A 461,373-nucleotide genomic window follows, 5' to 3' on the forward strand; every position below is an offset into this window, starting at 1 on the left:
TTTTCGCTCGCCACTACTCGGGGGATCTCTACTTGATTTCTTTTCCTCCAGGTACTTAGATGTTTCAGTTCCCTGGGTTCGCTTCCCTTTCGGGATATCCAGTCTTCAACTGGATGGGTTTCCCCATTCGGAGATCCGCGGATCACAGGATATTATGCTCCTCCCCGCGGCTTATCGCAGCCTATCGCGTCCTTCATCGCCTCTGAGAGCCAAGGCATCCGCCGTACGCCCTTAGTAACTTTTCAACCTTCGAGGTTTTGCTCGGTGGACCGATCTCTCGGTCTGTTTTGGTCGGTCTAACAAACACGTCAAAGAACAGTGCCCTGGATGGGCCGCCCGCTGAACGGACCTTGCGGAACGTTCGGCCTGGCGCAGTGGAGAATATCGGAGTCGAACCGATGACCTCCTGCTTGCAAAGCAGGCGCTCTAGCCAGCTGAGCTAATTCCCCGTTCCCTATCCCTGGTAGTCCTGCGCAGATTTGAACTGCGGACCTCTACATTATCAGTGTAGCGCTCTAACCAGCTGAGCTACAGGACTAGGAGATGGTCACGGTGGCACCGTTAAAAATATCATCCATCTGAGACAGCGAAGGTCGGACCCTCTCCGGAGAGAGGGAACGAAGGGCTTGTCGAGCGATCGCTCTAAAAAGGAGATGTTCCAGCCGCACCTTCCGGTACGGCTACCTTGTTACGACTTAGCCCCAGTCACCGGTTTTGCCCTAGGCAGCTCCTTGCGGTCACCGACTTCAGGCACCCCCGGCTTCCATGGCTTGACGGGCGGTGTGTACAAGGCCCGGGAACGTATTCACCGCATCATGGCTGATATGCGATTACTAGCGATTCCAGCTTCACGGAGTCGGGTTGCAGACTCCGATCCGAACTGAGACGAGTTTTAGAGATCGGCATCCGCTCGCGCGGTAGCTTCCCTTTGTTCCTCGCCATTGTAGCACGTGTGTAGCCCAGGACGTAAGGGCCGTGATGACTTGACGTCGTCCCCACCTTCCTCACCGTTTACACGGGCAGTTTCTCTAGAGTCCCCGGCATTACCCGCTGGCAACTAGAGATGGGGGTTGCGCTCGTTATGGGACTTAACCCGACACCTCACGGCACGAGCTGACGACAGCCATGCAGCACCTCGCACGCCGTCCGAAGAAGAGGACGTTTCCGCCCCTGTCGTCGTGCGTTCGAGCCCTGGTAAGGTTCCTCGCGTATCATCGAATTAAACCACATGCTCCACCGCTTGTGCGGGCCCCCGTCAATTCCTTTGAGTTTCAGCCTTGCGGCCGTACTCCCCAGGTGGATCACTTAACGCTTTCGCTAGGTGACTGACCGTATATCGCCAATCACGAGTGATCATCGTTTACGGCGTGGACTACCAGGGTATCTAATCCTGTTCGATCCCCACGCTTTCGTGCCTCAGCGTCAGTATCGCCTTAGTGAGCTGCCTTCGCAATTGGTGTTCTGTGCCATATCTAAGCATTTCACCGCTACACGGCACATTCCGCCCACTTCAAGCGCACTCAAGAATGGCAGTATCAATGGCAATTCTACAGTTAAGCTGCAGGATTTCACCACTGACTTACCACCCCGCCTACGCACCCTTTAAACCCAATGAATCCGGATAACGCTTGCACCCTCCGTATTACCGCGGCTGCTGGCACGGAGTTAGCCGGTGCTTATTCCTCAGGTACCGTCAACCCGGGACACGTCCCGGGGTTTCTTCCCTGATAAAAGCAGTTTACAACCCGTAGGGCCGTCTTCCTGCACGCGGCATGGCTGCGTCAGAGTTTCCTCCATTGCGCAATATTCCTCACTGCTGCCTCCCGTAGGAGTCTGGTCCGTGTCTCAGTACCAGTGTGGGGGATAACCCTCTCAGGCCCCCTAACGATCGTAGCCTAGGTGAGCCGTTACCTCACCTACTAGCTAATCGTGCGCATGGTCATCCTGTACCGCCGGAGCTTTCAAACCCGAGTGATGCCACTCAAGCTATTACGGGGTATTAATCCTCCTTTCGGAGGGCTATTCCCCAGTACAGGGCAGATTCCATACGTGTTACGCACCCGTGCGCCGGTCGCCGGCGATGTATTGCTACACCCCGCTGCCCCTCGACTTGCATGTGTTAAGCCTGCCGCTAGCGTTCATCCTGAGCCAGGATCAAACTCTCCGTTGTAAAAGTTTGTTTGATCTTGGTCTCGACGTGGCCCTTCTTCTCGATCTGTGATCAAGAGGACCTTCTGCTGTTCTCAGAATGGACAATACTTCAAAGAACGTTTATGAAGTCCGGGGCGAACCCGGTCATCAGACGTTGTCAGACCCTCGTTCCACGCGGACATTTCCGCAAGAGGGAGGGCAAAAGTAGCTCTTCGGTGGATACCACCATCATGCCGGTGAAAGTTTTTTTGAACAACCCGCGCCCGGCGCTACTTACAGCCCTTCCAGAGGGACAGAACGAAAGAACGTTTGCTCGAAAGCGGCTGCAAATGTAGGTGGTTGTCCAACCTGAAACAACACATAGGCAAGAATTTTTTCACACCCCGGCCTCAAGGGGTGCTCAGCGACATCGGTAACACCTTGCCGTTGAAGTAGTTATGACCTTCGAGGAGGAAGCGGGCCACCTCCCCTCCCATGGCCTCGGCCGTCACCGGGGCTTGGTATCCGGGGAAGGCCTCACGCAGCATATCGGTGTCCACCGCCCCCAGGGCCAGGCAGTTACAGCGAACCTGCCGGTCGCTCAGCTCCTCGGCCAGGCATTCGGTGAGCCCCGCCAGCGCCATCTTCGACGCACTATAGCCGGCCAGGCCAGGGAACTTCACGCTGCCCTGCACCCCGCCCATGCTGCCGATGTTCACCACATGCCCCGGCGGATCGCCGCTCAGCCGGTCGGCCAACGCCTGCGCGAGCAGGAAGGGGACCGATGCGTTCACCAGGAACAGGCTCCGCAGATCTTCCGCGGTCCAGGTGCCGAAGGCCCGCTTTCGCAGCAGGCCCGCGTTGTTGAGCAATCCCCGCACCCGACGCTCACCCACCTGCTGCACCACCCGGTCCACCGCACCATCCGCGGCCAGATCGAGCGCCAGGGCCTCCACCCGCCCCGGGGATCCGGCGCACGCCTGCTGCAGGGAGCGCAGGGCCGCTTCATCCCGCGCGATCGCCAGGACATTCAGCCCGTGCCTGCCGGCCAGAGCCCGGACCGCCTCACGGCCCACACCGCGGCTGGCGCCGGTCACCACGACGAGGTCGTTCGTGCTCATGTCCGCTTTCGTTGTCGGCGCCGTTCCTCGCGGCGTTGCTCGCGGCGTTGCTCGCGGCGTTGCTCGCGCTGTTCCTCGCGCTCCTGTTCCTCGCGCGCCCTGGCCAGCACCGCCGGGTCGAGCTGATCGCCGAGGTTGTCCATCTGATGGGCGATCCACTGCTGCCGTGAGCGCACGAAGCCGCCCGGGCGCTGGCACGAATACCGACGCGGGGCGGGCAGCACGGCGGCCAGCAAGGCGGCCTCCTGCACCCCAAGGCGTGAAGCGCTCTTGCCGAAACACCGCTGTGCGGCGGCCTCCGCACCAAAGGTGCCCGGTCCGAGCTCCGCGATGTTCAGGTACACCTCCAGGATCCGCTCCTTGGACCAGAGCAGCTCAATGAGCGCCGTGAACCAGACCTCGAGCCCCTTGCGGACCCAGGTGCGGCCCTGCCAGAGGAACACGTTCTTGGACACCTGCTGGCTGATGGTGCTGGCGCCCTTCACGCGCCCCCTCCCCTTCCGGCGCTCGTTATGGTCCAGCGCCTTCCCGATGGCCTCGATGTCGAAGCCGTGGTGGAACATGAACTTCTGGTCCTCGGCGGCGATCACCGCGTTGGGGAGGGTGCGGGCCATGGCCTCCAAGGCGCGCCAGCTGCGGTCCGCCCGCCCCTGCTCGACGCGTTGAACGAGCATGGTGGACGTGACCGGGGGAGGAAGCACCGCCAGGATGAGCACCCAACCGATGCTCAGGCCGATGCACCAGAGGGCGACGGCGGCGAGGGTCCGGAAGAGGCGTCGCAGGAGGCGCATGGCACAAAAGAACGAAGCGGTGCCGTACGGGCACCGCTCCGATCGATCCAGCGGACGTCGTTACCCCTGTTGCTTGCGCCGGACGATGAGGTGGTGCGCGATGAGGGCCGCTCCCCCGAAGACGAGGACGCAGATGAAGTAAGGCAGCGGATAATCCTCTTCGCTCACGGGCAGGTGACCATACATCGCCTTCTCCATGAAATGCCCGAAGAGAAGCCCGAGCCCGATGGCGAGGAGGAAGAGCCCGTTGCGCAGCCCGCGCATGGGCACCTCCCGGTCCTGCAGGCTGCCGGGGTCCATGCCCTTGTCGATCATGGCCATGCGCTGGCGATGCCGGGCGGTGACCGATACGTAGACGATCCCGAAGACCATCGCGAAGAGCGTGACCGGGATGAAGACCTCTGCTGCTGGCGTTCCCATGTTCAAGTGCGGTTGTGCTGGTGTGACGCCGTCGCCCCCCGGGTCGGTTACGATCGATGGTCAGCGGTCCAACGCGCTCAACCCGGGAATGCGCCGCTCGTGTGTAGCGGTCATTCTACGTCGTTCCCGACAGGCACCTTCGTAACCGCAACGACCGAATCACCGTCCCATCCATGACCGGTCCCATGCCCGAGGAGGAGCTCATCGAAGCCGCCCGCAAGGGTGACCAGCAGGCGTATGCCCGGCTGATGCGCTCGTACAAGCACATGGTGTACACCGTGTGCATGCGGGTGCTGCGGAACCGCGAGGAGGCCGAGGAGGCCACCCAGGACAGTTTCGTGAAGGCCTATCGGAACCTCGCCTCCTATCAGGGGGGCGCGCGCTTCAGCACGTGGTTGTACAGCATCGCCTACCGCACGGCGCTTTCGGCGTTGCGCGCACGCCGCACCGGAACGGTCGATCTGGAGGCCGCACCGGACCGTGTGCTGGCCGGACCTGCCCCGGCGTTCGGCCATGCGCAGGACCTGCATGCGATGGTGGAGGAGGCGCTTTCCAGGATGCCGGCGGAGGACGCCGCGCTGATGACCTTTTACTACCTGCAAGACCGGAGCGTGGAGGAGATCGTAACCATCACGGGCCTATCGGTGTCCAACGTGAAGGTGAAACTCCACCGGGCGCGCAAACGGATGCTCGAGCTGGTGCAGGGCCACTGGAAAGCCGAGGCATGGACGCTGATCAACGACTGATGGACGATGCGCAGGACGCGCGGCTGCGTGCCCTGTTCCAGAGCGCCGGGCCGCTGGCGGCACCGGACGACCTTGAACAGCTGGTCCTGGCGCGGTTGAGCGCCGCCCCGGTGCGTGTGCCGGTGGACAGCAGGCCTTTGCTGAGCTGGAAGGCGTGGGCGGGAGCCCTGGTCGCGTTCCTGGGCTTGTGGCTGTGGACAGCCCTGCCCTCCACGACGGCGATGCGCTCCACGGCCCTGCCGGAGCTCGCGATGCCCAAGGTGGATGTGCTCCTTGCACTGCTTTCCACGCCGTGGACCTTGATGACCATCGCCACCGGCGCGCTCCTCCTCCTCCTGGACACCGTGCTGATCCGGCCCAGGTTGGCCGCCCGCTCCGTCTAGAGCAGCGGTCGCACCGCGCCGATCACCGCATCGTAGTCCGGCTCGGCGCCCAGTTCCGGGGTGAGCTCGAAATGCCGGATGACGCCCTGGCGGTCGATGACCCAGACCGCACGGCAGTGCAGTCCTTCCATCGGCCCTTCGGCGATGGCGGCACCCCAGCCGGTGGCCATGTCGCGGTAGCGGAAGTCACTTCCCGTGTGGACGTTGGCGATGCCCTCGGTCTCGCAGAAGCGCTTCATGGCGAAGGGCAGGTCCATGCTGACGACCAGCACATGGGCGCCCAGGCCGGCGGCCTTCTGGTTGAAGGTGCGGGTCTCGGTGGCACACACACTGGTGTCCAGGCTGGGCAGGCAGAAGAGCACGACCACCTCGCCGCGGAGGGAGGCCAGCTCGTGGTTGGACTTGTCCTGCTTGACATAGCGCAGGGCCGGAGCGGCCTGCCCGACGGCGGGCAGGGCGGAAAGGGTGCGGGGTTGGGGCATGGGTCTGGGTTGACGGTGACCGCCCCCTGATGCGGGCGCACCGGGGCGGAGATGGGCGGAACGCCGGGCGTCCGTTATTGTTCGTTCATCGCCTTGGGGAGGGCGCCTTCGTACACCTTGCGGGCGTCCTCGATGAGGCCGAAGGGTTCATCGTCCACCACGAGCTTGCCCTTGGTGACATGGCCCAGCAGGATGAAGGGCACGCGGCTGGCGCGCATCATGTCCAGGAAGGCGTTCTCCTGCTCCTCGTTCACGGCCACGGCCACGCGGCCCTGTCCTTCGCCGAAGAGGAAGGCATCGGGGCGCACCTCGCTGTCGGTGACGATGTCGAAGCCGAGCCCGTTCACCAGGCCCATCTCCACGAGCGTGACCCACAGGCCGCCGTCGCTCACATCGTGCGCGGCGGTGATGACGCTGGAGCGGATGAGCATGAGCAGCATGGTGTGCAGGCGGCCCTCCTCCTCCAGGTCGAAGTAGGGCGCGGGCGACCGGCGGATGCCGTGGTGCCGCACGAGGTACTCGCTGCATGCGATGTCGTCCGTGGACCGGCCGAGCAGGTAGATGAGCTCGCCCTTGCTGCGGAAGCCGAGGCCCATGCGCTTGGTGGCGTCGTTGAGCACACCGACCATGCCGATGGTGGGCGTGGGGAAGACCGGCACGGTGGAATCGGCGCTGACGGTCTGGTTGTAGAAGCTGACGTTGCCGCCGGTGACGGGTGTGCCGAGGGCGCGGCAGGCCTCGCCCATGCCGGCGATGGCCTCGCTGAACTGCCAGTACACCTCGGGGTCGTAGGGGTTGCCGAAGTTGAGGCAGTTGGTGACGCCGCAGGGGTCGCCGCCGCTGCAGGCGATGTTGCGGGCGGCCTCGCACACGGCGATCATGGTGCCCTTGCGGGGATCGGCATGCACGTAGCGGCCGTTGCAGTCCACGGTGACGGCGAGGGCCTTGCCGGTGTCGCGCAGCAGCACGAGCCCGGCGTCGCTGGGCGCGTTGGTGCTCATGTTGTTGGTGCGCACCATGCTGTCGTACTGCTCGTACACCCAGCGCTTGCTGGCGATGTTGGGGCTGGCCAGCAGGTCGTAGGCCACGGCGCGCAGGTCATCGGGCTCGGGCACGTCGGCCACGCGGAAGCGCTGGTTCTCGGCGTAGTAGGCCGGTTCCTTCACGGCCCGCTCGTACACCGGTGCCCCGCCCCCCAGGACGAGGCTCTCGGCCGGCACCTCCGCCACCAGACGGTCGTGCATGTAGTAGCGCAGGGTGCCTCCGTCGGTCACCGTGCCGATGGCCACGCAGTTGAGGTCCCACTTGTCGAAGATGGCCTTCACCTCGGCCTCGCGGCCCTTCTTCACCACCACGAGCATGCGTTCCTGGCTCTCGCTGAGCAGGATCTCCCATGCGTGCATGCCGGGCTGCCGGGTGGGCACACGGTCCAGGTGGATGTCCATGCCGGCGCCGCCCTTGGCGCTCATCTCGCTGGTGCTGCAGGTGATGCCGGCGGCGCCCATGTCCTGCATGCCGATGATGGCGTCGGTCTGCGCGAGCTCGAGCGAAGCTTCCAGCAGGAGCTTCTCCATGAAGGGGTCGCCCACCTGCACGGCGGGCAGGTCGTCCATGCTGGTGTCGGTGATGTCCTTGCTGGCGAAGCTGGCGCCGTGGATGCCGTCCTTGCCGGTGGCGCTGCCCACGATGAAGACGGGGTTGCCGGCACCGTGGCTGGTGGCGCTGATCACGCGGTCGGTGCGGACGATGCCCACGCTCATGGCGTTCACCAACGGATTGCTGGTGTAGCAGGGGTCGAAGTACACCTCGCCCCCGAGCACGGGAACGCCGAACGCGTTGCCGTAGTCACCGATGCCCTTCACCACGCCGCGCATGTGCCAGCGGCTGCGGGATTCGGTGGTGATGTCGCCGAAGCGCAGGCTGTTGAGCTGGGCGATGGGGCGCGCGCCCATGGTGAAGATGTCGCGGTTGATGCCGCCCACGCCGGTGGCCGCGCCCTGGAAGGGTTCGATGGCGCTGGGGTGGTTGTGGCTCTCGATCTTGAAGGCGCAGGCCCAACCGTCGCCGATGTCCACCAGGCCGGCGTTCTCCTGTCCCGCCTCGGCGAGGAGCTTGGGGCCGGTGCGGGGCAGGGTCTTCAGCAGGCGGATGGAGTTCTTGTAGGAGCAGTGCTCGCTCCACATCGCGCTGTAGATGCTCAGCTCGGTGAAGTTGGGCGTGCGTCCCAGGATGCCCTGGATCGTGTCGTACTCCTCGGGCAGCAGTCCGAGCTTGCGGGCGGTCTCCACCCCGGCCGGGGCGGTATCGGGGTCGAGCGTGGTGGTGGCCATATGCGGTGGCCAAAGGTAACCGCCGACACCCAGCGACCCATCCCACGGACATCCCCCCGGCGCGGCGCGCGTCTACCTTGTGCCGCCCATGTCAGGCCTGCTGCTCGCCACGGCATACACCGCGCTGCTGCTCTACATCGGCCGCCGGATGGCCCTGTTCCGCGGGGTGCCCGGGATCGGTGGCCCTGGACTTGCGGCGTTGTTCGGGCTGAAGCTGCTGGCCGGGGCCGCCCTGTTCGTGGTGTACACCCAGGTGTACCCGGACCGGAGCACGGCCGACATCTTCAAGTACTTCGACGACAGCGCCGTGATGCACGCCGCGCTGGGGGAGCGTCCGATGGACTTCCTGCGCATGCTCACGGGGGTGGGCAACGACTCCCCCTACTTCACCGAGCGCTACTACCTGGTGATGAACAACTGGGTGCGGCAGTACGAGAACAACGTGTACAACGACTCGCACACGATGATCCGGCTGAACGCGGTGCTGCGGATCCTGAGCCAAGGGCACTACGCGGTGCACACCGTGTTCGCGTGCGCCTTCAGCATGGTGGGGCTGGTGGCCCTGCACCGCGCGCTGGCCCCTTGGGCGAAGGGGATGGAGCGCGGGCTCGCCGCGGTGGTGTTCCTGTGGCCCAGCGCGCTGTTCTGGCCGAGCGCCCCCTTGAAGGAGAGCCTGCTCATGCTCGGCCTCGGACTCTTCCTCTGGGGCGCGCTGCACAGCGGCCGGCCGCGCCGTCCGGTCATCCTGGCGGCGGTGATCGGACTGGCGGTGATGCTGGTGGTGAAGTTCTACGTGCTGTTCTGCCTGGTGCCGGGCGTGCTGGCCGTGCTGCTTCAGCGCTGGCGCGGCGGGGGCATCGGGCGCTATGCGCTGGCCACCCACCTGGGGGCGGTGGTGCTCGTGATGATCTCCGGCACCCTGTTCCCGGGCTACGATGTGCTGGAACTGTTCCGGGTGAAGCAGAAGGACTTCATCGGCATGGCGACGGGTGTGGGCAGTGGCAGCCTGGTGGAGATGCCCCTGCTCGGCGACGGCGTGTGGGGCTTCGTGCGCAACGCCCCGCATGCGCTGTACATGACCTTCCTGTCGCCCTTCGAGGCGGCCGACCGGGGCGCGGTGGGCCTGGCGGGTGCGCTGGAGAACGCGGCGCTGCTCCTGCTGCCCGTGCTGGCGCTCTGGCGGCGCAGGTCCTGGCCGCACATGGACCGGTCGGCCCTGCTCTTCACCTGCTCCTTCCTGCTGTTGCTCGCGCTGGTGATCGGCTGGACGGTGCCGGTGGTGGGCGCCCTGGTGCGCTACCGCGTGCCCCTGCTGCCCTTCGTGGGCCTGTTGGCCCTGCTGCTGGTGGACACCCGTCGGCTGCCGACCTTCGTGGCCCGCCTGCTCCGCGCCTCATGAAGACCCTGTTTCCAACCATCGCCGCAGCCTTGGGCACAGGCGTGCTCCTGCTCACCGGCTGCTTCCAGCATGTGGAGGCCGACCTGGTGGTGCACAACGCGGTGATCCACAGCATGGATGAGGCCGGCACGGTGCACCAGGCCATGGCGGTGAAGGATGGACGCATCCTCGAGCTGGGCCCCGAGCGCGAGATCTTGAACCGGTACCGGGCCAAGGAGCGCTACGACGCCGCCGGCCGCTCGGTCTACCCCGGCTTCATCGACGGCCACTGTCACTTCCTCGGCTACGGGCTCAACAAGCAGAAGGTGGACCTCACGGGCACCCGCAGCTGGGCCGAGGTGCTGGAGCGCACGGCCGCGTTCGCCGGCACCCATCCCGGAACGGGTTGGCTGCTGGGCCGGGGCTGGGACCAGAACGACTGGCCCGGCGCACCATGGCCGGACAACACCGCGTTGGACTCGCTCTTTCCCGACCGCCCCGTGCTGCTGCAGCGCGTGGACGGCCACGCCGCCGTGGTGAACAGCGCGGCCATGCGCACCGTGGGGCTCGACGTGGAGGCCGAGGTGGAGGGCGGCTTGCTGGTGAAGCGCGACGGTCGACCCACGGGCCTGCTGGTGGACAACGCGGTGAACGTGTTCCAGCGCATCTTCGATGATGCGGACGAGGCCACCAAGCGACAGGCCCTGCTCGACGCGCAGGCCGACTGCCTCGCGGCCGGGCTGACGATGGTGGTGGACGCCGGGCTGGACACCAACACCATCGCCCTCATCCGCCGCATGCAGCAGGAAGGCGTGCTCCGGATCCGCGTGTACGCCATGGTGGCCGATGGTGCGGCGAACCTCGCGCACTTCGCGAAGCACGGGGCCATCGACGACGAGCGGTTGAAGGTGAACAGCGTGAAGGTCTACGCGGATGGCGCATTGGGCTCCCGCGGGGCGCTGCTGAAGGCACCGTACCACGACCAAGCCGGTCATCATGGCCTGCAGCTGGCCACGCGCGAACACTTCGCGGAGGTGGCGGCCTGGTGCAAGGCGCACGGCTTCCAGATGAACACGCACTGCATCGGCGACAGCGCCAACAAGCTGCTGCTGGACGTGTACGGCGAAGTGCTCGGCGGCACCAACGATCGGCGGTGGCGGATCGAGCATGCGCAGGTGGTGTCGCCCCAGGACAGGCCGCTCTTCGCGCGGTACAGCATCGTGCCGAGCGTGCAACCCACCCACGCCACGAGCGATGGGCCGTGGGCGGAGCAGCGGCTGGGGCCCGACCGGATCGCACATGCCTATGCCTACGAGGACCTGCGCCGCGCCATGGGCCTGGTGGCGCTGGGCACGGACTTCCCCGTGGAGGGCATCGACCCGCTGCAGACCTACCGCAGCGCCGTGCTGCGGCAGGCGGCGGACGGCTGGCCCGAGGGCGGGTACCAGCCGGCGAACGCGCTGAAGCCGATGGACGCCCTGCGCGGCATCACCATCTGGAACGCGCTGGCCACCTTCACGGAGGATGAGCTCGGCAGCCTGGAAGCGGGGAAGCGGGCGGACCTGACGGTGGTGGACCGCGACCTGGCGAAGGCCGATGCCGACGGCCTGCGCAAGGCCCGTGTGGTGGCCACCTTCGTGAACGGCGAGCGCCTGCACTGACGATACCTTGGCCACGATGACCACCGGTGCGTTCGTGCTCTCGCTCGACTTCGAGCTGTACTGGGGCATGCGCGACCGGCGCACGCTGGAGGCCTACGGTCCACGGATCCTGGGCGTGCGCCAGGCGCTTCCGCGGATGCTCGCCGCCTTCGATGCGCATGGCGTGAAGGCCACCATCGCCACCGTGGGGCTGCTCTTCTTCCGCGACAAGGCCTCCTTGCAGGCGGGACTGCCGGCGCTGCGGCCCGGCTACACGAACACGATGCTCTCGCCCTACCACGGCCACATCGATGGCATCGGTGTGGACGAGCAGCACGACCCCTACCACTTCGGGGCCTCCCTCGTCCGGCTGATCCAGCAGCATCCCGCGCACGAGATCGCCGGCCACACCTTCAGCCACTACTACTGCCTGGAGCGGGGCCAGACCGAGGCGGAGTTCGCCGCCGACCTGGAGGCGGCCCAACGCGCCGCCGCGGCATACGGGATCGCGTTGAGGAGCTTCGTGTTCCCGCGCAACCAGTACAACGAGCGCTACCTGGCCCTGTGCCATGCCCATGGCATCCGGGCCTACCGCGGCAACGAGCGCAGCTGGCTGTACGATGCGCGCAACCGCGAGGACGAATCGCGCTTCCGCCGGGCCTTGCGCCTGCTGGACACCTGGCTGCCGCTCAGCGGGCCCAACACCCACGCCTGGCCGGTGGTGCAGGACGGACTGCCGGTGGATGTTCCGTCCAGCCGCTTCCTACGCCCGTGGTCGCCGCGCTATGCAATGCTGGACGGGATGAAGCTCCGCCGCATCACCCGCGCCATGGACCATGCGGCAGGACGCGGCGAGCTGTTCCACCTGTGGTGGCATCCGCACAACTTCGGCGCCGACCTGGAGCGCAACATGGCCTTTCTGGAGCGGGTGCTCGCGCATTACACGCACCTCCACCGCAGCACCGGCCTGCGCAGCCTCACCATGACCGAGGTGGCCGAGGAAGCCCGATCCCGCCATGGCCGCTGAACGCGTGGTGCTGCTGGCGCGGGCGAGCTGGGCCACCGCCATGCTCTACCACACCCTGGCCGCGCACTTCGATGTGCAGGTGGTGCTGGAGGACCCGCCGCCCACCATGCAGCTCCTTCGCTCACGCATCCGCCGGCTGGGGCTGTGGCGCGTGCTCGGCCAGGTGCTCTTCCAGGTGTGCGTGGCGTGGCCGCTGGCGAAGCGATCGAAGGAGCGCGTCCAGGCCATCCTGCGATCGACGGGAACATCCCAAGCGCCGATCCCCGCGGCCGTCACCCATCGCGTGCCCACCGTGAACGGTGCGGCTTGCCACGCCCTGCTCCAGCGCCTGGCCCCGCGCGTCGTGGTGATCAACGGCACACGCATCCTGAAGGGCGCCACCTTGAAGGCCATCGGTGTGCCCGTGCTGAACACGCACGTGGGCATCACCCCGCGCTACCGCGGTGTGCACGGCGCCTACTGGGCCCTGGTGAACGACGATCGCGCGCACTGCGGAGTCACGGTTCACCTGGTGGACGAAGGGATCGATACCGGAGGTGTGCTGCATCAAGCGGTGATCGACCCCGGTCCCGAGGATGACTTCAGCACCTATCCGGTGCTGCAGATCGCCGCCGGCTGTCCCCTGATGGTGCGGGCGGTGCGGGAAGCTGTGGACGGCAGGCTGCGGGTGGTGAACGGCACAGCGGACAGCGGCCGCTGGTACCATCCCACTTTGGGGGAGTATCTCCGTCATCGCCTGCGGAAAGGCGTGCGCTGAAGGGCTTCGTTCGACGATCCGCCGACCGGACCGGTCGAATGGCGAGGTGCCGGATCAAACCTCGAGGTTAACTCGGTGTCAATTCCGCGTTACGGCGACCTGAACGCTGTACGCACTCCATCCCCATGCCTCACCGGACCACCGCCCTGCTCCTCGCCACAACCCTGTTCCTCACGAACGCCGTTGCGCAGAACCTGCCCATGGAGCAGTACCACAGCCCGGACGGGCATCAACTGCTGCTGGGCGGTCTGCCGAGCACCGGCCTCTACGAGAAGGGCGTGCTCCGCACGCTCGACCTGCAGTTCGCGCAGTCGAACTACTGGCAGCAGCTTCAGCAGAACTACCAAAGCCAGACGGACATCCTGGCCACGCTCACGGTGGACGGCACCGTGTACGACAGCGTGGGGGTGCGCTTCAAAGGGCAGACGAGCTACATGATGCTTCCGCCCGGCGCGCAGAAGATGTCCTTCAACGTGACCCTGGACCATGTGGACCCGGGGCAGGACCTGATGGGCTACACCACGCTGAACCTGAACAACGCGTTCCAGGACCCGTCCTTCCTGCGTGAGGTGGTGTTCCTGGACCTGATCCGCGACCATGTGCCGGCGGCGAAGGCCAACTACGTGCACCTGAACATCAATGGCGCGAGTTGGGGGGTGTATCCCAACGTGCAACAGTTGAACAAGGACTTCATCAGCGAGTGGTTCCAGAGCAACGACGGGCATCGGTGGCGTGCCGACCGTCCGGACGGCCAGGTGGGTGGCGGTGGCGGTCCCAGCTGGGGCGATGGCACCGCCGCGCTGAACGACCTGGGCCCCGACACCGCGGACTATCAGCAGTACTACACGCTGAAAGGCACGGACCTTACGACCAACCCGTGGGAAGCCCTGGTGCGCACCTGCCAGAAGGTGGACGGCCTGCCGCAGGGGCAGCTCTTCGACAGCCTGCCGCGCTACCTGGAAATCGACCGCACGCTGTGGTTCCTGGCCTCGGAGATCGCGTTCGGCGACGACGACAGCTACGTGTACAAGGGGAAAATGGACTACTACCTCTATTGGGAGCCGCTCTCGGAGCGCATGGTGCCCCACGAGTTCGACGGCAACAGCGTGATGAAGAACAACACGGTGAACTGGAGCCCCTTCTACCACGAGACCGACGTGAACTACCCGCTGCTGAACCGGCTGCTGGCCGTGCCCGAATGGCGGCAGCGCTACCTGGCCCACCTGCGCACCCTCATCCACGAGAAGATGCAGAGCCCGACGTTCAATGCGCTGGTGGACAGCTATGTGGCGCTGATCGATGCCGAAGTGCAGGCCGATCCGAAGAAGCTGTACACCTACGCCAACTTTCAGACCGAGGTGAACGGGCTGAAGACCTACCTCACCAACCGCCGCAACACGTTGTTGGCCAACAGCGAGGTGGCCCAGCCGGCGCCGACGATCACCGCCGTGGAGCACATCGTATCCGGTACGGCCTGGCAGGCCCCGCTGCCCACGGAAAGCCCCGTGGTGCATGCGACCGTCACCAGCGGCAACGGCATCTTCGCCGTGCGGCTGTACCACGGCACCGGCATCGAAGGCACCTTCACGCGGACGGACATGTTCGATGATGGCCTGCACGACGACGGGGCCGCCGGCGACGGGGTGTACGGCGCCATCCTGCCGCCCTATGCGCCCAACACGGTGGTGCGCTACTACGTGGAGGCCGTGGCCAACAACCCCGACCGCACGGTGGTGTACGCACCGCCCGGCGCCGAACATGACGTGTACACCTACACGGTGCAGGCCCAGACGGCGGTGATGCCGGTGGTGATCAACGAGCTGATGACCGGCAACACCGTCACGGTGACGGACAACTACGGCGAGTACGAGGACTGGATCGAGCTCTTCAATGGCAGCGCGGCCGACATCGACCTGAGCGGCGGCTTCCTCACAGATGACGGCGCCGACCTGTTCAAGTGGCCGATCCCGCCGGGCTCCATCGTGCCGGCCGGTGGCTACCTCACCTTCTGGGCGGACGAGGACCAGGTGCAGGGCGACGGCCACACCAACTTCAAGCTCAGCGCCAGCGGCGAGGAGCTATGGCTGGTGAACGCCGACAGCGCGGTGGTGGACCATGTGGTGTTCGGCGTGCTCACCACGGACATGGGCTACGCGCGGGTGCCCAACGGCAGTGGTCCCTTCGTGGAACAGACGCCCACCTTCGCCGCCAACAACGACCTGGTCTCCGCCGTGCAGGAAGCGGAAGTGGCTGCCGCGTTCGAGGCGTACCCCAACCCCACCGCCGGCGCGTTGACCATCCGCTGCGCCACACCGACCGAGCTGCACCTGCTCGATGCCACAGGAAGGCGTGTGTGGAGCGGTCGTGTCAGCGGCAGCACGGACCTCGACCTCGGCGTGCATGCGGCCGGCAGCTACCTGCTCCGCTCCACCACCGGCGAGGTCCTGCGCGTGATGGTGGTGCGCTAGTGTAGTATTTCATCCTGCGGACTTGCAAGGGTCGGCCTCAGGATCGGACCAGTATATTAAAGGGCCATTGCGTTCGTCCGCCTTGACATGCGTGGGGGTGTATGTGTTATTATTGAGTATGGCACAACGAACACCGATCGGGAGAACAGGGTATGGCCGGCGCTGGTGAAGGATATGGTGCGCAACTCCCTTCGCTCGATGTTCTGGTGGCGCAGGCGGGGCTTTCCTATGGCACGGTGCTGCACGCCCTGAGATCGTGCCATGCCATGTTGTTCCCACCCCTATGTCCGCCGACCGGCGTGTTGGGCACCTGGGACAAGCTCCATATGGAGCGCCTCATGGCCACGGTGGAACAGATGGCCCTCTTGGACCGCGTGGATATCCGGGCACTAAGCACGCGTTGCGCCGACCAGGTCGCATGCTATGCACTTTGCCTCGAGCGGTGTGTCGCCCGGTCAAAGCAAGCCGGCGCCTCACCTGACGTACTATCCGTGCTCCGCAGGATCGTGGTCCTGGTGAACCAGGTGCGGTCCGCCATCACCCCACCTTCCGCTTGGCTTTCGTGAACTCGGCCACCCGGCGGTCGAGCTCGATGACCTGACGTTGGATGTGGTTCATTGTCTCATCCATGAGCACGTTCCGTTCCAGCTGAACCTGGATCGAGCGTTGGAGCAGGTCCTCCATCCGCACCAAGCGATCCTCACCTCCCGCTGAACCAGGGATCGATCGCGGTGGCTCGATCACCGTTCGCTCCTGTTCCTGCTTGAACGGTCGACCACGGCCGGTCAACAGCCACTCCGCACTGACCGATTCATATTTATTAAGTAACTGTTCAACCAAGAGGATGTTGGGCGGGTTCTTCCCCTTCCGGATGTTCGAGATGACCGCTTCCGAGGTCCCCAACTCCTTGCTGAAGCTATAGCCCGTGTGGCCCAACCGCTCCATCAGGTGGATGAAGCGTTCGTTCAGCGGAGCAAGTTTGGGGTGGGGGCTTGACACTTAATTTTTATTTAGTATACTTGACGGCCGAAGCACACCAAACCTACCCAGACCGCGATGGTGCGACCCAGCTCTTTCATGGAGATCATCAACCGCTTGCCGTTGATGAGATCAAGCTGCTCGGCACCAGCCTCATCGGAGGAGCCTCCCCCGCCATCGCTCGTGGCCCGGGCTCCGATCTGCATCAGCATCCTCCTAGCGCTTGGCGGGGTTGCACACGCCCAGGATACCCTACCGGTGGTGCGCGACATCCATCACCTTGGGGCCACGACACTCGGTTTCCTTTCAAGCCTTCCTGATAGCAGCAGATGGGGTGCTGCTGTGACCGGAATTGGTGATCTGAACGGGGATGGCGTACCCGAGCTGGTCGCAGGGCACAGTACCTACAACGGCGGTCGAGGGGCGGTATGGGTCCTGTTCATGAATGAAGAAGGTGGCGTGGACGACCATGTGCTGATCAGCAACAGCAGCGGTGGGCTCGGCGCGGTTCTCGATCCAGGGGACTCCTTTGGTTCAAGGGTCACCAATGCGGGGGACCTGAACACGGATGGCCGATCGGAACTCGCGGTAATCGCCTCAGGAGATGACGACGGTGGCACCGACCATGGCGCCGTGCACATCCTCTTCCTGACCGATTCCGGCACGGTCTCCAGCACGAGCAAGATCTCCGACACACAGGGAGGCTTCACGGGTACCATGACCAATGGTAACCGGTTCGCCGGTGCGCTCGGAGGCGTAGGAGACTTGAACGGGGACACCATTCCCGACCTGGCGGTCGGATCCTACCTGTCCAACACGGGAGGCAGTCAACGTGGAGCACTATGGATCCTGCATATGAAGGATGACGGCACCGTAGAGTCGCACCAACAGATCAGCTCGCAGAGCACTTGGCCTGGTGGAAGCCCGCTTGCGAACAGTTCACAATTCGGTTTCAGTGTCTGTGGCTTGGGTGATCTGGATGGTAACGGCCATCAGGATATCGCCGTTACCGCCCGTTACCACTACAACGGACCAGGACTTGCCCGCGGACGTGTATGGATCCTGTTCAGGGGCGTTGGTGGCAGCATCAGTGCTGTGCAAGCCATCGCACCAGGAGGTACTGGCGGACTGGCCACCACGATCACAGGGGCGGGTGGACATTTCGGCTGGAGCATTGCGAACGCGGGCGATGTGAACGGCGACGGTGTTGTGGACATGCTCATTTCCGCGCGCCAACAGGATGTGGACCATATCAATGACGGCGCGCTGTTCATCGGCTATCTCACAAGCGCAGGCACGTTGAGCCATGAAGAGATGATCAGTGAGAATGATGGGCTCCAGAATGACACGCTCGACCTCCAGAACTACAGCTATTTCGGTGCATCCGCTGCCCTGCTTGGTGACATAAGCGGCGACGGATCCCCGGACCTAGCGGTCTCCGCCAGCCACCATCCCTCCGGAGGCACCGAACGCGGCAAGGTGTATGTCCTCGAACTCGAACCCAAACCCATGATCGTTGAGGTGCTCACCTCGACCGCGCACCTCGATACGCTAGCGGCTGTTGACATCAACGTTCTTGGTGGTGCGCGCCCTTACAGATACATCCTGGGCGATCCCTTGGTGGTCGACAGCGTTCTGACCGGATGGGCCGATGCTGCGGACACCAGCGGATTGGCGTCCATCGGCGTACCGACGTGGGGCCTCTTCCGGCTCGACCGCAGCCATGTCCAGCCGATCCTTCTCACGCCCCCCGAGGCGCTGCCCACTGGGTCCTATAAGCTGCTGGTGATCGATGCGGCATCGGATACCGCGGAAACAGCCTTCACCCTCGGGCAGGACCTCCAAGCAGCATCTGCCGAGCAAGTAACGTTGTCCGATGGCCACCGGGTGACCAAGACCGGAAGTTCGGGCTGGGCTGATGGACGATGGTCCGGACGGAACACGGTATGTGGGACCGATCGTTGCTGGGTGCAGTTCCGTGCAGCTGCCGAGCCGATCCTCGCGGCTGTGGGCCTCAGTCCTTTTGGTGCAGCAGCGCTCGACGGATATGAGCAGATGACCTATGGCATCCTGCTCTCAGGGGACTCGGTACAGATCATCCATGGGGGTTCATTGCATTCGACCACGGCATCCGTGAACACCGAGGAGGAGTACATGGTGGAGCTCACGGACGGGCAGGTCCACTTCTCCAACACACAAGGCCTCCTTGCCTCCTTCGAGCAGGTCCATGGCGCCGATTGTCTCAGCCTCGATGTGGCCATCCACACAAGTGGAACAGGCGTTGTCGATCTGCGCACGGATGCACCAGCCTCCTTCACGGTCAGGGATAGCCTTGTACATGGTGGGGCGCTTGATCCGTCCAGCGGCGCCGTTCACCTCACATTCCTGCCGGATACAGGATCCTATTCGACCACCTGGAACAACGCAGCAGGCGCATCCAGCAGATCTGGGCTTGGTACGGAGACCTGGTCCACCCGGTCGACATCGACCTACTTCGGCGTTGGAGCACCCCGTGTGGTCCACGTCGGGCAGCGCCATCATTGGGAAGAAGCGACCGTGCATGCGGTGCGGGCCGACCAACGTGGACAGACCATTGCACGAAAAAGCGGAGGCACTGGCTGGGGACCTGTACATCTCACGGTGAACAGCTCGAACACCTTGGTGGACCACAGACTCCTCTGCGTGCCTGTGGTCGCGGACACAGCGCGACCGGAGTTCGTGGCCGGCTGGCGCGCAGAGGGCGACAGCAGCGTCGTGGCCTCCTGGCTGGTGCGGCCGTTCGGGCCGGCGTGGACGTTGGCCCATGCGATCGGTCCGGACTCCGCGCTCACCAGCGTGCTGGTCAGGCCAATGGATGAGCTACAGATCGTGAGCACCGTAAATGGAAGGGCCTTCCTGCTCAACCAGGATACTGTGGCGATCGACAGCACAACGGCACCCGTGGGACCGTTCCGGACCATGATCGCATTCCGCGATACGCTGAGCGAGGTCCAGCAGGTGCGCGGTTCGATGGCCGTTCCGCTGATCCTGAGCACCGAGGAGCTTGCCGGCGGTTTCCCCCTTTCCCTCGTAACGCCTTCGTTGGACACCATCACCGGCATCAGTGGTGGCCAGCTTACCGCGATCCTGGATCCCGGACCCGTTCCAGGTGATCATGAGCTGATCGTGGCGGCTACGGACACCACCGTGGCCCTCACCTTCCTGTTCGAGCTCGACAGTGGGCATGTGACCAATGTGCGTCTCGTGGTCGAGGATACCACCTACGCGATGGACCCCTCACAAGTGTCGACCGCCCCGCCGAACGTAGTGTCCCTATTTGATGAGCCTCGCTCCACGGGAACGGAGGCACCCGCGGCCATTCACCTGCTGCTCGAGGAGAACTTCCTGATGACACCGAACGACGACGACCATTACGACGAGTTCCGGGTGCTGGGTGTGGATCCACGAACGGACTATGAGCTCACCATCACGGACCGGCAGCAGAACATCCTCTTCCAGACCACCGATGCAGGATCGGCCTGGAACGGCAAGTACATGAACACCGGTAGCGCCAGCGCGGACGGCATCTACGTGTACCGCATCGAAGTGGACGGCGAAGTGATCGAAGGCTACTTCCAACTCAAGAACTGATGGAGAACAGGAGCCGCATGCTCATCGCGACCGGCCTGCTGCTGCTGGTGGCGAACCTGGCGCTTACCCTCGGCACGGTGCTCACACGGCCGCGGATCGCCTTCGTACGATCCCAGGAACTGGTGTATGGTTACATGGGCATGAAGGATGCCATGGCGGCCTTTCAGGAACGGGAACGAAGTGTCCAAGCCAACATTGACACCATGACCCGGGACCTGGAGCGGCGACTGACCGTGCTCCGGCATCCGGGTGCCTCGCCGACCGCCGTGGACCTGAAGGCCGTGAAACAGCAACAACAGGAACTCGTGAACTACCGGGGTCAGATGACCGATGAGCTCGCCCGGCAGGAGGAGGTGCTGCTCGCACCGGTGCTGGAGCAGGTGAACACGTTCGTGGAGCGATATGCGAAGGAGCATGGCTACGATGTGGTCCTTGGGACCACGGCATCCGGCAATCTGCTGCACGGCGATCCAGCGATGGACGTGACCGAGGACGTTCTCACCGCCTTGAACAACAGCTACGAAGGGCGATGAGGACCAGTGTTCTTGCGATTCTGCTGACGGCCTGCACCGGTCCATCGCCCTCCTTGGATGGGCCTGCCCTGCAGACCTATGCCCATGATGTGGAGCATGGCCTCACGAAGGAGCGCACGGTGGGGGACATCCGCACGCGGGTCACATTGCTGCCCGCTGCGCTCACCGCCTGGCGCGCCCTTCAAGCGGCCGACGATAGTTGCGCGGACCCCAACAGCGTACTCGATGCGCACAAGAGGATGCTCACGTTCGAACTGGCCATCGGTCCTTCGGCGGATGCGCGCGGGGATGTCCTGCTGGCCGGTGCCAGGAACGCACAAGAAGTGCAGCAACGGGTCTACGCGCTCCACTTCGATTGGGCCTCCATGGTGGAGCTCACCTGCGGAAGCCACCGGTCGGCACCGGTCCTCAGTGCGTTCGAGAACACCTATGGCATCACCGAACACCGCACCGTGACGCTGGCGTTCGCCCCGCGCGACAGCGCGGACATGGACTTCCACACCGCAAAGGAGATCCGGCTCACCTGGGACGACCAGGTCTTTGGCACGGGTCGACAGCATTTCCTGTTCGATCGCGCCGACCTGGAGGCGCTGCCACCCACCGCGCTCTAGCATCAAGAACACGATCCGCATGCGAACCTTCCCCACTTGGAAACGGCGCACCGCCGCCATGCTGCTCCTGGTGTTCACCGGGCAGGTGCTCCATCCCACCGCGGCTTGGGCCTTGACCAGCGGACCGGCCCAACCGGAGTTCGCCAGCTTCGAACCGGTGACGACCACCGAGATGGTGAACCTCTTCACCGGGGACTTCACCTACAACCTGCCCGTGCTCGAAGTGCCCGGGCCGGAAGGATCCGGGTATGCGATCTCGCTCTCGTACCACTCCGGTGCCTCACCGGAAGAAGAGGCCAGCTGGGTGGGCCATGGGTGGACCCTCAATCCCGGCGCGATCAACCGGCAGGTGCGCGGCGTGGCCGATGATTGGAATGGCGAGCAGGTCACGTACCGCAGCAAGGCCTTTCCGAACGCGACCGTCTCGTTGAGCACCTTCGTCGCCGTGGAGCTCGGTAGCTACGACCTGGGCCTGAACGCGAACGGAACCATGCGCTACAACAACTACACCGGATATGGGCTGTCCTATGGTGCCGGGGTCTCGTTCGCCTCCGGCACCGTCAGCTTAGGATTTCAGGTGAACGATGGCGAGGGAAGCTTCTCCTTGGCCGTCAACCCGGGCGCAAAGCTGAACGAGTATATCGGGGACGTGGAACGCGAGAATAAAAAGGACGCCAAGAAGTACAAGAACCTGAGTGATGACGCAAAGAAAGCGGAATCCGGTAAAGCACTGAAGGACAAGGTCAGCAAGACCAGACGGGACGTCGCGCTCATGAACATGGCACCCATGCCAAGCGCGTACGGCACCGCCAACCTGATCGCGCGCTCCTTCCCGCTGGCCACGACCAATATGACAGGCACCACGCACAGCTTGGGCTTCTCGCTCAATGGCACCTTCCTGCCGATCGAGATGGGCGTGAACGGCAACGTGACCGGGCGTTTGGCCATCCAGCGGAACGAAGACTATGTAGTCCGCAATGCATATGGCTACCTGTACACGGACAAAGCAAATGGTGGCTATGATGTCCAGGACTATCACTCGGAAGAGACCAGCCCATACAACAAACGGGACAAGTACCTGCCACCGGTCTTTGCGGATGCGGATCCCTTTACCGCCACCGGAGAGGGGATCGTGGGGGGCATGCGCTTCTTCGCCAGCACCCCGAGGGATTTCCGTCCGGCTGAGTCCAGCGGAACCACGACCATCATCCAGATCGGCGCGGAAGGGAACGCCGGCTTGAATTCGGGCGGGGGCGTGGATATTGGGATCGGCCTACAGGAGCTGCACCTGGGCACTTACTCCAATGGAAGTTCCGGCACTGCGCAGGCGCCCGAACTGGATATGGACCACATGCTGCGCATGAGCGGCGACGCCGGAGGTCACCTCACCTACGGGGATGGAGGGCAGGAGGCCGAGGATGCGGGGCTCAGTTTGGACGATGATCTCCCGCAGGGCTACCGGGAGGCCACCTTCACAGCACCGGCGATCGCCACAGCGGGCCTGAACGCCGGTGGCCGCCCCGGGCGCTCCAGCCACGTGGGCTTCAACACCAACGAACGGATGGTTGAAAAGCACCGGTGCTACGAAAGAGCGGATATCGGGGTACTCACCTCTGGCGCCGTGATTCAGCGAAGCAGCGATGAACTCATCGGCGAGCTCTCGGTGGTGAACGCCAGCGGCCAACGCTACAACTATGGATTACCGGTGATGGCCAAGAACGATAAAGTGATGAGCCATCACTATCCGCAACCGGTCGGACAGAACGGTGTCACCAACCAGTGGACCACCGCCACGATCAATGGTTCGGAGGCCTTTGTGGAAGGGCACCAGACCAGCGAGTCCTATGCCACCCAATACCTGCTGACGAGCATCCTGCAACCGGACTATTTGGACAGGGCGCAGGACGGCCCCTCCGAGGACGACTTCGGGGGCTACACACAGTTCCGCTATGAACGGCTGATGGAAGGCTATCATTGGCGGCTACCCTACATCGGCTACAGCCATCGTGACCCCCTCCTCTCCGAGTGCTATGACAACCGTGTGAGCTACTCCAGCGGCGATAAGGAGATCTACTACCTGAAGGAGATCAGGACCAAGACGCACATTGCGGTTTTCACGACCATCGAACGGGATGATGGGTTCGGTGCGGCTCCGGACCAGCAAGCAGGCAGCGGTGTGGTGCCCTCGCCATCTGTAAAGCTCAGGGCCTTGGAGAGGATCGACCTGTATCAGATCGACCAGGACCGCGACAATGGGGCCCGCCCCATCCGAACCGTCCGGTTCGCCTACGCGGACCAGAACAAGGTATGGCCGAACGTACCGAACTCGGTGGGCCAGGAAGGCAAGCTCACGCTCACCAAGGTCTGGATGGAGCACAACGGGGTGGTGCCAGCGACCATCGCACCGTACACCTTCCACTACACCTACCCCACGGCCGCCTATCCCGCCCCGTATGCGGGCCTCCATCCGGACCCGAACAACACGCTGAACGAAACCCCCGACTATGGCCCGGCCTGCACGGATGCATGGGGGAACTACTACCATGATGGGGCCGATCGATATCGGCAACGCCGGCCCTGGCTTGACCAGGACCCGCCGGACACCTTCGATCCGGCAGCCCATCAATTGAAGCGCATCGTCCTGCCTTCGGGTGGAGAGATCCATGTGCTGTATGAGGCCGATGACTATGCGTTCGTCCAGAATGAGCGCGCGCACGTCATGGTACCACTGACCAGCTACCACAACGCTACATGCGTGGTCGATCTCGATGCGGTCCACGGCACGAACGCCGCGCGGGCAGCGCAGCTCGCCGAGATGCTGTACACCGCCGCGACCTCCCATCGCAAGATGCGGTTCGACTTCGCGTTCAAATTGACCGTTACCGGAACCTTCGAGCCGGAAGGATCGAACCGGTTGTACGAGATCATCAGCGGCTATGGGACCATCCACGACATCGATGCGACCGATCCCGATGAGGTGGTGATCGAATTCAAGCCCGGGGATCACAGCACACCGAAAAAGGTGTGTCAAGATCTTGTGAAGAAGGAGAAACGAGGCAAGGACCTCAATGAGGATTGTGCCAGCTATCCCCTGTTCTCGAGCGACCCGGTAAGCCATGGCACCGGAGGTCCCGAGCAATTGATCCGGGACCTGGCCAGCTTCATCGTACCTGAACCCAGCGCCTGCGAGGACGTAGAGGCTGGTCACTCCTATCTGCGCCTACCCGTGCCGGTGCGCAAGCTGGGCGGCGGTCTGCGGGTGAAGCGCTTGTTGATGGTGGAACCGGGCACCTCCGGATCAGGCCACCAGGCGGTGTACGGTTCTGAGTACACCTACACGACCAAGGATGACGCGGGCCACGTGATCAGCAGCGGTGTGGCCACCTACGAACCGGCCGGCCTGGACATGGAGAATCCCTTGGTGCGGCCGCTGGACCGGTACCACCAAAGCTGGCTCGACAAAGCGATCGCCGGCCGTGACCGCAAGCAGAGCGAAGGTCCGTTCGGGGCCAGCGCCTATCCGCAGCCCAGTGTCGGGTACGCGCAGGTGATCGTCAGCAACATCCATCAGGGGTTGAACGCGCCCGCCTATTCTGTGCATGAGTTCCACACCGCACGCGAACACCCGGTACGCGCCGATCTGACGGAAAAGGATGAGCGCAACGACAAGTTGAACCTCACCACCGGCATCGTGAACATCATGCGCGAGAACTGCTACGTGAGCCAGGGGCATACGCTGCACCTCAACGACATGCATGGAAAGCCCAAGCGCCAGGCCACCTATGCAGGCAGGGCGGAAGACCACCTGGATGTGGACGCCTTGCCGGTGCTCCAATCGTATACAAGCACGGACTACTTCCCCATCGGTGAACTCGTTCCGGTGCTCACCAAGATCACGCCTTTGACCATCGAGGACCAGCCTTTGGGGCAGGAGATGGATGTGGCCGTTGAGCGGCGGCATGTGCGGGACCGCATGAACGACGGCACGGTGGAACTGGACATTGGGGTGAGCACCACCGCCCCCTACATCATCCCGAGCTTCTCGGGACTTCCCACCGTGAGCCACGTGAGCTCACAGATCAAGACGCACATCACCACCAAGTTGGTGAAGCACACGGGCATCGTTCGCGGCACCACGACCTTCAAGGACGGCATCCTGCATGTGACGCGGCACCTGGCCTACGACGCGGGTAGCGGCGAGCCGGTGATCAGCCGCACGCACGATGGCTTCCTGCCACTGGACATCGCAGCACACCCCGAACAGCTCGACGCCGCCGGCCCCGGGACCTACACCAGCGTGGGGATCCCCGCCCACTTCATCTACCCGGACATGGGCCAAAAAGCCAAGGGTGAACGCTACTACGTCGGAGCCAGCGGACCGGGCATGGAGATCAGCAACACCGGCGGCGGTGTCATCCACCTCTCGCCACCCGCGCAGAACAGCAGCCAGTCCATCTGTGATCTGTTGAACGCCCTGTGCATCGGCGATCTGCTGGAGCTGACGGTCAACAGCTCGACGGTGCTCTGCCATGTGACCGGGACCGCGGGCAATGACATCCATGTGGTGAAGGCCTCGTTCAGTCCTACCGGCATACCGACATCGGCGACGACGGTCAGCCAGCTCCAGATCATTCAGAGCGGCTGCAACAATACCGTGAGCAAGCAGGCCGGTGCCTTCACCTACTACGGCAACGGGACGATCGCGACCAGTGCGGTGAACGCGGACCGTGTCGCGCTGGCCGCTGCCCTGTCCGATGCGCTCTGTGCCCTTACCGGGACCAGCAGTGTAAGCCTGTCAACCATTCCGAACATCGCGAACTTCCAGTTCCAGACCGATCCCGGTTGCGCTGCCGTGGGGGAAGGCGATCTGATGGGGATCGAAGCTGGAGAAGCCTACATCGACTTCAAGAGCTGTGATATCCCGCTAGGCAAACCCAATTGCACGGACGGCGCCTTCGGCATCGATCCGGTGAACGGACAGTTGCTGTTCTACCCGGAAGGCAACGATTGCCGCGGTGTCCCGGTGACCTGCCTGCAATTCTGCGAGGACGATTACCCGGTGACCCAGGTGACCCGTGTGGTATCGACGAGCGCGATGCAATACGCCCACGACTGGTCGTACGACCCCTACGCCTACCGGCCCGCGATGGGCAATGCGAACCCGAACGACTTCGAGGCGGGCATCCGGGGCCGCTGGCGACCACGGAGCCAGCACGCCTACCGCGCGGCCCTGACCCCCGGCAGTGCCAACTACGACCAGGGCATGTTCGACATGCAGCTGTTCAATTGGCGAACGCCCCAGGCCAATCCGCCCGAGTGGGTGCGCACCGACAGCATGTTGACCTACAGCCCCGATGGCCCGGTGCTGGAGCAGCTCAACGCCCTGAACGTGCCCAGCTGCGCGCGCTATGGGTATGGCCGGAACCTGCCGGTGCTCACCGCCCAGAACACGTATGCGGACCTGGTGCTCTTCGAGAGCTTCGAGACGATCAACCCGATCAATGGTGTGGACCATCTGGAGAACCAGGTGGTGTACACCGGCAGCGCCATGGAGGCGCATGGGGACCTTGACGCCACCGTGGCCCACGCCGGCAAGGGCAGCAACCGGACCGATGCCGCCACGGCCTACCTGTACCAAGGACCGACCATGAAGGTCCCGCTCGCGTGGACCGCCAGCAATCCCTCGTTCAACATGCTGGTGAAGGCCTGGGTGAGGGCGGAGGATGGCAACGGGGTGGCCACCGACCCGCTTGCCGTGTCGGCCACGATCAGCCACAACAACAACGCCCTGGCCACCGTGCCGATGGAGCGGGTGGCGCGGACGGGCGAGTGGGTACTGATGGCAGCGACCCTGCCGGTGACGACGAGCGATCTCGACATCGACCTGAGCTGCGTGAACGCCGCCGGCATGAAGACCTGGGTGGACGACGTGCGCATGCAGCCGGAGACCGCGCAGATGACCTGCTATGTCTACGATCCGCTCAGCCACCGGCTGCTCACCAGTTTCGACGACCAGCATTTCGGCTTGATCTACCAGTACAACGATGAGGGCAAGCTCGTGCGCAAGCTGGTGGAGACCGAACGGGGCATCCGCACCGTGCAGGAGACCCAGTACCACACTCCGCTCACCGAACCGAACCCGTGATGTTGCGCGTCCACATCCTGATCATCGCCACCCTGGGCACCTGGCCCGGGGGTGACCTCCACGCACAGGGCACCTGTGCGCAAGATCTCCTGCAGATCCTGGGTGCGGTGGAGGACAGCGCCAAGGCCGTGGACAGACAGGCTGTGCGGACCCGGTTCGAAGTAAGCACCGTGGGTGTGGAGGAGGGTGCCACCTCCACCGTGGAGGTCGTGGAACACGCCGTGCTCGACGATCGGACCGTGACGCAGCATTCGCACTTCACCATCTACCAGGACCGCACCACCAAGGTGGTGGTGCTCCCCTTGGAGAAGCAGGTGTATCTGTACGACCGTCGACCCGAGGACCGGGAAGTGCGCATGGACGAATGGCGGACGCACAGCGACGTGATCTTCCGATACGGACAGGTGAGCTCCTGTAGACGGTATCACGATCACGATGGGCGCAAGCTCCATGTGGCCTTCGACCTGCCGGACAGCCTGCGAAACATGCCCTGGGCGAGCGTCAGCTACACCGTGGATGTGGACCGGCGCATGCCGCTGGCCAGCCACATCACCTATCGGAAGGGGGCGGCAGCCCGCAGCCAGAAGGTGCGCATCCTGGAGCATCGGTTGGGTGAAGCGGACCCGCGACTACGCAAGCCCGCGCTGGCCCAGGTGATGGCCGGGCGCAAACCGCTCTCCGCCTACTCCGACTTCGAGTTCCACGATCTCCGCCGAACGACCAAGGCCCATGAAGACCGCCCCCTTGTTCCGTGAACGCACCGCCCGGTGCGCGCTGCCGTTGCTGGTCCTGCTGCTGGTATGCACAACGGGCCGGGCGCAGGGACCCTACACCCTGATCGAGGACGAGCTTGAACTCGACGATGCGCTCTTCAACGATCCGGCGTCCACCCTCTTCACCCTGGTGAATCCCTTCGCCCCACCTGCACCCACCATCTGCGGGGCCGATTGGACCTACGAGGGCGTGCGGCTGGACCTGCGCTTGAGCACGGGAGAGACCAACGATCTTGGGGCAGAGACCTTTCAGACGACCGTGCCACTGGTGGTGCGAGCGGTGGATGCGCTGGGCGACCCCTATTTCGTGGTGCCGTGCACCTTGTCCGTGGACCAGAATGCTCCGGAACAATGGTTCACGCTTGATCTGGCCTTGCAGTTCACGGCCGCCGAGCAGGTGGAGGTGGTCCTCGACGGCGCACCCTCCTTCACCCCGAGCAACCTGCCCCTCGCGCACATCCGCCTGAACGCGGACCTGCACCTCCATCAACGCATCGCCCTCACGGCGATACCGCATACGCTGAACGCGGTGGCGCTCACCAGCGCCGGTTCCAACAGGGTCCGCTTCGAGTGGTCCTACCAGCACAACGGATGCAACATCATCTATCCCCGTTACGAGCTGCAGGTGCTGCGCCTGCACGACCTGGGCGGAGCAGGCCACGCACCACACGCCCTGCAGTCGGCCACGGTGGACTGGAGCCAGGCCGCGGTGCTTCACCTGGACAGCGATCCCAAGGGGGCGCTGCAACGACTGGACCTCACCTTGGCCGAGGGCACCGGATTCTACGCCTGGCGGGTGCGGCCCATCACCAACTACCACGATGGGGGAACCGTGGATCCACGCAACTGGGGCCTCTGGTCGGCGCACAGCCCGGCCACGCAAGGCAGCACGGTGACCGGCCTGGATGCCGTGGGCTACACCCCGCCCGCCGCATGCGGCGTATGGCCGGCGGACCAGGGCGGTCCAGCCATCTTCTTCTACGACCAGTTCGACGACGACCGCACGTGGAGCTATGCGCGGACCTACAGCGAAGGTCAGGCCCACACCGGCATCCCCTTGCGCATGGCCGAGGGCATGACCTACGTCACCGCCCTGCTGCAGCCCGACCAGCAGCAACAGCGGCAAAGCACCGAGGGGTATGTGGTGGCCAGCCGCACGGTGCATGACCGCGCCGGCCGACCGGCCGTGAGCTCGTTGCCCTTTCCCATCACCGGACAGCCCGGGCTGGGCTATGTCGAACAGCTGCTCACCAACACGGGCAACAGCGACTATTCCGCCGGCGACTTCGATGTGACGCCCCATACGGCCGACCCGGCCAACGGTCCGTACTACACGAACACGAACCCGGATAGCGAGGTGCCCGATGCCGAAGGCTATCCGTACACGCGCACGGTCTTCCACCCGGACGGACGGCCGCGGCAAGCGAGCGCACCCGGCAGCACCTTCGCCTTCGACGGCACCGCACCCCCCACCACGGCGAACTACTTCGCCAGTGTCACCCGCACCGAGCTGGCCCGCGTCTTCGGCACCGAAGCCTACGACCCCGCCGCCGTGCACCACGTGATCAGCGTGGACCCCAACCAGGTGATCACCAGCACCTATCAGGACAAGGAAGGCAAGGTGCTGGCCACCAGCATCATCTCCACGACCGATGTCCTGAGCCAGCTGCCCCTGGAGTCGCAGGCCAACGGCGGCTATACCATCACCGAGACCTTGGCCGGCAACGTGTCCGTGGGCGACCATGTCGCGGAGGCCACGACCAACCTGTACGTGGAGGCGCAGAACACCTCGATCGAGCTCACGTACTCGATCACCCCGCAGGACGTGATCGATGCCTGCGTGAACTTCTGCCGCCATTGCGACTACGTGGTGGAGATCTCGCTGGTGAACGTGGACACCGGGGTCGATCTGATCGCCAGCGCATGCCCCGCATGGAGCTCCTTCCCCATTTTCACGGACCTCACCTGCAACGCCCCGGCCAGCTATCCGACCACCTGCACCGTGGTCGCGAACGATCGCGGGGTGTACCAGCTCCGCAAACGGATCCGGGTGAACAACATGGCCAACGGGCAACCGGTCCTCTACACCCATCTGACCGACCTGTCCCAAGCCTACGCGGACCATTGGGACAACCTGCCGGTGAACGATGTGCTGAACGTGCTCACCGACCCGGCGCTAGGCCTGGACGACCTGTGGGACCTGGTGAACGTGGACCCGGAGGTGGACACCGAATTCACGCTGGACCTGGGCTGCGGCGAGGAGCCCAGCTACCCGGTGCTCCCCTGTGCGGTATGCACGCTGCACTTTGAACAATGGCTCGAACACCTGCAGGAAGAGTACAACGCTGTCGCGGCTGCGCTCAACAACGACGGAGACGCGAACAACAACATCAGCACGATCGAAATATCGCCGAGTCCCAATTTCACCCACAACGGGCTCTTCGACTATCCGGAATCGGGCAATGTGAGCGCGGTGTTCGAACGCGGTGACGTGCTGGCCCTGCTGGCCAACATGTCCACGGTGGTGGACGAGAACAACGAGCTGGTCTATACCTGCGACGAGCTGCTGGCCTGCTGGCACAGTGCGGTGATCGCCTACACCACGGCCCTGGCCGCCGGGCAGACCGTGATCGAGCTGGGCCAGGTGGACCTGAGCGATGTGCCGGGTGGCACGCCCCCAATCCAGAGCAATGCCACCTTGGAACTGCACTTCATGGACATCTTCCTGGACTGCGCGGGGCGACAGTTGCAGGGCTGCACCGATGATGCAGGCGACACTGGATACCAGAATGATGACCTCTATGACGACACTGATTACGACCACAATCCGAACAGTGGCTACCTGGGCTACCTCACTCATGCGTACGCGTACTTCTATTGCACAGGTTTGCCCAATGACGATTGCGCAAGTTCACTGGCTGGTGATTTCGGGCCGACCTTGAGTGATTGGGACGAGCTGGTTCCGCTTACCCATGAAGGGGTCACAGTCAGCACCACCGGCTGGACCGCCTACTATGAGTGCCTTATCAGTGCGGCGAATGCCGGCGGACAAGGGAGCTTGGACGCCGCCGCTGCTACCCTCTATTTGGAGGGCTTGCGCGACGCCCTGATCGCCAACTGCGAAACGGCCTGTGAAGGCCACCGGGAGGCCTTCCGCTTGGAGGTCATGGACACCACGGAAGAGAACTGCGACGACCTGGACTCAGCGAACGTCGAATGCCTGGTGGATCGCTTGGTGGCCAATTGTGCCGCCCTGTGCAACGGGCTGGAAGTGCAGTACGACGCCAACTACACCCCTCCTCTGAACGGTTTGGGGCCTGCATCAACCCTCTCCTTCATCAATGGTGTGCTTACCGGAACGCCGGAACTGTACGTGCTGTTCGGGGCCGAGCAGGATCAGGATCTGAAGTGCGAGACCGGCATGGTGGATATGATCACCGCTGGGTACGACTATCCCGGAACGAACCTACCCATCACATCGGAGGAACTCGTCGCCCAGCTGAACGAAGCCTTGGACGACTATGCACGCTTCGTGTTCGAGTACGATCCGGACGATCCAACGACCTACGGCAACTACGGCTGGCAGGCCGACCCGATGGAGTTGACCGCCCGCCTGCGCCTGAGCCTGAACGGCCTGCATTGCATGCCGCTGGAGCTGGGCATGATGATCGGCAAAGAGTTGAACAATGTCAACTATGACGAGGATGACGACAGCCCCGGGCAAGCCAATTGCAACGCCGGCACCGGGCCCAGTGCGTACGAATGCCTGCGCCATGACCTGGAGAACTTCCAACCGTATCGCCTTACGCTGACGATCGATCCGGACGGCACACCGGTCACGCTCGTGCGCTTCAACTACGGCGAGCCGGGCGATACCCCCCCGTGGATCGATCAGTTCGACGCCATGCTGGCCGCCGCCAACAACGGGGACGCACCCTTCACCGATGTCCATACCCGCTTCATCGTAGACGCGAACGGCGCCATCGACATCGCCGTCTGCTCCTTCGACAGCAATGGCGCGGTGGTGCTTTCGACCTGGACCATGCAGTCCAACACCATTCCCATCGAATACACGGGAACCTACTGTAGCAGCGGGTTCGCGAACCCCCTGCTGAACGGGCATGATCACATGGGAGAGGTGTTCGTGCCTCAGCTCATCGCCAACCATTGCAACAATATCCCACCGGTCACTGAAGCCTGGGTGGACATCCGGGACCGCTATGCTTCCTCATGCTACGACAGCACAGCATGTTCCACGACCTGCACTTACTGGTGCCTCTCCTTCACGCACGGCATCCCCGTCAGCGAGGACGCCGATGAGATGCCCCTGCTCAGCTGCGACAGCGTGACCCAGGCGAACTACCACAATGCGATCATGGGCCAGCTGTACGACCTGGAGGTGGCCGCCCTGCAGACCTACAGCTCCGCCTACACCAGCACCTGCGCCGACCCGGCGAACATCCAGGACGCCCTCACCTACAGCTACAGCCGCAACCAGCACCATTACACCCTTTACTACTACGACCGCGCCGGCAACCTCATCCGCACCGTGCCCCCCGAGGGTGTGGAGCCCTTCGTGGACCCCACCCCGCCCGTGGCCAACTGGCCCACCACCGCCACGGCCCACACCATGCGGACGCACTACGGCCACAACAGCCTGCAGCAACCCGTGCGGCAGGAGACCCCCGATGGCGGTGTCACCCGCTTCGGCTACGACCGCCTGGGCCGCCTGCGCATCAGCCAGAACGCCGAACAGCGCATCGCCAGCCCCGAGCGGTACAGCTACACCCGCTACGACGACCTGGGCCGCGTGGTGGAGGCCGGCGAAAGCCACGAGGTGCCCACCGGCGGCCTCAGCATCCAGGACCTGCTGGACCCCGGCAACGCCAACGCCGCCGCCTTCCTCAGCACCGAGCTCGCCTTCCCCGGCACCCTCGCCGACAAGCACGATGTGGTGCACACCCACTACACCGATCCCGCGCAGGGCATGGCCTACCTGGATGGCACCGCGCCCCGCCACCTGCTGAACCGCGTGGCCTGGACCGAGAGCGATGAGGATGGGCAGCCCTCCACCGTGCACGACCGGGTGACCACCCACTACAGCTACGACCCGCACGGCAACGTGGAGTGGCTGGTGCAGGACCTGCCCGTGCTGGGCCGGCACTACGTGCGCTACCACTATGACCTGGTGAGCGGGCGCGTGCTGCAGGTGGACTACAACGAAGGCCGCCTCGATGCCTTCCACCAACGCTACGACTACGACGCGGACGGCCGCATCGTGCACGCCGAGAGCAGCGTGGACGGCCTGCTCTGGGAGCGCGACGCGGAATACAGCTACTACCCGCACGGCCCCCTGAAGCGCACCGAGATCGGCGAGGACCGCCTGCAGGGCGTGGACCACACCTACACCCTGCAGGGCTGGCTGAAGGGCATCAACGACCCGCGCCTGGCCGGCAACGACGCCGGGCAGGACGGTGACGCCGTGGGCCGCGACGCCTTCGGCATGGAGCTGCACTACTTCGCGAACGACTTCACGCGCACGGGATCCGCCTTCGCGCCAACGGCCACCACGTGGCCGGCAGACCTCTACAACGGCAACATCCGCGCTTGGGCCTTCAACACGGAGGCACTGAACGGGACGCCCCTGGACCCCCTGGGCTTCGGCTACACCTACGACGTGCTCAACCGCATCCGCCAGGCGGACAGCTACAGCCACGGCACCGGCTGGTCGGCCAACATCAACAACGAGCACCAGCGCGCCTACACCTTCGACGCCAACGGCAACCTGCAGACCCTGCTGCGACACGACGAGGGCGGTGCCTCGGTGGATGAGTTCGACTACGCCTACGCCGCGGGCACCAACCGGCTGACGGAGGTGGAGGACGGCCACCCCGCCGATGGCCAACTGAACGAAGATCACGCCTACGCCTACAACGCCATCGGGCAGCTGACCCAGGAGAGCTGGACCCCCACCGGTGGCTCACCGGAGCACATCGCCATCTCCTGGACCCCCGCCGGCAAAGTGCGCCAGGTGACCCTGAAGGACGGCCGCACCCTGCGCTTCCTCTACGATGCCGCCGGCCACCGCGTGATGAAGGCCGACCTGGCCCAGCCCGACAACGGCTTCACCGCCCCCCTGACCGAAGGGGATGAGATCACCACCTACGTGCGCGACGCCCAGGGCAACCTGCTGGCCACCTACCTCCGCACCGCCGAAGAGGTGGGTACCCTGGTGGAGGACCGCACCAACCTGGAGGAACAGCCCCTTTACGGCAGCAGCCGCCTGGGCCTGCACACCCCCACCGCACCCCTTACCGTGCACCTGCAGACCTGGGACGGCAGCACCGCCATCCCGCAGCCCCTGGACCTGCCCCGCAAGGCCGAAGCCCACCGCTTGGGCCTGGCCGCGGACCAGAAATGGTACCTGGGCATACACCTGCTGGTGCCCCGCACCACCGCCTTCCACGACCCGGCCGACTTCAGCGTCAGCGAGCAGAACGGCGGGCTGCCCCTGTGGTGGGCCGACCGCTCGGAGAACACCTACCGCGCCGAGGACCGCCAGGGCAACACCCTGTTCACCGCCGTCAGCGTGCGGCTGATGCAGCCCTTGCAGCCCATCACCAGCACACAGGTCTTCGACCGCAACGGCGTGCCCATGTACAGCAACGGCTGGCTGGTGGGCGCCCTGTGGAACGGCGCCACCTTGAGCGCCCAGGTGCCCGGTGAACCGCATCTCCACTACCTGTTCACCATCGCCCAGGACGGCAAGCCCTACGCGCACCTCATCGACCTCTCCAGCACGGGCCACGGCTCGCAGGGCGAGGTGGTGATCGCCAACATCGCCCTGGACGGCGGCGGCCCCCTCACCTACCAGCGCGGCATGGCCGTGGTGGACGACCGCAGCGGCTACGGCCCCACCACCCTCTTTCTGCTGGGCCACAGCGGCACCCAGGCCCAGCTGCGCGCCCTGTCGGTGGCCGCCTTCCATGCCGACAACAACACCCCCGACTGGCACACCCTGGAGACCGTGACGGCCACCCCCGCCATCCTCAAGGGGCGCCTGCAGCCCAGCCCCGATGGACAGCGCCTGGCCTACGCCCGCACCACCGGCTCCGGCATGGGCCTGCTGCAGTGGGGCGGCAACGAGCTGCGCGTGGTGTCGCTGGACCCCGGCCGCCTGGCCCTCAGCGGGGCGCCCCTCACGGTCACCGGCCCCACGGGCCGCATCTCCGGCTTGGACTTCAGCCCGGCGGCCGACTACCTTTACTTCACCGTGAGCGGGTTGAGCTACCCCACCACCCAGCGCCTCTACCGCCTGCCCCTGGCCGGCGGCGCCATCGCCCCAATGGCCTGGCACGTGACCGATGTGCGGCGCAACGCCCAGCAGGGCGGCACCGACATGCTGTGCACCACCACCACCGGCCTGCGCCGCATCGCCCAGCCGGACGATGCCAGCCCTGTGCAGACCACCCATGCCCTGCCCGGCATCCAGCCCGCCCTGGCCCTGCAACCGGTGCTGATCGGCCCGGACCGCAGCACCAGCACCCGCCACCTGGGCCGCCGCCGCTACGAGCTCACCGACCACCTGGGCAACGTCCGCGCCGTGGTGGGCGACCGCAAGCTCAGCGACTTCGAGCTGAATGTCGCTCCGCTAGTCCTGGTGCCCAGCAGCTTCAGGGCGGAAGTTCTGTCCTACGCGGACTATGATCCCTTCGGGAGTTTGCTCGATGAGCGGCATGCGTTGGCGTACCGGTTCGGGTTCCAAGGACAGGAACAGGATGATGAGATACACGACGATCCGGGGACGAGCTATGCCTACAAGTACCGGATGCATGACACAAGGGTGGGAAGGTTCTGGAGCGTCGATCCGTTGGCTGCGAAGTACCCCCACAACTCGCCGTATGCGTTCAGTGAGAATAAAGTTATTGATCATAAGGAACTGGAAGGGTTGGAAGGGATACCAGCTGGAAAGGATCAGGTGACTGGATACTTTATTTCACCAAACGATTCGAACTCCGATTTGGGACAATGGGACACACAAGTGATTTATCCTCAGGGTCCAGCCGATCCTCCGCAAGCAGATCCAATGATGCGGTTAATAATCGAAACAGTCCTACCATTTTCGGAAATCAATCAATTGATCACCGGTGAGGATGATAACGGTCATGAAGCAAGCCGTACGGCAGCGGCAGGCTGGCTGATCCTTGGCTTCATTCCCGGTCAGCGGTTGGCCAAACCGGTGGTGAGATTAACCCGAAGTGCAGGCCAGGGATTGGCAGCAGTTGGATTCAGAAGTACCAAACTCTTGAACAAACACTACGCCGACCACGCTAGTAAGTTCAATGGCCTGTTCAAGAACGCGACAGAATATGAACAAGCTGCAAAACATTTTTTTGCATCTTCCGGTGATAACGTGTTTGAATACACCCGCACTCAAGGCGAATTCGCCGGTGATTTGGTCAAATACGATATGAATAAGAATCTCTTTGGCGTTGCCGACAAAGATGGTGTGATAAAGACATTCTACAAGCCAAAGGATGGCTCGAAGTATTTTGAGGAGCAGTTGGTAAAGGATTTTCCAACGACACAATAAGATTGACGATGAGGAAATACACCAATGAAGAACTGTTGTGCATTTGTCCGGTTTGCGGGTATGACAATCTTGAGCAGCCGCCTTTTAGTTCATCTGGCTTTCCTACCTACGAAACCTGCTCTTGTTGTGGATTTGAATTTGGATTCACGGATGAGTCTGAAAAATGGACATATGAAGCTTACCGAGAGAGATGGATTCAAGAAGGTTGCTTCTTCAAGTACGCACCGGATCGTCCCAAGAATTGGTCTGTTGAACAAGCTATGCTTCAGCTCCATAACCTTGAACGGGTGAAGCATTTTGTGCCACGCAAATAGGTCTCAGCCCCAAATCGCGCAAGTTTTCGGCGTGCGGAGGCTTTTGCGGGCGGGCCGGTCGCCATCGCCAGGGCGCTACGGCGATGACACCCGGCGACTTGTGCGCCGCACAATCCCCCGCACAATCCCACTCATCCATGCACCCCAGGCGTGCCGAAGATGGGACAGGGGGGTGTTCGTGGGAAAATGACAGCTGAGCATCCCCTTTGGGTCGAGGAGCAGGATGGAAGTGAGTGATCACCCGCGTTGGCCCGGCGGGTGCGCGGCGTGCCTGACGAGGAGAAGCCCGTTGCTGCGGGACATGAGGGCCGATGCGCGTCGCTGTCGCCGGCAAGGCCATCTCGCGGCATTTCACTGCCACGCAGAGCCTTGAAGCGTTCAACCAGGTGGCTGGGCCGGGAGCTCGGGCTTGTCGTCGCACGCGCCGCAGGCCAGGCCGGGGTTGGTGCTGCGGCGAAGAGCACGGGCCGCAGCGCGTTCCGCAGCGTGGCCCGGTGCATGGTGGGGCGTCCGCATCGGCCAGCCGAAATAGGCTTCGTCCGGGGTCAGTCCGTTCAGGGCTTCGAGGGGGCGCACGGCGTTCTCCTCGTGGAAGGCGGCGTCCACGCGGCGGCGCAGCACCGCACCATCGGCCGGCGGGTCGCTGAGCAGGAAGCCATACTTGAGGCGCTTGTGCACCGCCTCCACCATGGAGTTGGACCACGGGAGGTCGCGCAAGGCTACGCGGTGCTGCAGCCCGGGGTGCAGGCGGGCCACCAGGCGGTGCACGGGCCGGCCCGTGTTCTCGGACCCGCCGTCGGAGAGGACCTCCACGGGCAAGCCATCCGAACGCACGGACCGGGCCCAGGCCAGTTGGAGCAGGGCCACCACATGCGCGGCGCGGGGCCGTTCATGCACGGCCCAGGCGAGCTTGCGCCGGCTGTAGTTGTCCACCAGCACATGGATGGCCCAGCGCTGGCCGTCCGTGGTCCGGAACGGGGTCACGTCCACGTGCCAGAGCGCATCGGGCCGGGTGGCCCGTGGTCCGGGCGGGTGGCGCTTCTTGCGTGGCACGCGGCGGGATGGGAGGCCCAGGGCCTGGCGGTAGCGGTACCAGGTGGAGCGGGCGGCATGTACCAGACCCTCGCGCGCGGCCCAGTGGGCCAGGGAGCTTACCGGCCAATGCGCTTTGCCGGGGTCCTGGAGCACGGTGCGGAGGGCATCGCGTTCGGCGGGCAGAAGCTGGCCGGAGTGACGCCGCCGACAGCGGTCCAGGGGCGAGGGTCCGCAGGCCGGTGCAGTGCGGGCACGCCAGCTCCTGTAGGTGCGCAGGGGCAGGCCCAGGAAGCGGAGCACGCGGCGCAGGGGCAGCCGTTCGGCGCCGCTCCGGATGGCGGCGAGCAGCGCGGACCGCTGGGGCATGGTACCGATCCTCCAAGCCCCTTCACGGAACCCGCGCAGCAGCAGGTGGAGCCGGGCGTAGGCCATGCATAGGCGCCGCAGCCGTTCATGTCGGGCGGTCAGGCGCAACAAGTCGAGCTGCTCGGTGGTGAGGCGGCCGAGGGCAGCGCCTTGGTACTTGTTCGCCGGCTCGTGCCGCCACCGGTGGCGGTTGCTTCGGGGAATGCGTTGGAACATGCCATCCGGCAGCGCCTCTTCGGCACCCGTGCGGATCAGGTCCTTGAGGGTGGTGTGGTAGCTGGCTCGGCGCATGGACCTACTTATCGAACCTTAAGCAAGTTCCCCCAGTAGCCCGGGATCGTCAAGTGGGCGTGGACCCGCCGGTGATGTCGACCCGGATACTGATGACCAACTCAGAATGCTATTTCCATTTCCGAGAGAAGCACAGAACACGCCCCGATGCAGCCCCTTCCACTGCCCCCCAAACGAACAACCCCGCTTGCGCGGGCTGCTCGATGAGGGTGGTGCCCTGCCTGCGGGCAGGGGCGCGCGCCGCTTAGCGCACCAGGCTGTGGGCCACATCGCGCCAGGGGCTGCTGCCCTTGGTGCCGGTGGCGCGCACACGGAACCAGTGCTCCCTGGCGCTCTCCAAGCCTTTGAGCACGTGCCGGATGCGGGTGGTCTCGCCCACATCCTTCCAGGCCTCGGCATCATCCGGGGTTGCACCGTTGTGCTGGATCACGTAGAGGCTGGCGCCCGGGGTGGTGGCCCAGTCGAGGAGCACCTCCCCCTTGTGGTCGCGGATCCGCGCGCAGCTTCAGCGGCCGGGGATCTCCGTCAACAGGTTACGCGCTGAGCGCACGAAGAAGCCGGCGTCCTGGATCAGGACCGCGTCGCCGCCTGCGAACCTGCACGGGTCGAAGCATCTCGAGCGGTCTCGCATTCGTGCCCTGATCAACCGTCATGCCCGAAAATGAACCGGGCTTGGTCCTTCACTGGCTCGTTCGCTATTGTTTTGCTGGCAGGTGCACATTGGCCCCTGGAGTGAGCATACCCACACCCGAACGCTGCCCGGGGCAGAGATCAGGCTCTGCACCAACCCTGGCACCCCACCGGGATCAATACTTCGCCTATCTTTAGCATCGCCGTACGCCATGGACGACCTATCCCAGCCGCCAAAGAACATGCACAGCATTGGCGCTCCGATGCGGACACAGACCTTCGGGGTGCCGCAGGGCCAGCGACCATACCGTTCTGCCCTACCCCAATGGGTACCGGGTAGGACCTACCTCCTCGTTCCTCCACCCGCGAAACGCCTCTCCACGCATGTCCAATGACCATCGCATCGTATGTTCGGGCCACAGGGGTATGCCCCCCTTGCCGACCATGGCGCTCTTACCCACAACCCTGTTCGCGCAGGTTGCGGCCGCTGTAACCCGGTCGTGGAGCATGCTGGCCGCAGGCTTGACCCTCTTGGGCATTTCGCCAGCCCTTCGTGCCCAGAACTACCCTGTGCCCTCCTCGCCTGAATTGGCGTTCAGCCAAGGGCACTACCCGGAGGTCTTTGGCAACGATACGCTGCGGCGGATCGGGAATTGGGCCTTTAGCACGGTCACAGGCAGGGCATACCGGATCGGCGGCCAAGAGCAGGTTGAAGCCAACCATGTTCGTGGGTCGGAGGGGGTCGGTCCGAACTGCGCGATCGGTAGGGATGACATCAAGATGGGCAGATTCCTCAGCCTGGACCCGTTGGCGGCGAAGTACCCGCACAACTCACCGTATGCGTTCAGCGAGAACAGGGTCATTGATGGAATTGAGCTTGAAGGTTTGGAATGGAAGGATATTAAGGGCCAAGAACTTTCTGAGGAGGCAAGAAAGGATGTGAAGGCCTTCATTTTTTATGATTCACGCTCATCGGAAGGCGAGGGCGGTTTCAGTGCGCAGACGAACCAGATGTATGGGGAAATGGAAAGCACCTATGGCAAAGGTTCAGTTGCTCTGAGTGCCGTAAGTACGGAAAGTCAATTCGCTCAAGATTGGTCAGACATTTCTGGGACTGATGTGCGAAACGTATCAATGCTCACCCATGGTTCTCCTCAGTCAATCTTCTTGAACGCACCCAACAAAGAGTATCTGACTTCAACCGGCAATGGCAAAACTGAAATTTTCGAGAATGATGCCTTGAACATTTCGGACTTGCCACAGCCAACAGGAAATATCAAGAATGCTGACTTGTGGCTGTATAGTTGCCACTCAAATGGCAGTTCAAAGGACCAAAAAGGGTCAATGCTCTCTGTTGCTCAAGCGTTCCGCAACGGATTTGACTTCCGAGCGGTTCATGGTACGCCCAATAGCGTGAGCTTCAGCCACGGACGACCGGTGCCCTCAATAGCGGTTGGGGGGTGGTTCGACAAGCTGATGGTCAATCGACACTTTGATACTTTACTGAGGCCGGAAGATCAAAAGAAGCACGACCAGTTTCGAGTGGATCACGCTGACGAGCTGAAGTACTGACGAACCATGCGTTGCTTTCTAGGGACTTTTATGTTGCTGGGAATCTTGCTGAGCTATCAGTGCTCTCCAAAGGTCCGATTGTACGAAGCGGATGTTCCCCATCGGAGTGTGTCGAAGTGGTCTTGGGATACTTGTCGCGTTGAGAAGCAACCGTACTACGTAGTATCGGACAAGGAACAACTGGGCGCGTTGCTGAAGTCGTCGCAAGGCTCATTCGCCTGTCTGACAGATTCGATTCTTGGGTTGGAATTGGACTATGGCAACCATGACTACATATTCTCATTCGGCTATGGTCTGAAGCGAATTGCGGTAGACTCCATATCTGTCAGCAGGGACGGATGTCCGTCAGTACCGGGGTCACCGATTTCTTGCCTTCCAACATGGGAGCTGGTCGATTCCCTCTTCATTTACGAGTTACCTACTAAAGGCAAGTACAGGCTACCATGCGGCTAGCTCCCCAACCGGCGCTCGGGTGCGCGAGGCCTTAGCCGGGGGCCGGCCCCAACCCGCGCCCCTACTGTAAGCTTCCCCTAAAGACGGGCCAGTGAGAACTGGTGGCCTGCCAGGGTTGGGGTTAAGTAATGGAGGGGCGTATCCTTCCCTGCACTACGTACGGGAATGTCCCGATGCTTCCGTTTCATTGTGGTCGTTGCGCACAGCGTCCGTGCACGCCGGGCCCGAAAACTGGCTGCCTGGAAGCTGAGCGGATCGCCCGGGCTGGATCGGCCCACTGCACCCCGCTGATGGGCCCAGCGTTTGCTCCATATAGGGACCTCGGCATCACCCCATTACTTTATCTATCTTTAGCACAGCATGCTCCATACGCATCTCCGGTCCGTATCGCTCATCACCTTGTTCTTCCTCGGTGCGACCAGCCGTGCACAGTTCCCCGCGACACTGGGGCCGCAAGCGCCGCACTTCTCCGGTTTCAGCCCGATCGTGCCCGGATCCATGGGCAGCCCCTCGCCCCTCGCTCCTGCCCGAAATGCGGCTGCTCCCATGGGCGCGCGGTCGGCCGCCGTACGGCCCATGGCACCGGCTGCGCACTTCGCCGACGAATTCCGCAATGGACCGCACAGCACCAAGGGTACCACCAGCGTCTACAGCGGCCCCTTCCGGTTCGCCAGCACCGGCACACCCGCCACCGCCGCACGCGACCAGGCGTTCGAGGCCGCGCGAACCACATTGGTGCGGATGCTCGATGGCCGGGAACCGCTGCATCTGGGCAACGCCATCGAGGCCATGGAACGACCGTTCGTGGAGACCACCGGCACGCATGCGTCATTGGGTGAACTGCTGGACCAAGTGGCCAAGGTGGTTCGGGCACATATTGCTTCCGCAGGCGGCGATGCGAGCGACCCGCTCATGGTCCATTGGGGTATACAAGCCCTCTATAGGGACACGTTCGTGGACCCGACCACCGGCAGGACATGGTCACCCCTCCGCTACGACTTCGACGACCCCAACGGTGAGGAGGATATCCGCAAGGTGACGGTCGGCAAGCTCCTGCTCACCGGGGAAGGGCAGTGCCGCTCCATGCCGCTGCTCTACCTGGCCCTGGCGGAACGGCTGCATGCCGAGGCTTTCCTCGCCTTTGCACCGAACCATAGCTACGTGAAGTTCAGGGACGGCACCGGCACCTTCCACAACTTCGAGACCACCAACGGGCGGCCGGCCTCCGATGCCTGGCTCGCCGGCTCGGGCCATGTGAGGACCGAAGGCATCAAGAGCCGCGCTTACCTCGACACCGTTGGAACGCGCCGGGTGGTGGCCCACCTGCTGGTGGAGCTCGCGGCCTACTATGCGCAACGCCATGGGTACGCTGAGCCATTCATGGAGCAATGCCTGCAGCGCGCGCTCAAGGAATACCCGCAGGACATCCATGGCTGGATGGAGCTTTCCAACCTGCGCACCGCCACCTTCGATCGCGCGCTATGGCAGGCGGGTCAGCCGGCGCTGAACGACCTCGAACGGCTGCGGCCCGACCTGGCCGAACGCTTGGCGGACCTGAAAGCGCTGTACGGCCAGGTTGACCGGTTGGGCTACGCGCCCATGCCTCCGGAGCTCTATGCCCGTTGGCGCAGCTCCGTGGACGCTGCGAAGGAGGAGCGGCTCCGCAAGACGCTCGCGCAACCACTGCCACCAGCCAGGATCGTCCGATGAGAACCGGGTTGCTCATATGCGGGCTCACCGCCGTTGTCCAGGTCACCCTGGGGCAGGGCACTGTCGACACCGTGTACACCCGGGCCTACACCAGGATCCTTGACATGCTGGAGGGGCGCCGCCAAGCGAGCCTGAAGACCGCTGTTCTCGAAGTGGAGAACGCCTACTTCCTCGGCCAGCTGGACACGCAGGCCTTCAACGGCGCCATCACCCGCCTGGCCACGATCGCCGCTGCGTGGGCGAACGCGAACCGGCTGACCGGGTACACCGCCAAGGATTCCACCGCCTTTCTGCGGAGCGGTGCGGTCTTTCACCTCATGACCGATACGGTCTTTGGCGCACCGGGCATTCCGCTCAGCCTGCCGTTCCGCTACGATACCGTCGACTACTTCGCCTGGTGCGATCCAACGCACATGTTCGTTAGCCGGCTGCTCGCTACCCATGAGGGCAACTGCCATTCCCTACCCCTGTTGTATGCCATGCTGTGCCACGAGCTTGGAACCAATGCCTACCTGGCCATGGCGCCCATGCACATGTACATCAAGCAACACAGCGAACAGCTCGGGTGGTACAACACCGAGCTCACCAGCGCCACCTTTCCAAGCGATGCATGGGTCATGGCCTCGGGCTATGTGAACACCGACGCCATCCGTTCAGGCCTTTACATGGATACGCTCGGCCTGCGCAAGGCCCTTGCGCTCTGCCTGGTGGACCTGGCCCAAGGCTACCAGCAGCGGGCCGCCCAGGCCGACATCGGGTTCGTGCTGCGCTGCTGCGATCTGGCCCTGGCCCACTACCCCGCCTGCGCTCAGGCCCTGTTGGTGAAGGCTGCCGCGCTTGGATCGCGGGAGCCACCGGTGGATGGGCCAACGATGATCCCGGTGACGAACCCCGCGCTCGAAGCCACCTTGGCGACCCTGGTGAACCTCGGCTACCGCGAAGTACCTTTGGAGGTGTACCTCGCATGGATGCGCGCGTTGGCCAGGGATCCCCAGAAATATGCGAACCCCTTGTTGCCCCCGACCACAAGCGACCGACCATGAACCAGCGCATTCTCCTGCATCTAATGCTCCTTGGAACCAGCCTGATCGCCAAGGGCCAAGACGTACTACGCTCTGTCGAACCCGCTCCGTTGACCTTCAGTTCGGGAGCCTATCCGGAGCACCATGCGAAGGACAGCATGATCCGCATCGGCATGAACGTCTACAACACGGTCACGGGGAGGGCATATCGCATGGGGTGCGAAGGGCAGAAGAACCACGATGCGTTACACGGAGCGGCCGGGACGCATAGGCATTGCGATCAAGACGCGCACGCTCCTCGAGTGGGCAGATTCTTGAGTATTGATCCACTGGTCAGTAAATACCCCTACTGGTCGCCGTATGCGTTTAGTGGTAACCGGGTGAACGACATGATCGAACTGGAAGGGTTAGAACCAACCACTCCGGTAAGCACATGGAACGTCCAAGATCTCGGTGACAAGTACGGAACAGGCGGAACTGTGTTGATGGTCTCCGACGCGGGTTCTGACGTTGCTTGGGAAGTGGTACGCTACCAAAGTGAAACACACGGCGCTCTTTGGTCATACAAGGATCCAAGCAAGCCGCGAGGTTCACGCTGGTCGACGACCTGGCAACCCACGGGGCGTAACGAAGCATTGCCAGCGGCGCAGTTTGGCACGTGCTACCAGGACAACGCTGACAACGAAGCAGCCATGCGAGCCCTTGGACGCCGCGATGCGGCAAGGGGTGGAGCCTTCTCCGATGCGTTCGCCAAAGGAATGCTTGGCTTGGCTTTAGTTGGAACAGGTGGTTCAGCGGCCGGTGAGCTACTTGCTGGGAGTACGGTCCTCGAAGGCCTTGGTGCTGCTGCTCGAATTTCTGCTAATCGTCTGTTCCAAGGCACCCTTATGGAACGCGCGGCCTCCGGGTCTGTGAATGCAGGTGGGCAATTCCTTTTGAACAGAGGTGAATTTGATTTCCTGGGTCTTTCCACTAGCGTTGCTACAGGTAACCCGTTTGCAGGTGCAGCGCTTGGCTCCTTTGGAACACTAACGACCTCCGGCTTTCATACGAATGACGGGGGTACGATGATGACGCAAGCATTGGTTGGTTCACTTACGGGCAGGCTTTCCCGCGAATTTGAATGGGCGTGGAAAAGTCTAGGCGACTTTGTGCCAACCAACGGTACTGCTGCGATGCAGACGCTCACGACATGGGGTTTTTTCATCGGCGGCGAGAAAGGTTCCGCGGCGCTGGCACCTGAGCAGAAGTAATGAAACCTCACGTGGAATACACGCGATTTGCCCTGGCGATCATAGCGCTATTCGTTGGTTTCCTTGTGTACGACTATTCCAGGAAGCAGCACTTATCCAAGGATGGGGTAGAGACCACCGCAACCATTGAGCGTTGTGTTCGATGCTTCTACAGTTCATGTTACGACTACTACTTTGTTGTTGGGTTTGATACTTGTCGCGGCACACTGCGAACATCCACAACGCTAGGTGGTGTCGGCTTCGATAAGTGCGTTGGGCGAAAGTTCGGTGTTACCTATGATCCCAAGGACTGTTCGCATAGTTCGCTGGACCTCTCCCAAGAACATCCCGCTGCCGCGGATCTGTGATCCGTGCGCTCTTCGATCAATTACCCTTCTTCCCCGTGTAAGCTTCCCCTGAAGTCGGGCCAGCGATAACTGGAGGTCTCAGGGGCATTTGTTGTTAGGGATGGATGAGCACAGGTGGCCGGTAACCGAGTGCTTTGTGAGGCCGAAGATGGTTGTAGTCGTACATCCACTCGGTGGTGCGCAAGCGCACTTCTTCGAGTGTGCGGAAGACGTAGGCGCCGAGGAGCTCACGGCGTATGCTGCCATTGAGACGCTCCACGTAAGCGTTCTGGGTGGGCTTGCCGGGCTGGATGTAGGTGAGGGTGATCTTGTGCTCTCGGCACCAGTGGTCAAGCTTGGCACTGATGAACTCCGGCCCGTTGTCCACGCGGATCATGGCCGGCAGTGAGCGTTGTTCCTTCAGGCGTTCAAGCACGCGGATCACACGCAAGGCAGGCAAAGAAGTGTCCACTTCCATGGCCAGCACTTCGCGGTTGTAGTCGTCCAGGACGTTGAGCATGCGGTAGGTGCGGCCATCCCACAAGGTGTCGTGCATGAAGTCGATGCTCCATACCTGGTCGGGGGCCTGTGGCTGGAACAAGGCCTGTTTCACGCGTGCAGGCAGGCGCTTCTTGGTCCGCCGACGGATGTTGAGCCCCATGCCGGTGTACACCCGGTAGACACGTTTGAAGTTCCACACATGACCCATCAAGCGTATGCGGTGATGGCACTGCCACACCCCAATGGCCGGATGCTTGGTCACCAGGTCGTCCAATGCGCCGATCACCATCGTGTCGTCGGGCGGATGCTTGCGGTATTGCGCGGTACTGCGAGCAAGACCCACCATGCGGCACGCTTGCCGCTGGGTGTGTCCATGCTCGGTGATAAGGGCCTGCACGATCTCGCGCTTCTCGTCAGACCCCCACTTCTTTTCCACCACCTGCTTGAGGGAGTCGTGCATCATGCTCAGCTCCGCATACATGCGTTTCAGGCGGCTGTTCTCCTCTTGGAGTTCCTTCACCAGCTTGAGCTGGCTGGCATCCATGCCGCCATACTTCGCCTTCCACTGGTAGAACGTGGCGTTGCTGATGCCGTGTTCCCGACAGATGTCGGCCACCTTGGCACCAGCCTCATGCTGCTTGAGCATCGCGACGATCTGATGCTCGGTGAACTTGGTCTTTCTCATGGCTACGATCGGTTGAAGGTAGCCCCCGACCGGTCAGCCGGTTTTCCCCAGGCCTTTGAAGGGGCCGGGGAAAACCGCCTGACCTCCACTATCACCTGGCCGAACAATGGGGAAGCTTACACCCGCACGATCCCACTCATACATGCCCCTAGATCGCGCAACTCTACACGTGCCCACGATAGATCTCCGAAGAGGACTGAGCGGGACTGCAGGTGAACCAGATGCGCAACAGGCTCAAGGACTACAAGACTTATCGGCACTTGCGGTCCCCTCGGATCTGAGGCGCGGAGAGAATACAAGGCGTAGTGGCCTGCTCGAGTTGTCGAGTTCAGGATCCGTGCATCCCGATCCCCCCAAACGAACAACCCCGCTTGCGCGGGGCTGCTCGATGAGGGTGGTGCCCTGCCTGCGGGCAGGGGCGTGCGCCGCTCAGCGCACCAGGCTGTGGGCCACGTCGCTCCAGGGGCTGCTGCCCTTTGTGCCGGTGGCGCGCACACGGAACCAGTGCTCCCTGGCGCTCTCCAGGCCTTTGAGCACGTGCCGGATGCGGGTGGTCTCGCCCACATCCTTCCAGGCCTCGGCATCATCCGGTGATGCGCCGTTGTGCTGGATCACGTAGAGGCTGGCGCCCGGGGTGGTGGCCCAATCGAGGAGCACCTCCCCCTTGTGGTCGCGGATCCGCGCGCGCAGCTTCAGCGGCCGGGGGATCTCCGTCAACAGGTTACGCGCGGAGCGCACGAAGAAACCAGCGTCCTGGATCATGACCGCGTCGCCGCCTGCGATGCTGGAGACACGGTCCGCGAGCTTGTTCAGCTCGGCGAAATGCTCCTGCTGTGCGGCCCGGCGATGGGCGATCGCCGTGCGGCCACCGTCCGCAGCGGCGGTGATGGCCTGCTCCAGCGCCTCGCGCTTGGCGGTGACCACCAACAGGGACGATGCAAGGTCGGCGAAGGCCGGGTTGCCGGTGAGACGCTGTTCGATGAAAAGGCTGCGGGCCACCAAAGCGAGGGGCGACAGCCGGGAAAAACGTTTGACTAGGGTTGCCATGGTATTGGCTTTTTGCGGCCCAAGGGGTTAGCTGGATACCGCTGAGAAAGGAAGGGAACGGGTCGCCGATGGACCGCTGCCTCATTCCGGGGCAGGGGTCCGGGTCCGTTCGGTTCCCGCAGCCGTTCCGCGATGAGCGATCATCGCTGGACGGCGCGTTCACCGGTGCATGCGGCGACCGCTGCGGTGCACCTGGAGCGGTCCCTTGGCCCCCTCAGGCGGGGACGGTCACGCGCTCAGCGAACGGACCAGAAGATGGACCACCTGGGAGGTGGGCGCGCAATGCAGGCGCAGCCGACCGCACGGCCGGGCAGGGGAAGTGAGCCGGGAACGGCATGCCGCGCCACGGACGCGATGAGGCCCAGCAGCCGCCGCGTGAACACGAACAGGAACGCCAGCAAATGGCGTGGCAACACAGGAAACGGCCGATAGGAGCCAACGGAGACCAGCCCCGCGATCCACAACGCACGAGGTGCGTAGCTCTCGAAGTCGACCAAGCCCACCTCCACCAGGTGGCCCGGGATGGTCACGATGGTGAAATGGGCGTCGAACTCCTTGCGCCGCGCTTCGCGCTCCGCCTTCGAGGGCCGCACCACGCTGCGGACCCAGGAAGCCGATCGACCTCCTGCATCCAGAACGGCGACCGCCAGCGCAACGAACCAACCCTTGACCCGGAACGCCCTCGACCGAGCGCGTGATCCGAAACCCGGCACGCCAGCCTGTTCCTCGCCGACGATCGACCCATCGCCTGGTACTCCTGACCGCTGCGCTGTGTTGGTCGTCACCCGAGGAAAGTCATCCATCCCTTCCGCTGGGTTCGACGTCATCGCGCCGGGGTCAATGGACTTTGACGCTGGGTTCGCCGTCACGGCGAGCGGGTCTGGGAACATTGCCGCAGGGTTCGGCGACATGGCGCAGGGATCAACGGACCCCGTGGCCGGGTTCACCATCATCGCGCCCAGATCGTCCGTCATGGCCGGCGCGTTCACCGACATGGCGGCCGGGACGGGCAGCATAGGCGCTGAGTTCGGCGGCATAGGGGAAAGGTCAGCGGACCGAGCGGCCGGTCGCGCCTGGGCGCCACCCCGGTCGACACAGGCTGCGCCAAGGCCAGAGGCCACGTCTGACGCAGGTTGCAGCAGAGCCAAGGGGTCGGGACGATCCGTTCCACGGCGGCGTCGCTGACCGACGAACCAAGCGATCAGACCGGTCCGACCGGACCCACGCGACACCTCCCCCGCGGGGGCGGTGGGGTGGGGATGGGCAGGACGGCGGATGCGCATGGAGGCGTGGGCGCTTGGTCGGATGCACAAAGCAGGAGTCGTCCCCTTGGGCTTTCGACGATCGCGAAGGCCCAGATATCCACGATCGATCGTGTGTTGCAGGGCGCATGCAGCGCAGATGGGGGGCGGAACCGAGGCAGCAGCGGTCGGGGTCTTCAGAAGCTGGAGCACACCTCCGAGGTTGAACGTCGGTTCGCACAGGGGCCGGAACCCGTGGACCACGCTCCGCGCACGGTTCAAAGGCCGCGAAGGCGTACTTAGTATATCTTTAGTATATTGCGGGCATGGACCGACCACCCGCCCCGCCGGCCCCGCATGCCGGTGACCATCCCCCCACCCCGTTCGTGGATGGGGAGCGCATCCCGGCGTTCACGCTCACTGAACTGTTGATCGCGCTGGTGATCGTGGGCATACTGGTGTACCTGGCGCTGCCGGACTACAGCCAGGTGGTGGCCCAGGCCAAGGCCACCGAGGCCAAACTGCAACTGGAGCACCTGCACAGCCTGCAGACCACCCACTACTACGAGCGCAGCCAGTATGCCGGGGAGCTGGATGCCCTGGGGTTCCGGCAGCAGAAGCTGGTGAACGAGGGCGGCACGGCGAACTACCGGATCGAACTGGTGAACGCGGGGCCGCGCACCTATGTGGCCAGGGCCACGGCCGTGGCCGATTTCGACCAGGACGGCCAGTACAACGTGTGGGAGATCGACCACGACAAAGCCCTGCGGGAGGTGATCCCCGATTGACCATGCTGGCGGTGAAGGGGCTGACCGTGGTGGTGCTGTTGCTGGTGTGCTGGGAGGACCTGCGCCACCGGGCGGTGCACTGGTCGCTGTTCCCCTTGACGGGGCTGCTGTTCGGCGCCCCGGCCTATCTGGGGCGGTCACACGCGGCCTGGCTGGCCGATCTGGGCATGAACGCCCTCTTCCTGCTGGTGCAGGCCGTGGCCCTGGTGGCTTGGACGTCGTTGCGGTACGGCCGGTGGACCGATCCCATCGGCCGCATGATCGGTATGGGCGACGTGCTCTTCCTGGCCGCCATCGTGCCCGGGCTCTCCTTCGACCATTTCGCACCCTACTACGTGAGCGGGTTGGTGCTGTGCCTCGTGCTGCACCTCACCGTGCTGCGGCATTGGCCCGGCCAGCCCCGCACCGTGCCCACGGCGGGCCTGCTGGCGGCCTACCTGGCCTGCTGGGTGGTGATGGAGCAACTGGGCCGCATGCCCCCGCTGCACCAGGGTGAACAAGCGATGGTCTTCTGGCATGGATGAGGCGCTGCTGATCGATGCGGCCACCCGCAACGTGCTGACCCCGGAGCAGGCGTGGCACTACCGCGTGGTGCCGCAGCACCTGGGCCCGGAGGGCTGCACCCTGCTCCGCGCGGGCGGCGCCGACGAGGCGGTACGCCTGGAGCTGGAGGTCCTGCTGGGGCTTCGGGTGACCTTGGAGCCGGCCGGAGCGGACGCGGTGGAGCGGGCCCTGGCCACCCATTACCGGCGGGTGGAGCGACCGGGGCGGCGGGTGGACCTGAGCGCGCGCACGGCCGAGCACCTGCTGCACGACCTGGTGCAGGAGGCCCGTGACCTGGGCAGCAGCGATGTGCATGCCGAGGTGTACGAGCGGGAAGCGCGCGTGCGCATCCGCATCGACGGGCTGCTCGTGGAGCGGTACCGCTACCCGGCCGCCGACCACCCCGCCCTGGTGAACCGCGTGAAGGTGCAGGCCGGGCTGGACATCAGCGAGAAGCGCCTGCCCCAGGACGGCCGCATGGTGCTGGACCGCGACGGGCGACGCACCGATGTGCGCGTGAGCGTACTCCCCACCCTGCACGGTGAGAAGGTGGTGCTGCGCCTGCTGGGGCAGGATGCCGGCGACCTGAGCCTGGCCGACCTAGGCATGGACGCGCCGCAGCTCGAGGACTACCGCAGCGGGATCGCGCGGCCGCACGGCCTGGTGCTGATCAGCGGTCCCACCGGTTCGGGCAAGACCACCACGCTCTATGCCACCCTGAAGGAACTGAACGCCGTGCGCCGCAACATCGTGACGGTGGAGGACCCGGTGGAGTACACGTTGGAGGGGGTCAATCAGGTGCCCCTGCGCGAGGGCATCGGGCTGGGCTTCGCGCAGGCCTTGCGCAGCTTCCTCAGGCAGGACCCGGACGTGATCATGCTGGGCGAGGTGCGCGATGCGGAAACGGCGCAGATGGCGGTGCGCGCGGCCCTCACGGGCCATTTGGTGCTGAGCACCGTGCACACGAACTCGGCCTGGGGCACGGTGGGCCGCCTGATGGACATGGGGGTACCCCCCTACCTGCTGGCGGCCACCTTGAACACCTCGGTGGCGCAGCGGTTGGTGCGCACCCTGTGCACGACCTGTGCGCGGCCCGAACCGTGGCCGACCGGGGCCGCGCGACCGGTGCCTGCGGAGGCCCCGCCGGCCACGCACCAGGTGCCGGTGGGCTGTCCCGCGTGCCACTACACGGGATACCGCGGACGTCAAGCCCTGTATGAAGTGGTGGCCATGGATATCGACCGTGCCGAACAGGTGCGGCGGGGGGTCACCGATGGCCAGGCGGCGCTCGCCGGGCGGCCCGTGCGGCGCTTGGCCGACAGCGCTTGGGCCCTCCTGCGCAGCGGGCGCACCAGCCTGGAGGAAGCCCATCCGATCCTGACCAGCGCATGAGGACCTGGCTGTTGCTGCTCGCGCTGTGGGGCCTGGCATGCACCGGGACCGCGCAGGACCGCTACCAGCGGATCGCGGAGATGCTGGAGGCCGCGGAGGTGGACCATCCCGGCCTGGAGGGCGCCGTGGAGATGAGCGTGAGCGGCACCGACCTGGGCGAGTTCGTACGGGCCCTGGGCCTGAGCCACGGCCTGAACCTGAGCGTGGACCCCGCGGTGAAAGGGGAGGTGGTGAACGCGTTCCAGAACGCCCGGGTGAGCGATGTGCTGCTCTATCTGTGCAAGCAATACGACCTCGAGCTGGAGCTGATCGGCAGCATCATCGCCCTGCGGCCGCACGTGGCCGAGGTCCCGCCACCGCCCGCACCCACCTGGCGGCCGCCGGTGGTGACCTTCGCCGCGGACAGCGGCTGGCTCGACCTGGACCTGAAAGGCGACAGCCTGGGTGCGGTGGCCCGGGCGATCACCCTGGCCACCGGCACCAATGTGGTGCTCGCGCCCGGGCTGGACGACCGGCCGGTGCGCGCCTTCCTGCGGCGGACCAGCTTGGCCGGCGCACTGGACAAGCTGGCCTTCGCCAATGGCCTGTTGGTGGAGCGTGGCAGCGATGGCAGCTTTCTGCTCCACGCACAGGCGGCCGAACCCACCAAGGGGGGCGAGCGTGGCCCGCGGGGTGCACAAACCGGCGGTGGCCAGGGTGGTGAACTGGAGCTCGGCGTGCTGCCGGACGGCCTGCTGTCCGTCCACGCGCGGCAGGCCCCCATCGCCCAGGTGATCGAGCAGGCCTCGGCCATGTTGGACAAGGATTACTTCTTCTATGATGGCGTGGAGGGCACCGCCACCCTGCACATGGACCGGGTGAGCTACGAGGACCTGCTCACGGGCCTGCTACGCGGCACGGCCCTTACGCACCATGTGAACGAAGGGGTGCACCTCGTGGGACGGCGCGACCTGGAAGGGCTGCGGCGCACCGAGCTGGTGCGGCTGCTCAACCGACCGGTGAAGGACCTGAGCAACACCATACCGGAGGCGATGCGCAAGGATGTCACCCTGCATGAGTTCGTGGAGCTCAACGGCATCATCATCAGCGGCGATGCCCATCGAATCGACGAGATCAAGGGGTTGCTGCGCGGGCTGGACCAGGCGGTACCGGTGGTGATGATCGAGGTGATGATCGTGGACGTGAACCGTTCGCGCACGGTGAGCGGAGGCATCCAGATGGGCGTGGGCGATCCGCCCGAACAGAGCGGAGGCACCATCCTGCCCGGCATCGACTACACCTTGAACGCCGGCACCATCAATGACCTCATTCAGAGCTTCAACGGGTTCGGGCTCTTCAACCTGGGCAACGTCACCCCGTCGTTCTATGTCGGCATCCGCGCTTTGGAAGCGGACGGTGTGCTGCGCATGCGGTCCACCCCGCAGCTGAGCACCTTGAACGGGCACGAGGCCACGCTGAGCATCGGAGAGACGGAGTTCTACCTGGAGGTGCGCAATGACCTCATCGGCACGCAGAACCCGACGGTGAGCACCTCGCAGATCTACAAGCCGATCAATGCCGACCTGTCGCTGCGCATCCTGCCGATGGTGAGCAGTGACGACCTGGTGACCCTGGAGATCGAGGTGAACCAGAGCAACTTCACGCAACGCATCGCGGCGACGGCCCCACCGGGCTCGGTGGAGCGGAAGTTCAGCAGCATCGTGCGGGTGCGCGACCGCGACATGATCGTGCTGGGCGGGCTGGAGGAGAAGGAGAACAGCCGCAGCGGCAACGGCCTGCCGCTGCTCTCGCGCATCCCTGTGCTGAAGTGGATCTTCGGCAACCGCACCTCGAAGCGGGGCCGCAGCAAGCTCACCATCTTCATCCGGCCCACCATCATCCTGTGAGGCATGGACAAAGGCGGGCCATATGTGGGTGCGGGTCATGTCCTGGGGGTGTCGGTGCAGGCCGGCACAGGCGGGCCCGTGCACCGCTGGGTGCATCTGGTGCGGGGCCGGCGCGCGGTGCACCTACGCGGGCATGGTGAGGCGGCGAACGCCTCTGAGCTCATCCGGCAGGTGGGCACCCGGGTCCCCCTGGCCCTGTGCGTCGACCATGAACGGTGCATCCACCGGGTGGTGCCCGACGAAGGCAGCGCCGAGGAGCAGGTGGGCCGCGCATTCGCCGGAGCGAACGTGTCCGAGGCGTGCGTGAGCCTGCGCGCGAAGGAAGGCAGCACCGGATGCAGCATGATGCGGCGGGGTGAGGCGGTGTCGATCATGAACAGCCTGGCCGAATGCGGCGCCCGGGTGGTGGACCTGCGCATCGGTCCATGGGACCTGCTGGCCCTGGAGGCGCTGCTGCCGCAGGGCAGCGATGCGGTCACTGCGTCCGGCACCTGGGTCGGTCTCCGCGATGGCCGACTTGCACTGGAACGAAGCCCCTCCGGGCCCGCCACCTCGATCGACCTGGAGGGCGAGCGACTCCCGGCCACCCATGCCCTGGCGTTCGTGACCGCATGGTGCTGGCTTCTCCCCGGCCCGGGTCGCACGATGGTGCACGAGGACCTGTTGACCGGCGCACGCGCTCAAGAGCGGGCACGCCTGTGGTATGAACGCATGCTGCTCGCCGGGCTCGGCGTGATCCTGTTCCTGGTCGCCTTCGAGGCCGGTCTGGCCCATCGGGTGGACCGGGAAAAGGCCGTGGAGGACGGGGCGGTGCGTCGGCTGGCTGACCTGGAGGTCGCCGTGGAGCAGGCACGAGCGGAGCTTGTCGCCGGCCAGGCCTTGGCCTCAGCGATGGGGTTGGAAGGAGGTGGCCGCCTGGCCGCCCGGGCCGCCGCCATCGCAGCGCACACCCCCCTGCCGATCAGGCTCGACCGGCTGGTGGTGGATCCCCTGCGGAGCGCACCGGAGGGCAGGGAGCCGCTCGTTGTAGAGCGCGGTGTGGTACGCATCCAGGGCCGCTGTGACGATGCCGCCTTGCTGAACAGCTGGATGGACAGCCTGCGGACACGACCTGGCACAGGTACGGTGCGGCTCCTGGGGTATCGCCCCACAGCGGACGGCGGCGGGCCGGAATTCGACCTGGAGATCGGACGATGAACAGCCGGAGAACGATCGCCTTCGACCAGCGCCGAAAGCTGCAGGTGCTCCTGCTGGTGATGGGCCTGGTGGTGGCGTTGCTCGTCCACCGAAAGGTGCTGCCCACCGTGCACCGATGGGCGGAGCTGCGGAACACGGCGGCGGGCGCACGGAGCGAGGAGGAGCTGTCGTCCGAACTGCGCCACCTTCGATCCGCACTGGACCGGATGGAACAGGTCTTCGGACCCGGACCGCGCGGGCAGGACCGCTGGGCCATGGTCCTGACCCGAACCGGACAACTTCTTCAGGAGCGACAAGGGGCCCTGCACGAAGTGCACAGCGAGCACCGGGAGGAGGTGCAAGGCCGCGTCATCCACACCCTACCGATCGTCATCACCGGGCGCGCGGACGATCTGCTCACCTGTGCGGATGCCTTGGAACGGGAACTGCCGGGCGTGCGCCTGGTGTCGCTTGACCTGCAGGCCGAACAACGACCACCCGCCCGCGGTCGTGCGCTCTACGCCACCCTCACCTTCCGCACCATTCAGCCATGAAGCACGCACTGCCATCCATCCTGCTGCTCCTGGTCCTTACGGGCTGCAGCGACATCATTGAAGCGGACCTGACGGACCTGACCGTGTCCTTGTTGACGCCTCAGGACCGGGACACCGTGTCCACGAACGTGGTCACCTTCCGGTGGACGGAGGTCCCCGACGCGGAGACCTACCGGATCCAGATCGCCACGCCGGACCTGGTGGCTCCCGAGCTCTTCCTGACGGACTCTGTCGTGAGCACACCAACGGTCACGTTCGCCATGGCCCCCGGGGCCTATGAATGGCGGGTGAGGGCGCAGAACGCCAGCAGCCATACCGAATACGCCGTTCGCCGTTTGGTGGTGGTGGCGGCCACATCGCTGGAGGACCTGACCCCCATCCTGATCGCGCCAACAGCCAATGCGCACCTGATGGAAGCCGATGTGGCCCTCGAGTGGGAGCCCTTGCCCGGGGCCCAGGACCACCGGCTGGAGGTGCGGGAGACCGACCAGAACGGTCCCTTGGTGTTGGTGCAGGTGATCACAGGTGGTAGCGCGACCCTCAGCGCCTGGCCTGAGGGCACCTATGTCTGGGGGATCCAAGGCCAGAACAGCAACTCGGTCTCGGCGTTCAGCTATCGCACCTTCACGGTGGACCGTACGCCGCCCACGGCGCCGCTGTTGATCGCACCGGCGAACAACGCCGGACTGCCGAACGCGACGTTCACCTTCCAATGGCAGAGCGGCACGGACCTGAACGGAACGCGGGACACCCTGATCGTGGCCGATGCGAACCAAGTGGAGGTGCGGCGGATCGGGGTGGCCGCGACAAGCTGGCCGGATTCACTGGGTACAGGCACGTACCAATGGAGCGTCCGCACCACCGACGAGGCGGGCAACGGCACGACCAGCACCCTGCGCACGCTCACCATCCAATGAATCGAAAGGCCCTTCGAGCGATCCTGTTCACCATGGCCGCGGCGGTCTGGGGGGCGGTGATGGTGAAGGCCTTTGTGCGCCGACCGACCACCGACCGGCCCGGTCCGGTCCCGGTGACCAGTGAACAAGCGTTGGAGCTGCGCCCCGACGCGCCGGCGTTGGACCTGGCATGGGCAAGGGACCCGTTCCTGGACCACCATGCGAGCGGCAGGCGCCCCTCCCAGGCCCCATCCGTGGGCGCTTCGACCGCCACCCTCAGGCCGCGCCCACTGGCGAACGTTGCGACACCCGCCCGGGTGGACTGGCCTGCCATGGAGTATGTGGGCCGGATCGGAGGTGGCGGAGGGCAGAGCAAGCCGGTGGCCTTGTTCCAAGTGAACGGCAGGGACCTCGCCATCCGGACCGGCGACCATTGGCGGGGTATCCAGGTGGTGACCGTGGAAGCGGATAGCGTGGTCCTCCAACAAGGCAGCCACACGCGGTCCTTGCGGCGCGGGAGCAGCCGGTCCGAGCGCGATGCGGAGAACGCGGATCGCACGAGCGGGAAGCGCTGACGCGAGGCCGCTCACAGGGTCGTGCTCAACTTGAACATGGGCAGGTACATCGCCACGAGCACGGTGCCCACGAGCAGGGCGATGATGAGGATGGTGATGGGTTCCAGCACACTGCCGAGCATGGTGGTCCGGTGCTTCACGTCGGCCGCGTAGCGCTCGGCGAGGCGGCCGAACATGTGATCGAGCTGCTTCACCTCCTCGGCCACGCCGATCATGGCCACCATTTCCGGATCGAACACGGTGTGCGCGGCCATGGCCTGGCGAAGCGAAACGCCCGCGATCACCCGACCCCTGACGTCGGACAGGGCATGCTGCGAGCGTGCCGTACCGGCCATGCCTTCGGCCAGGAACAAGGCCCGGTCCAGTGGCGTGCCCGCCCTCAACAGGAAAGCCATCGCGCTGCAGAACCGGGCAAGTCCGGCTTTGCGCGATAGTGGGCCTAGTACCGGCAGGCGATCAATTGCCCCCTCCTTCCAGCGGCGAAAGGCGGCATGACGGTCCAACCGGGCGACGCCCAGCGCCAGCAGGAATAGACCGCCGAGGAGCACAGGCCACGCCGACCGGACCACCTGGGAAACGACGAGCACACCGGCCGTCAGCGCCGGGAGCTCGGCCCCGATCGTGCGAAGACCTCCGCGAACATGGGCACCACCACGTTCATCATGAAAAGGACCACCACCATGGTCACGGCGAGCACGAAGAGCGGATAGGCGAAGGCCTGACGGACCAACCGGCGCAAAGCGATGCGTTCGGCGTGGTGATCGGCCAGCTGCAGCAGGATGTCGGCGAGGCGCCCGCTCTCTTCGCCGACGCGCACCGCGTGCTCCTCGTGCGCGGAGAACACCCCGGCCTCCGACATGGCCACGCTGAGCGGGATGCCCGAAAGCACAGCCTCGCGGACCTGGTGCAATGCCCCCACGGAGCGTCCATGGCCCTGCGCCGACACCAGGAGATCGAGCATGGTACGGGGGTCCACGCCTGCGACCACCAGCAGATGCATGTCACGGAACAACCGCTCCTTGCGGACGTCGGTCCACCCGGTACGGTCCAACCGGGTGATGACCCCCCGGGCGGAACGGAACACCGCGATGGGCCGGTCCTTGGACCCACCGTTCGTGGCCGAAGCGGGGACAGAGATGGGCATGCTACCGCAACAGGGTGTGATAGGCGCGCGCGGGTGATCGAGGAATGCGCAGCGTAAGCGGGACCGGCCTGCCTGCGCGGAACGAGGTACCGCTCCAGAGAACAGGCGGGGAGCGCCGATCGCCACCCGGCTCGACCCACATCCGGTCCAGCCCACGAATGAGCGTGTCCGCAGGCCCATCCCCCGTGCGCCGGACGAGGGCATTCCGCACCACGCGGTAGTGGACGACCTTCGAAGGGGAACGCACATCCAGACCGTCCTCCAGGACATGGACCGAACGAGCTGCGTCATTCAGGTCGGTGGCCCACGCTGTGAACAGCGTCAGGCGTTCATCCAGTTGTTCGCTCCGATCGCCCATCCCGGTGCGCTGTTCACCGAGATAGCCGATCACCAAGCTGCTCATCGTGGCCACGATGGCCAGCATCACAAGCGCGAGCAGCGCCTCCAGAAGGGTGAACGAAGGTGCCCTGTTCATGGGTCTTCGATGATCACTTCGCGGAGGAGGACCTCGGTGTCCCCATGGCTGACGCGGATACGAATGAGATGATGATGGCTGTCCACAGGAACGGACACATGGTCGACCCGAAGACCCGAGCGCGCCGGGGGGCTCCACGTGCCCTGAGGTCGCCATTGGGCGACGAGCTCTTCGCTCAGGTCCCATGCGACGAGCCGGACCCAGGCCCGGTCGGCCTCCCTCACCCTGAACTGAACGGCCAGTGCAGTGGAGAGCACAGCGGCCAGCAAGCCAAGGGCGATCACGGCTTCGAGCAGGCTGGAGGCGGGCAAGCGGTCCATCGGTCAAGGGATCTCTGACCAGGTGAGCAGGGACGGTTCCCGATCGGCCTCCAAGGTGCCCGCTGAAACGAGCGTGGTCCTGGCCGGGCCGATCTCACCATCCAGGAGGTGATCGCCGAAGAGCGACCCATCGGTGCGCACGCTCAGTGATCCGACGATCACACGCCCGTGGACCATCCCTCGGACGTCAGCGGCACCTTGGGCGAACAGCTCACCGTCGAGGACGGCACCGTGTTCAAGGACGACGATCGGCTCCGCCTTCCCGCGGATGGAGGCATCCAGCGCCAACACGGTGCCCTGGACCTGCGCACCTGAGGCGATGACGATAGGAGCGACCCGTGCATCCTGAGGCCCACGGACCGTGCATAAGGCCGATGGGAATTCGAGCACGGCCGCGCTGTCCACCCGGATGCCCCGATCGGCGAAGCACTGTACGCTGCCGCGAACGCCGCCCAGAAGTCGGATGAACGGCGCTCTGATGATGGCGTTCCGCAGGGCACAGGCCGGCCCGATGACCAGGGTATCCCGGGACACGATGACCACCTGCTGAGCGAGGCCGGGGTCGTTGAGATGGCCGGAGGCGGTCACAGGGTCCGCTGTCGTCCGGCCAAGGTGCACCATGACATGGCGCACGCGCTCATGCATGCTGGTGTTGAACGCTGCCGCTGGATGCGCGGCGGACAGGTGAACGGTTGCATCGATCAGCCGATGGCCCGTGAACGGCCTCCCTGCGATGTGCCCTCGCCGTACCTCGGTCCTGGGCAGGTAGGCGCGGCCACGGACCCGGGCATCCCCGCACATGTGCAGGAGGCCCGCCCGGCGATCGATGCGGAGGGTCGAGGTGGTGTCCAGGTACCTCCCGCGGAGACCCGTGGCCTTCACCGTCCGATCCGCATGTGTCGCAGTGGCGCTCACCGCCTCGAACAGCCCCCACGGTTCCACCTGGACCTCCACGGATCGCTGCCCCGTCCGGAACGGGTCCAGCCAGCCCCTCCATGAGGGTTCGCCAGCGGTCAGCGTCGGTGCGGTGTACAACGCGGCCAGCGCGAGGTCACGTGCATGTTCCCTGGCGAGCACCCTGGATGCACGCAGGTTCTGGTGATGGTCGAGCAGGATGATGGAACTGGAGACGGACCCGATCAACAGGGCGACCGTGACCGCGTAGAACATGGATGAAGCCCGCAACCTCCTCATGGTTCGGAAGGCTTCCGTTCCCTCGCTCCCCGGTTCTTCGCTGGGGCGGCCTTTTTCTTGGACGGGGCCTGTTCTTTCGCCCTCGGGGTCCGGGCACGATCGGCCTCTTGTCTACGAAAGGGCCAGAACCGAGCTCGGCGTCGCTTCTCGACGGACCGGACCTCCTCCTGTGCCTGGACGTTCCGATCGGAGCGCTGCCCCCGGAGCCGAGCGGTCACCGGGAACACCGTGTCCCGGTTTTCGCCCCGGCGCCACCGCGTGGCGAGGACCAGGTTGCCCTGTTCATCCCAGGTCCGCCATTCGCCATGCCTTAGCCCGTGGAGATGTCCGCCCGCTTGGCGCAAGCGGCCGTCGATATCGAACGCACGATAGGGACCATGGAGCAGGTCGCCCGCAGCACCGCCCTGTGTGGCGTGGATCTGATGACCGGAGACCCAGAAATAGACCTTGTCGGTCCCGCGAACGGGACGCGGGCCCGGCTCCTCCGTGGAGAACTCCACGTATCCTTCGGGCGTGCCTATCCGGCGCGCATCATTCGGAAATGGCCGTGGTCCGGTGCAAGCACCGAACACCAGGGTACCGAGCACGCCGGTCGCGATGATGGACCTCACATCGGCAAGGTACTACATAATATTTAAGTACACTCCACCACCGGCGAGGTCCTGCGCGTGATGGTGGCGCGCTAGGAGAGGTCCTTCAGCGTGTTCCGGATCTGCAGGAAGTGCCGGTCCTGGTGCGCGATGGGGAAGCGGAAGGCGTCGCCGACCTTGAAGCGGAGGACAGGCCCGAGGGTGCTGGTGATGCGCTCGCCTTCGAGCCCCCGGGTGCGGGCGCGCTCCAGCAGGCCGTGGAGGCCGTGGAGCATGGTGGCACACCGGTCGATGGCGGCCAGGCCCTGGGTGTGGGCCGTGCGCGGCTCGAACAGGAAGAGGGTGCGCATGCGCCAGCCGATGCGGCCGTCGGCGCCGGGCTGCATGGCCCGCGTGGCGAGCTGTCCCCAACGGCCGGGGGTGAAGGTCGGTGCGAAGCGCAGCCTGTTGTGGGCCCTGGCGTAGCAGGCGTCCAGTCGGCGGTGATAGATCCCGCTGCTGAGGTTCATGTGCTCCACCACCTCCAGCACGCTCCACCGCTTGGGGGCGGGGCGGCGCGTGAGGGTCTCGAGCGGAAGGCCGCGCAGGGCATCGAGCTGGGCGCGCTGATCGCGCAGCCGTTCCTGCAGGTGGTCGATGAGGGCGAGGGTGTTCAAGGCGTCCATCGGGGGCAAAGCTCCAGCGCGGTCGCAGGCCGGCCGCTTGACGTGGATCAAGAACGCGAAGTAGCTACAATGTAATTACATTTGGGCATGCGGATCGACATCATCGCCATCGGGAACTCGAAGGGCATCCGGTTGAGCAAAGCCTTGCTGCAGCGCTACGAGCTGACCGACGAGGTGGAGTTGGTCCTGAACGAGGACCACATCGTGTTGAAGCCGACGAAAGGCCCACGGCATGGCTGGGATCGGGCGTTCAAGCGGATGGCGGAGCGCGGTGATGATGCGCCGTTGCTGCCGGATGTGTTCGCCGATGAGGACATCGCATGAAGGTCCCTGAACCGTATGCGATCGTGCTGGTGAACCTGGAGCCCACGATCGGCAGCGAGATCCGCAAGACCCGGCCTTGCGTGGTGGTATCACCGCGGGAGATGAACGAGCACCTGCGTACCGTGGTGGTGGTGCCGGTGACCAGTGCGAGCAAGGGCTACCCCACACGCGTGCCGATCGCTCATCCTAAGGTGACGGGATCCATGGCGATCGATCAGATCCGAACGATCGACACCCGGCGGATCATCCGCGTGCTCGGCAAGCTCGCACCACGGGAGATCACCCGGTGCAAAGCCGTGCTGCGGGAGGCGTTCGTTGACTGAACCCTCACCGCACCCGGGCCCTCAATCGGCTGAAGGTCTCGGGGGTCATGCGCAGGTAGCTGGCAATGTCCTTCTGGGCCACCAACTGCAGCAGGTGCGGACTGCGGGCGATGAGCTTGCGGTAGCGCGCCTCGGCATCGAGGGTGAGCTGTTCGATCTCGCGCGTGGCGCGCCCGATGAGCAGCTCCTCGAGGATGAGCCGTCCCCAGCGGTCCATGGCGGGCACGGTGTCGTAGAGGGCGTAGAGGGCCTCGCGCCGGATGGACCACAGGCGGCTGTCGGTGACGGCCTGCACCGCGAACCGGCTCGGCGTGCGGGTGACGAAGGAGTCGTACACGCCGCTCCAACTGCCGTCGTAGGCGAAGCCCACGCACACCTCCGCGCCGTCATGCTCGATGAACAAGCGCTGGACACCCTTCTCCACGATGCTGAACCAGGGCTCCACGTCGCCGGTGCGGGTGATGAAGGCGCCCTTGGGGAAGTCGCGCGGCTGCCAATGCGGCTCCACCAGCGCCCATTCGGCATCGGTGAGCTTGACGTACCGCTCGATGGTGCGGCGCACAAGGGACATGGGGCAAAGATGCGGGTGTGAGGCCGTCGGATGTGGAGAGGTGCGAGGGTGCGAAAGGCCGAGGCTAGGGGTCGCGTTGGAGAAGGAACAAGGATCAAGGACGAAGTGACAAGAAGAAAGAAAGAAAGAGGTCAACGACCGGAGGCTGGAGGCTCGTGGTGCAAGGGTGCGACCGAAGTTCACGAAGAGGGGCAACGGGAGTCGGGAGTTCGAGTGCGTCCACTGAGTCAGGGGTCTGAGGGGACCTGACGGCAGCAGAGGACTTGACCTCACGCAGAGGGGCAGAGGGCGCAGAGGTCGCGGAAGCTGGTGGCTGGGGACTTGAGGCCGGAAGCTTGAGGCTTGAAGCTTGAGGCTTGAGGCTTGAAGCTTGAGGCTTGAAGCCTGAGGCTTGAGGCTGGTGGCCGTTGGTGCACGGGTGGAAGCATGTGGCCTGTCGCGATAAACTTGTGCGATGGGACAACGGGGCAAGGCGACGCCGGAGACCTGCACGCTGGTGCGGATCCTGGGCGAATCGGTGCGGCCGGGTGAGCGGCGCACGCTCGACCTGCAGGTGGCGCGCCTGGTGACGCGCACGCCGGTGGAGATCCCCGTGGTGGTGCAGCGCGGTCCGCAGGAGGGGCCGGTGCTGCTGCTGCTGGCGGGTGTGCACGGCGACGAGATCAACGGCATCGAGACGGTGCGGCTGGTGATGGACGAGCTGAAGGTGCGTCCGCTGGAGCGCGGCACCTTGATCGCGATCCCCATCCTGAACGTGTTCGGCTTCCTGGCCATGAAGCGGGAACTGCCGGACGGGCGCGACCTGAACCGCTTCTTCCCCGGCTCGGCGAACGGGTCGCTGGCCAGCCGGCTGGCGCATGCGTTGGTCACCGAGGTGCTGCCGGCGGTGGACGTCACCATCGACCTGCACAGCGGGGCGGACCAGCGCCACAACCATCCGCACCTGCGCTACACCGACGGCGATGAGCGGTCGCTGGCGCTGGCGCACGCGTTCGATCCGCCGCTGCTGCTGAAGGCGGCCATCCGCCCCAAGAGCATCCGCGAGCACCTCGTGAAGCAGCGTAAGGCCTACGTGCTCTTCGAGGGCGGCAAGGCGCGCAGCCTGGACGAGGACGCCGTGCGCGTAGCGCTGCGCGGCATCACGCGCGTGATGGAGCACCTCGGCCTGTGGTCAGGTCCCAGCGATCGGGCACGCGGTCCCGTGCACCTCTCACAGAGCAGGTGGGTACGCGCCCCGATGGCGGGCATCTTCCACGCCACGGCGGAGAACGGATCGCACGTGGCGCGGGGCATGGTGCTGGGCTTCATCACCGACCCCTACGGCGAGCAGGTGCGGCATGTGAAGAGCCCGATCGAGGGCTATATCCTGTGCGTGAACACGAGCCCCGTGGTGAACCATGGGGATGCGCTGATGCACATCGCCTACGACGCGCCCTGACAGCGCCTACCGCACACTGAAGCGCAACACCTGGGTGCTGCCGCCGGATCCGATCCGCACGGCGTAGAGGCCGGCTGACCAGCCCCGGACATCGAAGCGGACCGCCTGGTCCATGGTGCGCACGCCAGTGATGTGTCGGCCCGAAGCGTCGATCACCTCCACGTCCAGCGGAACGGTCGAGAACGGCAGCGTCACCCACAGCTCATCGCTGGCCGGCACCGGGCGCAGGCTGGCGGTGGCGGGCGCATCCGTGGAGCCGATGGCCGTCCAGAGGACGAAGAGGGGGGCGCTCGTGGCCGTGCAGCCTTCGGCGTCCGTGGTGCTCACGGCGTAGTTGCCAGTGACGGTGACATCGTAGGTCTGTTGGTCGGCCCCCGGGATCGGCTGACCGTCGAGCCACCACTGGTAGGCGGCCGCCGGGGAGCTCTCCAGCGTATTGCCCAGCTGGGAGATGGTGGGCGTGGCCACGGGGGGCAGCACGGAGAACACGAGCGGAGCGGAGGTGCCGAAGCATCCGGCGCTGTTGACGCCCTCCACGGTGTAGCTGCCGGCGGTGCTCTGGAAGAAGGGGGCGTTCTGCAGGCCGCTGCTCCAGGTGTAGTCCACCAGGTCGGCCGGAGCGTTCACCAGCACGCTGTCGCCGGCGCAGATGGTGGTGTCCACCGCGAAGGTCATGTCCGGGCCGGCGGCGAGCAGGGCGGCGAAAGCATCGAGCTTGCCATGGCCGTAGAGCGTGTTGGGCGTGGTGCCGGTGAAGCCGTCCGCACGGGCGGACGTGATGAGCGCCTCCTTCACATCGGCCCAGGTGGCGGTGGGGCAGCGATGGAAGAGCAGCGCCACCGTGCCGGTGACCACGGGTGAAGCGATGGAGGTGCCGCCCCCGCGGATGTGATAACCGCCCACATCGACCTTGAAGGGTTCGTTGGCGATGAGGAACTGCAACCAGGCCAGCGGGGCCGAGCTGAGCGTGATGTCACCGGTCGATGCGAGATCAGGCTTCAACCGGCCATCGCGCGTGGGGCCGTTGCTGCTGCTGGGGCTGATCTCGCCCTCGGTGCCCGGGAAGGTCTGGAAGGTGTTCGTGTAGTCCGTGTAGGCCAGCTCGTTCTGGTAGTTGGCCACGGTGATCACCTTGTCGCTGCAGGCCCAGGCGTCCACCGTGCGCATCTCCGCGTCGGGGTAGCGGTAGGTGGGATCGATCTGCCCGTTGATGGGCGTGAGGTCGAAGATGATCCGCGAGGTGCCCAGCTCATTGGCGCTCCACACATCGAAGCGGCCCTGCCCGGTGGTGCTGAAGCGCCAGCGGTATTCGGCGGAATCGGGTTCCAGCACCAGCACGTCCATGCGGTATTGCCCGCCGCGCAGCTCGGCGAAGTACTCCACGGTGCCCAGGCGATGGCCCAGGTCCGAGTACAGGGTATCGGCCACCACCTGACCGAGCATGTCCTGCACGCCATGCCAGGGGCCCTGGGCCCGGCGCAGGCTGTAGCCGGTGTTCCATTGATCGGCGCCGAGCGCGAAGCGCACATCACGGAGGTCCGCCGTATCGGCCCACAGCTCGAAGTAGGCGGCGGGCGCACTGAATCCGCTGGTGTAGTTGGTGAGGAAAAGGGTGTGCGCAGTGTCCGCCGTCACCGGGTAACCAAGGTGGTAGTTGGGCAGGGTGCGGCTGTTGCCGGCGGCGCAGACCATGGCCCGGCCGGGTGCGGCGTCGAGCAGGTCGTCCACGATCAGCGAAGCGGCGTCGAGGCCGTCATGGCTGCCGAAGTAGGTGCCCAGGCTGGCGTTGATCACAGCGGGCCGGCCGAGGGCGGCGGCGTGGTCGAAGATGTACCGGACGGCGTCGGCGACCGCGGCCCGCCAGTTGGGGCGGCTGAAATCGCTGCTGACGATGATGAGGTCCGCATCGGGGGCGACGCCCTTGTGACGGCCGTTGGCGCGCCCGTTGCCGGTAGCGGTACCGGCCACCGTGGTACCATGGCCATAGAAGAAGAACTGGTCCTCCGCCGGGCATTGCCCCGCGTTGATCGCCGCGCTGTCGTACGCCTGGCCGTAGCCGTACGGCTGTGGCGCCAGCGCGAGGGAGTCGTTCAGCGTCTGGTCCCAGTAGTGCAGCACCCGGGTGTGGCCCAGGCTGTCCAGGAAGTCGGGGTGCAGCAGGTCGAGGCCGCTGTCGATGATGCCGATGATGGAGCCTGCTCCGGTGTAGCCCTGCAGCAGCGGTGGCAGGCCGGCGTGCACCTCGTTCACCCGGTTCTTCACGCGCATGCTGTCGTTCAGGGTGTATCCGCGATCGAGGCTGAACTCGATGCCGTTCAGGGCTTCATGCCCGGCCAGCGCGCGCACGCGGTCCACCGGCACGGTGACGCTGAGCACCTCGCGGGTGCCGGCCTTCACACGGCCGCCCACTTCGAGCACGGCGACGGCAAGGGTCGCTGCATCACCGCGCAGCAGCAGGTCCACCTCGGCCCCGGGTCGATGGGGCTGCCGCAGGTGATGTTCCAGCTGAAGACCGAAGGGCTGTGGACGCTGGGCGGACGCCGGGGTGGCGAGGGCCGTGGCGAGGAGCAGGACGAACGGAACGCGCATGATGCGCAAAGCTACACCGGCCGCAGGGCCAGCATGGCCGCATGATCGGGCAACGCGGGCAGGAAACGAACAGCCCCTGTTGATCGGTCGATGTGGCAGGCGTAGTGGGTGCGGCCATTGGTGACCAGCAGCACGGGCACCTGGAAGACGCTGTTGTAGCGGGCGGCCTGGTCGAAGGTGGCCTGGCGGATGGGCACGGTCGGCGCCTTGCACTCCACCACGGCCAGCGGGGCGCCGTCCGGGGCGTGCACCACGATGTCGGCGCGCCGGGGCATGCCGTTGAGCACCAGCCCGCGTTCCACGGTGATGAGGCCGGCGGGGCAGCCCAGGTCGTGGATGAGGTGGTTGAGGAAGTGCTGGCGCACCCATTCCTCGGGCGTGAGGGCCACCCACAGGCGGCGCACCGGGTCGAAGACCTGGGGACCCTGCGGGCCTTGTTTAGTTTTGACGCCGTGGTCCGGCAGATCGAGCCCGATCATCTTCACCTGACCCGACAAAAGTGCGCACCAAGCAGGAGATCGTCGAGAACTGGCTGCCCCGCTACACCGGCGTGGAGCTGACGGAGTTCAGGCCGTACGTGCTGCTCACCAACTTCAACAACTACCTGGACATCTTCTGCCGGCAGACGGGGGCCGAGCTGCGCGGGCAGGGCCGTCCCATGCAGGTGGCCGTGGCGGAGGACATGGTGATGATCAACTTCGGCATGGGCAGCCCCACGGCGGCCACGGTGATGGACCTGCTGACGGCGATCAGCCCCAAGGCGGTGCTGTTCCTGGGCAAGTGCGGGGGCCTGAAGCGCAAGAACGAACTGGGCGACCTGATCCTGCCGATCGCGGCGATCCGCGGGGAGGGCACCAGCAACGACTACATGCCGCCCGAGGTGCCGGCGCTGCCGAGCTTCATGATCCACCGCGCGGTGAGCGGCGTGATCCGCGACATGGACCTCGACTACTGGAGCGGCACGGTGTACACCACCAACCGCAGGGTGTGGGAGCATGACGAGGCCTTCAAGGAGCGCCTGCGCGTGGACCGCTGCATGGCGATCGACATGGAGACGGCCACGGTCTTCATCACGGGCTTCGCGAACGGCATCCCCACCGGGGCGCTGCTGCTGGTGAGCGACCAGCCGATGGTGCCCGAAGGCGTGAAGACCAGCAGCAGCGATGCCAAGGTCACCGCCGGCTTCGCCGAGACGCACGTGAAGGTGGGCGTGATGAGCCTGCGCGACATCATCAACGAGGGCCGATCGGTGAAACACCTGCGCTTCGAATGAGCGTGCTGGACGGCTTCAAGAAGGTGATGGCCGAGGTGCGCGCGGGCACCTTCCGCCCGGTGTACCTGCTGCACGGCGAGGAGCCCTTCTTCATCGACCGGGTGGCCGGGGAGATCGAACGCTCGGCCGTGGAGGAGCACGCCCGCGACTTCGACCTGTCCGTGCTCTACGCCCGCGACTGCGATGCGGACCAGGTGAAGGACACCTGCCTGCGCTACCCCATGATGGGCGAACGCCAGCTGGTGGTGCTGCGCGAGGCGCAGGGCTGGCGCATCGACATGCTGGAGAAGCTGGAGCCCTATGTGCTGAAGCCCACGCCCACCACCGTGCTGGTGATCTGCTACAAGAACAAGAAGGTGGACGGCCGCAAGAGCTTCGTGAAGAGCGTGGCCAAGCACGGCGTGGTGTTCACCAGCGACCGACTGAAGGACGAGCAGCTGCCCGATTGGGTGCAGCGCTACGTGACGCACCACAAACGCCGCATCGCGCCCCGCGAGGCCCAGCTGCTGGCCGACCACCTGGGCGCCGACCTGGGCAAGGTGACGATGGAGGTGGAGAAGCTGTGCCTGGTGACCGAGGAGGGCGGCAGCATCACGGCGGACATCGTGCAGCGCTACGTGGGCATCAGCAAGGACCACAACATCTTCGAGCTGCAGAAGGCCATCGGGGCCCGCGACCGGGTGAAAGCCCTGGCCATCGCGCGGTATTACGGGCAGGACACCAAGGGCCATCCGCTGCCGGTGACAGTGGCCAGCCTGCACGGCTACTTCACGAAGCTGGTGCTGATGCACACCCTGGGCGAGCGGCCGGCCAAGGAACTGGCCGAGTTGGCCAAGGTGCCGCCGTTCTTCCTGAACGAATACCGCGCCGCGGCCCGCAACTACAGCCTGGAGCACCTGGTGCGGGCCCAGCACCTGCTGCGCAGCTGCGACCTGGCGAGCAAGGGCCTTGGCGGTGGTGGCGCCGACGAGGGCGAGCTGCTCACCGAGCTGCTGGCCCGGGTGATCGACCGCTGAACGAACCGTTCCTCAAGCCGGCGCCACCGTCCACCCCCGCCCCCATTGGCGACCCGGCGATCCCGTTACCTTCGCCACCCTTCCCGCAAAGGGCATCGCGCATGATCCGTCGCCTCTCGTGGCTCCTGGTGGCCACCCTCCTCCCCGCCTCCCTCCTGCTCGCCCAGAACACCAGCACCATCCGGGGCTTCGTGTACGACCAGGACAACGGTGAGCCGGTGATCTTCACCAACGTGATGCTCAAGGGCAAGAGCCTGGGCGCCGCCACGGACGTCAACGGCTACTTCTCCATCAGCCGCATCCCGGCGGGCGACTACACCCTGATGGTGACCTCGCTGGGCTACGACACGCTCACCAAGGCCGTGAGCCTGGCCGCCGGGCAGATCATCACCGAGAAGCTCTTCGTGGTGAAGACCAAGGTGGAGTTGAAGACCTTCACCGTGACGGCCGAGAAGACCGAGGCTCAGACCCAGGTGCGCATGAGCGTCACCAAGCTGGACCCCAAGCAGATCGACCGCATCCCGGCCATCGGCGGCGAGGCCGACCTGGCGCAATACCTGCAGGTGGTGCCGGGGGTCATCTTCACCGGCGACCAGGGCGGCCAGCTCTACGTGCGCGGCGGTTCCCCCATCATGAACAAGGTGATGCTGGACGGCATGGTGCTGTACAACCCCTTCCACAGCATCGGCCTGTTCAGCGTGTTCGACAACGACATCATTCGCAACGCGGACATCTACACGGCGGGCTTCAACGCCGAGCACGGCGGGCGGGTGAGCAGCGTGATGGACGTCACCACCCGGGATGGCAACAAGACGCGCCTGGCGGGCAAGGTGGGTGCGAGCACCTTCGCCGGCAAGCTGATGCTGGAGGGTCCGATGAAGAAGCAGAGCAAGCCCGGATCGGGGTCCAGCTCCTTCCTGCTGAACGCACGCCACAGCTACCTGGACCAGAGCAGCAAGGCCCTTTACACCTTCGTGGACAGTGCGGGCCTGCCCTTCACCTTCACGGACCTGTACGGCAAGGTGAGCTTCAACGGCGCCAACGGAAGCAAGTTCAACCTGTTCGGCTTCAACTTCCGCGACGGGGTGAAGTACCGGCAGGTGAGCGACCTGACGTGGAACAACTGGGGCGCGGGCACCAACTTCGTGCTGGTGCCGGCGGGCAGTGCGGTGCTGATCGACGGCGTGTTCAGCTTCAGCAACTACCACATCGAGATGAAGGAAGGCGCCCTGCCCGCGCGCAGCAGCGAGATCAGCGGCTTCAACGGCGGCCTCAACTTCAAGTACTTCATCCGCGACGACGAGATCAAGTACGGCATCGAGCTGCTGGGCTTCCGCACGGACTTCAGCTTCTTCAACAGCAGCGGCCTCAACATCGTGCAGACCCAGAACACGAGCGAGCTGGCGGCCTACGTGAACTACAAGAAGAAGGTGGGCAAGTTCATCATCGACCCGGGGCTGCGCGTGCAGTACTACGCCTCGTTGAGCGTGATCAACCTGGAGCCGCGCATGGGCCTGAAGTGGAACATCACCGACGACCTGCGCTTCAAGGCCGCCGCCGGCCGCTACAGCCAGAACCTGGTGGCCGCCAACAGCGACCGCGACGTGGTGAACCTGTTCTACGGCTTCCTCAGCAGCCCGGAGAACCTGTCGGACACCTTCACCGAGGAGGACGGCAGCACGCGCGAGATCAAGGACCCGCTGCAGCGCGCCAACCACTACGTGGCCGGTTTCGAGGTCGACATCACCCCCGAGCTCACCGCCAACATCGAAGGCTACCTGAAGGACTTCCGGCAGGTGACCAACCTGAACCGCGACAAGGTGTTCGAGGACAGCCCCGACTTCGCCGACAAGCCGGACGAGCTGAAGAAGGACTTCGTGGTGGAGACCGGCAAGGCGTACGGTGGCGACATCCTGCTGAAGTACGAGCACGAGAAGCTGTACCTGTGGGCGGTGTACAGCCTCACCTACGTGGACCGCTGGACCGGCCGCTACTCCTACAACCCCATCTGGGACCGCCGCCACAACGTGAACCTGGTGGCGAGCTACACCTTCGGGCGGCATGATGCCTGGAAGGTCAACGCCCGCTGGAACTACGGCAGCGGCTTCCCCTTCACGCAGACACAGGGCTACATCGAGGGCAACCCCTTCGGCAGCGGCATCGGCACGGACTACACCTTGAGCAACGGCGAGCTGGTGCTGCTCTACGGCCCGCTGAACCAGGGTCGCCTGCCGGACTACCACCGCCTGGACCTGGGGGTGACCAAGACCTGGCGCCTCAGCGACCGCAGCGCCATCGAGCTGGACCTGAGCGTGACCAACGCGTACGACAGGGACAACATCTTCTACTACGACCGGGTGCGTGCCCGCCGGGTGGATCAGTTGCCCGTCCTCCCGAGCGCCGGGTTGAGCTGGAGCTTTTAGGAGGAGATCAGCCGCGAACCACAGGCCACCAGCCACAGGCCGCGAGCCACAAGCTGGAGGCTAGAGGCTGGAAGCCCGTTCCTGACGTCGGATAGCCGACCTGCGCCGACGCCGACTACCTTTACACCCCGTGATCGCCGATCCATCATCGGTGCGGTCCACAAGGCGATGACGGGTTCCACCAAGTACATCTTCGTCACCGGCGGGGTGACCAGCAGCCTCGGCAAAGGCATCATCAGCGCCAGCCTGGCCAAGCTGCTGCAGGCGCGCGGCTTCACGGTCACCATCCAGAAGCTGGACCCTTATATCAATGTCGACCCCGGCACCCTGAACCCCTACGAGCATGGCGAGTGCTTCGTGACGGAGGATGGCGCCGAGACGGACCTGGACCTCGGTCACTACGAGCGTTTCCTCGATGTGCCCACCACCAAGGCCAACAACGTCACCACGGGGCGCATCTACCAGAACGTCATCAACAAGGAACGGCAGGGCGAATACCTGGGCAAGACGGTGCAGGTGATCCCGCACATCACCGACGAGATCAAGCGCCACATCCAGGCCCTGGGCCGCCGCGGCATCTACGACTTCGTGATCACGGAGGTGGGCGGCACGGTGGGCGACATCGAGAGCCTTCCTTACGTGGAGGCCATCCGCCAGCTGAAGTGGGAGAAGGGCCGCGACTGCCTGGTGGTGCACCTCACCCTGCTGCCCTTCCTGCACACCACCGGCGAGCTGAAGACCAAGCCCACCCAGCACAGCGTGAAGGAGCTGCTGAGCCTGGGCGTGCAGCCGGACGTGCTGGTGTGCCGCACCGAGCACCCCATGCACAAGGGGATGAAGGACAAGATCGCCCTGTTCTGCAACGTGGACGCGCAGGCCGTGATCGAGAGCCGCGATGCCGACACCATCTACGATGTGCCGCTGCTGATGCTGGAGGAGAAGCTGGACGAAGTGGTGCTGCAGCGCCTTGGCGTCACCACCTATCCGGACGCCGACCTCACGGCCTGGAAGGACTTCCTGCGGCGCTACAAGGAGCCCAAGGGCGAGGTGCACATCGGCCTGGTGGGCAAGTACGTGGAGCTGAAGGACGCCTACAAGAGCATCAAGGAGGCCTTGGAGCACGCCGGCGCCGAGAGCGAGACCAAGGTGCACATCAAGTGGGTGCACAGCGAGAAGCTCACGGCGAAGAACGTGGTGAAGCAGCTCGGCGGCCTCAGCGGGATCCTGGTGGCGCCCGGCTTCGGCAACCGCGGCATCGAAGGCAAGATCGAAGCGATCAGGTACGCCCGCGAGAACCGGGTGCCCTTCCTCGGCATCTGCCTGGGCATGCAATGCGCGGTGATCGAGTTCGCCCGCCATGTGCTGGGCCACGCGGACGCCAACAGCACCGAGATGAACGCGGAGACCACGCACCCGGTGATCGCCATGATGGAGGAGCAGAAGGCCATCGTGAACAAGGGCGGCACCATGCGTCTGGGCGCCTACCCCTGCGCCATCACCGACGGATCGCTGGCCGCACGCATCTACCGGAAGAAGCAGGTGAGCGAACGCCACCGCCACCGCTACGAGTTCAACAACGCCTACCTGGACGCCTACCGCGACGCCGGCATGCTGGCCACCGGCATGAACCCACAAGGCAAGCTGGTGGAGATCGTGGAGCTGAAGGACCATCCCTGGTTCGTGGGTGTGCAGTTCCACCCCGAGTACCGCAGCACGGTGGCCAAGCCGCACCCGCTCTTCGTGGCCTTCGTGCAGGCCGCGGTGAAGGAACGGGCCCAGGTGGCGCAGCGGGCGGAAGCCTAGCGGGTGCGCATGTGCCCATGTGCTCATGTGAGCATGTGGCCATGTGACCAAGCGAACCGAGCGTGGGCCTAGCGGGTGGAGCACATGGGCACGACCTGTCCCGCCCTAGCGGGATGGCGCGCAGGTCTTGCGGGTGGGCCACATGAGCACATGACGCGCAGGCTTGCGGGCGGAGCACATGGGCACATGAGCACGACCTGTCCCGCCCTAGCGGGATGGTGTGCGAGCTTGCGGGTGGACCAACTGGGCACATGACGCGCAGGCCTTGCAGGTGGACCACATGGGCACATGGTGTGCGAGCTTGCGGGTGGACCACATGGGCACATGGGCACATGGCGGGCAGGTCTTGCGGGTGGACACATGTCCACATGGGCACATGACGCACAGGCTTGCGGGTGGACCACATGAGCACATGGACACATGGCGGACCGGTCCGGGCGCGTGCGGAATGACCATCCCCCCGTCCGGCTATCTTTGCCGCCCCGCGAACGGCGCCTTTTCCGCCAGCCGCCCCCATGGACCGCAATTCGATCATCGGCTTCGCCCTCATCGCCGCCATCCTCATCGGCTACACGGTGTGGACGGCCCCCAGCAGCGAGGAGCTGGCCCGCGCCCAACGCGAGCAGGACAGCCTGGCGCAGCTTGAACTGGAAAAGAAGGCCGCCGAGGCCGAACAAGCCGCGATCGTGGAGCCCGTGGTGCCCCCGGTGGACGCCTTGCTGGCCGCCGTGCCCGACAGCCTGCGCGACAGCGTGAACGTGGACAGCCTTCGGGACCTGGCCTTGGTGCAGCGCTACGGCATCTTCCACCCCGCGGTGAGCGGCCCCACCGAGCAGGTGCTGATCGAGAACGACAAGCTGCAGATCGGCATCAACACCCACGGCGGCCGTCCGGAGGTGATCCGCCTGAAGGACTACCGCACCTACACAGGACAACCGCTGCTGCTACAGGACCCCGACACCGGCAGCTACGCCTACCGCTTCTTCCTGGGCAACCTGGACCTGAGCACCGCCGACCTTCACTTCACCCCGCGGCAGCTGGGGCCGGGCGCCGTGCAACTCAAGGCCGCCACCACCGATCCCGCCAAGTACCTGCTGCTCACCTACAGCCTGGACAGCAGTGGCCACTTCCTGCACACCGACCTCAAGCTGGTGGGCCTGGAGCAGGAGGTGGATCCCGCGAGCCTCTTCTTCCAGTGGGACCTTTACGGCCAGCCGCACGAGAAGCACCTGCCCTCCGAGCGGCAGAAGAGCAGCATCTACTACAAGTACTTCAACGACGACCGCGACTACCTGAGCGAGACCGAGGAGGAGGACGCCGCCACGCTGCAGGGGCGCACCAACTGGGTGGCCTTCAAGCAGGACTTCTTCACCGTGGCGATGGTGAGCGACAAGGGCTTCAGCGGCAGCGGCTCGGAGATCGCCGTGGCGTGGAACGAGACCGATACCGCGTACAACAAGCGCTACCACGCCAAGCTCTACTTCGACCACCCGCGCGCCGCCACCGTGGAGCTGCCCATGCGCCTGTACCTGGGGCCCAACCACTACAACACCCTGCGGCGCACGGGCATCGAGCAGTTCGACCGCATCATCGACCTGGGCTGGGGCATCTTCGGCTGGATGAACCGCTGGCTGGTGATCCCCATCTTCAACTTCCTGGACCGCTTCGAGCTCAGCTACGGCATCATCATCCTGGTGCTCACCATCGCGATCAAGCTGCTGCTGATGCCGCTCACCTGGAAGAACTTCGTCTCCAGCGCCCGCATGCGCGCCCTGAAGCCGGAGATGGACGCCATCAACGCCAAGCACAAGGACGCCGACCCGCTGAAGAAGCAGCAGGCCGTGATGGACCTGTACCGCAAGGCCGGCGTGAATCCCGCGAGCGGCTGCGTGCCCATGCTGATCCAGCTGCCCATCCTGTACGCCATGTTCCGCTTCTTCCCCAGCAGCATCGAGCTGCGGCAGGAGGCCTTCCTGTGGGCGGACGACCTGAGCAGCTACGACAGCATCCTCAACCTGCCCTTCACCATCCCGTTCTACGGCGACCACGTGAGCCTCTTCACCCTGCTGATGGCCGCCAGCACCATCGTGTACTCGCTGATCAACCAGCAGCAGATGCCGCAGCAGCAGGGCATGCCCAGCATGAAGCTCATGATCTGGATGTTCCCCATCATGATGCTCTTCTTCATGAACAGCTTCAGCGCGGGGCTGAGCTACTACTACCTGCTGGCCAACCTCATCAGCATCCTGCAGATGACGGTGATGAAGAACTGGTTCGTGGACGAGGCCAAGATCCGCGCGCAGCTGGTGCAGAACATGAAGACGCCGCGCAAGAAGAGCAAGTGGCAGCAGCGGCTGGACGAGCTGCAGAAGCAACAGCAGCAGGCCCGCCGCCGCTGATCCCGTGCCCATGCGCCGTGCCCTGCTGATCGCCGTACCCCTGCTCGGGCTGCTGGCCGCCTGCAACGGGCAACGCCCCGCCACCGGCCACGGGGTCGCCACCCCGCGCGACGCCCGCTTCGGCAGCGCCACGGACAGCCTCTTCTTCAGCCTGGAGCGCACGCCCTGCCTGGGCACCTGCCCGGCCTACCGCATCCGGGTGTACGCCACGGGCCGCGCCACATACGAGGGCATCAGCCACGTGGAGCGCAAGGGCCCGCACCAGGTCACGCTGGACCGGCAGGTGCTGGAGACCCTGCTACGCGAGGCCGAGGCCATCGGCTTCTTCGACCTGCAGGACAGCTACGACCGGCCGGTGACCGACATCCCCAGCACGCGCCTGCGGATGGTGAGCGGCACGCGCGACAAGGCCATCCTGGCCCGCACCGGGGTGCCCCCCGCGTTGAAGGCCTTCGCACTGAAGGCCGACAGCCTGCTGCTGCCCGCCGACTGGCGCCCCGTGCCCGCCGCGCAGTGATGCCGTCACGTCCCGCGCCGTTGGTCACTTCAACCGTCCGTCCCCGCCCGGCGATCCTGCTACATTTGGGCCCCTTTCAGCGCTTTAGAACCCCTTCCCCGATGATGAAGAAACTCCTGTCCCTGCTGGCGGCCGCCTTGTTCACCGCCGGTCTGAGCACCGCCCACGAGGGCATGTGGCTGCTCAACAAGCTTAAACAGATCAACGAGGCCGAAATGCAGAAGCTCGGCTTCAAGCTGTCGGCCGACGACATCTACGCCATCAACCGCAGCGGCCTGAAGGACGCCGTGGTGCGGCTGGGTGGCGGCTTCTGCAGCGGCGAGATGGTGAGCGCCGAGGGCCTTTTCCTCACCAACCACCACTGCGGCTACGACGCGGTGCAGGGCCTCAGCAGCGTGGAGCACGACTACCTCACGGACGGCTTCTGGGCCATGACCCGCAAGGACGAGCTGCCCGCCGGCTTCAACGTGAGCTTCCTGCAGCGCATCGATGATGTGTCCGCCACGATGCTCGCCGAGCTGAACGACGGCATGAGCGAGGGCGACCGCCAGGCCAAGATCGCCGAGGTGGGCCAGCGCCTGGAGAAGGAGGCCGCCGACGCCTCCAAGGGCATCAGCGCCAGCCTGAAGACCATGTTCGAGGGCAACGAGTTCTACCTCTTCGTGTACAAGACCTACCGCGACGTGCGCCTGGTGGGCGTGCCCCCCAGCGCCATCGGCAAGTTCGGCGGCGACACCGACAACTGGATGTGGCCGCGCCACACCGGCGACTTCTGCATGTTCCGCGTGTACACCGGCCCCGATGGCGAACCGGCCGACCCCGGCGAGGCCAACATCCCCTTCAAGCCCGCGCACCACTTCCCGGTGAGCCTCAACGGCGTGAAGGAGGGCGACTTCGCCATGGTGATGGGCTATCCGGGCAGCACCGACCGCTTCCTGAGCAGCCACGGCGTGAAGCTGGCCCTCGACGTGGAGCAGCCCAGCCGGGTGAAGGTGCGCCGCGTGAAGCTGGACATCTACGAGAAGCACCAGGCCGCCGACAACGCCGTGCGCATCAAGTACGCCAGCAAGCACGCCCAGGTGAGCAACTACTGGAAGTACTTCATCGGCCAGCAGCGCGGCCTGAAGCGCCTGAAGGTGTATGACAAGAAGAAGGCCCAGGAGGATGAACTGATGGCCTGGGTGAACGCCTCGCCGGACCGCAAGGCCAAATACGGAGAGATCGTGAGCCTGCTGGACAAGGGCTACAGCGAGCGCGCCAAGGTGGAGAAGGCCAGCACCTACATGCAGGAGGCGGCCTTCGGCAGCGAGGTGGTGATCTTCGGCTTCCGCAGCTTCGGCCTGCTGAACCAGCTGCGCACCGATGCGAAGGACGCCGAGAAGGTGGCCGCCGCCGTGGCCCGCGTGCAGGCCTCGGCCGAGGACTTCTGGAAGGACTACGACCCCGCCACGGACCAGGAGGTCACCGCGGCGATGTTCAAGCTGATCCACGACGATGTGGACCCCGCGCTGCATCCCAGCGTGATGAAGACCATCCAAACGAAGTACAAGGGCGACTTCGACGCGTGGGCCAAGGCGCTGTTCAGCACCAGCATCCTCACCGACCGCAAGCGCCTCGATGCCTTCCTGGCGAAGCCCACGCTGAAGGTGATGGAGAAGGACCTGGGCATCCAGGCCATGGAGAGCTGCCTCACGCACTTCCGCGGCGTGATCGGCCCCATGAGCGATGCGCCGCAGACCGACATCGACAAGGGCTACCGCCTGATGGTGGCCGCCCTGCGCGAGAAGGACCCCGCCCGCAGCTGGTACCCCAACGCCAACAGCACCATGCGCCTCACCTACGGCACGGTGGGCAGCTACGTGCCGATGGACGGTGCCTTCTACAGCCATGTCACCACCGCCAAGGGCATCCTGGAAAAGGAGGACCCCACGAACGATGAGTTCATCGTGCCGGCGCGCCAGAAGGAGCTGCTCCTGAAGAAGGACTACGGCCGCTACGCCGACGCGAACGGCGAGCTGATCACCTGCTTCATCAGCAACAACGACATCACGGGCGGCAACAGCGGCAGCCCGGTGCTGAACGCCTATGGCGAGCTCATCGGCATCGCCTTCGACGGCAACTGGGAGGCCATGAGCGGCGACATCGCCTTCGAGCCCGAGCTGCAGCGCACCATCAGCGTGGACATCCGCTACGTGCTGTGGACCATCGACAAGTTCGCCGGGGCCGGCCACCTGGTGAACGAGATGACGCTGGTGCAGGGCCCCAAGGAGGAGCCCAAGGCGGAGGTGGCGCCCGCGCCCGCTCCGGTGAAGAACTGAGGACGGCAAAGAACATGGTGCGAGGGTGTGGGGATCTCCCGCACCCTCGCGCTCGTTCTGAGGTCAACCGCATCTCCCCTCCCAACACGTCTTCGCGAAGCGGGCTCTGCCGCTGAAGCGATCTCCCCTCCCAACACGTCTTCGCGAGGCGGGCTTTGGCGCCGAAGCGATCTCCCCTCCCCCAGCACGTCATCGCGAGGCGGGCTTTGGCGCCGAAGCGATCTCCCCTGAAAAGACCGGATCACGGGCCAGGGAGATCGCCACGCATCCCTCCGGGCTGCTCGCGACGACGGCAAGGGAAGGCGATCGCTGCTCATGAGGGGGCTTGGTGGCATGTGACCATACGACCTTGGGCTCTAACGCCAAGGGCCGCCCCACGTAACGCGAAGCGGCCCTCGGCACAGATCCAGCACCACGTTACCGCCCCACCTTCATCGCCTTCTTCACCACGAAGCTGTCGTTGAGGTACAGCGTCACATGGTAGGTGCCGGGCGCCAGATCGGTGGTGCTCCAGTCGTGGGTGTAGGCGCCCGCCTCCCGCACGGCCTCCTCCAGCACCTCCAGCCTCTTGCCGCCGGCGTCGCTCAGTTCCAGGCGCGTGCGGCCGGGGGTGGCCACCGTATAGCGCAACTGCGTATGGTCCGCCACGGGGTTGGGGACGATGAACAGGTCGGTGCGCAGGGCCTCGCCTGCCCCTGCGTTCGCATCGCCGAAGCCTTGGCGAAGGCGTGCCCCTGGGCTCATGGAGCGCTGGTCGGTGCCGCCGTCGACCGCACAGCACGCCGCCAGGTCCTGCTGCATGGCCGTTATTTGTGCCTGTTGCTCGTGGATGGCCCCGATCAGCAGAGGAATAAGCTTGACATAGTCCACGCCCATCACCGGAAAGGCCGCGCTGACCTGGTTGCCCAAGGTGTCGTACTGCGCGGGATACACGGCGGTCGCCACCGCCTCTGGGATCACCTGCTGAACCTCCTGCGCGAGCAGTCCGATCTGTGGGTCGGGGCTCAGCTCCATCATCGGATAGTCCGCCGTGAGGAACTGATAGGACTTCGGAGCCAACTGAAGGACCCGTGACAAGCCGTCGGTGAGATCAGTGATGTTCGTCTTAAAGTTCTGGTCCGAGATCACGATCGTGCCATTGACCAAGTGAATGTTCCCTTGCACCCAGACATCATCTTCGAACCAGCCCGCCCAATTGGTCGTGCCCCCTGCGGCGGACGCGCGTATCCCGTAGTTCGTCGTGGCTTGCGTGGCCCGCGCCCTAACGCCATAGTTCTCCGCGGGGCCCGGTGACTCGGCGAAGAACCAACCTCCGTAGTTCTGGCGAGCGAAGGAGGCCTGTCCCATGACCCCCACATTGTTCAGCAGGCCTGGATCATTGAGCCCGGAGGCAAAGCCCCGGACGCCGAGGTTGTTGGTGGCGAGCGAGCCGGCCGTGAACGCGGCTTAGCCTTCCACGCCGGTGTTGAACAGGGTGATCCCACCCCGGATGTCCGCCTGACCGTACACGCCCCGGTTGCCCTGCGAACCGCCGGCCTGTGCCACGGACAATTGGGCCACGCTCTTCACACCATAGTTCTGGTTCTCGGCATCCTCGCTCAAGAAGTTGCCCCCGATGCGCGTGGTGCTCACCGATCCGGTGCCCGTGGTCACCTGCACGTCCAGCCCTTGGGAGGTGACGGCGCCACCCTGCACGCAGCTGCGGATGCCGAAGATCGCGTTGTTCGCGTCGGGCGTATCATCCACCACATGCAGTTTGGCCGTCGGCGTCGGCGTCCCGATCCCCACGTTCTCCGCATCATCCGGGCAGTCGGGGTCCGCAACCCCCGCAGCGGTCCACACATGGTTGGGAGCGGGGTTGCTGCCCATGCGCCACTCACAATCCGCAGCCGAGGTCACCGAACTGAGATCCCGCCAATGCAAGCGACCATCCGCATCGGTCACCACCAAACGGGTGAGGCTGTTGTTCTGGTAGTTGGACACCAACGCACGAATGCGGATGGTGCGATCCAGGACCTCCAGCCGCTCGCTGGGCTGCGTGGCGCTGTTCACGTAGTCGCCCACGCCCACGAAGCCCTGCACCGGGTCGTTGGCGTTGGCGCGATAGGGCCGCAGGCGCAGGAGCTCTAGGCCGTTCACCGTGCCTGCCGAGCCGCCGGCACCCAGGGCACCCACAAAGCGGAAGGTGGCATGGTCCCAGGCATGGGCATCGCCGGCAGGAAGCGCATTGTCGCCCCACACGAAGCCGAACGCGCTGTTGTCATCCTGCTCGGCACCGGTGCCCGCCGCGCCCTGGTCGTATAACTGCCCCACATAGGCCAGGTCGCTGTTGCCCGTAAGCGTGACGCCGTTGCGGAACTGCGGCCGGTAGCCGAAGGTGGCCGGTGCCGCACCCTGTGTGGGATGCACCAGATGCACGCGGGACCACGGGGCATTGGGCCCCAGACCCGATTGGGCCAAGTCCTCACCAATGGCCACGAAGGCCTGTCGGTTCAGGGTGTAGCTGTTCAGGAGTGCGCCGGCCGCGCCGTTGAAGTGGACCACCACTCCATCGTTCTCGGAATTGCGGAGCCACAGGTTGCCATCGGGCTGGCGGGCCTGCACCACGAACGCCGTGCTGGGATTGGTGTGCCAGAGCCGCCCGATCTCCAGCGCGCCCCGTACCATGCTCCAGTTCTGGTTGTTCCCATTGCCCACATCGGTGCGGAAAGTGGCGAGGGATGTACCGACGAACGCATCGTTCACCGGCAGTTGATCGCCGCGGACGCGGAGGGTGGCGCTGAGGCCAGCAGCGGTGCCTACGGTGAGGTTCACGGGCAGGACACCGAGACCACCCGGAACAAGAGCATCCGGCGCCAGAAACGATTGCCCAAATCCATTGGTGGTCAGGTGATCCGCATCCTGCGCCACGACCACCATGGCAGTAAAGAAAGCCGCAAGACTCGTCAACGAGCGAATTCGCGTTCTCATGATCCAAGCGTTTAGGGTGAAACATGAATGACAGCAAGGGGAGGCAAGCTCCCTTGCGTTGTGATCAATTGAAGGACATAAACGCCGCCGGGCAGGTGCTGGGTGTTGATCGTGAACTCCCCAGCATCGGGTGCCGGCAGCCCGTGCACCACTTCCCGGCCTGCCATATCGCGCAGGGAATAGTGCAGGGGTCGTTGCGCACCTTCTCGAATGCGCACCCGGAGCACATCCGCGCACGGCACAGGGTAGGCCATCAGCGCCTCCCTACCCACCTCCCCAACGCCCGCTTCTTGGGTGCAATAGGACAAGGTGAAGGATGCACGCACATCGTCGATGAAGGCATAGGACGCCTCAAACGTCCCAAAACCGGTCGAATCCAAGATGGTCACTCCGCTGAGCGAATCGGCGAAGAAGTTACCCACCACTAGGTAGGTGTAAGCTGAATCAGGTGTGTATGTGCCCGACACCGCATACCATTGCGAGGTATCGGTGGGCACTTCATCCAAGAACAGTGCGGCGCTGTTGGGGTAGAGGTAGCTCTGCCAGTCGGTGGGCAGTTGGGTGAAGAACTTCAGTCCCACTCCTTTGCTCGTTCTGAAGCTCGAATTTCCGCTCCAACTCCCAAAGCCCCCCACCGCCATCTTGAATGATAGGCAGACCGGAACACCTGGCTGCAGCGGTTCGGTCAATTCGATGCCCACCATCTCCCGGTACCAATCCAATCCTGGGAAGGCCGTCGCCATGCCCACATAAGCGTCTCCATCCGCCGGATACTGGTACCCGAACTGGCTGTAGGGCACGTCCACAACGCCACCAGAATTACATGCATTGAAGTAATCGGCTGATTGGGTATGCAGGTTCATCCAACCCGTGGCGTACATGGCATACCCAACCCCTGGCCCTGCGCAGGTATCGCGTTCTTCAAAGGAGCCATTCGGCACCAAATTCTGCGCCCCACCGGAGACACAAAGGACATACGCTGCAATGATCGACCACGAACGCTTCATGCGTCACAAGCTATGGCTGTCTCTGTCGGATCTGTCCTCGGCTCAGCGGGAATAGTTTTCAACCGAACGCATCGTACCGATGCGCACGTTGTCAAGCAACGACCCAAGCTGCGCCGCTACCTTGCCCTCATGTCCCGCGACGCCCTGCTCGCCGCGCTGCCCGACCTGGTGGCGCAAGGCCTGATCACGGCCGAACAGGCGGAGCGCATCCGCACGCACTACAGCGGGCCTGGAACGCTGGAGCCCGCTCCCGATGACCGGCGCAGCCAGCGCCTCACGGCCGTGCTGGGCACCATCGGCGCGGCGCTGATCGGTCTGGGGCTGGTGCTGCTGGTGGCGCACAACTGGGACGGTCTCCCGCGGTCCGCGCGCACGTTGCTGGCCTTCGTGCCCGTTCTGACCGGGCAGGCGGTGGTGGCCTTCGGCCTCTGGCGCCGCCCCGGCCGCAGCGCGTGGACCGAAGGCGGATCGGTGTTCCTGGCCGCGGCGGTCGGTGCCTGCCTCGCCCTCATCGCCCAGTTGTACCAGCTCGGCGGCGACCTGGGCGACCTGCTCCTCACCTGGGCGGTGCTCATCCTGGGGCTTGGCTACGTCCCCGGTTCGGCGGTCGTGGGCCTCGCGTTCCTGGGCCTCATCACCTGGCAGGCGGTGCTCGTGCGCACCGGGCAGGACAGCTTGCCGTGGATCTGGCTGTTGCTGCTGGCGGCCTTCCTGCCGGCCGCTCTGCAACGCATTCGCGATACCGACCGCCGCGTGGCCGCCGCGTGGACCGGCAGCTTCCTCGCCTTGTCGATCGCCGTGGGCGCCCACCTCTTCCTCTCCGATCGGCATCCCGTGGTGGTGGTGGGCACCGCCGCGCTGGCCTCGGCCTTCACGCTCACCCCCTGGTGGACCTCCGGGCTCGCGCCAGGCACCCGGGCCATGCGGCGTGTGGGCGAGGTGATGCTGTTGTGGCTGCTGCTGCTGATGGGCTCCTTCACCGTGGTGGATGCGGTGCAGGACACGGACGACCGCCCCGGCGCGGACGCGTTCGTGGTGGCCGTGCTGGTGCTGCTGGCGTTGGGAGCCTACGCGCTCGCGTGGAAACGTCGGCGGCCCTTCACGGAGGGTCCGATGCCCGAAGGCTTCGTGGTCATCGCCGCGCTCTACGCGATATCGCTGGCGGCACCGTGGATCACGGCACTGCTGGCCAACGGGCTCACGCTCGCCCTGGGCGTGTGGCACGTGCGCGAAGGCACGCACGCCACCTCCCTGCGCCGCACCAACCTGGGCCTGCTGCTGATCGCGGTGCCGGTGCTGTGGCGCTTCTTCGAAGTGGACCTGAGCTTCGTGTGGCGCGGCCTCGCCTTCATCGCCATCGGCATCGCCTTTCTGCTCCTGAACCTGCGCCTGCTGCGGGCGCGCAAGCCGCACTGACATGCGCCGTCCGCTGCTGATCCTCTTGCTCATCGCCCTGGCGCAACTGGCCGTGCCCGCCTGGATGGTGGTCCGGTACGAGCAGGTGCGCCTGCACGGCAGCGAGCACCTCTTCCGCACCGCGCCCATCGACCCGCGCGACCCCTTGCGCGGCGAGCACGTGGTGCTGGAGTTCGAGGCGGAGAACGGCCCGTTCGCACTGCCCGCAGGATGGACGGAAGGCGCGCTGTACGCCGAACTGGGTGTGGACAGCGCGGGCTTCGCGGTGATCGAGCGCCTCAGCACCGAGCCTCCCACCGGTGCCCATGTGCGGGTGACGGCGGAGGACTGGAGCGTGAGCACGGACGACGGCACGGTGGGCCGGGTGCAGCTCCCCTTCGACCGGTACTTCGTGCAGGAAGGCCATGGACCACGCACCGAGGAACTGCTTCAGCCCACCTGGACGGACGATGAGCGCGTGGAGCCGATGCCCGCACATATGGTGGTGCGGGTGCGCGACGGTCGGGCCGTGGTGACGGACCTGGTGATCGGGGGGAAGCCCTTGGACGCGTGGATGCGGGACCCTTCGTGAACAACTCCCCGCAGTACGGATTACGGAGGTCCGCCGGGACCGGACGCCCCTGCGTCCTCTGCACCTCTGCGTGAGGTCCCCCGATGCCGGACGCCCCTGCGTTCTCTGCACCGCTATGTGAGGTCAAGTCCTCTGCTGCCGTCAGGTCCCCTCAGACTCCTGACTCAGTTGACGCACTCGAACTCCCGACTCCCGTTGCCCCTCTGCGTGAGGTCAAGTCCTCTGCTGCCGTAAGGTCCCCTCAGACTCCTGACTCAGTTGACGCACTCGAACTCCCGACTCCCGTTGCCCCTCTGCGTGAGGTCAAGTCCTCTGCTGCCGTAAGGTCCCCTCAGACTCCTGACTCAGTGGACGCACTCGAACTACCGACTCCCGTTGCCCCTCTTCGTGAGGTCAAGTCCTCTGCTGCCGTAAGGTCCCCTCAGACTCCTGACTCAGTGGACGCACTCGAACTACCGACTCCCGTTGCCCCTCTTCGTGAGGTCAAGTCCTCTGCTGCCGTAAGGTCCCCTCAGACCCCTGACTCAGTGGACGCACTCGAACTCCCGACCCCCGTTGCCCCTCTTCGTGAGCTTCGGTCGCCCACCTATCTTGCCCCCATGCCCCGCGTGCTCATCGCCGATGACGACCCGCTGAGCGCCGACCTGCTGGCCGAACACACGCGCAAGCTGGTGCCCGGTGCCGAGGTGGTGATGGCCGCGGACGGCACGGCCGCCCTGGCCGAGCTGCGCATGGCCCCGGTGGACCTGCTCTTCCTGGACCTGGACATGCCCGGCATCAGCGGCCGCGAGCTGCTGGAGGCCACCGACCCCGGCTGCCCGGTGGTGATCGTCACCGGCGATCCCAGCTTCGCGCTGGACGCCTACCGCTTCAACGTGTCCGACTACCTGGTGAAGCCGGTGACCTTCGAGCGCTTCGCGCAGATGCTGCGCAAGGTGGGCCCGCTCTCCGGTGGGTCGGACGGGGCGCGGGACCAGGTCTTCATCCGTGCGGGGCAGGAGATCGTGCAGCTGCGCCTCAGCGAGGTGCGCTTCATCCGAAGCGACAGCAACTACGTGCGCTTCGTGCTCGACGGACGCGAGGTGAGCAGCCTGATGAACCTGAAGGACCTGGAGCGGAAACTCCCCTCGAACTTCGTGCGCGTGCACCGCAGCTACATCGTGAACCTTGCCCACGTGGAGAAGCTGGACACGATGGACGTGAAGGTGGGGCGCGAACTGATCCCCGTGAGCGAGACCTACCGCGCGGAGCTCATCCGGCGGCTGGACCTGCTGTAGCGGCCAGCTCCGCCTGTCGGCGCAACAAGGCGCGATCGCAGCAGGTCATCACCTCGAGCAGGACGGAGGCCGGTGCTTGCGTTGTTCCGATGGCCTCGGCCGACACGCCCATCCCGAACAGCTGAAGGTGCGGCCGCAGCTTGTGCCGCACCCGGGCGAGCGGCTCGTCCTCGTTGTTGTCCGCGGCACGCAGTACCTCGCCCCGCCAGGTGGCGAACTCCCGGCGGTACTGCGTCATCACGCGCAGCAGCTTCTCCGCATCGCGGTCGTACTGCTCCTCCAGCGCGTCCAGTTCAGGCCGCTCGGCGCAGGGCCCGTCCGCCCGGCCGGTCCAGAACGCGGCCGCCTCCACAAGCATCGCGCGGTCGATGGGCTTCACAAGCCGGGCGTTCATACCGGCCTTCAACGCCTCCGCCTCCTGTTCGGCGCCGGCGTAGGCCGTGACCGCAAGGATGGGCACGTACCGATGGCGGCGCAGGCCGCGGATCCGCAGGGCGAGCTCGGTGCCGCGCATGTCGCCGCCCAGGTCCATGTCGATCAGCATCAGGTCGAAGGCCTGGCCATCGCAGGCCGCCAGCGCCTCCGCGGACCCGGCGCAGGACGTGAGCGTCCAGCCCAGGGTGCCGGCCCATTGGGCCAGCAGGTCACGGTTCGTGGCCACGTCGTCCACATGCAGCACGCGCAGACCCCGCACCAGGTCCGGCGGGGGCACGGGCGCGGCGGGGGCGATCACCGGAGCCTCCAACGGAGGCAGCTCCACGGTGAAGCGGCTGCCCAGGCCGGGCCGGCTGTCCAGCACGAGGGTGCCACCGAGCAGCTCGACCAGCTTGCTGGTGATCGCCAGGCCGAGCCCCGCTCCATCACCGGTGTTGTCGCCCGTGTGCGCCCGCTCAAAGCGCTGGAAGATGGCGCGCTGACGCTCCTCGGGAATGCCCGGTCCGCTGTCGGCGACTTCCATCACCAGGCGATCCCCGGACGACCGCACATGCAGGTCCACCTGACCCTGCTCGGTGTACTTCACGGCGTTCACCACCAGGTTGTCCACGATGCGGTGCAGGCGCAGGGCATCGGTGACGAAGTGTTCCGGTGCCTGCGTCAGGTCGAGGCGCAGGGCCAGTCCCTTGGCCTCGGCGGCGGGCAGGTGGGTGCGGGCGGTGTCGGTGAAGAGCTCGCGGATGTCGACGCTCGCGGCGATTGGTGATCCGCGCCCGGCGTCGATGCGTGCGTGCAGCAGCAGATCATCCACGAGGCCGTGGAGGCGGCGGGCGCTGCGCTCGATCACCTCCAGGCGGTCGCGATCGGCGACGGTGAGCGCGGCTCTGTCGATCCCATCGGCCATGCCGAGGATGGCCTGCAGGGGTGTGCGCACATCGTGGCTGAGGTTGGCGGTGATCTCGCGGCGCTGGCGGTCGGCCTCCTCGGCGGTATGGCGGGCCTGCTGCAGGTCGAGCACGCGCTCGTCGATGCGCTGCTGCATGCGCTCGAGGCTTCGGGCGAGTCGGCCCACCTCGTCGGAGCGGTCGGTGGGCAGCGCCTCGCCGGCGGTGCCGGCCGCATAGCGTTCCACCTGCGCAGTGATGCGGTCGAGCCGCGCCGCGAGGCTGCGGGCGAAGAAAAGGCCCAGGAGCGCGAAGGCCCCGGCGATGAAGAGGGTGAGCCATAGGGCACGATCGCGGCGTGCATCCAGTTCCGCCAGCAGGGGCGCTGTATCGGCACCGAGGCCCAACCGCAACGTGTATGGCAGCGGCGTGTCGTCGAGCGCGCGGAAGGTCCACCAGCGGTGGCCCACGGCCACCACGCTGTCCAGCGGCGGCAGCGGTGCACCCAGCCAGACAACGGGATCCTCCGCCTTGCCCAGTTCCGAACGGAACATGCGGGCGCTGTCGGGATGCAACACCACCTCGCCGTCCGGTCGCAGCATCACCAGGGTGGAGGCGGTGCGCTGATCCGCCAGCAGGTCGGCATATACGGGACGCAGGTCGGCGTTGATCACCACCAGGCCCACCAGGGTCCCCCAAGGCCCGAAGAGGGCGCGGGCCGCGCGCAGGGTGGGCATCAGCGGGCGCGACAGGGCGCCATGTTCGCGATTGAGGTCGATGCGCGAGAAGTAGGTCTCCCCGGGTGCGAGCGCCATCGCCGCCTGATGGTAGTCGCGGTCGCCTTTGGCCTGTAGCGCGCTGTCGGCGATGCGCAGCACATGTCCGTCGATGCGGTCGAACCGCAGCAGCTCCATCCCCAGGCTGTCCGCGGCCAGCAGACGCACCTGGGCGTAGACGGCGCGGGAGCGCAGGAAGCTCTCCATCAGCAGGGCCACGCGTTGCAGGTCCGCTGCACGCACGAGGCTGTCGCCGGTGGTGTCGCCTGCAAGGCGCAACACCGGATCGTTGGTGGCCAGGAAGGCGATGTCGTCCGCCAGCGTGGTGGTGAAGGCGCGCAGGCGCAGCTCGGCCAGGTCGAGGTCGTGGCGCAGGTCGTTGCGCACGGTGAGCTGCACCTGTTCGCGTACGGCGCGGTACACCAGATAGCCGGCCAACAGGGTGGCGCCGATCACCAGCAGGGTGAAGACCGTCACCGTGCGGGTGACGATGGAGCGGGACCAGGGGGTGCGGGCCGGGGCATCCATGCTAGCGGGGGGACGGACGCAACTCGCCCGCATGGTGGAAGGCGAGCACCCCTCCCACCGCGGCCAGCAGCGGAGCGAAGGTCGTGCCCACCAGCGGCACCTTCATCAGCAGGCTGAAGGCCGTGCCGTTGCCCAGCACAAGGCCGAGGTGGGCGTTCACCGTGCGCACGCTGTCGGCCATGCGCAGGCGGCGCCGTTCAAGGATGTAGTCCACGGCACTGAATCCATAGAAGTAGGCACCCACGACGAAGAGGGCCACGGTGGCGAGCGGCACAAAGAGCGGGATCACCAGCGAGAGCAGCCCGATGGCGAGGCCGATGACCAGCTCCAGCAGGCCGTTTCGCAGGGCGATGAGGGCGCCGCGGAGCGCATCGCGCAGCACCTGCGCCCAGCTGAAGGGATGTTCCGCACCGGTGAGGACCTCCTCGGCGCGTTCGCTGGCATAGGCGAGCAGCGGCGACAGCAGGATCAGCACCAGGTACTTGTTGAGCGAGAGCAGCAGGTAGAGCACCAGCAGCTTCAGGGCCAGCCAGGTGAGCGCCTCGCGGGTGGCGTTGAACACGCGCTTCAGCGCGGCCCACCATCCGGTATCGTGGACGGGGTCCACCTCCAATCCCAGCCGGGCGGCGAGCCATGCGCTGAGGTCCTCCACAGGTCCGTGCAGGGCAGCGAAGAGCCCGAAGGTGAGCGCGGCCCACAGCACCAAGGGCACGAGGAACATCCAGGCCATGCGGTGCCGGCGCATGAAGCCGAAGGCCTCCACGAAGCTGCTGAAGCCGTTGCCGAAGCCGTCCATGGCAGGCCCGCAAGGTAGGGGCGGCGCCCGGCTACCTTTGGCGCACCGCATGGACCTCTCCGCCCTCACCGCCATCTCGCCCCTCGACGGCCGCTACCGCGAACGGGCCGCCCCCCTGGCCATCTGGTTCTCCGAACTGGCCCTCATCCGCTACCGCCTAGTGGTGGAGCTGGCCTACTTCCGCTTCCTCTGCGAGGTGCCGCTGCCCGAGCTGGACGGTACGGATGTGCGCAAGCTCGACGGGCTGTTCGGGCGCGTGGCCGCGCTGAGCGAGGCCGATGCGCAGGCGATCAAGACGATCGAGCGTACCACCAACCACGACGTGAAGGCCGTGGAGTACTGGCTGAAGGAGCGGTTGGAGGAGCTGGGACTGGGCCGGCAGAAGGAGTTCGTCCACTTCGCGCTCACCAGCCAGGACATCAACAACACCGCGCTGCCGCTGCTGATCAAGGAGTTCGTGGGCGTGTACTACGTGCCTCAGCTGACGGGCCTGCGCGACCGCCTGCACGGGTTGGCGCTGGAGTGGGCGCAGGTGCCCATGCTGGCGCGCACGCACGGGCAGCCCGCCTCCCCCACGCGGCTGGGCAAGGAGCTGCAGGTGTTCGTGGAGCGGCTCGATGTGCAGCTGCGCGCGCTGCGCGGCGTGCCCTTCACCTGCAAGTTCGGCGGGGCCACGGGCAACTTCAACGCGCACCACGCCGCCTATCCCGAGCTGGACTGGCCCCGGCTGGCCGACCGCTTCTGCGACACGATGCTGGGCCTGCAGCGCCAGCAGTTCACCACGCAGATCGAGCACTACGACCAGCTGGCGGCGCTCTTCGACGCCATGCGGCGCATCAACACCATCCTGATCGACCTGTGCCGCGACATGTGGCAGTACATCAGCATGGACCACTTCCGCCAGCGCACCAAGGCCGGCGAGGTGGGCAGCAGCGCCATGCCGCACAAGGTGAACCCCATCGACTTCGAGAACGCCGAGGGCAACCTGGGCGTGGCCAACGCGCTGTTCGCGCACCTGGCGGAGAAGCTGCCCATCAGCAGGCTGCAGCGCGACCTCACGGACAGCACGGTGACCCGCAACATCGGCGTGCCGATGGCGCACACCATGCTGGCGGTGGACGCCATCGGCCGCGGCCTGGACAAGCTGCTGCTGAACGAGGAGGCCATCCACCGCGAGCTGGACGCGCAATGGGCCGTGGTGGCCGAGGGCATCCAGACCATCCTGCGCCGCGCGGGCTACCCCGAGCCGTATGAGCGGCTGAAGGAGCTCACCCGCGGCAAGGTGCGCATCACCGAAGCGGACATGCATGCCTTCATCGACGCGCTCGACGTGAGCGAGCCGGTGAAGCAGCAGCTGCGCACCCTCACACCGCGCCACTACACCGGCGTGGACCTGATGAGCCGGATGATCCCGTAGACGGATGCGGGCGAGGGTGTGGATCGCCACGGCGGTCGTGCTTGCAGCGGCCTTGGTGCTCGTGGTGCAGGTATGTGACGAGCGAGTCCGGACGGCAAGCGCACCACACCTCCACGATCATGCGGCCGCGGTGCCCTTGAACCGTGTGGCGGTGCTGCTGGGCACCAGCGCGCGGGCGCGCGGCGGAGGGCCCAACCTCTACTTCACCCACCGCATCGCCGCCACCGTGGAGCTGTTGAAGGCCGGCCGTGTGCAGCATGTGCTCATCAGCGGCGACAACCGGCATAGCTCCTACAACGAGCCCATGGACATGCGGCGGGCGCTGATGGCGGCCGGCGTGGACAGCACGCGCATCACGCTCGACTACGCTGGATTCCGCACGCTGGACAGCATGGTGCGGGCGCGGGATGTGTTCGGGCAGCCGGGTTTCGTGGTGGTGAGCCAGCGGTTCCACAACGAACGGGCGGTGTTCCTGGCGCGGCGGATGGGCATCGCGGCGGTGGGCTACAACGCCGCGGATGTGCCTACAGGCTACGGCCGCCTCACCATGCTGCGGGAGAAGCTGGCGCGTGTGAAGCTGCACCTCGACCTGTGGCTCGGTGTGGGTCCGCACTTCCCCGGGCCGCCCGAGCCGATCCGCGTTCCGGAAGCGTGATCACGCGCCCGACAAGCGCTGGAAGGCCACCAGATCGGTGCGCGGGATGCGCTCCAACCCGAGGGCCCGCATCTGCGTCACCACCTGCCCGCGGTGGTAGCTGCTGTGGTTGAGCGCGTGCATGATCATCTGCCAGGCGGGCTGCTCGTAGGGGTTCCCCTTCAGGTCGTGGTAGCGGCAGGTGGCCACCAGGCCCTCCTCGTCCAGGGCCATCGCGTAGCCGGTGAAGCGGTCCACGTGCGTCATCAGCGTATCCAGTCCTTGCGAAGGCTCGGCCGGCCAGCGCATGGTGGCGCCGGTGAGGCGGAGGAACCAGGCGTTCTCCGCATCGCGGATGTGCATCAGCGTGCCGCGCAGGGTGGGGAAACTGCTGGCCGCATGACGGTCGAGGATGGCCTCGGGTTCCTCGCTCAGACGTGCAACGAAGGCCGCATGGGCCCATCGGTCGTAGGCGGCGTACTGCCTGATCAAGGTGCTGAAGGGGCTCATGGGTGGATAAAGCTGTTCAAAATTCCGATGCGCCGTTCAGCGATCGCCATGCGGCACCGGTCGAATTTCGCGGGGACAAAGTGCGCATGATCGGAACGCTGTTCGGCAAGAAGAAGATCACCGAGGACCGCCTCGCCAATGTGTTCGTCAACGCTCTGCTGGAGCTGGTGGGCCATGGCTTCGCCGACGTCGCCGCCGAGCTGAACGAATCGCCGGAGCTGAACGGGGACCAGGTGCTGGACCCGGCCGACGACGGCGCCTTCCTGATGATCGTGCTGGCCGGCAACCTGCTGGAGCTCGACCGGCAGTTGCCCTCCGGGCTCGACCGGCGGCTGACGGCGCTTGTGCTGAGCAAGTTCGCGCAGGCCACGGGGCTGCGCTCCAGCGACCTGGAGCGTGAGGTGGGCGCGCTGAAGGCCATGATGGCGCGGCTCAACCATCCCAGCAAGAACACGGTGTACGGCATGAGCCGCGCGCTCTTCCACCAGTACGACCTGTTCGCGCACCAGACGGACGAGTACTTCCGCGACAAGCGCGAGCCGCACCCGGTGACGCTCAAGCGCCTCAACGGGCTGATGGGCTTCTTCCTCTGGGACTGGGAGAACTTCCACGAGCACTACCGCATCGCCTCCTGAGGTGGTCAGCGCGGCGCCCCGACGTTCAGCTGCTCCACCGCCATGCGGGTGATCTCCTCGCCGATGGCGAGCGCGGCCGTGGCGGCGGGCGAAGGGGCGTTCAGCACATGGATGTGCGTGCCGCGCCGCTCGATGCGGAAATCGTCCACCATGGCACCGTCGGTGCCCAGCAGCATGGCCCGCACGCCGGCGCGGCCCGGGCGGAGGTCGTCCAGCTCCAGCGAGGGCACCAGCCGCCGCAGCGTGCGAAGGAAGAGCCGTTTGCTGAAGGCGCGGCGGTACTCGTCGATGCCGTAGCGCATGTTCTTCATGAAGAGCTTCCAGGTGCCGCCGTAGCTCAGCGCATCGGCCGTGTCGCGCAGGTCCACGTCGGTCTTGCCGTAGCCCTCGCGCTTGAAGGTGAACACGGCGTTGGGCCCGCACTCGATGCTGCCGTCGGTCATGCGGGTGAAGTGCACGCCCAGGAAGGGGAAGCGCGGGTCGGGCACCGGGTAGATGAGGTGGCGCACCTTGTGCTTGGCGTGGTCCTCCAGTTCGTAGTAGTCGCCGCGGAAGCCCACGATGCGCTCGGGGAAGCGCACGCCATCGGCCTTGGCGAGGCGGTCGCTCTGCAGGCCGGCGCAGAAGATGGCGTGGCGGGTGCGGTGGGCGCCCTTGGTGGTGCGGATGGTGCTGAAGCCTTCGCCATGCTCGGTGCCCGTGACGCGTTCATCGAGGTGCACGGCGCTGCGCGGGTTGAGGGCGAGGGCGAGCTCGGTCATCTTCGCGGTGGCGCCGCGGAAATCGATGATGCCGGTGCAGCCCACGTGGATGCCGGCGATGCCGGTGCAGTGCGGTTCGATCTCGCGGATCTCCCGGGCGTCCACCCGCCGCATGTCCTCGATGCCGTTGGCCTGGCCGTGGCCCCAGATCTTGTCGAGGCGGGGCAGCTCGGCGGGGTCGGTGGCCACGATGAGCTTGCCGCACACGTCGTGCGCGATGCGGTGCTCGCGGGCGAAGGCCACCAGCTCCCGGCGTCCGGTGACGCAGTTGCGGGCCTTGTAGCTGCCGGGCTTGTAGTAGATGCCGCTGTGGATCACGCCGCTGTTGTGTCCGGTCTGGTGGTCCGCCAGCGCGCCCTCCTTCTCGATCAGCAGGATGTCCAGCTGCGGGAACCGGACCTGCAGCTTGTAGAAGGTCCCGGCCCCCACGATGCCACCGCCCACGATCACGACATCCCACGTGCGTCCGTTCTCCATCTCGAGTGTATTTCCTGCGGCGCGAAGGTATCGGGCCCGGGGTCGCGTGCTCACGCGGTGGCGGCCGGTGCAGTCTCCTCACGGGGCACCCGCAGCAGCAGCAACAGGCCCAGAACGAAGAAGCCGCCGATGGCGATCACGGTGTTGCGCAGGTCGCCGGTGAGCTGGTAGACCAGGCCGTAGGCCAGGGTGCCGAGCACGGTGCCGAGGTAGTAGCTCACGTCGTAGAAGCTGAAGAAGCTGGCGTGATCGGTGGTGGTGGGCAGGAACTTGGCGTAGGTGCTGCGCGACAGCGACTGGCATCCGCCCATCACCAGGCCCACGCCGGCGGCCAGGGCGTAGAACTCATGCGCCCAGTGGGTGAAGTAGGCCGCGATGCAGAGGCCCACCCACACCACCACCCCCACCGAAAGGGCGCGCAGGTTGCCCACGCGGCCGCTGAGGCGCGCGAAGAGGCCCGCACCCACGGCGGCGACGAGCTGGATGAGCAGGATGCTGATGATGAGGCTGTCGTCGCCGATGGGCACCACCTGCCCGGCGGCATCGTGGTCCTTGATCTCGCGCGCGGCGAAGGCCACGGCGAGGTACATCACCGTCTGGATGCCCATGTTGAACACGAAGAAGGCGGCAAGGAAGCCGCGCAGGCGGGGCATGGCGCGGAGCTGGCCCCACACCTTGCGCAGTTCGCGGTAGCCGGCGGTGAGCGCGTTGCCGGCCGGAGGGCGCGCGGTCGCGGTACGGGCGGGCAGCACGCGGAAGGGGATCTGGGCCCAGCCGGCCCACCACAGGCCCACGGTGAGGAAGCTGAGCCGCGCCGCCAGGCCGGGCGTGTCGGGAATGCCGAACAGGGCGGGCTTCATCACCATGGCCAGGTTGATGATCAGCAGCAGCACGCTGCCGAGGTAGCCCATGGTGTAGCCGCGCGCGCTCACCCGGTCGTGGTCCTTCTTCTCGGCGATCTCCGGCAGGAACGCGTCGTAGAACACAAGGCTGCCGCTGAAGCCCACGCAGGCGAGCATGAAGAGCGCCAGCCCCAGGAGCAGGTCGTCGAACGTGAAGAAGAACAGCCCTGCGCAGCTGGCGGCGCCCACATAGCAGAAGGCCTTGAGGTAGGCCAGCTTGTTGCCCCGACTGTCAGCGATGCCCGAGAGGATCGGCGCGAGCAGGGTCACGATCAAGAAGCCGGCGCTGAGGGCATAGGACTGCAAGCTGTCGGCGGGCACCCCGTAGCGTTCGGCCACCTTGTCCACGCCGTTGTCCATGGTGATGGCGGCGTAGTAGATGGGGAAGATGGCGCTGGTGATGGTGAGCGAGTAGGCCGAATTGGCCCAGTCGTACATGGTCCAGGCGCGGATGAGGCGCTTATCCCCCTTCACGGTGGTGTGGGTTGTTGGTTGCGACGGTGGAGCGGTGCGAATGTGCAGAGCAGGAAGGGATGCCAAGCCGAAGATCCACTTCTTTCGGGCACCAGCTGCCTCAGCGCCCGTCCACGACGAACCGCACCGCACCACCAGCGGGCACCTGCAATACATAGCCCCCTGCGGCAAGCCCGACGGACCGGACCGGTTCGCCGACACCGCCGGTGGACGAAAACACAAGCTCCTTCAGGGCACGCCCTGATGCATCGAACAGGTGAGCCCGATGCCGACCGTCCGGTAGGCCATGTACGGCCAGTTGCCCTTCACCCAGGACCGCCACGCGCACCCCGGCAACCTCCGCACCAAGGGGCTCCTCCACCCCCACCGCCACGCTGCACGTATCGCTGTACGCTCCGCCCACCCACTTCGCCATGTAGTGCACGGAGTCGCCATCGATGTAGGGACCGCAGCCCACCCACAGCGTATCCTCGTAGAACCCGATGCCCACCACGTTGTTGCCGTTGAACACCGCATCGCCCACGTTGCACCACCGATGCCCGTCCCAGGTGCTGATGGCCGCCGAAGGGACGTTGCCGGCGTAGTTGTGCGTGCCGCCCACGAACAGCAGCCCCTGGTGCTCCTTGAGGCAATACACCTGCTGGCCCTGGTGGTAGTTGCCGCTGGCGTCCTGGATGCCCGTGCCCAGCGGCGCCCAGGTGCTGCCATCCCAGCTCATGATCGCGTTGCCTGCATTGCCCACCGCGTTGTCGAACACCCCGCCCACGATCAGCTTGTCCTGGTACACCTCCATGCTGTTCACCCAATTGAGCCCGCCCAGCAAGCTGCCGCCCACCGGCTCCCAGCTCACCCCGTCCCACACCATGATGTCCTGGTAGGTGCCGCTGAAGCTGAAGGTGCCCCCCAAGTACAGCTTGCCCTGGTACAGGGCCACATCGTAGGGCATGAAGGCGCTGGGGTTGGTCATGGGTGGCAGGCCCACCGGTTGCCACTGCCCGCCCACCCACTTGGCCAGGCCATTGGCCGGCTGCCCGTCCACCGTTTGGAACGGACCGGCCGCGTATAATTCACCGTCAAGCACGCGTAGCCGGTGTACCTGCGCACTGAAATCGCCCATACTTCCCCAAGCTCCGTTCACATACCGGGCAACGTTGGCGATCGGGTTGCCATCGACGTTCGAGAAATAGCCAACCACGATCAGCGTATCGCGATACACCACCACGTCGAAGAGCGAGTAGTCGAACAGGCCCAGCGCTTCCCACTGGCCGTGATCATAGCGGACAAGCACATTGCTGTTCCAACCAGGATCGGGCAACTCTTGGACCCGACCAGCGATGTAGAACACATCCTGGACCGAATCGTGATGGAACCGTGTGATCCGGGTGGTGCTGAACGGCATACCCGTCGCCTGCCAATCGGGTTGTGCCATGGAAGCGAGCGAAACGCTCGCGAGCAGGGGGGCGCACCACCAACGCATGGCCATCAGGGCTGGTGGATGATCCGGAAGGACCGGGAGGCGTCATCGTCCAACACTCCGATGTACAGGCCGGGGGCCAATGCGCCGAGGCGGAAGGGTTCACTGATCCCTTGCAGAGAGTTGAGGTCTCGGCGCGCGGCCACGCGGCCAGCGGCATCGAAGAGCGCGATCCGATGCCGGCCATCGGGTAAGCCCACTAGCTGCCAGAGGTCCGGGCCCAAGGACAGCACGCGAAGCGGGGTCGCCGGGTCAACAGCCGCAGAAGGCTCCAGCACGGCGGTGAACAGATCCTTGCAAAAGGCCTTGAGGTAGGCCAGCTTGTTGCCCCGGCTGTCGGCGATGCCCGAGAGGATCGGCGCCAGCAGCGTCACGATGAGGAAGCCGGCGCTGAGGGCATAGGACTGCAGGCTGTCGGCGGGCACCCCGTAGCGTTCGGCCACCTTGTCCACGCCGTTGTCCATGGTGATGGCGGCGTAGTAGATGGGGAAGATGGCGCTGGTGATGGTGAGCGAATAGGCCGAATTGGCCCAGTCGTACATGGTCCAGGCGCGGATGAGGCGCTTATCCCCGGGGATCACGCGGGCAAGGTATGCGCACGAACGCGAACGGCCCGGATCGCGTCCAGGCCGTTCCCGTTCGACGAGCGACGATCACTCCAGCTCGAACTCCACGCGCCGGTTCTTGCTCAGGGCCACTTCGTCCTCACCCGGATCGGCCGGGCTGTCGGCCTTCTGCCCCACCGTCGTGATGCGGTCGGCCGCGATGCCTCCTTCCACCAGCACGGCCTTCACGGCATCGGCGCGCAATTTGCCCAGTTCCAGCAGGTCGGGGCGCATGCGGGTGCGGTCATCCTCCACCACGTCCATATGCCCCACCAGGCGCACCTTCACCGCGGGGTCGGCCTTGAGGGCCTCGATCACGTCGTCCAGGGGCAGCTCCATGGCGCCGTCGATGCTCTGTTGGAAGCGCTTGAAGTAGATCACCGTGTTGTCCGCCCGTTGGGCCGGTTGCAGGCTCTTGTTCACCGTGGACCGGCGGCTGTAGATGAACTCGCTCTCGGCCTTGTCCAGCTGCTCGCAGGTGCATTCGCTCATCAGCTTGATGGGCTTCACGCTCACGTCATCGATGTAGTAGTAGGCCTTGAATACCTGGGGGCGCACCTCGCCCTTAGGCCGCTTCACCTTGCCGGTGACCACCTTGTCGTTGGCCACCGTGTTGCCGATGATCAGGTATTGCTCGTCGCCCTTCGCTTCGTACACGCCGCACACGCCCTGCCAGGAGTACAGATCGTCGTAGATCTTCGTCCGCAGGTTGGGCACCTGCATCTCGTAGGTGAGGGCGGCCTCATCGTCCTTCTTCACCAGCATCTTGCTCACGTACGCGCCGAGCTCGTTGGCGCTGTACTTGCTGAGGTCGGCGAGGCTGACGTAGTAGCTGATGCAGTACTTCTGGCCCTTGGTGAGCATCTTCTTGAACTTCACCTGCAGGTAGCTGCGCGGTTCCTTGTTCATGTAGCTCCACCACATGAGGCCCGCGTAATTGCTGCCGGTGAGGGCACCCTGGTCGCCATAGACGTTCCGCGGTGCCGAGGCCGGGCTGCTGTTCACCACCTGATCACTGAACAGGTCGGCGGGCACGGCTGTGGGGCTCTTCCACCCCTTGGCCATCTCGATGCTGCCGAGGCGCTTGAGCTTGCCCTCGACCTCCTCGAAGCTGCCGTTGGGCACCATGTTCAGGCTGTCCTCCACCGGGTTCTCATCGTCCTGAGCGACGATCGGTGCGGTGAGCAACAGGGCGAGCGGGAGCAGGAAGGGTCGTAAATGCATGGTCAGGGTCGATGGGTGGGCAAGATAACGGTCGCCGGGCGACCCGACGGGCAAGGCGCGTGCCACACGTACGGATCAATGCGCGACCTTCGTTGTTCACTGCATGCGTACCCTCCTCTCCCTCCTTCTGTTCGGGGCACTGCTCACCCCCTCCACCGCCAGGGCCCAATGGGCCGTGGGCCTGCTCGGCGGGCTGGGCCAGGACCACGGCTGGCAGGGCCGGTCGAGCTGGATGGGCGCGCTGGTGGAGCGCCGGCTGGGCGATAGCACCTCGTTCGTGCTGCGCCTCAGCGGCCTGGCCTTCACGCCGTTGGAGCGCGTGTATGGAGAGACCGTGGTGGCCGACGATGGCACGACCGATGTGGAGGCCGTGATGCGTGAGCTCATCGGGCGCAGCGCGGCGATGCTGTCCGTGCGCTGGCCCTTCCTCACCGTGCCCTGCGACGGCGGCCACCACCGCGGTGCGTACGTGATGGCCGGCGCCGGTTGGGAGCATGCCCGGGTGCGGCAGACGGGCTACGCCGTGCAGGAGCAGGTGGGTCCGGAGTCCGTGGTGGTGCGCGAACGGAGCTGGACCGTGGACAGGTTCGTGGGCGCCGCCGCCGTGGGTGCCCAGTACGGCACGCGTTGGGGTTCGCCCTTCCTCGAAGTGCACATGAACGCCGGACCCATGCCCTACGACACGGACCTCTGGGGCATCACCCTGGTGGGCGTTCAGCTCGGCTACCGGTATGTGTTCGTGAAGCGCTGAGCCCTCCGGAGGCCGCCGTTCGCACAGCGCACGCCGCCGGATGCGCGATCGGGCGTCCACAGCGCACGCACCCCGGCTTGTTTCGCCCCACCAAGCGAACACGCCATGCGCCGCACCGTCCACCCGTTCCCCGCACAACCTCTTCCCAACCGTTGGACGCTGCTGGTGCCCGGTCTCACCATCCTGTGCCGCGTGCTGGGCGTGGTGTGCGGGCTGGTGGCGTTGGGGATGGGGTGAGCGATGCCGGAATGACGGGCGCTCCGCTCGTCCGTGAACCACCCCGGACCAGCAGGACGCCGCTCTACTTTCGGTGCCTCCCATGAGGCCCGCCTTCCTCCTTTGCACCGCCCTCCTGAGCAGCGCGCCTTCAGCGGCTCAGATCGACCTCGATTCGCTCTGGGGGGTGTGGCATGACACCACGCAAGCTCCGGTGGATCGCCTGCGGGCGATGAGCTACATCAGCATCGACGGCTTCCTCTACAGCGACCCCGACAGTGCGGCCGTGCTGGCGGGGATGCAATACGACCTGGCCGTGCGGCATGGCAACGCGCGCTACCAGGGCATCGCCACCACCACCTTGGGCGAATACCACATGATGAAGGGCGACTACGCGCGGGCGCTGGAACGCTTCACGCAGGCGCAACGGGCCTTCGCAGAGGCCGATGAACCCGTGGCCCAGGCCAAGAGCATCAGCAACATGGGCGTGCTGCTGCAGGAGCTCGGCGACACCGACAAGGCCCTCGACCTGTACCGTCAGAGCCTGGAGCTGGCCCGTGCGATCCCCGACACGGGAAGCATCTGCGCCGCGCTGATCAACATCGGCACCCTGGAGCTGGCCATGGGCGACACGGCCGCGGCCGCAGCGAACTACGAGCTGTGCCTGCAGCTCTCCGCCGGGATGCCGAACCAGCGCGACGCGGCCATCGCCGCCTCGGACCTGGGCATCATCCGCAGCGCACAAGGCGAGCGGGCCGAGGCGCTGCGCCTGCACCAGCAATGCCTGGATCGGGCACGTGCGGGCGGCCACCAGGACCTGGAGGCCATGGCCCTCAACAACATCGGCAGCCACCACTTTCGGGTGGGCGACATGGGGCTTGCCGAACGGTACGGCCGCGAAGCGCTGGCCCTGGCCCGGGCCGCGGGCTTCACCAAGCAGGAATCGGAGGTGAGCGGCCTGTTGTTCAATGTGTACAAGCAGCAGGGCCGGTCCGCCGAGGCGCTGAAGCTCCTGGAGCGGAAGCTGGCGCTGCAGGACAGCCTGCGCAGCGAGGACGGCCGCAAGGAACTGCTGCGCTTCGGATACGAGAAGCGGGCCCTGGCCGACAGCCTCTCATTCGCCGCGGAGCTGGCACAGGCCGAGGACCGGCGCACGATCGCCGAGCTGCGCGCCGAGCGCAACCGCAACCGGGCCTGGGCCGCGGCCGGCGCCGGGGTGCTGTTGCTGGGCGGCCTGGCGGCGTGGAGCTGGACCGACCGCCGGCGACGCCGCGAGCGCTTCGAGAAGGAGGCCGCCACCCTGGAGACCCAGGCGCTGCGCAGCCAGATGAATCCGCACTTCATCTTCAACGCGCTCAACAGCATCGCCGCCTTCGTGCAGGGCAACGACCCGGACAAGGCCAACAGCTTCCTCAGCCGCTTCGCCCGGGTGATGCGGGCCGTGCTGGAGAACAGCCGCCAGAGCGAGGTGCCGTTGCAGGACGACCTGGAGGCGCTCAAGGGCTACATGGAGCTGGAGCGCATGCGGATGGACGGGCGGTTCGACCTGCGCATCGAGGTGGACCCGGCGATCGATGCCCAAGAGGTGCTGGTGCCCCCGCTGGTGGTGCAGCCCTTCGTGGAGAACGCCATCTGGCATGGCATGGCGGGCAAGGAGGCGGGCGGGCTCATCACCCTGAAGGTGGAGCGCCGCGATGATCGCCTGGTGTACATCGTGGAGGACAACGGCATGGGCCGGCAGGCCCGGCGCGAGAGCCAGGCCATCGACCCACCGGCCAAGAAGACCTCCCTGGGCACCACCATCACCCGCGCCCGCCTGGACCTGGTGGCCAAGCAGCACGGCCGGCCCGCCGGCTTCCGCACCATCGACCTGCCCCAAGGCACCCGCGTGGAAGTGGAACTGCCGTTCCTGCACGCCCACGACTGAAGCCCTGAAAAGCGAAAGGCCCACCGCAGGGTGGGCCTTTCGAGGATCGATGCGATCGGCTTACTGGCGGGTGCAGGTCGCCGTGCAGTTGTCGGTCTGGCCGTTGGCGGTCAACTGGTAGGTCAGCGTCATCACGTTGCCCACGATCTGTGCCGATCCGCTGAAAGTGCCCCCCTGCACCGTTTGGTTGGGGATGGTGATCGACGTGCCGTTGCTGTTCACCGTGGCGTTGATGTTGACGCCATTGAAGCCAGCGAAGTTGTTGAAGATGAAGGCCGTGATGCCCTGCGAGCTGGCGGTGCTGGTCATGGTCCAGTTGAAATTGCCGCTGGTGCAGGTCTCGGTGGCCGTCCACGACCCGAGGAACTTGGCGCGCTTCTCGGTGCCGCACTCGTCCCCCTCATAGCCCGTGTTGCACACGCAGTTGCCATCCACGCAGCTGCCATTGCCGCAGTTCTTGTCCTTGCACTCGTCCTTTTTACAGCCCGTGGCGGTGAAGGCCACAAGGGCCAGGCCGAGCATCAGTTTGGAGATCGTCCGGAGGTTCATGGGTCTTTGGTTAGGTCGTGCACGGCCTGTTGGTCCGGCAACGAGGCGAAAGTAACGGGCCGGCCGCGAACGGCCATCCCTGATCGTCGTGATTCAATCCTTCTGCTGCGCCCGGATGATGTTGAGCGCACCGCCGGCCTTGAACCATTCGATCTGCTGGGCATTGTAAGTGTGGTTCACCTGGATGGTGTCCTTCGACCCGTCCTTGTGGTTCAGCACCAGCGTGAGGGGCTTGCCCGGCGCGAAGGCCGTGAGGTCCGTGAAGTCGATGCGGTCGTCCTCCTGGATCTTGTCGTAGTCGGCCTCGTTGCTGAAGGTGAGGGCCAGCATGCCCTGCTTCTTCAGGTTGGTCTCGTGGATGCGGGCGAAGCTCTTCACCAGCACGGCCTTCACGCCCAGGTGACGCGGCTGCATGGCGGCATGCTCGCGGCTGCTGCCCTCGCCATAGTTCTGGTCGCCCACCACGATGCTGGGCTGGCCGGCCGCCTTGTACGCACGCTGCGTGGCGGGCACCGGGCCGTAGCTGCCGTCGAGCTGGTTCTTCACCTCGTTGGCCTTGCCGTTGAAGAAGTTGATGGCGCCGATCAGCGTGTTGTTGCTGATGTTGTCCAGGTGGCCGCGGTACTTCAGCCAGGTGCCGGCCATGCTGATGTGGTCCGTGGTGCACTTGCCCTTGGCCTTGATCAGCACCACGGCTCCGGTGATGTTCTTCCCGTCCCACGCGGGGAAGGGCTCCAGCAGCTGCAGGCGCTCACTGTCGGGCTTCACGTTCACCACCACACTGCTGCCGTCCGCGGCGGGGGCCACGAAACCGGCGTCCTTCACCTCGAAGCCCATCGGGGGCAGTTCGATGCCCTTCGGCTCATCCAGCTTCACCTTCTTGCCCTCCTCATTGACCAGCTCATCGGTCATGGGGTTGAAGGTGAGGTCGCCGGCGATGGCCAAGGCGGTCACCACCTCGGGGCTGGCCACGAAGGCGTGGGTGTTGGGGTTGCCGTCGTTGCGGGCGGCGAAGTTGCGGTTGAAGCTGGTGATGATGGAGTTCTTCCGGTTCGGGTCATTGCTGTGGCGCGCCCACTGACCGATGCAGGGACCACAGGCGTTGGCCAGCACCACGCCGCCCATCTTGTCGAATGTGGCCAGGATGCCGTCGCGCTCGGCGGTGTAGCGCACCTGCTCACTGCCCGGGGTGATGGTGAACTCGCTCTTCGCCTTCAGCTTCTTGTCCACGGCCTGCTGCGCGAGGCTGGCGCTGCGGGTGAGGTCCTCGTAGCTGCTGTTGGTGCACGAGCCGATGAGGCCGACCTCCAGCTGCGCGGGCCAGCCGTTCTCCTTCACGGCGGCGGCGAACTTGCTCAGCGGCCACGCCAGGTCGGGTGTGAACGGACCGTTGATGTGCGGCTCCAGGGTGCTCAGGTCGATCTCGATCACCTGGTCGAAGTACTTCGCGGGGTCGGCGTACACCTCGGGGTCGCCCTGCAGGTGCCCGGCGATGGCGTCGGCCAGGGCGGCCACCTCGGCACGGCCGGTGCCCTTAAGGTACCGGCGCATGCTGTCGTCGTAGCTGAAGGTGCTGGTGGTGGCCCCGATCTCGGCGCCCATGTTGGCGATGGTGCCCTTGCCGGTGCAGCTCATGCTCTCGGCGCCCGGTCCGAAGTACTCCACGATGGCGCCGGTGCCGCCCTTCACGGTGAGGATGCCGGCCACCTTCAGGATCACGTCCTTCGGGCTGGTCCAGCCGTTGAGCTTGCCGGTGAGCTTCACGCCGATGAGCTTGGGCCACTTCAGTTCCCAGGCCAGGCCGCTCATCACGTCGCAGGCATCCGCGCCGCCCACGCCGATGGCGATCATGCCCAGGCCGCCGGCGTTCACCGTGTGGCTGTCGGTGCCGATCATCATGCCGCCGGGGAAGGCGTACTGCTCCAGCACCACCTGGTGGATGATGCCGGCGCCGGGCTTCCAGAAGCCGATGCCGTACTTGTTGCTGATGCTCTCCAGGAAGTTGAAGACCTCGTTGCTCTTCAGCAGCGCGTCCTGCAGGTCCTGCTTGGCGCCCACGCGGGCCTGGATGAGGTGGTCGCAATGCACGGTACTGGGCACGGCCACCTGCTTGCGGCCGGTGGTGCTGAACTGCAGCAGGGCCATCTGGGCGGTGGCGTCCTGCATGGCCACGCGGTCCGGAGCGAAATCGACGTAATCCTTGCCGCGGTTGAAGGCGCTCTTGGCGTCACCGTCCCACAGGTGGGCGTAGAGGATCTTCTCGGTGAGGGTGAGCGGGCGGCCGACGGCCTTGCGGGCAGCGGCGACGCGGGCGGGGTAGCGGCTGTACACCGCCTTGATCATGTCGAGGTCGAAGATCTGGCTCATGCGCGGTCGGGTGCGGTTTTGCGGCCGCAAAGGTACGCGGCGAAGGATCCGCGCCCCGGACGGCGGCGGGAGTTCCCAACAGGGTGATCGGCCAGGATGCTTCTCCTGTCCGCCATTTCCTTTGCACCATGGCTCCTCGTCCACACCGCAAAGGCAAGCGTGAGAGCACAAGGCAACGACACGAAGCCGGGGAGGCCCGTACGCGTCGCGACCGAGGCGGTGAACAAGCGGACCTCCGGCGTTGGCCCCCACGCAAACGTCCGCCCAACTGGAAAGGTCCGTGGCCATGACCCTTACTTTCGCATCATGTCCGCGCGGAATCCGCATGTGAAACGAGCGTTGCAGATGCTCAGCAAGCGTCACTACGACGCTGCCGCAGTGGTCGACATGCTCCGCAAGGCGGATGAGGAAGGTGATGCTGAAGCCGCATACGCGTTGGGCACTTGGCATTTGTTCGGCAAGCATGTCCCGCTCGATGCCAGGGTGGCCGCCCGCTACCTGAAGCGCGCCACGGACCGCAATTTTCCAGATGCCGCCTATGACCTCGCCGTATCCCATGAAAAGGGAGTTGGCGTGCCCAAGGACCTGGGCAAGGCGTTCAGCCTGTACATGAAGGCGGCCCTTTTGGGCGATCAACAGGCCATGTACGAGGTCGGCCGGTGCTTCTATTGGGGCGTGGGAACGGAAAAGGACCGGGACGCCGCGCGCGTTTGGTTCGACGCGTACGACCGCGATCGGAACGGACCGGATCAACCGGTGAAACGCCGCCGCGTGCGTCGTACCCCCATCAAGGTCAGCTGACCACCACCGCCCGGGCTTCATCCAGGAAGGCGGGGGCGATGGACGCTCCGAGACCCGGTCCGTCCGGCAGGCGGATCCGCCCCCCGTCCATGTACCGGATGCCACCCCTCACCGGATCGGCCGTGAACATGAGCGGGGTGTCCATATCGCAGTACCGGACGCAGGGGTCGCTCAAGGCGAGGGCGGCCGAGGCGCTCCAGGCCAGCCGGCTCTCCAGGAAGCCGCCCACCTGCACGGTGATCCCCGCTTCCGCCGCGAGGGCGATGATCTTGCGGGCCTTGAACAGGCCTCCGCTCTTGCCGAGCTTGATGTTGAAGCGCTGGCAGGCGCCGAGGGCGATGAGGCGCTCGGCATCGTGGTGGTCGCAGCAGCTCTCATCCGCCATGATCGGGATGGGGCTGGCCTCCTTCACCCGGCGCAGCTCCATGAAGCGCCAGCGCGGGATGGGTTCCTCGCAATGTTCGATGCCGGCATCGCCCAGCGCGTTCAGCACGCGGATGGCGGTGTCGGGGTCCCAGCCCTGGTTGGCATCGATGCGCAGGGGGATCGAAGGGATCCTTGATCGGATGGCCCGGATCCGCCTGATGTCCAGATCACCAGCACCACCCAGCTTCACCTTGATCACCGGGAAGCCGGCGGCCACGACCGCCTCCGCTTCGGCGGCCATCCGCTCGGGCTCGCCCAGGCTCACGGTGTAGTCGGTGATGGGATCGAAGCGATCCTGCCCACCGAGATGGCTCCAGAGCGGACGATCAGCGGCTTGCGCGGCCAGGTCGTGCAAGGCGATGTCGACGGCGCTCTTGATGCTGCTGTTGCCGAAGATCAGGCGGTCCATCACCGCATGCGCTCCTTCAAGGTCGCCGGCGGGGTGGCCCAGCAGGGTGCGGGCCAGATGCCGGCCCACGACCAGGCACGTCTCCTGGGTCTCGCCGTTGATCGACCAGAACGGACTGCATTCCCCCCACCCCACCCGACCATCATCGGTGTGCACTTCCACCACCACGTTGGCCACCTCGTGGAGGGCGCCGAGGGCGGTGACGAAGGGCGCCTTGAGGGGGATGGTGAGCGGATGGAGGAGAACGCGGGCGATGCGCATGCGACCACGAAGGTGGGAAGCCGGCCGCGAGTAAGTTCGTGGCATGCACGCCGGACGCCGCTTCACCCTCACCCAGGTCCTGCTCTGGACCCGCCGGGACATCCTGTGGTACCTGATCTTCGCGGCGATCGCGACCGTGCTGTACGATCGGGCCGGCTGGCACTGGCTCACCCTGCCGTGGGTGCCGATCGCGATGGTGGGCACCGCGGTGGCCTTCATCATCGGCTTCAAGAACAACGCGAGCTACAACAGGCTGTGGGAGGCGCGGCAGATCTATGGGGCCATCTTGAACAGCAGCCGGTCCTGGGCCATCATGGCCATCGACTTCGTCCATGGCCCCGGGGCCACCGCGGCTGAACTGCAGGCCATCCGCACACAGCTGGTGCACCGCCACATCGCCTGGCTGCACGCCCTGCGGTTCCAGCTGCGCCAGCCGCGGGCCTGGGAGCACATGATCAAGGTGTACAACCGGGAGTTCCGCAGTGCCTACAGGGTGGACGAACAGGACGGCAATACCCTGGCCGATGCGATCGACGGGCTGGTGCCCCAGGAGGAGAAGGAGGAGGTGCTGGCCCGCGCGAACGTGGCCACCCAGCTGCTGGCCCGCCAGTCCCGGGACCTTCGCGAACTGAACGCGCGCGGCCTGCTGCATGAACTGAGGCAGGTGGAGATGCAGAACATGCTGGTGGACCTCTATGGGCAGCAGGGCAAATGCGAGCGCATCAAGAACTTCCCCTATCCCCGGCAGTACGCCACGGTGAACCTGATGTTCGTGCGACTGTTCAACACGCTGGTGCCCTTCGGCATGCTGGGCGAGTTCGCCCGGCTGGGTTCGGGTTTCGTGTGGCTCACCATCCCCTTCGCGGCCCTGGTGTCATGGGTATTCATGCTCATGGAGCGTATCGGCGAGGCGTCGGAGAATCCTTTCGAGGGCGGGGCGAACGATGTACCGATCACAGCCCTCACGCGCACGATCGAGATCGACCTGCGGGAGATGCTCGGAGAACCGGAGGTGCCGACACCGTTGAAGCCGGTGAACGAGGTGCTGATGTGACGGGGGAGTGACGAGTGGCGAGTGGGGAGTGACGAGTGGCGAGTCTCCATGACCCGGATGCACGCGCCACTCGTCACTCCCCACTCGCCACTCCCTGGATCGGATCCCTGGGAACGAAGAAGGGCCGCCCTGATGGACGGCCCTTCCCGGTGTTCGTGATCAGGCTTACTCGCCCACCACCTCGAACGGGATGCTGCGCACCACGTCGCGATGGAAGCTCACCTCGGCCTCGTAGGTGCCGATGGTCTTGATGGTATCGCCCTTGATCTTGATGTTCTTGCGGTCCACCTCGAAGCCGAGGGCCTTGATGGCATCGGCCAGCATGATGGTGTTGACGCTGCCGAAGATCTTGCCCTTCTCGCCCACCTTGGCCGCGACCTTCAGGGTCTTGTTGGCCAGGCCCTCGGCGATCTTTTCGGCGGCCGAGCGGATCTGGGCCTCCTTGTGGGCGCGCTGCTTGAGCGTCTCGTTGAGCTGCTTGCGGGCGCTGTCGGTGGCGACCATCGCCAGGCCGCGAGGGATCAGGAAGTTGCGGGCGTAGCCGTCGCGCACCTTCACCACATCGTTGGCGTAGCCCAGGTTGTCCACGTCCTGTTTCAGAATGACCTCCATGGTGATGACTGTTGAGGGTGGATCACTTGAGCATGTCGCCCACGTAAGGCATGAGGGCCAGGTGGCGGGCCCGCTTGACGGCCTGGCCGACCTTGCGCTGGTATTTCAGGCTGGTGCCGGTGAGGCGGCGGGGCAGGATCTTGCCCTGCTCGTTCACGAAGCGCAGCAGGAAATCGGCGTCCTTGTAGTCGATGTACGTGATGCCGAGCTTCTTGAAGCGGCAGTACTTCTCCTTCTTGGTCTCGATCGCGATGGGGGTGAGGTAGCGGATCTCGCCCCCGGATGCATTGTTCTCGGCCATGGCTTAGCTGTTCGGTTGGTCTGCGTTCTCCTCCTTGCGACGGCGCGCGGGGCGCTCGGCGGTGTCGTCCCCGCTGGTGGCGCTCTGCTTGTTGCGGCGGCGGTCGGCGAAGGCCTGGTGGTGCTTGTCCATCTTCACGGTCATGAAGCGCAGCACCCGCTCATCGCGGCGGTACTCGGTCTCGAGCTTGTCCACGAAGGGCGCATCGCTCTCGAACTCGAACAGGTGGTAGAAGCCCGTGGACTTCTTCTGGATGGGATACGCGAGCTTGCGCATCCCCCAGCTCTCTTCGTGGTGGACCTTGCCACGGCCTTTTTTGATCAGGTCTTTGAATTTCTTGACCGCCTCCTTTGTCTGGTCCTCAGACAAAACGGGAGTAAGGATGAAGACGGTCTCGTACCGGTTGGTCATGGTACCTGGTGTGAAATGGGGTGCGAAGGTAGGCATTTCCGCCTGTCCGCCAAGCCCCTGCCCCACCACCACCCGGCGGACCTTGTCCACCGCTGTTGAGATCTCCGCCCGGCCACCGCGCGAGGCCCGGCTATCTTAGCCGCCCGATGTCCGAACGCTTCGTCGTCAGCGCCCGCAAGTACCGCCCGGCCACCTTCGATACCGTGGTGGGCCAGGAGGCCGTGACCGGCACCCTGATGAACGCCATCCGGTCGGGCCATCTGGCGCAGGCCTTCCTGTTCTGCGGTCCCAGGGGGGTGGGCAAGACCACCTGCGCCCGCATCCTGGCCCGTACCATCAACTGCGAGAACCTCAACGCCGACCTCACCACCTGCGGCACCTGCGCCCCCTGCCGCACCTTCGAGGAGGGGCACAGCCTCAACATCTACGAGCTGGACGCGGCCAGCAACAACAGCGTCGACGACATCCGCAACCTGATCCTGCAGGTGCAGATCGCCCCGCAGGTCGGCAGCCGCAAGGTGTACATCATCGACGAGGTGCACATGCTGAGCTCGGCGGCCTTCAACGCCTTCCTGAAGACCCTGGAGGAACCGCCCAGCTACGCCATCTTCATCCTGGCCACCACCGAGAAGCACAAGATCCTGCCCACCATCCTGAGCCGCTGCCAGGTGTTCGACTTCCGGCGGATCACCGTAACGGACATCGTGCGCCATCTGGCCGGCATCGCCGAGCGGGAGGGCATCGAGGCCGAACCGCAGGCCCTGCACGTCATCGCCCAGAAGGCTGACGGCGGGTTGCGCGACGCCCTGAGCATCTTCGACCAGCTGGTGAGCTTCGCCGGGCGCCGCCTCACCTACCAGGACGTGGTGAAGAACCTGAACGTGCTGGACCACGAGCACTATTTCCGGGTGACGGACGCGCTGGTGGCCGGTGATGTGCCCGGGGTGCTGCTGGAGTTCGACACCATCCTGCGCAACGGCTTCGACGGCCACCTCTTCGTGACCGGCCTGGGCCGTCACCTGCGCGACCTGCTGGTGTGCCAGGACCCCCGCTCGGCCGGCCTGCTGGAGGTGAGCGAGGAGCTGGCCGCCCGGTATGTGGAGCAGGCGGCCCGGGTGGAACGCCGGCTGCTGCTGAACGGGTTGGAGCGCGTGGGCCACTGCGACCTGAACTACAAGGCCAGCAAGGACCCGCGCCTGCTGGTGGAGCTGCTGCTGATCCAGCTGTGCCGCTCCGCCTCCGGTGCGGAGGCCCCAGCGACCGTGCCTGCAGGCGCGGAAAAAAAAAAGCCTGAGCCCGGTGGCCTGAGCGCCGCCCCGGCCATCGCGTCCGGACCCGCACCCGGGGCCGCACAGAGCGGGTCTCCGGACCCGCCCTCCCCCCCCGCTGCCGAAGCGCCGGCCCCGAGCCCGCACCCCAACCCGACCCCGACCCGGCGGCTGGCGCGCGGGGTATCGCTCCGCGAAATGGCCGCCCCGGCCGGTCAGCGCCCCGGAGCCGGAACCACCGTGGAGGAGCCCGGCGGTCCGGTGACCAAGGGCCCGCCCAAGCAGGTATCGCAGACGCTGCTGCAGAAGGCCTGGCAGGATTTCGCCCTGGCCCGCAAACGCGAGGGACGCAACAGCCTGCACGCCACCCTGATGGCCCACGAGCCCGTGTCCGCCGGTCCCGACCTGGTCACCTTCGTGATCCTCAACGAGGTGCAGGACCGCTACTTCCGCGAGGTGGGCCAGGAACTGATGGCCTTCCTGCGCCAGGAGCTCGACGCCCCGGGGCTGGAACTGAAGGTGGTGAAGGAGGAAGTGACCGACCTGCGGCCGCGCTACACCCCGATGGACCGCTTCCGCATCCTGGCCGAGAAGAACCCGGCCCTGCTGAAGCTGAAGGACGAGCTGGACCTGGACCTGGGGTGAGCGGACCCGCACCGGCGAACGGACGGGGGTCGCCGGCCGTATATTGGCACCCATATTCGGCGATACAGGCACCCATGAAGACCACCATCGAACTACCGGAGGCGTTGTTCGAAAAAGCCAAGCGCCATGCACGCGCACGGAAGACCACGTTGAAGGCGCTGATCGAGCAAGGTCTGCGCTTGGTGCTGGCCGAGAAGCATGGTGACCCCGCCTTCAAGCTGAGGGATGCCAGCGTAGGCGGTGCCGGTCTCAACCCTGAATTCAAGGATGCTCCTTGGGAGATGGTCCGCGATACGATCTACAGGGGCGAAGGGGCATGATCGCCGTGGACACCAATCTTCTGGTATTCGCCCACCGGCGCGATTCGTCGTTCCATTCGAGCGCCAAGGACCTGGTGACCCAGCTCGCTGAGGACAGGGCGGCCTGGGCCATACCCTGGCCCTGCCTGCATGAGTTCCACGCCATCGTGACGCATCCGCGCATCTACGCACCGCCCAGCACGCCGGAACAGTCCATCGCACAGATCGAGGCCTGGCTCGCCTCGCCCACGTTGCAGCTCCTTTCGGAGAACGAGATGCACTGGCCTGAGCTGCGCGGGCTGTTGGGCAAGGCCAAGGTGCAAGGCCCCTTGGTGCATGATGCGCGCATCGCGGCGATCTGCCTGAGCCATGGTGTCCGTGAGCTCTGGTCCGCCGACCGGGACTTCAGCCGGTTCCCCCGCCTGCGCGTCAAGAATCCGCTCATCAAGGCCTGACCCAGGGCTCAATGAGGACCGCCCTGTTGCTCTTCTTCGTTCACGCCGCATATCTGGTCTGCGCGCAGCGGCTGTACAGCGGAGTTCATATTGTGGTCCTCTGAACGTGGCGGTTCCGTTGCGTTCCCGGCGTCCCTGCGGTGAACGACCTGCACTTGCATCGCGCGGGGTACTTTCGCGGCCGGAACACCGGTCCGAACAACCGGACGAGCGGACCACCACCCACTGACAACCAAGCGCAACCGATGTCGAAGATCAAGGTGACCAAGCCCGTTGTGGAGCTCGATGGCGATGAGATGACCCGCATCATCTGGAAGTGGATCAAGGACCAGCTGATCCTCCCCTATGTGGATGTGCCCATCGAGTACTACGACCTTGGCATCGAGCACCGCGACAGGACCGACGACAAGGTGACGGTGGAGAGCGCGAAGGCCATCCTGAAGCACCATGTGGGCATCAAGTGCGCCACCATCACGCCGGATGAGGCCCGTGTGGAGGAGTTCGGATTGAAGCAGATGTGGAAGAGCCCCAACGGCACCATCCGCAACATCCTGAACGGCACCGTGTTCCGCGAGCCCATCGTGATCAGCAACATCCCGCGCCTGGTGCCGGGGTGGACGCAGCCCATCGTCATCGGCCGCCACGCCTTCGGCGACCAGTACCGCGCCACCGACGCGGTGATCAAAGGCAAGGGCAAGCTCACCATGACCTTCACCCCGGAGGACGGCGGCAGCCCCACCACCTGGGACGTGTACCAGTTCGATGGCAACGGTGTGGCCCTGAGCATGTACAACACCGACGAGAGCATCGAGGGCTTCGCGATGAGCTGCTTCAACCTCGCGCTCAGCAAGAAGTGGCCGCTCTACCTCAGCACCAAGAACACCATCCTCAAGAAGTACGACGGCCGCTTCAAGGACATCTTCGAGGACATCTACCAGAAGCACTTCAAGGCTGATTTCGAGAAGGCCGGCATCGTGTACGAGCACCGCTTGATCGACGACATGGTGGCCAGCGCCATGAAGTGGAGCGGCGGCTTCGTGTGGGCCTGCAAGAACTACGACGGCGACGTGCAGAGCGACACGGTGGCGCAGGGCTTCGGCTCGCTGGGCCTGATGACCAGTGTGCTGATCACCCCGGACGGGAAGACCATGGAGGCCGAGGCCGCGCACGGCACCGTGACCCGCCACTACCGCATGCACCAGCAGGGCAAGCCCACCAGCACCAACCCCATCGCCAGCATCTTCGCCTGGACGCGCGGGCTGGCCTTCCGCGGCAAGCTGGACGGCAACCAGGCCCTGATCGACTTCTGCACGAAGCTGGAGCAGGTGTGCATCCGCACCGTGGAGAGCGGGAAGATGACGAAGGACCTCGCGGTGTGCATCCACGGGGAGAAGGTGGGCCCCGAGCACTACCTCACCACCGAGAAGTTCATGGACGCCCTGCGCACCGATCTGGAGCGTGGCATGGCCTGAGGCCTTATCCCGCCGCGGGGCAACCGGATCGCCGGACGGGCGTCTGTGGAACGGCAAGGTCTCTCCCTATCTTTCGCTAGACCTTCATGCTCCATGCTGCGTGCTCAACACCCCGGTTCGCTGCTCATGTTCACCATTGTGCTGAACGCATCCCCGATGGACGGAGCAGCCAAATGCAATCGGTATTGGGATCTTTTCGTGAGGTCCAACGGCACCAACTGGGACCTGGCCTTCCTCAACGACACCCTGCACCTGAGCTCGGCTGATACCTTGATCTTCCACGAAGTGATGCTTGGGGACTGTCCCCCCTATTTCGTGACCCATATCTGGAACGGCGACACGATCCCACTGGGCGCACCTTTAACCTTCCGGATCACCGGTCAAGGTCAGCATCTCATCATTGAAGAGAGACCCTTGGAACCCGTTACGGTGATCGCCAGCTTCGTGATCGAGCCGACAAGCACGGTCTCGAGGGAGTGTATTCTGACCCTGAGCGCGCTATTGGGTGGTGCGATGGAGCCAGACCCTGGTCAATGTTGCCTGATGCGGGACGATCTCCGGCAAGCGGGCATTATCCCACTCATGGAGCCGTATTCGACCATGGGCTTCACACTTACCCATGGTACAGGCCTGAGCGTGGATCCACAGGTTTTTACAGATCAAGTGAGCGACCTGTCCAATGTTGTTGATTGGGTCCTGCTCGAACTCCGCGACCCGAATGACGCATCCACCATTCTGTACACGAAGCCTGCCTTCATCACCAGGAGCGGTAGCGTGCGGGAACCGTCGAACTTGAACCCATGGCTGAAGTTCGATATTGCTCCCGGTCCATACTTCCTGGCTCTCCGTCATCGCAACCACCTGGGCGTCATGACGGGAGCGCCAGTGCCACTTTCTGAATATGCGTTGAACCTGGACATGCGGTCCCCCGGTTCGGCCCTCTTCGGAAGCGGGTCGTTGATGCCCTTGCCTATGGCTCAGTGGGCGCTATGGCCCGGGAACGCGAAGCTGAGCACATCACGGCAACAGGTCAAATTCGCCGGAGCCCTCAATGATCAAGATGCCGTGCTTGCCCGGACTGGAGGGTCGATACCGACGAACACTACAACCGGTTACTGGCCCGAGGACACCAATCTCGACGGCGTGGTGAAATACTCCGGATGGGCGAACGACAGGGATATCATCCTACAGGCCATTGACGGCGCTGTTCCAACTTCTGTGCGCGTGGAACAGCTGCCGGACTGATGCCTCCCCTTCGACTTCGACGGATCCTAATGGGTCCAACACGAAGCTTGCTGCGCCGCGGAGTTTCCTCCAGTTTCATGGACGCCCTGCGCGCCGAACTGGAGCGTGGCATGGCCTGAGGCCTTCCCCCTTGGCGGGGCAACCTGCATCGCCGGACGGGCGTCTGTGGAGCGTGAGGGTCTCTTCCTACCTTCACCGCTCACGCCCAGCCTATGCGCCACGCTGCCCCGATCATCGCCGTGCTGGTGATGCTGCTGCTTCCTGCAGGGCTCTACGCCACGCACATCAGCGGGGTGGACATCAGCACCACCTGCGTCGGCAACAACCAGTTCCAGATCACCCTGAACCTGTTCCGGGATTGCAGCGGCATCAGCATGCAGGCCACGGAGGACGTGCAGGTGACGAGCAGCTGCGGGCAGTCCTTCACCATCACGCTGCAGCAAGGCCCGGGCTCGGGGCAGGAGATCAGCCAGTTGTGCCCGCCGATCCTGCCCCAGAGCGACTGCGGCAACGGCGGCTATCCCGGCATGGAGGCCTACAACTACGTGGGGCTCGTGACCCTGAACCCGCCCTGCAATTCCTGGACGATCAGTTGGAGCGACTGCTGCCGGAACACCTCGGTGAACGTTCCGGGCAGCGTCAACGACGACATGTACGGGGAGGCGGTGCTGAACACGGCCACGGCCCCCTGCAACGACAGCCCGGTCTTCACTGCGCAGCCCATCCCCTTCGTGTGCCTCAACCAACCGGTGAACTACAACTTCGGGGTGTACGACCCCAATGGGGATTCGCTGGTCTACACCTTCATCGAAGGTCGCATCGATGGCAGCACCGCGTTGGGCTACGGTGCGGGCTACACGGGCACCAACCCCATTCCGGGCATCACCCTGGACCCCAACTCGGGCGCCGTGAGCTTCACGCCCACGCAGACGGGCAACTTCATCGTGGTGGTGGAGGTGGCCGAGTACGATGCCAACGGCAACCTGCTGGGCACGGTGATGCGCGACATGCAGTTCACCGTCATCAACTGCACCAACATCATCCCCGACGGTCCGCAGGCGTTGAGCAACCTCACCGGCGACGCCACCCAGACCGGACCGTTCAGCGTGGAGCTCTGCCCGGGTGATCAGTTCTGCCTGGATCTGGTCTTCGGCGATGGCAATCCCCTGGACTCCCTCACCCTCACCTCGAACGTGGACCTGGTGTTCCCCGGGGCCACCTTCGTGCAGACCGGGGTGAACCCGGCCACAGCGAGCATCTGCGGCACCGCGCAGCCCGGCACCAGTTCTACCGCCTTCACGGTGACCGCCGAGGACAACGCCTGCCCGGTGACCGGCCTGGTGAGCGCCACCATCTTCATCCAGATCCTCCCCAGCACGGTGATCAACATCCAGGACACGGTGCTCTGCTACGCCGACAACCTGGCGCTGCTGGCCACCGGCGGCAACATCTTCACCTGGACCGTGCTGAGCGGACCGCCGCTTCAGGTGCCCACCAACTTCAGCTGCAATCCGTGCGCGAACCCCGTGGCCATGCCCACGGCCACCACGGTGTACGAGGTCACCAGCGACCTGCAGGGTCAGGGCTGCGTGAACAAGGACACGGTGACCGTGGTGGTGGTGCCACCCTTCGGGTTCGATGCCATCACCCTCACCGACCCCAGCTGCTTCGGCCTCGCCGATGGCAGCGTGCAGGTGACGCCCTGGGGGACGCCAGGCCCCCCGTGGACCTATGAGCTGTATGCCGGTGGGTTGCTGCAGCAGACCGTGACCGCGAACGGGCCCGGAACGCTTGCGGGCGTCGCGGATGGCACGTACACCGTGGAACTGGTGGAACCCAGCGGGTGCCGCCATGACACCGTCGTGGTGCTGAACGAACCGCCGCTGCTGGTGGCCTCCACCAGCGACACCACCATCTGCCTCACCACCGAGGCCGTACTGAGCGCACAGGCCGTGGGCGGCACCGCCCCGTACGGCTTCACCTGGGACCAGGGTCTTGTCGGCAGCGGTCCGCACACCGTGGATCCCCTGGTGAGCACCGTGTACACCGTGTTCGCCACGGACGCACAGGGCTGCACCTCCGCACCGGTGACGGCCACGGTGGACCAGTATCCCGCGCTGAGCGTGGCGGCCTCCGCGCCGGACTCCATCTGCATCGACGCCGCTTCGGACCTGAGCGCCGTGGCCGGTGGCGGCATCGGCGCACCCTACACCTTCACCTGGTTCGAGCTGGGCAACGGGTCCATCGGCACCGGTGATGTCCTCTCCTACACGCCCAGCGGCCAGGTGAACACCTTCTACGTGGTGGTCACCGACGGATGCGGGACCCCGGCCGCTGCGGATACGGTGGACGTGGCCTGGTATCCGCCCCCGGTGCCGCTGCTGGCGCCCGATCGTTACGAGGACTGCCACCCGGCCACCTTCACCTTCACCAACCTCACCGCCGCGAGCGATGTGGGCGCGTTGTGCGAATGGGACTTCGGTGACGGCAACACCGCGCAGGGCTGCGCCACGGTGACCAACACCTTCGTGAACGTGGGCTGCTACGACGTCACCCTCACGGTGTACAGCCCCGAGGGCTGCCCGGGCACGGCCACCTTCCCGCAGGTGGTGTGCGCCCGCCCCTATCCGGTGGCCGATTTCGACTACTTCCCGCAGAGCGCCAACGTGCTCGATCCGGAGGTGGCCTTCTTCGACCGGTCGCAGTTCCAGGTGAGCTGGGCCTGGTCGTTCGGTGCGGGCTGCGTGCCCGACTCGGCCTTCGAACCCGACCCCATCGTGCTCTTCCCCGAGGATGATGAAGGCGACTACCCGGTGTGGCTGCATGTGACCAACCAGTACGGCTGCCCGGACAGCGTGATGAAGGTGGTGCACATCGACGGCATCTTCTTCCTCTACATGCCTAATGCCTTCACGCCGGACGGTGATGGCGTGAACGACCTGTTCGGACCCTCGGGCCAGGGCCTGGCCGATGCGGACTACGAGTTCACCGTGTTCGACCGCTGGGGCAGCCCCGTGTTCCGCACGAACGACTGGACCGAGCATTGGACCGGGGCCGGTCCCGGAGGAGGTCCGGCGGTGCAGGGGGTGTACGCCTGGCGGCTGAAGGCGAAGGACCGGTACCGCGGCCATCGCAAGGAGGCCATGGGCCATGTGACGCTCGTGCGCTGAGCGACGCACCTTTGCGGCCGCTCCCGTGGCCGCCACCTCGCCCATCACCCGGAAGGACATCGACCGTCTGGCCGTGCCAGCGATCATCAGCGGCATCGCCGAACCGCTGATCGCGCTGGTGGACACGGCCTTCGTGGGCAGCCTGGGCACCGCCGACCTGGGTGCCGTGGGCATCGCCAGCAGTTTCTTCCTGCTGGTGGTGTGGGTGCTGGCGCAGACGCGCAGCGCGGTGCTGAGCGTGGTGGCCCGCTACACCGGTGAGCAACGGCTGGAGGCGATCCGCGGCCTGGTGCCCATCGCCATCTGGATGAACGTGGGCCTGGGGATCTTCTTCCACCTGACCACCGCCCCCTTCGCCGAGGACATCTTCCGGCTGTACAATGCCGAGGGCGCCGTGCTCAGCAAGGCGGTGGACTACTTCCACATCCGTTCGCTCGGGTTCCCCCTGTCCCTGGCCACCTTCGCCATCACCGGCGCCTTCCGGGGCATCCAGAACCTCAGCTGGAGCATGTGGATCAGCCTGCTGGGTGCGGCGGTGAACCTGGTGCTGAACCCCCTGCTCATCTTCGGATGGGGTCCGGTGCCGGGCCTGGGCATCGAAGGTTCGGCCTGGGCCAGCGTGACCGCCCAGGCGGTGATGTGCGCCACGGCCCTGGTGATGCTGCGCACCCGCACGCCGTTCCCGGTGTGGCCCAGGCGCTGGCATCACCCCGAGCTGAAGGCGCTGTGGCTCCTGAGCGGCAACCTCTTCGCCCGCACCATGGCCCTCAACGCCTGCTACTACCTGGGCAACCGCTACGCCACCGGCTACGGCGAGGCCCACATCGGTGCGCACAGCATCGCCATGCAGATCTGGCTCTTCAGCGCCTTCTTCATCGACGGCTACGCGGCGGCGGGCAGTGTGCTGGCCGGAAGGCTCAACGGCGAACGCAACTGGCGCGACCTGCACCGCATGAGCTGGCAGGTGGTGCGGGTCAGCGTGCTCATCGGTGCCGCGCTGGCCGCGCTCTACGCGCTCGGCTATCGCTGGATCGGCCCGCTCTTCACCGACGACCCGTCCGTGCAGGCGCTTTTCGATGGCGTGTTCTGGATGGTGGTCCTCACCCAGCCCATCAACGCGGTCGCCTTCGCCTTCGATGGCATCTTCAAGGGACTGGGCGACGGCGTGGCGCTGCGCAATGTGCTGCTCTTCAGCACGCTGCTGGTGTTCGTGCCCGTGGCGTGGATGGGCCACGAGGCCGGCTGGGAGCTGTACGGGGTGTGGAGCGCCTTCCTGGCCTGGATGATCGCCCGCGGTGTGTGGCTCATGGTGCTGTTCCAACGCCGGCATGGCCCCCACGGCAGCACCGGAGGGGCGCGTACTTTTGGCGCATGAGGTCACCGCGCACCGGCCTGCTCCTCCTGGCGTTCGGCCTGTGGTCCGCGGCGGCGGCGCAGGACTATGTGGACACCACGGCCACCCCGCGCAAGCCCACCTCGGAGCAGCCCCGCACCCTGAAGGACCGCATCTGGTTCGGCGGTGGGCTGGGCCTGGCCTTCGGCTCGGTGACCAACATCGCCGTGGAGCCCATGGTGGGCTACAAGGTCACCCGCAACGGCAAGCTCTCCGCCGGCCTCGGCATCAGCTACCAGTACTTCCGGGACAACCGCTTCGCACCGGCGTTCGAGACCAGCGTGTACGGTGGGCGGCTCTTCACCCGCTACCGCATCATCGAGCAGCTGTTCGCCCATGTGGAGTACAGTCAGATGAACTTCGAACTGTACAATGCCTACCAGGACCGCTTCTTTCGCCGCTGGGTCCCCTTCCTGTTGATCGGCGGGGGGTATTCCGCGCATCTGGGCGGTGGCACCTACCTCACGGCCACGGTGCTCTTCGATGTGATCCAGGACCCCTTCAGCCCGTACGCCGGTGGCGAGCCCTGGATCGGGGCCGGGGTGGGCTTCGGCTTCTGAGCGACCACCGCCCCCTGCGGCCCGGTTAGCTTTGCAGCCCCCGATGCCGCGCCTGTTCCGCGTCCTGCTCACCCTGCCCCTGCTGCTGATCGAGCTGCTGTGCGGTGCGGCCGTCGCCCTCCTTCCCCTGTTGCTGCTGGACATGCAGCTGACCACGCCGCTGGCGTCGGGGGAGACCGCCGAACTGCCTGCCCGCGAACCGCTCGGCGAGGGCGGATGGCGCACCGCGAACGGCTGGCTGGCCCCCACACCGGACGGGCTGTGGGAGGCCTACGTGCAGGGCGGCGACCTGGAGCGCGGGCTGGCCATCGGTTCCCTGGCCCGCGAGCTGATCCGCAAGCAGGAGGAGCTTTTTGTGCAGCGCATCCGCCTGCTGGTGCCCGACGAGGACAAGCTGGGCTGGCTTCGGCACTTCATCGGCTTCTTCAACCGCGACATCGAGGAGCACGTGCCGGTGGAGTACCGCCGCGAGATCTACGGGGAGAGCCGCGCCTTCGACCCCGCCTTCGACATGATCGGCACGGGCTACGAACGCGCGCTGAACTACCATGCGGCGCACGACATCGGCCATGCGCTGCAGGACCTGGCCTTCGTGGGCTGCACCAGCTTCGCCGCGTGGGGCGACCGCACCGCGGACGGGCAGCTGCTGATCGGGCGCAACTTCGACTTCCACCTGGGCGAGGAGTTCGCGTGCGACAAACTGGTGCTGGCGATGCGTCCGGACAGCGGGCATCCCTTCGTGATCGTCACCTGGGCCGGCATGCTGGGCGCGGTGAGCGGCATGAACCTCGAGGGCCTCACGGTCACCATCAACGCCTCGCGCTCGGCCCTGCCCACCGGTGCGCGCACGCCCATCAGCCTGCTGGCGCGCGAGATCCTGCAGCACGCCGCCACGGTGGACGAGGCGGTGGCCATCGCCGCGCGCCGGGAGGTCTTCGTGAGCGAGAGCATCCTGGTGGGCTCGGCGCGGGACGGCCGGGCGGTGGTGATCGAGAAAGCGCCGGACGGCATGGGTGTGCACGACCCCGGCAACGGGCTGGTGGTGTGCGCCAACCACTACCAGAGCGACGCCTTCTTCGGCTCGCCGGTGAACCAGGCCAACCTGCGCGAGAGCGACAGCATGGCCCGCTTCCGGCGCATGCGCGCGCTCACCGTCACCGGGTCGCCGCTCACCCCGGCCGATGCGGCCCGCATCCTGCGCGAACGGCGTGGGCCCGACGGGCAGGACGTGGGCCTGGGCAACCCCATGGCCATCGACCAGCTCATCGCCCACCACAGCGTGATCATGGAGCCGGGGAAGCGGACGCTCTGGCTGGGCACGGGACCCTACACGCTGGGTGCCTACCGCCGTTACGACCTGCGGGCCATCTTTGCCCTCGACACTCCTGCTGACGTGCCCCTCACCCTGCATCAGGCCGGGACCCTTCCCGCAGACACCCTGCTCGGTTCGCCGGCCATGGGCGACCTGGTGTGGCACCGCGCGATGCGGGCGGCCCTGCTGGAGCGGCGCGTCACCGGGCGCACCTACCGCCTGAGCGCCGAGGATGAAGCGGCCTACGTGCGCACCGACCCGCACAACGCCATCACCTACAGCGACCTGGGCTTCTGGTACCAGGCCTTCGGCGACACGGGGCTGGCCGCCCGGTATTTCCGCGAGGCGCTCGCGCGCCCGGTGGCCAGCATCGCCGAACGCCGCGAACTTGAGAAGGCCCTGGCCGCATGCGACCCGAACTGATGCTGCCATCCGGCCTCGATGAAGAGGCCGTCCTCGCGCTGCAGGACCGTCTGCTGTGCGAACACGTGCACCGCCTGGCCGAACGGTCCCCCCACTACCAGCGGCTCTTCCGCGAACTGGGCCTGCACCCGGGTGACATCCGGGGCGTGGCCGACCTGCACCGCCTTCCGTTCACGCGCAACACCGATCTGGAGGCGGCGGGTGATGCGCTGCTCTGCGTGGAGCGCCGCGCGGTGATCGACCATGTGACCACCTCGGGCACCACCGGAAAGCCCGTGGCCCTGCTGCTGGATGAGCCCGATCTGGAGCGCCTCACGGCCAACGAGCACAACTCGTTGGTGATGGCGGGGGTGACCGCCGAGGATGTGGTGCAGTTGATGACCACGCTGGACCGCCGCTTCATGGCGGGCCTGGCCTATTTCCTGGGTGCCCGGGCGCTCGGGGCCGGCGTGGTGCGCGTGGGTCCCGGCGCGGCCGCCCTGCAGTGGGACAGCATCCACCGGTTCGGCACCACCGTGCTGGTCACCGTGCCCAGCTTTCTGGTGAAGCTCATCGATCACGCCCGCGCCCACGGCATCGACCCGGCGGGGAGCACGGTCCGCAGGGCGCTCTGCATCGGCGAGCCCATCCACGACCCCGACGGCGGCTGGAACAACCTGGGCCGGCGCATCAAGGAAGGCTGGGACATCGAGCTCCTGGGCACCTACGCCAGCACCGAGATGGCCACGGCCTGTACGGAAACACGCGAAGGCAGCGGCCACGCCGTGCAGCCCCAGCTGATGCTGGTGGAGGTGCTCGATGAGCACGACCGGCCGGTGGCGCACGGCCAGGCCGGCGAGGTGGTCGTCACCCCCTTCCACGTGAGCGCGATGCCGCTGCTGCGCTACCGCACGGGCGACATCTGCGTGCGGTACGAGGGGGCCATGGACGGCGGCGGTGGCCGCTTGCATCTGGGCCCGGTGCTGGGCCGGCGCCAGCAGCGCCTGAAGGTCCGCGGCACCACCCTCTTCCCCGCGCAGGTGCTCGATGCGATCAACGCCATGCCGGTGATCCCTACCTTCGTCGTCGTCTGCACCACGGACGAACTGGGGGGGGACGACCTGGAGGTCCTGGTCGATCTGGAAGGTGACGCATTGGAGGCCCTGCGCGAGCAATTGCGGGCCACGTTGCGGGTAGCCCCTCGGATGACCACCCTGCCCGGCGCGGCCATCGAGACCTTGAAATGGCCGCGGGACAGCCGCAAGCCCCACCTCTTCATCGACCGCCGCACCCCACACCGCCACCTGCCATGAGAATCCTATGGTCCGCCCTGCTCCTCGCCACCCTTCTCCCCGCGGCCAGCGCGCAGCAGAACACCCTGGCGGACATGCTGGCGGACAAGGTGGGGCTCACGTGGATCGGGGTGGACTACTCGGCGGCGAGGTTCACCCCGCGCTACGAGTTCGGACCGCTGGACCAGGCCGGCCCCACCTTCTTCAACCGGTGGAACATGCTCTTCGAGAGCGAATCGGCCAAGTACACGCCGTGTCCGCACATCAAGGTGAAGGACTGTGAGATGTTCACCAGCTACGTGGAGGCCGTGAACATGGCCGTGACCGTGCCCGAGGTGTGGAACAAGCCCGAACTGCAGCCCGAGGGCGTGCAGGAGCTGGTGTCGCGCTACAAGACCGATGACCGGCCCGGTGTGGGCATGGTCTACATCGCCATCACCTACGACGGAAAGGCCCTGAAGGCGGACTACTATGTCACGTTCTTCGACATGGCCACCCGGCAGGTGCTGCACATCGAACGCGTGAGCGCCACCCCCGGAGGGGCCGGCCTTCGCAACTTCTGGGCGTCCACCGTGATCAAGGTGAACGAACAGCTCAAGGGCATCCGCAAGAAACTCCAGTGATCGGACCGGGAACATGAAGAAGGTGGCATCCAAGGCAAGGCCGGCACGGACGGCAACGAATGAATTGACCGCGGTGGAGGCGAAGGCCGCCGCCCAGCGCATCGCCTTCGGGCCCATGGTCTTCCAGGCCTGCTGGATCATGCAGCGGAAAGAGCTGTTCGATGCCCTGGCCCAGGCCGGCACCAAGGGCCTCTCGCGGGAGGAGCTCGCGAAGGCCTCCGGCCTGTCGCCCTATGCGGTGATGGTGCTCACGGACATGGCCCTCACGGCCGATGTGCTGGCGGAGAAGAACGGCCGGATGGTGCTGACGAAGACCGGGGTGATGCTGGCCTTCGACGACATGACGAAGGTGAACATGGACTTCACCGGCGACGTGTGCTTTGCCGGGCTGGCCCATCTGGAAGAGGCGCTCGTGGAGAGCCGTCCGGCCGGGCTGAAGGTCTTCGGCGACTGGCCCACCGTGTACCAGGGCCTGGCCCACCTGCCGCAGCATGTGCGCAGCAGCTGGTTCCACTTCGATCACTACTACAGCGACCATTCGTTCCCGCCTGCGCTGGAGATCGTGTTCCGCGACCACCCTAAGGTGGTGATGGACGTGGGCGGCAACACGGGGAAGTGGGCCTTGAGCTGCCTGCGCCACGATGCGAACGTGCGCATGATGGTGGTGGACCTGCCCGGTCAGCTGCGCGAAGTGGAACGCAACGTGAAGGCCGCCGGCTTCGGCGACCGCCTCACCACGGTGGCCGCCGACATGCTGGACCCCACCAGCAAGCTTCCGGAAGGTGCGGACGCGATCTGGATGAGCCAGTTCCTGGACTGCTTCGGCGAGGACGAGATCGTGGCCATCCTGCGCAAGGCCCGTGCGGTGATGCGGCCGGGCATGCCCTTGTACATCATGGAGACCTTCATCGACCGGCAGCGGTTCGAGGCGGCCTCGTTCTCGCTGGCGGCCACCTCGCTCTACTTCACGGCCATCGCCAACGGCAACAGCCGGATGTACCGCGCGGAGCACTTCGCGCCGCTGGTCGCCGCCGCCGGCCTGCGGGTGGTGAAGGAGCACGACGACGTGGGCCAGGGCCACAGCATCTGGCGCTGCGAGCTGCCCTGAGGCCCGGGATCTCCAGCTTCCGCACATCAGCCGTCGGCCTCCACCTTTCCGGCCACCCGCCACCAGCTTCAGGCTGCCAGCCTCAGGCCACCTGTGTCCGGCCACCCGCCGCCGGCTTCCGGCTGGCCGCTTGCTGCCTTCGGCGCTGGCCGTTGCCCGGGTTCACACCCCGCGCGATCCACGCATGCCCATTTCCACCGCCGCCGTCAGGTCGCCACCCCTCGGGTCTGTTAGATAAAGTGTGTCATCATCGTTATTGCTGATGATGTTGATGTTGTTGGGTTTTGAACGAGGGGGTCCGGGGGAGACTCAGAACCTGTTGATCGGTGTTGATCGCCTGTGGATCGAAGCGTGGGCCGAAGAGCAGGCGTAGCTCGGCGGCTATCTCCCTCCAAGCGAAGATGGGCTTGGCGGCCATTTTCTCCACGATGCGCTGCTGGGCCAGATAGAGCAGCTTGAGCAGGGCCATGTCGTTGTCGAAGACGCGCTTGGTCTTGGTGTACTTGCGCAGCTGAGCGTGGAAGCCCTCGATGGGATTGGTGGTGTAGATGAGCCGCCGGATGCGCTCGCTGTAGCGGTACTGGCTGGCCAGCAGCGGCCAGTTGGTGTGCCAGGAGCTCACCGCCTGCGGGTAGCGTTCCCCCATTTGTCGCTGAAGACCTCCAGGGCATGCAGCGCTTGCTGCTCACCAGGGGCCCGGTAGATGGCCCGCATGTCCTTGACCACCTCCTTGTAGTGCTTGTAGCTGACGTACTTCAGGGTATTGCGCACCTGGTGCACGATGCAGAGCTGGATATCGCTCTGTGGGTACACCAAGGAGATCGCGTCGGAGAAGCCGCTCAGGTTGTCGATGCATGCGATCAGCATGTCCTCCACGCCGCGTTGGCGCAGGTCGCCCAGCACGCCCAGCCAGAACTTGGCCCCTTCGCTCTGCCCCACGTACAGGCCCAGCAGGTCCTTGTGGCCATCGGGGCCAACGCCCAAGGCGGTGTATACGGCCTTGTTCACCACGCGCCCTTCCTGCTTCACCTTGAAGTGGATGGCATCGAGCCACACGATCGCGTAGCGCGCCTCCAAGGGCCGCTGCCGCCAGGTCTGTACATCGGCGATCACCTGGTCGGTCACCGCGCTGATCGTGGCCTCGCTCACCTCGATGCCGTACAGGTCCCGCACATGGTCGCTTATGTCGCGCTGGCTCATCCCAAGCCCGTAGAGCTTGATGATCTTCATGTCCAGCTCGGCGTTCAGCACGCGCTCGCGCTTGGGCAGCAGCACCGGGTCAAAGGTTCCCTCACGGTCGCGCGGCGTGGCGATCTCCACCTCTCCGTGGGCGGTCTTCACCCGCTTGCGCCCATGTCCGTTGCGCCGGTTACCTCCAGGCGGCTCCTCGGCCAGGTGAGCGCTCAGCTCGCCCCGTAGCGAGGCCTCCATCAGTCGCTTCACCAGCGGGGTCAGCACCCCATCGCTGCCGCTCAAGGGCTTGCCCAGTAGCAATTGCTTCATGGCCTCCTTCTCGAAGGCTTCGTAATCGAACTTGTCCGTCTTGTCCTCCATGGGTCAGGTGTTGAAGTTCGCAATCCGGCCTGACACACTTTACTGAACAGTCTCCGCCGAAGCGATCTCCCCGGTTGTGACCCAGCCCCTCTCAAGGGAGACTGCCATGGCGCCCCACCCAGCGGCCCATCGCAGCGCCTCGCAGTGACGGTTTGGATGTGCTCTGCGTCCTCTGCCCCTCTGCGTGAGTTCGAGTCCACTGCTGCCGTCAGGTCGCCTCAGCATTCCGACTCAGTGGACTCTTCTGACTCCCGACTCCCTGGACTCCCGACGCAGCAGACTCCCAACTCCCTCCGAACCCATTCCCTCGACGAACCCTCTGGCGCAGGCTTCCTTCTTGGTTCTTCCTCCTTGTTCCTTCTTCCCTGGTCCTCCCCTGCCGCGCCGCAGCCATTGGCGAAGGCGGCCTCCTACCCCTTCACCAGCACCTCCCCTCCGCCGGTCTCCCGCTGGATCTTCTCCACCAGGTAGCGCTTGCCCACCAGCTCCGCGCAGGTGACCACGCTGCTCACGGTGACCCCCAGGATGCCGTGCAGGTTGATGTTCTGCCCGGTGAGGAAGAGGTTGGGCACCTTGGTGCGGGGCGAGAGGTAGGTGCGCATCGGTGCGCTGGCCTCCTTTTGGATGCCGTAGGTGGTGCCGTCCGGGCAGCCGATGTAGTCGCGGAAGGTGAGCGGCGTGGTGGTCCAGCGACCGGTGATGGCATCGCGCAACGCGGGGTACCGCCGATGCACCTGCTCCAGCACCTCCTCCGCCTTCCGCTGCTTGAACGTCTCGTAGTCGCCCTCCCGCTCGGCCGGTTCGGCCACCGTGTTGCGCGACCCGGACCAGCGGGCCACCTCACTGAACGGCATGAAGGTCATGATGGACAGCGCGTCCACCGTGCCGTCGCCGCCGTGCATCAAGGGCGTGAACAGCATGAACTGACCGCGCTGACGGCCGGAGCCCGGGTCCATGGGCGCCCACACGTCGTGATCGGCGAAGTGGTAGTGGTTGTGGTCGTGGTAGGGAAATGAACCCGGCCGCAGCGCCAGATGCACGCAGAAGGTGCCGATGGTGTTGTCCATCGCCTTCACGCGGTTGCGGTAGGCGGGACGCACGCCGTCGCCGGTGATCAGGTCCAGCACCGTGGCCGGATGCACGTCGGCCACCACGCGCCGGGCCGCGAAGCGATCGCCGTCCGCCGTGTGCACGGCGCTGACGCCTGTGGCATCCGTATCCAACCGGGTGACGCGCTTCCGGGGCAGGATGACCGCGCCGTGCGCACGCGCCTCCCGGGCGAGCAACTTGGCGAGCTGCGATCCGCCGTCCACGCAGCGCCAGGCGCTTTCGATGTAGGTGTTCAGCACCAGGGCGTGCATGTAGAACGGGGTGCGGTCGCCGTGGCCGGCGTGCAGCACATTGGGCGCACCGAGCACCGCGCGCAAGCGGGGGTCGCGGGTCAGCGAAGCGATGTGGTCGCGGGCGTTCACCTGCAGGGCGGGATCCTCCCACTCATTGTGCTCGGCGTAACGCAGGTAGTAGAGCGGGAAGCGTTCGCAGGTGGCGCGCACGTCATCGCTGAAGCGCTGGATGGCCGCTCGTTCGGCCGGGAAGTGCTGCACCAGCCGCTCCACGAAGTGGGCATGCCCCTGGGCCAGCGGATGCTCGGTGGGGTCGTCGCCGAAGGTGATGCGGTCGAAACCGTCCACGTCCATGCGGTGCAGCTTCAGTCCGTCGCGGATGCCGAGGTAGCGGAAGTAGCGGTCCAGGTTCTGGCCGGGCAGCAGGCCGCCGAGGTAGTGCACCCCGGTGTCGAAGAGCCGCTTATCCCGGCTGAACACCTGAAGGCTGCCGCCGAGCTGGCTGTTCTGCTCCAGCACGCACACGCTCAAGCCTTCCCGCGCGAGGATCACGGCGCATTCCAGCCCGCCGAGCCCGGCGCCGATCACCAGCACGTCGAAGGAGCGGTCGGTGCTCATGCCGGCTTGGTCAGGGTCGCCAGGGCGTTGGAGGTGATGCGGCCTTCGTCCACCCACTCCAGGCGGAGGCCGTGCGCGGCGGCCATGCGCTCGAGGTCCTTCCGGCCCATGAAGGTGAGCGGCGCAGCGGTCTTGTTGAAGCCCAGGCCGGTGGAGAAGCGCTCCGTCCAGCGGGTGCGGGCGTGGCGTTGGGCATCGCCCGTGAAGCCGTCGCGCACCACGATGACGCCGCCCGGGCGCAGGGCCTCCGCACAGGACCGCAGCAGGTCCTCCTGGCGCGCCATCGGCAGGTAGTGCAGCACATCCTTCAGCACATAGGCATCGGCCGGTGGCGGCCTCCAGGTGAGCAGGTCCGCGGTCTCGAACCGCAGGTTGTCGCCGCGCAACAGGCTGTGCGCGGCCACGGCCACCTTGTCGGCATCATGGTCCACGCCGAGCAGCTTGCGCTCCGGCGCGCTCCAGTGCAACAGGTAGGTGAGGGGGCCATACCCGCAGCCCAGGTCCACGATGTCGCCCGCGCGGGGCAGCAGGGCGTGGATGCGCTCATCGAGGCGGGCATCGATGCGTGACTTGATGCGGATGTACCACTCCAGCACGGGTCCCTTGTATGTGAAGGCCCGCACCAGCTGACCGCGGAAGAACGACGGCGTCTCCCGCGCCTCACGCAGGGCGGTGTGCTCCTTTCTGAACCACGCGGCGATGGCCTTGGTGCGCTCCTTCAGCGGCTCCTGCGGAAAGCGCGGATCGTCCGGCATGATCGCCGGCAGCGTGCGCATGGTGATGGTGGTGTCCTTCAGCATGGCATCGCTCTTGGCCATGGCATAGCCCACGCCGTGCAGCAGCACGGGCACCACCGGCAGTCGCAGCTCCTGCGCCATGTGGAAGGCACCCTTGTGGAAACGTCCGATGCGCCCATCGCGGCTGCGGGTGCCCTCGGGGAACACCACCAGGCTCCAGCCGCGCTGCACCGCATCGCGCACCCGGACGGTGTTGGTGACGATGTCGTCCTCGCTGCGCACGAAGCCCGTGAAGCGCACGAAGGCCCCGAAGAAGGGCGAGTTCCACACCCAGCGGTTGGTCATCATGATGGTGCGCGGATGCACCATGAGCATCACCAGGATGTCCACGAAGGAGGCGTGGTTCGCGACGAGGATGGCGGGACCCTTGCGCAGCGCCGGGCGGAAGTCCTGCACATCCTTGCGCACATTGGCCATCACGTACACCAGGGAGCGGGTGAAGACCTTGAGCGAGCGGCCGAAGACGCGGCGCTTGGTCTCCCGCGGGATGGGCGAGATGGCCACGAGCGGCAGCACCGCGAGCTGCACGAGGCAGCCGGCCAGGAAATAGACGAACGCGAAGAGCGAGATCAGCAGGGAGCGCAGGGTGAAGGGCAGCCGGCCTTTCGCCGCACGGCCCGTGATGAGCCACCGGAACAGCACGGGCTGCACCGTGAGGGAGATCACCAGGATGCAGAGCATGCCCACCACGCTGAGCAGGGCGATGCTGCGCAGGGCGGGGTGCTCGGCCAGGAGCAGGACACCGGTGCCGATCACGGTGCTGGCCACCGACAGCACCACGCCGGTGCGGATGGCGGGCAGGTCGTCGCTGCCGTCGCGGTAGCGGTTCAGGATGCCGCTGCTGGTGAACAGGCAATAGTCGTCGCCCAGGCCGAAGATGAAGGTGCACACCAGCACGTTCACCATGTTGAAGGGGATGTCGAACAGCCCGCAGATGCCCAGGATCCATACCCAGCTCAGCAGCATCGGCAGGAAGGTGATCACGGCCAGCTCGATGCGCCCGTAGGTGATCAGCAGCACCCCGAACACGAGCAAGGAGGTGAGCCAGAGGATGCGCTGCAGCTCGTCCCCCACGAGGGTCTTGAGCCGGTCACCGAGCAGGCCGCGGTGCAGCACCTCGCTGGTGGTGCCGGCGAGCAGGGCCTCCACGTGATCCTCATCGCCGGGGCGCACCCGCGCCAGGGAGACGACGCGCACACGCCCATCGGGCAGCCGCGTCACCGCGCCTTCCTCCAGCAGGGCCTTCGTGGCACTGTCCACCGGAAGCGCCCGCGCGCCTGCGACGGACCGCAGGAGCGGTGCGAAGGCCTCGGCCACGAAACCGGCGCGATCGGCCGCTTCCAGGAACCGTGACCTGAACACCGCCGTGTCAGTTCGCTGCAGCGCTCCACCCCAGGCCGACCGGGACGCCAGGCGCACACTGTCCGCCGGCAGCAGGTCCGTGGGTGAGACCAGTGTGACGAAGGGGGCCGGCGATGCCGTGCGAAGGCGATGGACCGCACCGGTCGCGGCGCGGCGCGCGCCTTCCTCATCCTCCGCCTCGCTGACGATGAACACCGTGCGCAGATCGCCGGCCGCACCGAACAGACGCTCCCGCAGTTCGCGCATGGTGTCCGGCATGTAGCTCATCCGCTCCGGATCGTCCTCGAAGCGCACGCGGTCCACGAAAGGCCAGAGGGCGAGGGTGATCACCAGGACCGCGAGCGGGCTCCACGCCTCCACGCGCCGCCGCCAGCCAGGGGTGGCCCGGGATCGGGCGGCGTTCGATGGGGGGGCCGGCCATCGCACGGGAACATGGGGCAATACCACCAGGGTGAACAGCGCGGCGGAGCCCAGCATGAGCGCCGCCATAAGGCCGAGATCGCGGAGCAACGGAGCGTCCAGGGTGCGCAGGGCCATGAAGGCCAGGATGGTGGTGAAGCATCCCAGCAGCAGCGGCGCGGCCACATCACGCACCGTACGCTCCACATCGCGGCTGTGGCGCAGGTGGGTGAAGTGGTGCAGCGCATAGTCCAGGGCGATGCCCAGCAAGGTGGCCGAGACGCCGAGCGCGATGGACGAGAGGGTGGGCGCCACCCAGGCCAGGATGCTCAACGCGTTCAGCAGGCCGAACGCGGCGGGCAGCAGCACGAGCACTGGCATGCTCCACTTCCGGTAGTGGAGCAGCAGGAGCAACAGGAAGAGCGCCACGGAGATGACCGTGGTGCGGCGCGTATCGGCGGCCACACGCAGGTTGTTGGCCCGTGCGATCGCCGCGGGGCCGAAGACCTCGGCTTGGACGCCGGTGCCACAGGCCTCGGCCATCCGGAGGCGCACCTCGTCCACCAGGCGGTCCAACGCGGTATCGGGCAGGTCGGGCCGCGGACGCATAAGCACCACGGCGGTCGTGCCGCTCCGGTCCAGGAGCACACCGGAGGAACCGTCCACCCCGCCCAGGTCCGAGCGGGCGCGCAGGGCTTGCAGGTGGCCGCCCAGCAGAAGGGCCGGGTCGCCCAGGATCAGCGGCTCCTGCACCAGGCCTCCAGGTCCCAGCAGGCGGGCGCGTACCATGCCCATCAGGCTGTCCAGACCGTGGTCATCAAGGGCCAGCAGGCGAGACAGTGCGGCCGTGTCGGCGAAGGCGGGCAGGTCGCGCAGGGCCACGTCCACCGCAGCATCGAACCATTGCGGGTCCGGCGTGTTGTCGACCTGCATGACAAGCCCAGCACCAGCTCCGGAACGCACGGCCTGTACAAAGCGGTCTGAGGCGGCCATGGCGCTGTCCGGCGGGACGCCCGAGCCCGCGGTGAACCCGACCATCAGGCGGTCGGCACCCGGGCCGGTGGCCAACAAGTCCCGGAACCGGTCCACACCAGGGTCGCTCGGCAGGGCTTGGAAGAGGTCGTTCACCAACCGGAGGCGTGGGATGGAAACGCCCACGAACGCGGCCCAGGCGACCATCAGGACCGCCAGCGACCATCGTCTGGTGCTGAGCATCCGGTACAACGCGCTGAACCCTGCTCCCATCCTCGTGCGTCACGCGGTCGCCACGGACCCGGCGAAATTAGACCGGTCGGTTAACTTTGCCCGCCTTTTCCCAACCCTTGCCCGTGACCGTGGACATCCGCCCCCGCACTGTGCGTGACCTTGACCTTGAGTCCTTCGTGGCCATCGCGATGGGCGAAGGCACGCTGCGTCCCTCGGCGGAGGACCTGGACGCGGCCGACCGGTCCTACGCATTTCTGCAGGAGTTCGCACGGGACAAGGTGATCTACGGCATCAACACGGGCTTCGGCCCCTTGGTGCAATACCACATCCCGGAGGCCGACAGCGAGCGGCTTCAGTACAACCTGCTGCGGAGCCACGCTTCGGGCATGGGCGCCCCCCTGCCGGATGCGGCGGTGCGGGCCTGCATGCTGAGCCGGGCGATCACCTTCCTTCTGGGCTATTCCGGCGTGAGCCGGGCCACCATCGACCAGTTACTGGTCTACCTGGAGCGCGGCATCCACCCCACCATCCCGCAGCACGGCGGTGTGGGCGCCAGCGGCGACCTGGTGCAACAGGCCCACATCGGCCTGGGCCTGATCGGCGAAGGCACGGGCACCTACAAGGGCGTGCGCCTGCCCATGGCCGACATCCTCAAGGAGGCGGGCATCGCCCCGCTGAAGTTGAGCATGCGCGACGGCCTGGCCATCGTGAACGGCACGGCCTGCATGAGCGGCCTGGGCGCCATCAACGTGCACCATGCCCGCCGGCTGGTGGACCGCGCCATCGCCATGGGCGCGCTCATCAGCGAGGTGGTGGGCGCCTATGACGACCACCTGAGCGACGTGCTCAACGGCGCCAAGCGCCACACCGGCCAGAACGTGGTGGCCGCCGGGCTGCGCGGAAGGTTGGAGGGTGCGGGATGGACGAAGAAGCGCGAGGAGCACCTGTACAAGCAGCGCGACCGGTCCAACGGCAGCATGTTCGACCATAAGGTACAGGAGCACTACAGCATCCGGTGCATCCCGCAGGTGCTCGGGCCCATCCACGACACCGTGGAGCAGAGCGCCCGGGCCATCCACGACGAGCTGTTGAGCGTGGACGACAATCCCGTGGTGGACCACCGCACGGCCAGCGTGTACCACGGCGGCAACTTCCACGGCGACCAGGTGGCGCTGGCCATGGACCAGATGAAGCTGGCGGTGGCCAAGCTGTGCATGCTCACCGAGCGCCAGCTGAACTTCCTGCTGAACGACAAGGTGAACGGCCGCTTCCCGCCGTTCCTGGTGATGGGCCGCCCGGGCATCGACTACGGGCTGCAGGGCATCCAGTTCACCGCCGTGAGCACCACGGCCGAGTGCCAGGCGCTGAGCACCTCGCTGTACGTGCACTCCATCCCGAACAACAACGACAACCAGGACATCGTGAGCATGGGCAGCAACGCGGCGTGGATGGCGGCGCGGGTGATCGACAATACCGCGCAGGTGATGGCCATCCAATGCCTGGCCCTGGCGCAGGCGGTGGACATCGCCGGGGTGAAGGACACGCTGGCCCCCGCCAACCGGGCCTTTTACGAGGAGATCCGCGCGGTGGCCGCACCCGTGATCGCCGATGCCCCCAGCACGGCCATCCTGCATGAACTGCGCACCCGGCTCCTGATCCACGACCTGTTCCCCGGATGAGCGCCACCCCCGAACGCTACGCCCTGGTCACCGGGGCCTCCCGCGGCATCGGTCGCGCGGTGGCCCTCGCCCTGGCCGCCGACCATGGCTTGAACATCCTGGTGAACTACGCCAAGGGGGCCGAGCAGGCCGAAGAGACCGCCCGGATGGTGCGCGAGCACGGCGTGAAGGCCGAGACCCTGGGCTTCGATGTCACCGACCGCGATGCCGTGCATGCGGCCATCACCACCTGGACCGAGGCCCACCCGGAAGCCCGCATCGAGGTGCTCGTCAACAACGCCGGCATCACCAAGGACAATCTGTTCGTCTTCCTGCCGCCCGAGGACTGGCATGCGGTGATCGACACCAGCCTGCACGGGTTCTTCAATGTCACCAGCGCCGTGATGCAGAAGATGGTACGGCAGCGCTCGGGCCGCATCATCAACGTGGTGAGCGTTTCGGGCGCCAAGGGCGTGGCCGGGCAGACCAACTACAGCGCCGCGAAGGCCGCCGTCATCGGGGCCACGCGCAGCCTGGCCCAGGAGGTGGCCAAGCGGAAGATCACGGTGAACGCCGTGGCGCCGGGCTTCATCCGCACGGACATGACCAAGGACCTGCCGGTGGACCAGCTCAAGGGCATGATCCCCATGGAGCGCTTCGGCGAACCCGAGGAGGTGGCCCACGCGGTGTCGTTCCTCGCCTCCCCGCGCGCCAGCTACATCACCGGCGAGGTGATCCACGTCAACGGCGGCATCCATTCCTGATCGCCCGTGGAACGCGTCGTCATCACCGGCATGGGGATCTGGTCCTGCCTCGGCAAGGACCTGGCGGAGGTGTCCGAGAGCCTGCGCATCGGCCGTTCCGGCATCGTGTTCGACCCGGTGCGCAAGGAGATGGGCTTTCGCAGCGCCCTCACCGGCAAGGTGGACATGCCCGACCTGAAGGCCGAACTGGGACGCCGGCAGCGTGTGGGCATGGCGGAGGAGTGCTATTACGCCTATGCGGCCACTGCACAGGCCTTCCGGCAGGCGGGCATTGGTGAGCAGACCTTCCTGGACCACGAGGTCGGCATCCTGTACGGCAACGACAGCAGCGCGCTGGCCGTGGTGGAAGGCGTGGATGCGCTGCGGCGCAAGAAGGACACCACGCTCATCGGCTCAGGGTCCATCTTCCAGTCGATGAACTCGACGGTGACGATGAACCTGGCCACCATCTTCCGGCTGCGGGGCATCAACTTCACCGTCAGCGGGGCCTGCGCCAGCGGCTCGCACGCCATCGGCATGGGCTATCTGCTGATCAAGCAGGGCCTGCAGCGCATCGTGCTCTGCGGCGGTGCGCAGGAGGTGAACCCCATCGCCTTCTGCAGCTTCGACGGCATCTCGGCCTTCAGCGTGCGGGAGTCGGACCCCACCAAGGCCTCGCGCCCGTTCGACAAGGACCGGGACGGCCTGGTGCCCAGTGGTGGAAGTGCCGCGCTCGTCCTCGAGAGCCTGTCGTCGGCCCTGGAGCGTGGCGCCCCCATCCTCGCCGAGGTGGTGGGCTACGGCTTCTCCTCGAACGGCCTGCACATCAGCGACCCCGACCTCGACGGCCAGGTGCGTGCCTTGAACATGGCCCTGAACATGGCCGGCATGGGCCCTTCGGACATCGAGTACATCAACGCCCACGCCACGTCCACGCCCATCGGCGACCTGGTGGAGGCGCGCGCCATCGACACGGTGTTCGGCGCCACACGCCCCTTGGTGAGCAGCACCAAGAGCATGACGGGCCACGAGTGCTGGATGGCCGGCGCCAGCGAGGTGGTGTACAGCGTGCTGATGATGCAGGGCGGCTACCTCGCCCCGAACATTAATTTTGAAGAACCCGATGAGGCTTCCGAGCGTTTGAACCTCGTGAGCCGTCCGATGGAACGGAAGGTGGATGTCCTGCTCTCCAACTCCTTCGGCTTCGGGGGGACGAATTCATCACTGATCATCAAACGCTACGCCAGCTGACATGAGCACCGTTGCGCAACGGGAGGAGATCGAAGCCCGCACCAAGGTGTTCCTGGTGGAGGAGTTCGAAGTTCAGGAGGACCTGATCCTGCCGGACGCCGACATGAAGGACACCCTGGCCCTGGACAGCCTGGACTACGTGGACCTGGTGGTGGTGATCCAGGACAACTTCGGAGTGAAGCTCACCGCGGAGGATTTCCAGCGGATCGGCACCTTCCAGGATTTCTACGAGCACATTGAGCAGCGCATCACCCGCGCCTGAAGAACGCCCGGCGGCCTGGCAGGGTCGCAGCCGGGGCACTCCGCTCGGCCACCGCATCTTCATCTTCCTCATCCGCCGCGTGGGCCTGTGGGCCGCCTACACGCTGCTGGTCCCCGTTTCGTTCTACTTCGTGCTCGCCGCCCGGGAGCCCGGCCGCGCCTGGCTCCGGTACTACGCGCGGGTCCGTCCCACCGACCGCAGCCCGCGCTGGTGGGTGCTCTTCCGCGCCTACCACACCTTCGGCACCCTCATCATCGACAAGGCGGCCGTGATGGCCGGCCTGAAGGACCGGTTCCGCACCGAGCATCAGGCGGCGGACACCCTGCAGCGGATCCTGGATGAAGGCCGTGGCGGGCTGCTCATCAGCGCCCACGTCGGCAACTGGCAGATGGCGAGCTACATGCTGAAGCGCTACCGCGGACAGGTGAGCGTGGTGATGCTCGATGCCGAGGAGCAGGCCATCAAGCGGGCCCACGATGAGGCCACGCAGGACAAGCGGTACGAGGTGATCGCGTTGAAGGACGACATGTCGCACCTGTTCCGGATCCGTGGCGCGCTGGCCGAGGGGCGGCTCGTGTGCATCCACGGCGACCGTTCGCTCGCCGGAGGCCGCACCGCACGCATGCCCTTCCTGGGCACCGAGGCGTCGTTCCCCCTGGGCCCTTTCGCCATCGCCGCCGCGTTCGACGTACCGGTCTGCTTCGCCTTCGTGGTGCGCACGGCCCCCCGGGAATACACCTTCACGGCCACCGACCCCCTGCCCCACGACCGCGACCCCAAGGTGCAGCTCGCCCGTTTTTCCGCCGCACTGGAAGAGGTCGTGAAGCGTCATCCCTTCCAATGGGCCAACTTTTATGACTTTTGGAGCGATGCCCCATCCGCTGCCCCGGGGCGAGGCCGTGCTGCGGTTCCTGCCGCACCGCCCGCCGATCGTGCTCGTCGATGAACTGGTCGCCTCCGACGGCGATACGCACGCCACGCGCCTCCTGGTGCGGGACGACAACGTGTTCGCCGAGGACGGCCGCCTGCTGGAGGCCGGGCTGATCGAGCATGTGGCCCAAAGCACCGCGCTGGGCACGGGATACGCCGCCGCAGGCGCGGGCGAGGGTGAACCGCCCGTGGGCTTCATCGGTGCGGTGTCGCGCCTGCGGATCGAGCGCCTGCCCAGGACGGGGGAACTGCTCGAGACCACCGTGGCGATGCAGCACCGGCTGGCCAATGTGCAGGTGCTGCAGGGAACGGTGCGTGCCGCCGGCGCGGTCATCGCCGAGATGGAGATGAAGGTGTTCCTGATGGGTGGTACCGATGCAGCCTGAACTGACCACCACCTGCGAGGTGCCCATCACCTTCGGCGACCTGGATCCCATGGGCATCGTGTGGCACGGCAACTACGTGAAGTTCATGGAGCGCGGTCGCGAGGCCTTTGGTCGTGCCCACGGCCTGGATGCCATGAAGATCTTCGACCTCGGCTTCACCACCCCGGTGGTGCGCACGGTGATCGATCACAAGGCCATGCTGGAGTACGGTGACATCGTGGAGATCGCCACGACCTACATCCCTCACGCAGCGGCCAAGGTGGTGCTGCGCTACCGGATCAAGGCCAAGGGGCGCAGCGCCATCGCGGCCCTGGCCGAGACCACCCAGGTGTTCCTGGACAAGGAGCGCAAGCTGCAGCTGATCGCCCCTCCCTTCTACCTGGAATGGAAACAGCGCCACGGGATCCAGTGACCGGCCCCATCGTATTGGGCGCGCCCGGCTGCGTGACCCCGCTCGGCGCCTCGGTGGAGGACACCTTCACCGCGATGCACGCCGGCCGCTGCGGGCTGCGTCCGCAGACCTTCCCCGGCACCGATGCACCCGTGCACGTGGGTCGGTGCGACGAGAGCGCGCTCACCGGAAGCGGCCGGCGGGCGCAGCGCCTGCTGGGCGCGGCGGTACGCCAGACCATGGGCGGCCTGTCCCGCAGCCTGCGCACCCTGCCCCGCACCGCGTGGATCCTGGCGACGACCAAGGGTGACATACGCGCCCTGGAGGAAGGCCGGCCCGAGGACGCCGAGCTGCCGCTCTTCGCCCGGCGCACAGGCGTGGCCCTCGGCCTGCCCGGAACCCCCCTCGTGGTGTCCAACGCCTGCATCTCCGGCACGCTCGCTGTCCAGCTCGGCGCCGAGATGATCCGCGCGGGGGAGGCCGACCATGTGCTGGTGACGGGGCTGGACGAGGCCACGGACTTCGTGCTCTCCGGATTCCTGTGCCTGCACGCGATCGCGAGCGGTCCCTGCCGGCCGTTCGATGACGACCGTGATGGCATCTCCCTGGGCGAGGCCGCCGCCGCCATCGTGCTCACGCGCGACACCAGCCTGTTCCGGCACGGCCCCATCGCCACCTACCTGGGCGGCGGCATGGGCAACGACGCCAACCACATCTCCGGCCCCTCGCGCACCGGCGAAGGCCTCGTGCGAGCCGTGGAGGCCGCCCTGCGCGACGCGGACCTGTCGGCCGAGGCGGTGACGCATGTGAACGCGCACGGCACGGGCAGTGTGTACAACGACGGCATGGAGCACATCGCCTTCACGCGGCTCGGGCTCGGCCACGCGCCGGTGAACTCCTACAAGGGCTACATCGGGCACACCTTGGGCGCCGCCGGTCTGGTGGAGGCCCTGGTGGCCGTGCATGCGCTGCGGCAGGGTCTGATGCTGCGCAGCCTGGGCGCCTCCAGCTCGGTGACCCTGCAGGGCCTCGATGTGCTCCACGAACACCGGCACACCCAAGGCCGCACGCTGCTGAAGACCTCCTCGGGCTTCGGGGGCTGCAACGCCGCCATCGTGCTCCGCGCATGAAGCCCATCGCTCACAGCCGCTTCTCCGCCGGGGTGTTCACCCTGGACGGCCGGATCTTGGCCGAACCCTCCGGCGCACCCGACGAAGCGCTGCGCGCGGCGTACCAGGCCCTGGCGATGGACTATCCCAAGTTCCACAAGATGGACCGGGCGGCCAAGCTGGCCGTGCTGGTGGCCGAACCCGTGCTGCGCGTGGCCCGCGAACGGGGTGCCGACCTGGCCGAGGCCACGGCCGTGCTGGCGTTGAGCCGCAGCGGAAGCGGGAGCAGCGATGTGGACCACTGGAAGGTGAGGCAGGACACCGGTCTGGCCAGCCCGGCGGTCTTCGTGTACACCCTGCCGAACATCGGGGTAGGCGAGCTGACCATCCGTCACGGGATCCACGGCCCTTCGCTCTGCCTGATGACCGAAGGACCCGACAGCCCGGAAAGCGTGATGGCGGCCCGGCTGCTCCGGCGTGATCCGCGGGTGCGATGGCTGGTCTGCCTGTGGTCCGATATCTTCGCCGCTCGTTTCGAGGCCCAGGCCGTGCTATTCGGTCCGGACGACGACCTCCCGAACCAAGCCGACGCCACGACGTTATTCCCCAGCACTCCCTGACCATGGACGCACAGGCCCTGAAGCAGCAGCTCAAAGCACAGATCATCGAACAGCTCAACCTCGAGGAGGTGAACGTGGAGGACATCGGGGATGATCAGGTGCTCTTCGGCGAAGGCCTTGGATTGGATTCCATCGATGCGCTGGAGCTGATCGTGCTGCTGGAGCGTCACTACGGGATCAAGATCACCGACCCCAAGCAGGGGCAGACGGTGTTCCGCTCGGTGAACACCATGGCGGAGTTCATCCAGAGCCACGGCAAGTGAACCGCCCATCGGTCGCCATCACGGGGATCGGCGCGATCTCTGCGCTGGGGACCGGGACCGCGGCCCAGTTGAGCGCCTTGCGTGAGGGCCGCTCGGGCATCGGCCGCCTCGCCCATCTTTCGCTCCCCTTCCCTGAGCTCTGGTTCGGTGAGGTGAAGGCGTCCAACGCCGACCTGGCCACCCTCGCCGGCGTGGAGGCCGAACGCTCGCGCACCGTCCTGCTCGGGCTCATCGCCGCCCGCGAGGCGCTGCAGGATGCCGGGCTCGGCCCCGGAGCGGACATCGATCTGCTGAGCGCCAGCACCGTGGGCGGCATGGACCGCAGCGAGGCCTTCGCCACGGGCTGGATGGCCGGTGGCGTGGACGGCATCGACCGGGCCGTGGGCCATGCTGTCGGCGACCACGCGCACCAGCTGGCGCGGCACCTCGGGCTGCGGGGCCGGGTGACCACGTTGAGCACCGCCTGCTCCAGCAGCGCCAACGCGTTGATGCTCGGCGCCTGGCTCATCCGTTCGGGTCGCGCCGAGGTGGTCCTGGCCGGTGGCACCGACGCGCTGTGCCGCTTCACCACCGAGGGCTTCAGGGCCCTGAGCGCCATGGACACCGCCCCGTGCCGGCCCTTCAGCGCCGACCGCGGCGGCATGAACCTCGGCGAAGGCGCCGCCTACCTGGTGCTGGAGCGCAGCGACCGGGCCGAAGCGCGCGGGCGCACCCCGCTGGCCTGGCTCGCCGGCGCCGCCAACACCAACGACGCACACCACCAGACCGCCACCTCGCCGGAGGGCGAAGGCCCGTTCCAGGCCATGCGCGAAGCCTTGGCGGACGCGGGCCTTCCTGCGGAGCAGGTGGACCTGATCAACGCGCACGGCACGGGCACGGACAACAACGACGGCACCGAACAGGTGGCCATGGAGCGCCTCTTCGCCACTGTGCCGCCCTTCGTGAGCACCAAGAGCGCCACCGGCCATACGCTCGCCGCGGCGGGGGCGCTGGAGGCGGTGTTCAGCGTGCTCTGCATGCGCCACGACCTGATCCCGGCCAACCTGCGCTTCGGCGCCCCGATCGAGGGGCTCCGCAGTGCGCCGAACACCGCACCCCGAACGGCCAGTGTGCGCACGGTGCTCAGCACCTCCTTCGGCTTCGGGGGCAATGACAGTGCGCTGGTCCTCACCGCCACGCCATGATCATCCGCGCCGCCGCCCACTACACGCTGCGTCCGGGATCGGGCGAGGAGGCCGTGGTGCCGGGCATGGACCTGCTGCCCAAGCCGATGGCGCGCCGCATGATCGCCCCGGTGCGCCGTGCGATGGCCTGTGCCTTGGCCGCCCTGGCGGAGGCCGGCATCGAGCGACCGGACGGCATCTTCTACGGCACGGGCCTGGGCTGCCTGGCGGACACGCAGGAGTTCCTCCTGGAGATCGAGCGCAACGCCGGATCGCTGCTGGCGCCCACGAGCTTCATGCGCAGCACCCACAACACCGTGGCCGGGCTGATCGCGCTCGCCCTCAAGGCACAGGGGCCGAACCTCACCTTCAGCCAGGGCTTCACCAGCTTCCATGCCGCCCTGCTGGCCGCCGTGATGCACCTGGAGCGCCGGCCCGGCGACCGCGTGCTGGTGGGCGCGAGCGACGAGCACCTGCCCCTGCTGGACCATCTCTTCGATGCGCTCCACGGCGATCGCCTCGTGCCGCACGCCGCACGACCCGCGGAGGGCGCCGCCTTCTTCGTGCTCGGTGGTGCCGACGGTGTGGCGAAAGGCCGCGTGGTGGATGTGCGCATGGGCCCCGTCGACCGCGTGTTGGTGGACGACGGCATCCCGGCGTGGACCGGAGCCTTGGTGACCTCGGTGACCAACGGCGCCTCTTACGTGGACCGCACCGGGCTGCACCACAGCGCACCGGCGGTGGCCGTGGCCCTTGCGCTGGCCGATGCCGTACCCGCCGTGCAGCTGATGGACCGTGAAGGGGAGCAGCACGGGCTGATCCACATCGCGCGATGAGCCTTCACCACAAGCTGCTGATCGTTCTGCTGCCGCTGCACCTCCTGCTGCTCGCGCTCGCCTGGACCGGCACCTGGTCCTGGTGGCCCTTCATCGCGCTGCTCGCCGCGCATCTGCTGCTGCTGGGTTGGGGCGCGATGGACCATGCGCTGGGTCTCTTCCTCCGTGCGCACCGCAACGGCCGGCCCGGCACCCTGGCGCTCACCTACGATGATGGTCCGCATCCGGAACACACGCCCGCGCTGCTGGACCTGCTGAAGCGCGAGGGCGTGCAGGCCGCCTTCTTCTGCATCGGCCGGCGGGTGGAGCAGCACCCCGCGCTCGTGAAGCGGATGGTGGACGAAGGTCATCTCGTGGGCTGCCACAGCATGGACCACCCCGTGGCGTGGGGCTTCATCAGCACGGCGCGGAGCGTGGAACAGATCTTGCGCGGCGTGGCCGCCATCGAACGCGCCACCAGCATGCGCACGCCCTGGTTCCGCCCGCCCTTCGGGGTCACCTCGCCCAACGTGGCCGCCGCCGTGCGCCGTGCGGGCGTGGAGGTGATCGGCTGGGACGTGCGCCCGTTCGACACCACCTTCCGCACCACGGAGAAGCGCCTGTCGTGGATCTTCGGCGAGCGGCCCAAGGGCACCGTGGTGGTGCTGCACGACACGGTGGGCCCGGTGGTGGACACCACCCGCGCCATCATCGACCGCTGCCGCAGTGCCGGCATCCCGCTGCTCCGCGTGGACCGCTCCCTCGGCCTTGCCTGAACCCCGCATGCGCACCACGCTCGCCCTCCTGCTGCTGTGCCTGAGCCCGATGCTCCGCGCGCAGCTCACCCCCATCGGGACCGATCACGCCGAGGTGAAGGCCCTGCTGGCCGCCACGCGGGCGATGCGCACGGTGCAGGCGCGTTTCGTGCAGGAGAAGCACCTGCGGGCCCTGAAGGCGCCCGTGAGCGAGCCCGGCCGCTTCGTGTACGAGCGGCCCGACCGTTTCCGCTGGAGCGTGGAGGGCGCCGCACCGCTCACCATCCTCACCGCCGGCAGCGCGGTGCGCGTCAAGGAGAACGGTGCGGAGAAGCGCCTCGGCGCCGCCGAACAGCGGATGTACGCCTCCATCAACGCCCTGGTGCTGGACCTGGTGAGCGGGCGCCTGCTGGAGAGCCCGGAGATGAAGCCGCGTTACGAGCTGGGCACCGACGCGTTGGTGGCCCACCTCACGCCCACCGGGGCCATGGCGCGCCGCGTGCAACGCATGACGCTGCACTTCGACCGGGCCACCCACCGGCTGCGCGAGATGGAGACCGTGGAGATCGACGGCGACCGCACCGTGGTGCGCTACAGCGAGGTGCTCGTGGACAAGCCCGTTCCATCCGGGGCCTTCACCGATCTTTGACGCCATGGACGCCGCCTGCCGGAGCCTCTTCCACGTGGAAACCTTCGCACCGCTCACCGAAGGCCGCGGCTGGCAGGCCCGCGCGGTGATGAACGAGCAGCACCCGATCCTCCAGGGCCACTTCCCGGACCGTCCGGTGATGCCCGGTGTGGCGATGGTGCAGCTGGCCGGCGCCTTGCTGAGCCGCGGGCTCGGGCGTCCGGTGCACCTGCGCAGCAGCCGCGTCATCAAGTTCCTGTCGCCGCTGGAGCCGGCCACGGGCACGGTGCTCGACCTCACGCTGCGCGTCACCGGCGAGGAAGGGGACAGTGTGACGTGCGACGTCAGCGGAAGCTGCGGCGACCGCGCCGTCTTCAGCATCAAGGGCGGCTTCGGTCCCCTGCCGGCATGAGCAGCCCGCGCGCCTGCGTCCTGGTGCCCACGTACAACAACGCCGCCACCGTGGAGGCGGTGCTGCGCGCGATCCAGGCGGCCGGCGAGCGCGACATCCTGGTGGTGAACGACGGCAGCACCGACGGCACGGCGGCGATCCTGGCGCGGATCGACGGCATCACGGTGATCACCAACGACCGCAACCGCGGCAAGGGCTACTCGCTGCGGCGTGGTTTCGAGGCGGCGCTGGCGAAGGGCTTTGCCTACGCCATCACCATCGACAGCGACGGGCAGCACGCCCCGGGCGAGATCGCCAAGCTGCGCGCCGCCATCGCCGCCAACCCCGGGGCGATGATCATGGGCGCGCGCGACATGAGCGGCGACGACGTGCCCGGCAAGAGCAGCTTCGGCAACCGCTTCAGCAACTTCTGGTTCCGGGTGGAAACGGGCTGGAAACTCACCGACACCCAGACCGGTTTCCGTGCCTATCCACTGGCGGCCACCTGTTCCTTCCGCGCATGGACCACGCGGTTCGAGTACGAGGTGGAGACCATCGTGCGGCTGGCCTGGCGCGATGTGCCCTTTGTGCAGGTGCCGGTGAGCGTGCGCTACGACTTCCCCGAGCGCGTGTCGCACTTCCGCCCGGGCAAGGACTTCCTGCGCATCAGCCTGCTGAACTCGGTGCTGGTGACGCTGGCCTTCCTGTGGCACTGGCCGAAGCAACTGCTCACGGGTGGGCGGCTGTGGCGGCGGCTGAAGGAGGAGGCGGTGCGTCCTGAGGAGAGCTCCTGGCACAAGGCGCTCAGCATCGGCTTCGGCCTCTTCATGGGCATCGTGCCCATCTGGGGCTTCCAGCTGGCGGTGGGCATCCCGCTGGCCTTCCTGCTGAAGTTGAACCGCGTGCTTTTCGTGGCGGCGGCCAACATCAGCATCCCGCCCATGATCCCACTGATCGTGTACGCCAGCTACCGCATGGGCGCGCCCTTCGTGGGCGACGACCGGGTGCGCATCGAACGCTTCGCCGACCTCACGCTGGAGGCCATCCACTGGAACATGATGCAATACCTGCTGGGCGCCGTGCTGCTGGCGCTGGCGGCCGGGCTGATGGGCACCCTGGTGAGCTGGGCGGTGTTGCGGGGGGCGCGGGGGCGGTAGAGTGATCCCGGCCAACGCATCTGCTGCGCTGACGCTGCAAGCAACGTCCGCTTACGCACCGATCAGCACGATGGCGGACAATGCCCGCCTACGCACCGCCCTGCGCGAGGCGCAGTGCGGTGCTTCGGCGAGGCGAAGGTGGAGCCGGAGGGATTCGAACCCTCGTCCAAACGACCGTGACAGGCGCTTTCTCCAGGTTCAGCCGCTTCATTGGTTTTCGACCATCGCCTGGGGAAGGGCACCCCAGCGGTGGCTTAGGTCCTGTGTCTCACCCGCGCACCGGACCACAGCGCGGGCCAGCCCTTCAGGATGATACCCCTGTACCGGGAAAGCGAAGGACGGACCTCCCCGAGGGGCACTCGTCCACGCTACTGTTGTTCACGTGGATGAAGCCGATGGCCTGAGGCCATTAGGCTGCGAGCGCGTAGTCGACGTTGCCAGTTATGGCGTTGAGGCACTGGGATAACGAGCCGCACCTCACACTCGACCTGCTTACACACATCACCAAGCCGCTGTCAAAACCAGGTCGGCCCCAAAGGTGTTCCAAGGAACAGAGCACAAAGCTACGGCGCCCGGGTGGCGAAGAGCGTGCCAGGCGCCCATCTCCGCCGATCCGGCGCGATCACCGTCCACGGCCTGACGAAGCGTCTACATTTGCCGCCGTTCCAACGCAGGCATGAAGGAGAGCAACCGCAGGATCGGCATCATTCGCGAACAAAAGGTGCCCGTGGACCGGAGGGTGGCGATGACCCCGAAGGCGGCGCGGCGCGCCATGGCGCTTCACCCCGACCTGGACCTGGTGGTGGAGCCGAGCCCGGTGCGGGCCTTCAGCGATGCGGAGTATGAAGCGGCCGGCGTGCGGCTTTCGGCCGACCTCAGCGACCGCGACCTGTTGATCGGCGTGAAGGAGGTGCCGCCCGAACACCTGCTTGCGGGCAAGCGCTACCTGATCTTCAGCCACACCATCAAGAAGCAGCCGCACAACCGCAAGCTAATGCAGGCCGTGGTGCGCAAGGGCATCACGCTGATCGACCACGAACTGCTCACCGACAGCTCGGGCGAGCGGGTGCTGGCCTTCGGCCATTGGGCCGGCGTGGTGGGCGCCTACAACGCCCTGCGGGGCTGGAACCTGCTGCGCGGCGGTCCCGCGCTGAAACCGGCGCACGCATGCCACGACCTGGCCGAGCTGAAGCACGAGGTGCTGAAGCTGGTGGACCGCGACGCGCTGCACATCGTGATGACCGGCGCCGGCCGCGTGGGCCAGGGCGCCCTGGAGATGCTGGAGGCCGCCGACCTGCGCCGCACCGCACCCACCGACCTGAAGAGCGGCAGGTCGACCGGTCCTTCGGTGACCGTGCTCGGAACGGGCGACCTGTACCAGCGCGTGGACGGTGCGCCCTTCGACCGCGCGGCCTTCCACCGCGACCCGGGCGGCCACCGCGCCGACCTGCTGCCCTACCTGCACCATGCCACGGTGTACCTGGCCTGCCACTTCTGGGACCCGCGCGGTCCGAAGATCCTGACGCACGATGACCTGCGCACGCCGGGTCTTGCCCTCCAGCTGATCGCCGACGTGAGCTGCGACGTGGACGGCCCCATCGACAGCACGCTGCGGGCCAGCACCATCGACGAGCCCTATTATGGATACAGCCCCGCCACGCGGGGAGAGGTGGCCTTCGGATCCGGGGGCGCCATCGGGGTGATGGCCGTGGACAACCTGCCCTGCGCGCTGCCGCGCGATGCGTCGGAGGCCTTCGCGCAGGACCTGCTGGACCGTGTGCTGCCGGCGCTGCTGGGCGAGGGGGACGACGCGATGATCGAGCGCGCCACGATCGTGGAGGATGGTCGGTTGACCGCGCGCTTCAGCCATCTGGAGGACTACGCCGCCGAGGCCACCAACGCGCACTGAGCGTCAATCGGCTCGGGGCACGGCCAGCTCCAGGCAGAACACCGCCCGCTGATCGCCATTGGCGGACACGTTGACCCGCATGGGCCGCCGGCTGCGGCGCGCCATGGTGAGCAGTCCCAGCCCGGCGCCGCCCTTGGCGGTGCGCGACTCGTTGGAGAGCAGTTTCAGGTAGTGCTCCTTGAGGGTGATCTCATCCATGGCGTTGAGCACCTCGATGCGGTGCTGCAGGAGCGCTGCGGTGGCCAGTTCCACGTGGTTGACGAGCACGATGCGATAGGCCTCGTCCGTGCGTCCCACCAGCACGCTTCCTTCGGCGGCCTGGGCCTCGCCAGCGTGGTGCAGGATGTTCTCCACGCCTTCCACGAGCACGCTGACCAGACGCTTGCGCACGCCGACGGGGTCGCTCACCGCCAGCGAGCCGGCCTCCACGCGGGCCAGCGCGGCCTCCAGATCGGCGCGGGTGAGGAGGCCGGTGTGTTCCCACAGCACCGCATCGGCGCCATGGGCCAGCACCTGGCCGCGGACCTGATCAACGCACGTTTGCTGCAACGGCATGGGCACGCCTGTGGATCGGCGAACTCTCCCTGCCTACGGTCGAACGGAAGGAAAGGTTCGACCAGGACGTGCACCGGTTCGACCGCAGTGGATCGGCGTCGTGGGAAGTCCCTCGGAATGAGCCGCATGCCCGCTCGCCGATCGGGGTGAACGGCTACCTTTCACCACCCCTACGAGCACGCCGAATGCGACCCTCCTTCCACCGCTGGACGCGCCACGTCGCGGCCCTGTCGATCGCCCTGTTGACCGGCCCTCTGATGGCCCAGATCGACATCGACCTGGGGGCAGGGCTGGTGTTCAACTCGCCGACGCAATTCCCCGCACCTTACGGCAATCTGTCCAACGGATCGCGGCACCAACTGCTTATCCGGGCCAGCGAGCTCACCGCCGTGGGCATGGGCGAGGGCGACATCGTCTCCCTGGCCTTCCATGTGGCCACCGCCTCCCCCACGGTGCTGCAGGACTTCACGGTGCGCATCGGCAGCACCACGGCCACGGACATGACCAACCAGTGGATTGCCGGCACCACCGTCGTCTGGGGACCGCAGGACCACACGGCGCAGCCGGGCTGGAACGTGCATCCGTTCACCACCCCCTTCGCGTGGGATGGCCTGAGCAACGTGGTGGTGGAGACCTGCTTCTTCAACGGCACGCAGACCCAGAACAGCAGCATGTTCCGCACCGGAACCGCGTTCACCAGCGTCACCTATCGGCCCACCCCGAACCCGAACGTGTGCACCTTCAACGGCGGCAATCTGCTCACGAGCGATCAGCGCCCCGACCTGCGCTTCGGCTGGATCCCGCTGGAAGCGTCGCCCATCGCCGACTTCACGCTCAGCCCCGCCTTCACCTGCACGGGCACGGTGCAGTTCACCGACGGATCGAACTTCGCGCCCACCGCGTGGGAGTGGCATTTCGGTGACGACAGCACCAGCACCGATCAGAACCCGGTGCACACCTATACGATCGATGGGGTCTTCGACGTGACGCTGATCGTCACCAACGCCTTCGGCACCGACACGCTGACCCTTCCCGATGCGGTGACGGTGAACGCGACCGGCGCGGTGCCGCAGGCCATCTGCCCGCCGGTGAACGCACCCACCATCGCGGGCTTCGGCATCACCAGTGTGACGATGAACGATGTGGTGCTGAGCTCGGGCGATGCCGTGAGCGACGGCGGCTACCTCGACCGCGGCTGTGTGATCGACACGGTGGCCGTGGGTGCGCCGTTCACGCTCACGGTGACCACGGGCACCATCGCGGGGCATCAGCTCAAGGCCTGGGTGGACTGGGACAACAGCGGAAGCTTCGATGCCGGCGAAGTGGTGCTGGCCGTGGCCAGCGGGACGGACGGAAGCGCCAGCCTGCTGGTGCCGGCTGGCGCGGCGCAGAACGTGCCCCTGCGGGTGCGCGTGATGGCGGACTACGACCTGGCCCCGCTGCTCGCCCCGTGCTCCGCCCCGCAGTTCGGGCAGGCCGAGGACCTGGGCGTGGTGGTGGTGCCGAACACGGCTCCTCCGGTGGCGGCGTTCACGGCCTCGCCCCTCTTCACCTGCGACGGGGCCGTGCAGTTCACCGATGGCACGCAGAACCTGCCCACGGGCTGGACCTGGGACTTCGGTGACGGCAACGGCAGCAACCTCGCCTCGCCCCTGCACATCTACGGGGCCAGCGGCACCTACAGCGTCCAGCTCATCGCCATCAACGCCAACGGGCAGGACACCGTACTGATCCAGGACCTGATCACGGTGGACCTCAACGGCCAGTTGGACCCGCCGCAATGCACGCCGCAGACGCAGGGCTATTGCTGCGGCTTCGGCCTCCTGGGCCTCACCTTCGCCGGCATCGGCTCCACCAGCCCCGATGGCGCGGAGGGCTATGTGGACCGCACCTGCGGCAACGTGGCCACCGTGGAGGAAGGCACGGTGGTGCCCGTCCAGTTCGACACGGACGACCAGCTGGACCAGGACGTGTACCTGTGGATCGACCTGGATGATGATGGCGCCTTCGCCAACAATGAGCTAGTCTTCTTCGCCCTGAGCGCCACGGACCCATCTGGCACGGTGGCCATCCCCCAGGGCACGGTGTACAACAGTCCGCTGCGGATGCGCGTGGCGGTGGATGTGGTGGGTGAGCTCACGGGTCCCTGTGATGCGCCGCAGTTCGGTCAGGTGGAGGACTTCAGCGTGGTGGTGACCCCGGTGAGCGTGCCGCCGACGGCGCTCTTCACCGCCAGGCCCACCAGCACCTGCGACGGGGTGGTGCAGTTCACCGACCAGAGCGCCGGCCTGCCCTTCAGCTGGCAATGGAGCTTCGGCGATGGCGGCACCAGCACCGATCAGGATCCCCTGCACACCTACACCGCACCGGGCACCTATACCGTGAGCTTGACGGTGGAGAACGTGAACGGCACGAACACGCAGACCCTGACGAACTACATCACCTACGTGGAAGGCTTCCTCTGCGACACCACGCAGGTGCCGGGCAACGGGTTGCTGACGGTGACCGAATGCCAGGGTGTGCTGGTGGATGATGGCGGGGTGGCCGACGACTACAGCCCGGGCTTCAGCGCCCCGGTGACGATCGCCCCACCGGGCGCCGAGGTGGTGACGCTCACCTTCACGGAGTTCGCCTTTGAGGAGAACTTCGACTACCTGGCCATTTACGACGGGCCGAACGTGAACGCCCCGCTGCTCTACGAGCTCACGGGCAACGGGCTGGGCGCCTTGCCCAACGGCGGCGTGATCAGCTCCACCGGTCCGTCCATGTGCGTAAGGCAGGAGGCGAGCAACGGTCCGATCACCTGGGCGGGCTTCGTGGCCACCTGGGACTGCTCGTTCACCGGCATCGGCGAAGCGGAGGACCCGATCGGGTCGGTGCATCCGGTGCCTGCGGAAGGGCCCTTCGCCTTGACCCTTGCGCGGCCGGCCGGCGCGGGATGGACCGTGACCATCAACAACGCCTTGGGGGAACTTGTGCTGACGCGGACCCTTCCCGTGGGCGCGCGCGGGGCCACCTTTGATGCTGCCCCATGGACGCCGGGGACATACAGCCTGACGGTGCAGGGACCCGACGGTCGTTGGACGCGGCGGATGATGGTGCATCATTGATCCCTTCCGCGCATGAAGCGAACCCTCCTCCGCACCCTGGCCGCCGTGGCCCTGGCGCTGATCGCCACCGCCCCGGTGCAGGCCACCCACCTGGTGGGCGGCAACCTGGGTTATGTGTACCAAGGTGAAACGGCCCCGGGCAGCGGGCTCTACCGCTACCAGGTCTACCTCGAGTTCTACCTCAACTGCGGTCCGAACTCCAACTTCCAGTCGCTGTATGAACTGCTCGGCGAGGACTACGGCACCCCGCTGTTCGTCGGCGCGTACCTGCAGGACCCGCAGAACCCCAACGCGGACAAGATCAAGCTGCAGGACATCCCGGTGTTCCTCACCGACTCGCTGGTGATCGAACCCGACCTGCCGGACAACTGTGCGGTGGGCCAGGGCCTGTGCACCGTGAAGGGCACCTTCGTGGGGCAGGTGGACGTGCCGCTCAACTTCGGTGGGCTGCACCTGTACTACCACATGTGCTGCCGCAACCTGGACATCGACAATCTGAACAACCCCAACGGCACGGGCATCGGGTATTACGCGTTCGTTCCTCCGCCTCTGGTGAACAACTCGAGCCCGGTGTTCCTGGGCCAGCCCACGCCCTTCCTGTGCATCGGCGACACGGCCACCTTCCTCAACTCGGCCAGCGACCCCGATGGCGACCTGCTGATCTTCTCCTTCGAGATCCCCTACAACTCGCAGAACTTCGGCGGGGGCATCATCCCGCCGCCCGCCACGCTCACCTGGCCGGTGAACGAGGTGAACTACAACCCAGGCTTCAGCCTGGCGCAGCCGTTCGGCGCGGGCGGCTATGCCTTCATCAACGGTGCCACGGGCCTCACGCGCTACATGGCGCCGCTGCAGGGCAACTTCGTGGTGGCGGTGGAGGTGAAGGAGTTCCGCAACGGGCAGCTGATCGGGCGCACGCGGCGCGACCTGCAGCTGCAATCGATCCCCTGCCCGCCCAACGCCACGCCGGCCGCCAGCACACCCATCGCCGCCAGCTACACGGTGCAGGCCGGCGACCAGCTCTGCATCGACCTGGCCTTCGATGATGCCGATGGCGATTCGCTGTTCCTGCAGGCCGCCGGCACCATCTTCGACGGCAACCTGACGAACCCGCCCGCCACCATTGGCAGCCCCGTGGAGGGCGATGGAACGGTGGGCACCCAGTTCTGCTGGAGCACGGCCTGCGATCAGGGGCAGGCCCAGCCCTACCTGTTCAGCGTGAGCGTGACGGACAACGGCTGCCCGCCGCTCACCATCGACGTGGTGGTGCAGGTACAGGTGCTGCCCTTCGCCGCGCAGGGGCCGATCACCGGTCCCGTGCAGGTGTGCACGAACACGACGGGCGCAGCGTACAGCCTGCCGCAGGGCACCGGTGCGGGCTACGCATGGACGGTGACCGGCGGCACCCTTGCGGGCGGCAACGGCACGAACGCCATCACCGTGGACTGGGGCGCCCCTGGGAGCGGGCAGGTGAGCGTGATCGTGACCGACAGCCTGGGCTGTGCGGCCCCACCCTTGACGCTCGATGTCACCATCGCTGCGCTCCCCACGGCGAACGCCGGCCCGGATGCCGTGATCTGTGCAGGGGATACCGTGGACCTTGGCGGCACCCCCACCGGCCCACCAGGCAGCACCTTCGCCTGGAGCCCTGCGACCGGGCTCAGCAGCACGGGCGCGGCCAACCCGCAGGCATTCCCATCCGCCACCACCACCTACATCGTGCAGGTGAACAACGGCGGCTGCACGAACACTGATACCGTGCGCGTCGTGGTGTCACAGCCGCAACTGGATGCCGGACCCGATGTGGCGCTCTGCGTGGGTGACACCGTGCAGCTCAACGCTACCGGCACGGGCAGCTTCCTCTGGACACCCGCGGCCAGCCTGAGCGACGCCACCGCCGAAGACCCGCTCGCCTTCCCGACCAGCACCACCAACTACAGCGTGACCCTCACCGACAGCGTGGGCTGCACGGTGACGGACCAGGTGCTGGTGACGGTGAACGCCCTGCCCTTCGCCAACGCCGGACCCGACCGACAGGTATGCCCGTTGCAGGGAGCACCGCTCACGGGTGCACCCACAGGACCACCGGGGGCCACCTTCCTGTGGAGCCCGGCCACGGGATTGAACGACCCGACGCTGGGCGCGCCGATCGCCACACCGTCGGTGAACACCACCTATGTGGTGCAGGTGACCGATGTGAACGGATGCACCAACACCGATACCGTGAACGTGGAGGTGCTGGCCGCTCCTCCTGTGGACGCGGGCCCCGACCTGACGATCTGCGCTGGCGATACCGCGCAGGTCCTGGGTGGGGGCGGGACGGCGGTGAACATCGAATGGACGCCCGCCAACAGCGGTCTGAGCGATGAGAGCATCCTCAACCCGCTGGCCTTCCCCGGCAGCACCACCACCTACGTGCTCTGGGTCCAGGACATCAACAACTGCACGGCCACCGATACGATGACCGTGTTCGTGAACGCGCTGCCCAACGCCGACGCCGGTCCGGATGTGGCCCTGTGCCTGGGCGGCAGCGCCCAGCTCGATGGCAGTGGTGGCACCAGCTACCTCTGGAGCCCGGCCGCCGGACTGGATGACGCGACCGCGGAAGACCCGGTGGCCACCGTGAACGGCACCACCACCTACAGCGTGCTGGTGACGGACGGCAACGGATGCAGCGCGACCGACAGCGTGACCGTGACGGTGAACCTGCCGGTGAACGCAGGCACGGATGGTTCCGCCACGTTGTGCAGCGATGGAACCAGCGTGGACCTGAACACCCTGCTCGGCGGCACGCCCGATGCGGGCGGCACCTGGAGCCCCTCGGCCACCTACACCCCCGGCAGCGGTGGTGGTGTGTTCAGCTATGTGGTGGCCGCGCAGTCCCCGTGCGTGAACGACACCGCCTTCGTCACCATCGCCGAGGTGACCGCCCCGGACGCGGGTTCGGATGCGACGCTGGACCTGTGCAGCACGAACACACCGGTGGACCTCTTCTCCGTGCTGGGCGGCGCCGACCCCGGTGGCGTGTGGACCGATCCGAACGGTGTGCCCTTCAGCGGCGTGTTCGATCCAGCGCTCTGGCCGGGCGGCAGCATCTGCACCTACTTCGTTCCGGCGCAGCCCCCCTGCACGGCGGACACGGCCACGGTGGTGGTGACCGTGACGACCGCGCTCGACCCCGGGGGATCGGCCATCGTGAACCTCTGCAGCAGCGGCGCCTCGTTCAGCCTCACCGATTCGCTCACCGGCACGCCCGATCCCGCAGGCACCTGGAGCGATCCGAACAACGCGCCGCACGGCGATGTGTACGATCCGGCCGTGGATGAACCCGGGGTGTACACCTTCAGCATCGCGGCACAGGGGGGATGCCCGGACACGAGCGCCACAGTGACCGTGACGGAACTGGCGCCGCCGGCGGACGCCGGTGCGGACCTGACCCTCTGCATCGGTGACACGGCGCAGCTCAACGCCACCGGCGGACCGGACTACAGCTGGTCGCCAGGCACCGGGCTCAGCGCCACCGACATCGCCGACCCGCTGGCCTTCCCCACGGGCACGACCACGTATACGCTGACCGTGACCGACGCGCAAGGCTGTGCGGCCAGCGACGCGGTGACCGTGACGGTGAACGCGCTGCCCGTGGTGGACGCCGGCGCGGACGCCGCCATCTGTGCGGGAACCACCACGACCCTGGGCGGATCGCCCACCGCGCCGCCGGGCAGCACCATCCTGTGGAGCCCCGGTGGTGGCCTCAGCGACCCGAACGTGGGCAACCCCACCGCACTACCGGGCGCCACCACCACCTACATCGTCGGCGTGCAGGGCCCCAACGGCTGCGTGAACAGCGACACGGTGACCGTGACGGTGAACCCGCTGCCGGTGATGAGCGCGGGCAACGACACCACCATCTGCACCGGCGCGAGCGTGCAGTTGGACGGCAGTGGTACGGGCAGTTTCCTGTGGACACCAAGCACCGGCCTCAGCGACCCGGCAGTGGAGGATCCCATCGCCTCGCCCACCGGCACCACCACCTACACGCTCACGGTGACGGACGCCAACCAGTGCAGCGCGAGCGATGACGTCACCGTGAGCGTCGGCTCGCTGCCCACGGCGGAGGCCGGACCCGATGTGTGGGTCTGCCCCGGTTTCGACGTGCAGCTGCAGGGCTCGGGCGGCACGGACTACAGCTGGTCGCCCACCGCCGGGCTGAACGACCCCACGAGCGCAAGCCCGCTGGCGGCGCCGTCCAGCACCACCATCTACACGTTGACCGTGACCGACGCGGCCGGCTGCAGTGGCACCGACCAGGTGACCGTGACGGTGAACGACGACCCGCCGGTGGATGCCGGTCCCGACCAGACCGCCTGCTTCGGCAATGCGGTGGTGATCGGTGGAGCGCCGAGCTCCATCCCGGGCTCCACCTTCCTGTGGCTGCCCGGTTCCGGGCTGGACGACCCCACGGCGGCCAATCCCACGGCGACACCGACGACGACGACGCTGTACACGCTTGTGGTGACGAACGACACGTGCACGGCGCAGGACCAGGTGTTGGTGACCATCGCGGGTGAGGCGCAGGCCGCCTTCACCGTGCGGCTGGAGCCGCGTTGCGACGGGCTGCGCGCCTACGTCACCGACCTGAGCCAGGGCGCGGTGAGCTGGCAGTGGACCTTCAGCGACGGCACCACCTCCACCGAACCGCAACCCTCGCCCGTCCTGCCCTACGGCGGCGACCTCACGGTGACGCTCACCATCACCGACGCGCAGGGCTGCACCGCGTCCATCACGCAGAACTACCCGGCCGGCACGCTGGACGACCACACGGACATCACGGTGCCGAACATCTTCACCCCCAACGGCGACGGCAACAACGACCTGTTCGGGCCGATCACCGATGCCGAGCTGGGCGGGTGCCTGCAGATGAGCATCTTCAACCGGTGGGGACAAAAGATGTGGGAGAGCCTGGGCAACGCCACCCGCTGGGACGGCCGCACCTTCGCCGGTGAGCCCGCCGTGGTGGGCACCTACTTCTATGTGATGGACCTCAACGGCGTGCGCTACGAAGGCAGCATCCAACTCATGCGTTGACCCATGCGGACATCCCTCCTCCCCCTGCTGCTGGCCCTGCCCTTGGTGCAGGGTTGCTGGAACATGAACTGCGTGGATGCCCCAGGGCCGGTGGTGACGCGCGACCTGGCGGTGGAGCCCTTCACCGGGGTGATCACAGAGGGCGCCATCGACGTGGAGATCGTGCAGGGGCCTGTGCAGCAGGTGAAGGCGGAAGGCCCTGCCGCCGCGCTCGACCTGCTGAGCACCCAGGTGAAGGCCGGCGTGTGGCATGTGCGCACCACGGCGTGTTTCAAGAGTGATGTGGACCTGGTCGTGCGCATCACCCTGCCCTCGCTGGAGCGCGTGGGCGTGGAAGGCTCCGGGGATGTGCATTGCACTGGTGCCTTCGCCGGTGAACGATTGGAGGTCACCGTGGCTGGCAGTGGCGACATCACCGCGCCGGTGAGCGCACGCACGCTGAAGGTGTCGATCCAGGGCAGCGGCGATGTCACCCTCACCGGTACGGCCGGCGAGGCCGACCTGGGCATCGCCGGCAGCGGCAACGTGGAGGGCCTGGACCTGAGCGCCGGGCGCGCGGACGTGGAGATCGAGGGAAGCGGCGACGTGTCCCTCACCGCAGTGGACGTGCTGAACGCGCGCATCCTGGGCAGCGGCAACGTGCGCTACCGGGGCACACCGAAGGTGTCGTCCACCATCACCGGGTCGGGGGCCGTGACACCCGCGCCATGAGCCGCATCCTGCCCCTGCTGGCCGCGCTGCTGCTGGCCGGCACGGCCGGTGCGCAGACCAAGCGCGAGAAGCGTGTGGGGCCTGTGCAGGCCGATGATGGCGGACGCTGCGACACCAGCGCCTGGCAGTTGGTGTTCAGCGATGAGTTCGATGGAGACCGGCTGGACCCGGACACCTGGCGCACGTGGTTCCCCTACAGCGATGACGGCAGCGACCGCTGCGACGGCTGCCGCCTCATGGGCACGAGCAACACCATCTTCCGCGACGACCTGGTGACCGTGAGCGGCGGCCAGCTGCATCTGGGCGTTCGCGCGCGCGAAGGTGAGTGGTACGGCAGGCGCAAGGAACACGAAGGCGGCATGGTGCACTCGGTGGGCGATGCACGCTTCACGTACGGCCGATTCGAGGTGCGCTGCCGCATCCCCAAGGGCGCGGGCCTGTGGCCGGCCTTCTGGGGCTTCGGCGGCGAGACGGAGATCGACGTGTTCGAGTTCTGCGGCGAACGGCCCGGCCTGTTCAAGGGCGCCCTGCACCGCTGGAGCAAGCCCAAGTTCTCGACCAACGGGAAGAAGCGCTTGCCCGACCTCTCCCAGGACTTCCACGACTACGTGGTGGAGTGGGAGCGCGACGGCATCAGCTGGTTCATCGACGGGCAGCTGGTGCAGTACCGCGGGCGCTATGTGGACAAGCGCGGCAAGCCGCTGCCTGCCTGTGGCCGCTCCGTCGGGGAAGCGCACACCGCCCCCTATTTCCCACGCGCCGAGGACGGGCTCCACATCATCCTCGACCTGGCCGTGAGCGAACCCAAGGGCTTCTGCAACGGACCGAAGCGACCCCAGCCCTGGCCGGAGGGCACGAGCTTCGATGTGGAGCACGTGCGGGTGTACCAGCGCCGCAGCGCGGTCACTCCACGATAGGGATCAGCCCGCGGATGCCCATGTCCACCACCTGGTCGCCGGCGAGCGGCTCGTAAAGGCCATCCCCGTTGTCGGTCCACTCGAAACTGTTGTTGGTGCTCAACGACACGGTGATCACTACATCCTCGGTCTCATTCCCCGTGATCACCAACGGCTGCGCGAAGGCGCCGGTGACCAGACACGAATTGGCCGGGATCGGTGAGGTGGCGAAGAGCGGGTTCACCACCGTGGTGCCCGGGGCCTGACCGGAGATCACCGGCGTGGGCACCAACGGGTCGTTCACCTCGAAGGCCCAGAAGCCCTGCGGCCGGTCGTCATTCACCGTCAGCGTCTGCTGGTCCACCACGAAGGTGCCGATGTAGGTGTTGAAGCCGATGAAGGAGGCCACCGTGCCCGTGAGGTCCAGCGCGCCAAGCCCGAAGACCGTGTCCGTGTAGCGGAAGTCGATGGTGTAGTTCTGGTAGCCGAGCGACACGCGGATCCAGGGGTAGCTGCCAGGCGCCAGGGTGGAGAGCGGCACATTGAGAAAAGCCTCCCCCTGCCCGGCCAGCACGCTCTGCGCGAAGTCGATCGCCGGTGCACCGCCTGCGTTCGTCTCGGGGGCGTGATACACCACGCTGCCCTGCCCGGGCAGGCTCCAGGCCGTGGGCGCGAACTCCACGTAGTGCGCGCTCATGGCGTTGAAGTGCGGATGCTGCGCGGCATGGCCCGTGGGCAAAGTCGGCTCCGGCTGGCCCAGTTCGTCCAGCCGCACCTGCGTGCTGTCAAAGCGGAACTTCAGAATGAGCCGCGGACCCGACGGGGTCGGATCGGGATCGGGCTCCTCCTTGCGGCACGACACGGCCAGCAGGGTCAGGGACAGCAACAAGGCGATGGTGGAACGGTGCATGGGTCGAAGATCGGTGCACCCACCTGAACGGTCAAGGTCGGCCCGATGTTGTTAGTATGCATGCATACCTTTTCCGATTACCTTGCGTACCAGTCCGCATGAAGCCCGAAGAGACCATCGACTTCCCCATCCGACGCGTGTGGAGCCGGATCTCGCGCCTGTACAACACCGAGGCGGCCAAGTACGGGGGCAGCATGGCCATCGGGCAGATCCTCCTGAACATCGAGCCCGAGGGGACACCCAGCACCAAGCTCGGTCCGAAGATGGGCATGGAGGCACGGAGCCTTGTGCGCACCCTGCAGACCATGGAGGACGAGGGCCTCATCAAGCGCATCGCCGACACCGCCGACAAGCGCGTGGTGCGCATCCACCTCACGGCGAAGGGCAAGCAGATGCGCGACGTGAGCCGCAACACCGTGATCAAGTTCAACGAGGCGGTGCAGCGCCGCTTCACGCCCGCACAACTGAGCAACTTCCGGCAGGTGATGTCGGAGCTCGATCGGATACTTGAACAGGAACAACTCTTCTGAAGATGAACCGCAACGACGCAACGACGCGACGGGAACGCCACGAAGGCATCTTCCTGAACGTCGCGCATTCGTTGCGTCGCCGCGTCGTCGCGGTTAACTGCTTTCAACAATGAGCAAACCAACCTCCGCCAAGGCTTCGGCCGGCAAACGAAACATCCGCAAGATCGCCGTGCTAGGCTCCGGCGTCATGGGCAGCCGCATCGCATGCCACTTCGCCAACATCGGTGCTGAAGTGCTGCTGCTGGACATCCCAGCCAAAGAAGGCCCCAAGAACAAAGTGGTGGATGATGCCCTCGCCGCCGCGATCAAGAGCAATCCTGCGCCGCTGTACGATGCCCGCTTCGCCAAGCGCATCAGCACCGGCAACTTCGACGACGACCTGCCGAAGATCAAGGACTGCGACTGGATCATCGAGGTGGTCATCGAGCGGCTCGACATCAAGCAGCAGGTGCTGGCCAACGTGGAGAAGCACCGCACGCCCGGCACCCTCATCACCACCAACACCAGTGGCATCCCCATCCACGCCATCGCACAGGGCCGCAGCGACGACTTCCGCCGGCACTTCTGCGGCACGCACTTCTTCAACCCGCCGCGCTACCTGCCGCTGCTGGAGCTGATCCCCGGTCCGGACACCGACCCCGCGGTGCTCGACTTCCTGGAGGACTACGGCCAGCGCATCCTCGGCAAGGTCACCGTGCGCTGCCAGGACACGCCCGCCTTCATCGCCAACCGCATCGGCGTGTTCGGCATCATGGGCCTTTTCCACCTGGTGCAGGAGATGGGCCTCACCGTTGAGGAAGTGGACCGTCTCACCGGTCCCGTGCTCGGCCGCCCCAAGAGCGCCACCTTCCGCACCGCCGACGTGGTGGGCCTGGACACGCTGGTGAAAGTGGCCCAGGGCGTGAAGGACAACTGCCCCAACGACGAGCAGAACGCGCTCTTCGCCATCCCCGGCTACCTGCAGCAGATGGTGGAGCAGAACATGCTCGGCAGCAAAACGGGCAAAGGCTTCTTCTTCAAGGACCGCAGTTCACCCAAGGGCGAGATCCTCGCGCTCGACCTGAAGACGCTGGAATACCGTCCGCAGGTGAAGCCCAAGTTCGCCACGCTGGATGCCGCGAAGAAGGAGGACGACCTGCGCAAGCGCACCGCCCTGCTCTACAACGGCACGGACAAGGCCGGCGAGTTCTACCGCAAGAGCTTCCACGGGCTCTTCGCCTACGTGAGCCACCGGATCCCGGAGAACCTGTCCCGCGACAGCGGGATCACCGACGCGCTGTACAAGATCGACGACGCCATGCGCGCGGGCTTCGGCTGGGAGCTGGGACCCTTCGAGGCGTGGGATGCCATTGAAATAGGAAAGGTGAAAGCTGAAATGGGAAAGACCGGCGCTCCAGCGATCGCGCCTTGGGTGGATGAGATGTTGGCGGCGGGTCACACCAGCTTCTACAAGACCGAAGGCGGCAAGCGGATGTACTACGATGCCGCCAGCAAGGGCTACAAGGTCATCCCGCGTGCGGATGGCATCCTCGTGCTGAGCGACCTGCCCGAAAGCAGTGTGGTGTGGAAGAACAGCGCCGCCACCGTGCGTCACCTGGGTGATGGCATCCTGAGCGTGAGCTGGACGAGCAAGATGAACACCATCGGCGCGGAGGTGATCCAGGGCCTCAACAAGGCCATCGACCTCGCCGAGCAGGGCTACAGGGGCCTGGTGGTCTACAACGACGGCGCCAACTTCAGCGCGGGCGCCAACGTGGGCATGATCTTCATGATGGCCGTGGAGCAGGAGTACGACGACCTGGAGATGGCCGTGCGCACCTTCCAGAACACCATGATGCGCATGCGCTACAGCAGCATCCCCGTGGTGGCGGCCCCGCACCAACTGACTCTGGGGGGCGGCACGGAGCTCTGCCTGCACGCGGACAAGGTGGTGGCGCACGCCGAGACCTACATGGGCCTGGTGGAGTTCGGCGTGGGCGTGATCCCCGGCGGAGGCGGCACCAAGGAGTTCGCCCTGCGCCTCGCCGACGAGCTGAAGGAAGGCGACATCCGCATCAATGCCATGCGCGAGCGCTTCCTCACCATCGGCCAGGCCAAGGTGGCCACCAGCGGGCACGAGGCCTTCGCGCTCGGCTACCTGCGCAAGGGCCAGGACGAGGTGATCGTGAGCCGCGCCCACCAGCTGGCCTACGCCAAGGCCTGCGCGCTGGAACTCTGGAACAAGGGCTACACCAAGCCCGCGCCCCGCAAGGACATCAAGGTGCTGGGGCAGGAAGGCCTCGGCATTGTGTACGTGGGCGCCAACAGCATGCTCAGCGGCAACTACATCAGCCAGCACGATGCGCTGATCAGCGAGAAGCTGGGCTACGTGCTGTGCGGCGGAGACCTCAGCGAGGCGACGGAGGTCTCGGAGCAATACCTGCTGGACCTCGAGCGGAAGGCCTTCGTGGAGCTGTGTATGCAGCGGAAGACGTTGGAGCGGTTGCAGAGCATCATTACCAGCGGGAAAGTGCTGCGGAATTGAGGGCTGTCCGATGTCCGATGCAAGATTGTCCTATGCGAATACCGAGAACGCTAGACCCATTGTCCAATGACGGCTGCAGGATCGCTGAATACTGAACAAACGTCCATCATCACCCATAACTCGAAGACCATGAACCGCTTCAAGAACTTGGTCGTGTGGCAGCAGGCGCTTTCGCTCTCCGTTGAAGTCTATCGGCTAACAGAGAAGTTCCCAAAGAAGGAGGTCTATGGCCTAGCCAGTCAGATGCAGCGTGCAGGTGTATCGGTTCCGAGCAACATCGCAGAAGGTGCTGCCCGCAATCATGACGGCGAGTTCTACCACTTCCTCGGCATAGCCTGTGGATCAGCCGCAGAACTCTACACCCAAACGATGATCGCCAGGGAACTTGAGTACATCACCCGTGAGCAATCGGACAAGATCACTGGTGAACTGGACCACATCATGAACCGGATCTTCAAGCTGCAGGAACAGCTGGAGACCAAGAACAAGAAACGCCCGACGCGCAGCTAGCTCAACTGTCCTATGTCTGATGCAAGACTGTCATATGCCACATGCCTCATCCCCCAGGCTCGCGGCTTCGACAAACTTGATCCGGAGCTAGGACAGCCGCGACAGCCGCATAGGACAGTCTTGCAACAGTCATAAGACATTCCCACAATGAACGCATACATCATCGCCGGTTTCCGCTCCGCCGTGGGCAAAGCGCCCCGCGGCAAATTCCGTTTCACCCGTCCGGACGAATTGGCCGCGCACGTTGTGAACCACCTGGTGAGCTCGGTGCCCGGGCTGGACCGCACGCGCATCGACGACGTGATCGTGGGCAACGCCACGCCCGAGGCCGAGCAGGGCCTGAACATCGGCCGCATGATCAGCCTGATGGGCCTGAACACCGACAAGGTGCCGGGCATGACGGTGAACCGCTACTGCAGCAGCGGCAGCGAGACCATCGCCATCGCGGCGGCCAAGATCCACAGCGGGCAGGCCGACGTGATCGTGGCGGGCGGCGTGGAGTGCATGAGCCCGATCCCCTTCGGCGGCTGGCGCATCGTACCGAACGCCAAGGTGGGCAAGGCGCAGCCCACGTACTACTGGGGCATGGGCCTCACCGCCGAGGCCGTGGCGCGCGACTTCAAGGTGAGCCGCGAGGACCAGGACGCCTTCAGCCTGCGCAGCCACGAGAAGGCGCTGGCCGCCATCAGCGCCGGCAAGTTCACCGACGAGATCGTGCCCTACACCGTGGAGCGCGTGTACCTGGATGGGAAGGAGAAGCGCCAGGTGGAGCACTACGTGGTGGACACCGATGAAGGTCCGCGCGCGAGCACCTTGGAGGCGCTGGCGAAGCTGAAGCCGGTGTTCGACGCGAAGGGCAGCGTGACGGCGGGCAACGCCAGCCAGACCAGCGACGGCGCGGCCTTCGTGCTGGTGGTGAGCGAGCGCATGCTGAAGGAGCTCAATGTGAAACCGATCGCCCGCCTCCTCTCCTACCACGTGGCGGGCGTGGAGCCGCGCATCATGGGCATCGGTCCGGTGGCGGCGGTGCCGAAGGCGCTGGAGAAGGCCGGGCTGAAGCTGAGCGACATCGGCCTGTTCGAGCTGAACGAGGCCTTCGCCTCGCAATCGCTGGCGGTGGTGCGCGAGCTGGACATCGACCCGGAGCTGGTGAACGTGAACGGCGGGGCGATCGCGTTGGGGCATCCGCTGGGGTGTACGGGCGCGAAGCTGAGCGTGCAGCTGTTCAACGAGATGCGGCGGCGGAAGCAGAAGTACGGGGTGGTGACGATGTGCGTGGGGACGGGGCAGGGTGCGGCGAGTGTGTTTGAGCTGTTGAATTGAAGAAGAGAAGATGAACCTACTTGAAGAACTCGAGCAACGAAAAGCGCTGGTCAACCAACTATGGCTTAACGCACAGCAGCAGGAGGCAATGGGTGCATTGGCTGACGATGCGTTCATGCAGTGGAATACTGCATGGACTGAGTTGGGGGATTTTCAGATGACCAACCGCCAAGAGATACGCAACCTCAAGATTGACCTCATCCTTGGTGAATAAGACTTCGGGTCCAATGGCCAATCTGTTTCCTGCATTGGGCGTGCCCCCGCCTCAAATGCAGGCGGGGTCCGGCTCTTCGCTGTACTCCTCGCTCGTTCCTCGCTGCGGGGTGCCGCTCCGATCCGTCACGCGAAACAACACGAGTAGCTTGTACTTTTCACACTGAATCAACCCCATGTTACCATGAAAGGCAGCATTCTCTTCATGCTCATCGCGGGCGTGATAATTCTCCTCTTGGTGTTTACAGAAGCTGTAGGTGGCTTCGGTGCCTTTGGTCTTATACTTCTGTTGGCCATGGTTGGAGGCGTTTGGTACAACATCGACAAGCAGAAAGAGCGCAAGGAACTGACCGACCAACTGACCGGGGAACTGGCGAGGCTTGAAGGCTTCTCGAGTACGAAGAAGCTCATCGGTCCTTGGGGATTGATCGCCATAGACAATGACAGTAAGCAGATTGCGTTCAAGGAAGGCCATGGAAGCGTTAAGAAGTACAGCTACTCGGATATCATTGGATGCGAGGTAATCGAGGATGGTGAAACAACCTATCGCAAATCTGGAGCCCTTGGCCGGGCAGTGGTTGGCGGGATCATTGCTGGGGGCGCTGGCGCAATCATCGGCGGAGTAACAGCTAAGGGTCAGGAGAACAAAGAAGTAAAGACCGTGGACTTCAAATTGCTCTTGCGAGACACAAACAATCCGAGCTTCCGCATCCGCTTCTTCGACGCATGGGAAGAAACGGCTCGCACCAAGAAGAGTGTGAAGCACAGCGATTCGGTGTACGGCACCAATCTGCGAAAGGCAATCGACGACTTAAACACATGGAAAGAGACCATTGAGGTCATCATTGATCAAGAAGACCGCAAAGCCGGACACATGAGTGTTTCCCAACAGGCGTCGCTTTCTGATGAGCTACTGAAGCTCGACGACCTCAGATCAAAAGGTATCCTTACCCAAGCGGAGTTTGAGCAACAGAAGGCTAAGCTTCTTGGCTAGTTGAACTGCGTTGCCCCCACGCCATCCGCCAATTCCTGCCTAGTCGCCTTGTTCGCGGGCAGCTTGTTCTTGGGCGCTTGCCATCCCCCCCCCCTGCGCCAATAAAAGCCGCTGAGCCCAACGAGATCCACGCTGCCGATTACGACCTCCTCATCCCCGCCGAGCAGGACCTGTCCCTCCTAAGCGAGAAAGCCCTGCTGAACCTCTTCCCCTGCTTCCCGTGCGATGCGGCGGACACGCGGTCGGAGTCGCCCATCGCGGACACGGCGGTGGCCAACGGCATCGCGGTGCTGATGATGAACTTCAACCAGCACATCCTGATGAGCGATGCGGAGAAGCGGGACGTGCTCGATACGATCGCAGCGGCGGTGAAGGCGCATGGGGTCGATGCGACGAACACCTTCATCGGCGGCTTCTCCTCGGGCGGCAACGTGAGCGTGCTGCTGGCGAAGGAGCTGGTGCGCGCGCCACGGCCGGGCATCGGCCTCGAGGGCGTCTTCGCCGTGGACAGTCCGCTGGACCTGGTGCACCTGTACGAATGCTCGCAGCTCGACCTGGCAAAGAGCAGCTTCCCGGAGTACAAGGACGAGGCGCGCTACGTGCTGGCCTTTCTGGACAGCACTCTCGGCTCGCCCGCGGACAGTATAGCCAACTACGAACGCGCCGCTCCCCTGTTGAACTCGTCCTCGAGCGTCGCTCCGCTGAAGGAGCTGCCGATCCGCTTCTACACCGAACCGGACACCGCGTGGTGGCGCACCAACCGGGATGACAGCTATGAGGAGTTGAACGCCTTCGCCATGAAGCGGATCCATGACACGCTGGTGGCGGTGGGGAATGCGCGGGCGGAATACATCGCCACGGAAGGGCGCGGGATGCAGCATGGCAACCGGCATCCTCATGCGTGGTCGATCGTGGAGGAGAACGAATTGGTGGACTGGATCCTGGGATTATCCAACTGAAGTCATGCGCACCATCATTAGCCTTGCCTTGAGCTCGCTGCTTCTCCACGCCTGCAGCGGCCAGCCCACGAGCAAAGCACCCGTGGTGATCACGAACGATACGGTCCAAATTCCAATGAACTGGCCCTTGCCCCTCAACCACGAAGGGCAGCTCTGCCATTGGGTGCGCAACATGCACCAGGACCAAAGCGGAACGCTTTGGTTCGGCACCAACCATTACGGACTGATCCGCTACGCGAACGATACACTGGAATACCTCGCGGACAGTGCCGGCATCACCAGTGGCCGCATCAACGGGATCGTGGAGGGCCCGGACGGCGTCCTTTGGGTCGCCACGGATGGCGAAGGGCTGTTCAAGTACGACCCTTCAATGCGCTACTCCGCTCGCCATGGCTTCAGTCAACTGACCACGAAGGATGGCCTACCGGACAACGCGATCTGGAGCATGGCCATGGGCCGCGATGGCGTGCTGTGGATCGGCACGATGAACGGCCTTTGCACCTACGACGGCCACTCCTTCACCACCATCGAGCTGCCCGCGACCACAGCGGTGGACTCGTTGGTCCAACTAGCACCCACCCGCATCACGTGCATCCTGGAGGGCAGCCATGGAAAGATCTGGTTCGGGCGCGATGGTGATGGGCTCTTCCTGTTCGACCCGAAGGAGACCGGAGCTCCCAGAACGTTCAAGCACTATACCGTGCAAGATGGCCTGCCGGACAACAGCGTCACCGGATTGATGGAGGACAGCAAGGGCCGGTTGTGGATCGGCACCAACTACAGTGGCGTGAGCCTCTTCGATCCTTCCGCCTTAGCGGAGAAAGGGACCAAGGCGTTCACCAACTTCACGAAGGACGGCGTGATCCAAGGAGTTGAAGCAGGTGCGTTCTACGAAGACCGGTCGGGCCATATCTGGTTCGCGGCGGAGCACCAGGGCGTTTTCCGCTACGATGGCACGAGCTTCACGAACTACGGCCCCAAGGACGGGTTGACGTCGGGCGGTATCCTGGCCATCAAGGAAGACCGGGAAGGTCGTTTCTGGTTCGTGGGGCTCGGTGGGCTCTTCCGTTTCGACCGGAAGACGGCGCGGTTCACGCCGGTGGGGAAGCAGGGGCCGTGGAACTAGGACGAGGGCTCATGAACAACCCACGAACACCGCACTCCATGAAATCGGCCAACACCGTCCGATCCGCTTGTGGGAATTCACTCCGGCGGTAAGGAACGCACTTGTACATGCCGTTCACCTCGCGCATGACTCAATGCGCGGTATAGTGCGTCCCCCGCCCCACCCCCTTCGCGGACCAGCACCTCTGCGGCCACCATCGTTTCCAGGTCCTTCTTCACCGTGGGTAGTGGTATGCCCAAGGCCTTCGCAATGCCGCCCGCCTGCGCCCCGGCATGCGCCTGCACGTAGCGCAGGATATTGCGTTGGCGTTCGTTCAGGTCGGTGATGGCGCCCTTCGCCTCCAGCTTGGCGCGGAGCTTCTCCATCATCACCACCAGGCAGTCCAGGAAGAAGTGCAGCCAGGGGCCGATGTCCTCGCCGGGGCGGTTGGCCTGGCAGGTGCGCAGCACCCGGTAGTATTCCTGCTTGCGCCGCTCGATCTCGTGCTCGAAGCTGACGTACTGCACCCAGGGATAGCCCTGTTGCAGCAGGAGCAAGGTGGCCAGCAGGCGGCTGAGGCGGCCGTTGCCGTCCTGGAACGGATGGATGGTGACGAACTCGTAACAGAAGGCCGCGACACGCACCAGCGGATGCACGGCATCGCCTTTACCGTACCACGCGACCAGCGCACGCATGGCGTCCTCGGTCTCCACGCCGGGCGGAGTGGTGGTGAAGACCACCGTGCGACTACCGTCCGGCAGGGTGGCCTCCACGGCGTTGGAGCGCTGCTTGTAGCCACCGCGGTGCCAAGCGTCCTTGGTGCTGTACTGGAGCGTGAGCTTGTGCAGGTGTTTCAGTTCGCTCTCGCCAATGCGGATGTCGGCATAAGCCTCACTCAGCGTATCGAGCGCCTCGAAGTAGCCGGCCACCTCCTGCTGGTCGCGGTCCTCCAGTTTGGTGATGTCGAGCTGGGCCAGCAGGGCGTCCACAGCAGCATCGTCGAGGCGGCTTCCCTCGATACGGGTGGAAGCGCCCACGCTCTGAATGGTGGCGATGGACTTGAGGTGCTTGAGCGAGCGGCCTTCGCGGCGTTCGATGCCGGCCCACTCCCCGGCGAAGCGGTCCACCCGGCTGATGGCCTGGAGCAGGTCCCAGGTGAGGTCGAGGCGGAAGGTGTGGACCGCGGACATATCCGCAATTATACGGTAATATCCGTTCCGTATCCGAAAAGAGGGTGGTTGTATCCGTGAATATCCGCTAATAGGCGGAACGTATCCGTAAACGGGAGGTCCGCGTGAGGGGCAGCAGCGGCGGCCTGCCGATGGAACGCCCTTGCAGCCACGAGCAGTGAGGAGGCTGCGACGCAGGAGCAGACCCCGGAGCGCCGTGGATGCTGGGCGGGACAAGGCAGCCACAGCGGATGACCCGACCCGAGGCGCATTTGGCCGAGGGGCACGCCCGGAACAAGTCCCAAGTGACAAGGCTCAAGTATCAAGGCGTCATGGTCGCCTGGCACCATCTCCCGGTCGCCAATGACCATTCGCCATTCGCCACCGCATCCAAACCTCCCCGGTTGGAAATTTGTTATGCGTGCATAACTTTATCCCGAACGGGACGTACGACCCACTGTTGAACCCAGCATCCGCACGAGCCATGAGCACCGATGTGAAGAAAGCCCTCCAGGGCGGCGAATTCCTGATCCGCACCAGCGACCCGCAGGACATCTTCATCCCCGAGGAGTTCAACGAGGAACAGGGCATGATCGCGCAGACGGCCACGGACTTCCTGGCCGCCGAGGTGTGGCCGCACCTGGACCGCATCGACAGCATGGAGGAAGGGCTGATGCCGAAGATCCTGGAGAAGGCCGGTGAGCTGGGGCTGCTGGGCATCTCGATCCCCGAGGAGTACGGCGGCTTCGGCAAGGACTTCGTGACCGGCATGCTGGTGACGGAGAAGACCGGCGCGGGGCACAGCTACAGCGTGGCGATGGCGGCGCACACGGGCATCGGCACCCTGCCCCTGCTCTACTACGGCAACGCCGAGCAGAAGGCGAAGTACGTGCCCAAGCTGGCCACCGGCGAGTGGAAGGCCTGCTACTGCCTGACCGAGCCCGGCAGCGGCAGCGACGCCAACAGCGGCAAGACCAAGGCCGTGCTGAGCCCCGACGGCAAGCACTGGATCCTGAACGGGCAGAAGATGTGGATCACCAACGGCGGCTTCGCGGACCTGTTCACCGTGTTCGCCAAGGTGGTGGACCCCGCGACGGGCGTGGAGGACGAGAACCTCACGGCCTTCCTGGTGGAGAAGAGCTTCGGCGGCATCACGCTGAACCCCGAGGAGAAGAAGATGGGGATCAAGGGCAGCAGCACACGGCAGGTGTTCTTCAACGACTGCAAGGTGCCGGTGGAGAACATGTTGAGCGAGCGGCAGAACGGCTTCAAGATCGCGGTGAACATCCTGAACATCGGCCGCATCAAGCTGGCCGGTGCGGCGCTGGGCGGTGCGAAGGCCGTGGTGGACACCAGCGTGAAATACGCCAACGAGCGCATCCAGTTCGGCAAGCCGATCAGCGCGTTCGGCGCCATCCGCCAGAAGCTGGCCGACCAGGCCACCTACTGCTACGTGGTGGAGAGCGCCACCTACCGCTGCAGCCAGGACATGGAGAACGCGATCGAGGCCCTGGAGGCCGGCGGGGCGGATCATGCCAAGGCGCTGCTGAAGGGCGTGGAACAGTACGCTGCCGAGGCCGCGATCCTGAAGGTGGCCGGCAGCGAATGCCTGGACTACGTGTGCGACGAGGGCGTGCAGATCTACGGCGGCATGGGCTACAGCGCCGAGAGCCCCGTGGAGCGCGCCTACCGCGACAGCCGCATCAACCGGATCTTCGAAGGCACCAACGAGATCAACCGCATGCTCACGGTGGACATGCTGCTGAAGCGCGCGATGAAAGGCCAGCTCGACCTGATGGGTCCGGCGCAGGCCGTGGCCGCGGAGCTGATGGGCATTCCGGACATGCCGGAGCCGGACGATTCACTGCTCGGCGACGAAAAGCGCATGGTGGCGAACTTCAAGAAGGCCGTGCTGATGGTGGCCGGTGGCGCTGCACAGAAGCTGGGTCTGGAGCTCGCGAAGCACCAAGAGACCCTGATGCACATCGCCGACATGGTGATCGACACCTACCTGGCGGAGAGCACGCTGCTTCGCACGCAGAAGCTCGCGGAAATGAAGGGTGCCGCGAACGTGCAGGAGCAGATCGCCATGTGCCAGCTGTACATCCACGACGCCGCCGACCGCATCCACAAGTGGGCGAAGGAGGCGGTGTGCAACTTCGCCGAGGGCGATGAGCGCCAGGCGATGCTGATGGGCGCCAAGCGTTGGAGCAAGAACACGCCGTTGAACACGGCCGAGCTGCGCAAGGCGGTGGCGAAGAGGATGATCGCGGAGGGGAAGTACTGCTTCTGACCCCGGCCCGAGCGGCGCTGGGCCGGTGCCCCAGGCGGCTCCCGGCCGTCTTGCACCCAGGCGGACCGACCCACAGATCAGGTTACTAAACTTTATTTAGTTGAACATGCTTAGTCGATGGACTTAACTTCGCGGCATGGTCATCGACAACCCCTTCGCGGTGAACGCGTACGTCTCCCCGCAGCTGTTCTGTGACCGGGAGGCGGAGACGGCCACCATCACCTCGGCGTTGCGGAACGGGCGGCACGTGATGCTCTACAGCCCGCGCCGCTATGGCAAGACCGGGCTGATCCACCATGTGTTCAACGGGCTGGCCCGGACGCGGGGTGTGCGGACGGTGTTCACGGACGTGTATGCGGCCCGCGACGCCCATGAGTTCAACACCATCCTGCTCAATGCGGTGCATGAGGCGCTGAACCCTTCGCCGAAGCTCTTCCTGAAGAACGTGATGGCCTGGTTCTCCGCGCTGCGTCCCGTGGTGAGCATCGACGAGCTCTCCGGCAAGCCCAGCATCGCCCTGGAGCGGGGAAGCGCCCGGCAGGATGAGGCCACCACACGCGAGATCTTCCGGATCCTGAACGCCCAAGGCCGCACCATCTTCCTGGCGATCGACGAGTTCCAACAGGTGGCCACGTTCAAGGATGTCCGCATGGACGCCGTGCTGCGCACCGAACTCCAGCGCAGCCCGAAGGTCCGCTGCATCTTCTCCGGCAGCCAGCGGCACCTGCTGCTCGACCTCTTCAACGATGTGAAGAACCCGTTCTTCGGCAGTGCGGACCAGGTGGAACTACAACGGATCGACCGCGCCACCTATGCCGCCTTCGCCGTGGCGGTGATGAAGCGCCACAAGCGGACCTTGAAGCTGGAGGACGCCCTGTTCTGTTACGACCTCTGCCGGGGCCACACCTATTACGTCCAGGTGCTGTTCAACCGGCTCTTCGGCGATGCCCGTCCATTGGAGCGCGACACCGTCGTGCAGGTCCTCCTTTCCATCGTGCGCGAGCAGGATGCCATCATGGCCACCCTGCGCAGCGCGCTCACGAAGAACCAGTGGGACCTGTTCGCCGCGATCTCGCGCGAAGGTGAAGTGGATACGCCCACCGCAGGGGCGTTCATCAAGAAGCACGATCTGCCTTCCTCGGCAGCCCTGGTGCATGCGCTCCAAGCCTTGGTGGACCGCGAGCTGATCCATGTGACGGGATACACGGAGGATGCCGGCAAGCCCATCTACGCGCCGTACAACCCGTTCATGGGGGCATGGTTCAAGTACCGGTAGTTCCAGCCTGAAGGGCCGCACCTAGCTGCACCCCCAACGCCGGCATCAACCCACCGCTCGCCCGCGACCGGGTCAGCTCGGCCATGTGGCTTTCCGAGGAACCCGCCCCCTAACAAAGGTTCTATTGTGCCCATCGCACCGGTGGTCTTGCTTCGTCCCCAGCAAGAAGAAACCCATGCGCCACGTTCACACGGCAGCGATCGCCGCCCTCGCACTCCTGTTCCATACCGGTACGATCCAGGCACAAGGCTTCCAATGGTCCACCACGGGCGGTGCCGTTGGCATCAGCAACTCCTACCTGGGGGCCATGGACATCGCCAGGGACCCCTTGGGCAACCTGTACCTCTTCAACGATGCGAACACCGCCCAGCAATGCCAGGGGATACGGTGCAGCCCTTGGGCGGAGGCGGAAGCCTGAACACCTTCATCCATAAGTTCGACGCCGATGGCATCCTTCAATGGATCCGCCCCGTGGGCCCGTTCTTCCAGCCCTTCTCGATCGAGTGCGATGAGGCGGGCAGCATCTACCTGCTGGGCCGTACGCTCGTGAGCGACATCATCCTGGCGGACACGGTCCTGAGCGTGACCGCGAACCGGAACCACCTGCTGAAGTTCGCACCCAACGGGGACCTGATCTGGCACCACGACACCGGAATGCCGCTGACCGGCGGATTTGGCCGCACGACGCTTCTGCATCAGGCGGCCGGCAGGCTGTACTTCCAGAGCAGCAACCTGTCCATGGCGTGCATCGACACGTCGGGCGCTCCGATCGGCACGTTCTCCGCAAGCAGCTACGTGCCGCAGACCGCTTTCCAGAACCTGTGGTTCAAAAGCGCGGTACGCCTGAGCAATGGCGATGTGGTGGTGGCCGGCGAGCACCGGGGGGAACTGGCCTTCGGCTCGAACTCGAGCCTGCCGGGCGACCCCAATGCAGCGGCCTTGAACCGCTACTTCTTTCTGCGACTGGGCCCTGAGCTCGACACGCTCCATTGGTTCACCTCGCACGGCAGCTTCCGAGACCGTTTCCAATATGACATCCCCCTGATCCGTGACGGCCTGGACCATGTCTACGCATCCGTCACTTTGAACGCGAACACCCCGATCGTCTTCGGACCGGACCAGATCACCAGCACCTTGGGCAACGGCCTGGACGCCATCGTGAAGATGGACGCGAACGGCACCCCGCTTTGGATGCGTGCCCTGCCCAACACCTTGAACAGCGCGTATGCCTTCGCCCTCACGTGGAAGGACGACGACAGCGGCCTGCTGGCTTGCGGGCAGTTCACCACGAACATCACCTTCGGAAGCATCACCCTTGCACCTGGGAACACCGGCAGGGGCTTCATCACCGAGCTGGCCCCCGACGGCACCTTCGTCACGGGCTATGCGAGCGGTACACCCGGCATCCCGCCCGGTCCGGTACAGAGCTGGGGGCAGGCACTGTGCTCCACCGGTGGTGGGGAGTACCTCATCACCGGCTTCCTGAACACCCTGTCGAACTGGGAACTGAACTGCACGCCAGTTGTTGCGGACCGCGGCTTCTTCCTGGGTGCCTTCACCGCCGTTCCGGACAGTGTGCCCACACCCACCATCACGCAATCCGGCGATTCCCTGATCGCCACGCCGGCCTTTGGGGGTGACATCGAGTGGTTCCTTGATGGGTCGCCGATCCCCGGTGCCTCGGGAGGGAGCATCTCCATCAGCGCGAACGGCAACTACAGCGTCACCTACACCGGTTCCACGGGATGCACGGGTACGGCGACCTCCACGACATTCCTTGTGACCACCCTGGGCCTTGCCCACAACGCCAATGTCTCCAGCGTGCTCCTGATGCCCAACCCGACCGAAGGCCTGCTCCGTGTCTCGGGGCTCAGTGACAATTCGATCATCCGCCTCGTTGACTCCACCGGTCGCACGCTCCATACACATCGGAGCAGCGGCGTAGTGTTAGTGCTGGATGTGAGCACCCTGCCTTGTGGGCCATACCTGCTGCGCATCGAGTCGGCTGACTCGACGAACACCTTCCGCGTGGTGAAGCAGTAACGAGGCTGAACGAAAGTCGGCTTACGGTCGCACGCCGAGCGCAGGCAACAGACCACTGCTTGCGAGCAGCAGGGTCAGCTCGGCGACCTTCGTGTCGAAGCCGGCCACCACGGCCTGGCGCTCGGCATTGGCCATGTCGAGCTGGGCCTGACGGAACTGGAGGCCGGTGACCTGGCCGCTCTGGAAGAGCTCCCGGGTGCGCTCGAAGTTGAGCGTGGCCGTGCGCACTGCGTCCTTCTGGATCCGGAGCACTTCACGCTGAGCACGCCAGGTGGTGTATGCGTTGCGCACATCGCGTTCCACCTGGATCCGTGCCTGTTCCTCGGCCAGCTGCGCGCTCTCGGCCCGCAACCTCACCTGTTCCACCTGTGTATTGATCCGTCCACCATCGAACAATGGGATGCTGAGGGTGAGACCTCCGTTCAACCCCTGGGTATAGGTGCCCAAAACCAGTCCCACGCCGTTCTTCTGGTCACTGATCCCGTAGTTCGCATTGAGGTCGAGTCTCGGCCAACGGAAGGACGAGGCGATCCGTTCATCCACCTCGGCCGCGCGCACCTGTGCCGTGGCGCTCGCCAATTGCACGTTACCTGCAAGCGCGTCCTGGACCAGCTTGTCCTCCGACAGACCTTGGGCATGGTCGACCCGACGCTGCACCACGACCGGTTCCGCCGGTGCGCGTCCGAGCAGCACGTTGAGGTCCCGCGCGGTGCGCTCGCGGCGCTGGAGCGCGAGCAGGTGGCTGGTGCTGTCGGCCTGGAGGTCCACCGCGGCGTTGAGCACGTCGAGCCGGCCTGCACCACCGAGCAGCGCCCTGCCCTCCTGGCGGGCATAGCGGTCGTTGGAGATGTCGAGGATCCGTTGGGTGATGGCCACATCCTGGTCCAGTGCCGCCAGCGCGTAGTACAGGGCGATCACCTGGCCGAGCGTGCCCTCCACTTGCGCGCGCGTGCGCAGGTCGGCGATGTCAGCGGCCAGGCGGTTGCGCTCGAGCGTGGCGAAGTTGCCCATGCCGTTGAAGAGCGTGTAGGCAAGCCCCACCTGACCGCTGAAGGCCGTGTTCACGACGCCGTTCCGCTCCACATCCGCAATGCCCTCGGCAAAATCCAGCCTGGTGTCCTGATTGCTGTAGGTGCCGCGCCCGGTGGCATCGAGGCGTGGAAACAGGCCCGCGTTGCCTGCCGTGGCCTGAGCATGGGCGACAGCGGCCTCATTCCGTGCGATGCGTATGCCATGCTCATTCGCCAGGGCCAGCCTGATGGCCTGATCCAGGCTCAGCGTATCCTGGGCCGCTGCCACCCCGCAGGCACCAAGGGCCAGACTAGTCGCGATGTTCCTCCAGGTCCTCATAGGGCAGTTCTTTCACAGCGGGTTCGACGGATCCCGCGTCGGGCATTTCGGCGTTCCAGGCCCAGCCCAGCAAGCGGCGGCCTTCATTCAGCGCGGCCAGCAGGATGGGCAGGATGATGAGCGTGACGAAGGTGGCGATGGCCAACCCATAGGCGACGGTGATGGCCATGGGGATGAGGAACTGCGCCTGGAAGCTCTTGTTGAGCGTGATCGGCAACAGGCCCACCACGGTGGTGAGGGAGGTGAGCAGGATGGGGCGAAGGCGAGAGAGGGCCGCTCGACGCAGTGCCTCCTTGAACTCCAAGCCCGTCTTCAGGTTGGCATTGAAGGTGCTGATCAACACCAGGGAGTCGTTCACCATCACCCCGATGAGCGCGATCATGCCGAAGAAGCTGAAGAGGCTGATCTGCACGCCATGGATCCAATGGCCCCAGGCGATGCCGATGAAACCGAGCGGCAGGCAGAGCACCACCGTCACCATCTGCCAGAAGCTGCGGAGCGTGAGCACGATCAGGGCGAACATGATGATCAGCGTGATCGGCAGCACCCGCAGCGCACTGGCGCCCACCTTCCGGCTCTGCTCGCCCTGGCCCTCGAAGCTGTAGCTGAGGCCCGGGTACTTCGCCAGCAAGGGGACCATGATCTCGGTCGCCACCACGCTCTGTGCATCGGTCGCACTTGCACCGCTGCTCGCCAGATCAGCCTCCACGCGCACTTCGCGCTTGCCGTCCAGGTGGTTGATCGCTCGGATGCCCCGTTCGATGTGGTAACTGACCAGCTCGCTCAGGGGCAACTGCCGGCCGTCGGCCGTGCGGATGCGCATGTCCTCCAGGTCGCGGAGCGACGCGCGGCCCTCCTCGGCATAGCGCACCCAGATCTTCACCTCGTCCTCGCCGCGCTGCACACGCTGGGTCTCCAATCCGAAAAAGCCCTGACGGACCTGTGCCGCCACATCCTGCAGCGTCAGACCGAGCAGATGGGCCTTGTCCTTCAGCTTCAGGACAACCTCGCGGTTGCCGGGGCGGTCGCTGTCCACCACATCGCGCAGCATGGGTAGCTTCTGCAGTTCGCCCCGCAGCTCGGCCTTCGCGGCGTTGAGCTCGGCGAGGTCGTTGCTGCGCAGCGAGACCGATACGGGCTTGCCGAACGGGGTGGCCAGGCCGAAGGTGAGGTTCTGCACACCGGGCATGAGGCCGGCCCGTTCACGCAACTGGTTGGTGATCTCCTCGGCGCGGAAGCCCCGTTTCTCGCCATCAAGCAGGATGATATTGAGCTTGCCCTGCTCCGCCCGGGGCCCCAGGATGGTCTGCACCTTGAGGATCACGTCCAGGCTGTCCTCCCGCGCCCCGCGGAGTTCGTCATTGATGGCCCAGGCCAGCTGCTCGATCCGTTGAAGCTCGGTGAAGACGATGTTCTCCCGCGTACCGGTCACCATCTCCAGATCGACCGCCACATCGTCGCGTTCGATCACCGGAAAGAAGGTGGTCCGGATGATGCCGGCACCCACGGAACCGATGGTGATGGCCAGCAGGAAGAAGGCGATCCCAAGGGTCAATACACGGTGGCGCATGAACCGGTCGTAGAAGCGACCGTAGCGTACATCGCGGAGCCTGGTCATCAAGCCGTCCATGTAAGCCTCCAGCCTGTTCCTGGTCCCGCGGCTCAGGCCTTTCGAGTGGGCGACATGCGCGGGCAGGATGAAGGCCGCTTCAATGAGGGAGAACAGGAGCGTGGCGATGACCACGAAGGCAAGTGCCGGGGCGAAATCGCCCAGCCGTCCCTCGATGAAGAAGAAGGTGCTGAAGGCCGCGATCGTGGTCAAGACGGAGCTGATCACCGCCGGCAACACCTTGTTGATGCCCTCGAACGCGGCCTTGATCGGCGGGAGCCCGCGCTCGTACTCCTGATAGATGCTCTCGGTGATCACGATGCCATCGTCCACCAGGATGCCCACGACGAGGATCATCCCGAAGAGGCTCATGACATTGATGGTGATGAAGCCGGGCGCGAGGATGAACATGCCGGCGAACGCCACCGGGATGCTCAGGGCCACCCAGAAGGCCAGTCGCCAGTTGAGGAAGAGCGCGAGCACGATGACCACCAGGAAGAAGCCCTGGATGCCGTTCTCCAGCAGCATGGCGATGCGCTGGCGCAGCACGGTGGTCGCATCATTGATCAGCGTGGCCCGGACCGGCCCTCCACGCTCATTGAAGCTCTCCATGTACTTCATGGTGCTCTCCGCGATGAACAGGATGTCCTCGCTCACCGTGCTGCTCACGTTCACCACCACGGCCGGGCTGCCGTTCACGAAGTTGCGCGCCGGGTCCTCCGCCCAGGTGTCGCGCACATCGGCCACGTCCCTCAGGCGCAGTACGCGGCCATCACTGCCGGCGCGGAGCACCACGTTGCGCAGGCCCTCGGCATCCTGGCGCTTGTCACGCACCCGGATCAACAGCTCCTCGTCGCTGGTCTTGATCTTGCCACCGGTGAGGTCGAGGTTGGCGCCCCGCACGGCGGCCGCCGCCTGGGCGAAGCTGAGCTCGTTGGCCCGCAGATCGGCCTCACGGAAGGCCACCTCCACCTCCTCATCCGGGTAGCCGGTGACCTCCACCTTGCTGATGCCCCCGATGGACCGGAGGTCCTGCTCCACGCGGCGGGCGATCAGCTTCAGCGCCTTTAGGTCCACACCATCGCCGCTGAGCGCGAAGGTGACCGCAGGGCGGATGTTCTCCAGCTTGAAGGTCCGTATCGGCTCCATGCCGTCGGGCAGCGTGGGGATGCGCTCCACCGCGTTCTTCACATCCTGCAGCACCACGTCGACATCGTAGCCCTTGATCACTTCCACGGTGATCACACCCCCGTTCTCCTGGCTGATGCTGCTGATGCGTTCGACACCGGTGACACCCTTGAGGTCGTCCTCGATGCGCAGCACCACGCCCTCCTCCACCTCTTCCGGAGCGGCACCGGGATAGAGGATCTGCACCTGGATGGTGCGGCTCTCCACCTCGGGGAAGAGCGAACTGCGCGTGCTCTTCAGGCCGAAGAAGCCGAAGATGAAGATGAGCACCATGACGGTGTCCACCGCCACGCTGTACCTGATGAAGTAGGCAGTGAGTCCCTTCATGGTTTCACCGGTGCTACCCGCATGCCCTCAAAGGCCCCGCTGAGGCGGTCGGTCACCACCACCTGTCCATCGCTCAGGCCCTGTACCACGGCCTGCTCCACGCCTTGATGCAGAATGGAGACCGGCTGCTTCGCGAGGACACTGTCCTTCACGGTGTACAGCGCGCCATCCTCAAGGAGTGCGCTGCGCGGCACGCTCACCGCCTCGTTCAAGGAGCCCGCCTCGATGCGTCCGCTGAGGTACTGGCCATCGCGCAGCCCCCTGCCCTCCACCTGCACGAAGAGCTTCACGGTCTGGGTGGAGACATCAATGCTCTCGCCGAGGCGCAGGATGCGTCCGGTCCAGCTGCCCGGGCCTTCGGTGCTGGTGAGCCGGAGGGTATCGCCCACCTTCACCAGGGACAGTTCACCTGCACCGATGGCGGTCTCCAGTTCGAGCGAGGTGGGGGCGATGAACTCGCCCAGCCGGGTGCCGGGAGTAACAATGGTGCCGGGTTCCACACCGGCCGCAGCCACAACCCCATCGAAGGCGGCGGGGATGGCATACTTGCCGAGGCGCTCGTACAACGCCCGGATGCTGTAATACTGATCGAGCACGCCACGACCTGCCAGGTAGTTGCGCTCCTGCTCACTCTCCAACTTGGGGAGCTCGGGCAGCACGCCATCCACCGGAACGCTCTTCAGATAGTCCTCCCACTTGACGGCCTGCCCGGGCAGGTCGATGCGGAGGTCGGGCACCAGCTGCACCAGCGTGCGCAGGAAGGCGCTCTGCTGCGCGTTGATCTGGGCTCGCACCTCCCCATCATCGATGCGGAAGAGCACCTCGCCCCGGGTGAAGGTCATGCCTTCACGGAAGGCCTTGCCGGTGCGCTGGAGCGTGCCGCCGACCTCGGCGGTGATGAGCATGCGGTCCATGGCCCGCAGGCGACCGGTGATGGGAATGCTGAGCCGCACCGGACCGTTCTCCGCAGTAAGGGTGCGCACGGCGCGGGTCTGTGCGGGCGGCTCGGTGCGTGGCGGCGACGTGCGGCTCTCCTTCAACTTGTTGCACGTGCCCACGCCCCCCACGATGAGGAGGAGGCCGAGCACGATGGTGAGCCTACGCTTGAGAAGGTCGTTCATGCGCGGATGGATCGGATGATGAATTCGGGGACGGTCCTGCGGCGCCTGAGGATCATGCGCCGGAAGGCCTCGTCGTTCATGCCATGAAGGTGCGTGAGCATGGGCCGCGCGATGAAGGGGTGGGCGCATAACGCCATGATGTTCACCAGCAGTTCGCGGGGATCGATGTCGATGATGGCGCCTCGCTCCCGGGCCTGCTCGAAGAGCTTGAGGTAGTGCGCGCGCCCGGCCTTGCCCCGGTCGATGAACTCGAGCAGGTGCTGCGGATCGCGGTTGAGCTCGGTGATGAGGAACTGCGGCAACAGGGGCTCCTCGAGCATGCGGTCCAGGTAGGTGGACACGAACTGCTCGATGCCCTCGAACAGGTCGTTGCTCCTTTCCAGCACCTGCCAGATGCAGGTGAACTGCCGCTCGGCGCTGCCCTTGAACACCCCTTCGAACAGGCGTTGCTTGTCGCGGTAATAGTAGTGCAGCAGCGCCTTGTTGATGCCGGCCTCGTCGGCCACCTCCTGCATGCGCGCGCCGGCCATGCCCTTGCGCGTGAACACGCGGCGGGCCGCTTCCAGGATGCGCTCCTGGGCACCTTGTTCCCTGGCGGTACCGGACATGCGGCCGCAATATTAACCAATTGGTTAAACCGCATGGTGAATCCGGTTCACCGCACCTCCTCCCACCACCGCTCGCTCGAGACAGGCCCCAGCGTGCTGACGATCCGCCCGATCCGGGGGGTGAACAGAGGCAGACGCATTTCCCCCGCAGTTCCCGTGATGCGTTGGATGGACTCCTTCCACGGGTGCAGACCGAGCGCGAACTGCGCCCAGTGGATCGGCATGAGCACATCCGCGTTCATGTCCCTGGCAGCCTGTGCGGTCTGCTCGGGGAACATGTGGATCTGCGGCCAGTATTCACTGTACGCCCCGCATTCCAGCATGGCGAGGTCGAAGCGGCCGAAGCGGTCACCAAGCTCCTTGAAGGTCTTGGAGTACCCTGAATCGGCACCGAAGTAGATACGCTTGGACCCCTCCAGCACGAACGAACCCCAAAGGGTGCTGAACCGGTTGGTGAGCCCGCGGCCGGTGAAGTGGCGTGTGGGGGCGAACGTGAGCTTCACAGGCCCGACGACGACCTCCTCCCACCAGGCCAGCTCCGTGATCGAGGCCGCCTTCACACCCCACCGCTCCAGATGGGCGCCCACACCCAGTGCGGTGATGGTCCGGCCCACCTTGTCCTTGGCGACAAGCTGGGTGATGGTCTCGTGGCAGAGATGATCGTAGTGATCGTGCGAGAGCAGCAGCACATCGATCGGCGGCAGCTGGTCGACGGTGACCCGCTCCGTGTACGGGAAGCGCTTCGGGCCGGCGAACGTGAAGGTGCTGGCCCGCTCGCCGAAGACGGGATCCGTGAGGAAGGTGATCCCGTTCAGCTTGATGAGCACGCACGAATGCCCGAGCCAGCAGACCGCGACCTCATCGGCCGGCACCTTATCCCAAGCTCCACGATCGAAGGCCACGGTGGGCAGTGCTGCCATGGGTTCGCGGCCGTCAGCGCCCTTCAGCATGGTCCACATCACCTTCAGCATCACGGTGAAGGGCATGTTCATGTCGGTGGGTTCCAGGTTGTGGAGCTTGCCCTCACGATAGTTCGGCAGGGACCTGATCCGTTCGAGGCGTTCGCCCGCGGGGTCGCCACCGATGCGATCGGCGGTGCGGAAATAGAGCAGGACGGCCAGCACCACGGCCAGCGGAAGTGCGACAGCGGGGATCCACATGCAACGCAAAGGTCCGTCAGTGAGCTAGCTTTCGCTCATGCGCATGCGTTCACTGCTGGTCACCGCCCTGCTGCACGCCGGACCATCCGGCGCCCAGGGCTGGGTGCAGCTGCCCGACCTGCCCGCCGTGGCCCGGGATGATGCATCGGCCTTTGCGGCGGACAGTGCGGTGTTCGTCGGCACGGGCATGGACGTGGGGTTCCAGCTGACGAACGACTGGCACCGGTGGGACCCGGCCACGGCCACCTGGAGCACGATCGCACCGATGCCCGCCACGCCGCGGCAGTACGGTACGGGCTTCAGCGTGGGCGGCTTCGGATACCACTTCGGCGGTGTGGAAGCGGCGGGGCTCAGCAACGAGCTCTTCGTGTACCTTCCCGTGAACGAGGTGTGGTACGCGCTCGACACCATGCCGGGCCTGCCGCGGAGCGGCAGCGCGTCCTTCGTGCTCGGTGTGCGCGCCTTCATCGTGGGAGGGCGGGTGGGACCGGGCACGACCCTGACCGACGAGCTGTGGGAGTACTTCCCGTTCCTGAACACCTGGCTGCCGCGTCCACCGATGCCCGGTCCGCCCCGGCACCTCGCCGCGGTGTTCGCCCAGGGAAGCAAGGCCTATGTGGTGGGCGGACGCGCGGGCGACGGCAGCGCCCTGAACGATGGCTGGTGTTACGACGGCATCACCGACAGTTGGTCGGCCATCGCGCCATTGCCGGCCGCTGGACGTTTCGGGGCCGAGGGCTTCCGATGGCCCGGTGGCGGCATCGTGCTGGCTGGCGCCACGTCGGACAGCACCTTCCTGCGCGAGTGCTGGCGCTATGATGAGGCCACGGACAGCTGGTCCCCCCTGCCCGAGTTCCCGGGCGCCGCACGGAAGGGTGGCACCGGCGCGGTGGTCGACGGGGTGGTCCACTATGGCACGGGAAGCGACGGCACGCAGCGCTACGCGGATTGGTGGGCCCTGCATGCGGATGTGGGCCTCCAGCAGGCCGATGTGCCCACCCGGATCGTGGCCCATCCGAACCCGACCGCCGGCGACCTTCATCTCACCGGCATCCGCTCAGGCGCTCCACTGCCGCTCAGCATCCTGGATCCCGCTGGACGAGCTGTGCGTACGGGGACGTACGCTGCGGACCGCATCGTGGACGTGTCCGGCCTTCCACCCGGCACCTATCACCTTGTGCTGCACGCGCCGGGTGGCCCTCACACCGTGCGGTTCATCCGCATCCCCTGACCCATGGACCTCATCGACCCCGAGCTCGACGCGTACTGCGAGGCGCACAGCGGCATCGAAGCCCCCCACCTGCGTGCCTTGCGGGAGGAGACCTATGCGGGGGTGTACATGCCGCAGATGTGCAGCGGGCACCTGCAGGGCCGCTTCCTTTCGATGCTCAGCCACCTGGTGCGCCCGAAGGTGATCGTGGAGATCGGCACCTACACCGGCTACAGTGCGCTCTGCCTCGCGGAAGGGCTTGCGCCCGGCGGCATGTTGCACACCATCGACATCGACCCGCACCTGCCGCCCTTCGTGGCGCGCCACATCGCGGCGGCGGGCTTCCACGACCGCATCACCACGCACCACCGGTCGGCGCTGGAGGTCATCCCCACGCTGCCCACCCCGTTCGACCTTGTGTTCATCGACGCCGACAAACCGGCCTATCCCGCCTACTTCGATGCCGTGGTGGACCGCGTGCGGCCGGGCGGGCTCATCATCGCCGACAACGTGCTGTGGAGCGGCAGGGTGCTTCAACCCACCGGGGAGCAGGACCACCAAACGGCGGCCCTCGTGGCCTATGCACATCGCGTGAACGGGGATCCGCGGGTGGAGCCGGTGATCGTACCCCTCCGCGACGGGCTGATGATCGCCCGACGACGCTGACCGATGTCAGGTGCGGGGGATGCGTGCCTTCCGACCTTCAACGCATCATGGAAGCACAATTGTTCTACAAGGAACTTGGACGGCTGTTGTACGCCGTGGCCGCGGTGGACGGGAAGGTGAGCCCGAAGGAGGTCGACACCTTGAAACGCGTGGTGAAGGAGCGGCTGGTGCCCGTGGAGGCGGGCATGGACCATTTCGGCAGCGACCAGGCGTACATCACGGAGTTCGAGTTCGATGTGCTGGCCGAGCGCAATGCCACCAGTGAGGAGGCCTACACGTCGTTCATCGCGTACATGGCCCGGCACCGCAATGACCTGGGCGGGGAGCGCCGCGACCTCATCTACGCCTGTGCGCACGCCGTGGCCCGGGCGGTGCACGGGGTGGGCGCGAAGGAGTTCCCCCTGCTGGTGGACCTGCACCGGCACCTGGGCTGACCGGCCACCGCTACCTTGGGCGCATGACCGCGCCCCTCATCGACCTGCGCAGCGATACCGTCACGCGCCCCACCCCGGCCATGCTCGAAGCGATGCTGCGCGCGGAGGTGGGCGACGATGTGTTCGGCGAGGACCCCACGGTGAACGCCCTGGAGGAACGGTTGGCCGCGATGTTCGGGCACGAGGCCGCGGTCCTCTGCCCGAGCGGCACCATGACGAACCAGATCGCGATCAACGTGCACACGCGCCCGGGGGACGAGGTGATCTGCGAGGAGGGCGCGCACGTGTACCGCTACGAGGGTGGCGGCATGATGGCGACCAGTGGCTGCAGCGTGAAGCATGTGCCGGCCGATCGGGGTCGCTTCACGGCGGAAGCGGTGATCGAGGCCGTGAACGACCGCAGCGCCGCCTATCTGGCGAACAGCCGGATGGTGGTGGTGGAGAACACCGCGAACCGCGGTGGTGGCGCCATCTGGGACATGGCCGCAGTGCGCCGGATCCGAGAGGCGTGCGATGCGCACGACCTGCGCCTGCACCTGGACGGCGCACGGCTGTTCAATGCGATGGCCGTGGACGGCAGCGCGGCGACGCAGTGGGGAGCGTTGTTCGAGAGCCTCTCGATCTGCCTCAGCAAAGGGCTCGGCGCACCGGCGGGCAGTGTGCTCATCGGCCCGGCCCCGTTCATCCACCAGGCTCGGCGCGTGCGCAAACGCCTGGGCGGTGGCATGCGGCAGGCCGGTATCCTGGCCGCTGCCGGGCTCCACGCCCTGGAGCACCACGTGGCACGGCTGCCGGACGACCACCTCCGGGCCCGGCGCATCGGCGAAGCCCTGCACACCATGCCCCGGGTGGACGAGGTGATGCCGGTGGTGACGAACATCGTGATCTACACCCTGCGTGAGGGCCACAGCGCCGCCGACCACGTGGCCGCCCTCGCCCGCGAAGGCATCCGCTGCCTGGCCATCGGCCCCCGTCAGGTGCGCATGGTGACGCACCTGGACGTGGATGACGCAGCGATCGACCGTGTCGTGGACCGCCTGCGATCGATGGCGGACTGACCGGCCCGCCCGGAGGCTTCGCGTACACTTGCAGGCCCATGTCCGCACCGGCACGCTCCCCTACCTGGTCCTACCTGCTGATCGCGGTGGTGCTGTTGGCGGCCCTGGGGTACACGGTCCTGTCGTTGACGCAGTTCCCGCGGCGCACCGAGGAACTGGCGCGAATGGGGCTGGAACGCACCATCCGCAACCTGCGCACCAAGGTGCAGGGGGAGTTCGAACGGCTGGCGATGGACCTTCAGAAGGAGGCCGCCTTCGTGGCGCTGCACGATTCGATGCGGGTGCCCGAGCTGGTGGACCGCTGGCAGGCGCTGCTCGCGACCGAGCCGTCCCTGAACGCCGTGTACCTGGCCAACGAACGTGGCGCGGAGGTGGCGCTGCTGCGCACAGCGAGCGGCATCCGGGTGCGCCGGCAACTGGAAGGCCCGGGCCATGGCTTTCCCGTGAGCTGGGCACTGGTGCCGGAGGCCCCGCTCGAACGGGCCCGCATCGACAGCACGCTGTACGACCCCCGGATGGAAGCTTGGTTCAGCCGGGCCTTGAGCGAGCGGAAAGCGGAACCGGTGTGGAGCACAGCGGAGCGCTCTGCGGAAAGGGATACCATCGTCAATGAGGTGCTCGTCAGCCAGCTGATCCGTGCCGTGAAACAAGGACGGCCGTTCCGCGTGATGGGCTTCCGCGTGGACGCCGCGGCACTGGTGAACAGAACGCTGACCCCCGGGCCCGGTCGCTCCAACCACCCCATGGTGCTGTGGCCGGACGGACGGCCGCTGCTGGCCCTGCCAGCCGACAGCTCAGCGATCGGCCGGGCCAGCCGCATCGGACTGGAGCGCTGGGCCGAGCGCATGGACCGACGTGTGGTCCGCATCGGAGCTGGCCCGGACAGGCACATGCTGCAACTGCTCCCCTTTTCGCTGAACGGGGTCACCCTGCACCTCGGGGCCATCGTGGACATGGGCCAGTTGGAACCATGGCTGGGCACCGAACGGCGCTTCCTCTCGGCCATGCTGGCCGCGCTGCTGACGCTGCTGGTGCTGCTCACCCTCACCTTCATCCGCAGCCAGAGCGACCGCCGCCGCATGCGCGCCCAGGCCAAGCGGTCGCGTACCCAGGAGCGCAAGCTGGCCAAGGTGATCGGAGAGCGGGACGTGCTGGACCGCGAGGTGCACCACCGGGTGAAGAACAACCTGCAGGTGGTGAGCAGCCTGCTGAACATGCAGGCACAGCGCCTGCCGGAAGGCCCCGCGCGCGATGAGTTCGTCCGGGGCAAGCAGCGCATCGACATCATGGCGCTGGTGCACAACAAGCTGTACGCACTGCCCGACCTGCGCGGCATCCCCCTCGACCGCTTCTTCAGCGACCTGGCGGGCCAGATGGCCAAACTGCACGATCCACGGAGCCGGTCCGTGAGCCATGAGGTGGACGCCGCGGGCCTGCGCTGCGATCCGGACCAAGCGATCGACCTCGGGATCGTGCTGTGCGAGCTGATGAGCAATTGCTACCAGCACGCCTTCCCGCTGGTGACGGGCGGGCACATCGATCTGCGGCTGGAACCGCTTTCGAACGGCCTGGTGCGGCTGCGCGTCCGGGACAACGGACGGGGCATGCCCGCAGTGGTGGACGGCACGGGCCGTCTCGGATTGGACGTGGTGGAGGCCCTGGCGGAGAAGCTGGACGGGCAGTTCTCCATCACCACGGACCATGGCACCATCGCCGATGTGGTGTTCAAGCTGGTGCCCCTGCGCGAGGAATGAACCACATGGCGCGGCTCACTCGCTGAGCCACTCGATCTCCACGCGCCGTTCGCTCGGGTCGCGCCCCAGGCTCCGGCTGTCCCCGTAGTAGTTCACCATCAGGCGTTCCGGGGCGATGCCCCGGGCCAGCAGGTAGTCCCGTACCGCCCGCGCACGCTGCTCGCTCAAGGCGAGATTGAGGGCGGGATCGCCGCTGCGGTCGGTATACCCGGTGATCAGCACGCGGTCCTTCGAGGAGCGCGCGAGCTGCTCGAACACCTCGTTGAGCATGATGCGCTGCTCGGGGCCCAGGTCGGCGCCATTGCGGGGGAAGCGCACGGTGAGCTCCTCGCCGGTGAGGTCGCTGAGGTTGGCCAGGGGGTTGTCCGAACGGGGTTCTTCCTCCTTCCCCGAGCGCAGGTCATCCACCTGCCCCTGCATATCGTCGAGGCGACCCTCGATGTCGTCCATGCGGTCGCGCAAGGTCCACAGTTCCCTCCGCTGGTCCATGCGGTCGATGCGGTCGTGGATGGCGTCGAGCTCGGCCTTCAACCAGCGGTCACGCTTGCGGATGCGGGGTTGCTCCAGGGTGGGCTCCGCCGTTTCGGTCGGTGCGGGCCCGGGCAGCGCGGACAGGCTCAGCGAAGGCTCCACCGCTCCCCCACCCTCCGCGGCCAGCGAGAGGTCAAGCGCGCACAGGAAGTTCTCCTGGTCGAACACGGTGCCGCACACGGAGGGCACCTGCACGCTGGTCCGCGGATCGTCCGTGGCAGCGCCAAGCACCGGCACGGTGGAGAGGTCGAGGAGGTCGGCGCGCAGCTGCCGTTCCAGTTCATCGCGCTGCATCCGCACGAACCGGTAGATGGCCAGATAGCGGTCGCCTTCACCACCGGCGTCGATGGGCAGGGTGGCCTGGCTCCAGTCGAGCTGGAGCACGCGGCCCAGTTGATCGCGCGTGGGGGTCCCCAGGCCGGGGAAGAGGTCCGCGGCGTGGAACGCGGCGGCCGCGGTGCGGGCCATGGCCTCGATGCGGTCGGCGATCACTGCGGCGGGCAGGTCGGTGCTGACACCGGTGCGGGTGAACTGCACGTGCTGGTCAAGGAAAGCGCCGATGGCGGCCTCCACCAACCGGTCGAGGTGCAGCTGTCCCGTGGCCTCGCGGTCGGTGGGGGTGAAGCCGAAGACCGGTTCGGCCGTGTTGGGCGCGAACCGCCAGGTGGCGTGGAAGACAGGGGCCGGGGCCAGGCTGTCGGTCGACACGCCGCGCACCTCCACCAGCGAGGCATCGGCCTGCACACGCAGCACCAGGTCCTGGGCGCTCATCACGGCGGGGACCAGCAGCAGGGGCAGGATGAAGGCACGCATCGCTCCGAAGGCGTGAACATAGCCTCGTGCGCGGGCGGGCTTCACAGCCGCTGCGGACAAGATCCCCACAAGCCGATCAACACATCAGCGACCGGGCACGTGCGCGGGGGCCCACCGGATCACCCAGTCGGCGGCGTCCTCCAGGTCGGTGCACACGCGGAAGGGGAAGGTGGGCCGGTTGAAGCGCAGGAAGAACTCGGCCTGCAGGCGGTCGCTGCGGTCGGTGGCCAGGAAGGCGACGGGGCGGCCGCGGAGACGGCTGCACCGGACCAGCAGGGTGCGGGCCTCGGGCGCCACGCGCACCTGCTCGCGCAGCTCCACCACCAGGGGCATGCGTCCGCCGGGGTCCACCGCCTGTGCCAGGCGCAGCAGGTCGCGCATCTCGCGCAGATCCACCCGGGTGCGGGCCTTCAGGCGCACGCGCAGCACACCTTCCTCCCGCCACAGCTCATAAGGGGCCACCTCGAGGGCGATCGACACGTCGCTCACGGCGCCGAATGTATTCGACCAACGGATCCGTGCGACCGATGGGTCCCTTCGCAATATCCCCCGACCGCTGTGGACAGCTCAGGGGGCCAGGACCTCGTGCACGGGGTGGCCGGAGCAGGCATCGGGGAAAGCCGTCCCCAACAGCACGGCCAGGGTGGGTGCGATGTCGGTGATGGAGGTGCGCCGCACGACCTCGCCGGGCCGAATGCCCTGGCCATAGAAGAGGATGGGCACGTGGGTGTCGTAGGTCCATGGGCTTCCGTGCGTGGTGCCCCTTCCGTCGGACCAGTCCTCGCGTTCGAAGTATCCGGGTCGCAGCACGTAGCACACGTCCCCGCTCCGCGCAGGCATGAAGCCCTGCTGGACCATGGCCCGGATGCCGCCTGGATAGGCCGTTCGCACAAGGTCGTCGGAGGTGAGGGCCTCGGCCACGAGCGGTTCGGACAGGAGGGCATCCGCCGCCAGGCGCCGCATCGCTGCGGGATCGACCTTGCGGGCCTTCATCAGGGAGTCGTTCAACCAGACCTGGTCGTTCATCAGGCGGCGCACCCAATCGCCATCGCCATGGCGTTCGGCGATGGCCCGTTCGATCGCGGCCTCCAGGCGCGCGACGGGCACATAGCCGGCGCTGCCCTTCAGGTCCCGCAGGTAGGCGGGCACGTCCACCGCGCCATGATCGGCGGTGAGGAAGACCGTGTAGCGGCCCGCCCCCACACGCTCGTCCAAGGCCTTCAGCAGGCGGGCCAGCTCGCGGTCCAGGCGCAGGTACATGTCCTCGATCTCCAAGGCGCGGGGGCCCATGCGATGGCCGAGCAGGTCGGGCGAACTGTAGCTCACGGCCAGCAGGTCGGGAATGGCGTCACGCCCCAGGCCCTCTCCTTCCAGGGCCGCCAGGGCGGCATCGGTGAGCAGGGTGTTGCCGGCGGGCACGTAGCCGATGAGGCCCGTGTTGGCCCCGTTGGCCGAGAGCGCGGCGAGGTCCTGCGGCAATGTGGCCGAGGCGGCGCCGTTCAGCGGGATCTCGTACGGGTTGTCGTCCGGCAGGGCCTGGTGATAGCGCTCGCGCGGAAGCAGCAGGTCCCAGGTGCTCTTCAGGTATGACGCGGCGAGCCTCCGGCCATTGAACGTCGCGAGCCAGGCCGGCAGGGAATCCGCATACCACCGGCTGGTGACGAAGGCCCCTTCCGCTCCACCGGCGAACCAGTAGGCCGCATCGCCCGTGCGGCCGATGGGCAGGATGGCGCCGCGATCCTTGATCGACAGGCCCAGCGTGATGCTGCGTCCGTCCGTGCGGCGCTCCAGCTCATCGGCGATGGTGGTGCTGAGGAGGTTCAACGGCGAGCGGGCCGCACCCGAGGCCGCACCGACCACGGTGGACGATGGATCCTCCGCGCAATAGCGCACCCGGCCGCTGGCGCGGTCCACCAGGTCATTGCCCGTGATGCCATGGTGGGACGGTGTGGTGCCGGTGTACACACTGGCGTGGCCGGGCCCGGTCACCGTGGGCATGTAGGGGAAGTGTGCGTTCCGCAGGAAAGCCCCTTCACCCACCAGGCGTTTGAAGCCACCCTCACCGAAGTTGTCCCAATAGCGGTAGATGAAGTCGGCGCGCATCTGGTCCACCACGATGCCCACCACCAGCTTGGGTGGGGCCTGCCAGGCGGGTTGCTGCGCGGCAACGGAGGATGCCAGGGCCAGGGCGATGCCGGGTAGGAGGACGCGGATCATGCGGAGCGGGCGATGAGATGGAAGAGGGCGACGCCGGCGATGACGCTGACGGCGATGTTGGCCGCGACCAGCAGATGCTGGCCTTCGCGAAGCAGGAGGAAGTTCTCGTAGCTGAAGGTGCTGAAGGTGCTGAAGCCGCCGCAGAAGCCGGCGGCGAGGAAGGCCTTGAGCGCATCGCGCCCCTCCAGATGCGGGTGCAGGCGCAGCACGAGCCAGGCGAGCAGGGCGGTGGCCAGCAGGTTGGAGGCCAGGGTGGCCCAGGGGAAGGCACTTCGGAGGCCGAGAGCGAGCACCGCACGGCTGACGCCGAAACGGGCCACGCTGCCCAGCCCGCCGCCGAGGAAGACCGCCAGCCAGAGGTTCATACCGAGCTCCGTTGTGCCAAGGCGCGCCACCGCAGCACGCCCCGAAAGATGGCGAAGAAGAGCGCTCCGACCGCCGCGCCGTAGAGCCCGCCCACGAGCACGTCACCCGGGTAGTGCACGCCGAGATAGATGCGGCTGTAGGCCACGAAGGCGGCCCAGCCCAGCAGCGCACCGGTGGCCCACACGGGTCTTCCCTGCAGGGCGCGCGCCACGAAGACCGCGATGGCGAAATGGTTGCTGGCGTGCGACGACACGAAGCCGAAGCGGCCGCCACAGTGGCCGTCCACCACCTGCACAAGCCCCTGCAGGGCGGGTTCATGGCAGGGACGCAGCCGCTGCACCGTGTTCTTGAACAGCACCACGCTGCCGCTGTCGCTGCAGAGGATCATCACGGCGATCACCGGCAGGCACCAAGCGAAGGCGGTCCAGCCGTAGCGGCGCTGCAGCAGCACCAGCAGCAGGGCGTACACCGGGAACCAGGTGGGCATGGCCGAGGCCAGCACCATCACCCCGTCGGCCCAGGGGGCGTGCGCCCCGTTGATCGCCAGGAAGGCCGCGCGGTCCAGTTCGTCGAGGCGCTGGACCATGGTCACACGCTCCACTCGGGGAACTCCGTGCGCTGCGCCACCGGACGGTGCAGGAGCGTCCACAACTTGTCCTTCAGCTCGTCGAGGCCGATGCCGGCCACGCTGCTGATCAGCACACTGTCCACATCGGCGGGCAGCTCGCGGCGAAGCTCCTCCATCATCCCGCTGTCCAGCATGTCGCACTTGGTGACGGCCAGCAGGCGGTCCTTGTCCAGCAGTTCGGGGCTGTACTGTTTCAGTTCGTTCAACAGCACCTGGTAGTCGTGTCGGATGTCGGTGCTGTCGGCGGGGATCATGAACAGCAGCACGCTGTTGCGTTCGATGTGGCGCAGGAAGCGCAGGCCGAGACCGCGGCCTTCGTGCGCCCCTTCGATGATGCCGGGGATGTCGGCCATCACGAAGCTCTTGTGGTCGCGGTAGGGCACGATGCCGAGGTTGGGTGTCAGCGTGGTGAAGGCGTAGTCGGCGATCTTGGGCTTGGCGGCGGTGATGGCGGCCAGCAGGGTGCTCTTGCCGGCGTTGGGGAAGCCCACCAGGCCCACGTCGGCCAGCACCTTCAGCTCCATGGCCACCCACTGGCTGATGCCGGGTTCACCGGGTTGGGCGAAGCGCGGGGTCTGGTTGGTGCTGGTCTTGAAGTGCTGGTTGCCCAGGCCGCCGCGGCCGCCGGACAGCAGCACCACCTCCTCCCCGTCCTTCATCACCTCGGCCATCACCTCCTCCGTATCGCTGTTGCGCACCACGGTGCCCAGGGGCACTTCGATCACCACATCGCGGCCGGCCTTGCCGCTGCACTGGTTGGCGCCGCCGCTCTCGCCGTCGCCGGCGATCACGTGCTTGGTGTAGCGCAGGTGCAGCAGGGTCCACAGCTGGGCGTTGCCGCGCAGGATCACGTGCCCACCGCGGCCGCCGTCGCCGCCATCGGGACCGCCCTTGGGAATGTACTTCTCCCGGCGCAGATGGCGCGAGCCGGCGCCGCCCTTGCCGCTGCGGCACTCAATGCGGATGTGGTCGATGAAGTTCACGGCGGCGCAAAGGTCGGCATTGGCGGAGGAAGGGGGGCGGGGGGGCGACCGGAGAAGCGAACTGACCACGTTGAAGGGTCACGCAAAATCCCGAACTTCAAGGCGCTGAACCGGTCCAGACAGCCCCCCAACGACACATGACCACGCGCCGCAAGAAGACCAAAGCGGAACTGGAGCGCATGCTCGAGAACGGCACGCTCACCACCCACGAGGATAAACTCCAGTACCTCATGAAGGTAAGAGGGTGGAGCCGACGGGACGCCGAGTACCACCTCCAAGGGCCGCCGATCACTGTACGTGACGGGAAAAAGATCCACTACGACTGATACCGGACCTGCTTTCAGGCAGCGAGCAAACCGCGTCGAACAAGGGTATTCCCGGCCACCAGCCAGCTTACCCTGGCAGCACCGTGCTGGAACCCGAACCAACGGCTCAGGATCGGGGTGTGACCGTGCCCATCACCGCTGAGGTCGGGGTTTCGCCCGCATGGACGCACCGGGGATGTTGCGTTCACTGTAACGGTCTGGGTCTGAAGAACACGGGCCCAACATCGCTCCGCAGATCCACGTCCCCTTGTTCATGCCGCCATGGAGCGGATCGGCTCAATTGGATAGCTGCTCTTTCGTTTTACTATTTATTAACATCAGACAGAATTCACTCGACTTTATCGCATCTTAGAAACCTGATACTGCCATATTTCTCGACATGCAACCCATCGCGCACGCCGCCCAAGATGCCACTGGTCGCTGGCGTGAACCGCACGACCTGGAAGCACACATCCAAGGTGTCGCTGAACTGGCAGCGCGTTTTGCCAAAGAATTCAGCGGCCAAGAGATCGCCCGCCACGCCGCCCTGTGGCACGACCTCGGCAAATACCAGCCCCGCTGGCAGCAATTCATCCGCAAGGCCAGCGGCTACCAAGCCGATGCGCACATCGAGGACAAGCCGGGCCACCCGAACCACTCCACGGCTGGCGCGCTGCACGCTTGCGACCGCTACAAGAAGGAAGGAAGAGTGCTGGCCTACTTGATCGCAGGGCACCATGCCGGACTTAGCGATTGGAACACCGAGGATCATAGCCTACAAGCAAGACTTGAATTGGAAGCAAGTCGGGGCGAACTCACCGACAGCCTGAAGGGCGACATACCGGACAGCATATTACTACCGAGCGCACCGCCACCGGACCTGAAGACGATACCCGGCAAAGCGCATGGCTTCGCTCTTTGGCTGCGCATGGTCTTCTCCTGTCTCGTGGATGCCGACTTCCTCGACACGGAAGGCTACATGGACCCGGACAAGGCCAACGGGCGGGGTGGCTGGCCTTCGCTCGGTGAATTGAAAGAGCGCTTCGACGCCTATATGGCCGAAAAGGTGCGCGGTGCGAAGCCATCAACAGTGAACACACTGCGCGCGGGCATCCTTACGCAATGCCGAGCCAAGGCCACGAACGCACCTGGCCTGTTCTCACTCACTGTACCCACCGGCGGTGGCAAGACCCTATCCTCCCTAGCCTTCGCGTTGGACCACGCCAAGGCGCACGGGAAGAGCCGCATCATCTATGTGATACCCTACACGAGCATCATCGAGCAGACCGCCGATGAGTTCCGAAGGGCCTTTGGCGAACTCGGACACGCGGTGATCGAGCACCATAGCAACGCTGATGTGGCCGAGAACAAGGAAACGCCGAGCAGTCGGCTTGCTTGCGAGAATTGGGATGCGCCCATCGTGGTTACCACGAATGTGCAATTCTTCGAGTCGCTCTTTGCTGCCAAGACCAGCCGGTGCCGCAAGCTGCACAACATCGTGAACAGCGTGGTGGTCATCGACGAGGCGCAGATGCTGCACCCCGAGTTCCTGCAACCCACGCTGGATGTCCTCGACCTGCTCACCAAGTACTACGGTGTCAGCGTGGTGCTCAGCACGGCAACACAACCGGCGCTCGCTACTGTCACCGAATACACCGACCCGCAGAAACACATCCGCGGGCTGGATGGCGCCAGGGAATTGATGGACGACCCCGATGCGCTCTACCACGTGTTGAAGCGGGTGAATGTCCGCATGCCTGAGCAGATGGATACGCCTACCGCTTGGGAAGACCTTGCCGAGCGGTTGAAGACGCATGAGAGTGTGCTCGCCATCGTGAACATGCGGAAGCATGCGCATGAACTGCATGCCCTGATGCCGGAAGGCACCCTGCACCTATCCGCCCTCATGTGCGGAGCCCATCGCTCGGTGGTCATCGGCGACATCAAGCAACGCATCAAGGACAAGGTACCCACTCGAGTCGTGTCCACCCAACTGGTTGAAGCTGGTGTGGACCTTGACTTTCCAGTGGTTTACCGCGCCATGGCAGGTCTCGATTCCATCGCACAGGCGGCGGGGCGCTGCAATCGCGAAGGCACCCTGGAACGGGGTGAGGTCCATGTGTTCGTGCCACCACAAGCTTCACCACGTGGACTACTGCGCAAAGGCGAGGATGCCTGCCGTTCACTGCTGCACGGCTATGCGGGCGATCCACTGGACCGGGCACTGTTCAGCAAGTACTTCCAGCACCTCTACTACTCATGCGACCTGGACAGGCAACACATCTGCGACCTGCTGAAAGTGGATGGAGCCACGCTGGCCGTGAGTTTCCGAAGCGCAGCGGACAAGTATCGGCTCATCGAGGACGAAGACCGTGTTTCCGTGGTGGTGCTGTACCGGGGAAAAGATGGCACGGATGTTACCGTGGACGACCTGTTGCGCACGCTGAAGAACAAAGGGCCCGAACGCTGGCTGATGCGAAAACTCCAACGCTACACGGTGAACGTCCATCGGCGCGATGCCCTGCGCTTGCTGGGCACCGGTGCCCTCACCGAGATGATACCCGGCCTCTTCGTGCAAACCGCCGATGGCCTTTACCACCCGCACCTCGGCCTACAAACCGATGAAGTGCGCTTGACTCCTGAACACTACCTAGCCTGAACCGCCATGAAGACCTATTGCCTTGAAGTGACCGGCGATTACGCCTGCTTCACCCGCCCCGAAATGAAGGTGGAGCGTGTGAGCTACGATGTGATCACACCCTCCGCCGCACGCGCCGTGTTCGAGTCCATCCTGTGGAAACCCGCCATCCGCTGGCATGTGCGCAAAGTGGAAGTGCTCAAACCTATTCGCTGGATGAGTTTGAGGCGAAACGAAGTGGCCAGCGTGGTAAGCACCCGCAATGTGGAAACAGCCATGAAGACCGGTCGCGGCGACCTTGGCCTCTATATCGAGGACGACCGACAGCAACGCGCCGGACTCTTCCTGCGGGATGTGGCCTATCGGCTTCATGCCGACCTGGAGTTCCTGCGTGACAAGGACAAGGAGGGCAATGCGCGTAAATACGAGGAGATGTTCGAGCGGCGCGCAGCAAAGGGCCAGTGTGTGAACCAGCCCTACCTCGGCTGCCGTGAGTTCGCCGCACACTTCCGACTGGTGGAGAATGCGGCCAAGGAGCCTGCACCCATCGGTATGGACGAAAAGCTCGGTTACATGCTGCACGACCTGGACTTCACGAACCCCAGCGACCCGCAGCCCAAGTTCTTCAAGGCCGAAGTCGTTGGTGGTGTCATGCTCGTTCCCGATTTGAACCACAACACCGTACGCGCATGATCCTGCAAGCACTTAACGATTACTACAAGCGCGCGGAGAATCTCGCCCCCGAAGGATGGGTGCGCCGTGGTGTGGACTATTTGATCGTGCTGGACAAGCAAGGGAATTGCACCAATGTGGAGTGCATCCAAGACCAAGTGAAAGGGAAGGCCATTGCACATCAGATGTTGGTACCTCACATCGGTAAGCAGGCATTGAAGCACACCAACAGCGGCAAGGACGCTAACCTGCTTTGGGACAACGGCAGCTTCGTTCTCGGTGGTGCAGGAAAGGGCCGGACCAAGGTGGAATCATTTGTCGCTACGCTCGATGAGTGGTTCCCTGGCACCCAGGACGAAGGTGTGTCTGCCATACGGTCATTCACTCGGTTGATGCTCGAAAGACCCGGTTCGAGAGATGAACTGTTGACCCGCTTCAACTTGAAGGAACTCTTCGATGAGCGCGATTTTGTCTTTGCGTTCAAACTACATGGGGACGTGGAACCAGTCCACAACCGACGTGCTGTTCGCACTGCTTATGAGCAGAAGCGTACGAATGGCACTAGTGAAAGGCAGGTCATGGGCAACTGCCTCGTGACAGGTGCTGAGAATGTCCCGCTCGCTTTGAACGAAACGGTGATCAAGCCCATTTTAGGTGGCCAGCCAGCTGGAGTGAACATCATCTCATTCAACAAGAGGTCATTCGAATCATACGGTAAAGCTGGGCGCAAAGGAGAGAACGCGCCGGTGAGCAAGGAAGCATCGTTCGGGTACACCACGGCATTGAATGGATTACTGACCTCAGACCATCAGAGGCTACAGATCGCTGATGCTACCACTGTCTTCTGGGCCAGTGAGCAACACGAAATGGAGGACCTCTTTGGGGAGATCATGGTTGACGACCCGGAGCGCGGGACCAAAGCACTACAGGCCATGTTGAATGCAGCGCGGAGCGGAAGGTTCACCATTGGTGAGCCTACGGCAACGTTTCATGTGCTTGGCGTAGCGGCACCGGCCAAGGCTCGCGTCTCTATCCGTTTCTATCAGGAAGCAGAATCGTTGGCACTCGCTAAGCGCTTGCTCCAACATTTCGAGGACTTGCAGGTCACGGAAACGCCTATCCACTACTCAATAAGCCGCTTGCTCCGTTCCATTGCCGTGCGTGGCGAGAAGGAGAACATCCCAGATGGCTTGGCATCAGACCTCGTACGGTGCATAGTCGGGGACTTGCCATACCCCCCAGTTCTACTCTCGGCTGCGGTAATGCGCTGCCGGGCAGAGCAATCGAAACGGGACAAGAAGCGAGGAAGTGAAAATGTGCCCCGTGAACGGGCCGCACTCCTTAAAGCCTGCCTCAACCGAACCATCCGCCTGAACAACCAAACAGCCAACGAACCGCAACCTGAATTCACCGCCATGCTCGACCCGAACAACCCCGACAACGCCTACCGCTTGGGCCGCCTCTTTGCCGCGCTCGAAAAGACACAAGAGGATGCGTTTTGGCCAACGCGACTGAATGCCACCATCCGAGACCGGTACTACGGCGCGGCATCCAGCACGCCGGCCACCGTATTCTCCACGCTGCTGCGAATGAAGAATCATCACATCTCGAAGATGGAAAACAGAGGCACAGCCATCAATCGAGAGAAGCTGATAGGCGAGATCATGGATGGGCTGGACAAGTTCCCCGGCCATCTGCCGCTGCCCGCGCAGGCCCGCTTTGCGCTCGGTTACTACCACCAGCGCCAAGCCCTGTTCCCAAACTCCGACAAATCCAACGAACCTTCAAACAACTGACCCCATGGAACTCAAGAACCGCTACGACTTCGTCCTGCTCTTCGATGTGAAGGACGGCAACCCCAATGGCGACCCGGATGCAGGCAACCTGCCGCGCCTCGACGCCGAATCAGGCCACGGCCTCGTGACCGATGTTTCGCTCAAGCGCAAGGTGCGGAACTACGTCGGCCTTGTGAAAGGCGAACAAACGCCGTACGAGATCTACGTGAAGGAGAAGGCCGTGCTCAACCTCACGCACGAACGCGCTTACGAAGCCATCGGCGTGAAGACTGATGGCGACGACAAGAAGAAACGCAAAGGGGGCGGCGACGAGGTGAACAACGCGCGCAATTGGATGTGCAAGAACTTCTTCGACGTACGCACGTTCGGCGCGGTGATGTCCACAGGCGTGAACTGCGGCCAAGTTCGTGGACCTGTGCAACTCACGTTCGCACGTTCCATTGACCCGGTCGTCGCGCTGGAACATTCCATAACACGGATGGCGGTAGCGACCAAGGAAGAGGCGGAAAAGCAGGAAGGCGACAACCGCACCATGGGTCGCAAACACACCGTACCCTACGGTGTCTATGTAGCGCATGGTTTCGTGTCCTCGTTCCTCGCCAAGCAGACGGGTTTCTCCGAAGAAGACCTCAAGCTGCTCTGGCAGGCGCTCACCAGCATGTTCGAACATGACCGGTCGGCAGCGCGCGGCCAGATGGCCACACGCGGCCTCTACGTCTTCAAGCACGACAGCGACCTGGGCAACGCACCCGCCCATGACCTGTTCAGCCGTATCCATGTGAAGCGCAAGGACGGCGTCGACATCGCTCGCGATTGGAGCGATTACGATGTGACCATCAACGAAGCCAACATGCCCAACGGCGTGAAACTGGAGCGCGTGTACGAATCTGTCGCCATGGAAATGGCTTGATGCAAGCACTCGACCCTATCCCCATCTCCGCCCTGCAACACTGGATGTACTGCCCCCGGCAGTGCGCTTTGATCCATGTGGAGCAGGTGTTCGCGGACAACGTGCATACCGCACGCGGCAACGCCGTGCATGCGCTGGTGGACGAGCCGGGGTACGAGCTGAAGAAGGGTGTGAAAGTCGAGCGGTCGCTTCCCCTGTGGAGCGACCGCATCGGCCTCATCGGCAAGGCTGACCTGGTGGAGTTCTACCCGGATGGCAGCGTGTTCCCGGTGGAGTTCAAGCATGGGCCCAAGCGCAAACACACCCACGACGACATCCAACTAGCGGCACAGGCCATGTGCCTGGAGGAAATGCTGGTCAAGCCCGTACCACAAGGTGCGATCTACCACGCCAGCAGCCGCAGGCGTCGCGATGTGGACATCGATGCCGACCTGCGCAAGCTGGTGGAAGTCACCACCGAGGCCGTTCGCACCTGCATTCAAGAAGGCCGCTTGCCACCGCCTGTGAACGATGATCGCTGCGAGCACTGTTCCTTGAAGGAGATCTGTCAACCCGATGTGCTGGATGACAAGCGGGCCCAAGCGCGCTTGCGCGATACGCTCTTTGATATCGATAGCTGATGCACCATCTGGAGAACACCCTCTACGTGATGACCCCCAATGCCTACGCGCATTTGGAGAACGCCACCGTCCGCATCGACGTGGAGAAGGTGAAGAAGCTGCAAGTGCCCCTGCACCACCTGGCCGGGCTGGTCACCTTCGGCAATGTCATGGTCTCTCCTGCCCTTATGCACAAGTTGGCCGACGAGGGCAAAAGCCTTGTGCTGCTCGACTTCAATGGCCGTTTCAAAGCGCGCTTGGAAGGCGGCATCAGCGGCAACATCCTGCTGCGCAAGGCCCAATACAAAACAGCAGATGACCCGGCCGCCATCTTGGAAATAGCACGCGCCATCATCGCGGGCAAGATCAAGAACAGCCGTACCGTACTGCTGCGCGGGGCTCGGGAAACCGACCATGCGAACGACATCGCCAAGCTCGATGCCGTGGCCCTGAGCCTCGCCCAGACCTTGAGCAACCTGAAACACGCCACCGACGTGGATACCGTGCGCGGCCTCGAAGGCGAAGCGGCCAAGAACTACTTCGGTGTGCTTCCCCTCATCATCAAGCCGCAACACCGCGAAGCCTTTGCGCTCAACGGCCGCACCCGCCGTCCGCCACTGGACCGCACAAATGCTCTGCTCTCCTTCCTCTACGCCATGCTCATGAACGACTGCCGCAGCGCCCTGGAAGCCGTGGGCCTCGATCCACAGCTCGGCTTCTTGCACACGGTCCGCCCAGGCCGTGCTGCCTTGGCCTTGGACCTTCAGGAAGAGTTCCGTTCGGTCATCGTGGACCGTTTCGCGCTAACGCTCATCAACCGTGGCCAAGTGAACGCAGGAGATTTTGAAACGCGGGAAGGTGGGGCGGTCTCGTTGACCGAGAAGGGGCGCAAGACGGTGGTGGTGGCCTGGCAGGAGCGCAAACAGGAAGAGGTGCAACACCCGCTCACCGGCACGAAAACACCGATCGGGCTATTGCCCTTCCTGCAGGCACGCTTCCTGGCCCGGACCATCCGCGGTGAGATGGAAGGCTATATCCCCTACTTATCGAAGTAACATGCTCATCATCGCCACCTACGACGTGTCGACCGAAACCGCAGGTGGCCGGAAGCGCCTCCGCAGAGTGGCCAAGATCTGCGAGCGCATGGGGCAACGGGTCCAGAAGAGCGTATTCGAGTTCGAGGTGGACCAAATGCAGTACGAGCAGTTGGAGCGGGAGTTGCTGGCCGAGATCGACGAGTTGGAGGACAGCCTCAGGTTCTACCGGCTCACCGAGCCGGCGCATCTGCGGGTGAAGCAATTCGGGAATTTCAGGAGCACCGACTTCGAGAAGCCGCTTATCGTATAACTTGAGGCGACGCGCTCTGCGCGAACCTCAAGTGACCGGAAAAAGTCAGGCGATCCGCGCAACGGTGCAAGCCAATGCGAGTGCGGTTTGGGGAACGAACGCTGTGCCCGCTACGTTGATCCGGGTACGGCTGAGCTACTTTCGCGCAAGTACGTCCTGTTCAGCTTGGTGCAAGCCGGCTGAACAAGGCGGCCTATCGCTTGACCTTCGGGTCGGGCGCGGATTGAAACGTCGCGGCCGTGGTCCTGACCGAACAGGCGCGCTATCGCTTGACCTTCGGGTCGGGCGCGGATTGAAAGCTTGCCGCTCGGGAACCGGCTATCGCTTGACCTTCGGGTCGGGCGCGGATTGAAACTTCGCGGCCAGCAGTTCCTCCGTCTCCCGTACCAGCCTATCGCTTGACCTTCGGGTCGGGCGCGGATTGAAACCGCAGACGGGGCACAGCTTGTTCAGCGCCTACACTATCGCTTGACCTTCGGGTCGGGCGCGGATTGAAACTCGGCGTTCCGGTACATCGCCCACAGCACCGCGCTATCGCTTGACCTTCGGGTCGGGCGCGGATTGAAACCAAGGTCAGACAGTAGCTCGCTCACCGCCCTGCCTATCGCTTGACCTTCGGGTCGGGCGCGGATTGAAACTTGCAGAACACGCTCATCATGGCCTCTCGCACCCCTATCGCTTGACCTTCGGGTCGGGCGCGGATTGAAACTGGTACAACTCCCACCCGGTACCGGGCGGCTCAACTATCGCTTGACCTTCGGGTCGGGCGCGGATTGAAACGTGGCCGGCCTGCCGGTGGGCGTGGCGGCATGGTCTATCGCTTGACCTTCGGGTCGGGCGCGGATTGAAACTGCTCGTCTTCGGTACGGTAGAACACCTTCCGGCCTATCGCTTGACCTTCGGGTCGGGCGCGGATTGAAACAGGCCGGTGAAGGCCGCCACCTGCGCATCGGTGCTATCGCTTGACCTTCGGGTCGGGCGCGGATTGAAACACGTAGTACCCCTTGGCCTTGCTTCGCGGCTTGGGCTATCGCTTGACCTTCGGGTCGGGCGCGGATTGAAACTTCGACACCGAGGACGACTACGAGCCCGCGCGCTCTATCGCTTGACCTTCGGGTCGGGCGCGGATTGAAACAGGCCGTGGAACTCTTGGCCAAGTTCGTACAGGTCTATCGCTTGACCTTCGGGTCGGGCGCGGATTGAAACAAGGAAGGCGACCGCTACTGGCGTGCCCTGTGCACCTATCGCTTGACCTTCGGGTCGGGCGCGGATTGAAACATCACCCTGGAGATGAACGAGCGGGCCCTGGGCCTATCGCTTGACCTTCGGGTCGGGCGCGGATTGAAACACCATCGCCTCCATGGCCCTCAACGAAGGCATGCTATCGCTTGACCTTCGGGTCGGGCGCGGATTGAAACTCCTCTCTGGGGTTCGGGTCCGCGCCGCAGATGGGCTATCGCTTGACCTTCGGGTCGGGCGCGGATTGAAACAGGGCGGCGGCGAAGATGAGCTTCGGGTCCGCCACTATCGCTTGACCTTCGGGTCGGGCGCGGATTGAAACGACGAGTGCGGGGTGACGATCCCCACCCAGGACTACTATCGCTTGACCTTCGGGTCGGGCGCGGATTGAAACTTCCTGATGGACACCGGCACGGCCGCCTACACCCCTATCGCTTGACCTTCGGGTCGGGCGCGGATTGAAACTGGAGGTGGACCCCACCGACCACATCGATGTGGCCTATCGCTTGACCTTCGGGTCGGGCGCGGATTGAAACCCTTGCCAGGACATCAGCGCAGCCGGAAAAGGAGCTATCGCTTGACCTTCGGGTCGGGCGCGGATTGAAACGTGGTGGACGACCGCTCTCCGAAGAAGGCCGGCCTCTATCGCTTGACCTTCGGGTCGGGCGCGGATTGAAACATGAGCCTGCAGGGCCGGGACCACCCGGACGGCACTATCGCTTGACCTTCGGGTCGGGCGCGGATTGAAACATTGTCCTCCGTGGCAAGGAAGCCGGTAATGTGCTATCGCTTGACCTTCGGGTCGGGCGCGGATTGAAACGATGCGCCACCACACCAGCTCATCGTGCGGCAGCTATCGCTTGACCTTCGGGTCGGGCGCGGATTGAAACGACCTGCTGGGGGGCTACAACTGCCAGCACATCCCTATCGCTTGACCTTCGGGTCGGGCGCGGATTGAAACAGGATCACCGGGCGGGCCAGGTCGATCGTGAGCACTATCGCTTGACCTTCGGGTCGGGCGCGGATTGAAACAAGCACGTGGAGAGCGCCGCCCTGGAGAACGAGCTATCGCTTGACCTTCGGGTCGGGCGCGGATTGAAACACCGTCATCCGCACCGGCTACACGGCGACCATTGCTATCGCTTGACCTTCGGGTCGGGCGCGGATTGAAACCGCGAGATCCTTGACGATGCCACCACCCGCACCGTCTATCGCTTGACCTTCGGGTCGGGCGCGGATTGAAACAGCTTCCGGGCGGCACCACGGACGCCGAGGCTGATCTATCGCTTGACCTTCGGGTCGGGCGCGGATTGAAACATCATGTCGGCAGCGACACCGAACAGGACGTGGACTATCGCTTGACCTTCGGGTCGGGCGCGGATTGAAACTTACTCAACAGGAAGATGTACTCGTGAGCCTTCGCTATCGCTTGACCTTCGGGTCGGGCGCGGATTGAAACGCCGTACCGCGACCGCACGGCTCCACTTAACGTCTCTATCGCTTGACCTTCGGGTCGGGCGCGGATTGAAACGCGTCGCAGACCTGGTGGTCACTAAAGGACGAATCTATCGCTTGACCTTCGGGTCGGGCGCGGATTGAAACAGCGTCGGCACCGTGTCGGAGCCGTACCAGGGCTCCTATCGCTTGACCTTCGGGTCGGGCGCGGATTGAAACGTGAACGAATGGGGCGAGGCCATCGAGGGCAATGCTATCGCTTGACCTTCGGGTCGGGCGCGGATTGAAACATGACGAGCGCCAAGGGTGCGACCCCAGAAGAGGCTATCGCTTGACCTTCGGGTCGGGCGCGGATTGAAACACCGGCCCGCAAACGCTGTGCGAGCGTTGACGAACTATCGCTTGACCTTCGGGTCGGGCGCGGATTGAAACTCCGGCCGTGCGGGTGCTGCCGTACTGCCTGGACTATCGCTTGACCTTCGGGTCGGGCGCGGATTGAAACGACCTCCGGCAGCTACCGGGCCTCACGCCGCCTTCTATCGCTCGACCTTCGGGTCGGGCGCGGATTGAAACAGCACGTATACGTCAAGGGCGCCCACGATGACCACTATCGCTCGACCTTCGGGTCGGGCGCGGATTGAAACCGGTGAGGCCCCGCCCCTGTGGCGGGGCTTCGCTCTATCGCTCGACCTTCGGGTCGGGCGCGGATTGAAACACCAGCTGCAGGTAGGACGGCGCGTAGAGCTCCAACTATCGCTCGACCTTCGGGTCGGGCGCGGATTGAAACAGTTTCCGGGCGGCACCACGGACGCCGAGGCTGATCTATCGCTCGACCTTCGGGTCGGGCGCGGATTGAAACGCGGTCGTCCTGCCGCAGTTGGGGATCTCGCACACTATCGCTCGACCTTCGGGTCGGGCGCGGATTGAAACCACCACCCGACGAACGCCGGTCCGGCCGCTTGGCACTATCGCTCGACCTTCGGGTCGGGCGCGGATTGAAACGCCACGGTGAGCAGGGCGTCCCACAACGACAGGCGCTATCGCTCGACCTTCGGGTCGGGCGCGGATTGAAACTATGCGGAGTACAGCGAGCGGCTGGGCGACCGGCCTATCGCTCGACCTTCGGGTCGGGCGCAGATTGAAACGCGCACGGGCGAACGTGGACCGCACAAGGATGGCCCTATCGCTCGACCTTCGGGTCGGGCGCGGATTGAAACCTGTCCAACTTGGCGCGGCCACAGTACCGCGTGGAACTATCGCTCGACCTTCGGGTCGGGCGCGGATTGAAACCAGCACCTCCGAGAGCGAGCACGAAGACCCGCTGCTATCGCTCGACCTTAACAAAGCCAACCACGTCCTCTCCCTACCTTCCCCCCGAAGCGCACTCGGTTGGACCCTCGGATGACGGGGTATGCGGCAGACGGGGCTTCGCGCCACGGAGATAAGCCGAACGACGGAGGGCGCTTCACTATTTCCGGACGGGGCGGCTGGTCGGGAACGATCGACCGCTCCACCTCGAGGCAGCCCTCTGCAGCGTCATCTCGTCTATCCCATGCACGCGTACCTTCATTCACCGAACCCCTGATGCCATGACCACCATCCGCCGCCTTGTCCTGTGGAGCTGCCTGCTGCTGACCACGACCGCGTTGCGCGCCCAGGTCTTCATCCCCGACACGCTGGTGCGCGCCTGGCTGAACCAGAGCATCCCCGGCATCGTGGACGCCAACGGCATCATGGACACCACGCATGCAGGGATCGCGGGGTGTGATTCGGTGCTATGGTCTGGAACTGATCTCAATTCAGACACCTTGGTCATCGATTTACAAGGTATTCAATATCTTGATTCTCTAAATGTTCTGTTTATTACGTACCATGTAATGGCGCCCGACAAGACAACCTTTTTCCATCTACCTGTCATGCCGATATCAATAAAGAAAGTGAACCTTCATTGCGGAGAGGGCATCGCATCGGTCAACCTTCCATCGATCGATCATTCGTTGCAGTACCTTGGCATTGGTGGTGGACCTACCGGTCGAATTGATGTCAATATTGGGTCCATTTCGGATTCAATTGAGAATTTATCAATCAACTCTTTCCGAAGTATCTCATGCGATTCATTCACTGGATATATTAATTCAATGAGCATTAGCTTATCCAGCAATTTAATTGATACAACAAATATATCTCTTCCAGGTTGGGAATGCGGCTTACTTTACATCAATGGGAACATGCACAACATCAGTATTGACCTCGATGGATCCATTGTGAATGCTCTTGCTACGACTTATGGGCGCTATGATCATCTGTCCTGGCCGCTCGAGCTGACCCAACTTTCGATCAGCGGATACGCGTCTTCGCCCTTACCCGCACTTCCGCCGACATTACTTCATTTGATCATTGAGGTGATTGATGAACTTTGTCTACCTGCGCTTCCGAATGGCCTACTCACCCTGACTGTGCAACATGGAGTGAATTGCGTGCCAGATATTCCTGGGTCGGTCCAGTCTCTCACAGGACCATTCCTTTGGCAGGTCGGCGACACGGTCTTCTGTACAGTTCTCAACTCCGACTGTCCGGGCAGTGCTTCCGCCATCGCCGGTCGCCACGCGATCGACGACAACGGCAATGGTCTGTTGGATGCCGGTGAACCCGCCTTCCCCTGGGGCCGCGTGCTCATCCAGCCCATGAACGCGCTGGTGCCGGCCGGTGCCGGTGGATGGTGGGAGCGCGGCGCCCAGCCCGGCACCTACACCATCGAGCCCAACAGCACCTATCCATACCTCATCAGTTCAGCCCCGGCACAGCACACCGCCACCTTCGTGGCGTTGGGCGAGGTGGACAGCACCAACCACTTCGCACACACCCTGCTGCCCGGGGTGAACGATCTGCAGGTAAGCGCTTACGCCGTCCCCCCGCGCCCCGGCTTCAACAACGACCTGATCCTCTCCTACCGCAACTTCGGAACGACCAGCCTCCCCGCCACCCTGCAGCTGGCCGTGGACGCCGACCAGAGCTTCGTGGGCAGCAGCCCCGCTCCCACCACCCTGGTGGGCAACAGCGCCACCTGGGACCTCGGCACCCTACCCTTGGGCGCGCAAGGCCAGGTGCTGGTCACCCTGCACACTGACGCGACCGTCCCCTTGGGCACACCGGTGCAGCACACTGCGGTGATCGATCCGGTGGCCGGTGACACGGTGCCCTCCAACAACACCACCTTGTGGACCGACACCGTGGTGGGCGCCTACGACCCCAACGACAAGTTGCTGGACATCCCCGCCGCCACACCCGCCGATGTGCAGGCCGACGCCATCACCCTCACCTACACCATCCGCTTCCAGAACACCGGCACCTATCCCGCCGAGCGCGTAGTGATCCTGGACTCCCTGAGCGACGACCTGCAGTGGAACAGCTTCGAGTTCCTCTCCAGCAGCCATCCCTGCCAGTGGTACATGCTGGACGGTGTGCTCCACTTCATCTTCGACCCCATCCTGCTGCCCGACAGCGGCAGCAACGAGCCCGCCAGCCACGGTTTCGTGCGCTTCCGCATGCGGCCCTCCACACAGCTCACCAACGGCGACCAGGTGGACAACATCGCACACATCGTCTTCGACTTCAACACACCCATCGTCACCCCGCCGGCCACCTTCCGCGTGGACATGAGCACCGGCCTGCAGGAACAGGCCGTGGGCACCCTCACGGTGATGCCCAACCCCACGCGCGACCGCCTGTTGATCGGTGGCTTTGCGGGCACCGCCGCGCTGCGCGTGCTGGACCTCAGCGGTCGCCTGTTGCGCAGCGCGCGCGGCTCTGCACCCGCCCTGCTGGACGTGGCCGACCTGCGGCCCGGCACCTACCTGCTGGAGGTGCGCACGCCACAGCGGGCTCAGGCCGTGCGGTTCGTGAAGGAGTGAAGGCGCGTCGCCTGGAGGTGAACCGGACCCAGGGTATGGAGCACCCATGTGCACATGTGCATATGGTCACATGTGCATACGTGCTCATGTGGGCATGTGCACATGGGCTTCCGTCCTTAGCCGATCGCCTTCACCAGCCGGGCGGTGATGTCGGACACGCTGCCCACGCCGTCGATGGAGGTGAACTTCCCTTGGGCGGCGTAGTGGTCCTTGAGCGGCGCGGTCTTCTGCTCGTACTCGCGGATGCGGTTGCGGATGACGGCCTCGTCGCGGTCGTCGGTGCGTCCGCTGGTGGCACCACGCCCCAGAAGCCGCTGCACGAGCTCGGCCTCGGGCACTTCGAGGGCGAGCATGTGGGTGATGGGTTCGTTCTTGGAGGCGAGCATCTCGTCCAGCGCCACGGCCTGGGCCTTGGTGCGGGGGAAGCCGTCGAAGATGAAGCCGCGGGCCTCGAGGTTGGCCTCCATGGCGTTGCGGATCATGCCGATGACGATGTGGTCGGCCACCAGCTCACCGCGGTCCATGAGCTCCTTGGCCTGCACGCCCAGTTCGCTCTCGGCCTTGATCTCCGCACGAAGCAGGTCGCCGGTGCTGAGGTGGACCAGCTTGTAACGTTCGATGAGGAAGGTGCTCTGGGTGCCTTTGCCGGCGCCCGGGGGGCCGAAGAGCACAAGGTTCAGCTTGCTCATGGGGTGGGTTCGGTGATGCGCCAGATGCCTGGCAGGTTGCGGCCCAATCCGTCGTGGTCGAGGCCGGAGCCCACCACGAAGGCGTTGGGGATGCGCAGCGCCACATGCTCGATGGGCCAGGGGCGCGAGTAGGCCTCCGGCTTGAAGAGCAGCGCCGCCACGCTGATGCTCGCCGGGTGCAGGCCGGAGAGCGCGTCCATGATGTGGGCGATGGTGCCGCCGGTGTCCACGATGTCCTCCACGATCACCACGTGGCGGCCGTCCAGCCGTTCGCTGAGGCCGATGAGCTGGGTGACGGTGCCGGTGCTGCTGGTGCCGTGGTAGCTGGCCACCTTGATGAAGGTGATCTCGCACTCCATCTCCAGCCGTTTCATGAGCTCGGCGGCGAAGAAGAAGGCCCCGTTCAACACGCCCAGGAAGAGCGGTCGCTTGCCGGCGTAGCGTGCCTGAAGCGCAGCGGCCACGCGGTCGATGGCGGCATCCAGGTCGGCCGCCGGGATGTACGGTACGAAATCCTTGTCGTGCAGGCGGACGCGGGCGGCGGTGGCAGGCTCGGGCATGCGGGGAAAGGGATGCGAAGGTAGGCAACGGTGCCGGCGCGGGGATCGGGCGCGCTCATCCCCTTTCCGCCTACATTCGGCGCCATGCGCCGCGTGCTGTCCGCCTTCGCCCTGGCCGTGGTCGCCACCGCACATGCGGGCGGCGACAACCATCCCGTGGGTGCCCGGATCGCGGGCATGGGCCAGGCGGGGCTTACGCTCATCGACCTGTGGAGCGCTCAGCACAACCAGGCCGGTCTGGCCGGTCTCACCCGGCCCGCCGTGGGTGTGTTCATGCAGCGGCACTGGTTGAGCGAGTCGCTGGACCATCAAGCCCTGGCGGTGGCCCTTCCGTTGGGCCGTGGCACCATCGCCGTGAACGCCAATACCCTGGGCTACGACCTGTACCGCGAAACGAAAGTGGGCGTGGCCTATGCCATGCGCTTCGGCGACGGGCTGCGTGTGGGCGTTCAACTGGATTATCTGGGCGTGCGCCTTGGCGAGGGCTACGGCAGCCGGGGGATGGTCACCGGCGAGGTGGGCGTACAGGCCCGCCTCACCGAACGGCTGTGGGCCGGCGCGCACCTGTACAACCCGTCGCGCACCGAGCTGGGCGGCCCCTATGAGGAACGGGTGCCCACCGTGCTGAAGGCGGGCCTGGGCTACACCTTCAGCGACAAGCTGGTGGTGACGGGCGAGGTGGTGAAGGACATCGACGAGGCCGAACGCTTCCATGCGGGCCTGGAGTACCACCCGGTGAACGCCTTGTTCCTGCGCACGGGCGTCAGCACCGGCCCCACACAGGGCCACTTCGGCGTGGGCGTGCGGCTGAAGGGCTTCGACCTGGACCTGGCCGTGGCCTTCCGCAGCCTGCTCGGTCCCACGCCCCAGCTGGGGCTCAGCTACCGCTTTCCATGAAACGGTGCGCCGCAGTGCTCGTCATGGCGGCGACCGGGGCACCGGCATGGGCCCAGGAGGACCAGGGGGTGCCACGCGACCTCATCGAGCAGCGCATCGAGGCCGCCACCGAACAGCTGGGCGACGACAGCGACCTGGACCTCACCAACCTGTTCGATGTGCTCACGGACCGCTACCGCGACCCCATCGACCTCAACCACACCGATGCCGAGGAGCTCAACAGCCTGGCGCTGCTCACCGACGTCCAGATCGGCGCCCTGTTCGCGCACATCCGGAAGAACGGCAAGCTGCTGAGCCTTTATGAAGTGCAGACGATCGATGCGTGGGACGCGCGCACGATGGCCCTGGTGCGGCCCTTCATCACCGTGCGCGAGGACCCGCTGCGGTCGCGGGCCGGGCTGAAGGAGATCCTGCGCAACGGTGAGCATGAGGTGATGCTGCGCACCATCGTGAACGTGGAGGCGCGACGCGGTGGCCAGGACCGTCCGGGGCTGTTCGGCGGCCGCTACACCGATCCGGACGGCGACGAGCTGCCGGACGCGGGGAACGAGGCGGTGCGCGACAGCCTTCGCCGTGAAAGCCGTCTCTACCTCGGCGATCCGTACAAGCTCTACGCCCGCTACCGCTTCCGCTACCGCAACAACATCAGCCTGGGCATCACCGCCGAGAAGGACGAGGGCGAGGAGTTCTTCCGCGGCACGCAGCAACAGGGCTTCGACTTCTACAGCGCGCACCTCTTCCTGCGGCATTTCGGTCGGCTGAAGGCGCTGGCCGTCGGCGACTACCAGGCGCAGTTCGGGCTGGGGCTCACCTACTGGACGGGCCTCGCCTTCGCCAGCAAGTCCTCCTTCAGCCTCAACGTGAAGCGCAATGCGGCCGGGCTCGCGCCGTACACCAGCGTCAACGAGAACCTCTTCAACCGCGGCGTGGCGGCCACCGTCGAACTGCACCGCGACCTCGACCTCACGGTCTTCTACAGCCGCAAGGACCTCGACGCCAACGTGCAGCAGGAGGTGGACACCAGCGATGTGGACGATGCGCAGGTGAGCTTCAGCAGCTTCCAGGAGGACGGCTATCATCGCACCTTCAACGAGCTTGTGAAGAAGGACGCCATCCTGGAACAGGCCTACGGTGGCCACCTCCGCTACCGCCGACGCACCTTCAGCTGGGGCCTCACCGGGGCGCACGTGGGCTACGATGTGCCGCTGACGCGCACGCTGCGGCCCTACAACCGGTTCGAGTTCAACGGGCAGGAGAACACCACCGTGGGCAGCGACTTCAGCTGGCTGTTCCGCAACGCCAGCTTCTTCGGTGAAGTGGCGGCGAGCCTGCCGCAGGCCGATGGCAACACGGGCTGGGCCCTGAACCTCGGCACCCTGGTGGCCCTGGACCGCCGCGTGACACTGGCCCTGCTGTACCGCGACTATCAGCGGGACTTCCACGGGCTCTATAGCGTGGGCTTCGCGGAAGGCGGCAACCCGTGGAACGAACGCGGGCTGTACACCGGTCTCGAGATCCGGCCGGACCGCAGGTGGACCATCAACGCCTACTTCGACCAGTACCGGTTCCCGTGGTTGCGCTACCAGGTGAACGCCCCGAGCGACGGCCACGACGTGCTGGCGCAGGTGACCTGGCGGCCCAGCAAGCAGGTGGAGGTGTACCTGCGCGGCCGGCACGAACAGAAAGGCTACAACAGCGAGGCTCCGGTGGACGGGATCGATCCGCTGGTGCGTCGCAGGCAGACGCAGTGGCGCGTCAACGCCACCTACAAAGTGACCCCCTCGGTGAGCCTGCGCACCCGGGTGGAACTGGTGGACGTGCAGCGCGGCGACAGCCCGGTGGAGCATGGCTTCCTCGTGTATCAGGACCTGGTGCACCGGCCCCTGCGGAGCTGGTGGGAGCTGTCATTGCGCTTCGCGCTCTTCGACACGGACGGCTACGACGCCCGGCTGTACGCGTACGAGAACGACCTCATCGGCGTGTTCAGCATCCCGCCGTACTACGGCCGCGGCATGCGGTGGTACGCGATGCTGCGCCTCACGCCGCTGCGCCGGGTGGATGTGTGGCTGCGCTACGGTGCGTTCATCTTCCAGGACACCGACCGCATCAGTTCGGGCCTGCAGGAGATCGCGGGCAGCACGCGCAGCGATGTGAAGGTGCAGGTGCGGGTGAGGTTCTGAACCCGATGGGAGCGCGGCACATCACCCTGGACCCCGGGCATCCCGAAGCGCGCTTCAGCGCCACGGAACGCCCGCGCATCGCCCTGCGCCAGGCCTTCTTCGTCACGTCCGACCCCGACTGGCAGCGGCGGCTGAACCGCGCCGCGCTGATCGTCACCACCCGGGCCTACGACGACCGCGGGCGTGAATTGGTGGCCGACCATCAGGTGTTCCGCTTCAGCGCGCTGTTCAATGCCACCTGGCCGGATCCGCTGTTCAGGAACATCCGCAACTGGACCTACGTGCCCGTGGAGCTCCGCGCGGATGCCCCACCCGTGATGGGTTGGCTGCTGGAGCTGCGCCTGCGCGACCTGCGGCTGGGCCCGGAGGAGCGGATGGAGGTGGTGTTCCTGGGGTAGAAGTACGAAGCCCCCCGACCGCAGGTCGGAGGGCCCCGTCATGTCGGTCGGAAGGAACTTACTTGGTCTCCGGAGCAGGCGTGGCCTCGGCCTTCGCACCGGCCTTGCCGGCGCAGCAGGCGGCCTTGGCACCGCCGGCACAACCGGCAGCCTTGGCATCGCCATGGGCTCCATGCTCGGCGTGGGCGTGCCCTTGGGCCTTGTGGTCGTGACCGGCACAGGCGGCCTTGGCATCGGCGCCCGCTTTGCCGGCGCAGCAGCCCGCGCCCGCGGTCTTGGCGCCACCGGCGCAGGACAGCGCCTTGGTCTCACCGGCGGGGGCGATGGCGGTCGCAGGCGCCACGGCGGTCGCCTTCTCGGGGCTGGCCGGGGCGACGGCAGTGGCCTTGTCGGTGGCCACCTTGTCGGTGGTGGTGCTTTGTGCGGAGGCCGTGGCCAGGAAGGCCAGGGAGGCCGCGATGCTCAGGAGGATGCGCATGGAATGGGGTCTGATTTGAACGCAAGGTAAGCCATTCGTGTGCCGGAAGGTGCGTGGACCTGTTAAGGGTTGTGAACCTCAGGCCCTGCGCCGCTGTTCCAAAGGGAGCGTCTATCTTTCCGCTCGACCAACCCCACGTCCATGGATCGTCGCAACTTCCTGCTCGCGGGCTGCAAGGCCTGCGCCGCGCTGGCCGCCGTGCCCGCCCTGGCCTCCCTCGAAAGCTGTTCCTCCGGCAAGACCGCGGCAGCCGGCTCCTCCGCGTCGGCCGCGCTGGCCGTGGAGAACGGCGTGCTCAGCATCCCGATGTCCAGCCTGTCCAACGGCGTGGGCCTCGTGAGCGCCAAAGGCTTGGGCGACAAGCTCTACATCAGCAAGGGCGCTGACGGCACCTACAAGGCGCTGGTATTGAACTGCCCGCACAAGGGCGGACCGGTGAAGCCCGACGGTGACAAGCTGGTCTGCGGCTGGCACGGCAGTGCCTTCGACATGGACGGCCAGGTGACCAAAGGTCCTTCGCAGCAAGGGCTGAAGACCTACCCGGTGGAGGTGGCCGGCGACGTGCTGAAGGTGAAGGTGGCCTGAGGGGTGCGCGCTACCCGCGTCGACGGGTGGCCTTCCTGCGGCGCTTCTCCGCGGCGGCAGGGTCCATGGTGAAGGCGATCGGCAGGCGGAACAGCACACGGACCGGCCGACCGTCCATCGTGCCGGGTGACCACCCCGAAAGGGCGCGCACCACCCGCACGGCCTCCGCGTCAAGCAGCGGGTCCACCGGGCGCGGCACCCATACGCTGTCCACACGGCCATCCTTCTCCACCATGAAGTGCACCATCACCCGGCCGGTGATGCCGTTCCTGAGCGCCTCCTTCGGGTAGCGGGTCTCCTCCTTGATCCTGCGGTACAGTTCCGGTTCCCCTCCAGGAAAGGCGGGCATCACCTCCACGACAGAGATCGTGGCGCTGTCCTTCCGGAAGCCCCGTTCGAAGAGCGCCTGACCCGCATCCGCGTCGGTGCGCACAGGTGCGGTGCCTTGTTGCGCGGCCAGGCTGGCAGGGACAAGAAGGACGAGCACGAAAAGCGGACCGCGCATGGTTGACCAAAGTTAGCCGGCCGCGGGTGGAGCCGCCTACATTCGCCACGTCCCGGACCACATGCACCTGAGCTCATGTTCTCATGAGCGCATGCGCACATGAACACATGGATACGCGGGCACATCACCATGTCCAACGTCTACTACCCCGACTACCTGCAGCTCGACAAGATCCTGGGCGCGCAGGCGCTGGAGAGCGATAAACACGGCCAGCACGCGCACGATGAGATGCTGTTCATCGTGATCCACCAGGCATACGAGCTTTGGTTCAAGCAGATCCTTCACGAAGCGGGCAGCGTCATCGCGATGTTCGCCGACCACCATGTGGACGACAACAATGGGGAGTTGAACATCGCCGTGCACCGGCTGCAGCGCGTGAAGACCATCCTTGACGTGCTGGTCCACCAGATGGACATCATGGAGACGATGACGCCGCTGGACTTCCTGGATTTCCGGGACATGCTGCGGCCGGCGAGCGGTTTCCAGAGCATGCAGTTCAAGGTGCTGGAGGCGCGGCTGGGACTGCGGATGGAGGCCCGCTTCGGCAAACAGTACTACACCAGCCAGCTGAAGCCGGGGCACAAGGCGGAGATCGAGGCGCTGGAGCAACTGCCCACGCTGCTGGAACTGGTGAACGCGTGGTTGGAACGCATGCCGTTCCTCGAGTCCCGCTACTGGCCCGAGGGCCAGGCCACGTTCTTCGAGCAGCTGGAGCGCATCTACAACGCCAGCCTGGTCCAGGGCGAAGAGGCCAACGCCGCGTTGTGGCGCAAGATCTTCATTGAGGGAACGCCCGAGCGGAAATTGAGCCCGAAGGCCTGTCGCAGTGCGCTCTTCATCATGCTCTATCGCGATGAGCCCATCTTCCAGCAGCCCTTCCGGTTCCTGGAGGCGCTGCTGGACATCGACGAGGCCATGGCGGCGTGGAGAGGGCGTCACCTGAACATGGTGCACCGCATGATCGGCCTGCGGGTGGGCACGGGCGGAAGCACGGGCAAGGCCTATCTGCGCGGCGCCATGGACAGCCACTACATCTTCAATGAAGTGGCGGACCTGAGCAGCTTCCTGTTCGAGCGCCGCAAGCTTCCGCCGCTGCCGTCGCAGGTGAAGGACGCACTGCGGTTCAACGCCTGATCAATCCACCGGCACGGTGTCGAACAGGCCGTAGTAGCTGTCGCGCTGGGCGGCTTCACGACGGGCCACTTCCCGCACGGAGGGCAACTGCAACCAGTTCTCCATGCCGTTGCGCCAGGCGAGCCAGATGGCGGTATCGATGCGACCGCGCGTGTACCAGAAGTACTCCTCGGCACACAGGTTCAGGTAGTCCAGGATCACGCGATCGGGGTCGCCGTCCATGTACGCGCCCTTCTGGATGGCGAGCAGGTCGCCGTTCAGCCGATCGTAGCGCGCGTTGAAGGCCGTGAACAGGTCCTGCATCACCTTGTCGCGCTGCAGCCAGTAGTTCAGCAGGCCGATGTAGACCGTCGCGCAGGCACCGATCATGCCCAGCGCGATGGTGCCATCGAGGTCGCCCATCACCTGGCCCCACCACAGGATGCCGAAGGCCACCACCAGGAACACGACCGTGGCCACGGTGGTGCGGCGGCGGCGCAGGTCGCGGACGGTGACGGCGGGCATGGGGCAAAGGTGGGAAGCGGCGGCGCGATGGTAGCTTCACACCATCCGAACCGCCATGCGCCGCATCCACAGCCTCCTCCTACCCGCCTTCGCCCTGCTCAGCGCCACGAACGGCGCACACGCCCAGATCCAGGTGAACCCCCAGGTGGGCCTGCTGGCCCAGACCCTTCAGGGCGACCCCGACAACGGCGACTACCGAGGCAACATGGGGTGGCAGGCGGGCGTGGACATCCGGCTGGGCCGGCGGCTGTACTTCCAACCGGGCGTTCACATCGGCCGTCAGGCCACCGTCGTGCAGGTCCAGGTGCCCCTGCTGCTGGACACCTTCCTGGTGGAGAACGACCTGGTGCGCACCGTGCTGAAGGCCAAGGCGCTCGTGGGCTTCAACCTGGTGCACAAGGACGGCTTCAAGCTGCGGCTGAACGCGGGCCCCAGCTACGACCTGCTATTGAGCGTGGACAACAGCAACGACGACATCGCGTGGAACCGGGATGACCTTACGGCCGGGTCCTTCAACCTGGATGCGGGGGTCGGTCTGGACATCTGGTTCGTGACCGTGGAGGGCGGAGTGAGCGTCGGGCTGAACAAGGTGCTCGACGATGATGGGCTCAACAACGCCTACGACGATCCGCGCAACCTGACGTGGTACGCCACGGCCGGGATCGTGCTGGGCCGCAGCACACGCTGAGCTCAGAGCACGAAGCGCTGTCCCTTCTGCGGGATGGCGATGGTGTGATGGCCGGCGGCGGAAAGCCGATCCTGCAGCCCGTTCAGCGAGGAGGTGATGCCGTGCACCAGGAACAGCTGGCGAACACGGGCGGGATCCTGACAGGCGAGGTAGCGGACCAGTTCACCGCGATCGGCATGGGCACTGTAGAACTCCATGCGGAGGACGGCGGCCTTCACCGGCACGGGCTCCCCGAAGATGTGCACCACCTGCCGACCGCTGAGGATGTCGTGCCCCAGCGTGCCGGGCGCACAGAACCCCACCGCCAGCACGGTGTTTCGGGGATTGGACAGGCTGTGGCGCAGGTGGTGGCGGATGCGCCCGGCCTCCATCATGCCACTGGCCGCGATCACGATGCACGGCTCCTGCCGCGCGTTGAGCTGCTTGCTGCGCTCGGGGTTGCGCACGAACTCCACCCCGGGGAAGCTGAACAGGTCGGCGTCGTGTTCCAGCTCGGCGCGCACCTCGGGACGGAAGGCGGCGCTGTACTGGCGCACGATGCCCGTAGCGCTGATCGCCAGGGGGCTGTCCACGAAGACGGGGATGCGGGGCAGGCGCCCCTGATTGCTGAGGCTGTTGAGGGTGTACAGGATCTCCTGCGTTTTGCCGATGCTGAAGGCCGGGATGAGCAGCTTGCCACGGCGCTCCACACAGGCCTCGGTGACATGGCGGAGCAGCTCCTCCTCGGCCTCGGCGATGCCGGGATGATCGCGGTCACCGTAGGTGCTTTCACAGATGATGACGTCGGCCTGCGGAAAGGGGGCCGGTTCAGGGAGCAGCCGATCGACATAGCGGCCCACGTCACCGGTGAAGGTGAGCCGAAGGACGCGTTCACCATCATCGATGGTGAGGTTCACCGCCGCGCTGCCGAGGATGTGGCCCGCCTCGGTGAAGGTGCACGTGACCCCGGGCACCACCGGGAACGGAGCGTTCAGGTCGTGGGCCTCGAAGCGCTCCAGCGCGGGACGCACCTCATCCACGGTGTAGAGCGGGCCGGGCTCGTCGAGGGTGCGGCCCTGCCGTTTGGCGCGTTTGAGGTCGTAGGCATGGTCCGCCTCCTGGATGCGCGCGCTGTCCTCCAGCATGATGGCGCAGAGGTCGCGCGTGGCCGGGGTGCTGTGGATGGGCCCGCCGAAGCCTTCGGCCACCAGGCGCGGCAGCAGCCCGCTGTGGTCGATGTGCGCGTGGCTGAGCACCACGGCGTCCACCGCAGCGGGATCGAAGCCGAAGTGGCGGTTGGGGTCACCCTTGGAGCGGGCCACCGCCTCGCCCTGGAACATGCCGCAGTCGAGCAGCACACGGTGCACGGCACCATCCGGATGCCGGACCTCGAGCAGGTGTTTGCTGCCGGTGACGGTGCCGGCAGCCCCGTGGAAGGTGATCGCAATGGCCATGGGTGCAAGCTACACAGTGCACCGGCGCACACCGGGCCCGGGTGTCAGGGCATGCACACGCGGTCCGGGAAGCGCATCATCAGGTCATGGTACGGCTCCATGAGATGGTGCATGAACACCTTCTTCGGATCGTCCACGAAACGCGCCCGGTAGGTCGCGTCGGGGCGCAACACCACAAAGGGGCCTGTGCGCACGAAGTGCGTGCCTTCCGGCAGTTCGGGGGCCGTGTAGCCGGGCAGGTTCTTCGCGGCCAAGCGGCCGATGGTGCGTCCCAGCACGCGTTGGTAGTTCCGGCGGGCCTTGCGCGTGGGCCGGTCGAGGCGGTTGAAGAGGATGCGCAGGCCGATGTCCTGCGGGAAGGGCAGCGCACGGATGGCCTTGCGCGCATTGCGGAAGGGGTTCACCGGGTTGAAGTCGTCCACCGTCTGCACGGTGACGGGCACCTCCGGCACCCAATCGGCACTGTTCACCACGTTCATGGCCCAGCCTTCACGGTGGGTGGCCTCGTACCCATAGGCGAAGGGCAGGTTGCCGGGTTTGGGTGCGGCGCTGCAGTAGGTCTTCATCACCAGGTCGGCCGGCAGCCGGCCGCTGGCGCGCAACTGCCACAGATGGGCGGTGAGCAGATAGGTGATGGCGCCGCCCTGGCTGTGTCCGCAGAGAATAAGCTCACGGGTGCCGGCCGTGTAGAGGGAGTCGATGGCGGGCAGGATGGTCCGCTGCAGATGACCCAGGCCGATGAGCCAGCCAAGGTGGACGCGGGCGGCGGGATCGTCGCTCAGGGTGTAACGGAAGGGCTCTCCTCCATCCAGGTCCAGTTCGCCCTGCGCGGGAACGAGCACCGAGTGGAAGTTCTCCAGCCAACTGGCCAGCTGGGCGGTGGTGCCGCGCACCACGACCGCAGCGGTCCCAGCGCTGTCCGTATAGAGGTCCCACCGGTTATCCAGCCCCACCACCGGGCTTTTCCACGCAAGGCTGAACCGTTCCGGCTTCGGAAGGTTGAACCCTTCCATGGTGGTATCAGCCTGAGCGGCGAAGACGCGGAGCAGCTCGGTGTACTCGGTCCTGTCGAAGCCTGGCCGGAGCTGGGCGGTGCAGAGCGTATGGACCGACCAGGCGGCCATCAGAAGAGGGAGTCGGCGCATGAGATGGGCGAAGGTGCGAAAGAACGCACAGGCGGCGTCCGTGGTTCAATGCGGATGCCGCCCCGATGCTGACGGGCAGCGCCTCCTATCTTGTGCGCAGACCATCCCATGCACCCGCCCAAGCCCCTGCCCCACGCGCCGCGGTCCGCGGTGAAGGCACTGCTTCCGATACTGCTGCTTCTGCTGTCATTGAACACCATGGCCCAGCAGTACAAGCTGCGCGGCGTGGTGAGCGATGCGGCGAACGGCGAGACCCTGATCGGTGCCACCGTGGCGGTGAAGGGCACGAAGGCCGTGACACAGACCGACCTCGAAGGGCGGTTCGAACTGCTGGTGAACGAACTGCCGCCGTACGTGCTGCTGATCAGCTACGTGGGCTACACCGACCTTGAAGTGGAGGTGAAGAGCCCTGATCAGGAGCTCAAGTTCAAGCTGAGCACGGACCAGGTGCTGCTGCAGGAGGCCGAGGTGGTGGGCAGCCGCATCAGCGAGAAGCAGAAGCAGGCACCGCTCACGGTGGAGAGCATGGACATCATCGCCATCCGCGAGGCCCCGAGCGGCGATTTCTACGAGAGCCTGGGCACCCTGAAAGGTGTGGACATGACGGCCGCGAGCTTCGGCTTCAAGGTGATCAACACGCGCGGGTTCAACAGCACCAGTCCGGTGCGCAGCCTGCAGCTCATCGACGGCGTGGACAACCAGAGCCCCGGGCTCAACTTCAGCCTGGGGAATTTCCTGGGGGCGAGCGATCTGGACGTGATGAAGGTGGACGTGATCGCGGGGGCGAGCAGCGCGTTCTATGGCCCGGGCGCCTTCAACGGAGTGATCAACATGACCACCAAGAGCCCGTGGGCCTTCCCGGGGCTGAGCGTGAGCGCAAAGGCCGGCGAGCGCGACCTGCTGGAAGGGGCCGTGCGCTGGGCCCAGGTGTTCAAGAACAAGGAGGGTCGCGAACGCTTCGCGTACAAACTGAACCTCTTCGCCATGCGCGCCGAGGACTGGTACGCCGAGAACTACGACCCCACGAGCAACAGCCCCACCGGCGTGGACAACCCGGGGCGCTACGACGCGGTGAACAGCTACGGTGATGAGTGGGTGACGGCGAACAACGATTTCAGCGTATCCCTCTTCAGCCGGCGGCAGTACCCTGGCCTGGGGCTGTTCCTGCGGCCGGGCTACCGCGAAGTGGACCTGGTGGATTACGGCACCAACAACCTGAAGGCGGGCCTGAGCCTGCATTACAGGATCACCGACAGCGTGGAGGTCCAGCTGGCCACCAACTACAGCCGCGGGAGCACGGTGTATCAAGGCGACAACCGGTACCGCTTGGAGGGGGTGCAGTTCTATCAGCATCGGCTTGAGCTTCGCCAGGAAGGACGCTGGTTCTTCCGGAGCTACGTGACGCATGAGGATGCCGGGGACACGTACGACATCTACACCACCGGACTGCGCCTGCAGGAGGCCAGCGCCCAAACCGTGAAATGGAACGAGCGGTACTATACGATCTGGGAGACGTATATAAAACCACTGCTGAATGCCACCCAGCCAGGCTACCTTACCCCGAGCGAGGCGATCGCCCAGGGCATCACCACGCAGGAGGCCTACGATGCGTATCTAGCGCAGTTCGTTGCGGACAACTCCGAACTCTTTGGATCCTATCACCAATTTGTTTCTGACAGTATTGGTCGTGAAGACACGCCATCCCAAGATCCGGCCTATGTCGTCGGCACCGATCGCTTCAACGCGAAGCTCGACGAGATCCGGTCGCGTCGCTTCACGGATGGCGGCTCGCTGTTCTTCGACCGGTCAGCCCTCTACCACGCCATGGGGGAGTACCGGTTCAAACCGAGGTTCGCCGAGATCATCGTGGGCGGCAACGGCCGGCTGTACCGGCCCAACAGCGCGGGCACCATCTTCAAGGACACGGCGGACGTGGTGATCACCAACTGGGAGGTGGGCGGCTATGCAGGCCTGGAGAAGAAGCTCGCGGAGGACAAGCTGCGCCTGGCGCTGACCGTGCGGGTGGACAAGAACGAGAACTTCGAGCCGCAGGTGTCGCCCGCCCTCAGCGCCGTGTACACGCCGAACCCCGACCATGTGCTGCGGGTTAGCGTGAGCCGCGGCGTGCGCAATCCGACGCTGGCCGACCAGTACCTCTACTACAACGTGGGGCGTGCCATCCTGCTGGGCAACATCGACGGCCAGTTCGAGGAGGGCCGCGACAGCCTCATCACCATCGAGAGCTTCAACGCCTACCGGAGCTCGCCCACCCTGCTGGAAGGCCTGGACCAGCTCGAGTACTTCAACGTGGACCGCATCCGGCCGGAAAAGGTGCTGACCGCGGAGGCCGGCTACCGCGGCACCCTGAAGGAGAAGTTCTATGTGGACGCGAGCGCGTACACGAGCTGGTACACCGATTTCATCGGCTACCTCATCGGCATCGACGGCAGCTTCGACGAAGTGACCGGCTTCCCAGAGGAATTGCAGGTCTACCGCGTGGCGGCGAACAGCACCAGCACAGTGCGGACCTTGGGTGCCAACGTGGGCCTGAACTACTACCGGAAGCGGATGACCTACAGCGTCAACTACAGTTACAACCGGTTGATCACGGGAGAGGACGACCCCATCATTCCCGCCTTCAACACGCCGCTGAACAAGTTCAACGTGGGCTTCACGGGTCACGACCTGCGGATCCCGTGGACGGACCGGCGTGATCTGGGCTTCGGCATCAACTACAAGTTCGTGGAGGGCTTCACGTTCGAGGGTTCGCCCCAGTTCACCGGCGCCATCCCGAGCTACGACATGGTGGACGCCCAGGTGAACGTGAAGTTCCCCAAGCCCGGGCTGACGGTGAAAGTGGGCTGCAGCAACCTGTTCGGGATCGTTCCACTGTTCGACGGACGCGTACCCGAGAGCGAGCGGCTCGACCGGATGTGGAACAACAACGTGTACCTGGTCTATGGTGGCCCGGCCGTGGGACGACTGGGCTACCTGCAGCTGATCTACGAGCTGGACCGGCGATGAGGCCGGAGAAAGGGGATGAGACCGTTCACAACATATGTATGGCCATACATATGTTGTGAACGCGGACCGCACGGGTCGGCGGGGAGTCCACGAGTTGCGCCAGGGGGGATCGATAGCCGCTGCGCGATGGATCCGCGGAGGCTGACATATGCATGGCCATACATACGTCGTCAAGTGACATCCGATGCCCTTATTCCCTCCTGCGGAACGCATCATTCCTGCTGGATCCATAGACTAGCTGCAAATGTCCCAGCTCAATGACGTATGTATGGACATACATTTGTTAATGGTGGATAGCGTCCGCCCAACACCCGTCTCGGGCCCGACCAGCATGGTTTCCCGAACGATGTGGGATCCGGTCACCGGGTCACTCAAAGTATGTATGGCCATACATACTTCAACATGTCCGTATTCAGTGCTGCCAGCACTTCCGTGACCCACCAATTGCACAGGTCGGCCCCATGGAGCGGCCGATCCGCCGCCCCCCGCAGGTGTCTCCGCAAAACACCGGTGGCGCACTTCCTCGGTCGGGTAACCGGCCTTTCCCGCCACGACCCGCGGGAACCAATGCACGATGACCGCCATGATCGGTGCTCGGCCTCAACACTTGTATGGCCATACATACTTCCGAACCTGCAACGGCTGCTGCCCTCCCCTACCCCTATATTCGGAACCTGTTCCACAAACCAGGACCCATGAAACGAAGCCTACCCTTGCTGTTGCTCGGTCTGCCCATGATGGTCGCCGCCCAGCAGCGCTACATCGACGAGGTGTTCACCGATGCCCAGGTCGTGATCACCCCCAACGTGCCCTTCGGTACCAACATCGACTTCCTCACCAGCAACCTGGCCAGCCCCAACGTGCCCGCAGAGGTCACCCAACTGCAGACACTGGTGAGCACCCAGCAGCCCATCCCGGCCCCCTTCTTCGACCCCACCGACGGAAGCACCGCTGTGAAAGTGCGCGAACTGCGGATGGACATCTACGAACCTGACCAGAACGTCGACGTCGTGACCGAACGCCCGATGGTGCTCTACATCCACACGGGGAATGCATTGCCACCGCCGCAGAACGGCAGCCCGGTCGGAACGCGGACGGACAGCTGTGCCGTGGAGACCTGCAAGCGGATGGCACGCCGCGGGTATGTGGCCGTGAGCATGAGCTACCGCCTGGGTTGGAACCCGCTGGCCGCCACGGAAGAGGAACGCCGGGGGCAGTTGCTCAACGCCATCTACCGCGCCATACACGACGTGCGCCAGTGCGTCCGCACCCACAAGGCCGAGGCCGCGGGCGCCAACACATACGGGATCGACCCGGACAAGATCGTGGTGCTGGGTGAAGGCACCGGCGGCTACATCGCGCTGGCCCACACCACCTTGGACAAGGGCAGCGAGCTCTTCGTCGAGAAGTTCCGCCCCGACCCCTTCAACCCGAACGTGAGCTACGTGGACACGAACACGGTAGGCGACCTGGCCGGATTCAATGGTCAGCTCACCCTCTACCGCCCCAATGGGTTCGACCATGCCACGCATTTCTGCGTGAACATGGGCGGTGCGCTCGCCGACACCACTTGGGCCGAAGCGGGTGACGCCCCGATGGTGGCCTTCCACACCGTGTTCGATCCGTTCGCCCCGTTCACCTACGGCATCGTGATCGTGCCCACCACGGGTGGTCCGGTGGTGGATGTTCCCGGCAGCAATTACTTCATCCCCTGGGTGAAGGACCTCGGCAACCAGGCCAGCTTCGAGAACCTCTCGAACGACCCCTTCACGGCACGGGCGCGCTCGCTCTACGGCCAGACGATCGACGGTGTGACCATCTCGGCCGGGGCGGAAGGTTTGTTCCCCGTGGTGCGTCCGCGGTGGACCCCGCCCGCCAGCGACGAGGCCAGCCCCTGGCAATGGTGGGACCCCAACAGCCCGGCGGCCACTACGGTGATCCCCGGCCTGGGCATCACCACGCACCAGGCGAGCCTGGCCAGCAATCCGGACATGAGCGGCGCCAAGGGCCGTGCCTACCTCGATACGGTGATGGGCTATATGACCCCGCGCATCGTGTGCGCCCTGCAGCTGGGCCCCTGTGCGTTGGGCACGCCCGACTGCCTGGGCGTGATCGATGGACCGGACCAGCCGGGACAGCCGTGCGATGACGGCAACGCGAACACCATCAACGACGCGTGGACGGTCAATTGCGACTGCGTGGGCCAACCGGTCGGCATCGCGGAGCCCGCCGCCGCTTCGGCGCTCGTGATCGCACCGAACCCCGCGATCGATGCCGTGCGCATCAGCAGCCCGGCAGGACGGGTGCTGAGCTACACGCTGCACACGCCCGACGGTCGCCTGGTGCGCAACAGCACGGTGAACGCTGACGTGATCCTGCTGGAGCGCGGAACCCTGGACGGCGGTGCCTACTTCATCACCCTGGAATTCGTGGACGGCCGCGCAGTGCGGCGGATCGCCTTCAACTGACACTGACCACATTGGTGTAGCGGGCCGTCCTTCGGGGCGGCCCGCTGCGTTCCGGGCATGCCGGTACATCCCACACCTTTGTGCCACGCATGGAGAAGATCACCGAAAGCCCCTCCCTCTACGACGGGCTGGAACACATGACCACCGCCGAGCTGCTCGGCCACATCAATACGGAGGACCGACGCGTGCCCGACGCCGTGGGCCGCGTGCTGCCCGGGATCGCCGCGTTGGTGGACGCCATCGCCGAACGCATGCGGCGAGGAGGCCGACTCTTCTACCTCGGGGCGGGCACCAGCGGCCGGCTGGGCATCGTGGACGCCAGCGAATGCCCGCCCACCTTCGGTGTGCCGCATGGCCTGGTCGTGGGCCTCATCGCCGGTGGCGACCGCGCGATACGCAGGGCCGTGGAGTTCGCCGAGGACGACCGCGAGCAAGGCTGGAAGGACCTTCAGGAGCACGCCATCGGCGCGGACGACACCGTCTTGGGCATCGCCGCCAGTGGTGGTACGCCCTATGTGGTGGAAGCGCTGGAGACCTGCCGGCGACATGGCATCCTCACGGCCTGCATCACGTGCAACCCCGGCGCTCCGGTCACCGCCGTCAGTGACCATCCCATCGTGGTGGTGGTGGGCCCCGAGTTCATCACCGGCAGCACGCGCATGAAGAGCGGCACCGCACAGAAACTGGTGCTGAACATGATCAGCACGGGCGTGATGATCCGGCTGGGACGGGTGAAGGGCAATCGGATGGTGGACATGCAGCTCAGCAACGTGAAGCTGATCGACCGGGGCACCCGCATGGTCATGGAAGGCCTGGGCATCGATCACGACGAGGCGAACGCCCTGCTCAAGCAGCACGGCAGCGTGCGTCGCGCCATCGAGGCCGGACGGAGCTGACGCTACTCCTCCACGAAGTCCATGTCCGTGTGGAAGGTCTCGCGCACACGGAACGTGGCCCAGAAGGCCGCGCCGATGCACACCAGTCCCACCACCAGCGCTCCCGTGACGTTGCCCAGCGGCAGGGCCAGGTACTTGAACGCGTTGGTGACCGGCAGCACGGCCCCACGCACAAAGTTCGGCGTGGTGGTGGCCACCGTGCTGCGGATGTTCGTGCCGAACTGCTCGCCGGCCACGGTGACGAAGATGACCCAGTAGCCCGTGGCGGTGCCCAATGCCAGGCACATCCAGTTGTAGGTGGCGATCGGTGCGCCCCGCATGCCGAAGAGGAAGACCAGCGTGAGCACCAGGTTGGCGGCCAGATAGATCAGGATCACCTTGCGCCGGCTCCGCAACAACTGGCTCAGCAGCCCGCTCAACAGGTCGCCGATGCTGAGCCCGATATAGGCGTACTTGATCGCATCCCCGTTGATGCGCTTCATGCCTTCGGCGTCAAGTGCACTGGTGTCGATGCCCAGCTCCGGCACGAAGACATCCTGGCTGAGGCTGACAAGGACACCGATGACATACCATACGGGCACCCCGATGAGGATGCATCCCACATAGCGCAGGAAGCGGCCCCGATCGTTGAACAGCATCCGCAGATCGCCCTTGCGCACCGCCCGGCCACGCACCTCCTGGAAGAGGCCGCTCTCGAAGGTGCCCACACGCATCACCAGCAGCACAAGACCCATCAGGCCGCCCACGAGGTAGGTGATCTGCCAGCTCATCAGCGCCCGGCCGGTCATCGACGACCACAGCCGCCCGAACCAGGCGCCCTTGTCGGCCACCTCCGCTGCGAACACGGCCCCGAGCGCGCCGAAGGTCACCACGATGAGGGTGCCGTAGCCACGCTTGTCCCGCGGCATGGTCTCGGTGATCAGTGTGATGCCCGCACCCAGCTCACCCGCCAGACCGACACCGGCGATGAACCGCACGATGGCGTACATCGTGAGGTCGTAGGTGAAGGCGTTGGCGATGTTCGCCGCACTGTAGAGCAGGATGCTGCCGAAGAGCACGGTGATCCGGCCCTTGCGGTCACCCCACACGCCCCAGAGGATGCCGCCCACCAGCATGCCCAGCATCTGCCAGTTGAACAGGTCGATGCCCACATCCTTGATCCGGGGATCGCCGGCGCCCAGGATGAACTCTAGGCTCTCCCGCTTCACCACGTTGAAGAGCACCAGGTCGTAGATGTCCACGAAATACCCCAGCGCGGCCACCACCACGAGCAGCAGGGAACGACCGGGGAAGATGTGCCTCATGTGCGGTGGCGAAGGAAACGCAACAGCAGGCACGGTGCAAACCGCACACCGGGAGCGATCTTCGCGCATGCGCTCCGCCCTGCTCCTGTCGGCCAGCCTCCTCGCCATCACGATGGCGGCGCAACGGCCCGCATCGTCCATGCCCTACGACCTGCGGCACCCGGCCCAGGTGATCACCCTGCCCGATCAGCTGGTGGAAGTGAGCGCGTTGACGGATGTGGACCAGGGCAGCGTGGCCTGCGTGCAGGATGAGGCGGCGACCCTGTATTTCATCGGGCTGAAGGAAGGCCGCGTGCTGCGGACCGAGGCCTTCGGAGGACCCGGCGACATGGAAGGGCTGACACGCGTACATGATACGTACCTGGTCCTGCGGAGCGACGGGCTCATCCACCGCCTGCGCTTGCTGGATGGGCGCTGGACCAGCGTGGACACCTTCCGGCTGGACCTTCCGCACCGCAACATCGAGGGCCTCGGCTTCGACGACAGCACCGGCTTGGTGCTCGTGGCACCGAAGGACATCACCAAGGGCGGCCCGGAGCTGCGGGATGCCCGCGTGGTGCACGCCTTCGATCCGGACGATCCGGAACATCGCTGCGTGCCCATGCTGCGGCTTTCCATGGCAGCGTTGCTGGGCGAAGCCAGGGCCATGGGGCTGCGCCTCCCCGAGCGGACCACGGAGAACGGCCGCACCGCACCGGCGCTCAAGCTGCGCTTCTCCTCCGTGGCCGCTCATCCCCGCACCGGGCATTTCTACCTGCTCAGCGCGGTGGACCGCACACTGACGGTGGTGGACCGCAAGGGCGGGCTCATCGACCTCGCCGTGCTGGATGCCGGTGTGCTCCCCAAGCCGGAGGGCATCACCTTTCTGCCTGATGGCGAGCTCGTGCTCAGCAGCGAGGGCAAGGGGCGCACCCCGGTGATCGCATGTTACCCGATGCGGGCCCGCGAGTAACCTCAGTCCGGCTTCATCGATGCGCCGCAATGCGGGCAGAAACGCGCATCCTGCTGTGCAACGCCGGTCCTACAGGTCGGGCAGATGGACACCTCACGCTGGTGCTCCCGGCGGGCGATCTCGGCGCTGACGATGCCGGTGGGGATCGCGATGATGGCGTAGCCCAGGATCATGATCGCCGAGGCCAGGGCCTGGCCGAACGCCGTGCGCGGGGCGATGTCACCGTACCCCACCGTGGTCAAGGTGACGATGGCCCAGTAGATGCTGCGCGGGATGCTGGTGAACCCGTGCTCCGGACCCTCCACCAGGTACATCACCGTACCGAACACGGTGACCAGCGCCAGTACGGCCAGGGAGAACACGATGATCCGGTGACGGCTCGCGTACAGGGCCAGGAGCAGATGCGAGGCCTCCCGCGTGTACGTGGTGAGGCGCAGGATGCGGAACACCCTGGTGAGGCGGATGGCGCGGATGATGGTCAGCGCCTGGGTGCCGGGCACGAAAAGGCTGAGGTAGGTGGGCAGCGCGGCCAGCAGGTCCACCAGGCCATAGAAGCTCAGCACGTACGTGCGGCGGTCGCGGCTCACCCACACCCGCACCGCGTACTCGATGGTGAACAGGATGGTCACCGCCCACTCGGCCAGCAACAACCAGCGGCCATATCGGACCTGGACCTCGCGCACGCTCTCGAGCAGCACCAGCGCCACGCTCAGCACGATGGTCCAGAGCAGCACCACATCGAACAGGCGCCCCGCGCGGGTGTCCGTGCCGAACACGATGCGTTCCAGACGGTGTTGCAGGCGGCTTCGTTCCATCTTCAGGCGAGGATCTCGCGCACATTGTCGCCGATGGTGTCCGCAAGGCGGTCCATCGGCAGGTCGTTGGTGTCACGCCCGAAGGGATCCTCGATCTCCTCGGCGATGAGCTCCAGGCTGGCGAGCACATAGAAGATGAACATGACCACCGGCACGGCCATCCACCCCATCACCAGGGCGAAGCCGAACGGCAGGGTGACGGTGTAGAGCACGATGAACTTCTTGATGAAGGTGCTGTAGGAGAAGGGGATCGGTGTGTTCTTGATCCGCTCGCACGCCCCGCAGATGTCGAGGAAGGCGTTGATGTCCGTGGACAGCACGATGAGCTGTTCCTGCGTGATCCGGCCCTCGCGCACGAGGCGGGCCGTGCGCGCATGCATCAGCCCCACCACCTGTGAGGGCACGTGGTGGCGGCGGTCAATGCGCAGTTCGGGATGGGGTTCCTCATCCAGGCCGAGGCGCGTTTCCTCGCGCAGCAGGTGTCGTCCCAGTTCCATGGCGAACGAGGTGATCAGACGGGCAAAGTGCACGCGGTCCTCGATGTCCTCGGGACGAAGCCACGAGCCCACCTTCACCGCCAGGTTGCGGCTCACGTTCACCAGTGCACCCCAAAGCTTGCGTCCCTCCCACCACCGGTCGTAGGCCGTGTTGGTGCGGAAGACCAGGAGCATGCTGATGGCGAACCCCAGGATATTGTGCATCAGGGTGATGTTCCTCACGCTGTGGTCCTGGGCCAGATGCAGCCACGAGTTCTCCAGCCAGGCCACTGCCGCCGTGATCACGCCCATGAGCATGATCAAGGGGAGCAGCTTGCGGAACGTGTCGCTGCGGTGGAAATGAAAGACAGGCCTGCACCAGTCGCGTGGGTCGTGGGCGATCATCGCCACGAAGGAACGGGATCGCCTTCGGCGGTGATCACTGACCGGGCCGCTGGGCCGGCAGGTGGTCCATGAAGACGCCCTCGGCCACTTTGAACTTGCCCGCATGGCGGCCCGCCGGAACCCGCGAACCCACCGGCGTCACCTTGGCCACATCGTAGCCATACACCTCATGATCGCTCGGCCAGTGGAAGATCCGGTCGGGATCGGGCTGATTGGCCGCGCGCGCCTGCTCCGGCTCCTGTTCCTTCTTCAACCAGGCCGGCCCGGGCGCCTGGGGGAAGCGGCCCTCGCCGAAACCGGTCTTCGGCTTCACCACGATCTGATAGTCCAGCGTGCCGCTGTGCGTGCCCCCGTTCAGCTCCACCAGATCGAAGCCGGTGGCCGTGCGGTTCATCTGCGCCACACCGTTGAACGCCGGCATGTCCACCGGCGTGCAGAACACGCGCACCGGATACTCCGGTGTCACCATGATGATGTCCGCCAGGATGGGGTCCAGGTCCACGTGCGCGCGACCGTTCACCAGCTGCACCGTTCCATAGTCCTGATACCAGTACTCGGGCGACTCCGGGCAGGTGAGCATGATGCGGCCATGGTCCGCCGTGGGGATGATCTCGCTGACGGCCGCCGTACCGGTGATCTTGCGTGCGATGCCGCCCACGGTGGTGCCCACCCACGCGAACGCCTGCGAAACACCGGCGTAGTTGAAGGATTCGAAGTAGCCACCGGCGCGCGTGGTGCTGTTGGAGAAGGCCTGGCCCTCCACACCGATGGCGTCCTGGTTCGCCGCGTCGGCCGTGGAGCTGGACCCGATGGTGAAACCGGGATTGCCCGCCGTGGCCCCGCGGCCGCTGTAGGCACGGAAGCCAACCTGATCGCCGCCCAGCGCCGCATTGGTCACGTTCAACTGCGAGTAGGAACCGGGCGGGTTCACCGTGCCGCTGGCGTTCTGCACATAGTTGTAGGACGAGATCCAGACATCGCTGTAGTTGATGGAGGCCGCCACCGTGGCCGCACCCGTGGACTGGGAGTAAATGGACGTGTAGCCCGCGCTGGGGTTGTTGGCGTACACCCCGGCCCCCTGCACGGTCTGCAAGGGCACGCCGAAGGTGATGTTCGTTTCGCGTCCCAGCCAGCCGCCCACGTTGTTGCTGTGGCCATAGATGGCATCGGCCAGCGCACCACTGTTCACCTCGATCGGCGCCAGCGGGGTGGTGGTTCCCCATCCGATCCGGCCGGTGGCTCCCAAGGTGCGGAAGCGTTCCACGTTGTTCGTGCGCACCACAAGGTCCTGGTTGTCCGTCGTGCCCAGGAAATTGGTCACCGGGGTGGTGCCGGCGTTCCCCGTCAGCGACCAATCGGTCGTCCCCGTCCCGAAGCGGATCCACGAGGCACCGCCCCAATAGTAGAAGCCCGGGGTGACGTTGTTCGGCACAACGCCCGCCGTGGCCGTGTTGTACACCAAAAGCGAGGTCGCCGGCGCCACCACCGGGGCGGCCACGTTGGCTGCGGTGAGCGCGATGCGGGGCACCAGCAGGCCCTTTTTGTCGTTGGCAGGATGCGCTGCGGCATCCAGGTCCAGCAGTGCGCTGGCATCCGGCGCCGCGCCGCTCGCGTTGATCCCGATGTTCTGGCCGAAGGTGGGGCCGGCGATGAGGCCGATCACTAAGAGCGATGGACCGCGCATGCAGATGGGCTTTACAGGATGACGTACTGCCATCCCTGATGGTGGCCTTGGAAAGTTAGCCGATCTTTCGACAGCCGAACGCCCATGTCCACCGACCTGCTCCACACCCTGCGCAATGCCCTGCCCGCCGATGCCGTGTTCGCTGACGAGGAGCAGCGCCGGGCCTACGGGCACGATGAGACGGAGGATCTGAACCACCCTCCCGATGTGGTGGTCAGGCCGCGCACCACGGAGGAGGTGTCCGCGGTGCTGCGCATCTGCCATGCCCTCGAGGTTCCGGTGACCCCCATCGGCGGAAGGACCGGGCTGAGCGGCGGCGCCCTCTGCGTCCAGGGCGGTGTGGGCCTGGCCCTCGACCGCATGGACCGGATCGTGGCGATCGATGAGGGCAACCTGCAGGTGACCGTGGAGGCGGGCGTGATCACCCAGGTGCTGCAGGACGCCGTGGCCGCCAAGGGGCTGTACTACCCCCCCGATCCCAGCAGCCGCGGAAGCTGCACCATCGGCGGCAACCTGGCCGAGAACGCCGGTGGGCCGCGTGCGGTGAAGTACGGCGTCACCCGCGACTTCGTGCTGAACCTGGAGGTGGTGCTGGCCGACGGCACGGTGATGTGGACCGGCGCCAACACCCTGAAGAACGCCACTGGATATGACCTCACCCGCCTCATCGTGGGCAGCGAGGGCACCCTTGCGGTGATCACCAAGGCCGTGCTGAAGCTGGTGCCCATGCCACGGTCGACCCGCCTGATGCTGGTGCCGTTCAACAACGCCGAGGACGCATGCACCGCGGTCAGCGCCACCTTCCGCGCCGGCGTCACGCCCAGTGCGATGGAGTTCATCGAACGCGATGCCATCGCTTGGACGATGCAGCACACCGATGGTCTTCCTGCGCAGCTCTCCACCGGACCGGGCGCCTACCTGCTCATCGAGGTGGACGGCGACCACGACGATGCGCTCATGCGCGACTGCGAGACGATCCTGGGCGTGATGGAGGGGCACGGATGCGGCGAGGTGCTGTTCGCGGAGCACCCCTCGGAGAAGGCCGCCCTCTGGCACATGCGCCGGAGCGTGCCGGTGAGCGTGAAGGCCCACAGCGTCTACAAGGAGGAGGACACGGTGGTGCCACGCTTCGCCCTGCCGCGGCTCCTGGCGGGCGTAAAAGCGATCGGTGCGCGCCACGGGTTCAGCAGCGTGTGCTACGGGCATGCCGGCGACGGCAACCTGCACGTCAACATCCTCAAGGGCGACCTCAGCGACACCTTCTGGGAGCGCGAGCTGCCCAAGGCCATCCGCGAGATCTTCGAGCTCACCGTCTCCCTCGGCGGAACCCTGAGCGGAGAGCACGGCATCGGGCTCGTGCAACGCCCGTACATGGACATCGCGTTCAACGCTGCGCAACTGGACCTCATGCGCGGGCTGAAACGCCTCTTCGACCCCAAGGGGATCCTGAACCCCGGCAAGGTGCTGCCCTAGCGCGGCGGCCCTTCGTACACCAGCGCACCGCGCAGGTACACACGCTCCAGGACAGGGCGTCCCTGTCGGTCCCAGTAGGTCCACCGACCGTCGAAGACGTCGTCCACCAGCGGGCCTTCCTCGCTCTGCACCCCATTGCCGTAATAGCGCCGCCAGATGCCGGTGCGTCGTCCCCTGTGGTACTGGCCCTCCAGCCGCGGTCCGTTCTCCACGGTGTCCGTCCGTGTGAAGCGCAGGTAGGCTCCCTCCCTCAACCCGTCGCGGTAGCCCACCCGCTCATGCAACGCACCGTCCGGGAAGTGATCGGCATACGGGCCGTGCATGCGACCCCGGCGGTAGGTGACCTTCCGGAGCAGCACACCACCCCGCCCATAGGACCTGCTTTCGCCGTCGAGCAGACCATCGCGGTAGTTCACCACCTCAAGCGTATCCCCCTGGTCGTCGAAGGCGGTCCAGGGTCCCGTCTTCCGGTCGTGCTCGTAGCGGCCCTCCTTGCGCACGCGGCCCTCCGCATCGCGGATGCGGGCCACGCCATGTTTGGTGCCCTCCACGAAGGACACCTCGGCCGGGGGAGCGGAGGCCCGATGGGGGGTGGCCGCACCCGGATCCCGGTCCGGCCCGCCCGTGCCGCAGGCGCACTGCAGGATGCAGAGGAGGCACGGGATGACCCGGGCGGTCGCGATGCGCATCGCGCAAAGGTCGCGCGGGATCAGGCCATGACGCGGTCCAGCTCCGCGAGCAGGTCGCGCACGTGGCGGAAGGCATGCACACCGGAGGGCCACCGCACATCGCCGGCACGACCCACCTGCGAACCGCAGAACCAGATGGTGGCACGGTCCATCGGCAGCAGGTTGGTCAGCCCTTTGGCGTAGACCGGGAGGTGCTCCGCACTGGGGAAGGCGGTGATGAAGCTGATGTAGCGCAATGGGCCGTTGGTGAGGGCCGCCAGCTGGGCCAGGTCGTCCATCGGCACGCTCTGCCCCAGATAGACGGTGGGCTTTCCGGAGGCCCGCAGCAGGTAGAGCACATACAGCAGTCCCAGCTCGTGGATCTCGCTCTCCGGCAGGTAGAGCACGGTGAGGGGCCCCTGCCCGATGGCCGGAGGCGGTATCGCATCCACCTCGGCGCAGAGCTTCTGCCGCACCAGGTTGCTCACAAAATGTTCGTGGCTCGGGCAGATCGAGTTGGTCTGCCACAGCATGCCGATGTGCTCCAGCAGCGGCAGGAAGAGCTTCTCCACCAATGCACGGAAGCCCTCCTTGGCCCGGAACCGGGCGCAGGTGCCGTCGAAGAGGGCCTCGTCGAAGGAGAGCATCGCCATCTTCAAGGTGTTCAAGGCCCCGTCCAGGTCCTTCTGGACCACGCTCATCTCCCGCACCAGCTGCTCGCGCTCGGCCAGGCTCAGCTTGGCGATGGCGGAGATCTTCTTCCCGTGCTGGTTGAGGTAGGCGACGTTCAGCAGGGCCTTCAGTTCCTCCAGCCCGTAAGTGCGGATGTTGGTGTCCGTGCGGTCCGGGCGGAGAAGTCCGTAGCGCTTCTCCCAGATGCGGATGGTGTGCGCCTTCACCCCGGAGAACTCCTCCAGGTCGCGGATCTGGAACCGCCATTGGTAGGGACTGGGGGACATGGGCGCGGGCGAAACTAGCTGTTCAGCGTGCATGAACGGATGTTGAACAACACCAGCGGGGCGAAGTAGTTCGGTCCGGGAACAGAAAGGCCCCTGCCAGGTGGCAGGGGCCTTCCGTTCCAAAGAGGGCGGGACCTTAGCGGGCGATGCTCACGGGCAGGGCCACACTGTTGTCCTGGCTGCGCAGGCGCAGCACGTAGGTGCCGGCGGCGAGGTCGCCGGTCGCGAGCGTCACGCGGTCATTGCTGCGCACCATGGCGCTGTTGCCGAGGGCGCGCACGATGCGGCCGCTGGCATCCAGCAGTTCGGCCTCCAGGTTGCGGTCGCCCAGGGCGGGCACCAGGATGTTGAGCAGGTCGTTCGCGGGGTTGGGCCACAGGGTGGTGGCCGCGAGGATGCCGGCGTTCTCGTTCACACCCGTGAAGATGGGCAGTTCGACGAGCGCACCACCGGCGGCCTGGGCCACCCAGAGGCCGAAGGCCGGTCCGTTGCTGTTCTGGGCAGGGTCGAGGAAGCCGCTGGCCACCACGGTGATGGCATCACCCTGCAGGCCAAGGCTGGCCAGCGGGGCCTGGTAGCTCACCACGGGCGTGCCGCCGGCGGTGATCTCCAGCACGTAGTCGTCGGTGGGCGGCTCCAGGTAGTTGCTGAACTCGCCATAGGACAGACCGTTGATCAGCGTGGCACCACCGAGCACGGCGGTCTCGTTCACGTTCACCGTGGGCGCATCCGTGCTGCCATGGAACACCAGGATGTCGGTGTTGTTGGCACCCGAGGTGGCCGTCTCCCGGGCCGGGGTGTACACGTAGATGTTGAAGGGCGTGGCAGGGTTGTAGCCCGTGCCGCTCACGATGCCGTTGGCCACCAGGATGTAGGTGCCGCCCTCCTCCAGATTGTAGCTGAAGTTGGCGATGGCATCGGCCGGATCGGTGCTGTTGGCCGGGGCCACACCCACGTTCAGGTCCACGCCGGCCTGCACATCCACGAAGGGGCTGGCGGTGCGGAAACCGAAGTCGTCGATCAGCGGGCTGTCGTTGAGCCACACATCCACGGTGGAGGCGGCGGCGTCAGCGCTGTTGTGGATCACCTGCACACGGGCGGTCGGGATCGGCGCGGCGGGCAGTTGCACCAGGGCACCGCCGGTGGGCAGGGCCACCCAGAGGCCGAAGGCCGGACCGTTGCTGTTCTGCGCGGGGTCGAGGAAGCCGCTGGCCACCACGGTGAGGGCCAGGTCCTGCAGGGAGAGGGTCTGCAGCGGCGCGCTGAAAGCGGCGGCGATGGCACTGTTGTCCGCGGTGCGCACCTGGATGGTGTAGTCGGCGGTGGGCAGGGGCAGGTAGCCGGCGAAGGAACCGTAGGCCAGGTCGTTCACGGCCGTGGCCTCCAGCACAGCGCTCTCGTACACGTCGACCACGGGGGCGTCGGTGCTGCCATGGAACACCAGGATATCGGTGTTGCCGGCGGTGGCGGCGGCCTCACGGGCGGGAGCGAAGGCGTTCAGCGAGAAGGCCGGCGAGGGGTTGTAGCCCGTGCCGCTCACGATGCCGTTGGCGATGAGCACATAGCGCTCGTCGTCGGCCAGCACGAAGGTGGCACCCAGTCCGGGGATCGTATCCGCCGCGCTGGTGCTGGTGCCGGGGGCGACACCGATCTGCAGGGCCACCCCGGCAGGCACATCCTCGAAGCCCCAGGCCGTGCGGAAGCCGAAGTCGTCGATCAGCAGGGCGCCGTTGACGTACACGTCCACCGAAGCGGCGGCGGCATCAGCGCTGTTGTGGATCACCTGGAGGCGGGCGGTGGGCGCGGTGAAGACCGGCAGCTCCACCATGGCACCGCCGGAGGGCAGGGCCACCCAAAGGCCGAAGCCCGGACCATTGCTGTTCTGGGAGGGGTCCAGGAAGCCACTGGCCACCACGGCCAGACCGAGGCCATCGAGACCCAGGGTTTGAAGAGGAGCGCTGTAGGCCACCAGGGTGTTGGGGTCGCCGGCGGCGCGCACCTCCAGCACATAGTCGTCGGTGGGCAGGTTCAGGTAGCCGGCGAACTGTCCGTAGGCCAGGTTGCTCACGGCGTTGGCGCCGAGCACGGCGCTCTCGAACACGTCCACGGCCGGGGCATCCGTGGCCCCGTGGAACACGAGCACGTTGGTGCTTCCGGCGGTGCTGGTCTCCGTGCCGCCGTTGGCGTACAGCTGGAAGGCGGGCGCCGGGTTGTACCCCGAGCCGCTCACGATGCCGTTGGCCACCAGGATGAAGGTGCCGCCATCAGGCAGGTTGTAGGTGGCGCCCAGGCCGGGGATGGTGTCCGCGGCGCTGGTGCTGGTGCCCGGGGCGATGCCGATCTGCAGGTCCACGCCGGCGGGCACATCGTTGTAGCCCCAGGCGGTGCGAAAGGTGAAGTCGTCGATCAGCAGGGCGCCGTTCACGTACACGTCCACCACGCTGGCCGCAGCGTCAGCGCTGTTGTGGATCACCTGCAGGCGCGCCGAGGGGGCGGTGAACACCGGCAGCTCCACGAGCGGGCCGGTGAAGGGGGGCGCAGCGAACAGGCCGAAGGCCGGGCCATTGCTGTTCTGCGCGGGGTCCAGGAAACCGCTGGCCACCACGGCCAGGCTGAGGCCGTCCAGACCCAGGGTCTGCAGCGGAGCGCTGTAGGCGACCAGGGTGTTGGGATCGCCAGCGGCGCGCACCTCCAGCACATAGTCGTCCGTCGGCAGGTTCAGGTAACCGGCGAACTCACCATAGGCGAGGTTGCTCACCGCGTTGGCGCCGAGCACGGCGCTCTCGAACACGTCCACGGCCGGGGCATCAGTGGCCCCATGGAACACCAGAACGCCGGTGTTGCCGGCGGTCGTGCTCTCCTCGCCGCCATTGGCGTAGAGGTCGAAGGCGGGGGACGGGGTGTAGCCCGAGCCGCTCACAATGCCGTTGGCCACCAGCACGAAGGTGCCGCCATCAGGCAGGTTGTAGGTGGCGCCCAGGCCGGGGATGGTGTCGGCCGCGCTGGTGCTGGTGCCCGGGGCGATGCCGACCTGCAGGTCCACGCCGGCGGGCACGTCGTTATAGCCCCACGCGGTGCGGAAGGCGAAGTCATCGATGAGGAGGCTGCCGTTCACGTACACGTCCACCACGGAGGCGGCCGCGTCGGCACTGTTGTGGATCACCTGCAATCGCGCCACCTGGGCCGTTGCGGGGATCCCGGCCGCAAGCGCGGCTCCGATCAGGGTTGTTCTTGTAAGCATGACGATGGGTTTTGTCGTACGGGAAGGGGAACACGAAGGTCCGACTTTTGTTCATCGTTCCGCGAAAACAGATGAACATTTCATGACAAACAGGACGAGGCCCCCCTTGCGGAGGGCCTCGGAACCGGAAGCAAGGCAGGCTCAGCGCACCACGGTCACATGGCCGAAGAGCTCGTGCCGCTCCTTGGTGATGCCCTCGATCACGAACGCACGGTAGGCATAGACCCCCACGCCGATCTGGCCACCGCTGCCAGTGCCGTCCCACGGCAGGTTGGGGTCGTTGCTTTGGAACATGAGCTGCCCCCAGCGGTCGAAGATCTTCAGGTCGAAGGACTCCAGGTCGATCACATTGCCCCAGGGCTGCCACACGTCATTGATGCCGTCGTTGTTGGGGGTGAAGGAGTTGGGGATCCAGTAGGCGTAGTCCTGCGGCTGAAGGTGGGCCACCACCGTGTCCGGGCTGAAGAAGGTGATGCTCAGCTCTGGCAGGGTGGTGTCCGCCGGGCTGGGATAGTTGTTCTTGATGCTCCAGTTCAGGAAGTCGTAATAGAGCGCCGGCAGCACCTTGATGGGCTTGGCCACACCCTCGGGCACCTGCACCACCGTGGGGAAGGCGTCGTAGATGACCCCGTCGAACTCGATGCGGGCACTGTTGCGGGGTTCCACGTCCAGCATCACACTGTAGGCGATGGGCGGGATGAAGTGCGCCACGATGCGGTCCGTGGTATCCGTGGTGAGGGTCACCAGGCTGTCGTTCAGGCTGGGCCAGATGGTGTCGTTCTGGATCGTCCAATGGCTGAAGGCCCAGCCCGGCTCGGGGATCGGGGCCAGCGTGGTGGTGATGCCGCCGTAGTAGGTGCCCGTGAAGGGATAGGTGGGCAGCACCTGCGAGTTCACCTGGATGCTGCCGCTCAGGGGCGGGTCCACATCGAACTGCACGTCATAGGGACCGCTCAGGTCGTAGCAATCGATCAAGCCATCCTGGATGGTGACGCATCGCGTTTCGATGTAGTCACGCAGCACCTGCACGTTGTTCTGCCAGTCGGCCATGCTGCCGCCCCAACGCGCGATCTGCGCGGGCATCTCGGGCGCGATGTTGCCGATGAGGCTGTCCAGGAAGGGGATCATGAAGTCGCAGCTGAAGAGCGTGTTGCCCAGGTCGATGTAGCGGTTCACGTAGTAGTCGTGCACCATGGGGTTCTCCTGGATCAGCTTCTCGATGATCTCCGTGTGGCCCTGGCCGCCGGGATCGGGCAGGTCCTCCACCGTGCAGGGGTCGGCGTTCGGGCTCTGGTCCGGGATGCCTGTGAAGTTGGCGTAGTGGCCGAAGGTGGCGTCCATGTCCCACAGGATGTAGCCCCATTTCTTGTGGTCCCCGTTGGGGTTCAGGCCACGCCACCAGCCGGTGTTCCAGTTCAACCAGTCGGCGCAGACCGTATAGCTGTTCAGGCAGAAGTAATCCACCAGGCTCTTCCAGTTGAACACGCTGTCCACATAGGCAAAGGCGGTGGGGTCGCCCATGTTGTTGGTGGCGATGAAGGTGCGCAGGGCGTCCCAGTCCGTCTGGGCCTGCGCGCCGCCGTACTCGCTCCAGGTGCCGCCCCAGGTCTTGATGAACTGGATGTCGTACTCGCCCTGGTCGTAGTAGTACCGGGTGAAGTCCGAGTCGTCCACCTTCTCGCGCAGGTCGTACACGCCCCAGTACTGCCCGTTGATGTACACCACGCAGGGCTCATAGCTGCGTTCGTCCACGCGCAGGTTGCCCACCTGGCTCAAGGCCTGCACATAGGCATCACGGATGTGCGCCGGTTGACCCGGACCGAACTCGTAGTTGTCGCCGGCGGCCGCCTTTACGATGAGGCGCTGATACTCGTCGCGGTCCTTGGTCCGGAAGATCGGATAGTGGATGGCGTCGTTGTAGCCGTACTGGTCGCGCGTGACCCAATCGAAGCCGCGCTGGTCATACGCCCACGAGTCCTGGCCGTGTTCATCGCAGGTGCCCACCGCCTCGTCGCGCAGCACCCCGTTGGGGCCGAAGTACTCCAGGGAGGACACGGGCTCGATGCCGCCGTTGCCGAGCAACAGGTCGTCCACCTCATCCCCGGACACGCTGAGGATGGGCACCGTGTGGTTCACACCGATGAAGTAGGTGTTGGTCTCGATGAAGCTGGGCGGCACGCCCGGGGTGGTGCTGAAGCAGGCGGCGCGCACCACGGTGGTGGCGGCGATGTTGAGCGGGGCGGCGTAGGGCGTGCTGGTGGCCGTGGGCGTGGTGCCGTCCAGCGTGTACCGGATGGTGGCGCCCGAAGGCGAGCTCAACGCCACGCTCTGGGGACCGGCGTACACACCGGCAGGCAGGCTGAACTGGGGCTTGGGCTCATAGTCCGCGGAGGCACCGGCATTGGCCGCATTGGGCGTGGGGGTCTGGAAGAGCGACCAGGTCGCGGCACCGTCGGTGGTGCGGCCCCGGCTGTGGTTCTCCTTGCAACGGGCCGAGAGCTGGAAGTCGTCCATGACGTTGCCGCCCGCATCGGCCAGGAGGATCCACTCGTTCTGGCCCTGGCTGAGCTTGAAGTTGGTATGGAAGATGAGCGGCAGGGTGAACATGTCCCGGCTGGAACAGAACACCATCAGACGACCATTCGCCGGCACCTGGGTGCCCACCGGGAAGGCCCACTTGGTGGGGTTGTTGGGATTGTCGCTCAAGTGCCAGCCGCTGATGTCCACCGGTGCACCGGTGGTGTTGTAGAGCTCCACCCAATCCTCGAACTCGCCGTTGTTGTCGGCGAAGCTGGAGAGGTTGCTGGCGCTCACCTCGTTGAGCACCACCTGGGCGCGGGCGCCGAAGGGGGCGGCACAGAGGAGCAGGAGCGGGAGGATGCGGTGGAACGGCGTCAGGGCCATGGGGTTCGGTCGGGGACGACCAAGTTAAGCGAACGTTACTGCATGGAACATGCTGAGCGGCACAAGGTTCGGGGGATCCGCGGAGGCCTGTCGCATGCCTCTTGGAGGCATGACGCAAGGTTCCGGTAACGCGGCGCCCGGGACCGAAAAAAAGCCGCCCCGGCCCCCACGTATGGGAGGCCGGGGCGGCATGCTCGGGCCGCAGGCCTCAGCCCTTCACGGGCGTGGGCTTGGTGCCGATGTGCTGCTCGAGGAACTTCTCCATGGCGCCGTAGAACTCGAAGCGGTTCTCCTCATTGCGGAAGCCGTGGCCCTCGTTGTCCTTCACCATGTACTTCACCTCCACGCCGCGGGCCTGCAAGGCCTCCACCACCTGGTCGCTCTCGGCCTTGTTCACACGCGGGTCGGTGGCGCCCTGCGCGATGAAGAGGGGGCACTTGATGCGGTCCACGAAGAACACCGGGCTGGCCTCACGCAGCAGCAGGCTGTCCGCCTTGGGGTCGCCCACCATCTCGTACATCATCTTCTTGAAGGGCTCCCAATAGGGCGGCACGGTGTTCATGAAGGTGAACATGTTGCTCACGCCCACATAGTCCACGGCGCAGGCGTAGAGGTCGGGGGTGTAGGTGATGCCCGCCAGGGTGGCATAGCCGCCGTAGCTGCCGCCGTAAATGGCGATGCGGGTGCTGTCGGCGATGCCCTGGTCCTTCAGCCATTCCACACCGTCCGTGATGTCGTCCTGCATGGTCTTGCCCCACTGCTTGAAGCTCTTCTCCCAGAAGGCGCGGCCGTAGCCTGTGCTTCCGCGGAAGTTCATCTGCAGCACGGCATAGCCGCGGTTGGCCAGCATCTGCACCTCGGGGTTGAAGCCCCACTCGTCGCGGGCCCAGGGACCGCCGTGCGGGTTGATCACCACGGGCAGGTCCTTCGCCTCGCGCCCCACAGGCAGCGTGAGGTAGCCGTGCACCGTAAGGCCGTCGCGGGTGGTGTAGCTGATGGGCTTCATCTCGGCCATCTGGTCCTCGTCGATCCACGGACGCTGCACGGCCATCAGTTCCAGCTTGTCGGCCGTGACATCATAGAAGTAGTAGCGGCCCGGCTGGCGGTCGCTGCCGGCCCACACCATGAACTTGGTCTCGTCGTCGTTCTCCCCATAGATCCAGTGGTCGTAGCCCTCGAACTTGGGGGCGAGCTTGTCGTACAGCGCCTGGGTCTGCGGGTCCAGGATGCGGCGTTCCTCCTTCCACCCGGTCCAGGTCACCATGGTGAGCACCTTGCGCTTGTCGCTGTAGTCCAGGCTGGACACGTCGTAGTCCTTCTCCTCGTGGATGAGGCGCGTTTCCTTCTTCCCGGCCAGGTCCCACTCCACCACGGCGGTCTTGTCGCGGCCGTTGAGGTTGTGGCTCACGTACAGGTTGGCGTTGTCGAAGGTGAAGAACAGCGGGTTCCAGCTGTCCTTGAACCCGGTGCGCATGTACTCGGTGAAGGGCTCCTTGTCCGTCGCGCGGTAGTACACCACCTGGTCGGTGCCGTCGGTCTTGGTGGCCATGCGGATCACGCCATTGTGGTCGGTGATCCAGCCTTCGAAGTTCTCCTTGCTGTTGTCGTAGAGGGGCTTCAGCTCGCCGGTGGCGATGTCGCACAGGTAGGGATCGAAGACCTGGGGATTGCGCTGGTTCATCTGCAGCATCACCTTGGTCTCCATGCCCGGCACGTTGTGCAGGCGGTCGAGGGTGCCGGCCCGCACACCGGAGAGGGGGGTCAGGGCCTTGGCATCCTTGCCGTCGATGCTGGCGCTGAACACGATGAAGTTCTCATCGCCGTTCACGTCGCGGCTGTACACCAGGCGGTCGCCCTTCCAGAAGTAGCCGCCGATGTCGCGCACCGTGTCGTGGGTCACCTGGGTGGCCACGCTGTCGCCGATGCGCTGCACGAAGAGGTTCATGCGGTTCTTCCACGGAGCCCGGTAGCTGAAATGGCTGCCGTCGGGGCTGATCTGGAAGCCGGCCTTCTCGGGGTTCTTGAAGAAGAGCTTCATGTCGATCACGGGTGGCGGTTGCACGGCGGCCGTGGACCGGCCGGCGGGCTGATCGGCGTCGCCGCACGAGGCCAGCAACAGGCCGGCGAACAGACCGAGAGGAAGGAGGTAGCGCATCATCGGGGGTTTGGTGGGGAGCAAAGGTCTTCGCCCGCACCCCATCCCCACCGCACGATCCATGGAACGTTGTCCGGTGGGATGGACCGTTGGCCCGGTGGATGAACGGCGGTCAGCGCCGGTAGCGGAGGACGCGCACCCCCCGGTCCGCCTCCACGGCATCAGGCTCGCCCAGACGTTGCCGCAGGGCGTGCTCCAGCGCCAGCTCGGGATCCACAAGCCGCGCACCGGCGTCCACCAGCACCAGGGTGTCCTCCAGGGTGGCCACGGCGGGCGGCTGCGCGGGATCATCGACCGGATGGATGCCGCGGGCCGCGAGGGCCTCGGTCCAGGTGGCGGTGTGGGCGAACAGGGCGGGATCCACGTGCCAGGCATAGGTGTGGGCGTACCAGGCGGGGATCAGCAGCACCGGAGCGCGGCCCTTGGCCATGGCCTGCGCCACCGCCACAACCCGCTCGGGCCGCCCCTCAGGACCACGTCCCGGTTCGAAGGTGAGGGCCATGCCGCCCACACCCACGGCCGCGAGAGCCCAACCCACCTGCCGCCACGGGGCCGCGTTCAACAGGGCATGGGCCACCAGCAGGCACCAGCCCGGCGCCGCGAAGAGCAGGTAGCGATCCAGGAACACCGGCACCCGTTGGCTCAGCACGAAGAGGCCCAGCAGCGGGAGCAGCGCCCACAGCAGGCCCACGGACCACAGCGCTCCACGTCCTTCGCGCCGAAGGGAGGCCGCCGCGATCGCCGCGAGGAAGAGCAGCACCAGCACCGGGGCGTTGCTCCACCGCCAGAGCATGTTGTACACCTCCTCGGGCGGCGGCACGGTGAGCCAGGTGCCCTGTCCCACGGACCGGCTGAAGCGCTCGAACAGCACGGCGGCATAGGGGATGTACGCGAGCAGTGCCACCCCGGCGGCAAGGGCCAGGGTGCGACGGGCCGGCCGCAGGGCGGGCACCAGCAGCACCAGCAGGGCCTGCACGCCCAGCATCAGCCAGCCGAAGAAGTGGGCGTACACCATGGCCACGTTGAGCAGGGCGAGCACGGGCAGGGCGGCACGTGGAGGCCGCGGGACGGCCTGCGCCACCCGCACCAGCTGCCATACACCGGCCACAGCAAGGAGCTGGAACAGCGGATAGGCCCGCACTTCATGGGCGAACCCCTGCTGGTAGCTGCTGCAGATGAAGAGCAGGACGGCCGCGAACCCGGTCACCCGCCCACCGAGCGCACGACCGATCAGGAAGAGCGGCCAGGCGGTGAGGCCGGAAGCCACCACGCTGGGCATCCGAAGCCAGGCCACATCGTGACCGGCGAACGGCAGCACGGCCTTCACCAGCAGGAAATGGAGCGGCGGGTTGTTCTCCTGGCGCAGCTGCGCGAAGAGCTCGGCCAGCGGACGGTGCGCCCAGTACACGGTGAAGGGTTCGTCGTGCGCCAGGCCCACCAGGCCTACGAAGAGGCTGCGCACCACCAGCGCCAGCGCCACCAACGCGACCATCGCCAGGGCGTCCGCAGGCAGGCGCTTCATGGTCGCCGGTGCATCAGGTGGTGCGGACCGATGCCCGGCAGCACGAAGGCCTCTCCTTCCACGGCGAACCCGAGACCGGAGTAGAACCCGCTGGCGGAGGTGCGGGCGTTGCACCACAGCAGGTCGCCCCCTTCGGCGCGCACGGCCTCCAGTGCTTCATGCACGAGCAGGGCGCCCACCCCCTGCCCCTGCCTGTCGGGATGCACGGCCATGCCACGCAGCCGGAACGGCTTCGCCGCAGGAAGCTGGGCACAGGCTTCGGCATACACCGATGCGATGCCCACGAGCGCGTCATCGGCCCAGGCGCCGAGGTGGATGGTGCTCGCATCGGTGTCGTGCGGAAAGTCGCAGTCCTCCACCGGCCGGCCGGGCCGCAGCACCAGCTGGCGCAGGGGCCAGGTGGCCCGGGCGGGGATCCGGGTGGTGCGCATGCGTGCAAAATAGGTCGCGTGGATCAACGCGGCCGCCGGGTTCCCAAGCGCTCGTCCAACACCTCCACCGCCAACGCGGCGCGCGTGCTGTCGATCAGCCCCACACCCGTGTGCGGCGCCTCGCCGATCACGCGGCCGCCGAGCATGAGCTGCGCCGCGTCGGTCGCCAGATGGACGTGCACCGTGTCCACCTCGATGGTCGTGCAGCGGGCCGTGCCGGGCAGGGTGAGGCCGCCCGGCAGTGCGGTCCGCTCGCACACCCGCCAGGACCCTGTCGTCGGATCGGGGGTGGCGCTGCGGGGCGGGAACACGAGCGCCGACGCGAGGGCCATCGGGAGGACCAACAGCCCGACCACACGGCCGACGGCCACCCAGGCCGGGATGCGGAACGCGGATGCGATCACCGCGGCCAACGCACCGGACAACAAGGCGTAGCCCACCGCCACGGCCAGCCGCAAGGGCAGGGTCGGCGCCGCATGCACCACGGTGTACGGATCGGCGAGCAGGTAGCCCGCCCGCCAGGGCAGCAGGAAGGCCGAGCCTGGATGCCCGTCCAGCAGCAGCTTCCCCACCCACCAGTAGGCCAGCCGGGCGCCGCCCACCAGGCCCAGCCCCAGCAGCGTGAAGTGCAACGCCGAACGCGTGTTCTCGTCCAGCGAGGGCCTCATGCACGCGGTGTGATCAGCGGATGTAGCGCAGGTCGTGGTCGTTGCGCAGGGCGCGCAGGCTGGCGTGGATCAGCTTGATCACCTGCTCCACGTCGTTGCGGTGCACGCTCTCCACCGTGGTGTGCATGTAGCGCAGGGGCAGGCTGATGAGCGCACTGGGCACACCGGCGGCGCCATAGGCGAAGGCATCGGTGTCCGTGCCCGTGGCGCGGCTGGCGGCCATGCGCTGGAAGGGGATCTTGTTCCGTGTCGCGGTGTCCACGATCAGCTTCAGCAGGTTGTTGTGCACGGCGGGCGCGTAGCTCAGCACGGGACCCTGCCCGCAGGCGATGTCACCGTTCTGCACCTTGTTCATCAGCGGCGTCTGCGTGTCGTGCGTCACATCGGTCACGATGGCCACGTTCGGGCGGATGCGCTCCACGATCATCTCGGCACCGCGCAGGCCCACCTCCTCCTGCACGCTGTTGGTGATGTACAGTCCGAAGGGCAGACGCTTGCGCTCGGCATGCAGCAGGCGGGCCACCTCGGCGATCATGAAGCCGCCGATGCGGTTGTCCAGGGCCCGGCCCACGAAGTGGCGCCCGTTCAGCACCATGAACTCGTCCTCATAAGTGATCACGCAGCCCACGTGCACGCCCAGCTTCTCCACCTCCTCCTTGCTGCTGCAGCCGCAGTCCAGGAAGATGTTGTCCAGCGCGGGCACCGGGTCGTTCTTGCCGTTGCGCACGTGGATGGCGGGCCAGCCGAACACGGCCTTCACGATGCCCTTCTCGGTGTGGATGTTGACGCGCTTGCTGGGGGCGATGAGGTGATCGCTGCCGCCGTTGCGGCGCACGTAGATGAAGCCCTCCTTGGTGATGTAGTGGACGAACCAGCTGATCTCGTCGGCGTGGGCCTCGATCACCACCTTGAACTTCGCGTCGGGGTTCACCACGCCCACGGCGGTGCCATAGGCATCGGTGAAGTGGTCGTCCACATAGGGCCGCAGGTAGTCGAGCCACAGGCGTTGGCCGCTGGTCTCGAAGCCCGTGGGGCTGGCGTTGTTGAGGTAGGTCTCCAGGAACTCCATCGAGGCGGGCCCGAGGATGCTGGCGGGTTTGGACGGTCGGGAGGGGCGTGCGGTGCGCTTGGCCATGGGAAGTAAGGAAGCCGCATCTGGCGCGGCGGGGCGAAAGTAGCCGCACGCTTGGCGGTTGAACATTCCCGGGCGACCTTCGTATGAACAGCGCTTCGGCGAAAACCACCGGCCATGACCCTGCGTGCCCTCCCCCTCCTGCTGCTGTCGCTCTGCGCCGTGCTGGTGCGGGCGCAGGGCAACATCCCCTTCGACCGCGACCACATCGCGGACAAGGCCGCCCTGGACAACGCGCTGCGGGCGATGCAGCAGGCGGACAAGCTGGCCGAGGCCGGTGGTGCGGCCTACGCACAGGCGCTGCCGCTGTACCTGCAGGCCCATGCCGTGAACCCCGACAACGCCGAGCTGAACGTGCGCATCGGGCTCTGCCACCTGAACGGGGAGCAGCGCCACGAGGCGGCCGAATGGTTCCTGCGGGCGGCGGCGCTCGATCCGGCCATGCCGCGCGTGCACTTCCTGTGCGGCTACGCGCTGCAGCTCAACGGCCGGTGGGACGAGGCCATCGCGGAGTATGAGGACCACAAGGTGCGCACAGCGCGCAACCCCGATCCCGAACCGGCCTACAACATGGCCGACAAGCTCCTGGCCGAATGCCGCAACGGCAAAGCCCTGGCCGCCAGGCCGGCGAACGTGCGCGTGACCAACCTGGGTGCGCGCATCAACAGCCAGGAGAGCGATTACGGCGTGCTGCTCACCGCCGATGGTGGCACCCTCTTCTACACCTCGCGCCGGTCCAACACCACCGGGGGCAAGATCAACAAGGCCACCAACGAGTACTTCGAGGACGTGTACGTGAGCACGCACGGCGATCAGGGCTGGAGCGACCCCGTTCCGCTGCCCGAGCCGGTGAACACGCCGATCAACGATGCCTCGGTGGGCCTGTTCAACGATGGGCGCACCATGCTGATCTACCGCGACGTGAAAGGCACCGGCGACCTCTTCGAGACCAAACGCACCGGCAAGACCTGGAGCGAGCCCCGTCCGCTGGGCCCGAACGTGAACACGCGCTACCACGAGAGCAGCGCCTGGTACAGCTTCGACCGGCAGTGGCTCTACTTCGTGAGCGACCGTCCGGAGGAGGGCCTCGGCGGACAGGACATCTACCGCAGCAAGTGGGACGCCGCCGCACAGGACTGGGGGCCGGCCGAGAACCTCGGGCCCACCATCAACACGCGCTTCGATGAGGACGGCATCTTCGTGCATCCCGATGGGCGCACGATCTACTTCAGCAGCAAGGGCCACAACAGCATGGGCGGCTACGACATCTTCCGCAGCGCGCTGGAAGGCGGCCAGTGGTCGAAGCCGGAGAACCTGGGCTGGCCGGTGAACGGTGCGGACGACGACCTGTTCTTCGTGATGAACGCCAGCGGCAGCACGGGCTACTTCAGCTCGCTGCGCCCGGGCGGCCTGGGTGAGGACGATGTCTACCAGGTGGAGTTCCTGCCCGATCCGTCCGCACAGGAGACGGCCACCGCCGCCACCGCCGTGGATGCGACCCCGGCGCCCACGATGGCCACCGTGCTGGTGAAGGGTTGGGTGAAGGACCTGCGCGCCCTCAAGGGCCTGGAGGCCGACATCGACCTGCTGGACCTCGCCGACGCCAGCCTGGTGGCGCGGTTCCAGAGCGACCGGGAGACGGGCGAGTTCATGGCCACGGTACCGGCGGGCCGCGCCTACGCCCTGCATGTCCGCGCCAACGGCTACCTCTTCCACAGCCAGCACATCGAGGTGGGCGCGGAAGGCACGGTGGAGCTGGCGCTGGAGGTGGGCATGAAGCCGCTGGAGGTGGGCGGTGTGGAAGTGATGCGCAACCTGTTCTTCGATCGCGACAAGGCCGAGCTGCAGCCGGGGTCGCATGCGGAACTGGCCCAGTTGAAGCAGCTGCTCACCGACAACCCGGACCTGCGGCTGGAGGTGGGCGGCCACACGGACAGCGACGGCAGCGCCGAGCACAACCTGAAGCTCTCGCAGGCCAGGGCGCAGGCCGTGGTGGACCACCTCACCGCGCAGGGCATCCCGGCCGACCGGCTGGAGGTGAAGGGCTACGGGCCCACGCAGCCGGTGGCACCGAACGACAGCGCCGCCAACAAGGCGCGCAACCGCCGCACGGAGATCCGCATCCTGGGTCAGTAGCCGCGCACGAGCTTCACGCCCGCACCGCCCGCACCGCGCAGGGTGTACGTGCCTGCCGCCGCGTCGCGCAGGTCCACGCGCAGCTCACCGCCCGCAGGTGCCAGCAGGCCGTCACGCACCACGCGCCCCAGCCCGTCCAGCACCCACCAGCGCTCGCCCGCCGGAGCGCCCATCAGCGTGTACACGCCATCACCATCGCTGCGCAGCCGCAGCTCCGGGGCCGGACGGGCGGGCAGGCCCACCGAGGCGTCCACACAGAAGGGCGTGCTCTCCTCCATGCCGAAGCTGGCACCGTCCGCGATGAAGCCCGTGAACGCGCCCGTCACCGTGTAGCTGCCGTTGCCCGCGTCGCAGCACATGCCGTCGCCATAGGAGTCGTGCATGATGAAGGTGTAGCAGCCCGCGTCGAGGCAGGCCGTGGCCGTCAGTGTGGCCGTGCTGATCTGCCCGTTGTAGGGCCCGCCGGTGGCCACCACCAGGCCGTTGTCGTCCACGATGCTCCACGCGGTCTCGCCGGCGTACTGGTCGAACTCCAGCTCCACCTGGATCTCCTCGGGCCTCACCTCCACATCCACCGTGCGCGTCTCCGTATCGCTGCCGAAGGTGTTGCTCACCGTGAGGCTCACGGTATAGGAGCCGCTCGCGGGGTAGGTCACCTCGGGGGAGGCATCGGTGCTGGTGGACGGATCGCCGCCGGGGAACTGCCAGCTCCAGCCGGGCGCGGCCTCCAACGCCAGGTCGTGGAAGGTGACCGCGCCACCGCCGCAGACCACATCGCTCTCCGTGCGGAAGGCGGCCACCGGGGGATCGCTGCTGGGGCTGTACACCGGAGTGCGCCACACGCCGCGGCCATACGTGGCGGCGTAGAGCCACTGTCCCGTGCCGTCCAGCTCCAGCTCCATCACCACCACGGCGGGCAGGCCCTGGCCGAAGGGCTGCCAGTTGCCCAGCGTGGCATCGCGGTAGAACACGCCGAGGTCGGTGCCCACGTACAGGCCGTCGTTCGCTCCGGTCAGCACCACGGTGTTCACCGGCACGTTGGGCAGGTTGCCGCTGTGGTCGGTCCACGTGTTGCCGCCGTCCACGCTGCGGAACACCTTCACGCCTTCGCGGAAGCCGGAGCAGGTCACCGTCACCCGGTCGGCATCCGTGGGGTCGATGGCGATGGCCGTGAGCGCCTGGGCCGGAAGTCCGGTGAGAATGTCCCAGGTGGCGCCGCCATTGGTGCTGCGCCGCAGGGCGCCATCGTTGCTGAAGTAGATGACATCGGGGTCCGTGGGGGCCACGGCGATGGCGCGCACCTTGCGGCCGGTGGTGATGTTGCTGATGTTGGTCCACGAGTCGCCCAGGTCGTTGCTGCGCCACAGGTTGTTGTAGCCGGCGTAAAGGCGGCCCGGGACGCTGGGATCCTGGATGTAGGGCGTCACCCACGCGCCTTCCTCGGGGATGGTGAAGCTCACGCTGCCGAAGCTCTGCCCGCCATCGAAGGAGCGGTAGATGGATCCGTATTGCGCGCTGCAGAAGCGCACCAGCGGATCATCCTTGTCCACCAGCCCTTCCATGCCGTCGCCGCCCTGCACATGCGTCCACACACTGTTCTCCCACTGCATGCTGCCGTTGTCCTGCAGGCCGCCCACCACCAGACCGGTCTGGGCGGACGCTACCCCGATGCGGTAGACCTGCGACACCTCGAGGCCGGCGCTCAGGTCGAACCAGTCGGCACCACCGTTGGGGCTGCGGAAGAAGCCCCCGTCGCTCCCACAATAGAGCTGGCCGTTGGCGAGCTGCAGGTGATGGATGTCGGCATGGGTGTAGCCCACGGTGCTGGGCCAGGTCCAGTGGCTCATGTTGGTCCAGGTGGTGCCCCCGTTGACGCTCTTCCACACGTTGATGCCGCCGGCGTAGAGGGTGCCGGCGTTCACGGGATCGGCCGTGAGGGCGAGATCGTACCACGCCTGGCCGCCGCTGTCGTTGCCCGTTTCCGAGTAGCCCATGATGTTGGGCGCGGTGCTGCGCGTGGTGAAGGTGCTGCCGCCGTCGGTGCTGCGGTAGAGCCCCTGGAAGCCACCATCGTCCTCGCGCCCGGCGAGCACATACACCAGCTGCGGATCGGCCGGCGTCACCGCCAGGGCCATGCGCACCACGAGACCTGCGCCGGGCAACCCGCTGGTGATGGTGCTGAAGGTGGCGCCGCCGTCGGTGCTGCGGTGCACCTGATCGCTGGTGGCGTACACCACCGATGGGTCACCGGGCTTGAAGGCCACGTCGAAGAAGTTGCCCAAGGCGACGCGCTGCCAGGAGGATCCGGCATCCGTGGTGCGATACAGACCGATGTTGGCCGCGCAGAACAGGACGTCCGGATCGGTGGGATGCATCACCAGCCGGCGCGTGGTGCGCACCTGATGCACGTCCCAGTCCAGGCCGGTGGGGTTCCAGGTGGCACCCCCATCGGTGCTCTTCAGCACGCCCAGGGCGTAGGTATCGCGCGAGTAACCGTCACCGGTGGCGATGTAGAGCGTGCTGGCATCGGTGGGATGCAGCGCGATGCCGGTGATGCCGAGCGAGGGCAGGTCCTGGCCCAGCGCGTTCCAATTGACGCCGCCATCCGTGGTGCGCCACAACCCGCCTGACGGCGTGCCCACGTAGATGGTGTTGGGGTCCAGCGGCGACACGGCGGCGGTGTGCACGCGCCCGTTGCCGGGGTTGTAGCTCCACGAGTCCCATGCCGCAGGTCCGATCGGTTGCCAGGCGGCGCTCTTGGGCGCGGCGGGGACGGGCATGCGCTTCACCTGCTTCCAGGCCCGGGCATACGCGCCGGGATCGGGACGCACCCCTTCGGGATGCAGGCGCTGCGACCAGAACCAGGCCTCGCGGGCGAAGACGTTGCGACCCTTACCGCGCTCGGGCGCGCGCCTGGCGAAGTGGTCGGCGTGGGCCTGCTCCACCTGATGGAGCGGCACCGCGGGGTCGTGGTACATCCGCACCCAATCCTGCCCCATGGACGGCCAGGGCAACAAGGCGGCAAGGAGGAAGGGAACGGCGGGGATCGTGCGCATGTGCCCAAATTTACCGCCGGATGAGCGACCTCCACGACCGGTCCCCGTTGCAGGTGGTGCGCACGGCGGATGGCTCCAGCACGCTGCTCGATCCGTCGCTGGACGAGCCGTACCACAGCCTCCATGGCGCGCTGCAGGAATCGTGGCACGTGTTCATCGTCAACGGCCTGCGCGCGGTGGACGGGCCCGATGTGGACGTGCTGGAGGTGGGTCTGGGCACGGGCCTCAACATGCTGCTCACCTGGTTGCAATGCGTGGAGGGCAAATGCCGCGTGCGCTATACGGCGCTGGAGCCGCACCCCCTCCCCCGCCCCCTGCTGCAGGCGGTGGACCATTGCACGCAATGCGGTGTGCCCACGCTCACCGACGCCTGGCTCGACGCGATCACCGCAGCCCCCGACACCCTGACCGAAGGGCTCGGGGGATTCCGCTTCAGCTGGCGGAAGACCGGAGTGGAAGCGCTCGCGGACGAAGCGGCCTTCGACGTGGTGTACTTCGACGCGTTCGCCCCACGCAAGCAGCCGGACCTGTGGACGGCCGCCGTGTTCAGCCGGTTGTTCACGGCCCTGCGCCCCGGCGGCGTGCTGGTGACTTACAGCGCCAAGGGCGAGGTGCGCCGCACGCTGGAGGCCGTCGGGTTCCGGGTGGACAAACCCACCGGGCCGCCCGGCAAACGCCACATGCTGCGCGCCCGCAAGCCGGACTGAACCATGGCCCACTTCACCCTTCGCGTCTATGGACTGCTGGTGCACGCCGGGCAGGTGCTGGTGGCCGATGAGCTGATCCGCGGACAGCGCATCACCAAGTTCCCCGGTGGCGGGCTGGAGTACGGCGAGGGGCTGAAGGACTGCCTGGTGCGCGAGATCCGCGAGGAGCTCGGTGTGGACGCCTTCGACCTGGAGCACGTCTACACCACCGACTTCTTCCAGCAGAGCACCTTCCACAGCACGCCCATGCAGGTGGTGAGCGTGTACTACACCTTCCGCACCACCGACCCGGCGGGGCTGCGCGTGGTCAGCGAGCCGTTCGCGGGCATCGGCGAGGGCGCGGACCAGGAGGTGTTCCGCTGGCTGGCCTTGGACAGCGCGCGGATCGAGGACGTGAGCCTGCCGATCGACCGGGTGGTGCTGGGCCAACTGCTCGACACCGTGCACCGGAGCGAAGCGCGGAACGTGTAGCTTCACGCTGGGCCGTCCCATCACCCACCGACGCCATGCGCGCCCCTTCGCTGAACGCACCGCTCCTGCTCCTCGCGCTGCTGCCCTCCATCGCCGGCGCCTTCGATGGCAGCGGCACCCTGGTGTCGCAGGGCCTCACCCGCAGCTTCATCTACCACGCACCGGGCGCGGCGGTGGCCCCCGGGCGCCCGCTGTTGATCGCGCTGCACGGCACCGGCGGCACGGGGGCGGGCCTGCGCGCTGCGAGCGGGTTGGACGCCGCGGCGGACGCGTACGACCTCACGGTGGTGTACCCCAACAGCACCACCATCGGCGGCGACCTGCAATGGAACGTGTACGTCGACGATCAGCCGGGCCATGGCGGCGTGGGCGACCTGAACGCCACGGACGACGTGCAGTTCATCAGCGAGCTCATCGACTGGTTCTGCGGTGAACACGACATCGATGCCACCCGGGTCTATGTCACCGGCCACAGCAACGGCGGCTTCATGGTGTACCAGCTGGCGCTCCATCTGGCGGACCGCATCGCGGCCTTCGCACCGGTGGCCGGCAGCCTGTGGGGCGACAACACCTACCTGAACACGGCCTTGGGCGCCGGCTTCACCCCGGTCCCGCTCTTCCATGTGCACGGCGATCCCGATCCGGTGGTGGAATACCCGGACGCGGACCATGACCCGGACACGTGGAACTGGCCGCTCAGTTCCTTCGGCAGCGCCACCTGCGGGGAGGACGCCTACCTCCCCTACCCCATCTCGCCCACGGTGGACCAGCTGGTGTTCTGTGACGGCAGTGTGGGCCAGCCGGTGAACCTGATCCGCATCCAGGGAGTGGGCCATGCGTGGCCGAACGATCCCGGCTTCAACACGGCGATGGGCATCGTGGGCTTCTGTGCGGTGCGGCAGCTGCCGGGCGCGGCCTGTGCCACCAGCGTGGAGGAACCGGAGGGCGCAGCGGTGCTGCTGGTGCATCCGGTGCCCGCGCGCGACGCCCTCACCTTCCGCCAGGCTCCGGCCGCGGGTGCCCTGCTCACCATCGTGGACCTCACCGGGCGCGTGCTGCTGCAGGAACGGTCCACCGGCGCCGCCGTGCTGCCGCTGCCCGGCCTGCGCGCGGGGCAGTACGTGCTGCTGGTGCGCGACGGGGATCGTCCCGAACTGCGCATCCCCTTCACCGTGGGGTGATCCGCCCTAGGCCCCGATGCGCCGCTGCACGAAGGCGCTCACCTTCTCGTAGAGGTCCTCGGGCTCGAAGGTGCGCCAGTCCACCTGGTCCAGCGTGCCGCCCAGCAGGAAGTACTGGTCGATGTTGGCCGCCTTGAGGTCGTCGCGCACATGCTCCCTGAAGTTGAGCAGGGCGATCCAGCCGTCGCGGTCGCTCACCTCCTCGAACCACTCCTCGTAGTAGCTCTCGTCGCTGGCGTGGAAGTTCAGCACGTTCTCGCCGATGAGGATGAAGCGTTCGATGCCCTGGTCCATCAGGGGTTCCACGATGTCGCGCTTCAGGAACATGACGTCGTTGCCCAGCAGGTCGTTCCACTCGCCGATGAGCTCCAGCACGGCCCAGCCCGCGTCGTAGTCGGCGAAGAGCACCTTGAGGTAGAGCGTGGCCGAGCCGAACTCGTCCCACTGCGGATGGATGGCGTGGTCGTACACGGCATGCGTGAACTCGAGCTCGCTGTGCTCGCGGCCGAAGAAGGGCGAGCGTTCGTCCTCCTCGCTGATGTAGCGGTGGCGCCAGTTCCAGAAGGGTTCGAGGGTGTGCACGGCGGCGCAAAAGTAGCGCGCCCGCCTGCGGTGACCGGCGGTTGACGCTGCCACGGGCGCGCGGACCGGGCGAAGTATCTTGCCCGCCCTTGTTGACCGCCATGCTGCACCACCGCCTCCCCGCCGCGCTCCTTCTTTCATGCATGGGCCTCCTTGCCCTTGCGCAGAAGCCCCTCACCAACCGCGAGATCTGGGCCTCGCCCACCTTCAGCACCGAGTTCGTGGGCGGCCTGGAGGGCATGCGCGACGGCGAGCACTACACGGCACTGGAGGAGGAGAACGGCGCGCCGGCCATCGTGCAGTACGCCTACCGCACCGGGGAGAAGGTGACCACCCTGGTGGCGGGCCAGGACCTGGTGCCCGCCGGCGCCAGCGCGCCCATCGACGTGGACGGCTACAGCTTCAGCGCCGACGAGAAGAAGGTGATGCTGCGCACGGGCACCGAGCCGCTGTACCGCTACAGCTATTTCGCCGAGCACCACATCCTGGACCGGGGCACGCGCACCCTGCGTCCGTTGAGCGACCCCGCGAAGGGCAAGCAGCGGCTGGCCACCTTCAGCCCGGACGGCAGCAAGGCCGCCTTCGTGCGTGACAACGACCTGTACGTGGTGGACCTGTCCACGATGACCGAGACGCGTGTGACCAGCGACGGTGCGCTGAACCGCGTGATCAACGGCGCCACCGACTGGGTGTACGAGGAGGAATTCGCCCTGGTGCAGGGCTACCAGTGGAGCCCCGCCGGCACGCAGCTCCTCTTCCTGCGCACCGATGAGACGGCCGTGCCGGAGTTCGACCTCACCTACTACGAGAACCGCCTCTATCCGCGCGAATACCGCTTCAAGTACCCCAAGGCCGGCGAGCAGAACAGCACGGTGTCCCTGTACGTGTACGACACCCGCAACGGCGTCACCCGCGCGGTGGGCATGGGCGAGACCTTCAGCGAGACCTACATCCCGCGCTTCGGATGGACCACCAAGGACGACGTGCTGTGGTACATGCTGATGGACCGCCTGCAGCGGACGAAGGTGCTGTTCACGGCGTGGATGGCCTACCCGCCCCCGCCGCAGATCGGCGTCATCACCAAGGAGATCTACCGGGAGACGAGCCCCACCTATGTGGAGGTGACGGACGACCTGCATTTCCTGGAGGACGGCAGCGGCTTCATCCTCACCAGCGAGAAGGACGGGTGGAACCACATCCAATGGTGCAGCATGGACGGCAAGGTGCAGCGCGCGCTGACGCAGGGCGAATGGGACGTGCTGGCCGTGCAGGGCGTGGACGCCGCGCGCAAGCGGGTGCTCTTCACCGCCAGCAAGCGCAGCCCGCGCGAACAGGAGGTGTACGCCGTGGGGCTGGGCGGCAAGGGGCTGGTGCAGCTGAGCCCGCCGGGCGGCTACAACGATGCGGAATGGAGCGAGGGCTTCCGCTACTTCATCAACACGCGCAGCACGGCCAACGAACCGCCGGTGATCACCCTGCTGGACGCCGACGGCAAGCTGGTGAAGACGCTGAAGGACAACGCCGCCCTGCGCGAGCGGATGGCCCCCTTCGCCCTGCAGCCGCGGGAGTTCTTCCAGTTCACCACGCCGGGCGGTGTGACGCTGAACGGCTGGATGATCAAGCCGCCGGGCTTCGATGCGGCGAAGAAGTACCCCGTGTTCATGACGCAGTACAGCGGCCCCAACAGCAACGAGGTGCTGGACCAGTGGGAGGGCCGCGGCGGGCTGTGGCACCAGCTGCTGGCGCAGCAGGGCTATGTGGTGGCCTGCGTGGACCCGCGCGGCACCGGCCGCCGGGGCAAGGCCTTCCGCCACATCACCTATGGCCAGTTGGGCAAATACGAAACGGAGGACCAGATCGCGGCCGCACAATGGCTCGCGCAGCAGCCCTATGTGGACGGCACGCGCATCGGCATCCAGGGCTGGAGCTACGGCGGCTACATGAGCAGCCTGTGCATCACCAAGGGCGCCGACGTGTTCAAGGCCGCCATCGCCGTGGCCCCGGTGACCAACTGGCGCTACTACGACACCATCTACACGGAACGCTACATGGGCCTGCCGCAGACCAATGCCTCGGGCTACGACGACAACAGCCCCATCAACCACGTGGAGAAGCTCAAGGGCAAGTACCTGCTGATCCACGGCATGGGCGATGACAATGTGCACTTCCAGAACGCCGCCGAGATGACGCTGGCGCTGATCAAGGCCAACAAACCCTTCGACCAGTTCGCCTACCCCGATCGGAACCACGGGATCTACGGCGGGAACACGCGGTTGTTCCTGTACGAGCAGATGACGAACTGGCTGCTGGAGAACCTGTAGAGCATGTGACCATCCCGCTGAGGCGGGACAGGTCGTGACCATGTGGCCATGTGCTCATCCCGCAGGGCGGGACAGGTCGTGCCCGTGTGGCCATTCCGAAGGGCGGGAGCGGAAAGGAAGAAGGAACAAGGAGGAAGAGCCAGGGTGGAAAAGATGAAAGCTGAAAGCTGAAAGAAGGGGCGACCTGACGGCGGTGGTGGACAAGCACTCACGCAGAGGGGCAGAGGACGCAGAGCAATTCCTGATCACCGTCACTGCGAGGCGCTGTGTGAGCTGGTGCGCGTAGCGCCGTGGCAGTCTCACTTGAAAGGGGATGGAGCACCTCCGGGGAGATCGCTTCAGCGGCAGAGCCCGCTTCGCGAGGACGTAAATGACAAGGGTGCGGAGCATTTCCTGACCGTCACTGCGAGGCGCTGCGCGAGCTGGTGCGCGGGGCGCCGTGGCAGTCTCCCTGAGGTGGACGGGTACACGCTCGGATCAAGCCCCCTCCTGAGCAGCGATCGCTCGCTGCTCCGCACGAGGAGGGGTACGGGGTGGTTTCCGCGTTCTTGAAGCATGCGGCTGGACTGAGTTGAAACCTCCCCCGGCCCCTCCTTGCCCGGCGCGTGGAGCGTTCCACGCGCAGGAGGGGGGTTCACGCGATAGCTGCCGTGGCAGTCTCCCTTGAGAGGGGATAGAGCACTTCCGGGGAGATCGCTTCAGCGGCAGAGCCCGCTTCGCGAGGACGTGTCAGGTAGAGTTCGGAGCATTTCCTGACCGTCACTGCGAGGCGCTGCTCTGGACGGGCAACTTCTGGTGCAGGATCCCTTGGGCCGGGTGATCCACCAACAGCGATTCCAAGGCGAGGTGGAACTCCTTGACCTGGACACGCGTAACTTGGCTACGGGTGTCTACACGGCCATGCTGGAAGCGGACGGCATCCGCGTTGGGGTGACCAAGTTCGAACTTGTTCGATGAAGAGAGATCTGGTCCTAGGAACGCTCTTCGCGGTTGCTCTATTGGGGCCTGCAAGAAGTGGTGCCCAAGAGTACCAGCGCCGGTATGATGCAGCAGGGCAAACAAGGGCGGAAGCCGGTTGGTCTGTCGAATCATTGACTGACAGCACTTGGCTGGTGGTGCTGAGCAGCCAAGTGCAGGTGGGCAACCTTGTTTACAGTTCGGTGGTCGGTGGACTGATCCTGAATGCAGATGGCTTTGCGGAGGATACGACGCTCGTTTTCCGGGCGGACTATGCCACGTATCCCGGCTGGGCGAATGCTGCCGCCCAGCGCCAAGGCGGTGGCGTAGTGGTGGGTGGAAGCAGCAAGGACTCGCTGAACACGGACCGGCCCGTGCTGTACCTCTTCAACGAGATGGGGCAGTTGGACACGATGTACAGCTATGGCATTGCCGGGGAGGACTGGATAGGCCGTTGCGGAAAACAAACCCCCGATGGCGGGTATGTGATCACAGGGGAGACCAACACCAACGGTACGAGCGTGGACGGCTTTCTGCTGAAGGTGGACAGCCTGGGGAACCTGGAGTGGGTGCAGACCTATGGGCTGCCGAACCGTACAGAGTATTTGACGACGGTGGACCTGGCGCCTGGGAACGGCTACTACCTAGGCGGCAAATTGCATGTCGGTGGAGGAAACTATGATCAATGGCTGCTTGGGGTGGATAGCACAGGCAATGAGGAGTGGCAGGAGACCTATGGTACCATCCACAATGATTACCCGAGTGCCCACGTGACCAGCTTAGCGGATGGTAATGTGGTGTTCGCGACCAGTTTCACGTTGAACGCTAACGAGGATCAAGTGCTGGCGCTGGTGAAGGTCGATCCGGATGGGACGACGCTGTGGACCAAGACGTATGACGGGGCCCAATTCAACAATGCGCTTTTCGCCGTGAAGGAGGTGAGCCCCGGTGGGGACCTGATCGCGGTGGGCCAGAGCTCCCTGCCCGGTCCGATGAACGGTGTGTTGCTACGCACAACGGCGCAGGGCGACAGCCTGTGGTTGCGGTACTACCATTACGCGGACAGCGTGTGGACGCTGGGGAAAGGGACCTTGCGCGACGTGATGCCCACCCCGGACGGCGGCTTCATCGCCGTGGGCACGGCCTATCCGAGCAGCAACAACCCGAACGATCCGCCGATCTACGGGCAGGACACGTGGGTGGTGAAGGTGGACAGCCTGGGTTGCCTGGAGCCGGGCTGCCACCTGATCACGGGCCTGGAGAGCCAGGTGACCACCTGGCGCGGTGCGCTGACGGTGGCGCCGAACCCGGCGAGCGGCGTGGCGCGGCTGGCGTGGGAACTGCCGGAGGGACTGGTCGGCAGTTGCCAGTTGTCCATGGTGAGTGCCGCGGGGCACTTGGTGGAAACGGTGCCGGTGGCGCTCGCCGAGAAGAACTATTCCCTGGATGTGTCGGGCTATCCGGCCGGGCTCTATCATGTGCACCTGGTGGTGGATGGGCGGTGGGTGAGCGGGGGGAGGATGGTGGTGTCTCCGCCGTAGCCCTGCGCGAAGACGGGACCAGGAAGGAAGAAGGAAGAAGGAACAAGGAGGAAGAACCAAGAAGGAAGATGGGGTGGCGACCTGACGGCAGCGGTGGATACGAACTCACGCAGAGAGGCAGAGGACGCTGAGCAATTCCAGTTCTCGTCACTGCAAGGCGCTGCGATGGACAGGCGGGTGGAGCGCCGTGGCAGTCTCCCTTGAGAGGGGATGGAGCACTTCCGGGGAGATCGCTTCAGCGGCAGAGCCCGCCTCGCGATGACGGTTTGTGGATGGGAGATCGCTCGGCCCGCAGCGCCGGGCTCGTGATCCTCACGCCGCCTTCGGCGCAAGCAGCCTGACCAGGGCCGCCACATGGGCCCAGAGCACGGCGGGCACGAGCACGGCGGGCAGCAGCACCCAGGGCACTGCGGTCACCAGCACGTTGGGTCGATCGAAGTTGATGCGCTGGATGCTGCTGGGGATGCTGAGCACCGCGGTGGTGACCACGATGGCGAGCAGCACCAGGCAGACGAGGTTCCAGCCGATGAGCACGGCGCGTGGCGGCGGCGTGGTGCTGCGCAGCCAGGCGAGCATGAGCACCGCGCTGATGCCGCTGAGGATGTCGAAGTTGAAGCCGCTGTAGGTCATGTCGCGGGGAAGCAGGCCGGCCTCATAGCCCTGGTGCAGCACCAGCTCCACCGGGATGCGCAGCACGTGGATGGCGGTGAGGGCGAAGAGCGGAATACCGCGCATCCAGCGACGTCCTACCGGAAGCGCGATGCACACGGCCAAGGCCAGCAGCACGGGAAGCAGCAGCGCGACCTGCGGTGGAGGGAAAGCGGTGGTGTTGGTGTAGACACCGCGTGAGGCGAGCACGGTGTGGACAGTGCCGAGCAGCACCACGACGGCGAGGAAGGTGACGCTGCGCGTGGCTTTGTAGCACCAGACGAGACACCACAGCACGGCAGCGGCGAACAGGACGGACGCGACGGTGGGCATAGGCCGAAGATGGAAAAAAGGGAGCTCCCGGCCGCACGCAGGGGACGCAGACCCAACGAGCAAGGCCTCAAGCCGCCGGCCACGGCCTTCCGGCCACAGGCCTCCAGCTGAATGATCTGAACCACTGATGGACACCGATGGACACGGATGCTCGCTGGCGCTCACCTCAAGCCCGAAGCCTCAAGCCTTCGGCCACCAGCCTCCAGCTTCCGGCCACGGGCCACCAGCTCAATGATCGGAACCACTGATGGACACCGATGGACACGGATGCTCGCTGGCGCTCACCTCAAGCCCGAAGCCTCAAGCCTTCGGCCACCAGCCTCCAGCTTCCGGCCACGGGCCACCAGCTCAATGATCGGAACCACTGATGGACACCGATGGACACGGATGCTCGCTGGCGCTCACCTCAAGCCCGAAGCCTCAAGCCTTCGGCCACCAGCCTCCAGCTTCCGGCCACGGGCCACCAGCTCAATGATCGGAACCACTGATGGACACCGATGGACACGGATGCTCGCTGGCGCTCGCCTCAAGCCCGAAGCCTCAAGCCGCCGGCCACGGGCTTCCGGCCACAGGCCTCCAGCTGAATGATCCTGAACCACTGATGGACACCGATGGACACGGATGCTCGTTGGCGCTCGCCTCAAGCCCGAAGCCTCAAGCCTTCGGCCACCAGCCTCCAGCTTCCGGCCACGGGCCACCAGCTCAATGATCGGAACCACTGATGGACACCGATGGACACGGATGCTCGCGGGCGCTCGCCTCAAGCCCGAAGCCTCAAGCCGCCGGCCACGGGCTTCCGGCCACAGGCCTCCAGCTGAATGATCTGAACCACTGATGGACACCGATGGACACGGATGCTCGCTGGCGCTCGCCGCAAGCCCGAAGCCTCAAGCCTCCGGCCACCAGCCTCCAGCTTCCGGCCACAGGCCACCAGCCTCCAGCCGCTCCTGCTTCGCCTGCCGAAGCCTTCGGCGAAGGCATGGCCCCTGCCCTCTTCCGCCTCCTTTTCTACCTTACCGCCCGCTCTTCACCCCTTAAACCACCCCCTGCATGGACTTCGCGCTTTGGAGCCTCGTGATCGGCTGGGCCTTTGTGCTCATCTGGGTACCCGCCACGCTGTACAGCCAGCGGAAGATCCACCCGAAGGCGCTCTTCGTGCTCTTCTTCGCCGAGCTGTGGGAGCGCTTCAGCTTCTACGGCATGCGGGCGCTGCTGGTGCTGTACCTCACCAAGGAGCTCTTCGACAAGATGGCCGCCGGTGAGGCCGACGCGCGGGCCTACGGCATCTATGGCGCCTACAACGCGCTGCTGTACGCCGCGCCGGTGATCGGCGGCATGCTGGCCGACCGGGCCATCGGCTTCCGCAAGGCCATCCTGACGGGCGGGGCCTTCATGGCGCTGGGCCAGTTCATCCTGGCGCTGTCGTCCGGCTCCACGGGATCGCTGCACAGCGAGAGCATCTTCTTCCTGGGCCTGGCGGCGCTGACGGTGGGCAACGGCCTGTTCAAGCCGAACATCAGCAGCTTCCTGGGCACCTTCTACGACCGCAACGACACGCGCAAGGACGGCGCCTACACGCTGTTCTACATGGGCATCAACATCGGGGCCTTCCTGGCGCCGCTCACCTGCGGCTACCTGGGGCAGCGCGTGGGCTGGCACTACGGCTTCTTCAGCGCCGGGCTGGGCATGCTGCTGGGCATGGTGGTCTTCTTCCTCAACTTCAAGCACCTGGAAGGCAAGGGCCACGCGCCCGAGTCCGGTGAGGCCTGGCGCTTCATGGGCATCAAGGCCTTTCCGATGACCATCATCGGCAGCTTGATCATCATCCCGATCTTCAGCTTCCTGATCAACAGCGAAGGCATCACCGACTGGCTGCTCTTCGGCGCCGGCTTCGCCTGCCTGGGCTACCTGCTGTACACGGCCTTCACGGCGGAGGACCGGGCGGAGGGCCAGCGGCTCTTCGTGTTCCTCATCCTCTTCTTCTTCCACATGATCTTCTGGGTGCTGTTCGAACAGGCCGGCGGCTCCATCAACATCCTCACGGACCGGTACGTGAACAGGGCCGGCATCGAGGCCTCGCAGTTCCAGTCGGTGAACGCGCTCTTCATCATGCTGCTGGCGCCGGTGTTCAACTGGCTGTGGGTGTGGCTGGCCAAGAACAAGCTGGAGCCGCGCACGCCGATGAAGTTCTTCTACGGCCTCATCCAGATGGCCATCGGCTACGGCATCATCGTGTGGGGTGTGAAAGTGGGCATCGCCAACGGGGCGGGCGCCACGGCCATCCCCATGGGCTTCCTGATCGGCATGTACCTGCTGCACACCACGGGCGAGCTGTTCCTGAGCCCGGTGGGCCTCAGCGTGGTCACCAAGCTCAGCCCCCAGAAGGTGGTGGGCTTCGTGATGGGCAGCTGGTTCCTCAGCATCGCCTTCGCGCACAAGGTGGCGGGCAAGCTGGGGCAGCTGATCGCCAGCAGCGCCACCGACGGGGCCGACCCCATCGCCGAGCTTACCGGCTTCATGGACGTGTACCTGCAGTGGGGCGTATACATCGTGCTGGGCTGCGCCGCCGTGCTGCTGGTGCTGACGCCCGCGATGAAGAAGTGGATGCACGGCATCAACTGAGCCTGCACGCATGAGCACCGTCGCCGTCACCGGCCGCAAGCACCCCAGCGGCCTGCCCTTCCTGTTCCTCACCGAGATGTGGGAGCGGTTCGGGTACTACCTGATGATCGGCATCTTCCAGCTGTACCTCACCGATCCGCTGAGCACGGGAGGGATGGCGATGGACCGCAAGGACGCGGCCGACATCTACGGGACCTTCATCGCCTTCGTGTTCCTGACGCCCTTCCTGGGCGGCCTCCTCGCCGACCGGGTGCTGGGCTACACGCGCAGCATCTTCCTGGGCGGCACGCTGATGGGGCTCGGTTACATCGGGCTGGCCCTGCCGGGGATGACGGCCTTCTACACCTCGCTGGCGCTGATCATCCTGGGCAACGGCTTCTTCAAGCCCAACATCAGCACCCTGCTGGGCAACCTGTACAACGACGACGCCTACCGGGCGCGCAAGGACAGCGGCTACAACATCTTCTACATGGGCATCAACGTGGGGGCGAGCATCTGCAACCTCTTCGCCGCCTACATGCGCAACCGCTACGGCTGGGGCGAGGCCTTCGCCACGGCGGGCGTGGGCATGTTCATCGGCCTCATCGTGTTCGCCATCGGGCTGAAGCACTACCGCCACGCCGACGTGAAGAAGCCCGCGCAGAAGGAGGACATGCCGCTCTCGCGCGTGTTCGCCACGGTGTTCCTGCCGGCCATCATCGTGGGCATCGGCGCGTGGACCATCCCCGGCAACGTGTTCGGCAGCGACAGCACGGACGCCTTCATCTTCGCCACCATCCCGGTGATCATCTTCTACGTGGGCCTGTGGATCCGGGCGAGCGTGGCGGACAAGGCGCCGCTGGCGGCCCTGCTGGCCATTTTCGCCGTCAGCATCATGTTCTGGGCGGTGTTCAAGCAGAACGGCACGGCCCTCACCACCTGGGCGCAGTTCTACACCGACCGCGAGATCCCCGCCGCCGTGCAGCCCGCCGCCGAGTCGCTCTACCTGGCCGAGCAGGTGGTGTACGCGGACGACTCGGTGACCGCCTACGACAACAGCTTCAAGGTGGTGAAGGTGGACGGCCGGGAGGTGAAGGAATGGGGACTGCCGGTGTACTTCAAGAACCTGCAGCCCGAACTGCGGCCGGCCGAGGGCGACACGGTGTACCTGTACAACACCGAGCTGTTCCAGAGCGTCAACCCCCTGTGGGTGATCCTGCTGACGCCGGTGGTGGTGGCCTTCTTCGCGGGGCTGAAGCGGCGCGGGCGCGAGCCCAACACCGCCACCAAGATCGCCTGGGGCCTGGCGGTGAGCGCGCTGAGCACGCTGGTGATGGTGGCCGCCGTGTACGTGTGCAACAACGGCGAAATGAAGGCCAGCGCCTGGTGGCTGGTGGCCTGCTACGGCGTGGTCACCATCGGCGAGCTCTTCCTGAGCCCCATGGGCCTGAGCCTGGTGAGCAAGGTGAGCCCCAAGCGCCTCACCGCGCTGATGATGGGCGGCTGGTTCCTCAGCACCAGCATCGGCAACAAGCTCAGCGGCATCCTGGCCACGTTGTGGGACGGCTACGCGCACAAGAGCAGCTTCTTCCTGGTGAACTTCGCCCTGCTGGGCGCCGCCGCCGTGGCCCTCTTCCTCATGCTCCGCTGGCTGAACAAGACCATCGCCGAACACTGAACCCATGTCGCAGAACCTGACGCTCGACCAGATCCGCACCTTCGAGGGCAAGTACCCCCGGCAGCTGTGGGCGCTCTTCTTCACCGAGATGTGGGAGCGCTTCTGCTTCTACGGCATGCGCGGCATGCTCACGGTGTTCATGGTGAGCCAGCTGATGCTGGACGACCGCACGGCCAACCTGCAGTACGGCGCCATCCAGGCCTTCGTGTACGCCTTCACCTTCATCGGCGGGGTGTTCGCCGACAAGGTCCTGGGCTTCCGCAAGTCGCTGCTGTGGGGCGCGCTGCTGATGATCGTGGGCGGGCTGGTGGTCGCCGTGTCGCCCACCGAGCTCTTCTACATCGGCATCTGCTTCAGCATCATCGGCACGGGCTTCTTCAAGCCCAACATCAGCACCATGGTGGGGCAGCTGTACCACGTCGACGACAGCCGCCGCGATGCGGGATTCAGCCTCTTCTACGCGGGCATCAACCTGGGCGCGCTGCTGGGCGGCATCCTGATGGTGTACGTGGGCAAGTACCACAGCTGGAGCTGGGCCTTCGCGCTGGTGGGCGTGGTGATGACCATCAGCCTCATCAACTTCCTGTACACCCAGCGCAGCCTGGGGCCCATCGGCCTGAGCCCGCTGCACCCGGACATGCCGGTGAACCGCCGCAAGATCTACGAGATCGCCACCTACATCGGCTCGCTGGTGGCCATCCCCTTCATCCTGCTGCTGGTGACCAACACGGCGTACACCGACCTGTTCATGTACCTCATCGGTCCGGCCACGCTGGTGTACCTGGGCTGGGAGATGCGGAAGTTCAGCGCGGCGGAGAACAAGCGGCTGCTGGCGGCGCTGGTCTTCATCCTGTTCTCGGTGCTGTTCTGGGCCTTCTTCGAGCAGAGCGGCGGCAGCCTCAGCCTGTTCGCGCTGAACAACCTGAAGCACAGCCTGCTGGGCATCCCCATGGACCCCAACGTGGTGAACAACAGCTCCAACTCGCTCTTCGTGATCGCCTTCGCGGCCCCGCTGGGCATCCTGTGGGTGTGGCTGGCCAAGCGGAAGCTGGAGCCCAACAGCGTGGTGAAGTTCGGCCTGGGCTTCCTGCTGCTGGCGCTGGCCTTCTACGTGTTCTACGCCACCATCTTCTTCGCCGATGCGGACGGGGTGACCTCGCTCGACCTCTTCACCCTGGGCTACTTCGTGATCACCTTCGGGGAGCTGTGCCTGAGCCCGATCGGCCTGTCGCTGATGACCAAGCTGTCGCCGCAGAGCGTGCAGGGGCTGATGATGGGCATGTGGTTCCTGGCCAGCGCCTACGGCCAGTACGTGGCGGGCCTGCTGGGCGCGGGCATGAGCGTGGTGGGCGAGGAGGCCACCAACATGGCCAAGCTCCAGAGCTACACCGACGGCTACCTGCAGCTGGGCCTCTACGCGCTGGTGGCCGGGGTGGTGCTCATCGCCATCAGCCCCGTGGTGCGCCGCCTGATGCGGGGCGTCCATTGACCCGTGACCCGATCCGGCATGATCTTCGCTTGCTGAACCGCACACGCTCCTCCATGCGCTCCCCCCTCCTCGCCCTCCTGGTGCCCGTCCTGATCCACGGCACGGTGTCCGCCCAGGGCACCACCACCACCGCCCCGGCCGGCCCCGCCATCAACTGGCTGAGCCTGGAACAGGCCCAGGCGGCCACCAAGAAGGTGCCCAAGCCCATCCTGGTGGACGTGTACACCAACTGGTGCGGCCCCTGCAAGATGCTGGCCAGCCGCACCTTCACCGACCCCAAGTTGGTGGAGTACGTCAACAGCCATTTCTACGCCGTGAAGTTCAACGCCGAGGGGGGCGACCCGGTGACCTTCAAGGGCCAGACCTTCAAGAACCCGCAGTACAACCCGGCGGCGGGCGGCGGCCGCAACGGCACGCACGAGCTCACCTACGCCATCGCCAACGTGGAGGGCCGCATCGCCTACCCCACGGTGGTGTACCTCAACGAGAACCTCGAGGTGATCGCCCCGGTGCAGGGCTACCTCACCCCCCAGCAGATCGAGCCGATCCTGAAGTACATCGGCGAAGGGGCCTACAAGAAGCAGGACTATCCGAGCTTCCAGACGGGCTTCACGGCGGGTTGGTAGGGGTGCCATGTGCCTCACACAGAGGCGCAGGGGGCGCTGAGGGATGAGCGGTCTCCGGCTTTATCACGGGTTCCTTGCCCGGCACCTTGGACTGACGCCCGCTGCGACGATCCCGACCGGGGCCGGACGCGCGGAGCAGAGGCAGGACCGGGATGCCCGACCTTCCTGCCCTGCCCATCCTGATCGGGTCGATGCGGTCTGCCGAGGACCTCGCCCGCGGGTTTCTCCGCAGGACCTGTCCCGCCTCAGCGGGATGACGCCGATGGTACCGATGCCCGGGTAAGTCGGGGACTCGGCATGCTTCCCCGCCGCAGGGCGGGAACCATCTGCGTCATCCGCGTCCTCTGTGGATCCCTATCCTGCCGAGGGGTGGAGACCCGATAGCCCAATGTCCGCCCGGATCAACGCCGGAGCAAGGCCGATCCCGTAGCTTCGAGGTGCATCCCGAGGCCTTCGTTCAGCGCTTGCGACCACATGCGTCCCATGGTCCGCCTCATGAGCCCGCGAATTTCCCTGACCGCTTCGATTTGGGTGGCAGCGAGCGTTGTTGCGCCGGCGCAGGAATGGCAGTGGATCAAGCGGTTCGGGGCATCCGGCAGCAATGACCATGCGCGCATCGCCAAGGACACCGTGGGGAACTACTATCTGGGTGGTTCGTTTGGGCCAATGGTCATCAACCAGGATACCGTTTGGGGCACCAATGTCCTACTGAAGCTCAACGGTACTGGAGAACCGCAATGGGTGCGGCGCCCGGAAAGGACAGGGAACGTCCTGTGTACAGGTTTCGCGGATGCGCCAGCACCTTTCGTCGCTGCCCATCCCTCCGGTACCGCCACCTACTTTGCTGGCGAGATCTGCGGTGAGTGGCTCTTCGGCACCCATGCGGTCAGCGAAATGGGCAGCAATGGTACCCAGCTCTTTTTAGCCCGGTATGATCAGAATGGCAATTGCACTTGGGTGAGAACGTTCGGTGGATCACAGGATGACCACGTCGCCAGCTTTGAGGGCACCCCGACCGACGAGCTGCTGCTGACCTACGCCGGGAGTGCGATGACCGTGGACGGGATCAATGTGCCCACCGGTGTCTCCATCCTGAAGTTCAACGCGGTGGGCGTGTGCCAGTGGGCCATAGAGGTGCCACCAGGAAGCGGGAGTTACAGCGCTGACATCGCCGCGGTTGAGGACGGCTTCTACCTGGCCAGCAGGGCGCTGCAGGGAGCCGGGCCCTTGCTCACCTTCGATTCGGTCAGCGTGGACGTGAGCGAACGAAGGTTCGTATTGGTCAAGTACAACTACGATGGCCATGCCATCTGGGGCAGGAGCCATGGAGAGAACATGGTGCACGACCCCAGCCCTTGGATGGGCACGATCACTGCGAACAACACCGGGGTGCTGCTATCCGGCTACATGAGTGCGGATACAGTGCTATTTGGTACCGACAGCCTCTTCGGTGCAAGTCAAATGTTCCTGATCCGGTTTGGGCCGGATGGGGATTACCTTTGGTCTCTGGTCAGTAGTACGTTGTTCGGCTACGACATTTGGGCGTCCGATATGACGATGGGCCATGCGGGAGACGCATATGTGCTTTGCCGTTTGACTCCACAGCAGCCGAGCACCAACGTGGATGTAGGAGGTTGTACGCGAATATTCGACCAGATCGACTATGATTCGATGTATCTGATCCACCTCGATACAGATGGTTCATGCATTCAAACGGTCCAAGCGCGCACGAATGGTTTTGGCCCCGGACCCGGTCCGGAGCACGGCAGTTGGTCCCTGGTGCTCGACGCGGCGGAGCAACCGGTGGTCTGCGGCCAGTTCCGGGGCACGGCGGTCTTCGGCAGCACCACCTTGTCCAGTGGACAGAACTTCTACGATGTGTATGTGGGCAAGCTGGACGCGTTGGATGGCATACCGCCCTGGGAAGTGGATGAACTGCTCCTCTACGCCAACCCCAACCAGGGCTCGTTCCGGATCAAGGTGCCCACCGGTCTGCGGAACGAAGTGGACCTCCTGTTGAGCGTCTTCGACAGCAGCGGCCGGCTGGTGCGTGCCCGGCAGCTGGACATGAGCGGCGGCGACCCCCGGATGGACGTATCCGGCGTGGCGCCCGGGCTGTACAAGGTGACCTTGAGCAAGGGTGACCGGGTCTACCACGGCAGCATGGTGGTGGAGTGAGCGGGACCGGATGCCCTGCGGCCTCCAGGGACCTGGACGGAGCGGTACGGCGCCCCATGGCATGTCTCCCGCCCGGATCAACGCCGGAACAATGCCGATCCCGTAGCTTCGAGGTGCAACCAGAGGCCTTCGTTCAGCGCTTGCGACCGCATGCTTCCCATGGTCCGCCTCATGAGCCCGCGAATTTCCCTGACCGCTTCGCTTTGGGTGGCAGCGAGCGTTGTTGCGCCAGCGCAGGAATGGCAGTGGGTCAAGCAGTTCGGGGCATCCGGCAGCAATGACCATGCGCGCATCGCCAAGGACACCGTGGGGAATTACTACCTGGGCTGTTCCATCGCTGGCCTGGTCGTTGGCCCGGATACGATCAATGGTCGCAATGCCTTCATGAAGTTGAACGGCAACGGAGAACCCCAATGGGGTGGGGCTGCCGAGTTCACCGGCAATAGCTATTGTTCGGACCTTGATGACGCGCCGGCACCCTTTGTAGCCGCACACCCGGCAGGAAGCGACGCCTACTTCGCCGGTGAGATCTGTGGTGAGTGGCTTTTTGGCAACCAGGTGGTGAACGAGTACGGCAATGGCACGCAGATCTTCCTGGCCCACTATGATGGGAACGGCGATTGCACGTGGGTCAAGATCTTTGGCGGCGCATTAAGCGACCACGTCGCCAGCTTTGAGGGCACCCCGACCGACGAGCTGCTGCTGACCTACGCCGGGAGTGCGATGACCGTGGACGGGATCAATGTGCCCACCGGTGTCTCCATCCTGAAGTTCAACGCGGTGGGCGTGTGCCAGTGGGCCATAGAGGTGCCACCAGGAAGCGGGAGTTACAGCGCTGACATCGCCGCGGTTGAGGACGGCTTCTACCTGGCCAGCAGGGCGCTGCAGGGAGCCGGGCCCTTGCTCACCTTCGATACGGTCAGCGTGGACGTGAGCGAACGAAGGTTCGTATTGGTCAAGTACAACTACGATGGCCATGCCATCTGGGGCAGGAGCCATGGAGAGAACATGGTGCACTACCCCGGGCCGTTGATGGGCAAGATCGCCGCGAACAGCACCGGGGTACTCCTGTCCGGTAGCATGTATGTGGATACGATCTACTTCGGCACGGACAGTCTGATCGGTGCAGGTGAACTGTTCATGATCCGGTTCGGTCCAGATGGGTCCTACCTGTGGTCCTTCACCAGTGACTCACCTTATGGTGATGTTTCGGTGGCCGATCTCGTCCTGGGCGATACGGGCGATGCGTATGCCCTGTGCCGACTGAAACCCATGCAACCTGCGACGATCGTGGATGTGGCCGGCTGTGCTCAGGAATTCGATTCCTACGACTACGATTCGATGTACCTGGTCCACCTCGATGAGGATGGAGATTGCATCCAGTCCGTCTTCGCACGAACGAACAGCTACGGCTCCGGGCCCGGTCCGGTGCGCGGCAGATGGTCGATGGTGCTGGACGCGGCGGAACAACCGGTGGTCTGCGGCCAGTTCCGGGGCACGGCGGTCTTCGGCAGCACCACCTTCTCCAGTGGACAGAACTTCTACGATGTGTATGTGGGCAAGCTGGACGCGTTGGATGGCATACCGCCCTGGGAAGTGGATGAACTGCTCCTCTACGCCAACCCCAACCAGGGCTCGTTCCGGATCAAGGTGCCCACCGGTCTGCGGAACGAAGTGGACCTCCTGTTGAGCGTCTTCGACAGCAGCGGCCGGCTGGTGCGTGCCCGGCAGCTGGACATGAGCAGCGGCGACCCCCGGATGGACGTATCCGGCGTGGCACCCGGGCTGTACAAGGTGACCTTGAGCAAGGGCGACCGGGTCTACCACGGCAGCATGGTGGTGGAGTGAGCGGGACCGGATGCCCTGCAGCCTGCAGGGACCTGGACCGAGCTGTACGGGACTCATGGCAGGTCCCCCGCCCCGCCGCTACCTTTCGCCCCCATCCATGCGGCGCCTCCTCCCCGTTCTGCTCCTCCTTGTACCGGTGCCGGTCCTGCGGGCCCAGATCGTGGCCAACTGGGACCCGAAGCCGTACGTGACCGACAGCGCGCTGGTGTTCCACGACGACCTGGACTTCTACCTGAACAGCTACAGCAAGCAGGAGATCAAGGGCATGCGACAGATGGTGAGCATCTGGCGGATGAACTTCGACAAGGTGATCCGGGCCACGATCGACGACATCCGCACGCACAGCGAAGGGGCCGGTGTGGCCACGCGGACGAAGGACTTCGAGCTGCCGGTGGCGCAGACCGGTGCGCGCTACCGCCTGAGCGACGACGCCGGCAAGGTGCGGGTGTTCATGTTCGGCAGCATCACCAACCCGCCGGCGCGCTTCCAGCTGCCCTTGTGGGATGCGCTCCAGCGCAAGTACGACAGCACGCAGGTGCGCCTGTTCATGATCTACGGCCGCGAGCTGCATCCCGGCGACCAGAAGAGCTACCGCGACTACCCGGCGCCCAAGAGCGAGAACGAGAAGCTGGCCTACGCGCAGGAGCTGGGCAACACCGTGAAGATCCCCGTGCTGGTGGACGGGCTGAACGACGCCGTGCTGGACAGCTACGGACGGGCGCCCAACGCGGCCTACATCATCGACCGGGACGGGAACCTGGTGTTCCGCGGCACCTGGGCGGACAGCCGCAAAGTGGAGTACATCGTGGACACGCTGCTGCGGTGGTATGCGGAGGGCAGGCCGAAGAAGTTCAGGGCGGAGTAAGCCACAAGCCGACAGCCTCCAGCCGCACGCTTCCGGCCTCCAGCCAACGGCCGCCAGCTTCAAGCCTCCAGCCGCCAGCCACCGGCCACCAGCCGCACGCTTCCGGCCTCAAGCCGCCAGCCGCCAGCTTCAAGCCTCCGGCTTCCGGCCACCCGCCTCCAATTCCCGGCCGATCGACTTTCCGCTTTCAGCTTTCCTCTTTCAGCTTTCCTCTTTCAGCTTTGAGCTTTAAACTTCGCTAGACCTTCACCTGTTTCCAGCGCCCGCGTTGGAAGACCACAGCGCTGAGGATGGCCAGGACGCTCTCGCAGATGGCCACCGAGGCGAACACCCCCAGCGGCCCGAGCCCGAAGGTGATCGCCAGCAGGTAGGCCATGGGGATCTCCATCGCCCAGAAGCAGATCACGTTGAGCCAGGTGGGCGTGAGGCTGTCGCCCGCCCCGTTCAGCGCCTGTGAAAGCACCATGCCGTAGCCGTAGAAGAAGTAGCCCAGGCTGATCACGCGCATGGCCAGGATCGAGTAGCCGTCGGCCTCCGGGCCCTGATCGAAGAAGGACACGATCCACGGCGCGGCGGCCCAGAAGAAGACGGTGACCAGCACCATGAACACCATGTTGTAGTGGCCGCAGAGCCAGGCGCTGCGCTGGGCGCGATCGGGCTGCCCGGCGCCGAGGTTCTGCCCTACGAGGGTGGCTGCGGCGTTCGCCATGCCCCAGGCCGGCAGCAGGGCGACGATGATGATGCGGACGGCCACGCCGTAACCGCCCACGGCCTCGGTGCCGAAGTCCGCCACGATGCGCACCAGGAAGACCCAGCTGAGGCTGGCGATGAGGAACTGGCCGACGCCCCCGAGCGAGACCTTCACAACGCCCATGATCACCTCACGCACCGGTCGCAGGTCGGGCAGGGTGACGGCCAGCGTGCCCTCGCGGCGGAAGAAGTTCCAGCACAGATAGAGCACCCCGCAACTGCGTCCGATGGTGGTGGCCACGGCGGCGCCCTGCACCCCGAGCTCCGGAAAGAAGCCGATGCCGAAGATGAACAGCGGGTCGAGGACGATGTTGATGCCGTTGGCAATGGCCAGCGTGCGCAGGGCGATGCCGGGGTTGCCCGCCCCCCTGAACACGGCGTTCAAGGCGAAGAGCAGGGTGACCACCAGGTTGCTGGCGAACATGAGCCGTGCGTAGGGGACCGCCACCACCAGCACATCCGGCGCGGCGCCCATCATCCGCAGCAGCGGCCCGGCGAACAGCACGGCGGGCACGGCCATCAACAGGCCGCACACGAGGGCGATGAGCAGGCTCTGTCCCGCCGCCGCGCGCGTGCCGTCGCGGTCCTTTTCGCCGGTGCGCCGCGCCACCACGGCGGTGATGCCCATGCCCAGCCCCCAGGCGATCGAGTACACCGGCACCATGCAGGTCTCCGTCAGCGTGATCGTGGCGGTGCCCAGCACGCCCAGCTTGCTCACGAAGTAGGTGTCCACCAGGGCGAAGAGCGCCTCCATGCCCATCTCCATGATCATGGGGATGCTGAGCAGCACGATGGCGCGGCGCACGCCCATGCTGGTGTAGTCCTGCTCCTCGCCACGCAGGCTTTCACGGATCAGGTCGAAAAGGCGGGCCATGGGACGGGCAAGGAGGCGGATGACGGGGCGGCGGCGGACGGCGTTGCCCGAAGGGCTGCGAAGCTAGGGGGAGTGGTGAGTGGCGAGTGGCGAGTGACACAGGACAGTGCTCCGGCCACTCGGCGCGCAGGCCTGCGCGCAGCACTCGCCACTCGGCGCGTTGGGCCTGCGCGCAGCCACTCGCTACTCGCCACTCGCCACTCACCACTCACGAAGGGTTGTTCATGATCGCCGCCGGAAACGCCTGGAAGCGCCCCGCGGGCCCGGGTAGTTTCGCCGCATGGTCCGCACCGTACTCCTTCCCGCCCTGTTGGTGGCCGCGCCGATGCTGGCGCAGACCGGTCTGCAACGCACGCTGAACGCCGACACGATGCCGAACCTCGTCCCCAACCCCGGCTTCGAGGAGACCAAGCGGCTGCAGTGCGCCTGGACGCAGGACGCCCGCAAGTTCAGCGAGGAGGTGATGGTGGGGTGGACGAGCCCGACGGAGACCACACCGGACCACTTCAGCCTGCAGAGCGACCCGGACTGCTGGAGCCACCCCGGCAAGCGCACCGGGGGACGTGCGCGTCCGCACGGCGGTGAGGCCATGGCGGGCATCAAGACCTGGGGCCGGGGCAACACGCCCACGCACTGGCACGAGTACCTGCAGATCGAGCTCACCGCGCCGCTGGAGGCCGGGGTGCGCTATGTGGCCGAGTGCTGGGTGATGCGCGCCAGCTTCAGCAACGAGGCGAGCAACAACATCGGCCTGCTGCTGGCGCCGGAACCGGTGAGCTCGCGCGACTGCCTGCCGCTGCACATCACCCCGTCGGTGAACGAGGACAAGCTGGTGAGGAAGAGCGGCTGGCACAAGGTGAGCGGCGTGATCGAGGCCACCGGCGGCGAGCGCTTCCTGCTCATCGGCAACTTCTACAGCGACGAGGCCACCCAGCATGAACGCTTCCCCGAGGGCGAGCGTGGCGCCTACTACTTCGTGGACGATGTGAACGTGCGGGTGGCGCCGCCGGGCAGCGCGCTGAGCCCCGAGCCGAAGGAGAGCGTGCCGCCGCCGCCGAAGGTGCGCGTGGCCGACCACGCCGGCACGGCCCAGGTGGAGCTGCCCCGCGTGGAGCCCGAGGTGGGCAAGAGCATCGTGCTGGACCACATCTTCTTCGACTTCGACAAGGCCGAGCTGAAGCCCGAGAGCCACGCCGAGCTGGAGAAGGTGGTGCACCTGCTCACCGACTACCCGCACATGCGGATCGAGATCGGCGCGCACACGGACGACCAGGGCAGCGAGGCCTACAACATCCGCCTGAGCAACGACCGTGCGAAGGCCGTGGTGGACCACCTGGTGAAGGAGAAGGTGGATGCCGCGCGCCTGAGCTGGAAGGGCTACGGCAAGAGCCGGCCCGTGGCGGACAATGCCACCGAGGAGGGCCGCGCGAAGAACCGCCGCGTGGAGTTCACCGTGCTGGAACGGTAGGTCGAGCCGAAAAAAGAGAAAGGGACCCGGAGGTCCCTCACCCTTCCCGCTTCGCAGCGGGCGTGGCACACGCCTACGCAGGCTCCTCCTTCAGGATCCGCTGCGCGATGTCGAGGATGCGCGTGTCGTCCAGCGACACCACGCCCCCGTCGGCGCCCGGCTCCAGGTGCACGCCCATGGGGCGGCCCTGCGGATGGCTGTAGCCCCCGAAATAGTTCCACACCGTCTCCACGTTCATGTCCAGCTCGCGGGCGATGCGGTGGATGCTGCCGTCGGGCAGCCGGTCCTTGATCCTGCGCAGTTCATTGAAGGTGATGTTCATGTCAGGACGGGTTTTGGTTGGGGACGCTGAAAGGTAATCCGAAGAAACCCGGATCCCAAACGGGGGCTGGCATGCCGTTGGCTTGCGGGCGCTACCTTTCCGAGCGCATGCCCCGCGCCGCCGCCATCGCCCTGCTCTTCGCCTGCGGGGCGGCCATTGCGCAGCGCACCGACCTCCGCACCTTCTCCCTGGAACAGGGGCTGCCCAGCGCCCGCATCAGCGCGGTGTGCGAAGACCCCGACGGCTTCCTCTGGGTGGCCACCGATGAAGGGGCGGCCCGGAGCGATGGCACACGGTTCCGCACCATCGGCCGCGCCGAAGGCCTGGCCAGCCAGCACGTCACCGCCCTGCATGGCGCGCCGGACGGACGCGTGTGGATCGGCATGCGCACGGGAGCGGTGGCCACCTGGGAGCGCGGCGCGGTGCGGCCTTGGGGCCCGCTGCCGGTGACCGGAGCGGTGCGCGCCTTCGCCACCGACGTGGAGGGCCACACCTGGGTCGCGTTGACCGGAGGGTTGGTGCGGCTTGGCGCAAGCGGTGCCGCCACCGCCGTACCGCTGCCCACGGGCCAGGCCCGGCTGAACGCCCTGGTGCGGATGCCCGGCGGTGGGCTTGTGGCCGGCACGGACAGCGGGCTGGTGGTGCAGCGCGACGGCCGATGGACGCTGGCCGGTGCCGAGGCGGAGCTGCCGGACCGCCGCATCACGGCCCTCTTTGCCGACAGCCTGGGTCTGGTGGTGGGCACCCCGTCCGGGTATCGCCTGCTGGACGCTGGCTTGAAGCGCCTCGACCCGGCGGAGAGCCCCACGCGCGGCGTGCCACTGCCGCTGCACGATCAGCGGATCCTCTGTGTGTTGCGCACGCGCACCGGCGACCTGTGGCTGGGCACGCCCGCCGGGATCGCCCATGTGAGCACCCGCAACGGTGTGCCCATCCTGCGCACCATCACCGAGCGCAACGGCCTGGGGCACGACCTGGTGCGCTGCCTGCACGAGGACCGCAGCGGCACGGTGTGGGCGGGCACGGCCTTCGGCGGGCTGTCGCAGTTCACCAGCGATGCCTTCCTGCACTTCACCGAACAGGACGGGCTGCGCTCGCAGATCGTGAGCGCCATCCACCGCAGCAGCACCAACGAACTGTGGCTCGGCTCGGTGGGCGGAGGGCTGGCGCGCTGGGATGCGCAGGGCCTGCGCCTGTTCGCCGAGCCCGAAGGTCTGGCCGACCCCTTCGTGCTGTGCATCACCGACGCACCGGGCGGAGCGCTCGTGGTGGGCACCGCCACGCAGGGCCTTTTCCGCCGGACGGGCGAACGCTTCGTGCGCGTGGCCGACGGTCCACCGGGACGCGTGAACGCCCTGCTGCATGACGATGAAGGGCGGCTTTGGGCGGGCACGGACCGCGGCCTCTGGGGCGACCCCGGCGATGGCCACCTGATGCATGTGGACGGTCCGCAGCCTGCGGTGACGGGCATCGCCTCTGGCGGTGATACGGTGTGGGTGAGCACGGCCGAAGGGCTCTTCCGCCTGCCCACGCGCCGTGTTCCCTGGCGCCTGGAGCCCGTGCCTGGTCCGCCCGTGGCGATGAGCAACGTGGTGCGCGACAGCAAGGGCAACCTGTGGATCGGCACCGAGGAGAACGGGCTGTACCGCGTGCATGGCACGCGTTGGGACAGCCTGTCCACCGCGGGCGGCATGGGCTCGCTTACGGGCCTGCGCTCGCCCACCGTGGAGCTGGTGCTGCTGGACGCCTACGAGAACGTGTGGGTGGGCACACGCCGCGGCATCGACCTGCTTCAGCTGGACATGCTGCAGGAGCAGGTGCTGGAGGTGGACCACTACGGCACGGAGGAGGGCTTCATCGGGGTGGAGACCTTCCGCAACGCGTGCCTGCTGGACCGCGACAGCACCCTGTGGTTCGGCACGGTACGCGGGGCCACGCGCTACGACCCACGGCGGGTGCGCGAGGACCCTGCGGAGCCACGCACGCACCTCACCGACCTGCTGCTCTTCTTCGAACGCACCGACTGGCGGCCGTGGTGCGACAGCCTTGGCGGCGACGGGCTGCCGCTGGGGCTTCGTCTTCCTCCGGACCGCAACCACCTCACCTTCGCCTTCACGGGCATCAGCCTGGCCTACCCCGAGAAGGTGCGCTACCGCTACATGCTGGAGGGCCACGATCCGGACTGGTCGCCCATCACCGCCACGGACCGGGTGACGTACAGCAACCTGCCGCCGGGCGAATACACCTTTCTGGTGCTGGCGCGCAATGCGAGCGGCATCTGGAACACGGGGCCGGTGCGCTTCGCCTTCACCATCCGGCCGCCGCTGTGGCGCACCTGGCCCTTCCTGGCCGGCTGCGCCGTGGTGCTCGCCCTGCTGCTGTGGGCCGTGGTGAAGCTGCGCGAACGCAGGCTGCTGCGCGAGCAGCATCGCCTGGAGCGCATGGTGGACGAGCGCACGCGCGAGCTGGCCGCCGAGAAGCACCGCAGCGAGGAACTGCTGTTGAACATCCTGCCGGAGGCCACCGCGAACGAACTGAAGGAGAAGGGCGAGGCCCAGGCCCGCTCACATGCCGCGTGCACGGTGCTGTTCAGCGACTTCCAAGGCTTCACGGAGATCAGTGGCGAGAGCGAGCCCACGGGCATCGTGGCCGACCTGGACCGTTTCTTCCGCGCCTTCGACCGCATCACCGACACGCACGGGCTGGAGAAGATCAAGACCATCGGCGATGCCTACATGTGCGCCGCCGGCGTGCCGGAGGCCAGCCCGACCCACGCGCTCGACGCCGTGCTCACCGCACTGGAGATGCTGGACGCGGTGGACCGCATCAACGCCGAACGCCTTCAGGAAGGCCGCGCTCCGTGGGCCATCCGCATCGGCCTGCACAGCGGCCCCCTGATCGCCGGCGTGGTGGGCGAGAAGAAGTTCGCCTATGACATCTGGGGCGATACGGTAAACCTCGCGAGCCGGCTGGAAGGCCTCAGCGAAGCGGGACGCATCAACATCAGCGCGGCCACCTATGCGCTCGTTCAGCGCTTCGTGGACGTCACCCCACGGGGTCCGCTCGCCGTGAAGGGCAAGGGCGAGGTGCAGATGTTCTTCGTGGACCGTTTGCAGACGGGCTGGAGCGCCGACGCGGCGGGCCGCATGCCCAATGCCGAACTGCTGGCCTGGCGCGCCGGTCACCTTGCCTCCGCGCCGGCATGAGCAGCGCGCTGGTCCGGATCGTTCCACCGGCCGCCCTGCTGCTGCTGGGCCCTGCACTGGTCAACGGCTATCCGCTGGTGTATGCCGACACGGGCACCTACCTCACCAGCGGCTTCCAGCTGGGCATCCCCGCGGACCGGCCCATCGGCTACGGGCTCTTCTGCCGCCTCTTCAGCGGCAACGGGCTCAGCCTGTGGGGCGTGGCGATCGCGCAGGCGCTGCTCACCGCGACGGTGCTCGCGCATGCCTGGCAGGTGGTGGTGGGCCGGCGGTGGGGCCTCTTCCTCGCCACCACGGCCGTGCTCAGCGCCACCACCGGTCTCGGCTGGACCACGGGGCGGTTGCTGCCGGATGTGTTCACGCCGTTGGCGATCGTGTCCACCGGGCTCCTGGTGCTCACGCGCCTGGCGTGGCCGTGGCGCCTGCTGCATGCCGCGGTGCTCGTGCTGGCTGGCGTCACCCACTTTTCCCATCTGGTGATCGTGCCCGCCACACTGGCGATCGCGTGGGGGCTTCACCTGCTGCTGCTTCGCACGCGCCCGCCGTTCATCGGGACCACCTTCGCCCTGGGCGCCGTGGTCCTGTCCGTGTTCGCGCTGGCGGCGAGCAACCGATGGGCCGGTCGCGGGTGGGAGCTCTCCCGCGGTACGCCGCTGTTCCTTCTGGGCCGTGTGGTGGATGCCGGCGCGCTGCCCGAAGCGCTCGCGCGACACTGCCCCACCACGCACTGGTCCATCTGCGAGGGGCCACCCCCGGCCGACAGCAGGACCCTGTTGTGGGGACCCGATGGTGCGGTGACGCGGGCGGGCGGATGGGACGCGTACCTGCCTGAAGCCCGGGCCATCAACGACGTGCTGCTGGAGGACGACGCGGTGCGCGCCGCGTTGTGGCGTTCCGCCTGGCGCGATGGATGGATGCAGCTCGGCCGCATCGGTCTGGACGAATTGCCGCAGCCGTGGTACCGCAAGCCGGTGAGCCCGCCCTACCTGGCGATCCAGCAATTCGTACCGCGCGAGCTTCCCGCCTACCTCGGCGCCCGGCAGCATGGCGAAGGCACGCTCGACCTGCGTGCGGTGAACGCGCTCCACATCCTGGTGCTCGGCCTGTCGGTGTTGCTGCTCGTGGCCTTGGCGATCCGCTCTCGCGCCGCAGAACCTCGGTTGCTGCTGCTCTTCACCTTGTTGGCCGTGCTCTTCGCCGCGTCCAGCTGCGCCATGCTCAGCCTGCCGGACCAGCGCTTTCTGGCGCGCGTGAGCGGTCTCCTCCCCTTCGCTGTCGTGATGGTGATGGCCGCGAAAGGCCGAAGCGCGGCGTAACCCATCTTCGCGGGTGATGCCCGCCCTTCATCCGTTCTTCCGGAACGGCTTCGCCTTATTGCTCGGCACCCTGGGCGTGCTCATCGTGCCGCTGGTGAACGGCTATCCGTTGGTGTATGCCGACACGGGCACCTATCTGGCCAGCGCGTTCGAGGGCTTGGTGCCGATCGATCGACCCTACTGGTACGGCCTCTTCATCCGGGGGCTGAGCTTCGGCGGTGCCACCCTCTGGCCCGTGGTGGTCGCGCAGGCGCTGCTGTGCGCGCTTGCCATCGACCGCATCGCGACCCTCTTGCTTCCACCCGCCCGCGCGGCGATCGCCACCGTGATGCTGTGCGTGTTGCTCGGTCCGTTCACCGGGCTGGGCTGGTACGCGGGACAGGTGATGCCCGACATGCTGACTGCCGTGGGCGCCGTGAGCATGGCGTTCCTCATCCTGCGCAACGAACAGTGGCCCTGGCGCGCGTTCGATGTTGGGCTGGTGCTGCTGGCGTGCTGGTGCCACCTGAGCAACCTGGTGATCCTGCCCCTGGTGGGCGGCGTGGCGGTGCTGCTGGCCCCGCGACCGCGACGGCGTGCGGCGCTGCATGCGCTGGCGCTCACGGGCTGTGCATGGGCCGGCCTCTACGCGGCGAACGGCCTGCTCACCGGCACGCCGCATGTGAGCCGCGCCAGCCATGTCTTCCTCATGGGCCGCCTGGTGGACGCGGATCTGCTGCGGCCCTGGCTGCAGGAGCACTGCCCCACCGCGCGCTACGGGATCTGCGCCTATTTGGACAGCCTGCCCACCACCAGCCGCGCCTTCCTGTGGTATCCGGAGAGCCCGTTGCAGCGGCAGGGCGGCTGGGAGGCCACGCACGATGAGTACGGCCGCATCGTGCGCGGCACGCTCACCGAGCCGCGCTACCTCGCGGCCCATGTGCGGGCCAGTATCGGCTCCACGGCACAGCAGCTCATGGCCACGGCCCTGGCCGACGGGGTGATGAGTCCCTGGTTCGGCGACCCATCGACGCCGCCCTACCGCATGGTGGAACAGCACCTGCCGCACGAGCTGCCCGCCTTTCGCCACACCTGGCAAAGCACGGCGCGCGGTCGCCTGGACAGCACGGTGTTCGACCGGGTGCATGCGCTGCTGCTCGGGCTGTCCGCGATCGGCGGCCTGCTGCTGCTGCTCTGCCGGGGCACCGCCGCACCGGTGCGAGTGGTGGTGGCCCTCGCCTTCGCGACCGTGCTGATCGGCGCGTGGGCGTGCGCCAGCCTCAGCGTGGTGGACGCGCGCTACCTGGCGCGCGATGCGTGGCTGCTGCCGGTGGTGGTGGCGCTGGGGCTGTGGGCCGGCGGACGCGGGCGGCGTACCTGATGGAGTAAAAGACCGCGACCCCTTTCGGGGCCGCGGATAAGCCTTGAAGCTTAGTTCTCACAACGGAATCATCCTTATTGTGAAAGACTTCAGGTCGCTGCGAATATAGGGGTAGGACTCCTATCTTCAACCGCCCGGCTGCCAGATCGGTTCATCAACGTTCCGTTGGGCAGCTAGGCTTAGATGATTTGCCATGATGGAGAAGAAGAACGAGCTGATCGTAGGGCTTGACGTGGGTAGCAACAGCGTCGGCTGGGCCGTGGTCGAAGTGAACGCGGAGCGCCTGGAGCGCATCCATGCCATGGGCAGCCGGATCATCCCAATGGGTCCAGAGCTGAAGGAGTACGAAGAGGGCAAGCGCATCACGAAGAACGCCACGCGCCGTCAGAAGCGCAGCATGCGACGCAATCATCAACGCTACAAGCTCAGACGCGCCAAGCTAGTTCAGGCACTGGGCCTGATCGATGCATGGCCTGAAGGCCTTGGAGAGCATGGAAGTGAGGTTCTGCCGATGCTGACGAGCCTTCAACTTTACGGCCTGCGGGCCATGGCCGTCGACCATCCGGTGACTCTGCCCGAGCTGGGAAGGATCCTCTACCACATGAATCAGCGGCGCGGATACAAGGACATTGGGGACCTGATGGATGAGCAGGTCGGCGCTGCGCCGGAAGCCGAAAAGGATGATGGCAAGAGCATCGAACGGGTCCATATCGCCAAGGTGGAAGTGGACGACGCCAAGGGCAGGAAGGTGAAATACCTGGTCACGCTTGCCGATGGAAGAGAAGGCACCACCACCATCGCCACCATGAAGGAGATGGAAGGCACCGAACAGGAATTGGAGGTCACGACAAAGGAGACCAAGCGAGGCACCTCCATTGAATTCCGGCTACCCGTGAAGACCGACTGGCGGAAGGGCATGGAGAGCTTGAACCAGGCGATCGACCTGAGTGGCCTGACCCCGGGACAGTTCTTTCACCAAGCCTTGAAGGATGACCCGTTCTACAGGATCCGTGAACGTATCGTCCTGCGGGACACCTACAAGAACGAATTCGACCGGATCTGGGCGAGACAAGTGAAAGCCCATGCGCGGCTTGCAGATCCGGTCCTGCGCGACCGGGTGGTCCTGGCCCTGATCCCACGCAACGAGGTGGAACAGAAGAAGTGGTTGAACCGGGACCTGGGAACCTTCATTCGGGACCATGTCATCTACTTCCAACGGCCGCTGAAGAGCCAGCGGAGCAGCAAGGGGCAATGCCGCTTCGAGCCACAAAAGCCGGTGATGCCGGTCAGCTCCCCGATCCATCAGTTGTTCCGGATCCAGCAACAGGTGAACAACATCCGCCTGATCGATCGCTACGGAAAGGAACACGACGTGAGCGCGGATGAACGGAACCTGGTGTTGAAGCACCTGCTGGAGCACAAGGAACTGAAGCCGGAGAACCTGCTAAAGTGCATCGGCCGCAAGGAGGAACCACTGGAGAACAACCTGCGCGCCGCCCTCCCCGGCCACCAAACCCTGGCCGCCCTGCGGCCCAGGCTGAAGGCATCGGCGATCTGGGACCGCCTGGCCCAAGAAGCACCCCGTACTGCCGGGCTTCAGGAAAGTTTGCTGTTCCGGATCTGGCACATCCTCTACTCCATCCCCACCGAGGAGCATCGCCGCAAGGCCCTGGCCCCCATTGATGGGATCCCCGATGATGAGCTGGAGGCCCTCGCCAAGGTACGCTTTGACCGCAAGCACGGAGCTGTCTCGGCACGTGCCGCCATGCGCCTTCTCCCGCTGATGGTCAATGGCGATGCGTGGCGCTGGGAGGACGTGCCCGATCGGGATCAGCGACGGATCCAGGACGTGATCGATAAGGTGGCCACCGGTGAGGAGATCGAACGGCTCCCCAACGAGGTGCGTGTCCGCCTCACGGCGTACACCGCACCCCATCACTTCCAGGGGTTGCCGTATTGGCTGGCGGCCACCGTGCTGTATGGCGATCACCGCAGCACGGGCGGCAAGCCGTATGAGAAGCCCGAAGAGATCAGAACCATGCCCCGCGGATTCCTCCGCAACCCGGTCGTGGAACAAGTGGTCAATGAGGCCCGGATGATCGTGCGAGACATCTGGAGCACCTACGGCCGACCGACGAGCATCCGCGTGGAGCTGGCGCGGGAGCTGCGCCAGAACCAGGAGCAGCGCAAACGGACCTTCGACAACAACCGCAAACGCGACAAAGAACGCAAGGAGGTGTTGGAACGCCTGGTGAATGAGTTCAACCGGCCCAAGCCAAGCCGAAAGGACATCGAGCGGTACGAGCTCTGGGTGCAACAGGAGCACCGTTGCATGTACAGCGGCAACACCATTGAACGCACACAGCTCTTCGACACGCGGGACACCGACGTCGACCACATCATCCCGCGCGCCCTGTACTTCGACGACAGCATCCAGAACCGGGTGCTCTGCCTGCGGGAGGAGAACGCGAACAAGGACAAGCAGCTGGCCGCCTTGTACATGAAGGCCAAAGGGACCGGAGCGTGGGAGGCTTACGTGGACCGCGTGAACAGCCTGCGCATCGGGCGCACCAAGAAGAAGTACCTGCTCGCCGAGGAGGTGCCGGAAAGCTTCATCAACCGTCAACTGCAGGAGACCCGGTACATCGGCACCAAGCTCACCGAACTGCTCCAGCCGGTGTGCCCGGTCCATAGCACGCTGGGCATCATCACGGATACGCTGAAGAACGAATGGGGGCTGGACAAGGTCTTCAAGGAAGTGCTCCTCCCCCGCTTTGAACGACTGGAACGCATTACAGGCCGCACCTTGGTGGAGCCGGTTCCGGGTCGAAATGGCCATGGGGACTGGCGCATCGAAGGCTACGACAAGCGCATCGACCATCGGCATCACGCGCTGGACGCCCTTACCGTGGCGCTCACCCGGCAGGGCTACATCCAGCGGCTCAGCACCATGAACCAACTGAAGCTGAGCGATGCAGAGAAGGAGGCCATGAAGCGGCCCACGTGGTACCCCCTGCCCCACCCCGACCTTCGCCGCCTGGTAAAGGAGCAGCTGGAACGCACCATCCCGAGCATCAAGAACCGGCAGCGTCTGCTCACCAAGGCCGCCAATCACACCCGGCATTTGGTGGACCCGAAGACCGGAACCACCGCCCTGCGCAAACAGACCAAGGGCGATCTGCGCGCCGTACGGGGCCCGCTCCATAATGAGCAGCCCTTGGGCGAGGTGCGCGAACAGCGCAAATGGCCGTTGAAGGACATCATCGCCCACCTCAGCGAACGGCCGGACCCACTGGAGGCCGTGAGCCCTAGAGACCCCGGCGAACCCGGCTACCATGAACGGTTCCTGGCGCATGCGCACGAAGCCCGGTGGCTGCATGCCCACCTCTCCAAGTACGAGGGCAATGTGGAACGGATGAAGAAGGCGCTGCGGAAGGACCCGCTCGCGAACGCCCGGAACGAACGCGTGGACGCCCTCACCGTGCTGGTGCCCAAGTACACGATCACCCGCAACCTCGGTCCGACCTTCACCGAGAAGATGGTGGAGAAGATCATCGACACGCGCGTGCGGCAGGTGGTGCGCGAGCACCTCAAGGCCCATGGCAACGACCCCAAGAAAGCCTTCACCGACGAGGCCCTTTACCTCATGAACCAGGGTCTGAAGGTGCCCGTGCGCAAGGTGCGCTGCCGCATGGACGAGGCCCTCGTGGGCGAGGCCATGGGCCGCAAACGCTTCCTGCGCCACGGCGACCCCAACCGGAAGCTGCACGTGGAGAAAGGCGAGAACCACGCGCTGGCCGTCTTCGTGAACGAGGCCACCGGCGAGCGCGTGTTCGAGGTGGTCCCCTTCTTCGACGCCGTGGAGCGGAGGCTCAAAGGACTGGACCTCGTGGATGCCCGACCCGGCCACCGCCACTTCCTCCTTCGGAAGAACGACCTGGTCTATGTCCCACGGCCGGGGGAGGATGTCCGGTCGATCGACTGGAAGGATACGGAGTACGTTGGCGACCGTGTCATGCGCATGACACAGATGTCCGGCAATCGCATCTACTTCCTTAAGGCACATATCTCTAACGTAGTTACCTACAGCAAGGAGGAAATGGAATTTGGGAGCCAGAATGCAGCCGAATTCGAGGACCGGGATGACCCAAGGACCAAGATCTCGCAGGTCTGTGTCCCTATCAGAATGGATCGCCTTGGCCGGGTGGAAGCCGTTCCGTTTTGATCAAGCGCACCCTGCATATCGGCAACCCGTGTACGCTCCGGCGCCGTGAGCAGCAATTGGTGCTGCACTACCCCACGGAGCTGGGCCTGGAGGACAAGTCCGTACCCATCGAGGACATCGGGGTGCTGATCCTGGACCATGAGCGTGTGGTCATCACCCAGATGCTGCTCGCGGCCCTGCTGGCGAACAACGTGGCGGTGATCACCTGCAACGAGCAGCACATGCCCACAGGCCTGCTGCTGAACCTGGACGGGCACACCACCCAGACGGAGATCTTCAAGGCGCAGCTCGAAGCCAGCGAACCGCTGCGGAAGAACCTGTGGATGCAAACGGTGCAGGCGAAGCTGCGGAACCAGGCCGATGTGCTGGAAGAGGCCGGCACCCCCGGGGACACGCTGCGCGAGCACGCCCGCAACGTGCGCAGCGGCGATCCGGACAACCTGGAGGCGCGCGGTGCGGCCCATTACTGGCGCTTCCTGTTCCCCCCGGCGATGCAGTTCGTGCGGCACCGCACCGGCCCGCCGCCCAACAACCTGCTCAACTACGGCTATGCCATCCTGCGGGCCGTGGTGGCCCGCAACCTGGTGGGCAGCGGGCTCCTCCCCACCTACGGCATCCACCACCGCAACAAATACAACGCCTACTGTTTGGCCGACGACATCATGGAACCCTACCGGCCCTGGGTGGACCGGCTGGTATGGCAATTGGTGGTGACCGAGCGGCTGGATGGTGCGGAACTGACCAATGCGCTCAAAGGGCGCTTGCTGTCCCTACCGGCGATGGACGTGCTCATCGACGGGAAGCGGAGCCCCCTGCTGGTGGCCGCCCAGCGGACCACCGCCACGCTGGCCCAATGCTTTCATGGCGAACAACGCAGGGTCCTTTATCCCGAGCGGCCATGAACCGCGGATGAACCGGCCATGGGCCGCCTGGATGAATACCGGATCATGTGGGTCTTCGTGTTCTTCGACCTGCCCACCGAGACGCGCAAGGACCGTCGCAACCACGCGCGGTTCCGCAAGGAGATCAAGGCCGATGGCTTCACCATGATGCAGTACAGCATCTATGTGCGGCATTGCAACAGCGCCGAGAACGCGGAGGTGCACATCCGCCGGGTTAAAGCCCTGTTGCCGCCCGCCGGCGAGGTCATCCTGTTCACCCTCACGGACAAGCAGTTCGGCATGATCCAGTTCTTCGAGGGCAAGAAGAAGATGGACGCCCCGGACACGCCCCAGCAGCTGGAGATGTTCTGACGGCCTCCACGAAAAAGGCCCTCCGCGATGCGGAGGGCCCTTCGGCTGTGCCATTTTCCCATCGCCCCTGTTGGCCGGAAACCGCGTGGTTGTAGCGGTTCCGAAAGCGCCTGGTGTCACAGCTAGTCAAAGATCTTGACCTGAAAGCCTTTCACAACCGTGGCGAACGCTTCGCACCCGGCGTAGGTGTCACAGCTAGTCAAAGATCTTGACCTGAAAGCCTTCACAACGGGGGGGGGGGGAGTCAAAGAGACCTGAAAGCCTTTCACAACTCAGGGCGGCACCGGCGTGATGTACCTGCGGGTGTCACAGCTAGTCAAAGATCTTGACCTGAAAGCCTTTCACAACGGATGTCCGCGTCCAGCGTCGAAAGGCTGTGGTGTCACAGCTAGTCAAAGATCTTGACCTGAAAGCCTTTCACAACGTTCACGGCGTACACCTGCGACGTCGGCCGGGTGTCACAGCTAGTCAAAGATCTTGACCTGAAAGCCTTTCACAACGTTGGCCAGGTCGGTCTGCCGCGCGGCCTGGGTGTCACAGCTAGTCAAAGATCTTGACCTGAAAGCCTTTCACAACCAGGTCGCGGGCGCTTTCGATGAACTCCTGGTGTCACAGCTAGTCAAAGATCTTGACCTGAAAGCCTTTCACAACCATGGTCAGGTGCACCACGGCCTGGTGCAGGGTGTCACAGCTAGTCAAAGATCTTGACCTGAAAGCCTTTCACAACGCCTGGTTGACCGTTCGTTGCTTCGGCCAGGTGTCACAGCTAGTCAAAGATCTTGACCTGAAAGCCTTTCACAACCGTGATGGCGTACTGCCGGCCGCTGTCGATGGTGTCACAGCTAGTCAAAGATCTTGACCTGAAAGCCTTTCACAACCCAATGGGGAAGGGCTGCACACCACGGATGGGTGTCACAGCTAGTCAAAGATCTTGACCTGAAAGCCTTTCACAACCGGTTAAACACGCACAACGATGTGGATAGGGTGTCACAGCTAGTCAAAGATCTTGACCTGAAAGCCTTTCACAACGTCTTCGCGGAGGTCGTAGCAGAAGCCGCTGGTGTCACAGCTAGTCAAAGATCTTGACCTGAAAGCCTTTCACAACGAAGGTTCGGCTGCGCTGCGACGAGACGAGGGTGTCACAGCTAGTCAAAGATCTTGACCTGAAAGCCTTTCACAACGGCGGTCCATCGCACGTCGCAGGGCCTTGTGGTGTCACAGCTAGTCAAAGATCTTGACCTGAAAGCCTTTCACAACCGGTGACCTACAAACCCGCCGAGAGGCTGAGGTGTCACAGCTAGTCAAAGATCTTGACCTGAAAGCCTTTCACAACGATGTAGCCGATGGTGATGGCGTAATCCCGGTGTCACAGCTAGTCAAAGATCTTGACCTGAAAGCCTTTCACAACCTTGGGCCGGTGCTTCACGATGAGGGCCCGGTGTCACAGCTAGTCAAAGATCTTGACCTGAAAGCCTTTCACAACCAGGGCGTTGATCCAGTCCACGGCGCTGGTGGTGTCACAGCTAGTCAAAGATCTTGACCTGAAAGCCTTTCACAACATCCACGTGCAGCACGCGGGGGCCGGTGAAGGTGTCACAGCTAGTCAAAGATCTTGACCTGAAAGCCTTTCACAACCTCTTCCTTATCCACGTTCACCACGCTGATGGTGTCACAGCTAGTCAAAGATCTTGACCTGAAAGCCTTTCACAACGGTGGCGTCGTTGGCCAGGTAGCAGTTGCCGGTGTCACAGCTAGTCAAAGATCTTGACCTGAAAGCCTTTCACAACCACGAGCTTCATCGGATGCGGCAGGGCTTGGGTGTCACAGCTAGTCAAAGATCTTGACCTGAAAGCCTTTCACAACGCTGGCGACGTTCTTCTGCATGTGGTACAGGGTGTCACAGCTAGTCAAAGATCTTGACCTGAAAGCCTTTCACAACCGGGTCGGGCCCATACGTGACGTAGGTCTCGGTGTCACAGCTAGTCAAAGATCTTGACCTGAAAGCCTTTCACAACGGTCATGCAACGCACGGATCACCAGCCAAGGTGTCACAGCTAGTCAAAGATCTTGACCTGAAAGCCTTTCACAACCGACGCACAGCTCGCAATGGGATGATCCAAGGTGTCACAGCTAGTCAAAGATCTTGACCTGAAAGCCTTTCACAACGAACCAGGTGCACACCCGTTCAATGGTCGGGGTGTCACAGCTAGTCAAAGATCTTGACCTGAAAGCCTTTCACAACGGCCATGGATTGCACCCACGCGGCGCGGAGGGTGTCACAGCTAGTCAAAGATCTTGACCTGAAAGCCTTTCACAACGGCCATCAGCTTGTCCACGTCGGTGAGCGGGGTGTCACAGCTAGTCAAAGATCTTGACCTGAAAGCCTTTCACAACGCTTGGGCCGTACATCACCACGACGCGGTCGGTGTCACAGCTAGTCAAAGATCTTGACCTGAAAGCCTTTCACAACGTGCAGGTCGTCGTCGTCGTCGTCGTGGGAGGTGTCACAGCTAGTCAAAGATCTTGACCTGAAAGCCTTTCACAACTGGCGAGGGAGACATGCTTCGCGACCGCCCGGTGTCACAGCTAGTCAAAGATCTTGACCTGAAAGCCTTTCACAACGAGAACGCCGGCGTTGCCGTACTGGTACAGGTGTCACAGCTAGTCAAAGATCTTGACCTGAAAGCCTTTCACAACGAGGTACGCCGCACAGCGGCACACGGTCTTGGTGTCACAGCTAGTCAAAGATCTTGACCTGAAAGCCTTTCACAACGGCCGGTGGGTCGAGCCCAAGCCCTACGCGGTGTCACAGCTAGTCAAAGATCTTGACCTGAAAGCCTTTCACAACGGATGCGGGCGACACCTCGGCGAGCATCATGGTGTCACAGCTAGTCAAAGATCTTGACCTGAAAGCCTTTCACAACCAGGATGCCGGTGTTGCCGCCGTAGAGCTGGTGTCACAGCTAGTCAAAGATCTTGACCTGAAAGCCTTTCACAACGTCGGCCTTACGCACCTCGAAGGGCTTGCGGGTGTCACAGCTAGTCAAAGATCTTGACCTGAAAGCCTTTCACAACCATGGCCGCCGTGCGGGCGTTGATGGCGCCGGTGTCACAGCTAGTCAAAGATCTTGACCTGAAAGCCTTTCACAACAGCGACCACCACGCGATGCAGTGCGTCGAGGGTGTCACAGCTAGTCAAAGATCTTGACCTGAAAGCCTTTCACAACGAACACGCCGCACTTCGTCGCATCGTTGAGGTGTCACAGCTAGTCAAAGATCTTGACCTGAAAGCCTTTCACAACGTTACGTGTGGCGTATCCGCACGCGCAACGGGTGTCACAGCTAGTCAAAGATCTTGACCTGAAAGCCTTTCACAACCTCACCCGCTGGCACGTAGATGCCGCGCGGGGTGTCACAGCTAGTCAAAGATCTTGACCTGAAAGCCTTTCACAACCGGGACGCCGCCCGCTACTTGGGTCTGCGGGGTGTCACAGCTAGTCAAAGATCTTGACCTGAAAGCCTTTCACAACGAGCTCGTAGTTGGGCCGGCCGCCCATGGTGGTGTCACAGCTAGTCAAAGATCTTGACCTGAAAGCCTTTCACAACGCGGGTGAAGGAGAGCGGGGTGATCTTGATGGTGTCACAGCTAGTCAAAGATCTTGACCTGAAAGCCTTTCACAACTGCGATGGCGGCGTTGGCACCCTCGGCGGCGGTGTCACAGCTAGTCAAAGATCTTGACCTGAAAGCCTTTCACAACCGTCCTCGCCCTCCACCACCGCAGCGCCGTGGTGTCACAGCTAGTCAAAGATCTTGACCTGAAAGCCTTTCACAACGGAAAGGCAGGCACGCAACCGAACGCTGTGGTGTCACAGCTAGTCAAAGATCTTGACCTGAAAGCCTTTCACAACGGGGAAGATGAGCGCGCGGTAACTGTCGCCGGTGTCACAGCTAGTCAAAGATCTTGACCTGAAAGCCGGGTTGCGTCCCGGTGTTCGTCATCAGGTCACGATGGCAGCATGTACCACCGGGACGCAACCCGGCTTTCGGTCAGATCAGGGCTTTGGGTATTGGTACGACCGCGCTTCGCGCGGTACCCTCAGCTCAACCCGCTGATCACACCGTTGGCATCGATCTCCATGCCTTCGGCGGCGGGCACCTCGGGCAGGCCCGGCATGCGCATGATCTCACCGCAGATGGGCACCACGAAGCCGGCGCCGGCGCTGATCTCGATGTCGCGCACGGTGATGCGGAAGCCGGTGGGCGCCGCGCGCAGCTCCTTGTTGTCGCTGAAGCTGTACTGCGTCTTGGCCATGCAGATGGGCACGTTGTTGAGCCCGAGCTTGTCGATGCGGCGCAGCGCGGTCTCGGCATCGCCGCTGTAATCCACGCCATCGGCGCGGTAGATCTCGCGGGCGATGGTCTCGATCTTCTGCTTGATGGAGCCGTTGAGGTCGTAGAGCGGCTTGAAGTCGCTCTTCCCTTCCTCGATCACACGCAGCACGGCGCTGGCGAGGTCGGTCATGCCATCACCGCCCTTCGCGAAGCCCTGGGCGAGCACCGCCTCGGCACCACGCTCCTGGCAGTAGGCCTTGATCATGTCGATCTCCTCGGGCGTGTCCGTGGGGAAGTGGTTGATGGCCACCACGGCCTTCACGCCGAACTTGGCCACGTTCTCGATGTGGCGGCCCAGGTTGGCCAGGCCGGCCCTGAGCTTCTCGGGCGCGGCGGTGTTCACCTCCTTCACGTCCACCCCGCCGTGGTAGCGCAGCGCGCGCACCGTGGCCACGATCACCGCGGCAGCCGGCTTCAGGCCCGCCGCGCGGCACTTGATGTCGAAGAACTTTTCGGCGCCCAGGTCGGCACCGAAGCCGGCCTCGGTCACCACGTAGTCGCCGAGGCTGAGGCCCATCTTGGTGGCGAGCACGCTGTTCACGCCCTGTGCGATGTTGGCGAAGGGGCCGCCGTGCAGGATCGCGGGGTTGCCCTCCAGCGTCTGCACCAGGTTCGGCTTGATGGCGTCCTTGAGCAGGATGGCCATGGCGGCCTCGGCCTTCAGGTCACGGGCATACACCGGTGTGCGGTCCCAACGCTGGCCCACGTAGATGTCGCCAAGGCGCTTCTTCAGGTCCTCGAAGCTGGTGGCGAGGCAGAGGATGGCCATCACCTCGCTGGCGGGCGTGATGTTGAAGCCGTCCTGCCGGGGCACGCCGTTGCCGGTGCCGCCCAGGCCGATGGTGATGTCGCGCAGGGCGCGGTCGTTCATGTCCATCACGCGCTTCCAGGCGATGGTGCGCGGGTCGATGTTGAGCGAGCGCTTGCGGTTCTGCAGGTTGTTGTCGATGAGCGCCGCGAGCAGGTTGTTGGCCTTCTCGATGGCCGCGAAGTCACCGGTGAAGTGGAGGTTGATGTCCTCCATGGGCACCACCTGCACATAGCCGCCGCCGGCCGCGCCGCCCTTCATGCCGAACACGGGGCCGAGGCTGGGTTCACGCAGCACCACCACGCTCTTCTTCCCCAGCTTGCTCAGGCCCTCGTGCAGGCCGATGCTGGTGGTGGTCTTGCCCTCGCCGGCCGGCGTGGGGCTCAGGGCGGTGACCAGGATGAGCTTGCTCTTGGCGAGCTTCTTCTCATCGATGAGGGTGAGCGGCAGCTTGGCCTTGGTGCGTCCGTAGGGTTCGATCACCTCCGGGTCGATGCCGAGCTTCTGGGCGATCTGGGCGATGGGCTTCAGCTGCGCGTTCTGCGCGATCTCGAGGTCACTGGGGAAGGGCATGGTGGATGAAGGTATTGCCGCTAAGGCGCAAGGTCGCAAAGAATGTGGGATCTCGTGCTTTGTGTGCAATGGGCCGAGCGACCAGGGTCAAGCATCAAGAGAGTCGTCCAATCCGTTAACCACACGTCGGAAACCACGCTTGACCAAGGCCTCGTTGAAGTTGATCAACAAGCCGAGCTTGCATCCGCTAAGCTTCAAGTAGGTGAGCACCTGGGCGAAATGCACTTCGTTCAAGCCTTCGGAGGCCTTCACCTCAACAACCACCTGGTCTTCAACAATGATGTCCATCCGAAAGCCGAAATCGAGTTGCTCGCCTTTGTAGCGGACAGGAAGACCCACCTGCTGGTCACAGCGCAACCCCATTCGCCTCAACTCGAGCACCAGACAATGCTCGTAGACCGATTCAAGAAGACCTGGCCCCAGCTCTCGATGCACTTCGAGGGCGGCCTCGACGATCCGCTTGCTGATCTCGTTCTCGGTCATACCGGGTCAGTATCCGCAGCACCACTCAACGGTCCTTGCTTTGCGCCCTTGCGCCATGGCGGCGTCTTCTAACGCACCACCACCCGCCGGGCCGGAGCTGCGCCGGCGGACGTGCGTACCTGCACCAGGTAGGTGCCGGTGCCCACACGGCCCCCCAGGCCGTTGCGGAGGTCCCAGCGCCAGGTGTGGTTGCCGGGGCTCAGGGTCCCGAGGTCGCGGTGCAGCACGCGGCCACCGCGCAGGTCGAACACGGTGATGTGCACGTGATCGGTGCCGGGCAGATGGAACTGCAGCGCCGTGCCCTCCTCGGCCGGATTGGGGAAGGGATCGCTGAGGCCGGGGCCTTCCACCGTGGGTACGTGCACCGGTGCGGCGGGGAGGCTGGAGACGTACACGCCGTTGCCGTGGGTGCCGGCCACGATGCGACCATCGCTTCCGCGGGCGGTCACCATGTTCACTGGCACGTTGCCGATGGTCGCGGGGCCCTCCTGCTCCCACACCGTGTTGTCGCCGTCGAGCTCGGTGGTGCTGTACAGGCCGGTGCTGGTGCCCACGAAGTAGCGGTCATCGGTGCCGTTCCAGGTGGGATAGATCAGGGCCCAGAACACCGCAGGACCGCTGCCGGTGCCATCGGGGTTCTCCTCCAGGTTGCCGCTCACGCTGGTCCAGGTCCCGCCACCGTCCGTGCTGTGCCATACACTGCGGGTGCCGTAGTTGCTCAGCGTGGCCAGCCATTCGTCGCCGTTGAAGTCGTTCGGCGCCACGCAGCTCACGTACCGGCCGCTCCACACATTGCCGACCGGGGTGATGTCGGTGCGCACCGGCGTGGCATCGAGGCTGTCCAGGCGAAAGATCCGTCCCGCGGTGGTGGCGTATAGGAGCGTGTTCGGCGCGTCGAGGCTGATGTCGAGGCTGGCGATGCGCAGGCCGGCGACCGTGCTGGCGGGCAGGTCCTCCCAGTTCATCGTGTCCTTCTCATACCACTCGTCCGTGTAAGGGATCGCCGCCAGGCCGGTGTTGCGCCACAGCTTGGAGCCGCCCACCACGTAGAGCTGGTCGTTGTCGGCGGGGTCCAGGATGAAGGCGTTGATGAAGTTGTAGTTGCTGGTGCCGCCCACGGGGTCGATGCGCTCGTAGGCCAGGATGTCGCCCTGATCGGTGATCTGCTTCTTGTAGATGCGCCCGCTCTGGCTGCTGGTGAGCATGAACGGCCGGCCCTCCGGGATGGCGCAGAAGGCGCCGTCGTCGATGTGCACGTAGCGGAAGTTCTCCGCGGGATCGGTGCTGATGGCCAGCCAGCAGCCGTTGTCCTGCGTGCCACCCAGGATGAAGGGGCTGGTGGCGGCGCCCTCCTCGATGTGCACCGTGTAGAACTGGCTGCTGATGTAGCCGTCGTTGCGCGTGTGCCACACCATGCTGTCGGCCAGGGCGTCGAAGCAGACGCTCACGCCGCCATCGCTCCCGCTCAGCATCGTGCCCGGGTTGCCGGGCATGAAGGTCATCCAGTGCTGGTCCGGATGATGCCCGGGATACACGTAATCCTTCGGATCGTTCGGGTTGCAGCGGTATCCGCCCACCCAATCGGTGTTGGTCGGCGTGGTGAAGGCATCGGTGCTGCGGTAGATGTTGGTGCCTCCGAGGTAGACCACGTCGGGCTGGGTGGGGTGCACGGCGATGCACATGTCATACCCGCCCTGCGTATTGATGGGCGCGAAGTTGAACGTGAAGTAACCGGTGCAACTGCCGTTGGGCAGGTTGAAGGTGCGGTTCTCCCACTGGCCGCCCGCACCCGCGCCGGTGCCGCTCAGGTAGGTGTACTTCCACAGGCCATGCCCCTGCACGCCGGCGTTGGGCGTTTCGCCGAACCAGTACACCACGTTCTCGTCCTGCGGATCGATCGCCATCACCCAGCGCTCCTTGTTGCCGTTCATGTTGCTCGGGGTGATGTTCGTCCAGCTGAGGCCGTCGGTGCTGCGCCACATGCCTTCGAAGGCGCTGTTGTTGCCCAGGTAGGCGTAGTACACGCCGGTGGGGCTCACCCGCACATCGGTGTACAGCGAGGTGTTGCTGTTGTTCGGGTCCAGGCCGAGCACGGCGTGCCAGCTCGCGCCGCCGTCGTTGCTGCGGAAGATGCCGTTGTACACGGCGGCCAGCACCACGTCGCTGTCGTTGCGGGTGGGGTCGATCACGATCTGGTTCACCTGCTTGAAGCTGCCGTTGCGCGTGTAGGTCTCGTGGTCGCCGGCGATGGTGCTGGCGAGGTGGGTCCAGTTCTGCCCGCCGTCGGTGCTCTTGAAGATGCCGTCGCCGGCCAGCAGGCTGCTGAAGCTGGCGTGGCTCATCACGCCGTAGTTCTCGCCGGTGCCGAAGTACCAGGTCTGCTCACGGCCGGGGCGGGTGTCCTGCACCAGGCTGCTCACGCCGCACATGGCGTCCAGCGGGCTGGTGCGCGTCCAGCTGAGGCCGGCGTCGGTGCTGCGCCAGAGGCCACCGGTGACGCTGCCGGCCAGCCAGATGCTGGTGTCGGTGACATCGACGGCGAGGGCGCGGGTGCGGCCTCCGCGATCGCGGGGACCGAGGAAGGACCAGTTCAGGCTCTTCTGCGTGCGCTGGGGCAGGGTGGCGGCGAAGGCCAGCTCACGCCGCCGGATGTCGGGCGGCAGCTCGCCGGTGGCGGGGTCGCGCAGGCGTTCGAGCTGCCAGTCGCGCAGGCTGCCGGACGAGCCGGGGTCGCCGAGGCTCAACGGCCCACCCGGTGAGGGGGTGGCGACGGGTTCGGGCAGGGTGAGCACCGTGGCCCAAAGGGCGGCGGCGGCCAGGAGAAGCTTCTTCATGTGGACTGTGGAAAGGCCAAGGTAGTTCGCTCACCGCGCCTTCAGTTCGGGCATGGTGACGGTGACGCGGGTCCCGGGGTTCAGGTCCTCGTAGGCGAAGCCGGCCTTGCCCCCGTGCTGCTTGCGCACCAGGTCGAGGCGCTCGCGGGTGATGGTCGTGCCCAGGCTGGTCTTCTTCACCGGGGCCTCCGGATCGGCGGCCACTTTCGGCGCATGCCGACCCGTGCCATCGTCCTCGATGGTGTAGGTGATGTGACCATCGCGCCGTTGCACGTGCAGCCGGATGTGCCCCTTGTCGACCTTGCCGGCCATGCCGTGCCAGATGGCGTTCTCCACGAAGGGCTGCACCACCAGGGGGGGCACCATCACGTCATCGGGGTCGATGTCGGGCGCCACGGTGATCTCGAAGTCGAAGCGCTCGTCGCAGCGCTGGCGCTCCAGTTCGAGATAGGCCTGTAGGGTGCCGAGGTCCTCGCGCAACGACACCTCGCCGTGGCGGCTGTGCTCCAGCACACCGCGCATCACCCGGGCGAAGCGGGTGACGAAGCCGCTGGCGCGGTCCATGTCGTTGCGCCGGATGACGGCATTGATGGAGTTGAGCGCATTGAAGATGAAGTGCGGGTTCATCTGGCTGCGCAGGGCCTGCGTCTCCAGGCGGGCGACCTCGCGGTCCATCTTCAGCGCCTTCATCCGCCCGCGGTAGGCGCGGTAGGCGACGAACCCCAGCAGGAGCGCCACGGCACCGCGGAACCACCAGGTGGCCCACCAAGGCGGCAGCAGGACCAGGGAGAAGCGTGCGCCGTCGGTGTTCCACACACCGGCGCTGTTCATGCCCTGCACCTCCAGCACATAGGACCCCGCATCGAGGTTGGTGAAGGTGACCTCGTTCGCCGTTCCGTTGTCCACCCACTCGCGGTCGAAGCCGGTCAGCCGATACCGGAAGCGGTTGCTCGCGGGGTTGGTGAGGTCGAGGCAGGCGAAGCGGACGGTGATCATGCGGGCGGTGTGGTCCAGGGTGAGGCCCGAGGTGTACTGGGGCGCCTCCTGCAGCATGGCCTCCGCGCCGTGTCCGATCTCCAAGGGCCGGTTCATCACGCGGATGCCGATGATGCGCACAGGTGAAGGCACCGACTCCAGGTAGAACTCCTCCGGATCGAAATGGTTGAAGCCCACCACGCCGCCGAAGAACAGGCGTCCGGACCGCGTGCGGCAGCTGGCGTAGCGGTTGAATTCGTTGCTCTGCAGGCCGTCGCGGTCGGTGAAGACGCGCCTGGCCCCGTGGTCCGGGTCGAACTGGCACAGGCCCTGATTGGTCGACAGCCACAGGTGACCATGTGCATCGGACTGAATGCCGTAGACGACCAGGTTGGGGATCCCCTGGGCCGTTCCATGATGCGTACAACCACCCGTGGCCATGTCCAGTCGGTCCATGCCGGCCCCGTTGGTGCCCACCCACAGGAAGCGCTCGGGCTCGTCAGGGTCGGGGCAAAGGGAGAAGACCATGTCGGAGGCCAGCGAAGTGCTGTCCCCATCGCGGTGATGGTACCGAAGCCACTCCCCGCTGGCCGGGTCCAGGCGGAACACCCCCTCGCAGGTGCCGAGCCACATGGCCCCGTCCCTGCTGAAGTGATGGCTGCTGATGAACTGGATGCCATGGTGGCGATAGGGCAGATCGAAGCGGTAGCAGGTGCTGTTCAAGGGGTCCACCTCGTTCAGGCGGCACACCATGTGCTGGCCACCGAGCGTGGTGCCGTACCAGATGCTGCTGTCCGGCGCCTGGAAGAGGGGTTGGAACTGCCAGATCAAGGGCCCATCGTAGGAGCCGTGGTCCTTCAGGGCATCGGTGCGGGGATCCCAGGTATAGAGGTGGCAGCGCGAACCGATGAGGCAGGAGAGCCAATAGCGGCCGTCGCGGCCCTGTACACGCGCCGGCGACATCTCGGTGAAGCCGCGCCTGGTGAGCCGATCGCGCACGTGTGCGCTCCGCCGCTCCCACGTCCCCGGGTCCAGCCACTCGATCTCGGGACCTGAAAAGAGCACGCGGCCTCCTGGGTCCTCGGCCAGATAGTGCATGCTCATGGCATTGCCCTCCCGGCCCTTCACCAGGTGGAAGGCCTGCTGGGTGCGGGTGCGTCGCAGGACACCGTATCCGCTGGTGCCCATCCAATGGGTGCCGGACCGGTCGATGAGGTGGGAGGTGAGGTCCGCGTACATCCGGCCGATCTCACCGATGGCGTGGGGCTCCACCGGGTAGGGCGACCGCTCCGAGCCATCGGCGATCATCAGCATCGGCGGGAACATGGAAAAGAGCAGCCGCTTGCCGTCGTCCGAGGTGCAGAACCCATTGTAGCGGAGCCCCGGCAGCGCATCGATCCGCTCCTTCGTGGCGCCGGTGCGGCCATCGAGGATCTCGGTGGTGGTCAACCGCATCCAGATCATGTCGTCCGATCGCGGATCGCGGAACAACAGGCCATGGGAGCGCTCGAACGTGCGGCGGAAGCGGAGCTTCGCCGTCCAGGTGTTCAGATCCACGTCGTACACGGCGATGTGATCGCTGCCCAGGATCCACAGGCCTCCGTGGCGATCGAAGAGAAGCTTGTGGCGGTCAAGCTCCCAGTCAAGCTCCGGCAATACATCCCGTGCCTTCAGCATGCGGGGCGGTGCGGCCCCAGGGGCCATCATTTCATGGGCAGAGCGCCGGTCGGTGATGATGATCATGCCCTGCCCCTCCAGATCCACCCAGATGTTGCCCGCCGGATCCTCCTCCACGGCGAACACCTGCCAGTGGTCGGAGATGATGTGGTCCATGTCCCGCACCGAATCCGCCCGGAAGTGCATGAACCGTTCCTTCCGCGGGTCGAAGAGCTCCACACGGCGGTTCTGCAGGCCGGCCCAGAGGCGCCCACGGCTGTCCACCATCACCGTCTGCACGTTGTTGTCCGACAGGCTGGTGCTGTCCCCGGGATGGTGGCGGAAGGTGGTGAACCGATAGCCGTCGTACCGGTTCAGCCCATCCTTCGAGGTCAACCAGAGAAAGCCGCTGGTATCCTGGGCCACGGACGATACAAGTCCTTGCGACAGGCCTTCGTTGATGCCCAGGACATCGAAGCGCATCGCTTCCACCGGTTCATCGGCCGCCTGGCCGATGCCCAGCACCAGGGTCGCCCTGAACGCCGCGACCAGGACGATGCTCAGGCGAACGCAGGGAAGGAGCATGGTCCACGAAGATGCTCTCCAGCGCCGGGATGGGCAAATCCACGGGATCGGACGCTCAGCCCTCCACCCTGAACCCGGCCGCCCGCAGATCGTCCCAGAAGCCCGGGTAGCTCTTGCGCACCACGTCGGGGTCTTCGATCCGCAGCGGCCCGGCCACCAGCGCCAGCGGCGCCAGGGCCATGGCCATGCGATGGTCGCCCTGCGGATCGAACACATGATCGCCCGGTCGGCGCAGCTTCACCGAGCGCTCGATCAGGAAGCCGTCCGGACCTGTGCGGTGGGCCTTCCGGTCCAACACCTGCAGCACCGCCTCCACGGCGGCCAGGCGATCGCTCTCCTTCAGATGCAGGTTGTGCAGGCCGGTGAGGGTGACGGCCGTGCCCAGCCCGGCGTGGGTCAGCGCCAGCGGTTGGAACAGGTCGGGCGTGGCCGTGAGGTCGGCCTGCGCGTCGGGGAGGTCCCTGCTCCGCCGCGTGCGCACCAACACACCCTGCGGCGTGATCGCAGTGGCCACCAGCTCGTGCCACAGCTGCACCGCTGCGGCGTCGCCCTGCAGACCTTCGTCGGCCAGGCCTTCGAGCAGCACTTCCGCATCGCGCGCCAGCGCCACCAGCTGGAACCAGAAGGCGGCGGCGCTCCAGTCGCGTGGCACCGCAAAGGCGTTCGCCGTGTAGCGCCCGGGGGCCACGGTGATCCGCTCAGGGCCCACCTCCACCGAGGCGCCGAAGTGGCGCATCACCTGCGCCGTCATCGCCACGTAGGGGCGGCTGAGCTGCGTGCCCTGCCAGCGGATCTCCAAGCCTTCCTCCATCAGCGGGGCCACGAGCATCAGCGCGCTGAGATACTGGCTGCTGGCGGGCGCATCGAAGGTGACCGTTCCGCCGCGCAAGCGGCGCCCCTTCACGTGGAACCCGTTGGCCAGGCCGTTCACCTCGGCGCCCAGCGCGGTGAGCGCCTTCACCAGCGGGGTGTGCGGACGATCAAGCAAGGCCTTGTCACCGGTCACAAGGCGCTCCTCGCCTTCCTGCACGGCGGCCCAGGCGAGGGCGAAGCGCAGGGTGCTGCCCCCCAGGCCGCAGTGCATCACGGCCGGCCGGTCGCGCAGCATGGCGTGCAGCAGGCGCGTGTCGTCGGCATCACCGGGTTCCAACACCGCGGCCAGGTCACCCGCCAGGGCTGCGGCCACCAACGCGCGGTTGGCCACGCTCTTGCTGCGCGGCAGGCGCACCTTGGCGCGGATCGGGCGTTCAGGCGCTGCGACGGTGAGGATCGGCATCGTGCACGAGGAGGCGGTAGTGGTCCAGCGCCGCGGCCACCTGGGCGGCATCCACGGGCACGCCGGCGCGGCCGCGACCGATGGCCTCCAGCAGCGTGAAGCGGAAGCCGCCGTCGCGGTTCTTCTTGTCGTGCGCCATCAGCTCCAGGATGCGGTGGTGATCGGCCGTGTTCAACAGGAAGGGGCGGTAACGCTCCATCAGCACGGCGGTGATGGCGTCGCAGCTCGGGCGGTCCAGCAGCTCCAGGCGCCAGCTGAGCCAGGTGGCGCAGAGCATGCCCACCACCACGGCCTCGCCATGCAGCAGGCCGCGCTGCGGTCCCTCCCAACTGAAGGCCTCCACCGCATGGCCGATGGTGTGGCCGAAGTTGAGCAGGCGCCTGGGGCCGTGCTCCTCGGGGTCGTCGCTCACCACGGCGCACTTGATGGCCGCGCTCTGTTCCACCAGCGGCGTCAACGCCCGCAGGTCGTGCCACGGCGCGTCGACCAGCGCCTGCCAGTGCGCGGCGTCGGCCACCAGCCCGTGCTTCAGCATCTCGGCCACTCCGTTGAGCAGCTCGCGCTTGCCCAGCGTGCGCAGGAAGGGCGGGTGCACGTACACCGCTTCGGGCTGGCGCAGCACGCCCACCAGGTTCTTCACGCCGTCCAGGTCGATGGCGGTCTTGCCCCCGATGGCGGCGTCCACCATGCCCATGAGGCTGGTGGGCACGTTCACCACGCGCAGGCCGCGTTTGTAGGTGGCCCCCACGAAGCCGGCCAGGTCGGTGACCACACCGCCGCCGAGGGCCACGAGCACGGCGCCGCGTTCGATGCCCAGGTGGGCCAGGTGGCTCCACAGGGCGTGGCAGGCGCCGATGCTCTTGCTGCCCTCGCCCGGGGGCACCGCGATGGGCGGGGCCTCCCGCAGGGCCGGCACCAGCGCCAGCAGTTCGGGCAGGCCATGCCGCAGCGTGTTCTCATCGCCCACCACCACGCGTTGCGCACCCTTGGCCTCCCTGGTCAGCCAGAGGTCCAGGGCGGCCAGGGCTCCGGGGCCGAGCACCACCGGTCGACCGGCGGCCATGACGGAACGGGTGTCCGGGTGCGAGCGCCTCATTCTACTTTCGCACCCGCTCCGGGGCGCCTTTTCAAAGGAACGGAACTCCGGCCAGCGCGCCATGGGGAACACCCTGTCCGATCCGCCGCGGGCCGCCCGGCCCGGCACCCTGCCCGACCTCACCGACACGCGCATCGCCTTCCGCCAGTACACGGACCGCGGCCTGCTGCGCGCCTACTGGCTCTTCCGCATCATCGGGGTGCCGTGGATGAACGCCACCGGCCGGGTGATGAGCCAGCTGGCCATGCGGCTGCACCTGCCGATCAAGGGGCTCATCAAGGCCACGATCTTCAAGCACTTCTGCGGCGGCGAGACCATCGAGGAGAGCCTGGCGACCGCGCAGAAGCTCGGCGATGGCGGCCTGGGCACCATCCTGGACTACAGCGTGGAGGGCCAGGAGGACGACGCCTCGCTGGACCACACCACCGACGAGATCCTGCGCACCATCGCCATGGCGGCGCGGCGCACGGACATCCCCTTCAGCGTCTTCAAGCCGAGCGGCATCGCGCCGCTGGCCATCTGGGAGGCGGTGAGCGAAGGGCGCGCGCTGAGCCCCGGGGAGGCCCGTGAATGGACGCTGGTGCAGGGGCGCATGGAGCGCATCTGCCAGGCCGCCGCCACCGCCGGCATCCCCGTGCTGGTGGATGCCGAGGAGAGCTGGTTGCAGCCCGCGATCGACGCCCTGGTGGAGCGCATGATGCAGCGCTTCAACCGGGAGCGGGCCATCGTGTACAACACCGTGCAGCTGTACCGGCACGACCGGCTGGCCTTCCTGCAGGCGGCGGTGGAGCGGGCGAAGGCCGCCGGCCACCACATCGGCCTCAAGCTGGTGCGCGGCGCCTACATGGAGAAGGAGCGCGAACGCGCCGCCGAGCGCGGCCTCCCCTCCCCCATCCACGCGGACAAGGCGGCGGTGGACCACGATTACGACGAGGCCCTGCGGTTCTGCGCCGACCGGCTGGACCATGTGGCCGTGATGGTGGGCACGCACAACGAGCGCAGCACGCTCCTGATGGCCGGGCTGATGCAGGCGCGGGGACTGGCGCCGAACGACCGGCGCGTGTGCTTCGCCCAGCTGCTGGGCATGAGCGACAACATCAGCTACAACATGGCCGACGGCGGCTACCGCGTGGCCAAGTACGTGCCCTACGGACCGGTGCGCGAGGTGCTGCCCTACCTCATCCGCCGCGCGCAGGAGAACACCAGCGCCGCCGGGCAGATGGGCCGCGAGCTGAAGCTGATCGTGGCCGAGCGGAAGCGGAGGGCGCGGGGCGGGCGGTGAAGGGGCGGAACGGGATGGGCGGGAGATCCTCCCAACACGTCTTCGCGAGCCTGGCTTTGCAGGCGAAGCGATCTCCCCGGTAGAGATCGGATCACGAGCCAGGGAGATCGCCACGCATCCCTCCGGGCTGCTCGCGATGACGGCAAGGGAAGGGATCGCTGCTCAGGAGGGGGCTTGAGGCATGCGACCATCCCGCTGGGGCGGGACAAGTCGTGCTCATCCCGCTGAGGCGGGACAGGTCGTGCGCATGTGCCCGAACGCCAAGGGCCGCCCCGCGAACGCGAAGCGGCCCTCGGCAAGGATCCAGCACAACGTTACCGCCCCACCTTCACCGCCTTCTTCACCACGAAGCTGTCGTTGAGGTACAGCGTGACGTGGTAGGTGCCGGGCACCAGATCCGTGGTGGTCCAGTCGTGGGTGTAGGCACCGGCCTCCCGCACGGCCTCCTCCAATACCTCCAACCGCTTGCCACTGGCATCGCTCACCTCCAGCCGCGTGCGGCCCGGCGTGGCCAGTGTGTACCGCAGCTGCGTGTGGTCCGCCACCGGGTTGGGCACGATGATCAAGTCGGTGCCCTGAAATGGCGCAAGAGTTAGGCTCGGCTTTGCGAGCCGTCCGCTTGTGCCACCACGTTAGAGCCTTCCTAGCGCACGGGAGGACGCCTCCGCCACGCAGGCCTTCGCACGGCTAACTCCCGCGCGAAGAGCTATGAAAGATCCGCGCTAGTCCAGGGGCTGCGGTACACCAGCATCAGCAGCAGCTACCAATTGAGGACCATAGAACACATCCAGTAGATCGTCTATCTCTTTGAGGGAGAGTTCTGGATTACCGTCACTGATCGACGTTCGCACTTCCCTGCGGTGCGCTTCAATTGTCTCCAGTACAGCGCGCTCCCGCGCTTTCAGATCTGGGAATAGAACATGTCGATCTAAAGGCGTTCTCGGATTCTCTTGGAGCCGGTGACGAACAACGAAGCCTACCACAGCATGAAGGTTCTCACTGCGGTGCTGTCGAGCATCCAAGCGGGCGAGCCGTCGGTTCAAATAGAAGAGGAGCAATAGGCCAAGAAATCCGGCGATCGCCGTGAACAGTAACACTTGCTGCAGCAATGCTGTTGGGACTGTTGTTGACACCCAGCCAGCTAGTGGACTGTAGACGGCCAAAGCACCCAACACAAACTTGTCAGCGATCGATTGGCCGAACCAACTACGTAACTCATTCTTCATGATCTGTACTGTTGCTTGTTATCCATTGCGTTGCTTGAACCTAGGCCGTAAGACTACTAGTGCATTTATCGCCTTCACCGAATACCGCTGACCTGAATGAATGACCTCCAGAGGTTCTAGGAGGTTAATCGATACCGGCCGCTCTATTAAAGAGCCTGGTGCAATGTCGACATCTATCGTTCCGATGTATCCTGCAAGATCTGCGATAACGGGTTTGAACACGGTGTTGAGGACCGTTGTTGCGTCTGATTGATGCACCCCACTACAGAAGACAGACTCTTCGCCAATATCCACGATAAAATCACCTTCGATCACGCACTGAATTCGGCGAAACTCAGGCTCACGAAGAGCCACATCAAACCACATCACAACTTGACGAGCCCCATCAACCATTCCGACACCTTTGATCGACACCCGCACGCCTTTGTCAGTGTTGTCCTTGACCAAATACTCATAGACCAACCTCAAACTCATTGATTCCTTCACAAAGTCGGGAGTGAATGCAACATTGTATCCGTCATGCTTCTTGACGACGCTTGGATACCACAGGCCGTGAACCTCGACATGCTCAGAAATAGCACTCTTCTCCGAGTACAGCACAGAATGGGAGAGCTTTGATGATACGGTATAATTGTCATCGAGGAAGTGCTTGCTGACGAATCTGCACACGGTCAACAGGTCGGCACCACTACCTGGTAACTCTGCAAGAATCTCCTTCAATCTCGCGAGAGAACGGCTGTTGATCGACTTGGCCGATTCAGTCTGGAGGACTTCATCATCATAAAGGAATTCAAGGACGTTATACTCGCGAGTAGCCCACCACTTCGAGACGTACAGCTTTGTGACGGTGTGATCATTGCCAAGAGTACGTAGCACTTCCTTTATCGCGGTATCCTGGTCGATGGCACCATAGAATACCGGATAGCCAGCAATGTGGGCCCTTCCATCAACCTTGCAGCCTTCTGGTGGTGGTGGACCATATGCGCTCGTTCTGTTCTCTTCGCCAACCGCCCTAATCTCACGAGCACGATAAATGGGTATGTATGCTGATACGTTTTGCCGGATCAAGAGTGCCTTAATCCTCAAGACAGTTTCCACGAATGCATCATCGACATCGTGGTCGCCAAGGTCCTGAATGGCGCTCAGCGCATGCGCCACGGCCTCTTGATACGCTTCAACCTGATCAGTCATGCAACACAAAATACAGTGCTTCGACCGCGTTTGTAACACGGATGGCTATTCATCTCGCCAACGCAAGGAATAGGTGGCCGGAGTCCATTGGCCTTTGGGCCTGATGGCAGCAGGCTGCCGTGCCACAAGACCGCGAAGCCAGAAAACCACTGGGCTCCGCCAACCTTAACCCCCAAACGGGCGCAAGTGTTCCCGCGCTCTTGAGCTCGCGCGGGGTCACTTGTGCCGTAGTTGATGCTACCACGTGCTCCGATCCTGTGATCTCCCGAAGTCTGCGACTTCGTCCCACTAAGCTTCCTCCAAGCGTAACAGACCAGGCTCATGCGCGGAGGAATAAAGGTAGTCCTCAGGATCCGCCACGATCCCCTCCTTCACGGGGTTCTGCCGGATGTATTCGGCCACTCGCTCCACCTCCTCTGTGCGCTCCAGTTGCAAGGGTTGGTTGTTCTGTTGCCACAGCTGGTAGGTGGTGTTGTTGCTGTTCGGTTCGCCGACTTCGCGAGGCAGGCTTCGCGCGCGCAGGAGAACACCAGCGCAGCGGGGCAGATGGGCCGCGAGCTGAAGCTGATCGTGGCCGAGCGGAAGCGGAGGGCGCGGGGCGGGCGGTGAAGTGGCCTCCTTCCGTCGATTGGATGGTCGGACGGCCCGTGGGTGCAGGGTGGCCTGGTGGCCTGTGCGCGGGATGACCTGAAGCTGCTTGCCCCGCCTTTCGCACCTTCGCCGCGATGCAAGGCCGCTTTTTGCGCAACCTGGCCCTGGTGGTGGTGCTGAACCTGTTGGTGAAGCCCTTCTACATCCTGGGCATCGACGCCGCCGTGCAGGAGCGCGTGGGGGCCGCGGCCTACGGCACCTACGCCGCCTTGCTGAGCCTGAGCTTCCTGCTCAACATCCTGCTGGACCTGGGCCTCACCAACCACACCACGCGGCGGCTGGCCCGCGATCCGGGCATCATGGCCACCGAGCTGCCCGCCCTGCTGGGCGTGCGCGCCGCCCTGGTGGTGCTGTACGCCGTGGTGACCCTCGTGGCGGCGCTCGTGCTGGGCTATGCGGGCACCCACCTGCACGTGCTGGGCTGGCTGATCGTGAACCAGGCCCTGGCGGCCCTGCTGCTCTTCCTGCGCGGCGCCGTGGCCGCCGGCCAGCGGTACGCACAGGACAGCCTGCTGAGCGTGCTGGACCGCGCCCTGCTGATCGCCCTGATGGGCTGGCTGCTGTGGGGCCGCGGTCCCGGTGCGCCGCTGCCCATCCTCTGGTTCGTGCAGGCGCAGACCGCCGTGTACGTGGTGGCCGTGGGCGTGGCCTGGGCCCTGGTGCGGCAGCGCACCCGCAGCCTGCGTCCCCGCTGGCCGGGGCGTGAGGCGGGCGCCCTGCTGCGCCGTAGTTTCCCCTACGCCCTGCTGGTGCTGCTGATGACCTTCTACTACCGCACGGACACCGTGATGCTGGAGCGCCTGCTGCCCGACGGTCCGTTGCAGGCCGGCATTTACGCGCAGGCCTTCCGCTTCTTCGAGGCCTTCAACATGCTGGGCTACCTGCTGGCCGGCCTGCTGCTGCCCATGTTCAGCCGCCTGCTCGGCACCGGCGATGCGGTGGCGCCCCTGGCCGGGCTGGCCTTCCGCCTGGTGTGGGCGGGCACGGTGGCGCTGGCCATGCTGGCCGTGCTGCTGGCACCCGAGGTGATGGCCCTGCGCTACACGGCGCACGTGGGCGAGAGCGCGGCGGTGCTGGCGGTGCTCGGCGTCTCCTTCGTGGCGGTGTGCACCACCTACGTCTTCGGCACGCTGCTCACCGCCGGCGGCGACCTGCGCACGCTGAACCGGTTGGCGGCCGCGGGCATGGTGGTCAACCTTGCGCTCAACCTGTGGCTGATCCCGCGCCACCAGGGGCTGGGGGCCGCCTGGGCCAGCCTCCTCACCCAGGCCGCCATGGCCATCGCCCAGGCGGTGCTGGCCGCCCGCCGCTTCGGCCTGCCCCGTGGCGCATCCGCGTGGGGCGGTCCCCTTCTGTACGCCGCCGGGCTGACCGCCGTGGCCCTGGGCCTGGGCGCGGTGGACGCCGCGCCGCCCACCGTGCTGCTGGCCGTGCCCGTCGCGGCCCTGCTGCTGGCCTTCGCCACCCGCACCGTGCGCGCCGCCGACCTCCGCGCACTGAAGCCGGTGGCCGGGAGCGAACCCGTACTTTAGGCCTCCTTTTCACCGCCCCTTCCATGACCGACGCCCGCAGCGCCAGGCCGGACGACAGTTTCGACCTGGTGCTCTTCCTCTGGGAACGCCGCCGCCTCATCCTCGGCATCACCCTGCTGGGGTTGGTGGCCGGGGTGGCCGCCGCCTTCATCATCCGGCCTCTGTACAAGAGCGAGGTGATCCTCTTCCCGGCCATCACCAACTCGGTGAGCAAGGCCCTGCTGACGGAGCAGAGCACCGGCCGCGACGACATCCTTGCCTTGGGCGATGCCGAGGACGCCGAGCAGCTGCTGCAGGTGCTCAACAGCGACCTGATCCGCGAGCGCACCTCCACCACCTTCGACCTGATGCGGGCCTACCGGATCAAGCCGGACAGCCGCACGCGCAACACCGACCTGCGCGAGGCCTTCAGGGACCACATCACCTTCGAGTACACCAAGTTCGGCAGCGTCCGTGTGGAGGTGCTGCACCCGCAACCCGACACCGCCGCCCTCATCGCCAACTACATCGCCGCCCAGGTGGACAGCGTGTGGAAGGACATGGTGCGCGAGCGCGCCGAAAAGGGCCTCCAACTGGTGGCTGAGAAGGTCGGGAAGCTCGAGCGCGAGATCGCCGCCATCGAGGACAGCATGCGCGTGCTGCGGCAGCTCGGCGTGCACGACTACCACACCCAGACCGAGCGCTACAACGAATACCTCGGCGCCGCCATCGTGAAGGGCGACCAGCGGGCGGTGCGCGAGTTCGAGGAGCGCTTCAAGGTGCTGGCGCAGTACGGTGGGGCGTACGTCACCCTGCAGGACCGCCAGTTCAACGAGGTGAAGCGCCTCAGCGTGATGCGCATGAAGCTGGAGCAGGCCCAGGCCGACCACGAGAGCGACCTGCCCCACAAGTTCGTGGTGAACCAGGCCCAACCCGCGGACAAAAAGAGCTACCCCGTGCGCTGGCTCGTGGTCGCCGTCAGCACCATCAGCGCCTTCCTGCTGGCCCTGCTGCTGATCGTGGTGCAGGAGAACGTCCGCAAGATCAAGACCCGCCATGGCCGCTGAACTCGACCTTTCCCACGCGCTGACCATCCTGCGGCGCGGCTGGCGCACCCTGGCGATCACCGGCGTCCTGGCGGCGGTCCTCAGCGCCGTGTTCAGCGGACCCACCTTCATCGCACCGCGCTACCGCTCCAGCGCCACCGTGTACCCGGTGAACCTCACCAGCTACAGCGTGGAGACCCGGTCCGACCAGCTGCTGCAGCTGCTGGAGAGCAACAGCATCCGCGACAGCCTCATCCAGCGGTTCGACCTCGCCCGCCACTACGACATCGACATCGCCCAGCCGCCGGGCCGGTTCTACCTGGATGCCGAGTACCACGACCGGGTGGAGATCGGCAAGACCCGTTTCGAGAGCGTGCAGATCGAGGTGACGGACGAGGACCCGCAGCTGGCGCGGGACATGGTGCAGGAGATCCTGCGGCAGACCGACCTGCTGGCCCGCCGGCTGCAGCGCGAGAAGTCCTACGAACTGCTGGCCATCTCCGAGCGCGAGATGGCCATCGCGAAGCGCAAGTTGGACAGCGTGGAGACCCGGCTGGCCGAGCTGCGCCGTGAGACAGGCCTGCTGGACTATGCCGCGCAGACCGAGGAGGTGACGCGGGGCTACCTGCGCATGCAGAGCGGCGGCGCCTCCGCTGCCGCGCGTGAGGAGGCCCGTGCACTGCTGAAGGCGCTGGGGGAAAAGGGCGGCGAGTTCCGCCAGCTCACCGAGCTCAGCAGCATCTTCCGCGATACCTACGTGGCCCGACTGAACGAGGTGGAGAAGGCCCGCACCGACGTCAACAAGGTGCTCACCTACACCAACGTGGTGGGCTACCCCGAGGTGGCCGACAAGAAGGTCTTCCCCGTGCGGTGGCTCATCGTCCTCATCACCACCGCCAGCGCGCTCTTCCTGGCCTACGTGCTGCTGGCGCTCCGCCACTGTCCATGACCATGGTGCAGGTGCTGAAGCGGCAGTGGATCACGGTGGTGTGCACCGTCTTCGTGCTGCTCAACCTGCTGCTGACGGCCAACGACATGCCCTGGCTGGCCTTGCTGCCCGCGGCCTTGATCGCCGTGTGGGCCATGGTGGCCGGGGCGGACAAGCTGCTCCTATTCATCGTGTTCGCCACACCGCTCTCCATCAACCTCGAGCAGCTCGACCTCGGCGGCATCGGCATCAGCCTGCCCACCGAACCGCTGATGGTGGGGCTCACCGTGCTCTTTCTCCTCAAGGTCGGGCTGGAGAAAGGGGTGATCGCGCCGGGCGTGCTGCGCCATCCCATCACCGGCATCATCATCGCCCAACTGGTCTGGATGCTGGCCTGCATCGTGCCCAGCGAGATGCCGGTGGTGAGCATCAAGTTCCTCCTGGCCCGCCTGTGGTTCGTCACCACCTGCTACTTCATGGCCACCCGGCTGTTCGAGGACGGCCGCAACATGAAGCGCATGCTGTGGCTGTTCATCACCGCCATGGCCGGTGTGATCGTCTACACGGTGATCAACCATGCGCAGCATCATTTCGAGCAGGACCCCGCGCACTGGGTGATGACGCCCTTCTTCAAGGACCACACGAGCTACGGGGCCATCATCGCCTTCTTCCTGCCCTTCCTGGCCGCCGCGCCGTTCATGCGGAACACCCCGCGGACCCTGCGGGGTTACGCGGTGGTGATGCTGGTGCTCTTCGCCACCGGCCTGGTGTTCAGCTACACGCGCGCGGCCTGGGTGAGCCTGGTGGGCGCCCTGGGCATGTGGATGGTGCTGCGGCTGCGGATCCCTCCCTGGGCCCTGCTGCTGGTGCTCGTTTCCGGCGGCGCGCTCTATGCGGTGAACGCCGACCGCATCACCGTGGCGCTGGAGCGCAACCGCGAGGAGAGCAGTGACGACCTCGGGGAGCACGTGCAGAGCATCAGCAACATCAGCAGCGATGCCAGCAACCTGGAGCGCCTCAACCGGTGGAACTCCGCCCTGCGCATGTGGGAGGAACGGCCCGTGTTCGGCTGGGGGCCCGGCACCTACATGTTCCAGTACGCGCCCTTCCAGGCCAGCGAGGACCGCACCATCATCAGCACCAACTTCGGCACGGGCGGCAACGCGCACAGCGAGTACCTCGGCCCGCTCGCCGAACAGGGCGTGCCCGGCATGCTGCTCATGGTGCTGCTGGTGGCCGTCACCGTGTTCACCGTGATGCGGCTGTATCCGCGCATGCCCGCCGGTCCGGACCGTACGCTGATGGTGGTGGCCTTCCTGGGCCTGGTGACCTACTACCTGCACGGAGCCCTGAACAACTTCCTGGACACCGACAAGGCCGCCGTGCCCTTCTGGATGTTCACCGCCATGGTGGTGCTGTTCGACCTGCGGTATCCGAAGCGGCGTCCCGAAGCGCTCAGCGCAGCGCGCAGCTGAGCAGCGCGATGTCGTCCAGGTAGGGCTGCCCGCCGCGGTGCGCCTCGAAGCGGGCCACCACGGCCTCGATCACGGCGCCGGGCCCGGCGTGGCGCACCTCGTCCACCGCGCGGCGCACCTGGTCCAGTTCGAAGGCCTGCCCGTGCACATCCTCCTGCTCCACGAGGCCATCGGTGTAGGCCAGCAGCAGGCTGCCCGGCGGCAGGGTGGTGGTGCCCACCTGCAGGAAGGGCAGCTTCGGCATCATGCCCAGCGCGATGCTGCCGGTGGAGAGCTCCGTGAAGCCCTCGGCGGTGCGCAGCAACACCGGGTTGTGCCCGGCGTTCACGTAGCGCATGGCGCCGGTGGGCAGGTCGAGGTCGGCCAGGAAACAGGTGATGAAGCGCTCGCCGCGGGCGTTGCCGTACACCTTGTCGTTGAGGTCGCGCACCAGCTCGTCGAGCGGGTCGTCCGAGTACTCGACCAGGGCGCGCAGCGTCGCCTGGAAGTTGCTCATCAGCAGCGCGGCGGCCATGCCCTTGCCGCTCACATCGGCCACCACGAGCACCATGCGGTCGCCGCGGTGCACCACATCGTAGTGGTCGCCGCCCACCTGGCGGTGGGGCAGGTACCAGGCGGCGGCCTCGAAGCGGTCGGTGCGCGGCAGCTCTTGCGGCACGAGCATGCCCTGCATCTCGGCGGCGAGCTCCAGCTCGCGCTTGTCGCGTTCCTGCTGGAGGGCCTGGGCGGCGAGGCGCTTGTTCTCCAGGGCCACCACGATCAGGTTGGTGAGGGTCTGGATGAAGTTGAGGTGCTTCACCGAGGGGCTCATGCGCTGCTCGTCCTCGTCCAGGTCGCCGATGAAGAGGTAGGCCAGCGGCCGCTGCTCGTGGAACACGGGCACCACCACATCGAAGCCCGCGAAGCGGTCCTCCTCCTGGGCGGTGGTGAGGTGGATGCCCTCGCCCGCGGTGGCCAGCGCGTCCAGGTCGATCGCCGGTGTGGCGTGGCCCGCGCCATGGCTCAGGGCCAGCTGCCAGCGGTCGCTGCGCTCGTAGAGCAGCAGGCGGGTGATGCCCAGCTCCTGGTGGACGATGCCGCTGTACAGGCGCAGCAGGCCTGCACGGTCCATGTTGCCGTTGATGGCCTTGGTGACCTCCAGCAGGGCCTTGAGCTGGAACTCCTTCAGGCCGAGGCGCTCGGTGAGGCGGTCGAGGCGGGTCATGCTCACAGCCCCAGCTTGCGGGCGATGTCGGGCAGGCGCTGGCTCAGGGCGATCTCGCGCAGCTTCTGGCGGGCCTCGGTGGCTGGCGAGCCCAGGTAGCTGCGGCCGCCCTCCACATCGCTCATGATGCCGCTCTGCCCCAGCAGCACGGCGCCCTTGCCCACGCGCAGCTTGCTGGGGATGCCCACCTGGCCCCACAGCGTCACTTCGTCCTCGATCACCACCGCGCCGGCGATGGCCACATGCGCGGCGATGAGGCAGCGCCGGCCGATCAGCGTGTCGTGTCCCACCTGCACGTGGTTGTCCATCTTGGTGCCCGCGCCGATCCGCGTGTCGGCGCTCACACCCCGGTCGATGGTGCACAGTGCACCGATCTCCACATCATCCTCGATCACCACGCTGCCGCACGGCACCATCTTGTCGTAGCCGGTGGGGCGCTTCTTGTAGTAGAAGGGGTCGGCGCCGATCACGGCGTTGGCGTGCACCGTCACGCGGTCGCCCAGCTGTGCCGGACCGTAGATCACCACGCCGGGCATGATGCGGCAGTCCGCACCGATGCGCACATCGGGGCCCAGCACCGCACTGGGGTGGACCTCCGTGCCGGCACCCACCACGGGGCGCGCCTCGCTCCAGGCCTTGCGGGGGCTGAAGTGGAGCACAAGCCGGTTGTAGTCGCCGCAGGGGTCGGTGCTGATGAGCAGGGCCTTGCCCGGCGGAGCCTCCACCTCCTTGTCGATGAGGATGGTGGTGGCGGCGCTCTCCAGCGCCTTCGCGTACCACTTGGGGTGGTCCACGTACACCAGGTCACCGGGGCGCACGCGGTTGATCTCGTTGATGCCGGTGACGGCGCGGGAGGCATCGCCCGCCACGCGCACGCCTAGCAGGGCGGCCAGTTCGGCGGCGGTGCGGGGCTCGGACAGGTCCATCGGCACGAAGGTAACCGCAGGGCCTTCAGGGCCGGAAACGCGGACCCCGCCGGCTGCGGGCGCAGGGGCGGGGTCCGGGTCGGCCTGTGCCGGGCGATGTGAACGTCGCCCCTTACTTCTTGACGCGGTCCATGTACTCGCCGGTCTCCGTGTCGATCCGCACCACGGTGCCCTCCTCCACGAAGATGGGCACGTTGATCTCCACACCGGTCTCCAGCTTGGCGGGCTTCATCACCTTGTTGGCGGTGTCGCCCTTCACGGCGGGCTCGGTGTACACCACCTTCAGTTCCACGGTCTTGGGCGGGCGGGCGAAGATGGGCTGCTCGCTCTCGAAGCCGATCTGCACCACCATCTCCTCCTTCATGAAGCCCAGCGCATCGCCGAAGAGGCCCACGGGGATGTACTTCTGGTCGTAGGTCTTCTGGTCCATGCAGACCAGGTTGTCACCCTCGCGGTAGAGGTATTGCAGCTCGTGCACCTCCACACGCAGCACCTCGATCGTTTCGCCGCTCCGCCAGCGGTTCTCGGCCAGCTTGCCGTTGCGCAGGTTGCGCATCTTGCCCTGGTAGAAGGCGCGCAGGTTGCCCGGCGTGCGATGCTGCCACTCCATGATCTGGCAGATGTCGCCGTTGAAGCGGATGTAGGAACCGATGTTGACGTCAGCAGTGGTGGCCATGGCGGGGTGGGATGCGGCCTTCGCTTCCGGAAGGCGGGCGCGAAAATAGGGGATCGGGACGAAGGCGCAGGTCCGCGGGTCGAGGTGAACGGACCCTGTCCCCGGGTATCGGTGATCGGCCCCTCCCGCAACGCGGGACAAGTGGTGCCTGCGACTCCTCCGGGGTCGGAACCGCTCCGGGTACGGGATCGAATGGCTGTGATCCTCCGGGGATCATGGACCGACCGGCACATGGATGTCCCCTGCGGGGTCGCTGGAGCGGAGCCGTTCGCTTCCGGTCCGCGGTTCAACCGCGGGCGGCAGGCTTCCACGCCAGCACGTCCAGCTGGGCGGTGCACAGGGCGGTCTCGGCCTCCACCCGGTTGCTGGCCACTACCAGGGTGCGTCCGTCGAGGTGCTCCCTCAACAGGTCGACGGACCAGGCCGTGCCGCGTGCATCGAGGTTGCTGGTGTGCTCGTCCAGCAGCAGCAGGGGCACATCGCTCATCACGGCCAGCACCAGCTTGAGGCGCTGCTTCATGCCGCTGCTGAACTGCCGCACCGGCTTGTCCAGCTCCTGGTCCAGAAGGGCGGCGCGGGCCACGTTCGAATCCGTGAGGCCGGGTCGGAAGGGCTTGAACCGCCGGTGGAAGGCCAGGGTGTCACGCAGGCTCAGGTCCTCGTACAGGCCCAGGTAGGGCGTGGCGAAGGCGACATGGCGGTACACGGACCCCGGGTCGATCGCACGCCCGTTCAGCTGGTGGGTCACCGTGCCCGAGGTGGCCGATAGCGCGCCACCGATCACCTGCAACAGGGTGCTCTTGCCGCTTCCGTTGGGGCCCAACAGCGCTGTGCGGCTGCCCGGCGCGAACACATGGTCCACCCCGCGGAACACCACTTCGCGGCCGAAGGACCGGGTGACGGAGCGGAGGGCTACTTCCATGTGCTCATGTGACCATGTGCTCATGTGACCATGTGGTCATGTGCACATGGCCTGGACGGACCATGCGCACATGGTGCGTGTGACAGGCGGGAGGACGCATGCGCACATGGCACATGGTCATTCGGCCAGCCCGCGCATGATGCCCTTGGGGCTGTTGCGGATGAAGTCGAGGATCTGGCCGCGCTCGGGACTGCGGGGCAGGGTCTGCTCCACGTTCTGCACGGCGCGTTCCACGTTGTTGTTGCGCACGAAGATCTCGCGGTAGATGTCCTCGATGCGGGCCACCTGCTCGTCGTCGTAGCCGCGGCGGCGCAGGCCCACGACGTTGACGCCCACGTAGCTCAGCGGCTCGCGTGCGGCCTTCACGAAGGGCGGCACGTTCTTGCGCACCAGGCTGGCGCCGGCGATGAAGCTGTGGGCCCCGATGTGGATGAACTGCTGCACGGCCACGTTGCCCTCCAGGATGGCCCAGTCGTCGATGGTGACATGGCCGGCGAGGTTGACGCTGTTGGCGATGACGATGTTGTTGCCCAGGACGCAGTCGTGCGCCAGGTGCACATAGGCCATCAGCAGGCAGTTGCTGCCCACGGCGGTGCGCTGTCGGTCGGCCGTGCCGCGGTTGATGGTGACGCACTCGCGGATGGTGGTGCCGTCGCCGACCTCGGCGGTGCTGTATTCACCGGCGAACTTGAGGTCCTGCGGGATGGCGCCGATCACCGCGCCGGGGAAGATGCGGCAGCGGCTGCCGATGCGGGCGCCGTCCATCAGCACCGCGTTGGGCCCGATCCAGGTGCCCTCGCCGATCCGCACATCGGCGTAGATGGTGGCGAAGGGCTCCACCACGACGTCGCGGCCGAGCTTCGCGTCGGGGTGCACGGAGGCGAGGGGGGAGATGCTCATGCGTTCACCGCCGTGGTCCGCGGCGTCGGTGTGTCCTGCTTGGCGGGGGCCTTGTCGCGGGCGATCTGCGCCATCATCTCGGCCTCCATCGCGGGCTGTCCGTTCACGTAGGCCACGCCCTTCATGTGCACGATGCCGCGGCGGATGGGCGTGATCAGCTGCAGGCGGAACACCACGGTGTCGCCGGGGATCACCTTGCGCTTGAAGCGCACGCCGTCGATCTTCAGGAAGTAGGTGGTGTAGTGCTCGGGGTCGGGCACCTGGCTGAGGGCGAAGACGCCGCCCACCTGGGCCATGGCCTCGATCTGGATCACCCCGGGCATCACCGGGTTGCCCGGGAAGTGGCCCTGGAAGAAGGGCTCGTTCATGGTCACGTTCTTCACCCCGATGATGGTGTCTTCCGTGATCTCCATGATCTTGTCGATCAGCAGGAAGGGGTAGCGGTGCGGCAGCATCCGCGCGATCGCGTTGATGTCGTAGAGCGGCTCGCGCGACAGGTCGTACTGGAACCCGGCGGCCTTCCGCTCCTGTCGCATGGCCTCCTTGATGCGCTTGGCGAAGCTGGTGTTGCCGAAGTGGCCGGGGCGCGCGGCCAGGATGTGGCCCTTGATGGGACGCCCCACCAGCGCCAGGTCGCCCACGATGTCCATCAGCTTGTGGCGGGCCGGCTCGTTGAAGAACTTCAGGTCCGTGGTGTTCAGCACGCCGTTGCGGCGGATCTCCACGTCGCGGTACTCCTTGCCCAGCAACCTGGCCAGCTCCTTCAGCTGCTCCTTGGTGGTGCCCTCGCGGTCCTCCATCACGATGGCGTTGTCCAGGTCGCCGCCCTTGATGAGGCCCGCCTTGGCCAGCTGCTCCAGCTCGCGGAGGAACACGAAGGTGCGGCACGGGGCGATCTCCGTCTTGAACTCGCCGGTGTGGTACATGCTGGCGTGCTGGGTGCCGAGCACCGGGCTGTTGTAGTCCACCATCACCGTCAGGCGGAACTCGCCGCCGGGGGTGGGCACGCCGAGCATCTCGGTGCCGCGCTCCTGGGTCTCGAACCAGATGGGCTCCTTCAGCACGTACCAGTCCTTGTCGGCCTTCTGTTCCACGATGCCGGCCTGCTCGATGGCGAGCACGAAGGGCAGCGCGCTGCCGTCCATGATGGGCACCTCGGGTCCGGTGAGCTTCAGCAGGCAGTTGTCCACGCCCAGGGCGTAAAGCGCGGCCAGCACATGCTCGGTGGTGTTCACCCGGGCGCCGTTCTTGCCCAGGGTGGTGCCGCGGTCGGTGCTCACCACCAGGTCGGCGTCGGCCTCGATCACGGGGGCGCCGTCCAGGTCCATGCGCTGGAACTTGTAGCCGTGTCCGTCGGGGGCCGGATCCAGGGTGAGCGTCACCGGTTCGCCGGTGTGCAGGCCCACGCCGGTGATGGAGACGGGCTGCTTGAGGGTGCGTTGTTTGTCGCTCATGCGTTCGCGCGCCCGGGCCGTCGCGGTCCCCGGGATCGCCGGCCGAAGCTACGGCGCGTCCGCGAAGCGGCGGGTCAGGCGTCCCCGCCGGCCGCCCGGCGCAGCTCCGCCAGCGCCTTCTCCAGCTCGGCCACGCGCCGCTGCAGCTCGGGCAGGTTGCGGAACACCACGTAGCTGCGCTTGTAGGGGCCGATGGCGAAGGCCGGACTGCCCTGCACCGTCACCCCGTCCGGGATGTTCTCCCCGATGCCGCTCTGCGCCGCCACCTTCACCCGGTCGCCCACCGTGAGGTGACCGGCGATGCCCACCTGCCCGCCGATCATGGCGTAGGCGCCCACCCGGCTGCTGCCTGCGATGCCCGTCTGCGACACCACCACCGTGTGCGCGCCGATCTCCGCGTTGTGCCCCACCTGGATCAGGTTGTCCAGCTTGGCGCCCCGGCGGATGAGGGTGCTGCCCAGCGTCGCCCGGTCGATCGTGCAGTTGGCGCCGATCTCCACGTCGTCCTCGATCACCACGTTGCCGATCTGCGGGATCTTCTCCTGCTCACCCGCCGCGTTCACCGTGAAGCCGAAGCCGTCCGAGCCGATCACCGTGCCGCTGTGGATGATGCAGTTCCGGCCGATCACGCTGCGCCCGTACACCGCCACGTTGGCGTGGATGCGCGTGCCCGCACCGATGCTCACGTTGTCGCCGATGGTGCAGTTGGGCAGGATCTTCACCCCGTCGCCGATCACCACCCCATCGCCGATGTGGGTGAAGGTGCCGATGTAGACGTCCTTGCCGATGGTGGCCTTCGGGCTGATGTAGCTGGGCTGCTCGTAGCCCTTCTTCTCGTACTGGTGCGCGTCGTGCATCTGCAGCAGGCGCGAGAAGCAGGCGCGGGGGTCGGCCACGCGGATCAGCGTCACATGCTTGGGGATGGGCCGCGTGGGGTGGAAGCCCTTCTCCACCAGCACCACGCTGGCCGCCGTGGTGTACACATGCTCGGTGTACTTCGGGTTGGCCAGGAAGCTCAGCGTGCCCAGGCGGCCTTCCTCGATCTTGCTGATGTCGCTCACCAGCACCTGCGCGTCGCCATCCACCTCCCCCTGGAGGAACTCGGCGATCTGACCGGCGGAGAACTGCATGGCCCGCAAAAGTAGGCCGCGCCCTGGTCTTCCTCAGTGGGCCATGGGCACCGTCACCCGCACGTCGTCCCAGCTCAGGGTCAGGGCCAGCGGCGCCTCCTGCACCGCGATGGTGAACTGCTCCACCGGTTCGGCCAGCCGTTCCACAGGCACCTGCACCTGCAAGGCATCGTGTTCAGGTCGGCGCTGCGCCTTCTGGTCGAAGTCCACCCCCCAGGGATACATGCGGTCGTTCCAGATCACCGTCCAGGACTCACGCCCGGGCACGGTCCACAGCGTGTACGCCCCGGCCTTCAGCACCTTGCCATCGATGGTGATCGGCTTGTTGATCGTGAAGGTCGTGGCCTCGTTGGCGCCCGTGCGCCACACCTCGTCATAGGGCACCAGACCGCCGAAGATGGTGCGTCCCTTCTTCGAGGGCCGGTTGTAGAAGACCTCCAGCGTCAGGTCGCCCTGCGTGAACACGATGCGGTCCTCGGGGCTGGCCTTCTTGGTGTTGAACTTCATGAACTGGAAGCCGGCGAAGGCCAGCACCAGCAGCACGGCCACGCCGAGCAGGAACCACGTCAACCACTTCTTCATCTGGGAGGGGGGTGTGCGGCGAAGGTAGGCGAACGAAATGCGCAGGTGCACATGGGCACGACTTGTCCCGCCCCAGCGGGATGGTCGCATGGGCACATGGTCGCATGGGCACATGAGCACAGGGTCGCATGGGCACATGCGATCAGCCCCCGCGGTGCACCACCATGCTGTTGGCCTGCGCCGTGGGCGTCACCACCAGGTCGTTGATGCACACGTGCGGCGGCAGGGTGGTGACGTAGTGCACCAGTTCGGCGATGTCCTCGGGGCGCAGCGGTCGCAGGCCCTGGTACACCTGTTTCGCGCGCTCGGCATCGCCGTGGAAGCGCACCACGCTGAACTCCGTCTCGGCCAGGCCCGGCGCGATCTGCGTCACCTTGATGCCGTGGGGCAGCAGGTCCTGGCGCATCGCCTTGGTGAGGGCGTCCACCGCGTGTTTGCTGGCGCAGTACACGTTGCCCTTGGGATACACCTCCTTGCCGGCGGTGCTGCCGATGTTGATGATGTGGCCGGCCTTGCGGGCGATCATGCCGGGCAGCACGGCGCGCGTCACGTGCAGCAGGCCCTTCACGTTGGTGTCCAGCATGCGCTCCCAGTCCTGCAGGTTGCCCTCCTGGATGGGGTCGAGGCCGGCGGCCAGCCCGGCGTTGTTCACCAGCACATCGATGCTGCTCCAGGCGGCGGGAAGGGCAGCGATGGCGCGCACCGTGGCGTCGTGGTCGCGCACGTCGAAGTGGAGGGCGTGCACCCGGTCGTGGTCGCCCAGGTCGCCATACAGGCCTTCGAGCTCCTTGCGCAGGGCCTCCAGGCGCTCCTTGCGGCGGCCGGTGATGATCACGCGGTGGCCCTCGGCGGCGAAGCGCCGTGCGGTGGCCTCACCGAAACCGCTGGTGGCGCCGGTGATGAGGAGGGTCTTGGGCATGGGGCGGATGATGATGCGGAACGCGGATGGCGAAGGTCGGGGATCGCCTCGAGGCGAAGTTCGTGTTCACTAGCTTCGACACCACACAGATCAACGATGCGCGCTTTCGTCCGGGTGCTTTCCATCATCGTGCTGCTCGCTACGTGCGGCATCGGTTCAGCGCAGCCGGTCTTCGTTCCGGATACCAACCTGCGCGTATGGTTCAACGCCCAGGCCAGCGGCTGTGTGGACGCGCTGGGCTGGTTCGATCCATCGCATCCGGGGATCCAGGATACGATCTACGGACTGTTGATCAATTGGCCGAACTCCGACCTCACCGGGCTCGAGGCCCTGCCGAACGTCCGGCAACTAGCGATCGGTGCGCTGGATGTCATGGTGCAGCCGAGCATTTCGGTGTGGCCGGACAGTCTGCGGCGACTGCGGTTGGAGTATATGGGCGGACTTGAGCAGGTGACAGGTCTTCCACCGGCCCTGCGCTTCTTGGATATCGACGGTGGCTCACTGATCTCCATAGGGCCGCTGCCAGCATCACTCGAAGGCTTCAGCTTGGCCTCTGTCCCTTTGGTGAACTTCCCAGCCCTGCCACCTGGTCTGCGTGACCTTTGGGTAAGGGATCTCCCGCTGATGACCGCGCTGCCGTCACTTCCCAATGGCCTGCGTCTGCTCAAAGTCTTCAATTGCCCCCTGCTGATCGGCTTTCCAACGCTTCCCAATGAGCTGCGTTCCTTCTGGATGCATCAGGTCCCCGGGCTCAACACCTGGCCGGCCTGGCCAGACTCTCTCCGCGATCTGCAGCTGTTCTACGTTTCACTGTCCGGTGCTATGCCTCCGGTCCCGGATGACCTCGCGGAGATCGCGCTGATCGATATTCCCGGGCTGACGGCGATCCAGAGCCTCGGTGCGAACACGAGGGTTTTCGATGTCGGTGTGTGCCCGCTCCTGGAGGTGCTTCCCGATACCATCCCGGCGCGATTGAATTCGTTCTCCGTGTGGAACTGCCCGCTCGTGTACTGTCTTCCCTGGCTCCATGACACCATGAACGTCTATGTGGGCGGAACGGGTATCACCTGCCTGCCCAACCTGCCGACCACGGCTTTTCTCATCGACCCGGATGTCCTTCGTGTTCGACCGTGTGCGGTGTTCGATCCGTCCTGCGCGGCGAATGCCGTTTCAGGTATCGCTTACGAGGACCTGGACCTCGATGGGCAGCTGGATCCCGGTGAGCCGCCGTTCCCGAACGCCACCATCCGGGTGGATCCCGGTGCGTCGATGGTGGGCGCGGACAGCACGGGCTTCTTCCGGTTCGATCCCGGCACCGGGAACCATGTGCTCAGCAGCGCACCGCACCCATACGTGAGTTCGGTGCTGCCGGCCAGCCATACGGCCAACCTGCTCGCACCGGGCGACATGGACAGCCTGAACCACTTCGGCCATGTGCTGACCCCAAGCATGCAGGACCTCCGCGTGCACCTGGCCGGGCCCACCCCCCGGAGCGGACTGCCTGTGCCGATGTGGGCCGCCGTGCACAATGCGGGCACGGTGCCGGTCATCGCCACGCTCACCCTCACCTTGGATACGGTGGATCAGCTCGTCAGCAGCACGCCGGCGCCCACCACGATCAATGGAGCGACCCTCACATGGGAGCTGGGATCGATCCCCGCAGGCATGTGGAGATCTGTGGATCTGGTGCTGGAGGTCCTCGGCTCCACGCCGTTCGGTACCCCGGTGCTTCGTACAGCCCAGGTGGACCCGACCGTGGGCGACCAGACGCCGCTCGACGACCAGGCCATTTTCCTGTCGAGCACGCTCAATTCCTATGACCCGAACGACAAGCAGGTGGAGCCTGCGGTGGTGTCGCCGGCGGAACTTCAGTTCGATCCGTGGTTCACCTACCGCGTCCGGTTCCAGAACTGCGGCAACGCGGAAGCCTTGCGGGTGGTGATCACGGACACGCTGGACCACCGGCTGGACCGCTCCACCGTGCAGGTGCTTGCCAGCAGCCATACCATGACCTGGAGCTGCACGGGCGATGTGCTCTCCTTCATCCACGACGACATCCACCTGCCCGACAGCGCAAGCGATCCCATCCGGAGCCAAGGCTTCGTGCTCTTCCGGATGAAGGTGATCCCCGGCCTGTCGATCGGTGACAGCATCAGTAACCGCGCCAACATTTTCTTCGACCTGAACCCACCGGTGATCACGGAGCCGGCCATCCTGCGTGTGGATGTGCAGACCGGTCTGCCGGTCATCGGCAGCGGGGATGTTCAGCTGTACCCCAACCCGGCCGAGGACGTCGTGACTGTGGTATGCGGCGCACGGCGGTCCTGGTCGGATTGGTCGGTGGTCGATGCGCAAGGTCGAACGGTACTGACCGGGTCAGTGGATGGTCCGGTGTTCCAGGTGCCCTTGGACCGTTGTGCCCCGGGTATCCAGGCGATCAGGCTGACGGGACCGGAGGGTTCGCGGACAGTGCGGTTCACGAAACGGTGATCACCCCACCCACCGCGGCCACGCCAGGTACCACTTCTCCACCGGCCGCGCCATGGCCTGGATGCCGAAGTTGTCGCTGGCGGCGGCGATGTCGCGCAGGCTGCCGTCCTTGTAGAGGAGCTCGATGCGCTGCCGCGTGTCGTCGTACGCGTTGTTGACGATGCGGCCGTGCAGCACGAAGTGGTCGGCTTGCGCCAGGGGGATGCCCAGCGTGCGCGCCACCTGCTCCTTCAGCTCCTGCTGCCGCTCATCGTCCCACGGCCGGTCCTGCAGGCGGATGCGGAAGGTGCGGCGCTCCACGATGTCCGCGCAGAGACGCCCCAGGGCGGGGTCGGGGTGCTGGGCCCACACCTTCACCGCGCCCATGATGTCGTGATCGTCCAGCCGCAGGAAGTCGGCCAGCACCGCCGGGTCGTCGAAGCCGCCCAGGTCGTGGCGGCCCCGCAGGAAGCGCAGCAGCGCCGGGCTGGCGAAGAGGTCGGCGCCCCCCTCGGCCAGGTCGCGGGCACGGCGCAGCGCCTCCACCAGCATCACCTCCGCGCTCACCACGGTCTTGTGCAGGTACACCTGCCAGTACATCAGGCGCCGCGCCACGATGAACTTCTCGATGCTGTAGATGGCCTTCTCCTCCACCACCAGCCGGTCGTCCACCACCTCCAGCATCTTGATGATGCGGTCGCCGCCGATGACCCCTTCGCTGACGCCGGTGTAGAAGCTGTCGCGGTTGAGGTAGTCCATGCGGTCCACGTCGAGCTGGCTGCTCACCAGCTGGTGCAGGAAGTGGCGCGGGTGCGCGTCGCGGAAGATGGCCAGGCCCAGGGCCAGCGCCCCGTTGAACTCCGTGTCCAGCGCGTCCATCACGCGGGCGCTCACCGCCTCGTGGCCCACGTCCTGCACAATGCTGGTCTCCAGCGCGTGGCTGAAGGGGCCGTGGCCCACGTCGTGCAGCAGAATGGCGATGGCGGCGCCCTGCGCTTCGGCCTCGCTGATGGCGTGGCCCTTGCCGCGCAGCACCTCGATGGCCTGGCCCATGAGGTGCATGGCCCCCAGCGCATGGTGGAAACGGGTGTGCAGGGCGCCGGGGTACACCAGGTGCGACAGCCCCAGCTGCTTGATGTAGCGCAGCCGCTGGAACCACGGGTGGTCGATGAGCCGCAGCACCAGCGCGTCCGGCACGGTGATGAACCCGTAGATGGGGTCGTTGAGGATCTTGCGGGCCACGCGATGGGGATCGGGGTCGGCGCCACCGCCGTACCTTCACGGGCCGAAAATAGCCGCCCGGCGGCGCAACCTCCCGACCATGAACGTGAACATCCTTTGGGCCGACGACGAGATCGACCTGCTGCGGCCCCATGTGATGTTCCTCCAGGAGAAGGGTTACACGGTGGACACCGTGAACAACGGGCTCGACGCCGTGGAGAAGGTGGGCGCCAGGGAGTACGACATCGTGTTCCTGGACGAGAACATGCCCGGCCTCAGCGGGCTGGAGACCCTGTCGCGCCTCAAGGGCCTGCGTCCCCAGACGCCCGTGGTGATGATCACCAAGAGCGAGGAGGAGCACATCATGGAGGAGGCCATCGGCAGCAAGATCAGCGACTACCTGATCAAGCCCGTGAACCCCAACCAGATCCTGCTGGCGCTGAAGAAGCACCTCGACGGCCGCCGATTGGTGAGCGAGAAGGTGACCAGCGACTACCAGCAGCAGTTCCGCCAGCTGGGCATGCGCCTGGGCGACCGCCTGAGCACGAGCGACTGGAAGGACCTGTACCAGGAGCTGGTGCGCTGGGAGCTGGAGCTGAACCGCAACGCCGACCCCGGCATGGCCGAGATCCTGCGCAGCCAGTGGCGAGAGGCCAACGACCAGTTCTGCCGCTTCGTGGAACGCAACTACGTGGACTGGGTGAACGGCAAGGGCGACGATGTGCCGCTTCAGAGCCACACCCTCTTCAAGGCCAAGGTGGCGCCCCTGATCGACGAAAAGCGCGCGCCGCTCTTCATGGTGCTGATCGACAACCTGCGGCTGGACCAGTGGCGGGTGCTGGAGCCCATCATCAACGAGCACTTCCGCGTGGAGGAGCAGGACCTCTTCTTCAGCATCCTGCCCACCGCCACGCAGTACGCCCGCAACGCCCTCTTCGCCGGCATGATGCCTGGCGAGATCGAGAAGCGGTTCCCCGGCAAATGGATCAGCGAGGACGCCGAGGGCAGCAAGAACGCGCACGAGGAGGAGTTCCTGGCCGGGCAGCTGCAGCGCCTGGGCAAGGGCGTGAAGCACAGCTACCACAAGATCACCTCCCTGGCGCAGGGCCGCAAGCTGGCCGAGAGCATCGACAACCTGATGGGCAACGCCCTCAACGTCATCGTCTACAACTTCGTGGACATGCTGAGCCACGCCCGCACCGAGATGGAGGTGATCCGGGAACTGGCCGAGGACGATGCCGCCTACCGGAGCATCACCAAGAGCTGGTTCGAGCACAGCCCGCTGCGCGACGTGCTGCTGGGCATCGCCGCCCGCAAGGGCCGTCTGGTGATCACCACCGACCACGGCACCATCCGCGTGGAGAGCCCCAGCAAGGTGGTGGGTGACCGCAACACCAACACCAACCTGCGCTACAAGCACGGCCGCAACCTCACCTACGAGGAGCGCGAGGTGCTGGTGGTGAAGGACCCGGCGAAGGCCTTCCTGCCCCGGGCGAACGTGAGCTCCACCTACATCTTCGCCAAGCACGACGCCTTCTTCGTGTACCCCAACAACTACAACCACTTCGTCAACTACTACCGCCACACCTTCCAGCATGGGGGCATCTCCATGGAAGAGATGATGGTGCCGGTGGTGGTGTTGAACCCCCGCTGAGCGATGAGCACGATCCTCGTGATGCAGCGCCCCGAAGAGGCCGCCGAGCTGGCCGCCGCCATGTTGCACGCCTGTCCGCAGCGCCGCGTGTTCGCCTTCCGCGGTGAGCTGGGCGCGGGCAAGACCACCCTCATCAAGGCCCTCTGCGCTGAGCTGGGCGTGGAGGACGAGGCCACCAGCCCCAGCTTCGCCCTGGTGAACGAGTATCGCAGCGAGCGCCGCGGGCCGGTGTACCACTTCGACCTCTTCCGCCTGAAGGACGCCCGCGAACTGGAGGGCATCGGCTTCGGGGAGTACATCGACAGCGGCAGCTACTGCTTCGTGGAGTGGCCCGAGCTGGCCAAGGGGCAGCTGCCGGCGGACACCGTGCAGGTGCGCTTCGAGGTGATCACCGACGGCACCCGCGCCATCCACCTGGAGCCATGAGCAGCAGCGAACTCCTCAAGCAGCTGGCCCGCGAAGTGACCCTCCTGCCCCAGGAGGAGGTGCTGGAGGTGGGCCGGCGCCGCAAGAGCCTCTTCATCGGCATCCCCAAGGAGACCAGCTTCCAGGAGCACCGCGTGCCGCTGACCCCCCAGAGCGTGGCCGTGCTCACCGGCCGCGGCCACCAGGTGCTGATCGAGCGCGACACGGGCCGCGCCGTGCAGTTCCAGGACAGCGACTACAGCGAGGCCGGCGCCCAGGTGGTGGAGAGCGCCGAGGAGGTCTTCAAGGCCGACCTCATCCTGAAGGTGGCCCCGCCCAGCCACCGCGAGATCGAGATGCTGCGCCACCGCCAGATCCTCATCAGCGCCCTGCAACTCACCGTGCAGCCCAAGGACACGCTGCGCCGCATGATGGAGAAGCGCATGACGGCCGTGGCCTGGGACTTCATCAAGGACCGCGAGGGCATCTACCCCATCGTGCGGGCCATGGGCGAGATCGCCGGCACCACCAGCATCCAGATCGCCGGCGAATACCTCAGCGCCGAGCGCGGGGGACCGGGCCTCATGCTCGGCGGCATCAGCGGGGTGGCCCCCGCCGAAGTGGTGATCATCGGTGCGGGCACCGTGGGCGAGTTCGCCTGCCGCGCCGCCCTGGGCACCGGCGCCAGCGTGAAGCTCTTCGACAAGAGCATCTATCGCCTGCGCCGCCTGCAGAACGACCTGGGCCACCGCCTCTGGACCAGCGTCATCCAGCCCGAGGATCTCAAGAAGGCCCTGCGCCATGCCGACGTGGCCATCGGCGCCCTCCGCCCCGAACAGGGCCGCACCCCCATGGTCGTCACCGAGGAGATGGTGCGCGACATGAAGGCCGGCTCGGTGATCGTGGACATCAGCATCGACCGCGGCGGCACCTTCGAGACCAGCGAGGTCACCACCCACACCGATCCGGTGTACAAGCGCTACGGGGTGATCCACTACTGCGTGCCCAACATCGCCAGCCGCGTGCCCCGCACCGCCAGCTATGCCCTCAGCAACATCTTCGGCCCCCTGCTACTGAGCATGGGCGACAAGGGCGGCTTCGAGGATCTCATCAAGACCAACCTCGGCCTGCGCCACGGCGTGTACCTGTACAACGGCTCGCTCACCAGCCCCATCCTCGGCGAGGCCTTCAAGCTGCCTTACAAGGACCTGGACATCCTGCTGGCGGCCTTTTAGATCCACATGTGCGCATCCCGCAGGGCGGGACAAGTTGTGTCCATGTGAACATGTGCTCATTCAGATCCCTGATCCGATGCGATCCGAGTTCGATGCCTTGGAGTGGCTGGCTTCCTTCGGAAGCAGCGCGGCTTCAGAGCCGGGGATGACCTACGGCGCTGCACCGGGACGGCGGAACCCCGTGGTGGATGAGACCTTTGCGCTTGCCAGCCGGGTCATGGACTACGCCGAGGCGCTGGTGAAGGTCAATGCGGTATTCGCGGACCAGATCCTCCGTAGCGGGACCTCAGTAGGGTCGCACGTGCGCGAGGCACAAGGTGCTCAGAGCTTGAAGGCTTTCATCAACAAAATGAAGGTGGCCCATCAGGAACTGGAGGAGACCGACTACCGGCTGGACCTCTGCCACCTCAAGGCGCACTATCCCCACGACCCGGAACTTGTGCGAAGCACGAAGGCGTTGTTCCCTCTGTTCAACGCGATCCTGAGCACGAGCATCGAACGGTTGAAGCGGGAACGGTCGCAACGCCGGCGAAAAATGGACCGGAACGAGGGCTGAGAGCAGCCGAACTACCTGGCTCGGAATACCAGATGCCCGCTCGGCAGATACCCTGAGTTCACATGCCCACAACTTGTCCCGCCCTGCGAGAAAGCCTGATGCCCACATGAGCACATGGGCACATGTTCACATGGACACATGGGCCCATGCCCACATGAGCACATGAGCACATGTCCATATGACCACACGTTCCCGTCCGGTCCGATCTTTACCGCCGCCTCATGACGCTCACCCGCCGTCTTCTGCTCTACGCCATCGGGCTGCTCATCGGCGGCGGCCTGGCCTGGTGGTCCTTCGGTGAGCGCCTCACCAACGCGGCGTGGACCCCGCGCGAGCGCATCAAGCTGCGCGTGGCCGCCACCCTGGTGCGCAGCACCGACAGGGCCGGTGCCGCCCTCGCCGCCCGCGGGCTCGACCTCGCCGGTGTGCGCCAGGCGGTGCCCCACAGCGAAGTGCTGCTGCCCCGCACCCGGCGCAGCGGCGACAGTCTGTTCTATACGCTGAGGACACCGGTGGGGCGGGACACGCTCACCCTGGAGGTGCAGGTCTTCGAGGACCACCGGCGCGACAGCACCGCCACCCTGGTGCGCGTGGAGTGATCAGGTATCCGCCTTCGGCTTGTGCGGCCACACCAGGCCCAGCGTCAGGTAGCCCATCACCGCGCCGTAGAGGGAACTGCGCCACCACACACTGGTGATCAGGCAACCGTTGGTGCAGCCGTACCAGTGCCACCATGCATAGCCACCCGCGGCGCCCAGCAGCACCGCCACCACGATCCACGGCAGCCGACGTTCCATGCCGCAAAGGTGCACAGCCATCCGCCCGGCTCCGTGTGACCCGGGTCACCGCATACGCGACGGGCACCGTGCTGCGTTGCTGCACCATGCGAACACTGATCCCGATCGCGCTACTGCTCGTCCACTCGGCGCAGGCCCAGGCGGTGCGCGTGGTGCACGTGCTGGTGGCCCTGTGCGACAACGTGCACCAGGGCATCGTGAAGGTGCCCGGCCACCTGGGCAACGGGCAGGACCCCACCGGCAACCTTTACTGGGGGGCGGCCTTTGGTGTGCGCACCCACTTCAACAAGGCCGCGGAATGGGTGCGTGTGCCCTGCGACAAGGCTGTGGAGGCCCATATCCTGGACCGCGTCGCGTGGCGCCATCGGGACAGCGCCGTGGTGCTGATCGCCGAGGCCTACGACGGCCGCCACATCCGCGAGGCCACCGAGGACCTGCTGCGCTACGCCAGCGGGGCCGGAGCCCGCGCCGTCACCGTGGACGGGACCACGGTGCAGGCCGGTGGTGCGGCGCAGCTCATCGCGTATGCCGGTCACGATGGGCTCATGGACTTCCAACTGGACCGCGACTTCACGGGGCCGGCGAGCAACCCGCGCGAGGTGATCATCCTGGCCTGTGTGAGCCGCTCGTACTTCCAGGGACCGCTGCGCGCCACGAACGCCACACCCCTGCTGTGGACCACCGGCCTGATGGCGCCGGAGGCCTACACGCTGCGCGCCGCCCTGGAGGGCTGGGTGCGCCGGGAGACCGCCGCCCAGGTGCGCGAGCGCGCGGCCATGGCCTACGACCGCTACCAGAAATGCGGACCATCCGGCGCGCGACGCTTGCTGGTAACGGGGTGGTGAGGGATGGATCGGAACTGCGAGGGTGGCAGGGACGGCCTAGGCTCACGCACCCGTTCATGCTCTCCCCCGTTCACCGGCTCCGCCTGGTCCGCTCAGCCGCTCACCGTTGAGCACGACCGCGTGCGCTGCGCCGTGCCATCTTAAGCGATACCGTACTTTTACTAGAGCCGTACGTCAGGAGGTCGGCCTACGGGCTGATCCGCTCCATTCAACCCATCACCGAACCATGAACCTCTTCATTACACGTCGGAGCCTTGTCACAACAGTGCTGTTGGCCCTTCAAGCCGGGGCTGCTTTCCGGGCGGACGCCCAGGTGGTGGAGATCGCCACCGGTGCGCCGAACACCCCCTTGTACGCCGTGGGGCCCATCTACATGTCCTCCACGCTCTTCTACCGGTACAGCAGGTTCGCATACCTCTACACGCAGGCCGAACTGGCTGCGGCAGGGATCACCGCCGGCACCACGATCAACGCGGTGGGCTGGATGAAGGACACGCCCAATTCCGCCGCCGGACCGGCGCTCTTCACCATCTACATGAAGAACTCCACCGCCGCTGCCTATGCCAATGCAACGGAACCATGGGCCGACCTGAGCTTGGGCGCCACCCAGGTGTACAGCGAGAATGCCCAATCCATCCCGGCCACGGCCAGCCCCAACTACATCGACTTCACCCTCGACACCCCGTTCCAATACACGGGCGGATCCCTGGAGATCCTCACCGAGTGGGACATCTCCACCGTGCCCGCACCCATCGCCACGGGAGCGTTCGAATGGGTGAACACCACTGTGGTGGACCGGATCTATGCCAGCGGGAACACCAGTTTGCCCGCCACACTGTCCAGCACCATGAACAACACGAACATCAACGATCGACGCCCGGTGATCCAGTTCACCGTGCAGGGTGGTACGACGACCATCCCGGACCTCCTGGGCAGCTCCATCCGCATCTGGCCGAATCCGGCCGAAGACGTGCTGAACATCGCGAACACGAGCGGCGTGCCCGTGGACCGCATCGTGATGACGGATATGCTCGGCAAGGTCGTTCTGAACGAGCGGCCAGCAGCGGGCATGACCCATCACCGGATCGACCTTGACCCGTTCGTGCCCGGCGCTTACCTGCTCCGCTTGGAGACCGGCGAAGGACCGCTGGTCAGGAAGGTGACGGTGCGGTGAACGTGGGCGGTGAACGAGAGCCGCCTTTTGCGACGAGAGGGGCGAGGGTGAACGGGGGCGAGGGTGCCGAAGAATATCCAGCGCTGGCGCACGGCCACTGTGCCACCCCATTCCTTGTGTTCATTCCGCGACCATGCCTCGTCCTGCGCAGTGATGGCACGCTGTGGGCGCACAGGAAGGGTTACGGGGTGGTAGGCCGACCCACGGGATACAAGGCACCGGAAGGCCACGAGCACCGGGACGCTCATCGCTGTTGTCCCAGCTGCCGCACCTTTGCCCCATGCGCATCGCGGTGAACACCCGGCTGTTGCTGCCCGACAAGCTGGAGGGCATCGGCTGGTTCGCGCACGAGACCCTCTCGCGCATCGTGCGTGCCCACCCCGAGCACCGCTTCCTCTTCCTCTTCGACCGCGCGTTCGACCGCCGCTTCCTCTACGCGGACAACGTGGAGGGTGTGGTGCTGTGGCCGCCCACACGGCACCCCCTGCTGTATCGCCTGTGGTTCGACCTGCGGCTGCCCGGTGCCCTGCGCCGCCTGAAGGCCGACGCCTTCCTTTCGCCGGACGGCTACCTGGCCCTGCGCAGCCGTGTGCCCACCCTGGCGGTGATCCACGACCTCAACTTCGAGCATCATCCGGAGGACCTGCCGAAGGCCTACCGCGCCTTCTACCGCGGCCAGTTCCCCCGCTATGCCCGCCACGCCAGGCGCCTGGCCACGGTGAGCGAGCACTCCCGGCAGGACATCGTGCGCACCTACGGCATCCCGGCTGACCGGATCGATGTGGTGTACAATGGCGTGGGCGAGGTGTTCCGGCCCCTGAGCATCGCCGAACAGGAGGACGCGCGGCGCACCTTCAGCGAAGGCCACCCCTACCTGATCTGCATCGGCTCGCTGAACCCGCGCAAGAACATCGCGCGTCTGCTGGAGGCCTTCGACACGCTGGCCGACATCGGCGACACGGACCTGCGCCTGCTGATCGTGGGCGAGCGCATGTGGTGGGACGGCCGCATGGAACAGGCCTGGCAGGGCATGCGCCACCGCGACCGGGTGCTCTTCACCGGACGGTTGGACCAGCAGCGCCTGCACCGCGCCTTGGGCGGGGCGCTGGCGCTGGCCTTCGTGAGCTACTTCGAGGGCTTCGGCATCCCGGTGGCCGAGGCCATGCGCTGCGGCGTGCCCGTGGTGGCCGCACGCGCCACGAGCCTGCCCGAGGTGGCCGGCGATGCGGCACACTATTGCGACCCCTTCCGCGTGGACGACATCAGCCGCGCCCTGCGCGAGGTGGTGGCCGATGCCGCCCTGCGCGAGCGGTTGGGCCGGGCCGGCATCGCCCGTTCGGTCCGCTTCACCTGGGATGGGGCCGCCACGGACCTGTGGGCCTCGTTCGAACGCATGCTGAAGGACGCCGGACGATGAGCCGCCTGGCCGCCTTCCATACCCGGGGTCTGCTGGAGGCGGGCTGCGACGAGGCCGGGCGGGGCTGCCTGGCGGGGCCTGTGGTGGCCGCTGCGGTGATCCTGCCGCCCCGCGTGCGCATCCCCGGCCTCGACGACAGCAAGAAGCTCAGCGCCGCCCAACGCGACGCCCTGCGTCCGCTGATCCTGGAAAAGGCGCTGGCGTGGGCCGTGGCCGAAGTGGGTCCGGCGGAGATCGACGCCATCAACATCCTGCGTGCCTCCTTCACCGCCATGCACCGCGCGATCGACGCCCTGCGCGCGCGGCCGCAGCACCTGCTGATCGACGGGAACCGCTTCATCCCCTACCCGGGCATTCCGCACACCTGCCTGGTGCAGGGCGACGGGCGCTTCCGCAGCATCGCGGCCGCCAGCATCCTGGCCAAGACGCACCGCGATGCGCTGATGGACGCGTTGCACGCCGCGCATCCGGCCTACGGCTGGGCCGAGAACAAGGGCTACCCCACGCCGGCCCACCGGTCGGCCATCGCCGCGCACGGCCCCACGGTGTGGCACCGCCGCAGCTTCACGCTGCTGCCCGCACAGGGCGAGCTCTTCTAACACGGGCGTGTGCAAACGGCACCAGCAGTGGCGCGGGACGCGGGACCGGTGAGGCCTTGCTTTGTGGGATGCGCCGCGCGGTGATCCTGCTGGTGCTCCTGGGCCTCACCGGCTTCGGGGCCTGGCAGCTGCTGCGCGGTCTGCGTCCCACCACGCCCGCCGCGGACCCCTGGCGGTCGCTGCCCGAAGGGACCCGTGCCGTGCTGGCCCTGCCCGACGCCTCCGCGGCCTGGGAGCGCTGGTCGCACGGCAGCGTGCTCGGCACGGCGCTGAAGGACCTGCCCGCCCTGAACGCCCTCGAACGGATGTCCACCGCACTGGCCCCGGTGCGCGAGCGCCTCGCCGGTTCACCGGTGCTCGCCGCCTGGGGCGATGGGACGGATGGAACGGGCGAAGTGGTGGTCATCGCCACCATGACCGCGGACGCACGGGACGCGTGGATGTCCGCGCTCACCCAACGCACCACACCCGGAACACCGGTCGCCCTGGCGGGCGAGGGCATGCCCGGCGGCTGGCACATGCTGGAGCACCGCGGTCTGCTGCTCTTCGGCCCTGACGCCGACCGGCTGCGCGCCATGGCCGCCCGGGACGCACGCACCGCCACCCCGGACAGCCTGCTGCAGGAAGCCCGCACCACGCTGGGCGCCCACGCCACGGCCCACCTCCTGCTCCGCACCGGGACGGTCCCGGCGTGGGCGAAGGCCGCACCCTGGCGGGATCTCTTCAGCGCGCTGCCCACCGATGCCGGATGGCTGGCGCTCGACCTGGAGCCTCGCGCCGAGGGCCTCATCGCCAGCGGGGTGCTCGTGCCCGCCGCGTCCAGCGACGGTTCGGCCGCGGTGGACCCCTTGCCCGCCCTGCGGGTGCTGCCCGGTGAGGTGCGCTGGCTGGAACAGGTGAGCCTGCCCACGGACACCACCTTCACCGACTGGCATGATGCCACCCGCGTCCTTGCCCGCGCCAACGGGCCGAACGGTCCGCTGCAGTGGACGGTGCTGCATGCCGACGACCCCATGGATGCGGCCCTGGCGGTGGGCGACCTGGCGGCAGGCCAAGCGGCGCGCCGCGAGCACCGGGGCAAGCTCATGATGCAGGTGGAAGGCCTTCGCGAGCTGGCCGCCCTGCCGGGCGACAGCGCACCGTGGTGCGTTCTGCACGAGCACTGGTGCCTGCTGGCCTCGGACAGCGTGGCGGCCCGGCTGGCCGTGGATGCGCTGGTCGACGGTCATACCCTGGGCAACGACCTGGCAGTGGCCGCGGAACTGGCCGAACTGGCCGCACCGGCCCAGGGCACTTGGTGGTGCGACCTTGGCGCCGGCGGTCTCGCCCTGCACCGCCCCGTGGGCGACAGCCTCGGCGACCTGCGGCCCTGGAGCGAGCTGGGCACGCTGTTCGTGCAGCGGATGCGCACCACCGGAAGGAAGGCCTACCTCAGCATCGCCCTGCGCGCCGGCCGCATCCGTCCGCAGGCCACGCCCGCCATGAGGCCGGAGACCGTGACCCCATCCACGGTGGACCAGGGCATCGCTCACGTGCAGGCCGTGCGCAACCACGTGAACGGCACGCAGGAACTGCTGGTCCAGGACCATGCCGGCCTCCTGAGCCTGCGCACCCCCGGTGGGCGTGTGCTGTGGCAGGTGCCGCTCGATGGCCCACTGCTCGGCCCTGCGCTACAGGTGGACCGCTATCACAACGGGAAGCTGCAAGTGCTGTCGCTGACGGCACGCACGCTGTACCTGATCGACCGCAACGGTCGGGCGGTGGACGGCTTCCCCGTGAAGCTGGCCGCGGAGGCCTCCGCGCCCGTGGCCTGTTTCGACTACGATGGGGATGGCCAGCTGCGGATCCTGGTGCCGATGGCCGATGGCCGGGTGCTGAACCTCGCCGCGGATGGGCGTCCGGTGAAGGGTTGGGAGGCGGAACAGGCCTCGACGGCCATCGCCAGCTCCGTGCATCACCTGCGGGTGCGCGGCAAGGACCACCTGCTGTACGCCGATGCCTCGGGCACCCTGCACCACCTGGACCGCCGCGGCGTGCGGCGCAGCACACCCAGGCTGAAGCTGCCCGAGGCCGCGCGACCGGTGGCGGTGCTCCCCGCCACGGGCGACGCCGTCACGGTGGTGTGGCGCACATCGGACGGCGGCGTGCAGGAGGCCACGCTGGACGGAACGCCCCGTTCGGTGGCCCGGATCGCCACGGCCATCGGCCAGGTGGTGGACGGCAAGGTCCGGTCGGTATGGTGGTCCACCACGGACAGCCTGTTCGTGCGCGATGCCGGTGGACGCGTGAAGGGCGTGGCCGCAGCGGGCGATGTGGAGGACGCCCGGACGGTGCGTTCGGGCGACCGGCTGTGGTGGGCCGTTCGGCGGAAGGGAGGCTCCTGGAGCCTGGTGGACGAGCGCGGTCGCGCGGTGGCCGAGGCCACGGCGGAAGGCCCGGCCGTCCTGACCGATCTGGAGCGCGATGGGCGACCGGACCTGGTGGTGCTGCCGGCCGAGGGCGCGCCCGAGGTGGTCCGGCAAGCGGCACCTGAACGATGAGCGGTGGCAACTAGCCTCCGCTGCGCCTATGTTTGCCCACTTTCCCGGTCCCGGTGAACCGGACCCTAGGTCCCCTCCGACGTTGGATGCTGCGCACGGTGCTCCGCCGCGAGGTGGTCGCCCTGACGCGGTTGCTGGTGGTGGTGCTCACCATCCTGCTGGCCTTGCTGGAGCTGGGCTATCGCGGCGAGGCGCCCACCAGCGGCATGCGGCAGGAGCTGCTCACCGGGCTGATGTTCGGGGCGGGCTTCGTGATGTTCGGGGCCATCCTGCGCACCCTGCTCAAGGGCCAGCGTCCGCGCAAGGCCGAGATCGCCTGGTTCCTGGTCTGGCTCAGCTTCTTCGCCACACACCCCATCGGGCTGCCGGTGTGGGAGGGCGTGGGCCTGATGGGCAACCTGATCTTCCTGGGCCTGTTCGTGTTCATCGAGCTCAGCCGCCTGGAGCTCGGGGGCGGCTTCACCCTGAGCCCGGCGCTGCTCTTCACCTTCAGCTTCATCCTGCTGATCACCATCGGCACGGCCCTGTTCATGCTGCCCAAGGCGGCGGTGCGCCCGCTCGGCCTCATCGAAGCCCTGTTCACCAGCACCAGCGCCGTATGCGTCACCGGGCTCACGGTGTTCGACGTGGGCACCACGCTGACGCCGATGGGCCTGTGGATCCTGCTGCTGCTGGTGCAGCTGGGCGGGCTGGGGGTGATGACCTTCACCAGCTTCTTCGCCTTCTTCTTCAAGGGCAGCAATTCGCTGGAGGAGCAGCTCCGCATCCGTGACCTCAGCAACACCACCCTGGGCGGTGCGCGCCGTTTCATCGTGCAGGTGATCCTCTTCACCCTTGCGGTGGAGGCCATCGGGGCCCTGTTCATCTTCCAGGCCGTGCCGGAGGATCAGTTCGCCAGCTTCAGCGACCGCCTGTTCTTCGCGGTGTTCCATGCCATCAGCGCCTTCAACAACGCCGGCTTCAGCACGTACGCCAGCGGCCTGTACGATCCGGTGATGCGCTTCAACTACGCGCTGCAGTGGGTGGTGGCGGTGATGATCGTCTTCGGCGGCCTGGGCTTCGGCATCATCTTCAACTTCGCCAACTACCTCCGCTTCTGGGTGCGGGCACGGGTGCGCAAGTGGACCCTGGGCGTGCCCTGCGAGCGGTATCCGCGGGTGGTGACGCTCAGCACCAAGCTGGTGCTCTTCACCACGGCGGGGCTGCTGCTCTTCGGCACCATCGCCTTCTGGGTCTTCGAGCGCGACAACGCCCTGCGCGAGCACGGCGGCTGGTTCGGGCAGCTCACCACCAGCTTCTTCGGCAGCGTCACCCCGCGCACGGCCGGCTTCAACACGGTGAACTACGGCACCCTGACGGTGCCCACGCTGATGATCACCATTCTGCTGATGTACATCGGGGCCAGCCCGGGAAGCACCGGCGGCGGCATCAAGACCAGCACGGCGGCGGTGGCCCTGTTCAACATCTTCAGCACGGGCCGCGGGCGCGAGCGGGTGGAGACCGGCGGCCGCGAGATCGGCAGCATGACGGTGCGCCGCGCCTTCGCCACCATCGTGCTCTCGCTCATCTTCCTGGGGGTGTCCGTCACCGTGGTGGCCTCCCTGGAGAAGGACCTCGGCCTGCTGCCCATCGCCTTCGAGTGCTTCAGCGCCTTCAGCACCGTGGGGCTCTCCACAGGCATCACTGCCGAACTGGACGATGCCGCACGCGTGGCCCTCACCCTGGTGATGTTCGTGGGCCGCGTCAGCGCCCTCACCCTGCTCATCGGCGTGCTCAAGCAGGTGGAGGTGAGCAACTACCGCTACCCCAAGGAGGACATCCTGATCAACTGAACCAACGCCCGCGCCGGGCTACGGCGCACAACGGATGAAGATCGCAGTCTTCGGCCTCGGCAACTTCGGCAAGAACCTGGCGGTGAAGCTCACCCAGCTGGGCCACGAGGTGATCGCCATCGACCACACCATGGAGAAGGTGGAGAGCCTCAAGAACGACGTGAGCTTCGCGGTGTGCCTGGAGAGCAACGATCCGCTGGCGATGGACACCCTGCCGCTGGACGAGCTGGACGCCGCCGTGGTGGCCATCGGCGAGAACGAGGGTGCCAACATCATGACCACCGCGCTGCTGGTGAACCGCAAAGTGAAGCGGGTGATCAGCCGCGCCATCAACGACCTGCACGAGATGGTGCTCAACTCCATGGGCGTCACCGAGATCGTGCACCCCGAGGAGAAGGCGGCCGAAGGGCTGGCGCGCAAGCTGAACCTGCGCCGGTTGGTGGACCAGTTCGAGCTGCCCGGCGGCTTCATGATCGCCGAAGTGGTGGTGCCCGACCGCTACGTGGGCCAGCCGGTGGGGCAGATCAGCGAGCTGCGCCAGCGGCGCATCGGCCTGGTCACCGTGCTGCGAAAGGAGAGCGAGAAGGGCTTCCTGGGCCGCCGCTCCATCAAGCTCGGCGCGCTCGGCGTGGTGGACAACGACTTCACCCCGGTGAAGGGTGACATCCTGGTGCTCTTCGGCACCAAGGAGCAGATGGCCGCCTTCACCGGCGAGAACGAGTGAGCACCGCCCCACCACCCGACCTGGACAGCCCGGAGCGCATCGACGCGCTGGTGCTGGCCTTCTACGAGCGGGTGCGGCCCGATCCGGTGCTCGCGCCCTGGTTCGCCGAGGTGGACTGGCCGCATCACACCCCGCGGATCCAGGCCTTCTGGAAGGGTCTGTTGCTGGGCCAGGCCGGCTACGCGGGCGAGCCCATGAGCGCCCACATCGCCTTGCACCGACGGCTCCCGCTCAACGCCGCGCAGTTCGACCGGTGGGTGGAGCTGTGGACCGATACGGTGCGGGAGCGCCATGCCGGGCCCAAGGCCGACGAGGCCATCGCCCGCGCGGTGAGCATCGCCGCGGTGATGAAGCACAAGGTGCTCAGCGCTTCGGCTTCCGCAGGGTGAGGCGCGTGCCCGGACGGTCGGCCGACGTTGCGTCGTGCCGGTGTATGGTCAAGGTTGTCAAAGGGGCGATCCCGGCGTATCGTGAGTTCCCGGTTGGCTTCGGTGGCCCAAGCGGCTGTCGTGCGAGATACATCAGGCAGCTCGGACCCGCTCGCTTGGGTCCTTTTCACACATGCCTTTCGGTTGAGAGCGCTGACAGGCTCGGTGGGACGGCTGATATATGTATGGCCATACATATGTTAACCCATGGCCGTACACGGCCAGGTTCCATATAAGCCCTTGTCTTTGAGCGTGTTATTCGTTTTGCGGAATCTCATGGTCGATATGATGCCAGATCAGGCGCGGTGGGATGCGAGGTCGTATGACCAGCAGCACCGCCACCGATCCGCGAGCCATTGAACGCACTTGAGGGGCGCAAAGCACGGGGTCTGGAAATATGTATGGCCATACATATGTTCAGTGGCCATCCATAGGCTCCGACCTCCTCACCACCGAACCACACTCCGGTTCCCTCGCACTTACGACTGACACCTTGGGAGCCCTTGTTCCTTCCGTCAACAGTGTCTCTGATCGGGGGCACCGCCACTTGACCGACGTCGCGTCGTGCCGACCGGTGAACAAGGCTGTCGGAGGGCGATCGCGGCACATCGTCAGTTCCCGGTGGGCTTCAACTGGCCGTTGCTGAGGGCAGCAGGAGGCCATCGCCCGCGCGGTGAGCATCGCCGCGGTGATAGCACAAGGTGCTCAGCGCTTCGGCTTCCGCAGGGTGAGGCGCGTGCCCGGCTTCACGGGCGCATCGGGCGACAGGCCGTTGTAGGCCGCCAGCTTGTCCAGCTTGATGGCGTGCTGCTGGCTGATGCTCCACAGCGATTCACCGGCCTTCACCGTGTGGGTGGCCGGGGCCTTCACGCTGTTGCGTTTGGGCTGCAGGAAGATCACCTGGCCCTCGGCCAGTCCGGCGTCCTTGGGCAGGTCGTTCCAACGGGCCATCATGCCGGGGATCTGCCCCAGCTCCCCGGCCAGGCGCTCGAACGTGTCGCCCTTGCGGGCGGTCACCATCTTGATCCGACCCGCGTAACGCTCCACGGGGCGTGCGGCCCCGATGGTAACGGTGACCTCCTCGCTGTCCCCGCGCCGTGGCGGGCGGGTGGGCTGTGTCGTCGGCGCTGTCCTGGGCTTGGCCGGTCGCGCAGGCCGCTGGCCGCTGTCCAGCTTGTTCAGTTCGTAGCGTTCGATGAGGTCGATGAGCTTCTGCGGATACCGCGGATCGGTGGCGTAGCCGGCCTTCTTGAGGCCGTGGGCCCAGCCCTTGTAGTCGGTGGGCCTCAGCGTGAACAGATCGGCGTAGCGGGGCCGCAGCAGGAACTTGCTGTGATCCTCGTAGCTGTCCGCCGCGTCGCGGTACTTGCGGAAGCAGTCGTTCTTGCGGTCGTCGTCGTGGTACACCTTGCCCCCGCGCCAGTCGGGCGTGCACTTGATGCCGAAGTGGTTGTTGGCATCGCGGGCCAGTTCGCTGTTGCCATTGCCGCTCTCCAGCAGCCCCTGGGCCAGGGTGATGCTGGCGGGGATGCCATGCTCCTTCATCTTGGCCACGGCCACCTCCTGCCACTGGGCGATGTACTCTTCGGCCGTGAGCCGGCGGTTGGGCGGCTGGCCTTGGGCCACCACCGGCAGCACCGGCAGGGTGCCCAGCAACAGGGTTTTCAACAAGTTCACGATCCGCATGGTCCGAGAAGGCGGTCTTCGCCAAGGGCCGAAACTACCGGGGAACAGGAGGGTTGTTCACGATCCATCCACAGGACTGCTCACCACGGATCGTGAATAGAACGCGGTCGGACATCACCATCGCATAACCTTGTCCGATCTTTGCACCTTCGCGATCGAACAATCTTGCCGGTCAAACGTTAGAGGGCTGGGAGACAAGGGAATGGACGACAGCAGCAGCCAGCCCGAACGGGGCGCGCGCCTGGAGCGGCTCGGCCTCGAAGCCGGTGACTATTACTTCACTGAGGAGGGCTACCTCGTGTTCACCGAGCAGTACCACCGCAAGCGCGGGTATTGCTGCCAGAGCGGGTGCCGGCATTGTCCATACGGGTTCCACGACAAGCAGGGCAAGGGGAAGGTGGGGTGAGGATCGTGGAGCGAGGTCTGGTGGACCAGCCTGCCGCGGAGCAGCGACTACCTTCGACGGACCGTCCTGATAAACGATGCGTTGGCTCGTCGTCCCCGCTTTCCTGGTCGGCTTCTGTGGACTCGGCCAGAATTGGGCCCTGCTGAACCCGGCCTATAAGTACAACTACAGCGACGACGGCAGCGACACGATCAACGCCCAGATCTTCGTCACGCACGTTGATACGCTCGGGCCGGACAGCTTCAGGTACGCGCTGAACAGGATCGCGACCGTCTGCGACACCTGCTCTGCATCCGGGTTGTTCCTGTTGCTCGACCAGCCTCAGTTCTTGCAGCGCATGGCGCTCGTCGGGCCGACCGTCTGGCACTTCCAGGGACCGGGCTCCATGGTCGTTCTTCCCCAGAGCAGCATCGGTACCTCATGGCTGTTCGACACCCTTGCGGGCGTCACGGCGACCGTGGTGCTGGTGGACACGGTGCAGTTGTTCGGGATGGACGTCGAGCGGAAACGGGTGGAACTCTCCAACGGAGGATCGATCACCCTTTCTCCGGACCACGGGATCCTTACGTGGAACGAGCATGCTCTGGTCGGGGTGCATGGGCCGGAGGTCGGTATCCTCGTACCCCGCTTGGAAGCGATGTTCCCGTACGGTTCCAATGACGTGGTGGAGTACGCCACTGGCACGGCACAAACGGATGGGGTCTCATCCGAGTTCGGACAGCGTCGGCTATACAAGTTCACCATCGATACGGGTGCCGTGGACGACGGACAGATGGTGTTCGATGGAACGATGATCGATCACCGCTATGCGTGGTCGAGCTCCTGGCTGGGAGGGACGACGAACACCTACGGCCATCAGGACATCCTGGGTACTACCTGGACCGCTGGCAGGCCGGAACTGCCCTGGGCCGATCTGTTGTTGTCCTATCCGGGCCAGGTGATCGGACATCGCAGCGAGCTCCTCGGCGACAGCCTGATCTGCATTGCGCACCATGGCCGGGATGGATCCGGGCGCTACACCTTGGGCTGCCGGACCGTTCAGGACCAGTGGAACCAGAGCGGACACTTCATGGCGATCGTTGTTGAACCGGCACCGGGAGACCCGCTGCAGTGCATGATCCGCGACCACTGCGATGGCGGAGCGGTCGACACCTGCGGGGTCCTGTATACCGCCGGTATCGGATTGAACTGGTCGCGTGGCAACTACTTCGAGGCGAACGAAGAGTACCTCCTGGTCGGCTCGGTCGTGGACTGCGACACGATCGGTACCGTTCATCCGGATGACGATATCCTGACTTTGAGCGTTGGCACGGCCGATCGACCTGCGCCTGCGCTCTTCCCGAACCCGGCCGCTGACCGGCTCATGCTGACGAACGCGCCCGTCGGTCGGCACGCACGACTCCTGGACAGGACCGGCAAGGTGCTTCTGGAACGGTTCATCCGCTCCGCCGCGGAATCGATCGATGTGCGGCATCTATCCGTGGGCCTCTACCTGATGATCGTGGAGGGGATGCGCCCACAACCCGTGGTGATCGCACGCTAGGGTCAAGGCTCTTCGGCCGATCTTCGCGCCATGTCCGTTGCCACTGCTTCCGATCTGTTCGCCTTCCAGCAGACCATCCGCGAAGGCATCCCCGAGGTGCTTCCCCCCGCCCGCCCGCTCGACCCCGGCGTGAGCCACGCACCCAAGCGCAAGGACATCCTGACGGCCAGCGAGAAAAAGCTGGCCCTGCGCAACGCGCTTCGCTACTTCCACCCGAAGCACCACGCCACGCTGGCGCCCGAGTTCGCGCAGGAGCTGCAGGAGCATGGCCGCATCTACATGTACCGCCTGCGTCCCGAGCACCCCATGCACGCGCGGCCCATCGACCACTACCCCGCAAAGAGCCGGCAGGCCGCGGCCATCATGCTGATGATCCAGAACAACCTGGACCCGGCCGTGGCACAGCACCCGCACGAGCTGATCACCTACGGCGGCAACGGCGCGGTGTTCCAGAACTGGGCGCAGTACCGCCTGGTGATGAAGTACCTGAGCGAAATGACCGACGAGCAGACGCTGGTGATGTACAGCGGCCACCCGCTCGGCCTCTTCCCCAGCCATCCCGATGCACCCCGCGTGGTGGTGACCAACGGGATGATGATCCCCAACTACAGCAAGCCCGACGACTGGGAGCGCTTTAACGCCCTTGGTGTGACGCAGTACGGACAGATGACGGCGGGCAGTTACATGTACATCGGTCCGCAGGGGATCGTGCACGGCACCACCATCACCGTGCTCAACGCCTGCCGCATGATCAAGTCGTCGCCTGGCACGAAGGGCAAGCTCTTCGTCACCGCGGGACTGGGCGGCATGAGCGGTGCCCAGCCCAAGGCCGGCAACATCGCGGGCGTGGTCACCATCTGTGCCGAGGTGAACCCCGCCGCCGCGCACAAGCGCCACAGCCAGGGCTGGGTGGATGAAGTGATCACCGACGTGGATGCGTGCATCGATGCCGCGCTCGCCTGGCAGAGGAAGGGCGAAGCGCACAGCATCGCCTACCTCGGCAACGTGGTGGACCTGTGGGAGCGTCTCGCGGCGCGTAAAGTGCACGTGGACCTCGGCAGCGACCAGACCAGCCTGCATAACCCCTGGGCCGGCGGCTACTACCCCGTGGGTCTCAGCTACGAGGAGAGCAACGCCCTCATGGTGCAGGACCCGGCGGCCTTCAAGCAGCGCGTGCAAGAGACTTTGCGCCGCCACGTGACCGCCGTGAACACCCTCGCCGACCAGGGCATGTACTTCTTCGACTACGGCAACGCATTCCTGCTGGAGAGCAAGCGCGCGGGTGCTGAGATCGGTGGCCTTCACGGGGAAGAGTTCCGCTATCCCAGTTATGTGGAGGACATCATGGGACCGATGTGCTTCGACCACGGCTTCGGGCCGTTCCGCTGGGTGTGCACGAGCGGTGATGCCAAGGACCTCGCCACCAGCGACCACATCGCGGGGGATGTGCTCGAAGCGATGATGAAGGAGGCGCCCACCGAGATCGGCCAGCAGATCGCCGACAACCTGCACTGGATCCGCAGCGCGCAGCAGAACAAGCTGGTGGTGGGCAGCCAGGCGCGCATCCTCTACGCCGACAGCGAGGGCCGCATCCGCATCGCGCAGGCCTTCAACGCCGCCATCAAGCGCGGCGAGATCAGCGCGCCCATCGTGCTGGGCCGCGACCATCACGACGTGAGCGGCACGGACAGCCCGTACCGCGAGACCAGCAACATCCGCGATGGATCGCGCTTCACCGCCGACATGGCCGTGCAGAACTTCGTGGGCGATGCCTTCCGCGGCGCCACCTGGATCAGCCTGCACAACGGCGGCGGCGTGGGCTGGGGCGAGGTGATCAACGGCGGCTTCGGCATGGTGCTCGATGGCAGCGCAGACAGCGACCGCCGCCTGCGGAGCATGCTGCACTGGGACGTGAACAACGGCATCGCCCGCCGCGCCTGGGCCCGCAACCCCAACGCGGTGTGGAGCATCGAGCAGGAGATGAAGCGCACACCGTTGTTGAAGGTGACCCTGCCGAACGAGGCCGATGACAGCGTGATCGACGGCGCGCTCCGATGAGCCTGAACGCACTGGACTCCTGGGTGCGGCCCGGGGTGCTGCGGGCGGTGATCGAGATCCCCGCCGGCACGGTGGAGAAGCGGCAGTACGACCCGGCGAGCGGCTCCTTCCCGGTGGACCAGCGGCGCGGCGTCCCGCGCAGGGTGACCTTCCTGCCCTATCCGGCCAACTACGGCTTCGTCCCCGGCACCCGGATGGACAAGGACGCCGGCGGCGATGGGGATGCATTGGATGTGTTCGTGCTGTGCACCGCCCTGCCCAGCGGCACCGTGGTGGAGGTGGAACCCATCGGCGTGATCGAGCTGCTGGACGCCGGGGAGCGCGACGACAAGCTGGTGGCCCTGCCGGTGGATCCGGCCCTGCGCACCCTGGAGGCGCGAGACCTCCACGAGCTGCCCGCGGCGGCGCGCGACATCCTGGTGACCTGGCTGCTGCACTACGACCCCGAGGACCGCGCGGAGCTGGTGGCCGTGCGTGGGCGCCAGGAGGCCATCGACACCGTCACCCGTTGGCTGGTGAAGTGAGGCCCCGTCGGGTGGCCGATCACGGCGCCTGCACGAAACGCAAAGCGTGCGTTCCGTTCGTGGTGGTGACGCGGAGCACGTGAACTCCGCCGGAGATCATCGGCACGATCAGTTCCCGCGTGGGCCCCGTACAGGTCAGCGCACACGCGAGCCGACGCCCGCCGGCCTCGAAGAGCGCCGCCTCCACACGACCTTCCGGAAGGCCGGTCACGCCGCACCATCCGTTGACCTGGATCATGCGGATCTCCGAAAGGCGTGGTGGTTCCACACCCCCCACCGTGCAACTGCCCTGCGGACAGACCAGCACACCCGGGTCGACCGTGCCTGTGTTCAGATCGAGATAGGGCCAGGTGAAGCTGGTCGGCGTGGCATCGCAGATCGTGAGCCCGGGGTGAAGGATGCCGAGGTTCTCCGCGCTGTCGGCGATGCACAGCGTGCCCGGTCCATCAGCCCATCCCTGGTTGCGGAAGTGACCCGCGTGGATGCCGCCGCCCTGCACGAAGAAGGTGAGGTGTGGGATGGGCACTTCGGCATCGTTCAGATGCAGCCGGCCATCCACCTGCATGAGCGCATCCCACACGTTGAGCCCCCAGCGGATGTCGGCATCGCCCAGGACGTGGGTCTCCACCGCACCGGAGGCCACGTTGAAGTTGCCCAGCGTGCGCACGGCAAGGTGCTCCAGCACACGGCAGGTGCCCACGTTGTGGAAGAGGCCGGTGCTGTCCACCACGAGCGCGTAGCTGATGAAGAGCCCTTCGTTCCACACCAGGCTGTCGCGCACCCAGGTGACGCGACTGCTGACGGTGGCCTCGTTGCGGAAGGAGCAGCGGTCGAACACCAGGGAGTCGATGGCGGAGATGACCCCGGTGTTGCGGCCCGCACGACGCATGGCCAGTCGCGTGGTGGCGATGCTGCCGGTGTTCACGAGAGAATCCGTCCAGGCGCTTCCGTCCAGCAACACCAGCCGGTGCAGCGAAACGGAGCCGGCATTGATGAAAGGCGCGGTGCTCCACAGGCCGCTGGAGCCGCTTCCGACCAGGGCACCTGAGGCCGTGATGCGCAAGGCACCGCCGAGGTGCACCACATCGGTCGGCAACTCCACCGTGTGCTGCACATCGACGGTATCCCCGTTCTGGGGAACGCACCCGCAGTTCCACGTGGACGGATCGGTCCATGCCCCGGCGGCCACGGACGAGACGGTGGTCTGTGCGCTCGATCCGATGGCGAACGTCACCACAGCCGCGAGGGAGAGCGAACGCATGGAACCAAGGTACTCTAGGCTTGCACGCTGAACTTAGCGGATGAACCAACTGAAGGAAGCCGAGCGGTACGGGAGGTGAACCGGGCCAAGGTTCAGGATCTGGTCCTGTGCGCCTATTGGGACCTCTCGTACCCCGGTGTCCACGGCTCGGATAGAAATTGAGGCTCGCGGCCTGTTAGAGTTCTGAAGCAACGGACACCTGCTCAGCCCCTTCAGAGGTGGAACGAACCAAAAGTACCATGAGAACGATCGGTATCGATGTAAGCAAGGCGACCTTGGATGTGGTCTTGCAGGACGAACAAGGCAAGCTGGTGCAGGAGGAGCGGGTGAAGAACAACTGTGTTGGACTGCGGTCGCTACTGCGCAAGTGGGCCAGGCAGGGGCACTGCGACACCACCGCCCTGGTGTGTCTGGAGCCTACCGGGCACTACAGCCATGGGGTGGTGAAGACCCTGCTGGACCTGGGCCACCCCCACTTGGCTGGCCCACGCCACGGATATCCGCTTGAGCATCGGCATGCAGCGGGGCAAGAGCGACAAAGTGGATGCACGGCGCATCGCACAATACGCGCACCGGTTCAGGGACAAGGCCCGTTTGGTCGGCCAGAGCCACGTGGAGTTCGCCGAGCTCAAGGCGCTGTTGGCACTTCGCGAGCGCTTGGTGAAGGAGCGGGGCAAGAACACCGCGCAGTTGAAGGACAACGTGCTCTACCTCACCGGGAACACCAAGGACCTGGTGAAAGCCGAGCTCCAGCGACAGCTCAAGGCCCTGGAGCTGTCGATCACCAAGCTGGACCGGGCCATCGCGGTGTTCCTCCGCAAGGACAGCGCCTTGCAGGGCAGGAACAAGCTGGCACAGACCGTATCGGGCATCGGTCCGGTGCTGGCCAGCGAGCTGATCGCCCACACCGAAGGCTTCACCCGCTTCGACTCACCCAGGCAACTGGTCTGTTATGCCGGTGTTGCACCCTTCGAACGCACCTCTGGGTCCAGTGTGCGTGGAAAGACCGCCACGTCCTCCTTCGCCAACCACAGGCTCAAAAGCCTCTTGAAACTGGCCGCCTTGGCCGCCGTCCGTGTGCCCGGGGACCTACAGGACTACTATCACCGCAAGATCGCTCAAGGCAAACGACCCATCGTCGTGCTCAACAACGTGGCCGGCAAGATCATCCACCACCTCTGGGCCGTGATCCACTCAGGCAGACCTTATCAACCTCGCTTGCACATGTCATAGAAATAGGCGATGCCGGAAGGACAACTACCTTCGAACATCGGCCCGGACCCAACCTGGGACCATGGTCGATCGTGTAGCTCAAAGGAACACGACCAACCCGCGCTGAGCCATGACGATCATTTCCCGAACGTTGTTCATCGCAGTTCTGTCCGCTTTGGCGAGCCCCTGTGAGGCCCAAGGCCCGTACACCTGGATCATCGGCGGTTCGGTGAATACGTGCTTCACGGGCCAGACCGTGACGTTGACGACGGTGGGAGGCACCCAGCCAGCCTACAACCTCACCCTATCGGTGGACCCGAACACGTGCACCTTCGGCGTTCCGCTGAACCTGACCAGCCCGATCGCGGAGATCACGCTGTCGACCATGTGCGGAGGCGCGCTTGTATCGACATACGACAGCGTGCAGTTCGGTGGAGCCAACGACACCGCCTATGTATCGATGGTCCTGAACTGCGGGACGTCGATCGCGGATTGCCAGGGCGTCATGGGGGGACCAGACCTTCCCGGAACGCCGTGTGATGATGGTGACCCGCTGACCTTCGGCGACCTATGGACCAGCACTTGTGCGTGTGTCGGTCACTTCGGTTGCACGGCGGGCTTCACCGTGCAGCAGATCGCACCGTGGATCATCGCCACCACCAACACGAGCACCGGAACCGGCCCGTTGACCCATCAATGGTGGCTTCCCGACGGTTCCACGAGCAGTGCGTTCGAGCCGGGCTTCACCTTCACATCCTCCGGCTACTACACCATGTGGTTGGAGATCACGGACAGCCTGGGATGCAGTTCGTACCAAGGGGACACCTTGGTGATCGACAGCGTGGGTCTGATCTACACGGGGACGACCATGTGGTTCGACTGCCAGGGTGCGCTCTTCGGTCCTGATACGGCGGGCGCACCTTGCGACGATGGAGACATCACCACGGTGAATGACACCTGGACCGCTTGGTGCTCGTGCACCGGCACAAGCACCGGTCCACTGGATTGCCTGGGCGTTCCGGGAGGCACCGCATTGCCCGGCACCGCCTGCATCGATACGGTCGGTGGCTTCATCGTCAATGGTACGTGGGACAGCTTCTGCCTGTGCGTCGCCAACACCACGCCGGACTGCCTGGGCATACCCGGTGGGCCCAACCTGCCGGGGACGCCCTGCAACGATAATGATCCGCTCACCATCAACGACACATGGAGCGGAGGCTGCGTCTGCGCCGGCGTGTGGAGCCCGACCTGCACCGCCGACTTCTGGGTGATCCAGGCCTATACGTATGACAGTGTGCAAGGCACAAGCGATCCGGTGCCGTACATGCTCTGGGTGTGGAACCTGGCCGGCGGGGGCAGTGGTTCGTTCAGCTATCTGTGGGACTTCGGCGATGGGACCTCCTCCACGGACGCATACCCCACCCACACCTACGCGGGTAATGGACCATACCAACTGTGCCTGACCATCAACGACGGCATGGGCTGCGTCGACACCTTCTGCGACAGCGTGGGCGTGGATGGCAACGGCATCCTCCTGCCCATGGGCGCCCAGAGCCAGGGCTTCACCCTCAACGTGATGGGCGCCACCGCCATCGACGAAGTGGATGTCCTCCAGGAGGTGGCCATCGCGCCCAACCCGGTGAACGATGTACTGACGCTCTCCCTGAGCAGCACCCGTTCCGGTGCGCTCCAGGTGGACGTGCTGGACGTCAACGGCAAGCTGATCCACCAGCAGCGCGCCAACCTCGCCACCGGCGCCAACACCCTGCGGCTGGACCTGGGCCACTTGGAGGCCGGGCCCTACCTGCTGCGCCTCAACGCCGACGGCCTCACACGCACCGAACGGTTCGTGCGCGGACACTGATCCGTTCATCTTCCGCAACCACCGGGCCCGCCTACACACAGGCGGGCCCGGCCGCTTCCGGCTGATCCGGATAAAATACCTTCACCACCCAACCCGACCCACCATCGCCGCGTGTATGGGGTTGAACCCTGAATCACACCTCCATGAGATCGACCCTTCGTACCCTCGGCTTCGGCCTGGCCATGGCCCTTGCCACGGCCTCCATGGCCCAACAACCCTACACCTGGATCTTCTCCGGCACCATCGCGGGCTGCACCCCCGGGCAGGTGGTCACCATCCAGACGATCCAGGGCACACAACCCCCACAGACGGTGACCGCGGTGGTGGATTCGATGTGCCACTATGAGGCCTGGCTCTACGTGGCCAGCAACCCGGCATGGGCCCAGTTGAGCACCCTCTGCGGTGGCATGAACCTCACAGCATGGGATTCAGCCCAGTTCAATTTCTTCCAGGACACGGCCTACACGGTGATCAACCTGTCCTGCGGCGGCGGTGGCCTGGACTGCATGGGCGTTCCCAACGGTCCCAACGTGCCCGGCACTCCCTGCAACGACGGCAACCCGTTGACCGTGAACGATACCTGGGATGCGAACTGCGTGTGCACAGGTGTGGGTCAGACCTTCTGCCAGGCGTCCTTTACCGTACAGCAGGGCGCACCCTGGGAGATCCTGACCATGAACACGAGCTCGGGCATGGCCCCCTTCACCTACCAGTGGTGGATGCCCGACGGATCCAGCAGCAATCTGCCCCAGCCGAACTACGTGTTCAACGCACCCGGGGTGTATGGCATCTGCCTCACCATCGACGATGCGAACGGCTGCAGCAGCTGGATGTGCGATACCGTCGTGGTGGACAGCCTGGGCATGATCAACACGGGCGCCGTATGGTTCGATTGCCTCGGCATCCTCTGGGGTCCGAACGTACCGGGTTCACCCTGCGACGACGGCAACCCGAACACGATGGGCGATGTGTGGGACGCCAACTGCGGCTGTTCCGGACAGGGTGGCGGATGGGTGGACTGCCTCGGCGTGCCCAACGGTCCTGACGTGCCCGGTGCCGCCTGTGACGACAATGACCCGCTCACGGCGTTCAGCTATTGGTCCTGGAACTGCGTGTGCGTGCCCGACACCTCGAACGGCTTCCTGTACGACTGCATGGGCGTGTTGAACGGTCCGGCCATGCCCGGAACCCCCTGCGACGACGGCGATCCCAACACCTTCAACGACACCTGGGACGGCAGCTGCAACTGTGTGGGCTCCGGTGGCCTGCCCTGCGAGGCCGACTTCATCGTCACCCAGGCCTACGACAGCCTGCAGGGTCCCATCCCCGGCACCATCTGGGTCTTCTTCCTGAACAACGGCGGCCAGGGCTTCACCTACGCCTGGGACTTCGGTGACGGCACCACCAGCAACGTGCCCTTCTCCAGCCACACCTACAGTGGCAACGGGCCCTACCTGCTCTGCCTCACCGTATCGGGCTTCGGCTGCACGGACACCTACTGCGACAGCGTGGGCGTGGATGCGAACGGCATCATCCTCCCCATGGGCGCACAAAGCCAGGGCTTCACCATCAACGTGATGGGCGGCACCACGGCGATCGACGAGGTGGACGTGCTCCAGGAGGTGGCCATCGCGCCCAACCCGGTGAACGATGTGCTGACGCTCTCCCTGAACAGCACCCTTTCCGGTGCGCTCCAGGTGGACGTGCTGGACGTCACCGGCAAGCTGATCCACCAGCAGCGCGCCAACCTCACCGTGGGTGCCAACACCCTGCGGCTTGACCTGGCCCACCTGGAGGCCGGTCCCTACCTGCTGCGCCTCAACGCCGAGGGCTTCACCCGCACCGAACAGTTCGTGCGCGGGCACTGATCCGGTCGACCGATCTGCGCAAGGACCCGCCTGATCCCAGGCGGGTCCTTGCCTTGTGGGGCCGTGCGATCCACTACCTTCCTGCTTCCCGGACCCAACCCCGGCATCATTCCCTGCGTGTATGCCCATGAACGAACGCTCCATGCGCTTCAACAACCTTCGACCCTTCCTGCTCACCCTCCTGGCCCATGCCGCATCCCTCGCGATGTTCGGACAGGGGTATTGGGTGCAGGTGGCAGGCACCGTGGTCCCATGCACCCCTCCGCTCGCACCCGTCACGATCCTCTCCGTGCAGGGCACTCAGCCCCAGGTGAACACCACCGTCATCGCCGACACATCCTGCGCGTTCTCCTACCTGGTGTTCATGTCCTCCGCGAACGGCTTCTTCCAGATCAGCGTGCCGTGCGGCGGCGGCACCTCCGCGACGGAAGTGGTGAGCTATGTCGCGAACGTGTTCGACACGACCACGGTGAGCGTGACCCTGAACTGTGTGCCGTTGGATTGCGAGGGCGTCCCGAACGGTCCTGCCCTGCCCGGCACGCCGTGCGATGACAACAACCCCATCACGGTGAACGACACCTGGGACGCGAACTGCGATTGCGCAGGCTCCGTCCCGGGCGCTTGCGATGCGGCGTTCTGGCCGATCCAGGCCTACTTCATCGATTCGATCACCGGCGATCCGGTACCGCTGTTCAACGAGGTGTGGCTGATCGACCAGAGCACCAGCTCGGTCGGGGCGGTGGCCTACGCCTGGGACTTCGGCGACGGCACCACGAGCACCGATGCGCAGCCCACGCATGTGTATGGCGGTCCGGGTCCCTACACCATCTGCCTGGCGATCACCGACACGAGCGGCTGCACCGATCAGTACTGCGACAGCGTGACGGTGGATGCGGACGGCCTGCTGAACGGGCTGGTGGGCGGTGATGGCGCGCGGAGCGGCTTCTCGATCCGCGTGGTGGACCCGCTGACCGTCACCGTCCCCGAGGTGGTGGCGCCCACGGACGTTCGCCTGTGGCCCGTCCCGGGCACCGACCGGCAGCAGCTGGCCTTCCTCAGCTCCACATCCGGCGCTGCGCGCTTGGAGCTCTTCGCCATGGACGGCAGGGTGTTGGGCATGCAGACGGTCCGGCTCGACCGGGGAGCCAACAGCGTGGAGGTCCCCTTGACGGATCTGCCGTCCGGGCCCTTCCTCATCAGGCTCACGGCCGACGGTTGGGCCCTTCACCGCCACAGCATGAAGCGATGATCGGAGGAAGGCCGGCGACCGGATGACCTGACCCGGCCGACCGACGCCGCATCCCGCATGGTGAGCGAGCAGTTGATAGCACGATGCCTCCGCGAGGAGCCCAAGGCGCAGTACGAGCTGTACCGGCTGCTGCATCCCTTGCTCATGGGCATCTGCACCCGCTATGAGCGCAACCGGCAGGACGCGGTGGCCCGGATGAACCAAGGCTTCCTGAAGATCCTCACCCACCTGGCCGACCGGCGTCCGGAGGTCCCCTTCGAGCTCTGGTCGCGCCGCATCATGATCAACACCGTGATCGACGACCACCGCCGCCAGAAACAACGCAAGGCCCACGAGACGCTGGAGGCGCCGCCCGATCGCGTGGACCTCGCCGAGGTGAACAGCTACCTGGGCCACATGGAGGTCCAGGAACTGGAACGCATGCTGGAGCAGGTCCCGGCGATGTCGCGCCAGGTCTTCAACCTCTTCGCGATCGACGGTTTCCCGCACGCGGAGATCGCCGGCATGCTGGGCATCAGCGAAGGCACCAGCAAGTGGCACGTATCCAACGCACGGAGCATCCTGCAACAGGCCCTGGCGCGGGCCCTGGCGGTCGACCGTGCACGAACCCCTTCCCGATGAGCGAGCAAGAACGATTCGACGACCTGGTGCGCCGCAAGTTGGAGGAGCGCACCTTCCCCTTCGCGGAAGCGGACTGGCAGGCCGCAGAGCAGCTGATCCTGGCCGAACGTGCGCGTCGGCGGCGCCAACGCTTCTGGCCCTTCGCTGCCGCCGCGCTGCTCATCGCCGGCTCGGGCATCGCCTACCTGGCCTTCACCGGCGAGGAGCCCGCCGACCACCGCGCCGGAAGCACTGCACAGGTGGCCGGAGCGGATGAGCGACCGCACGCCACCCCCACCCCTGCCAGCAGCAACGATGTCGTTCCCATCCCTGCGACCAAGGGCACGGCCACATCGTCCACCACCACCACCCCGACCACCGCTCCGGCGCCGGCGATCACCACGTCGCACGGCACCACGGGACGTTCCGGGTCAGCACCTCAACCTACAGCGCAGGTGAGCGGAACCGGTGCGGAGACCCTGGCACACGAACAGGCTGAAGGCACGACCGCCGACCCGATCATCGCGCGCGATGGACCGGTTCAGTCCGCAGGATCCACCGCTGACAGGGCGATGCGGGCCGATGCGGTCGACCCCGGGAGCGACGATCATCGATCCCCGTTCACGGCAGGAAGTGGAACACAACACACGGCGAACGAAAAGGCCTGGTCCACCGATGACGGTCGGCCCGGCAGCGAGGCCGGCGAACCGTTGACCCCGCAGGGGACCACTGCGGCAGCGCCGCCACCTTCCACCATGCAGGAAGAGGAAGCGCCGTCATCGCTGAACGATGTAGGGGGATCAACCGTGGCGAACGAAACGCAGGTGCCGGGAGAGGTGCCGCAGGACCTGGCGGTCACGCAGCCGTCCGACAGCGCTGCATCCACATCCGCCGCGACCATGGCCCTTGACAGCACCGCCGTCACCAGCGGCGACACCGCCACCGTGCCCCTCCCGCTCGTGAAGCCGGATTCGCCCTGGGAGCTGAGCGCGATGGGCGGCTTGCTTTGGGGCCGCGGCCGGTACAGTGGGGCGCAGCACGACCTCTGGGAGGCGGAGGTACGGACCGGCCTGGGCTGGAGCGCCGGCGCCGAGGTGATGCACATGGGCCGCAACGTGGGCATCGGCACCGGGATCCACTACAGCACCTACACCGAGCGCCTGGTGGCGCCGGAGCTCAGCCGCTCGGAGCAGGAGGTGGAGCGCTTCTACTTCCTGACGCCGGTGGACACCACGGTGACCCTGGGCACGGACACCTTCTCGATCAACGGGCAGCTCTTCAACACGATCGTCAGCGTGGACACCACGATCAACGTGCTCGGCGTGGGCTATGACACCACGACGACCGTCACCCTGCTGCGCGCGGCGCGTGAGCAGGTGAACCGGGTGAGCTATCTGGAAGTGCCGCTGCTGCTGGACGCGCACCTCACCCAGGGGCGCTGGATGTTCGGGCTGCGCGGCGGGCCCACGCTGGGCGTGCTGACCGCACGTCGCGGGGTGCTGCCCGATCCGGCCCTGGATGGGTACACCGACCTCAACGAGGTGCAGTTCCGGAGCCTGGTGTTCGGGTACACGGCCCGGGTCACCATCCGCTACCGCTGGAACAGCGCGTGGTCGGTCGGTCTGGAGCCTGTGCTGCGCGGGCAGTTCGGCAACGGGCTCGAGGGCGGTCTGAAGCGCAGCACCATGGCCCTGGGTGCGATGCTGAGCCTGACGCACCGGCTGCGCTGAGGCTCAGCGAGCGAGCAGCACCCGTGCGGTCGGGAGCCCCGGCTCACCCACCGCCCGCAGCAGATAAGGACCCGGCGACAGCGCCGAGAGGTCGAGTTGCAGCCCGTCGCCGCTGCGCGTGGCGTGGATGCGGATGCGACGGCCGGTCGCATCGATCAGCTCCACCTGCTTCACGTTCGCCGGGACCGGTGCGGTCCACAGCCGGCCGGTACTGGGCACCGGCCACACGGACCAGCTCCGAGGTGCCTGCGGCCCATCGATGCCCACCGGCTGGCAGCGCGGATCGGTGCACCACCGCACATCCGGGCCCACCACGCCCTGGTCCACGTCCAGGTACGGGGGGGCCGTGGTGGTCGGGCTCTTGTCGCACACGTCCACGCTGTCCGTGATCACCCCGCTGTTCACCGTGGAATCGGTGACGCACACGGCACCGGCACCGCGAAGCAGGCCGTTTATGCGCAGGTCGCCCGCGATGGAGAGGTAGGCACTGTCATCCGCCATCCACAGGTCGCCGTCCAGCTGCACATCGCCTTCCACGAGGATGAGCCCGCTGTCCAGCAACAGGGACTCGATGCGCAGCTCGCCCACCACGGCGATGTTCCCGAGGTTGGAGCTTGTGTACGGTGCCCGGAAAAGACCGCTCCAGGTGATGGTGCTGTCGTTGCGGAAGCGTGCGGCGAACTCGCCCGAGCCGGTCACCGACCCCCGGTTATCAAGCTGCCCCGGGCCGGCGATCCAGCCGGCGGACACGGACCCCACGGGCGCGTTCTCCCACGCGACATCGGTGCGGATCGAGTCGGCGGTGATGGCACCGAGGTTGGTGAAGGCCTCCCGCTGGAGGCCAAGACGGATGGCGGCCAGGGTCCCGAAGTTCACCGCGTCCGGTTGCAGGACGCCCGGCTTGATCTCCAGGGCCTGCAGGGTGACCTGGCCGAAATTGAAGAAGATGCCACCGACCACGAGCGAGGTGCCCAACAGCTGGCCATCGCTCTGGATGTACAGGTCGCCGTCGAGCAGCGAATCGGGCTGGGTCACGGTCACCATGTGTGCGACGGTGACGCTGACGATGCCATCGGGCACGCACGCGCAATCCCAGGTGGCCGGATCGTTCCAATCCCCGTCGGCCACGGAGGTGATCGGTTGTCCGAAGGTCGTTGCCGCGGTCAGCAGGACCACGGCGATGATGGGCAAGCGCATGTCCGAAAGTAGCGCGCAGCGGTGGTTTCACCCGCGCACCTTCGCCCCGGCCTCCCGCTCCAGGGCCTCACGGATGCGCTTCATCGCCTTGTCCACCTGCTCATCGGTGAGCGTGCGCTCCAGGTCGAGCAGGGTGAACCGGACCGCGTAGCTCTTGGTACCCGGAGGCAGCTTGTCCCCCTCGTACACATCAAAGAGGTCCACATCGCGCAACAGCTTGCGTTCGGCCTGATGGGCCGCACGGCGAAGGTCCTCGAAGGTGGTGGCGTGGTCCAGCACCAGGCTCAAGTCGCGGCGGACGGCGGGGAAGCGCGGGACCTCGGCGAACTGCACCGGTGAAGCAGGGAGGGTCCACAGGGCATCGCACAGTTCGGCGAAGAGCACGGCCTGGTCCACGTCATGGGCCTTGGCGACCTCCGGACGCACGGTGCCCGCGACGGCCAACTGCCCGGTGGGGCCGGCAAGCGCGAACGCATCCTGCAGCAAGGGATGCTCGAGGGGCTTCACCTGGAGGCGGGCGGTGGGATGCGCGCGTTCCACGAGCAGTTCCAGTTCGGCCTTCAGGTCGGCCATCTCCACGGCGCGAGGGCGTTGCCGCCAGCGTTCCCGCACGTTCCTGCCGGTGATCAGCAGCCCGATGCGCGCGGGCTCTGAGCGACGCTCGCCGGCTCGGTGATAGACGCGTCCCTGCTCAAAGAGCCGCAGGTCGCGCTGCTGACGTGCGATGTTGTGGGCCGCGGCACCGAGCAGCCCGGGCAGCATCGAGGGACGCATCGTGTCCAGTTCGGCGCTGAGGGGGTTCAGGAGGCGGATGAGCACGTCGGCACCGGCCGCACCGAGCCGCTCCAACATCGCCCCGTTCACCAGGGACGGGGTCATCACCTCGCGGAACCCCCGGGCGGCCAGGTGGTCCACCACGGCCTGGGCGGGTTCCTCCGCACGATGACCATGCTGTGCGGCGGGCGGCACGGACAGCCTCTCGGGGATCGGCACGCGATCGAACCCATGGATGCGCAACACCTCCTCCACCAGGTCCGCTTCGCGATGCACGTCCACCCGGTAGGGCGGCACCTCCACGAGCAGGCTCCGGTCCGAGCGTTCGATGATGCGGCAATCCAGCAGCGCGAGCAGGGCCTCGAGCTCCTCCACGCTCAAGGCGATCCCGGCCAGATCGCGCACCGCAGCAGCATGCAACCGCACCTGGCGCCAGGGCTTCGGGTGTGGATACAGGTCGATCAGTGGGCCCACGGGACGCGCACCACAGTGCTCCATCATCAACAGGGCCGCGCGCTGGAGGGCGTGCACGGTCATGGCGGGGTCCACCCCACGCTCGAAACGGAAGGAGGCGTCGGTGCGCAGGCCATGGCGGCGGGCCGTGCGGCGCACGCTCACCGCATCGAAGCAGGCGCTCTCCAGGAACACGGTGGTGGTGGCCTCGGTGACCCCGCTATGTAGGCCGCCGAAGACCCCGGCGATGCACAGGCCGCCCTCGGTGTCGGCGATCATCAGGTCCTCGGCGCCCAGGGTACGCTCCACCCCATCGAGGGTGGTGAACGGCGTACCGTCGGGAAGCGGACCCACGATCACATGCCGGTCGCGGATGCGGTCGGCATCGAACGCGTGCAGGGGTTGGCCCAGCTCATGCTGCACGTAGTTGGTGATGTCCACCACGTTGTTGATGGGTCGAAGGCCGATGGCCTTGAGGCGCTCGGCGAGCCGGTCGGGCGAAGGCCCCACACGGACGCCCGTGAGGGTGACCCCGGCATAGCGCGGGCAGGCATGCGCATCCCGCACCTCCACGGTGACGGCCCCATCCCCCGCGCCGTCCCTGAAGGCGGATGCATCGGGCATGCGGAGCGCGGCGCGTCGGCCGGTGCGATGGGTCACCGCGGCGGCGAGGTCGCGCGCCACGCCCAGATGGCTCATGGCATCGGCGCGGTTGGGGGTGAGCCCGATCTCCAGCACGGCATCACGACGAAGGCCGAGCTGCTGTGCGGCCGGGGTCCCCGGCACGGCCTCCGCGCCGAGCACCAGGATGCCGTCGTGACCCTCGCCCAGCCCGAGCTCATCCTCCGCGCAGATCATGCCGTGGCTCTCCACCCCGCGGATCTTGCTCTTCTTGATGGTGATGGTGCTGCCGTCGCGCAGGTGGAGCGTGCTGCCCACCAGGGCCACCAACACCTTCTGACCGGCGGCCACGTTGGGCGCGCCGCAGACGATCTGCAGCGGCCCGCCCTGACCCACGTCGACGCGGGTGACGCTGAGGCGGTCCGCATCCGGGTGCTTCGCGCACTCCATCACATGCCCCACCACCACGCCCTCGAGCATGCCCGGCACGGCCTCCACCACGTCCACGCGCTCCACCTCCAGGCCGGTGCTGGTCAGCAGGTCGGCGGCGGCGGTCACGTCCAGATCGGTGTCGATCAGGTCACGGAGCCAGTCCCAGGAGATGCGCATGGCGTACGGATGAAGGGCGGCGAAGATACCAAGCGGGTCCTCCACGCATGGGCGGGAGCGGCCGGCCGGGCATCGTCAGCCGCAAGGCCCACCACCGGCCTAGCTTTGGGCGGAGCGTCATGGAGTACATCGTCCTGTCCATCCCGCTGTTCTTCCTGCTCATGGGCATCGAGCTGGCCTGGAGCGCGTGGAGCGGCCGGCACGTGTACCGGCTGAACGACTTCATCGCCAACCTGGGCTGTGGCATCGGCTCGCAGGTGGTCGGGGCCTTCACGAAGTCGCTCATCTTCTCCATCTACCTGTGGACCTACGACCACTGGCGCGTGTTCACCCTGCCGCAGAGCGTGCTCACCTGGGTGGTGGCCTTTCTGCTGGTGGACCTGCTCTACTACTGGTTCCACCGGCTGAGCCACGAGGTGAACTTCCTGTGGGCCGCGCACATCGTGCATCATCAGAGCGAGGAGTACAACCTGAGCGTCGCGCTGCGGCAGAGCTGGTGGCAGGGCCTGTTCAGCTGGTGGTTCTACCTGCCCATGGCGGTGCTCGGCATCCATCCGGTCCTCATCGTCACGGTGGGCGCCTTCAACACGCTGTACCAGTTCTGGATCCACACCAAGGCCATCGGCCGCATGGGCCCGTTGGAACTGCTCTTCAACACGCCCAGCCACCACCGCGTCCACCACGGCAGCGACCCCAAGTACATCGACCGCAACCACGCGGGAACGCTCATCGTGTGGGACCGGCTGTTCGGCACCTACCAGCGCGAGGAGGAGGAACCGGTCTACGGCATCACCACGCCGCTCACCAGCTGGGATCCGGTGAAGGCCAACTTCCACTACTGGGGCGACCTGATCGACCTGGCCCGGCGCTGCACGCGATGGAGCGACAAAGTGCGCGTGTTCCTGAAGCCCCCGGGGTGGCGCCCGGCGGAGCTCGGCGGCTTCCAGGGCCCCCGGGAGAAGGACCGGGCGACCCATCGCAAGTTCGACACCGCGGTGGTGCCCGTCACCCGCGGATACGCGGCCGTTCAGTTCACCCTGCTGCTCGCCATCACCTCCCTGTTCCTGTTCAAGCAGCAGCTGTTCGCGACCTGGCTGCAGGGGGGCGTGGCGTTGCTCATCATCTGGTGGGTGATGGACATGGGGCTGCTGATGGAGGGCGGACGGCGGGTGCTTCTGTCGGAAGCCGGTCGCCTCATGGCGTTCGTCGGCCTCGGGCTGGCCGCAGCGGGGACCGTCAGCCTCCCCTGGGTCGGAACTGCGGTGATCGCCCTGGCGGTGCTCAGCGGGGCGCACCTGGCCCAGGTGGCCCTCCACACGCACCGATCATGATCACCCTCCCCGTGCCCGCGCTCGACGGGCTGACCACGGAGCGGCTGCTGTTCCGGCGGCTGGTGCCGGAGGATGTGGCCTGGTGGATGGACTACATCGCCAGCGCCGAGGCCATCCGCTTCATGCCGTTCACCGTGGGGAGCCGCGCCGATGCCGAAGCGATGATCCGCCGCTCGCTGGACCGCTACGCGACCGATGGCAGCGGCTTGAACGCGGTGCTGCTGCGCGACAGCGGTCGGCCCGTGGGCCAGGTGGGCCTGTTGACGCAGGAGGTGGACGGCGTTCCGGAGCTGGAGGTGGGCTATCACCTGCTTCCGGCGCAGTGGGGCCGCGGGTATGCCACGGAGGCCGCGGTGGCCTGCCGGCGGTTCGCCGAAGAGCGCCGCCTGGCCCCCACGCTGATCTCGCTCATCGACCCGGCGAACCACCGGAGCCAGGCCGTGGCGCACCGCAACGGCATGGCGCCGGAGAAGCGCACCGTGCATCGCGGGGTGGAGGCCCTGGTGTTCCGGACGGCCCCGGCCGCGGGGTGACCGAACACGGCGGGCGGCGGGCCGTTATCTTGGCGCACCATCATGGATCCGCGCAAGTCGCTGCCGATCAACGGAGGCCTGTACCTGGCGGCCCTGGTGGGCACGCTCTTCGCACAGGCGCGGGGCTGGCACACGCTCGAATACGTGTGCAAGCCGCTCCTGCTCATCGTCCTGTCCAGCTGGTTCTTCTTCAACAGCCGGCGCGTGGGCGACCGGTTCACGCTGCTGGTGCAGGCCGGGCTCTTCTTCTCGTTGGTGGGCGACGTCGCCCTGATGTTCCAGCACCTGGACGAGTTCAACTTCCTCATCGGGCTGGCGGCCTTCCTGATGGCGCAGATCTGCTACGCGGTGGCCTTCCTGCACAACGCAGTGGAGGTGGACGGCGCGGAAGGGATATGGGTGTCCGTGCTGATCATGGTGCTGCTTCTGAGCTACGGCTTCTTCTTCGCCTACGACCTGATGCCTTACCTGGACGAGGCGCTGGTGCTTCCCGTGGTGGCCTACGCCATCGCGATCTCGCTGATGGGGGTGGCCGCGGGCTTCCGCTTCCGCCGCACCTTTCCGCGCAGCTTCTGGATGGTCTTCGTCGGCGCCGTGCTCTTCGTCGCCTCGGACAGCCTTCTGGCCCGCAACCGGTTCGCACGGCCGGTGCCCATGGGCGACGTGTTGATCATGGTCACTTACGCCGGGGCGCAATTCCTCATCGCGGCCGGCTGCCTGGTGCACGTGCTCGATCCCGAGGAACGGCGGCGACGCCACGCCCTGCGCACCTGAGGCGCCTCAGCTGATCCGGCCCCACACGGCCTTGTCCTTCATGCGGTCCTCCATGGCCCGGGCGATGGGCGCATGGGCCGGATCGCGCAGCTCGGGATCGCTGTCGGTGATGCGGATGGCGGCGGCGCGCGCCTGCTGCAGCAGCTCCACATCGTGCACCAGGTCGGCCAGATGCAGCTGGGGCAGCCCGCTCTGCTGGGTGCCCATCAGGTCGCCGGGCCCCCTGAGCCGCAGGTCGGCCTCGGCGATCTCGAAGCCGTCGTTGGTGCGCACCATGGTGCCGATGCGTTCCCGCGCCTCGGCCCCCAGCTTGTCGCCGGTCATCAGGATGCAGAAGCTCTGCTCCGCCCCGCGCCCCACGCGCCCGCGCAGCTGATGCAGCTGGCTCAGCCCGAAGCGCTCGGCGTTCTCGATCACCATCACGCTCGCGTTCGGCACGTCCACCCCCACCTCGATCACCGTGGTGGCCACCAGGATGTTGGTCTCCCCCTTCTTGAACCGGGCCATCTCGATGTCCTTCGTGGCCTGGTCCATGCGGCCGTGCACGATGCTCACCGCGTACTGCGGCAGCGGGAAGCGGCGCGTGATGGCCTCGAAGCCGTCCGTCAGGTCCTTCAGGTCGTTCTTCTCGCTCTCCTCGATCAGCGGGTACACCACGTACACCTGGCGCCCCTTGCGGATCTCGTCCTCCAGGAAGGCGAACACCGCGTTGCGCGCCGAGTCGAAGCGGTGCACGGTCTTCACGGGCTTGCGTCCGGGCGGCAGCTCGTCGATCACGCTCACGTCCAAGTCGCCGTAGAGCGTCATCGCCAGCGTGCGGGGGATGGGCGTGGCCGTCATCACCAGCACATGGGGCGGCACGGTGTTCTTGGCCCAGAGGCGCGCCCGTTGCGCCACCCCGAAACGGTGCTGCTCATCGATCACCACCAGGCCAAGGTCGTGGAACTGCACGGGGTCCTCCAGCAGGGCGTGCGTCCCGATGAGGATGTGGATGTGGCCGCTGCGCAGGGCGGTGAGCAGGCTTCTCCGCTCCGCGGCCTTGGTGCTTCCGGTGAGCAGGCGCACCTCCACGGGCATGTCCTTGAGCATCGCACTGATCGTGGCGAAGTGCTGCTGGGCAAGGATCTCCGTGGGCGCCATCAGGGCGGCCTGGCGGCCGTTGTCCAGGGCGATCAGCATGCTGAGCAGCGCCACCAGCGTCTTGCCGCTGCCCACGTCGCCCTGCACCAGGCGGTTCATTTGCCGGCCGCTGCCCAGGTCGCGCCGCACCTCCTTCACCACGCGCTTCTGGGCGTTGGTGGGCTCGAAGGGCAGGTGCTCCTTGTAGAAGCGGTTCAACAGCTCGCCCACCCGGTCGAAGCACTGGCCTTCCACCCGCTCCTGCACGAGCTTCTTCTGGCGGATGAGCTCCAGCTGGATGAAGAAGAGCTCCTCGAACTTCTGCCGGCGCGTGGCCACGGCGAGCTGCTGGGCATCGGTGGGGGCGTGCAGCTGGTGGAAGGCCTGCGCACGCGGCATGCCGCCCAGCCAGGCCACCAGTTCGGCGCTGAGCGTCTCGGGCAGGTGCATCCCGGGCTGGTTCACCAGCACCTTGGTGAGCTTGCCGATGGCGCGGCTGTGCAGGCCCTTGGCCGCCGCCTTCTCGGTGGTGCTGTACACGGGCTGCAGGCCGGTGACACCACCCACCTGCCAGGACTCCTCGCTCTCCAGTTCCGGATGCGCGATGTTCGGCCGGCCCTTGAACACGCTCACCTTGCCGTACACCACGTACACCACGCCCTCACGCAGCAGCTGCAGCAGCCACTTCAAGCCCTTGAACCACACCAGTTCGATGCTTCCGGTTCCATCGCTGAGCACGGCGGTGAGGCGCTTGCCCTGCTTCTGCCCCACCTGCTTGATGCCCGTGAGCGTCCCCTTCAACTGCACGGCCAAGCCCTCCTCCACCGCGTCCTTCACCGCGTGGAAGTGCGAGCGGTCCACGTAGCGGAACGGGAAGTGGTGCAGCAGGTCGTTGAAGGTGGCGATCCCGAGCTCCTTGCGGAACAGCTCACCCCGCTGCGGGCCCACGCCCTTCAGGTACTCGATGGGGGTCTCGGTCCACGGCTGCATCACGACGGGCCAAGTTAACGGCACACCTCCGGGTTACCTTCGAGGGATGGCAGCCCGGCGCGCGTCCTCCCTGCCGCTCCGGATGGAGCGTGCGGTGACGGCCCTTGAACGGGCGATGGCCGCTGTGGGCGCAGGCCCTGGGCCCGGGGAGGTGCACGCCTTGCGCGTGGCGCTCAAGCGCGTCCGATCGCTGATCCGCCTGGCGCGGCGCACACCCGGATGCCGGACACGGAAGCGCCTTCGTCGCCGCCTGGACCGGCTCTTCAAGGTGGCCGGCCGCGTCCGCGACCGGCAGGTGCTGCTGGAGCTGCTCGCGACCGAAGCGCCGACCGGCGGCACCGCCGCCCGGGCCCGAAAACGGTTGGCGGACGGCGCCCCGCAGGCGGATGAGCGATTGCTCCGCACCGTGCAACGGCAGGGCCATTTGGTCGATGAGCTGCGTAAGGCACTTGTCCCCGGGCTTGGCCGTTTGAGCCCGGCCGCATGGCGCCAGGCGCTCAGCAAGGCCATCAACGACGACCTGTGCGACGCTGCGGAACACCTCCATCGCGATGAAGCGGCCGATGCGTTGCACACCGTGCGGAAGCGCATCAAGCATGCAGTGCACGCGCTGGACCTGTGGCCGGACCGGCCGCTCCCACGCGCGCTGGCTTCACTCCGGCGCAGGTGCCGGAGCGCCCAGCAGCTGCTCGGCACCCGCCAGGACCTGGTGCTGCTCCGCGAACTGCTCGGCGGCCGGGCGAAGGATCGGAACACCGATGCGGTGCTCGCCGAGCGCATGGCCGCCCGCCTTCAGTGGATGGACCGCCGTGTGCGGATCGAGCTGAACGCCCTGTTGCCGGAAGGCGCGGATCACTTCGTCCCGAGCACGAGGTCCTCGTCAGCCTTCAGGCCGAAACGGAAGACCGCATCCGCCGGCAGGGTGGCCGCAGGCCGCTCCACCGTGACGGTGAAGCCTGCTTCACGCAGACGATCGATGTAATCGCGCCCGTAGAGGCGCACGTGGTCCCGCTGCCCGAAGCGCCGCTGGCGCTCGTCCGGGTCGATCACCGCAGGGTCCTCGTCGGTGACGGGCCCGTCGCTCATGGGCACGAGCAGGATGGCCACGCCACCGGGCCTCAGCACGCGGCAGAGCTCGCGCATCGCCCTGCGGTCATCCGGTACATGCTCCAGCACATGTGAGCAGATCACCAGATCGAAGTGGTCCGCCGGGTACGGCAGGCTGGTCACGTCCAGGTCCACGGTACCCGGCGGGTAGGTGTAGCCCGGCTCCTTCTTGTCCCCGGCGACGTATGTGATCCCAGGTGTCGCCTGGATCCGCTCGCGCAGGCTGCGGTCGGGCGCCACGTGCAACACCCGCTGTCCGGCTCTGGGAAGACCGCGCTGCTTCAGGGCGAGGGCCATCATGCGCGTGCGTTCCAGCGACCCGCAGAACGGGCAGAGCGCGTGCGGCCTTGGCGGCGTACCGCTGGGCAGATAGGCCACGGCACCGCGTTCGCACAAGGGGCAGCGAACCACATCACCGCTCAGGGCCCGCTCCCGCAACCACCGTTTGAGGCTGTTCAGCACGAGCGGCAAGTTAGCCGCACGCCCCGGGTCACTGCACCGACCAGCTCGTGAGCTTCTTCCGGAAGCCGCCACCACTGGCGAGGTACTTCGTCCCGTCCTGCACCAGACCGATCCCGTCGGCCCGGTGGGTGCGGAGCACGCGGTTGGGCAGGCCGGGGAACACCGCCTCGCCCTCCTCCACGGCCGTGGTGAAGGTGCCCGCTGGTACCACCACCGGTACAGGCGCATCAGCCATGCCCCAGGTCAACATGCCCGAAGGGGGATCACGCCGGCGAACAGGCGCAGCAGGGCGCTTACCGGGATCAGGGTGAAGGACGCGAGCCAGTAGGCGAACACGAGGCCACCGAACCAGATGCCGACCGCGTGGTCCGATGGATCGCCGAACGGAACGCGGATGGGAACGAAGCAGCGATGGTGGGCCGATCACTGCGTGATCACCGGGCCGTGCAGAGCGCCGTTGGTGACCTGCTTGCTGTTACCGGCACCGTCGTATAGCCTGCAGTTGAAGGTCACCTTGAAGGTGAATCGGGGGCCAAAGGGATCACCGGTGGAAGTGCGCTCGTTGATGCTGAAGCTACTTCCGGTCTGATCCGCTGTACCACGGTCTGTGGACCACTTCACCCCCAGCGGGTCCGTCCATTCCACGCGCACACCGTCAACGACCTCGTATGCCAGGGTCGATTGGTTCCACAAGAAGGCACCATAGGACCGTGACCCCAGCGCGACCATGGTGTTCACGCTGTCCACCGAAGGTGTACTGCTCAGGCCATAGAAGGTCTTGATCAAGCCCACTTTCCAACGGTCGTTCACATCCACGGAATCGGACACAATGGACTCTTGGTAGCTCGTGCAGACCGTGAGACCCATGTTGGAATTACCCATCGCGCCCGGGACGAAAATGTCCGTCGAGGTGGTTTTCAGTACCGGAATGCCATCCAACTCAAGGCTCAGCGCATACGAGGAACTGGCTCCACCACCGTCCGGTACCGGGGTGGTGGTCTCATCCTCCTTCTTACAACCGGCCGAGATCACAAGGATCATGACCAGCGCATTGCGCAGGTCATTCAGCAGGGAGGTTCCAGCCTTCATACTTCGGAGGTGGACGTATTCAGATCGCCCCCATCCCCAGCAGCAACGCCGGCTCTTCCATCAGCCCCTTGAAGGTGTTGAGGAAGGCGGCTCCGGTGGCGCCGTCCACCACGCGGTGGTCGCAGCTCAGCGTCACCTTCATGGTGTGGCCGGGCACGATGGCGCCGTGGCGTACCACGGGCTTCTCCACGATGCCGCCCACGGCCAGGATGCACGCGTCGGGCGGGTTGATGATGGCGGTGAACTCCTCGATGCCGAACATGCCGAGGTTGGAGATGGTGAAGGTGTTGCCCTCCCAATCCGCAGGTTGCAGCTTCTTCTCCTTCGCCTTCTTCGCCATGTCGCGCACCTCGGCACCGATGGTGCGCAGGGGCTTGCCATCGGCGAAGCGCACCACGGGCACCAGCAGGCCCTCCTCCACCGCCACGGCCACACCGATGTGCACGTGCTCGTTGTAGCGGATGCGATCGCCGAGCCAGCTGCTGTTCACCTTGGGGTGCTGCTTCAGGGCCACGGCGACGGCCTTGATCACCAGGTCGTTGAAGCTGATCTTGTCGGGCGCGATGCTCGCGTTGATCGCCTCGCGGACCTGCATGGCGCGGTCCATGGGGATCTCCAGCGTGAGGTAGAAGTGCGGTGCGCTGAACTTGCTCTCGGCCAGGCGACGCGCGATGGTCTTGCGCATCTGGCTCACGGCCACCTCGGTGAACGATTCGACCTGCGGTGCGGCATAGGCCATGCCACCGCCCGAGTACCCCTCGATGTCGCGCTTGGTCACGCGGCCCTCGGGACCACTGCCCTTCACCCGGCCGATGTCGATGCCCTTCTCCTGGGCCAGACGTTTGGCGAGCGGGCTCGCTGCTTTGCGTCCACTGCCGTTCGCTGAAGTGGAAGGAGCAGGCTTGGGGGCGGCGGGAGCAGGGGAAGCAGGAGCAGGGGAAGCAGCAGCAGGGGCAGCAGCAGGGGCAGGGGCAGGGGCAGCGGTCTTTGCCTCCTGCACCTGCGCCTGCTCCTTCGGAGCGCTACTTGCAGATTCAGCGAGCAGCTTGCTGATGTCCTCCCCTTCCTTGCCGAACACGGCCAGCAGGCTGTCCACCTCGGCGGTCTTGCCCTCCGGCACGCCGATGTGCAGCAGCACACCGTCATGGAAGCTCTCGAACTCCATGGTGGCCTTGTCCGTCTCGATCTCGGCGAGGATGTCCCCGCTCTTCACCTTGTCACCCACCTTCTTGTGCCACTTCGCCACCACGCCCTCGGTCATGGTGTCGCTCAGCTTCGGCATGCGTACGATCTCAGCCATAGTGTCTTGGTGATTAACCGCCACGGCGCAACGCGAAGTCCATGGTGATCGATGATACCCGCTGTTCACTGGCGCGGCGCATTCGTAGCGTTCGTTGCGTCGTTGCGGTCGGATCTCAGTCCTTGATGAACGGATAATCCGGGGTCTTGTACACGTCCTCCCACAGCTCCTTCGCCTCGGGCAGCGGGCTCTCCTCGGCGAACTTCACGGCCTCCTCCACCTCCTTCTTGATCGCCTCGTCCAGCGCTTCCAGTTCGGCCTCGGTGGACCACTTGTTGGAAAGGAGCTTGGCGCGCACGTCCTCGATGGGGTCCTGCTGCTTGTAGGCCTCCACCTCCTCCTTGCTGCGGTACTTCTGCGGGTCGCTCATGCTGTGGCCGCGGTACCGGTAGGTGTTGATCTCCAGCAGGTAGGGTCCGTGGCCCGCGCGGCAATGGGCGCAAGCCTTGGCGATGGCGGCGTGCACGGCCTCGCACTTCATGCCGTCCACCGGCTCGCCGGGCATGTCGTAGCTCTCGCCCAGGCGGTGCAGCTCGTGCACATTGCTGGTGCGCTCCACGCTGGTGCCCATGGCGTACTGGTTGTTCTCGATGATGAACACGACCGGAAGCTTCCAGGTCATGGCCATGTTGAAGGTCTCGTGCAGCATGCCCTGCCGCACGGCGCCATCGCCCATCATGCACAGGGTCACCTGGTCGCCACCGCGGTACTTGTCGGCGAAGGCGATGCCGGCGCCCAAGCCGATCTGCCCGCCCACGATGCCATGGCCGCCGAAGAGGTTGCGCCCCTTGTCGAAGAAGTGCATGCTGCCGCCCTTGCCCTTGCTGGTGCCGGTGGTCCTGCCATAGAGCTCGGCCATCACGCGGTGGGGCGTTTCCCCCAGCACAAGCGGATGGCAGTGGTCGCGGTAGCCGGTGATGATGCGGTCGTCAGTGCCCATGGCGGTGACCATGCCCGCGAGGATGGCCTCCTGGCCGATGTAGAGGTGGCAAAAGCCGCCGAACTTCTGCATGGTGTAGAGCTGCCCGCACTTCTCCTCGAAGCGCCGCATCAGCAGCATGTCCTTGAACCAGCGCTGGTAGGTCTCCTTGCCGTGGCCACCGTCGGCCGGGCGGGCGTTCTTCTTGGCGGGTGGGGCGGTCTTGGTGGGCATGGCGGTGTCGCCCTACGGGCGGGTGCCAAAGATAGCCCCCGCCCCGATGCCCGTCAGCGCTTCAGGAAGCTGCTATCGAAGGAGAGCGGCAGCAGGCTTTCAGCGCTGAAGGTCTCCAGCACGGGGCCGCGCACGATGCCCATCAGCAGCCGCAGGGGTGAACCCTGGCGGTGCTCCTGCTCCAGCAGGGCCTGGCGGCAGATGCCGCAGGGCGTCACCGGGTCGCGGCCCTTCACCTGCGGCACCACGATGGCCATGCACTCCACGGTGCCTTTGGGCAGCACGCTCATGGCGGCATGCAGGGCCGCACGTTCCGCGCAGATGCCCGCCGGGAAGCTGGCGTTCTCCTGGTTGCTGCCGGGTACGATCTCGCCGCTCTCCAGCCGCAGCGCCGCGCCCACCTTGAAGCGGGAGTACCGCGCGTAGGCGTTGGCCGCGGCGCGCTGGGCGAGCTTCAACAGCTCCTGGTCCTCCTTGGGCAGGGCGCTCCACGCGGCGTGGTGCATGTACACGGTGGTCACCTTGCGCGTGCTGGACATGGGCCGGGGAAAGGTGGCCGAAGGTAGGGCCCCGGACCGCTCGGCACACCCCTTCCACCCGCACCGATCCCTAGCTTTGGCGCCCCCGCGATGACGACGCTGCCTGCACTGCTCGAACGCTTCGCGCCCATCACCCTCGCGGAGATGGACGGTGTGAAGCTGCAGGACCGCATGGACACCAAGTACGTGTTCGGTCGTGCCGTGCTGCCGGCCGTGCTAGAGGACATGCGGCCGCACTACCGCCTGCTGGAGGTGGACGGTGTGCGGGGCGGCCACTACCGTTCGCTGTACTTCGACACGCCGGGCCTGCGGGACTACCACGACCACCACAACGGACGCACGCTGCGCCGCAAGGTGCGCTTCCGGGAGTACGTGGGAAGCGGGCTCTGCTTCCTGGAGGTGAAGCGCAAGACCGGGGCGGGCCGCACGGACAAGCGCCGGCTGAAGGTGGAGGCCATCCCCGGCACGCTGGCAGGCGACCAGGCCGCCTTCGTGGCCCATGCCTCACGCAGCACGGAAGCCCTCGTACCGGTGCTGTGGAACCGCTTCGTGCGGCTCACCTTCGTGCACCGCGAGCGCGCCGAGCGCCTCACCATCGACCTGGGCCTGCGCTTCAGCCTGTTCCATGATCCATCGCACGAGGTCGATCTGGACGGCATCGTGGTGGCCGAACTGAAGCAGGGCCGGGCCGATCGCGGTTCGCACTTCGCCCGCGCCATGCGGGCGCGCGGCATCCGCCCCGCCGGCATGAGCAAGTACTGCATCGGGCTGCTTCAGCTGCTCCCCACCCTCAAGTACAACCGGTTCAAGGAGGTGCTGCGCCACCTCGACCGCATCCAGCAGGCCGCCTGACCCCCTTCCACCATGATGACCATGAAGCTCTTCGGCATGCGCGTCTTCCACGAGGACATGTGGGAGCTGCTCTTCAAGTTCACGCTGGACGCGGCGGTGCTCTTCATCCTCATCCGCCTCATCTATTACCCCATCCATCGGAAGAAGGACTACCTGTTCACCTACTTCCTCTTCAACATCCTGATCTTCTTCCTGTGCGTCCTGCTGAACAACGTGAAGCTGAGCATCGGCTTCGCCTTCGGCCTCTTCGCCATCTTCGGCATCCTGCGCTACCGCACCGAGCAGATCAGCATCAAGGACATGACCTACCTGTTCGCGGTGATCAGCCTGGCGGTGATCAACGCGCTGGTGAGCAAGAAGATCAGCCTGGCCGAACTGCTGTTCACCGACGGCATGATCCTGCTGGTGACCTATGCCCTGGAGCACCTGTGGCTCACCCGGCACGAGGCCATGCGCCAGTTGATCTACGACCGGGTGGACCTCATCCGGCCCGGCCAGCGGGACGCCCTGCACACCGACCTGAAGCAGCGGCTGGGCATCACGGTGAGCCGGGTGGAGGTGGGGCGCATCGACCTGCTGCGCGACACGGCCCAGCTGCGTGTGTTCTACTACGACGATGAGCAGGCGCCCGGCTCGTTCACGGAAATGGCGGCCGACGACGGGGACGACTAGTCGGCATGGATGAGCGCCACGGCGTAGGCGCACGCGCCCTCCTCGCGGCCCACGTACCCAAGCTTCTCGTTGGTGGTGGCCTTGATGCCCACGGCCTCCTCCTCCACCCCGAGGATGGGCGCGATCACACGCTTCATGGCCGGGATGTGCGGCTTGATCCGCGGACGCTCCATCACCAGGCTGCAGTCCACGTTGCCCACGCGCCAGCCCTTTTCGCCGATCAGGCGCACCACCTCGCGGAGCAGCCCGGTGCTGTCGGCGCCCTTCCAGCGCGGGTCGGTGTCGGGGAAATGGTGGCCGATGTCGGGCAGGCCGGCGGCGCCCAACAGGGCATCGCAGAGGGCATGCAGCAGCACGTCGGCATCGCTGTGGCCCAGAAGGCCGGTGTGGTGGTCGATGCGCACGCCGCCCAACCACAGGGCCCGCCCTTCGGCCAGCCGGTGCACATCGTACCCGAAGCCGACCCGGAAGCGCATCACTCGGCCTCCTGCTTCTTCTTCTTGCTCTTGTCGAAGTTGAACCCGAGCGTGAAGCGCAGCGTGTTGGCCAGCGGGCTGCGCTGCGTGTTGGCGATCAGGTAGCTCAGGTCGATCGAGAAGATGCTGTAGCGCACGCCGGCGCCCAGCGTGAAGTACTTGCGGTTGCCCTTGGTGTAGTGCTCCCAGAAGTAGCCGGCGCGGAAGGCGAACTGCTTGGCGTACCAGTACTCCAGGCCACCGCCCAGGTTGATCTCGCGGAACTCCTCCTTGGTCTTGCTTCCGCTCACCAGCTGGCCGTTCTGGTCGTACCAGCCCGGCGCATCACCGAAGCTCTGGAACACCCCTTCGGCCACGCCCACGTTGGGGTCCTTGCCGCTGGCGATCACGAACTGGCCGGTGGTGGGGTCCACCACATAGTTGCCGGCGCTGTCCAGCTCGAAGATCGGCGGGGTGGGCACCAGCAGCTTGTTGGCGTCGAAGTGGAAGCTGATGCTGTTGTAGTCGTCGATGTCGTAGGTGAAGCGCGGACCGAGACGGAGGTTGATGGGGATGAAGTCCCGCCGGGCCGTCTCGGAGTACGACATCTTGGCGCCGATGTTGGAGATGTTGAGGCCGAAGGCGAAGGTGCCCGTGTTGTCGCCCAGTTGCAGGTCGGGCTTCTGGTAGTAGAAGGAGACGTCGGCGGCCACCGACTGGCCGGCCTTGGTGTTGGCGTTGTTCACGTTGAGGCCGCCGGTGAGGTTGCTGTTGATGTACCGCACGGCGATGCCGCCGCTGAAGAAGTCGCTGAACTGCTGGGCGAAGGCGATGTCCACGGCGAACTCGGCGGGCTTGAACTCGCGGATGGGGTTGCCGTTCTGGTCGGTGAACTGGATGCTGCCCAGGTCGAAGTAGCGCAACGAGCCCCCGATGGTGCTCTTCTTGTTGCCCAGCCGGCCGTAACCGGCCACGTACGCCAGGCTCATGTCCGGCACCAGGTTGCGGAGCCAGGGGCTGAAACTGATGTGGAACTCCCCATCGTTGGGCGCGAAGGCCAGCTTCGAGGGGTTCCAGTGGATCGAGTTGGCGTCCGGGGAGATGGCCACCCCGGCATCGCCCATGCCGCCCGCCCGGCTGTCCACCGAGATCATCAGGAAGGGCACCGCGGTGGTGATCGTGTTCAGGTCCTGCCCGCAGGGCTGTCCGGTCACCTGGTTGATGCAGTCCGAACTCACCTGTGCGAGGGACAACAGCGGAAGGATGAGCGCGCCGAGGAGGGGACCGGAGCGGCTCAGGGACAAGGAATGACGCATCAGGGTCGGGGTCTGCGGAAAAAGGACGGCAAATATACGCCTCCTCCCCCCTGGATATTGTGTGCCGATCACCTGAGGATCACGAGCTTCTCCAGCTTTTCGGCCTTGTCGCCCTCGGGGGTCATCACGTTGAGGCGGTACACGTACACCCCGCGGCCCAGCTTGTCACCGTAGTCGTCGCGGCCGTCCCAGGCCAGGGGCTCGCTGCGGAAGCCCTCGCAGGCCAGCTGCCGGTTGATCGTCTTCACCAGCCGCCCGGCCACGGTGAACACCTGCACCTGAACGTCCAGGGTGGTGCACGGCCGGTTGTGCTCGAAGAAGAACTGGGTGTTGGTGGTGAAGGGGTTGGGGTAGTTCAGCACGTGCTCCAGGGCCAGTTCGGCACTGGGGGCCACCACGAACTCGGTGCTGGCCTCGGCGGAGTTGTTGAACACGTCCCAGGCCTTCACCCGCAGGGTGTGCCCCCCCTCGGCCAGGTCATCGAAGCGGTAGCGGGCCGAGCCGCTGCGGTAGGTGTCCAGATCGGCCTCGTACTGGTCGTTCAGCACGATGGCCTGGTCGGTGTTCTCGTCCAGCACCGCCACCAGGTCGTGGCCGATGCTGCTGCCCATGGTATTGATCCCATTGGCATCATAGAGCTTCACCAGCAGCAGCGGGTCCTCGTTGGTGATGCCGCCGCGCACGAAGCGGTCGTCGTTCATGAACACCTGGACCGTGGGACCGTCCTCATCCGGGGCGACGTTCGTGGCGGTGCCGCCGACCAGCGCATCGTTCGTGGCACCACAGCCGTTGGTCTCCAGGTTCTCCACATAGCAGCTGATGCGGCCAGGGCCCACCAGGTAGTTGATGTCCTGCGGCACTACGAAGGTGAAGCTGAACAGCCCACCGCTCACCGTGGCCATGCCGCGGTAGATGATGTTCTTGCGCAGGCTGAAGGGGAACGGGGAGCCACCGTCATTGGCCAGCGTCTGCTGCTGCACGCGCTTGTCGAACACCGTGGGGATCACCAGGCCGTTGAGCCCGGTGAGCAGGTTGCCGCCCGCATCCACCACCTCTCCTGTGATCCTCACGGTGGCCAGCGCGTTCATCGTATCAACCGGGTTACCGAGCGTGTCCGTGATGGCGGTGATGCGCACCTCGTGGCGTGGCATGGCCAGCCGCATGCTGGGGTCGCCGAGCAGGGAGAAGTTGCGATGGTTCACCTGCGAGGGCTGGGCGGTGGTGATGTCCACCTTGGTGCGGCGGAACACATCGCCCAGCGCGGCCGGCCGGCCCTGCTCGTCGACACGCTCGAACACGTGGTCGTAGAAGTCCTGGGACAGGGCGTAGTTCTGGTTGCTGTAGGCGATGCGGGTGGTGGTCATCAGCCCGATGCCGCCCCCGTTGGGGTTCAGCAGCACATACTCACCGGCCGAGGTCCGCGCGGGGTCGTCCCACCGGCTGAACTCACAGGTTGCCGTCATGAACAGCGGCAACCGGTCCAGGTTGCTCCAGCCCAGAATGGTGGAGTTGTCCAGAAAACGCTCGTGCGCCCAGCCCACCTCGCCGCCATGGCCCACGTAGTTCACCAGCAGCGCGCCGCGCTGCACGCCGTCACGCAGATCGGCCTGGGCCTCGGGGTAGCGCTCGCCACCGGGTGTGCTCGTCTGCTGGTAGGCGTCCAGGTACACCTTGTTGACGTTGTAGCACGGGAACTCGTTCTCCACGGCGGTGGCCAGGGCATCGCTCTGGCTCATGTGGATGGTGCTTTCAAAGACGTCGCCTTCCTGGTCGTCGCTGGCGAAGAGGAGCCAGGTGCGCCAGTCGTTGATGCCACCATCACTGCCCACGGCGCACTGGGCCTCGGTGCCGTTCATCAGCTGCAGCCTGTCATAGTTCAGGATCTTGGACGCCATCTCCTGGGCCTGGGAGATGGAGCTCACCGGGATGCGGCCCACGCCGATGTCCACCAGATCGCCCTGGTACTCCCCTTCATCATTGTCCAGCAGTCCGAAGTAGTCATCCGAGCAGTAGCTGAGGCTGGCATGCCAGGAATTGGCGGTCTGATAGCTCGGCAGGAAGCTCTGGTTGCTGAGCGCCCGGTTAAGGTTGTTGTAGGAGCCGTCGCCATACAGCAGCAGGTAGCGGGGCATCAACGCGGGGTCCGTTCCCGCCTTGTCGTACAGCATCTTCATGTAGCGCTTGATGGCCGTGGCATCGCGCATGCCGGAGGAGAACTCGTTGTACACCTCCTGCGGGCTCACCAGGACCACGGTGAGGCCTTCGCTGACACGGCGGTCGGCGATCTGCTGCGCCGCGGCCCGGAAGGCGTCGGGCACCACGATCACCAGGTCGGTCGGCAGGGCGGTCGCGTGCAGGTCCTGGTTGGGGACCTTCCCCGCCGGCGTGGGGGTCAGCAGGCCCGTGCTCCGAAAAGCCGCGAACTGGCGCAGGCTGTCGGTGCGCAGCCGGAACAGCTTCTGGGTGCCGTTGTCGGTCACCGGCACCTGCATGACAGCGGCGGGGTCGGTGATGTCCCAGATAGTGAGGGGCCCGGAGGCCTGGTCCAGCACGAAGTCCGTCACCTCGCCCGCCCCCACGCTGGTGAGGTCGCGGAAGAGCATCTGGTTGCCCACCAGCTTGAGGTCCCTGCGCGCGTTCAGCTCCAGGAAGTTCATCCACCCGATGGAGGATGCGGGGTTGTGCTTGATGAAGGTGACCGTGAAGGGCAGGTTATTGCCCGAGGCGTTGAAGCAGAAGGTGTGTCGCGTGGATTTGGCCTGCTCCCCGGTGTAGCCGTTGGGCACGCCCTGCACGGACACGGTGGAGTCCAGGGCGGCGCCGGAGGTCACCCGCCAGCTGCTCGCGTTCCCCGTGCCCACCGTGCGCGACAGCACGTCCATCACCAGGCAGGCCGGGTCCTGCGGGCGGAGGAAGGGCACACCGAAGTTGTACGAGTAGGTCGTGGTGAGGTCATAGACATCTCCATAGAGCTCACGCCCTGACTTGAGCAGGGTCACCGCATCCACCTCGAGGAACTGCCGGTCGTCGAACGAGGTGCTGGTGCGGGTGGCGGGATCAAGCACCTCCGGGAGGGTGCCCACACGCAGGGCGGGTTCCACCCCGATGCCCACGAAGTACGAAGCGGAGTCGGAGAACACATGCTTGGTATGCCGGAAGCGGCCGGTGCCGCCATCCAGGGTCCAACGGTGCGGACCGGTGGCGTAGAAGACGAGGCGGTCGCCGGGGCCGAAGGTGCCATCCCCACCATCCTCCATGACCACCGCGTTGGGCACCAGGTCCGTCCCCGGCAGTTGGTCGTTCTCGAAGGGCAGCATGCCGTGGTGGCGGCCGTACAGGTTCACTTGGTCGCTGGGCACCGTTCCGGCCAGGCCCATGTCCTCCAGCTGCTCATACGTCAGTGCGTACACGCCGTCCTGCGTCAACTGCACGCGATACCATTCGCCCGAGGCCAGTCGGGAGGTGGGCGGATAGCTCTTGGGCTGGACGAGGGGTCCTCCGCCCCGACCTTCCACGATGGACAGGGTGTACGAGGTCAATCGCTCCCATTGTCCGGTACCGCTGTTCTTCCTATAAGGATAGATGTCCACCAGCGCCATGGGCTGCTTGCGCTGGGTCGCCAGGCGGGTCACCACAAGAGGTTGTGTCCACGCCGCATCCAATCCGGGCTGGCCTTCCACCTCCTCCCGGATCATCGGGATGTAGGTGGTGTTGGTGAGGTGGGCGGAAAAGGAGGTCGTGCCGCTCCCCAAGGGGCGCACCTCATGATGGAAGGGGAGGTCCTGCCGGGCCGGGTCCAGGTGCATGGCCCGCGGGGCGGTCGCAGGGGTCCCGCGCTCGGTCACGACCCGCTCGTCGTTCCGGGTGTTCTGCACGCTGCGCGTGGGCTGCGTGGGGGGAACGGCACCCACCGTCGGGTTGGTCCGGCCCGGTGCCGGAGCCGTCCGTGTGGGTCCTGTGGGGACGGACCGTTGAGGGGGGGCGGTCCGCTCCTGTGCGGTGGCGGCCACGCCGGTGAACAGGAGGATGGCGAGGGGGAGGTGCAGGGACCGGATCATGAACAGTGATCAACAGGTTTTCAACAGGAATGACCGAAAGTACTACCTTCGGCCGGTGCGTTGCGGAGCACCCGCTTCAACGGGGCCTGGTCGGGATCATTGCGGACCGGGGCGGGGAACCGCAATGCGATCGGGTACGTATACTTGGCGTTCGCAGCAGAGCTACGGATGATGGGAAGCGTGATCAGGGGCAAGATGCGTCGTGCGGCCATGGTGCTGGCGGGATGCGTGGCATTCATGGGAACAACGCAGGCGCAGGACCCGCAGTTCACCCAGTTCTACGCCAATCCGCTCTACCTCAACCCGGCCTTCGCCGGCACGGCACGCTGCCCGCGGGTGGTGCTCAACTACCGCAATCAGTGGCCGGCCCTCACAGGCACCTTCGTCACCACCAGTGCGAGCTATGATCAACATGTGGATGCCATCCTTGGAGGGCTGGGGGTGCTGGTGACCCATGACCAGGCCGGCAAGGGCACGTTGAACACCACCACGGCCAGCGCGATCTACAGCTATCAGCTGGCCATCAACCGGAAGTTCAGCATGAAGTTCGGGGCCCAGGCCACCTACTTCCAGAAGTCGCTGGACTGGAGCAAGCTCACCTTCGGTGACCAGATCGACCCACGCCGCGGCTTCATTTACACCACCAACGATGTGCCCCGCGGCGGCTCGGTGGGCAATGCCGACTTCTCCGCTGGCGTTCTAGGCTACAGCGACATCTTCTTCGTGGGCATTGCCGTGCATCACCTCAGCGAACCGAACGAATCGCTCATCGTAGGCACTTCGCGCCTGCCGCGCAAGTACACCGCGCATGCCGGTGCGGCCATCCCCATTGGCATGAAGGGCAAGTATGGCGAGGCCAGGACGCGCATCTCCCCGAACATCCTCTTCCAGCAGCAGGCCCAGTTCCGCCAGTTGAACCTGGGCTTGTACGTGGACCACGGCCCCATCACCGCCGGCATCTGGTACCGCACGCGCGACGCCTTCATCGCCTTGATCGGATTCCACACCGAACGCTTCAAGTTCGGGTACAGCTACGACGTCACCACCTCCAAGCTCACCACGGCCACGGCCGGTTCGCACGAGGTCAGCGTCCAGCTCCAGTTCAACTGCAAGCCCAAGAAACGCCGCTTCCGCGTGGTCGCCTGCCCCACGTTCTGAGCTGCGCCACCAACACACCCCTGCACCATGGACCGCGTTTGGAAGACCGCCCTCCTGGCCGCCCCCGTCGCCCTCCTCTCCTCGTGCCAGTTCGAGAAGAGCGGTGCCACCGGCTGGAACTACAACGACTCCAAGAACGGAGGCTTTGAGAAGGCCCCCTTCGAGGACCAGGAGAACGGCCCGGGCCTCATCCTCGTCGAGGGTGGCCAGTTCACCATGGGCCGCGTCACCGATGACCTGCTCCATGAGTGGAACCATATCCCCCGCACCGTCACCGTCTCGTCCTTCTATATGGACGAGGTGGAGGTGACCAACTTCTACTGGCTGGAGTACCTCTACTGGTTGGAGCGGGTGTTCGCCGCGGACTACCCCGAGATCTACAAGAAGGCCCTGCCCGACACCCTGGTGTGGCGCAGCAAACTGGCCTTCAATGAGCCCTACACCGAGTACTACCTGCGCCACCCCGCCTACCGCGACTACCCCGTGGTGGGCGTCAACTGGCTGCAGGCCAACGACTATTGCGCCTGGCGGACGGACCGCGTGAACGAGATCATCCTCATCCGCGAGGGCCTCTTCGAGCACTACCCCAATCAGATCAACGAGGACCACTTCACCACCGACGCCTACCTCGCCGGTCAGTACGAGAGCGGCAAGAAGGTGGACGGGGTGCAGGACTTCAACCCCAACCGCGACACGCGCAACATCCGCATGGAGGACGGCATCCTGCTGCCCCGCTACCGCCTGCCGACCGAGGCCGAGTGGGAGTTCGCCGCCTTCGGACTGGTGGGCAACACGGTGGACGAGCGGATCATCGAGCGCCGCATCTATCCGTGGAACGGCCACTGGGTGCGCTACGACAGCCGCAAGAAGGGCGGCGCGTTCTACGGCGATTTCCGCGGCAACTTCATGCGCGGCAAAGGCGACTACATGGGCGTGGCCGGCAGCCTGAACGACAACGCCGACATCACCGCACCGGTGTTCAGCTACTGGCCCAACGACTACGGCCTCTACAACATGGCCGGCAACGTCAGCGAGTGGGTGATGGACGTGTACCGTCCGCTGAGCCCCGAGGACAAGGACGACTTCCGCCCCTTCCGCGGCAGCGTGTTCAAGACCAAGGTGCTCAACAGCGACGGTGCCGTGCAGGACAAGCACGACCTGGTGGTGTACGATGTGGACGGCATCAAGTACTTCCTCACCGAGTTCCAGAAGGAGATGCAGCGCAAGGCCACTCCGGAGGAGGCCAAGCTCATCGACGACCTCCTGGCCGCCATCGACCAGGCCATCGAGTTCAACAATACCCGCAAGAGCGATGCAGCGATGCAGCGCGTGCAGGACATGGTGGACATGATCAAGGGTCAGGACCTGGAGATCAGCCCCAAGCTGCTGAGCGGCATCAGCGACTACCAGGCCGACCAGCCCGGCGACATCCGCATGCGCAACGTCACCGTGGAGGAGAACATCGACCGTCGCAACTACCGCCAGAGCGACAACATCGATTACCGCGACGGCGACATCGAGAGCAGCATCTACTACGAGAACCCCGACTTCGAGGGCAACGCCATGTATGACTGGGGCAAGACCACTCTGGTGAACGATCGCGCCCGGGTGTTCAAGGGCGCCAGCTGGGCCGATCGCATCTACTGGGCCGGCCCATCCACACGCCGCTTCCTGGATGAACGCCAGAGCACGGCCACCATCGGATTCCGCTGCGCCATGACCCGTGTGGGCAGCCCCGTGGGCCTTGGCGAGGACAAGCGCCGCAAGAACATCAAGCGCTGAGGAGCCGCACCGCTACCTTGGGACCCCGGCCAACAGCCGGGGTCCTTCGTTTCCATGACCTCCATCGCCCAGCTCCACGAGGCCTTTCTGCGCTGCACCGGTGTGTGCACGGACACGCGCGCGCTGGCACCCGGCAGCCTTTTCGTGGCCCTCAGGGGACCCAGCTTCAAGGCCAACGCCTTCGCCGCGCAGGCCCTCGCCGGAGGCTGCCGCCACGCCATGGTGGATGACCCGGCCGTCGCCCTGGACGACCGTTACCTGCTGGTGCCCGACGCGCTGAAGGCCCTGCAACAGCTCGCCCTTCACCATCGTCGCCGCTTCGCCATCCCCGTGGTGGCCATCACCGGCACCAACGGCAAGACCACCACCAAGGAGCTGGTGCATGCGGTGCTGGCTGCGGACCGGCCCACCCTGGCCACCAGCGGCAACCTGAACAACCACATCGGCGTGCCGCTCACGCTGTTGCGCCTCACGGCCGAACACCGCATCGCCATCATCGAGATGGGCGCCAACCATGTGGGTGACATCGCCGAACTGATGGCCCTTGCCGAGCCCACCCACGGGCTCATCACCAACATCGGCCGTGCCCACCTGGAAGGCTTCGGCAGCTACGAGGGAGTGGTGAAGGCGAAGACCGAGCTGTTCGATTTCCTGCGCGGTCATGGCGGAACCCTGTTCGTGCACGCCGACGACCCACTGCTGATGACGAAGAGCGAAGGCCTCGCGCGCGTCACCTACGGCACTGGCCCGAACTGCGACACGCGCGGCCGGGCCGTACCCGGCGACGGTCCGTTCCTGGAACTGGTCTTCACCGGCCGGGAGGGATCGGAGCAACGGGTGCGCACACGGCTCATCGGCGGCTACAACGCGCCCAACGCGCTCGCGGCCGCATGCATCGGTCAGCACTTCGGCGTGCAGGATGCAACGATCGCGCAGGCCCTGGCGGACTACACGCCGGCCAACAACCGCAGTCAGTTCACCGACACGGGCCGCAACCAGTTGGTCCTGGACGCTTACAACGCCAACCCCAGCAGCATGAAGGCGGCGCTGGAGAACTTCGCCGCCCTGCCCGGCGCACGCCCCAAGCTGGCCATCCTGGGGGGCATGAAGGAACTGGGGGCCGACAGCCGCACGGAGCATGAGGCGGTGATCGCCCTGGTCCGCAGGCTCGGCCTGGACGCCGTGTACGTCGGGCCTGAGTTCACGGAGCTGGCAGCTCCAGGCAGCACAGCGTACACGGACGTCAACGCCGCACTGGACGCGTTCCGGCGGAACCCGGTGGAGGGAGGACTGATCCTTGTGAAGGGTTCCCGCGGAACGAAGCTCGAGGCGCTGGTTCCGGCGCTCTAGCCCACCACGCTCCTTCCGATCACGATGCGCTGCACCTCGCTGGTGCCCTCATAGATCTGCGTGATCTTGGCGTCGCGCATCAGGCGCTCCACGTGGTACTCCTTGACGTACCCGTAGCCGCCGTGCACCTGCACCGCCTCCACCGTGGTGCGCATGGCCACCTCGCTGGCGAAGAGCTTGGCCATGCTGCCGGCCAGGTCGTAGTTGCCGTGGGTGTCCTTCAACCAGGCGGCCTTCAGGCACAGCAGGCGGGCGGCCTCGATCTCGGTGGCCATGTCGGCCAGCTTGAAGGCGATGGCCTGGTGCTGATGGATGGGCTTGCCGAAGGCGCTGCGCTCCTTGCTGTAGGCCAGCGCCAGTTCATAGGCCCCGCTGGCGATGCCGAGGGCCTGAGCGGCGATGCCGATACGGCCGCCGCTCAGCGTCTTCATGGCGAACTTGAAGCCGAAGCCGTCCTCACCGATGCGATTGGCCTTGGGCACCTTCACGTCCTGGAACATCAGCGTGTGCGTGTCGCTGCCCCGGATGCCCAGCTTGTCCTCCTTGGCGCCCACCGTGAAGCCGGGCATGCCCTTCTCCACGATGAGGCAGTTGATGCCCTTGTGTCCCTTGGCCACATCGGTCTGGGCCATCACCAGATAGGTGCTGGCGCTGCCGCCGTTGGTGATCCAGTTCTTGGTTCCGTTGAGCAGGTAGTGATCGCCCATGTCCACGGCGGTGGTGCGCTGGCTGGTGGCGTCGCTGCCGGCCTCGGGCTCGCTGAGGCAGAAGGCCCCGATCTTCTCGCCCTTGGCCAGGGGCACCAGGTACTTGCGCTTCTGCTCCTCGTTGCCGAAGGTCTCCAGTCCCCAGCACACCAGGCTGTTGTTCACGCTCATCACCACTGAGCAGCTGGCGTCCACCTTGCTGATCTCCTCCATGGCCAGCACATAGCTCACGGTGTCCATGCCGCCGCCCCCGTACTCGGGGCTCACCATCATCCCCAGGAAGCCCAGTTCACCCAGCTGCCGGATCTCGTCCGCCGGGAAGCGCTGCTCGCGATCGCGCTCGATCACCCCCGGCTTCAGCACGTTCTGGGCGAAGTCGCGCGCGGCGGCCTGCACGGCGAGTTGTTCCTCGGTGAGCTCGAAGTTCATCGCGGTTCCTGAGAGCACGTCCATGGCTGGGTGGGTATGGCCGCTGGTGCGGGGGCGCAAAGGTAGCGGATACCTTTGCCGGCATGGTGGGCGATGCCGGTCGGCCGGCCCGGGTGATCGGCGTGATGTCCGGCAGTTCGTTGGACGGCCTTGACCTGGCCCTGTGCAGCTTCGAGCGGAGCGACGACGGATGGCATGGCCGCATCGAGCAGGCCCGTACCGTACCCTTCCCCCCCGCCCTGCTCGCACGGTTGCGTGGGGCGATGGACGCCACCGCCCTGGAGGCCGCCCGCCTGCACCGCGACCTGGGCGACCACATCGGCGAGGCCTGCCGTTCGCTGGCGGCCGGAGGCCCGGTGGACCTTGTATGCTCCCACGGCCACACGTTGTTCCACCGTCCGGAGGAGGGCCTCACCGCCGCCTTGGGCTGCGGCGCGCGGATCGCCGTGCGATCGGGCATGGCCACGGTGTGCGACCTGCGCACCACCGATGTGGCGCTGGGTGGCCAGGGTGCACCGCTGGTGCCGTTGGCGGAACGGCTGCTCTTCCCCGGTCAGGAGGCCTTCCTGAACCTGGGCGGCATCGCCAACCTGGCCGTGCACCGTGCCGGCACCACCGGCTACGACATCGGGCCCTGCAATCAGGCCTTGGACCACCTGGCCCGGCAGGCCGGCAAGCCATACGACGCGGACGGTGCCCTGGCCGGGGAGGGCACGGTGAAGGACGACCTGCTCGCCGCCCTGGAGGCCCTGCCCTTCTACCGTCAGCCACCGCCGCGCTCGCTGGGTCGCGAGTGGTTCGAGGCGGAGATGCGGCCGCTGATCGACGAGCCCGGGATCCCGCTCCGCGACCGCCTGCGCACGGTGAGCGAGCATGTGGCCCGCCGCATCGCTGCGGAGCTGGACCGCCACGCGGTGCGCAGGGTGTTGATCACCGGCGGTGGAGCGCACAACACGCACCTGCTCGAGCGGGTGGGCGACCAGTGTAAAGCGGAGCTGCGGGTGCCCGAGGCCCTGCTGGTGGACTTCAAGGAGGCCTACCTGTTCGCCCTGCTGGGCCTGCTGCGCTGGCGGGGCGAGGTGAACGCGCTGGCCTCTGTGACCGGTGCGGCGCGGGACAGCGCGGGTGGTGCGGTGTACCTGCCCTGAGCGGTGGGCCGCCCGCTATCAACAACCAGGGTTGGAAGAGCGGCGGCCGGGCTCCGGTCGATGGAAATGGTGCCGGTTACCTTTGGCCGCGCCGCACCCCGGCGGCCCCGCCCTGATGAAGGAGACCCTGCGGCAGTTCGAGCAACGCGCGCCCGAGATCGTGTTCGAGTGGAACGATGCGCCCACCGGTGCGCGGGGCTGGGTGGTGATCAACAGCCTGCGGGGCGGCGCAGCAGGCGGTGGCACGCGCATGCGCAAGGGGCTCGACCGCCGCGAGGTGGAGAGCCTGGCCAAGACCATGGAGGTGAAGTTCACCGTGAGCGGTCCGGCCATCGGCGGGGCCAAGAGCGGTATCGACTTCGACCCGGCCGACCCGCGCAAGCCACAAGTGCTGGAGCGCTGGTATCGCGCCGTGATGCCCTTGCTGAAGAGCTACTACGGCACCGGCGGCGACCTCAACGTGGACGAGCTGCACGAGGTGATCCCCATCACCGAGCGCTTCGGCCTGGCGCATCCGCAGGAGGGCGTGGTGAACGGCACCAACCCGGGCGATACCGGCCGCAAGGTGCGGGTGATCGGCCAGCTGCGCACGGGCGTCAGCAAGGTGGTGGAGGACCCGGCGTTCACCCCGGAGGTGGGGCGTTATGCCGTGGCGGACATGATCACCGGCTGGGGCGTGGCCGAGAGCGTGCGCCACTTCTACGGCATCTACGGCGGCGACCTTCAGGGCAAGCGGGTGGTGGTGCAGGGCTGGGGCAATGTGGCCTCGGCCGCAGCCTACTACCTGAGCCGCGACGGCGCGCGCATCGTGGGCATCATCGACCGCAACGGCGGTCTGGTGGAGCCCGAAGGCCTGAGCCCGGCCCGCGTGCGCGAGCTCTTCCTGCGGAAGGACGGCAACGCCCTGCGCAACGACGGGCTGCTCACCCACGCCGAGGCCGACGCCCGCATCTGGTCCTGCGGCGCGGAGGTCTTCCTGCCGTGCGCCGCAAGCCGGCTGGTGACGCGCGCGCAGGTGGACGCCCTGTGTGACGCAGGCCTGGAGGTGATCGCCAGCGGAGCCAACGTGCCCTTCGCCGACCCCGAGATCTTCTACGGCCCCATCGCCGAGCATGCCGACGAACGGGTGAGCGTGATCCCCGACTTCATCGCCAACTGTGGCATGGCACGGGTGTTCGCCTACTGCATGATGGACGGCGCGCAGCTCACCGACCAGGCCATCTTCGGCGACGTCAGCGAACGCATCGCCGAAGCCTTGCAGCGCACCCACGCCCATCATCCCGGCCGCACGCACCTCACCCGCACGGCCTTCGCCATCGCCCTCGAACAGCTCACCTGAACACTACGCGGCGATCGCCGCGCGTTGTCCTAAACACCCTGAACCGCATGCCGATCGAGTTCTTCGCCCAGATCCAGGACGCCACCGACGCGGCCCGCCAGGTGCTGGAGCAGACCGCCACCACGCCCGTGGCGCCCCAGGAGACCACCTTGTCCGTATGGGAACTGATCGTCAACGGCGGCTGGTACATCATGGGGCCGCTGGCCCTGATGTCGCTCGCGGCCTTCTACATCATCATCGAGCGCAGCCTGGCCATCAGGCGGGCGCTGCGCGATGAGAAGGACTTCATGGCCAAGATCCGCGACTACATCCACGAAGGCAAGATCGACAGCGCGCGCAACCTGTGCCAGACCACCAACACGCCCGTGGCGCGCATGCTGGAGAAGGGCATCAACCGCATCGGCAAGCCGATGAAGGACATCGAGGTGAGCATCGAGAACCAGGGCAAGCTGGAGGTCTATCAGCTCGAGAGCGGCCTGCCCATCCTGGCCACCGTGTCCGGTGCGGCACCGATGCTGGGCTTCCTGGGCACCGTGGTGGGCATGGTCGTCACCTTCCACACCATGGAAGTGAGCGGCGCCGGCGTGGAGCTGAGCCAGCTGAGCGGCGGCATGATGCAGGCCATGATCACCACGGTGGCCGGCCTGGTGATCGGCATCCCGGCGTACATCGGTTACAACCTCCTCGTGGCCCGCGTGAACAAGGTGGTGCAGAAGATGGAATCGCGCACCATCGAGTTCATGGAGGTGCTCGAATCACCGGCCAAGTAAGCCTGCACCGTGGCGCTCCGCTCCAGCAACAAGATCGACGCAGGCTTCAGCCTGAGCAGCATGACCGACCTGGTCTTCCTGCTGCTCATCTTCTTCGTGATCATCAGCACCATGGTGAGCCCCACCACCCTGCCGGTGGACCTGCCCATCAGCGCCAATAAGACCAAGGAGAAGCCCCAGGTGGGCGTGCGCATCGATGCCGACCAGCACTTCAGCGTCAACAACGAGCTCATCGATCCGCTCGACCTGGAAGGTGTACTGAAGGACCGGATGGCGGCCGTGCAGGGCGAGAAGAACCTGGTGATCCACGTGGACCAGAGCGTGCCGGCGGGCGTCACCGTGGGGGTGATGGAGATCGCCAAGCGCAACCAGTGGAAGGTGATCCTGGCCACGCGGCCCAAGTGAACCATGGCCATCCGCAGCACGCATAAGATCGACGCGGGCTTCAGCCTCAGCAGCATGACCGACCTGGTCTTCCTGCTGCTCATCTTCTTCGTGATCGTGAGCACGATGGTGAGCCCCTTCGCCCTGCCGGTGGATCTGCCCAAGGGTCGGACCAAGCCCTCGAAGGATCAGCCCAAGGTGGCCCTGCGCCTGGAGAGCGCGGACAAGGCCCTGCTGAACGGACAACCTGTGGACCCGGCCGGGCTGGAGCCCGCACTGATCGCCGAGATGGCCCGCCACACGGCCCAGGACGCCATCGTGCTGCGCGTGGCCCAGGAGGTCCCCACCGGTGTGATGGTGAACGTGCTCGACATCGCCAAGCGCAACAAGTGGCGCATCGTGCTCGCTGGAGCACCCACCCCGGCCGCACCATCGGAAACACCGGCCGCACCCGGCACGCCATGACCACCGCGGCCCTCCACGATCAGCGGCGCGACCGCACCACCGGCGTCATCGCCACCGTGGTGCTGCACGCCCTGCTGCTGCTGCTCTTCCTCTTCGTGGGCCTCACCGAGTACGATCCCCCGCTTCCGGAGGAGACCGTGGAGGTGGCCATGGCCGACTTCGGCACCGACCTCGCGGGAAGCGGCAACGTGGAGACCCCCGACCCCGGCGACCAGAGCCAGAGCGCGGCATCCGCCAACAGCGAGGACCAGCCCGAGGAGGTGGCCACCGACGAGGCCAGCGACGTGGAGGTGAACAAGCCCAGGGACAAACCCAGGGAGAAGCCCAAGGACACCCCGAAACCCACCAAGCCCAAGGAACCCACCATCAGCACCGGCCTGCAGAACGCGCTGAACCAATGGGGCAACACCGGCGGCGGCGGCCAGAGCGGCGAAGGCAGCTCCGACCAGAGCGGCAACGAGGGCGTGCCCAGCGGGGTGCCCGACGGGCTGGGCACCTTCCATGGCAACGGCTGGGACATCCGCCTGGGCGGCCGCGGACTGGCGCGGGGACCAAAGATCACCGACAAGCCGAGCGAAGGCGGCAAGGTGGTGCTGAACATCTTCGTGGACCGCACCGGCAAGGTGACGCGCGTGACCCAGAACCTGGACAAGAGCACCACCACGAGCCAGACCCTGTTCAACATCGCCCGCAAGGCCGCCATGGCCTGTGCCTTCACCCCGAAGCCCGATGCGGCGGCCGAACAGAAGGGCGAGATGACCTTCGTGTTCATCCTCGAATAAGGGAGGCATGACCTACCCCGAGACCCTGGCCTACCTGCAGGCCCGCCTGCCCATGTTCCACCGCGTGGGCAAGGCCGCCTACAAGGCCGACCTGGGCACCACCGAAGCGCTCATGGAAGCCCTGGGCCATCCGGAGCGCGGGCTGCGCTGCGTGCATGTGGCCGGCACCAATGGCAAGGGCAGCACCAGCCACATGCTGGCGAGCATCCTGCAGCACGCCGGCCTGCGCACCGGGCTCACCACCAGCCCGCACCTCACCGACTTCCGCGAGCGGGTGCGCGTCAACGGTGCCATGATCCCGCAGGAGGATGTGGTCCGCTTCGTGGCGGATCATCGCACGATCTTCGAACCGCTCGCGCCAAGCTTCTTCGAGTGGAGCATCGCGCTGGCGTTCGACCACTTCCGCCAGGAGCAGGTGGACATCGCCGTGGTGGAGACCGGCCTGGGCGGCCGATTGGACAGCACCAACGTGATCACCCCCGAGGTGGCCGTGATCACCACCATCGGCTGGGACCACGCGGACCTGCTGGGCGGCACGCTGGAGGCGATCGCCACAGAGAAGGCAGGGATCATGAAGTCCGGCATCCCCGTGGTGATCGGTGAGGCCGAAGGGCCCATCGACGCGCTGCTCCGCGCACAGGCCGGTGCGGTGGGTGCCCCCCTCATCCGCGTGGACCATCAACGGCCCCTGCCGATCCGCCCCGACCTCGCAGGCCCGCACCAGGAGCGCAATGCCCGCACCGTGCTCACGGTGGTGGACCTGTTGCGCGAACGCGGCTGGCCCATCTCCGGGGAGGCCGTGACGCACGGGCTCTCCTCCGTGGTGACCACCACTGGCCTGCGGGGCCGTTGGCAGGTGCTCAGGCGGGACCCTTTGGTGGTGGCGGACGTGGCGCACAATGCCGACGGGCTGGCCGTGGTGCGCAGCATGCTCGACCGGACCCCGCACCGGGGTCTGCACGTGGTGCTGGGCATGGTGAACGACAAGGACCTCGGTCCGGCGTTACGGCAGCTCCCCCCTGGCGCGCGCTACCACTTCTGCAAGGCCGACATCCCCCGCGGGCTGGACGCGGCCGTGCTGGCGGAGGCGGCCGCAGGGTTCGGTCTCCACGGCCAGGTCCATGCCTCGGTGCGCCATGCCTTCGAGGCCGCCCATGCGGCCGCCGCACCGGACGACCTGGTCCTGGTCACCGGCAGTGTATTCGTGGTGGCCGAGGTGTTGTGAACGGTGGAGCGCCGCGCGGAGCCCACTGGACCCACCGATCAGCCCGGGAACAAGAAACCCCGCCGAGGCGGGGTTTTCGTGGGACCTACTGGATTCGAACCAGTGACCTCATGCGTGTGAAGCATGCGCTCTGAACCAGCTGAGCTAAGGTCCCGTTGGGGGCGCGAAAGTAAAAAAGAACGTCGTCGGTGGAAGCAGCCGGATTCGAACCAGCGACCCTCTGCTTGTAAGGCAGATGCTCTTAACCAGCTGAGCTATGCTTCCAGGAAAGAACGCGGTCGCATCGAACCTCCGGTCTGCGACCCTCCCGCCATGAAGGGCGGGATGCGCTGAACCAGTGGAGCGGGCGCGAAGGTAGGCGGCTGCTCCGGATCGACCGGCCCGTCGCCCACCGCACCGATCCCGGCAGGACCTCCCCGCGTTCAAGGCGCTTTGTTGAGAAGTTCATGGTCATGATGGAACATTATGAGCACGACCGGGGAAGATCCAGCCCTGTGTGAACCTTGTATACCACTGATGATCAATTCGTTAAACCCTGTTCGTCAGGGGAATGTCATGTTTGTTCAATCTTCAGAAGAAATTCTTTGACAAAAACTTGGAAGAGATGATCTGTGCCCCTACTTTTGTCCAACACTCGATCAATAACCTTAAACAGACGACCATGTCCACCCTAGAGTTCCAGCAGCATTTGGTCGGTCTCCGACAGCAACTGTATTACTTCGCATTGAGCCTGACGAAGGACCGCGACGACGCCCTTGACCTCCTGCAGGAGAGCACGCTGCGCGCGCTCACGTTCCAGGAGAAGTTCAAGGAGAACACCAACCTGAAGGCATGGTTATACACCATCATGAAGAACACCTTCATCAATGACCATCGCCGCCAGAAACGCACGCGCGTGCTGATGGACAGCGTGGAACGGGAGCGGACGACGGTGCGCCGGGTGCAGACCCCGGCGACGGCGGAGAGCCGCATGGTGCGTTCGGAACTGGACCGCAGCCTGGAGCAGTTGGACTCCACCTTCCGCGAGCCGTTCGTGATGCATCATGAAGGCTACAAATACCATGAGATCGCGGACCACCTGGGCATTCCGGTGGGCACTGTGAAGAGCCGGATCCACCAGGCCCGTCAGCGCTTGATGCGCATGCTCACTGACAAACCACTGGCCGCTTGAGCCGTTCCGCCCTCGTCATCGGTGCCGGATTCGCCGGCATCTCCGCGGCCGCTGCGCTGGCCAAGCGCGGCTTCGATGTCACGGTGGTGGAGAAGAACGCCACACCGGGCGGCCGGGCGAGGGTGCTGAGGGAGAACGGCTACGTGTTCGACATGGGCCCCAGCTGGTACTGGATGCCCGATGTGTTCGAGCAATGGTTCGCCCAGTTCGGCCATCAGGTGAGCGACCAGTACGACTTGGTGAGGCTCGACCCCTCCTATCAGGTCATCTTTGGTGACGATGATGCCTGGTCGGTCCCCGCCGACGGCAGCGCCCTGCGGGCCTTTTTCGAGCAGGTGGAGCCGGGCGCCGGGGCACAGCTGGAGCGCTTCCTGAGCGAGGCCGGCGTGAAGTACGAGCTCGGCATGCGCGAACTGGTGCATCGACCGAGCCTGAGCTGGGGTGAGTACGCCCATCCCAGGCTCATCACTGGCATCCTGCGGAGCGCGGTGTTCCGCTCGCTGCGGGCCCATGTGGCGGACCACTTCAGAGACCCACGCCTGAGGAAGCTCATGGAGTTCCCGGTGCTCTTCCTGGGCGCCACCCCGGCCCGCACCCCGGCTCTGTACAGCCTGATGAACTACGCCGACATGGCGCTGGGCACCTGGTACCCGATGGGTGGCATGGGCCGCATCGTTGAAGGCATGGTGCGCGTGGCAGAAGCACAGGGTGTACGATTCCTCTATGACCATCCTGTGGACCGCATCCTGGTGGAGAACGGACGCACCGTGGGCGTGCGCACCAGGGCCGGCGAGCTGAAGGCCGACGTGGTGGTGGCCGGAGCCGACTATCACCACGTGGACCAGCACCTGCTCCCCGCCGAGGCGCGGACCTATTCGCCGGCCTACTGGAACAAACGGGTGATGGCCCCCTCCTCGCTGCTCTTCTACCTGGGCTTCGACACCCGGCTGAAAAAGGTCCTGCACCATAATCTGTTCTTCGACGAGGACCTGGACCGGCACGCGCAGGAGATCTACGATGCGCCTCAGTGGCCGAGCCGGCCGCTGATGTACGTGTCCGCCCCGTCGGTCACGGATCCCGGCATCGCACCACAGGGCCACGAGAATGTCTTCGCCCTCATCCCCATCGCACCCGGCCTGCCCGACGAGCCGGAGGTCCGCCAACGGTACCTGGACCTGGTGCTTGACCGGTTGAGCCGCCATACCGGTCAGGACCTTCGGCGTCATCTGGTGCACCGGCGCAGCTATTGCATCAATGACTTCGAGCAGGACTACAACGCGTTCAAGGGGAACGCTTACGGACTGGCGAACACCTTGCGACAGACCGCTGTTCTGAAGCCCAGGATGAAGAGCCGCAAGGTGGCCGGTCTTTACTTTACCGGGCAGCTCACGGTGCCAGGTCCCGGCGTGCCGCCAGCCCTCATCAGCGGGCAGGTGGTGGCCGGTCTGGTGGACAAGGACCTTCAACGCATGCCCGCATGAACACCATCGCCCTGTACGATGCGGTGTGCCTGAAGGCCAGCAGGCATACCACCTACAGCTACAGCACATCCTTCTCGCTGGGGATCCGCTCGCTGGACCGGCGCTACCACGATCCCATCCACGCCATCTACGGCTTCGTGCGCTTCGCGGACGAGATCGTCGACACCTTCCACGCGCACGACAAGGCCACCCTGCTGAACCGGTTCCGGCTGGACACCTACACGGCCATCGCCGAGGGCATCAGCCTCAACCCCATCCTGCACAGCTTCCAACAGGTGGTGAACCGCTACGGCATCGAGCGCGAGCTGTACGACACGTTCCTGAACAGCATGGACATGGACCTGCGGGACACGACGCACGACCGTGGTAGCTATGAGCAGTACATCCTGGGCAGTGCCGAGGTCGTGGGCCTGATGTGCCTGCGCGTGTTCTGCGAGGGTGACGGCGCCTTGTACGACCGGTTGCGCACCCCGGCCATGAGGTTGGGCGCGGCCTTCCAGAAGGTGAACTTCCTGCGCGACCTGAAGGACGACCACCTCAACCTGGGGCGCACCTACTTCCCGGGCGTTGACGTGAGCCGGATGGATGACGCGACCAAGCGGGCCATCGAGGCCGACATCGCGGCCGATTTCGACGCGGCCATCCAGGGCATCCGCCAGTTGCCGCGCGGCGCGCGTTTCGGGGTGTACATCGCCTACGTGTACTACCTCAACCTCTTCAGGAAGATCAAGGCGCTGCCCACCGAGCGCATCTTGCGCGAGCGTGTGCGCGTGCGCAACCGGCGGAAGATCGCCCTCCTCACCACGAGCTATCTGCGTCACAGTTTCGGCCTGCTCTGATGGTGACCGTGCGCGATCTGAAGGACCAAGTGGTGCTGGTGGACCGGCATGACGCCCCCATCGGCACACGCGACAAGCTGGAGGTGCACCGCACCGGAGAGCTGCACCGCGCCTTCTCGGTCTTCGTGTTCGATGCGGAGGACAGGCTGATCCTGCAGCAGCGCGCGCTGGACAAGTACCACAGCGGTGGCCTGTGGACGAACACCTGCTGCAGTCACCCGCGCCCCGGAGAAACCGTCGGGGAGGCGGCCGAGCGGCGGCTGCGCGAGGAGATGGGCATCCACTGCCAGGCGCTCGAGCACCAGTTCACATTCATCTATCGCGCCGAGATGGGCAACGGGCTGGTGGAGCACGAGTTGGACCACGTGCTGTTCGCCCGATACACCGGGGACGTGCGGCCCAACGACCGCGAAGCGATGGCCTGGCGCGCGGTGACCGACTCCGAGTTGGACCAGGAGCTGCGGACCTTGCATGACCGGTTCACCGCCTGGCTGCGCATCTGCTGGCCCATGGTGAAGGAGCGGCGCGGCGCCGTGTTGCGCCGTGCGGTGTGATCCCTGCGGCCCCTCCACACCTCGTTCCCATGAGCTTGACACGCCCCGCCGTCACCATCCATTGGTTCCGTCGCGACCTTCGGCTGGAGGACAATCACGGTCTCTTCCGGGCGTTGAGCGAGCATGGCGAGGTGCTTCCCCTGTTCATCTTCGACACGGACATCCTCGACCGTCTGGAGGACAAGCATGACCGCCGTGTGGACTTCATCCACCGCACGCTGGCCGGTCTGCAGGAAGAGCTCATCGGGCGGGGATCCACGCTCCTGGTGGAGCACGGCCGGCCCATCGAGGTATGGAAGCGCCTGCTCGACCGGTACGAAGTGAAGGTCGTCACCGCCAACCACGACCACGAGCCCTACGCCAATGAACGCGACAAGGCCGTAGGCGATCTGCTGGCCTCGCGCGGCATCGCGTTCCGCACGTTCAAGGACATCAGCATCTTCGAGCGCAGCGAGGTGGTGAAGGACGACGGGGGGCCGTACACCGTGTTCACCCCGTACATGCGGAAATGGCGGAGCCTGTTCCGCCCGGAACATGCCGAGGCCTTCCCGAGCGGGAAGCTGGTCGGCGCGTTCCATCGGATGGAACCACTGCCCCTGCCCTCCATCGAACAGGTCGGCTTCGGACCGACGGACCTCCGGATCCCTCCGACCAGCGTGAGCGACGAGCTGCTGCGCCACTACGAACGGACACGCGATGTTCCCTCGATCGATGGCGCAAGCCGCATGAGCGTGCACCTGCGCTTTGGGACGGTGAGCGTGCGCGAGCTGGTCCGGAGGTCCTTCGCCACAAGCCCGAAATACCTCAACGAGCTCATCTGGCGCGAGTTCTACATGCAGGTGCTCTGGCACCACCCGCATGCCGTGCAGCGCGCCATCAAGCCCGGCTACGACCGGATCGCGTGGCGAAGGGATGAGGAGGACCTGCGGGCATGGAGCGAAGGGCGCACGGGGTATCCCCTGGTGGATGCCGGCATGCGCGAACTGAACGCCACCGGACTGATGCACAACCGGGTGCGCATGGTGGTGGCCAGCTTCCTCACCAAGCACCTGCTCCTGGACTGGCGCTGGGGCGAGGCCTGCTTCGCCGCAAGGCTGCTGGACTTCGAGCTCAGCAGCAACAATGGAGGCTGGCAATGGGCGAGCGGTTCGGGCTGCGATGCGGCCCCGTACTTCCGCGTCTTCAATCCCGCCCTGCAACAGCAGAAGTTCGACCCTCAGTTAAAATATGTGAAGCGTTGGGTGCCCGAAGCGGGTTCGGCAAACTATGTGCAGCCCATGGTCGTTCATGAAGTGGCCCGACACCGCGCGCTGAAGGCCTATGCCGAAGCGCTGCGCGACGGTCCGCGACGAACCGAAGCACAACCTCAACTGTTCAACTGAACGACCATGCCCCGCAAGAAGAAAACACTCATCCTCGCGCAACCCGTCCGCGAGGGCATCGACCGCATCAAGGTGCGTCTGGACGCACGCACGGTGATCACGCTTGCCAGCCGCAAGGCGCTCGAGTTCTGGAAACAACGCTATCCCAAGGCCGAGGTGATCGGCTGATGCGATGAAGGTGCACGTGCTGGAACGGTCGCAGGTGCTGCCGATACCCATCGAGCAGGCCTGGTCCTTCTTCAGCACCCCGCGCAACCTGTCGCTGATCACCCCGCCGGAGCTGGGCCTGAGGATCCGCGAGCCCTTCGACGACCGGGCGGCCCATGATGGCCAGTTGATCCGCTACACCGTGCGCCCCTTGCTGGGTATCCCCCTGCCCTGGCTCACACGCATCGAACGGGTGAGCGCTCCCACCCACTTCGCCGACACGCAGTTGCGCGGGCCTTACGCGCGCTGGTATCACGAGCATCGCTTCGAGCCCGTGGAGGGGGGCACCCGCATGCACGACCGTGTGGAATATGCGCTGCCGCTGGGTCCGGTCGGCGCGCTCATGCATCGGCTGGTGGTGCGGCGGCGGATCGAGCGCATCTTCGACTTCCGACGTCAGGTGTTGGAAGGGCTCTTCCCCGCATCACCGGAGCATCACGCACGAACCATGGCGGCATGAGCATCTGGGGCATCCTGTTGGTGATCGTGGCCACCTTCGTAGCGATGGAGGCGGTGGCCTGGGCCACGCACAAGTATGTCATGCACGGCTTCCTCTGGTCCCTGCACAAGGACCATCACCACAAGGACCACCACGGCGCCCTGGAGCGCAATGATTGGTTCTTCGTGATCTTCGCCCTGCCCTCGATGGCCTTGTTCGTGCTGGGTGGCCAGCTGGGAGCCCACACGCCCTGGGGATGGATGGGCCTGGGGATCCTGCTTTACGGCATCGCCTACTTCCTGGTGCACGAGGTGTTCATCCACCGCCGTCTGCCCTGGTTCCGCGACACGCGCAACCCTTACCTGCTGGCGGCGCGCCGGGCGCACAAGATGCACCACAAGCACCTGGGCCGTGAGCACGGTGAGTGCTTCGGCATGCTGGTGTTCCCGATCCGGTTCCTCAGGGAGATGCGCCGTCGCCGCGGCACTTCAGGGGTCGCGCCTCAGGGGCAGGCCTCCATGCGCATGGGCACCTCCACATCTGCAGGGCTGAGGTAGGGGATGTCCAACGCCAGACCGCGCACCAGGAGCAGGGCCGCCATAAGGGCATAGCCTGCGGGCGCCCAGCGGGTGAGGCGGGCCCGGAACCGGGCACCGAGCGACACGCCAGCGAACCGCACGGCCACCAAGGCAGGCCAGGTGCCCGCCCCGAAGGCGGCCATGAACAGCGCACCGTCCATCGGTCCTTCCTGCGCAAGCGCACCAGCCACGGCCACGTACACCATCCCGCAGGGCAGAAGTCCATTGAACAGGCCGGTGAGGAACACCGCGGATGCACTGCTCCTGCGAAGGCGGCGTGCGACCGCGGAACGAAGATGGGCCACCCAGGCCGCAGGCACCCAGGGGCGATGCAGGAGGGCGGAAAGGGCCGGCACCACCAGTACGGCGAGCATGAGCACGGCCAGCGCGATCGCAACGAAGCGCTGGATGCCGGCCAGGCCCAGACCGCGACCGAACAGCCCGAACAGGGCCCCGATGGCCATGTAGGTGGTCACCCGACCCATGTTGAGGAGCACGGTGGTCCGCACCGGTGCGCCGCCCTGGCCCACGGCCAGATGCAACGGGCCGCACATGGCCACACAGTGAGCGCTGCCCAGCAGACCCAGAACGAAGGCCGGAACGAGCACGGCGATCACGGCACCACGATGCGTTCCTCCACCAGGCCCGTGCCCGTCGGACCGGTCCATTCAAGCTCCGCCTTGTACATCCCGCGCAAGAGGTCGTTCACCGGCACGGCGCACCGGCCATCCGCGCGGCACAGCACCTCATACGCCCGGTCGGCTCGTTCATCGGACGGCCGCTGCAGACGGAGGGTGGCGCGCGCCGGTGCGTCACCTTGGAACGCGATGTGGAGCGAATCGCCCTCCACCTGGAAGGCCACGCGGTCCGCCCCCGCGCGATGGAGCTTATCGAGCCGCTCCTGGTAGCGGAGCTCCTGGGCGTAATAATCCTCCGCCACGAGCTGCTCCTGCTCCTGGATGGCCTTGACCATGAATCCCGCCATCAGCGCGATGAACGCCATCATGGTGAGCGTGACCCCTGTTCCCCAGCTGAATCTCATGGTGTGTTGGTGTTGATGGGTCCGACGAAGGTGGTGGACACATCCTCCAGCAGACGGTCGTCGGTATAAACCCCGATGTTGACCTTGGTCTTCATGCCGCTCATGGCCGAAGGGTCCAGGATGATGAACAGGCTGCCCTGCGCCAGCGCCGCGGGTTGCAGCTCGATCTCCTTGCCCACCAGCTCGATGGAACCCTCCACGTTCTCCAGGACGAAGCGGATGGGCATGTCGCGGGAGGTCTTGTTCACCACCTTGTAGTTGTACAGGTTGCTGATGCGTCCGTCCGGGCGGGTCTGGTAGAGCATCCCGGGTGTCCGCAGCACGGTGGTCTCCACATCGCTGCGGAGTACGATGAGGGTGAGGATGACCGCGATGAGCACGGTGAGGACGGCACTGTAGGCCTTCATGCGGCCGGTCCAGCGGAACGGCTTCCGGTCCGCGATCTCCGCCTCACTGGCGTAGCGGATCAGTCCCTTCGGCAGGCCGACCGAGCTCATCATGTGATCGCAGGCATCGATGCAGGCGGTGCAGTTCACGCACTCGAGCTGGGTGCCGTTGCGGATGTCGATGCCCGTGGGGCACACGTGCACACAGGCCTTGCAGTCGATGCAATCGCCCTTTCCGACGGACCCGCGGTCCTCGCCTTTGCGGAAGTGGGCGCGTTGTTCGCCGCGGACCCGGTCGTAGGCGATCACCACCGACTGGCGGTCGAGCAACACGCCCTGCAACCGGCCGTACGGGCACACGGTGGTGCATACCTGTTCGCGCATGAAGGCGAAGACCCCGTAGAAGACCAGCGAGAAGCCGAACATGGCGGCAAGCCCGCCCAGATGCCGCCCGGGCGGTTCGGAGACGATCTGGATCAGCCTGTCGCTGCCGATGATGTAGCCCAGAAAGGTGTTGCCGATGATGAAGGCCACCAGGAAGAACAGGACATGCTTGGCCGACTTGCGCATCAGCTTGTCCCCGTCCAGTTCGCGTTTGTTCAGGGCCTGCTGCTGCTTCCAATCGCCCTCGATCCAGTACTCGATCCGCCGGTACACCAGCTCCATGAAGATGGTCTGTGGGCAGGCCCACCCGCAGAACAAGCGGCCGAAGGCCACGGTGAACAGGGCGATGAAGACGATGCTGGCGATGAAGCCGAGGACGAAGAGATGGATGTCCTGGGGCCAGAAGGTCTGGCCGAGGATGACGAAACGACGGCCCAGCACATCCAGCTGCAACAACGGCTCCCCGCTGATGCGCAGGAAGGGCCCCACCAGCAGGAAGGCGAGCAGGGTGTAGCCGAACGCCAGGCGTCGGTTGAACCACTTCCCTGAAGGCTTCTTCGGATAGACCCAGACCCGCTTGCCCTGCTTGTCGACCGTCGCGATGGAATCGCGAAAGCTCTCGTCCACGGCCGGGTTCCCTTCCTTGCTCTTCATGTCACTTGAGGGCCGCCACGGCGATGCTGTCCGCTGCGACCACCGCGGCACTGTCCGCCGGTGCTGTCGTGGTCGCGTCCTTCCACAGCTCGCCCTCCGGGGCCTTGGCGTTCGGCGGGTTGGAACCGTGGAGCTTCAGGATGTAGCTGGCCACGGCCTGCATCTCCACGGGCTTGAGCTGGGTCTTCCAGGCGATCATGCCCTTCTCCGGCACCCCGTATTTGATGGTCTTGAAGATGTTGTGGATGCCGCCACCGTGCTTCCAATGGTCATCGGTGAGGTTCGGTCCCACACCGCCCTCACCCGCACCGCCGTGGCAGGCCTTGCAATAGGCCTCGTAAGTGGCCCGTCCACCTGCGATGGAGGCATCATCCGTGAGCGCTGTCACGTTGGTCTCATCCACCATGCCGGCGAACTGCGCCAGATAGGCGTCCACATCGGCCTTGGCCTGGGCCATCTCCTGCCGATACTCCTCTTCCTGGGTGGGCCATATGTCGAACACGTGCACGTTCAGCAGGAACACGACGCTCCAGATCACCGTGCCATAGAAGAGCCAGAGCCACCAGGGCGGCAGCACGTTGTCCAGTTCACGGATGCCGTCATACTCATGGTGCATCAGCACATCCTTCTCCTGCTCCACCTTCACCGAGCGGGTGAGGCGCTGGAGGATGGTGTCGGCGAAGGTGGGACCCTCTTCGGCCGCCGGCGCGTCGACGTCCACGTTGCCCGACAGCGTGCGGGCCATTCCGCGCACCACGGAGAGCTGGCCCACGATGATGGCGAACAGGATCGCGTTGATGGCGATCAACCACCACATGAGTGCCTGCACGGAGATGAGCGCCGTAGCCATGCCGGTGGCCGCGTGCAGATCGGAGGAGGCACCGAGCCCGAGCAGGACGGGCAGCACGGCGGCGCGTCGGCCCTTCAGGTAGTCGGCCCACGCGGTGCCCGTGCCGCCCAGGGTGCGCAGGATGCCGGACAGCGAAAGAATGATCACCACCTGCAGCACGGCGACCGCGAGCAGCAGATAGGCGGTCTCCATGGAGGCCGGTGCGGATGCGGCGGTGATGGCGGCGTCGGTGGCCTGCGCCCGACCCAGGGTGGTGCTGAGCATGGCTGCTCCGAGCGGCAGCAGGCGTTCCTTCCAGGAGGTCATGGTCTTCATGGATGAAGCGTTCGATCGGTGGGGATGTCGGAGAAGGGAAGCTCCTCCAGGTGCTTGATGCGACGCCGGTCGCTCGTGAGCACCAACAGGCTGGCGGCGACGAACACCGTCAGGAAGATCACGAAAGCCAGGAGCGGGAAGAGGTCCACACCCTCGATCGTGTTCAGGTGGTGCTTGATGAACTTCAGCATGAGCGTTCGGGTCTTCGGGTGATCACTTCGCGGCGGTGGCCTGTGCCGGGGCCTTCGGACGGATGTCCGTGCCCAGGCGCTGGAGGTAGGCGATCAGCGCCACGATCTCAAGTTCAGCGCTCGTCTCGATCTTGTCCTTCCTGAGGCTGGCGACGATGGCATCGGCCTGTGCCGACAGGTCCGCGTTCGCCTGGTCCGCGTAGCCCTCCGGATACGGCACACCAAGGGTCTGCATCGCACGGATCTTGGCGGGCGTGCTGGCCACATCGATGGGCTTCTCATACAGCCAGGGGTAGGCCGGCATCAGCGAACCGGCGCTCATGCTCGTGGGGTCGAACATGTGGTAGTAGTGCCAGCTGTCGGGATACTTGCCTCCCACACGGTGCAGGTCGGGTCCGGTGCGCTTGCTGCCCCACTGGAAGGGGTGATCGTAAACGAACTCGCCCGCCTTGCTGTACTCCCCATAGCGCTCGGTCTCGCTGCGGAAGGGCCGTACCATCTGGGAGTGGCAGGTGTAGCAGCCTTCCCGGACGTAGATGTCCCTTCCCTGCAGTTCGAGCGGTGTGTAGGGCTTCACGCTGGCGATGGTGGGCACATTGCTCTTGATCAGGAAGGTGGGCACGAGCTCGAAGACCCCTCCGATGGCCACCAGTACGAGGCTCACCACGAGCATCTGGATGGGTCGGCGCTCGATCCAGCGGTGCCAGTGACCGGCGCTCTCCCCGGCATACGTCTTCTCCAAGGCGGGGGCCTCGGCCTCCTCGTCCTTGATCAGACGGCCGGCGGCCACGGTACGCCACACGTTGTAGACCATCAGCAGGGCGCCGGTGAGGTACAGCGTTCCACCCAGGCCGCGCAGCCAGTAGGCGTACTTGATCTGCAGCACGGTGTCCAGGAAGTTCTTGTACACCAGGTAGCCGTCCGGGGTGAACTGCTTCCACATCAGGCTCTGGGTGAACCCTGCGAAATAGAGGGGTACGGCGTAGAACACGATGCCGAGGGTGCCGATCCAGAAATGCGCGTTGGCCAGACCCTTGCTGTACAGCTTGGTCCCGAAGAGGCGCGGCACCAGCCAGTACACCATGCCGAAGGTGAAGAAGCCGTTCCAGCCGAGGCCACCGACGTGCACGTGAGCGATGGTCCAGTCCGTGAAGTGGCTGATGCTGTTGAAGAACTTGGTGCTCAGCAACGGCCCTTCGAGCGTGGCCATGCCATAGCAGGTGATGGCCACCACGAAGAACTTCAGGATGGGATCCTCACGCACACGGTCCCACGCACCGCGCAGCGTGAGCAGGCCGTTGAGCATGCCGCCCCAACTGGGCGCGATGAGCATGATGCTGAAGACGGTGCCGAGGCTCTGTGCCCAGTCCGGAAGCGAACTGTAGATGAGGTGGTGCGGACCGGCCCAGATGTAGATGAAGATGAGCGCCCAGAAGTGGATGATGGAGAGCTTGTAGCTGTACACCGGTCGGTTGGCCGCCTTGGGCATGAAGTAGTACATCAACCCCAGGTAGGGCGTGGTGAGGAAGAAGGCCACGGCGTTGTGGCCGTACCACCACTGCACGAGCGCATCCTGCACACCCGCATACCAGCTGTAGCTCTTGAAGAGGTTCACGGGCACCTCGAAGCTGTTCACGATGTGCAGCATGGCCACGGTGACCCATGTGGCGATGTAGAACCAGATGGCCACGTAGAGGTGACGCTCCCGCCGCTTGAGGATGGTGCCGAACATGTTGACACCGAAGACCACCCAGATGAGCGTGATGGCGATGTCGATCGGCCACTCCAGTTCAGCATACTCCTTGCCGGTGGTGAGCCCCAGCGGCAGGCTGATGGCGGCGGCGGCGATGATCAGCTGCCAGCCCCAGAAATGCACCCAGCTCAGCAGGTCGCTGAACATGCGGGCCTTCACCAACCGCTGGAGGCTGTAATAGACGCCGGCGAAGATGCCGTTGCCCACGAAGGCGAAGATCACCGCGTTGGTGTGCAATGGGCGCAGGCGGCCGAAGGACAGCCACTCGGCGATGTTCCAGGAGGGGATCACCATCTGGAAGGCCGCCGTGAGGCCGACGAGCATGCCCACGATGCCGAAAAGGATCGTGGCCATCAGGAAGGCGTTCACGATCTTGTTGTCATACTTGAAACGCTCGATCATCGCTTCACTTGGTGTTGTTCGACGGGTTGGTGGGGACGGCCGGCCGGTCATCACCCAGCATGCGCACGGCGGGCGACCGGTCGTCCTCGTACTGACCGGAGCGCACCGCCCATGCGAAAGCGGCCAGGAACACCACCGCCACGATGGTGCTGGCCGCGATCAGAAGAAAGATGACGCTCATGGGGCTCGGTCCGGGCCCAAAAGTCACGGACGTGTCATGCACAAGGGCTGACGGACCTCACCGGGCCGGCTGACTTTCGTCAGTTCCGCATGCCAAGCCCCAGACGGCGGGCACGGAGCCACACGGCGAGCGAGACGAAGCCGACCACCGTCACGGAGCTGAGCGGCATCAGGATCGCGGCGATCAGGGGGGTCAAGTGGCCGCTGACCGCAAAGCTGACACCGGTGATGTTGTACCCGAGGGAGAGCAACAGGCTGGCCCGCACGATCCGGCGTGCGCTGCGTGCCAGGCGCAAGGCGGCCGGCAGGTCCCCGAAGGCCCTCACATCGAGGATCGCATCGCTGGCCGGGGTCAGGGCGGCGCTCGTTTCGCTCACCGTGATGCCCACGTCGCTCTGGCGCAGTGCGCCGGCATCGTTCAGTCCGTCGCCGACCATCATCACCCGCCGCCCCTTGGCCTGCAAGCCACGAACGAACACCGCCTTGTCCGCCGGCGAGCACCCCGTACGGACCTGATGCGGGGCGAAGACCTCGGCCACGTCCTTGTCCACCGACAGGTCGCCGGTCAGGAGATAGGTATCCGTGAGGCAGGCGGTGGCCGCCACCGTGGTGGCCATGCCCGACCGCGCCCGCTTGCTGATCTCGAAATGGCCCAGATGGGCCCCGTCCACCGACACATGCACATGTGCGGCCCCGTTGGCCCTGGACCGCTCCTTACCACCCGTGAAGGCGGCCGTACCGATGCGCACCTCCTGGCCGTCGACCTCGCCACGGATGCCCGCGCCCACCTCCTCCACCACCCCGCTCGCCACGCCGGCCTGCCCGCGCAGGTGGTGGTACAGCACCGCGCTGAGCGGGTGCAGGCTGTTGTGGGCAAGGCTTCGCACGCACGCCAGGACCGCCGGGTCCGGTGGGGGACCAACGAACCGAACAGCATGGGCCTCGCGTTCCGTGAGGGTGCCCGTCTTGTCGAACACCGCAGTGTCCACGGAGGCGATGCGCTCCACCACCTCCGCATCACGGAGGAAGAGGCCGCGACGGCCCAACAAGCGGATGGTATGGCCATAGGTGAATGGCATGCTGAGGGCCAGGGCGCAGGGACACGCCACGATGAGCACCGCGGTCACCACCGGCCACACCTGCGCGGCATCACGCCCCCACCAGTAGAGGCCGGCACCGATGGCCAGCAGGACCACGGCCACCGTGAAGCGCCGGGCCACGGCATCGATGAGGCGGGGCATGCCGGGGCGCTCGGCACCTGCCGCATGCTCCTCCCATAACCGCTTCAGGTGGCTGTCCGCGAAGGCGCGAAGCACCTGCAGTTCGATCGCGGCGCCACGCTGTCGTCCGCCCGCCTTCACCAGATCGCCGGGAGCGCGGCGCATGGGCAGCGGCTCACCGGTGATGAAGCTGTTGTCGATGTGCCCCTCGCCCGACACGAGCACCGCATCCACGGGCACGAGTTCCTGGTCGCGCACCACGATACGGTCACCGGGCCGCAGGTCGCCCACGGCCACGGGCACCTCCGCATCGCCCGTCCGGCGAAGCACCACCAAGGGAAGAAAGTCGTTCAGACCACGGTCGAAGCTCAGCGCACCATAGGTGTAGGCCTGGTACCAGCGGCCCACGAGCAGGAAGAACAGCAGGCCGGCGAGCGAATCGAAGTAGCCCGGACCGACGCCCATCACCACGTCCCACACACTGCGTGCGAACAGGGCGATGATGCCGAGCGCAATGGGCTGGTCGATGTTGACCTGTCGCGTGCGCAGCCCCGCCCAGGCCGAGCGGAAATAGTCCGTGCTGCTGAAGAGCACGACCGGCAGTGAGAACACCAGGCTGAGGAACTGGAAACCCCGCTTCAACTGGTCGTCGCTCACATCGGCGCCCAGGTATTCCGGGAAGCTGAAGAGCATGATGTTGCCGAAGGCGAACGCGGCGACGCCGAGCCTGAGGTACAGGATGCGGGGGACCCGCGACCCGCGCTCTCCTGCTGCGGCCTTTCCCCGCCCGTCCAACGAAGGGCCGTAGCCCAGCCTGCGCAACAGCTCCACCAGCCCGCGGAGGCTCATCCGCTCTTCACGGAACGTGACGGTGAGCTCCTTGGTCGTGAACCGCACGCGGGACCGAAGGATGGCCGCGTCGATGCGCTGCAGGTGTTCCAGCAGCCAGATGCAGCTGCTGCAGTGCATCTGTGGGATGTGGAAGGTGATCCGTGTGATGCCGTCCTCGCTGTACTCCACCAGCCGGTCGCGCACCTCCGGAAGGTCGAACAGCTCGGCCCGCATGGCCTGGCCATCCTGCTCCACCCGGGCACCCGGGCGCTCCGTAAGGGCGTAATAGTCGCAGAGCCCGCTCTCCTGGAGCAACCCATAGACCGCATGACAACCCTGGCAGCAGAAATCGTGGTCCTCCGCCTTCAGGTGATCGGTCCCGCAGACGTCGCCGCAATGGTAACAGCGCACCACCTCCTTCACCTGTTGCGGCATGGCACGAAGGTCCGACCGGTGCCGCCGCATGGAAGCTGACGCGCGTCATGCCCGGCGGCCGCACACGATCATGTGTTGAACCTGCACGGGACAGGTTCCCCGGGGAGAGCCTGGTCCCGGTACTTTTGCTGGACCCCGGTCCCCATGGAACAGCACATCCAGCGCATCGGCAGCTACCTGAGCCACCTTGTCCGTGCGCGGGGTCCGCACGGCATCCACTCCCCCTTCGTGTACACCTTGATCACCGAGGTGCTGAGGAACGACCACGAGCGTCCGGAATTCCAGGCCATCGAGCAGCTGCGCGACGAATTGCTGTCGAGCGACCGCACCATCGAGGTGAACGATCTGGGGGCCGGTTCACGCGTGCTTGATCATCCCGTGCGGCAGGTGGCCGACATGGCGCGCACGGCCATGAAGCCGCCGCGCCAGGCCCGCCTTCTGTTCCGTCTGGCCCGGTATTTCGACCCCGCCACGGTGCTGGAGCTCGGCACCTCGTTCGGCCTCACCACGCTCTACCTCGCGCTCGGTGCGGAGCACGGCGAGGTGACGACGATCGAGGGCTGCCCACGCACCTTTCAGATCGCCAAGCATCACGTCGAGCGCTCCGGCCTGGCCAACATCCATCCGGTGCTTGGCGCCTTCAGGACGCGGCTGCCCGATGTCCTGCGCACCATGGAGCGCCTGGACATGGCCTTCATCGACGGTCACCATGAGAAGGCGGCCACGCTGGACCTCTTCGAGCGCTGCCTGGCAAAAGCGCATCCCGGCTCACTGTTCGTCCTGGATGATATCCACTGGAGCCGCGGCATGGAGGAGGCCTGGGAGGCGGTGAAGTCCCACCCGCGGGTGACCGTGACCATCGACCTCTATGACCTCGGGCTGGTGTTCTTCCGTGCCGAACAAGCGCCCCAGCATTTCCGTTCCCGCTACTGATCGCCCGGGACCGTGAGAGGCGGTCCTTCACACGAACCGAACGCCACCGCACATGAGGATCTACACGCGCACCGGGGACAAAGGAGAGACCGGCCTGCTGGGCGGAGAGCGCGTGACCAAGAGCGACGGGCGCATCGAGGCGTACGGCACGGTGGACGAGCTGAACAGCCATCTGGGCCTGCTGCGCGACCAGGCCCCGGAGGAGCATCGCGCGCTGCTGGAGGACATCCAGAACACCTTGTTCGCGCTGGGCTCGCGACTGGCCTGTGCTTCGGATGCGGACGCGGAACGGTTCAAGCTGCCTCCGATCGGCGAGGCGCATGTGAAGGGCCTGGAGGAGGCCATGGACGCCATGGACCGCGAACTGGCCCCCATGCGGAACTTCATCCTCCCGGGCGGCCATCCCTGCGTGTCGCAGGCCCACATCTGCCGCACGGTGTGCCGCCGGGCCGAACGCAGGGTGGTCGAGCTGGCGACGCTGACCCCCATCCCGCAGGTGCTCGTGGAATACCTGAACCGGCTGAGCGATCTGCTGTTCGTCCTCGCACGGCACATCGGTCTGCGGCTGCAGGTGGCCGAGATCCCTTGGAAGCCGCGCGGCTGAAGGACCGGTGGTGAGGCCTTCACCGGGTGTGCCGGCCGGTTGAAAACTACCCGGTGGCGGCTGGGGCATCCGGTTATATTTGCGCCCGTTTTACCGGAACGAGCAACCCGCGCACGATGTATTGGACACTGGAACTGGCCTCCTACCTGGAGGATGCGCCTTGGCCGGCCACCAAGGATGAGCTCATTGATTTCGCGATGCGTACAGGCGCCCCCCTCGAAGTGGTGGAGAACCTGCAGGCCATCGAGGACGATGAGGAGGTGTTCGAGAGCATCGAGGACATCTGGCCGGACTACCCCTCCAAGGAGGATTTCTTCTTCAACGAGGACGAGTATTGATCGGACCGCTCCCCCACCTGAGGACCCCCGGTATGCCCGGGGGTCTTTCGTTGGCGGCTGCCAGATCGGCGCGACCCACCCGGCGGCATGGTCCGTGCACGCTCCATCAGCCCTAACTTCGCGCGCTTCCGCCCGCCCCCGGACCGCCAGGCGGCGCCATCCCTGCATCCAGCCATGATAGGAGCCTTCAACAAAGCCATCAAGTCCATTTTCGGTGACAAGGCCACGCGCGACCTCAAGGAGGTGGCCCCGCTGGTCGAACAGGTGAAGGCCCGCTACGCCGAGCTCGCCGCGCTGGACCACGACGGGCTGCGCGCGCGCACCGCCGCCCTCCGCGAACGCATCCGCGAGCGGATCAAGGCGGACCAGGACCAGGCCGACCAGCTCCGCGCGGAGATCGACGCCGATCCGGGCATGGACATCCATGCGCGGGAGGGGCGCTACCAGCAGATCGACAAACTGGAGGCCGCCACGGTGGCCGCCATCGAGGAGGTGCTCGCCGAGATCCTCCCGGAGGCCTTCGCGATCGTCAAGGACACCGCCCGCCGGTTCAAGGAGAACCCGGAGCTGCGCGTCCAGGCCACGGCGATGGACCGTGAGCTCGCCGCCCGGCGGGACAGCGTGCGCATCGAAGGGGAACAGGCCGTCTGGCGCAACAGCTGGGTGGCCGCAGGCAGCACCATCACCTGGGACATGGTGCACTACGATGTGCAGTTGATCGGCGGCACCGCCCTGCACAAGGGGCGTATCGCGGAAATGGGTACCGGCGAAGGCAAGACGCTTGTGGCCACCCTGCCGGTCTTCTTGAACGCGCTGGCGGGTCGAGGGGTTCACGTGGTCACCGTGAACGACTACCTGAGCAAGCGGGACAGCGAGTGGATGGGGCCGATCTACGAGTTCCACGGCCTCAGCGTGGACTGCATCGACAAGCACCAGCCCAACAGCGCCGAGCGCCGCAACGCCTACCTGGCCGACATCACCTTCGGCACCAACAACGAATTCGGCTTCGACTACCTGCGCGACAACATGGCCCATGCGCCCAGCGCGCAGGTGCAGCGAAAGCACCATTTCGCGATCGTGGACGAGGTGGACAGCGTCCTCATCGACGATGCCCGCACCCCGCTCATCATCAGCGGCCCCACGCCCAAGGGCGAGGTGCACCAGTTCGACGAGTACAAGCCGCGCGTGGAGCGCCTTTACGCGGCTCAGAAGCAACTGGTGACCAAGCTCCTCGCCGAGGCCAAGGAGTTGCTGAAGGGGCTCGGCGACGGAAGCATCAGCAAGGATGCGCAAGAGCGCGGCGGACTGGCCTTGCTCCGCGCCCACCGCGGCCTGCCGAAGAACTCGGCGCTCATCAAGTTCCTCAGCGAGCCCGGCGTCCGGGCCCTTCTCCAGCGCACCGAGAACCACTATCTGCAGGACCAGGCCAAGGAGATGCCGAAGGTGGATCAGGAGCTCTTCTTCGTCATCGAGGAGAAGCACAACCAGATCGAGCTCACCGAGAAAGGCGTGGACCTGATCAGCGGCGATGTGCAGGACGCCCAGTTCTTCATCCTGCCCGACGTGGGTGCCACCATCGCCGAGATCGAGCGCGGCGGCGCGGCCCTCGAAGAGAAGGCGCGCCGGAAGGATGACCTGCTTCGGGAGTTCGGGATCAAGAGCGAGCGCATCCACACGGTGAACCAGCTGATCCGCGCCTACGCCCTGTTCGAGAAGGACGTGGAGTACGTGGTGATGGACGGCAAGGTGAAGATCGTGGACGAGCAGACCGGCCGCATCATGGAGGGCCGCCGCTACAGCGACGGGCTGCACCAGGCCATCGAGAGCAAGGAGAAGGTGAAGGTGGAGGCCGCCACGCAGACCTACGCCACCATCACCCTGCAGAACTACTTCCGCATGTACCACAAGCTGGCCGGCATGACCGGTACGGCCGAAACGGAGGCGCAGGAGTTCTGGGACATCTACAAGCTCGACGTGATGGTGATCCCCACCAACCGCCCCGTGGTCCGCAAGGACAACGAGGACATGGTGTTCAAGACCAAGCGGGAGAAGTACACCGCGGTGATCGAGGAGATCGTGAAGCTCCAGGGCGAGGGCAGGCCCGTGCTGGTGGGCACCACCAGCGTGGAGGTGAGCGAGCTGATGAGCAAGATGCTCACGATGCGGGGCATCAAGCACAACGTACTGAACGCCAAACAGCACGCCCGCGAGGCCGAGATCGTGGCCCACGCGGGGCTGGCGGGCACCGTGACCATCGCCACCAACATGGCCGGTCGCGGAACGGACATCAAGCTCGGTCCCGGCGTGAAGGAGGCCGGCGGCCTGGCCATCATCGGCACGGAAAAGCACGAGAGCCGCCGGGTGGACCGCCAGTTGCGCGGTCGCAGCGGCCGACAGGGCGACCCGGGTTCCTCCCAGTTCTACATCAGCCTGGAGGACGACCTCATGCGCCTGTTCGGCAGCGAGCGGATCGCCAAGTTGATGGACACCCTGGGCCTCAAGGAGGGCGAGGTGATCCAGCACGCCATGGTGACCCGCAGCATCGAACGCGCCCAGAAGAAGGTGGAGGAGAACAACTTCGGCATCCGCAAGCGCCTGCTGGAGTACGATGATGTGATGAACAGCCAGCGTACGGTGATCTACAAGCGCCGCAACCATGCGCTGTTCGGCGAGCGCCTGAAGCTGGACATCATGAACATGTTCCACGACGTCGCCCAGGGCATCGTGGACCAGTACCACGAGGCCGGCGATCACGAGGGGTTCCAACTGGAGCTCTTCCGACGGCTTCACTGCGAGAGCCCCGTGCCGGCCGACGCGTTCCGCAAGGCGGACCGCGACACCCTGGTGGACCAGGTGATGGAGGCGGCGCTCGCCGCCTATGGCCGGCGCACCAATGAGCTCGCACGCCAGGCCCTGCCGGTGATCAGCGACGTCTTCCTCAACCAGGGCGCGCAGTACGAGAACATCGTGGTGCCGATCACGGACGGGATCAAGACCATGCAGGTGGTGGCCAACCTGGAGCGCTGTTACCGGTCCGAAGGAAGGGAACTGGCGGCCAGTGTGGAGAAGTACATCACGCTGGCGGTGATCGACCACGAGTGGAAGGAGCACCTGCGGGAGATGGACGACCTGCGCCGCAACGTGCAGAACGCAAGTCTTGAACAGAAGGACCCCCTGCTCATCTACAAGCTGGAGAGCTTCAACCTCTTCAAGGACATGGTGGAGCGCATCAACGCTGACGTCATTGGCTTCCTCAGCGGGGCCGGGTTGCCCACGGCGCAGCCCAACGTGCAACAGGCCCAGGCCCCCCGTGCCCCGCAGCAGCGCTTGCAGACCAGCCGCACCGATGTACCGAACTACGCGGGCAGCAGCACCAGTGCCGCTCCGCGTACCGCACCCGCGCCGCCTCGTGCCGCTCCGCCGCCTTCGCAGGCCGGGCCACCTCGTCCGGCGCAGCCCGTTCGCGTGGAGAAGAAGGTGGGCCGGAACGACCCCTGCCCGTGCGGCAGCGGGAAGAAGTTCAAGCAGTGCCACGGCAAGGAGGGCTGATCGGAACCCTGCATAACGGCGAAGGCCCCGGAGGTCCCGGGGCCTTCATCCTATGGTATGGCGTCTGGTTCGTTCAGAAATCCACGGGCAGCCGCATCTGCACCCGCACGGGTCGACCCTTCTCACGGCCAGGGTCCCAGGCCGGCGTGGACCGCAGGGCATCCACCACCTTCTCATCGATGAGGGGGTCCTGCCCCTTCACCACCTTCACATCGGAAAGTGCTCCGTTCTTCTCCACGATGAAGCTGGCCGTCACTTGGGCCTTCATCCGTTGCTCCTCATCACCCGAGACCTTCCGACGGATATAGCGGACAAGGGCCTTCTCACCACCAGGGTAGTTGGGCATGCTCTGAGCCCTTGTATACACGATGTCGGCCAGCGGTTCGGGGTCGTATACCTTCTCCGCGAGAGGGCGTCCCCAGGCATCATATCGCTCCCACACGCCTGACTTCAATCCCTCGGTGTAATCACCCGAGCTTTCCACCTTGCCGTTGGCATGGTAGTACGTGAAGTGGCCGTGCTCGATGGTGAGCTGTTGGTCGAGATAGCGGCCTTCGGCCTTCAACTTACCGTCCATCGCATAGGTGCGGCCGATGAAATACTGGCCCTCCATGCCCTCCCAGATGCGGTAGAAGGTGGCCTTGCGGCCGGTGGTGCGCTCCAGATGCTCGTCAAGGAAGATGCGCTCCGGGTCCTGCGCGGCCGCCCCCGTCAGGGAGAGCAGGAATGCCGCGATGGTGGCGGAGGACAGGGAAAGCAGCGTGATGCGCACGGCGTTGAGGTTGGGGCCCGGTCGATCCGGACGTACCCTCATACGGGGTGGCGGCCGCAGGGTTACACGCCGCCTCAACCGGCCCAGCCCTCGCGGTCCAGGCTGCGGTACTGGATGGCCTCGGCCAGGTGCTCGGTGCGGATGTCCGCGCTGTCGGCCAGGTCGGCGATGGTGCGCGCCACCTTCAGGATGCGGTCATATGCACGGGCACTGAGACCGAGCCGCTCCATCGCCCGCTCCAGCAGCGCCTTGCCGGCGTCATCGATGCGACAGATGCTCCGCAGCTGCTGGCTGCTCATCTGCGCGTTGCTGTGCAGCCCGATGCCGGCGAACCGCCGCTGTTGCGCCTCACGCGCGCGCACCACGCGCTTCCGCACCTCGGCGCTCCGTTCGGTGCTGCGCTCCGCGCTCAGTTCGCTGAACGGCACCGGCGTCACCTCGATGTGGATGTCGATCCGGTCCAGCAGCGGGCCGCTGATGCGCGTGAGGTACTTCTGCACCACACCGGGAGCGCACACGCACTCCTTCTCCGGGTGGTTGTGGAAGCCGCAGGGACAGGGGTTCATCGCGGCCACCAACATGAAGCTCGCCGGGTATTCCACGGTGAAGCGGGCACGGGAGATGGTGACCACCCGGTCCTCCAAGGGCTGGCGCAGCACCTCCAGCACGGTACGCTTGAACTCGGGCAGCTCATCCAGAAAGAGGACGCCGTTGTGCGCCAGGCTGATCTCTCCAGGCTGGGGATGGCTGCCGCCACCCACGAGCGCCACATCGCTGATGGTATGGTGCGGCGAGCGGAAGGGGCGCACGCTCAACAGGCTGTCCTCCTTGCGCAGCTTGCCGGCCACGCTGTGGATCTTGGTGGTCTCCAACGCCTCCTCGATGTGCAGTGGCGGCAGGATCGTGGGCAGCCGCTTGGCCAGCATGGTCTTGCCCGCGCCCGGCGGACCGATGAGGATGATGTTGTGCCCGCCGGCGGCGGCGATCTCGAAGGCCCGCTTGATGTTCTCCTGGCCCTTCACGTCGGCGATGTCCACCGGGTACGACCGGCTGCTGGCCGCGAACTCGGCGGCGATGTCCACATGCTCGGGTTCCACGGTCGGTCCACCCTCCAGGATGCCGATGACCTCCCGCAGGTGGGTGACACCGTACACGGTGAGGCCTTCGACGATGGCCGCCTCGCGGCCGTTCTCCTTGGGCACGATCACGCCCTTGAAGCCGCTGCGCTTGGCTTCGATGGCGATGGGCAGGGCGCCCTTGATCGGGCGGACACCACCGTCCATCGACAGTTCACCCATGATGAGGAAGTCCGGGAACCGGTCCGTGGGGATCTGGCCCGTGCTGCCCAGAATGCCCACGGCCATGGGCAGGTCGTACGCCGAACCCTCCTTGTGCACGTCGGCCGGGGCCAGGTTGATCACCGTGCGCTTGCCACGCGGGAAATCGAGGCCGCAGCTGCGCACGGCGTTGTCCATGCGATGATAGCTCTCCTTCACGGCGTTGTCCGGCAACCCCACCAGGTAGAACTTCACCCCTTTGGTGACATTGACCTCCGCCGTGACGATGGTGGCGTTGATGCCGAAGACCGCGCTGCCGAAGACCTTGACCAGCATGCCCCTCAGTTCAGCTCCCGCTCGATGTGATCGATGAAGGCGTGGATCACCTTGATGTGCACTTCCTGGATCCGGTCGGCGTATCCGTTGTGGGGCACACGCACTTCCACGGTGCACAGGTCGGCCAGCTTTCCGCCGTCCTTGCCGGTGAGGCCGATGACATGCATGCCCTTCTCGCGGGCCACCTCGGCGGCACGCAGCACGTTGGGGCTGTTGCCGCTGGTGCTGATGGCGAGCAGCACATCGCCCTCGCGTCCATGCGCCTGTACGAACCGCGCGAACACGTGCTCGAAGCCGTGGTCGTTGCCCACGCAGGTGAGGTGGCTGGGATCGCTGATGCTCAAGGCTGCGATGGGCGGGCGGTCGTCGCGGTAGCGGCCGGTAAGCTCTTCGGCGAAGTGCATGGCATCGCACATGCTGCCGCCGTTCCCGCAGCTGATCACCTTGGCCCCCTGCTTGAGGCAATAGGACATGAAGGCGGAGGCCTGCTCCACGGCGGCGAGGTTGGCCGGGTCGGCCAGGAAGCGCGCAAGCACGTCGGCGGCCTCGGTGAAATGGGTGCGGATGCGGTCGTTGCTCATGGGATCAAAGATGCGGCAGAACGCAGGGCCGTGCCGGTCCCCGCCCCGGCCGGACGGGCATCCCCGGTATGGCCTTGAACGGGCCGGGCTTCAGCTCGTGCCGCTCGCATCATGCGCCTCGAACGTCGGAATATCCGTCAACATGTCGCCCGAAAAGATGGCGGATCGGATCCGGTCCCGCAAGCCCCGCGGAAGGTGCTCAGCGGCTGGCGCGCTGGTCCAGGATGCGCATGGCCTCGATGCCGCGCTCTAGAAAGGCCTGGTACTCGGCCACATCAGGTGTGTAGGCCACCGGATCGGTGAGCAGCTCGCCTTCCGGGCTCAGCAGCGCATAGAACGGTTGTGAGCTGATCTGGAAGGTCTCCGCCTGCACCGTGCTCCACTTGTTGCCCATGGTGACGATGGGCTTCTGCTTGCCGGAAGAGGTCTTGTAGATGTGCTGCTGCTCCTTCGGCAGTTCCTGCTTGTCGTCCACATAGAGCGACACGAGCACGTAGCGGTCCTTGATCAGGTCGTACACCTCCGGCTCGGGCCAGACATGCTCCTCCATCTTGCGGCAGTTCACGCAGGCATATCCGGTGAAATCGAGCAGGAGCGGCTTGCCCGTGGCCTGGGCCTGGGCCTGGGCGGCGTCCAGATCGTGGTAGCAATCCAGATTGTGCGGGCAGTGTTTCGGGAAGATCCAACTGTACCCTACGGGCGGCGCCAGCCCGCTCATCAGCTTGAGGGTGTGGAAGGTGTTGGTATCCGCGTTGTAGCGGAAACCGAGGGCGAGGTAGCCCGTGGTGACGGCGAAGAGGGCGGTGAAGGCCCACCGTGGTCCAGAACGTTTGGTGACGGGGCTGTCGTGCGGGAACCGGATCAGGCCCAACAGGTAGAGGACAATGCCCAAGGCACAAAGCACCCACACCGCCATGAACAGTTCATAGCGCACCAGGCCCCAGTGCTTCACGAGGTCGGCGTTGCTCAGGAACTTGAAGGCCAGGGCCACCTCGGCGAACCCGAGCACCACCTTCACGCTGTTGAGCCAGCTGCCGCTGCGCGGAAGGCTGTTGAGCCAGCTGGGGAACATGGCGAACAGGGCGAAGGGCAGGGCGAGGGCCATGCCGAACCCGCCCAGACCGGCCGTGAGCTGCCATGCCCCCCCATCGGCCGTCAGGGCTCCTGCGAGCAGCGAGCCCAGGATCGGTCCCGTGCAGCTGAACGACACCAGGGCCAGGGTGAGGGCCATGAAGAAAATACCGACCAATCCACCGAACCGCGAGGCCTTCTGGTCCATGCTGTTCACCCAGCTGCTCGGCAGGGTGATCTCGAAGTAGCCGAAGAAGCTGACCGCGAAGACCAGAAAGATGACAAAGAAGAACACGTTGAGCCAGGGGTTCGTACTGATCTCGTTGAAGATCTCGGGGTTCACCGATCCCAGCAGGTGGAAAGGAAGGCTGAAGATCAGGTAGATCAACAGGATGAAGCCTCCGTAGGTGAGCGCATTGCGCAGGCCCTTGCCATGGTCCTCGCTGCCCTTGGTGAAGAAGCTCACCGTGAGGGGGATCATCGGGAACACGCACGGCGTGAGCAGAGCGAGCAGGCCGCCGACGAATCCCAGCAGGAAGATCCTCCACAGCGATGTGGTGGAGCGCAGTTCGGCCACCTCGCCCGTGGACGCCTTCAGCACGGGGGCGTTGAGGTCCACCTTGGGCAGCTTGTACATGGGCCCGTCCACCACCGCGAGGTCGGACCCCGAAGGCGCACCGCCCAGCACCACGGCACCGGTGGCAGGCACGATGGAGAAGGCCAGCGGGTCGGGGAACACACAGGCCTCATCGTTGCAGCTCATGTAATTGATGGTGCCGGTGACGGGCCGCTGCGGATCGTCCACCCGCACCGTGCGCGTGAACACGACCGTGCCCTTGTACTTGCGCACGGTCATTTCGAAGATGGGGTCATGGCCCTCCACCTTGCCGGCCCCCTGCTCGGTGGGCTCGCCTGCTGATGCGAAATGAGGCACGGTGTCGAACACGATGCTGGTCGGGATCGGTCCATCGCCAAAGGCCTCCTGGCTGTAGATGTACCAGCCGTCGCGCACGGTGGCGCCAAAGGCGATCGCCCAACGCCCGGAGCCAAGGTCGCTCGCGGACACTGTCCATTGCACGGGGTCGTCACTGGCGGCGGCCCGGGTGAAGGGGACGGCCCCCATCTCGGCACGGTCGGCCGCCGGGGTGATGCGGAAGTGGACGGGGTCCGGGAAGATGCACGCGCGGTCGTCGCAGGTCATGTACTCCAGCCGCCCTGTGATCGGCGAGGCTGGATCGGTGAGCGCGACCCGCTGGGTGAAAAGCGCGTAGCCCTTGAACTTCTTCACCTGCATGTCGAACACCGGATCATGGCCCTGCACGACGTGTGCACCGGTCTCTTCAGCCGCTCCGGCAAGGGTCACATGCGGCAGGGTGTCGAACGCCAGCGTGGTGGGCATGGGCCCTGCATCGCCGAAGCTCTGCTGGGAGTACACGTACCAGCCGTCGATGATGTCAGCGCGGAAGATCAGGTCCCATTGGGCGCCCTCCACCTGCACCATGCTGATGCTCCAGGTGACGGGATCCGCGGAGACCGGTGCCGCGCCGCCGGGCAATTGGGCCGAGACGCTGATGGCAAGTGCGCCACTGAATAGGGAAAGGGCTCTGCGCATGGGGGTCACTTCGATCCGGCGGGGACCTCCACTGTGAACGGTACCGTGACCGGAGGCAGGCAGGTGCGGTCGTTGCAAAGCATGTACTCCACCTCCCCGCTCAGCTTGAACGCTCCATCTCCGGCCCGTTTGGTCGACGCCCGGAACACCGGCTCGCCGGAATGGTGCCGCACGAGCATGGCGAAGTTGGGGTCCATCTCCTCCACAGGCTCCGGGCCTGAGACCTCCAGAAGGCCGGTGTGGCCTTCGCCGGGGGTGAGCCGGATGACCGTCGGCAACGGTCCGTCCTCCCGGGGAAGCTGCAGGGCATACAGGTGCCACCCGGGCTCCAGGGTCGCCTTCAAGACCACCTGCACCAGTCCATCGGTGCCAGATTCCGCAGAGAACGCCCATTGCGCCGGGCCGGCAGGTCCCGTCTGCAGGATGAGCAGCAGCGGTATCAGTGCGATGTTGGACATGGAGGGCAGGGCTTGACAAAAGTAGCAGCCTCATTCCGGCGCAGGACCGGCCATCTTGCCCATCGCTTGCGATCCTGAAGGATCAAAGCGGCATCTCGATGTCGATGACCCGACCGAGCGGTATGGTGGCCCCATACTTCAGGACGAGGGTGCGGTCGTCGGCGGACCAGATGGTGGTCTCCACGGCCTTCAGCCCTTCGGCGTCGCGGAACAGGATGCGGCACTTGCCATGCTCGCCATTGCCAAGCTGCACCGCGCGGGCCACCTTCTTCTTCAGCTCGGTGCGGTGGGCATCGGTCAGCAGCACGGCTTCCTGCGGGAAGCGGAGGCGTTCCAGGTCCTCCTTGGCGATCACTTGAGCGGCGGTCGGTTTCATGGGCGCGTGACGGTGAGGCCCTGAAGATAGGAGTTGCTCAGCGGACGGGGACCCCATAGACCACCTCATCCTGGTCCGGGCGAGCGGCGAATCCCTCCGCCAGCCGATGACCGACCACCCAGGCGATCTCGCCTGCCGCGCACAGCACATAGACCCCGCGTTTCCGATCCCTCGGCACCTTGGCATCGATCAGCAGGTCGCTGACCAGGCGGGAGCCGCGCCCTCCACGCGGTCTGAACCGGTCGCCGGCGCGCCATGGCCGCAGCACCAGCGGACCCTTCAACCGTCCGGCGGCAAGGCGCACCACGTGGCGCTCGTGCACCGGCCCTCCGGGATCGCGCCGCGTGAGGCGCACGGGCGCCGCTTCCGGAAGTTCGAGGTCCGCATCGATCGCATAGGCGGGAGCTTCCTCCTCCGGGCCCGACCACTGCAGGCGGTCACGGTCCACGAGAAGCGCTCCTCCTTTCATCGGGAACCGGGCGCCGGTCCGCCGGTGCGCCACCGCACGCAGGATCCGGTCGAGCTGATCGGGATGCATGCTACGGTGCCGCAGGGCCTCGTGCAGGATGAGCCTGGGGAAGGGCGCCGATTCCAAGAGGTCGAACGGGATCCCCTCCTCATCCATCGACCGGTCCAAGGTCCCGCTATGGTGCTCCCAATGATCGAGGAGCTCATGCAGATGCGCGATGGAGCGGACCATGGCCCGGTCGAAACCCGGGCTCATGCGCCGCAGGAGGGGCAGCAGCTCGTGGCGCACGCGGTTCCTCAGGAAGGCCGGGTCCGCGTTGCTCTCATCCTCCCTGAAGGGAATGGCCTCGTCAGCGGCATAGGCCGCAAGGGTCGCCCTTGGCACATCCAGGAAGGGGCGGATGAATGGACCGCTTCGGCGCGGGATGCCACGCCACCCCCGCGATCCCGTCCCGCGCATGAGGTTCATGAGCAGGGTCTCCACCACATCGTCCCGATGATGGGCCGTCGCGATGTGGTGCAAGCCGGTGCGCTGGGCCGTGTCACGAAGCCAGTCGGCGCGGGCAGTTCGGGCCAGCATCTCGATGGACCCCTTCGCCGCGGCCCGAAGCTGCGGCACGTGCAGGGAGGTGGTCTCGATGGGGACCTGCTGTTCATGGCACCAGTGCAGCAGCCAGTCCCGGTCCTCTTCGCCGCGCGCACCGCGGAGACCGTGCTCGGCATGAGCGGCCACGACGGGGTGACCCGATCGCCGGAGCACATGGAGCAGCACCATGCTGTCGAGCCCGCCGCTCAGGGCCACGAGCACGGCTTCGCCCGGCTTCAACAGCCCGTGCACACGAAGCACCTCGCGCACCTCAGGCACCAGCATCATCAAGGGCGTCGATGACGGAGCACGCCTTCAGGGCGCATTCCTCCCATTCATGCTCCGGATCGCAGGCCGCGGTCAGGGCACTGCCCGTCACCAGTCGGGCCTCACCGGTGAGCCCATCGTACTCCACGGTCCGGATCACCACGTTCAAGTCCAGGTCCCCTGCCCCATCGCACCATCCGATCGTGCCACTGAACAGCCCCCGGCGCTGGTCCTCGTGACGGTCGATGAGGTCCATGGCCCGGTGTTTCGGAGCGCCGGTCATGGAGGCCATGGGGAACGCGGAGCGGACGGCATCGGCAGGGCCACGATCGCGGTCGAGGCGCGCTTCGACCCTGGACACCATCTGGTGCACCGGACCGGCGGTGCGGATGCCGCACAGCTCAGGCACACGGACGGAACCCGGGGCGGCCACACGACTGAGGTCGTTGCGGACCACATCGGTGGCCATGATGTTCTCGGCGCGTTCCTTGGGGTCGTTCGCCAGCTCGTTCGCGATGGCACGGTCCACGGCAGGGTCCTGCGCACGGCGGCGCGTGCCTTTCATGGGTTCGCAATGCACGCGCCCGGCGGTGGTCCACAGGAAGCGCTCCGGGGAAAGGCAGATCGCATACCGGTCGTCCCAGGCGTGAAAGGCCGCGAAGGCGGCTTGGGTCCGCTGCGAACCGCGCATGAACGCGGCGTGCGGGTCCCGGCCGGGCAGGTGGCCGGTGCGTTCCACGCAGTAGTTCACCTCGTAGATGTCACCCCGCTGGATGTGTTCGAGCAATCGCGCGGTATGCCCGAGGTAGGTGGTCTTGTCGGTGGACAGCACCCAGGGTCCCCACGGGCCGGACGGTACCGCAGGCGGTGGAGCGGTGAGACGTGCGATCAGTCGATCGATGACGGCCGGATCGGTGCCCAGGAACCGGGTGCGCCCATCCTCCCAGAGGACCATGACCTCTGGAACGAACCACCGCATCAAGGGCCAGGGACCCGAACGCGGATGCCTGCTCCGTTGACCGAACAGGGGCTCCCGAAGGTCATAGGTGAGGAACCCCATGGAGGGATGCCCGGCCTTCACCAGGTCCGTCCAGCTCTCGATCGCCTCACCGGGGTCGTCGCTCTCGACGAACCGTCGACAGCCCACACCAAGGACGGCCACATCACGATCGGTGGCCCGTCGATAGAGCCACCGGCGCTCGGTGCGCAAAGCCCGCGCATCGAACGGGAGGATGTGCTCAAGCGTTCTGACCACCTGCATGCGCGATCGAAGTTATCCCATGGAAGCAACCACTGACCGCCGATCGCGTCATTCGGCAGAAGGCGAACGTTCCACCCCCGCCCCGTCTCCAAGACCACTCATCAAAAGCCTGACGGTCAGGCATCTAACAACCAGGATCCAGGCCCCGGGAACCCTAGCATCGGCCCTGCTTTTGAAGCGGGGGGGTTGAAGTGGGCGGAAGAACCACATAGATTTGAGGTTGCCATGATGAAAAAGTTACTCACGTCGTCCTGTGTTCTGGTCGCCGGCGCCGTCCTCGGGCAGGCTCGGCTGGTGATCAACAACAACGCCTACGTGGTCTTCGACCCGAACACGCCGGCGGCGCAAGCCACTTATCTGGTGGTGGACAATCCGAACACGAACGCCATCACCGTGGCCGGCACGGGGGCGAACATCGTTTCGGAACGTGAGCGCAACTTCATCCGCTGGTCGATCGGCACGGGTACCGGGGCGTACACCATTCCCTTCACCAATCCGGGGAACGTGAAGATGCCATTGACCTACACGGTGCTTGCGGCCGGCAGCGCGGGCGGCTCCGTGCTCTTCTCCACCTACAACTACGACGGGACGGATGTGGCCGTTCCGGTGGCCAACCGGTGGAACAATGCCCTCTATCAGCCATCGGACGTCACGCACATGAACAACTGGGATACAGGCAACAACCTTACCCCGGGTGCGACGAATGAGTCCGGCCACGTGGTGGACCGCTTCTGGATCATCGATACACAGGCTCCGGGTTTCGCCTTCGGGAACAAGCCGGATGCATCCATCGTGTTCCGCTATGATGCGGCCGAGATCACGGCGGGCAACACCATCGGGGCCGGCAACCAGCTGATCGCGCAGCGGTTCAATCCGGGCACGAACAAATGGGGCGACTATCTGCCCACCTGCATTTGGAACACGGCACCGTACTCGGTGGCCGTGCCGGCGGCCGGTGTGATCGCCGATGCCGACTTCTTCCGCTCCTGGACGCTTTCGGACATCGGCAACCCCCTGCCGGTGGAACTGGTGGATTTCAAAGGCGATTGTGAAGATGGCCAGGTGGTGCTGAATTGGACGACCGCCTCGGAGAAGGACAACGACTACTTCGTGGTGGAGAAGAGCCTGGACAACATCGAATGGACGATGATCGGGCAGGTGGACGGCGTGGGGAACAGCGTAAGCACCACGAACTATTCGTTCGCCGACCCGAACCCGACCACCATGGCCTACTACCGGCTCATCCAGACCGACCTTGACCGCACGACGACCACCAGCAAGGTGATCGCCGCCGGCTGTGGCATGGGCTCCGGGATCGAGATCGTGAACGCCTTCGACGGTGGGGATGTGATGGTGGTGACCGTGAGCAGCTCGTCCGACGACGTGTACGACCTGACGCTCCTCGATGCACAGGGCAAGGTGATGACCACGCAGCCCCGCACCGCGATCGCGAACGGCATCACGCAATTGGTGGTGCCCACGGAGTCCATCGCCACGGGCATCTATGTGGTGCGGCTGGAGAACAGCGGCAACCGGATGAGCCGGCGGGTGCACTTGCAATAAGCGCGAACGGAACGACCACGAAGGGGCGCCTTGAGGCGCCCCTTCTCATTCCCGCCCCCGCCGCCGCGCAAGGCCCCCGGGCAGGAAGGCGGCCAAAAGCGCGGCCGCACCGGCGAACAGGGCCACCCACCTCAACACCTCGCCGAGCGCCACGAACGGGGTCCGATCCGTGTTCAGATGGACGCTCTCCCGGATCACGGCCTCCTGCCACCATGCGGTGGGTTGATGGATGACCCCGCGTTGATCGACGAAGCAACTGATGCCCGTGTTCGCGGACCGGGCGATCGCGCGTCGGCACTCGATCGCCCGGAGGCTCGCGTAGGCCAGGTGCTGCCGGTAGCCGTAGCTGTCGCCCCACCAGCCATCGTTGGTGATGATGGCGACGAGGTCGGCCCCGTTGCGCACGTAATCGGCTACGTAGTCGCCAAAGACGGACTCGTAGCAGATGACGGGAGCCACACCGAAGCTCGCGTCGGAAGGCGAGAACACGGTACGCTCCTCCTGCTGGGCAAGGCTGCCGGTGGTGCCGCCCATGTCGATGGAAAGGGCCTCCAAGCCGCCGAGAAGGGCCTCGAACGGAAGAAGCTCCACCCCGGCGACGAGCTTGCTCTTGCGATAGGCGGCAGCGGGTGCATCCGGTGCGACGAAGAGGGCTGCATTGGCCGCGTCGTACTGCCGATCGGTACCGCCGATGGGGCGTGCCGTCACTGTGCGCTCGTCCTTGCCAAGCAACCGGGAGCTGGACATGCCGGCCAGCACGGCGCAGCGCGGATGGCTCTTCTGCCAGGCGCGGATGCGCTGCACGCTCCCCGAGGCCTCCAGGTCATTCTCCCACAGCCCGGCGAGCTCCAGCTCACCGCCGTCGGTGATGAACACCCGCGATGGCTCCTGGAGCGCGGTCTCGGGCAGCACAAGAAGACGCGTGCTGTCGGTCATCCAGGGTCCGGCCAGGGCAAGCATGTCATCCAGCTGCACAAGCGGGTCGATGCCACCGAACTTCTCCGAGTAGGGATCGATATTGGGCTGCACCACCACCACCTCCGCCTTTCCACCACGTTCGTCGTAGGTGACGAACCGCGCCCACGAGACCAGGACCGGCAGGGTGATCAGCAGCAGGGGGGCCCAGGCCGCCTTCCGGGTGCCACCCAGGAGGATCCAGCGGAGCACGAGGAGGTTGGTGACGAGCACCCAAAGTGAGCCGCCGAGGTGACCGGTGAGCTCGTACCACTGCACCCACTGCGGACGGGCGGCGAAGCCGTTGCCCAAGGTGAGCCATGGCCACTGGAGGTCCCACCGCATGTGCATCACCTCCCAGGCCATCCACCATGCGGCGAAGGCGGCCCATCCCGCCCAACGGCCGTGCCGGCGGCGCACCCGTCGACCGATGGCGAAGGCGATGAGCTGCAGGCCGGCGTTCGCCAGCATCACGCCCACCCCGAGCAGCACCCGGGTGCCCCAGCTCTCCTGCACCTGGCCCAGCCAAGAAGTGGTCACCAGATTCCAGAGCGCCAGCCCCGCGAAGAGCATCCAACCGGTGCCACGCCGGGCACAGCGCTCGCGAGGAGGGCAGCGCAGCTCCACCACGAGCATGAAGGGCACCAGGCCCACGAACAGTAGCGGAGAGACTCCACCGGATGCGGGCCACGCGAGGGTGAGCAGCACACCGCCCAGGAGGGACAGGCTCAGATGAATGAGGTCGCGCACGGTGGCGCCGAAGGTAGGAGGGCTCAGTAGAGCAGGTACATCTTGCCGAAGCCCTTCTCGATATGCGGCGAGGCACCGGACTCCCGCCGTTCCATCTCCTCCCCATGGAGCTGGGCGATCACGCGATAGAGGTAGACCCCGCGTCCAAGGCGGTCGCCGAACTGATCCGTGCCGTCCCATGCGAACTCGGTGATGTTGCGCCCCACGCGGACAGGCCCCAGTTCGGCCGGACCGATCTCCCGTACGACACGTCCGGTGATCGTGAGGATCTGCACCTTGAGGTAGGTCGGCGGCTCGGTGCCCGTGACCGTGAACACGAAGCGCGTGCTGGTGGTGAAGGGGTTCGGATAGTTCAGGACGTCGGTGATGGTGGGCCGTGTGATCACCTCGAACCGGATGTCGTAGTTGCGGTCGCCCGAGATGTTGCCGCTGGCATCGTTGGCCTGCACGGTGAGCTTGTACACCCCGTCCAGCGTGAAGGTGGGCCGGTAGTCGATGCGGGCGATGTTGTCAGCGCCCGTGGCCGGGATGAAGCGCATCACTTCGATGCCCGCACCATCGCGGAAGTGGATGCGCCGCACGGTGCCGGACGGCTCGGTGAGGAAGACCTTGAAGTTGATCGTGTCGGAGGGCTGGTCCATCAACAGCACCGGGTTCTCATCGTCCAGCGTCACCAGGATCTCGGGGCGCGCGCTCACGATGTCGCCGTCCAGGATGTGCACCCCGTCGAAGGTCACGTCCAGCAGCGGGTTCTCGTTGTCCTCGTTCACGGTGAAGCGGAGCTGGGCGATGTTGTTGAAGTGGTACTGCTCGTACTGGTCGTAGCGACCGGTGGCGCTGTCCACCGGGTTGGCCTCGATGATGATGGTGTTCAGGCCGCCGAGCCCGTCGGTGCTGAAGCGGATGGTGTCCATCAGCACGGCACCGGCGGGAAGGGGCGCGTTGCGCTTGTCATGCACGGCGCGCCGCTGACCGTCCGCGCTGACCACCCAGGCGTGCATCAGCAGGCTGTCCATGTCAAATGGGCTGATGTTGTGCACGGCCACGGCCAGCTCTGCCTGCTGCGGTTCGGCGATGCCCTCGAGGTTGCTCACGAAGCCCAAGGGCGGATCGATGGCGCACTCCGGCTCAGGGGTCATCAGCAACTGCCAGCGATCGAGCTGGGAGGGCAGCGGTTCGGCCACCGAATCGTTGAGGAGCTTGGCACGCAGCCGCACAAAGGGGAACTGCGCTGCATTGATGCCGCTTTGGAAGACCGTCTGGGGGATGGAGTCTAATGGCCCGCCACGCTCGAACACCAGCTGCTCTGCGCCGAACGGGGTGACCCCGTAGACCTGAATGTTGACGCTGTCGCGCGTGTCATTGGGGAATTCGTCCCAGTACAGGCCCTTCCATTCGGAGGCCGGGCCCGCCCAGGGGGCCACGATATCGCCGGCCACGCCCTGGGTGGTGACGAAGGTGGACAGGTTGATGGCCGCGGTGCTCGAGGCCCCCGTCACTTGGATGACCGATCCGGGGTCGCCTTTGGTCCCGAAGAAAATGTACGGTACCGTGTCGGGTGCGCTCTGCAGATCGGTGGCCCCGATGCTGTTGAACGCATCGTACAGGGCCTGCCCACCGTTGGCATCCATGCCCGGTTTGTTCGTGCCCACGTAGGTCCACATCAGGATGTGATAGCCCGGCGGCACCTGGTTCTCCAACAGGTCCGTGAGACCGGCCATGTGCGAGGGGCGCGAAGGCCAGTAGGAGAAGTACTTCTGTGCTCTGCTGCTGCGCTCGCACAGGCTGTCGCAGCTGTTGATGTTGCCGAACTGATGGTCGAGGTCCTGGCCGTTCCAGCAGGTCTTCCAGGGTTCGAAGGTGGCCGGGTCGATCACCGCCACATGCAGCGCGCGCTCACCGCCGCATCCCTGGCCGTCCACCCACTGGAGGTCGATGTAGTAGCTGCAGATCAGGCCACTGCCGCCTGTCACCTCGCAGCGGATGCCACGCGGGGCATCGTTGAACCGGAACAGCCGCTGCGGGCGGTCGTAGATCACCTGCGGGAAGCCGTCCTCCTTGAATTGGAAGAACTGGGCCTGGCCCCAGCCACGACGGTCGGTGATGTGCTGGAACGAGGACTCCCGCCAGTCATAGGTGCCGTCACCGGTGCTGTCCGGCGTGCAGCGCCAGAAGTACACCAGGCTGTCCTGCTGGGCGTTGAGCCCGAAGATCTGCTGGGGCGACCAGCTGACGACCCCACCGGGCGCGTTGATCACGACCTCCTCGAAGACCGGGCTGTCGTACGTATCGGTGGTGTCGATCTGGAAGCGGTACGCACGCATCGGCGCGAAAGGATCGCCGGTGCTGGCCTTCAGCACGGGGTTCGCATCGGGGATGATGGCGAACTTGAAGGGCTCCACGGGGAAGATCTCGCCACTGGTGATCAACAGGGAGGCCTGCACGGCGTTGTTGCCCAGATCGTCCACCTCCGCGATGGCGTCCGGATCGAGGTCAACACGGATGTTGAGGATGTTGAGGCCCTGCCCCCCCTCGTTCGCGAGCACCGGCAGACGGAACCGCACCGTGCTCCGGAGGGTGTCCGCTGAAACGGGCGCGTACATCGGCTGCATCACCTGGTTCTCCTCCACCAGCCTCCGTTCAAGCACCACGTTGGTCGTGGCTCCGGTGCCCTTGCCGAGGTTGGTCACGATCACATCCACGGTGAAGGTGTCCAGGTCGGCGGTCACCGGGTCGGGAGAGATCAGGACATCCGGCTCGCTCACCGAGAGGTCGGGCCGATCGAACGTATGCAGCACCAGGGTGGGGTCCCCGTGCAGGGTGAAGGTGTGAGCGTTGTTGACGTTCAGGTAACCGCTCCCCTGGAGCTGCTGCTTCGCGGCATGGCGCATGTGCTCCCCGATGCTGCCGCCATGGTTCACCTGGCTGAAACTGCGATACCATTCCAGCGTGTAGAAGTAGAGCATGTTGCTCAGGCCGATGTCCACCGAGGCCATGAAGGCGATGGCCCCTGCATTGGGCACCAGGACGTTCTTCTCGCTCGCGCTTTCGGACGGGGCCAGGTGCACATTGCCCGCATAGCACGAGTTGCCGATGATGGCCGGGTACTTGCCACCCCAGTTGTAGTTCACCGGATTGTCGATGGTGATGTCGAACCCGCCGCCCGAGGCATGCGCGAAAAAGGTCATCAGGGTCACCCCCTCATCCTCGATCAGATGCTTCACGCTGTCCGCGGAGGCCTGTCCGTAGACACCCGGTGTGTTCTTGTTGAACTGCGTGACCTTCCCGATGAAGTTCGTGTCCTCGGCAAGCAGTTCATACTGCCGGAGGTAGTTGTCGAACTGCTGGAACTCCGACTCCACGAAGCCTCCCCGGAAGTGCAGGATGTTCTTCATCCACGGCTCGGGCTCATCCCAGCTCTCGAACTGCTCCACCTTGGACCGGTACAGGTCCACTTCGTCCGGAGTGCGAGCGGCCAGGCGCCCGACCGGGATCACCATGTCCGTCGGATCACCGTTCAGACCCAGGGTGAAGCACATGTCGCTGGGCGGGAAACCCAGGGTGGGCACCAGGCACTTGGGATAGACCGAAGGGTCGTCCCGGTGCCCGTTGAGGCCGTTGATGGAGGGGGCCAGCACCGACTTGCCCACCAGGAAGAGCGCCCGCGGATCGGTGTCCCACTGATCGAGCGCGAACTTGGCGAAGCGGCGGATGGCCAGAGGATGTTTCGGCACACCGCCACCGAACTGGTCGTACAGCTCGTCCACGTCCACCACCACCGCGTTCATGGGGTTGGTGGGGCTGGTGGCCCGGGTCATCGCATACTGCTCCGCGGCGGTGCGCAACGATGCGTGGGTGACGATCAGCATGGCCGAATCCTGCTGGGCCTGCACCAGGTCCGTGAACTGCCCGCTGACCGATACAGGGCGCAGGCCCGCAGGGGCCGCGATCTGCTCCTGCCGGTACATGAAGACCCGCGTCTCGGTCGCGTTGGGGGCCAGGGGGATCAGGGCCTGCCAGAAACCGAAGCCATCCTGCACCACCTGCACACGGCGGACCGTATCCCCGTAGGCGTACACCACGGGTGTTCCCCAGAAGCCGATGAAGCGCAGGTAGGCCAGCGTATCCGTGGTCCCGTTGTGCGGCACGCGCACATCCGCGATGGGCTCGCCACCGAAGTTCATCGCGCGGGGGTACCGTAGCTTGATGTACGCGATGTTCTGGCGGTCCTGGTAGTTGGCCCCGGCACAGGCCTGCAGGTCGTACACCGCCCGCGTCTGGATGTTGGTGGCCCAGGTGTCCAGAGCGCCGGTGGGGAGATCGAAGCCCAGGCGACGATACTGGTAGCCGCGATAGGTGGTGTCCAAGGCCTGCACCAGATTGGCCCCGTAGAACACCTGCAGGTGATGGTCGTCGCAGGCCCCGTTGCTGGGGCTGTTCGCGCCGGCCACGGCCATGTCGATGCGCGAAGGCGGGGCGTCGGGCTGTTGATAGGGGTTCTGCGAGGGCACCTGGAAGAGCAGCGTGCCATCGGCGCCATAGGTCTCCAGCGGCCAGCTGCGGAAGTAGCCCTCCCCTTCCACCATGAAGGACGACGAGGCCCCGAACAGGCCCCGATCACCCAGGTAGTAGGCGAGCCCGAACTGCGACAGGGTCTCCCGCCACACCCATGGCCGTGGCGTGTGCGGGGTGTGGTCGGTGTTCGTGTAGGGCTTCACGCGCAGCGGGGCGGTGGTGCCCGCCGACCAGGTGATGTAGAAGCGGATGCTGTCGTTGTAGAGGCTGTGGAAGGGGTTGCTCTGGGTGCCCGGCACCTCGTACAGGGCTCCGTCCATCCAGCCATCGTTCCGCATCGCTTGCAGCTCGATGAAGTCCGCACCGTTCAGCACACCATCGTCCTCCCCCTGGATGAAGATGGGCACCTCCTGTTCGCGACCGAAGACCTGGATGTTACGCGGGTCCACCGTACCTACAGGGAACCCTGCGTCGGCCAGGGCGGTGCTGTCGATGCGGTAGATGCCATCGGCGGCGACGGTGAAGCGCCAGTAGGGCCGGGACGGGTCGATCCACTCGTTGCCGTAAGGCTGGGCCAGGCTCGCCGAAGCGGCCAGCACCGCGAGAAGGACCGTGCCCGTCCACCTCATGAGCCGCTTCGTTTGAAGATGTCGAACCGAAGGCTGAAGACGTTGCTGTACAGCGCGATGGAGTTGTCGCCGATGTCGGTGAGGGCGTAATCGACCGCGATGCCGCGGATCTTGAGCCCGGCGCCGATGTTGGGCTGGAAGTTCAACCGGCGTGTGTCGGTGATGTCCGTGACGTACTGGAAGTTGTTGACCCCGGCGCGAACGAAGACCACCCCGGCGTAGCCCACCTCCAGGCCGAAGCGGGGGTCGGCGCTCCAGGTGCCCGTGCTGATCAGCGTGTTGCGCTGGCCGTCGAAGGTGTTCTCCAGGTTGAGCTCGGTGATGAGGCCGACCTTGTTGCCGATCCGGAACTCGCGCGCGGCGCCCAGCGTCAACCGGGGCAGGGTGACCTCGGTGCTGTTCTGCGGCAGGTCGTTTCCGGTGAGCTGGAAGGTCTCGATGGTCTGCGGGTCCAGCGAATAGCTCCAGGCGTTGTACGTACCGGTGATGTCGCGGGCCACGGCGGCGAAACGCCACTTGTCCTTCTCGTACTGGGCGGCCAGGTCGAGGCCGAAGCCCCACGCGTTGGCGAACTCGCCCACCCGGCGGTAGATCACCTTCACGTTGCCCCCCACCACCAGGCCGGGGATGCGCATGCGCCGGGCGTAGCTGATCAGCAGGGCGTGGTCCGCTGCGGTGAAGGTGCTGATGCGGTCGTAGTCCACATTGCCGTCGTTGTCGATCAGGGCGGTGGTGTTGGGGATGTCGTCCACCCCGAAGCGTACGAAGGTGACCCCGAGGGTGCTGGCGGTGTCGAGCGGTTTGGCCACCCCGACGAAGTCGTACTTGGCGATGCCGGCGAAGTACTCGCTGTGCATGGCCCCGATCTGCAGGTCGCCGCGCACCCGCGTGAGGCCGGCGGGGTTCCAGTAGCCGGCGGTGACGTCGTTGGCGGAGGCCACGAAGCTGTAGCCCATGCCAAGGGCGCGGGCGCCGACCCCGATGGCCAGGAACTCGTTGCTGTACTTGGGGGCGTCCTGGGCCAGCAGGCCCGGGGCGGTGGCACAGGTGATCAGGGCCGCCGCGATGCCGCGCAAGCCATTGCTGCTCAAGGTCCTCATCCGTTGGGTGGTTGACGCAGCTTCTAACAGAAGGTGGCCTGCTTTATTGCCCCGAAATTATCCCAATTTCGGCCCGGGACGCCGGCCCCAGGCCGCGATCCCCACGACCACCATGGCACGGCTTCCGCGGCTTCCCGACCTGCTCACGACCGCGAACCTAGCCTGTGGCGTGCTGTCCATCCTCCTGGCCTCCCAAGGACAGCTAACAGCGGCCTGTTGGCTGGTGTTCGCTGCGGCCGTGTTCGATGTGTTCGACGGGCTGGCGGCCCGGGCCTTGGGCGGAGGCACCCCGCTGGGCGCCCAGCTGGACAGCCTGGCGGACATGGTGAGCTTCGGGGTGGCGCCGGGCATCATCGCATATGTGATCGTTGTTGACCTGCACCTGAACCAATTCCAAGCGGACCTCCTGGTCACCTACATTCAAACATCCCGCGGCCACTTGGGTACCCTTCTCGGACTTGAGGGAGACATCCTTACGAAGCTCATACGCATCTCCATCCCAGTGGTGATCGGTGTCGCATCTTGTTGGCGATTGGCAAAATTCAATCTGGATAAGCGCCAGACGTCAGGCTTCCTAGGTCTCCCAACCCCGGCCAACGCTCTTTTCTGGGCGTCCATTGGACTCGGCCTGAATGGACAGGCTAATGGCCTTTGGGATGATCGGAACGACCTCATACTGCGGTTGCTGGTATCCGTATTGGCATACCCGGTCGGAGCGCTCATCCTGAGCATGCTGCTCGGCATCCTCATGCTCTCCGAACTCCCCCTCCCCTCCTTGAAGTTCAAGCACTTCCGCTGGTCGGGCAACCAGGTCATCTACCTGCTGGGCGGCGTTGGCGCGGTGCTGGTGGTGCTCTACGGCATCCTGGCCGTTCCGCTGATCCTACTTTTGTACCTGCTTTCGCCGCTCTGGGGGAAGCTGTTCCCGAGAGCGCAAGACAGCTAGCCGCAAAGGCGCAGAGACGCAAAGCCGGGGACCTTGCATTTCTTTGCGTCTTCGCGCCTCAGCGGCTCAAGATCAACCCATGAAGACCTACCGCGCCTCCATCGATGTGATGCCGCACGACAACCTGCTGGACCCCCAGGGCAAGGCCGTGAGCGGTGCGATGCCCAACCTGGGCCTGCCGGAGATCACCGGTGTGCGCATCGGCAAGCACATCACCCTCCACGTGGAGGCCAAGGACAAGAAGGCCGCCGAGGCCAAGGTGGACGAGGCCTGCAAGAAGCTGCTGGCCAACCAGATCATGGAGAAGTACAGCTTCTCGATCGAAGAACTGGCCTAACAGGTTCCACGCAGGGTGCCCATGGCACCCGTAGCGTCGACCTATCGGGTCGACCTGCAGCGGATCCGGCGAGGTCGTTCCAGGATCCTGCGGCTGAACGCGTTACACCTTCCGACGCAGTTCGAAGTTCTTGCCCAGGTACACCTTGCGCACCGTCTCATCGGCCGCCAGCTCTTCCGCGGTGCCCTGCTTCAGGATCTTTCCTTCGAACAGCAGATAGGCCCGATCGGTGATGCTGAGGGTCTCCTGCACATTGTGGTCGGTGATGAGCACGCCGATGTTCTTGCGCTTCAGCTTGCTCACGATGCCCTGGATGTCCTCCACGGCGATGGGGTCCACCCCGGCGAAGGGCTCGTCCAGCAGGATGAACTTGGGCTCGGTGGCCAGGGCGCGGGCGATCTCGGTGCGGCGGCGCTCCCCCCCGCTCAGCACGTCGCCCCGGTTGGTGCGCACGTGCTTGAGGCTGAACTCGTCGAGCAGCTCCTCGAGCCGCCGCTCCTGCTCGGGGCGCGGCTTTCCGGTCATCTCCAGGATGGCCAGGATGTTGTCCTCCACGCTGAGCTTGCGGAACACGCTGGCCTCCTGCGGCAGGTAGCCGATGCCCAGCTGCGCCCGCTTGTACATCGGCAGGTCGGTGATGTCGTGGTCCTCCAGCCGGATGCGGCCGCTGTTGGGCTTGATGAGGCCCGTGATCATGTAGAAGGTGGTGGTCTTGCCCGCACCGTTGGGCCCCAGCAGGCCCACGATCTCGCCCTGGGCCACCTGCACACTGACGCCGCCCACCACGGTGCGCCGCTTGTAGCGTTTCACAAGGTCGTCGGCGCGCAGCATCAGAAGTCGAAGCGGAACTTCAAACGTATGGCGAAGAGCCCGATGTTGGGGTGGTCCTGGTAGGTGAGGCGCCACACGCCGTCGATGCGGATCACGTTCAGGATGTTCTCGATGCCGGCACTGGCCTCCACGAAAGGCCCGTCGTACAAGCTGTACATCCCCGGCAGAAGCAGCATCTCCTCCGTGTGCCTTCCGTCCAGGTCGCCGATCACCGCCTTGCCGGTCACCACTTCCCTCAATTTCAGCTTGCGCAACAGGGGCACCTTGTTGAAGAAGAAGCCCTCGAAGTGGTGCTCCAATTTCAGGTGGAGGTATCGGTCGCTGATGAACTCGAAGAAGTTCATCGTGTTGAACGCATCGTCATAGTAATAGAACGTCTCGTTGCCGGTGTGCAGGATGAGCAGCGGGTAGGGCAGCGTACCCCAGATCTGACCGCCCTCCAGACGGTAGCGCGACCAGCCGATGGCGCCCAGCTGTACGCGTTGGTCGATCCGGGCGATGGCCTTGTAGTACTCATACTCGCTCCCGAAAACACCTGGAATGCCCACGGCACCATAGAACTCCAGGATGGGCTTGAAAGTCCCCAGGCTCACCCGACGGAACTCTCCGCTGACGTATTTCTCTCCCCAAGCGAACCGCGTGTTGAGCGATAGCTCCAGGCTCGTGATGCTCGGTACCTCGTTCACCGCGAAGCCATCGTTGAAACTGGGCCGCAGGTAGCGCAGGTCACCCCGGGGAAAGAGGTTGCGGTGCCGGATGGTGAGCTGATGGTTCAGTCCGGTGAACGGTTCCAGTTCGTAGAAGAAACGGAACTCGTCCACCAGAGTGAGCTTGTTGGCGGGGTTGCGGCGGAAGGTGCTGCTGAGCACATTGTCCGACCGGAAGGCGCTCTGGCTCTGGCCGAGCTGCTCGATGTCATGCCGCAGGTAGAGGCCGGTGAGCTGGCGCGGCTGTTTGGTGATGAAGGTCTGGCCGCCCACCATGCCCTTGAACGAACGGTCCAGCAGCCCGTAGGCGGCATAGCCCTCAAGCTCCGTTCGTCTGCTCCAGTCATTGCTGGTGCGGAGCCCCATACGCAGCCGCGTCCCCTCCACCTCATTGAAGCTGTAGAAGGTATAGTAGGGGCCGTACTCCAAGGGGCCCACCGGGTAATAGCCGGTGACCAGCATGTTCACCAGGTCCACGAACGTGCGGAACCGGGGGATGGTCTGGATGGTGTCCACCATCTCGTAGATGGTGCTCTCCCTGTTGTTCAGCGGTTCATGGCGCCGCTCCTGCCAGAAGTCGGGCTCGCGGGTGGCGCTGTCCTCCTTCACCCGCACCAGCTCGGCCCCCTCGTAGAAGGATGGATCGCCCGGCTCGTTGATGGTGAAGTCGCGATAGGTGGCCGTGCGCCGTCCGTAGAAGCCCTTGGTGCGGCGGCGGAAGATGCTCAGGTCCACAACGAGCGCGTCGCGGGTGAGCATCCACACCTCGTTCTTCACGGGCTCGTACTGCTGCTCCACCCAGAAGCCCTGCACGAAGTTGAGGTTGATGGCCTCCGGAAAGCCCGCCTGGATGCGCTTCACCGCGTAGGCCGTGTCCGCGATCCACATCTCCCCGTCGAATGCGAGCTCGCTCTTGCGCTTGGGGTGGAACTCGAGCCGGTAGCACCAGTTGGTGCCCACCCAGGCGCTGTCGGTGAGGTAGTAGTCGTAGAAGAGCCGTCCGCCGTCGGCGATGGGGCTGATGAAGTTCTTGCCGAAGAGCACTAGGAAGTTCTCGTAGATGTTGACGTTCTGGTACATGTCGCCCATCAGCTGCGAGATGCTCTGGTTCTGGATGCCGCTCTGCTTGGTGGCGCGGATCACCTCGCGCTTGGCACGGGGCTGCTGGCGGTAGTGCACCTCGCTGAGGGACTCGCTGATGAAGATGGGCAGGTAGGGCTTGGCGGCCGTGCTGTCCATGTTGTCGAACACGAAGCGGAAGGGCTTCCACAGCTTGTTCTCCACGAACCGGCGGGTGAGGTTGTTGACGTCGAACTCCACCTTGTTGTAGGTCTCGTGGCTGTAGTAGGCGAGCTTCTCCCGGTTGTTGGCCGGCTTGTTGGCCACCACGCGGTCCAGGATCTCGAAGGCGGGGTTGCGCTGCTGGGGCCGGATGGTCACCTCCTGGAGCTCGGCCGTGCCAGCGGCCAGGGCGAAGTCGATGCGCTGGTCCCGGTCGCGACGCACCGCACGGGTCTGCGCCGCATAGCCCAGCATGCTGGCCCGCAGCGAATCGGTGGCGAAATAGGTGTCCAGGGCATACCGCCCATCCATATCGGTGGTGGTGGCCACGCGGCTGTTGACGAAGCCCACGTTGACGAAGGGCAGCGGCTCGCCCGATCGGGCATCGGTGACGGTGCCGGAGACACGGGTGGTCTGGGCGTCCGCTTCCACAGCGCCGAGCAGGAGGAGGAAGAGCGGAACGGTCCGGAGGAGCCGGCGCAGGGCGTGATGGAGCGCCTTCACGGGCATCTCAACGCGCTTGGGCGATGGGGGTTCGGGCCTTTTCGGCGGCCAGCGCCTGGCGTTCGACCCGGGCGGCCAGCAGGATGCTCACCTCGTAGAGCAGCAACAACGGCAGGCTCACGAGCGCCTGGCTGGTGACGTCAGGCGGAGTGATCACCGCGGCCACGACCAGGATGCCCACGAAGGCGTGCCGGCGGTAGGTCCGCATCACCCCGGCGCTCATGAGGCCCAGGCGGGCCAGCACCAGAACGGCCAGGGGCAGCTGGAACATGACCCCGGTCCACAGCGGCACGGAGGTCATGGTGCCGATGAAGCTGTCCAGCGCGATGGTGTTGCGCACGGCCTCGCTCACCTTGTAGCTCCCGAGGAACTGGATGCTCATGGGGGCGATGACGTAGTACCCGAAGACCACCCCGAGCAGAAAGAGCAGTCCGGCGAAGACCATGGCGGTGCGGGCCGCGCGGCGCTCGCGGTCGTTGAGACCGGGCGCGATGAAGCGCCAGAGCTCCCACAGCACATAGGGCGAGGCGGCCACCAGCCCGGCCACGAAGCTCACCTTCAGGTGGGTGAGGAACTGACCGCTCATGCTGATGTTCTGCAGCTCGAAGCCCAGGTCCCGGATGCAGAGGGACTCACCGAGCCCGAGCCGTTGACTGAGCGCGCAGAGGGCGCGGTAGGTGATGAACCCGGGGTCGCGCGGGGCGAGGATGATCGTATCGAACACCAGTTCCTTCCAGAAGAAGGCCACGAGCATGGCCGCCAGGATCACCGCGGCGCTGCGCATCAGCGTCCACCGGAGCTCCTCCAGGTGCTCCAGGAAGGTCATTTCCTTGTCGGCCACGGTCCTTCGACGCCTTTTCGACGAAGGGCCAAAGATAGCCGTGGGTGGGAGGGGCCTTCGCCGAGGCCCGGCGAAACGTCAACAGGGCGCCACGGAAAGGGGCGGAACCACCTAGCTTTACGTTCACAGGACAAACACCCTTCTCACCATGTGGATCAAGGCGCATCCTTTCGTGATCGTTGTGTTGATCTGTTCGACCCTGAACGCACAGCCTCCTTTCCAACGGACACTGAACGCACCGTTCGTGGACATCTACACTGTACGGGACATGATCAGGACCACCGATGAAGGCTTCATGGTCCTCCTGGCTGGAGATTCCGGAGTCGTGGTGTGGAAAGGTGATATAAATGGCGACCCTTCATGGAGCAAGCGTATTTCTCTTGATGGGTCCACCGGGAACACTCATATACGAACTGCTGCATCGACCAACGACGGGGGAGCGATCATCGCCTTTCACCCAAGGAGCCTGCAGATCAGCTGGGACACACTGCTTCTTTGCTATCCCATAGTACGCCTGGATGTGACAGGCGCGATCGTATGGGAAAAAATGATCTACCTGCGATCACTGAACAGCATGGGCACCGGGTCCGGTCAACTGCACTCCATACATGTGAATTCCTCAAATGAGGTGTTCCTTGCATCGATCTACGAGTCCTATCACTATTTGACCAAGCTGGACCAAGGAGGCGAGTCGCTATGGTCCATGGCCTTTCCCGTCTTGAGCACCAATCCCAGCCTGGAGGACCTTGAACCGGACCCCTTTGGCGGTTGTTACTACACACGATCCGGATCAACGAACGGTACGGAAGAGGTGCTTATTGGCCGGTTCGACGGGACGGGGAACAGATTGTGGGAGAAGCGGCATGCGCTTTCTCAAACTGCCATGTTCCGTCCAAGTGGCTTGGAATTGGCCAGTAACGGGGATGTATTCATCGGAGGTACGAATTACGGAGGAAATGATGCGTACATGTTACGGACAGATCCGGATGGGAACCTGATCTGGTTCACGATCTACGCGCTGGATCCACCGTTGGCTCAAGGAATCGGATTCGGCACGGCCGATCTTTTCCGCGTGGACAATGATGAGCTTGTTCTCCTGACCAGCGGTCATCCGTACAAGCACGATATTATGCTCCACGTTGATGCCTCAGGCAATGTGCTTTCCTCCGACGGGCTCACTTACATTCATACCAATGACTGGACCTACGCAGCGATCGCATCCGCAAGGGATGAGCTGAACGGTCGCATCAGTTCGTCGGGCTATTTTCAACAGCAGGATGAAGTGTTCGGATTCAACTACTTCAACTTATTCTTATGGGATATTGAGTTGGAAACTTCCGGAATATGCTTGAATTCGGAGGACCTCTTTCAAACATTGACCATACCTCCGGGAAGCTTCATCACTACCCTCGATACCCTGGAAGCAGAGGTCCAGTGCTGGTCTCAGGATACTACATACCTGCTCACATCAGAAACTCCATACACAACGTCCGACTTCTGCTCCCTGATGGTCACGGTGCCCGAGGAGGATCTTATGGAGCCAAGCATCTCCGTGTGGCCGAATCCCGTGGGGCGTGGGGAGGAGATCACGCTTTCTGCGGATCGGGGGTCGATGGTCGAGATCGTTGGTCCCATGGGGCAAGTGGTACACCAGGTGATCCTTGAAGGGAGTGAGAAGCGAGTGCTTATGGAAAACGTGTCGCCCGGACTCTACGTTGTTCGCTCCTTGGATGCCATGGGTCGGGCCGCAAGGCCTGTTCCGGTGATCGTTGGGCAATAGAACCCGCTTGCCCTTTTCGACGAAGGGTTAAAGAGAGCCGGGGTTGGGCGGGGCCTTCGCCGAGGCCCGGCGATCCTTCAACAGCCGGACGGGGCAACAGGGGACCCCGGTCCCGCGTTGAAGCGGCAGGCCGCGGATCGGCAGTGCGCGATCCGGAAAGTTGCCATACCTTAGAGAGCGCCGGAACCCGGCCATAGAAGCGTACGCATACCGTGATGACCAACGTCGATCTGACCCCTCGGGAAGCCCTCGAGCAATTCTTCGGATTCAGCACCTTCAAAGGCCCTCAGGAGGCGGTCATCCAGAGCGTTCTGGAGGGCCGCAACACCTTCGTGATCATGCCCACGGGCGGCGGCAAGAGCCTGTGCTACCAGCTGCCCGCCCTGATGAGCGAAGGCACGGCCATCGTGGTCAGCCCGCTCATCGCCCTGATGAAGAACCAGGTGGACGCCGTCCGCAGCTTCAGCTCGGAGAGCGGCGTGGCCCACTTCCTCAACAGCTCGCTCACGCGCAACGAGTCGCTGCGGGTGAAGAAGGACATCAAGGACGGCCGCACCAAGCTGCTCTACGTGGCGCCCGAGAGCCTCACCAAGAAGGAGAACATCGAGTTCCTCAGCGACATCCGCATCAGCTTCTTTGCCATCGATGAGGCGCACTGCATCAGCGAGTGGGGGCATGACTTCCGTCCCGAGTACCGTCGGTTGCGGACCATATTCGACGAGATCAAGCGAGTGCCCGTGATCGCGCTGACGGCCACGGCCACCGAGAAGGTGCAGGAGGACATCCTGAAGAACCTGGACATCCCCGATGCGGTGGTGTACAAGTCCAGCTTCAACCGGCCGAACCTGTACTACGAGGTGCGCCCCAAGCAGATGGTGGCGCGGGAGATCATCCGCTTCGTCAAGCAGCACGAGGGCCGCAGCGGCATCATCTACTGCCTGAGCCGCAAGAAGGTGGAGGAGATCGCCCAGCTGCTGGTGGTGAACGGCATCAAGGCCCTGCCCTACCATGCCGGGATGGACGCCGGACAGCGGGCCGACCACCAGGACCAGTTCCTGATGGAGAAGGTGGATGTGATCGTGGCCACCATCGCCTTCGGCATGGGCATCGACAAGCCCGACGTGCGCTTCGTGATCCACCACGACATCCCCAAGAGCCTGGAGAGCTACTACCAGGAGACCGGACGCGGCGGCCGCGACGGCGGGGAGGGCAAGTGTGTCGCCTTCTACAGCTACAAGGACATCGAGAAGCTGGAGAAGTTCCTGCAGGGCAAGCCCGTGGCCGAACAGGAGATCGGCAAGCAGCTGCTCCAGGACACGGTGAGCTACGCGGAGACGAGCATGTGCCGGCGCAAGTTCCTCCTGCACTACTTCGGGGAGCAACTGCCCGGTGACAACTGCGGCAGCTGCGACAACTGCGTGAACCCGCGCGAGAGCTTCGATGCGACGGAGGACCTGGGCCTGCTGCTCGAGGCGGTGAAGGAGAGCAAGGAACGCCACCGGGCCAAGTTCATCTGCGACCTGCTCACCGGCACGGAGAGCGCGGAGATGAAGACCTACAAGGGTTCCGCCATGGAGAGCTACGGCCGCGGCAGCGACCACGACGCGCATCACTGGCTGGCCATCGTGCGGCAGGCCGTGGTGGGCGGCTTCCTGCACAAGGACATCGAGACCTACGGCATCCTCACCCTCACCGACCAGGCGAAGAAGTTCCTGAAGAAGCCGTGGAAGGTGGAGTTCGTGAAGGAGCGCGACTACAGCGACTTCGACGAGGGGGACGAGCCGGAGGGCAAGGGTGGCGCCGCGGCGGACGAGAAGCTGATGGCGATGCTGAAGGACCTGCGCCGGAGCCAGGCCCAGAAGCTCAAGCTGCAGCCCTGGGTGCTCTTCGGGGATCCCTCCCTGGAGGAGATGACCATGCGCTACCCGGTGACCATCGAGGAGCTCACGCAGATCACCGGCGTGGGGCCGGGCAAGGCGCAGAAATACGGCAAGCCCTTCGTGGACCTCATCAAGCGCTATGTGGAGGAGAACGACATCGAGCGCGCCGAGGAGGTGGTGGTGCGCAGCGTGGTGAACAAGAGCGGCAACAAGGTCCATATCATCCAGAACATCGACAAGCGGCTGTCGCTCACCAGCATCGCACGCAGCCGCAACCTCAGCCTGGCGGATCTCATCTCCGAGCTGGAGAGCATCGTGATGAGCGGCACGCGCCTCGACATCAGCTATCACCTGGACGAGAGCATGGACCCCGACCTGCAGGAGGAGATCATGGACTACTTCCGCGAGGCCGAGAACGACAGCCTGGAGGCCATGCTCGAGGAGTTCGGGCGCGACGTCAGCGAAGAGGACCTGCGACTGATGCGGATCCGCTTCCTGAGCGAGGTGGCGAACTGAGGTCGGACAGGCTTCCAGCCTGTTCCCAGCGCAGATCACCACGCTCAGCCATGGATCCCAACGACCTCACCCTCGTCGCGAAGCACGTGATGAAGCTGCTGGTGGAGCGGCGCTTCGAGGAGCTGGAGGAGGCCACCGGCGGCACACGGCTCAGCGCCGGCGAGATGGAGGCCGCCGTGGATGATGTCGGCGGCAGGCTGGTGATGCCACCGGAGAGCGTATGGAAGGAGCTTCGTCCGCGAGCGGTGCGCAACCTGCCGGGTGCGTTCGAGCTGTCGCTCGCCCTGTGGACCAGCGCGGGCCGCACGGCCGATACACTGGAGATCACCGTTCAGGAGCGCAACGGCAGGCCCACGATCAGCGTGGATGACATCATCGTGGGGTGAACGCCGCTTCACCGAGCTCGCTCAGCGCCCCCATCGCCATCATCGCCGCACCGATCGGCAGCGCATCCTCATCGATGTCGAAGGCGGCGGTGTGCAGGCCGCACTGCGTGCCGGGCTTCGCGGGGTTGCCGGTACCCAGACGGAAGAAGCAGCCCGGCATCACGTGCGTGTAGTAGGCGAAGTCCTCGGCGCCCATGCGGATGTCCATGTCCACCACGTTCTCCGCACCCACCAGGTCCTCGGCCACGCGGCGCATGCGGGCGGTGAGCGCGGGGTCGTTCTTCACCACCGGCGAACCCTTCACGATCCGCAGCTCCGCCTCACCGCCCATGTCCTGCGCCACGCCCGCGCACACGCGCGGCAGCAGGTCGTGGAGCAGGGTGCGCAGGTCCTCGTTGAAGGTGCGCAGGGTGCCATCGAGGCGCGCCTCATCGGGAACGATGTTGGTGGCGCCGTGGGCGATGAATCGACCGAAGCTCATCACCATGGGCTCGCCGGAAGGCTTCACGCGTTCGGCCGCTTCGTACAGCACGGGCAGCATCCGCGAGGCGATGAGGATCGGGTCCACGAGCTCGGCACGCTTGGAGGCATGGCCCCCACGCCCGCGCACGGTGAGGTAGAGCTCGTCGGCGGCGGCCATGAAGGGGCCACTGCGGAAGCCCAGCCTGCCACAGGCCAGCTCAGGGGTCACATGCTGGCCCAGGATGCCCGATGGGGCGGGGTCGGTCAGCGCACCCTCCTTCACGAAGAGGCTGGCCCCGCCGGGTTCCTTCTCCTCGCCGGGCTGGAACACCAGCATCACCGTGCCGCTCCAGGTCTCGCGCATGCGGTGCAGGACGAGGCCCGCTGCGAGCACCATGGCGGTGTGCGCGTCATGCCCGCAGGCATGCATCACGCCCGGGTTGAGCGAGCAGTAGCCGGCTTTGCCCACCTCCTGGATCGGCAGTGCATCCATGTCGGCGCGCAGGGCGAAACAGCGGTCGGACGGGGAGCGGGACCCGGTGACGAGCGCGATGAGGCCCGTGCCGGTGGACCGCTCCGGATGGCGGGCGAGCCCCTCGCGCACCGGGATGCCCTCCTCGCGGAGCACGGAGGCCACGTAGGCGGCGGTGCCCTCCTCGTGGAAGGACAGCTCGGGGTGTTGATGCATCCAGCGGCGCCACTGCACGGGCCGGTCCCCCAGAGCCTCAAGTTCCTTCCGGATGCGCGCGATCACTTGCCGAGGATCAGCTTGATGGCGACCACGAGCATCACAAGGCCGAATACACGCTTGACCACATCGGCGGGGATGCTGAGGGCCATGCGGCTGCCCAGGTATCCGCCCAGCACGAAGGCACCGGCGATGATGGCCACGGCCCGCAGGTCGAGCGGATGCTCGCGGTGGTAGTTCCAGGCGGCGACGGCCACCACAGGCAACACCAGCACGGCCAGGCTGGTGCCCTGGGCCTGATGCTGGCCATAGCCCATGAGCCATACGAGGGCAGGCACCATGATGATGCCGCCGCCCACGCCGACGAAGCCGCTGAGCAGGCCGGCCAGCAGGCCGATGAGCAGGAGCAGTGCAACAGCGGTGGCGGACATGGCTCAGATGTCGAGGCTGAGGGAGAGGTGGAACACGGGGTCGAGCACGCGGCCATCGTCCACCCCCCAGGCCCAGTCGGCGCGCACGAAGTAGCCGAGGAGGCGCGCACGGAGGCCGGCACCGTAGCTGCCCACGATGGGCTCACGCTGGTTCTTGATGGTGATGAGCAGCGGGTTGCTGTTGATGACCTGCTGGTTGAAGGTGTTCTCCTCGCTGTAGGGATCGGGCCCGGTCCAGGCGACACCCACATCACCGAACGCCACGATCTGGAAGTTCTGCAGGAAGTCGGACCGCATGGGCCGGTTGACGAGGTAGCGGAAGATCGGCCAGCGCAGCTCGGTGTTCAGCACACCGAATGAGGTGCCGTTGCGCGCATTGAAGTAGAAGCCCCGCATCGGGGTGGCGTTGCTCTGGTAGAAGTAGTTCTGGTCGAAGTCGATGGGGATGCTGTTGTCCACCCGGGGGAAGAGCCAGTTGTCCACCCCGCCCAGAAAATGGATGATGCGGCGGCTGCCCAGGCTGGTGGCGCCCGCAAGGCGGTTCACCAGCACCAGATCACGGTGGATCCGCAGGGAATGACGGGCGTCCAGGCCCAGCACCTGCATGTCGCTGTTGCCCTCGTCAGGCTGGATGTAGTACTCGCCGAAGACCTTGAATTTCCAGCCGGTGTAGAGGTTGAGGCCGCGCGGCACGGAGCTGTCGTACACGTACTCGAGCTTGCCACCGGCCATCTGGTCGTAGAAGTTGGGTTCCTGCAGGCTGAGCAGGTCGGTGCTCTGCAGCACATATCGGTCGTGCCGGTAGAGCAGGGAGGCGCGTACGCTCGCCAGCTCACTGAAGGGCCAGCTCACCTGGTAGTTGGCCAGATGGGTCTGCACCTTCACCACACCGAAGCGGGATACGCCCTGCAGGGTCTGGCGCTGCACGGTGAACCGTTTGTCCAACCGACGCTTGAGGTTGATGTAAGTAAGGAAGTAGTCGTTGTTGTTGAGGTCCAGCGCCAGGCGGAAGCCGCCGATGATCTTGTGGTCCTCGAATAGGTCGCTGATGCCCATCTGGATCATGCCGCTGAGACCGGGGTTCAGGTTCTGGGCGCCGGTGAAGGGCTGATAGAAGGCGGCGTTGTAGCTGTTGTCCACCTGGGTGAGCACCGCGTCGGTGGCGAAGTTCACGTGGTAGTTGCGCTGCTCGGGGAAGACCAGGGGACGGTCGGCGAGGGTGTCGCCGGGCGCTGCGGCAGACGGGACGGTCGCCAAGGTGGGCGGTGGTGCCTCCATGGGCCGGTCAGGCGGAGGCGCGTTCTCGTCGCTGAACTGATAATTGTCCACGTTCACCACTTCGCCTGCGGGCCGGGGCACACGGGGGGCCACCTTCACCACCTGATCGAGGGGGTCGTTCTGCTCACCGAGAGGTTCGCGGCGGTCGGGGCCTGGGCCGCTTGGCGAAGCGTCGCCGACACCTGCTCCGGCCGGAGCGGTGCGGCCCATGCGCAGATGATAGCGGCCGTTCTCGAACACGAGTTCCGCGAGGCGCCCGTTCCGGGCGTGCACATCGTGCTCCAGCACCGAGCGACGCCCCCTGGTGATCCGCTCGTTCACGGCGAAATAGCGGTAGTGGATCGTGGTGTCCACATGGCTCACCACGCTGTCATAGCGCACCCTGTACCGGTCCCGCAGGCCTGACGCATCACCCAGGTAGGTGAACGCCACGCTGTCCAGCGGCATCGGGGCCGATTCGTCGGCATAAGAGGTGCTGGTGAGGCGGCGGAGGAGAGCGGAACGGCCGGCCAGGTCGTACAGGAAGATGTCCTTGTGCCCGTTCACCAGGGCCACCTCGGCGTTGGCCGGCTGGCTGCGCAAGGTGTCGTCCGTGCGGTCGCTGGCGAACAGGATGCCCTCGCCGTCCAGCGTGAACGACGGCTCCAGGTCGTCGAACTGATCGCTGGTGAGCTGCTCCTGCCGGTTGCCGATGAGGTAGTACAGGTAGAGGTCGGTGCGGCCTTCCCGAACGGCGCTGAACACCATGTTCTGGCCATCGGGCGAATAGGCCATGGAGAGCAGCTTCTCCAGCATGAACACCGGCCGAACGCTGGTCTTGCGATCGTCCAGGGTGTAGGTCTTCAGGTAAAGCTCACCCTTGCGTTCCACGGCGTAGCTGAGGGCCCGGCTTCCGGGGTGCCAGGCCAGCACCGGATAGCTGCGGTCCACGATGCGGTTGAGCTTCTTCTCGCCCTTGGCGATCCGCCAGGTGCGCTGCTCGGAAAGGTCCCGGATAAAGACCTTGTACTGACCCAGTTCATTGGTGACCCAGGCGGCGTAGCGGCCGTTGGGGCTCAGCTTGAACTGTGACAAGGTGCTGCGTTTGCGATGGCGGATGGGCAGCTCGTCCAGGGTGACCGCCTCGCGCAGCTGCTCCTCTTTGGCGAAGCGCTCCTTGTAATGGCCCAGGCAATCCGTGGCGAGGTTCTTCAAGGGCACGCCGAGCACGTACATGAACCCGCTCTCCACGTTGCGGCTTACGCGGGTCATGTACAGGATGTTGGGGATGACGCTCTGTCCGTACACGTCGGCCACATAGGACCAGATCGCCTGGCCCATGAGCACCGCGTCCTCCCCTTCCAGCCGGTTGAAGCGGTCGAAGCGACCCGCGAGGATGCCATCGCGCAGGCGGCTGGCCTGCATCGCGTCCATGGGCCCGGCCACATGGGCCACCAGCCCCTTGGTGAACCACTCGGGCAGGTTCATCAGCGTGCTGTTCTTCAGCACTTCGCGCCAGTTCCCCCCGAACATCATCTGGTCCAGCATCACCTGGGCCACCCCGCTGCGCACCTGCTGATCGAGCCGCGCGTGGTCGCCCTCGAAGTACACGAAGACCTTGGTGCCCACGATGCGGGTGACCCCGCCGATGTTGTACTGCTCATCGCCGGTGATGCCGATGTTGCTCTGGCGGAAATCGGAGAGGGAGTTGTACACCACGAACTGCACGCGTTCGTCGAGCGCGATGTCGAGCTGCTTCTCGAGGTCCTTCAGGTGCTTGTGACCACTGAGGGCCACGAACCGTGCCAGATCACGCCCCCCCTTGTAGAAGTAGGTCTCCAGCCGGTCGAAGCGGTAGTACTGCCACAGGAACTCCTCGTGCTGGATGCGGTTCTTCCCGAACTCCTGCTGGGCCCCGTTGTAGAACTGGCCGTGCGCGACGGGGATCGCCGAAAGGGCGAGCAGGACAGGCAATGTCGTACGGAAGTTCCTGAGCACAGCGTTGAAGATAACTACATTCGACCGCCCTTGTTCGGCGCGCCCTGCGCGAAGTTCAGGCTTTTCCGGGCATGCTGCACTGCGTACCGTTCGTCTGCAACCCCTTTCAGGAGAACACCTGGCTGCTCCACGACGGCCGGGAGGCGCTGTTGGTGGACCCGGGCTGCTGGAACACGGTGGAGGAGCATCGGTTGGAGGCCTATGTAACGCAGCATGGCCTGCGTGTGGTGCGCTGCCTGAACACCCACGGCCACATCGACCATGTGCTGGGCAACGCCTGGGCCCATCGCCGGTTCGATCTGCTGCCGGAGATCCATGCGGACGACCTGGAGCTGCTGCGCCGCGCCCCGGCGATCGGGCAGTTGTACGGGGTGCCATGCGAGCCCTCCCCCGAACCGGCGGCCCACCTGGCCGATGGGGACGAGGTGCGACTGGGTGATCTGCGCTTCCAGGTGATCCATGTACCGGGCCACAGCCCCGGACACGTGGCGCTCTTTTGCCGGGACGCGGGCCACCTTGTGGGCGGCGATGTGCTGTTCCAGGGGAGCATCGGACGCACGGACCTGCCGGGCGGCGACCTGGAGCAGCTCCTGCACAGCATCCGCACCCGCCTGCTGGTGCTGGATGACACGGTGGTGGTCCATAGCGGCCATGGGCCGGATACCACCATCGGTGCCGAGCGACGCGGCAACCCCTTCCTGCAACCTTCGTCGTTCCGGTGAACGCGACCGCCGGTGCCTGCACACCGTCCATTGCGGTCCGCACGGAAGAGCATGCTCCGGAACCCGTTCATCATGGGGCCATCGGTACCGGTCGTGGCGGTGCTGCTCGCGCTCTCCGGGTGCACCGGGCCGGGCCGTGGACCATCCCCGACCACCACCGGTGACACTTCGGCGGTGCGCTCTCCCCTGCTCGTGCAGCACAGCGGCGAAGCCATCGGGATGCCCTTCCGCAATGCGTTCGTGGAGACCGACGAGATCAACTACTATCGGTTCCGTTATCTGTATCTGAGCGGAGGGGTGGCCACTGGGGACCTCGACGGTGACGGTCTTCCGGAGGTGTTCGTGGTCTCCTCCCGGGATGGGGTCCGGCTCTATCGGAACCTCGGCGGACTGCGCTTCGAGGATGTCACCGCCAAGGCCGGGATCAGGCACGAGGACATCTGGCCGATGGGCACCACCATGGCGGACATTAACGGTGATGGCCATCTCGACCTGTACGTGGTGTGCGCGGGTCCGACGAACGATCCCGAACGGCTCCGCGACCGGGTCTACATCAACCGCGGTGACGGCTCCTTCGAAGAGCGCGGCCGGGAATTGGGGCTGAACCCGGACGGCCACGGCATCATGGCCTACTTCCACGACATCGACGTGGACGGCGACCTAGATCTGTTCCTGCTCGGGCACCGCATGGACTTTGAGGCATCGGCCAATGTGGAGGTGGTCGTGCCTCCGGGCAGCTCCCTGTTCAGCAACCGGCTTTTCATCAACGATGGCAGCGGGCACTTCACGGACAACACGGCTGCGGCCGGGCTGCTCAGCCACGCTTGGAGCCTCGGTGCGGCCATCGGCGATGTGAACGGTGATGACCGGCCGGACATCTACGTCGCGAACGACTTCGTGCAGCCGGATATGCTGTACATCCAACAGCCCGATGGACGCTTCATCGACGAGGTGCGCTCCAGGCTGGGGCACGTGAGCTACTACAGCATGGGCGTGGATCGGGCCGACATGAACAACGACGGGCATCCGGACCTGTGCGTGCTGGACATGACCCCGCCGGACCATGGACGCAGCAAGCAGAACATGGCCAGCATGCGCCCGAAGGACTTCGACAGGATGACCGGGATCGGCTGGCACGCGCAATACATGGCCAATCAGCTCCACCTGAACAACGGGGATGGCACCTTCAGCGAGATCGGCCACCTGGCCGGGGTGGACCGCACCGATTGGAGCTGGGCCCCCTTGTTCGTCGACCTGGACAACGACGGCTGGAAGGACCTGTTCGTATCGAACGGTGTCTGGCGCGATATCACCAACAACGACTTCAAACTCCAGGTCGAACGGATCAAGGAGGAGCGCAAAGGCCAGCAGATCCGCTACGAGGACATCGCCCCCCTCCTTCCCTTCTCACCCCTGCCGAACTATGTGTTCCGGAACCAGGGCGACCTCACGTTCACGAAAGCGATCGCGGAATGGGGCTATCAGCATGCCGGGGTCAGCACCGGGGCCAGCGTGGCCGACCTGGATGCCGACGGCGACATGGACCTGGTGGTGGTGGATGTGAACGGTCCGATGAAGGTGGTGGAGAACCGGAGCCGGCAGAGGGACGGCTCGCACTATCTGCAGGTGGCGTTGCGGGGACCGAAGGGAAACCCCTTCGCGGTGGGCACAAGGGCCCTGCTGTACGCTGGCGGAACCGTGCAGCATGCCGAACTGGTCCTTGCCCGCGGTTTCCAAAGCAGCGTGGAGCCCCTGATCCACTTCGGCCTGGGCACCGGTGGCGTGGACTCGGTGGTGTTGCAATGGCCCGATGGCACCTGGTCGCGGATCGATGGCCCAAAGGCCGATCAGCGAATACAGGTGGCCTACAACGCGCTACCTCACGAACGCCGCGTACGCTCGCGCCTGGCCACCTGGTTCACGGAGGCCACCGCACATGCCGTGCCCGGGATCGGTCACACCGAGAACAGCTTCGACGATTTCCGGGCCGAGAGCCTGCTGCCCCACCGCCAATCGACCCACGGCCCTGCCTTGGTGGTCGGCGATGTGAACGGGGATGCCCGGGACGACCTCTTCCTGGGAGCGTCCACCGGGCATGCGCCCCGATTGCTGATCCAGGTCCCAGGCCCCCGGTTCACACCGGCATCGGCTCAGCCCTGGTCGGTGCACCGCGATCAGGAGATCATCGGAGCCTGCCTGTTCGACGCTGACGGGGATGGCGACCTTGACCTGTACACGGCGGCCGGCAGCACCGAATGGCCCGTGCCCAGCCTTCACTACCAGGACCGGCTGTACCTGAACGATGGCCGGGGTCGCTTTGCTGAAGCGGATGGTGCGCTGCCGGAAATGCCCTGGCCCACCCAGGTGGTGACCGCCGGGGACCTGGACGGGGACAGCGACCAGGACCTGTTCGTGGGTGGTCGCAACGTGCCGGGCGCCTACCCTTCCGCTCCGCGCAGCGTGCTGCTGCGCAACGAGGGCGGCCGCTTCAGCGATGCCACTGCATCGTGGTGCGCACCCTTGGCGGCCGTGGGCATGGTCACCGGCGCGACGCTCGCCGACCTGGATGCGGATGGGCGGAAGGACCTGGTCGTCACGGGTGAGTGGATGCCCGTGCTGGCCTACCGGAACACGGGAACCGGCTTCGCACGCGCAGCATGGACCGACAGCACCTTGACGGGCTGGTGGCAGGGCATCACGGTGGCCGACCTGGACGGGGATGGCGATCAGGACATGGTGACGGGGAACATCGGGCTCAACAACAAGTTCCATCCGAGCAAGGAGAAGCCACTGGAACTGTACATGGCCGACCTGGACGGCACCGGCACCAACGATATCATCCTGGCCAAGCATGGGGCGGACGGCACGTGTTTCCCGGTGCGTGGCCGCGAGTGCTCCTCCGAGCAGATGCCCTTCCTGAAGCAGAAGTTCCCCACGTTCAAGTCGTTCGCGGAGGCGGATGTGCGCAAGCTGTACGGACCCAAGCTGGATGAGGCCTTGCATGTGAGCGCCACGGAGTTCCGCAGCCTGGTCTGGTGGAACGAAGGCGGCCGCTTCTCCCCGACGCCCCTGCCGAACGCGGCCCAGGCCGGCCCCTTGCGTTCCGTGGTGGTGGTGGACCTCAATGGGGACGGGCACCTGGACATGGTGGGCGGGGGCAACCTGTACGGCACCGAGGTGGAGACCTCACGCTATGACGGCAGTACAGGCGTGGTGCTCTTGGGGAACGGACACCGCGGCTTCGGCCCTGTCCCGGTCGGACGCAGCGGCTTCGCAGCCCGAGGGGATGTCCGCCAGGTGGTACGGGTACGCACCGGCGGCAGCGGTCAGGCCTTCGTGGTCGCCGTCAACAACGGGCCGTTGCGGGTCTTCGTTCCCGAGCGGGTGCCGGCCAAGGGAGGTCTGGCGCTCCGCTGATCAGGGGTGGTAGCTGTCCGGCTTGTACACCTTCTTCTTGCCTTCCAACGCATTGGGCTTGATCGCCGGCGGACAGGCGAAGCCTTTGGGATAGCGCAGGAACAGGAAGCGGATGCTGAGGATGATCGGGCGGTACCGGCTGTTGAACCATTGCAGCTGGCCGAAGCCCTTGTCCCCAGGGACCACGCTCACCACGGGCGTCTCCAGCGTGGGGATGATCAGCAGACGGCCGCGCGTGCGGAATCCGTAGCCCAGCTTCACGTGCGCCTGGCCGATGAACGACGGGGGCAGCTCCTGGTCGGCCAGCACCAATGGATCGCCGGTGTAGCTGCGCGCACTGCCCACATCGAGGTCAGCGTTGACGCCCAGGCTCACCTGCACGAACTGGCGGTCGGCCGTCTGGAAGAACTTGTTGGCGTTCACGTGCACGCTGGCGTAGTGGTCGCGGAAGGCCCCCGATCCGGGAAGGACCACCGTGGAGTCCGTTTCGTTCGGCCCATAGCGCAGCACACCGATATGGTCCTGCCGTCCGTTCAGGCCCTTGTAGGCCAGGCCGAAGTCCCAGTAGTCCAGGATGACGGGATCGCGGGTGGCATGGAACCAGCCCACCTCGACGTACGGTCCGAAACGGCCGTTGGGGTCGAAGGTGGCCGAGTAGGTGGTGTCGGCGTTGCGGAACAGCTCGCGCTCCTCATCGCCGAACCGGGCCAGGGTGTAGGTGGCCCCGAGGCCGAAGTACAGGCCCCCACGCCGCATCTTGCCGTCCGTGGGGATGATCTCCGGGCGCTTGCGCTCGAACAGCCGCTGGGCAAGTAGGGCCTGAGCGCCGCACAGGACCATCACCAGGACAAGGAACGATCGGATCATGGAACGAAGATGGGCTGGCATCTACCTGATAACGAAGGCCGCCGACCCAAAGTGTCAACGGTGACCTGTGCGGACGGCACCGACCCGCTCACCCTTCCAGCAGTTCCAGCGCCCTCTTCTCCACCGCCTCGCTCTCCCATCGCTTTTCAATATCGGGCATGGCGAGCACCTGCTCCATGATGCGGTCATGGCGCAGCCCCTCGTTCCACGCGTCGATGTAAGCGATGTCGCTGAACTTCACCTGGCTGTAGAGCGGCAGCCATTTGTCCGGGTGGCGGGCCTGCAGGCGTCCTTCGATCCTCTTGCGGAGGATGAACCGCGGATCGGCCACCAGGTCGCGCATCTCCACGAAGTTGCGCAGGCTGAGGTCGGCGATGGCATCGCCGTTCGGCTTGCGGGCCCGGTGATAGGCATCGAGCACGGTGGCCCAGTTGTCGTCGCCATGCGCGTTCAGCAGGTCGTTCAGCACCTTGCAATCCTCGTAGCCGGCGTTCATCCCCTCGCCATAGAAGGGCACGATGGCGTGGGCCGCGTCACCGATGAGCGCCACCTTGTCGGTGTGCGTCCATGGCGAACAGCGGATGATGGCCAGGCTGCTCTGGGGGTTGCGGAAGTACTGCTCCGCAAGGTCGGGCAGCATGGGGATGGCGTCCTGGAAGTGGGCCTCGAAGAAGCGCATCAGGTCCTGCTCGTCCTTGATGGTATCGAAGGAATACTCGCCCTCGTGCGGCATGAAGAGCGTGCCGGTGAAGCCGCCATCCTGGTTCGCAAGACCCATCATCATGAAGAGGCGGCGCGGCCAGATGTGCAGGCAGTTGGGGTCCATCCGCGGTGTGCCGTCGGCGTTGGGCGGAAAGGCGATCTCCTTGTAGTCGTGCTCGATGTAGGTCTGGCTGAACGTGAACCGTCCCTTCATCATGGCCTGGCGCACGGCGCTCGGGGCCCCGTCGGCTCCGAAGACCACATCGGCCTTGATGCTGGCCACCGAACCGGTGATGTCGTTGCGGAAGCTGCAGCGCGCATGGTCCAGGTCGACCTCCACGCACTGGTGGTTGAAATGCAGATGGACGTTGGGCAGGGCCTGGGCCTCGGAGAGCAGCACCTTGTTCAGCTCGGCCCGGCTCACGCTGTGGATGGCCCGTTCATCGATGCTGTACGGCAGCCGCGTGAGCTTGCCGTCGCGGTCGTGCGTCATGCGCGCATGCACCGGCACCACGATGCGCTCCACGGCCTGGTGCACACCCGCCGCACGCAGGGCCGTCCACCCGCGGTGGCTCACCACCAGGTTGATGCTGCGCCCGGCGTACACATTGGTCCTGCGCGGATCGCCGCGACGCTCGAAGACGTTGATGCGGTGACCGCGCTTCGCGAGGAACACGGCCAGCAAGCTGCCGACCAGACCGCCGCCGACGATGGTGATGTTCTTCATGTCAACATGCAATAAATCGACCTATTGGGTCAACGCCACAGGTTCCCTGTAGCGGGATCAGTGCTTGGCGGCAAGGCATTCGGTCAGTATCTGTCCGAAGCGCCACACGTCCTCGAACGAATTGTACAAGGGCACCGGCGCCACGCGGATCACGTTCGGCTCGCGCCAGTCGGCGATCACGCCGCGCTCAGTGATGCGGTTGAACAGGGCCTTGCCATGGCCGTGGGCCAGAATGCTCAACTGACAGCCGCGCTGCGCGGCATCGTTCGGGGTGATCACTTCCAGCCGGGTGCCGATGGCGCGCTCCACCCCGGCGATGATGAACGCGAGGTAGGCGGTCAATTGTTCGCTCTTGGCGCGCAGGCTGGCGATGCCCGCCCGGTCGAACTGCTCCAGCGCCACGCGGTGCACGGCCATGCTCAACACCGGTGCATTGCTCACCTGCCAGGCCTCGGCGGTGGGCATGGGCTTGAAGGTGCGCTCCATCTTGAAGCGCTCGGCCTTGTCATGGCCCCACCAGCCCGCGAACAGCGGAAGGTCCTTGCCGAGATGCCTTTGGTGCACGAAAGCCCCGGCCACGCTGCCCGGACCGCTGTTGAGGTATTTGTAGCTGCACCAGCAGGCGAAGTCCACGTTCCAGTCGTGCAGCTTCACGTGAAGGTTGCCGGCGGCGTGCGCCAGGTCGAAGCCCGCGACGGCCCCGACCGCATGCGCGGCCTGGGTGATGGCGGCCATGTCGAAGGCCTGCCCGGTGTAGAAGTTCACCCCGCCGAAGCAGACGAGCGCGAGCTGCTCCCCCAGCTCGTTGATCTGGGCGATGATGTCCTCCGTGCGCAGGGTGTGCTCACCGGCGCGGGGTCGCACCTCGATCAGGTCGGTCTCCGGGTCACCACCGTGGAAGGCGATCTGCGAAGCGAAGGCGTAGGTATCGCTGGGGAAGGGCCGCGTTTCGGTGAGGATCTTCCTCCGCTTCCCGCTGGGTCGGTAGAAGCTCACCAACAGGAAATGCAGGTTGCTGGTGAGCTGGTTCATGGCCACCACCTCTTCCGGCAGGGCTCCCACAAGGCGCGCCAGCGATGGCGTGAGCTCCTCATGGTAGCTGTACCAGGGGTGTTTCGCCTGGAAGTGCCCCTCCACCCCGAAGCGGGCCCAATCGACCAGCTCCTGCTTCAAGGCGGCTGCGGCGGCCCGTGGTTGCAGCCCAAGGGAGTTGCCGGTGAAGTAGAGCACATCCCTGCCTTCGTGCTGCGGGAAGTGGAACTCGGACCGGAATGCACGCAGTGGATCGGCGGCATCGCGCGCTTGTGCGAAGGAAAAGCTGTCCTCGAACGGCATGGATGCCGCCAAAAGTAGGTCCGCCCGATCACCCCGGGCTGACGATCGTCGCTCAGGGCATCGAGGCCAGGGCCTGTGCGAGCGGCGGCAGAAGGAGCGCACCGTCCAGGACCAGGCCGAAATGGAGCGGGCCCCGCTCCGCCGTGCTCCGCGCCACGAGCACTGCCACGGCCAGGTAGGCGAGGGCCGTCAGCACCATGTCCGGCGGCCAGCTGGAGGACGCGCCCACCGGGCTCAGCGCATGCCCCACGAACGCCAGCGAGGCGAACACGGCGGCCGGATAGAGCATCAGGAGCACGGCGAGGACGCGTGTTCCAGCCGACCCCAGGAGCTGCGGTACCGTGAGCACGACATCCCGATCGATCACGCGGTCGCGGAGGTCGAACACCAGGGCGAGGGACAGGAAGAAGCACATCTGCATGGCGAACAACCAACCGGCACCCTGCGGGGGTCGGTCCGCTGGCGCGAAGAGCAGGGGCAGGTGAACGGTGGTCCAGGCCCAGCAGGCCGCGATCAGGAAGGCCTTGAGCAGCGGCACCCGACGCAGGCCCACCGTGCGCCCCCGCACCCAGGGGGCGGGCACCACATAGAGGAGCACGGCCAGGGCGACCGGCGCGCTGCGCAGGACCAGGTCGAACAGGTGGTGCGCGGCCACGACCAGGGCGGCGAGGGCGGCCATCATCGCGGCACCGAGCAGGACCGTGCGATGCGTGGAGGTCCATTGCAGCTGCGGCGACAGCCCCAGGGTGGGATGACCCGCGCGTGCCGATCGCATGAACGCATATCCGGCGAAGGTGGCCAGCGCGGCCACCGCTGGGGCCCGCCATCCGGACAAGCCCATCAGGTGCTGCATGGACCAGGTCTGTGCCGCGGCCCCGCACGCGAGCCACACATGGCCATGGATCAACACGCGGAGCAGGGGGTCGCGCAGGCCCGCGTCCATCGGCCTCAGCGGTCCATGTTGGGGTTGATCACCAGTTGGCGCACGGCCAGCCCGACGGCCACACCGGCGAGCGTGGTGTACAGCGTGCGCAGGACCCGCTTGGTGCGGCCCGTGCTGGCATAGCCGGTGGCGTAAAAGGGATCGCCCTCCATCAACGGGTCGCGGATGGATCCGCGGGTGACATGGACCCGGGGCAGCACCATCGCACCGGCGTAGATCGGGGGCAGCAGCAGGGACATGACCTCCAGATCGAGCGCGAGCACGGTGCCCGCGCCGAAGACGAAACCGCCGATCATGGGCCACAGCGGGCGGTAGCCATCGCGTGCATCCTGTTCGCCCTTGATGATCCAGCGCATCTGGTCCACGCTGTAGTCGTTGCCGAACACCGTGTCCATGAAGTACCAGACGCGTTCACGGCCCAGGCTGTCGGTGACGCTGAACACGCTCTCGGTGGGTTCACTGCGTTCGATGAGGCGCGCACCCTTGGGCACCTGGTACCGGATCTCCAAGGTGCTCTGCCCGAGCACCCGGCCATCGATCGTCTGGCCGTTCATGAGGAGGATACGGTCCTGAGCCTGGATCCCCGCGCAAAGGAGCAATGGAAGAAGCCAGGTGGATCGCATCGGAAGCGGCCAAAGATAGGCCGTGCCGAACATCGCGCCGGCCGCGTTGTTGCTGGGAATGAGCGCCCCGATCGGCCTTCAGCCGGTCCGTATATTCGCCGCGCCTTCAGGCCACCCCATGAACACCGTCACCTACCACGAGCGCCACATCGGGCCTCATGCCACCGACACCCAGGCCATGCTGAACGCCATTGGCGTGTCATCGCTCGAAGAGCTCATCCAGCGCACCGTGCCTCAGGGCATCCGCTCCGCGCATCCGTTGGCCACGGGCGAGGCCCTCACCGAACGCCAGCACCTGGACCACATGAAGGCGCTGGGCGCGAAGAACAAGGTGTTCCGCAGCTACATCGGCCTGGGCTTCAGCGGCACGGTGACCCCGCCGCCGATCCTGCGCAACATCTTCGAGAATCCCGGATGGTACACGGCTTACACGCCCTACCAGGCCGAGATCGCGCAGGGCCGCCTGGAGGCGCTGCTCAACTTCCAGACGATGTGCAGCGACCTCACCGGCCTGCCCATCGCCAACGCCAGCCTGCTCGATGAGGCCACCGCCATCGCCGAGGCCATGCACATGCTGTATGCGGCGCGTCCGAAGGAACTGGCCAACGCCCACAAGTTCTTCGCCGACAAGGGCCTCATTCCTCAGAACATCGACGTGCTGCGCACCCGCTGCGCACCCATCGGCGTGGAACTGGTGGTCGGCGACGTGAACGCGATCGACCCTGCCGACGGCTACTTCGGCATCGCGCTGCAGTACCCCGCCCTCGATGGCAGCGTGAACGACCACCGCGCCATCGTGGCGAAGGCCAAGGCGGCCGGCGTGAAGACCGCCGTGTGCGCCGACCTGCTCTCGTTGGTGCTGCTGACGCCTCCGGGCGAGTGGGGCGCCGACGTGTGCGTGGGCAACAGCCAACGCTTCGGGGTGCCCATGGGCTACGGTGGCCCGCACGCCGCGTTCTTCTGCACCACGGAGGAATACAAGCGCCTGATCCCCGGCCGCATCATCGGCGTGAGCCAGGACCGCCGCGGCCGTCGCGGCCTGCGCATGGCCCTGCAGACGCGTGAGCAGCACATCCGCCGCGACAAGGCCACCAGCAACATCTGCACCGCGCAGGCCCTGCTCGCCGTGATGGCCGGCATGTACGGCGTGTACCACGGTCCAGATGGCCTGAAGCGCATCGCCGCCAACGTGCATGCCCACACCCGCAGCGTGGCCGAGGCCGCGAAGGCACTGGGCTACACCGTGGCCAACGGCAGCTTCTTCGACACCATCACCCTCAGCGGTGCCGATGTGAACAAGGTGCGCGCCGCGGCCGAGAAGCGGGGCATCAACTTCCGCTACGACGGCAGCAACGTGAGCATCGCGCTCGACGAGACGGTGCGCCTGACCGATGCGAGCGACGTGGTGGCCGCCCTGGCCGAGGCCGTGGGCAAGCCCGCTCCGGCGCTCAGCGGCAACGGGGCCAGCATGGCCGTACCCGCCGACCTGCAGCGCACCAGCCCCATCCTCACCCACCCGGTGTTCAACACGCACCACACCGAGCTGGAGCTGCAGCGTTACATCAAGAAGCTTGAGAACAAGGACTTCAGCCTGATGCACGGCATGATCCCGCTGGGCTCGTGCACCATGAAGCTGAACGCCGCCAGCACGCTGATGCCGCTGAGCTGGCCTGAGTGGAACGCGCTCCATCCGTTCGCGCCGGTGGACCAGACCGAGGGCTACCAGGAGCTGTTCCGCGAGCTGAGCGACATCCTGGCCAAGGCCACCGGCTTCAGCGCCGTGAGCCTGCAGCCCAACAGCGGAGCACAAGGTGAGTACGCCGGCCTGATGGTGATCCGCGCCTACCACGAGGCCCGTGGCGACAAGCACCGGAACATCGCCCTGATCCCCAGCAGCGCGCACGGCACCAATCCCGCCAGCGCGGTGATGGCCGGCATGCAGGTGGTGGTGGTGAAGGCCACCGAGGACGGCCAGATCGATGTGGCCGACCTGAAGGCCAAGGCCGAACAGTACAAGGACACCCTGAGCTGCCTGATGGTGACCTACCCCAGCACGCACGGCGTGTACGAGGCCGCGATCAAGGAGGTCACCGGCACCATCCACGCGAACGGCGGCCTGGTGTACATGGACGGCGCCAACATGAACGCGCAGGTGGGCCTCACCAGCCCGGGCGAGATCGGCGCCGACGTGTGCCACCTCAACCTGCACAAGACCTTCGCCATCCCGCACGGCGGCGGTGGTCCCGGCATGGGCCCGATCTGCGTGAACGACAAGCTGAAGCCCTTCCTGCCCGGCCATCCGTTGGTGAAGACCGGTGGTGAGAAGGCGATCCCCGCCGTGAGCGCGGCGCCCTGGGGCAGCGCGCTGATCCTGCTGATCAGCTACGGCTACAGCAAGATGCTCGGCGGCAACGGCCTCACCGACGCCACGCGCTACGCCATCCTCAACGCCAATTACATCAAGGCGAAGCTGGAAAAGCACTACCCGATCCTCTACGTGGGCGACCAGGGCATGGTGGCGCACGAGATGATCCTGGACTGCCGCGAGTTCAAGCGCACCGCCGGTGTGGAGGTGGAGGACATCGCCAAGCGCCTGATGGACTACGGTTTCCACGCGCCCACGGTGAGCTTCCCGGTGGCGGGCACGCTGATGGTGGAGCCCACCGAGAGCGAAGCGAAGCCCGAACTGGACCGCTTCATCGAGGCCATGATCGGCATCCGCCACGAGATCGCCGAGATCGAGAGCGGCAAGGCCGACAAGGCGGACAACGTGTTGAAGATGGCCCCGCACACCAGTGACGAGGTCTGTGCCGACACCTGGAGCCACGTTTACGGCCGCGAGAAGGCCGCCTTCCCGGTGAGCGTGAACCGTTACTGGAAGTACTGGCCCACGGTGAGCCGCGTGGACAACGCTTATGGCGACCGCAACCTGGTGTGCACCTGCCCGCCGGTGGAGGAGTACGCGACCACGGAGGCCTGAGGTCGGGCAACCGTTCACCCTGGAACGCACCACTGCTCAACCGGTGGTGCGTTCGCATTCCTGGGACAGCGACCTTCGATGGTCTGTGCCCGCACCAACCGTTCGCGGAGAGGCTCCGGGTCCGTCACAAAGGCCTTTCGTTACCCTGCTTCGTGGATGCAGCTTCGGCCCGGGTCAGCGTCCGATCGCCGGCCCCAACGCCGATGCGGAACCCTGTGAACTCCATTCTTCTTTGCCTGGCCAGCACGATGGTGCTTGCCCAGGAACCCGTGCAGCAGATGCCGTCGTGCTGGAACACCCGGGCACCCATGGCCCCGGCGCATGGACATGAACCACCGGAAGCGCTGACGGCTGAACGGTCGGCCGCTGCGGTGCTCTGGTCGGAGGACTTCGAGAACGGCCTGGGCGGCTGGACGGTGAACACCCAGACCGGGGCGGTGTCGTGGCAATTGACCAGCACCGGGAACACGGGCGGGTTCACGCCCGGTCCGCTGCAGAGCACCACCGGATATCCGGGCGGGTCCTGGATCGTGGCGGATTCGGATGAACAGGGCACGGCGGGGGTGGCCGAGAACACGACGATCACCTCGCCCCCGATCACCGGGCTGGACACGGTCCCCTTCATGCTCCTGCGCTTCGAGCAGAGCTTCCGCCAGCTGAACAACGATATCACGCAGGTGGAGGTGAGCAGCGATGGTGGAAGCGACTGGACCGTGTTCCCGGTGAACGGTGATGTGCCGGGCAACCAGAGCACGCCCGGCTCACCCGTGAGCGAGACGGTGGTGTTGAACATCAGCAGCGCGCTCAATGGCGGCTCGGGCGACATCCGGATCCGCTTCCACTGGCTCAGCTTCGAGGGCTTCACCTACAGCTGGCAGGTGGATGACATCGCCCTGCTGACGGTGGAGGCGAACGACCTCCGGCTGATCTCGGCCACCTATGCCGACTGGAGCCCCGATGAGCCCGACTTCGACGGCCTTCCCTACTCCATCTACCCGATCGATGAACTGCGGGAACTGAAGTTCAAGGCCGTTGCGATCAACAACGGGTCACAGCCACAGACCAACGTACGGCTGAAGGCCGACATCGACGGCCCCGGCACCAACGACGTGATCCTCTACAGCGCGCCGATCACGCTATCGCCGGGTGCGGTGGACAGCCTGTACATCACGGGCTACACCCCGGTGGCCGCGCTGGGCACCTACCTGCTCCAGCTCTCCGTGGTGCAGGACGAGCCCGAAGCCCTGCCGGACGACAACGGGAAGGTGATGCGCTTCGAGGTGCAGGTGGACCGCTTCGCGCGGGACGAGAACGCCATGCAGGGCGACCGCGACAACGGCACCGACCCCTACGAACTGGGGAACTGGTATCACATCCGTTCGTCCGACCACACGCTGTACGCGATCGAGGTGGCCCTGAGCGCGCGCACCGACCCGGGTACGCTCATCTCCGCATCGCTCTATGATGAGGAGTTGGAACTGCTCATGAGCACCGAGGAGCACGAGGTGCTCGCCAGCGAGCTGAACCTCCAGGGCCAGCATGAGTTCATCACCCTGCCCCTGGTCGCACCCATGCCGCTGGACGCGGATAACGACTACTTCGTGGCGGTGACGCACTATGGGGGCACCGAGGAGGTATGGACGGCCACCAGCGGCACGAGCGCGCCACAGAGCTCGTTGATCTTCGACGGCGGCAGCGGGCAGTGGTTCTATGTGACGGTGACCCCGATGGTGCGGATGAACTTCGATCCCGCGGCGGGCGTGGCCGATGACCCGGCCCGGAGGCTCGGGCTCGTGGCGGCACCCAGCCTGTTCGACGACCGCACGACGATCAGGTTCGAACTGCCCGTGGCGTCGCCGGTGCGCTGGGAACTGCATGATGCGGTCGGCCGCCTGGTGCGATCGGGCGATGCAGGCCGACTGGCCCCGGGGGCGCACGCGATCGAACTGCCCGCGGGGGAGCTGGCACCCGGGGTGCATGCGTTCACCCTCATCGATGGCGAGCGACGGTCCACGATCCGCATCGTGCGCAACGGGGCGCGGTGACCGGACCGGTCGTGAGCGGCGAAGCCCCCGGATGACGGGGGCTTCGTGCGTTGCACCGGGCTATCTTTGGCGGCCATGACGCGCCGCCCCCTGCCCGGTACTCCGCCCTTCCGGGCCCTCTTCGGCCTCCTCCTGCTCACCCTGACCTCCACGGATGCTCGGGGGCAGGTGTGCGTGCTCAGCGAGGACTTCAGCGCTCCGACGCTGCCGTCAGGATGGGACATCGGACCGGATGTGGAGCGCATCGACGCGAACGGTGCGGGCACGGGTGAGTTCGTCCCGGCCTGGCGCGTGGGCACCGCCACCGAGGCCAACGCCTCGGGCTACTTCCCCGTGCCCGATGGACCGGTGGACAACCGCTTCATCATGGCGAATGATGATGCACCACCCTGCGACTGCGACCTGGACAGCGCTCAACTGACCACTCCGGCCATCGACCTGAGCACCGCGGATCGAACGGTGCTCACCTTCCGGTTCTTCCTGGATGGTGCGTTCGGCGGGGATAGCGCATGGGTGGAACTGACCCTCGATGGCAGCTCCTGGACCCGGGTGGCCGACCTCGGGGCCGGTAACGCTTGGCAGTTCCGCACGGTGGACCTTTCGGCCGCCGACGGAGCTCCGGCGGCACGGTTGCGGTTCCACTGGACCGACCGCGGTGGCTGGGCGTCAGGCCTGGCCTTGGACGATGTATGCGTCCGGGGCCGTGCCGCGCATGACCTGGCGCTGGAGTTCCTCTCGTTCGGCGACCTGCGCTCCTCTCCCTTCAGCAGCGCTGCGGTCGGACTGGACCCGGCGGAGGTTCCGGTGACCCAGGCAGCGTCCCCTGCCTTCACGGTGGTGCTGCGCAACAAGGGCCACCTGCCCCTTTTCGGAGCCCACGCCAGCGTGTCCCTTGCGCTCAACGGAGGCCCGCAGGGACAATGGTGGAGCGACACCCTTGTGCTGCTGGCGGCGAACGACGCGGACACGGTGGTGGTGCGAACGGACTGGACGCCGACGGGTCCAGGTGTGCTCATGGCCACGGCCACGGTCGCCACGGGGGGGTCGGAGGACGTGCCGGGCGACGAGACCGGATCCGTGCAACGCACCCTTACGGCGGCGGGATGGGCGGATGGTGACGGCGCCTACGCGCAGCGCACAGGGTCCACACTGGCGGGTCTCGATGCCGGTGGCGCGGGCTATATGGCCGGATGCCGCTACGAGATCCAGGCGGACGATCAGGTGCATGGCCTTGGTGTACGCCTGGACGCAGGGACCGAGGTGGGCGCTTGGGTGATCGGACACCTCTTGAACACGGACCTGCAGCCCATCGCGAGCACGGACACCATCCGCATCACCGACGCCGACGTGCAGGTGGGCCTGGCCTGGGGCTGGTCCTTTCTGCCGTTCGATGCACCGGTGCCGGTGATCGGCGGCACCGATGTGCTGGCGATGGTGGAACAGGTGCCGGACAGCGGGCTGGTCCGCCTTGCCCTCGGCGGGGATGTCCGGCCCGGAGCGGCCTTGGTGCGGGAGCTGAGCGCCCTCGCGTGGAGCTACCCGCTGCGGGCTCCCTTGGTACGCCTACACCTTACCCCGGTCGCAGCTTCGGTGCCCGAGCCCACCCCACGCGCTGAACTGGCCATTCGGCAGGACGATGAACTGCTGACCATCCAGGCCCCGTGGCCCATCCGGACGATCCGGGTGCTCGACGCCACAGGGCGGACCGTTCGGGTGCAGGGCCCCGACGGAGCGATGGCCGCTGTGACCCTGGGCGGCCTGGCCGAAGGAGCCTACCTGCTGATCGTGGAGGGACAGGACGCACAGGCCACGGCGCGGTTCGTACGGACACGGTGAGCCCTGCTCCCGGGTGCAGGGCCGAACGGTTCCGTCGATCTGAGGAACGGGTTGCTTGCGGAAGCAGCGGGATGGCTACCTTGGGCGTCCTTAATCCGGAACAACCCTTCAACCGATGGTCACTCGATACACGACAGCCCTTTCGTTCATGGGCCTTGCCATGCTGGCGGGCGCCCAGTGGGTCCGCAACACGCCGGCCCGTTCCACGTTCGGTCCCGATGAAGCCACGCCCCTGCGTGCCAAGCCCCTGAGCCAGGGCCAGGCCAAGGCCGGCGGCGACGTGGTGTTCTATGAGGACTTCGCCAATGGCCTCGCCGGCAATAACGGAGTCGGCGCCTGGACGGTGGCCGGTCCGGACGGAAACCTCTGGGTGCATCAGTTCACCGGGCCGAACGGCGCCTACAGCGATCCCGCAGGCGAGATCATCCAGTCCGAAAGCGTGGCCAATGGCTTCATGCTGTACGCGGCCGACTCGGCCAACTGCACCTGGGCCGGCCAGACCCCCACGGCGAACGCCACCTTCGTGAACTGGGAAGGCTCCCTGGTGAGCCCGACCATGGACCTCAGCGCCACGCCCTTCGTGCAGCTCGAGTTCCAACAGGCCCGTCGTTACTGCTGCGGTGATGCTCCCTACTTCGTGGAGGTGAGCACCGATGGTGGTGCCAGCTGGCCCTTCCGCTTCGACGTGAACAACGGCACCACCGCCAACACGGGTGTGGACATCGACGTGCGTTCCGTGAACCTGTCCCAGGCGATCGCCGGCAACCCGGCCAACGTGCAGATCCGCTTCTTCTTCGATGGCGCCACGGCCGGCACATCCCACTACCACTGGCAGGTGGACGACGTGCGCATCATCGAGCTGTACGAATACGACCTGTCCATGACGGGCGCGGCGGTGACCCAGTGGGACCCGGCCACCTCGCTGACCTACGATTCGCTGCGCTATTCGCTCTACCCCTTCAGCCAGCTCCGCCCGGTCGGCCTGAACATGACCGTGCTGAACAATGGCTCGCTGGATCAATCGAACGTGACGGCCAACTTCCTCGTGGAGCGTGCGGGCACCATGGTGCTGGACCAGGACCAGACGATCGCCAACTTCCCGGCCGGTGACGTCCAGACGATCTTCGTGAACCCGGACTTCACGCCTCCGGCCGTTCCCGGCACCTACGATGTGACGTACACGATCAGCTCCGGCCAGGTGGACAACACCCCGAACGACAACGACGGTGACGCTTCGTTCGGTGTGGCGGAGTTCGACTACGCACGCGACCTGGGAACGGTGGCCTCCTTCGAGGACGGCAACGGCAACAACGACCCGTACGAACTGTGCAACGGCTTCCACATCTCCAGCGCGACGGACCTGTACGGCATCAAAGTGGCCCTGCGGAACGGAGGTACGGGCACCGTGGGCCTGTTGATCCGCGGCACCCTGCGTGCCGGCGACCTGACGACCATCATCGCCCAGACCGCCGAGCACGAGATCGTGGCCAGCGACCTGAACGGCGCCAACGGCAACAAGTTCATCCCGCTGGTGTTCGATACGCCGCAGCCCCTCGATGCCGGAAGCGACTACATCGTCTGCATCGAGCACTTCGGTGGTGGCCAGCTGCGCATGGGCCAGAACGGCGTCAGCGAGGAGCAGTCCTCCTTCATCTACTTCGATGGACCGAACGGCCTGGATTGGTACTTCACCACCACGACGCCGATGGTCCGCATGAGCTTCGACCCGAGCGTCTCCATCACCGAGGCCGATCGCGCGGGTGGTGTGGGCCTGGGTCAGAACCTGCCGAACCCGGCCGATGAGAGCACGGTGGTGACCTTCGAGCTGAAGGAGTCCAGCGCCACGACCCTCGAGGTGCGCGACCTTAGCGGCAAGCTGGTCCGCCTGAACGACCTGGGCAACCGCGGTGCCGGCACCCACCGGGTGACCATCAACACGGCCGACCTCACGGACGGCGTGTACTTCTACTCCCTCACCGCCGCCGGGCAGCGCCTGAGCAAGCGGATGGTGGTGGTGCATTGATCGAAGACCATCCCTGCGGAAGCCCGGCCCTGTGGTCGGGCTTCCGCTTTTTGTGGACGGAACGTTCGACAACGATCGAAGCGCCAGGCGCGGAACGAGCAAGTACCTTGGCTGAACAACGAACCTACCCCGACCATGAACAGAACCCTACTCGCGCTGATCGCCATGGCGGCCGCCCATGGCTTCCTGAACGCACAACACGTGCGCAGGGTGCCCGCACTCCCGGAACAGAAGCACGACGGTCCGTCGATCGCACCGACCGTCCGACCGACGGTCAACCCCAAGGGCACCGCGTTCTTCAACGAACCGTTCGACAACGACCTGAACGGATGGACCGTGGTGAGCGGCATCGGAACGCTGGATTGGGCATGGACCAACAGCGGCCCGGGTCCCACGGCCAGCACCTATCCCGTACCACCGTTGAACACCAGCACGCCGAGCGGTTGGGCGATCATCGATGACGACTACCTCGGAACACCGGGCCAACAGGCCGAGAGCAGCCTTGTGAGCCCGGTCATCGACCTCAGCGCGGCCCCGGCGAACCTGAAGGTGGAGTTCGACCAGTACTTCCAGGAGTTCTCGGACCCGGACGTGGAAACGTGGGTCGGGGTGAGCACGGACGGGGGCACCAGTTGGGATGAGGTCCTCATCAACGAAGGCGTGGGCCGTGACGGGCGACCGAACCCCGAGCAGATGGATGTGGACATCAGTGCCTGGGTGGCCGCCAACCCCTCCAACGTGCAGCTCCGCTTCCGCTACCTGGCCACTTGGGACTATGGCTGGCAGCTGGACAACATCGCCATCCGCGAGCTGCCGAACAACGACATGGCCCTGGTCTCCTTCGCCAAGACCGATTTCGACTTCGACCTCACGGGCGTGGCGAACATGGACTACAGCATCTATCCACTGTCGCAGATCCGCCCCATGCAGATGTCGGGCCTGCTGAAGAACAAAGGCTACCTGGCGCAGACCGGGGTATCGATCACCACCACGGTCAGTGAACCCGGCGGTGCGAACGAGGTGCTGAACGGCGGTGGATTGACCTTCGCCCCCGGCGAGACCGTCTCCGTACCGGTGACGGGCTACACGCCGCCGAGCACCGTGGGCAGCTATTCCCTGGATAATGTGGTGACGCAGAACGAAACGGACGAGGTGCCTTCCAACAACACGAGCACGGACCAGTTCGAGGTGAGCACGACCACCTGGGCCCATGACGACGGGGCGGTGCAGTCCTTCATCCTTCAGGGCCCGGACTTCGCCGGTGAGCAGTTCGGCGTGGGCAACCGGTTCGATCTGGTGGCCGACGCGCAGCTGGTGGGCGTGCAGGTCGCGATCCACGACACCACGGAGGCCGGCACCCTCATCGCCGGGGAGATCTACGATGCGGACGACATCCTCCTTGACCAGACGACCGACCACGAGATCCTGTCCTCTGAACTGAACAGCGTGGGCGGAAGCACCTTCATCACCCTGACCTTCGATGCACCGGTGGACCTGTTCGCCGGCAACGCCTATCTGGTGATGGCGCATTACTTCGGCGGACCCGAGGTCGTGGGCTTCGCCACCAGCGGGACCAGCGCGGCGCAGGTGAGCATCGTGCACTACCCGGACGACCCGCAGGGCAATTTCTTCTACTACGTGACACGCACCCCGATGGTGCGGGCGATCCTTGCCGGTCCGATCGGCATCGATGAGGCGAACGGCCTTCTGGCCCGTGCCCCGCTGGCCTGGCCGAACCCCGCCACCGAGCAGACCCGACTGAGCTTCGAACTGTTGCAAGCGGTACCCGTGCGCGTCGAACTGTACGCGGTCACCGGTGAGCTCGTCCACGCCGCCGACCTCGGTCACCTGAGCGCCGGCGAGCAACAGCACATGATCGACGTGAGCGACCTGTCCCAGGGCCTCTATACCTGGACGCTGGACCTGGACGGGCGCCGGTTCAACGGCCGCCTGGCCGTGCAGCGCTGATCCCTGACCGACCCCTGCGAAGGCCCCGCCCCGGCGGGGTCTTCGTGCGTTCAGGCCTGACCGAGGAGCCCTTTCCGCGCCTGCCGCATCAGTTCGCTGGCGAACACGAAGGCCTTCAGTTCCTCATTGTCCGAGGCCAGCAGCGCGTTGCGGTCCCCGGTCCACCAGCATCGGCCGGTGTGCAGGAAGAGGATGTTCTGCCCCGTCTCGATCACCGAGTTCATGTCATGGGTGATCACGATGGTGGTGGTCCCGTATTCCTCGGTGATCTCCTTGATCAGCTCGTCGATGAGGATGGAGGTCTGGGGATCGAGCCCACTGTTGGGCTCATCGCAGAACAGGTACTTGGGGTTCATGGCGATGGCCCTGGCGATGCCGACCCGCTTCTGCATGCCGCCGCTGAGCTCGGCCGGGAACAGGGCGTCCTTGCCCACGATGTTCACCCGTTCGAGGCAGAAGCGCGCACGCTTCTCCATCTCGGCCACGGTCATGCTGGCGAACATGCGCAGCGGGAACATCACGTTGTCCAGCACGGTCATCGAATCGAACAGCGCCGCGCTCTGGAAGAGCATCCCGATCTCCTGGCGGATGGTCCGTTTGTCGGCCATGTCGAGCTCATGGAACGGACGTCCATCGTAGAGGACGCGGCCCTGGTCGGGACGGTGAAGGCCCACGATGCACTTGGCCAGCACGCTTTTGCCACTGCCGCTCTTGCCGATCACCTGGTTCACCACGCCCTTGGCGAAGGTGGCCGTGATGTCCGTGAGCACACGTACGTCGCCGAAGCGCTTGCTGAGCCCGATGACCTCGATCATATGAGCAGCAGCTGCGTGAGCATGTAGTTGGCGATGAGGATCACCACGCTGCTGTACACCACGGCGGTGGTGCTGCTCCGGCCCACTTCAAGCGCTCCTCCGTGGGTGTGGTACCCGTGATAGGCGGCCACGCTGGTGATGATGAAGGCGAACACGACCGTCTTGATCAGGGCATAGGTGACGGTGAAGGGATCGAAATCCCACTGGAGGCCCTGGATGTAGTCGTTGGGGGCCACCACACCGGTGAGGGCGCTCACCGCCCAACCGCCGAAAATGCCGAGGAACATGCTGATGACGATGAGGAAGGGGTTGATCAGCATGGCCGCCACGATCTTGGGGAGGATGAGGTAACTGGCACTGTTCACCCCCATGATGTCGAGCGCATCGATCTGCTCCTTCACCCGCATGGTGCCGACCTCGGCGGCGATGTTGCTGCCCACCTTGCCGGCAAGGATCAGCGAGATGATGGTGGGGCTGAACTCCAGGATCACGCTTTGTCGCGCGGTGAAGCCCACGACATAGTCCGGGATCCAGGCCGCATCGATGTTGCTGGCGGTCTGGATGGTGATCACCGCACCCATGAACACCGAAAGGAGTGCGACGATACCGAGGCTCTTGACACCGAGCTGATCGACCTCCTCGGAGACCCTGCGGCCATAGAGGCTCATCCGTTCCGGTCGTCCGAACACATGGCCCAGGAACTCCAGATACCGCCCGATATGGAAGAGGATATTCATGCGCCCGAGGCGAAAATAGGTCCCCTGATCCGAGCACCCTTGGCCTCCGGGCCCCGAAGAGGTGTTCCCCTACCTTTGCCGGCCATGTGGTGTGCCCGGTCACCCCGATCGTTCCCGGCCCTGTTGGCGGTGTTCCTGTTGGTGGCACCGCTGCTGGGGGCCTGCGCATCACGCCCCCCCCACGTCACCAGGCACAAGCGCGGTCGCAAGTGCGACTGCCCCAAGTGGGACCATCGCCCGCCCGCAGGCCCGCGGGACTGGCGGCACCACGCATGGACCCCCTGCCCCGGGCCCCGGCACCTGGCATGAGCTCCACGAGCGGACCGGAAGCACTGCGCGAACGACTGCCTGCGGGTGCGGTGCCGGTGGTGCTGGACTGGCTGCAGCGCAACCGGGTGCAGGTGCGGATCACGGGGCGCCGGGCCACGAAACTGGGCGACTACCGCACCCCCGTGGCCGGCCGGCCGGCGCGCATCTCGGTGAACCGGGACCTCAATCCCTACGCCTTTCTGGTGACCCTGGTGCATGAGTTCGCCCATCACACCACCTTCGAGCGCTCCGGTCCCCGGGTGCGCCCGCACGGCATCGAGTGGAAGCGGACCTACGCCGAACTGATGCGCCCGTACCTGGCACCGGCCGTCCTGCCCGAGGATGTGCGCACCATCCTGATCGACCACCTGAACGATGCCACGGCCAGCAGCTGCTCCGACCCGGCACTGGTCCGGGTGCTGCGGCGATATGATGAGCGCGTCCTCCCGCTGCTTGAGGAGATCCCGGAGCGCACCATCTTCCGCTTCAACGAGAAGCTGTTCGTGAAAGGCATCCTGCGGCGCTCCCGTGTGGCCTGCCGCTGCCTGAACGACCGGCGCACCTATACCATCGACCGGCTCGCCGGCGTGGAAGTGGGACCACCAGTGCCGATCGTCCTCCATGAACCATGAACGAAAAGACACGATGACCGACCCTCGTACCTATTGTGTGATCATGGCAGGCGGTATCGGAAGCCGGTTCTGGCCCATGAGCCGGACCGCCTATCCGAAACAGTTCCTGGACTTCCTGGGCCTTGGACGCACGTTGATCCAGCAGACCTACGACCGCTTCCTGGCGCTCTGCCCGCCGGAGAACATCCTGGTGGTGACCAACGCGCAATACGCGCCCATCGTGAAGCAGCAGCTCCCCGCCATGAGGGACGAGCAGATCCTGCTGGAGCCGGGCCGTCGCAACACCGCCCCTTGCATCGCCTACGCGAACCATGTGATCGCCAAGCGCGACCCGGATGCGCGCATCATCGTGGCCCCCAGTGATCACCTCGTGATGAAGGAGTCCGAGTTCCACGATACCGTACGCCTCGCCCTCCGGCAGGCCACCGACCACGACTGCCTGGTCACGCTCGGCATCATGCCCAACCGACCGGACACGGGCTACGGGTACATCCAGTTCGTCGAGGAGCAGGGCACGGCCCATCCGCGCGTGAAGCGCGTGCGCACCTTCACCGAGAAACCGGACCACGGCACGGCCCAGCGCTTCATCGAGAGCGGCGACTTCCTGTGGAACAGCGGCATCTTCATCTGGACGGTGCGGAGCATCCGCAAGGCGTTCCAGCAGCACCTGACCGACATGGAGCGTGCCTTCGAAGCCGGCCGCGATGCGTACGGGACACCGGCGGAACACGCCTTCATCGCCGGCGTCTACGCGGACTGCGCCAACATCAGCATCGACTACGGGGTGATGGAGAAGGCCGACAACGTCTTCGTGGTCACCAGCGATTTCGGGTGGAGCGACCTGGGCACCTGGGGCAGCTTGTACACCCACCTGCCTCACGATGACACCGGCAACGCCGTCGTCGGGCAACAGGTGAGGCTCTATGACTGCGCCCGCAACGTGGTGCATGTGCAGGACGACCGGTTGGTGGTGCTGCAGGGCCTTGAGGACCACATCGTGGTGAGCACGAACGATGCGCTCCTGGTGGTACGCAAACATGACGAGCAGAAGATCAAACAGTTCGTGAACGACGCCACCGCCGAGTGGGGCGCGAAGTACGTGTGATCAACGGTCGGCGCCAGCACGGGGCGAAAGGCCGCACCCGGCGATCACTTTCCATGTAAACTATCTTTGCGCCCATGCACCGAAGGCAGTTCCTCGGGCTGGCGGCTTTCGCGTCCAGTGGTGCACTAGCGATGCGCTTGACGGAATTCCGCCAGCTCGCCAAGGACCACGGCAAAGGCCCGGTGATGCCCTCCATCTTCATCGGGCATGGAAGTCCGATGAACGCCATCCAGGACAATGATTTCACCCGGTCGCTGGCCCGTCTTGGCGAACGGCTGGACAGGCCGAAGGCGGTGCTGGTGGTGAGCGCGCACTGGCTGACCCCTGGCCGGACCTTGGTGGCGGTGCACCCACGGCCGGAGACCATTCACGACTTCGGCGGGTTCCCCGATGCGCTGTATCAGGTGCGCTATCCGGCACCAGGCGCTCCGGAGGCGGCACGCATGGCCGCAGCGGCGGTCAGGAGCGTGAAGGTGCACGAGGACCATGAGATGGGGCTGGACCACGGTGCCTGGTCGGTGCTGAAGCACATCTGGCCGGCCGCCGACGTGCCGGTCTTCCAGATGAGCCTGAACTGGGGCCTTTCGACCTCCGGGCACCATGCCCTTGCCGGGGAATTGAAGGCCTTGCGCAACGATGGCATCCTCGTGCTCGGCAGCGGGAACGTGGTGCACAACCTGGGCCGCTTGAACTGGACCGCCCCCGACGCACCCGCTTACGATTGGGCGCAGGAATTCGATGCGTTCGTGGCGGACCGCCTGGAGGCGGGGGATCATCAGGCCTTGATCGCCTACCGCTCGCTGGGATCGGTGGCCGATCTGGCCCACCCCACGAACGACCACTACCTGCCACTGCTCTACACGGTGGGGACCGCCAGCGATGGTGATGTCCTGGATCGGATCCATTCCGGTTTGGAGATGGGCAGCATCAGCATGCGGAGCTTCATGCTCGCCCGGAGCTGAGCTCCTGCGGCTACCTTCGCGCGCTCCAGCGACATGAAACCCGTTGCCTACAGCACCGTGAACGACCAGGGCGATCTGGCGCGCATGACAGC

At 65.7% G+C, this 461,373-nt stretch carries 354 protein-coding genes, 4 tRNA genes, 2 rRNA genes, 1 other RNA gene, 3 pseudogenes and 2 CRISPR repeat arrays (2 of these 366 only partly in view); of the genes and pseudogenes, 211 read left to right on the forward strand and 153 right to left on the reverse strand.

The window, feature by feature from the left end:
* The 7 genes from IPM49_06310 to IPM49_06340 form a co-directional block, all read right to left on the reverse strand.
* Positions 1–247, reverse strand: a 23S ribosomal RNA gene (locus tag IPM49_06310); it reaches 2,643 nt to the left of the window's first position.
* 128 nt (positions 248–375) lie between these two features.
* Positions 376–449: transfer RNA gene (locus IPM49_06315), tRNA-Ala, on the reverse strand.
* 12 nt (positions 450–461) lie between these two features.
* Positions 462–538: transfer RNA gene (locus IPM49_06320), tRNA-Ile, on the reverse strand.
* Positions 539–646: 108 nt separating this feature from the next.
* Positions 647–2,170, reverse strand: a 16S ribosomal RNA gene (locus IPM49_06325).
* Together the 16S and 23S rRNA genes with 2 tRNA genes alongside form the textbook arrangement of a ribosomal RNA operon.
* A 370-nt stretch (positions 2,171–2,540) precedes the next feature.
* Positions 2,541–3,251 carry an SDR family oxidoreductase gene (locus IPM49_06330; protein ID MBK9274138.1) on the reverse strand — a complete coding sequence of 237 codons (711 nt, stop codon included), beginning with the start codon at positions 3,249–3,251 and terminating at the stop codon, positions 2,541–2,543.
* Positions 3,248–4,042, reverse strand: coding sequence for a monofunctional biosynthetic peptidoglycan transglycosylase (gene mtgA, locus IPM49_06335; GenBank protein MBK9274139.1), 795 nt, complete (start codon positions 4,040–4,042; stop codon positions 3,248–3,250). Before mtgA ends, IPM49_06330 begins: the two co-directional genes overlap by 4 nt.
* 60 nt (positions 4,043–4,102) lie before the next feature.
* On the reverse strand, positions 4,103–4,462 hold the full coding sequence (locus tag IPM49_06340; GenBank protein MBK9274140.1) for a hypothetical protein: 360 nt from the start codon (positions 4,460–4,462) through the stop codon (positions 4,103–4,105).
* A gap of 185 nt (positions 4,463–4,647) precedes the next feature.
* Between IPM49_06340 and IPM49_06345 the strand changes: the two genes are divergently transcribed.
* Both IPM49_06345 and IPM49_06350 read left to right on the forward strand, forming a co-directional pair.
* A complete protein-coding gene (locus tag IPM49_06345) occupies positions 4,648–5,208 on the forward strand; it encodes a sigma-70 family RNA polymerase sigma factor (protein MBK9274141.1) in 561 nt (186 codons plus the stop codon).
* A complete protein-coding gene (locus tag IPM49_06350) occupies positions 5,208–5,591 on the forward strand; it encodes a hypothetical protein (GenBank protein MBK9274142.1) in 384 nt (127 codons plus the stop codon). The genes IPM49_06345 and IPM49_06350 overlap by 1 nt, the downstream gene beginning before the upstream one ends.
* On the opposite strand, the gene tpx is transcribed toward IPM49_06350, so the two are convergent.
* Positions 5,588–6,073: a thiol peroxidase gene (gene tpx / locus IPM49_06355; GenBank protein ID MBK9274143.1), complete on the reverse strand. Its 486-nt coding sequence runs from the start codon at positions 6,071–6,073 to the stop codon at positions 5,588–5,590. The genes IPM49_06350 and tpx overlap by 4 nt on opposite strands.
* A gap of 74 nt (positions 6,074–6,147) precedes the next feature.
* Positions 6,148–8,403, reverse strand: a complete 2,256-nt coding sequence (purL, locus tag IPM49_06360) for a phosphoribosylformylglycinamidine synthase subunit PurL (protein ID MBK9274144.1) — start codon at positions 8,401–8,403, stop codon at positions 6,148–6,150.
* A gap of 88 nt (positions 8,404–8,491) precedes the next feature.
* On the opposite strand from purL, the gene IPM49_06365 reads away from it, so the two are divergent.
* The 5 genes from IPM49_06365 to IPM49_06385 all read left to right on the forward strand — a co-directional run bounded on the left by IPM49_06365 (position 8,492) and on the right by IPM49_06385 (position 15,673).
* Positions 8,492–9,802: a hypothetical protein gene (locus tag IPM49_06365; GenBank protein ID MBK9274145.1), complete on the forward strand. Its 1,311-nt coding sequence runs from the start codon at positions 8,492–8,494 to the stop codon at positions 9,800–9,802.
* Entirely contained in the window at positions 9,799–11,442 is a 1,644-nt protein-coding gene (locus tag IPM49_06370; GenBank protein MBK9274146.1) for an amidohydrolase, read from the forward strand. Before IPM49_06365 ends, IPM49_06370 begins: the two co-directional genes overlap by 4 nt.
* 16 nt (positions 11,443–11,458) lie before the next feature.
* Positions 11,459–12,448 carry a polysaccharide deacetylase family protein gene (locus IPM49_06375; GenBank protein MBK9274147.1) on the forward strand — a complete coding sequence of 330 codons (990 nt, stop codon included), beginning with the start codon at positions 11,459–11,461 and terminating at the stop codon, positions 12,446–12,448.
* On the forward strand, positions 12,438–13,205 hold the full coding sequence (locus IPM49_06380; GenBank protein ID MBK9274148.1) for a formyl transferase: 768 nt from the start codon (positions 12,438–12,440) through the stop codon (positions 13,203–13,205). Before IPM49_06375 ends, IPM49_06380 begins: the two co-directional genes overlap by 11 nt.
* Before the next feature lie 125 nt (positions 13,206–13,330).
* Entirely contained in the window at positions 13,331–15,673 is a 2,343-nt protein-coding gene (locus IPM49_06385) for a CotH kinase family protein (GenBank protein MBK9274149.1), read from the forward strand.
* A 537-nt stretch (positions 15,674–16,210) separates the two neighbouring features.
* On the opposite strand, the gene IPM49_06390 is transcribed toward IPM49_06385, so the two are convergent.
* Together IPM49_06390 and IPM49_06395 are read right to left on the reverse strand one after the other, a co-directional pair.
* Positions 16,211–16,672, reverse strand: coding sequence for a helix-turn-helix transcriptional regulator (locus tag IPM49_06390; protein MBK9274150.1), 462 nt, complete (start codon positions 16,670–16,672; stop codon positions 16,211–16,213).
* An 11-nt stretch (positions 16,673–16,683) separates the two neighbouring features.
* Complete coding sequence (locus IPM49_06395; GenBank protein ID MBK9274151.1) at positions 16,684–16,863, reverse strand: hypothetical protein; 180 nt, start codon at positions 16,861–16,863, stop codon at positions 16,684–16,686.
* 130 nt (positions 16,864–16,993) lie between these two features.
* Here IPM49_06395 and IPM49_06400 point away from each other — a divergent pair, with 130 nt between their 5' ends.
* The 7 genes from IPM49_06400 to IPM49_06430 are packed head-to-tail and all read left to right on the forward strand — an operon-like array spanning position 16,994 to position 37,250.
* Entirely contained in the window at positions 16,994–20,281 is a 3,288-nt protein-coding gene (locus tag IPM49_06400) for an FG-GAP repeat protein (GenBank protein ID MBK9274152.1), read from the forward strand.
* Entirely contained in the window at positions 20,281–20,814 is a 534-nt protein-coding gene (locus IPM49_06405; GenBank protein ID MBK9274153.1) for an OmpH family outer membrane protein, read from the forward strand. Before IPM49_06400 ends, IPM49_06405 begins: the two co-directional genes overlap by 1 nt.
* Positions 20,811–21,425, forward strand: a complete 615-nt coding sequence (locus tag IPM49_06410; GenBank protein ID MBK9274154.1) for a hypothetical protein — start codon at positions 20,811–20,813, stop codon at positions 21,423–21,425. Before IPM49_06405 ends, IPM49_06410 begins: the two co-directional genes overlap by 4 nt.
* Before the next feature lie 19 nt (positions 21,426–21,444).
* Positions 21,445–27,570 carry a hypothetical protein gene (locus IPM49_06415; protein MBK9274155.1) on the forward strand — a complete coding sequence of 2,042 codons (6,126 nt, stop codon included), beginning with the start codon at positions 21,445–21,447 and terminating at the stop codon, positions 27,568–27,570.
* Positions 27,570–28,325, forward strand: a complete 756-nt coding sequence (locus IPM49_06420) for a hypothetical protein (GenBank protein ID MBK9274156.1) — start codon at positions 27,570–27,572, stop codon at positions 28,323–28,325. The genes IPM49_06415 and IPM49_06420 overlap by 1 nt, the downstream gene beginning before the upstream one ends.
* Positions 28,300–36,936 (forward strand): hypothetical protein, encoded by an 8,637-nt coding sequence (locus IPM49_06425; protein ID MBK9274157.1) that lies wholly within the window; start codon positions 28,300–28,302, stop codon positions 36,934–36,936. The genes IPM49_06420 and IPM49_06425 overlap by 26 nt, the downstream gene beginning before the upstream one ends.
* 32 nt (positions 36,937–36,968) lie before the next feature.
* A complete protein-coding gene (locus tag IPM49_06430) occupies positions 36,969–37,250 on the forward strand; it encodes a hypothetical protein (protein ID MBK9274158.1) in 282 nt (93 codons plus the stop codon).
* Between the two features lie 378 nt (positions 37,251–37,628).
* Here IPM49_06430 and IPM49_06435 read toward each other — a convergent pair whose 3' ends face one another.
* A complete protein-coding gene (locus IPM49_06435; protein ID MBK9274159.1) occupies positions 37,629–38,942 on the reverse strand; it encodes a DDE-type integrase/transposase/recombinase in 1,314 nt (437 codons plus the stop codon).
* A gap of 244 nt (positions 38,943–39,186) precedes the next feature.
* Positions 39,187–39,414, reverse strand: a complete 228-nt coding sequence (locus tag IPM49_06440) for a fibronectin type III domain-containing protein (GenBank protein MBK9274160.1) — start codon at positions 39,412–39,414, stop codon at positions 39,187–39,189.
* A 602-nt stretch (positions 39,415–40,016) separates the two neighbouring features.
* Here IPM49_06440 and IPM49_06445 point away from each other — a divergent pair.
* From IPM49_06445 to IPM49_06460, 4 genes are all read left to right on the forward strand, one after another.
* The gene (locus IPM49_06445) at positions 40,017–41,144 is read left to right on the forward strand and encodes a hypothetical protein (protein ID MBK9274161.1); all 1,128 of its coding nucleotides are present in this window, start codon (positions 40,017–40,019) and stop codon (positions 41,142–41,144) included.
* Between the two features lie 813 nt (positions 41,145–41,957).
* Positions 41,958–43,307 (forward strand): hypothetical protein, encoded by a 1,350-nt coding sequence (locus tag IPM49_06450; protein ID MBK9274162.1) that lies wholly within the window; start codon positions 41,958–41,960, stop codon positions 43,305–43,307.
* Complete coding sequence (locus tag IPM49_06455; GenBank protein MBK9274163.1) at positions 43,304–44,350, forward strand: hypothetical protein; 1,047 nt, start codon at positions 43,304–43,306, stop codon at positions 44,348–44,350. Before IPM49_06450 ends, IPM49_06455 begins: the two co-directional genes overlap by 4 nt.
* Positions 44,347–45,582: a hypothetical protein gene (locus IPM49_06460; GenBank protein MBK9274164.1), complete on the forward strand. Its 1,236-nt coding sequence runs from the start codon at positions 44,347–44,349 to the stop codon at positions 45,580–45,582. Before IPM49_06455 ends, IPM49_06460 begins: the two co-directional genes overlap by 4 nt.
* Positions 45,583–46,023: 441 nt before the next feature.
* Here the strand turns inward: IPM49_06460 and IPM49_06465 are convergent, their stop codons facing one another.
* The 3 genes from IPM49_06465 to IPM49_06475 form a co-directional block, all read right to left on the reverse strand.
* Positions 46,024–47,094 carry an IS3 family transposase gene (locus IPM49_06465; protein MBK9274165.1) on the reverse strand — a complete coding sequence of 357 codons (1,071 nt, stop codon included), beginning with the start codon at positions 47,092–47,094 and terminating at the stop codon, positions 46,024–46,026.
* Between the two features lie 429 nt (positions 47,095–47,523).
* Positions 47,524–48,093 carry a fibronectin type III domain-containing protein gene (locus tag IPM49_06470; GenBank protein ID MBK9274166.1) on the reverse strand — a complete coding sequence of 190 codons (570 nt, stop codon included), beginning with the start codon at positions 48,091–48,093 and terminating at the stop codon, positions 47,524–47,526.
* 284 nt (positions 48,094–48,377) lie between these two features.
* Positions 48,378–49,157: a hypothetical protein gene (locus IPM49_06475; GenBank protein ID MBK9274167.1), complete on the reverse strand. Its 780-nt coding sequence runs from the start codon at positions 49,155–49,157 to the stop codon at positions 48,378–48,380.
* A 551-nt stretch (positions 49,158–49,708) separates the two neighbouring features.
* Here IPM49_06475 and IPM49_06480 point away from each other — a divergent pair.
* The 8 genes from IPM49_06480 to IPM49_06515 are packed head-to-tail and all read left to right on the forward strand — an operon-like array spanning position 49,709 to position 57,192.
* A complete protein-coding gene (locus IPM49_06480) occupies positions 49,709–50,170 on the forward strand; it encodes a prepilin-type N-terminal cleavage/methylation domain-containing protein (GenBank protein ID MBK9274168.1) in 462 nt (153 codons plus the stop codon).
* Between the two features lie 11 nt (positions 50,171–50,181).
* Positions 50,182–50,694, forward strand: a complete 513-nt coding sequence (locus IPM49_06485) for a hypothetical protein (protein MBK9274169.1) — start codon at positions 50,182–50,184, stop codon at positions 50,692–50,694.
* Complete coding sequence (locus IPM49_06490) at positions 50,687–52,105, forward strand: type II/IV secretion system protein (GenBank protein ID MBK9274170.1); 1,419 nt, start codon at positions 50,687–50,689, stop codon at positions 52,103–52,105. Before IPM49_06485 ends, IPM49_06490 begins: the two co-directional genes overlap by 8 nt.
* Positions 52,102–53,991, forward strand: a complete 1,890-nt coding sequence (locus tag IPM49_06495; protein MBK9274171.1) for a type II and III secretion system protein — start codon at positions 52,102–52,104, stop codon at positions 53,989–53,991. Before IPM49_06490 ends, IPM49_06495 begins: the two co-directional genes overlap by 4 nt.
* Positions 53,992–53,994: 3 nt before the next feature.
* Entirely contained in the window at positions 53,995–55,188 is a 1,194-nt protein-coding gene (locus tag IPM49_06500; GenBank protein MBK9274172.1) for a hypothetical protein, read from the forward strand.
* Positions 55,185–55,721 (forward strand): hypothetical protein, encoded by a 537-nt coding sequence (locus IPM49_06505; protein ID MBK9274173.1) that lies wholly within the window; start codon positions 55,185–55,187, stop codon positions 55,719–55,721. Before IPM49_06500 ends, IPM49_06505 begins: the two co-directional genes overlap by 4 nt.
* Positions 55,718–56,638, forward strand: a complete 921-nt coding sequence (locus IPM49_06510; protein MBK9274174.1) for a hypothetical protein — start codon at positions 55,718–55,720, stop codon at positions 56,636–56,638. The genes IPM49_06505 and IPM49_06510 overlap by 4 nt, the downstream gene beginning before the upstream one ends.
* Positions 56,639–56,670: 32 nt before the next feature.
* Positions 56,671–57,192: a hypothetical protein gene (locus IPM49_06515; GenBank protein MBK9274175.1), complete on the forward strand. Its 522-nt coding sequence runs from the start codon at positions 56,671–56,673 to the stop codon at positions 57,190–57,192.
* Between the two features lie 11 nt (positions 57,193–57,203).
* Here IPM49_06515 and IPM49_06520 read toward each other — a convergent pair whose 3' ends face one another.
* The 6 genes from IPM49_06520 to IPM49_06545 all read right to left on the reverse strand — a co-directional run bounded on the left by IPM49_06520 (position 57,204) and on the right by IPM49_06545 (position 61,580).
* Complete coding sequence (locus tag IPM49_06520) at positions 57,204–57,587, reverse strand: type II secretion system F family protein (GenBank protein MBK9274176.1); 384 nt, start codon at positions 57,585–57,587, stop codon at positions 57,204–57,206.
* A 200-nt stretch (positions 57,588–57,787) separates the two neighbouring features.
* Positions 57,788–58,336 (reverse strand): type II secretion system F family protein, encoded by a 549-nt coding sequence (locus tag IPM49_06525; GenBank protein MBK9274177.1) that lies wholly within the window; start codon positions 58,334–58,336, stop codon positions 57,788–57,790.
* A 1-nt stretch (position 58,337) separates the two neighbouring features.
* On the reverse strand, positions 58,338–58,811 hold the full coding sequence (locus IPM49_06530) for a type II secretion system protein (GenBank protein ID MBK9274178.1): 474 nt from the start codon (positions 58,809–58,811) through the stop codon (positions 58,338–58,340).
* Positions 58,808–59,131, reverse strand: coding sequence for a hypothetical protein (locus IPM49_06535; GenBank protein ID MBK9274179.1), 324 nt, complete (start codon positions 59,129–59,131; stop codon positions 58,808–58,810). Before IPM49_06535 ends, IPM49_06530 begins: the two co-directional genes overlap by 4 nt.
* 3 nt (positions 59,132–59,134) lie before the next feature.
* Positions 59,135–60,301: a hypothetical protein gene (locus tag IPM49_06540; protein MBK9274180.1), complete on the reverse strand. Its 1,167-nt coding sequence runs from the start codon at positions 60,299–60,301 to the stop codon at positions 59,135–59,137.
* 706 nt (positions 60,302–61,007) lie between these two features.
* The gene (locus tag IPM49_06545; GenBank protein MBK9274181.1) at positions 61,008–61,580 is read right to left on the reverse strand and encodes a DinB family protein; all 573 of its coding nucleotides are present in this window, start codon (positions 61,578–61,580) and stop codon (positions 61,008–61,010) included.
* 87 nt (positions 61,581–61,667) lie between these two features.
* Between IPM49_06545 and IPM49_06550 the strand changes: the two genes are divergently transcribed.
* Positions 61,668–61,904 carry an AbrB/MazE/SpoVT family DNA-binding domain-containing protein gene (locus IPM49_06550; protein MBK9274182.1) on the forward strand — a complete coding sequence of 79 codons (237 nt, stop codon included), beginning with the start codon at positions 61,668–61,670 and terminating at the stop codon, positions 61,902–61,904.
* A complete protein-coding gene (locus IPM49_06555; protein ID MBK9274183.1) occupies positions 61,901–62,227 on the forward strand; it encodes a type II toxin-antitoxin system PemK/MazF family toxin in 327 nt (108 codons plus the stop codon). The genes IPM49_06550 and IPM49_06555 overlap by 4 nt, the downstream gene beginning before the upstream one ends.
* 4 nt (positions 62,228–62,231) lie before the next feature.
* Here IPM49_06555 and IPM49_06560 read toward each other — a convergent pair whose 3' ends face one another.
* A complete protein-coding gene (locus IPM49_06560; GenBank protein ID MBK9274184.1) occupies positions 62,232–62,798 on the reverse strand; it encodes a Crp/Fnr family transcriptional regulator in 567 nt (188 codons plus the stop codon).
* Positions 62,799–63,252: 454 nt separating this feature from the next.
* Between IPM49_06560 and IPM49_06565 the strand changes: the two genes are divergently transcribed.
* Positions 63,253–64,236: a succinylglutamate desuccinylase/aspartoacylase family protein gene (locus IPM49_06565; protein MBK9274185.1), complete on the forward strand. Its 984-nt coding sequence runs from the start codon at positions 63,253–63,255 to the stop codon at positions 64,234–64,236.
* Between the two features lie 6 nt (positions 64,237–64,242).
* Here IPM49_06565 and IPM49_06570 read toward each other — a convergent pair whose 3' ends face one another.
* Both IPM49_06570 and IPM49_06575 read right to left on the reverse strand, forming a co-directional pair.
* Entirely contained in the window at positions 64,243–66,825 is a 2,583-nt protein-coding gene (locus tag IPM49_06570; protein ID MBK9274186.1) for a S8 family peptidase, read from the reverse strand.
* An 11-nt stretch (positions 66,826–66,836) separates the two neighbouring features.
* Complete coding sequence (locus tag IPM49_06575) at positions 66,837–67,304, reverse strand: type I restriction enzyme HsdR N-terminal domain-containing protein (GenBank protein ID MBK9274187.1); 468 nt, start codon at positions 67,302–67,304, stop codon at positions 66,837–66,839.
* A gap of 20 nt (positions 67,305–67,324) precedes the next feature.
* Here IPM49_06575 and IPM49_06580 point away from each other — a divergent pair, with 20 nt between their 5' ends.
* From IPM49_06580 to IPM49_06610, 7 genes are all read left to right on the forward strand, one after another.
* Positions 67,325–68,098 carry an AMP nucleosidase gene (locus tag IPM49_06580; protein ID MBK9274188.1) on the forward strand — a complete coding sequence of 258 codons (774 nt, stop codon included), beginning with the start codon at positions 67,325–67,327 and terminating at the stop codon, positions 68,096–68,098.
* Entirely contained in the window at positions 68,095–69,114 is a 1,020-nt protein-coding gene (gene holA, locus IPM49_06585) for a DNA polymerase III subunit delta (GenBank protein ID MBK9274189.1), read from the forward strand. The genes IPM49_06580 and holA overlap by 4 nt, the downstream gene beginning before the upstream one ends.
* 101 nt (positions 69,115–69,215) lie before the next feature.
* Entirely contained in the window at positions 69,216–71,537 is a 2,322-nt protein-coding gene (locus tag IPM49_06590) for a TonB-dependent receptor (protein ID MBK9274190.1), read from the forward strand.
* A 168-nt stretch (positions 71,538–71,705) separates the two neighbouring features.
* Positions 71,706–73,340, forward strand: a complete 1,635-nt coding sequence (locus tag IPM49_06595) for a CTP synthase (protein MBK9274191.1) — start codon at positions 71,706–71,708, stop codon at positions 73,338–73,340.
* A gap of 515 nt (positions 73,341–73,855) precedes the next feature.
* Positions 73,856–75,739 (forward strand): membrane protein insertase YidC, encoded by a 1,884-nt coding sequence (gene yidC / locus IPM49_06600; GenBank protein MBK9274192.1) that lies wholly within the window; start codon positions 73,856–73,858, stop codon positions 75,737–75,739.
* Positions 75,740–75,749: 10 nt separating this feature from the next.
* Positions 75,750–76,256: a hypothetical protein gene (locus IPM49_06605; GenBank protein MBK9274193.1), complete on the forward strand. Its 507-nt coding sequence runs from the start codon at positions 75,750–75,752 to the stop codon at positions 76,254–76,256.
* 104 nt (positions 76,257–76,360) lie between these two features.
* Positions 76,361–78,574, forward strand: coding sequence for a S46 family peptidase (locus IPM49_06610; protein MBK9274194.1), 2,214 nt, complete (start codon positions 76,361–76,363; stop codon positions 78,572–78,574).
* 417 nt (positions 78,575–78,991) lie between these two features.
* Here the strand turns inward: IPM49_06610 and IPM49_06615 are convergent, their stop codons facing one another.
* The 3 genes from IPM49_06615 to IPM49_06625 all read right to left on the reverse strand — a co-directional run bounded on the left by IPM49_06615 (position 78,992) and on the right by IPM49_06625 (position 82,551).
* Positions 78,992–79,921, reverse strand: coding sequence for a tail fiber domain-containing protein (locus IPM49_06615; protein MBK9274195.1), 930 nt, complete (start codon positions 79,919–79,921; stop codon positions 78,992–78,994).
* Between the two features lie 99 nt (positions 79,922–80,020).
* Positions 80,021–81,493 carry a hypothetical protein gene (locus tag IPM49_06620; protein MBK9274196.1) on the reverse strand — a complete coding sequence of 491 codons (1,473 nt, stop codon included), beginning with the start codon at positions 81,491–81,493 and terminating at the stop codon, positions 80,021–80,023.
* 62 nt (positions 81,494–81,555) lie between these two features.
* On the reverse strand, positions 81,556–82,551 hold the full coding sequence (locus IPM49_06625) for a T9SS type A sorting domain-containing protein (protein ID MBK9274197.1): 996 nt from the start codon (positions 82,549–82,551) through the stop codon (positions 81,556–81,558).
* 129 nt (positions 82,552–82,680) lie between these two features.
* Here IPM49_06625 and IPM49_06630 point away from each other — a divergent pair, with 129 nt between their 5' ends.
* The 3 genes from IPM49_06630 (at position 82,681) to IPM49_06640 (ending at position 85,815) form a co-directional block, all read left to right on the forward strand.
* Positions 82,681–83,967, forward strand: a complete 1,287-nt coding sequence (locus tag IPM49_06630) for a DUF2157 domain-containing protein (protein MBK9274198.1) — start codon at positions 82,681–82,683, stop codon at positions 83,965–83,967.
* 1 nt (position 83,968) lies between these two features.
* Complete coding sequence (locus IPM49_06635) at positions 83,969–84,538, forward strand: GDYXXLXY domain-containing protein (GenBank protein MBK9274199.1); 570 nt, start codon at positions 83,969–83,971, stop codon at positions 84,536–84,538.
* Positions 84,539–85,137: 599 nt separating this feature from the next.
* Complete coding sequence (locus tag IPM49_06640; GenBank protein ID MBK9274200.1) at positions 85,138–85,815, forward strand: response regulator transcription factor; 678 nt, start codon at positions 85,138–85,140, stop codon at positions 85,813–85,815.
* Here IPM49_06640 and IPM49_06645 read toward each other — a convergent pair.
* Positions 85,790–88,438, reverse strand: a complete 2,649-nt coding sequence (locus IPM49_06645) for a response regulator (GenBank protein MBK9274201.1) — start codon at positions 88,436–88,438, stop codon at positions 85,790–85,792. The genes IPM49_06640 and IPM49_06645 overlap by 26 nt on opposite strands.
* 1 nt (position 88,439) lies before the next feature.
* Positions 88,440–89,234 (reverse strand): EI24 domain-containing protein, encoded by a 795-nt coding sequence (locus IPM49_06650; GenBank protein ID MBK9274202.1) that lies wholly within the window; start codon positions 89,232–89,234, stop codon positions 88,440–88,442.
* Positions 89,235–89,283: 49 nt separating this feature from the next.
* Here IPM49_06650 and purB point away from each other — a divergent pair, with 49 nt between their 5' ends.
* Both purB and IPM49_06660 read left to right on the forward strand, forming a co-directional pair.
* Entirely contained in the window at positions 89,284–90,651 is a 1,368-nt protein-coding gene (gene purB, locus IPM49_06655; GenBank protein MBK9274203.1) for an adenylosuccinate lyase, read from the forward strand.
* Between the two features lie 4 nt (positions 90,652–90,655).
* Positions 90,656–91,306, forward strand: coding sequence for a YdcF family protein (locus IPM49_06660; protein MBK9274204.1), 651 nt, complete (start codon positions 90,656–90,658; stop codon positions 91,304–91,306).
* Here the strand turns inward: IPM49_06660 and IPM49_06665 are convergent, their stop codons facing one another.
* Positions 91,307–91,795: a DinB family protein gene (locus IPM49_06665; GenBank protein ID MBK9274205.1), complete on the reverse strand. Its 489-nt coding sequence runs from the start codon at positions 91,793–91,795 to the stop codon at positions 91,307–91,309.
* An 86-nt stretch (positions 91,796–91,881) separates the two neighbouring features.
* Between IPM49_06665 and IPM49_06670 the strand changes: the two genes are divergently transcribed.
* Positions 91,882–92,430, forward strand: coding sequence for a hypothetical protein (locus IPM49_06670; protein MBK9274206.1), 549 nt, complete (start codon positions 91,882–91,884; stop codon positions 92,428–92,430).
* 5 nt (positions 92,431–92,435) lie between these two features.
* Here IPM49_06670 and lhgO read toward each other — a convergent pair whose 3' ends face one another.
* From lhgO to IPM49_06695, 5 genes are all read right to left on the reverse strand, one after another.
* Complete coding sequence (gene lhgO, locus IPM49_06675; protein MBK9274207.1) at positions 92,436–93,668, reverse strand: L-2-hydroxyglutarate oxidase; 1,233 nt, start codon at positions 93,666–93,668, stop codon at positions 92,436–92,438.
* A 50-nt stretch (positions 93,669–93,718) separates the two neighbouring features.
* Positions 93,719–95,044 carry an MFS transporter gene (locus IPM49_06680; protein ID MBK9274208.1) on the reverse strand — a complete coding sequence of 442 codons (1,326 nt, stop codon included), beginning with the start codon at positions 95,042–95,044 and terminating at the stop codon, positions 93,719–93,721.
* Positions 95,045–95,144: 100 nt separating this feature from the next.
* Positions 95,145–96,527, reverse strand: a complete 1,383-nt coding sequence (locus IPM49_06685) for a hypothetical protein (GenBank protein MBK9274209.1) — start codon at positions 96,525–96,527, stop codon at positions 95,145–95,147.
* Positions 96,527–97,099, reverse strand: a complete 573-nt coding sequence (locus IPM49_06690; protein MBK9274210.1) for an MFS transporter — start codon at positions 97,097–97,099, stop codon at positions 96,527–96,529. The genes IPM49_06685 and IPM49_06690 overlap by 1 nt, the downstream gene beginning before the upstream one ends.
* Positions 97,100–97,171: 72 nt before the next feature.
* Positions 97,172–98,347 carry an OmpA family protein gene (locus IPM49_06695; protein MBK9274211.1) on the reverse strand — a complete coding sequence of 392 codons (1,176 nt, stop codon included), beginning with the start codon at positions 98,345–98,347 and terminating at the stop codon, positions 97,172–97,174.
* Positions 98,348–98,450: 103 nt separating this feature from the next.
* On the opposite strand from IPM49_06695, the gene IPM49_06700 reads away from it, so the two are divergent.
* Together IPM49_06700 and IPM49_06705 are read left to right on the forward strand one after the other, a co-directional pair.
* Positions 98,451–99,098 (forward strand): hypothetical protein, encoded by a 648-nt coding sequence (locus tag IPM49_06700; protein ID MBK9274212.1) that lies wholly within the window; start codon positions 98,451–98,453, stop codon positions 99,096–99,098.
* A gap of 319 nt (positions 99,099–99,417) precedes the next feature.
* Positions 99,418–101,241, forward strand: a complete 1,824-nt coding sequence (locus IPM49_06705; GenBank protein ID MBK9274213.1) for a tetratricopeptide repeat protein — start codon at positions 99,418–99,420, stop codon at positions 101,239–101,241.
* A gap of 60 nt (positions 101,242–101,301) precedes the next feature.
* On the opposite strand, the gene IPM49_06710 is transcribed toward IPM49_06705, so the two are convergent.
* Together IPM49_06710 and IPM49_06715 are read right to left on the reverse strand one after the other, a co-directional pair.
* Entirely contained in the window at positions 101,302–101,790 is a 489-nt protein-coding gene (locus IPM49_06710) for a hypothetical protein (protein MBK9274214.1), read from the reverse strand.
* Between the two features lie 93 nt (positions 101,791–101,883).
* Positions 101,884–104,133 carry an aconitate hydratase gene (locus IPM49_06715; GenBank protein MBK9274215.1) on the reverse strand — a complete coding sequence of 750 codons (2,250 nt, stop codon included), beginning with the start codon at positions 104,131–104,133 and terminating at the stop codon, positions 101,884–101,886.
* Positions 104,134–104,544: 411 nt separating this feature from the next.
* On the opposite strand from IPM49_06715, the gene IPM49_06720 reads away from it, so the two are divergent.
* The gene (locus IPM49_06720; GenBank protein ID MBK9274216.1) at positions 104,545–104,958 is read left to right on the forward strand and encodes a sel1 repeat family protein; all 414 of its coding nucleotides are present in this window, start codon (positions 104,545–104,547) and stop codon (positions 104,956–104,958) included.
* Here IPM49_06720 and IPM49_06725 read toward each other — a convergent pair.
* Positions 104,951–106,054 carry a dipeptide epimerase gene (locus IPM49_06725; protein MBK9274217.1) on the reverse strand — a complete coding sequence of 368 codons (1,104 nt, stop codon included), beginning with the start codon at positions 106,052–106,054 and terminating at the stop codon, positions 104,951–104,953. The two genes, IPM49_06720 and IPM49_06725, sit on opposite strands and share 8 nt — an antisense overlap.
* A gap of 43 nt (positions 106,055–106,097) precedes the next feature.
* Here IPM49_06725 and IPM49_06730 point away from each other — a divergent pair, with 43 nt between their 5' ends.
* A complete protein-coding gene (locus IPM49_06730) occupies positions 106,098–107,108 on the forward strand; it encodes a multidrug transporter (protein MBK9274218.1) in 1,011 nt (336 codons plus the stop codon).
* Positions 107,109–107,273: 165 nt separating this feature from the next.
* Here IPM49_06730 and IPM49_06735 read toward each other — a convergent pair whose 3' ends face one another.
* From IPM49_06735 to IPM49_06745, 3 genes are read right to left on the reverse strand one after another with little or no spacing between them, the layout of a single operon-like run.
* On the reverse strand, positions 107,274–107,720 hold the full coding sequence (locus IPM49_06735; GenBank protein ID MBK9274219.1) for a 50S ribosomal protein L9: 447 nt from the start codon (positions 107,718–107,720) through the stop codon (positions 107,274–107,276).
* 22 nt (positions 107,721–107,742) lie between these two features.
* Positions 107,743–108,021, reverse strand: coding sequence for a 30S ribosomal protein S18 (locus IPM49_06740; protein ID MBK9274220.1), 279 nt, complete (start codon positions 108,019–108,021; stop codon positions 107,743–107,745).
* A gap of 3 nt (positions 108,022–108,024) precedes the next feature.
* Positions 108,025–108,432: a 30S ribosomal protein S6 gene (locus IPM49_06745; GenBank protein MBK9274221.1), complete on the reverse strand. Its 408-nt coding sequence runs from the start codon at positions 108,430–108,432 to the stop codon at positions 108,025–108,027.
* Positions 108,433–108,578: 146 nt separating this feature from the next.
* Here IPM49_06745 and dnaX point away from each other — a divergent pair, with 146 nt between their 5' ends.
* The 12 genes from dnaX (at position 108,579) to IPM49_06805 (ending at position 123,676) form a co-directional block, all read left to right on the forward strand.
* Positions 108,579–110,345 (forward strand): DNA polymerase III subunit gamma/tau, encoded by a 1,767-nt coding sequence (gene dnaX / locus IPM49_06750; GenBank protein ID MBK9274222.1) that lies wholly within the window; start codon positions 108,579–108,581, stop codon positions 110,343–110,345.
* 74 nt (positions 110,346–110,419) lie between these two features.
* Positions 110,420–110,665 (forward strand): DUF2191 domain-containing protein, encoded by a 246-nt coding sequence (locus IPM49_06755; GenBank protein MBK9274223.1) that lies wholly within the window; start codon positions 110,420–110,422, stop codon positions 110,663–110,665.
* Positions 110,662–111,099, forward strand: a complete 438-nt coding sequence (locus IPM49_06760) for a PIN domain-containing protein (protein ID MBK9274224.1) — start codon at positions 110,662–110,664, stop codon at positions 111,097–111,099. The genes IPM49_06755 and IPM49_06760 overlap by 4 nt, the downstream gene beginning before the upstream one ends.
* Positions 111,100–111,344: 245 nt before the next feature.
* Entirely contained in the window at positions 111,345–112,571 is a 1,227-nt protein-coding gene (locus IPM49_06765; protein ID MBK9274225.1) for an isocitrate dehydrogenase (NADP(+)), read from the forward strand.
* 93 nt (positions 112,572–112,664) lie between these two features.
* Positions 112,665–113,816: a hypothetical protein gene (locus IPM49_06770; protein ID MBK9274226.1), complete on the forward strand. Its 1,152-nt coding sequence runs from the start codon at positions 112,665–112,667 to the stop codon at positions 113,814–113,816.
* 212 nt (positions 113,817–114,028) lie between these two features.
* On the forward strand, positions 114,029–116,986 hold the full coding sequence (locus IPM49_06775; protein MBK9274227.1) for a gliding motility-associated C-terminal domain-containing protein: 2,958 nt from the start codon (positions 114,029–114,031) through the stop codon (positions 116,984–116,986).
* 25 nt (positions 116,987–117,011) lie between these two features.
* Complete coding sequence (locus IPM49_06780) at positions 117,012–118,361, forward strand: MATE family efflux transporter (protein MBK9274228.1); 1,350 nt, start codon at positions 117,012–117,014, stop codon at positions 118,359–118,361.
* Complete coding sequence (locus tag IPM49_06785) at positions 118,358–118,939, forward strand: hypothetical protein (GenBank protein ID MBK9274229.1); 582 nt, start codon at positions 118,358–118,360, stop codon at positions 118,937–118,939. Before IPM49_06780 ends, IPM49_06785 begins: the two co-directional genes overlap by 4 nt.
* A gap of 43 nt (positions 118,940–118,982) precedes the next feature.
* Complete coding sequence (locus IPM49_06790) at positions 118,983–120,674, forward strand: hypothetical protein (GenBank protein ID MBK9274230.1); 1,692 nt, start codon at positions 118,983–118,985, stop codon at positions 120,672–120,674.
* The gene (locus IPM49_06795; protein ID MBK9274231.1) at positions 120,659–121,966 is read left to right on the forward strand and encodes an AMP-binding protein; all 1,308 of its coding nucleotides are present in this window, start codon (positions 120,659–120,661) and stop codon (positions 121,964–121,966) included. The genes IPM49_06790 and IPM49_06795 overlap by 16 nt, the downstream gene beginning before the upstream one ends.
* On the forward strand, positions 121,963–122,568 hold the full coding sequence (locus IPM49_06800; protein MBK9274232.1) for a hypothetical protein: 606 nt from the start codon (positions 121,963–121,965) through the stop codon (positions 122,566–122,568). Before IPM49_06795 ends, IPM49_06800 begins: the two co-directional genes overlap by 4 nt.
* 64 nt (positions 122,569–122,632) lie before the next feature.
* Positions 122,633–123,676 carry a class I SAM-dependent methyltransferase gene (locus IPM49_06805; GenBank protein MBK9274233.1) on the forward strand — a complete coding sequence of 348 codons (1,044 nt, stop codon included), beginning with the start codon at positions 122,633–122,635 and terminating at the stop codon, positions 123,674–123,676.
* A 331-nt stretch (positions 123,677–124,007) separates the two neighbouring features.
* Here the strand turns inward: IPM49_06805 and IPM49_06810 are convergent.
* From IPM49_06810 to IPM49_06820, 3 genes and pseudogenes are all read right to left on the reverse strand, one after another.
* Positions 124,008–125,230 (reverse strand): annotated as a pseudogene (locus IPM49_06810) (IS256 family transposase).
* A 410-nt stretch (positions 125,231–125,640) separates the two neighbouring features.
* Positions 125,641–127,191 (reverse strand): NAD(P)/FAD-dependent oxidoreductase, encoded by a 1,551-nt coding sequence (locus IPM49_06815; GenBank protein ID MBK9274234.1) that lies wholly within the window; start codon positions 127,189–127,191, stop codon positions 125,641–125,643.
* Positions 127,188–130,994, reverse strand: coding sequence for a 1-acyl-sn-glycerol-3-phosphate acyltransferase (locus IPM49_06820; protein ID MBK9274235.1), 3,807 nt, complete (start codon positions 130,992–130,994; stop codon positions 127,188–127,190). Before IPM49_06820 ends, IPM49_06815 begins: the two co-directional genes overlap by 4 nt.
* An 89-nt stretch (positions 130,995–131,083) precedes the next feature.
* On the opposite strand from IPM49_06820, the gene IPM49_06825 reads away from it, so the two are divergent.
* Genes IPM49_06825 through IPM49_06900 form a run of 16 tightly spaced genes read left to right on the forward strand, consistent with a single transcriptional unit; the run spans position 131,084 to position 143,477 of the window.
* Positions 131,084–132,634 (forward strand): aromatic amino acid lyase, encoded by a 1,551-nt coding sequence (locus IPM49_06825; GenBank protein MBK9274236.1) that lies wholly within the window; start codon positions 131,084–131,086, stop codon positions 132,632–132,634.
* Positions 132,631–133,377 (forward strand): 3-oxoacyl-ACP reductase FabG, encoded by a 747-nt coding sequence (fabG, locus tag IPM49_06830; GenBank protein MBK9274237.1) that lies wholly within the window; start codon positions 132,631–132,633, stop codon positions 133,375–133,377. The genes IPM49_06825 and fabG overlap by 4 nt, the downstream gene beginning before the upstream one ends.
* A 6-nt stretch (positions 133,378–133,383) precedes the next feature.
* On the forward strand, positions 133,384–134,607 hold the full coding sequence (locus IPM49_06835) for a beta-ketoacyl-[acyl-carrier-protein] synthase family protein (protein ID MBK9274238.1): 1,224 nt from the start codon (positions 133,384–133,386) through the stop codon (positions 134,605–134,607).
* A 1-nt stretch (position 134,608) separates the two neighbouring features.
* Positions 134,609–134,869 (forward strand): acyl carrier protein, encoded by a 261-nt coding sequence (locus tag IPM49_06840; protein ID MBK9274239.1) that lies wholly within the window; start codon positions 134,609–134,611, stop codon positions 134,867–134,869.
* Positions 134,844–135,815: a hypothetical protein gene (locus IPM49_06845; protein MBK9274240.1), complete on the forward strand. Its 972-nt coding sequence runs from the start codon at positions 134,844–134,846 to the stop codon at positions 135,813–135,815. The genes IPM49_06840 and IPM49_06845 overlap by 26 nt, the downstream gene beginning before the upstream one ends.
* Positions 135,739–136,185, forward strand: a complete 447-nt coding sequence (locus tag IPM49_06850; protein ID MBK9274241.1) for a 3-hydroxyacyl-ACP dehydratase — start codon at positions 135,739–135,741, stop codon at positions 136,183–136,185. Before IPM49_06845 ends, IPM49_06850 begins: the two co-directional genes overlap by 77 nt.
* On the forward strand, positions 136,175–136,597 hold the full coding sequence (locus tag IPM49_06855; protein MBK9274242.1) for an acyl-CoA thioesterase: 423 nt from the start codon (positions 136,175–136,177) through the stop codon (positions 136,595–136,597). Before IPM49_06850 ends, IPM49_06855 begins: the two co-directional genes overlap by 11 nt.
* A complete protein-coding gene (locus tag IPM49_06860; GenBank protein MBK9274243.1) occupies positions 136,570–137,706 on the forward strand; it encodes a beta-ketoacyl synthase in 1,137 nt (378 codons plus the stop codon). The genes IPM49_06855 and IPM49_06860 overlap by 28 nt, the downstream gene beginning before the upstream one ends.
* Entirely contained in the window at positions 137,703–138,305 is a 603-nt protein-coding gene (locus tag IPM49_06865; GenBank protein MBK9274244.1) for a hypothetical protein, read from the forward strand. Before IPM49_06860 ends, IPM49_06865 begins: the two co-directional genes overlap by 4 nt.
* A 2-nt stretch (positions 138,306–138,307) precedes the next feature.
* Positions 138,308–138,568 carry an acyl carrier protein gene (locus IPM49_06870; protein MBK9274245.1) on the forward strand — a complete coding sequence of 87 codons (261 nt, stop codon included), beginning with the start codon at positions 138,308–138,310 and terminating at the stop codon, positions 138,566–138,568.
* Complete coding sequence (locus IPM49_06875; protein MBK9274246.1) at positions 138,565–139,752, forward strand: beta-ketoacyl-[acyl-carrier-protein] synthase family protein; 1,188 nt, start codon at positions 138,565–138,567, stop codon at positions 139,750–139,752. Before IPM49_06870 ends, IPM49_06875 begins: the two co-directional genes overlap by 4 nt.
* Complete coding sequence (locus IPM49_06880) at positions 139,749–140,567, forward strand: beta-ketoacyl synthase chain length factor (GenBank protein MBK9274247.1); 819 nt, start codon at positions 139,749–139,751, stop codon at positions 140,565–140,567. Before IPM49_06875 ends, IPM49_06880 begins: the two co-directional genes overlap by 4 nt.
* Complete coding sequence (locus tag IPM49_06885; GenBank protein MBK9274248.1) at positions 140,564–141,322, forward strand: polysaccharide deacetylase family protein; 759 nt, start codon at positions 140,564–140,566, stop codon at positions 141,320–141,322. The genes IPM49_06880 and IPM49_06885 overlap by 4 nt, the downstream gene beginning before the upstream one ends.
* 7 nt (positions 141,323–141,329) lie before the next feature.
* Positions 141,330–141,950 (forward strand): outer membrane lipoprotein carrier protein LolA, encoded by a 621-nt coding sequence (locus IPM49_06890; GenBank protein ID MBK9274249.1) that lies wholly within the window; start codon positions 141,330–141,332, stop codon positions 141,948–141,950.
* A gap of 4 nt (positions 141,951–141,954) precedes the next feature.
* Complete coding sequence (locus IPM49_06895) at positions 141,955–142,341, forward strand: hypothetical protein (GenBank protein ID MBK9274250.1); 387 nt, start codon at positions 141,955–141,957, stop codon at positions 142,339–142,341.
* On the forward strand, positions 142,338–143,477 hold the full coding sequence (locus tag IPM49_06900) for a DUF2062 domain-containing protein (protein MBK9274251.1): 1,140 nt from the start codon (positions 142,338–142,340) through the stop codon (positions 143,475–143,477). The genes IPM49_06895 and IPM49_06900 overlap by 4 nt, the downstream gene beginning before the upstream one ends.
* Positions 143,478–143,613: 136 nt before the next feature.
* Here IPM49_06900 and ssrA read toward each other — a convergent pair.
* Positions 143,614–144,011, reverse strand: a transfer-messenger RNA (tmRNA) gene (gene ssrA, locus IPM49_06905).
* Between the two features lie 142 nt (positions 144,012–144,153).
* Here ssrA and IPM49_06910 point away from each other — a divergent pair.
* A complete protein-coding gene (locus tag IPM49_06910; GenBank protein ID MBK9274252.1) occupies positions 144,154–145,386 on the forward strand; it encodes an alanine dehydrogenase in 1,233 nt (410 codons plus the stop codon).
* A 3-nt stretch (positions 145,387–145,389) separates the two neighbouring features.
* Here the strand turns inward: IPM49_06910 and IPM49_06915 are convergent, their stop codons facing one another.
* On the reverse strand, positions 145,390–145,941 hold the full coding sequence (locus IPM49_06915; GenBank protein MBK9274253.1) for a hypothetical protein: 552 nt from the start codon (positions 145,939–145,941) through the stop codon (positions 145,390–145,392).
* A gap of 185 nt (positions 145,942–146,126) precedes the next feature.
* Here IPM49_06915 and IPM49_06920 point away from each other — a divergent pair, with 185 nt between their 5' ends.
* From IPM49_06920 to IPM49_06935, 4 genes are read left to right on the forward strand one after another with little or no spacing between them, the layout of a single operon-like run.
* Positions 146,127–149,051, forward strand: a complete 2,925-nt coding sequence (locus IPM49_06920; protein MBK9274254.1) for a PKD domain-containing protein — start codon at positions 146,127–146,129, stop codon at positions 149,049–149,051.
* A 12-nt stretch (positions 149,052–149,063) separates the two neighbouring features.
* Positions 149,064–154,136, forward strand: coding sequence for a gliding motility-associated C-terminal domain-containing protein (locus IPM49_06925; GenBank protein MBK9274255.1), 5,073 nt, complete (start codon positions 149,064–149,066; stop codon positions 154,134–154,136).
* A 3-nt stretch (positions 154,137–154,139) separates the two neighbouring features.
* Positions 154,140–154,847, forward strand: a complete 708-nt coding sequence (locus IPM49_06930) for a DUF2807 domain-containing protein (protein MBK9274256.1) — start codon at positions 154,140–154,142, stop codon at positions 154,845–154,847.
* Positions 154,844–155,764: a glycoside hydrolase family 16 protein gene (locus tag IPM49_06935; GenBank protein ID MBK9274257.1), complete on the forward strand. Its 921-nt coding sequence runs from the start codon at positions 154,844–154,846 to the stop codon at positions 155,762–155,764. Before IPM49_06930 ends, IPM49_06935 begins: the two co-directional genes overlap by 4 nt.
* Here the strand turns inward: IPM49_06935 and IPM49_06940 are convergent.
* On the reverse strand, positions 155,751–156,653 hold the full coding sequence (locus IPM49_06940) for a hypothetical protein (protein MBK9274258.1): 903 nt from the start codon (positions 156,651–156,653) through the stop codon (positions 155,751–155,753). The two genes, IPM49_06935 and IPM49_06940, sit on opposite strands and share 14 nt — an antisense overlap.
* 98 nt (positions 156,654–156,751) lie before the next feature.
* Between IPM49_06940 and IPM49_06945 the strand changes: the two genes are divergently transcribed.
* From IPM49_06945 to IPM49_06980, 8 genes are all read left to right on the forward strand, one after another.
* Positions 156,752–157,183 (forward strand): MarR family transcriptional regulator, encoded by a 432-nt coding sequence (locus tag IPM49_06945; GenBank protein MBK9274259.1) that lies wholly within the window; start codon positions 156,752–156,754, stop codon positions 157,181–157,183.
* Between the two features lie 109 nt (positions 157,184–157,292).
* Entirely contained in the window at positions 157,293–159,707 is a 2,415-nt protein-coding gene (locus tag IPM49_06950; GenBank protein ID MBK9274260.1) for an enoyl-CoA hydratase/isomerase family protein, read from the forward strand.
* Positions 159,708–159,836: 129 nt separating this feature from the next.
* A complete protein-coding gene (locus IPM49_06955) occupies positions 159,837–160,217 on the forward strand; it encodes a four helix bundle protein (protein MBK9274261.1) in 381 nt (126 codons plus the stop codon).
* Between the two features lie 147 nt (positions 160,218–160,364).
* On the forward strand, positions 160,365–161,540 hold the full coding sequence (locus IPM49_06960; GenBank protein MBK9274262.1) for an acetyl-CoA C-acyltransferase: 1,176 nt from the start codon (positions 160,365–160,367) through the stop codon (positions 161,538–161,540).
* Between the two features lie 10 nt (positions 161,541–161,550).
* On the forward strand, positions 161,551–161,754 hold the full coding sequence (locus tag IPM49_06965) for a hypothetical protein (GenBank protein MBK9274263.1): 204 nt from the start codon (positions 161,551–161,553) through the stop codon (positions 161,752–161,754).
* A gap of 183 nt (positions 161,755–161,937) precedes the next feature.
* Complete coding sequence (locus IPM49_06970) at positions 161,938–162,747, forward strand: SHOCT domain-containing protein (protein MBK9274264.1); 810 nt, start codon at positions 161,938–161,940, stop codon at positions 162,745–162,747.
* A 77-nt stretch (positions 162,748–162,824) separates the two neighbouring features.
* A complete protein-coding gene (locus IPM49_06975) occupies positions 162,825–163,706 on the forward strand; it encodes a hypothetical protein (GenBank protein MBK9274265.1) in 882 nt (293 codons plus the stop codon).
* A 4-nt stretch (positions 163,707–163,710) separates the two neighbouring features.
* Positions 163,711–164,832 carry a hypothetical protein gene (locus tag IPM49_06980; GenBank protein ID MBK9274266.1) on the forward strand — a complete coding sequence of 374 codons (1,122 nt, stop codon included), beginning with the start codon at positions 163,711–163,713 and terminating at the stop codon, positions 164,830–164,832.
* Positions 164,833–164,909: 77 nt separating this feature from the next.
* On the opposite strand, the gene IPM49_06985 is transcribed toward IPM49_06980, so the two are convergent.
* Positions 164,910–166,001: a Fic family protein gene (locus tag IPM49_06985; protein MBK9274267.1), complete on the reverse strand. Its 1,092-nt coding sequence runs from the start codon at positions 165,999–166,001 to the stop codon at positions 164,910–164,912.
* 463 nt (positions 166,002–166,464) lie between these two features.
* Between IPM49_06985 and IPM49_06990 the strand changes: the two genes are divergently transcribed.
* From IPM49_06990 to IPM49_07005, 4 genes are all read left to right on the forward strand, one after another.
* On the forward strand, positions 166,465–168,273 hold the full coding sequence (locus IPM49_06990) for an acyl-CoA dehydrogenase family protein (protein ID MBK9274268.1): 1,809 nt from the start codon (positions 166,465–166,467) through the stop codon (positions 168,271–168,273).
* Positions 168,274–168,409: 136 nt separating this feature from the next.
* Positions 168,410–169,549, forward strand: a complete 1,140-nt coding sequence (locus IPM49_06995) for an ATP-binding protein (GenBank protein ID MBK9274269.1) — start codon at positions 168,410–168,412, stop codon at positions 169,547–169,549.
* Between the two features lie 175 nt (positions 169,550–169,724).
* Positions 169,725–169,967 (forward strand): hypothetical protein, encoded by a 243-nt coding sequence (locus IPM49_07000; protein ID MBK9274270.1) that lies wholly within the window; start codon positions 169,725–169,727, stop codon positions 169,965–169,967.
* Positions 169,922–171,592, forward strand: coding sequence for a T9SS type A sorting domain-containing protein (locus IPM49_07005; GenBank protein ID MBK9274271.1), 1,671 nt, complete (start codon positions 169,922–169,924; stop codon positions 171,590–171,592). The genes IPM49_07000 and IPM49_07005 overlap by 46 nt, the downstream gene beginning before the upstream one ends.
* A 21-nt stretch (positions 171,593–171,613) precedes the next feature.
* Here IPM49_07005 and IPM49_07010 read toward each other — a convergent pair whose 3' ends face one another.
* Genes IPM49_07010 through IPM49_07030 form a run of 5 tightly spaced genes read right to left on the reverse strand, consistent with a single transcriptional unit; the run spans position 171,614 to position 178,955 of the window.
* Positions 171,614–172,942 (reverse strand): TolC family protein, encoded by a 1,329-nt coding sequence (locus tag IPM49_07010; GenBank protein MBK9274272.1) that lies wholly within the window; start codon positions 172,940–172,942, stop codon positions 171,614–171,616.
* Positions 172,914–176,066 carry an efflux RND transporter permease subunit gene (locus tag IPM49_07015; GenBank protein ID MBK9274273.1) on the reverse strand — a complete coding sequence of 1,051 codons (3,153 nt, stop codon included), beginning with the start codon at positions 176,064–176,066 and terminating at the stop codon, positions 172,914–172,916. Before IPM49_07015 ends, IPM49_07010 begins: the two co-directional genes overlap by 29 nt.
* Positions 176,063–177,187, reverse strand: coding sequence for an HlyD family efflux transporter periplasmic adaptor subunit (locus IPM49_07020; protein MBK9274274.1), 1,125 nt, complete (start codon positions 177,185–177,187; stop codon positions 176,063–176,065). The genes IPM49_07015 and IPM49_07020 overlap by 4 nt, the downstream gene beginning before the upstream one ends.
* Complete coding sequence (locus tag IPM49_07025) at positions 177,184–177,795, reverse strand: TetR/AcrR family transcriptional regulator (GenBank protein ID MBK9274275.1); 612 nt, start codon at positions 177,793–177,795, stop codon at positions 177,184–177,186. The genes IPM49_07020 and IPM49_07025 overlap by 4 nt, the downstream gene beginning before the upstream one ends.
* A gap of 47 nt (positions 177,796–177,842) precedes the next feature.
* On the reverse strand, positions 177,843–178,955 hold the full coding sequence (locus IPM49_07030; GenBank protein ID MBK9274276.1) for an MBL fold metallo-hydrolase: 1,113 nt from the start codon (positions 178,953–178,955) through the stop codon (positions 177,843–177,845).
* Between the two features lie 37 nt (positions 178,956–178,992).
* Here IPM49_07030 and IPM49_07035 point away from each other — a divergent pair, with 37 nt between their 5' ends.
* From IPM49_07035 to IPM49_07055, 5 genes are read left to right on the forward strand one after another with little or no spacing between them, the layout of a single operon-like run.
* Positions 178,993–180,186 (forward strand): T9SS type A sorting domain-containing protein, encoded by a 1,194-nt coding sequence (locus IPM49_07035; GenBank protein MBK9274277.1) that lies wholly within the window; start codon positions 178,993–178,995, stop codon positions 180,184–180,186.
* A 3-nt stretch (positions 180,187–180,189) separates the two neighbouring features.
* Complete coding sequence (locus IPM49_07040) at positions 180,190–180,831, forward strand: O-methyltransferase (protein MBK9274278.1); 642 nt, start codon at positions 180,190–180,192, stop codon at positions 180,829–180,831.
* Between the two features lie 47 nt (positions 180,832–180,878).
* Positions 180,879–181,265, forward strand: a complete 387-nt coding sequence (locus IPM49_07045; protein MBK9274279.1) for a hypothetical protein — start codon at positions 180,879–180,881, stop codon at positions 181,263–181,265.
* Positions 181,266–181,288: 23 nt separating this feature from the next.
* Entirely contained in the window at positions 181,289–182,323 is a 1,035-nt protein-coding gene (locus IPM49_07050; GenBank protein MBK9274280.1) for a DegT/DnrJ/EryC1/StrS family aminotransferase, read from the forward strand.
* Between the two features lie 38 nt (positions 182,324–182,361).
* The gene (locus IPM49_07055) at positions 182,362–184,077 is read left to right on the forward strand and encodes a sensor histidine kinase (GenBank protein ID MBK9274281.1); all 1,716 of its coding nucleotides are present in this window, start codon (positions 182,362–182,364) and stop codon (positions 184,075–184,077) included.
* Positions 184,078–184,092: 15 nt separating this feature from the next.
* Here the strand turns inward: IPM49_07055 and IPM49_07060 are convergent, their stop codons facing one another.
* From IPM49_07060 to obgE, 6 genes are all read right to left on the reverse strand, one after another.
* A complete protein-coding gene (locus tag IPM49_07060) occupies positions 184,093–185,076 on the reverse strand; it encodes an OmpA family protein (protein MBK9274282.1) in 984 nt (327 codons plus the stop codon).
* A gap of 429 nt (positions 185,077–185,505) precedes the next feature.
* A complete protein-coding gene (locus tag IPM49_07065; GenBank protein MBK9274283.1) occupies positions 185,506–185,910 on the reverse strand; it encodes a hypothetical protein in 405 nt (134 codons plus the stop codon).
* 78 nt (positions 185,911–185,988) lie between these two features.
* The gene (locus IPM49_07070; GenBank protein ID MBK9274284.1) at positions 185,989–187,638 is read right to left on the reverse strand and encodes an alkaline phosphatase family protein; all 1,650 of its coding nucleotides are present in this window, start codon (positions 187,636–187,638) and stop codon (positions 185,989–185,991) included.
* A complete protein-coding gene (locus tag IPM49_07075) occupies positions 187,635–188,003 on the reverse strand; it encodes a CrcB family protein (protein ID MBK9274285.1) in 369 nt (122 codons plus the stop codon). Before IPM49_07075 ends, IPM49_07070 begins: the two co-directional genes overlap by 4 nt.
* Positions 188,000–188,590 carry a phosphatase PAP2 family protein gene (locus IPM49_07080; protein ID MBK9274286.1) on the reverse strand — a complete coding sequence of 197 codons (591 nt, stop codon included), beginning with the start codon at positions 188,588–188,590 and terminating at the stop codon, positions 188,000–188,002. Before IPM49_07080 ends, IPM49_07075 begins: the two co-directional genes overlap by 4 nt.
* A gap of 2 nt (positions 188,591–188,592) precedes the next feature.
* Positions 188,593–189,615, reverse strand: a complete 1,023-nt coding sequence (gene obgE / locus IPM49_07085) for a GTPase ObgE (GenBank protein MBK9274287.1) — start codon at positions 189,613–189,615, stop codon at positions 188,593–188,595.
* 137 nt (positions 189,616–189,752) lie between these two features.
* Between obgE and IPM49_07090 the strand changes: the two genes are divergently transcribed.
* The 9 genes from IPM49_07090 (at position 189,753) to IPM49_07130 (ending at position 204,487) form a co-directional block, all read left to right on the forward strand.
* Positions 189,753–189,941 (forward strand): hypothetical protein, encoded by a 189-nt coding sequence (locus tag IPM49_07090; protein MBK9274288.1) that lies wholly within the window; start codon positions 189,753–189,755, stop codon positions 189,939–189,941.
* 379 nt (positions 189,942–190,320) lie between these two features.
* Positions 190,321–192,579 carry a CRISPR-associated helicase Cas3' gene (cas3, locus tag IPM49_07095; protein MBK9274289.1) on the forward strand — a complete coding sequence of 753 codons (2,259 nt, stop codon included), beginning with the start codon at positions 190,321–190,323 and terminating at the stop codon, positions 192,577–192,579.
* Positions 192,580–192,585: 6 nt separating this feature from the next.
* Positions 192,586–193,251, forward strand: coding sequence for a type I-C CRISPR-associated protein Cas5 (gene cas5c / locus IPM49_07100; GenBank protein MBK9274290.1), 666 nt, complete (start codon positions 192,586–192,588; stop codon positions 193,249–193,251).
* Positions 193,248–195,026 (forward strand): type I-C CRISPR-associated protein Cas8c/Csd1, encoded by a 1,779-nt coding sequence (gene cas8c / locus IPM49_07105; GenBank protein ID MBK9274291.1) that lies wholly within the window; start codon positions 193,248–193,250, stop codon positions 195,024–195,026. The genes cas5c and cas8c overlap by 4 nt, the downstream gene beginning before the upstream one ends.
* A 4-nt stretch (positions 195,027–195,030) precedes the next feature.
* Positions 195,031–195,936: a type I-C CRISPR-associated protein Cas7/Csd2 gene (gene cas7c, locus IPM49_07110; GenBank protein ID MBK9274292.1), complete on the forward strand. Its 906-nt coding sequence runs from the start codon at positions 195,031–195,033 to the stop codon at positions 195,934–195,936.
* Complete coding sequence (cas4, locus tag IPM49_07115; GenBank protein ID MBK9274293.1) at positions 195,936–196,556, forward strand: CRISPR-associated protein Cas4; 621 nt, start codon at positions 195,936–195,938, stop codon at positions 196,554–196,556. The genes cas7c and cas4 overlap by 1 nt, the downstream gene beginning before the upstream one ends.
* On the forward strand, positions 196,556–197,590 hold the full coding sequence (cas1c, locus tag IPM49_07120; protein MBK9274294.1) for a type I-C CRISPR-associated endonuclease Cas1: 1,035 nt from the start codon (positions 196,556–196,558) through the stop codon (positions 197,588–197,590). The genes cas4 and cas1c overlap by 1 nt, the downstream gene beginning before the upstream one ends.
* 1 nt (position 197,591) lies before the next feature.
* Positions 197,592–197,882: a CRISPR-associated endonuclease Cas2 gene (cas2, locus tag IPM49_07125; protein ID MBK9274295.1), complete on the forward strand. Its 291-nt coding sequence runs from the start codon at positions 197,592–197,594 to the stop codon at positions 197,880–197,882.
* A 193-nt stretch (positions 197,883–198,075) separates the two neighbouring features.
* Positions 198,076–201,937: a CRISPR direct-repeat array (repeat unit 37 nt; unit sequence CTATCGCTTGACCTTCGGGTCGGGCGCGGATTGAAAC).
* A gap of 1,116 nt (positions 201,938–203,053) precedes the next feature.
* On the forward strand, positions 203,054–204,487 hold the full coding sequence (locus IPM49_07130; protein MBK9274296.1) for a T9SS type A sorting domain-containing protein: 1,434 nt from the start codon (positions 203,054–203,056) through the stop codon (positions 204,485–204,487).
* A 116-nt stretch (positions 204,488–204,603) separates the two neighbouring features.
* On the opposite strand, the gene IPM49_07135 is transcribed toward IPM49_07130, so the two are convergent.
* Positions 204,604–205,176, reverse strand: a complete 573-nt coding sequence (locus tag IPM49_07135; protein ID MBK9274297.1) for an adenylate kinase — start codon at positions 205,174–205,176, stop codon at positions 204,604–204,606.
* Positions 205,173–205,736, reverse strand: coding sequence for a hypoxanthine phosphoribosyltransferase (locus IPM49_07140; GenBank protein MBK9274298.1), 564 nt, complete (start codon positions 205,734–205,736; stop codon positions 205,173–205,175). The genes IPM49_07135 and IPM49_07140 overlap by 4 nt, the downstream gene beginning before the upstream one ends.
* Before the next feature lie 84 nt (positions 205,737–205,820).
* On the opposite strand from IPM49_07140, the gene IPM49_07145 reads away from it, so the two are divergent.
* From IPM49_07145 to IPM49_07155, 3 genes are read left to right on the forward strand one after another with little or no spacing between them, the layout of a single operon-like run.
* Entirely contained in the window at positions 205,821–206,633 is an 813-nt protein-coding gene (locus IPM49_07145) for a hypothetical protein (GenBank protein ID MBK9274299.1), read from the forward strand.
* A complete protein-coding gene (locus IPM49_07150; GenBank protein MBK9274300.1) occupies positions 206,630–208,813 on the forward strand; it encodes a hypothetical protein in 2,184 nt (727 codons plus the stop codon). Before IPM49_07145 ends, IPM49_07150 begins: the two co-directional genes overlap by 4 nt.
* 5 nt (positions 208,814–208,818) lie before the next feature.
* Complete coding sequence (locus IPM49_07155; GenBank protein ID MBK9274301.1) at positions 208,819–209,211, forward strand: hypothetical protein; 393 nt, start codon at positions 208,819–208,821, stop codon at positions 209,209–209,211.
* A gap of 58 nt (positions 209,212–209,269) precedes the next feature.
* Here the strand turns inward: IPM49_07155 and IPM49_07160 are convergent, their stop codons facing one another.
* Positions 209,270–209,689, reverse strand: a complete 420-nt coding sequence (locus IPM49_07160) for a hypothetical protein (GenBank protein ID MBK9274302.1) — start codon at positions 209,687–209,689, stop codon at positions 209,270–209,272.
* A 141-nt stretch (positions 209,690–209,830) separates the two neighbouring features.
* On the opposite strand from IPM49_07160, the gene IPM49_07165 reads away from it, so the two are divergent.
* Positions 209,831–210,274, forward strand: coding sequence for a Rieske (2Fe-2S) protein (locus tag IPM49_07165; GenBank protein MBK9274303.1), 444 nt, complete (start codon positions 209,831–209,833; stop codon positions 210,272–210,274).
* A gap of 10 nt (positions 210,275–210,284) precedes the next feature.
* On the opposite strand, the gene IPM49_07170 is transcribed toward IPM49_07165, so the two are convergent.
* Positions 210,285–210,779: an energy transducer TonB gene (locus tag IPM49_07170; protein MBK9274304.1), complete on the reverse strand. Its 495-nt coding sequence runs from the start codon at positions 210,777–210,779 to the stop codon at positions 210,285–210,287.
* A gap of 129 nt (positions 210,780–210,908) precedes the next feature.
* Here IPM49_07170 and IPM49_07175 point away from each other — a divergent pair, with 129 nt between their 5' ends.
* A complete protein-coding gene (locus tag IPM49_07175) occupies positions 210,909–211,913 on the forward strand; it encodes a tryptophan 2,3-dioxygenase (protein MBK9274305.1) in 1,005 nt (334 codons plus the stop codon).
* On the opposite strand, the gene IPM49_07180 is transcribed toward IPM49_07175, so the two are convergent.
* Positions 211,914–212,417 (reverse strand): hypothetical protein, encoded by a 504-nt coding sequence (locus tag IPM49_07180; GenBank protein MBK9274306.1) that lies wholly within the window; start codon positions 212,415–212,417, stop codon positions 211,914–211,916.
* 55 nt (positions 212,418–212,472) lie between these two features.
* Between IPM49_07180 and IPM49_07185 the strand changes: the two genes are divergently transcribed.
* Positions 212,473–213,105, forward strand: coding sequence for an outer membrane beta-barrel protein (locus IPM49_07185; GenBank protein ID MBK9274307.1), 633 nt, complete (start codon positions 212,473–212,475; stop codon positions 213,103–213,105).
* A gap of 2 nt (positions 213,106–213,107) precedes the next feature.
* Here IPM49_07185 and IPM49_07190 read toward each other — a convergent pair whose 3' ends face one another.
* Both IPM49_07190 and IPM49_07195 read right to left on the reverse strand, forming a co-directional pair.
* Positions 213,108–214,538, reverse strand: coding sequence for an MBL fold metallo-hydrolase (locus tag IPM49_07190; protein MBK9274308.1), 1,431 nt, complete (start codon positions 214,536–214,538; stop codon positions 213,108–213,110).
* Between the two features lie 44 nt (positions 214,539–214,582).
* Positions 214,583–215,683 carry a lipase family protein gene (locus IPM49_07195; protein MBK9274309.1) on the reverse strand — a complete coding sequence of 367 codons (1,101 nt, stop codon included), beginning with the start codon at positions 215,681–215,683 and terminating at the stop codon, positions 214,583–214,585.
* Positions 215,684–215,881: 198 nt separating this feature from the next.
* Here IPM49_07195 and IPM49_07200 point away from each other — a divergent pair, with 198 nt between their 5' ends.
* The 3 genes from IPM49_07200 (at position 215,882) to murQ (ending at position 222,071) form a co-directional block, all read left to right on the forward strand.
* A complete protein-coding gene (locus tag IPM49_07200) occupies positions 215,882–218,707 on the forward strand; it encodes a TonB-dependent receptor (protein ID MBK9274310.1) in 2,826 nt (941 codons plus the stop codon).
* Between the two features lie 695 nt (positions 218,708–219,402).
* A complete protein-coding gene (locus IPM49_07205) occupies positions 219,403–221,175 on the forward strand; it encodes a carboxylesterase family protein (GenBank protein MBK9274311.1) in 1,773 nt (590 codons plus the stop codon).
* A gap of 89 nt (positions 221,176–221,264) precedes the next feature.
* Positions 221,265–222,071 (forward strand): N-acetylmuramic acid 6-phosphate etherase, encoded by an 807-nt coding sequence (murQ, locus tag IPM49_07210; GenBank protein MBK9274312.1) that lies wholly within the window; start codon positions 221,265–221,267, stop codon positions 222,069–222,071.
* Between the two features lie 2 nt (positions 222,072–222,073).
* Here the strand turns inward: murQ and IPM49_07215 are convergent, their stop codons facing one another.
* A complete protein-coding gene (locus IPM49_07215) occupies positions 222,074–223,375 on the reverse strand; it encodes an MFS transporter (protein MBK9274313.1) in 1,302 nt (433 codons plus the stop codon).
* A 67-nt stretch (positions 223,376–223,442) separates the two neighbouring features.
* Between IPM49_07215 and IPM49_07220 the strand changes: the two genes are divergently transcribed.
* Positions 223,443–224,327, forward strand: a complete 885-nt coding sequence (locus IPM49_07220) for an SdiA-regulated domain-containing protein (GenBank protein ID MBK9274314.1) — start codon at positions 223,443–223,445, stop codon at positions 224,325–224,327.
* A gap of 2 nt (positions 224,328–224,329) precedes the next feature.
* Here IPM49_07220 and IPM49_07225 read toward each other — a convergent pair whose 3' ends face one another.
* The 3 genes from IPM49_07225 to IPM49_07235 are packed head-to-tail and all read right to left on the reverse strand — an operon-like array spanning position 224,330 to position 227,740.
* The gene (locus IPM49_07225) at positions 224,330–225,142 is read right to left on the reverse strand and encodes an ion transporter (GenBank protein MBK9274315.1); all 813 of its coding nucleotides are present in this window, start codon (positions 225,140–225,142) and stop codon (positions 224,330–224,332) included.
* Between the two features lie 2 nt (positions 225,143–225,144).
* Entirely contained in the window at positions 225,145–226,023 is an 879-nt protein-coding gene (locus IPM49_07230) for a hypothetical protein (GenBank protein ID MBK9274316.1), read from the reverse strand.
* A gap of 34 nt (positions 226,024–226,057) precedes the next feature.
* Positions 226,058–227,740: a hypothetical protein gene (locus tag IPM49_07235; GenBank protein MBK9274317.1), complete on the reverse strand. Its 1,683-nt coding sequence runs from the start codon at positions 227,738–227,740 to the stop codon at positions 226,058–226,060.
* 51 nt (positions 227,741–227,791) lie between these two features.
* On the opposite strand from IPM49_07235, the gene IPM49_07240 reads away from it, so the two are divergent.
* Positions 227,792–229,180 carry an FAD-binding protein gene (locus tag IPM49_07240; protein ID MBK9274318.1) on the forward strand — a complete coding sequence of 463 codons (1,389 nt, stop codon included), beginning with the start codon at positions 227,792–227,794 and terminating at the stop codon, positions 229,178–229,180.
* Here the strand turns inward: IPM49_07240 and IPM49_07245 are convergent.
* From IPM49_07245 to IPM49_07285, 9 genes are all read right to left on the reverse strand, one after another.
* A complete protein-coding gene (locus IPM49_07245; protein ID MBK9274319.1) occupies positions 229,177–229,869 on the reverse strand; it encodes a hypothetical protein in 693 nt (230 codons plus the stop codon). The two genes, IPM49_07240 and IPM49_07245, sit on opposite strands and share 4 nt — an antisense overlap.
* Before the next feature lie 20 nt (positions 229,870–229,889).
* The gene (locus tag IPM49_07250; GenBank protein ID MBK9274320.1) at positions 229,890–230,807 is read right to left on the reverse strand and encodes a MerR family transcriptional regulator; all 918 of its coding nucleotides are present in this window, start codon (positions 230,805–230,807) and stop codon (positions 229,890–229,892) included.
* Between the two features lie 136 nt (positions 230,808–230,943).
* On the reverse strand, positions 230,944–234,048 hold the full coding sequence (locus IPM49_07255) for a DUF4397 domain-containing protein (GenBank protein MBK9274321.1): 3,105 nt from the start codon (positions 234,046–234,048) through the stop codon (positions 230,944–230,946).
* 141 nt (positions 234,049–234,189) lie between these two features.
* Positions 234,190–236,952: a CotH kinase family protein gene (locus IPM49_07260; GenBank protein MBK9274322.1), complete on the reverse strand. Its 2,763-nt coding sequence runs from the start codon at positions 236,950–236,952 to the stop codon at positions 234,190–234,192.
* A gap of 208 nt (positions 236,953–237,160) precedes the next feature.
* Complete coding sequence (locus IPM49_07265; protein MBK9274323.1) at positions 237,161–239,110, reverse strand: S9 family peptidase; 1,950 nt, start codon at positions 239,108–239,110, stop codon at positions 237,161–237,163.
* 109 nt (positions 239,111–239,219) lie between these two features.
* Entirely contained in the window at positions 239,220–240,629 is a 1,410-nt protein-coding gene (locus IPM49_07270; GenBank protein MBK9274324.1) for a hypothetical protein, read from the reverse strand.
* The gene (locus IPM49_07275; GenBank protein ID MBK9274325.1) at positions 240,626–241,060 is read right to left on the reverse strand and encodes a GNAT family N-acetyltransferase; all 435 of its coding nucleotides are present in this window, start codon (positions 241,058–241,060) and stop codon (positions 240,626–240,628) included. Before IPM49_07275 ends, IPM49_07270 begins: the two co-directional genes overlap by 4 nt.
* Positions 241,061–241,083: 23 nt before the next feature.
* Positions 241,084–241,728 carry a hypothetical protein gene (locus IPM49_07280; GenBank protein MBK9274326.1) on the reverse strand — a complete coding sequence of 215 codons (645 nt, stop codon included), beginning with the start codon at positions 241,726–241,728 and terminating at the stop codon, positions 241,084–241,086.
* Positions 241,729–241,741: 13 nt separating this feature from the next.
* Complete coding sequence (locus IPM49_07285) at positions 241,742–242,863, reverse strand: M42 family metallopeptidase (protein MBK9274327.1); 1,122 nt, start codon at positions 242,861–242,863, stop codon at positions 241,742–241,744.
* A 114-nt stretch (positions 242,864–242,977) separates the two neighbouring features.
* Here IPM49_07285 and IPM49_07290 point away from each other — a divergent pair, with 114 nt between their 5' ends.
* Positions 242,978–244,996 carry an OmpA family protein gene (locus tag IPM49_07290; protein ID MBK9274328.1) on the forward strand — a complete coding sequence of 673 codons (2,019 nt, stop codon included), beginning with the start codon at positions 242,978–242,980 and terminating at the stop codon, positions 244,994–244,996.
* On the opposite strand, the gene IPM49_07295 is transcribed toward IPM49_07290, so the two are convergent.
* On the reverse strand, positions 244,990–248,052 hold the full coding sequence (locus tag IPM49_07295; protein MBK9274329.1) for a PKD domain-containing protein: 3,063 nt from the start codon (positions 248,050–248,052) through the stop codon (positions 244,990–244,992). The genes IPM49_07290 and IPM49_07295 overlap by 7 nt on opposite strands.
* Before the next feature lie 20 nt (positions 248,053–248,072).
* Here IPM49_07295 and mnmD point away from each other — a divergent pair, with 20 nt between their 5' ends.
* From mnmD to IPM49_07310, 3 genes are read left to right on the forward strand one after another with little or no spacing between them, the layout of a single operon-like run.
* Positions 248,073–248,759: a tRNA (5-methylaminomethyl-2-thiouridine)(34)-methyltransferase MnmD gene (gene mnmD, locus IPM49_07300; GenBank protein MBK9274330.1), complete on the forward strand. Its 687-nt coding sequence runs from the start codon at positions 248,073–248,075 to the stop codon at positions 248,757–248,759.
* A 3-nt stretch (positions 248,760–248,762) separates the two neighbouring features.
* Entirely contained in the window at positions 248,763–249,230 is a 468-nt protein-coding gene (locus IPM49_07305; protein ID MBK9274331.1) for an NUDIX domain-containing protein, read from the forward strand.
* A 35-nt stretch (positions 249,231–249,265) separates the two neighbouring features.
* Entirely contained in the window at positions 249,266–250,411 is a 1,146-nt protein-coding gene (locus tag IPM49_07310; GenBank protein ID MBK9274332.1) for a hypothetical protein, read from the forward strand.
* Between the two features lie 6 nt (positions 250,412–250,417).
* On the opposite strand, the gene IPM49_07315 is transcribed toward IPM49_07310, so the two are convergent.
* The gene (locus IPM49_07315) at positions 250,418–250,993 is read right to left on the reverse strand and encodes a hypothetical protein (protein ID MBK9274333.1); all 576 of its coding nucleotides are present in this window, start codon (positions 250,991–250,993) and stop codon (positions 250,418–250,420) included.
* Between the two features lie 101 nt (positions 250,994–251,094).
* Here IPM49_07315 and IPM49_07320 point away from each other — a divergent pair, with 101 nt between their 5' ends.
* Both IPM49_07320 and IPM49_07325 read left to right on the forward strand, forming a co-directional pair.
* Positions 251,095–253,314: a S9 family peptidase gene (locus IPM49_07320; protein MBK9274334.1), complete on the forward strand. Its 2,220-nt coding sequence runs from the start codon at positions 251,095–251,097 to the stop codon at positions 253,312–253,314.
* Between the two features lie 1,115 nt (positions 253,315–254,429).
* Complete coding sequence (locus IPM49_07325) at positions 254,430–255,812, forward strand: hypothetical protein (protein MBK9274335.1); 1,383 nt, start codon at positions 254,430–254,432, stop codon at positions 255,810–255,812.
* 312 nt (positions 255,813–256,124) lie between these two features.
* Here IPM49_07325 and IPM49_07330 read toward each other — a convergent pair whose 3' ends face one another.
* Positions 256,125–256,793: a hypothetical protein gene (locus IPM49_07330; protein ID MBK9274336.1), complete on the reverse strand. Its 669-nt coding sequence runs from the start codon at positions 256,791–256,793 to the stop codon at positions 256,125–256,127.
* Between the two features lie 1,050 nt (positions 256,794–257,843).
* Here IPM49_07330 and IPM49_07335 point away from each other — a divergent pair.
* The 7 genes from IPM49_07335 to IPM49_07365 all read left to right on the forward strand — a co-directional run bounded on the left by IPM49_07335 (position 257,844) and on the right by IPM49_07365 (position 268,078).
* Entirely contained in the window at positions 257,844–259,415 is a 1,572-nt protein-coding gene (locus tag IPM49_07335; protein ID MBK9274337.1) for a peptide MFS transporter, read from the forward strand.
* A gap of 10 nt (positions 259,416–259,425) precedes the next feature.
* Positions 259,426–261,072 carry a peptide MFS transporter gene (locus IPM49_07340; protein ID MBK9274338.1) on the forward strand — a complete coding sequence of 549 codons (1,647 nt, stop codon included), beginning with the start codon at positions 259,426–259,428 and terminating at the stop codon, positions 261,070–261,072.
* Positions 261,073–261,076: 4 nt separating this feature from the next.
* Entirely contained in the window at positions 261,077–262,561 is a 1,485-nt protein-coding gene (locus IPM49_07345) for a peptide MFS transporter (GenBank protein ID MBK9274339.1), read from the forward strand.
* Between the two features lie 53 nt (positions 262,562–262,614).
* Positions 262,615–263,187, forward strand: coding sequence for a thioredoxin family protein (locus IPM49_07350; protein MBK9274340.1), 573 nt, complete (start codon positions 262,615–262,617; stop codon positions 263,185–263,187).
* Between the two features lie 531 nt (positions 263,188–263,718).
* The gene (locus IPM49_07355; GenBank protein ID MBK9274341.1) at positions 263,719–265,365 is read left to right on the forward strand and encodes a T9SS type A sorting domain-containing protein; all 1,647 of its coding nucleotides are present in this window, start codon (positions 263,719–263,721) and stop codon (positions 265,363–265,365) included.
* A 171-nt stretch (positions 265,366–265,536) separates the two neighbouring features.
* Positions 265,537–267,213, forward strand: a complete 1,677-nt coding sequence (locus IPM49_07360) for a T9SS type A sorting domain-containing protein (protein MBK9274342.1) — start codon at positions 265,537–265,539, stop codon at positions 267,211–267,213.
* A 97-nt stretch (positions 267,214–267,310) separates the two neighbouring features.
* Positions 267,311–268,078 (forward strand): hypothetical protein, encoded by a 768-nt coding sequence (locus IPM49_07365; protein MBK9274343.1) that lies wholly within the window; start codon positions 267,311–267,313, stop codon positions 268,076–268,078.
* A gap of 238 nt (positions 268,079–268,316) precedes the next feature.
* Here IPM49_07365 and IPM49_07370 read toward each other — a convergent pair whose 3' ends face one another.
* Positions 268,317–269,702 carry an MATE family efflux transporter gene (locus IPM49_07370; GenBank protein MBK9274344.1) on the reverse strand — a complete coding sequence of 462 codons (1,386 nt, stop codon included), beginning with the start codon at positions 269,700–269,702 and terminating at the stop codon, positions 268,317–268,319.
* A 280-nt stretch (positions 269,703–269,982) separates the two neighbouring features.
* Between IPM49_07370 and IPM49_07375 the strand changes: the two genes are divergently transcribed.
* Positions 269,983–271,170, forward strand: coding sequence for an OmpA family protein (locus IPM49_07375; protein ID MBK9274345.1), 1,188 nt, complete (start codon positions 269,983–269,985; stop codon positions 271,168–271,170).
* A 73-nt stretch (positions 271,171–271,243) separates the two neighbouring features.
* On the opposite strand, the gene IPM49_07380 is transcribed toward IPM49_07375, so the two are convergent.
* Entirely contained in the window at positions 271,244–271,492 is a 249-nt protein-coding gene (locus tag IPM49_07380; protein ID MBK9274346.1) for a DNA-binding protein, read from the reverse strand.
* Positions 271,493–271,599: 107 nt separating this feature from the next.
* Between IPM49_07380 and IPM49_07385 the strand changes: the two genes are divergently transcribed.
* From IPM49_07385 to cas2 (IPM49_07410), 6 genes are all read left to right on the forward strand, one after another.
* A complete protein-coding gene (locus IPM49_07385) occupies positions 271,600–274,698 on the forward strand; it encodes a hypothetical protein (protein MBK9274347.1) in 3,099 nt (1,032 codons plus the stop codon).
* Positions 274,695–276,014 carry a hypothetical protein gene (locus IPM49_07390; protein ID MBK9274348.1) on the forward strand — a complete coding sequence of 440 codons (1,320 nt, stop codon included), beginning with the start codon at positions 274,695–274,697 and terminating at the stop codon, positions 276,012–276,014. The genes IPM49_07385 and IPM49_07390 overlap by 4 nt, the downstream gene beginning before the upstream one ends.
* Before the next feature lie 16 nt (positions 276,015–276,030).
* Complete coding sequence (locus tag IPM49_07395; GenBank protein MBK9274349.1) at positions 276,031–277,374, forward strand: hypothetical protein; 1,344 nt, start codon at positions 276,031–276,033, stop codon at positions 277,372–277,374.
* A gap of 193 nt (positions 277,375–277,567) precedes the next feature.
* Positions 277,568–281,599, forward strand: a complete 4,032-nt coding sequence (gene cas9 / locus IPM49_07400) for a type II CRISPR RNA-guided endonuclease Cas9 (protein MBK9274350.1) — start codon at positions 277,568–277,570, stop codon at positions 281,597–281,599.
* Positions 281,596–282,501: a type II CRISPR-associated endonuclease Cas1 gene (gene cas1, locus IPM49_07405; GenBank protein MBK9274351.1), complete on the forward strand. Its 906-nt coding sequence runs from the start codon at positions 281,596–281,598 to the stop codon at positions 282,499–282,501. Before cas9 ends, cas1 begins: the two co-directional genes overlap by 4 nt.
* 18 nt (positions 282,502–282,519) lie before the next feature.
* Positions 282,520–282,852 carry a CRISPR-associated endonuclease Cas2 gene (cas2, locus tag IPM49_07410; protein ID MBK9274352.1) on the forward strand — a complete coding sequence of 111 codons (333 nt, stop codon included), beginning with the start codon at positions 282,520–282,522 and terminating at the stop codon, positions 282,850–282,852.
* A gap of 300 nt (positions 282,853–283,152) precedes the next feature.
* Positions 283,153–286,828: a CRISPR direct-repeat array (repeat unit 37 nt; unit sequence GGTGTCACAGCTAGTCAAAGATCTTGACCTGAAAGCC).
* 121 nt (positions 286,829–286,949) lie between these two features.
* Here cas2 (IPM49_07410) and IPM49_07415 read toward each other — a convergent pair.
* The 6 genes from IPM49_07415 to aroB form a co-directional block, all read right to left on the reverse strand.
* Positions 286,950–288,626 carry a formate--tetrahydrofolate ligase gene (locus tag IPM49_07415; protein ID MBK9274353.1) on the reverse strand — a complete coding sequence of 559 codons (1,677 nt, stop codon included), beginning with the start codon at positions 288,624–288,626 and terminating at the stop codon, positions 286,950–286,952.
* Positions 288,627–288,713: 87 nt separating this feature from the next.
* Entirely contained in the window at positions 288,714–289,109 is a 396-nt protein-coding gene (locus IPM49_07420) for a GxxExxY protein (GenBank protein ID MBK9274354.1), read from the reverse strand.
* Positions 289,110–289,177: 68 nt separating this feature from the next.
* Positions 289,178–291,943: a T9SS type A sorting domain-containing protein gene (locus tag IPM49_07425; protein ID MBK9274355.1), complete on the reverse strand. Its 2,766-nt coding sequence runs from the start codon at positions 291,941–291,943 to the stop codon at positions 289,178–289,180.
* Positions 291,944–291,973: 30 nt separating this feature from the next.
* Positions 291,974–295,159 carry a histidine kinase gene (locus IPM49_07430; GenBank protein ID MBK9274356.1) on the reverse strand — a complete coding sequence of 1,062 codons (3,186 nt, stop codon included), beginning with the start codon at positions 295,157–295,159 and terminating at the stop codon, positions 291,974–291,976.
* Between the two features lie 55 nt (positions 295,160–295,214).
* Entirely contained in the window at positions 295,215–296,435 is a 1,221-nt protein-coding gene (locus tag IPM49_07435) for a hypothetical protein (protein ID MBK9274357.1), read from the reverse strand.
* Positions 296,407–297,498, reverse strand: a complete 1,092-nt coding sequence (aroB, locus tag IPM49_07440) for a 3-dehydroquinate synthase (protein ID MBK9274358.1) — start codon at positions 297,496–297,498, stop codon at positions 296,407–296,409. The genes IPM49_07435 and aroB overlap by 29 nt, the downstream gene beginning before the upstream one ends.
* 94 nt (positions 297,499–297,592) lie before the next feature.
* Between aroB and IPM49_07445 the strand changes: the two genes are divergently transcribed.
* Positions 297,593–298,813, forward strand: a complete 1,221-nt coding sequence (locus IPM49_07445) for a proline dehydrogenase family protein (protein ID MBK9274359.1) — start codon at positions 297,593–297,595, stop codon at positions 298,811–298,813.
* Positions 298,814–299,127: 314 nt separating this feature from the next.
* Here the strand turns inward: IPM49_07445 and IPM49_07450 are convergent, their stop codons facing one another.
* From IPM49_07450 to IPM49_07460, 3 genes are all read right to left on the reverse strand, one after another.
* Entirely contained in the window at positions 299,128–299,379 is a 252-nt protein-coding gene (locus tag IPM49_07450; protein ID MBK9274360.1) for a T9SS type A sorting domain-containing protein, read from the reverse strand.
* A 156-nt stretch (positions 299,380–299,535) separates the two neighbouring features.
* The gene (locus IPM49_07455; GenBank protein ID MBK9274361.1) at positions 299,536–300,039 is read right to left on the reverse strand and encodes a hypothetical protein; all 504 of its coding nucleotides are present in this window, start codon (positions 300,037–300,039) and stop codon (positions 299,536–299,538) included.
* Positions 300,040–300,057: 18 nt separating this feature from the next.
* The gene (locus IPM49_07460; protein MBK9274362.1) at positions 300,058–301,230 is read right to left on the reverse strand and encodes an RES family NAD+ phosphorylase; all 1,173 of its coding nucleotides are present in this window, start codon (positions 301,228–301,230) and stop codon (positions 300,058–300,060) included.
* 725 nt (positions 301,231–301,955) lie between these two features.
* Here IPM49_07460 and IPM49_07465 point away from each other — a divergent pair.
* From IPM49_07465 to IPM49_07480, 4 genes are read left to right on the forward strand one after another with little or no spacing between them, the layout of a single operon-like run.
* On the forward strand, positions 301,956–303,413 hold the full coding sequence (locus IPM49_07465; protein MBK9274363.1) for a polysaccharide biosynthesis C-terminal domain-containing protein: 1,458 nt from the start codon (positions 301,956–301,958) through the stop codon (positions 303,411–303,413).
* A gap of 23 nt (positions 303,414–303,436) precedes the next feature.
* Positions 303,437–304,459 carry a hypothetical protein gene (locus IPM49_07470; protein ID MBK9274364.1) on the forward strand — a complete coding sequence of 341 codons (1,023 nt, stop codon included), beginning with the start codon at positions 303,437–303,439 and terminating at the stop codon, positions 304,457–304,459.
* Entirely contained in the window at positions 304,449–305,387 is a 939-nt protein-coding gene (locus tag IPM49_07475) for a hypothetical protein (protein ID MBK9274365.1), read from the forward strand. Before IPM49_07470 ends, IPM49_07475 begins: the two co-directional genes overlap by 11 nt.
* The gene (locus IPM49_07480) at positions 305,384–306,841 is read left to right on the forward strand and encodes an O-antigen ligase family protein (protein MBK9274366.1); all 1,458 of its coding nucleotides are present in this window, start codon (positions 305,384–305,386) and stop codon (positions 306,839–306,841) included. The genes IPM49_07475 and IPM49_07480 overlap by 4 nt, the downstream gene beginning before the upstream one ends.
* Here the strand turns inward: IPM49_07480 and IPM49_07485 are convergent.
* The 9 genes from IPM49_07485 to IPM49_07525 form a co-directional block, all read right to left on the reverse strand.
* On the reverse strand, positions 306,822–308,045 hold the full coding sequence (locus IPM49_07485; GenBank protein MBK9274367.1) for a SpoIIE family protein phosphatase: 1,224 nt from the start codon (positions 308,043–308,045) through the stop codon (positions 306,822–306,824). The two genes, IPM49_07480 and IPM49_07485, sit on opposite strands and share 20 nt — an antisense overlap.
* A 2-nt stretch (positions 308,046–308,047) precedes the next feature.
* On the reverse strand, positions 308,048–308,971 hold the full coding sequence (locus IPM49_07490; protein MBK9274368.1) for a UDP-3-O-(3-hydroxymyristoyl)glucosamine N-acyltransferase: 924 nt from the start codon (positions 308,969–308,971) through the stop codon (positions 308,048–308,050).
* Positions 308,972–309,083: 112 nt separating this feature from the next.
* Positions 309,084–309,647 (reverse strand): elongation factor P, encoded by a 564-nt coding sequence (gene efp / locus IPM49_07495; protein ID MBK9274369.1) that lies wholly within the window; start codon positions 309,645–309,647, stop codon positions 309,084–309,086.
* A gap of 286 nt (positions 309,648–309,933) precedes the next feature.
* Positions 309,934–310,569 carry an ABC transporter ATP-binding protein gene (locus IPM49_07500; protein ID MBK9274370.1) on the reverse strand — a complete coding sequence of 212 codons (636 nt, stop codon included), beginning with the start codon at positions 310,567–310,569 and terminating at the stop codon, positions 309,934–309,936.
* A gap of 117 nt (positions 310,570–310,686) precedes the next feature.
* Complete coding sequence (lpxA, locus tag IPM49_07505; GenBank protein ID MBK9274371.1) at positions 310,687–311,469, reverse strand: acyl-ACP--UDP-N-acetylglucosamine O-acyltransferase; 783 nt, start codon at positions 311,467–311,469, stop codon at positions 310,687–310,689.
* Positions 311,466–312,923 (reverse strand): bifunctional UDP-3-O-[3-hydroxymyristoyl] N-acetylglucosamine deacetylase/3-hydroxyacyl-ACP dehydratase, encoded by a 1,458-nt coding sequence (locus IPM49_07510; protein ID MBK9274372.1) that lies wholly within the window; start codon positions 312,921–312,923, stop codon positions 311,466–311,468. The genes lpxA and IPM49_07510 overlap by 4 nt, the downstream gene beginning before the upstream one ends.
* A 74-nt stretch (positions 312,924–312,997) precedes the next feature.
* Entirely contained in the window at positions 312,998–314,053 is a 1,056-nt protein-coding gene (lpxD, locus tag IPM49_07515) for a UDP-3-O-(3-hydroxymyristoyl)glucosamine N-acyltransferase (protein MBK9274373.1), read from the reverse strand.
* 33 nt (positions 314,054–314,086) lie between these two features.
* On the reverse strand, positions 314,087–314,635 hold the full coding sequence (locus tag IPM49_07520; protein MBK9274374.1) for a DUF2911 domain-containing protein: 549 nt from the start codon (positions 314,633–314,635) through the stop codon (positions 314,087–314,089).
* A 142-nt stretch (positions 314,636–314,777) separates the two neighbouring features.
* Positions 314,778–315,554 carry an SDR family oxidoreductase gene (locus tag IPM49_07525; protein MBK9274375.1) on the reverse strand — a complete coding sequence of 259 codons (777 nt, stop codon included), beginning with the start codon at positions 315,552–315,554 and terminating at the stop codon, positions 314,778–314,780.
* A 96-nt stretch (positions 315,555–315,650) separates the two neighbouring features.
* On the opposite strand from IPM49_07525, the gene IPM49_07530 reads away from it, so the two are divergent.
* A complete protein-coding gene (locus IPM49_07530) occupies positions 315,651–318,044 on the forward strand; it encodes a hypothetical protein (protein ID MBK9274376.1) in 2,394 nt (797 codons plus the stop codon).
* On the opposite strand, the gene IPM49_07535 is transcribed toward IPM49_07530, so the two are convergent.
* Positions 318,045–319,265: an HD domain-containing protein gene (locus tag IPM49_07535; protein MBK9274377.1), complete on the reverse strand. Its 1,221-nt coding sequence runs from the start codon at positions 319,263–319,265 to the stop codon at positions 318,045–318,047.
* A gap of 79 nt (positions 319,266–319,344) precedes the next feature.
* On the opposite strand from IPM49_07535, the gene IPM49_07540 reads away from it, so the two are divergent.
* From IPM49_07540 to IPM49_07560, 5 genes are all read left to right on the forward strand, one after another.
* Positions 319,345–320,898: a PglZ domain-containing protein gene (locus tag IPM49_07540; protein MBK9274378.1), complete on the forward strand. Its 1,554-nt coding sequence runs from the start codon at positions 319,345–319,347 to the stop codon at positions 320,896–320,898.
* Between the two features lie 3 nt (positions 320,899–320,901).
* The gene (gene tsaE, locus IPM49_07545; GenBank protein MBK9274379.1) at positions 320,902–321,324 is read left to right on the forward strand and encodes a tRNA (adenosine(37)-N6)-threonylcarbamoyltransferase complex ATPase subunit type 1 TsaE; all 423 of its coding nucleotides are present in this window, start codon (positions 320,902–320,904) and stop codon (positions 321,322–321,324) included.
* A complete protein-coding gene (locus IPM49_07550; GenBank protein MBK9274380.1) occupies positions 321,321–322,538 on the forward strand; it encodes an alanine dehydrogenase in 1,218 nt (405 codons plus the stop codon). Before tsaE ends, IPM49_07550 begins: the two co-directional genes overlap by 4 nt.
* 76 nt (positions 322,539–322,614) lie before the next feature.
* Complete coding sequence (locus IPM49_07555; GenBank protein ID MBK9274381.1) at positions 322,615–323,094, forward strand: four helix bundle protein; 480 nt, start codon at positions 322,615–322,617, stop codon at positions 323,092–323,094.
* 221 nt (positions 323,095–323,315) lie between these two features.
* Positions 323,316–323,693, forward strand: coding sequence for a hypothetical protein (locus tag IPM49_07560; protein MBK9274382.1), 378 nt, complete (start codon positions 323,316–323,318; stop codon positions 323,691–323,693).
* On the opposite strand, the gene IPM49_07565 is transcribed toward IPM49_07560, so the two are convergent.
* A complete protein-coding gene (locus tag IPM49_07565; protein ID MBK9274383.1) occupies positions 323,694–323,891 on the reverse strand; it encodes a hypothetical protein in 198 nt (65 codons plus the stop codon).
* Between the two features lie 86 nt (positions 323,892–323,977).
* Between IPM49_07565 and IPM49_07570 the strand changes: the two genes are divergently transcribed.
* The 8 genes from IPM49_07570 to IPM49_07605 all read left to right on the forward strand — a co-directional run bounded on the left by IPM49_07570 (position 323,978) and on the right by IPM49_07605 (position 333,411).
* Entirely contained in the window at positions 323,978–324,736 is a 759-nt protein-coding gene (locus IPM49_07570) for a hypothetical protein (protein MBK9274384.1), read from the forward strand.
* Between the two features lie 226 nt (positions 324,737–324,962).
* On the forward strand, positions 324,963–325,910 hold the full coding sequence (locus IPM49_07575) for a T9SS type A sorting domain-containing protein (protein MBK9274385.1): 948 nt from the start codon (positions 324,963–324,965) through the stop codon (positions 325,908–325,910).
* 280 nt (positions 325,911–326,190) lie between these two features.
* Positions 326,191–327,327 carry a glycosyltransferase family 4 protein gene (locus IPM49_07580; GenBank protein MBK9274386.1) on the forward strand — a complete coding sequence of 379 codons (1,137 nt, stop codon included), beginning with the start codon at positions 326,191–326,193 and terminating at the stop codon, positions 327,325–327,327.
* Positions 327,324–327,926, forward strand: a complete 603-nt coding sequence (locus IPM49_07585; protein MBK9274387.1) for a ribonuclease HII — start codon at positions 327,324–327,326, stop codon at positions 327,924–327,926. The genes IPM49_07580 and IPM49_07585 overlap by 4 nt, the downstream gene beginning before the upstream one ends.
* A gap of 68 nt (positions 327,927–327,994) precedes the next feature.
* A complete protein-coding gene (locus IPM49_07590) occupies positions 327,995–330,466 on the forward strand; it encodes a hypothetical protein (GenBank protein MBK9274388.1) in 2,472 nt (823 codons plus the stop codon).
* An 86-nt stretch (positions 330,467–330,552) separates the two neighbouring features.
* Entirely contained in the window at positions 330,553–332,298 is a 1,746-nt protein-coding gene (locus IPM49_07595; protein MBK9274389.1) for an ATPase, read from the forward strand.
* Between the two features lie 34 nt (positions 332,299–332,332).
* Positions 332,333–333,022 carry a TrkA family potassium uptake protein gene (locus IPM49_07600; protein ID MBK9274390.1) on the forward strand — a complete coding sequence of 230 codons (690 nt, stop codon included), beginning with the start codon at positions 332,333–332,335 and terminating at the stop codon, positions 333,020–333,022.
* Positions 333,019–333,411 (forward strand): group III truncated hemoglobin, encoded by a 393-nt coding sequence (locus IPM49_07605; GenBank protein MBK9274391.1) that lies wholly within the window; start codon positions 333,019–333,021, stop codon positions 333,409–333,411. Before IPM49_07600 ends, IPM49_07605 begins: the two co-directional genes overlap by 4 nt.
* Positions 333,412–334,155: 744 nt before the next feature.
* Here IPM49_07605 and IPM49_07610 read toward each other — a convergent pair.
* A complete protein-coding gene (locus IPM49_07610; protein ID MBK9274392.1) occupies positions 334,156–335,136 on the reverse strand; it encodes a glucosaminidase domain-containing protein in 981 nt (326 codons plus the stop codon).
* Positions 335,137–335,338: 202 nt separating this feature from the next.
* Here IPM49_07610 and IPM49_07615 point away from each other — a divergent pair, with 202 nt between their 5' ends.
* The 4 genes from IPM49_07615 to IPM49_07630 all read left to right on the forward strand — a co-directional run bounded on the left by IPM49_07615 (position 335,339) and on the right by IPM49_07630 (position 339,667).
* Complete coding sequence (locus IPM49_07615; GenBank protein ID MBK9274393.1) at positions 335,339–335,542, forward strand: hypothetical protein; 204 nt, start codon at positions 335,339–335,341, stop codon at positions 335,540–335,542.
* Positions 335,543–335,618: 76 nt separating this feature from the next.
* Positions 335,619–337,085, forward strand: a complete 1,467-nt coding sequence (locus IPM49_07620) for a T9SS type A sorting domain-containing protein (GenBank protein MBK9274394.1) — start codon at positions 335,619–335,621, stop codon at positions 337,083–337,085.
* Positions 337,086–337,115: 30 nt separating this feature from the next.
* Positions 337,116–339,143, forward strand: coding sequence for a urocanate hydratase (locus IPM49_07625; GenBank protein MBK9274395.1), 2,028 nt, complete (start codon positions 337,116–337,118; stop codon positions 339,141–339,143).
* Positions 339,140–339,667 (forward strand): inorganic diphosphatase, encoded by a 528-nt coding sequence (locus IPM49_07630; GenBank protein ID MBK9274396.1) that lies wholly within the window; start codon positions 339,140–339,142, stop codon positions 339,665–339,667. Before IPM49_07625 ends, IPM49_07630 begins: the two co-directional genes overlap by 4 nt.
* A gap of 19 nt (positions 339,668–339,686) precedes the next feature.
* Here the strand turns inward: IPM49_07630 and IPM49_07635 are convergent, their stop codons facing one another.
* Positions 339,687–340,928, reverse strand: coding sequence for a hypothetical protein (locus IPM49_07635; protein MBK9274397.1), 1,242 nt, complete (start codon positions 340,926–340,928; stop codon positions 339,687–339,689).
* A 239-nt stretch (positions 340,929–341,167) separates the two neighbouring features.
* Between IPM49_07635 and IPM49_07640 the strand changes: the two are divergent.
* The 7 genes and pseudogenes from IPM49_07640 to IPM49_07670 all read left to right on the forward strand — a co-directional run bounded on the left by IPM49_07640 (position 341,168) and on the right by IPM49_07670 (position 349,451).
* Positions 341,168–341,401 (forward strand): annotated as a pseudogene (locus IPM49_07640) (transposase).
* Positions 341,402–341,444: 43 nt separating this feature from the next.
* Complete coding sequence (locus tag IPM49_07645) at positions 341,445–342,161, forward strand: transposase (protein MBK9274398.1); 717 nt, start codon at positions 341,445–341,447, stop codon at positions 342,159–342,161.
* A gap of 109 nt (positions 342,162–342,270) precedes the next feature.
* Complete coding sequence (locus IPM49_07650; GenBank protein ID MBK9274399.1) at positions 342,271–344,004, forward strand: T9SS type A sorting domain-containing protein; 1,734 nt, start codon at positions 342,271–342,273, stop codon at positions 344,002–344,004.
* Positions 344,005–344,147: 143 nt separating this feature from the next.
* A complete protein-coding gene (locus IPM49_07655) occupies positions 344,148–345,872 on the forward strand; it encodes a T9SS type A sorting domain-containing protein (protein MBK9274400.1) in 1,725 nt (574 codons plus the stop codon).
* 121 nt (positions 345,873–345,993) lie between these two features.
* On the forward strand, positions 345,994–347,121 hold the full coding sequence (locus IPM49_07660; GenBank protein MBK9274401.1) for a PKD domain-containing protein: 1,128 nt from the start codon (positions 345,994–345,996) through the stop codon (positions 347,119–347,121).
* A 57-nt stretch (positions 347,122–347,178) separates the two neighbouring features.
* Complete coding sequence (locus IPM49_07665; protein MBK9274402.1) at positions 347,179–347,742, forward strand: RNA polymerase sigma factor; 564 nt, start codon at positions 347,179–347,181, stop codon at positions 347,740–347,742.
* Complete coding sequence (locus IPM49_07670) at positions 347,739–349,451, forward strand: hypothetical protein (protein ID MBK9274403.1); 1,713 nt, start codon at positions 347,739–347,741, stop codon at positions 349,449–349,451. Before IPM49_07665 ends, IPM49_07670 begins: the two co-directional genes overlap by 4 nt.
* A gap of 3 nt (positions 349,452–349,454) precedes the next feature.
* On the opposite strand, the gene IPM49_07675 is transcribed toward IPM49_07670, so the two are convergent.
* Both IPM49_07675 and IPM49_07680 read right to left on the reverse strand, forming a co-directional pair.
* The gene (locus IPM49_07675; GenBank protein MBK9274404.1) at positions 349,455–350,648 is read right to left on the reverse strand and encodes a hypothetical protein; all 1,194 of its coding nucleotides are present in this window, start codon (positions 350,646–350,648) and stop codon (positions 349,455–349,457) included.
* 27 nt (positions 350,649–350,675) lie between these two features.
* Positions 350,676–353,105, reverse strand: a complete 2,430-nt coding sequence (locus tag IPM49_07680) for a phenylalanine--tRNA ligase subunit beta (GenBank protein MBK9274405.1) — start codon at positions 353,103–353,105, stop codon at positions 350,676–350,678.
* A gap of 119 nt (positions 353,106–353,224) precedes the next feature.
* Between IPM49_07680 and IPM49_07685 the strand changes: the two genes are divergently transcribed.
* From IPM49_07685 to IPM49_07695, 3 genes are read left to right on the forward strand one after another with little or no spacing between them, the layout of a single operon-like run.
* On the forward strand, positions 353,225–354,436 hold the full coding sequence (locus tag IPM49_07685; GenBank protein MBK9274406.1) for a sterol desaturase family protein: 1,212 nt from the start codon (positions 353,225–353,227) through the stop codon (positions 354,434–354,436).
* Positions 354,433–354,969, forward strand: coding sequence for a GNAT family N-acetyltransferase (locus IPM49_07690; protein ID MBK9274407.1), 537 nt, complete (start codon positions 354,433–354,435; stop codon positions 354,967–354,969). Before IPM49_07685 ends, IPM49_07690 begins: the two co-directional genes overlap by 4 nt.
* 42 nt (positions 354,970–355,011) lie before the next feature.
* Positions 355,012–355,743 (forward strand): lysoplasmalogenase, encoded by a 732-nt coding sequence (locus IPM49_07695; protein MBK9274408.1) that lies wholly within the window; start codon positions 355,012–355,014, stop codon positions 355,741–355,743.
* Positions 355,744–355,749: 6 nt separating this feature from the next.
* On the opposite strand, the gene recG is transcribed toward IPM49_07695, so the two are convergent.
* On the reverse strand, positions 355,750–357,852 hold the full coding sequence (gene recG / locus IPM49_07700) for an ATP-dependent DNA helicase RecG (GenBank protein ID MBK9274409.1): 2,103 nt from the start codon (positions 357,850–357,852) through the stop codon (positions 355,750–355,752).
* 46 nt (positions 357,853–357,898) lie between these two features.
* Between recG and IPM49_07705 the strand changes: the two genes are divergently transcribed.
* On the forward strand, positions 357,899–358,834 hold the full coding sequence (locus tag IPM49_07705; GenBank protein MBK9274410.1) for a CHAD domain-containing protein: 936 nt from the start codon (positions 357,899–357,901) through the stop codon (positions 358,832–358,834).
* A 615-nt stretch (positions 358,835–359,449) separates the two neighbouring features.
* Here the strand turns inward: IPM49_07705 and IPM49_07710 are convergent.
* The 5 genes from IPM49_07710 to IPM49_07730 form a co-directional block, all read right to left on the reverse strand.
* A complete protein-coding gene (locus tag IPM49_07710; GenBank protein MBK9274411.1) occupies positions 359,450–359,671 on the reverse strand; it encodes a hypothetical protein in 222 nt (73 codons plus the stop codon).
* A gap of 173 nt (positions 359,672–359,844) precedes the next feature.
* Entirely contained in the window at positions 359,845–360,510 is a 666-nt protein-coding gene (locus IPM49_07715; protein MBK9274412.1) for a hypothetical protein, read from the reverse strand.
* A 19-nt stretch (positions 360,511–360,529) separates the two neighbouring features.
* The gene (locus IPM49_07720; protein MBK9274413.1) at positions 360,530–361,810 is read right to left on the reverse strand and encodes a pyruvate dehydrogenase complex dihydrolipoamide acetyltransferase; all 1,281 of its coding nucleotides are present in this window, start codon (positions 361,808–361,810) and stop codon (positions 360,530–360,532) included.
* A 115-nt stretch (positions 361,811–361,925) separates the two neighbouring features.
* The gene (gene pdhA, locus IPM49_07725; GenBank protein ID MBK9274414.1) at positions 361,926–362,963 is read right to left on the reverse strand and encodes a pyruvate dehydrogenase (acetyl-transferring) E1 component subunit alpha; all 1,038 of its coding nucleotides are present in this window, start codon (positions 362,961–362,963) and stop codon (positions 361,926–361,928) included.
* A 53-nt stretch (positions 362,964–363,016) separates the two neighbouring features.
* Positions 363,017–363,502 (reverse strand): cytidine deaminase, encoded by a 486-nt coding sequence (locus IPM49_07730; GenBank protein MBK9274415.1) that lies wholly within the window; start codon positions 363,500–363,502, stop codon positions 363,017–363,019.
* Between the two features lie 90 nt (positions 363,503–363,592).
* Here IPM49_07730 and IPM49_07735 point away from each other — a divergent pair, with 90 nt between their 5' ends.
* Positions 363,593–364,354 carry a polyphosphate polymerase domain-containing protein gene (locus tag IPM49_07735; GenBank protein MBK9274416.1) on the forward strand — a complete coding sequence of 254 codons (762 nt, stop codon included), beginning with the start codon at positions 363,593–363,595 and terminating at the stop codon, positions 364,352–364,354.
* Positions 364,355–364,366: 12 nt separating this feature from the next.
* Positions 364,367–365,026, forward strand: a complete 660-nt coding sequence (locus IPM49_07740) for a DUF4956 domain-containing protein (protein ID MBK9274417.1) — start codon at positions 364,367–364,369, stop codon at positions 365,024–365,026.
* On the opposite strand, the gene IPM49_07745 is transcribed toward IPM49_07740, so the two are convergent.
* The 3 genes from IPM49_07745 to porU all read right to left on the reverse strand — a co-directional run bounded on the left by IPM49_07745 (position 365,023) and on the right by porU (position 370,855).
* The gene (locus tag IPM49_07745) at positions 365,023–365,502 is read right to left on the reverse strand and encodes a 2-C-methyl-D-erythritol 2,4-cyclodiphosphate synthase (protein ID MBK9274418.1); all 480 of its coding nucleotides are present in this window, start codon (positions 365,500–365,502) and stop codon (positions 365,023–365,025) included. The genes IPM49_07740 and IPM49_07745 overlap by 4 nt on opposite strands.
* On the reverse strand, positions 365,502–366,797 hold the full coding sequence (gene porV / locus IPM49_07750) for a type IX secretion system outer membrane channel protein PorV (GenBank protein ID MBK9274419.1): 1,296 nt from the start codon (positions 366,795–366,797) through the stop codon (positions 365,502–365,504). The genes IPM49_07745 and porV overlap by 1 nt, the downstream gene beginning before the upstream one ends.
* A 68-nt stretch (positions 366,798–366,865) precedes the next feature.
* Positions 366,866–370,855, reverse strand: a complete 3,990-nt coding sequence (gene porU / locus IPM49_07755) for a type IX secretion system sortase PorU (protein ID MBK9274420.1) — start codon at positions 370,853–370,855, stop codon at positions 366,866–366,868.
* Between the two features lie 171 nt (positions 370,856–371,026).
* Between porU and IPM49_07760 the strand changes: the two genes are divergently transcribed.
* The 3 genes and pseudogenes from IPM49_07760 to IPM49_07770 all read left to right on the forward strand — a co-directional run bounded on the left by IPM49_07760 (position 371,027) and on the right by IPM49_07770 (position 375,145).
* Positions 371,027–372,013, forward strand: a complete 987-nt coding sequence (locus IPM49_07760; GenBank protein MBK9274421.1) for a type IX secretion system membrane protein PorP/SprF — start codon at positions 371,027–371,029, stop codon at positions 372,011–372,013.
* Between the two features lie 27 nt (positions 372,014–372,040).
* Positions 372,041–373,162 (forward strand): annotated as a pseudogene (locus IPM49_07765) (SUMF1/EgtB/PvdO family nonheme iron enzyme).
* 687 nt (positions 373,163–373,849) lie between these two features.
* Complete coding sequence (locus IPM49_07770) at positions 373,850–375,145, forward strand: UDP-N-acetylmuramoyl-tripeptide--D-alanyl-D-alanine ligase (protein ID MBK9274422.1); 1,296 nt, start codon at positions 373,850–373,852, stop codon at positions 375,143–375,145.
* Here IPM49_07770 and IPM49_07775 read toward each other — a convergent pair.
* A complete protein-coding gene (locus tag IPM49_07775; GenBank protein MBK9274423.1) occupies positions 375,142–376,281 on the reverse strand; it encodes an acyl-CoA dehydrogenase in 1,140 nt (379 codons plus the stop codon). The two genes, IPM49_07770 and IPM49_07775, sit on opposite strands and share 4 nt — an antisense overlap.
* An 83-nt stretch (positions 376,282–376,364) precedes the next feature.
* On the opposite strand from IPM49_07775, the gene IPM49_07780 reads away from it, so the two are divergent.
* The 7 genes from IPM49_07780 to IPM49_07810 all read left to right on the forward strand — a co-directional run bounded on the left by IPM49_07780 (position 376,365) and on the right by IPM49_07810 (position 382,394).
* Positions 376,365–377,429 carry an anhydro-N-acetylmuramic acid kinase gene (locus IPM49_07780; protein MBK9274424.1) on the forward strand — a complete coding sequence of 355 codons (1,065 nt, stop codon included), beginning with the start codon at positions 376,365–376,367 and terminating at the stop codon, positions 377,427–377,429.
* A 115-nt stretch (positions 377,430–377,544) separates the two neighbouring features.
* Positions 377,545–378,768, forward strand: coding sequence for an amino acid dehydrogenase (locus tag IPM49_07785; protein MBK9274425.1), 1,224 nt, complete (start codon positions 377,545–377,547; stop codon positions 378,766–378,768).
* 47 nt (positions 378,769–378,815) lie between these two features.
* Positions 378,816–379,538: a MotA/TolQ/ExbB proton channel family protein gene (locus IPM49_07790; GenBank protein ID MBK9274426.1), complete on the forward strand. Its 723-nt coding sequence runs from the start codon at positions 378,816–378,818 to the stop codon at positions 379,536–379,538.
* A 9-nt stretch (positions 379,539–379,547) separates the two neighbouring features.
* Entirely contained in the window at positions 379,548–379,943 is a 396-nt protein-coding gene (locus IPM49_07795; GenBank protein ID MBK9274427.1) for a biopolymer transporter ExbD, read from the forward strand.
* A 3-nt stretch (positions 379,944–379,946) separates the two neighbouring features.
* A complete protein-coding gene (locus IPM49_07800; GenBank protein MBK9274428.1) occupies positions 379,947–380,387 on the forward strand; it encodes a biopolymer transporter ExbD in 441 nt (146 codons plus the stop codon).
* A complete protein-coding gene (locus tag IPM49_07805; protein ID MBK9274429.1) occupies positions 380,384–381,169 on the forward strand; it encodes a hypothetical protein in 786 nt (261 codons plus the stop codon). The genes IPM49_07800 and IPM49_07805 overlap by 4 nt, the downstream gene beginning before the upstream one ends.
* Positions 381,170–381,176: 7 nt before the next feature.
* Entirely contained in the window at positions 381,177–382,394 is a 1,218-nt protein-coding gene (locus IPM49_07810; GenBank protein MBK9274430.1) for a bifunctional folylpolyglutamate synthase/dihydrofolate synthase, read from the forward strand.
* Between the two features lie 79 nt (positions 382,395–382,473).
* Here the strand turns inward: IPM49_07810 and IPM49_07815 are convergent.
* Positions 382,474–382,548, reverse strand: a tRNA-Val gene (locus IPM49_07815).
* 35 nt (positions 382,549–382,583) lie between these two features.
* Positions 382,584–382,658 (reverse strand) — tRNA-Val (locus IPM49_07820).
* 397 nt (positions 382,659–383,055) lie between these two features.
* On the opposite strand from IPM49_07820, the gene IPM49_07825 reads away from it, so the two are divergent.
* Genes IPM49_07825 through IPM49_07860 form a run of 8 tightly spaced genes read left to right on the forward strand, consistent with a single transcriptional unit; the run spans position 383,056 to position 389,024 of the window.
* The gene (locus IPM49_07825) at positions 383,056–383,565 is read left to right on the forward strand and encodes an RNA polymerase sigma factor (protein ID MBK9274431.1); all 510 of its coding nucleotides are present in this window, start codon (positions 383,056–383,058) and stop codon (positions 383,563–383,565) included.
* Positions 383,562–385,046, forward strand: coding sequence for a phytoene desaturase (crtI, locus tag IPM49_07830; protein ID MBK9274432.1), 1,485 nt, complete (start codon positions 383,562–383,564; stop codon positions 385,044–385,046). Before IPM49_07825 ends, crtI begins: the two co-directional genes overlap by 4 nt.
* A complete protein-coding gene (locus IPM49_07835; GenBank protein ID MBK9274433.1) occupies positions 385,043–385,885 on the forward strand; it encodes a squalene/phytoene synthase family protein in 843 nt (280 codons plus the stop codon). Before crtI ends, IPM49_07835 begins: the two co-directional genes overlap by 4 nt.
* A complete protein-coding gene (idi, locus tag IPM49_07840; GenBank protein ID MBK9274434.1) occupies positions 385,885–386,439 on the forward strand; it encodes an isopentenyl-diphosphate Delta-isomerase in 555 nt (184 codons plus the stop codon). The genes IPM49_07835 and idi overlap by 1 nt, the downstream gene beginning before the upstream one ends.
* Positions 386,440–386,468: 29 nt before the next feature.
* A complete protein-coding gene (locus IPM49_07845; protein MBK9274435.1) occupies positions 386,469–387,821 on the forward strand; it encodes a deoxyribodipyrimidine photo-lyase in 1,353 nt (450 codons plus the stop codon).
* A 6-nt stretch (positions 387,822–387,827) separates the two neighbouring features.
* Positions 387,828–387,989: a hypothetical protein gene (locus tag IPM49_07850; protein ID MBK9274436.1), complete on the forward strand. Its 162-nt coding sequence runs from the start codon at positions 387,828–387,830 to the stop codon at positions 387,987–387,989.
* A gap of 4 nt (positions 387,990–387,993) precedes the next feature.
* Positions 387,994–388,488, forward strand: a complete 495-nt coding sequence (locus IPM49_07855; GenBank protein ID MBK9274437.1) for an SRPBCC family protein — start codon at positions 387,994–387,996, stop codon at positions 388,486–388,488.
* Complete coding sequence (locus IPM49_07860) at positions 388,485–389,024, forward strand: sterol desaturase family protein (GenBank protein ID MBK9274438.1); 540 nt, start codon at positions 388,485–388,487, stop codon at positions 389,022–389,024. Before IPM49_07855 ends, IPM49_07860 begins: the two co-directional genes overlap by 4 nt.
* Here IPM49_07860 and IPM49_07865 read toward each other — a convergent pair.
* The 8 genes from IPM49_07865 to IPM49_07900 all read right to left on the reverse strand — a co-directional run bounded on the left by IPM49_07865 (position 388,970) and on the right by IPM49_07900 (position 397,688).
* Positions 388,970–389,662, reverse strand: coding sequence for a sulfite exporter TauE/SafE family protein (locus tag IPM49_07865; GenBank protein ID MBK9274439.1), 693 nt, complete (start codon positions 389,660–389,662; stop codon positions 388,970–388,972). The genes IPM49_07860 and IPM49_07865 overlap by 55 nt on opposite strands.
* Positions 389,659–390,087, reverse strand: a complete 429-nt coding sequence (locus IPM49_07870; protein MBK9274440.1) for a FixH family protein — start codon at positions 390,085–390,087, stop codon at positions 389,659–389,661. Before IPM49_07870 ends, IPM49_07865 begins: the two co-directional genes overlap by 4 nt.
* The gene (gene ccoG, locus IPM49_07875; protein MBK9274441.1) at positions 390,084–391,511 is read right to left on the reverse strand and encodes a cytochrome c oxidase accessory protein CcoG; all 1,428 of its coding nucleotides are present in this window, start codon (positions 391,509–391,511) and stop codon (positions 390,084–390,086) included. The genes IPM49_07870 and ccoG overlap by 4 nt, the downstream gene beginning before the upstream one ends.
* A gap of 1 nt (position 391,512) precedes the next feature.
* Positions 391,513–392,676 (reverse strand): c-type cytochrome, encoded by a 1,164-nt coding sequence (locus IPM49_07880; protein MBK9274442.1) that lies wholly within the window; start codon positions 392,674–392,676, stop codon positions 391,513–391,515.
* On the reverse strand, positions 392,673–392,867 hold the full coding sequence (locus IPM49_07885) for a CcoQ/FixQ family Cbb3-type cytochrome c oxidase assembly chaperone (protein ID MBK9274443.1): 195 nt from the start codon (positions 392,865–392,867) through the stop codon (positions 392,673–392,675). The genes IPM49_07880 and IPM49_07885 overlap by 4 nt, the downstream gene beginning before the upstream one ends.
* Before the next feature lie 22 nt (positions 392,868–392,889).
* Positions 392,890–395,022 (reverse strand): cytochrome-c oxidase, cbb3-type subunit I, encoded by a 2,133-nt coding sequence (gene ccoN / locus IPM49_07890; GenBank protein MBK9274444.1) that lies wholly within the window; start codon positions 395,020–395,022, stop codon positions 392,890–392,892.
* 4 nt (positions 395,023–395,026) lie between these two features.
* On the reverse strand, positions 395,027–395,203 hold the full coding sequence (gene ccoS, locus IPM49_07895) for a cbb3-type cytochrome oxidase assembly protein CcoS (protein ID MBK9274445.1): 177 nt from the start codon (positions 395,201–395,203) through the stop codon (positions 395,027–395,029).
* Between the two features lie 79 nt (positions 395,204–395,282).
* Positions 395,283–397,688 carry a heavy metal translocating P-type ATPase gene (locus IPM49_07900; protein ID MBK9274446.1) on the reverse strand — a complete coding sequence of 802 codons (2,406 nt, stop codon included), beginning with the start codon at positions 397,686–397,688 and terminating at the stop codon, positions 395,283–395,285.
* 144 nt (positions 397,689–397,832) lie between these two features.
* On the opposite strand from IPM49_07900, the gene IPM49_07905 reads away from it, so the two are divergent.
* The 4 genes from IPM49_07905 (at position 397,833) to secA (ending at position 403,112) form a co-directional block, all read left to right on the forward strand.
* A complete protein-coding gene (locus IPM49_07905) occupies positions 397,833–398,621 on the forward strand; it encodes a class I SAM-dependent methyltransferase (protein MBK9274447.1) in 789 nt (262 codons plus the stop codon).
* 52 nt (positions 398,622–398,673) lie between these two features.
* Positions 398,674–399,225 (forward strand): cob(I)yrinic acid a,c-diamide adenosyltransferase, encoded by a 552-nt coding sequence (locus IPM49_07910; protein ID MBK9274448.1) that lies wholly within the window; start codon positions 398,674–398,676, stop codon positions 399,223–399,225.
* A 116-nt stretch (positions 399,226–399,341) separates the two neighbouring features.
* Positions 399,342–399,563, forward strand: coding sequence for a DUF2795 domain-containing protein (locus IPM49_07915; protein ID MBK9274449.1), 222 nt, complete (start codon positions 399,342–399,344; stop codon positions 399,561–399,563).
* 174 nt (positions 399,564–399,737) lie between these two features.
* On the forward strand, positions 399,738–403,112 hold the full coding sequence (gene secA, locus IPM49_07920) for a preprotein translocase subunit SecA (protein ID MBK9274450.1): 3,375 nt from the start codon (positions 399,738–399,740) through the stop codon (positions 403,110–403,112).
* 73 nt (positions 403,113–403,185) lie between these two features.
* On the opposite strand, the gene IPM49_07925 is transcribed toward secA, so the two are convergent.
* The 8 genes from IPM49_07925 to IPM49_07960 form a co-directional block, all read right to left on the reverse strand.
* Positions 403,186–403,884: an energy transducer TonB gene (locus IPM49_07925; GenBank protein ID MBK9274451.1), complete on the reverse strand. Its 699-nt coding sequence runs from the start codon at positions 403,882–403,884 to the stop codon at positions 403,186–403,188.
* A gap of 74 nt (positions 403,885–403,958) precedes the next feature.
* Positions 403,959–405,497, reverse strand: a complete 1,539-nt coding sequence (locus IPM49_07930) for a YifB family Mg chelatase-like AAA ATPase (GenBank protein MBK9274452.1) — start codon at positions 405,495–405,497, stop codon at positions 403,959–403,961.
* Between the two features lie 5 nt (positions 405,498–405,502).
* Positions 405,503–406,078 (reverse strand): D-sedoheptulose 7-phosphate isomerase, encoded by a 576-nt coding sequence (gene lpcA / locus IPM49_07935; GenBank protein ID MBK9274453.1) that lies wholly within the window; start codon positions 406,076–406,078, stop codon positions 405,503–405,505.
* A gap of 199 nt (positions 406,079–406,277) precedes the next feature.
* Positions 406,278–408,761, reverse strand: coding sequence for a thioredoxin family protein (locus IPM49_07940; protein MBK9274454.1), 2,484 nt, complete (start codon positions 408,759–408,761; stop codon positions 406,278–406,280).
* Between the two features lie 5 nt (positions 408,762–408,766).
* Positions 408,767–409,219: a hypothetical protein gene (locus tag IPM49_07945; protein ID MBK9274455.1), complete on the reverse strand. Its 453-nt coding sequence runs from the start codon at positions 409,217–409,219 to the stop codon at positions 408,767–408,769.
* A gap of 82 nt (positions 409,220–409,301) precedes the next feature.
* Entirely contained in the window at positions 409,302–409,595 is a 294-nt protein-coding gene (locus IPM49_07950; protein MBK9274456.1) for a hypothetical protein, read from the reverse strand.
* A 37-nt stretch (positions 409,596–409,632) separates the two neighbouring features.
* Entirely contained in the window at positions 409,633–410,937 is a 1,305-nt protein-coding gene (gene tilS, locus IPM49_07955; protein ID MBK9274457.1) for a tRNA lysidine(34) synthetase TilS, read from the reverse strand.
* Positions 410,921–412,177 (reverse strand): anthranilate synthase component I family protein, encoded by a 1,257-nt coding sequence (locus IPM49_07960; GenBank protein MBK9274458.1) that lies wholly within the window; start codon positions 412,175–412,177, stop codon positions 410,921–410,923. The genes tilS and IPM49_07960 overlap by 17 nt, the downstream gene beginning before the upstream one ends.
* A 228-nt stretch (positions 412,178–412,405) precedes the next feature.
* On the opposite strand from IPM49_07960, the gene IPM49_07965 reads away from it, so the two are divergent.
* Positions 412,406–413,740 (forward strand): T9SS type A sorting domain-containing protein, encoded by a 1,335-nt coding sequence (locus IPM49_07965; GenBank protein ID MBK9274459.1) that lies wholly within the window; start codon positions 412,406–412,408, stop codon positions 413,738–413,740.
* A 45-nt stretch (positions 413,741–413,785) separates the two neighbouring features.
* Here IPM49_07965 and lnt read toward each other — a convergent pair whose 3' ends face one another.
* The 3 genes from lnt to IPM49_07980 are packed head-to-tail and all read right to left on the reverse strand — an operon-like array spanning position 413,786 to position 421,688.
* Positions 413,786–415,444, reverse strand: coding sequence for an apolipoprotein N-acyltransferase (gene lnt, locus IPM49_07970; GenBank protein ID MBK9274460.1), 1,659 nt, complete (start codon positions 415,442–415,444; stop codon positions 413,786–413,788).
* 23 nt (positions 415,445–415,467) lie between these two features.
* Positions 415,468–420,588 (reverse strand): hypothetical protein, encoded by a 5,121-nt coding sequence (locus IPM49_07975; protein MBK9274461.1) that lies wholly within the window; start codon positions 420,586–420,588, stop codon positions 415,468–415,470.
* Positions 420,585–421,688, reverse strand: a complete 1,104-nt coding sequence (locus IPM49_07980; protein ID MBK9274462.1) for a PorV/PorQ family protein — start codon at positions 421,686–421,688, stop codon at positions 420,585–420,587. The genes IPM49_07975 and IPM49_07980 overlap by 4 nt, the downstream gene beginning before the upstream one ends.
* Before the next feature lie 169 nt (positions 421,689–421,857).
* Between IPM49_07980 and IPM49_07985 the strand changes: the two genes are divergently transcribed.
* Positions 421,858–422,634: a CDP-alcohol phosphatidyltransferase family protein gene (locus tag IPM49_07985; protein MBK9274463.1), complete on the forward strand. Its 777-nt coding sequence runs from the start codon at positions 421,858–421,860 to the stop codon at positions 422,632–422,634.
* Between the two features lie 79 nt (positions 422,635–422,713).
* The gene (purS, locus tag IPM49_07990) at positions 422,714–422,971 is read left to right on the forward strand and encodes a phosphoribosylformylglycinamidine synthase subunit PurS (GenBank protein MBK9274464.1); all 258 of its coding nucleotides are present in this window, start codon (positions 422,714–422,716) and stop codon (positions 422,969–422,971) included.
* A gap of 102 nt (positions 422,972–423,073) precedes the next feature.
* Here the strand turns inward: purS and lptB are convergent, their stop codons facing one another.
* Genes lptB through tatC form a run of 3 tightly spaced genes read right to left on the reverse strand, consistent with a single transcriptional unit; the run spans position 423,074 to position 427,120 of the window.
* Positions 423,074–423,805, reverse strand: coding sequence for an LPS export ABC transporter ATP-binding protein (gene lptB / locus IPM49_07995; GenBank protein ID MBK9274465.1), 732 nt, complete (start codon positions 423,803–423,805; stop codon positions 423,074–423,076).
* Positions 423,802–426,300, reverse strand: a complete 2,499-nt coding sequence (locus IPM49_08000; protein ID MBK9274466.1) for a carboxypeptidase-like regulatory domain-containing protein — start codon at positions 426,298–426,300, stop codon at positions 423,802–423,804. Before IPM49_08000 ends, lptB begins: the two co-directional genes overlap by 4 nt.
* A gap of 1 nt (position 426,301) precedes the next feature.
* Positions 426,302–427,120, reverse strand: coding sequence for a twin-arginine translocase subunit TatC (gene tatC, locus IPM49_08005; GenBank protein ID MBK9274467.1), 819 nt, complete (start codon positions 427,118–427,120; stop codon positions 426,302–426,304).
* Between the two features lie 163 nt (positions 427,121–427,283).
* On the opposite strand from tatC, the gene IPM49_08010 reads away from it, so the two are divergent.
* From IPM49_08010 to IPM49_08020, 3 genes are all read left to right on the forward strand, one after another.
* Positions 427,284–428,915, forward strand: coding sequence for a hypothetical protein (locus IPM49_08010; protein MBK9274468.1), 1,632 nt, complete (start codon positions 427,284–427,286; stop codon positions 428,913–428,915).
* 215 nt (positions 428,916–429,130) lie between these two features.
* Entirely contained in the window at positions 429,131–431,311 is a 2,181-nt protein-coding gene (recQ, locus tag IPM49_08015) for a DNA helicase RecQ (protein MBK9274469.1), read from the forward strand.
* Positions 431,312–431,361: 50 nt separating this feature from the next.
* Complete coding sequence (locus IPM49_08020) at positions 431,362–431,697, forward strand: hypothetical protein (GenBank protein ID MBK9274470.1); 336 nt, start codon at positions 431,362–431,364, stop codon at positions 431,695–431,697.
* Here IPM49_08020 and IPM49_08025 read toward each other — a convergent pair.
* The 3 genes from IPM49_08025 to IPM49_08035 all read right to left on the reverse strand — a co-directional run bounded on the left by IPM49_08025 (position 431,684) and on the right by IPM49_08035 (position 436,533).
* The gene (locus tag IPM49_08025) at positions 431,684–432,847 is read right to left on the reverse strand and encodes an amidohydrolase (GenBank protein MBK9274471.1); all 1,164 of its coding nucleotides are present in this window, start codon (positions 432,845–432,847) and stop codon (positions 431,684–431,686) included. The two genes, IPM49_08020 and IPM49_08025, sit on opposite strands and share 14 nt — an antisense overlap.
* Before the next feature lie 62 nt (positions 432,848–432,909).
* Positions 432,910–433,278: a sulfite exporter TauE/SafE family protein gene (locus IPM49_08030; GenBank protein MBK9274472.1), complete on the reverse strand. Its 369-nt coding sequence runs from the start codon at positions 433,276–433,278 to the stop codon at positions 432,910–432,912.
* A 3-nt stretch (positions 433,279–433,281) separates the two neighbouring features.
* A complete protein-coding gene (locus IPM49_08035; protein ID MBK9274473.1) occupies positions 433,282–436,533 on the reverse strand; it encodes a PD40 domain-containing protein in 3,252 nt (1,083 codons plus the stop codon).
* Between the two features lie 71 nt (positions 436,534–436,604).
* On the opposite strand from IPM49_08035, the gene IPM49_08040 reads away from it, so the two are divergent.
* Positions 436,605–437,255 (forward strand): MBL fold metallo-hydrolase, encoded by a 651-nt coding sequence (locus IPM49_08040; protein MBK9274474.1) that lies wholly within the window; start codon positions 436,605–436,607, stop codon positions 437,253–437,255.
* Between the two features lie 72 nt (positions 437,256–437,327).
* The gene (locus IPM49_08045) at positions 437,328–440,672 is read left to right on the forward strand and encodes a VCBS repeat-containing protein (GenBank protein MBK9274475.1); all 3,345 of its coding nucleotides are present in this window, start codon (positions 437,328–437,330) and stop codon (positions 440,670–440,672) included.
* Here the strand turns inward: IPM49_08045 and IPM49_08050 are convergent, their stop codons facing one another.
* From IPM49_08050 to IPM49_08070, 5 genes are all read right to left on the reverse strand, one after another.
* On the reverse strand, positions 440,673–441,539 hold the full coding sequence (locus tag IPM49_08050; protein MBK9274476.1) for a hypothetical protein: 867 nt from the start codon (positions 441,537–441,539) through the stop codon (positions 440,673–440,675).
* An 88-nt stretch (positions 441,540–441,627) separates the two neighbouring features.
* Complete coding sequence (locus IPM49_08055) at positions 441,628–442,968, reverse strand: FAD-dependent monooxygenase (protein MBK9274477.1); 1,341 nt, start codon at positions 442,966–442,968, stop codon at positions 441,628–441,630.
* Between the two features lie 57 nt (positions 442,969–443,025).
* Complete coding sequence (gene kynU, locus IPM49_08060; GenBank protein MBK9274478.1) at positions 443,026–444,303, reverse strand: kynureninase; 1,278 nt, start codon at positions 444,301–444,303, stop codon at positions 443,026–443,028.
* Positions 444,304–444,355: 52 nt separating this feature from the next.
* A complete protein-coding gene (locus IPM49_08065; GenBank protein MBK9274479.1) occupies positions 444,356–445,246 on the reverse strand; it encodes a hypothetical protein in 891 nt (296 codons plus the stop codon).
* A gap of 5 nt (positions 445,247–445,251) precedes the next feature.
* Entirely contained in the window at positions 445,252–445,800 is a 549-nt protein-coding gene (locus IPM49_08070) for a hypothetical protein (protein MBK9274480.1), read from the reverse strand.
* A gap of 187 nt (positions 445,801–445,987) precedes the next feature.
* Here IPM49_08070 and gcvP point away from each other — a divergent pair, with 187 nt between their 5' ends.
* The 5 genes from gcvP to IPM49_08095 all read left to right on the forward strand — a co-directional run bounded on the left by gcvP (position 445,988) and on the right by IPM49_08095 (position 456,721).
* On the forward strand, positions 445,988–448,849 hold the full coding sequence (gene gcvP, locus IPM49_08075) for an aminomethyl-transferring glycine dehydrogenase (protein ID MBK9274481.1): 2,862 nt from the start codon (positions 445,988–445,990) through the stop codon (positions 448,847–448,849).
* A 203-nt stretch (positions 448,850–449,052) separates the two neighbouring features.
* Entirely contained in the window at positions 449,053–450,894 is a 1,842-nt protein-coding gene (locus IPM49_08080; protein MBK9274482.1) for a hypothetical protein, read from the forward strand.
* Between the two features lie 75 nt (positions 450,895–450,969).
* Complete coding sequence (locus tag IPM49_08085; protein ID MBK9274483.1) at positions 450,970–452,730, forward strand: hypothetical protein; 1,761 nt, start codon at positions 450,970–450,972, stop codon at positions 452,728–452,730.
* A 148-nt stretch (positions 452,731–452,878) separates the two neighbouring features.
* Complete coding sequence (locus IPM49_08090) at positions 452,879–454,753, forward strand: T9SS type A sorting domain-containing protein (protein ID MBK9274484.1); 1,875 nt, start codon at positions 452,879–452,881, stop codon at positions 454,751–454,753.
* A gap of 135 nt (positions 454,754–454,888) precedes the next feature.
* On the forward strand, positions 454,889–456,721 hold the full coding sequence (locus IPM49_08095; protein ID MBK9274485.1) for a T9SS type A sorting domain-containing protein: 1,833 nt from the start codon (positions 454,889–454,891) through the stop codon (positions 456,719–456,721).
* A gap of 50 nt (positions 456,722–456,771) precedes the next feature.
* Here IPM49_08095 and IPM49_08100 read toward each other — a convergent pair whose 3' ends face one another.
* Positions 456,772–457,536, reverse strand: coding sequence for an ATP-binding cassette domain-containing protein (locus IPM49_08100; GenBank protein MBK9274486.1), 765 nt, complete (start codon positions 457,534–457,536; stop codon positions 456,772–456,774).
* Positions 457,533–458,273 carry an ABC transporter permease gene (locus tag IPM49_08105; GenBank protein MBK9274487.1) on the reverse strand — a complete coding sequence of 247 codons (741 nt, stop codon included), beginning with the start codon at positions 458,271–458,273 and terminating at the stop codon, positions 457,533–457,535. The genes IPM49_08100 and IPM49_08105 overlap by 4 nt, the downstream gene beginning before the upstream one ends.
* Before the next feature lie 305 nt (positions 458,274–458,578).
* Here IPM49_08105 and IPM49_08110 point away from each other — a divergent pair, with 305 nt between their 5' ends.
* The 4 genes from IPM49_08110 to IPM49_08125 form a co-directional block, all read left to right on the forward strand.
* Positions 458,579–459,214 (forward strand): SprT-like domain-containing protein, encoded by a 636-nt coding sequence (locus tag IPM49_08110; GenBank protein ID MBK9274488.1) that lies wholly within the window; start codon positions 458,579–458,581, stop codon positions 459,212–459,214.
* Between the two features lie 13 nt (positions 459,215–459,227).
* Complete coding sequence (locus tag IPM49_08115) at positions 459,228–460,319, forward strand: mannose-1-phosphate guanylyltransferase (GenBank protein MBK9274489.1); 1,092 nt, start codon at positions 459,228–459,230, stop codon at positions 460,317–460,319.
* A 131-nt stretch (positions 460,320–460,450) separates the two neighbouring features.
* Complete coding sequence (ygiD, locus tag IPM49_08120) at positions 460,451–461,281, forward strand: 4,5-DOPA dioxygenase extradiol (GenBank protein MBK9274490.1); 831 nt, start codon at positions 460,451–460,453, stop codon at positions 461,279–461,281.
* A gap of 33 nt (positions 461,282–461,314) precedes the next feature.
* Positions 461,315–461,373, forward strand: the 5' end (the start) of a protein-coding gene (locus IPM49_08125) for a ribonuclease D (GenBank protein ID MBK9274491.1). It continues 1,072 nt past the right edge of the window; only the first 59 of its 1,131 coding nucleotides appear in the window; the start codon lies at positions 461,315–461,317; its stop codon lies beyond the right edge, outside the window.

This window comes from Flavobacteriales bacterium (genome assembly GCA_016715895.1).
GTDB lineage: Bacteria > Bacteroidota > Bacteroidia > Flavobacteriales_F > PHOS-HE28 > PHOS-HE28.

Excerpts from the sequence above, each read along its gene's own strand:
- IPM49_06800 (MBK9274232.1), top strand. The coding sequence starts at position 121,963 with ATGAGAATCCTATGGTCCGCCCTGCTCCTCGCCACCCTTCTCCCCGCG.
- IPM49_06960 (MBK9274262.1), top strand. The coding sequence starts at position 160,365 with ATGAACGCATACATCATCGCCGGTTTCCGCTCCGCCGTGGGCAAAGCG.
- ccoN (MBK9274444.1), bottom strand. The coding sequence starts at position 395,022 with ATGATCGAGCGTTTCAAGTATGACAACAAGATCGTGAACGCCTTCCTG.
- IPM49_06405 (MBK9274153.1), top strand. The coding sequence starts at position 20,281 with ATGGAGAACAGGAGCCGCATGCTCATCGCGACCGGCCTGCTGCTGCTG.
- IPM49_06990 (MBK9274268.1), top strand. The coding sequence starts at position 166,465 with ATGAGCACCGATGTGAAGAAAGCCCTCCAGGGCGGCGAATTCCTGATC.
- IPM49_07250 (MBK9274320.1), bottom strand. The coding sequence starts at position 230,807 with ATGTCCCCCAGTCCCTACCAATGGCGGTTCCAGATCCGCGACCTGGAG.
- IPM49_07175 (MBK9274305.1), top strand. The coding sequence starts at position 210,909 with ATGTCCAACGTCTACTACCCCGACTACCTGCAGCTCGACAAGATCCTG.
- IPM49_06345 (MBK9274141.1), top strand. The coding sequence starts at position 4,648 with ATGCCCGAGGAGGAGCTCATCGAAGCCGCCCGCAAGGGTGACCAGCAG.
- IPM49_07760 (MBK9274421.1), top strand. The coding sequence starts at position 371,027 with ATGGGAAGCGTGATCAGGGGCAAGATGCGTCGTGCGGCCATGGTGCTG.
- kynU (MBK9274478.1), bottom strand. The coding sequence starts at position 444,303 with ATGCCGTTCGAGGACAGCTTTTCCTTCGCACAAGCGCGCGATGCCGCC.
- cas2 (MBK9274295.1), top strand. The coding sequence starts at position 197,592 with ATGCTCATCATCGCCACCTACGACGTGTCGACCGAAACCGCAGGTGGC.
- IPM49_06710 (MBK9274214.1), bottom strand. The coding sequence starts at position 101,790 with ATGAACCTCCGGACGATCTCCAAACTGATGCTCGGCCTGGCCCTTGTG.
- IPM49_06980 (MBK9274266.1), top strand. The coding sequence starts at position 163,711 with ATGCGCACCATCATTAGCCTTGCCTTGAGCTCGCTGCTTCTCCACGCC.
- tpx (MBK9274143.1), bottom strand. The coding sequence starts at position 6,073 with ATGCCCCAACCCCGCACCCTTTCCGCCCTGCCCGCCGTCGGGCAGGCC.
- IPM49_07570 (MBK9274384.1), top strand. The coding sequence starts at position 323,978 with ATGCGAACACTGATCCCGATCGCGCTACTGCTCGTCCACTCGGCGCAG.
- IPM49_06870 (MBK9274245.1), top strand. The coding sequence starts at position 138,308 with ATGGACGCACAGGCCCTGAAGCAGCAGCTCAAAGCACAGATCATCGAA.
- IPM49_07365 (MBK9274343.1), top strand. The coding sequence starts at position 267,311 with ATGCGGCGCCTCCTCCCCGTTCTGCTCCTCCTTGTACCGGTGCCGGTC.
- IPM49_07945 (MBK9274455.1), bottom strand. The coding sequence starts at position 409,219 with ATGTCCAACATCGCACTGATACCGCTGCTGCTCATCCTGCAGACGGGA.
- IPM49_07705 (MBK9274410.1), top strand. The coding sequence starts at position 357,899 with ATGGCAGCCCGGCGCGCGTCCTCCCTGCCGCTCCGGATGGAGCGTGCG.
- IPM49_06650 (MBK9274202.1), bottom strand. The coding sequence starts at position 89,234 with ATGGACGGCTTCGGCAACGGCTTCAGCAGCTTCGTGGAGGCCTTCGGC.
- IPM49_07170 (MBK9274304.1), bottom strand. The coding sequence starts at position 210,779 with ATGCGCGGTCCGCTTTTCGTGCTCGTCCTTCTTGTCCCTGCCAGCCTG.
- IPM49_06505 (MBK9274173.1), top strand. The coding sequence starts at position 55,185 with ATGAACAGCCGGAGAACGATCGCCTTCGACCAGCGCCGAAAGCTGCAG.
- IPM49_06415 (MBK9274155.1), top strand. The coding sequence starts at position 21,445 with ATGCGAACCTTCCCCACTTGGAAACGGCGCACCGCCGCCATGCTGCTC.
- IPM49_06480 (MBK9274168.1), top strand. The coding sequence starts at position 49,709 with ATGGACCGACCACCCGCCCCGCCGGCCCCGCATGCCGGTGACCATCCC.
- IPM49_07345 (MBK9274339.1), top strand. The coding sequence starts at position 261,077 with ATGTCGCAGAACCTGACGCTCGACCAGATCCGCACCTTCGAGGGCAAG.
- IPM49_07805 (MBK9274429.1), top strand. The coding sequence starts at position 380,384 with ATGACCACCGCGGCCCTCCACGATCAGCGGCGCGACCGCACCACCGGC.
- IPM49_06535 (MBK9274179.1), bottom strand. The coding sequence starts at position 59,131 with ATGGACCGCTTGCCCGCCTCCAGCCTGCTCGAAGCCGTGATCGCCCTT.
- IPM49_06790 (MBK9274230.1), top strand. The coding sequence starts at position 118,983 with ATGCCGCGCCTGTTCCGCGTCCTGCTCACCCTGCCCCTGCTGCTGATC.
- IPM49_07900 (MBK9274446.1), bottom strand. The coding sequence starts at position 397,688 with ATGCCGCAACAGGTGAAGGAGGTGGTGCGCTGTTACCATTGCGGCGAC.
- porU (MBK9274420.1), bottom strand. The coding sequence starts at position 370,855 with ATGATCCGGTCCCTGCACCTCCCCCTCGCCATCCTCCTGTTCACCGGC.
- IPM49_06670 (MBK9274206.1), top strand. The coding sequence starts at position 91,882 with ATGATCGGAACGCTGTTCGGCAAGAAGAAGATCACCGAGGACCGCCTC.
- IPM49_07330 (MBK9274336.1), bottom strand. The coding sequence starts at position 256,793 with ATGCCCACCGTCGCGTCCGTCCTGTTCGCCGCTGCCGTGCTGTGGTGT.
- IPM49_08030 (MBK9274472.1), bottom strand. The coding sequence starts at position 433,278 with ATGTCCGCCACCGCTGTTGCACTGCTCCTGCTCATCGGCCTGCTGGCC.
- IPM49_07905 (MBK9274447.1), top strand. The coding sequence starts at position 397,833 with ATGGAACAGCACATCCAGCGCATCGGCAGCTACCTGAGCCACCTTGTC.
- IPM49_07040 (MBK9274278.1), top strand. The coding sequence starts at position 180,190 with ATGGACCTCATCGACCCCGAGCTCGACGCGTACTGCGAGGCGCACAGC.
- IPM49_06575 (MBK9274187.1), bottom strand. The coding sequence starts at position 67,304 with ATGATCGGGCTCGATCTGCCGGACCACGGCGTCAAAACTAAACAAGGC.
- IPM49_07720 (MBK9274413.1), bottom strand. The coding sequence starts at position 361,810 with ATGGCTGAGATCGTACGCATGCCGAAGCTGAGCGACACCATGACCGAG.
- IPM49_07940 (MBK9274454.1), bottom strand. The coding sequence starts at position 408,761 with ATGCGCAGAGCCCTTTCCCTATTCAGTGGCGCACTTGCCATCAGCGTC.
- IPM49_06755 (MBK9274223.1), top strand. The coding sequence starts at position 110,420 with ATGAAGACCACCATCGAACTACCGGAGGCGTTGTTCGAAAAAGCCAAG.
- IPM49_07710 (MBK9274411.1), bottom strand. The coding sequence starts at position 359,671 with ATGTTGACCTGGGGCATGGCTGATGCGCCTGTACCGGTGGTGGTACCA.
- IPM49_07060 (MBK9274282.1), bottom strand. The coding sequence starts at position 185,076 with ATGGCCCGCACCGCGGCCGCCGCGTTCCACGCCGCGGACCTCTTCCCC.
- IPM49_07270 (MBK9274324.1), bottom strand. The coding sequence starts at position 240,629 with ATGAAGCGCCTGCCTGCGGACGCCCTGGCGATGGTCGCGTTGGTGGCG.
- IPM49_07045 (MBK9274279.1), top strand. The coding sequence starts at position 180,879 with ATGGAAGCACAATTGTTCTACAAGGAACTTGGACGGCTGTTGTACGCC.
- IPM49_07625 (MBK9274395.1), top strand. The coding sequence starts at position 337,116 with ATGTCCGTTGCCACTGCTTCCGATCTGTTCGCCTTCCAGCAGACCATC.
- murQ (MBK9274312.1), top strand. The coding sequence starts at position 221,265 with ATGGAGAAGATCACCGAAAGCCCCTCCCTCTACGACGGGCTGGAACAC.
- cas8c (MBK9274291.1), top strand. The coding sequence starts at position 193,248 with ATGATCCTGCAAGCACTTAACGATTACTACAAGCGCGCGGAGAATCTC.
- IPM49_07785 (MBK9274425.1), top strand. The coding sequence starts at position 377,545 with ATGAAGGAGACCCTGCGGCAGTTCGAGCAACGCGCGCCCGAGATCGTG.
- IPM49_07310 (MBK9274332.1), top strand. The coding sequence starts at position 249,266 with ATGCGCGCCCCTTCGCTGAACGCACCGCTCCTGCTCCTCGCGCTGCTG.
- IPM49_07675 (MBK9274404.1), bottom strand. The coding sequence starts at position 350,648 with ATGCGCTTGCCCATCATCGCCGTGGTCCTGCTGACCGCGGCAACGACC.
- IPM49_07670 (MBK9274403.1), top strand. The coding sequence starts at position 347,739 with ATGAGCGAGCAAGAACGATTCGACGACCTGGTGCGCCGCAAGTTGGAG.
- recG (MBK9274409.1), bottom strand. The coding sequence starts at position 357,852 with ATGCAGCCGTGGACCGAGACCCCCATCGAGTACCTGAAGGGCGTGGGC.
- lpxD (MBK9274373.1), bottom strand. The coding sequence starts at position 314,053 with ATGCAGTTCTCCGCCGGTCAGATCGCCGAGTTCCTCCAGGGGGAGGTG.
- IPM49_07655 (MBK9274400.1), top strand. The coding sequence starts at position 344,148 with ATGAGATCGACCCTTCGTACCCTCGGCTTCGGCCTGGCCATGGCCCTT.
- aroB (MBK9274358.1), bottom strand. The coding sequence starts at position 297,498 with ATGGCCGCCGGTCGACCGGTGGTGCTCGGCCCCGGAGCCCTGGCCGCC.
- IPM49_07485 (MBK9274367.1), bottom strand. The coding sequence starts at position 308,045 with ATGACCCGCCTCGACCGCCTCACCGAGCGCCTCGGCCTGAAGGAGTTC.
- IPM49_07280 (MBK9274326.1), bottom strand. The coding sequence starts at position 241,728 with ATGAGGCCCTCGCTGGACGAGAACACGCGTTCGGCGTTGCACTTCACG.
- IPM49_07020 (MBK9274274.1), bottom strand. The coding sequence starts at position 177,187 with ATGAACGACCTTCTCAAGCGTAGGCTCACCATCGTGCTCGGCCTCCTC.
- IPM49_06920 (MBK9274254.1), top strand. The coding sequence starts at position 146,127 with ATGCGACCCTCCTTCCACCGCTGGACGCGCCACGTCGCGGCCCTGTCG.
- IPM49_07810 (MBK9274430.1), top strand. The coding sequence starts at position 381,177 with ATGACCTACCCCGAGACCCTGGCCTACCTGCAGGCCCGCCTGCCCATG.
- lhgO (MBK9274207.1), bottom strand. The coding sequence starts at position 93,668 with ATGGAGAACGGACGCACGTGGGATGTCGTGATCGTGGGCGGTGGCATC.
- ygiD (MBK9274490.1), top strand. The coding sequence starts at position 460,451 with ATGCGCTTGACGGAATTCCGCCAGCTCGCCAAGGACCACGGCAAAGGC.
- IPM49_06885 (MBK9274248.1), top strand. The coding sequence starts at position 140,564 with ATGAGCCTTCACCACAAGCTGCTGATCGTTCTGCTGCCGCTGCACCTC.
- IPM49_06855 (MBK9274242.1), top strand. The coding sequence starts at position 136,175 with ATGCAGCCTGAACTGACCACCACCTGCGAGGTGCCCATCACCTTCGGC.
- IPM49_07015 (MBK9274273.1), bottom strand. The coding sequence starts at position 176,066 with ATGAAGGGACTCACTGCCTACTTCATCAGGTACAGCGTGGCGGTGGAC.
- IPM49_06420 (MBK9274156.1), top strand. The coding sequence starts at position 27,570 with ATGTTGCGCGTCCACATCCTGATCATCGCCACCCTGGGCACCTGGCCC.
- IPM49_07160 (MBK9274302.1), bottom strand. The coding sequence starts at position 209,689 with ATGCGCATCCTCCTGAGCATCGCGGCCTCCCTGGCCTTCCTGGCCACG.
- IPM49_07025 (MBK9274275.1), bottom strand. The coding sequence starts at position 177,795 with ATGTCCGGTACCGCCAGGGAACAAGGTGCCCAGGAGCGCATCCTGGAA.
- porV (MBK9274419.1), bottom strand. The coding sequence starts at position 366,797 with ATGCGTCATTCCTTGTCCCTGAGCCGCTCCGGTCCCCTCCTCGGCGCG.
- IPM49_06945 (MBK9274259.1), top strand. The coding sequence starts at position 156,752 with ATGAAGCCCGAAGAGACCATCGACTTCCCCATCCGACGCGTGTGGAGC.
- IPM49_07150 (MBK9274300.1), top strand. The coding sequence starts at position 206,630 with ATGAAACGGTGCGCCGCAGTGCTCGTCATGGCGGCGACCGGGGCACCG.
- IPM49_07740 (MBK9274417.1), top strand. The coding sequence starts at position 364,367 with ATGATGACCATGAAGCTCTTCGGCATGCGCGTCTTCCACGAGGACATG.
- IPM49_06720 (MBK9274216.1), top strand. The coding sequence starts at position 104,545 with ATGCTCCGCAAGGCGGATGAGGAAGGTGATGCTGAAGCCGCATACGCG.
- IPM49_07055 (MBK9274281.1), top strand. The coding sequence starts at position 182,362 with ATGTCCGCACCGGCACGCTCCCCTACCTGGTCCTACCTGCTGATCGCG.
- IPM49_06435 (MBK9274159.1), bottom strand. The coding sequence starts at position 38,942 with ATGCGCCGAGCCAGCTACCACACCACCCTCAAGGACCTGATCCGCACG.
- IPM49_07585 (MBK9274387.1), top strand. The coding sequence starts at position 327,324 with ATGAGCCGCCTGGCCGCCTTCCATACCCGGGGTCTGCTGGAGGCGGGC.
- IPM49_08010 (MBK9274468.1), top strand. The coding sequence starts at position 427,284 with ATGTGGATCAAGGCGCATCCTTTCGTGATCGTTGTGTTGATCTGTTCG.
- IPM49_07880 (MBK9274442.1), bottom strand. The coding sequence starts at position 392,676 with ATGAAGACCATGACCTCCTGGAAGGAACGCCTGCTGCCGCTCGGAGCA.
- IPM49_07090 (MBK9274288.1), top strand. The coding sequence starts at position 189,753 with ATGACCACGCGCCGCAAGAAGACCAAAGCGGAACTGGAGCGCATGCTC.
- holA (MBK9274189.1), top strand. The coding sequence starts at position 68,095 with ATGAGCGTGCTGGACGGCTTCAAGAAGGTGATGGCCGAGGTGCGCGCG.
- IPM49_07430 (MBK9274356.1), bottom strand. The coding sequence starts at position 295,159 with ATGCTCCTTCCCTGCGTTCGCCTGAGCATCGTCCTGGTCGCGGCGTTC.
- IPM49_06625 (MBK9274197.1), bottom strand. The coding sequence starts at position 82,551 with ATGAAGCGTTCGTGGTCGATCATTGCAGCGTATGTCCTTTGTGTCTCC.
- IPM49_07350 (MBK9274340.1), top strand. The coding sequence starts at position 262,615 with ATGCGCTCCCCCCTCCTCGCCCTCCTGGTGCCCGTCCTGATCCACGGC.
- IPM49_06540 (MBK9274180.1), bottom strand. The coding sequence starts at position 60,301 with ATGTTCTACGCGGTCACGGTCGCCCTGTTGATCGGGTCCGTCTCCAGT.
- IPM49_08095 (MBK9274485.1), top strand. The coding sequence starts at position 454,889 with ATGAACAGAACCCTACTCGCGCTGATCGCCATGGCGGCCGCCCATGGC.
- IPM49_06775 (MBK9274227.1), top strand. The coding sequence starts at position 114,029 with ATGCGCCACGCTGCCCCGATCATCGCCGTGCTGGTGATGCTGCTGCTT.
- IPM49_06770 (MBK9274226.1), top strand. The coding sequence starts at position 112,665 with ATGCTGCGTGCTCAACACCCCGGTTCGCTGCTCATGTTCACCATTGTG.
- IPM49_07635 (MBK9274397.1), bottom strand. The coding sequence starts at position 340,928 with ATGCGTTCGCTCTCCCTCGCGGCTGTGGTGACGTTCGCCATCGGATCG.
- IPM49_07930 (MBK9274452.1), bottom strand. The coding sequence starts at position 405,497 with ATGCTGGTCAAGGTCTTCGGCAGCGCGGTCTTCGGCATCAACGCCACC.
- IPM49_07825 (MBK9274431.1), top strand. The coding sequence starts at position 383,056 with ATGTCCACCCTAGAGTTCCAGCAGCATTTGGTCGGTCTCCGACAGCAA.
- IPM49_07145 (MBK9274299.1), top strand. The coding sequence starts at position 205,821 with ATGCGCCGCGTGCTGTCCGCCTTCGCCCTGGCCGTGGTCGCCACCGCA.
- IPM49_07000 (MBK9274270.1), top strand. The coding sequence starts at position 169,725 with ATGCGCCACGTTCACACGGCAGCGATCGCCGCCCTCGCACTCCTGTTC.
- IPM49_06730 (MBK9274218.1), top strand. The coding sequence starts at position 106,098 with ATGCACGCCGGACGCCGCTTCACCCTCACCCAGGTCCTGCTCTGGACC.
- IPM49_07525 (MBK9274375.1), bottom strand. The coding sequence starts at position 315,554 with ATGCCCAAGACCCTCCTCATCACCGGCGCCACCAGCGGTTTCGGTGAG.
- IPM49_07360 (MBK9274342.1), top strand. The coding sequence starts at position 265,537 with ATGAGCCCGCGAATTTCCCTGACCGCTTCGCTTTGGGTGGCAGCGAGC.
- IPM49_06590 (MBK9274190.1), top strand. The coding sequence starts at position 69,216 with ATGATCCGTCGCCTCTCGTGGCTCCTGGTGGCCACCCTCCTCCCCGCC.
- IPM49_07415 (MBK9274353.1), bottom strand. The coding sequence starts at position 288,626 with ATGCCCTTCCCCAGTGACCTCGAGATCGCGCAGAACGCGCAGCTGAAG.
- IPM49_06970 (MBK9274264.1), top strand. The coding sequence starts at position 161,938 with ATGAAAGGCAGCATTCTCTTCATGCTCATCGCGGGCGTGATAATTCTC.
- IPM49_07425 (MBK9274355.1), bottom strand. The coding sequence starts at position 291,943 with ATGAAGAAGCTTCTCCTGGCCGCCGCCGCCCTTTGGGCCACGGTGCTC.
- IPM49_06865 (MBK9274244.1), top strand. The coding sequence starts at position 137,703 with ATGAAGCCCATCGCTCACAGCCGCTTCTCCGCCGGGGTGTTCACCCTG.
- mtgA (MBK9274139.1), bottom strand. The coding sequence starts at position 4,042 with ATGCGCCTCCTGCGACGCCTCTTCCGGACCCTCGCCGCCGTCGCCCTC.
- IPM49_07685 (MBK9274406.1), top strand. The coding sequence starts at position 353,225 with ATGGAGTACATCGTCCTGTCCATCCCGCTGTTCTTCCTGCTCATGGGC.
- IPM49_07140 (MBK9274298.1), bottom strand. The coding sequence starts at position 205,736 with ATGCCCGAGCCTGCCACCGCCGCCCGCGTCCGCCTGCACGACAAGGAT.
- IPM49_07240 (MBK9274318.1), top strand. The coding sequence starts at position 227,792 with ATGTCCACCGACCTGCTCCACACCCTGCGCAATGCCCTGCCCGCCGAT.
- IPM49_06490 (MBK9274170.1), top strand. The coding sequence starts at position 50,687 with ATGGATGAGGCGCTGCTGATCGATGCGGCCACCCGCAACGTGCTGACC.
- IPM49_07260 (MBK9274322.1), bottom strand. The coding sequence starts at position 236,952 with ATGGCCCTGACGCCGTTCCACCGCATCCTCCCGCTCCTGCTCCTCTGT.
- IPM49_07070 (MBK9274284.1), bottom strand. The coding sequence starts at position 187,638 with ATGATCCGCGTCCTCCTACCCGGCATCGCCCTGGCCCTGGCATCCTCC.
- IPM49_07630 (MBK9274396.1), top strand. The coding sequence starts at position 339,140 with ATGAGCCTGAACGCACTGGACTCCTGGGTGCGGCCCGGGGTGCTGCGG.
- IPM49_07790 (MBK9274426.1), top strand. The coding sequence starts at position 378,816 with ATGCCGATCGAGTTCTTCGCCCAGATCCAGGACGCCACCGACGCGGCC.
- IPM49_06450 (MBK9274162.1), top strand. The coding sequence starts at position 41,958 with ATGCTCCATACGCATCTCCGGTCCGTATCGCTCATCACCTTGTTCTTC.
- IPM49_06340 (MBK9274140.1), bottom strand. The coding sequence starts at position 4,462 with ATGGGAACGCCAGCAGCAGAGGTCTTCATCCCGGTCACGCTCTTCGCG.
- IPM49_07075 (MBK9274285.1), bottom strand. The coding sequence starts at position 188,003 with ATGAACCTCTGGCTGGCGGTCTTCCTCGGCGGCGGGCTGGGCAGCGTG.
- cas1c (MBK9274294.1), top strand. The coding sequence starts at position 196,556 with ATGCACCATCTGGAGAACACCCTCTACGTGATGACCCCCAATGCCTAC.
- IPM49_06525 (MBK9274177.1), bottom strand. The coding sequence starts at position 58,336 with ATGCCCATCTCTGTCCCCGCTTCGGCCACGAACGGTGGGTCCAAGGAC.
- cas7c (MBK9274292.1), top strand. The coding sequence starts at position 195,031 with ATGGAACTCAAGAACCGCTACGACTTCGTCCTGCTCTTCGATGTGAAG.
- IPM49_08080 (MBK9274482.1), top strand. The coding sequence starts at position 449,053 with ATGCGGAACCCTGTGAACTCCATTCTTCTTTGCCTGGCCAGCACGATG.
- IPM49_07510 (MBK9274372.1), bottom strand. The coding sequence starts at position 312,923 with ATGAGCGACAAACAACGCACCCTCAAGCAGCCCGTCTCCATCACCGGC.
- IPM49_07680 (MBK9274405.1), bottom strand. The coding sequence starts at position 353,105 with ATGCGCATCTCCTGGGACTGGCTCCGTGACCTGATCGACACCGATCTG.
- IPM49_07965 (MBK9274459.1), top strand. The coding sequence starts at position 412,406 with ATGAAAAAGTTACTCACGTCGTCCTGTGTTCTGGTCGCCGGCGCCGTC.
- IPM49_06375 (MBK9274147.1), top strand. The coding sequence starts at position 11,459 with ATGACCACCGGTGCGTTCGTGCTCTCGCTCGACTTCGAGCTGTACTGG.
- cas3 (MBK9274289.1), top strand. The coding sequence starts at position 190,321 with ATGCAACCCATCGCGCACGCCGCCCAAGATGCCACTGGTCGCTGGCGT.
- yidC (MBK9274192.1), top strand. The coding sequence starts at position 73,856 with ATGGACCGCAATTCGATCATCGGCTTCGCCCTCATCGCCGCCATCCTC.
- IPM49_07915 (MBK9274449.1), top strand. The coding sequence starts at position 399,342 with ATGTATTGGACACTGGAACTGGCCTCCTACCTGGAGGATGCGCCTTGG.
- IPM49_08085 (MBK9274483.1), top strand. The coding sequence starts at position 450,970 with ATGACGCGCCGCCCCCTGCCCGGTACTCCGCCCTTCCGGGCCCTCTTC.
- IPM49_06890 (MBK9274249.1), top strand. The coding sequence starts at position 141,330 with ATGCGCACCACGCTCGCCCTCCTGCTGCTGTGCCTGAGCCCGATGCTC.
- IPM49_07180 (MBK9274306.1), bottom strand. The coding sequence starts at position 212,417 with ATGCCCGCCGTCACCGTCCGCGACCTGCGCCGCCGCCGCACCACCGTG.
- IPM49_08050 (MBK9274476.1), bottom strand. The coding sequence starts at position 441,539 with ATGATCCGATCGTTCCTTGTCCTGGTGATGGTCCTGTGCGGCGCTCAG.
- IPM49_07645 (MBK9274398.1), top strand. The coding sequence starts at position 341,445 with ATGCAGCGGGGCAAGAGCGACAAAGTGGATGCACGGCGCATCGCACAA.
- IPM49_07610 (MBK9274392.1), bottom strand. The coding sequence starts at position 335,136 with ATGCGGATCGTGAACTTGTTGAAAACCCTGTTGCTGGGCACCCTGCCG.
- IPM49_06955 (MBK9274261.1), top strand. The coding sequence starts at position 159,837 with ATGAACCGCTTCAAGAACTTGGTCGTGTGGCAGCAGGCGCTTTCGCTC.
- IPM49_06425 (MBK9274157.1), top strand. The coding sequence starts at position 28,300 with ATGAAGACCGCCCCCTTGTTCCGTGAACGCACCGCCCGGTGCGCGCTG.
- IPM49_07870 (MBK9274440.1), bottom strand. The coding sequence starts at position 390,087 with ATGAGATTCAGCTGGGGAACAGGGGTCACGCTCACCATGATGGCGTTC.
- IPM49_06620 (MBK9274196.1), bottom strand. The coding sequence starts at position 81,493 with ATGGTGGTCGTGGCGCAGGATGCGGATCACCTGACCACCAATGGATTT.
- IPM49_06515 (MBK9274175.1), top strand. The coding sequence starts at position 56,671 with ATGGCCGCGGCGGTCTGGGGGGCGGTGATGGTGAAGGCCTTTGTGCGC.
- IPM49_06740 (MBK9274220.1), bottom strand. The coding sequence starts at position 108,021 with ATGGCCGAGAACAATGCATCCGGGGGCGAGATCCGCTACCTCACCCCC.
- IPM49_07475 (MBK9274365.1), top strand. The coding sequence starts at position 304,449 with ATGGCCGCTGAACTCGACCTTTCCCACGCGCTGACCATCCTGCGGCGC.
- IPM49_07205 (MBK9274311.1), top strand. The coding sequence starts at position 219,403 with ATGAAACGAAGCCTACCCTTGCTGTTGCTCGGTCTGCCCATGATGGTC.
- IPM49_07030 (MBK9274276.1), bottom strand. The coding sequence starts at position 178,955 with ATGTGGATCCCCGCTGTCGCACTTCCGCTGGCCGTGGTGCTGGCCGTC.
- IPM49_08025 (MBK9274471.1), bottom strand. The coding sequence starts at position 432,847 with ATGCATCAACACCCCGAGCTGTCCTTCCACGAGGAGGGCACCGCCGCC.
- IPM49_07800 (MBK9274428.1), top strand. The coding sequence starts at position 379,947 with ATGGCCATCCGCAGCACGCATAAGATCGACGCGGGCTTCAGCCTCAGC.
- IPM49_06370 (MBK9274146.1), top strand. The coding sequence starts at position 9,799 with ATGAAGACCCTGTTTCCAACCATCGCCGCAGCCTTGGGCACAGGCGTG.
- IPM49_08105 (MBK9274487.1), bottom strand. The coding sequence starts at position 458,273 with ATGAATATCCTCTTCCATATCGGGCGGTATCTGGAGTTCCTGGGCCAT.
- ccoG (MBK9274441.1), bottom strand. The coding sequence starts at position 391,511 with ATGAAGAGCAAGGAAGGGAACCCGGCCGTGGACGAGAGCTTTCGCGAT.
- IPM49_07235 (MBK9274317.1), bottom strand. The coding sequence starts at position 227,740 with ATGGCAGTACGTCATCCTGTAAAGCCCATCTGCATGCGCGGTCCATCG.
- IPM49_06645 (MBK9274201.1), bottom strand. The coding sequence starts at position 88,438 with ATGGATGCCCCGGCCCGCACCCCCTGGTCCCGCTCCATCGTCACCCGC.
- IPM49_07460 (MBK9274362.1), bottom strand. The coding sequence starts at position 301,230 with ATGACTGATCAGGTTGAAGCGTATCAAGAGGCCGTGGCGCATGCGCTG.
- IPM49_06615 (MBK9274195.1), bottom strand. The coding sequence starts at position 79,921 with ATGGGACAGGCCTCCTTCGCTCGCCAGAACTACGGAGGTTGGTTCTTC.
- IPM49_07195 (MBK9274309.1), bottom strand. The coding sequence starts at position 215,683 with ATGCGCCGACTCCCTCTTCTGATGGCCGCCTGGTCGGTCCATACGCTC.
- IPM49_07275 (MBK9274325.1), bottom strand. The coding sequence starts at position 241,060 with ATGCGCACCACCCGGATCCCCGCCCGGGCCACCTGGCCCCTGCGCCAG.
- IPM49_07165 (MBK9274303.1), top strand. The coding sequence starts at position 209,831 with ATGGATCGTCGCAACTTCCTGCTCGCGGGCTGCAAGGCCTGCGCCGCG.
- IPM49_07960 (MBK9274458.1), bottom strand. The coding sequence starts at position 412,177 with ATGCAGGTGGTCAGAACGCTTGAGCACATCCTCCCGTTCGATGCGCGG.
- IPM49_06495 (MBK9274171.1), top strand. The coding sequence starts at position 52,102 with ATGAGGACCTGGCTGTTGCTGCTCGCGCTGTGGGGCCTGGCATGCACC.
- IPM49_06605 (MBK9274193.1), top strand. The coding sequence starts at position 75,750 with ATGCGCCGTGCCCTGCTGATCGCCGTACCCCTGCTCGGGCTGCTGGCC.
- IPM49_07215 (MBK9274313.1), bottom strand. The coding sequence starts at position 223,375 with ATGAGGCACATCTTCCCCGGTCGTTCCCTGCTGCTCGTGGTGGTGGCC.
- IPM49_06725 (MBK9274217.1), bottom strand. The coding sequence starts at position 106,054 with ATGCGCATCGCCCGCGTTCTCCTCCATCCGCTCACCATCCCCCTCAAG.
- IPM49_07550 (MBK9274380.1), top strand. The coding sequence starts at position 321,321 with ATGAGCAGCAGCGAACTCCTCAAGCAGCTGGCCCGCGAAGTGACCCTC.
- IPM49_07560 (MBK9274382.1), top strand. The coding sequence starts at position 323,316 with ATGACGCTCACCCGCCGTCTTCTGCTCTACGCCATCGGGCTGCTCATC.
- IPM49_07500 (MBK9274370.1), bottom strand. The coding sequence starts at position 310,569 with ATGGAAGTAGCCCTCCGCTCCGTCACCCGGTCCTTCGGCCGCGAAGTG.
- IPM49_07565 (MBK9274383.1), bottom strand. The coding sequence starts at position 323,891 with ATGGAACGTCGGCTGCCGTGGATCGTGGTGGCGGTGCTGCTGGGCGCC.
- IPM49_07600 (MBK9274390.1), top strand. The coding sequence starts at position 332,333 with ATGAAGATCGCAGTCTTCGGCCTCGGCAACTTCGGCAAGAACCTGGCG.
- IPM49_07255 (MBK9274321.1), bottom strand. The coding sequence starts at position 234,048 with ATGCTTACAAGAACAACCCTGATCGGAGCCGCGCTTGCGGCCGGGATC.
- efp (MBK9274369.1), bottom strand. The coding sequence starts at position 309,647 with ATGGCCACCACTGCTGACGTCAACATCGGTTCCTACATCCGCTTCAAC.
- IPM49_08000 (MBK9274466.1), bottom strand. The coding sequence starts at position 426,300 with ATGCCCGTGAAGGCGCTCCATCACGCCCTGCGCCGGCTCCTCCGGACC.
- IPM49_07385 (MBK9274347.1), top strand. The coding sequence starts at position 271,600 with ATGCCCCGCGCCGCCGCCATCGCCCTGCTCTTCGCCTGCGGGGCGGCC.
- ccoS (MBK9274445.1), bottom strand. The coding sequence starts at position 395,203 with ATGAGCGTCATCTTTCTTCTGATCGCGGCCAGCACCATCGTGGCGGTG.
- IPM49_07620 (MBK9274394.1), top strand. The coding sequence starts at position 335,619 with ATGCGTTGGCTCGTCGTCCCCGCTTTCCTGGTCGGCTTCTGTGGACTC.
- IPM49_07185 (MBK9274307.1), top strand. The coding sequence starts at position 212,473 with ATGCGCCGCATCCACAGCCTCCTCCTACCCGCCTTCGCCCTGCTCAGC.
- IPM49_06900 (MBK9274251.1), top strand. The coding sequence starts at position 142,338 with ATGAGCAGCCCGCGCGCCTGCGTCCTGGTGCCCACGTACAACAACGCC.
- mnmD (MBK9274330.1), top strand. The coding sequence starts at position 248,073 with ATGAGCGACCTCCACGACCGGTCCCCGTTGCAGGTGGTGCGCACGGCG.
- IPM49_06745 (MBK9274221.1), bottom strand. The coding sequence starts at position 108,432 with ATGACCAACCGGTACGAGACCGTCTTCATCCTTACTCCCGTTTTGTCT.
- IPM49_08045 (MBK9274475.1), top strand. The coding sequence starts at position 437,328 with ATGGGGCCATCGGTACCGGTCGTGGCGGTGCTGCTCGCGCTCTCCGGG.
- IPM49_06550 (MBK9274182.1), top strand. The coding sequence starts at position 61,668 with ATGCGGATCGACATCATCGCCATCGGGAACTCGAAGGGCATCCGGTTG.
- IPM49_07005 (MBK9274271.1), top strand. The coding sequence starts at position 169,922 with ATGCCAGGGGATACGGTGCAGCCCTTGGGCGGAGGCGGAAGCCTGAAC.
- IPM49_06510 (MBK9274174.1), top strand. The coding sequence starts at position 55,718 with ATGAAGCACGCACTGCCATCCATCCTGCTGCTCCTGGTCCTTACGGGC.
- IPM49_06475 (MBK9274167.1), bottom strand. The coding sequence starts at position 49,157 with ATGCTGCCCGTCCCGGCCGCCATGTCGGTGAACGCGCCGGCCATGACG.
- IPM49_07950 (MBK9274456.1), bottom strand. The coding sequence starts at position 409,595 with ATGAAACCGACCGCCGCTCAAGTGATCGCCAAGGAGGACCTGGAACGC.
- cas9 (MBK9274350.1), top strand. The coding sequence starts at position 277,568 with ATGATGGAGAAGAAGAACGAGCTGATCGTAGGGCTTGACGTGGGTAGC.
- IPM49_06520 (MBK9274176.1), bottom strand. The coding sequence starts at position 57,587 with ATGGCTTTCCTGTTGAGGGCGGGCACGCCACTGGACCGGGCCTTGTTC.
- IPM49_07980 (MBK9274462.1), bottom strand. The coding sequence starts at position 421,688 with ATGAGGACCTTGAGCAGCAATGGCTTGCGCGGCATCGCGGCGGCCCTG.
- secA (MBK9274450.1), top strand. The coding sequence starts at position 399,738 with ATGATAGGAGCCTTCAACAAAGCCATCAAGTCCATTTTCGGTGACAAG.
- IPM49_06795 (MBK9274231.1), top strand. The coding sequence starts at position 120,659 with ATGCGACCCGAACTGATGCTGCCATCCGGCCTCGATGAAGAGGCCGTC.
- IPM49_06640 (MBK9274200.1), top strand. The coding sequence starts at position 85,138 with ATGCCCCGCGTGCTCATCGCCGATGACGACCCGCTGAGCGCCGACCTG.
- lpxA (MBK9274371.1), bottom strand. The coding sequence starts at position 311,469 with ATGAGCATCTCCCCCCTCGCCTCCGTGCACCCCGACGCGAAGCTCGGC.
- IPM49_06850 (MBK9274241.1), top strand. The coding sequence starts at position 135,739 with ATGCCCCATCCGCTGCCCCGGGGCGAGGCCGTGCTGCGGTTCCTGCCG.
- IPM49_07695 (MBK9274408.1), top strand. The coding sequence starts at position 355,012 with ATGGATCCGCGCAAGTCGCTGCCGATCAACGGAGGCCTGTACCTGGCG.
- IPM49_07080 (MBK9274286.1), bottom strand. The coding sequence starts at position 188,590 with ATGGTCCAGCGCCTCGACGAACTGGACCGCGCGGCCTTCCTGGCGATC.
- IPM49_08020 (MBK9274470.1), top strand. The coding sequence starts at position 431,362 with ATGGATCCCAACGACCTCACCCTCGTCGCGAAGCACGTGATGAAGCTG.
- IPM49_06715 (MBK9274215.1), bottom strand. The coding sequence starts at position 104,133 with ATGATCAAGGCGGTGTACAGCCGCTACCCCGCCCGCGTCGCCGCTGCC.
- IPM49_06385 (MBK9274149.1), top strand. The coding sequence starts at position 13,331 with ATGCCTCACCGGACCACCGCCCTGCTCCTCGCCACAACCCTGTTCCTC.
- IPM49_06925 (MBK9274255.1), top strand. The coding sequence starts at position 149,064 with ATGAAGCGAACCCTCCTCCGCACCCTGGCCGCCGTGGCCCTGGCGCTG.
- cas5c (MBK9274290.1), top strand. The coding sequence starts at position 192,586 with ATGAAGACCTATTGCCTTGAAGTGACCGGCGATTACGCCTGCTTCACC.
- IPM49_07850 (MBK9274436.1), top strand. The coding sequence starts at position 387,828 with ATGCCCCGCAAGAAGAAAACACTCATCCTCGCGCAACCCGTCCGCGAG.
- IPM49_06815 (MBK9274234.1), bottom strand. The coding sequence starts at position 127,191 with ATGAGCACCGACCGCTCCTTCGACGTGCTGGTGATCGGCGCCGGGCTC.
- IPM49_06445 (MBK9274161.1), top strand. The coding sequence starts at position 40,017 with ATGGCGCTCTTACCCACAACCCTGTTCGCGCAGGTTGCGGCCGCTGTA.
- IPM49_07200 (MBK9274310.1), top strand. The coding sequence starts at position 215,882 with ATGGCCCAGCAGTACAAGCTGCGCGGCGTGGTGAGCGATGCGGCGAAC.
- IPM49_06760 (MBK9274224.1), top strand. The coding sequence starts at position 110,662 with ATGATCGCCGTGGACACCAATCTTCTGGTATTCGCCCACCGGCGCGAT.
- IPM49_06705 (MBK9274213.1), top strand. The coding sequence starts at position 99,418 with ATGAGGCCCGCCTTCCTCCTTTGCACCGCCCTCCTGAGCAGCGCGCCT.
- IPM49_07580 (MBK9274386.1), top strand. The coding sequence starts at position 326,191 with ATGCGCATCGCGGTGAACACCCGGCTGTTGCTGCCCGACAAGCTGGAG.
- IPM49_07730 (MBK9274415.1), bottom strand. The coding sequence starts at position 363,502 with ATGTCCAGCACGCGCAAGGTGACCACCGTGTACATGCACCACGCCGCG.
- IPM49_07775 (MBK9274423.1), bottom strand. The coding sequence starts at position 376,281 with ATGAACTTCGAGCTCACCGAGGAACAACTCGCCGTGCAGGCCGCCGCG.
- IPM49_07445 (MBK9274359.1), top strand. The coding sequence starts at position 297,593 with ATGGGGAACACCCTGTCCGATCCGCCGCGGGCCGCCCGGCCCGGCACC.
- IPM49_08065 (MBK9274479.1), bottom strand. The coding sequence starts at position 445,246 with ATGGACGCGGGCCTGCGCGACCCCCTGCTCCGCGTGTTGATCCATGGC.
- IPM49_07690 (MBK9274407.1), top strand. The coding sequence starts at position 354,433 with ATGATCACCCTCCCCGTGCCCGCGCTCGACGGGCTGACCACGGAGCGG.
- IPM49_08115 (MBK9274489.1), top strand. The coding sequence starts at position 459,228 with ATGACCGACCCTCGTACCTATTGTGTGATCATGGCAGGCGGTATCGGA.
- IPM49_07595 (MBK9274389.1), top strand. The coding sequence starts at position 330,553 with ATGCTGCGCACGGTGCTCCGCCGCGAGGTGGTCGCCCTGACGCGGTTG.
- IPM49_06350 (MBK9274142.1), top strand. The coding sequence starts at position 5,208 with ATGGACGATGCGCAGGACGCGCGGCTGCGTGCCCTGTTCCAGAGCGCC.
- IPM49_06395 (MBK9274151.1), bottom strand. The coding sequence starts at position 16,863 with ATGCTGATGCAGATCGGAGCCCGGGCCACGAGCGATGGCGGGGGAGGC.
- recQ (MBK9274469.1), top strand. The coding sequence starts at position 429,131 with ATGACCAACGTCGATCTGACCCCTCGGGAAGCCCTCGAGCAATTCTTC.
- IPM49_07530 (MBK9274376.1), top strand. The coding sequence starts at position 315,651 with ATGCGCGCTTTCGTCCGGGTGCTTTCCATCATCGTGCTGCTCGCTACG.
- IPM49_07220 (MBK9274314.1), top strand. The coding sequence starts at position 223,443 with ATGCGCTCCGCCCTGCTCCTGTCGGCCAGCCTCCTCGCCATCACGATG.
- IPM49_06840 (MBK9274239.1), top strand. The coding sequence starts at position 134,609 with ATGAGCACCGTTGCGCAACGGGAGGAGATCGAAGCCCGCACCAAGGTG.
- IPM49_06860 (MBK9274243.1), top strand. The coding sequence starts at position 136,570 with ATGGAAACAGCGCCACGGGATCCAGTGACCGGCCCCATCGTATTGGGC.
- IPM49_08070 (MBK9274480.1), bottom strand. The coding sequence starts at position 445,800 with ATGAACGGCCAGACGATCGATGGCCGGGTGCTCGGGCAGAGCACCTTG.
- IPM49_06410 (MBK9274154.1), top strand. The coding sequence starts at position 20,811 with ATGAGGACCAGTGTTCTTGCGATTCTGCTGACGGCCTGCACCGGTCCA.
- IPM49_07155 (MBK9274301.1), top strand. The coding sequence starts at position 208,819 with ATGGGAGCGCGGCACATCACCCTGGACCCCGGGCATCCCGAAGCGCGC.
- IPM49_07975 (MBK9274461.1), bottom strand. The coding sequence starts at position 420,588 with ATGAGGTGGACGGGCACGGTCCTTCTCGCGGTGCTGGCCGCTTCGGCG.
- pdhA (MBK9274414.1), bottom strand. The coding sequence starts at position 362,963 with ATGCCCACCAAGACCGCCCCACCCGCCAAGAAGAACGCCCGCCCGGCC.
- tilS (MBK9274457.1), bottom strand. The coding sequence starts at position 410,937 with ATGATGCTGGTGCCTGAGGTGCGCGAGGTGCTTCGTGTGCACGGGCTG.
- IPM49_06455 (MBK9274163.1), top strand. The coding sequence starts at position 43,304 with ATGAGAACCGGGTTGCTCATATGCGGGCTCACCGCCGTTGTCCAGGTC.
- IPM49_06500 (MBK9274172.1), top strand. The coding sequence starts at position 53,995 with ATGGACAAAGGCGGGCCATATGTGGGTGCGGGTCATGTCCTGGGGGTG.
- IPM49_06630 (MBK9274198.1), top strand. The coding sequence starts at position 82,681 with ATGTCCCGCGACGCCCTGCTCGCCGCGCTGCCCGACCTGGTGGCGCAA.
- IPM49_06530 (MBK9274178.1), bottom strand. The coding sequence starts at position 58,811 with ATGAACAGGGCACCTTCGTTCACCCTTCTGGAGGCGCTGCTCGCGCTT.
- purL (MBK9274144.1), bottom strand. The coding sequence starts at position 8,403 with ATGGCCACCACCACGCTCGACCCCGATACCGCCCCGGCCGGGGTGGAG.
- IPM49_06765 (MBK9274225.1), top strand. The coding sequence starts at position 111,345 with ATGTCGAAGATCAAGGTGACCAAGCCCGTTGTGGAGCTCGATGGCGAT.
- IPM49_07860 (MBK9274438.1), top strand. The coding sequence starts at position 388,485 with ATGAGCATCTGGGGCATCCTGTTGGTGATCGTGGCCACCTTCGTAGCG.
- IPM49_06665 (MBK9274205.1), bottom strand. The coding sequence starts at position 91,795 with ATGAGCCCCTTCAGCACCTTGATCAGGCAGTACGCCGCCTACGACCGA.
- IPM49_07555 (MBK9274381.1), top strand. The coding sequence starts at position 322,615 with ATGCGATCCGAGTTCGATGCCTTGGAGTGGCTGGCTTCCTTCGGAAGC.
- IPM49_07295 (MBK9274329.1), bottom strand. The coding sequence starts at position 248,052 with ATGCGCACGATCCCCGCCGTTCCCTTCCTCCTTGCCGCCTTGTTGCCC.
- IPM49_07435 (MBK9274357.1), bottom strand. The coding sequence starts at position 296,435 with ATGCCGATCCTCACCGTCGCAGCGCCTGAACGCCCGATCCGCGCCAAG.
- IPM49_07230 (MBK9274316.1), bottom strand. The coding sequence starts at position 226,023 with ATGATCGCCCACGACCCACGCGACTGGTGCAGGCCTGTCTTTCATTTC.
- IPM49_07885 (MBK9274443.1), bottom strand. The coding sequence starts at position 392,867 with ATGCTGAAGTTCATCAAGCACCACCTGAACACGATCGAGGGTGTGGAC.
- IPM49_07135 (MBK9274297.1), bottom strand. The coding sequence starts at position 205,176 with ATGAGCAAGCTGAACCTTGTGCTCTTCGGCCCCCCGGGCGCCGGCAAA.
- IPM49_08110 (MBK9274488.1), top strand. The coding sequence starts at position 458,579 with ATGAGCTCCACGAGCGGACCGGAAGCACTGCGCGAACGACTGCCTGCG.
- cas2 (MBK9274352.1), top strand. The coding sequence starts at position 282,520 with ATGGGCCGCCTGGATGAATACCGGATCATGTGGGTCTTCGTGTTCTTC.
- tsaE (MBK9274379.1), top strand. The coding sequence starts at position 320,902 with ATGAGCACGATCCTCGTGATGCAGCGCCCCGAAGAGGCCGCCGAGCTG.
- IPM49_07490 (MBK9274368.1), bottom strand. The coding sequence starts at position 308,971 with ATGGACCTGTCCGAGCCCCGCACCGCCGCCGAACTGGCCGCCCTGCTA.
- IPM49_06570 (MBK9274186.1), bottom strand. The coding sequence starts at position 66,825 with ATGCGCGTTCCGTTCGTCCTGCTCCTCGCCACGGCCCTCGCCACCCCG.
- IPM49_06685 (MBK9274209.1), bottom strand. The coding sequence starts at position 96,527 with ATGGCCATGCGTTGGTGGTGCGCCCCCCTGCTCGCGAGCGTTTCGCTC.
- IPM49_06930 (MBK9274256.1), top strand. The coding sequence starts at position 154,140 with ATGCGGACATCCCTCCTCCCCCTGCTGCTGGCCCTGCCCTTGGTGCAG.
- IPM49_07390 (MBK9274348.1), top strand. The coding sequence starts at position 274,695 with ATGAGCAGCGCGCTGGTCCGGATCGTTCCACCGGCCGCCCTGCTGCTG.
- IPM49_07290 (MBK9274328.1), top strand. The coding sequence starts at position 242,978 with ATGACCCTGCGTGCCCTCCCCCTCCTGCTGCTGTCGCTCTGCGCCGTG.
- fabG (MBK9274237.1), top strand. The coding sequence starts at position 132,631 with ATGAGCGCCACCCCCGAACGCTACGCCCTGGTCACCGGGGCCTCCCGC.
- IPM49_08100 (MBK9274486.1), bottom strand. The coding sequence starts at position 457,536 with ATGATCGAGGTCATCGGGCTCAGCAAGCGCTTCGGCGACGTACGTGTG.
- IPM49_07540 (MBK9274378.1), top strand. The coding sequence starts at position 319,345 with ATGAACGTGAACATCCTTTGGGCCGACGACGAGATCGACCTGCTGCGG.
- IPM49_06610 (MBK9274194.1), top strand. The coding sequence starts at position 76,361 with ATGAAGAAACTCCTGTCCCTGCTGGCGGCCGCCTTGTTCACCGCCGGT.
- IPM49_06735 (MBK9274219.1), bottom strand. The coding sequence starts at position 107,720 with ATGGAGGTCATTCTGAAACAGGACGTGGACAACCTGGGCTACGCCAAC.
- IPM49_07265 (MBK9274323.1), bottom strand. The coding sequence starts at position 239,110 with ATGATGCGCTACCTCCTTCCTCTCGGTCTGTTCGCCGGCCTGTTGCTG.
- IPM49_07650 (MBK9274399.1), top strand. The coding sequence starts at position 342,271 with ATGACGATCATTTCCCGAACGTTGTTCATCGCAGTTCTGTCCGCTTTG.
- idi (MBK9274434.1), top strand. The coding sequence starts at position 385,885 with ATGGTGACCGTGCGCGATCTGAAGGACCAAGTGGTGCTGGTGGACCGG.
- IPM49_06785 (MBK9274229.1), top strand. The coding sequence starts at position 118,358 with ATGAGGTCACCGCGCACCGGCCTGCTCCTCCTGGCGTTCGGCCTGTGG.
- IPM49_06635 (MBK9274199.1), top strand. The coding sequence starts at position 83,969 with ATGCGCCGTCCGCTGCTGATCCTCTTGCTCATCGCCCTGGCGCAACTG.
- IPM49_07855 (MBK9274437.1), top strand. The coding sequence starts at position 387,994 with ATGAAGGTGCACGTGCTGGAACGGTCGCAGGTGCTGCCGATACCCATC.
- purB (MBK9274203.1), top strand. The coding sequence starts at position 89,284 with ATGGACCTCTCCGCCCTCACCGCCATCTCGCCCCTCGACGGCCGCTAC.
- IPM49_07745 (MBK9274418.1), bottom strand. The coding sequence starts at position 365,502 with ATGCGCTTCCGGGTCGGCTTCGGGTACGATGTGCACCGGCTGGCCGAA.
- IPM49_06695 (MBK9274211.1), bottom strand. The coding sequence starts at position 98,347 with ATGCATTTACGACCCTTCCTGCTCCCGCTCGCCCTGTTGCTCACCGCA.
- IPM49_07590 (MBK9274388.1), top strand. The coding sequence starts at position 327,995 with ATGCGCCGCGCGGTGATCCTGCTGGTGCTCCTGGGCCTCACCGGCTTC.
- IPM49_07465 (MBK9274363.1), top strand. The coding sequence starts at position 301,956 with ATGCAAGGCCGCTTTTTGCGCAACCTGGCCCTGGTGGTGGTGCTGAAC.
- IPM49_07470 (MBK9274364.1), top strand. The coding sequence starts at position 303,437 with ATGACCGACGCCCGCAGCGCCAGGCCGGACGACAGTTTCGACCTGGTG.
- IPM49_06660 (MBK9274204.1), top strand. The coding sequence starts at position 90,656 with ATGCGGGCGAGGGTGTGGATCGCCACGGCGGTCGTGCTTGCAGCGGCC.
- IPM49_07715 (MBK9274412.1), bottom strand. The coding sequence starts at position 360,510 with ATGAAGGCTGGAACCTCCCTGCTGAATGACCTGCGCAATGCGCTGGTC.
- IPM49_08055 (MBK9274477.1), bottom strand. The coding sequence starts at position 442,968 with ATGAAGAACATCACCATCGTCGGCGGCGGTCTGGTCGGCAGCTTGCTG.
- IPM49_07455 (MBK9274361.1), bottom strand. The coding sequence starts at position 300,039 with ATGAAGAATGAGTTACGTAGTTGGTTCGGCCAATCGATCGCTGACAAG.
- IPM49_07320 (MBK9274334.1), top strand. The coding sequence starts at position 251,095 with ATGCTGCACCACCGCCTCCCCGCCGCGCTCCTTCTTTCATGCATGGGC.
- tatC (MBK9274467.1), bottom strand. The coding sequence starts at position 427,120 with ATGACCTTCCTGGAGCACCTGGAGGAGCTCCGGTGGACGCTGATGCGC.
- IPM49_07660 (MBK9274401.1), top strand. The coding sequence starts at position 345,994 with ATGCCCATGAACGAACGCTCCATGCGCTTCAACAACCTTCGACCCTTC.
- IPM49_07665 (MBK9274402.1), top strand. The coding sequence starts at position 347,179 with ATGGTGAGCGAGCAGTTGATAGCACGATGCCTCCGCGAGGAGCCCAAG.
- IPM49_07520 (MBK9274374.1), bottom strand. The coding sequence starts at position 314,635 with ATGAAGAAGTGGTTGACGTGGTTCCTGCTCGGCGTGGCCGTGCTGCTG.
- purS (MBK9274464.1), top strand. The coding sequence starts at position 422,714 with ATGAAGACCTACCGCGCCTCCATCGATGTGATGCCGCACGACAACCTG.
- IPM49_07770 (MBK9274422.1), top strand. The coding sequence starts at position 373,850 with ATGACCTCCATCGCCCAGCTCCACGAGGCCTTTCTGCGCTGCACCGGT.
- IPM49_07245 (MBK9274319.1), bottom strand. The coding sequence starts at position 229,869 with ATGCGCATCGCGACCGCCCGGGTCATCCCGTGCCTCCTCTGCATCCTG.
- IPM49_07575 (MBK9274385.1), top strand. The coding sequence starts at position 324,963 with ATGAACCTCTTCATTACACGTCGGAGCCTTGTCACAACAGTGCTGTTG.
- IPM49_07735 (MBK9274416.1), top strand. The coding sequence starts at position 363,593 with ATGACGACGCTGCCTGCACTGCTCGAACGCTTCGCGCCCATCACCCTC.
- IPM49_06460 (MBK9274164.1), top strand. The coding sequence starts at position 44,347 with ATGAACCAGCGCATTCTCCTGCATCTAATGCTCCTTGGAACCAGCCTG.
- IPM49_07190 (MBK9274308.1), bottom strand. The coding sequence starts at position 214,538 with ATGGCCATTGCGATCACCTTCCACGGGGCTGCCGGCACCGTCACCGGC.
- gcvP (MBK9274481.1), top strand. The coding sequence starts at position 445,988 with ATGAACACCGTCACCTACCACGAGCGCCACATCGGGCCTCATGCCACC.
- IPM49_07380 (MBK9274346.1), bottom strand. The coding sequence starts at position 271,492 with ATGAACATCACCTTCAATGAACTGCGCAGGATCAAGGACCGGCTGCCC.
- IPM49_07335 (MBK9274337.1), top strand. The coding sequence starts at position 257,844 with ATGGACTTCGCGCTTTGGAGCCTCGTGATCGGCTGGGCCTTTGTGCTC.
- IPM49_07375 (MBK9274345.1), top strand. The coding sequence starts at position 269,983 with ATGGTCCGCACCGTACTCCTTCCCGCCCTGTTGGTGGCCGCGCCGATG.
- IPM49_06995 (MBK9274269.1), top strand. The coding sequence starts at position 168,410 with ATGGTCATCGACAACCCCTTCGCGGTGAACGCGTACGTCTCCCCGCAG.
- cas4 (MBK9274293.1), top strand. The coding sequence starts at position 195,936 with ATGCAAGCACTCGACCCTATCCCCATCTCCGCCCTGCAACACTGGATG.
- IPM49_07035 (MBK9274277.1), top strand. The coding sequence starts at position 178,993 with ATGCGCATGCGTTCACTGCTGGTCACCGCCCTGCTGCACGCCGGACCA.
- IPM49_06465 (MBK9274165.1), bottom strand. The coding sequence starts at position 47,094 with ATGAGAAAGACCAAGTTCACCGAGCATCAGATCGTCGCGATGCTCAAG.
- IPM49_06950 (MBK9274260.1), top strand. The coding sequence starts at position 157,293 with ATGAGCAAACCAACCTCCGCCAAGGCTTCGGCCGGCAAACGAAACATC.
- IPM49_06910 (MBK9274252.1), top strand. The coding sequence starts at position 144,154 with ATGAAGGAGAGCAACCGCAGGATCGGCATCATTCGCGAACAAAAGGTG.
- IPM49_07835 (MBK9274433.1), top strand. The coding sequence starts at position 385,043 with ATGAACACCATCGCCCTGTACGATGCGGTGTGCCTGAAGGCCAGCAGG.
- IPM49_06820 (MBK9274235.1), bottom strand. The coding sequence starts at position 130,994 with ATGGGAGCAGGGTTCAGCGCGTTGTACCGGATGCTCAGCACCAGACGA.
- IPM49_08090 (MBK9274484.1), top strand. The coding sequence starts at position 452,879 with ATGGGCCTTGCCATGCTGGCGGGCGCCCAGTGGGTCCGCAACACGCCG.
- IPM49_07285 (MBK9274327.1), bottom strand. The coding sequence starts at position 242,863 with ATGGCCAAGCGCACCGCACGCCCCTCCCGACCGTCCAAACCCGCCAGC.
- IPM49_07370 (MBK9274344.1), bottom strand. The coding sequence starts at position 269,702 with ATGGCCCGCCTTTTCGACCTGATCCGTGAAAGCCTGCGTGGCGAGGAG.
- IPM49_07845 (MBK9274435.1), top strand. The coding sequence starts at position 386,469 with ATGAGCTTGACACGCCCCGCCGTCACCATCCATTGGTTCCGTCGCGAC.
- IPM49_06545 (MBK9274181.1), bottom strand. The coding sequence starts at position 61,580 with ATGGACGCCTTGAACACCCTCGCCCTCATCGACCACCTGCAGGAACGG.
- IPM49_07340 (MBK9274338.1), top strand. The coding sequence starts at position 259,426 with ATGAGCACCGTCGCCGTCACCGGCCGCAAGCACCCCAGCGGCCTGCCC.
- IPM49_06880 (MBK9274247.1), top strand. The coding sequence starts at position 139,749 with ATGATCATCCGCGCCGCCGCCCACTACACGCTGCGTCCGGGATCGGGC.
- IPM49_06895 (MBK9274250.1), top strand. The coding sequence starts at position 141,955 with ATGGACGCCGCCTGCCGGAGCCTCTTCCACGTGGAAACCTTCGCACCG.
- dnaX (MBK9274222.1), top strand. The coding sequence starts at position 108,579 with ATGTCCGAACGCTTCGTCGTCAGCGCCCGCAAGTACCGCCCGGCCACC.
- IPM49_07480 (MBK9274366.1), top strand. The coding sequence starts at position 305,384 with ATGACCATGGTGCAGGTGCTGAAGCGGCAGTGGATCACGGTGGTGTGC.
- IPM49_07050 (MBK9274280.1), top strand. The coding sequence starts at position 181,289 with ATGACCGCGCCCCTCATCGACCTGCGCAGCGATACCGTCACGCGCCCC.
- IPM49_08040 (MBK9274474.1), top strand. The coding sequence starts at position 436,605 with ATGCTGCACTGCGTACCGTTCGTCTGCAACCCCTTTCAGGAGAACACC.
- IPM49_07420 (MBK9274354.1), bottom strand. The coding sequence starts at position 289,109 with ATGACCGAGAACGAGATCAGCAAGCGGATCGTCGAGGCCGCCCTCGAA.
- IPM49_07010 (MBK9274272.1), bottom strand. The coding sequence starts at position 172,942 with ATGAGGACCTGGAGGAACATCGCGACTAGTCTGGCCCTTGGTGCCTGC.
- IPM49_06700 (MBK9274212.1), top strand. The coding sequence starts at position 98,451 with ATGCGTACCCTCCTCTCCCTCCTTCTGTTCGGGGCACTGCTCACCCCC.
- IPM49_07305 (MBK9274331.1), top strand. The coding sequence starts at position 248,763 with ATGGCCCACTTCACCCTTCGCGTCTATGGACTGCTGGTGCACGCCGGG.
- IPM49_06595 (MBK9274191.1), top strand. The coding sequence starts at position 71,706 with ATGACGGGTTCCACCAAGTACATCTTCGTCACCGGCGGGGTGACCAGC.
- IPM49_07615 (MBK9274393.1), top strand. The coding sequence starts at position 335,339 with ATGGACGACAGCAGCAGCCAGCCCGAACGGGGCGCGCGCCTGGAGCGG.
- IPM49_07910 (MBK9274448.1), top strand. The coding sequence starts at position 398,674 with ATGAGGATCTACACGCGCACCGGGGACAAAGGAGAGACCGGCCTGCTG.
- IPM49_06935 (MBK9274257.1), top strand. The coding sequence starts at position 154,844 with ATGAGCCGCATCCTGCCCCTGCTGGCCGCGCTGCTGCTGGCCGGCACG.
- IPM49_06365 (MBK9274145.1), top strand. The coding sequence starts at position 8,492 with ATGTCAGGCCTGCTGCTCGCCACGGCATACACCGCGCTGCTGCTCTAC.
- IPM49_07225 (MBK9274315.1), bottom strand. The coding sequence starts at position 225,142 with ATGGAACGAAGCCGCCTGCAACACCGTCTGGAACGCATCGTGTTCGGC.
- IPM49_07395 (MBK9274349.1), top strand. The coding sequence starts at position 276,031 with ATGCCCGCCCTTCATCCGTTCTTCCGGAACGGCTTCGCCTTATTGCTC.
- IPM49_06940 (MBK9274258.1), bottom strand. The coding sequence starts at position 156,653 with ATGCACCGTTCCACCATCGCCTTGTTGCTGTCCCTGACCCTGCTGGCC.
- IPM49_06915 (MBK9274253.1), bottom strand. The coding sequence starts at position 145,941 with ATGCCGTTGCAGCAAACGTGCGTTGATCAGGTCCGCGGCCAGGTGCTG.
- IPM49_06965 (MBK9274263.1), top strand. The coding sequence starts at position 161,551 with ATGAACCTACTTGAAGAACTCGAGCAACGAAAAGCGCTGGTCAACCAA.
- IPM49_06380 (MBK9274148.1), top strand. The coding sequence starts at position 12,438 with ATGGCCGCTGAACGCGTGGTGCTGCTGGCGCGGGCGAGCTGGGCCACC.
- IPM49_06565 (MBK9274185.1), top strand. The coding sequence starts at position 63,253 with ATGGGACAACGGGGCAAGGCGACGCCGGAGACCTGCACGCTGGTGCGG.
- lpcA (MBK9274453.1), bottom strand. The coding sequence starts at position 406,078 with ATGAGCAACGACCGCATCCGCACCCATTTCACCGAGGCCGCCGACGTG.
- IPM49_06985 (MBK9274267.1), bottom strand. The coding sequence starts at position 166,001 with ATGTCCGCGGTCCACACCTTCCGCCTCGACCTCACCTGGGACCTGCTC.
- IPM49_06555 (MBK9274183.1), top strand. The coding sequence starts at position 61,901 with ATGAAGGTCCCTGAACCGTATGCGATCGTGCTGGTGAACCTGGAGCCC.
- IPM49_07780 (MBK9274424.1), top strand. The coding sequence starts at position 376,365 with ATGGTGGGCGATGCCGGTCGGCCGGCCCGGGTGATCGGCGTGATGTCC.
- IPM49_06330 (MBK9274138.1), bottom strand. The coding sequence starts at position 3,251 with ATGAGCACGAACGACCTCGTCGTGGTGACCGGCGCCAGCCGCGGTGTG.
- IPM49_06560 (MBK9274184.1), bottom strand. The coding sequence starts at position 62,798 with ATGTCCCTTGTGCGCCGCACCATCGAGCGGTACGTCAAGCTCACCGAT.